Annotated in this window: 428 protein-coding genes, 2 tRNA genes, 1 other RNA gene, 1 pseudogene and 1 riboswitch (2 of these 433 only partly in view); of the genes and pseudogenes, 236 read left to right on the top strand and 196 right to left on the bottom strand. The window is 65.9% G+C overall.

Annotation, left to right across the window (positions count from 1 at the left end):
* The 5 genes from AC3A6I_RS03185 to AC3A6I_RS03165 form a co-directional block, all read right to left on the bottom strand.
* Positions 1-35, bottom strand: the 5' end (the start) of a protein-coding gene (locus AC3A6I_RS03185; RefSeq protein WP_487541736.1) for a VOC family protein. It extends 886 nt beyond the left edge of the window; the window shows 35 of its 921 coding nt (coding positions 1-35); it begins with the start codon at positions 33-35; the stop codon falls past the left edge of the window.
* A gap of 276 nt (positions 36-311) precedes the next feature.
* The gene (locus AC3A6I_RS03180; RefSeq protein WP_487541735.1) at positions 312-1,196 is read right to left on the bottom strand and encodes a hypothetical protein; all 885 of its coding nucleotides are present in this window, start codon (positions 1,194-1,196) and stop codon (positions 312-314) included.
* Positions 1,193-2,074 (bottom strand): ABC transporter ATP-binding protein, encoded by an 882-nt coding sequence (locus AC3A6I_RS03175; protein WP_487541734.1) that lies wholly within the window; start codon positions 2,072-2,074, stop codon positions 1,193-1,195. Before AC3A6I_RS03175 ends, AC3A6I_RS03180 begins: the two co-directional genes overlap by 4 nt.
* Positions 2,067-2,426 carry a GntR family transcriptional regulator gene (locus AC3A6I_RS03170; RefSeq protein ID WP_487541733.1) on the bottom strand — a complete coding sequence of 120 codons (360 nt, stop codon included), beginning with the start codon at positions 2,424-2,426 and terminating at the stop codon, positions 2,067-2,069. The genes AC3A6I_RS03175 and AC3A6I_RS03170 overlap by 8 nt, the downstream gene beginning before the upstream one ends.
* Positions 2,427-2,827: 401 nt before the next feature.
* Positions 2,828-3,430: a VPLPA-CTERM sorting domain-containing protein gene (locus tag AC3A6I_RS03165; RefSeq protein ID WP_487541732.1), complete on the bottom strand. Its 603-nt coding sequence runs from the start codon at positions 3,428-3,430 to the stop codon at positions 2,828-2,830.
* Positions 3,431-3,684: 254 nt separating this feature from the next.
* On the opposite strand from AC3A6I_RS03165, the gene AC3A6I_RS03160 reads away from it, so the two are divergent.
* A complete protein-coding gene (locus AC3A6I_RS03160; RefSeq protein WP_487541731.1) occupies positions 3,685-4,887 on the top strand; it encodes an MFS transporter in 1,203 nt (400 codons plus the stop codon).
* 101 nt (positions 4,888-4,988) lie between these two features.
* Here AC3A6I_RS03160 and AC3A6I_RS03155 read toward each other — a convergent pair whose 3' ends face one another.
* Positions 4,989-5,993: a lactonase family protein gene (locus AC3A6I_RS03155; protein WP_487541730.1), complete on the bottom strand. Its 1,005-nt coding sequence runs from the start codon at positions 5,991-5,993 to the stop codon at positions 4,989-4,991.
* A gap of 274 nt (positions 5,994-6,267) precedes the next feature.
* Here AC3A6I_RS03155 and AC3A6I_RS03150 point away from each other — a divergent pair, with 274 nt between their 5' ends.
* The 7 genes from AC3A6I_RS03150 to hrpB all read left to right on the top strand — a co-directional run bounded on the left by AC3A6I_RS03150 (position 6,268) and on the right by hrpB (position 18,566).
* On the top strand, positions 6,268-8,031 hold the full coding sequence (locus AC3A6I_RS03150) for an adenylate/guanylate cyclase domain-containing protein (RefSeq protein WP_487541729.1): 1,764 nt from the start codon (positions 6,268-6,270) through the stop codon (positions 8,029-8,031).
* Positions 8,032-8,126: 95 nt separating this feature from the next.
* The gene (gene ppk2, locus AC3A6I_RS03145) at positions 8,127-9,053 is read left to right on the top strand and encodes a polyphosphate kinase 2 (protein ID WP_487541728.1); all 927 of its coding nucleotides are present in this window, start codon (positions 8,127-8,129) and stop codon (positions 9,051-9,053) included.
* A gap of 229 nt (positions 9,054-9,282) precedes the next feature.
* Entirely contained in the window at positions 9,283-10,695 is a 1,413-nt protein-coding gene (sthA, locus tag AC3A6I_RS03140; protein WP_487541727.1) for a Si-specific NAD(P)(+) transhydrogenase, read from the top strand.
* Positions 10,696-11,104: 409 nt separating this feature from the next.
* On the top strand, positions 11,105-12,349 hold the full coding sequence (locus AC3A6I_RS03135; protein ID WP_487541726.1) for an aminopeptidase: 1,245 nt from the start codon (positions 11,105-11,107) through the stop codon (positions 12,347-12,349).
* A 142-nt stretch (positions 12,350-12,491) separates the two neighbouring features.
* On the top strand, positions 12,492-14,951 hold the full coding sequence (locus tag AC3A6I_RS03130) for a putative bifunctional diguanylate cyclase/phosphodiesterase (RefSeq protein WP_487541725.1): 2,460 nt from the start codon (positions 12,492-12,494) through the stop codon (positions 14,949-14,951).
* A gap of 62 nt (positions 14,952-15,013) precedes the next feature.
* Positions 15,014-15,901: a PAS domain-containing protein gene (locus tag AC3A6I_RS03125; RefSeq protein WP_487541724.1), complete on the top strand. Its 888-nt coding sequence runs from the start codon at positions 15,014-15,016 to the stop codon at positions 15,899-15,901.
* Positions 15,902-16,121: 220 nt separating this feature from the next.
* Entirely contained in the window at positions 16,122-18,566 is a 2,445-nt protein-coding gene (gene hrpB, locus AC3A6I_RS03120) for an ATP-dependent helicase HrpB (RefSeq protein ID WP_487541723.1), read from the top strand.
* Positions 18,567-18,717: 151 nt separating this feature from the next.
* On the opposite strand, the gene recQ is transcribed toward hrpB, so the two are convergent.
* From recQ to AC3A6I_RS03085, 7 genes are all read right to left on the bottom strand, one after another.
* Positions 18,718-20,544, bottom strand: coding sequence for a DNA helicase RecQ (gene recQ / locus AC3A6I_RS03115; protein WP_487541722.1), 1,827 nt, complete (start codon positions 20,542-20,544; stop codon positions 18,718-18,720).
* Positions 20,545-20,783: 239 nt separating this feature from the next.
* Complete coding sequence (locus AC3A6I_RS03110; RefSeq protein WP_487541721.1) at positions 20,784-21,671, bottom strand: alpha/beta fold hydrolase; 888 nt, start codon at positions 21,669-21,671, stop codon at positions 20,784-20,786.
* A 244-nt stretch (positions 21,672-21,915) separates the two neighbouring features.
* Positions 21,916-22,413: an SRPBCC domain-containing protein gene (locus AC3A6I_RS03105; protein ID WP_487541720.1), complete on the bottom strand. Its 498-nt coding sequence runs from the start codon at positions 22,411-22,413 to the stop codon at positions 21,916-21,918.
* A 4-nt stretch (positions 22,414-22,417) separates the two neighbouring features.
* A complete protein-coding gene (locus AC3A6I_RS03100) occupies positions 22,418-23,068 on the bottom strand; it encodes an SRPBCC family protein (RefSeq protein ID WP_487541719.1) in 651 nt (216 codons plus the stop codon).
* Positions 23,069-23,092: 24 nt separating this feature from the next.
* Positions 23,093-23,437, bottom strand: coding sequence for an ArsR/SmtB family transcription factor (locus tag AC3A6I_RS03095; RefSeq protein WP_487541718.1), 345 nt, complete (start codon positions 23,435-23,437; stop codon positions 23,093-23,095).
* Between the two features lie 108 nt (positions 23,438-23,545).
* Positions 23,546-24,145, bottom strand: coding sequence for a hypothetical protein (locus tag AC3A6I_RS03090; RefSeq protein WP_487541717.1), 600 nt, complete (start codon positions 24,143-24,145; stop codon positions 23,546-23,548).
* Positions 24,138-25,304, bottom strand: a complete 1,167-nt coding sequence (locus tag AC3A6I_RS03085) for a hypothetical protein (RefSeq protein WP_487541716.1) — start codon at positions 25,302-25,304, stop codon at positions 24,138-24,140. The genes AC3A6I_RS03090 and AC3A6I_RS03085 overlap by 8 nt, the downstream gene beginning before the upstream one ends.
* A gap of 208 nt (positions 25,305-25,512) precedes the next feature.
* Here AC3A6I_RS03085 and AC3A6I_RS03080 point away from each other — a divergent pair, with 208 nt between their 5' ends.
* The 10 genes from AC3A6I_RS03080 to dmeF all read left to right on the top strand — a co-directional run bounded on the left by AC3A6I_RS03080 (position 25,513) and on the right by dmeF (position 35,893).
* On the top strand, positions 25,513-27,060 hold the full coding sequence (locus AC3A6I_RS03080; RefSeq protein ID WP_487541715.1) for an OpgD/OpgG family glucan biosynthesis protein: 1,548 nt from the start codon (positions 25,513-25,515) through the stop codon (positions 27,058-27,060).
* Complete coding sequence (locus AC3A6I_RS03075; protein WP_487541714.1) at positions 27,057-27,197, top strand: hypothetical protein; 141 nt, start codon at positions 27,057-27,059, stop codon at positions 27,195-27,197. The genes AC3A6I_RS03080 and AC3A6I_RS03075 overlap by 4 nt, the downstream gene beginning before the upstream one ends.
* Positions 27,198-27,234: 37 nt before the next feature.
* The gene (gene mdoH / locus AC3A6I_RS03070) at positions 27,235-28,980 is read left to right on the top strand and encodes a glucans biosynthesis glucosyltransferase MdoH (protein ID WP_487541713.1); all 1,746 of its coding nucleotides are present in this window, start codon (positions 27,235-27,237) and stop codon (positions 28,978-28,980) included.
* Positions 28,967-30,181 (top strand): OpgC family protein, encoded by a 1,215-nt coding sequence (locus tag AC3A6I_RS03065; RefSeq protein WP_487541712.1) that lies wholly within the window; start codon positions 28,967-28,969, stop codon positions 30,179-30,181. Before mdoH ends, AC3A6I_RS03065 begins: the two co-directional genes overlap by 14 nt.
* 290 nt (positions 30,182-30,471) lie before the next feature.
* On the top strand, positions 30,472-31,365 hold the full coding sequence (locus AC3A6I_RS03060) for a S1C family serine protease (protein ID WP_487541711.1): 894 nt from the start codon (positions 30,472-30,474) through the stop codon (positions 31,363-31,365).
* A gap of 170 nt (positions 31,366-31,535) precedes the next feature.
* Positions 31,536-32,555, top strand: a complete 1,020-nt coding sequence (locus AC3A6I_RS03055) for an AAA family ATPase (protein WP_487541710.1) — start codon at positions 31,536-31,538, stop codon at positions 32,553-32,555.
* On the top strand, positions 32,530-33,456 hold the full coding sequence (locus AC3A6I_RS03050) for a DUF58 domain-containing protein (RefSeq protein WP_487541709.1): 927 nt from the start codon (positions 32,530-32,532) through the stop codon (positions 33,454-33,456). Before AC3A6I_RS03055 ends, AC3A6I_RS03050 begins: the two co-directional genes overlap by 26 nt.
* A 51-nt stretch (positions 33,457-33,507) precedes the next feature.
* Positions 33,508-34,602: a VWA domain-containing protein gene (locus AC3A6I_RS03045; RefSeq protein WP_487541708.1), complete on the top strand. Its 1,095-nt coding sequence runs from the start codon at positions 33,508-33,510 to the stop codon at positions 34,600-34,602.
* A 77-nt stretch (positions 34,603-34,679) separates the two neighbouring features.
* On the top strand, positions 34,680-34,952 hold the full coding sequence (locus AC3A6I_RS03040) for a metal/formaldehyde-sensitive transcriptional repressor (RefSeq protein ID WP_487541707.1): 273 nt from the start codon (positions 34,680-34,682) through the stop codon (positions 34,950-34,952).
* The gene (gene dmeF, locus AC3A6I_RS03035; protein ID WP_487541706.1) at positions 34,949-35,893 is read left to right on the top strand and encodes a CDF family Co(II)/Ni(II) efflux transporter DmeF; all 945 of its coding nucleotides are present in this window, start codon (positions 34,949-34,951) and stop codon (positions 35,891-35,893) included. The genes AC3A6I_RS03040 and dmeF overlap by 4 nt, the downstream gene beginning before the upstream one ends.
* Positions 35,894-35,977: 84 nt before the next feature.
* On the opposite strand, the gene AC3A6I_RS03030 is transcribed toward dmeF, so the two are convergent.
* The 3 genes from AC3A6I_RS03030 to AC3A6I_RS03020 form a co-directional block, all read right to left on the bottom strand.
* On the bottom strand, positions 35,978-37,027 hold the full coding sequence (locus AC3A6I_RS03030; protein ID WP_487541705.1) for an aldo/keto reductase: 1,050 nt from the start codon (positions 37,025-37,027) through the stop codon (positions 35,978-35,980).
* Between the two features lie 98 nt (positions 37,028-37,125).
* Entirely contained in the window at positions 37,126-37,854 is a 729-nt protein-coding gene (locus tag AC3A6I_RS03025) for a hypothetical protein (RefSeq protein WP_487544975.1), read from the bottom strand.
* A gap of 852 nt (positions 37,855-38,706) precedes the next feature.
* Positions 38,707-38,946, bottom strand: coding sequence for a hypothetical protein (locus AC3A6I_RS03020; RefSeq protein ID WP_487541704.1), 240 nt, complete (start codon positions 38,944-38,946; stop codon positions 38,707-38,709).
* Between the two features lie 152 nt (positions 38,947-39,098).
* Between AC3A6I_RS03020 and AC3A6I_RS03015 the strand changes: the two genes are divergently transcribed.
* The 6 genes from AC3A6I_RS03015 to AC3A6I_RS02990 all read left to right on the top strand — a co-directional run bounded on the left by AC3A6I_RS03015 (position 39,099) and on the right by AC3A6I_RS02990 (position 44,832).
* Entirely contained in the window at positions 39,099-39,635 is a 537-nt protein-coding gene (locus AC3A6I_RS03015) for a PepSY domain-containing protein (protein ID WP_487541703.1), read from the top strand.
* Positions 39,632-40,297 (top strand): response regulator transcription factor, encoded by a 666-nt coding sequence (locus AC3A6I_RS03010; protein ID WP_487541702.1) that lies wholly within the window; start codon positions 39,632-39,634, stop codon positions 40,295-40,297. The genes AC3A6I_RS03015 and AC3A6I_RS03010 overlap by 4 nt, the downstream gene beginning before the upstream one ends.
* Positions 40,294-41,655: an ATP-binding protein gene (locus tag AC3A6I_RS03005; protein WP_487541701.1), complete on the top strand. Its 1,362-nt coding sequence runs from the start codon at positions 40,294-40,296 to the stop codon at positions 41,653-41,655. The genes AC3A6I_RS03010 and AC3A6I_RS03005 overlap by 4 nt, the downstream gene beginning before the upstream one ends.
* Before the next feature lie 172 nt (positions 41,656-41,827).
* Positions 41,828-42,061 carry a hypothetical protein gene (locus AC3A6I_RS03000; RefSeq protein ID WP_487541700.1) on the top strand — a complete coding sequence of 78 codons (234 nt, stop codon included), beginning with the start codon at positions 41,828-41,830 and terminating at the stop codon, positions 42,059-42,061.
* A gap of 216 nt (positions 42,062-42,277) precedes the next feature.
* Positions 42,278-43,324 carry an MraY family glycosyltransferase gene (locus tag AC3A6I_RS02995; RefSeq protein ID WP_487541699.1) on the top strand — a complete coding sequence of 349 codons (1,047 nt, stop codon included), beginning with the start codon at positions 42,278-42,280 and terminating at the stop codon, positions 43,322-43,324.
* Between the two features lie 332 nt (positions 43,325-43,656).
* On the top strand, positions 43,657-44,832 hold the full coding sequence (locus tag AC3A6I_RS02990; protein ID WP_487541698.1) for a M14 family metallopeptidase: 1,176 nt from the start codon (positions 43,657-43,659) through the stop codon (positions 44,830-44,832).
* A gap of 48 nt (positions 44,833-44,880) precedes the next feature.
* Here the strand turns inward: AC3A6I_RS02990 and AC3A6I_RS02985 are convergent, their stop codons facing one another.
* The 5 genes from AC3A6I_RS02985 to AC3A6I_RS02965 form a co-directional block, all read right to left on the bottom strand.
* Entirely contained in the window at positions 44,881-46,431 is a 1,551-nt protein-coding gene (locus AC3A6I_RS02985; RefSeq protein WP_487541697.1) for an amidohydrolase, read from the bottom strand.
* Positions 46,432-46,646: 215 nt separating this feature from the next.
* Positions 46,647-47,336, bottom strand: a complete 690-nt coding sequence (locus AC3A6I_RS02980; RefSeq protein ID WP_487541696.1) for an META domain-containing protein — start codon at positions 47,334-47,336, stop codon at positions 46,647-46,649.
* Positions 47,337-47,356: 20 nt separating this feature from the next.
* The gene (locus AC3A6I_RS02975) at positions 47,357-47,929 is read right to left on the bottom strand and encodes an HdeD family acid-resistance protein (protein WP_487541695.1); all 573 of its coding nucleotides are present in this window, start codon (positions 47,927-47,929) and stop codon (positions 47,357-47,359) included.
* A gap of 50 nt (positions 47,930-47,979) precedes the next feature.
* Entirely contained in the window at positions 47,980-49,038 is a 1,059-nt protein-coding gene (locus tag AC3A6I_RS02970; protein ID WP_487541694.1) for a helix-turn-helix domain-containing protein, read from the bottom strand.
* A 158-nt stretch (positions 49,039-49,196) separates the two neighbouring features.
* Positions 49,197-49,679, bottom strand: a complete 483-nt coding sequence (locus AC3A6I_RS02965; RefSeq protein WP_487541693.1) for a hypothetical protein — start codon at positions 49,677-49,679, stop codon at positions 49,197-49,199.
* Positions 49,680-49,912: 233 nt separating this feature from the next.
* Between AC3A6I_RS02965 and AC3A6I_RS02960 the strand changes: the two genes are divergently transcribed.
* Positions 49,913-51,271 carry a sensor histidine kinase gene (locus AC3A6I_RS02960; protein ID WP_487541692.1) on the top strand — a complete coding sequence of 453 codons (1,359 nt, stop codon included), beginning with the start codon at positions 49,913-49,915 and terminating at the stop codon, positions 51,269-51,271.
* On the opposite strand, the gene AC3A6I_RS02955 is transcribed toward AC3A6I_RS02960, so the two are convergent.
* Together AC3A6I_RS02955 and AC3A6I_RS02950 are read right to left on the bottom strand one after the other, a co-directional pair.
* The gene (locus tag AC3A6I_RS02955; protein ID WP_487541691.1) at positions 51,232-51,951 is read right to left on the bottom strand and encodes a response regulator; all 720 of its coding nucleotides are present in this window, start codon (positions 51,949-51,951) and stop codon (positions 51,232-51,234) included. The genes AC3A6I_RS02960 and AC3A6I_RS02955 overlap by 40 nt on opposite strands.
* Positions 51,952-52,036: 85 nt before the next feature.
* Positions 52,037-52,600 carry a hypothetical protein gene (locus tag AC3A6I_RS02950; RefSeq protein ID WP_487541690.1) on the bottom strand — a complete coding sequence of 188 codons (564 nt, stop codon included), beginning with the start codon at positions 52,598-52,600 and terminating at the stop codon, positions 52,037-52,039.
* 502 nt (positions 52,601-53,102) lie between these two features.
* On the opposite strand from AC3A6I_RS02950, the gene AC3A6I_RS02945 reads away from it, so the two are divergent.
* From AC3A6I_RS02945 to AC3A6I_RS02925, 5 genes are read left to right on the top strand one after another with little or no spacing between them, the layout of a single operon-like run.
* Complete coding sequence (locus tag AC3A6I_RS02945; protein ID WP_487544974.1) at positions 53,103-54,092, top strand: UDP-glucuronic acid decarboxylase family protein; 990 nt, start codon at positions 53,103-53,105, stop codon at positions 54,090-54,092.
* Entirely contained in the window at positions 54,089-55,081 is a 993-nt protein-coding gene (gene galE, locus AC3A6I_RS02940) for a UDP-glucose 4-epimerase GalE (protein ID WP_487541689.1), read from the top strand. The genes AC3A6I_RS02945 and galE overlap by 4 nt, the downstream gene beginning before the upstream one ends.
* Positions 55,071-56,870, top strand: a complete 1,800-nt coding sequence (locus AC3A6I_RS02935; RefSeq protein WP_487541688.1) for a glycosyltransferase family 2 protein — start codon at positions 55,071-55,073, stop codon at positions 56,868-56,870. The genes galE and AC3A6I_RS02935 overlap by 11 nt, the downstream gene beginning before the upstream one ends.
* Positions 56,867-57,391: a DUF995 domain-containing protein gene (locus AC3A6I_RS02930; protein ID WP_487541687.1), complete on the top strand. Its 525-nt coding sequence runs from the start codon at positions 56,867-56,869 to the stop codon at positions 57,389-57,391. The genes AC3A6I_RS02935 and AC3A6I_RS02930 overlap by 4 nt, the downstream gene beginning before the upstream one ends.
* Before the next feature lie 11 nt (positions 57,392-57,402).
* On the top strand, positions 57,403-58,314 hold the full coding sequence (locus AC3A6I_RS02925) for a glycoside hydrolase family 26 protein (protein ID WP_487541686.1): 912 nt from the start codon (positions 57,403-57,405) through the stop codon (positions 58,312-58,314).
* Between the two features lie 9 nt (positions 58,315-58,323).
* Here the strand turns inward: AC3A6I_RS02925 and AC3A6I_RS02920 are convergent, their stop codons facing one another.
* Positions 58,324-58,533 (bottom strand): hypothetical protein, encoded by a 210-nt coding sequence (locus AC3A6I_RS02920; protein WP_487541685.1) that lies wholly within the window; start codon positions 58,531-58,533, stop codon positions 58,324-58,326.
* Positions 58,534-59,244: 711 nt separating this feature from the next.
* Here AC3A6I_RS02920 and AC3A6I_RS02915 point away from each other — a divergent pair.
* The 5 genes from AC3A6I_RS02915 (at position 59,245) to AC3A6I_RS02895 (ending at position 64,555) form a co-directional block, all read left to right on the top strand.
* Positions 59,245-60,981, top strand: coding sequence for an outer membrane protein assembly factor BamB family protein (locus tag AC3A6I_RS02915; protein WP_487541684.1), 1,737 nt, complete (start codon positions 59,245-59,247; stop codon positions 60,979-60,981).
* An 80-nt stretch (positions 60,982-61,061) separates the two neighbouring features.
* Positions 61,062-61,919 (top strand): substrate-binding periplasmic protein, encoded by an 858-nt coding sequence (locus AC3A6I_RS02910; protein ID WP_487541683.1) that lies wholly within the window; start codon positions 61,062-61,064, stop codon positions 61,917-61,919.
* A complete protein-coding gene (locus tag AC3A6I_RS02905) occupies positions 61,919-62,920 on the top strand; it encodes an ABC transporter ATP-binding protein (RefSeq protein ID WP_487541682.1) in 1,002 nt (333 codons plus the stop codon). The genes AC3A6I_RS02910 and AC3A6I_RS02905 overlap by 1 nt, the downstream gene beginning before the upstream one ends.
* Positions 62,921-62,934: 14 nt before the next feature.
* Positions 62,935-63,756 (top strand): ABC transporter permease, encoded by an 822-nt coding sequence (locus AC3A6I_RS02900; protein WP_487541681.1) that lies wholly within the window; start codon positions 62,935-62,937, stop codon positions 63,754-63,756.
* 7 nt (positions 63,757-63,763) lie between these two features.
* Positions 63,764-64,555 (top strand): substrate-binding periplasmic protein, encoded by a 792-nt coding sequence (locus AC3A6I_RS02895; protein WP_487541680.1) that lies wholly within the window; start codon positions 63,764-63,766, stop codon positions 64,553-64,555.
* Here AC3A6I_RS02895 and AC3A6I_RS02890 read toward each other — a convergent pair.
* The 9 genes from AC3A6I_RS02890 to pqqA all read right to left on the bottom strand — a co-directional run bounded on the left by AC3A6I_RS02890 (position 64,552) and on the right by pqqA (position 71,185).
* Positions 64,552-65,163, bottom strand: a complete 612-nt coding sequence (locus AC3A6I_RS02890; RefSeq protein ID WP_487541679.1) for a zinc metalloprotease — start codon at positions 65,161-65,163, stop codon at positions 64,552-64,554. The two genes, AC3A6I_RS02895 and AC3A6I_RS02890, sit on opposite strands and share 4 nt — an antisense overlap.
* A gap of 40 nt (positions 65,164-65,203) precedes the next feature.
* Positions 65,204-65,710, bottom strand: a complete 507-nt coding sequence (locus AC3A6I_RS02885) for a c-type cytochrome (protein WP_487541678.1) — start codon at positions 65,708-65,710, stop codon at positions 65,204-65,206.
* A gap of 164 nt (positions 65,711-65,874) precedes the next feature.
* A complete protein-coding gene (locus AC3A6I_RS02880) occupies positions 65,875-66,924 on the bottom strand; it encodes a LysR family transcriptional regulator (protein WP_487541677.1) in 1,050 nt (349 codons plus the stop codon).
* Positions 66,925-66,937: 13 nt separating this feature from the next.
* Positions 66,938-67,876: a prolyl aminopeptidase gene (gene pip, locus AC3A6I_RS02875; protein WP_487541676.1), complete on the bottom strand. Its 939-nt coding sequence runs from the start codon at positions 67,874-67,876 to the stop codon at positions 66,938-66,940.
* Positions 67,877-67,878: 2 nt separating this feature from the next.
* Positions 67,879-69,084, bottom strand: coding sequence for a pyrroloquinoline quinone biosynthesis protein PqqE (gene pqqE, locus AC3A6I_RS02870; protein ID WP_487541675.1), 1,206 nt, complete (start codon positions 69,082-69,084; stop codon positions 67,879-67,881).
* The gene (gene pqqD, locus AC3A6I_RS02865; protein WP_487541674.1) at positions 69,081-69,410 is read right to left on the bottom strand and encodes a pyrroloquinoline quinone biosynthesis peptide chaperone PqqD; all 330 of its coding nucleotides are present in this window, start codon (positions 69,408-69,410) and stop codon (positions 69,081-69,083) included. The genes pqqE and pqqD overlap by 4 nt, the downstream gene beginning before the upstream one ends.
* Entirely contained in the window at positions 69,407-70,171 is a 765-nt protein-coding gene (gene pqqC, locus AC3A6I_RS02860; RefSeq protein ID WP_487541673.1) for a pyrroloquinoline-quinone synthase PqqC, read from the bottom strand. Before pqqC ends, pqqD begins: the two co-directional genes overlap by 4 nt.
* Positions 70,168-71,070 carry a pyrroloquinoline quinone biosynthesis protein PqqB gene (pqqB, locus tag AC3A6I_RS02855; RefSeq protein WP_487541672.1) on the bottom strand — a complete coding sequence of 301 codons (903 nt, stop codon included), beginning with the start codon at positions 71,068-71,070 and terminating at the stop codon, positions 70,168-70,170. The genes pqqC and pqqB overlap by 4 nt, the downstream gene beginning before the upstream one ends.
* A gap of 31 nt (positions 71,071-71,101) precedes the next feature.
* A complete protein-coding gene (gene pqqA / locus AC3A6I_RS02850; protein WP_487544973.1) occupies positions 71,102-71,185 on the bottom strand; it encodes a pyrroloquinoline quinone precursor peptide PqqA in 84 nt (27 codons plus the stop codon).
* A 453-nt stretch (positions 71,186-71,638) separates the two neighbouring features.
* On the opposite strand from pqqA, the gene AC3A6I_RS02845 reads away from it, so the two are divergent.
* The 4 genes from AC3A6I_RS02845 (at position 71,639) to AC3A6I_RS02830 (ending at position 78,505) form a co-directional block, all read left to right on the top strand.
* Entirely contained in the window at positions 71,639-72,898 is a 1,260-nt protein-coding gene (locus tag AC3A6I_RS02845) for an MFS transporter (RefSeq protein ID WP_487541671.1), read from the top strand.
* A 26-nt stretch (positions 72,899-72,924) separates the two neighbouring features.
* On the top strand, positions 72,925-75,372 hold the full coding sequence (gene nirB, locus AC3A6I_RS02840) for a nitrite reductase large subunit NirB (RefSeq protein ID WP_487541670.1): 2,448 nt from the start codon (positions 72,925-72,927) through the stop codon (positions 75,370-75,372).
* 11 nt (positions 75,373-75,383) lie between these two features.
* Positions 75,384-75,716 (top strand): nitrite reductase small subunit NirD, encoded by a 333-nt coding sequence (nirD, locus tag AC3A6I_RS02835; RefSeq protein ID WP_487544972.1) that lies wholly within the window; start codon positions 75,384-75,386, stop codon positions 75,714-75,716.
* A 158-nt stretch (positions 75,717-75,874) separates the two neighbouring features.
* Positions 75,875-78,505 carry a nitrate reductase gene (locus AC3A6I_RS02830; protein WP_487541669.1) on the top strand — a complete coding sequence of 877 codons (2,631 nt, stop codon included), beginning with the start codon at positions 75,875-75,877 and terminating at the stop codon, positions 78,503-78,505.
* A gap of 4 nt (positions 78,506-78,509) precedes the next feature.
* Here the strand turns inward: AC3A6I_RS02830 and AC3A6I_RS02825 are convergent, their stop codons facing one another.
* From AC3A6I_RS02825 to AC3A6I_RS02795, 7 genes are all read right to left on the bottom strand, one after another.
* Positions 78,510-78,728 carry a hypothetical protein gene (locus tag AC3A6I_RS02825; protein ID WP_487541668.1) on the bottom strand — a complete coding sequence of 73 codons (219 nt, stop codon included), beginning with the start codon at positions 78,726-78,728 and terminating at the stop codon, positions 78,510-78,512.
* A gap of 377 nt (positions 78,729-79,105) precedes the next feature.
* Complete coding sequence (locus tag AC3A6I_RS02820) at positions 79,106-80,098, bottom strand: ABC transporter ATP-binding protein (protein WP_487541667.1); 993 nt, start codon at positions 80,096-80,098, stop codon at positions 79,106-79,108.
* A complete protein-coding gene (locus tag AC3A6I_RS02815) occupies positions 80,095-81,117 on the bottom strand; it encodes an ABC transporter ATP-binding protein (protein WP_487541666.1) in 1,023 nt (340 codons plus the stop codon). The genes AC3A6I_RS02820 and AC3A6I_RS02815 overlap by 4 nt, the downstream gene beginning before the upstream one ends.
* Before the next feature lie 7 nt (positions 81,118-81,124).
* On the bottom strand, positions 81,125-82,279 hold the full coding sequence (locus tag AC3A6I_RS02810; RefSeq protein ID WP_487541665.1) for an ABC transporter permease: 1,155 nt from the start codon (positions 82,277-82,279) through the stop codon (positions 81,125-81,127).
* On the bottom strand, positions 82,272-83,252 hold the full coding sequence (locus AC3A6I_RS02805) for an ABC transporter permease (RefSeq protein WP_487541664.1): 981 nt from the start codon (positions 83,250-83,252) through the stop codon (positions 82,272-82,274). Before AC3A6I_RS02805 ends, AC3A6I_RS02810 begins: the two co-directional genes overlap by 8 nt.
* 4 nt (positions 83,253-83,256) lie before the next feature.
* The gene (locus AC3A6I_RS02800) at positions 83,257-84,057 is read right to left on the bottom strand and encodes a sugar phosphate isomerase/epimerase family protein (RefSeq protein WP_487541663.1); all 801 of its coding nucleotides are present in this window, start codon (positions 84,055-84,057) and stop codon (positions 83,257-83,259) included.
* A gap of 74 nt (positions 84,058-84,131) precedes the next feature.
* On the bottom strand, positions 84,132-86,063 hold the full coding sequence (locus AC3A6I_RS02795; protein ID WP_487541662.1) for an ABC transporter substrate-binding protein: 1,932 nt from the start codon (positions 86,061-86,063) through the stop codon (positions 84,132-84,134).
* A 196-nt stretch (positions 86,064-86,259) separates the two neighbouring features.
* On the opposite strand from AC3A6I_RS02795, the gene phnF reads away from it, so the two are divergent.
* The 9 genes from phnF (at position 86,260) to AC3A6I_RS02750 (ending at position 99,388) form a co-directional block, all read left to right on the top strand.
* The gene (gene phnF, locus AC3A6I_RS02790; protein ID WP_487541661.1) at positions 86,260-87,000 is read left to right on the top strand and encodes a phosphonate metabolism transcriptional regulator PhnF; all 741 of its coding nucleotides are present in this window, start codon (positions 86,260-86,262) and stop codon (positions 86,998-87,000) included.
* A gap of 131 nt (positions 87,001-87,131) precedes the next feature.
* The gene (locus AC3A6I_RS02785) at positions 87,132-87,824 is read left to right on the top strand and encodes a LuxR C-terminal-related transcriptional regulator (RefSeq protein WP_487541660.1); all 693 of its coding nucleotides are present in this window, start codon (positions 87,132-87,134) and stop codon (positions 87,822-87,824) included.
* Between the two features lie 270 nt (positions 87,825-88,094).
* Positions 88,095-88,826 (top strand): response regulator transcription factor, encoded by a 732-nt coding sequence (locus AC3A6I_RS02780; protein WP_487541659.1) that lies wholly within the window; start codon positions 88,095-88,097, stop codon positions 88,824-88,826.
* A gap of 276 nt (positions 88,827-89,102) precedes the next feature.
* Positions 89,103-90,476, top strand: a complete 1,374-nt coding sequence (locus AC3A6I_RS02775) for a calcium-binding protein (RefSeq protein ID WP_487541658.1) — start codon at positions 89,103-89,105, stop codon at positions 90,474-90,476.
* Positions 90,477-90,637: 161 nt separating this feature from the next.
* Complete coding sequence (locus AC3A6I_RS02770) at positions 90,638-91,336, top strand: hypothetical protein (RefSeq protein ID WP_487541657.1); 699 nt, start codon at positions 90,638-90,640, stop codon at positions 91,334-91,336.
* A 235-nt stretch (positions 91,337-91,571) separates the two neighbouring features.
* A complete protein-coding gene (locus tag AC3A6I_RS02765; RefSeq protein WP_487541656.1) occupies positions 91,572-91,835 on the top strand; it encodes a hypothetical protein in 264 nt (87 codons plus the stop codon).
* 318 nt (positions 91,836-92,153) lie between these two features.
* Positions 92,154-96,170: a beta strand repeat-containing protein gene (locus AC3A6I_RS02760; protein WP_487541655.1), complete on the top strand. Its 4,017-nt coding sequence runs from the start codon at positions 92,154-92,156 to the stop codon at positions 96,168-96,170.
* A gap of 40 nt (positions 96,171-96,210) precedes the next feature.
* Complete coding sequence (locus tag AC3A6I_RS02755; RefSeq protein WP_487541654.1) at positions 96,211-97,986, top strand: type I secretion system permease/ATPase; 1,776 nt, start codon at positions 96,211-96,213, stop codon at positions 97,984-97,986.
* 34 nt (positions 97,987-98,020) lie between these two features.
* Positions 98,021-99,388: an HlyD family type I secretion periplasmic adaptor subunit gene (locus tag AC3A6I_RS02750; RefSeq protein WP_487541653.1), complete on the top strand. Its 1,368-nt coding sequence runs from the start codon at positions 98,021-98,023 to the stop codon at positions 99,386-99,388.
* A 182-nt stretch (positions 99,389-99,570) separates the two neighbouring features.
* Here the strand turns inward: AC3A6I_RS02750 and AC3A6I_RS02745 are convergent, their stop codons facing one another.
* On the bottom strand, positions 99,571-100,134 hold the full coding sequence (locus tag AC3A6I_RS02745; protein ID WP_487541652.1) for a hypothetical protein: 564 nt from the start codon (positions 100,132-100,134) through the stop codon (positions 99,571-99,573).
* A 292-nt stretch (positions 100,135-100,426) separates the two neighbouring features.
* Between AC3A6I_RS02745 and AC3A6I_RS02740 the strand changes: the two genes are divergently transcribed.
* Together AC3A6I_RS02740 and AC3A6I_RS02735 are read left to right on the top strand one after the other, a co-directional pair.
* On the top strand, positions 100,427-100,885 hold the full coding sequence (locus tag AC3A6I_RS02740) for a hypothetical protein (protein ID WP_487541651.1): 459 nt from the start codon (positions 100,427-100,429) through the stop codon (positions 100,883-100,885).
* 429 nt (positions 100,886-101,314) lie between these two features.
* Positions 101,315-102,094 (top strand): SDR family oxidoreductase, encoded by a 780-nt coding sequence (locus AC3A6I_RS02735; RefSeq protein ID WP_487541650.1) that lies wholly within the window; start codon positions 101,315-101,317, stop codon positions 102,092-102,094.
* Between the two features lie 49 nt (positions 102,095-102,143).
* Here AC3A6I_RS02735 and AC3A6I_RS02730 read toward each other — a convergent pair whose 3' ends face one another.
* Positions 102,144-103,172, bottom strand: a complete 1,029-nt coding sequence (locus AC3A6I_RS02730; RefSeq protein ID WP_487541649.1) for a LacI family DNA-binding transcriptional regulator — start codon at positions 103,170-103,172, stop codon at positions 102,144-102,146.
* A 398-nt stretch (positions 103,173-103,570) separates the two neighbouring features.
* On the opposite strand from AC3A6I_RS02730, the gene AC3A6I_RS02725 reads away from it, so the two are divergent.
* The 6 genes from AC3A6I_RS02725 (at position 103,571) to AC3A6I_RS02700 (ending at position 111,985) form a co-directional block, all read left to right on the top strand.
* Positions 103,571-104,725: an ABC transporter permease gene (locus AC3A6I_RS02725; protein WP_487541648.1), complete on the top strand. Its 1,155-nt coding sequence runs from the start codon at positions 103,571-103,573 to the stop codon at positions 104,723-104,725.
* A complete protein-coding gene (locus AC3A6I_RS02720; RefSeq protein ID WP_487541647.1) occupies positions 104,718-105,746 on the top strand; it encodes an ABC transporter ATP-binding protein in 1,029 nt (342 codons plus the stop codon). The genes AC3A6I_RS02725 and AC3A6I_RS02720 overlap by 8 nt, the downstream gene beginning before the upstream one ends.
* Positions 105,743-106,768: an ABC transporter ATP-binding protein gene (locus AC3A6I_RS02715; RefSeq protein WP_487541646.1), complete on the top strand. Its 1,026-nt coding sequence runs from the start codon at positions 105,743-105,745 to the stop codon at positions 106,766-106,768. Before AC3A6I_RS02720 ends, AC3A6I_RS02715 begins: the two co-directional genes overlap by 4 nt.
* Positions 106,758-108,875, top strand: a complete 2,118-nt coding sequence (locus AC3A6I_RS02710) for an alpha-amylase family protein (RefSeq protein ID WP_487541645.1) — start codon at positions 106,758-106,760, stop codon at positions 108,873-108,875. Before AC3A6I_RS02715 ends, AC3A6I_RS02710 begins: the two co-directional genes overlap by 11 nt.
* A gap of 108 nt (positions 108,876-108,983) precedes the next feature.
* Entirely contained in the window at positions 108,984-110,924 is a 1,941-nt protein-coding gene (locus tag AC3A6I_RS02705) for an ABC transporter substrate-binding protein (RefSeq protein ID WP_487541644.1), read from the top strand.
* 74 nt (positions 110,925-110,998) lie between these two features.
* The gene (locus tag AC3A6I_RS02700) at positions 110,999-111,985 is read left to right on the top strand and encodes an ABC transporter permease (RefSeq protein ID WP_487541643.1); all 987 of its coding nucleotides are present in this window, start codon (positions 110,999-111,001) and stop codon (positions 111,983-111,985) included.
* Positions 111,986-112,125: 140 nt separating this feature from the next.
* On the opposite strand, the gene AC3A6I_RS02695 is transcribed toward AC3A6I_RS02700, so the two are convergent.
* The 7 genes from AC3A6I_RS02695 to AC3A6I_RS02665 form a co-directional block, all read right to left on the bottom strand.
* Positions 112,126-113,154, bottom strand: coding sequence for an ABC transporter ATP-binding protein (locus AC3A6I_RS02695; protein WP_487544971.1), 1,029 nt, complete (start codon positions 113,152-113,154; stop codon positions 112,126-112,128).
* 5 nt (positions 113,155-113,159) lie between these two features.
* On the bottom strand, positions 113,160-114,185 hold the full coding sequence (locus AC3A6I_RS02690; RefSeq protein ID WP_487541642.1) for an ABC transporter ATP-binding protein: 1,026 nt from the start codon (positions 114,183-114,185) through the stop codon (positions 113,160-113,162).
* Entirely contained in the window at positions 114,175-115,326 is a 1,152-nt protein-coding gene (locus AC3A6I_RS02685; protein WP_487541641.1) for an ABC transporter permease, read from the bottom strand. Before AC3A6I_RS02685 ends, AC3A6I_RS02690 begins: the two co-directional genes overlap by 11 nt.
* Before the next feature lie 9 nt (positions 115,327-115,335).
* Positions 115,336-116,322, bottom strand: a complete 987-nt coding sequence (locus tag AC3A6I_RS02680; RefSeq protein WP_487541640.1) for an ABC transporter permease — start codon at positions 116,320-116,322, stop codon at positions 115,336-115,338.
* A gap of 63 nt (positions 116,323-116,385) precedes the next feature.
* Positions 116,386-118,266 (bottom strand): ABC transporter substrate-binding protein, encoded by a 1,881-nt coding sequence (locus tag AC3A6I_RS02675; RefSeq protein ID WP_487541639.1) that lies wholly within the window; start codon positions 118,264-118,266, stop codon positions 116,386-116,388.
* A gap of 104 nt (positions 118,267-118,370) precedes the next feature.
* Positions 118,371-118,790: a nuclear transport factor 2 family protein gene (locus AC3A6I_RS02670; protein WP_487541638.1), complete on the bottom strand. Its 420-nt coding sequence runs from the start codon at positions 118,788-118,790 to the stop codon at positions 118,371-118,373.
* A gap of 2 nt (positions 118,791-118,792) precedes the next feature.
* Complete coding sequence (locus tag AC3A6I_RS02665) at positions 118,793-119,740, bottom strand: D-2-hydroxyacid dehydrogenase (RefSeq protein WP_487541637.1); 948 nt, start codon at positions 119,738-119,740, stop codon at positions 118,793-118,795.
* A gap of 211 nt (positions 119,741-119,951) precedes the next feature.
* Here AC3A6I_RS02665 and AC3A6I_RS02660 point away from each other — a divergent pair, with 211 nt between their 5' ends.
* Together AC3A6I_RS02660 and AC3A6I_RS02655 are read left to right on the top strand one after the other, a co-directional pair.
* On the top strand, positions 119,952-120,974 hold the full coding sequence (locus tag AC3A6I_RS02660; RefSeq protein WP_487541636.1) for a LacI family DNA-binding transcriptional regulator: 1,023 nt from the start codon (positions 119,952-119,954) through the stop codon (positions 120,972-120,974).
* Between the two features lie 82 nt (positions 120,975-121,056).
* On the top strand, positions 121,057-121,980 hold the full coding sequence (locus AC3A6I_RS02655; protein WP_487541635.1) for a Gfo/Idh/MocA family protein: 924 nt from the start codon (positions 121,057-121,059) through the stop codon (positions 121,978-121,980).
* A gap of 67 nt (positions 121,981-122,047) precedes the next feature.
* On the opposite strand, the gene AC3A6I_RS02650 is transcribed toward AC3A6I_RS02655, so the two are convergent.
* Positions 122,048-122,227 (bottom strand): hypothetical protein, encoded by a 180-nt coding sequence (locus AC3A6I_RS02650; protein WP_487541634.1) that lies wholly within the window; start codon positions 122,225-122,227, stop codon positions 122,048-122,050.
* A gap of 144 nt (positions 122,228-122,371) precedes the next feature.
* On the opposite strand from AC3A6I_RS02650, the gene AC3A6I_RS02645 reads away from it, so the two are divergent.
* The 11 genes from AC3A6I_RS02645 (at position 122,372) to AC3A6I_RS02595 (ending at position 134,302) form a co-directional block, all read left to right on the top strand.
* Positions 122,372-124,084: an ABC transporter substrate-binding protein gene (locus AC3A6I_RS02645; RefSeq protein ID WP_487541633.1), complete on the top strand. Its 1,713-nt coding sequence runs from the start codon at positions 122,372-122,374 to the stop codon at positions 124,082-124,084.
* Positions 124,085-124,145: 61 nt separating this feature from the next.
* A complete protein-coding gene (locus AC3A6I_RS02640) occupies positions 124,146-125,144 on the top strand; it encodes an ABC transporter permease (RefSeq protein ID WP_487541632.1) in 999 nt (332 codons plus the stop codon).
* Entirely contained in the window at positions 125,141-126,025 is an 885-nt protein-coding gene (locus AC3A6I_RS02635; protein WP_487541631.1) for an ABC transporter permease, read from the top strand. The genes AC3A6I_RS02640 and AC3A6I_RS02635 overlap by 4 nt, the downstream gene beginning before the upstream one ends.
* The gene (locus tag AC3A6I_RS02630; RefSeq protein ID WP_487541630.1) at positions 126,022-126,996 is read left to right on the top strand and encodes an ABC transporter ATP-binding protein; all 975 of its coding nucleotides are present in this window, start codon (positions 126,022-126,024) and stop codon (positions 126,994-126,996) included. The genes AC3A6I_RS02635 and AC3A6I_RS02630 overlap by 4 nt, the downstream gene beginning before the upstream one ends.
* On the top strand, positions 126,989-127,834 hold the full coding sequence (locus AC3A6I_RS02625) for an ABC transporter ATP-binding protein (RefSeq protein WP_487541629.1): 846 nt from the start codon (positions 126,989-126,991) through the stop codon (positions 127,832-127,834). Before AC3A6I_RS02630 ends, AC3A6I_RS02625 begins: the two co-directional genes overlap by 8 nt.
* A 130-nt stretch (positions 127,835-127,964) precedes the next feature.
* Complete coding sequence (locus tag AC3A6I_RS02620) at positions 127,965-129,026, top strand: LacI family DNA-binding transcriptional regulator (protein WP_487541628.1); 1,062 nt, start codon at positions 127,965-127,967, stop codon at positions 129,024-129,026.
* Between the two features lie 39 nt (positions 129,027-129,065).
* On the top strand, positions 129,066-130,109 hold the full coding sequence (locus AC3A6I_RS02615; protein WP_487541627.1) for a Gfo/Idh/MocA family protein: 1,044 nt from the start codon (positions 129,066-129,068) through the stop codon (positions 130,107-130,109).
* A gap of 10 nt (positions 130,110-130,119) precedes the next feature.
* On the top strand, positions 130,120-130,770 hold the full coding sequence (locus AC3A6I_RS02610; protein WP_487541626.1) for a shikimate kinase: 651 nt from the start codon (positions 130,120-130,122) through the stop codon (positions 130,768-130,770).
* A 401-nt stretch (positions 130,771-131,171) separates the two neighbouring features.
* Complete coding sequence (locus AC3A6I_RS02605; RefSeq protein ID WP_487541625.1) at positions 131,172-132,251, top strand: tetratricopeptide repeat protein; 1,080 nt, start codon at positions 131,172-131,174, stop codon at positions 132,249-132,251.
* A 159-nt stretch (positions 132,252-132,410) separates the two neighbouring features.
* Positions 132,411-133,604, top strand: a complete 1,194-nt coding sequence (locus tag AC3A6I_RS02600) for a YcaO-like family protein (RefSeq protein WP_487541624.1) — start codon at positions 132,411-132,413, stop codon at positions 133,602-133,604.
* Positions 133,601-134,302 carry a TfuA-like protein gene (locus tag AC3A6I_RS02595; RefSeq protein WP_487541623.1) on the top strand — a complete coding sequence of 234 codons (702 nt, stop codon included), beginning with the start codon at positions 133,601-133,603 and terminating at the stop codon, positions 134,300-134,302. The genes AC3A6I_RS02600 and AC3A6I_RS02595 overlap by 4 nt, the downstream gene beginning before the upstream one ends.
* Before the next feature lie 239 nt (positions 134,303-134,541).
* Here AC3A6I_RS02595 and AC3A6I_RS02590 read toward each other — a convergent pair whose 3' ends face one another.
* The 7 genes from AC3A6I_RS02590 to AC3A6I_RS02560 form a co-directional block, all read right to left on the bottom strand.
* Positions 134,542-135,573 (bottom strand): LacI family DNA-binding transcriptional regulator, encoded by a 1,032-nt coding sequence (locus AC3A6I_RS02590; RefSeq protein WP_487541622.1) that lies wholly within the window; start codon positions 135,571-135,573, stop codon positions 134,542-134,544.
* Positions 135,574-135,676: 103 nt separating this feature from the next.
* Positions 135,677-137,689 (bottom strand): beta-galactosidase trimerization domain-containing protein, encoded by a 2,013-nt coding sequence (locus AC3A6I_RS02585; protein ID WP_487541621.1) that lies wholly within the window; start codon positions 137,687-137,689, stop codon positions 135,677-135,679.
* Positions 137,690-137,723: 34 nt separating this feature from the next.
* Complete coding sequence (locus tag AC3A6I_RS02580) at positions 137,724-138,716, bottom strand: aldo/keto reductase (protein ID WP_487541620.1); 993 nt, start codon at positions 138,714-138,716, stop codon at positions 137,724-137,726.
* Positions 138,717-138,730: 14 nt separating this feature from the next.
* Positions 138,731-139,735: a Gfo/Idh/MocA family protein gene (locus tag AC3A6I_RS02575; protein ID WP_487541618.1), complete on the bottom strand. Its 1,005-nt coding sequence runs from the start codon at positions 139,733-139,735 to the stop codon at positions 138,731-138,733.
* 11 nt (positions 139,736-139,746) lie between these two features.
* On the bottom strand, positions 139,747-140,562 hold the full coding sequence (locus tag AC3A6I_RS02570; RefSeq protein WP_487541616.1) for a carbohydrate ABC transporter permease: 816 nt from the start codon (positions 140,560-140,562) through the stop codon (positions 139,747-139,749).
* Positions 140,563-140,572: 10 nt separating this feature from the next.
* Positions 140,573-141,427, bottom strand: coding sequence for a carbohydrate ABC transporter permease (locus AC3A6I_RS02565; RefSeq protein WP_487541614.1), 855 nt, complete (start codon positions 141,425-141,427; stop codon positions 140,573-140,575).
* Positions 141,428-141,509: 82 nt separating this feature from the next.
* The gene (locus tag AC3A6I_RS02560; protein ID WP_487541612.1) at positions 141,510-142,787 is read right to left on the bottom strand and encodes an ABC transporter substrate-binding protein; all 1,278 of its coding nucleotides are present in this window, start codon (positions 142,785-142,787) and stop codon (positions 141,510-141,512) included.
* A gap of 229 nt (positions 142,788-143,016) precedes the next feature.
* On the opposite strand from AC3A6I_RS02560, the gene AC3A6I_RS02555 reads away from it, so the two are divergent.
* Positions 143,017-144,066 carry an NAD(P)-dependent alcohol dehydrogenase gene (locus AC3A6I_RS02555; protein WP_487541610.1) on the top strand — a complete coding sequence of 350 codons (1,050 nt, stop codon included), beginning with the start codon at positions 143,017-143,019 and terminating at the stop codon, positions 144,064-144,066.
* Positions 144,067-144,138: 72 nt separating this feature from the next.
* Here AC3A6I_RS02555 and AC3A6I_RS02550 read toward each other — a convergent pair whose 3' ends face one another.
* The 8 genes from AC3A6I_RS02550 to AC3A6I_RS02515 all read right to left on the bottom strand — a co-directional run bounded on the left by AC3A6I_RS02550 (position 144,139) and on the right by AC3A6I_RS02515 (position 151,761).
* On the bottom strand, positions 144,139-144,990 hold the full coding sequence (locus AC3A6I_RS02550) for a sugar phosphate isomerase/epimerase family protein (RefSeq protein WP_487541608.1): 852 nt from the start codon (positions 144,988-144,990) through the stop codon (positions 144,139-144,141).
* A complete protein-coding gene (locus AC3A6I_RS02545) occupies positions 144,987-145,790 on the bottom strand; it encodes a VOC family protein (RefSeq protein ID WP_487541606.1) in 804 nt (267 codons plus the stop codon). The genes AC3A6I_RS02550 and AC3A6I_RS02545 overlap by 4 nt, the downstream gene beginning before the upstream one ends.
* Positions 145,791-145,814: 24 nt before the next feature.
* Positions 145,815-146,996, bottom strand: a complete 1,182-nt coding sequence (locus AC3A6I_RS02540) for a Gfo/Idh/MocA family protein (protein ID WP_487541604.1) — start codon at positions 146,994-146,996, stop codon at positions 145,815-145,817.
* 13 nt (positions 146,997-147,009) lie between these two features.
* Positions 147,010-147,744: an SDR family oxidoreductase gene (locus AC3A6I_RS02535; protein ID WP_487541602.1), complete on the bottom strand. Its 735-nt coding sequence runs from the start codon at positions 147,742-147,744 to the stop codon at positions 147,010-147,012.
* Positions 147,741-148,637 carry a carbohydrate ABC transporter permease gene (locus AC3A6I_RS02530; RefSeq protein ID WP_487541600.1) on the bottom strand — a complete coding sequence of 299 codons (897 nt, stop codon included), beginning with the start codon at positions 148,635-148,637 and terminating at the stop codon, positions 147,741-147,743. The genes AC3A6I_RS02535 and AC3A6I_RS02530 overlap by 4 nt, the downstream gene beginning before the upstream one ends.
* Positions 148,634-149,590 carry a carbohydrate ABC transporter permease gene (locus tag AC3A6I_RS02525; protein WP_487541598.1) on the bottom strand — a complete coding sequence of 319 codons (957 nt, stop codon included), beginning with the start codon at positions 149,588-149,590 and terminating at the stop codon, positions 148,634-148,636. Before AC3A6I_RS02525 ends, AC3A6I_RS02530 begins: the two co-directional genes overlap by 4 nt.
* Positions 149,587-150,408 (bottom strand): sugar phosphate isomerase/epimerase family protein, encoded by an 822-nt coding sequence (locus AC3A6I_RS02520; RefSeq protein ID WP_487541596.1) that lies wholly within the window; start codon positions 150,406-150,408, stop codon positions 149,587-149,589. The genes AC3A6I_RS02525 and AC3A6I_RS02520 overlap by 4 nt, the downstream gene beginning before the upstream one ends.
* 111 nt (positions 150,409-150,519) lie before the next feature.
* A complete protein-coding gene (locus AC3A6I_RS02515) occupies positions 150,520-151,761 on the bottom strand; it encodes an ABC transporter substrate-binding protein (protein ID WP_487541594.1) in 1,242 nt (413 codons plus the stop codon).
* A gap of 251 nt (positions 151,762-152,012) precedes the next feature.
* Here AC3A6I_RS02515 and AC3A6I_RS02510 point away from each other — a divergent pair, with 251 nt between their 5' ends.
* The 3 genes from AC3A6I_RS02510 to AC3A6I_RS02500 are packed head-to-tail and all read left to right on the top strand — an operon-like array spanning position 152,013 to position 154,491.
* Entirely contained in the window at positions 152,013-153,038 is a 1,026-nt protein-coding gene (locus tag AC3A6I_RS02510) for a LacI family DNA-binding transcriptional regulator (protein ID WP_487541592.1), read from the top strand.
* Positions 153,038-154,030: a mannonate dehydratase gene (locus AC3A6I_RS02505; RefSeq protein ID WP_487541590.1), complete on the top strand. Its 993-nt coding sequence runs from the start codon at positions 153,038-153,040 to the stop codon at positions 154,028-154,030. Before AC3A6I_RS02510 ends, AC3A6I_RS02505 begins: the two co-directional genes overlap by 1 nt.
* Positions 154,027-154,491: a heme-degrading domain-containing protein gene (locus AC3A6I_RS02500; protein ID WP_487541588.1), complete on the top strand. Its 465-nt coding sequence runs from the start codon at positions 154,027-154,029 to the stop codon at positions 154,489-154,491. The genes AC3A6I_RS02505 and AC3A6I_RS02500 overlap by 4 nt, the downstream gene beginning before the upstream one ends.
* A gap of 66 nt (positions 154,492-154,557) precedes the next feature.
* On the opposite strand, the gene AC3A6I_RS02495 is transcribed toward AC3A6I_RS02500, so the two are convergent.
* Together AC3A6I_RS02495 and AC3A6I_RS02490 are read right to left on the bottom strand one after the other, a co-directional pair.
* Positions 154,558-154,875 carry a hypothetical protein gene (locus AC3A6I_RS02495; RefSeq protein WP_487541586.1) on the bottom strand — a complete coding sequence of 106 codons (318 nt, stop codon included), beginning with the start codon at positions 154,873-154,875 and terminating at the stop codon, positions 154,558-154,560.
* 104 nt (positions 154,876-154,979) lie between these two features.
* Complete coding sequence (locus AC3A6I_RS02490; protein WP_487541585.1) at positions 154,980-155,195, bottom strand: hypothetical protein; 216 nt, start codon at positions 155,193-155,195, stop codon at positions 154,980-154,982.
* A 222-nt stretch (positions 155,196-155,417) separates the two neighbouring features.
* On the opposite strand from AC3A6I_RS02490, the gene AC3A6I_RS02485 reads away from it, so the two are divergent.
* The 3 genes from AC3A6I_RS02485 to AC3A6I_RS02475 all read left to right on the top strand — a co-directional run bounded on the left by AC3A6I_RS02485 (position 155,418) and on the right by AC3A6I_RS02475 (position 156,820).
* Positions 155,418-155,801, top strand: a complete 384-nt coding sequence (locus AC3A6I_RS02485; RefSeq protein WP_487541583.1) for a DUF6693 family protein — start codon at positions 155,418-155,420, stop codon at positions 155,799-155,801.
* A 249-nt stretch (positions 155,802-156,050) separates the two neighbouring features.
* On the top strand, positions 156,051-156,473 hold the full coding sequence (locus AC3A6I_RS02480) for a type VI secretion system-associated protein TagO (RefSeq protein ID WP_487541581.1): 423 nt from the start codon (positions 156,051-156,053) through the stop codon (positions 156,471-156,473).
* Positions 156,458-156,820, top strand: coding sequence for a hypothetical protein (locus AC3A6I_RS02475; RefSeq protein ID WP_487545054.1), 363 nt, complete (start codon positions 156,458-156,460; stop codon positions 156,818-156,820). Before AC3A6I_RS02480 ends, AC3A6I_RS02475 begins: the two co-directional genes overlap by 16 nt.
* 283 nt (positions 156,821-157,103) lie before the next feature.
* Here the strand turns inward: AC3A6I_RS02475 and AC3A6I_RS02470 are convergent, their stop codons facing one another.
* The 4 genes from AC3A6I_RS02470 to AC3A6I_RS02455 form a co-directional block, all read right to left on the bottom strand.
* The gene (locus AC3A6I_RS02470) at positions 157,104-157,235 is read right to left on the bottom strand and encodes a hypothetical protein (protein ID WP_487541579.1); all 132 of its coding nucleotides are present in this window, start codon (positions 157,233-157,235) and stop codon (positions 157,104-157,106) included.
* Between the two features lie 186 nt (positions 157,236-157,421).
* A tRNA-Arg gene (locus tag AC3A6I_RS02465) sits at positions 157,422-157,498 on the bottom strand.
* A 102-nt stretch (positions 157,499-157,600) separates the two neighbouring features.
* Complete coding sequence (locus AC3A6I_RS02460) at positions 157,601-159,031, bottom strand: sensor histidine kinase (RefSeq protein ID WP_487541577.1); 1,431 nt, start codon at positions 159,029-159,031, stop codon at positions 157,601-157,603.
* 57 nt (positions 159,032-159,088) lie between these two features.
* Positions 159,089-160,519, bottom strand: coding sequence for a dihydrolipoyl dehydrogenase family protein (locus AC3A6I_RS02455; RefSeq protein ID WP_487541575.1), 1,431 nt, complete (start codon positions 160,517-160,519; stop codon positions 159,089-159,091).
* A gap of 278 nt (positions 160,520-160,797) precedes the next feature.
* On the opposite strand from AC3A6I_RS02455, the gene rpmH reads away from it, so the two are divergent.
* The 4 genes from rpmH (at position 160,798) to yihA (ending at position 164,065) form a co-directional block, all read left to right on the top strand.
* Positions 160,798-160,935, top strand: a complete 138-nt coding sequence (gene rpmH / locus AC3A6I_RS02450; protein WP_291396073.1) for a 50S ribosomal protein L34 — start codon at positions 160,798-160,800, stop codon at positions 160,933-160,935.
* A gap of 40 nt (positions 160,936-160,975) precedes the next feature.
* Positions 160,976-161,305, top strand: coding sequence for a ribonuclease P protein component (gene rnpA / locus AC3A6I_RS02445; RefSeq protein ID WP_487541573.1), 330 nt, complete (start codon positions 160,976-160,978; stop codon positions 161,303-161,305).
* Entirely contained in the window at positions 161,305-163,152 is a 1,848-nt protein-coding gene (gene yidC / locus AC3A6I_RS02440; protein ID WP_487541571.1) for a membrane protein insertase YidC, read from the top strand. Before rnpA ends, yidC begins: the two co-directional genes overlap by 1 nt.
* Positions 163,153-163,417: 265 nt before the next feature.
* Positions 163,418-164,065 carry a ribosome biogenesis GTP-binding protein YihA/YsxC gene (gene yihA / locus AC3A6I_RS02435; RefSeq protein ID WP_487541569.1) on the top strand — a complete coding sequence of 216 codons (648 nt, stop codon included), beginning with the start codon at positions 163,418-163,420 and terminating at the stop codon, positions 164,063-164,065.
* On the opposite strand, the gene AC3A6I_RS02430 is transcribed toward yihA, so the two are convergent.
* Positions 164,062-164,781: a type 1 glutamine amidotransferase gene (locus AC3A6I_RS02430; protein WP_487541567.1), complete on the bottom strand. Its 720-nt coding sequence runs from the start codon at positions 164,779-164,781 to the stop codon at positions 164,062-164,064. The genes yihA and AC3A6I_RS02430 overlap by 4 nt on opposite strands.
* A gap of 335 nt (positions 164,782-165,116) precedes the next feature.
* Here AC3A6I_RS02430 and ffs point away from each other — a divergent pair.
* The 5 genes from ffs (at position 165,117) to recR (ending at position 168,457) form a co-directional block, all read left to right on the top strand.
* An RNA gene (gene ffs / locus AC3A6I_RS02425) (signal recognition particle sRNA small type) lies at positions 165,117-165,214 on the top strand.
* 174 nt (positions 165,215-165,388) lie between these two features.
* Positions 165,389-167,200 (top strand): DNA polymerase III subunit gamma/tau, encoded by a 1,812-nt coding sequence (locus tag AC3A6I_RS02420; protein ID WP_487541565.1) that lies wholly within the window; start codon positions 165,389-165,391, stop codon positions 167,198-167,200.
* On the top strand, positions 167,197-167,517 hold the full coding sequence (locus AC3A6I_RS02415) for a YbaB/EbfC family nucleoid-associated protein (protein WP_487541564.1): 321 nt from the start codon (positions 167,197-167,199) through the stop codon (positions 167,515-167,517). Before AC3A6I_RS02420 ends, AC3A6I_RS02415 begins: the two co-directional genes overlap by 4 nt.
* Positions 167,518-167,862 carry a hypothetical protein gene (locus AC3A6I_RS02410; RefSeq protein ID WP_487541562.1) on the top strand — a complete coding sequence of 115 codons (345 nt, stop codon included), beginning with the start codon at positions 167,518-167,520 and terminating at the stop codon, positions 167,860-167,862.
* Position 167,863: 1 nt separating this feature from the next.
* Positions 167,864-168,457, top strand: a complete 594-nt coding sequence (recR, locus tag AC3A6I_RS02405; protein ID WP_487541560.1) for a recombination mediator RecR — start codon at positions 167,864-167,866, stop codon at positions 168,455-168,457.
* Here recR and AC3A6I_RS02400 read toward each other — a convergent pair.
* Together AC3A6I_RS02400 and AC3A6I_RS02395 are read right to left on the bottom strand one after the other, a co-directional pair.
* Positions 168,454-168,903 (bottom strand): hypothetical protein, encoded by a 450-nt coding sequence (locus tag AC3A6I_RS02400; protein WP_487541559.1) that lies wholly within the window; start codon positions 168,901-168,903, stop codon positions 168,454-168,456. The two genes, recR and AC3A6I_RS02400, sit on opposite strands and share 4 nt — an antisense overlap.
* Before the next feature lie 55 nt (positions 168,904-168,958).
* Positions 168,959-170,131 carry a DNA recombination protein RmuC gene (locus tag AC3A6I_RS02395; RefSeq protein ID WP_487541557.1) on the bottom strand — a complete coding sequence of 391 codons (1,173 nt, stop codon included), beginning with the start codon at positions 170,129-170,131 and terminating at the stop codon, positions 168,959-168,961.
* A 149-nt stretch (positions 170,132-170,280) separates the two neighbouring features.
* Between AC3A6I_RS02395 and def the strand changes: the two genes are divergently transcribed.
* From def to truA, 3 genes are all read left to right on the top strand, one after another.
* On the top strand, positions 170,281-170,802 hold the full coding sequence (gene def / locus AC3A6I_RS02390; RefSeq protein WP_487541555.1) for a peptide deformylase: 522 nt from the start codon (positions 170,281-170,283) through the stop codon (positions 170,800-170,802).
* Positions 170,803-170,950: 148 nt separating this feature from the next.
* Positions 170,951-171,871: a methionyl-tRNA formyltransferase gene (gene fmt / locus AC3A6I_RS02385; protein WP_487541553.1), complete on the top strand. Its 921-nt coding sequence runs from the start codon at positions 170,951-170,953 to the stop codon at positions 171,869-171,871.
* 142 nt (positions 171,872-172,013) lie between these two features.
* A complete protein-coding gene (truA, locus tag AC3A6I_RS02380; protein ID WP_487541551.1) occupies positions 172,014-172,763 on the top strand; it encodes a tRNA pseudouridine(38-40) synthase TruA in 750 nt (249 codons plus the stop codon).
* Here the strand turns inward: truA and AC3A6I_RS02375 are convergent.
* From AC3A6I_RS02375 to dapD, 4 genes are read right to left on the bottom strand one after another with little or no spacing between them, the layout of a single operon-like run.
* Positions 172,735-173,307: a hypothetical protein gene (locus AC3A6I_RS02375; RefSeq protein ID WP_487541549.1), complete on the bottom strand. Its 573-nt coding sequence runs from the start codon at positions 173,305-173,307 to the stop codon at positions 172,735-172,737. The two genes, truA and AC3A6I_RS02375, sit on opposite strands and share 29 nt — an antisense overlap.
* Before the next feature lie 7 nt (positions 173,308-173,314).
* Complete coding sequence (locus tag AC3A6I_RS02370; protein WP_487541547.1) at positions 173,315-173,854, bottom strand: hypothetical protein; 540 nt, start codon at positions 173,852-173,854, stop codon at positions 173,315-173,317.
* Positions 173,851-174,987 (bottom strand): succinyl-diaminopimelate desuccinylase, encoded by a 1,137-nt coding sequence (gene dapE / locus AC3A6I_RS02365; RefSeq protein WP_487541545.1) that lies wholly within the window; start codon positions 174,985-174,987, stop codon positions 173,851-173,853. The genes AC3A6I_RS02370 and dapE overlap by 4 nt, the downstream gene beginning before the upstream one ends.
* 1 nt (position 174,988) lies before the next feature.
* Positions 174,989-175,834 (bottom strand): 2,3,4,5-tetrahydropyridine-2,6-dicarboxylate N-succinyltransferase, encoded by an 846-nt coding sequence (gene dapD, locus AC3A6I_RS02360; protein WP_487541543.1) that lies wholly within the window; start codon positions 175,832-175,834, stop codon positions 174,989-174,991.
* A 117-nt stretch (positions 175,835-175,951) separates the two neighbouring features.
* On the opposite strand from dapD, the gene AC3A6I_RS02355 reads away from it, so the two are divergent.
* Positions 175,952-176,803 (top strand): LOG family protein, encoded by an 852-nt coding sequence (locus AC3A6I_RS02355; RefSeq protein WP_487541542.1) that lies wholly within the window; start codon positions 175,952-175,954, stop codon positions 176,801-176,803.
* A gap of 115 nt (positions 176,804-176,918) precedes the next feature.
* Here the strand turns inward: AC3A6I_RS02355 and AC3A6I_RS02350 are convergent, their stop codons facing one another.
* Complete coding sequence (locus AC3A6I_RS02350) at positions 176,919-177,641, bottom strand: pyrimidine 5'-nucleotidase (RefSeq protein WP_487541540.1); 723 nt, start codon at positions 177,639-177,641, stop codon at positions 176,919-176,921.
* Between the two features lie 124 nt (positions 177,642-177,765).
* Between AC3A6I_RS02350 and AC3A6I_RS02345 the strand changes: the two genes are divergently transcribed.
* The 3 genes from AC3A6I_RS02345 to AC3A6I_RS02335 all read left to right on the top strand — a co-directional run bounded on the left by AC3A6I_RS02345 (position 177,766) and on the right by AC3A6I_RS02335 (position 180,246).
* On the top strand, positions 177,766-178,377 hold the full coding sequence (locus tag AC3A6I_RS02345) for a TetR/AcrR family transcriptional regulator (protein ID WP_487541539.1): 612 nt from the start codon (positions 177,766-177,768) through the stop codon (positions 178,375-178,377).
* Between the two features lie 3 nt (positions 178,378-178,380).
* Entirely contained in the window at positions 178,381-179,880 is a 1,500-nt protein-coding gene (locus AC3A6I_RS02340) for an MFS transporter (protein ID WP_487541538.1), read from the top strand.
* Between the two features lie 180 nt (positions 179,881-180,060).
* A complete protein-coding gene (locus AC3A6I_RS02335) occupies positions 180,061-180,246 on the top strand; it encodes a hypothetical protein (protein ID WP_487541536.1) in 186 nt (61 codons plus the stop codon).
* A gap of 63 nt (positions 180,247-180,309) precedes the next feature.
* Here the strand turns inward: AC3A6I_RS02335 and argB are convergent, their stop codons facing one another.
* The gene (argB, locus tag AC3A6I_RS02330) at positions 180,310-181,200 is read right to left on the bottom strand and encodes an acetylglutamate kinase (RefSeq protein ID WP_487544970.1); all 891 of its coding nucleotides are present in this window, start codon (positions 181,198-181,200) and stop codon (positions 180,310-180,312) included.
* Positions 181,201-181,357: 157 nt separating this feature from the next.
* Between argB and AC3A6I_RS02325 the strand changes: the two genes are divergently transcribed.
* The 5 genes from AC3A6I_RS02325 to AC3A6I_RS02305 all read left to right on the top strand — a co-directional run bounded on the left by AC3A6I_RS02325 (position 181,358) and on the right by AC3A6I_RS02305 (position 184,409).
* A complete protein-coding gene (locus AC3A6I_RS02325) occupies positions 181,358-181,906 on the top strand; it encodes a sigma-70 family RNA polymerase sigma factor (RefSeq protein WP_487541534.1) in 549 nt (182 codons plus the stop codon).
* On the top strand, positions 181,903-182,613 hold the full coding sequence (locus tag AC3A6I_RS02320) for an anti-sigma factor (protein WP_487541532.1): 711 nt from the start codon (positions 181,903-181,905) through the stop codon (positions 182,611-182,613). The genes AC3A6I_RS02325 and AC3A6I_RS02320 overlap by 4 nt, the downstream gene beginning before the upstream one ends.
* Before the next feature lie 150 nt (positions 182,614-182,763).
* Positions 182,764-183,327, top strand: a complete 564-nt coding sequence (locus AC3A6I_RS02315) for a fasciclin domain-containing protein (RefSeq protein WP_487541531.1) — start codon at positions 182,764-182,766, stop codon at positions 183,325-183,327.
* A gap of 126 nt (positions 183,328-183,453) precedes the next feature.
* Positions 183,454-183,957 carry a peptide-methionine (R)-S-oxide reductase MsrB gene (gene msrB, locus AC3A6I_RS02310; RefSeq protein ID WP_487541529.1) on the top strand — a complete coding sequence of 168 codons (504 nt, stop codon included), beginning with the start codon at positions 183,454-183,456 and terminating at the stop codon, positions 183,955-183,957.
* A gap of 239 nt (positions 183,958-184,196) precedes the next feature.
* Positions 184,197-184,409, top strand: a complete 213-nt coding sequence (locus AC3A6I_RS02305; protein ID WP_487541527.1) for a hypothetical protein — start codon at positions 184,197-184,199, stop codon at positions 184,407-184,409.
* On the opposite strand, the gene AC3A6I_RS02300 is transcribed toward AC3A6I_RS02305, so the two are convergent.
* Positions 184,403-185,239 carry a prephenate dehydratase gene (locus AC3A6I_RS02300; protein WP_487541525.1) on the bottom strand — a complete coding sequence of 279 codons (837 nt, stop codon included), beginning with the start codon at positions 185,237-185,239 and terminating at the stop codon, positions 184,403-184,405. The genes AC3A6I_RS02305 and AC3A6I_RS02300 overlap by 7 nt on opposite strands.
* 247 nt (positions 185,240-185,486) lie before the next feature.
* On the opposite strand from AC3A6I_RS02300, the gene AC3A6I_RS02295 reads away from it, so the two are divergent.
* Together AC3A6I_RS02295 and AC3A6I_RS02290 are read left to right on the top strand one after the other, a co-directional pair.
* Positions 185,487-186,260 carry a c-type cytochrome gene (locus AC3A6I_RS02295; RefSeq protein ID WP_487541523.1) on the top strand — a complete coding sequence of 258 codons (774 nt, stop codon included), beginning with the start codon at positions 185,487-185,489 and terminating at the stop codon, positions 186,258-186,260.
* A gap of 67 nt (positions 186,261-186,327) precedes the next feature.
* Positions 186,328-187,275, top strand: coding sequence for a 2-hydroxyacid dehydrogenase (locus AC3A6I_RS02290; protein ID WP_487541521.1), 948 nt, complete (start codon positions 186,328-186,330; stop codon positions 187,273-187,275).
* A gap of 303 nt (positions 187,276-187,578) precedes the next feature.
* Here AC3A6I_RS02290 and AC3A6I_RS02285 read toward each other — a convergent pair whose 3' ends face one another.
* Together AC3A6I_RS02285 and AC3A6I_RS02280 are read right to left on the bottom strand one after the other, a co-directional pair.
* On the bottom strand, positions 187,579-188,496 hold the full coding sequence (locus AC3A6I_RS02285; RefSeq protein ID WP_487541520.1) for a bifunctional helix-turn-helix transcriptional regulator/GNAT family N-acetyltransferase: 918 nt from the start codon (positions 188,494-188,496) through the stop codon (positions 187,579-187,581).
* 35 nt (positions 188,497-188,531) lie between these two features.
* Positions 188,532-189,875 (bottom strand): leucyl aminopeptidase family protein, encoded by a 1,344-nt coding sequence (locus tag AC3A6I_RS02280; protein WP_487541518.1) that lies wholly within the window; start codon positions 189,873-189,875, stop codon positions 188,532-188,534.
* Between the two features lie 168 nt (positions 189,876-190,043).
* Here AC3A6I_RS02280 and AC3A6I_RS02275 point away from each other — a divergent pair, with 168 nt between their 5' ends.
* Positions 190,044-190,826 carry a tetratricopeptide repeat protein gene (locus tag AC3A6I_RS02275; protein WP_487541516.1) on the top strand — a complete coding sequence of 261 codons (783 nt, stop codon included), beginning with the start codon at positions 190,044-190,046 and terminating at the stop codon, positions 190,824-190,826.
* 123 nt (positions 190,827-190,949) lie between these two features.
* On the opposite strand, the gene AC3A6I_RS02270 is transcribed toward AC3A6I_RS02275, so the two are convergent.
* The 8 genes from AC3A6I_RS02270 to AC3A6I_RS02235 all read right to left on the bottom strand — a co-directional run bounded on the left by AC3A6I_RS02270 (position 190,950) and on the right by AC3A6I_RS02235 (position 199,114).
* Entirely contained in the window at positions 190,950-191,963 is a 1,014-nt protein-coding gene (locus AC3A6I_RS02270; protein ID WP_487541514.1) for a type II secretion system F family protein, read from the bottom strand.
* Between the two features lie 9 nt (positions 191,964-191,972).
* A complete protein-coding gene (locus tag AC3A6I_RS02265; RefSeq protein ID WP_487541512.1) occupies positions 191,973-192,947 on the bottom strand; it encodes a type II secretion system F family protein in 975 nt (324 codons plus the stop codon).
* Between the two features lie 2 nt (positions 192,948-192,949).
* Positions 192,950-194,425, bottom strand: coding sequence for a TadA family conjugal transfer-associated ATPase (locus tag AC3A6I_RS02260; protein WP_487541510.1), 1,476 nt, complete (start codon positions 194,423-194,425; stop codon positions 192,950-192,952).
* A gap of 12 nt (positions 194,426-194,437) precedes the next feature.
* Positions 194,438-195,718: a CpaE/TadZ family protein gene (locus tag AC3A6I_RS02255; RefSeq protein ID WP_487541508.1), complete on the bottom strand. Its 1,281-nt coding sequence runs from the start codon at positions 195,716-195,718 to the stop codon at positions 194,438-194,440.
* Between the two features lie 15 nt (positions 195,719-195,733).
* Positions 195,734-197,206 carry a type II and III secretion system protein family protein gene (locus AC3A6I_RS02250; RefSeq protein WP_487541506.1) on the bottom strand — a complete coding sequence of 491 codons (1,473 nt, stop codon included), beginning with the start codon at positions 197,204-197,206 and terminating at the stop codon, positions 195,734-195,736.
* Positions 197,203-198,123 (bottom strand): Flp pilus assembly protein CpaB, encoded by a 921-nt coding sequence (gene cpaB / locus AC3A6I_RS02245; protein ID WP_487541504.1) that lies wholly within the window; start codon positions 198,121-198,123, stop codon positions 197,203-197,205. Before cpaB ends, AC3A6I_RS02250 begins: the two co-directional genes overlap by 4 nt.
* A gap of 128 nt (positions 198,124-198,251) precedes the next feature.
* Positions 198,252-198,764 (bottom strand): A24 family peptidase, encoded by a 513-nt coding sequence (locus tag AC3A6I_RS02240; protein ID WP_487541502.1) that lies wholly within the window; start codon positions 198,762-198,764, stop codon positions 198,252-198,254.
* A 122-nt stretch (positions 198,765-198,886) separates the two neighbouring features.
* Entirely contained in the window at positions 198,887-199,114 is a 228-nt protein-coding gene (locus AC3A6I_RS02235; RefSeq protein WP_487541500.1) for a Flp family type IVb pilin, read from the bottom strand.
* Positions 199,115-199,465: 351 nt separating this feature from the next.
* Here AC3A6I_RS02235 and AC3A6I_RS02230 point away from each other — a divergent pair, with 351 nt between their 5' ends.
* The 4 genes from AC3A6I_RS02230 (at position 199,466) to AC3A6I_RS02215 (ending at position 201,868) form a co-directional block, all read left to right on the top strand.
* Positions 199,466-199,909, top strand: a complete 444-nt coding sequence (locus tag AC3A6I_RS02230; protein ID WP_487541499.1) for a pilus assembly protein N-terminal domain-containing protein — start codon at positions 199,466-199,468, stop codon at positions 199,907-199,909.
* Positions 199,910-200,087: 178 nt separating this feature from the next.
* Positions 200,088-200,615: a TadE/TadG family type IV pilus assembly protein gene (locus tag AC3A6I_RS02225; protein WP_487541497.1), complete on the top strand. Its 528-nt coding sequence runs from the start codon at positions 200,088-200,090 to the stop codon at positions 200,613-200,615.
* A complete protein-coding gene (locus AC3A6I_RS02220) occupies positions 200,615-201,187 on the top strand; it encodes a TadE/TadG family type IV pilus assembly protein (protein ID WP_487541496.1) in 573 nt (190 codons plus the stop codon). Before AC3A6I_RS02225 ends, AC3A6I_RS02220 begins: the two co-directional genes overlap by 1 nt.
* Positions 201,188-201,244: 57 nt before the next feature.
* Entirely contained in the window at positions 201,245-201,868 is a 624-nt protein-coding gene (locus AC3A6I_RS02215) for an HAD family hydrolase (RefSeq protein WP_487541494.1), read from the top strand.
* A 118-nt stretch (positions 201,869-201,986) separates the two neighbouring features.
* On the opposite strand, the gene upp is transcribed toward AC3A6I_RS02215, so the two are convergent.
* The 6 genes from upp to AC3A6I_RS02185 all read right to left on the bottom strand — a co-directional run bounded on the left by upp (position 201,987) and on the right by AC3A6I_RS02185 (position 208,091).
* A complete protein-coding gene (upp, locus tag AC3A6I_RS02210) occupies positions 201,987-202,616 on the bottom strand; it encodes a uracil phosphoribosyltransferase (RefSeq protein ID WP_487541493.1) in 630 nt (209 codons plus the stop codon).
* Between the two features lie 17 nt (positions 202,617-202,633).
* Positions 202,634-203,812 carry a phosphopentomutase gene (locus AC3A6I_RS02205; protein WP_487541491.1) on the bottom strand — a complete coding sequence of 393 codons (1,179 nt, stop codon included), beginning with the start codon at positions 203,810-203,812 and terminating at the stop codon, positions 202,634-202,636.
* A complete protein-coding gene (gene deoA, locus AC3A6I_RS02200; protein WP_487544969.1) occupies positions 203,812-205,119 on the bottom strand; it encodes a thymidine phosphorylase in 1,308 nt (435 codons plus the stop codon). Before deoA ends, AC3A6I_RS02205 begins: the two co-directional genes overlap by 1 nt.
* Before the next feature lie 48 nt (positions 205,120-205,167).
* Positions 205,168-205,737 carry a GNAT family N-acetyltransferase gene (locus tag AC3A6I_RS02195; protein WP_487541490.1) on the bottom strand — a complete coding sequence of 190 codons (570 nt, stop codon included), beginning with the start codon at positions 205,735-205,737 and terminating at the stop codon, positions 205,168-205,170.
* Between the two features lie 281 nt (positions 205,738-206,018).
* Entirely contained in the window at positions 206,019-207,119 is a 1,101-nt protein-coding gene (locus tag AC3A6I_RS02190) for a helix-turn-helix transcriptional regulator (protein ID WP_487541488.1), read from the bottom strand.
* A 75-nt stretch (positions 207,120-207,194) separates the two neighbouring features.
* Positions 207,195-208,091 carry an AraC family transcriptional regulator gene (locus AC3A6I_RS02185; protein ID WP_487541486.1) on the bottom strand — a complete coding sequence of 299 codons (897 nt, stop codon included), beginning with the start codon at positions 208,089-208,091 and terminating at the stop codon, positions 207,195-207,197.
* Positions 208,092-208,277: 186 nt separating this feature from the next.
* Here AC3A6I_RS02185 and AC3A6I_RS02180 point away from each other — a divergent pair, with 186 nt between their 5' ends.
* Positions 208,278-209,033: an SDR family oxidoreductase gene (locus AC3A6I_RS02180; protein WP_487541485.1), complete on the top strand. Its 756-nt coding sequence runs from the start codon at positions 208,278-208,280 to the stop codon at positions 209,031-209,033.
* A 176-nt stretch (positions 209,034-209,209) separates the two neighbouring features.
* On the opposite strand, the gene AC3A6I_RS02175 is transcribed toward AC3A6I_RS02180, so the two are convergent.
* A complete protein-coding gene (locus AC3A6I_RS02175; protein WP_487541483.1) occupies positions 209,210-210,676 on the bottom strand; it encodes a M81 family metallopeptidase in 1,467 nt (488 codons plus the stop codon).
* 199 nt (positions 210,677-210,875) lie between these two features.
* On the opposite strand from AC3A6I_RS02175, the gene AC3A6I_RS02170 reads away from it, so the two are divergent.
* The 3 genes from AC3A6I_RS02170 to AC3A6I_RS02160 are packed head-to-tail and all read left to right on the top strand — an operon-like array spanning position 210,876 to position 213,979.
* Positions 210,876-212,186 (top strand): aspartate aminotransferase family protein, encoded by a 1,311-nt coding sequence (locus AC3A6I_RS02170; protein WP_487541481.1) that lies wholly within the window; start codon positions 210,876-210,878, stop codon positions 212,184-212,186.
* 60 nt (positions 212,187-212,246) lie between these two features.
* Positions 212,247-213,149, top strand: a complete 903-nt coding sequence (locus tag AC3A6I_RS02165) for an alpha/beta hydrolase (protein WP_487541480.1) — start codon at positions 212,247-212,249, stop codon at positions 213,147-213,149.
* The gene (locus AC3A6I_RS02160; RefSeq protein WP_487541479.1) at positions 213,146-213,979 is read left to right on the top strand and encodes a 5'-3' exonuclease; all 834 of its coding nucleotides are present in this window, start codon (positions 213,146-213,148) and stop codon (positions 213,977-213,979) included. Before AC3A6I_RS02165 ends, AC3A6I_RS02160 begins: the two co-directional genes overlap by 4 nt.
* A gap of 124 nt (positions 213,980-214,103) precedes the next feature.
* Here AC3A6I_RS02160 and AC3A6I_RS02155 read toward each other — a convergent pair whose 3' ends face one another.
* From AC3A6I_RS02155 to AC3A6I_RS02115, 9 genes are all read right to left on the bottom strand, one after another.
* Positions 214,104-215,258: a DJ-1/PfpI family protein gene (locus AC3A6I_RS02155; RefSeq protein WP_487541477.1), complete on the bottom strand. Its 1,155-nt coding sequence runs from the start codon at positions 215,256-215,258 to the stop codon at positions 214,104-214,106.
* Positions 215,259-215,361: 103 nt separating this feature from the next.
* Complete coding sequence (locus tag AC3A6I_RS02150) at positions 215,362-217,743, bottom strand: aldehyde dehydrogenase family protein (protein ID WP_487541475.1); 2,382 nt, start codon at positions 217,741-217,743, stop codon at positions 215,362-215,364.
* A 165-nt stretch (positions 217,744-217,908) separates the two neighbouring features.
* Positions 217,909-218,928, bottom strand: coding sequence for a deoxyribose-phosphate aldolase (deoC, locus tag AC3A6I_RS02145; RefSeq protein ID WP_487541474.1), 1,020 nt, complete (start codon positions 218,926-218,928; stop codon positions 217,909-217,911).
* 60 nt (positions 218,929-218,988) lie between these two features.
* Positions 218,989-219,396, bottom strand: a complete 408-nt coding sequence (locus tag AC3A6I_RS02140) for a cytidine deaminase (RefSeq protein ID WP_487541472.1) — start codon at positions 219,394-219,396, stop codon at positions 218,989-218,991.
* 147 nt (positions 219,397-219,543) lie between these two features.
* Positions 219,544-220,509 carry an ABC transporter permease gene (locus tag AC3A6I_RS02135; protein WP_487541470.1) on the bottom strand — a complete coding sequence of 322 codons (966 nt, stop codon included), beginning with the start codon at positions 220,507-220,509 and terminating at the stop codon, positions 219,544-219,546.
* A 2-nt stretch (positions 220,510-220,511) separates the two neighbouring features.
* Positions 220,512-221,645, bottom strand: a complete 1,134-nt coding sequence (locus tag AC3A6I_RS02130) for an ABC transporter permease (protein WP_487541469.1) — start codon at positions 221,643-221,645, stop codon at positions 220,512-220,514.
* The gene (locus AC3A6I_RS02125; RefSeq protein ID WP_487541467.1) at positions 221,642-223,249 is read right to left on the bottom strand and encodes an ABC transporter ATP-binding protein; all 1,608 of its coding nucleotides are present in this window, start codon (positions 223,247-223,249) and stop codon (positions 221,642-221,644) included. Before AC3A6I_RS02125 ends, AC3A6I_RS02130 begins: the two co-directional genes overlap by 4 nt.
* Before the next feature lie 14 nt (positions 223,250-223,263).
* Positions 223,264-224,274: a BMP family lipoprotein gene (locus AC3A6I_RS02120; protein ID WP_487541465.1), complete on the bottom strand. Its 1,011-nt coding sequence runs from the start codon at positions 224,272-224,274 to the stop codon at positions 223,264-223,266.
* Between the two features lie 248 nt (positions 224,275-224,522).
* Positions 224,523-224,984 carry an SRPBCC family protein gene (locus AC3A6I_RS02115; protein ID WP_487541463.1) on the bottom strand — a complete coding sequence of 154 codons (462 nt, stop codon included), beginning with the start codon at positions 224,982-224,984 and terminating at the stop codon, positions 224,523-224,525.
* A 222-nt stretch (positions 224,985-225,206) separates the two neighbouring features.
* Between AC3A6I_RS02115 and AC3A6I_RS02110 the strand changes: the two genes are divergently transcribed.
* The 11 genes from AC3A6I_RS02110 to AC3A6I_RS02060 all read left to right on the top strand — a co-directional run bounded on the left by AC3A6I_RS02110 (position 225,207) and on the right by AC3A6I_RS02060 (position 233,662).
* Positions 225,207-226,391, top strand: a complete 1,185-nt coding sequence (locus tag AC3A6I_RS02110; protein ID WP_487541462.1) for a cell surface protein — start codon at positions 225,207-225,209, stop codon at positions 226,389-226,391.
* 32 nt (positions 226,392-226,423) lie between these two features.
* Positions 226,424-227,359 (top strand): DUF6384 family protein, encoded by a 936-nt coding sequence (locus AC3A6I_RS02105; RefSeq protein ID WP_487541460.1) that lies wholly within the window; start codon positions 226,424-226,426, stop codon positions 227,357-227,359.
* Between the two features lie 7 nt (positions 227,360-227,366).
* Positions 227,367-228,923, top strand: a complete 1,557-nt coding sequence (locus AC3A6I_RS02100) for a hypothetical protein (protein WP_487541458.1) — start codon at positions 227,367-227,369, stop codon at positions 228,921-228,923.
* Between the two features lie 69 nt (positions 228,924-228,992).
* The gene (locus AC3A6I_RS02095) at positions 228,993-229,493 is read left to right on the top strand and encodes a RidA family protein (RefSeq protein WP_487541456.1); all 501 of its coding nucleotides are present in this window, start codon (positions 228,993-228,995) and stop codon (positions 229,491-229,493) included.
* On the top strand, positions 229,468-230,406 hold the full coding sequence (locus AC3A6I_RS02090; protein WP_487541455.1) for an NADP-dependent oxidoreductase: 939 nt from the start codon (positions 229,468-229,470) through the stop codon (positions 230,404-230,406). The genes AC3A6I_RS02095 and AC3A6I_RS02090 overlap by 26 nt, the downstream gene beginning before the upstream one ends.
* A 334-nt stretch (positions 230,407-230,740) precedes the next feature.
* Complete coding sequence (locus AC3A6I_RS02085) at positions 230,741-230,842, top strand: putative RiPP precursor (RefSeq protein WP_487541453.1); 102 nt, start codon at positions 230,741-230,743, stop codon at positions 230,840-230,842.
* Between the two features lie 4 nt (positions 230,843-230,846).
* Entirely contained in the window at positions 230,847-230,954 is a 108-nt protein-coding gene (locus AC3A6I_RS02080) for a putative RiPP precursor (protein ID WP_487541452.1), read from the top strand.
* 67 nt (positions 230,955-231,021) lie between these two features.
* Complete coding sequence (locus tag AC3A6I_RS02075) at positions 231,022-231,291, top strand: PqqD family protein (protein ID WP_487541451.1); 270 nt, start codon at positions 231,022-231,024, stop codon at positions 231,289-231,291.
* On the top strand, positions 231,292-231,732 hold the full coding sequence (locus AC3A6I_RS02070) for a lasso peptide biosynthesis B2 protein (RefSeq protein WP_487541449.1): 441 nt from the start codon (positions 231,292-231,294) through the stop codon (positions 231,730-231,732).
* Positions 231,732-232,721: a hypothetical protein gene (locus AC3A6I_RS02065; RefSeq protein ID WP_487541447.1), complete on the top strand. Its 990-nt coding sequence runs from the start codon at positions 231,732-231,734 to the stop codon at positions 232,719-232,721. Before AC3A6I_RS02070 ends, AC3A6I_RS02065 begins: the two co-directional genes overlap by 1 nt.
* On the top strand, positions 232,718-233,662 hold the full coding sequence (locus AC3A6I_RS02060) for a nucleotidyltransferase family protein (protein WP_487541446.1): 945 nt from the start codon (positions 232,718-232,720) through the stop codon (positions 233,660-233,662). The genes AC3A6I_RS02065 and AC3A6I_RS02060 overlap by 4 nt, the downstream gene beginning before the upstream one ends.
* A gap of 6 nt (positions 233,663-233,668) precedes the next feature.
* Here AC3A6I_RS02060 and AC3A6I_RS02055 read toward each other — a convergent pair whose 3' ends face one another.
* Together AC3A6I_RS02055 and AC3A6I_RS02050 are read right to left on the bottom strand one after the other, a co-directional pair.
* Positions 233,669-234,220: an AAA family ATPase gene (locus AC3A6I_RS02055; protein ID WP_487541445.1), complete on the bottom strand. Its 552-nt coding sequence runs from the start codon at positions 234,218-234,220 to the stop codon at positions 233,669-233,671.
* 21 nt (positions 234,221-234,241) lie between these two features.
* On the bottom strand, positions 234,242-234,811 hold the full coding sequence (locus tag AC3A6I_RS02050; protein WP_487541444.1) for a hypothetical protein: 570 nt from the start codon (positions 234,809-234,811) through the stop codon (positions 234,242-234,244).
* Between the two features lie 104 nt (positions 234,812-234,915).
* Here AC3A6I_RS02050 and AC3A6I_RS02045 point away from each other — a divergent pair, with 104 nt between their 5' ends.
* Positions 234,916-235,530: a nucleotidyltransferase family protein gene (locus tag AC3A6I_RS02045; RefSeq protein WP_487541442.1), complete on the top strand. Its 615-nt coding sequence runs from the start codon at positions 234,916-234,918 to the stop codon at positions 235,528-235,530.
* On the opposite strand, the gene AC3A6I_RS02040 is transcribed toward AC3A6I_RS02045, so the two are convergent.
* The 5 genes from AC3A6I_RS02040 to AC3A6I_RS02020 all read right to left on the bottom strand — a co-directional run bounded on the left by AC3A6I_RS02040 (position 235,527) and on the right by AC3A6I_RS02020 (position 242,146).
* Positions 235,527-236,888, bottom strand: coding sequence for a metallophosphoesterase (locus AC3A6I_RS02040; protein ID WP_487541441.1), 1,362 nt, complete (start codon positions 236,886-236,888; stop codon positions 235,527-235,529). The two genes, AC3A6I_RS02045 and AC3A6I_RS02040, sit on opposite strands and share 4 nt — an antisense overlap.
* A 109-nt stretch (positions 236,889-236,997) precedes the next feature.
* Complete coding sequence (gene edd / locus AC3A6I_RS02035; RefSeq protein WP_487541439.1) at positions 236,998-238,812, bottom strand: phosphogluconate dehydratase; 1,815 nt, start codon at positions 238,810-238,812, stop codon at positions 236,998-237,000.
* Positions 238,813-239,007: 195 nt separating this feature from the next.
* Positions 239,008-239,706 (bottom strand): 6-phosphogluconolactonase, encoded by a 699-nt coding sequence (gene pgl, locus AC3A6I_RS02030; protein WP_487541438.1) that lies wholly within the window; start codon positions 239,704-239,706, stop codon positions 239,008-239,010.
* A complete protein-coding gene (zwf, locus tag AC3A6I_RS02025) occupies positions 239,703-241,184 on the bottom strand; it encodes a glucose-6-phosphate dehydrogenase (protein WP_487541436.1) in 1,482 nt (493 codons plus the stop codon). The genes pgl and zwf overlap by 4 nt, the downstream gene beginning before the upstream one ends.
* A gap of 35 nt (positions 241,185-241,219) precedes the next feature.
* Positions 241,220-242,146: a glucosamine kinase nucleotide-binding domain-containing protein gene (locus AC3A6I_RS02020; RefSeq protein ID WP_487541434.1), complete on the bottom strand. Its 927-nt coding sequence runs from the start codon at positions 242,144-242,146 to the stop codon at positions 241,220-241,222.
* A 230-nt stretch (positions 242,147-242,376) separates the two neighbouring features.
* Here AC3A6I_RS02020 and cobU point away from each other — a divergent pair, with 230 nt between their 5' ends.
* Positions 242,377-242,934 (top strand): bifunctional adenosylcobinamide kinase/adenosylcobinamide-phosphate guanylyltransferase, encoded by a 558-nt coding sequence (gene cobU / locus AC3A6I_RS02015; RefSeq protein ID WP_487541432.1) that lies wholly within the window; start codon positions 242,377-242,379, stop codon positions 242,932-242,934.
* Between the two features lie 132 nt (positions 242,935-243,066).
* Here cobU and cbiB read toward each other — a convergent pair whose 3' ends face one another.
* Positions 243,067-244,020: an adenosylcobinamide-phosphate synthase CbiB gene (cbiB, locus tag AC3A6I_RS02010; RefSeq protein WP_487541430.1), complete on the bottom strand. Its 954-nt coding sequence runs from the start codon at positions 244,018-244,020 to the stop codon at positions 243,067-243,069.
* A 124-nt stretch (positions 244,021-244,144) separates the two neighbouring features.
* Entirely contained in the window at positions 244,145-245,593 is a 1,449-nt protein-coding gene (locus AC3A6I_RS02005; protein ID WP_487541428.1) for a cobyric acid synthase, read from the bottom strand.
* A gap of 46 nt (positions 245,594-245,639) precedes the next feature.
* On the opposite strand from AC3A6I_RS02005, the gene cobF reads away from it, so the two are divergent.
* The gene (cobF, locus tag AC3A6I_RS02000) at positions 245,640-246,401 is read left to right on the top strand and encodes a precorrin-6A synthase (deacetylating) (RefSeq protein ID WP_487541426.1); all 762 of its coding nucleotides are present in this window, start codon (positions 245,640-245,642) and stop codon (positions 246,399-246,401) included.
* Here the strand turns inward: cobF and AC3A6I_RS01995 are convergent.
* Positions 246,398-248,158, bottom strand: a complete 1,761-nt coding sequence (locus tag AC3A6I_RS01995; RefSeq protein WP_487541424.1) for a cobyrinic acid a,c-diamide synthase CobB — start codon at positions 248,156-248,158, stop codon at positions 246,398-246,400. The genes cobF and AC3A6I_RS01995 overlap by 4 nt on opposite strands.
* 74 nt (positions 248,159-248,232) lie before the next feature.
* On the opposite strand from AC3A6I_RS01995, the gene AC3A6I_RS01990 reads away from it, so the two are divergent.
* Complete coding sequence (locus tag AC3A6I_RS01990) at positions 248,233-248,958, top strand: cobalt-precorrin-6A reductase (RefSeq protein WP_487541422.1); 726 nt, start codon at positions 248,233-248,235, stop codon at positions 248,956-248,958.
* A gap of 182 nt (positions 248,959-249,140) precedes the next feature.
* Here AC3A6I_RS01990 and cobM read toward each other — a convergent pair whose 3' ends face one another.
* The 7 genes from cobM to AC3A6I_RS01955 all read right to left on the bottom strand — a co-directional run bounded on the left by cobM (position 249,141) and on the right by AC3A6I_RS01955 (position 256,650).
* Positions 249,141-249,920, bottom strand: a complete 780-nt coding sequence (gene cobM, locus AC3A6I_RS01985) for a precorrin-4 C(11)-methyltransferase (RefSeq protein ID WP_487541420.1) — start codon at positions 249,918-249,920, stop codon at positions 249,141-249,143.
* Between the two features lie 135 nt (positions 249,921-250,055).
* Positions 250,056-251,831: a precorrin-3B C(17)-methyltransferase gene (gene cobJ, locus AC3A6I_RS01980; RefSeq protein ID WP_487541418.1), complete on the bottom strand. Its 1,776-nt coding sequence runs from the start codon at positions 251,829-251,831 to the stop codon at positions 250,056-250,058.
* Positions 251,828-252,538, bottom strand: coding sequence for a precorrin-2 C(20)-methyltransferase (gene cobI, locus AC3A6I_RS01975; RefSeq protein WP_487541417.1), 711 nt, complete (start codon positions 252,536-252,538; stop codon positions 251,828-251,830). Before cobI ends, cobJ begins: the two co-directional genes overlap by 4 nt.
* A complete protein-coding gene (gene cbiE, locus AC3A6I_RS01970) occupies positions 252,535-253,890 on the bottom strand; it encodes a precorrin-6y C5,15-methyltransferase (decarboxylating) subunit CbiE (RefSeq protein ID WP_487541415.1) in 1,356 nt (451 codons plus the stop codon). The genes cobI and cbiE overlap by 4 nt, the downstream gene beginning before the upstream one ends.
* Positions 253,887-254,507: a precorrin-8X methylmutase gene (locus AC3A6I_RS01965; RefSeq protein ID WP_487541413.1), complete on the bottom strand. Its 621-nt coding sequence runs from the start codon at positions 254,505-254,507 to the stop codon at positions 253,887-253,889. The genes cbiE and AC3A6I_RS01965 overlap by 4 nt, the downstream gene beginning before the upstream one ends.
* The gene (locus tag AC3A6I_RS01960; RefSeq protein ID WP_487541411.1) at positions 254,504-255,403 is read right to left on the bottom strand and encodes a hypothetical protein; all 900 of its coding nucleotides are present in this window, start codon (positions 255,401-255,403) and stop codon (positions 254,504-254,506) included. The genes AC3A6I_RS01965 and AC3A6I_RS01960 overlap by 4 nt, the downstream gene beginning before the upstream one ends.
* The gene (locus AC3A6I_RS01955) at positions 255,403-256,650 is read right to left on the bottom strand and encodes a sirohydrochlorin chelatase (protein WP_487541409.1); all 1,248 of its coding nucleotides are present in this window, start codon (positions 256,648-256,650) and stop codon (positions 255,403-255,405) included. The genes AC3A6I_RS01960 and AC3A6I_RS01955 overlap by 1 nt, the downstream gene beginning before the upstream one ends.
* 298 nt (positions 256,651-256,948) lie before the next feature.
* Here AC3A6I_RS01955 and AC3A6I_RS01950 point away from each other — a divergent pair, with 298 nt between their 5' ends.
* The 3 genes from AC3A6I_RS01950 to AC3A6I_RS01940 are packed head-to-tail and all read left to right on the top strand — an operon-like array spanning position 256,949 to position 258,690.
* Entirely contained in the window at positions 256,949-257,851 is a 903-nt protein-coding gene (locus AC3A6I_RS01950; protein WP_487541407.1) for a cation diffusion facilitator family transporter, read from the top strand.
* Between the two features lie 45 nt (positions 257,852-257,896).
* Entirely contained in the window at positions 257,897-258,358 is a 462-nt protein-coding gene (locus AC3A6I_RS01945) for a hypothetical protein (protein ID WP_487541405.1), read from the top strand.
* On the top strand, positions 258,358-258,690 hold the full coding sequence (locus AC3A6I_RS01940) for a cupin domain-containing protein (RefSeq protein ID WP_487541403.1): 333 nt from the start codon (positions 258,358-258,360) through the stop codon (positions 258,688-258,690). Before AC3A6I_RS01945 ends, AC3A6I_RS01940 begins: the two co-directional genes overlap by 1 nt.
* A 145-nt stretch (positions 258,691-258,835) precedes the next feature.
* Here AC3A6I_RS01940 and cobO read toward each other — a convergent pair whose 3' ends face one another.
* The 6 genes from cobO to AC3A6I_RS01910 form a co-directional block, all read right to left on the bottom strand.
* Complete coding sequence (cobO, locus tag AC3A6I_RS01935; RefSeq protein WP_487541401.1) at positions 258,836-259,477, bottom strand: cob(I)yrinic acid a,c-diamide adenosyltransferase; 642 nt, start codon at positions 259,475-259,477, stop codon at positions 258,836-258,838.
* Positions 259,474-263,928 (bottom strand): cobaltochelatase subunit CobN, encoded by a 4,455-nt coding sequence (locus tag AC3A6I_RS01930; RefSeq protein ID WP_487541399.1) that lies wholly within the window; start codon positions 263,926-263,928, stop codon positions 259,474-259,476. Before AC3A6I_RS01930 ends, cobO begins: the two co-directional genes overlap by 4 nt.
* 39 nt (positions 263,929-263,967) lie before the next feature.
* Positions 263,968-265,023, bottom strand: a complete 1,056-nt coding sequence (cobW, locus tag AC3A6I_RS01925) for a cobalamin biosynthesis protein CobW (RefSeq protein WP_487541398.1) — start codon at positions 265,021-265,023, stop codon at positions 263,968-263,970.
* Positions 265,020-265,778 (bottom strand): CbtA family protein, encoded by a 759-nt coding sequence (locus tag AC3A6I_RS01920; RefSeq protein WP_487541396.1) that lies wholly within the window; start codon positions 265,776-265,778, stop codon positions 265,020-265,022. The genes cobW and AC3A6I_RS01920 overlap by 4 nt, the downstream gene beginning before the upstream one ends.
* Before the next feature lie 30 nt (positions 265,779-265,808).
* Complete coding sequence (locus AC3A6I_RS01915; protein WP_487541394.1) at positions 265,809-265,988, bottom strand: CbtB domain-containing protein; 180 nt, start codon at positions 265,986-265,988, stop codon at positions 265,809-265,811.
* A 38-nt stretch (positions 265,989-266,026) separates the two neighbouring features.
* Positions 266,027-266,244, bottom strand: a riboswitch (cobalamin riboswitch).
* A 20-nt stretch (positions 266,245-266,264) separates the two neighbouring features.
* Positions 266,265-266,864 (bottom strand): hypothetical protein, encoded by a 600-nt coding sequence (locus AC3A6I_RS01910; protein ID WP_487541392.1) that lies wholly within the window; start codon positions 266,862-266,864, stop codon positions 266,265-266,267.
* Between the two features lie 117 nt (positions 266,865-266,981).
* Here AC3A6I_RS01910 and AC3A6I_RS01905 point away from each other — a divergent pair, with 117 nt between their 5' ends.
* On the top strand, positions 266,982-267,338 hold the full coding sequence (locus tag AC3A6I_RS01905; protein WP_487541391.1) for a DMT family protein: 357 nt from the start codon (positions 266,982-266,984) through the stop codon (positions 267,336-267,338).
* Positions 267,339-267,465: 127 nt separating this feature from the next.
* On the opposite strand, the gene AC3A6I_RS01900 is transcribed toward AC3A6I_RS01905, so the two are convergent.
* From AC3A6I_RS01900 to AC3A6I_RS01890, 3 genes are all read right to left on the bottom strand, one after another.
* Complete coding sequence (locus AC3A6I_RS01900; protein WP_487541389.1) at positions 267,466-268,356, bottom strand: NAD(P)/FAD-dependent oxidoreductase; 891 nt, start codon at positions 268,354-268,356, stop codon at positions 267,466-267,468.
* A gap of 73 nt (positions 268,357-268,429) precedes the next feature.
* A complete protein-coding gene (gene aztD / locus AC3A6I_RS01895; protein ID WP_487541387.1) occupies positions 268,430-269,626 on the bottom strand; it encodes a zinc metallochaperone AztD in 1,197 nt (398 codons plus the stop codon).
* 75 nt (positions 269,627-269,701) lie between these two features.
* Positions 269,702-270,670: a zinc ABC transporter substrate-binding protein gene (locus AC3A6I_RS01890; protein ID WP_487544968.1), complete on the bottom strand. Its 969-nt coding sequence runs from the start codon at positions 270,668-270,670 to the stop codon at positions 269,702-269,704.
* 122 nt (positions 270,671-270,792) lie between these two features.
* Between AC3A6I_RS01890 and AC3A6I_RS01885 the strand changes: the two genes are divergently transcribed.
* The 3 genes from AC3A6I_RS01885 to AC3A6I_RS01875 all read left to right on the top strand — a co-directional run bounded on the left by AC3A6I_RS01885 (position 270,793) and on the right by AC3A6I_RS01875 (position 273,042).
* Positions 270,793-271,626 carry an ATP-binding cassette domain-containing protein gene (locus AC3A6I_RS01885; RefSeq protein ID WP_487541385.1) on the top strand — a complete coding sequence of 278 codons (834 nt, stop codon included), beginning with the start codon at positions 270,793-270,795 and terminating at the stop codon, positions 271,624-271,626.
* 173 nt (positions 271,627-271,799) lie between these two features.
* The gene (locus AC3A6I_RS01880) at positions 271,800-272,621 is read left to right on the top strand and encodes a metal ABC transporter permease (protein WP_487541384.1); all 822 of its coding nucleotides are present in this window, start codon (positions 271,800-271,802) and stop codon (positions 272,619-272,621) included.
* A complete protein-coding gene (locus tag AC3A6I_RS01875) occupies positions 272,611-273,042 on the top strand; it encodes a Fur family transcriptional regulator (protein WP_487541382.1) in 432 nt (143 codons plus the stop codon). The genes AC3A6I_RS01880 and AC3A6I_RS01875 overlap by 11 nt, the downstream gene beginning before the upstream one ends.
* Before the next feature lie 191 nt (positions 273,043-273,233).
* Here AC3A6I_RS01875 and AC3A6I_RS01870 read toward each other — a convergent pair whose 3' ends face one another.
* The 6 genes from AC3A6I_RS01870 to AC3A6I_RS01845 all read right to left on the bottom strand — a co-directional run bounded on the left by AC3A6I_RS01870 (position 273,234) and on the right by AC3A6I_RS01845 (position 280,819).
* On the bottom strand, positions 273,234-275,444 hold the full coding sequence (locus tag AC3A6I_RS01870; RefSeq protein WP_487541380.1) for a bifunctional diguanylate cyclase/phosphodiesterase: 2,211 nt from the start codon (positions 275,442-275,444) through the stop codon (positions 273,234-273,236).
* A gap of 134 nt (positions 275,445-275,578) precedes the next feature.
* Positions 275,579-276,412, bottom strand: coding sequence for a dipeptide ABC transporter ATP-binding protein (locus AC3A6I_RS01865; protein WP_487541379.1), 834 nt, complete (start codon positions 276,410-276,412; stop codon positions 275,579-275,581).
* A complete protein-coding gene (locus AC3A6I_RS01860) occupies positions 276,412-277,248 on the bottom strand; it encodes an ABC transporter ATP-binding protein (RefSeq protein ID WP_487541378.1) in 837 nt (278 codons plus the stop codon). The genes AC3A6I_RS01865 and AC3A6I_RS01860 overlap by 1 nt, the downstream gene beginning before the upstream one ends.
* A gap of 5 nt (positions 277,249-277,253) precedes the next feature.
* A complete protein-coding gene (locus tag AC3A6I_RS01855) occupies positions 277,254-278,159 on the bottom strand; it encodes an ABC transporter permease subunit (protein WP_487541374.1) in 906 nt (301 codons plus the stop codon).
* The gene (locus AC3A6I_RS01850; RefSeq protein WP_487541372.1) at positions 278,159-279,166 is read right to left on the bottom strand and encodes an ABC transporter permease subunit; all 1,008 of its coding nucleotides are present in this window, start codon (positions 279,164-279,166) and stop codon (positions 278,159-278,161) included. Before AC3A6I_RS01850 ends, AC3A6I_RS01855 begins: the two co-directional genes overlap by 1 nt.
* 57 nt (positions 279,167-279,223) lie before the next feature.
* Positions 279,224-280,819 (bottom strand): ABC transporter substrate-binding protein, encoded by a 1,596-nt coding sequence (locus AC3A6I_RS01845; RefSeq protein WP_487541370.1) that lies wholly within the window; start codon positions 280,817-280,819, stop codon positions 279,224-279,226.
* A gap of 276 nt (positions 280,820-281,095) precedes the next feature.
* Between AC3A6I_RS01845 and AC3A6I_RS01840 the strand changes: the two genes are divergently transcribed.
* The 3 genes from AC3A6I_RS01840 (at position 281,096) to AC3A6I_RS01830 (ending at position 283,257) form a co-directional block, all read left to right on the top strand.
* Positions 281,096-281,485, top strand: a complete 390-nt coding sequence (locus tag AC3A6I_RS01840; RefSeq protein WP_487541369.1) for a VOC family protein — start codon at positions 281,096-281,098, stop codon at positions 281,483-281,485.
* 245 nt (positions 281,486-281,730) lie between these two features.
* Positions 281,731-282,657 carry an aldo/keto reductase gene (locus AC3A6I_RS01835; RefSeq protein WP_487541367.1) on the top strand — a complete coding sequence of 309 codons (927 nt, stop codon included), beginning with the start codon at positions 281,731-281,733 and terminating at the stop codon, positions 282,655-282,657.
* A gap of 129 nt (positions 282,658-282,786) precedes the next feature.
* Positions 282,787-283,257: a hypothetical protein gene (locus tag AC3A6I_RS01830; RefSeq protein ID WP_487541365.1), complete on the top strand. Its 471-nt coding sequence runs from the start codon at positions 282,787-282,789 to the stop codon at positions 283,255-283,257.
* Between the two features lie 3 nt (positions 283,258-283,260).
* Here the strand turns inward: AC3A6I_RS01830 and AC3A6I_RS01825 are convergent, their stop codons facing one another.
* The 4 genes from AC3A6I_RS01825 to AC3A6I_RS01810 form a co-directional block, all read right to left on the bottom strand.
* Positions 283,261-283,986 carry an SDR family NAD(P)-dependent oxidoreductase gene (locus AC3A6I_RS01825; RefSeq protein WP_487541364.1) on the bottom strand — a complete coding sequence of 242 codons (726 nt, stop codon included), beginning with the start codon at positions 283,984-283,986 and terminating at the stop codon, positions 283,261-283,263.
* Between the two features lie 155 nt (positions 283,987-284,141).
* A complete protein-coding gene (locus AC3A6I_RS01820) occupies positions 284,142-284,639 on the bottom strand; it encodes a 2,4'-dihydroxyacetophenone dioxygenase family protein (protein WP_487541362.1) in 498 nt (165 codons plus the stop codon).
* Between the two features lie 275 nt (positions 284,640-284,914).
* Entirely contained in the window at positions 284,915-285,205 is a 291-nt protein-coding gene (locus AC3A6I_RS01815) for a putative quinol monooxygenase (RefSeq protein ID WP_487541361.1), read from the bottom strand.
* Positions 285,206-285,228: 23 nt separating this feature from the next.
* Positions 285,229-286,167 (bottom strand): Gfo/Idh/MocA family protein, encoded by a 939-nt coding sequence (locus tag AC3A6I_RS01810; RefSeq protein WP_487541359.1) that lies wholly within the window; start codon positions 286,165-286,167, stop codon positions 285,229-285,231.
* Positions 286,168-286,289: 122 nt separating this feature from the next.
* On the opposite strand from AC3A6I_RS01810, the gene AC3A6I_RS01805 reads away from it, so the two are divergent.
* Positions 286,290-286,490: a hypothetical protein gene (locus tag AC3A6I_RS01805; protein ID WP_487541357.1), complete on the top strand. Its 201-nt coding sequence runs from the start codon at positions 286,290-286,292 to the stop codon at positions 286,488-286,490.
* A gap of 129 nt (positions 286,491-286,619) precedes the next feature.
* Here the strand turns inward: AC3A6I_RS01805 and AC3A6I_RS01800 are convergent, their stop codons facing one another.
* Both AC3A6I_RS01800 and AC3A6I_RS01795 read right to left on the bottom strand, forming a co-directional pair.
* Positions 286,620-286,970, bottom strand: coding sequence for a VOC family protein (locus AC3A6I_RS01800; protein WP_487541355.1), 351 nt, complete (start codon positions 286,968-286,970; stop codon positions 286,620-286,622).
* Positions 286,971-286,981: 11 nt separating this feature from the next.
* A complete protein-coding gene (locus tag AC3A6I_RS01795; RefSeq protein WP_487541353.1) occupies positions 286,982-288,238 on the bottom strand; it encodes a glycerate kinase type-2 family protein in 1,257 nt (418 codons plus the stop codon).
* A gap of 237 nt (positions 288,239-288,475) precedes the next feature.
* Between AC3A6I_RS01795 and AC3A6I_RS01790 the strand changes: the two genes are divergently transcribed.
* The 6 genes from AC3A6I_RS01790 to AC3A6I_RS01765 all read left to right on the top strand — a co-directional run bounded on the left by AC3A6I_RS01790 (position 288,476) and on the right by AC3A6I_RS01765 (position 291,870).
* Positions 288,476-288,982: a hypothetical protein gene (locus AC3A6I_RS01790; RefSeq protein WP_487541351.1), complete on the top strand. Its 507-nt coding sequence runs from the start codon at positions 288,476-288,478 to the stop codon at positions 288,980-288,982.
* A 91-nt stretch (positions 288,983-289,073) separates the two neighbouring features.
* Positions 289,074-289,799 carry a DUF1045 domain-containing protein gene (locus tag AC3A6I_RS01785; protein WP_487541349.1) on the top strand — a complete coding sequence of 242 codons (726 nt, stop codon included), beginning with the start codon at positions 289,074-289,076 and terminating at the stop codon, positions 289,797-289,799.
* Complete coding sequence (locus AC3A6I_RS01780; RefSeq protein ID WP_487541348.1) at positions 289,777-290,913, top strand: alpha-D-ribose 1-methylphosphonate 5-triphosphate diphosphatase; 1,137 nt, start codon at positions 289,777-289,779, stop codon at positions 290,911-290,913. Before AC3A6I_RS01785 ends, AC3A6I_RS01780 begins: the two co-directional genes overlap by 23 nt.
* The gene (phnN, locus tag AC3A6I_RS01775) at positions 290,913-291,467 is read left to right on the top strand and encodes a phosphonate metabolism protein/1,5-bisphosphokinase (PRPP-forming) PhnN (RefSeq protein ID WP_487541346.1); all 555 of its coding nucleotides are present in this window, start codon (positions 290,913-290,915) and stop codon (positions 291,465-291,467) included. Before AC3A6I_RS01780 ends, phnN begins: the two co-directional genes overlap by 1 nt.
* Before the next feature lie 57 nt (positions 291,468-291,524).
* Positions 291,525-291,674, top strand: a complete 150-nt coding sequence (locus AC3A6I_RS01770; RefSeq protein WP_487541345.1) for a hypothetical protein — start codon at positions 291,525-291,527, stop codon at positions 291,672-291,674.
* Positions 291,661-291,870 (top strand): hypothetical protein, encoded by a 210-nt coding sequence (locus AC3A6I_RS01765; protein WP_487541344.1) that lies wholly within the window; start codon positions 291,661-291,663, stop codon positions 291,868-291,870. The genes AC3A6I_RS01770 and AC3A6I_RS01765 overlap by 14 nt, the downstream gene beginning before the upstream one ends.
* Before the next feature lie 76 nt (positions 291,871-291,946).
* Here the strand turns inward: AC3A6I_RS01765 and AC3A6I_RS01760 are convergent, their stop codons facing one another.
* A complete protein-coding gene (locus tag AC3A6I_RS01760; RefSeq protein ID WP_487541343.1) occupies positions 291,947-292,282 on the bottom strand; it encodes a septal ring lytic transglycosylase RlpA family protein in 336 nt (111 codons plus the stop codon).
* Positions 292,283-292,643: 361 nt separating this feature from the next.
* Here AC3A6I_RS01760 and AC3A6I_RS01755 point away from each other — a divergent pair, with 361 nt between their 5' ends.
* The 4 genes from AC3A6I_RS01755 to AC3A6I_RS01740 all read left to right on the top strand — a co-directional run bounded on the left by AC3A6I_RS01755 (position 292,644) and on the right by AC3A6I_RS01740 (position 297,024).
* Positions 292,644-293,993 carry an NAD(P)-dependent oxidoreductase gene (locus tag AC3A6I_RS01755; RefSeq protein WP_487541342.1) on the top strand — a complete coding sequence of 450 codons (1,350 nt, stop codon included), beginning with the start codon at positions 292,644-292,646 and terminating at the stop codon, positions 293,991-293,993.
* Positions 293,994-294,162: 169 nt separating this feature from the next.
* Complete coding sequence (gene preA, locus AC3A6I_RS01750; protein ID WP_487541341.1) at positions 294,163-295,482, top strand: NAD-dependent dihydropyrimidine dehydrogenase subunit PreA; 1,320 nt, start codon at positions 294,163-294,165, stop codon at positions 295,480-295,482.
* 111 nt (positions 295,483-295,593) lie between these two features.
* Positions 295,594-296,571, top strand: a complete 978-nt coding sequence (locus tag AC3A6I_RS01745; RefSeq protein ID WP_487541339.1) for a diguanylate cyclase domain-containing protein — start codon at positions 295,594-295,596, stop codon at positions 296,569-296,571.
* Positions 296,572-296,646: 75 nt separating this feature from the next.
* Positions 296,647-297,024 (top strand): DoxX family membrane protein, encoded by a 378-nt coding sequence (locus tag AC3A6I_RS01740; RefSeq protein ID WP_487541337.1) that lies wholly within the window; start codon positions 296,647-296,649, stop codon positions 297,022-297,024.
* A 150-nt stretch (positions 297,025-297,174) separates the two neighbouring features.
* Here AC3A6I_RS01740 and AC3A6I_RS01735 read toward each other — a convergent pair whose 3' ends face one another.
* On the bottom strand, positions 297,175-297,852 hold the full coding sequence (locus AC3A6I_RS01735) for a TetR family transcriptional regulator C-terminal domain-containing protein (RefSeq protein ID WP_487544967.1): 678 nt from the start codon (positions 297,850-297,852) through the stop codon (positions 297,175-297,177).
* A gap of 136 nt (positions 297,853-297,988) precedes the next feature.
* Here AC3A6I_RS01735 and aptA point away from each other — a divergent pair, with 136 nt between their 5' ends.
* The 11 genes from aptA (at position 297,989) to AC3A6I_RS01680 (ending at position 309,433) form a co-directional block, all read left to right on the top strand.
* Positions 297,989-299,320 (top strand): omega-aminotransferase AptA, encoded by a 1,332-nt coding sequence (aptA, locus tag AC3A6I_RS01730; RefSeq protein WP_487541335.1) that lies wholly within the window; start codon positions 297,989-297,991, stop codon positions 299,318-299,320.
* Between the two features lie 69 nt (positions 299,321-299,389).
* The gene (locus tag AC3A6I_RS01725; RefSeq protein ID WP_487541334.1) at positions 299,390-300,886 is read left to right on the top strand and encodes a CoA-acylating methylmalonate-semialdehyde dehydrogenase; all 1,497 of its coding nucleotides are present in this window, start codon (positions 299,390-299,392) and stop codon (positions 300,884-300,886) included.
* A 131-nt stretch (positions 300,887-301,017) separates the two neighbouring features.
* Positions 301,018-301,455 (top strand): endonuclease domain-containing protein, encoded by a 438-nt coding sequence (locus AC3A6I_RS01720; RefSeq protein WP_487541332.1) that lies wholly within the window; start codon positions 301,018-301,020, stop codon positions 301,453-301,455.
* Positions 301,456-301,457: 2 nt separating this feature from the next.
* Positions 301,458-302,708, top strand: a complete 1,251-nt coding sequence (locus AC3A6I_RS01715) for a Zn-dependent hydrolase (protein WP_487541330.1) — start codon at positions 301,458-301,460, stop codon at positions 302,706-302,708.
* Between the two features lie 141 nt (positions 302,709-302,849).
* Entirely contained in the window at positions 302,850-303,287 is a 438-nt protein-coding gene (locus tag AC3A6I_RS01710) for an endonuclease domain-containing protein (RefSeq protein ID WP_487541329.1), read from the top strand.
* Positions 303,277-304,164 (top strand): hypothetical protein, encoded by an 888-nt coding sequence (locus AC3A6I_RS01705; RefSeq protein WP_487541327.1) that lies wholly within the window; start codon positions 303,277-303,279, stop codon positions 304,162-304,164. Before AC3A6I_RS01710 ends, AC3A6I_RS01705 begins: the two co-directional genes overlap by 11 nt.
* Before the next feature lie 27 nt (positions 304,165-304,191).
* Complete coding sequence (gene hydA / locus AC3A6I_RS01700) at positions 304,192-305,640, top strand: dihydropyrimidinase (RefSeq protein WP_487541325.1); 1,449 nt, start codon at positions 304,192-304,194, stop codon at positions 305,638-305,640.
* A gap of 3 nt (positions 305,641-305,643) precedes the next feature.
* Positions 305,644-306,432 (top strand): ABC transporter ATP-binding protein, encoded by a 789-nt coding sequence (locus AC3A6I_RS01695; protein ID WP_487541323.1) that lies wholly within the window; start codon positions 305,644-305,646, stop codon positions 306,430-306,432.
* A gap of 3 nt (positions 306,433-306,435) precedes the next feature.
* Positions 306,436-307,317 carry an ABC transporter permease gene (locus tag AC3A6I_RS01690; protein ID WP_487541321.1) on the top strand — a complete coding sequence of 294 codons (882 nt, stop codon included), beginning with the start codon at positions 306,436-306,438 and terminating at the stop codon, positions 307,315-307,317.
* Positions 307,314-308,405, top strand: coding sequence for an ABC transporter permease (locus AC3A6I_RS01685; RefSeq protein WP_487541319.1), 1,092 nt, complete (start codon positions 307,314-307,316; stop codon positions 308,403-308,405). The genes AC3A6I_RS01690 and AC3A6I_RS01685 overlap by 4 nt, the downstream gene beginning before the upstream one ends.
* Positions 308,406-308,458: 53 nt before the next feature.
* Complete coding sequence (locus tag AC3A6I_RS01680) at positions 308,459-309,433, top strand: ABC transporter substrate-binding protein (RefSeq protein ID WP_487541318.1); 975 nt, start codon at positions 308,459-308,461, stop codon at positions 309,431-309,433.
* Positions 309,434-309,649: 216 nt separating this feature from the next.
* On the opposite strand, the gene AC3A6I_RS01675 is transcribed toward AC3A6I_RS01680, so the two are convergent.
* The 4 genes from AC3A6I_RS01675 to melA (AC3A6I_RS01660) all read right to left on the bottom strand — a co-directional run bounded on the left by AC3A6I_RS01675 (position 309,650) and on the right by melA (AC3A6I_RS01660) (position 316,396).
* Positions 309,650-311,626, bottom strand: coding sequence for a PhoX family protein (locus AC3A6I_RS01675; RefSeq protein WP_487541317.1), 1,977 nt, complete (start codon positions 311,624-311,626; stop codon positions 309,650-309,652).
* A gap of 116 nt (positions 311,627-311,742) precedes the next feature.
* A complete protein-coding gene (locus tag AC3A6I_RS01670) occupies positions 311,743-313,554 on the bottom strand; it encodes a putative bifunctional diguanylate cyclase/phosphodiesterase (protein WP_487541315.1) in 1,812 nt (603 codons plus the stop codon).
* 103 nt (positions 313,555-313,657) lie between these two features.
* The gene (locus AC3A6I_RS01665; protein WP_487541313.1) at positions 313,658-314,710 is read right to left on the bottom strand and encodes a D-TA family PLP-dependent enzyme; all 1,053 of its coding nucleotides are present in this window, start codon (positions 314,708-314,710) and stop codon (positions 313,658-313,660) included.
* A gap of 231 nt (positions 314,711-314,941) precedes the next feature.
* Positions 314,942-316,396 (bottom strand): alpha-galactosidase, encoded by a 1,455-nt coding sequence (melA, locus tag AC3A6I_RS01660; RefSeq protein ID WP_487541311.1) that lies wholly within the window; start codon positions 316,394-316,396, stop codon positions 314,942-314,944.
* A gap of 90 nt (positions 316,397-316,486) precedes the next feature.
* Between melA (AC3A6I_RS01660) and AC3A6I_RS01655 the strand changes: the two genes are divergently transcribed.
* The 8 genes from AC3A6I_RS01655 to AC3A6I_RS01620 all read left to right on the top strand — a co-directional run bounded on the left by AC3A6I_RS01655 (position 316,487) and on the right by AC3A6I_RS01620 (position 322,110).
* Positions 316,487-317,344 carry a helix-turn-helix domain-containing protein gene (locus AC3A6I_RS01655; protein ID WP_487541309.1) on the top strand — a complete coding sequence of 286 codons (858 nt, stop codon included), beginning with the start codon at positions 316,487-316,489 and terminating at the stop codon, positions 317,342-317,344.
* A 74-nt stretch (positions 317,345-317,418) separates the two neighbouring features.
* On the top strand, positions 317,419-317,742 hold the full coding sequence (locus AC3A6I_RS01650; RefSeq protein ID WP_487544966.1) for an ArsR/SmtB family transcription factor: 324 nt from the start codon (positions 317,419-317,421) through the stop codon (positions 317,740-317,742).
* The gene (locus AC3A6I_RS01645) at positions 317,739-317,936 is read left to right on the top strand and encodes a hypothetical protein (RefSeq protein WP_487541307.1); all 198 of its coding nucleotides are present in this window, start codon (positions 317,739-317,741) and stop codon (positions 317,934-317,936) included. Before AC3A6I_RS01650 ends, AC3A6I_RS01645 begins: the two co-directional genes overlap by 4 nt.
* 10 nt (positions 317,937-317,946) lie before the next feature.
* Entirely contained in the window at positions 317,947-318,375 is a 429-nt protein-coding gene (locus AC3A6I_RS01640) for a DUF1801 domain-containing protein (RefSeq protein ID WP_487541305.1), read from the top strand.
* 11 nt (positions 318,376-318,386) lie between these two features.
* Positions 318,387-318,761 carry a DUF1801 domain-containing protein gene (locus tag AC3A6I_RS01635; RefSeq protein ID WP_487541303.1) on the top strand — a complete coding sequence of 125 codons (375 nt, stop codon included), beginning with the start codon at positions 318,387-318,389 and terminating at the stop codon, positions 318,759-318,761.
* Between the two features lie 4 nt (positions 318,762-318,765).
* Positions 318,766-319,197, top strand: coding sequence for an SRPBCC family protein (locus AC3A6I_RS01630; RefSeq protein WP_487541301.1), 432 nt, complete (start codon positions 318,766-318,768; stop codon positions 319,195-319,197).
* A 205-nt stretch (positions 319,198-319,402) separates the two neighbouring features.
* Entirely contained in the window at positions 319,403-320,371 is a 969-nt protein-coding gene (locus AC3A6I_RS01625; RefSeq protein WP_487541299.1) for a glycosyltransferase family 2 protein, read from the top strand.
* 122 nt (positions 320,372-320,493) lie between these two features.
* Positions 320,494-322,110, top strand: a complete 1,617-nt coding sequence (locus AC3A6I_RS01620; RefSeq protein WP_487541297.1) for a hypothetical protein — start codon at positions 320,494-320,496, stop codon at positions 322,108-322,110.
* On the opposite strand, the gene AC3A6I_RS01615 is transcribed toward AC3A6I_RS01620, so the two are convergent.
* The 5 genes from AC3A6I_RS01615 to AC3A6I_RS01595 form a co-directional block, all read right to left on the bottom strand.
* Entirely contained in the window at positions 322,097-323,002 is a 906-nt protein-coding gene (locus AC3A6I_RS01615) for a hypothetical protein (protein ID WP_487541295.1), read from the bottom strand. The genes AC3A6I_RS01620 and AC3A6I_RS01615 overlap by 14 nt on opposite strands.
* On the bottom strand, positions 322,999-323,670 hold the full coding sequence (locus tag AC3A6I_RS01610; protein ID WP_487541294.1) for a class I SAM-dependent methyltransferase: 672 nt from the start codon (positions 323,668-323,670) through the stop codon (positions 322,999-323,001). Before AC3A6I_RS01610 ends, AC3A6I_RS01615 begins: the two co-directional genes overlap by 4 nt.
* Before the next feature lie 59 nt (positions 323,671-323,729).
* The gene (locus AC3A6I_RS01605) at positions 323,730-324,815 is read right to left on the bottom strand and encodes a glycosyltransferase (RefSeq protein ID WP_487541292.1); all 1,086 of its coding nucleotides are present in this window, start codon (positions 324,813-324,815) and stop codon (positions 323,730-323,732) included.
* Positions 324,816-324,869: 54 nt separating this feature from the next.
* Positions 324,870-326,078 (bottom strand): glycosyltransferase, encoded by a 1,209-nt coding sequence (locus tag AC3A6I_RS01600; protein ID WP_487541290.1) that lies wholly within the window; start codon positions 326,076-326,078, stop codon positions 324,870-324,872.
* Between the two features lie 286 nt (positions 326,079-326,364).
* On the bottom strand, positions 326,365-327,411 hold the full coding sequence (locus AC3A6I_RS01595; protein ID WP_487541288.1) for a hypothetical protein: 1,047 nt from the start codon (positions 327,409-327,411) through the stop codon (positions 326,365-326,367).
* A gap of 152 nt (positions 327,412-327,563) precedes the next feature.
* Here AC3A6I_RS01595 and AC3A6I_RS01590 point away from each other — a divergent pair, with 152 nt between their 5' ends.
* The 7 genes from AC3A6I_RS01590 (at position 327,564) to ggt (ending at position 336,102) form a co-directional block, all read left to right on the top strand.
* A complete protein-coding gene (locus AC3A6I_RS01590) occupies positions 327,564-328,757 on the top strand; it encodes a glycosyltransferase family 4 protein (protein ID WP_487541286.1) in 1,194 nt (397 codons plus the stop codon).
* Positions 328,758-328,871: 114 nt separating this feature from the next.
* Positions 328,872-330,341 (top strand): M81 family metallopeptidase, encoded by a 1,470-nt coding sequence (locus AC3A6I_RS01585; protein WP_487541284.1) that lies wholly within the window; start codon positions 328,872-328,874, stop codon positions 330,339-330,341.
* 42 nt (positions 330,342-330,383) lie between these two features.
* Positions 330,384-331,049: a cysteine hydrolase family protein gene (locus tag AC3A6I_RS01580; RefSeq protein ID WP_487544965.1), complete on the top strand. Its 666-nt coding sequence runs from the start codon at positions 330,384-330,386 to the stop codon at positions 331,047-331,049.
* A 44-nt stretch (positions 331,050-331,093) separates the two neighbouring features.
* Positions 331,094-332,080: a UDP-N-acetylmuramate dehydrogenase gene (gene murB / locus AC3A6I_RS01575; protein ID WP_487541282.1), complete on the top strand. Its 987-nt coding sequence runs from the start codon at positions 331,094-331,096 to the stop codon at positions 332,078-332,080.
* A gap of 106 nt (positions 332,081-332,186) precedes the next feature.
* Positions 332,187-333,371, top strand: a complete 1,185-nt coding sequence (locus tag AC3A6I_RS01570) for an enolase C-terminal domain-like protein (protein WP_487541280.1) — start codon at positions 332,187-332,189, stop codon at positions 333,369-333,371.
* A 9-nt stretch (positions 333,372-333,380) separates the two neighbouring features.
* On the top strand, positions 333,381-334,400 hold the full coding sequence (locus tag AC3A6I_RS01565; RefSeq protein ID WP_487541279.1) for an aldo/keto reductase: 1,020 nt from the start codon (positions 333,381-333,383) through the stop codon (positions 334,398-334,400).
* 121 nt (positions 334,401-334,521) lie between these two features.
* Complete coding sequence (gene ggt, locus AC3A6I_RS01560) at positions 334,522-336,102, top strand: gamma-glutamyltransferase (protein WP_487541278.1); 1,581 nt, start codon at positions 334,522-334,524, stop codon at positions 336,100-336,102.
* Here ggt and AC3A6I_RS01555 read toward each other — a convergent pair.
* Positions 336,099-336,956, bottom strand: coding sequence for a helix-turn-helix domain-containing protein (locus AC3A6I_RS01555; RefSeq protein WP_487541277.1), 858 nt, complete (start codon positions 336,954-336,956; stop codon positions 336,099-336,101). The two genes, ggt and AC3A6I_RS01555, sit on opposite strands and share 4 nt — an antisense overlap.
* A 229-nt stretch (positions 336,957-337,185) precedes the next feature.
* Here AC3A6I_RS01555 and AC3A6I_RS01550 point away from each other — a divergent pair, with 229 nt between their 5' ends.
* From AC3A6I_RS01550 to AC3A6I_RS01530, 5 genes are all read left to right on the top strand, one after another.
* Positions 337,186-338,439: an ABC transporter substrate-binding protein gene (locus tag AC3A6I_RS01550; protein WP_487541275.1), complete on the top strand. Its 1,254-nt coding sequence runs from the start codon at positions 337,186-337,188 to the stop codon at positions 338,437-338,439.
* A 52-nt stretch (positions 338,440-338,491) separates the two neighbouring features.
* Positions 338,492-339,379, top strand: a complete 888-nt coding sequence (locus AC3A6I_RS01545) for a carbohydrate ABC transporter permease (RefSeq protein ID WP_487541274.1) — start codon at positions 338,492-338,494, stop codon at positions 339,377-339,379.
* Entirely contained in the window at positions 339,376-340,245 is an 870-nt protein-coding gene (locus tag AC3A6I_RS01540) for a carbohydrate ABC transporter permease (RefSeq protein ID WP_487541272.1), read from the top strand. The genes AC3A6I_RS01545 and AC3A6I_RS01540 overlap by 4 nt, the downstream gene beginning before the upstream one ends.
* Before the next feature lie 79 nt (positions 340,246-340,324).
* Positions 340,325-341,644: an alpha-galactosidase gene (gene melA / locus AC3A6I_RS01535; protein WP_487541270.1), complete on the top strand. Its 1,320-nt coding sequence runs from the start codon at positions 340,325-340,327 to the stop codon at positions 341,642-341,644.
* 66 nt (positions 341,645-341,710) lie between these two features.
* Positions 341,711-342,769 carry an ABC transporter ATP-binding protein gene (locus AC3A6I_RS01530; protein ID WP_487541268.1) on the top strand — a complete coding sequence of 353 codons (1,059 nt, stop codon included), beginning with the start codon at positions 341,711-341,713 and terminating at the stop codon, positions 342,767-342,769.
* A 184-nt stretch (positions 342,770-342,953) separates the two neighbouring features.
* Here AC3A6I_RS01530 and AC3A6I_RS01525 read toward each other — a convergent pair whose 3' ends face one another.
* Positions 342,954-343,565 (bottom strand): NADPH-dependent F420 reductase, encoded by a 612-nt coding sequence (locus AC3A6I_RS01525; RefSeq protein WP_487541267.1) that lies wholly within the window; start codon positions 343,563-343,565, stop codon positions 342,954-342,956.
* 254 nt (positions 343,566-343,819) lie between these two features.
* Here AC3A6I_RS01525 and AC3A6I_RS01520 point away from each other — a divergent pair, with 254 nt between their 5' ends.
* From AC3A6I_RS01520 to AC3A6I_RS01500, 5 genes are all read left to right on the top strand, one after another.
* A complete protein-coding gene (locus AC3A6I_RS01520; protein ID WP_487541266.1) occupies positions 343,820-344,890 on the top strand; it encodes an amidohydrolase family protein in 1,071 nt (356 codons plus the stop codon).
* On the top strand, positions 344,890-346,080 hold the full coding sequence (locus AC3A6I_RS01515) for an NAD(P)/FAD-dependent oxidoreductase (RefSeq protein ID WP_487541264.1): 1,191 nt from the start codon (positions 344,890-344,892) through the stop codon (positions 346,078-346,080). The genes AC3A6I_RS01520 and AC3A6I_RS01515 overlap by 1 nt, the downstream gene beginning before the upstream one ends.
* Positions 346,081-346,171: 91 nt before the next feature.
* The gene (locus tag AC3A6I_RS01510; RefSeq protein ID WP_487541262.1) at positions 346,172-347,443 is read left to right on the top strand and encodes an ABC transporter substrate-binding protein; all 1,272 of its coding nucleotides are present in this window, start codon (positions 346,172-346,174) and stop codon (positions 347,441-347,443) included.
* A gap of 7 nt (positions 347,444-347,450) precedes the next feature.
* Positions 347,451-348,413 (top strand): carbohydrate ABC transporter permease, encoded by a 963-nt coding sequence (locus AC3A6I_RS01505; protein WP_487541260.1) that lies wholly within the window; start codon positions 347,451-347,453, stop codon positions 348,411-348,413.
* Positions 348,406-349,236 carry a carbohydrate ABC transporter permease gene (locus AC3A6I_RS01500; RefSeq protein ID WP_487541259.1) on the top strand — a complete coding sequence of 277 codons (831 nt, stop codon included), beginning with the start codon at positions 348,406-348,408 and terminating at the stop codon, positions 349,234-349,236. Before AC3A6I_RS01505 ends, AC3A6I_RS01500 begins: the two co-directional genes overlap by 8 nt.
* A gap of 15 nt (positions 349,237-349,251) precedes the next feature.
* Here the strand turns inward: AC3A6I_RS01500 and AC3A6I_RS01495 are convergent, their stop codons facing one another.
* Positions 349,252-350,187, bottom strand: coding sequence for a sugar kinase (locus tag AC3A6I_RS01495; RefSeq protein ID WP_487541258.1), 936 nt, complete (start codon positions 350,185-350,187; stop codon positions 349,252-349,254).
* A gap of 174 nt (positions 350,188-350,361) precedes the next feature.
* Between AC3A6I_RS01495 and AC3A6I_RS01490 the strand changes: the two genes are divergently transcribed.
* The 4 genes from AC3A6I_RS01490 (at position 350,362) to AC3A6I_RS01475 (ending at position 354,476) form a co-directional block, all read left to right on the top strand.
* A complete protein-coding gene (locus AC3A6I_RS01490) occupies positions 350,362-351,159 on the top strand; it encodes a DeoR/GlpR family DNA-binding transcription regulator (protein ID WP_487541257.1) in 798 nt (265 codons plus the stop codon).
* Complete coding sequence (locus AC3A6I_RS01485) at positions 351,152-352,153, top strand: N-acetylglucosamine kinase (RefSeq protein ID WP_487541256.1); 1,002 nt, start codon at positions 351,152-351,154, stop codon at positions 352,151-352,153. The genes AC3A6I_RS01490 and AC3A6I_RS01485 overlap by 8 nt, the downstream gene beginning before the upstream one ends.
* A gap of 77 nt (positions 352,154-352,230) precedes the next feature.
* Positions 352,231-353,184 carry an SIS domain-containing protein gene (locus tag AC3A6I_RS01480; protein WP_487541255.1) on the top strand — a complete coding sequence of 318 codons (954 nt, stop codon included), beginning with the start codon at positions 352,231-352,233 and terminating at the stop codon, positions 353,182-353,184.
* Entirely contained in the window at positions 353,181-354,476 is a 1,296-nt protein-coding gene (locus AC3A6I_RS01475; RefSeq protein WP_487541254.1) for a D-tagatose-bisphosphate aldolase, class II, non-catalytic subunit, read from the top strand. The genes AC3A6I_RS01480 and AC3A6I_RS01475 overlap by 4 nt, the downstream gene beginning before the upstream one ends.
* Here the strand turns inward: AC3A6I_RS01475 and AC3A6I_RS01470 are convergent.
* Entirely contained in the window at positions 354,473-355,675 is a 1,203-nt protein-coding gene (locus AC3A6I_RS01470) for a LeuA family protein (protein WP_487541252.1), read from the bottom strand. The genes AC3A6I_RS01475 and AC3A6I_RS01470 overlap by 4 nt on opposite strands.
* A gap of 344 nt (positions 355,676-356,019) precedes the next feature.
* Here AC3A6I_RS01470 and AC3A6I_RS01465 point away from each other — a divergent pair, with 344 nt between their 5' ends.
* Entirely contained in the window at positions 356,020-356,958 is a 939-nt protein-coding gene (locus AC3A6I_RS01465; RefSeq protein WP_487541250.1) for a dihydrodipicolinate synthase family protein, read from the top strand.
* Between the two features lie 20 nt (positions 356,959-356,978).
* Here AC3A6I_RS01465 and AC3A6I_RS01460 read toward each other — a convergent pair whose 3' ends face one another.
* Both AC3A6I_RS01460 and AC3A6I_RS01455 read right to left on the bottom strand, forming a co-directional pair.
* The gene (locus tag AC3A6I_RS01460) at positions 356,979-357,713 is read right to left on the bottom strand and encodes a GntR family transcriptional regulator (RefSeq protein ID WP_487541249.1); all 735 of its coding nucleotides are present in this window, start codon (positions 357,711-357,713) and stop codon (positions 356,979-356,981) included.
* A 233-nt stretch (positions 357,714-357,946) separates the two neighbouring features.
* Positions 357,947-358,150 (bottom strand): hypothetical protein, encoded by a 204-nt coding sequence (locus AC3A6I_RS01455; protein WP_487541247.1) that lies wholly within the window; start codon positions 358,148-358,150, stop codon positions 357,947-357,949.
* A 15-nt stretch (positions 358,151-358,165) separates the two neighbouring features.
* Here AC3A6I_RS01455 and AC3A6I_RS01450 point away from each other — a divergent pair, with 15 nt between their 5' ends.
* From AC3A6I_RS01450 to AC3A6I_RS01360, 19 genes are read left to right on the top strand one after another with little or no spacing between them, the layout of a single operon-like run.
* Positions 358,166-360,271, top strand: coding sequence for an AAA family ATPase (locus tag AC3A6I_RS01450; protein ID WP_487541246.1), 2,106 nt, complete (start codon positions 358,166-358,168; stop codon positions 360,269-360,271).
* Positions 360,268-363,282, top strand: coding sequence for an eCIS core domain-containing protein (locus tag AC3A6I_RS01445; RefSeq protein WP_487541244.1), 3,015 nt, complete (start codon positions 360,268-360,270; stop codon positions 363,280-363,282). The genes AC3A6I_RS01450 and AC3A6I_RS01445 overlap by 4 nt, the downstream gene beginning before the upstream one ends.
* Positions 363,279-364,184, top strand: a complete 906-nt coding sequence (locus AC3A6I_RS01440; RefSeq protein WP_487541242.1) for a Pvc16 family protein — start codon at positions 363,279-363,281, stop codon at positions 364,182-364,184. Before AC3A6I_RS01445 ends, AC3A6I_RS01440 begins: the two co-directional genes overlap by 4 nt.
* 14 nt (positions 364,185-364,198) lie before the next feature.
* Positions 364,199-366,187 carry a phage tail sheath subtilisin-like domain-containing protein gene (locus AC3A6I_RS01435; protein ID WP_487541240.1) on the top strand — a complete coding sequence of 663 codons (1,989 nt, stop codon included), beginning with the start codon at positions 364,199-364,201 and terminating at the stop codon, positions 366,185-366,187.
* An 11-nt stretch (positions 366,188-366,198) separates the two neighbouring features.
* The gene (locus tag AC3A6I_RS01430; RefSeq protein ID WP_487541238.1) at positions 366,199-366,639 is read left to right on the top strand and encodes a phage tail protein; all 441 of its coding nucleotides are present in this window, start codon (positions 366,199-366,201) and stop codon (positions 366,637-366,639) included.
* A complete protein-coding gene (locus tag AC3A6I_RS01425; protein ID WP_487541236.1) occupies positions 366,636-367,043 on the top strand; it encodes a hypothetical protein in 408 nt (135 codons plus the stop codon). The genes AC3A6I_RS01430 and AC3A6I_RS01425 overlap by 4 nt, the downstream gene beginning before the upstream one ends.
* Before the next feature lie 53 nt (positions 367,044-367,096).
* Complete coding sequence (locus tag AC3A6I_RS01420) at positions 367,097-367,174, top strand: hypothetical protein (protein ID WP_487544964.1); 78 nt, start codon at positions 367,097-367,099, stop codon at positions 367,172-367,174.
* A gap of 4 nt (positions 367,175-367,178) precedes the next feature.
* Positions 367,179-367,868 carry a hypothetical protein gene (locus AC3A6I_RS01415; RefSeq protein WP_487541234.1) on the top strand — a complete coding sequence of 230 codons (690 nt, stop codon included), beginning with the start codon at positions 367,179-367,181 and terminating at the stop codon, positions 367,866-367,868.
* A complete protein-coding gene (locus tag AC3A6I_RS01410) occupies positions 367,868-368,554 on the top strand; it encodes a CIS tube protein (protein WP_487541232.1) in 687 nt (228 codons plus the stop codon). Before AC3A6I_RS01415 ends, AC3A6I_RS01410 begins: the two co-directional genes overlap by 1 nt.
* On the top strand, positions 368,554-369,750 hold the full coding sequence (locus tag AC3A6I_RS01405; protein ID WP_487541230.1) for a phage late control D family protein: 1,197 nt from the start codon (positions 368,554-368,556) through the stop codon (positions 369,748-369,750). The genes AC3A6I_RS01410 and AC3A6I_RS01405 overlap by 1 nt, the downstream gene beginning before the upstream one ends.
* A gap of 11 nt (positions 369,751-369,761) precedes the next feature.
* Positions 369,762-370,406, top strand: coding sequence for a phage baseplate assembly protein V (locus AC3A6I_RS01400; RefSeq protein ID WP_487541228.1), 645 nt, complete (start codon positions 369,762-369,764; stop codon positions 370,404-370,406).
* Between the two features lie 11 nt (positions 370,407-370,417).
* Entirely contained in the window at positions 370,418-370,693 is a 276-nt protein-coding gene (locus AC3A6I_RS01395; RefSeq protein WP_487541226.1) for a PAAR domain-containing protein, read from the top strand.
* Positions 370,694-370,702: 9 nt separating this feature from the next.
* On the top strand, positions 370,703-371,110 hold the full coding sequence (locus AC3A6I_RS01390; RefSeq protein WP_487541225.1) for a GPW/gp25 family protein: 408 nt from the start codon (positions 370,703-370,705) through the stop codon (positions 371,108-371,110).
* Positions 371,107-374,520 (top strand): putative baseplate assembly protein, encoded by a 3,414-nt coding sequence (locus AC3A6I_RS01385; protein WP_487541223.1) that lies wholly within the window; start codon positions 371,107-371,109, stop codon positions 374,518-374,520. Before AC3A6I_RS01390 ends, AC3A6I_RS01385 begins: the two co-directional genes overlap by 4 nt.
* Complete coding sequence (locus AC3A6I_RS01380) at positions 374,510-376,507, top strand: putative baseplate assembly protein (RefSeq protein WP_487541221.1); 1,998 nt, start codon at positions 374,510-374,512, stop codon at positions 376,505-376,507. The genes AC3A6I_RS01385 and AC3A6I_RS01380 overlap by 11 nt, the downstream gene beginning before the upstream one ends.
* Complete coding sequence (locus tag AC3A6I_RS01375; protein WP_487541219.1) at positions 376,494-377,849, top strand: hypothetical protein; 1,356 nt, start codon at positions 376,494-376,496, stop codon at positions 377,847-377,849. The genes AC3A6I_RS01380 and AC3A6I_RS01375 overlap by 14 nt, the downstream gene beginning before the upstream one ends.
* 4 nt (positions 377,850-377,853) lie before the next feature.
* Positions 377,854-379,956: a phage tail protein gene (locus tag AC3A6I_RS01370; protein WP_487541217.1), complete on the top strand. Its 2,103-nt coding sequence runs from the start codon at positions 377,854-377,856 to the stop codon at positions 379,954-379,956.
* Positions 379,953-382,283 carry a hypothetical protein gene (locus AC3A6I_RS01365; RefSeq protein ID WP_487541215.1) on the top strand — a complete coding sequence of 777 codons (2,331 nt, stop codon included), beginning with the start codon at positions 379,953-379,955 and terminating at the stop codon, positions 382,281-382,283. The genes AC3A6I_RS01370 and AC3A6I_RS01365 overlap by 4 nt, the downstream gene beginning before the upstream one ends.
* Positions 382,284-382,337: 54 nt before the next feature.
* On the top strand, positions 382,338-383,243 hold the full coding sequence (locus tag AC3A6I_RS01360) for a hypothetical protein (RefSeq protein ID WP_487541213.1): 906 nt from the start codon (positions 382,338-382,340) through the stop codon (positions 383,241-383,243).
* Between the two features lie 10 nt (positions 383,244-383,253).
* On the opposite strand, the gene tdh is transcribed toward AC3A6I_RS01360, so the two are convergent.
* A complete protein-coding gene (gene tdh, locus AC3A6I_RS01355; protein ID WP_487541211.1) occupies positions 383,254-384,276 on the bottom strand; it encodes an L-threonine 3-dehydrogenase in 1,023 nt (340 codons plus the stop codon).
* 58 nt (positions 384,277-384,334) lie between these two features.
* Complete coding sequence (locus tag AC3A6I_RS01350; RefSeq protein ID WP_487541209.1) at positions 384,335-385,525, bottom strand: glycine C-acetyltransferase; 1,191 nt, start codon at positions 385,523-385,525, stop codon at positions 384,335-384,337.
* Positions 385,526-385,646: 121 nt separating this feature from the next.
* On the opposite strand from AC3A6I_RS01350, the gene AC3A6I_RS01345 reads away from it, so the two are divergent.
* From AC3A6I_RS01345 to mnhG, 7 genes are all read left to right on the top strand, one after another.
* Positions 385,647-386,213, top strand: a complete 567-nt coding sequence (locus tag AC3A6I_RS01345) for a helix-turn-helix domain-containing protein (RefSeq protein ID WP_487541208.1) — start codon at positions 385,647-385,649, stop codon at positions 386,211-386,213.
* Between the two features lie 173 nt (positions 386,214-386,386).
* The gene (locus AC3A6I_RS01340; protein ID WP_487541207.1) at positions 386,387-389,293 is read left to right on the top strand and encodes a monovalent cation/H+ antiporter subunit A; all 2,907 of its coding nucleotides are present in this window, start codon (positions 386,387-386,389) and stop codon (positions 389,291-389,293) included.
* Positions 389,293-389,625, top strand: coding sequence for a Na+/H+ antiporter subunit C (locus AC3A6I_RS01335; RefSeq protein ID WP_487541206.1), 333 nt, complete (start codon positions 389,293-389,295; stop codon positions 389,623-389,625). The genes AC3A6I_RS01340 and AC3A6I_RS01335 overlap by 1 nt, the downstream gene beginning before the upstream one ends.
* The gene (locus AC3A6I_RS01330; protein ID WP_487541205.1) at positions 389,625-391,223 is read left to right on the top strand and encodes a monovalent cation/H+ antiporter subunit D; all 1,599 of its coding nucleotides are present in this window, start codon (positions 389,625-389,627) and stop codon (positions 391,221-391,223) included. Before AC3A6I_RS01335 ends, AC3A6I_RS01330 begins: the two co-directional genes overlap by 1 nt.
* A complete protein-coding gene (locus tag AC3A6I_RS01325; protein ID WP_487541204.1) occupies positions 391,220-391,696 on the top strand; it encodes a Na+/H+ antiporter subunit E in 477 nt (158 codons plus the stop codon). Before AC3A6I_RS01330 ends, AC3A6I_RS01325 begins: the two co-directional genes overlap by 4 nt.
* Complete coding sequence (locus AC3A6I_RS01320) at positions 391,696-391,974, top strand: K+/H+ antiporter subunit F (protein WP_487541203.1); 279 nt, start codon at positions 391,696-391,698, stop codon at positions 391,972-391,974. The genes AC3A6I_RS01325 and AC3A6I_RS01320 overlap by 1 nt, the downstream gene beginning before the upstream one ends.
* Positions 391,971-392,300: a monovalent cation/H(+) antiporter subunit G gene (gene mnhG, locus AC3A6I_RS01315; protein ID WP_487541202.1), complete on the top strand. Its 330-nt coding sequence runs from the start codon at positions 391,971-391,973 to the stop codon at positions 392,298-392,300. Before AC3A6I_RS01320 ends, mnhG begins: the two co-directional genes overlap by 4 nt.
* 42 nt (positions 392,301-392,342) lie before the next feature.
* Here mnhG and AC3A6I_RS01310 read toward each other — a convergent pair whose 3' ends face one another.
* The 4 genes from AC3A6I_RS01310 to AC3A6I_RS01295 form a co-directional block, all read right to left on the bottom strand.
* On the bottom strand, positions 392,343-393,254 hold the full coding sequence (locus AC3A6I_RS01310; protein ID WP_487541201.1) for a bifunctional GNAT family N-acetyltransferase/nucleoside diphosphate kinase regulator: 912 nt from the start codon (positions 393,252-393,254) through the stop codon (positions 392,343-392,345).
* A gap of 238 nt (positions 393,255-393,492) precedes the next feature.
* Positions 393,493-393,569, bottom strand: a tRNA-Arg gene (locus AC3A6I_RS01305).
* Between the two features lie 70 nt (positions 393,570-393,639).
* On the bottom strand, positions 393,640-394,080 hold the full coding sequence (locus tag AC3A6I_RS01300; protein WP_487541200.1) for a hypothetical protein: 441 nt from the start codon (positions 394,078-394,080) through the stop codon (positions 393,640-393,642).
* 157 nt (positions 394,081-394,237) lie between these two features.
* Positions 394,238-394,918, bottom strand: coding sequence for a pseudouridine synthase (locus tag AC3A6I_RS01295; RefSeq protein WP_487541199.1), 681 nt, complete (start codon positions 394,916-394,918; stop codon positions 394,238-394,240).
* 141 nt (positions 394,919-395,059) lie between these two features.
* Between AC3A6I_RS01295 and AC3A6I_RS01290 the strand changes: the two genes are divergently transcribed.
* Positions 395,060-396,163, top strand: coding sequence for a Gfo/Idh/MocA family protein (locus AC3A6I_RS01290; protein WP_487541198.1), 1,104 nt, complete (start codon positions 395,060-395,062; stop codon positions 396,161-396,163).
* 262 nt (positions 396,164-396,425) lie between these two features.
* On the opposite strand, the gene AC3A6I_RS01285 is transcribed toward AC3A6I_RS01290, so the two are convergent.
* The gene (locus tag AC3A6I_RS01285; RefSeq protein ID WP_487541197.1) at positions 396,426-397,292 is read right to left on the bottom strand and encodes a glycosyltransferase family 2 protein; all 867 of its coding nucleotides are present in this window, start codon (positions 397,290-397,292) and stop codon (positions 396,426-396,428) included.
* Between the two features lie 125 nt (positions 397,293-397,417).
* On the opposite strand from AC3A6I_RS01285, the gene AC3A6I_RS01280 reads away from it, so the two are divergent.
* Both AC3A6I_RS01280 and AC3A6I_RS01275 read left to right on the top strand, forming a co-directional pair.
* Positions 397,418-397,837: an Hsp20 family protein gene (locus AC3A6I_RS01280; protein WP_487541196.1), complete on the top strand. Its 420-nt coding sequence runs from the start codon at positions 397,418-397,420 to the stop codon at positions 397,835-397,837.
* 14 nt (positions 397,838-397,851) lie between these two features.
* Positions 397,852-398,124 (top strand): DUF1150 family protein, encoded by a 273-nt coding sequence (locus AC3A6I_RS01275; protein ID WP_487541195.1) that lies wholly within the window; start codon positions 397,852-397,854, stop codon positions 398,122-398,124.
* 50 nt (positions 398,125-398,174) lie between these two features.
* Here AC3A6I_RS01275 and AC3A6I_RS01270 read toward each other — a convergent pair whose 3' ends face one another.
* Positions 398,175-399,473 (bottom strand): ActS/PrrB/RegB family redox-sensitive histidine kinase, encoded by a 1,299-nt coding sequence (locus tag AC3A6I_RS01270; protein ID WP_487541194.1) that lies wholly within the window; start codon positions 399,471-399,473, stop codon positions 398,175-398,177.
* Between the two features lie 145 nt (positions 399,474-399,618).
* On the opposite strand from AC3A6I_RS01270, the gene AC3A6I_RS01265 reads away from it, so the two are divergent.
* A complete protein-coding gene (locus AC3A6I_RS01265; protein WP_487541193.1) occupies positions 399,619-400,062 on the top strand; it encodes a DUF2852 domain-containing protein in 444 nt (147 codons plus the stop codon).
* An 87-nt stretch (positions 400,063-400,149) separates the two neighbouring features.
* Positions 400,150-400,896 (top strand): M48 family metallopeptidase, encoded by a 747-nt coding sequence (locus tag AC3A6I_RS01260; protein ID WP_487541192.1) that lies wholly within the window; start codon positions 400,150-400,152, stop codon positions 400,894-400,896.
* Between the two features lie 176 nt (positions 400,897-401,072).
* Here AC3A6I_RS01260 and AC3A6I_RS01255 read toward each other — a convergent pair whose 3' ends face one another.
* The 3 genes from AC3A6I_RS01255 to AC3A6I_RS01245 form a co-directional block, all read right to left on the bottom strand.
* A complete protein-coding gene (locus AC3A6I_RS01255; RefSeq protein ID WP_487541191.1) occupies positions 401,073-401,450 on the bottom strand; it encodes a hypothetical protein in 378 nt (125 codons plus the stop codon).
* Between the two features lie 26 nt (positions 401,451-401,476).
* Positions 401,477-403,648 carry a transglycosylase domain-containing protein gene (locus tag AC3A6I_RS01250; RefSeq protein WP_487541190.1) on the bottom strand — a complete coding sequence of 724 codons (2,172 nt, stop codon included), beginning with the start codon at positions 403,646-403,648 and terminating at the stop codon, positions 401,477-401,479.
* Positions 403,649-403,912: 264 nt separating this feature from the next.
* Positions 403,913-404,812 carry an AraC family transcriptional regulator gene (locus AC3A6I_RS01245; protein WP_487541189.1) on the bottom strand — a complete coding sequence of 300 codons (900 nt, stop codon included), beginning with the start codon at positions 404,810-404,812 and terminating at the stop codon, positions 403,913-403,915.
* Positions 404,813-404,998: 186 nt separating this feature from the next.
* Between AC3A6I_RS01245 and AC3A6I_RS01240 the strand changes: the two genes are divergently transcribed.
* Entirely contained in the window at positions 404,999-405,127 is a 129-nt protein-coding gene (locus AC3A6I_RS01240; protein ID WP_487541188.1) for a hypothetical protein, read from the top strand.
* 160 nt (positions 405,128-405,287) lie between these two features.
* On the opposite strand, the gene gyrB is transcribed toward AC3A6I_RS01240, so the two are convergent.
* The 7 genes from gyrB to ubiE all read right to left on the bottom strand — a co-directional run bounded on the left by gyrB (position 405,288) and on the right by ubiE (position 412,779).
* The gene (gene gyrB / locus AC3A6I_RS01235) at positions 405,288-407,747 is read right to left on the bottom strand and encodes a DNA topoisomerase (ATP-hydrolyzing) subunit B (RefSeq protein WP_487541187.1); all 2,460 of its coding nucleotides are present in this window, start codon (positions 407,745-407,747) and stop codon (positions 405,288-405,290) included.
* A gap of 144 nt (positions 407,748-407,891) precedes the next feature.
* Complete coding sequence (moeB, locus tag AC3A6I_RS01230) at positions 407,892-408,608, bottom strand: molybdopterin-synthase adenylyltransferase MoeB (RefSeq protein WP_487541186.1); 717 nt, start codon at positions 408,606-408,608, stop codon at positions 407,892-407,894.
* Entirely contained in the window at positions 408,605-409,342 is a 738-nt protein-coding gene (locus AC3A6I_RS01225) for a DUF2259 domain-containing protein (RefSeq protein WP_487541185.1), read from the bottom strand. Before AC3A6I_RS01225 ends, moeB begins: the two co-directional genes overlap by 4 nt.
* On the bottom strand, positions 409,296-409,754 hold the full coding sequence (gene dut, locus AC3A6I_RS01220; protein ID WP_487541184.1) for a dUTP diphosphatase: 459 nt from the start codon (positions 409,752-409,754) through the stop codon (positions 409,296-409,298). Before dut ends, AC3A6I_RS01225 begins: the two co-directional genes overlap by 47 nt.
* A 2-nt stretch (positions 409,755-409,756) precedes the next feature.
* Positions 409,757-410,362 (bottom strand): hypothetical protein, encoded by a 606-nt coding sequence (locus AC3A6I_RS01215; RefSeq protein WP_487541183.1) that lies wholly within the window; start codon positions 410,360-410,362, stop codon positions 409,757-409,759.
* 124 nt (positions 410,363-410,486) lie between these two features.
* Positions 410,487-412,019, bottom strand: coding sequence for a 2-polyprenylphenol 6-hydroxylase (gene ubiB / locus AC3A6I_RS01210; protein ID WP_487541182.1), 1,533 nt, complete (start codon positions 412,017-412,019; stop codon positions 410,487-410,489).
* 4 nt (positions 412,020-412,023) lie between these two features.
* Positions 412,024-412,779, bottom strand: a complete 756-nt coding sequence (gene ubiE, locus AC3A6I_RS01205; RefSeq protein ID WP_487541181.1) for a bifunctional demethylmenaquinone methyltransferase/2-methoxy-6-polyprenyl-1,4-benzoquinol methylase UbiE — start codon at positions 412,777-412,779, stop codon at positions 412,024-412,026.
* A gap of 169 nt (positions 412,780-412,948) precedes the next feature.
* Here ubiE and mutM point away from each other — a divergent pair, with 169 nt between their 5' ends.
* The 8 genes from mutM to AC3A6I_RS01165 all read left to right on the top strand — a co-directional run bounded on the left by mutM (position 412,949) and on the right by AC3A6I_RS01165 (position 420,313).
* Positions 412,949-413,830 carry a bifunctional DNA-formamidopyrimidine glycosylase/DNA-(apurinic or apyrimidinic site) lyase gene (gene mutM, locus AC3A6I_RS01200; protein ID WP_487541180.1) on the top strand — a complete coding sequence of 294 codons (882 nt, stop codon included), beginning with the start codon at positions 412,949-412,951 and terminating at the stop codon, positions 413,828-413,830.
* 194 nt (positions 413,831-414,024) lie between these two features.
* Positions 414,025-414,291 (top strand): 30S ribosomal protein S20, encoded by a 267-nt coding sequence (rpsT, locus tag AC3A6I_RS01195; protein ID WP_487541179.1) that lies wholly within the window; start codon positions 414,025-414,027, stop codon positions 414,289-414,291.
* A gap of 846 nt (positions 414,292-415,137) precedes the next feature.
* Positions 415,138-416,595 carry a chromosomal replication initiator protein DnaA gene (dnaA, locus tag AC3A6I_RS01190; RefSeq protein WP_487541178.1) on the top strand — a complete coding sequence of 486 codons (1,458 nt, stop codon included), beginning with the start codon at positions 415,138-415,140 and terminating at the stop codon, positions 416,593-416,595.
* A 130-nt stretch (positions 416,596-416,725) separates the two neighbouring features.
* Positions 416,726-416,866: a hypothetical protein gene (locus AC3A6I_RS01185; protein ID WP_487541177.1), complete on the top strand. Its 141-nt coding sequence runs from the start codon at positions 416,726-416,728 to the stop codon at positions 416,864-416,866.
* A gap of 132 nt (positions 416,867-416,998) precedes the next feature.
* Positions 416,999-418,117: a DNA polymerase III subunit beta gene (gene dnaN, locus AC3A6I_RS01180; RefSeq protein ID WP_487541176.1), complete on the top strand. Its 1,119-nt coding sequence runs from the start codon at positions 416,999-417,001 to the stop codon at positions 418,115-418,117.
* A gap of 160 nt (positions 418,118-418,277) precedes the next feature.
* Positions 418,278-419,396 (top strand): DNA replication/repair protein RecF, encoded by a 1,119-nt coding sequence (gene recF / locus AC3A6I_RS01175; protein WP_487541175.1) that lies wholly within the window; start codon positions 418,278-418,280, stop codon positions 419,394-419,396.
* 199 nt (positions 419,397-419,595) lie between these two features.
* On the top strand, positions 419,596-419,919 hold the full coding sequence (locus AC3A6I_RS01170; protein WP_487541174.1) for a cupin domain-containing protein: 324 nt from the start codon (positions 419,596-419,598) through the stop codon (positions 419,917-419,919).
* Between the two features lie 190 nt (positions 419,920-420,109).
* Positions 420,110-420,313 carry a hypothetical protein gene (locus AC3A6I_RS01165; RefSeq protein WP_487541173.1) on the top strand — a complete coding sequence of 68 codons (204 nt, stop codon included), beginning with the start codon at positions 420,110-420,112 and terminating at the stop codon, positions 420,311-420,313.
* Positions 420,314-420,608: 295 nt separating this feature from the next.
* Here AC3A6I_RS01165 and AC3A6I_RS01160 read toward each other — a convergent pair whose 3' ends face one another.
* The 4 genes from AC3A6I_RS01160 to polA form a co-directional block, all read right to left on the bottom strand.
* Positions 420,609-420,815: a DUF2188 domain-containing protein gene (locus AC3A6I_RS01160; RefSeq protein WP_487541172.1), complete on the bottom strand. Its 207-nt coding sequence runs from the start codon at positions 420,813-420,815 to the stop codon at positions 420,609-420,611.
* Positions 420,816-420,996: 181 nt separating this feature from the next.
* Positions 420,997-421,251: a DUF2171 domain-containing protein gene (locus tag AC3A6I_RS01155; protein WP_487541171.1), complete on the bottom strand. Its 255-nt coding sequence runs from the start codon at positions 421,249-421,251 to the stop codon at positions 420,997-420,999.
* A 78-nt stretch (positions 421,252-421,329) separates the two neighbouring features.
* Complete coding sequence (locus tag AC3A6I_RS01150; protein WP_487541170.1) at positions 421,330-423,489, bottom strand: KAP family P-loop NTPase fold protein; 2,160 nt, start codon at positions 423,487-423,489, stop codon at positions 421,330-421,332.
* Complete coding sequence (gene polA, locus AC3A6I_RS01145) at positions 423,490-426,405, bottom strand: DNA polymerase I (RefSeq protein ID WP_487541169.1); 2,916 nt, start codon at positions 426,403-426,405, stop codon at positions 423,490-423,492.
* 167 nt (positions 426,406-426,572) lie between these two features.
* Between polA and AC3A6I_RS01140 the strand changes: the two genes are divergently transcribed.
* Complete coding sequence (locus AC3A6I_RS01140; RefSeq protein WP_487541168.1) at positions 426,573-429,998, top strand: class I SAM-dependent DNA methyltransferase; 3,426 nt, start codon at positions 426,573-426,575, stop codon at positions 429,996-429,998.
* Positions 429,999-430,086: 88 nt separating this feature from the next.
* Positions 430,087-430,623 (top strand): annotated as a pseudogene (locus tag AC3A6I_RS01135) (transglycosylase SLT domain-containing protein); the annotation flags it as partial.
* A 356-nt stretch (positions 430,624-430,979) separates the two neighbouring features.
* Here AC3A6I_RS01135 and AC3A6I_RS01130 read toward each other — a convergent pair.
* A complete protein-coding gene (locus AC3A6I_RS01130; protein WP_487541167.1) occupies positions 430,980-431,552 on the bottom strand; it encodes a response regulator transcription factor in 573 nt (190 codons plus the stop codon).
* A gap of 490 nt (positions 431,553-432,042) precedes the next feature.
* Here AC3A6I_RS01130 and aqpZ point away from each other — a divergent pair, with 490 nt between their 5' ends.
* Together aqpZ and AC3A6I_RS01120 are read left to right on the top strand one after the other, a co-directional pair.
* Complete coding sequence (gene aqpZ / locus AC3A6I_RS01125; RefSeq protein ID WP_487541166.1) at positions 432,043-432,759, top strand: aquaporin Z; 717 nt, start codon at positions 432,043-432,045, stop codon at positions 432,757-432,759.
* Positions 432,760-432,881: 122 nt separating this feature from the next.
* A complete protein-coding gene (locus AC3A6I_RS01120; protein ID WP_487541165.1) occupies positions 432,882-433,538 on the top strand; it encodes a phosphoribosyltransferase in 657 nt (218 codons plus the stop codon).
* Positions 433,539-433,642: 104 nt separating this feature from the next.
* On the opposite strand, the gene AC3A6I_RS01115 is transcribed toward AC3A6I_RS01120, so the two are convergent.
* The 7 genes from AC3A6I_RS01115 to AC3A6I_RS01085 form a co-directional block, all read right to left on the bottom strand.
* Positions 433,643-434,566: an SH3 domain-containing protein gene (locus tag AC3A6I_RS01115; protein ID WP_487541164.1), complete on the bottom strand. Its 924-nt coding sequence runs from the start codon at positions 434,564-434,566 to the stop codon at positions 433,643-433,645.
* 154 nt (positions 434,567-434,720) lie between these two features.
* Positions 434,721-435,695: an NAD(P)-dependent alcohol dehydrogenase gene (locus AC3A6I_RS01110; protein WP_487541163.1), complete on the bottom strand. Its 975-nt coding sequence runs from the start codon at positions 435,693-435,695 to the stop codon at positions 434,721-434,723.
* 63 nt (positions 435,696-435,758) lie between these two features.
* The gene (locus AC3A6I_RS01105; protein ID WP_487541162.1) at positions 435,759-436,655 is read right to left on the bottom strand and encodes a ribokinase; all 897 of its coding nucleotides are present in this window, start codon (positions 436,653-436,655) and stop codon (positions 435,759-435,761) included.
* Positions 436,652-437,170, bottom strand: coding sequence for a DUF1697 domain-containing protein (locus AC3A6I_RS01100; RefSeq protein ID WP_487541161.1), 519 nt, complete (start codon positions 437,168-437,170; stop codon positions 436,652-436,654). The genes AC3A6I_RS01105 and AC3A6I_RS01100 overlap by 4 nt, the downstream gene beginning before the upstream one ends.
* 7 nt (positions 437,171-437,177) lie before the next feature.
* Entirely contained in the window at positions 437,178-437,777 is a 600-nt protein-coding gene (locus tag AC3A6I_RS01095; RefSeq protein WP_487541160.1) for a YdeI/OmpD-associated family protein, read from the bottom strand.
* Entirely contained in the window at positions 437,765-438,595 is an 831-nt protein-coding gene (locus tag AC3A6I_RS01090; RefSeq protein ID WP_487541159.1) for an arylamine N-acetyltransferase family protein, read from the bottom strand. Before AC3A6I_RS01090 ends, AC3A6I_RS01095 begins: the two co-directional genes overlap by 13 nt.
* 73 nt (positions 438,596-438,668) lie before the next feature.
* Positions 438,669-439,481, bottom strand: coding sequence for an undecaprenyl-diphosphate phosphatase (locus AC3A6I_RS01085; protein WP_487541158.1), 813 nt, complete (start codon positions 439,479-439,481; stop codon positions 438,669-438,671).
* A gap of 102 nt (positions 439,482-439,583) precedes the next feature.
* On the opposite strand from AC3A6I_RS01085, the gene AC3A6I_RS01080 reads away from it, so the two are divergent.
* The 5 genes from AC3A6I_RS01080 (at position 439,584) to AC3A6I_RS01060 (ending at position 443,525) form a co-directional block, all read left to right on the top strand.
* On the top strand, positions 439,584-440,261 hold the full coding sequence (locus AC3A6I_RS01080) for a glutathione S-transferase family protein (protein WP_487541157.1): 678 nt from the start codon (positions 439,584-439,586) through the stop codon (positions 440,259-440,261).
* Between the two features lie 105 nt (positions 440,262-440,366).
* Positions 440,367-441,512: a tRNA epoxyqueuosine(34) reductase QueG gene (gene queG, locus AC3A6I_RS01075; protein ID WP_487541156.1), complete on the top strand. Its 1,146-nt coding sequence runs from the start codon at positions 440,367-440,369 to the stop codon at positions 441,510-441,512.
* A 14-nt stretch (positions 441,513-441,526) separates the two neighbouring features.
* Positions 441,527-442,399 carry an SDR family oxidoreductase gene (locus tag AC3A6I_RS01070; RefSeq protein WP_487541155.1) on the top strand — a complete coding sequence of 291 codons (873 nt, stop codon included), beginning with the start codon at positions 441,527-441,529 and terminating at the stop codon, positions 442,397-442,399.
* On the top strand, positions 442,396-443,034 hold the full coding sequence (locus AC3A6I_RS01065) for a GNAT family N-acetyltransferase (RefSeq protein ID WP_487541154.1): 639 nt from the start codon (positions 442,396-442,398) through the stop codon (positions 443,032-443,034). The genes AC3A6I_RS01070 and AC3A6I_RS01065 overlap by 4 nt, the downstream gene beginning before the upstream one ends.
* On the top strand, positions 443,031-443,525 hold the full coding sequence (locus tag AC3A6I_RS01060) for a DUF6886 family protein (protein WP_487541153.1): 495 nt from the start codon (positions 443,031-443,033) through the stop codon (positions 443,523-443,525). The genes AC3A6I_RS01065 and AC3A6I_RS01060 overlap by 4 nt, the downstream gene beginning before the upstream one ends.
* Before the next feature lie 170 nt (positions 443,526-443,695).
* Here AC3A6I_RS01060 and AC3A6I_RS01055 read toward each other — a convergent pair whose 3' ends face one another.
* Positions 443,696-444,493, bottom strand: a complete 798-nt coding sequence (locus AC3A6I_RS01055) for an alpha/beta hydrolase (RefSeq protein ID WP_487541152.1) — start codon at positions 444,491-444,493, stop codon at positions 443,696-443,698.
* A gap of 199 nt (positions 444,494-444,692) precedes the next feature.
* Here AC3A6I_RS01055 and infC point away from each other — a divergent pair, with 199 nt between their 5' ends.
* A complete protein-coding gene (gene infC, locus AC3A6I_RS01050; protein WP_487544963.1) occupies positions 444,693-445,229 on the top strand; it encodes a translation initiation factor IF-3 in 537 nt (178 codons plus the stop codon).
* Between the two features lie 243 nt (positions 445,230-445,472).
* Here infC and AC3A6I_RS01045 read toward each other — a convergent pair whose 3' ends face one another.
* The 3 genes from AC3A6I_RS01045 to AC3A6I_RS01035 all read right to left on the bottom strand — a co-directional run bounded on the left by AC3A6I_RS01045 (position 445,473) and on the right by AC3A6I_RS01035 (position 448,303).
* The gene (locus tag AC3A6I_RS01045) at positions 445,473-447,092 is read right to left on the bottom strand and encodes a GMC family oxidoreductase (RefSeq protein WP_487544962.1); all 1,620 of its coding nucleotides are present in this window, start codon (positions 447,090-447,092) and stop codon (positions 445,473-445,475) included.
* The gene (locus AC3A6I_RS01040; protein WP_487541151.1) at positions 447,074-447,430 is read right to left on the bottom strand and encodes a DUF423 domain-containing protein; all 357 of its coding nucleotides are present in this window, start codon (positions 447,428-447,430) and stop codon (positions 447,074-447,076) included. The genes AC3A6I_RS01045 and AC3A6I_RS01040 overlap by 19 nt, the downstream gene beginning before the upstream one ends.
* Positions 447,431-447,682: 252 nt before the next feature.
* Positions 447,683-448,303: an NADPH-dependent F420 reductase gene (locus AC3A6I_RS01035; RefSeq protein WP_487541150.1), complete on the bottom strand. Its 621-nt coding sequence runs from the start codon at positions 448,301-448,303 to the stop codon at positions 447,683-447,685.
* Positions 448,304-448,410: 107 nt separating this feature from the next.
* Between AC3A6I_RS01035 and AC3A6I_RS01030 the strand changes: the two genes are divergently transcribed.
* A protein-coding gene (locus tag AC3A6I_RS01030; RefSeq protein ID WP_487541149.1) for a LysR family transcriptional regulator crosses the window boundary here: on the top strand, positions 448,411-448,672 show its 5' portion. Its footprint extends 656 nt past the window's final position; the window shows 262 of its 918 coding nt (coding positions 1-262); it begins with the start codon at positions 448,411-448,413; its stop codon lies off the right edge, out of view.

The raw sequence follows: 448,672 nt of genomic DNA, 5'->3' as shown, positions 1-448,672 counted from the left end.
GAGCGGACAGCAGCCTGGGATTCGACGGTGATCATGTTGGGTCCTCGTGTTGACCCTAGATATAGAGCCAACGGGGGCGACGGATCATTGGGGCGGTGTGGTGGGCAGTCGATACTGATTTGCGGGAATGAGGGCGTGAGGGGGCTGATTATGCGCCCAGCGCGCGTGGCTCGCCCCACCCTAGCTTTCGCTACGGCTGCGTCTAGCTGCGCTACCCTCCCGGCGAGGGGAGGGTGAAGGGTGCCCAACGATAGAGACGGCCCCCTCCCGGCCTCCCCCACAAGGGGGGAGGTGAAGAGGAGGCTCCGCCTCTAGTTTGCGATGGCGCGGCGGCGGGCTTCGCTGGCGATGTAGACGAACAGGGCGGCGACGATCAGGCCGCCGACGAGTTGCGGCCAATCGACGGTGGCGGCGAAGCGCGACAGCATGAGGCTGGCATCGAACGGCTCGGGGCGGAGCAAGGCATCGCGGAAGATGCCTTCGTCGATCGAGAAGTCGCTGCGCTGGTGCAGATAGGTGAGGAAGTAGCCGGCCTCGGGCCCCATGTCGCGCAACAGCAGGTTTTCGGCGAGACCGATAAGCCCCGGGATGAGGAAGGCGAGCGGGATGGACCAGCGCCGGAACAGGGTCGACAGCAACCCGACCCAGGCGAAGAAGGGCGCGTACCAGAGCAGCGCCAGGACGAGGTAACCGAGATCGAAGGCGGCGACGTTGATGGCGGTAACGGCATAGATGACCGGGTCCGAGAGCTGGAAACCGGGTACGGTGAACACCATCAGCAGCGTGCCGATGTAAACGATCAACCCGCTCAGCATGGCCGCGACGAAGATGAGCGCCGGGAACAGGGTGATGCCGGCCGTCATCTTGGAGGCGAGGATTTTGAAGTCGGACTGAGGCATGGATTTCCAGAACAGCATGGAGTTGTTCCGGCTGTCGGCGCTGAAGGCATCGGCGAAATAGAAGAACAGCGTCGCCATGAGGTAGACCATCCACAGCGCCGACAGGGCCAGGAAGCCGAACTCGAAGCCCTTGCCGCCGGTGACGATGCCGACCTTCTGGAAGGTGGCGAACCGGCCGAAGGTGCCGCCGGCCAGCATGACGAGAGCGAGCAGGCCGAGAACCATGGCGGGCGCGTAGAAGAAGGCGCCGCGATGCTCGAGGAATTCGCGCCGGATGAGGGCGAGCAGAGACTTCATTTCCGATCCCGCTGCATGAGGGCGACGAAGAGGTCGCTCAGGGTGGGGGTGGAGACCTCGCCCAGCGGGGCGAGCAGGTCGCGATCGACGCCGTCGAAGACCATCGCGGTCATGCCGAAGCGCGTTTCGCTGTAGATGGGCCCGAGCGCCTCAGCAGCGGCGACCTGATCGGGCTTGACGATCAGCTGGGTGAACTTGCTCGACACCGTCTCCATCTGCATGTGCAGGATCAGTTCGCCATCGCGCATGAACATGATGTCGGAGAGCATGAACTCGATCTCATCCACCTGGTGGGTGGTGATGAGTAGGGTGCGCTCCTCGGTCATGTAGTCCTCGAGCAGGCGCCGGTAGAAGCGCTTGCGGTAGGTGATGTCGAGGCCGAGCGTGGGCTCGTCGAGGACGAGCAGCTTTGCATCGATCGCCATCACCACAGCGAGGTGGAGCTGGGCGATCATGCCCTTGCTCAGATTCTTGACCCGCGCCTCCATCTTCACGTCGGTGCCTTCGAGGAAGCCGCGGGCCTTCTCTTGGCTGAAGTTGGGATGGATGTTGGTGAGTAGCGCGAACAGCTCGCGGACGCGCAGGAAGCGCGGCAGGCTCGCCACATCGGAGATGAAGGCGACATTCTCCATCAGCCGGGCGCGCTTTTGGAACGGATCCTCGCCCAGCACCCGCACGGTGCCCTCGTAGGAAGTGAGCCCAAGCAGGGCGTTCAGCGTGGTGGTCTTGCCGGCGCCGTTATGGCCGACGAGGCCGTAGATGCGTCCGGGCGGGATGTCGAAATCGAGCCCGTGGAGGATCTCGGTGCGGCCGAACCGCTTGCGGAGGCCGCGCGCCGAGACGATCGGAGCAGTTGGGGTTTGAGCAAGATCATTCATCTTTACCGCCTTGCTGGAGCAAAACCTGGGGATCGAGGCCGAGGGCAGCGATGCGCGTCAGCACGCGCGGCCACTCCTCGGAAAGGAACTTTTCGCGCTCGTGGGCGAGCAGTTTTTCGCGGCCGCCATCGGCCACATACATGCCCATGCCACGGCGCGACTCGACGACGCCGATATCGACGAGCGACTGGTAGGCGCGGGTGACGGTGAGCGGATTGACCGACAGGTCGGCCGAAATCTGGCGCACGGACGGCAGTGCCTCGCCTTCAGCGGCGGCGTTCGAGAGGATCATGTCGGCAATCCTTTCGCTGATCTGCACGAAGATCGGCTGGTTGTCGTTGAACTGGCTCATGCGTGATGCCTTGGTAGTGTCGTAGTTATGTAGCACACTATATCGGCGGTGGCAATGGGATATTCAGGGGTTGGGCTGCCCTTCGGAGAAGCCATTCTGGGCGGAGTCATTCCCGCGAAAGCGGGAACCTCTGTTTTGGTCGCATGTAGTAAACGGAGGTCCCCGCTTTCGCGGGGATGACCCGGTGGATGGACGCGTCCGACGGGCCCCGCAGAGGGATCGCGGAGAGCCGCGTGGGTATGGCTCACCCCCAGAGCTGCGCCAGGGCGTTTCATTCGAGCAGTCCACAAGCGCCGGCGTCATTGTGGATGGGCGCCGCCTCCGCGCTCGATGCCAGCCCAAAGAAAGCGGGACCGAGGTTGCCCCCGGTCCCGCGAAATTCGCGTCTATGGCCGGCCGGCTTACGCGGCCTGCGCCTTGCGCTTGCGCCAGCTGACGAGGCCGAGGGCGCCCAAGGCCGAGCCGAGGAGCGCGATGCCGGCCGGGACTGGGACGGCAGCAACGCCGGTGATGCTCTTCAATGTAAACGCGTCGGGTACAAAGGCGTCGACGATGTTGTCCGTCGAAGCACGGATGGCAAGCGACGAGACCAGCACACCGGCGGGCCCGAAGGTCATCGGGTTGTAGGTGCCGATATCGAAGAATGCGCCGCCATCGAGCGAGAACTCGAAATCGTCGGCGCCGGAGAAGTTGCCGAGCTCGAACGCCATCAGGGTGAACGGCTGCAGGAAGTTGACGATCAGCGTTTCGAAGCTGAACGGGAAGCTGTCGATGCTGCCGGGATCGGTGTCCGGAATCGCCCCGAAACCGAAGCCGTCAACGCCAGCGCCGGCCGAGCCAAACGTGACGTCGCAGCCGGTGTTCAAGAAACCACCGATCGAGCAATCCGTGCTGAACAGCGATGCGTCCGGATTCGAGCCGGTGAACGAATAGACCGCGGCACTTGCCGAACCGATGCTCATCGTCAGCGCAAGCGCCGCGCCGATGACGCTGATAAACTTCATTTCTCCAAACCTTCTGATGAAAATATAGCAATCACCAGCCTCGTTAACCGACGCTTTACCGTATTGCAATGCGTAATACTGTCTATCCAAGATGTTGGTGAACCGTATGTCTGTTGAATGCAGCACAGCCTGGCTCCGCCCGACTTGGGAAAGGGCGAACGGGTTGAGGCCTTGGTGGTAACGACAAGCCCCCGCTGACATGTTAGTCGGGGGTTCGCCGGTGCCCTGCCGGCCCTATCCTCGGATTTCTCCCCATGGCCGTTGCAGCCACTCCCTCGGCGAGCGATCTCGCCGGCAAGACCACGCTCTCGATCATCGTCATGGTCAGCGTATGCCACCTGATCAACGACGTGCTGCAATCGCTGCTGTCGGCCATCTACCCGATCCTCAAGGTGAATTACGGCCTCGACTATGTACAGATCGGGCTGTTGACCTTCACCTTCCAGGTCACCGCATCGCTGCTGCAGCCGGCCATCGGCATGTATACGGACAAACGCCCCCTGCCCTACTCGCTGCCGGTGGGCATGGGGTTGAGCCTTGTCGGACTGCTCGTTCTCGGCTTTGCCAACAGCTACTGGCTGCTGCTGGTCGGTTCAGCCTTCGTCGGGCTGGGTTCGGCCATCTTCCACCCCGAATCGAGCCGGGTGGCACGGCTGGCTTCGGGTGGCCGGCACGGGCTGGCGCAATCGCTGTTCCAGGTGGGCGGCAATGCCGGCTCGGCGCTCGGGCCGTTGCTTGCCGCCTTCATCGTCTTGCCGCGTGGGCAGTGGAGCGTGAGCCTGTTCGCCATCGGCTCTCTGGTCGGGATCGTGATCCTGACGCGGGTGGGCATGTGGTATTCCGAGCACCGCCGGGCCAATGCCGGCAAGGCGCCGGTGAGCCGCGTGCTGCCCTTCGACCGGCGCACGACGCTGATCGCGCTCACGGTGCTCACCGTGCTGACGCTGACCAAGAACGCCTATACCGCGAGCCTTTCGAGCTATTACACGTTCTTCCTGATCGACAAGTTCGGGGTCGGCGTGCAGGACGCGCAGCTGCTGCTCTTCGTCTATCTGGGCGCCTCTGCATTCGGCGTGTTCATCGGCGGGCCGATCGGCGACCGCTTCGGCGCCAAGTTCGTGATCTGGTTCTCGATCCTGGGCGTGCTGCCGTTCACGCTGGCCCTGCCTTATGCCGACCTCACCTGGACGGTGGTGCTGACGGTGATCATCGGGATCATCTTCTCGTCGGCCTTCTCGGCCATCGTGGTGTTCGCGCAGGAGCTGATGCCGGGGCGGATCGGGTTGATCGCGGGAATATTCTTCGGGCTCGCGTTCGGAGCCGGCGGCATCGCCGCGGCGGCGCTGGGGGCGGTCGCGGACGTGACCAGCGTCGAATACGTGTTCTGGCTGTGCTCGTTCATGCCGCTGGCCGGACTGCTGACGGTGTTCCTGCCGGATATGGGGAAGGTGCGGTAAGAGCGGAAGTCGAAGGTCGGAAATCGGAAGTCGGAAATCGGAAGTCGGACGTTTCATCCGACATCCGACCTTCGACTTCCGACTTCCGACTTCCGTATTCATCAGATCGGCAGCAGGGCGACCGGGGCTTGCAGCTTGAACTCCTGGCCGTTGGGCTTCAGCGTGCCGTCGGCGGCGACGTCGAAGGTGGCGAGGTTCTCGCTCTTCTGGTTGGCGACCACGAGGTGGTTGCCGAGCAGGATGAAGAAACGCGGCCAGTCGCCGCCGCAGGAGACGATCTGCTTCAGGCTGATCGAGCCATCGGCCGCGATGGCGAAGGCGGCGATGGAATTGTGGCCGCGGTTGGAGACGTAGACGGTGTCGCCCTTGGCGTTCACTTCGATATGGGCGCCGTAGGAGGTGTCCTTGAACTCTGGCGGCAGGGCGGAGAGCGCGTTGATCTCGATCAGCGTGCCGTCGGCATTGCGCGAGAGCGCGGTGAGGACGTTGGCGTACTCGGTCCAGAGATAGGCGAACTTGCCGCCGGGGTGGAAGGCGAGGTGGCGCGGACCCGAGCCTTTGGGCATCGAGAAGGCGACTTGCGGGGCACCGAAGCTGCCATCGGCATAGGTAAAGCTGCGGACCTCGTCGTGGCCGAGGTCGACGACGTAGAGCCGGTCGCCCTCGGGGGACCATTGCGCCCAGTGGGCGTGGCCGGCGGCGTGGTCCTGCGTGCCGCGTAGCACGGCGCCGGCGCTGAGCGCGCCGTTGGCGGCGACGGCGTAGGTGGCCACCGAGTCGTCGCCATAGTTGGCGACTGCGAGGATTTTGCCATCGGGGCTCAGCCGCAGGTAGCACGGGTACTTGGCGCCGGTGGGCAGGTAGCCGAGCGGGGCCACGGTCGTGGGATCGGGCGACAGGATGAAGGCACCGACCTTTTCGGCCATCTCGTCGGTGATGAATACGGCGCGGCTATGCGCGTCGTAGGCGATCCACGAGGTATCGGGGGTGCCGGGGTATTCGCGCACCAGCTCGAAGGCGCCGGTGCCGGTATCGAAGCTCAGCAGCTTGAGGCCGGCGCCGCCGGGGCCGGTGTAGGAGCCGGAAAGCAGGGTGAGCTTGGACATGGATATGCCTCCTCGTAGATTTTCGCGGGCAAGTCTTAGGGGAGAGCGCTCGGCGGGGGAAGTGGGCACGGATCGGCCGTTCGGCTGAGAGATCGAACAACGCTTTCTACTTCCAAGTAACGGTGCGAAGCTTTACCCTTGGACTCGGGTGAGCGACCCGCCTAAGTGCAGGCTACGTTGTGGGAAAACGTGGCCTATACTGGTGCATCGGCGTGGTCGCGTTCCGAACGGCAACGCTTTCGCAGTTTTCCTGGAAGCGCTCTTGGACGCGGAAATGGATCAGGTTTTGTCGCGCCGCCTTGCGGCGGTGCTGTGCGCGGACATAGCTGGCTACAGCGCACTGGTAGGCGCCGACGAGTCGAGCGCGATCGCCGCGCTAAAGGGGCATCAGACCGCGGTGATCGCGGTGCTGACCCAGCATGGCGGCCGTGTGGTGGACCTGGCCGGCGACGGACTGGTGGCCGAGTTCCCGTCCACCGTGTCGGCGGTGGAGGCCGGGCTGGCCATGCAGACCGTGATGGCCGAGCGCAACGCGCCGGTGCCGGAAGGCAAGCGCATGCTGTTCCGCATCGGCATCAACCAGGGCGATGTGATCCACGACGACACCCATATCTATGGCGACGGCATAAACGTCGCGGCGCGGCTGCAGACGATCGCAGAGCCCGGCGGGGTCTATGTGTCGGGCAAGGTGCACGAGGAAGTGCGCGACCGCATGAAGGCCGCCTTCCGCGACCTCGGCGAGAAAAAGCTAAAGAATATCGCGCGGCCGGTGCGGGTGTTCGAGGTGCTGACCGGAGCGCCCAAGCGTACGCGGGCGCCGGACGGGGTGACGGTCGAGCCGCGAAAACCCTCGGTGGCGGTGCTGCCCTTCGACAATATGGGCGGCGACAGCGAGCAGGAATATTTTGCGGACGGCGTGGTGGAAGACATCATCACCGCGCTGTCGCGCTTCAAGGATTTTGCGGTCATCGCCCGCAATTCGAGCTTCGTCTACAAGGGCCGGGCGGTGGACGTGCGCGACGTGTCGCGCGAGCTCGGCATCCGCTATCTGCTCGAGGGCAGCGTGCGCAAGGCCGGCAGCCGGCTGCGCATCACGGCGCAGCTGATCGATGCGGCGACGGGCGCGCACCTCTGGGCCGACAAGTTCGACGGCACGCTCGAGGACGTGTTCGACTTCCAGGACCGGATCACCGCGACGGTGGCCTCGATCGTCGAGCCGGCGATCCGCTGGGCTGAGATCGAGCGCTCGCGGCGGGAGCGGCCCGACAGCGTCGAGGGCTACGACCTTTATCTGCGCGCGCTGCCGATGCACCTGTCGCAGACCGAGCGCGCCAATGCCGAGGCGATTGCGCTATTACTGCGCGCCATCGAGCTCGAGCCGAACAACCCGACCTATCTCGTCTATGCCGGCAATGCCATGCTGCACCGGGCCTCGCAGGGCTGGCCGGCGATCGGTTCCGACGACCAGCAGCACGGCATCGAGCTGGTGGAGGCGGCGCTGGCGCATGCGCGCGATGATGCGGTGGTGCTCAGCCTCGCCAGCATGATGCTGATCCACAACCTCAAGGACTATGACCGCGGGCTGGAGCTGACCCGGCGGGCCGTGGGGCTCAACCCCAACAACCTGACCGTGATCATGTTCGCCGGCATCGCGCAGCTGCACCTGGGCAATCTCGATGACGCGATCGCCTATTGCGAGCATGCGATCCGGCTGTCGCCCGCGGTGGATGGGGCGCACTGGCCGCTGACGGCGATCGCACATGTGCACGTGATCCGCGGCGAGTACGAGCAGGCCATCTCCTGGGCCAAGCGCTCGATCTCGTCCAATCCGAGCTTTGTGTGCACTTACTGGATGCTGGCTGCAGCCAATGCGCATCTGGACCGCATGGACGAAGCCCGGCGGCATGTCGCGGCATTGAAGCGGCTGGCACCGGAGACGACGGTGCAGCGGATCTGGGCCGGGCAGCCGCAGCAGGACCCGACCCGGCTCGCCGCCGTGCTCGACGGCCTGCGGCTGGCGGGCCTGCCCGAAGGCTGAGCCTGCCGACTCTTCGTCGGGGCGTCGCGGAACTGTCACAATAGCTTCACAGGCTGTGGGCTTGTGTTCGGCCCACTAACCACAGGGGCAGCCCGATGAACGAGTTCCAGGACAACAAGACGCCCGCCGACGTCGAGCGCATCAAGCAGGCCATCGCCGACGATTTTGACGAAGAACTGGAAATGCAGATGGAAGACGACCGGCTCGACGAGCTGGTCGCCGAGGGCATGTCCGGGCCGGCCGAGGATACGCTCGACCGCAAGATCTATTTCCGCGAGCTGTTCCGGTTGCAGCACGAGCTGGTGAAGCTGCAGGACTGGGTGCAGTACAAGAAGCTGAAGATGCTGGTCATCTTCGAGGGCCGCGACAGCGCCGGCAAGGGCGGCGCGATCAAGCGCGTGACGCAGCGGCTCAACCCGCGCACCTGCCGTGTGGTGGCGCTGCCGGCGCCGACCAACAAGGAACAGGGCCAGTGGTATTTCCAGCGCTACGTGCCGCATCTGCCGTCGGCCGGCGAAATGGTGCTGTTCGACCGCTCCTGGTACAACCGCGCCGGCGTCGAGCGGGTGATGGGGTTCTGCACCCAGAGTGAGCTGGAAGAGTTCTTCCGCTCGGTGCCCGAGTTCGAGCGCATGCTGGTCCGTTCCGGCATCATCCTCGTCAAATACTGGTTCTCGATCACCGATGAGGAACAGGAATTCCGCTTCAAGATGCGCATCCACGATCCGCTGAAGCAGTGGAAGCTCAGCCCCATGGACCTCGAGAGCCGGGTGCACTGGGAAGACTATACGCGCGCCAAGGAAGAGATGTTCGACCGCACGCACACGGACGAGGCGCCGTGGTGGGTGGTGCAGGCGGCGGACAAGAAGCGGGCCCGGCTCAACATGATCTCGCACCTGCTGAGCCAGGTGCCCTACGGCGAGGTGCCCAAGGATGAGATCACATTGCCGCCGCGCGTGCGCAGCCCGGACTATGTGCGGCATGCGGTGAAGCCCGAGCTGTACGTGCCGGAAGCGTACTGAGGCCAGACCCCTCACCCGTCCCGGCTTCGCCGGTCCACCCTCTCCCCGACGGGGAGAGGAATAGGGTGATCACCGAACTCTCCGTATTCTTCTCCCCGTCGGGGAGAAGGTGGCGCGTAGCATCGGATGAGGGGTGCGCCACGCACCAACGCGCATTCCCGCCATGCAGCGACGACCAGATGTGAGGATCGAGCCGGTCATGCAAGATTACGACTCGGGGGACAGGCTCATGGACAGTTACGATCTCATCGTCATCGGGTCGGGGCCGGCGGGGCGGCGGGCGGCGATCCAGGCGGCCAAGCTCGGCAAATCGGTGCTGGTGGTGGAAAACCGGCTGCGCGTCGGCGGAGTATCGGTGCATACCGGCACGATCCCGTCGAAGACACTGCGCGAGACGGTGCTGAACCTGTCGGGCTGGCGCGAGCGCGGGTTTTACGGCCTCGCCTATCGGGTGAAGAAGGATATCGAGGGTCGCGACCTCGGCGCGCGCCTACGCATGACGCTCGACTACGAAATCGACGTGCTGGAGCACCAGTTCGCGCGCAACGGCGTGCGCACCGTTGCCGGCAAGGCGCGCTTCACCGATCCGCACACGATCGTCGTGAAAAATGGCGATGACAGCGAGCACAGCTTCGGCTTCGACAACGCGGTGATCGCGGTCGGCACGGCGCCGTATCGGCCCAGGCACATCCCGTTCAACGAGACGAGCGTGTTCGACAGCGACAATGTCGCGTCCGACCCGCGCGTGCCCAGGAGCCTGACGGTGGTGGGTGCCGGGGTGATCGGGCTCGAGTATGCGACGATCTTTTCGGCCATGGACGTGCCGGTGACGCTGGTCGAACCGCGCGCGCAGTTCCTCGAATTCATCGATCGCGAGATCATCGAGGAATTCGTGCACGAGCTGCGCAAGCGTGGCATGCAGCTGCGGCTCGGCGTAAAGGTCGACGCGGTAGAGCTCGACAACCAGGGCTGGACGGTCTCGACGCTTTCCGACGGGCGGAAGATCCGCACCGAGATGCTGCTCTATGCGGCGGGCCGCGTCGGCGCGACGGCGGGGCTGGGGCTCGAGACCTGCGAGCTCGAGGCGGACGAGCGCGGGCGGCTGAAGGTCGATCCCCGCACCTTCCAGACGACGGCGCCCAATATCTATGCCGCCGGCGACGTGATCGGCTTTCCCTCGCTGGCCTCGACGGCGATGGAGCAGGGCCGGATCGCGGCCTGCCACGCCTTCGGCGCGCCGATCCCCCCTGCCCCGGAATATTTCCCCTACGGCATCTATGCGGTGCCCGAGATTTCCACCGTCGGGCTGACCGAGGCCGAGGTGAAGGCCAAGAACATCGCCTATGAATGCGGCATCGCCCGCTTCCGCGAGACTTCGCGCGGGCACATCATGGGCCTGCAGGGCGGCATGATGAAGCTGATCTTCTCGCTGAAGACGCGGCGGCTGCTGGGCGCGCATATCATCGGCGAAGGCGCGACCGAGCTCATCCATATCGGCCAGGCGGTGCTGAACCTCAAAGGCACGGTGGATTACTTCGTCGAGAACGCCTTCAACTATCCTACGCTGGCTGAAGCCTACAAGATCGCGGCGCTTGACGCGTTCAATCGCATGCCGCCAAGGGATGTGGTGCCGACGCAGTAGGCGTCGGCCAGCCGACTTTCCTCAGACGCGATGTCATCCCTGCGAAAGCGGGGATCCATGGCACGGCCCGCGCTGGCGGAGAGGTGGATCCCTGCTTTCGCAGGGATGACAGCCGGTGAGTGGGCGAATATCAGTCCTCCGCCGACCCGACGCAGCAATGTCGATCCGTCCTGCCGCCATTCGACCATCTTCCGTAACGACACGGGAGACGGCAAATGGACTGGATGCGGATGGGCGGCGAGACGCCCGAAGCTGACGCAATCGGCGGGCTCGCGGCGGATCGGGCCTGGCGGCTTGGCCCGGGCACGCGCCTGCCGCCGGCCGACGACGACCTCAGCCAACTGGTCAGCTTGAAGCGGGCGGAGGCGCGGCGTAAGGGTTCTGTCCCCGTTTTCGCGAAGGTTTTCCAATGGCTGAGGGCAAGAACCCCATCGATCCCGTCAAACTCGACCGCCTCGCGGAGGTCGCGATCAAGGTGGGGCTCAGGCTCGAGCCAGGCCAGGACCTGATCCTCACCGCGCCGATGTCGGCGCTGCCCCTGGTGCGCAAGATCGTCGAGCATGCCTACAAGGCCGGCGCCGGCGTCGTGCAGCCGATCTTTGCCGACGAGGAGATCACCCTCAACCGCTACCGCTACGCGCAGGATGCGAGCTTCGACAAGGCGCCGGGCTGGCTGTTCGAGGGCATGGCCAAGGCGTTCGAGGGTAATGCCGCCCGCCTCGCCATTTCGGGCGACAACCCGATGATGCTCGCGCAGCAGGATCCGGCCAAGGTGGCGCGCGCCAACCGCGCGACCTCGATGGCCTACCGCCCGGCGCTCGAGAAGATCACCGGCTTCGACATCAACTGGAACATCGTCTCCTACCCCAATCCGGCCTGGGCCAAGCTGGTGTTCCCCGACGACAGCGAAGAGATCGCGATGGGCAAGCTGGCCGAGGCGATCTTCGCCGCCAGCCGTGTCGACCGCGAGGACCCGATCTCCGAGTGGCACGCGCATAATGCCAAGCTCAAGGAGCGCTGGACCTGGCTCAACGGGCACCGCTTCGCGTCGCTGCACTATACCGGACCGGGCACCGACCTGACCATCGGGCTCGCCGACGAGCATCGCTGGAAGGGCGGCGCGTCGGAGGCCAAGAATGGCATTACCTGCAACCCGAACATCCCGACCGAGGAAGTGTTCACCACCCCCCACAGCCAGCGCGTTTCGGGCTATGTGCGCTCGACCAAGCCACTGAGCCATAACGGCACGCTGATCTCGGACATCCAGGTGAAGTTCGAGGGCGGCCGCATCGTCGAGGCGAAGGCTTCGCAGGGCGAAGCGGTGCTGCTCAAGGTCCTTGATACCGACGAAGGCTCGCGCCGGCTGGGCGAAGTGGCACTGGTGCCGCATAGCTCGCCGATCAGCAAGTCGGGCATCCTGTTCTACAACACGCTGTTCGACGAGAACGCTGCCAGCCACATCGCGCTCGGCCAATGCTACGCCGACTGCTTCATCAACGGCACCAAGCTTTCGCCAGATGAGATTGCAGCGCGTGGCGGCAACAAGAGCCTGATCCACACCGACTGGATGATCGGTTCGGATCAGATAGACATCGACGGCATCAAGCCCGACGGCAGCAAAGTACCGGTCATGCGTAAAGGCGAATGGGCGTGAAGTAAGGGGGCATGCGCAGCCCGCTTCTCAACATGAGTTAACCATCGGGGTAATTGCCCGATCGCCGCGCTCCACTAGAGCGCGGCGATTAATCTTTTGCAGCATTGGACGACCATAGCATCGGGAGAGGACCGAGGAGCTCATGGTCAACAGACAGGATCGGCGGGGCGGCGTTGCGGAGGCCGCGCTGGAAACGCTGCGCAAGATCAGCGCCGCGACCGGCATTTCGGTGTGGCGCTGGGATGCAGCGTCCGATCGTGTGCGGCACGAGGAGTTCGACGGCAGCGAGGCCGCGCTGGACATACCGCTCGGGCAGATGCTGAAGCTGATCGACCAACGCGACCGCCAGCGGGTACGGCGCCGGCTGCACAACGCGGTCGGCTCGACGAAGACCGGTCGGTTCCCGTTCAGGAGCAGGACGGCCGACGGCAGCGTGCGCCAGTTCCAGGCCACGCATTTCCCGGCCGGACCCGACACGGTGCAGATCATCGTGCAGGACGTGACGCGCGCGCACGAGGCGGAGAAGGCGCTGCGCGAGAGCGAGGACCACCATCGCCACGCCATCGCGCTCAACCCCGAAGTGCCGTGGCTGGCCGATGCCGAGGGCAATATCATCGAGTTCGGACCGCGCTGGCTGGACCTGGTCGATCTCGACACGCAGGGCACGCTGGGCCAGGGCTGGGCCAGCGCGCTGCACCCGGACGACATGACGTCGACGATCGTCAGGTGGCAGGCCTCGATCGCCTCGGGCGAGCCCGTCGACCTCGAATACCGCCTGCGGCTGAAGAGCGGACAGTATCGCTGGATGCGGGCACGGGCAGCGGCGCGGCGCGACGCCGGGGGCAGGATCTTGCGCTGGTACGGCACGCTCGAAAATATCCACGACCGCAAGATCGCCGAGGCGGCTTTGCGCGAAAGCGAGGCCTTTGCGCGCTCGATCCTCGAGGCGAGCGCCAACGCCATCGAGGTGCTGGATTTCGGCGGACACCTGATCTTCATGAACGGGCCGGGCATCCGCATCATGGAGGTGGACGACTTCGCCGCCATTCGCGGCCGGCCGTTCGAGCAGTTCTGGCCCGAGAGCGCGCAGGCGAGCATCCGCCATGCCATGGCCAAGGCCCGGCGCGGCGAGACGGCGCGGCATACGCTGTACGGCCCCACGGCCAAGGGCAAGCCGCGTTGGTGGGACATCACGGTGTCGCCGATCTTCGGTGAGAATGGCGAGGTGGCGCGGCTGCTGGCGCTATCCAGCGACGTCACCGACGCCAAGCATAACGAGGCCGAGATCGCCTATCTGGCGCATCACGACAGCCTGACCGGTCTGCCCAACCGCATGCGGTTCCACGAGCGGCTGGCCGAAACGCTGGAAAAGCTGGGCGACGACCAGCTCGCGGTGCTGTCGGTCGATCTCGACGACTTCAAGCTGATCAACGACACCATGGGGCACCAGGCGGGTGACGTGTTGCTGCGCGCGGTGGCGGCGCGGCTGAGGCAATGCGGCAAGCGCGCCGACATGGTGGTGCGGCTGGGCGGCGACGAGTTCGCGGTGCTGCTGCCGCTCGAGCAGGAGAATGATGCGGCCGAGATGGCGCAAGCCATCCTCGACGCGCTGGTCCGGCCGTTCCCGATCGAGGGGGGCCTGGTGGAGATCGGCGCGAGCATCGGCATCGCGGTGGCGCCACGCGACGGGCGGGACGCCGAAAGCCTGATGCATGCCGCCGACGTGGCGCTGTACCGGGTGAAAGGCCAGAAGGGTCGCGACTACCGCTATTTCGAGCCGGCGATGGACGAAGCACTGCGGCTCAGGCGCGAGATGAAGCGTGAGCTGGCGCAGGCGCTGAGCCGTGGAGAATTCCACGTCGTCTATCAGCCGCAGGTGGATATCGAGCAGAAGCACCTAGTGGGCTTCGAGGCGTTGCTGCGCTGGCGCTCGCCCAAGCATGGCGACGTCTCGCCGATGGTGTTCGTGCCGCTGGCCGAGGAAAGCGGGCTGATCGAGCAGATCGGCGCCTTCGTGCTACGCCAGGCTTGCGCCGACGCGACCAAATGGCCGAGCACAATATCGCTGGCGGTGAACCTCTCGGCAGTGCAGTTCCGCAATGGCGGAGCGCTGCGTGCCATGAAGCGCGCGCTGGAAGACTCGGGCCTGCCGCCCGAACGGCTCGAGGTGGAAATCACCGAGTCGGTGCTGCTCGACGAAGGGGTCGAGGCCATCGCCACGCTCGAGGAGTTCCACCGCATGCAGGTCCGGGTGGCGCTCGACGATTTCGGCACCGGCTATTCGTCGCTGAGCTACCTGCGGCGCTTTCCGTTCGACAAGATCAAGATCGACCGCTCCTTCATCACGGACCTGCCGCGCTCGGAGGAGTCGGCCGCAATCGTACGGGCCATCGTCGGGCTCGGGCGCTCGCTCAAAGCGCGGGTGATCGCCGAGGGGGTGGAGACCTGGGAGCAGCTGCTGATGCTGAGCACCGAGGGTTGCCATGAGGCGCAGGGATATCTGTTCAGTCCGCCCCTGCCGCAAGGCCGCGCGCGTGCCCTGGCGCGCACCGGCTTCGGCAACCAGGAACTGCCCGACGTGCGTGAGCGCAAGCGCAGCTAGAGCCACCAACTATTGCTTAACTCGCCGGCCCTAGGCTGCCGCGACAACCCGATCCCGCGACAATGTTCGACAAGCAACTGATCGCTGCGCCCCTCGCATCCCTGGCCCTCGACGAGCCGAGGCCGCCGGTGGCCGACCCGGAGCGGATGGCGCAACTGCTCGAGCAGCATGAGGGCCAGGCGCCGTGGAAGATCATCTTTCCCGGGACTGTGGTCCTGTCGGACAAGGCGGCTGAAACCTATGGGCTACAGCCCGAGGGCCCGGTGCCGCTGCAGGACATCGTGAAACTCTACCTCAGCGAGGACCGCGGCAAGCTGCTGACGCTGATCGCGCAGGCGCTGCAGGACCGGCGCGGCTTCCGCTGCCGGCTCAGGATCGAGCGCCCCGACGGGCAGTTGCGGATGATCGAGACGATCGCCGACCTGCGCATCCGCGACGGGCGGGTGACCGAGCTGTTCGGGGTCAGCAAGGACGTTACCGACGAGATGGAGCGCGAGCTCGTGGTGCAGGGCCGGCTGAAGCTGGTGCAGGACCTGATCGGCGAGATGCCGATCCCCATCGCCATGCTCGACGACAAGCTGAAGGTGCTCGACTGCTCGGTGCACTGGCTCAAGGCGCACCGGTTCGTGGAGCGGCGCGAGGTGGTAGGGCGAACATTGCCGCAGCTGTTTCCGGAGATGGGACCCGAGCAAGCCGGCGAATATGCGCTGGCGCTGACCGGCCAGGCGGTGAAGACGCGCCGGGTGTTCATCAGCCCGACCACCGGACAGCCGGTACAGTTCGCAACGATGATCACGCCGTGGTTCGTCGCCGACCGCAAGGTGGGCGGCATCACCATCACCGTGGGCTGGTCGGAGATCGCGACGGTCAAGGGCTCGGCAACCGCCGCACCGCAGCCGGTCGAGGACTTTGACGGCTCGCTGCTGGATATGCTGAAGACGGTGATCTGAGGGCGGATGGGTTAACTCTCGCATCGAGCGGGAAGGGTACCCCCACCCCTGTCCCCCTCCCCGCAAGGGGGAGGGAGACCCTTCCAACTGGTTCGGTGCATGTGGGACGAGGACTTGCGAGCGAAGGTCACCTCCCCCGTTGCGGGGGAGGGACAGGGTGGGGGGTATCTTCCCGCACCGGCCCTTGCGGCACCTCAGCTTTTGAACCATTGAACGCGGCATGACCCTGCCGCCGCTTCCCATCGACGATGCCCTGCCTGCGCTGCGTGCGGCGCTCGAGGCCGGCACGCAGGCGGTGCTCGTCGCGCCGCCGGGCGCGGGCAAGACGACACGGGTGCCGCTGGCGCTGCTCGATGCGGCGTGGCGCGGTGACGACAAGATCGTGATGCTGGAGCCGCGACGGCTCGCGGCACGGGCGGCGGCGCGGCGGATGGCGCAGACGCTGGGTGAGGACGTTGGCGCGACGGTCGGCTACCGGGTGCGGCTTGATGCGCGCGTGTCGGCCAAGACGCGGATCGAGGTGGTGACCGAAGGCGTGTTCACGCGGATGATCCTCGATGACCCCGAACTCACCGGCATCGCGGCGGTGATCTTCGACGAGTTCCACGAGCGCAGCTTCGATGCCGATCTCGGCCTGGCACTGGCGCTCGATGCCGGGGCGCTGCGCGACGACCTGCGTGTCCTCGTGATGTCGGCGACGATCGACGGGGCTCGGGTTTCGGCCTTGCTCGACGATGCGCCGGTGGTGACGTCGGAGGGGCGGGCCTTTCCGGTCGAAACGATCTGGCGCGATCGCGATCCGTTGGTGCGGATCGAGGATCAGGTGACGAGCGTGGTGCTGGAGGCGCTGCGGGAGCAACCTGGCTCGGCATTGGTGTTCCTGCCGGGACAGGCGGAGATTTCGCGGGTGGCGGAGCGGCTGGCCGGACGCGTGCCAGGCGATGTCGACGTCGCGCCGCTCTATGGGCAGCTGACGCCGGAGCAGCAGGATTTCGCCGTGCAGTCGGCGCCAAAGGGCCGGCGCAAGGTGGTGCTGGCGACCTCGATTGCGGAAACCTCGCTGACCATCGAGGGGGTGCGGATCGTCGTCGACTCGGGGCTCAGGCGCGCACCGGCCTACGAGCCGGCGACAGGGCTGACCGTGCTCGAAACGCGAAAGGTGTCGCGGGCGGCGGCGGACCAGCGGCGGGGGCGTGCGGGGCGCGTCGAGCCGGGCGTGTGCTACCGGCTGTGGGCCGAGGGGCAGCACGCGGCGCTGCAGGCCTTCGATGCACCGGAAATGCTGGAGGCGGACCTTGCCGGGCTGGCGCTCGATCTTGCCGGCTGGGGCGTCGCCGACCCGGCGCAGTTGCGCTTTCTCGATCCGCCGCCGGGACCGGCATGGAACGAGGCGGTGACGCTGCTCAAGGGGCTGGAGGCGCTGGACGGCGAGGGCCGGATCACCGCCGAGGGCAAGGCGCTGGGGCGCATGCCGCTGCATCCGCGGCTGGCGCACATGATCCATCGCGCCGCCGAGGAAGACGACGCGCTGACGGCGGCGGAACTGGCGGTGCTGCTGGGCGAACGCGGGCTCGGCGGCGACAGCACCGACCTCGTGCACCGGCTCGAGCGGTTTTCGCGCGAGCGCGGCAAGCGGGCGGACGAGGCGCACGGGCTGGCGCGGCGCTGGGCCCAGATGGCGGGCAATACTGGCACCGGCGGCGAGGCCGGGCGGCATCTGGCGCGGGCCTATCCCGACCGGGTAGCGCAACAGGCCGGGGCACGCGGGCGCTATCGGCTCGCCAATGGGCGGCAGGCGAGCCTCGAGGAGACCGATGCGCTGGCAACGGCGCCATATCTCGTGGTGACCGATGTCACCGGCGCGGCGGCGACGGGGCGGATCCGGGCGGCGGCGGCGATCGAGCGGGCGACGATCGAGGAGCTGTTCGCCGGCCAGATCGTCGACGAGACGGTGATGGCGTTCGACCGGGGCTCAAAGAGCGTGCGGGCACGGCGGGTGCGGCGGCTCGGTGCGCTGCGGCTCGACGAAGCGCCGGTGGCGATCGCCGATGTCGAGGCGGCGGCGCGCGCGCTGGCGGAGGGGATCGCGGGGCTCGGGATTTCACAGCTACCGTGGACCAAGGAACAGCGGGCGCTGGGGGAGCGGGCGAGCTATCTGCGCGGCGCGGTGGGTGAGGAGTGGCCGGACCTCTCGGATGCAGCGCTGGCGGCCGATGTCGGCTGGCTGGTGCCGGCGATCACGGGGAGGACGGCGCTCAGCGAGATTGGCGCCGACGATCTGGCGGGAGCGCTGGAGGGGCTGCTGCCGTGGGCCAAGCGGCAGGAGATGGAGCGGCTGCTGCCCTCGCATTTCGATGCGCCGTCCGGATCGCGGCTGCCGATCGACTATGCGGCGGAGAACGGGCCGGCGCTGGAAGTGCGGGTGCAGGAATTGTTCGGGATGGACAAGCATCCGTCGGTCGCGGGTGGCAAGGTGCCCCTGCTGCTGGTGCTGCTCTCGCCGGCGCATCGGCCGATCCAGACGACGCGAGATCTGCCGGGCTTCTGGCGCGGCAGCTGGAAGGACGTGGCGAAGGATCTGAAGGGGCGGTACCCGCGGCATTATTGGCCGGAGGATCCGGCGGTGGCGGTGGCGACGGCGCGGGCGAAGCCACGGGGGACTTGAGTCTATCGAGAGAGACGGCCCCCTCCCGGCCTCCCCCATAAAGGGGGAGGTGAAGAGTCGAGTTTGTGGCTCCGATCGAGCCTGACGCACCGGTAGAGCACCTCCCCCTCTATGGGGGAGGATGGGAGGGGGTCGTCTGCTTCGGCGAAACTTAGCCCCGTCCCGCTGCCTTCAGCACCGCCAGGAACTCCGCGCCATAGCGCTTCAACTTGCTCTCACCCACTCCCGAAATCGTGGCCAGTTCGGCCATGGTCTGCGGGCGGTCCATGGCCATTTCGCGCAGGGTGGTGTCGTGGAACACCACGTAGGGCGGCACGCCCTGGGCCTTGGCGATGGTGGCGCGTTCGGCGCGCAGGGCGTCGAACAGGGCCTGGGCGGGACCGGGGAGCGCCACGGCGTTCTGGAGCGAGCGGCGGGTTTCGGTGGCTTTTCGCGGGCGGTCGCGGCGCAGGGTGACCTTGCGCTCGCCCTTGAACACGGCGCGCGAGTCCTGGCCGAGATGCAGGGCGCCGAAGCTGTGATCGACGGTGATCAGGCCCATGGCAGTGAGCTGTCGGATCACTGATTGCCACGAGCGCTGGTCGAGATCCTTGCCCTGGCCGAAGACGGGCTGATCCTGGTGCGAAAACTGGATGACCTTGTCGGTGACCTTGCCCACCAGCACATCGACGATGTGGCCGGCGCCGAAGCGCTGGCCGGTGCGGTAGACAGCGGCCATGGCCTTGATGGCGGCATCGGTGCCATCCCAGGTCTCGACCGGCGAGAGGCAGGTGTCGCAGTTGCCGCAGCCGCCGGCATGGCCCTCGCCGAAATGGGCGAGGATGGCCTTGCGGCGGCAGTCCGGGGTTTCGCAGAGCGCTAGCAGCGCGGTGAGCTTGGAACGCTCGACGCGCTTCACCTCGTCGGGGGCATTGCCCTCGTCGATCATGCGGCGGCGCTGGGCGACATCGGACATGCCGTAGCACATCCAGGCCTCGGCCGGCAGGCCGTCGCGGCCGGCGCGGCCGGTTTCCTGGTAGTAGGCCTCGATCGAGGATGGCAGGTCCATGTGCGCGACGTAGCGGACATCGGGCTTGTCGATGCCCATGCCGAAGGCGACGGTGGCGACGAGGCAGAGCGACTCTTCCTTGAGGAAGGCGTCCTGGTTGGCGGCGCGGTCGCGGGCGTTCATGCCGGCGTGGTAGGGCAGCGCGCGAATGCCCTGCTTGTTGAGCCACTCGGCGGTGGTGTCGACCTTGGCGCGGCTCAGGCAATAGACGATGCCGGAATTGCCGTTGTGACGGGCGAGGAAGCTCTTCAGCTGCGCCCGCGCGTTGTCACGCTCGACGATCGAGTAGCTGATGTTGGGCCGATCGAAGCTGGTGGTGAAGACGCGGGCCTCGCCGAGGCCGAGGCGATCGATGATGTCTTCGCGGGTAGTCGGATCGGCGGTGGCGGTGAGCGCGATGCGCGGCACGCCGGGATAGTCGGCGGCGAGGTTGGTGAGCTCGCGATACTCGGGGCGGAAATCGTGGCCCCATTGCGAAACGCAATGCGCTTCGTCGATGGCGATGAGGGCGATCTTCACCCCCTGCATCATCGACTTGAAGCCGGGCAGAACGATGCGCTCAGGGGCGACATAGAGCAGGTCGAGCGTGCCGGACTTGAGGTCGCGGAAGGTTTTCGAGGACTCTTCCGAGCTGATCGAGGAGTTGAGCGTCGCGGCGTTGACGCCGGCCTGGCGCAGCGCTTCGACCTGGTCGCGCATCAGCGCGATGAGCGGGGAGACGACGATGCCGACGCCCGGCCGGGCCAGCGCTGGCACCTGGTAGCACATCGATTTGCCGGCGCCGGTGGGGAACAGCACCACCGCGTCGCCGCCGCCGGAAACATGGCGCACCACATCTTCCTGCTGGCCACGGAAACTCGCGTGGCCGAACACCGTGCGGAGAATGTCCGCGGGGTCCTGCGGAGCAGTGTCGAACAGCGACTCAAGCATGGGTGCATAGAGTCGGATGGTGGGGGATAGGGTCAAGGGTTTGTTGGTGCACGAAGCCGTCAGAGCGTGGGGCAGCACCCCCTCCGAGCTGCGCTAGTTCGCTGACGCTCACAAGCTGCGCTTGCCTCCCCCATCGAGGGGGAGGTGGTGCGTGGGGTACGGTCGTGCCTACCTCACTGGCCGGCACCTCCCCCTTGATGGGGGAGGCTGGGAGGGGTGGGGCGGCAAGCGCAGTTCCCTCATTCGTGGTCGATGAAGGCCAGCGCCGTTTCGGCCATCCTCGGCTCGGTCATCATGGTGTAGTGGGTGACGCCGGGGAGGATGGCGAGGCGGTTGGCGTTCATGCCGGAGCCGTCCCAGAGGGCATCCTGCAGGCCGCCGCCGAGCAGCTCGAAGAACTTGGCGACGTGGCTGGTGCGGACGGCGTCCCAGTCGCCGTAGATCAGCTGGACCGGCACGGTGAGCTTGGGCACGTCGGCCGAGAAATCATAGTCCTGGCCCATGTAGGTCATCTGGTCGAGCAGCTTGGGGAAATTGGTCTCGGGGTCGGGGTTGGCGGCGGCGAAGCTCTCGTAGAGGGGCGAGCCCTTCATGCTCTCGGCCTGGCTGGCATCCAGCGAGCGCATGCCCTGCTGGTTATAGTCGTGCCAGCCGGAATAGGCGAAGGGCGCCGAGGCGATGACCAGGCGGTCGACCAGCTCGGGATGGGCGAGCGCGAGGCGGAGGCCGATGGTGCCGCCCATCGAGTAGCCGACGACATCGACGGTGTCGTGGCCGAGCGCGCGGATCACCTCGGCGACGTCCGCCGCCATGTTGTCAAAACTCATCGGCCGGTCGAGCGGGCCGGTATGGCCGTGGCCCTGGGCTTCGACGGCGATCACCTCATGGTCTGCGGCGAGCAACGGGATGATGGGGCCGAAATTGTCGATGGTCATCAGGCCGCCATGCAACAGCACGAGCGGCGAGCCGCTGCCATAGGTCGCGTAATAGACCTCGCCGCCGGTGACGGGGACAAAACCGGACTTGGTGGGGGTGGACATGGTGGGGGTTCCTTCTTGAGCAATGGCCGGCAGGGCGGAAGCAAAGCCAGTGAGGATGGCGATGGCAAGGACAGTGCGTCTGAGCATTTTTCGGTTCCTTGGGTCGGGCAGGCGTTGGGCATGGCTTCGCCAGGGCCCGCGGTGGGGGGGCGAAATCGATGGTTCAGTGGTTGTGTCCCCTCACCCGTCTCGGCCTTCGGCCGATCCACCCTCTCCCCGACGGGGAGAGGAATAGGGGTTATCGCCGCACTCTCGGCATTCTTCTCCCCGTCGGGGAGAAGGTGGCGCGTAGCGCCGGATGAGGGGTCTTCGGGCTAGCCTTCGGCTCGCTTCATTCGATCCCTCCCGTAGCGAGGTGGGTAGCGAGCTTGTCGAAGCTCTCGAGCACGCCTTCGCGGAAGCCGCGGCGCATCACGGCGGCCTTGTTCTCGGCGGTATCGAAGAAGGCCTCGATGGTGAGCCGGGTGCGGTCGTCGCCGAGGTCGGTGAAAGTGATGATGCGCAGGAAGCTCGGCGGCGGGTTGTCGCCGAACACCTCGTCGTCGAGCTGGGCGTTGCGATAGACGATGCGCTCGGGCGGGGTGATCTCGATGAAGATGCTGTCGGCCGGATAGTCGCGGCCATCGGGACCACGCATGACCTGGTGCCACCTGCCACCTTCCCTGAAGTCGAGCTCGACCACCGGGTTGGTGAAGCCCTTGGGGCCCCACCATTGGGCCAGGTGATAGGGATCGGCGAACATCCTCCAGACCAGCTCGCGCGGTGCGGGCAGCACCCGCTCGAGCTCGAGGCGACGGTCGTCGGGGATGGCGGCGAGGTTGTCGAGCATCGGATCAGCCCTTGGTCAGTTCGCTCAGGATCTCGTCCATGACGGAGAAACCGTGGCGCATGCCGACTTCCATGCCGGAGGCGACCATGCCGTCGCGATCCTCGATGCTGTCGTAGTTCGAGACGGACTTGTAGTGGGTGACGCCGTTTTCTTCGCTGAAGGTATGGGTCTCGAGCAGGGTCTTGCCGAAGAACATGTTCTCCATGCCGAAGGTCCAGACGAACTTTTCGGGCGCGACGATTTCGCGGTACTCGCCGACGAAGATGTAGTCCTGGCCGTCCGGCTCGTGCGAGATGATGCGCCACTTGCCGCCGGGGCGGAAGTCGAAGGCGGTGATCTCGTTGCGCTGGCCGTCGGTGCCCCACCAGCGCACGACATGCTGCGGGTCGGTCATCACCTTCCACACCAGCGCACGCGGGGCGTCAAAGGTGCGGGTGGCGATGAAGACCGGCTCATTGGCCGGGGCTTCGGTCTTGAGGTTGTCGATAGGCATCTGCATCTCCTTGAATTTGATCAGGTAATCGGTGAGACGGTCGAGGCTTTCGTGCCAGAACCGCCAGTAGGCGACGAACCAGTGGGGAGCCGGAGAGTGGGGCAAAGCTCCGCCGCGACGCCGCCGGTAGAAGGCGAGCGCGATAACCTTTCGGTCCTGCATCGGTTTTCCGGCCCCGGTGGGGCCCTAGTTTCTAGGGCCGCCGGGGTCCCCTTTCTGGAGTTCGGCGAGGTAGTCGCCGAGGCGATCGAGGCTTTCGTCCCAGAAGCGGCGATAGGCCTCGACCCAGTCGGCAACCTCGGCCATCGGGGCCGCTTCGAGCTTGCAGGGACGCCACTGGGCCTCCTTGCCGCGTGAAATCAGGCCGGCCTTTTCCAGGACCTTGAGGTGCTTGGACACCGCGGCCATGGACATGTCGTAGGGCTCGGCCAGCTCGCCAACGGTCGCTTCGCCCTGGGCCAGCCGGGCAAGGATGCCACGGCGGGTGGGGTCGGCGAGAGCGGAGAGCGTCATGGACAGGCGATCAGTCATCTTCCGTCTCGGTTCAGGGTCGTGAGCATTCCTCAACCCGCAAGTTCTAAACTGATTGGTTGAATACATCCGCGGGAGACGGTTGTCAACCGATCGGTTAAAAACAAATCAGGCGGGGATGAGCGCGGCCGAAACCAGCTTGATCGAGCGGCGCCGATTGTCGGGATCGGTCTTGCCGACGCGCACGGCATCCGGGAAGGCGAACTCGAGCTCGAGATGGCCGGCAGCCGCGGAGGTGAGCGCGGCGGGAATGGGGAGCGAGAAATCCTGCGGGGGGGCGCCGGTGACGGTGAGCGTGCCGATCTCCTCGCCATTGGCGCGGACGACGACACGCTGGGTCGGCTGCCGGTCGGTGTTCACGGCGGTGAGCTTCAGGTTCAGCATCAGGGCGGTGGCCGGCTCGGGATAGACGAAGCGCAGGCGGGCGCTGGTGCCGACGGCGTGGTTGCCGTCGCCGGCAGGGCCCTCCCAGCCGCAGACGCGCAGGGGCTTGGCCACGGCCCTGCCCTTGTCGGTGAAATCGACAACGGTGCCCAGCGCATAAGTGCCGGCGACGGGCTGGTTGAGGCAGGTGGTGGTCTTGTCGATGTAGTAGGCTCGGTAGTCGGGCGGCACGTCGGGGTGGAGCATCAGCCAGAAGACCGCGAGCTCGAACAGCGCGACAGCGCCGGCAATGAGGTAGAGACCGAGGCGCAGGGTGCTAGACAAGGGCGAGGTACCCCGTGAGCCAGCCGGTGGTGGCAAAGTAACCGCCGGCGAGAAGGGCGAGCAGCGCGACCGCAAAGACGGCGCGCCTGATGGCGAGCAACTGGCAGAAGGCCAGCGCCACCGGGCCGAGCGCGGCGGTGAAGCGCAGCATCGAGGCCATGCCGGCAAAGAGCGGCGCGGTGAGGCACAGCAGCGCGTAGACGCCCATTGCGTGTTGCCGGCGAACGAGCAGGTAGATGGAGAGAGCGAAGCCGGTCAGCGTCGCCACACCCAGTATCTGCGACGCGGTCGGAATCCAGCCGCCATCCTTGGGCAGGTCGAGGAGCGCGTTGAGGACGAAGACCGGCGGCAAGCCGGTGGGGCGGGCCCACGCGCGCTGCACATGGCTGAAGGCGATGCCGTCGCCGATATGCAGATGCAGGTAGAGGATGTAGGCGAACAGCCCGAGCGGGGCGACGAGCACCGCGAGGATCAGGTCGGGACGGCGCAACGTCGCCGGCACGAAGTCGCGCCAGGTCCCGCCAGCCTCGCGATGGGCGCGCCAGATCTCGATGACGATCGCAAAGACGATGAAGCAGCCGACGATGCGGGTGGCCGAAAGCAAAGCCGCCAGCACGCCGGCGAGGAGAAAGCGGCGTGAGCGCAGCGCGACGAAGACCGCGATAGTGAGGAAGAGGAACAGCACCTCGGTATAGAAGGTGGTGAACCAGATCGAGAACGGGCCGGCCAGCACATAGGCCGAGAACAGCGTGTAGGCGCGCAGGTTCTTGTTGAGCAGCGGCCAGGCGAGACGCGCCGTGGCAAGGCTGAAGACCACCGACAGGACGGTCGCGGCGTGGATGGTCGCGAGGCCGGTGACGGCGCGAAGGCCGGCAACGAGCAGCGGATAGAGCGGGAAGAAGGCCCAGTTGCCGGCATTGATCATGCTCGGCACGGGGAACGGGTCATAGCCCTGCTCGGCCAGCTTGACGTACCACTGGCAGTCCCATTGGCACATATGCTCGGCGAACATGCCGAGCGAGGCATCCGGCACGACCGAGGCGTAGCCGAGATAGCGCAGCATCGCTCCCACCATCGCGAACGCGAGCGGGATGAAGATCAGGACGAGACCGAGGGGGAGAGTGCGGGCTGCGGGGCGCAGCGCTGCGGCTTCACTCATTGGGGCTTCTGCCAGGCCGGAAGTGGCCGAGAACTGCTAACGCAATGCGGCGAAATCATATCCATTCCGAAGGCGCATGGCAGCCATGCGACAACTTTCGCCGCTCAACGGCGTTGCGGAAATCGTGTTTGTCTGGCCAGACCCTCCAATAGCGTTGCGTATGACTCCGATTTCTCCTCATCGGCTCGATCGTCGAGCCTTCCTCAGGGTGGCTGCCGCCGGCGCGGCGCTGCTTTCCTCGACATCTCTCACTTCGATTGCATTCGCGCAGGACGCGGAGGCGACGGCGTTCGACTTCGACACGCTGACCGCCGGCATGCGCGCGGCGGCGGCCAAGCCGCACGTCGCCGGAACCATCGAGCTGCCGCCGCTCTACGCGGCGCTCAACTACGATACGTTCCGGAAGATCCAGTTCGACCCCACGCATGCGCGCTGGCTCGACAACAATTCGGGCTTCCAGGTGCATGCCTTCCCGATGGGCTGGCTGTTCAAGGAACCGGTGGGCATCCACGAGGTGTTCGAGGGCAAGGCGCTGCCCTTCAACTTCTCCAATGACGACTTCATGTTCTACGACGCGGACATGAAGGCGCAGGCGGCGACCGAAGCCTTTCCCGGCATTGCCGGGGTGCGACTGAACTTCCCACTCAACCAGTCTGACAAGATGGATGAGCTCGTCTCCTTCCTCGGCTCGAGCTATTTTCGCGCGCTGGGGCGCGGCAATATCTACGGGCTCAGCGCCCGCGGGCTCGCGGTCGACTCGTGGATGGCGGGGCCGGAGGAGTTTCCGCGCTTTTCCAATTTCTGGCTTGAGCGCCCCACCGAGGGCCAGCCGCTGGTGATGTATGCGAGCCTCGAGAGCCAGCGCGTCACCGGCGCCTATCGCTTCGAGATCACGCCGGCCAACCCGGACCGGCAGGAAACCACGATCGACATCACAGCACGGCTGTTCTTCCGCGAAGATATCGGCGAGATCGGCATCGCGCCGCTGACCTCGATGTTCCTGTTCGCCGAGACCAACCGTTCGGCCTTCGACGACTACCGGCCGCAGGTGCATGACAGCAACGGGCTGATCGTCGAGCGGGACGGTGGCGAAGTATTCTGGCGGCCGCTCAACAACACGCCGGCGCTGGGCAACTCCTACCTGTGGGAAAACAACCCGCGCGCCTTCGGGCTCTACCAGCGCGACCGCAATTTCGAGACCTACCAGGATGCCGGCGCGCATTACGAGCGGCGGCCGTCGGCGCGGATCGAACCGGTAGGCGACTGGGGCCAAGGCCATGTGCGCCTGATCGAGGCGCCGAGCCGGCTCGAGGCGGAAGACAATATCGTGGCCTTCTGGGTCCCGGCCGATCCGGTCAAGGCGGGCGAGGAGCGCGAGTTCCACTACCGCCTCATATGGGGCGATCTCAGCCCTAAAGATGACGCACCGCTCGCCCATGTTGTCGAGACACGAGCGGGCCAGGGCGGGGTATCGGGCGTCGAGAACGATGCCAAGCTCAGGAAGTTCGTGATCGACTTCGCCGGCGGCGAACTCACCGACATGCCCGAGGATGCTGCGCTGGACGTGGTGGCGACGGCATCGGCTGGCGAGATCGTATCGTCGGCATTCAGCAAGATCGCGGCGAATGGGGTGTGGCGTCTCGCCCTCGACGTGATGATCGAAGATGTCGCACCGGTGGAACTGAAGGCCAATGTCGTCAGTTCCGGGCGCGCAATCACCGAGACGTGGCTCTATCAGTGGCGAGGCCAGGCATGAAGCACGAAGGACTAACCGCGTCGACCAACGCGCTGCCCGACGCGCCTCTCGCGATGCCCAAGCAGGTCCTGGAGCGCCGCCGTGTTTCGCTGTTCTCGGCGCTGCGCGCGGTATTCTCAGCCGCGCTGCCGTGGTGACGGAGGCCTTCCCGCAATGCCGGCGAGCTGCCCGTAAATGGCGCAAGCGCATCGTATTCGCGTAACGGCGCTGGTCGCCTCTGTGGCACTGAGCCTCGGGGCCGGCTGGTTGTACGCGCGCTTCATCGGCAATGACGGTACCAGCCTGCTCGACCTGCTGCGCGCCGCGCTGTTCATCCTCACCGGCTTCTGGCTGGTGTGGGGCGGCGTTGCCGGCGTGATGGGGGCCCTCGCTCCGTCGCGGCGAAAGCCCTGGCTCGGCGGAGCGCCGCGCGGCAAGACCGCGGTGCTGATGCCGATCTACAACGAGGACGCGGCCGCGAGCTTCTCGCGTGTCGCCGCGATGAACCGCAGTCTCGTGGCCCTGAACGTCGCCGACAGGTTCGATTTCGTCATCCTCTCCGACACCAATCGCGAGGAAGTGGCGGCCGAGGAAGTGGTGTGGTTCGGCCAGCTACTCGCCGAGCCGCAAGCCGAGGGCCGGATGTTCTACCGCCGGCGCGACCGCAATATCGGCAAGAAGGCCGGCAATATCGAGGATTTCATCTCGCGCTCGGGCGCGGCCTACGACTATGCGCTGGTGCTCGACGCCGACAGCCTGATGGCGGGCGAAACCATCGTGCAGCTGGCGCGGCGCATGGACGAGGACGGGCGGCTCGGCCTGCTGCAGACCGTGCCGGAGGTGATCCACGCGCACTCCATGTTCGGCCGGCTGATGCAGTTTTCGGCCGCCTACCTCTCTCCCTATTTCGCCCGTGGGCAGGCGCAGATGCAGGGCGAGGAAGGCCCGTACTGGGGCCACAATGCCATCGTGCGCGTCTCGGCCTTCGCCGCGAGCTGCGGGCTGCCGATGCTGTCGGGCAAGCCGCCGGCCGGCGGGCATATCCTCAGCCACGACTATGTCGAGGCGGCGCTCTTGTCGCGCGCCGGCTGGAAGGTCGAGGTCGACCCCTATCTCACCGGCTCGTACGAAGAAGGGCCGGAGAACCTGATCGAATATGCCAAGCGCGACCGGCGCTGGTGCCAGGGCAATCTGCAGCACCGGCGCCTCCTGGGCGCGCCCGAGCTCAAGTGGTGGAACCGTTTCACCTTCGTGCAGGGCATCATGGCCTATGTCGCCTCGCCGCTGTGGCTGCTGCTGCTCGCTGCGAGCATCATCGCAGCGGTGTTTCCGTCCCGCTACTGGTGGCGCGACGACGAAACCGGCATCTGGGTGCTGGCGGCCGCGGTTGCCGTCGTGCTGCTGGTGCCGAAATTCCTGATCCTCCTGCGCTCGACCGTTGCCGGCCGCAACCGCGGCTTCGGCGGCACGGTCCGCGCCGGACTTTCGGTGCTGGTCGAAATCCTGATGTCGACGCTGCTGGCGCCGATCATGCTGTGCTTCCAGTCCAAGGCCGTGGCCGAGATCCTGCTCGGGCTCGATGGCGGCTGGCCGGCGACCAACCGCGACGAGAGCCGGGTAAGCTTTTCAACGGCGTTCGCCGCAAGCTGGTGGGTGACGGTGGCGGGAGCGCTGATCCTCGCGATCGGCACCGCGCTCGCCCCCGACCTGGTGCTGTGGCTGCTGCCGGTAACGTTGCCGGCGATCTTTGCGCCGGTACTCATATCGGTGACCTCGCACGGGCTGGTGGCGGGACATCGGCCGTTTCTGTTCGTCACGACCAGCGAGAGTGCGCCGGCGCCGGTCATCATCGAGCAGCAGCGCATCTACCTGAGCTGGACACAGCCGGGCCAGGACGCCTCGCAGCCCACCATCGGCGGGATGACGCATGGCTTTGCCTGAAGACGGCACGGTGCTGGCGCGCGCCAACCTGATGGACCGGGTGCGCGCCGCCTTCACGCCGCGCGTCGAAGCTGTGGCTGTACCGGGCGGGCGCGACGCGCGGCTCGACATGTTTCGCGGGCTGGCGCTGGTGATGATCTTCATCAACCACGTGCCGGGCAATTTCTACGAGAACCTGACCAGCCGCAACTTCGGCTTCTCGGACGCGGCCGAAGCCTTCGTGTTCATGTCGGGGCTGGCGGCCGGGCTGGCCTATTCGGGGCGCTTCGCCACCGGACCGCTCTGGCCGGCAATCGCCAGGGTGTGGGCGCGGGCGCGGCATCTCTATTTCGTGCACCTCGCCATCACCTTCATGGCCCTGGCGATCTTTGCCGCCGCGGCCGTGTGGTTCGGGCTCTACCAGGTGCTCGAGACCAATAATATCCCGCCGCTGTTCCAGCAGCCGCTCGAGGTGATGATCGGGCTGCCGCTGATGACCCATCAGCTGGGCTATCTCAATATCCTGCCGCTCTACATCACGCTGCTGCTCGCCACCCCCGGCATCATCATGCTGGGCCGACGCTGGCCGCTGCCGACGCTGCTCGGCTCGGTCGCGGTTTGGCTGCTTGCCGGGCAGTTCCGGCTGAACCTGCCCAACTATCCCGTAGCGGGCGGCTGGTTCTTCAACCCGCTGAGCTGGCAGCTGCTGTTCACGATCGGCCTGCTGTCGGGCATGGCGATGAAGCAGGGCAAGCACTTCGTGCCCAGGCTCGACTGGTTGTTCACGCTCAGCGCCGGCTTCCTGGTGCTGGTGCTGGTGTGGATGAAGGTGCCGGCGATCGGCGATGCGGGGCGGCAGGTGCTGGGCTTTTTCAGCCGGCTCGGCGTGCCCTTCTACATGACATGGTTCGACAAGACCTATCTCGCCCTGCCCCGGCTGCTGCATGCGCTGGCCCTGTTCTATGTGGTGGGCACGCTGCCGGTCATGCGGCAGCTCGCCGAATCACGCTGGGCCGCCCCGCTGCGCCTCATGGGGCGGCAGGGGCTCGCCGTGTTCGCGACCGGCACGGTGATCAGCCTGCTTCTGCAAGCGGTGAAGACCGGCGTCGCAGCCGATTTCTGGCTTGATACGCTGTTCATCGGCAGTGGGCTCGCGGGATTGGTGCTGCTGGCCTATGTGCTTACGCGCACTCAGCAAATGAGCAGGCCGGCAAAGGCCTGAGGTTGCCATCAGGCAACCAAAAACATCAGCGACAGTATCGCTCACTTTTGTGAGAGAATTGCTGCCATTCCAGCATTAGGACTTGGCAGCCATGCAACCGCTCTACTAGCCTCTACTTATCTGAGGGAGGGGTGCCTGTACTCGAGCGCCGGGAGCGTTTGATGGCTAGAAGGCGACCACTCTATAGCCGGTCCCAGCGACCGCGGGCAGCGGAAGGATCGGCGTGGGTTGCGCCGGACGGAGTGAGCCCGGTCTATGTCGATCTCCCCGATGAGGCGACGAGCCCCGGCTTGCGCCAACGCATCGGCGCCTGGTGGAGCCGGCTCTACAACAAGCATCAGGGTCCGGTTCTCGTCGCGGTCGGCGCGCTGGTGACGTTGCTGCTGATCGCGACCTACGACCTCATCACCCCCGACCCGCAGCGCATCAGCGACTGGCAGTTCATGACCGCGGTGAACCAGGTGGTCGACGAGCGGCCGCGCGGGCCGTCGGTCGAGTCGGTGGCCTTTGCCCGGATCATCGGCTCGGTGGTGCGGGTGGATGGCTATGAGCCGGAGGAAACGCCGGTACCGAGCGGGCCCAAGGAGCAGGAAACCCCGATGGCGGAACTGCCGGCCGAAGGCCAGGTAGAGGAAGACTTCCACGAGCAGTTCACCGCCGTGGGGACGGGTGTCGTGATCGATGATACCGGCACCATCCTCACCAACCTCCATGTCGCGGGCGCGGCAAACCGCCTACGCGTGACCTTCATGGATGGCACGGAGTCGCCGGCGATGATGGTAGGTGCGCAGCCCGACCAGGATCTCGCGATCATCCGGCCGACCACCATTCCCGACGACCTGCTACCGGCGACGCTCGCCTCGAGCGCCGGTCTCGCGCCGGGGGACGAGGTGGTGGCGGTGGGCTTCCCGTTCGGCATCGGCCCTTCCGCATCGGCCGGCGTGGTGTCGGGGCTGGGGCGCGTCCTCGCCGAGGACGGCAAGGCGAAGCTGCAGAATCTCATCCAGTTCGACGCGGCGGCCAATCCGGGCAATTCGGGCGGGCCGCTGGTCAATGCCGATGGCGAGGTGGTGGGCATCGTGACCGCCATCCTCAACCCATCCGGCCTCCGCACGTTTGCCGGTATCGGCTTTGCCGTACCGATCGAGACTGCCGCCGGCGCGGCGGGGGAGAACCCGCTGTGATGCTGCGTTTCCGGCCCCTCGCCTCATCCTCGATGTCATTCCTGCGAAAGCAGGAATCCATTTCGCCGCCCGCGCCAGCTGAACCTGTCATCCCTGCCTTCGCAGGGATGACAGCCGGTGGTGGACAGGCAATCGAGCCTCCCACCTAACCGCTAACCCCGACGGAGACCATGGACGACACATCAAAAGACTCCGGACCTGCGGTCGCTTCGCTGATGGAGCAGGTGCTGTACGAGGTGAAGAAGGTGGTGGTCGGCCAGGACCATTTCCTCGAGCGGGTGCTGGTGGCGCTACTCGCCAAGGGGCACCTGCTGGTCGAGGGCGTACCGGGGTTGGCCAAGACCCTGACCGTCAACACGCTGGCCCAGGTGATCCAGGGCAGTTTCAAGCGCGTGCAGTTCACACCCGACCTGGTGCCATCGGACCTCGTGGGCACGCGCATCTACAACCAGAAGACCGGGGAGTTCACCACTTCGCTCGGCCCGGTGTTCGCCAACCTGCTGCTCGCCGACGAAATCAACCGCGCACCGGCCAAGGTGCAATCGGCGCTGCTCGAGGTGATGCAGGAGCGGCAGGTCACGATCGCGGGCGAGACGCACAAGGTGCCGAACCCCTTCGTCGTCATGGCGACGCAGAACCCGATCGAGACCGAGGGCACCTACCCCCTGCCCGAGGCGCAGGTCGACCGCTTCATGATGAAGGTGCTGGTCGGCTACCCCACCGAGGAAGAGGAGTTCGTGATCGTCTCGCGGGTTACCGGCGCGATGCAGGCGGTGGCGCGTGTGGCGACGACCGAGCAACTGGTGGCCTTGCAGGCCAAGTGCCACAGCCTGTTCGTCGACCCCTCGCTGATCCAGTTCGCGGTGAAGGTGGTGGCAGCGACGCGCAAGCCTTCGCTGGCCGGGCTCGCCGACATGGAGCGCTTCATCACCTATGGCGGCAGCCCGCGCGCCACGATCAACATGATCCAGGCGGGGCGGGCGCTCGCCTTCCTGCGCGGCCGCGAATATGTGTTGCCCGAGGACGTGCTCGACGTGACCCCCGACGTGCTGCGGCACCGGATCGTGCTCAGCTACGAGGCGATTTCGGAATCGATCACGCCCGACGCGCTGATCGGCCAGTTGCTCAAGGCCATCCCTGCCCCCGACAAACCCCTGGAGAGCCATGTCCGCATCGCCGCGACAGGCTGAGAAACTGCTCGGCCGACTGGAATGGACGGTGATCCGCCGGCTCGACGGGCTGCTGCAGGGCGACTACCGCACGCTGTTCCGCGGCTTCGGGCTCGATTTCGCCGACCTGCGCGAATACCAGGCCTATGACGATGTGCGGCACATCGACTGGAACGTGACGGCGCGCACCGAGGTGCCGCATGTGCGGATCTACAACGAGGATCGCGACGTCACCGCCTGGTTCCTGCTCGATCTGTCGCCATCGGTGGATTTCGGCTCGACCGAGATGACGAAACGCCAGATCCTCACCGAGTTCACCGCGACGGTGGCGCGGCTGCTGACGCGGCAGGGCAACAAGGTCGGCGCCATCCTGTTCGACGGGATGAACGATTTCGTCATCCCTCCGCGCACGGGCCGGCGGCATGTGCTGCATGTGCTCGACAAGATCCTCGCCAACCCGCGGCGGCTGCGCTCGCCCGAGACCGACCTCAACGCCTTCCTTGGCCGCGCCATGAGCGTGATCCGGCGCCGCTCGATCTGCTTCGTGGTGTCCGATTTCGTCTCGAAACCTGGCTGGGAGCGCGGGCTGAGCCACCTCAGCCAGCGGCACGAGGGGATCGCGGTGCGGCTGCTCGACCCGATGGACATGGCGCTGCCGGACATGGGGATGCTGGTGTTTCAGGATGCCGAGTCCGGCGAGCAGCTGTTCGTCGATACGGTTGATCCGCGCTTCCGCAGGCGCTTCGTCGAGGCGGCGGCGCGCAACGAAGAGACGATGATGGATGCGTTCGCGGCGGCCGGGCTCGACGTGCTCGAGCTGGCGACGACGGACGACCTGGTGGATGCGGTGCTGCGCTTTGCCAACATGCGCAAGGTGCAGGCCCGGCTCAGTTCCGGCGGAGCCCTGCCGGCGACAGTGTGACTTTGGCCTCAGCGCCCAGGCGGGCGCAACGAGATGGACGGTGGTGACGGCATGACTTTCCTCTGGACGCACATGCTCTGGCTGCTGGTGCTGGTGCCGCTGCTGGTCGCGGCCTATGTGTGGCTGCTCCGCCGCAAGAAGAAATCCGCCATCCGCTACGCCAACCTGGCGCTGGTGAAGCAGGCCATGGGCAAGAGCCCGGGCTGGCGCCGGCACGTGCCCCCCGCCCTGCTGCTGCTCGCCATCACGGTGCTGATCCTCGCCGTGGCCCGCCCCGCGGCGGTCGTAGAACTGGCGTCGTCGCGCGCCACCGTGATCCTGTCGATGGACGTTTCCGGCTCGATGCGGGCCCGCGATGTCGAGCCCTCGCGCATCGTTGCGGCGCAAGAGGCGGCCAAGGAGTTCATCCGCAAGCAACCGGCCGACGTGCAGATCGGCATCGTCGCCTTTGCTTCGGCGGCGGTGCTGGTGCAGGCGCCGACCATCGATCGTGAGGCGCTGTACCAGGCGATCAACAGCTTCGATCTGCGGCGCGGCACCGCCGTGGGCTCGGGCGTGCTGGTGGCGCTCGCCACCATCTTCCCCGATGAGAATTTCGACATGGACGGTGACGACCCGCGCGATCGCCTCGGGCTGCCCAGCTTCGGCAACGGGCCGAACGGCTTCCTCGGCTCGCCGCCGCCGGCGCAGGAACTCGAAGGGTTGCTGGCGCAGAACCCGACGCAGCCGCATATCCCGGTGGAGCCGGGCTCGTATGAGAGCGCGGTGGTGATCCTCCTCACCGACGGCGCGACGACCACGGGACCCGATCCAGTCGCGGCAGGCCGGGTGGCCGGGGACTATGGCGTCAAGGTCTACACCGTGGGGTTCGGCTCGGCGAGCGGCGACGTCGTCGATTTCGGCGGCCGTTCGATGCGGGCCCAGCTCGACGCCGACACGCTGCAGGCGATCGCCGACGCCACCGAGGGCGAGTACTACGAGGCCACCAGCGCCGAGGGACTGGAAGAGGTGTACGAGTCGCTTTCCACCCGGCTGATCAGCGAGAAGAAGCTGACCGAGATCGCCTTCGTGTTTGCCGGGATCGGAGCCCTGCTCGCGGCAGCGGCGGCGGGGTTGTCGATGGCGTGGTTCGGGCGGATCGCCTGATTTCCCCGGGAGACGCGACCTGAACGAGCGTATGTTCAGGCTTGCTGCAGATAGGGTACCCCCCTATACTACCTGCCATGTCTCACACCATCGCCAACAAATCGAAGCTCACCGCGCGCGTGCGACGCATATCGGGCCAGGTCGAAGCCATCGAGCGGGCGCTCGAGGCGGAGCTGGGCTGTGCCGATGTGCTGCAGCTGGTCGCCTCGGTGCGCGGCGCCATCAACGGGCTGACTGCCGAACTGATGGAGGACCATGTCCGCCACCACATCGTCGAGGCCGTGACCGAGAAGGAGCGCCGGCAGGGCGCGGACGAGTTGATCGAAGTGATCCGGACCTATCTCAAATGAGCCATAGCCACGTTTTCCTCGGCGCCGATCACGACCGCAACGCCAAACGGGTGTGGCTGGTGATCGCGCTGACCACCGCCATGATGGTCGCGGAGATCACCGCCGGCACGATGTTCGGCTCGATGGCGCTGACCGCCGATGGCTGGCATATGTCGACCCATGCCGGCGCCATGCTGATCGCGGCGCTGGCCTATGGCTACGCACGCCGGCAGGCGAACAACCCGCGCTTCAGCTTCGGCACCGGCAAGGTGGGCGACCTCGCCGCCTTCGCCAGCGCCATCGCGTTGATGCTGGTGGCGCTGCTGATCGGCTGGGAGAGCGCCGTGCGGCTGCTGAACCCGGTGGCGATCGGGTTCGAGGCGGCGATCGCCGTGGCGGTGATCGGACTGGCGGTGAACCTTGCTTCGGCCTGGCTGCTGATGGGCGACGGCGGGCACGCGCACCATGGGCACGATCACGGACATCACCATCATCACGACCACGCGCATCCCCATACGCATGGGCATGAACATGTCCCGGCGCGCGACAACAACCTGCGCGCGGCGTATCTGCACGTGCTGGCCGACGCGCTGACCTCGGTACTGGCCATCGTCGCGCTGATCGCAGGCAGCGTGCTGGGCTGGACCTGGACCGACCCGGTGATCGGCATTGTCGGCGCGTTGGTGATCGCGCGCTGGTCGTTCGGGCTGATCCGCGACGCCGGGCGCGTGCTGCTCGACTACGTGCCCGAGGGCGAGGACCTGCCGGCGGAGATCCGCGAGGCGGTCGAGACCGGCGAGGACAGGATCACGGACCTCCATGTGTGGCAGGTCGGGCCGGGGCACCACGCGGCGATCGTCGCGGTGACCTCACCGGCGCCGAAATCGCCCGAGGACTATCGGGCGCGGCTCAGCCACATCCACGAGCTGTCGCATGTGACGGTGGAAGTGCAGGGAGCTTAGGGGACATCGCCGCCCCCTCCACCATCCTTCGGATGGTCCCCCTCCCCCGCCCCGCGGGGGAGGATTAACGGTGCCCGAAGCGACTTACTGCGGCAGCCGGGCTGCATGGTTGGGCTCGAACTCGCCCTTGCCGAAGGTCGAGGGGAAGTTCGTCGCCATCCACTCGTAGGGATAGCCGAGCTTGAGCGGCATGGCGTCGGTGAGCTGCTGGCGCGCGTCGGCGGGCAGGTCGAAATCGCCGGCTTCCATGTTCTCGGCCACCTGCTCGACGCGACGGGCGCCGATGATGGCGGCGGTGACGCGCTTGTCGCCGAACAGCCAGCTGAGCGCCACCTGGCTCGGGGTCTTGCCGAGGTCGTCGGCAATCGACACCACGAGGTCGATCAGCTTCAGTGAATCCTCGAACCAGTAGCGCGGCAGGGCGATGGCGGCCTGGATGCCGATGCGCGAATCCGCATCGGGCTTGTCCTTCTCGCGGTACTTGCCGGACAGCATGCCGGCGGCGAGCGGGCTCCAGCAGATCATGGCGACGCCCTGGTCCTCGCAGGCCGGCAGGATCTCGCGCTCGATGTCGCGGCGGATGAGGTTGTAGAGGTGCTGCGCCGAAACCAGCGGTTCATAGCCCTTGAGCGCGGCCATGCCGTTGGTCTTGGCGATCTGGAAGGCGTAGAAGTTCGAGCAACCCAGATAGCGGATCTTGCCGGCGCTGATCAGGTCGTCGGCAGCGCGCAGGCTCTCCTCGATCGGGGTGTACGGGTCGGGGCCGTGAAACTGGTACAGGTCGACATAGTCGGTGCCCAGGCGCTTGAGGCTCGACTCGCAGGCCTCGACGATGTTCTTGCGGGAAAGGCCACGGGCGGTTGGCGCCTTGTCCGAGGGGAACCAGCATTTGGTGGCGATCACCAGCTGGTCGCGGTCATAGTCCTTGAGGGCGACACCGAGCATTTTCTCGGATTCGCCGTTGGAATAGCTGTTGGCGGTGTCGATGAAATTGCCGCCGCCTTCGACGAACTTCTTGACGATGGCGCTCGAGGTTTCCTGGTCGCAGCCCCACTGGGAATTGCCGAAGGTCATGGTGCCCAGGCACAGGCGCGACACGAGCAGGCCGGACCGCCCAAGATAACGATACTTCATTATTTCCTCCGCTTGGCGCCGCGGGAGGGATGCGACGCGCGGCGGATCGAACAGGCAAACCTGCGTTAGGTAAAGGGGACTTTTGGATGGACTGGGGCTCAGGTGCCCCGGCCAGTGGGCGGGGGATCGCCGAGGCCGCCCATACCCATTCCCATGCCGCCCCCCATTCCACCGCCCATGCCACCTCCACCGGCGCCGCCTCCGCCGCCACCACCGCGACCGCCCTCGCCACCCCGGCCCCGGCCGCCCGAGCCGGATGGGCGGGTTGGCCCCTGGGCGGGGATGGTGAGATCGGCGGGCACGGCCTCGAGGTCGAGCGCCTTGCGGATGAAATTACGCAGCGAGACCACCAGTTCATGGGTCGACACCGGGTGGCCGGCGACGAGCTCGCGCGCCGCGCGTTCGGCGAGGCGTACCTGCTCCTCGGTGCCGAGCAGGATGATGTCGGACAGCGCCGCCTCCACTGCGTCGCGCACCTGGCGGCGGCGTTCGGCGGCCGGGCTGTCGGCTTCCATCCTGCCCCCTACCTTGTCCCCGCCCTCGTCCTCCGCCGCCCCTTCCGCAGGCGGCGCCGCAGGGAGGACGTGCAGGTCGCGCTTGTGGGTGGGATCGACGCTGAGATTGCCGGTGAAGGAACCGCCCAGCACCTTGTAGGCGGCAATCAGCGTCTTCAGCCGTTCATTGATCTGGCGGTTGAGACGCTGCTGGCGCTGCTGGATGGTCATCATGACGAGCAGGCGGATACCGATGCCGATGAGGGCAAAGAGCGCAATGCCGAGGACGGTGCCGAGCAGGGCCTGCCATGAACTGAAATCGAGGTTGCGCAGCGGGGCCTCCCATCGGACATGTCGATGCGTCGCGGCTGGATAGCATGCGCCGGTCCGGTGCGGCCACGAACATCGTCGGCGGGAGCTGGGCCTCGGTGCGGGCTGCAACCGACCGTTCCGGGGCGCCAGCTGCCTCGGACAGTTCACGTTCGAAGCGGTTCACAACACCGGCGTCATCTCCGCGAAGGCAGGGATCCCGCTTGCGCCCGCTCGGTGCCCGACCGGGTTCCCGCCTGCGCGGATGACATTGTGGGCGGGGCCGCCTCAGTCCGAACGTGAAGTGCTCTAGATCATGTACGCCATGGTCCATGCGGCGAGGCCGAGCATGTAGAGAAAGCCGAGAGCGAGGGAGCGGATCATTGCCGTAGCGCCTTGTTCTTGTCGTTGTACCGCGCGCTGTGACAACGCTGGCATCGGCGCAAGGTTCGCCTGTGCGGCCGCCGTTTTCCGGCAGTAACGAGCTTCAGCCTGCGCCTGTTATCCCGCTGACACACAACCACAAGTCGGCCAAAGCAGAGCTGTGCCAACCTCCATAGGTGACATGCTCCACCAGTAGCCGCGCCCATGGAGCATGCGTGTTCGGCCCCACAGGCCGGACGGATAGCCCGGGGAGGATTGCGGTCCGCACCAGCGATCCTCCCCGGCATCTCTTTCCCCGCCGATGCAGGACAAAGAAAAAAGGCCCGCCGAACCGGCGGGCCTAGTCGTGTGCATGGTTGTTTTCCGGCCGGGCAGCGACCGGTTTTGGGGGCGTCGCTCAAATCTTTTGGGGGCTGCGAGGTGAGCGACGACGTAAGCTATAAGCGAGCCGGGCTGTGGCGGGCCTTTTGGCGAATGTCAGCGGATTGACAGCTAGAGCCGGTCGAAGCGGACTACGACCTCGAAGCGCGAGCGGCGCACCACCGAGCAGGCGACCGAGCTGTGATTGTCGACATCGAGCACGAAGGCGGAGGGAAGGCCATCGGCCTTGGGCAGGCGGAGCGTCGCGCCGTTGCGGCTGGGATTGTGGATATCGCAGGTCGTGGGCGCGCCTGCCGTTGCGATCGAGCCGCGCAGGACCCGCAGCTTCGGTGAGTTCCAGAATTCGGGCATTCGTCATCCCCCTAATGGTAAGCAGGCCTTGTCTCGGCGATGAATCGGTGCACTCCCTTGGTCCGACGACTTTAGTTGTACCGATCCGGTCTATCGGGAAGCTGTGCGGCGACATCAACGGATTCACAGCTTGCCGGCATTACGCTAAGCGGATGATCAAACCATTCTTCCAGGTCCTGACCGTAGTCGCTGCCCTTGCCGGCGGCATGACGGTTGCCGTCGCGGCCGATGGCAACAACGGCAAGGGCAAGGGCTCCGAGAGCTCGGAAAGCGGCGGGAAGGCCGACAAGTCGGACAAGTCGGAAAGCAAAGCGGACAAGCCGGACAAGGCGGACAAGTCGACGGCCGGGGGCAAGCCCGCCGCGGCGGGCACGTCCGCCAAGCCCGATGCCGCGCGCGTGCCAGCCATACCCAAGGGCAAGGATGCCGTGGTGCCGGAGGACGTGCTGCCGCAGACCAGCGCCGACGCGCTGGCGGTGCTGCCCGAAGTGATGACCGAGGATGCATTGTCGCTGAGCGAGGTGCGCAGCGCGCTGGCGCTGGTGTCGAACGGGCGCATGCTCGACATCGCTCTTGCCGAGGTCGACGGCCGGATGGTCTATCAGGTGACTGTGCTCGAGCGGGGAAACGTGGCGCGGCAGATCGTCATTGATGCCAGGTCCGGGCTGGAAGTCGGAGACCCTCGTTGAGAGTTCTGATCGCTGAAGACGACGAGCGCATCTCCGAGCCACTCTCGGTGACCCTGCAGAGCGCGGGGTTCCTCGTGGATGTCGAGCCCGACGGCGAGGTGGCCTGGTATCGCGGCGATACCGAAACCTTCGATACCATTATCCTCGATCTCGGCCTGCCCACGCTCGACGGGCTCAGCATCCTCAAGCGCTGGCGCAATGCCGACCGGCGTGCGCCGGTGCTGGTACTGACGGCGCGAGGGCGGTGGGAGGAAAAGGTCGAGGCGATCGAATCCGGCGCTGACGACTACGTGGTCAAGCCGTTCCAGATGGAAGAAGTGGTGGCGCGCGTGCGGGCTATCGTGCGCCGCGCCAACGGACTTGCCTCCTCGCGCATTGCGTTCAAGGACTATGTGCTCGACAGCCGGCAGATGCTGGTGACCAAGAAGGGCGTACCGGTGGAACTGACGCCGCTGGAGTTGCGCCTGCTGATGCATCTGTTGCACCATCGCGGCCAGGTCGTGTCGCAGATCGAACTGACCGACCACCTTTACGACCAGGCCTCGGACAGGGATCCCAACTCGGTGGAGCAGCTCGTCGCCCGCATCCGGAAGCGCATCGGTGCCGATGTGATCGAAACCCGCCGCGGCTTTGGCTATGTCATTGCCGAGGATGCTCATTGAGCTCACTGAAGCTGAGCCTCGTGCTCGGCGCAGCGCTGTGGTCGATCCTGACGCTGAGCGCGGCCGGCGCCGCCATCACGTTCATCTTCTCGATCACCGTGCAGCGCGACCAGATGGAGGATCTCGGCGCGGCGCTTGACCGGCTGACGACCGAATTGCTGCAGGAGGAGCCCGTCATCGCGCGCGCCCTCAGCGATCCCCGTTACGAGGTGCCCGGCGGCGGCCTCTACTATCAGGTGCAGGAGCTCGAGAGCGGCGAATTGCTGCGCTCGCGCTCGCTGTGGGACAGCGAACTCGACCTGCCGACGCCGCCGGCCGGGGGCCAGGCGCTGGTGGAGCGCGCCGGCCCGGAAAGGCAGGTGCTGACCACGCTGGTGCGCGACGTCGAGATCGTGCCCGCGAGCGGCCAGCGACGGATGGTACGCATGGCGGTCGCCGAGAATGTCGACCTGCGCGGCGGCAGCATCCGCACCTTCGCCACCCAGATCGGTATTGCGCTGCTGATCGTCGCCATCGGCCTGTCGATCGCCGGCTGGTTCCTCGTCCACCTGGGGTTGCGGCCGCTCGACAAGCTGCGCCGCGGCCTCGAGCAGATCACCTCGGGCAAGCGCTCGCGGCTCGATGAAACCGTGCCGGTGGAGTTCGTCCCGCTGGTGCACGAGGTCAACTCGCTGCTCGACGTGCAGGAGCGCACGATCAAGTTGTCGCGCGAGCGGGCCGACGACCTGGCGCACGGGCTGAAGACGCCGCTGGCCGTGATGCGGGCCACGGCGGAGCGGCTGAAGGCGGCCGGCGATGTGTCCAACGCCGCGGGCCTCGAGCTGCTGAGCGCCGAGATGGCGGAACGCATCGACTACCAGTTGCGGCTGACCCAGCTGCGCATCCGCAGCGAAAGCCAGGGGCTGAGCTCGTCGGTGGACCAGGCGCTGCTCCGCAGCGTCGCGGTGATCCGCAAGACCGGGCGCGGCGCCGATCTGTTCTGGAACATGAGCGCGGACCGGGTGAACGCCGACATCGACAGCCATGACCTGATGGAGCTGGTGGGCGTGCTGCTGGAGAACGCCGCCAAGTGGGCGCGATCCGAAGTGGTGGTCGGCTGCACGCTGGCGGGGACGACTGCGCAGTTCATGGTGGCCGATGACGGCCCGGGATTGGGCGAGAACGAGATCGCGCTGCTGGGCGTGCGCGGACGGCGGCTGGACGAGACGCGCTCGGGCTCGGGCTTCGGCATCGCCATCGCCAAGGAGATCGTGCGGCTCAACCGCGGCACGATCCTGCTCGACCGCGCCCCCGCCGGCGGGCTGCGCGTGACGGTGGACCTGCCAGCCATCGCCCGGGCCGACAACTCGCCGGCATAGCCAGGCGCGGCAACTAAAGGCGTAGGCCAGGAACCTTCCCCCGGTGCACCAAGTTTCCTACCCGGAGCGGACGCTTTCCCGCCCGGAGCAGCATGACGTGCATATCACTCTCGACACTTCCCTCGATCCAGCGCCCGACCCCGATAGGTCGCCCGCTCGCGGGCGTTCTGCCATGACGCAGCGGACGTGCTGGTTCCTGGTGGTCAAGGTGAACGAGATGTGGTGGGTGGATTGCGAGGGCAAGGGCTACGGCCCGTTCGAAACCCGCAACGAAGCCGCCGAAGGCGCGCAACGGCTGGCCGCGATCTTCGGCGACGAGACGCGGCAGGCACAGGTCTGGGCGCCCGATGACGACGGGCACATGCGCATCGTCTGGCAGGGTCCCAACCCCGGCATGGCGAGATAGAACCGCCGCAGCGCGGCTCGATAATGCCGGCGAAGGACGAGCCGGCCGATGTCCGCACCCCCTCCTCCACCCACTGCGCCCCGGTCGCCGTGCGGCTGGCGACGATCAGCTAGAGCAACTGGCTGATCCACCGGGTTTCGTGCTGGCGGACTTCAAATTGCTCGGGTTCTCGGGCATGCCTGCGGATGACATCCATTGCCTCGAGAGCTCACCGTGTTGTCCTATCTATCGGAACTGCTCGCACCGTACTGGGGACCGGCGCGGCTGCTGTCGTCCTATGTGGTCCTGGCGACGGTCGGATCGTTCTGTTCGGCGGTAGCGACGGTGCTGCTGTTGCCGCGGCTGTGGCATCTGGTGACCACCGATAAGGGGCGGGCGCACGCGATCAATGCGGAACAGAGCGTCGGCAAGCCGGTAGGGGTGGGCATCTTCATCGTACTGATCACGGTGGTGGGGATCGCGCTGTTCTCTCCGGTCGATTCCCGGGTCTATTTCTGCTTCGGCGCGATGCTGGTGGCATCCGCGGTGGGATATCTCGACGATTTCAGGCGCGGCGGGTTGAGCGAGATCACGCTGGGCCTTGCCGACCTCGCGATCTCGGTGTTCGTCTGCGTGGTGATCCTCAACGGACATGACGCACAGCTGTGGCTGCCGTTCACGGCGACCGCCTTCGACCTGCCGTTCTGGCTGGCGTTGCTGGTCTACGTGCCGGTGGTGTGGATCTGCATCAACGCGACCAATTGCAGCGACGGCGTGGACGGCGTTTCGGGGACGCTGTCGGCGGTGACGATCTCAGTGCTCGGTTTCATCCTCTACATGGTCGTGGGAGACGTGAACAACGCCGAGTACCTGCTGGTGCCGTTCCGCGCCGACGCCGCCAACTGGGCCGTGGCGGCCGCCATCTTCTGTGGCGCGATCATCGGGTATCTGTGGCACAACGCGCCGCCCAGCGCGGCGCTGATGGGCGATGCGGGCTCGCGCCCGATCGGGCTGTTCATCGGCATGTGCATCGTGGTGTCGGGCAACCCGGCGATCATCTTCTTCGTCGCGCCGCTGCTTCTGTTCAATGGCGCCACGGGACTGGCGAAGGTCGCACTGATCCGGGTGTTCGGCTGGCGCGTCCTCGACAGCATCCGCTTCCCGTTTCACGATCATGTCCGCAAAAACCTGCAGTGGTCGAACGCGCAGGTGCTGTTGCGCTTCCTACTGATTCACCTTGCGAGCCTGTTCTTCCTCGTGACGCTGCTGATCAAGGTGCGGTAACACACGAGAGGGTCGCACGCGACAACATGCGACCCTCCACACGGCGCTTTGGTCGCCGCGCCTGGCGCCTGTGGCCCTGCGCCAAGAAGAACTCTGAGAACCTGCCACAGCCCGGTTTTCCGGTGATTGTCATGGCCGGTCAGCGAGCTGACAGTTCAGCCTTATCCGCCAAGGCGGCGTCGGCCCGGCAGAGTGGAGCAGGCCAGCACTTCGCCGCCGATTGGGACAGATGCCCATGCAGTGGGACGGAACCACCCTGTCGGGTCGATAGCTGCGGCTCATATGCTCAACCGGTCAGGGCCGGCGCGGCGGCCCCTATGGGATTCCGAACGATGACAAAGCAGAGTGACGGACTTGACCGGCGCGACTTCATGATCGCATCGGTGGGCGCAGTTGGAGCGGCCGCGGCCCTGATGGCGGGAAGTGCCCAGGCGCAAGACGCGGCGGCCACGCCGGTAGCGGGCGGCACAGTGCGAACCGGGGACAGTATAGACGGCAAGCCGGTGATCACGGCCCTCGACATTTCCGACCTCGAGCCGGGCAAGCACATGTTCTATTTCCAGGGCGTGCAGATGCCGACCGGGCAGAGCTGGTACGTGTCGGTGATGGTGGCCAAGGGCGCCAACCCGGGCAAGCGCGTCGGTCTGATCGCGGGCGTGCACGGCGACGAGATGAGCCCGATGCATACGCTGCAAAAGGTGATGAACGGGCTGGACCCGGCAGCGATGTCGGGCTCGGTGCTGGCGGTATTCGACCTGTCGCGACCGGCGATCGAGGCGATGGAACGCCGCTGGCACAACTCAGGCCGCGGCATGGACCTGATCGACATCAACCGGGTGTTTCCGGGCAACGAGAATGCACCGGACGCGCCGAGCCGGCACGCGGCGGCGGTGTTCAACCGGCTGTTGCGGCCCAATATCGACTTTGGCCTCGATTTCCACACCGCGGCGACATCGATGGACGCGACGGCCTTCCACCTGGCGCGCATGGACCTGCCGGAAGTTAAGGCCATGGCGGAGCTGTTCCCGATCGACCAGATTTTCGACAATTTCGGCGAAGTGGGCCTCCTCGCCAATGCGCTGATCGATGCAGGTATTCCGGCGCTCACCCCAGAGATCGGCAACCCGCGCGTGTTCGATCTGGAAATGATCGAGCTGTTCGTCGAGGGCACGCTGAACGTCTTGAAGCACCATGGCATCATTACCGGGGCGATGGGGCGGACGGGCGCGGATTCCAACATCTTCATAGCCGATGGCATGCTGCCGATCCTGACCACGCATGGCGGGTTCGTGGAGTTGCTGGTGAAGGTCAACGACGCGGTAACAGAAGGCCAGAAGGTCGCGATCCAGCGCAACACATTCGGCGAGATCGTCGCCGAGTACACCACGCCGCGGGCCGGCGAGGTGGGCGCACGGCGCACCGATGCGACGGCAGAACCGGGCACACCGATCGTGTTCATCGTGTTCGACAGCGCAACGCCGGTGGGCGGCGACGTGGTCGTCGAGTAGCCGCTCCTCCGACAAGACAGCGCCACGGCGAGGCCGGGGCGCTTTCGTTCAGGTCGTCGGCTCGCCTTCATAGGGGCCGTCGATGATTTCGCCGTGGCCATCGCGCAGCAGCAGGCGGGCCGGGATGCCGTCGGGCAGTATCTTGCCGGGCGGAAGCGGCGAGATGTAACGACGGCCGGCGAGGCGGCTGTCGAAATCGGCCCGGACTTCGGCGCGGAAGTCAGCGTCGGTCATCAGATCAAGGCCAACGCCGGCCATGACTACCGCCGTATCGAGGGAGGCCTTGTCGGCGATGGAGACGCCGCCGCAGGCGGTGACCGGCCAGGTGTGGAGGCCGACGCCGAGCGGCATGGTGGTGTAAACGAAGATGCCGACCGGGGTGTTGAAGCTGACATCGCCGACATCGGTGGCGCCGCCGGTGGTGGTTTCGGGGACAATGGGCAGCAGTCCATCGAACAGGCCGGCCTCCGGCAAGCCCATCTCGCGCTGGCAGGCACGGGCGAATTCCTGCTCCTCCTCGGTCCATTGCGGCTGCACGACACCCAGGTGCTGGTGCAGGCGGTTGACCAGCGGCTCGTTGGGCAGCAGGTCGTGGAGGCCGAAGAACAGGTCGAAATCTACCCCGGTCTGAGTGGAGGCTGCGGCACCTTCGGCGACCTCACGTACCCAGCCGGTGACATCGACCACCATCTGGCGATCGGCATCGCGGATCATGATGAAGACCTCGGCATTGTCGGGCACGACGTTCGGGGTCTCGCCGGCGGCGGTGTAGACATAGTGCAGGCGCGTCGTCGGCTGCAGATGCTCGCGCATGAACTGGATGCCGATGCCGAACAGTTCGGCGCCCTTGAGCGCGCTGCGACCTTCCCATGGATCGACGCCGGCATGGGCGGTGCGGCCGGAAAAGCGGATGCGGATCATGTTGACGGCGGCGGTGCGCACGAGGCCGACGCCGGTCATGGGCGCGGGATGCCAGGCTAGAGCGGCGTCGAGATCGTCGAACAGACCATCGCGGGCCATGTAGACCTTGGCGCCCTCGGTCTCCTCGGCGGCGCAGCCGAACACCTTGATGGTGCCAGGGATATTCCGCTCGATCATAATGGCCTTGAGCGCGAAAGCGGCACCAGTACAGCCGGCGCCGAGCATGGCGTGGCCGCAGCCATGGCCGACTTCGACGCCGTGCTCGGGGTGCGGCGCCTGCACCGGTTCGGCGGCGTTGCCGAGCCCGGGAAGCGCATCATATTCGGGCAGGAAGCCGATGGTGGGGCCGCCTTCGCCCTGCGACCATTCGGCGAGGAAGGCGGTGGGAATGCCCGACGTGCCCTCGGTGACGGTGAAACCGGCGGCCTTCAGTTCGCGGACATGTATCTGGGCGGAGAGTTCCTCGTGGAGGGAGAGTTCCGGCGTGCTCCAGACCTCGCGGTTGATGCGCAGGATGGCGTCTTCGACATCGGCCACGGCCTTGCGAGCGGCTTCGACCGAGGCAGTAACATCGGCGGACGGGGTGAGGTCCTGGGCGCGGACGGGGGCGCCGGCCAGCGACCAGGCTCCGACGGCAGAGGCGGTACCGAGCAATAGCTCACGACGATTGAGGTGCATTCGAACGCTCCGGCAATGATGGTCAGGCAAGCCCTTGACCGGGTGAATATGCCACCGGGACGGGTGTGAGCGTTGTGCGGGGTGTCCCAAGATTTGGGGGTGTGTCCCTATTTTTGGGGAGCGACAGGGGATTTGGTCGCCCCCTCCACCATGCTGCGCATGGTCACCCTCCCCCGCCCCGCGGGGGAGGATCAATCGGAGAGGCGGGTGGGCAACTACTTGCTCAGGGTGATCGCCGGTTGGCCATCCGCGCCGAGCAGGGTGAGCTGGTTGGTGGAGGTGATTCCGAAGCCGGTTATCGTTTCGAGGGCGGCAAGGAAGCTGCTTTCCTGCTGCATCAGGGGTCCGTCGCAGGCCATCATGGTCGCGCCGGCTTCGGAAAAGCTGAGGCCTTCGCCGGTGAGCGTGAAATTGCCGAAGTAGCGATTGCAGGACGCGTTGCCACCGATCTTGCCGTCGGGCGAGAACGTCATGGTGGGCTCGGAGGTGGCGATGACGGGGGTGGTGCCGATAGCGGTGATGCGCCAGTCGCCGTGGAGAAGCGTTGCCGACTCGCCGCCGCAGCCGGTGAACTGGCGCTCGCCAATGGCGACGATGGCGGTGCGGGGGAACGACATGCCGGACATGTCATCGACACAGAGCTGGTCGGCGAGGACGGCGACGAAAGGCTGGCCGTCGGCAGTGGTGACGTACAGATCGACCTTGTTGGCGGAGATGGGGGCCGGAGCCGGGCTGATCTTCAGCGGCTCGCCGTCGGGGGTGGAGAAGGTCATGGCTTCGGCGGCGATCTCGAGCGACCAGAATGGCTCGTTGCCGCGGGCGGTGACGCCGGATTGCGAAACCGCGGGGCCCGCCGTCAGCAGGAGCGCAATGGCGGCCAGGAGGCAGTGGTATGGGTGGATCATCGTTCTTGCTCTCCTAGCGATCAATGCGTTTGCCGGGCGCCGAGCGAGGTGCTGGACGACATCCAGGCGCGCACGATCTGGATGAGCCCGAAGACGGCGAGCAGCCCCCCGCCGATCTGCATCAGCAGGATGGCGCCGGTGAACGGCAGGGCGAGCAGCACGGCACCGATGGCGATGTAGATCAGTGCGCCCAGCACGGTGCTCCAGATGGGCGGGAAGGCTTCGCGGTAACGGAACAGGATGAAGAGCTCGGTAAGGCCGACGGCAATAGCGCCGATGGCTATGGCCACCGCGAGGAAGGTCGGGGTGAGCACGGAGACGAGCAGCGGGCTGAACATGAGGACGAGGCCGGCAACCACCGCAAGTACGCCGCGGGTGACGCTAAGCCAGAAAGGCCAACTCGACTCGATGCCATAGTTCTGGCTGGCGAGCGCCCCGAGCACGCCATCGACGACGAGAAATGCGCCGGCGACCACGACGACGACACGGAGCGCGGTCTCGGGCATCGCCATGGCGACGATGCCGGCGAGGAACAGCAGCACGCCGCGCAGCAGGTTGAGGGTTATGGCCAGTCTCTTGCTCGAGAGCGACATTGATCCTACTCGCTTTCATCGTTGTCGCCCCACCGGGGCAACGGGTGGGACTAGCGGCCGAGGCCGCGCAGCAGATCGGCGAAGGTCGGGTTGAGGATGCCGGAGCGCCCGATCGGCAGGCTGCCGGAAAGGTGGTGGGCGCGGGCCTCGCTGGGGGTATAGCCGAACTCGCGCCGGAAGGCCCGGCTGAACTCGCCCGGATCCATGAAGCCGCGCTCGGCGGCGATCTCGTGGATTGCGCGCGTGTCGGCACTGTTGGTGAGCGCGTGGTGCGCGTCGAGCAACCGCGCGGAGCGGATGTATTTCATCACGCCGCCAAGCGGCTCGAAGCTGCGATAGAGCGAGGAGCGCGAGACGCCGAGGGAGCGGCAGAGCTCATCGATACCGAGGCTCGGAGACAGCAGGTGCCGGCGTATCAGCTGACGGGCCCGTTCGACTTGGGTGGCATGGATCGCGGCAGAGGCGGCAATGACCGTGTCGGGATCGGGCACGGCACAGGCCGTGATGATGGCGCGGGTGGCCTCGAGCACGGGCGGCAGGTGCTCGAGGCGTAGCGTCGGCAACTGGCGCCGCAACGACATGAGGTAGTCGCTGAGCAACGCGCCGAGTTCGGGCCGCAGGTTGGCCTCGTGCAGCTGGTCCATGGCGGCAGCCGCATCGGGGAGGAAATCGCGCGGGATGAAGACGCCGATGACCTCGATACGGCGGTGCCGGCCGCGAAACGGGCGGTGCATGGCCCGTACGCGACACTGCCCGCGGGCGGTGCGGACGCCGTTATCGGCAATGGCGGAGCCAGCCTTGGGCGCGCTCAGCCACCATTGGTCGACCGGACCCACGCGCAGGTGCGAGCCGACGCGGTTGAAGCTCGAGGGCGGGATCGCCGCCTCGGCAAGCACGATCCGACCCATGTCCCAGCCGCTCAAGCGTGCCGCAAAGCCGCCCTTCCTGCCGGCGGGCGGATCATTGGCAGCCAGCGCACCGGTAATTTCGGTCCACGCATCGAACTGATCCTGCCGGCTCAGATGCGAGGTTCCGAAATGATGGGCCGGAACATAGTGGACATTGCTTTGGGCCGAACCAGACCCAGCCGGCTCATGGTCAAGCACCATAAATGCCTCCATCAGAAGGCTGCACCAAGTCAAATCGTCAAAGCACTACGTTGCAACTCGCCGCCGCGCGGGCGAATCCTGATATTTCGCAGGACTGTACGTGTTGGTGCGAATAGTTACCACTTCGGCAGCAACACGTACAGGCGCATTAACCTGAGCTAGCGACGATTGGCGGTGAAGGTGCGGCTGCTGACGCCCCGGACGGTGGGATGGTAAGTGCAGCGCAGGCCATTGAGCCGTGGCGTGTCGCCGATGATCAGGCGGCCCAGGGCGCGGCCGAGCAAGGAGCCGAAATGGCGGCAATCGATCGAGGCCTCCTCCCAGGCCCGGCCGCGGCCACAGGAGGCACGCTGGAGATCGATGAGGATGTCGCGGCCCGAAGTACGCCAGGTTAGCCGACCATCGCAGCGCAAGCCGCCGCCGCGCACCTCGTAGGTGCCGCGCCGCTCGAGGCAGAAGGTCAGCCGATACGGCCCGAACAGGTTCTCGTTGGCGCGGAAGCAGCCTTCCACGGGGACTCCGCCGCCGGGATGATCGGGCACCACTACCATGGGGGTGATGTCCTGGGCCAAGGCCGGCGCAACGGACGAAACGGCAAGGCCAAGGGCCAGCACCAACGATCGCAACTTGACGCTCTTCATCTTCAGCTCGCTCCTCTCGAGGGCGGTTACGTGATGCCCGCTCGCCACGAGCTTACAGAGGGCACGACCGCTTGCGGATGGGCCAGGCGTCTCCAGTCATGGGGATTTGTCCCAGAATTCCTGGTGGCACATTTGATTGTTGCTTCGCGCGCGCGGCAACTGCCCACATTGCCAAATACGATCCCGACGTTGCCATATGATCGGGTCGTGGGTGAGTTGGTGAACGAGTCGGCATGCGCCTATCGCAGCGGTTCTTCCTAGTTGCGTTCATCGTCGTACTGGGCGTGGTGATCGCCTTTGGCGGCTGGGCCGGAGCGTATGTCTCGGACGCCGTCGTCAAAGGCGTGGGCGCGACGGCGGCGGGCAGCATCGAAGCCCTGATCTCGCGCCGGCTCGATGGAGCGCTGACAGCCGGGTCGCTGAGCCCGGAGGATCTCGAGGCGATCGACACCGCATTCGACATGGGCAGCAATACGAATAGCACGCGATTGCTGATGCTGCGGCTGCGCCGGCTCGATGGCGAGCTAGTGCTGCAGACCGGCAACGATTTCGAAGACGCCCTGTCGATAGCCCACCACATGGCGGCGGCACAGGGCGAGCTCGACGTGCGGCTGATAAACGTCACCGTGCCGGCGCTGGGCGGGCTGCCGGCCTCGCACCTGCCGGTGCTCAAGATCTATACTCCACTGCGCGATGACGACGAGAGCGTGGTCGGCGTTGCCGAGCTCTACTTCGGTGCGCGGGCGGTGACGGAGTTACAGGCGGAGGCTCGCACTAATGCCTGGATCATCGCTGCGCTCGTCGGCTTCGCGGCGCTGGGCACGGTGGCGATGCTGGTGGATGTGACCAGCGACGTCATCGCCCATCAGCGCCAGCGCCTCGCGGCCAATCTCAGGCGAACGCACAGCCTGCTGCGGCAGAACATTGCCCTACATGAGGTATCGGACACGTTGCGCATGGAGTCGATCCTGGCCAACGAGCGCGTGCTGGCGGAGGTGGGGTCGGACATCCACGACGGGCCAGTGCAGTTGTTGACCTTGCTGATCCTGCGGTTGCCGGGCAAGGCGGGCGACCCAAATGCGGACCGGGGCCTGGCACAGCAGGCGCTCGAGGAGCTGCGCGCCATCTCGGCGGGCCTTGTATTGCCGCAGCTTGCCGGGATGGATCTCAAGCAATCGATCGAAGCAGCGATCGGCCGGCACCAGAACCTGACGGGTGTCGAGATCGAGACGCTGATTGACATCCCGTCCGGAACGACAGGCCCGTTGACGGCGCGCATCTGCGCCTATCGGGTGGTTCAGGAGGCGCTCACCAATGCCTACCGGCATAATGACGGAGGTGGGGCGCAGGTGACCGCCCGCGTCGCGGCAGGATGGCTGGACCTCGCCATCACCAACGCCATCGATCCTGGCCTCAACCCGCAGCCGTCGGTAGAGCGGCTGGGCTTGCGGGGCATGTTCTTCCGGGTCGAGTCGCAAGGAGGACGGCTGAGCGTCGCGATGGAGGACGGAGAAGCGCGGATCAAGGCCCAGATTCCGCTGGTCGAGCTACCTCACCTGTCGTCGCCGGAAGAGCCGAGGTCCGGCTCGTAAGGCGACCGCAGGCGGCGAGCGGCGAGGACGACCTCCAGCCGGCTTTTCACCTTCAACTTGTTCATCAGGTTGGTCATGTAATGCTTGACCGTCTTTTCTGTGAGGTTGAGCGCCCGGGCAATCTCCTTGTTGGACATTGCTTCGAACAGGCACTCGACCAGTTGCTGCTCGCGCGGGCTGAGCTTGGTGTTACTGCGCTCGCGCTCGCGCAGGGTGCGCTGGCGGAAGCCGGCGAGCAGCTTGGGCGAGAAGTCGGGCGAGATGTAGAGAGCCCCATGCTGGACCGTGGCGACGGCCTCGAACAGTTCGTCGGACGGGCGGCCCTTGAGCACGAAGCCATGGGCGCCGGCATCGAGTGCGCGGAGCGCCAGATCCACATCGCCGAAGGCGGTGAAGATGATGATGCGGGTAGCCGGGGACTTTTCGATGACGGCGGGAATGGCGGCAATGACGTCGCCCGGCATGCTCAGATCCATGGTCAGCACGTCGGGGCTCTGCGCAACAACGAGGTCTATGGCGCCGTCGGCGGAAGTCTGGGTGCCGACGATCTCGAAGGACGGATTGGCCTCGAAGAGGGCAGCCATGCCCATGAGCAGCATCGGATGGTCGTCGACGAAGCCGATACGAATGCGGGGCTTGGGAGAAGCATCGTCAAGATCGGCCAGAGTTCCCGTTGCCATGCCGCTCTCGTCTCCCCGTGGTTGCCCAGCACTCAGTCCGGCAAGTGGTCTCCACCAATCTGGGCATTTTTATTGCGGGTTCGACCTATTTGCCCACTATTCCCAGTGGATTAGGAACCGATCCGGTCTCGATGCCATCAACCGAGCCCGGCGCCTTCATGGCGGTTGCGGCGGCTTCGAGATCGGCGAGGAAAACGGCCTCGCCAGCAGCGACGGTGGTCTCCACACTGGTTCTGGGGTCGGAGACGATGGCCGAGCCAGCGGTGACCTCGACCTTGCCGGCTTCGGCCAGAATCGCAAGGCGCGCCGGGCCGGGCTCGACATTGATGGTGAGCGCCGGGGTGCGGATGAGCAGGCCGCGGCCGCGGGCGACGCGGGCATCGACGGTAAGCTTGCCGGCGAACTGGGTGAGCGCGGTATTGTTGCCCGTCGCCTCGTCGAGCCGGGCAGCACTGTCGGGAGCGAGAGTTACCACCTGGCCGGCGTGAGACAGGGTGATGGTCGCGCGCTTCAGCGTGCGGACCGGCATGCCCTGAGGCACGTCCTCCCCTTTGGGGAGATCGGCCCACTGGTCGCGCTCGAGGATCAGCACTGGACCGTTGCTATCGAGCACCGTCCAGCTTTCGGCCGCGGCAGCAGAGCCTGCCATCGCACACCCAGCAGTCACAAGTATTAATAAATACAGTTTTATGAAAAATTTATACTGCGTTACAATCCGACGCACAACGACCGACCCTGTCGGCCGCGAGACGATCGCACCGCCACGCAATAATTCCATTTCAATCAGACTGCAAAAATAGCATCCATGAATAGCGAATAGTACTTAACGACTGCCGCATCAACCGGAAGCGGCAATTTAGGTGAATTCCAGCTCTGTTACCGACCACAGGCCGACCTACCAATGGCGACCAAAGACCGTAATGAAGCGGCGCGGTGTTGGTTACATATGTCCTAACGCATCCAGCAGGATGGTGCTGAACCGGTTAACCCTTTCAGCGCAGTCGCCGGACGGTTCGAGGCCAAAATAGGGCCGACCGGGGACATGCAGGAGCGCAGTCATTTCCCAAGGGCGTGCGGCCGCCGAATCCACATCAGTCGATGATGCGACTGGTGGGGCTCTGGAGGTTTTTGTGGTCGCACGTCTAGCAACTCTGTCTTTCCGTCCTGTCGCCGTCGTCACCGGCGGTGCTGGATTTGTGGGTTCCCACCTGAGCGAGCAGCTGCTCGCTCAGGGCTACCAGGTCGTGTGCGTCGACAACTTCGAGACCGGCCGGATCGAGAACATCCAGCACCTGCTGACCAACAAGCATTTCGTGCTGTTCCGGCACGACATGGTCGAACCGCTGGACCTGCCCTACCCGCGCGTCGCCGAGGTCTACAACCTCGCCTCGCCCGCCTCGCCGCCGATGTACCAGCGCGACCCGATCCACACGCTGAAGACCAACGTGCTCGGCGCGCTCAACGCGCTCGAGTTCGCGCGGCGCAAGGGCGCCCGCATCTTCCAGGCCTCGACCTCGGAAGTGTATGGCGACCCCGAGGTGCATCCGCAGCCCGAGGGCTACTGGGGCAACGTCAACCCGTTCGGACCCCGCTCCTGCTACGACGAAGGCAAGCGTGCCGCAGAGACGGCGTTCTTCGAATATCGCCAGCAGTATGGCGTCGATATCCGGATCGCTCGCATCTTCAATACCTACGGCCCGCGCATGAGCCCCGAGGACGGGCGCGTGGTGTCCAACTTCGTGGTACAGGCGCTGCGCGGCGAGGACATCACCGTGTACGGCGACGGCAGCCAGACCCGGTCGTTCTGCTATGTCAGCGATCTGGTGGCAGGCATCATCAAGCTGATGCGGGCTGAGGTGGCACCGGCAACCCCGGTCAACCTTGGCAATCCAGGCGAGTTCACCATGCTCGAGCTGGCGCAGATGATCGTCGAGATGACCGGCACAAGCTCGAGCGTGATCCGGCGGCCGCTGCCGACCGATGATCCCAAGCAGCGCCGACCGGTGATCACCCGGGCCAAGGAGCTGCTCGACTGGGAGCCGACGATCAGCCTGCGCGAGGGGCTGAAGAGCACCATCGCCTATTTCGAGGCGGAGCTGGCCCGATCGGCGGCGCAGCCTCGGATGGACATCGCGCTATGAGTGCGACACCGCTTCTGGTTACCGGCGGAGCTGGGTTCATCGGCAGCCATACGTGCAAGCAACTGGCACGTGACGGCTTCCTGCCGATCGCCTTCGACAACCTGAGCACCGGGCATGCCGATGCGGTGAAGTGGGGGCCGCTGGTCGAGGGCGACATCCGCGACACCGAGGCTCTGGCCGCGGTGATGCGACTGCACCAGCCCCAGGCGGTGATCCATTTTGCTGCTTCCGCCTATGTCGGGGAGTCGGTGACGGAACCGGCCAAGTATTACAGCAACAATGTCGAGGGAACGCTGAGCCTGCTCGAGGCCTGCCGCATTGCCGGGGTGGGCTCGGTGATCTTTTCGAGCAGTTGCGCCACCTATGGCACGGCGCCCGAGGTGCCGATCGTCGAGAGTACGGCGCAATCTCCGATCAATCCCTATGGCTGGACCAAGCTGATCGGCGAGCAGATGCTGATGGACTATGCGACGGCCTATGGCATCCGCTTTTCAGCTTTGCGCTACTTCAACGCCTGCGGTGCAGATCCGGAAGGCGAGATCGGCGAGCGGCATGATCCCGAGACCCACCTGATCCCGCGTGCGCTGATGGCGGCGACCGGGCTGCTGCCGCGGCTCGAAGTGTTCGGCAACGATTACCCGACGGCGGACGGTACCTGCATCCGCGACTATGTGCATGTCTGCGACCTGGCGCGCGCCCACGTGCTGGCGGCGCGCCGGCTGCTGGCCGGTGGCGAGAACCTGAAGGTCAATCTCGGCAGTGGCCGGGGTTCGTCCATCAAGCAGGTGCTCGGCGCCATCGAGACGGTGGTCGGGCATGCGGTGCCGGTGGTTTATCGCGACCGCCGCGCCGGCGATCCCGCCGAACTCTATGCCGATGCGAGCCTTGCTCGCGAAAAGCTGGGCTTTGTCGCCGAACTCTCGGATCTCGAGACGATCGTGCGGACCGCCCTGCCGTGGTTTGCCCGCGAGGTACGCCATGCGGGGTGATGCCGCCACTCTGCCCATGGAGCCAATGCTAGGGCGCAAGGCGCAGCTTTTGCAAAGGGCCGGACTGATCCTGTGGGCCGCCTTCTTCGCCAACTTCTGGATCTGGTGGCTGCGGCCGGACCACTGGACCTCTCCAGTCTCCTTCCTGGCGGTCTCGGGTGTCCTGATCTGGGTTACCGTCACTCCCGCCTACTTCTTGCTGATTCTTAATCGAGCCCGGCGCCCCGCACCATCGGCCCCCGTTCCGCGGGACCTCAGAGTTGCCATGGTTGTCACCAAGGCCCCGAGCGAGCCGTTCGATGTGCTAGCGCAAACGCTGTCGGCCATGCTGAAACAGGATATTCCTCACGACACATGGCTCGCGGACGAGGCACCGACGCCCGAGACCGTCGCTTGGGCCGAAGCGCATGGCGTGCGAATCTCGACACGCTTCGGCGTCGAGGACTATCACCGCGCCACATGGCCGCGCCGTACGCGCTGCAAAGAGGGCAACCTTGCCTATTTCTACGACAATTACGGCTATGAGCTCTACGACGTAGTCGTGCAACTCGACGCCGACCACGTGCCCGAACCAGGGTATCTGGAGAGCATGTTGCAGCCGTTCGCCGATCCGCGGGTCGGCTACGTCTCTGCCCCCAGCATCTGTGACGGCAACGCGCGCGATAGCTGGTCGGCGCGCGGCCGACTTTACTCGGAGGGGAACCTGCACGGTCCATTGCAGGCCGGATACAACGAAGGCTGGGCCCCACTTTGCATGGGTTCACACTATGCGGTGCGCACCTCTGCGCTGCGCCAGATCGGCGGGCTGGGGCCCGAACTCGCCGAAGACCACTCAACAACGCTCATGCTCAATGCCGCAGGCTGGAAGGGCGTTCATGCGGTCGACGCCATCGCGCATGGCCTGGGGCCGGCGACATTCGCCGACCTTGCCGTTCAGGAATTCCAATGGTCGCGTAGCCTAGTGACGGTCTTCCTGACCTACACCCCGGGGCTGCTGCGTCGCCTCAACCCGAAGCTGCGGTTCCAGTTCATCTTCTCTCAGCTTTGGTATCCTTGCTTTGCGGCAGTGATGCTCGCGAGCTTCATCATGCCGTTATTGGCACTGGCGTTCAATTTCACCTTCGTCAACGTCCCGTATGTCGAGTTCCTGATCTACTTCGTTCCGGTAGGCACAACGCTGCTGGCGTTGGCCTACCTCCGTAGATCGCAGGGCGTTCTGCGTCCCGTCCGGGCGAAAATATTCAGCTGGGAGACGGCAACGTTCGCCATGGCGCGCTGGCCGTGGGCTTTCCTCGGCACTGCGGCGGCGGTCGCAGACTGGGCCTTCAAGCGGCACACAGAGTTTCGAGTAACGCCTAAGGGCAAGGGCGGCACGCTACCGGTTCGGGTCATTGCACCCTATGCAGCACTGTCGGTGATCTCGGGCCTAACAGCGTACTTCATCGACACGTCCAGCACCGCAGCTGGTTACTACGTCTTTGCGCAGATGAATGCCATCGTCTATGGCCTCGTTTTCGTGGTCATCCTCTTCGCTCATCTCCGGGAAAACCGCAAACAACGGTCCATAATGCAGTGGGTTGGAGCTGCGGCCCTCTCGATGGCCTTCACGACGGGACCTGTCCTCGCCGCCGGTCCCAACTGGATGCGCGGCCTCGAGGCGATCTCCTGGAACAACGACTTCGTGAGGTTCACGGAATCCACCTTCACCCTGTCCGGCGCCGGAGTGGATGCGTCCCGTACACGGAAGATCGCTCTGCATTTCAAAATATTGGCATGGAGTTCAAAATGAACAGGTTCGCTACGGCAGTTTCGGTGCTGATCGCACTCGGGGCAACCGTCCTGCCCCAGGTCGCGGCCGGGGCCGAGCAGCAGGACCCACCGGGAAACGCAACGCCGCTGAAGGCAGCCGAGCTATATGCGATATATGGCGGCAAGAGCTGGAATTGGGGCACCGACCGGGCCGCCCGCTTTTCCGTCGATGGCAGAGCTTTCACGGCCGTGCTCACGGAATCCTGGGGTATCCAGTACGCGGAAGGGAGATGGCGGATATCCGACAAGGGACAGCTCTGCATCCTGGCCGACTGGGTCAGCAGCTACGGACGCGTTCCCGCGACATCATGCTTCCAGCATGTCGAGAAGGACGGGGTGATCTACCAGCGCACCCTCCCCAACGGAAAGTGGGAAGTCTTCAAACATGCAAAGCGGCAAGCCGAGGATGGCATCAACGCGCTCGTCCCCCAGGATCTGGTTTCCGGGCGTCTGCCCGATGCCAAAGTTGCGGTCAAGGCTGCTGCCGGATCGATCAAATAACGGAGGAAAGCATGCGACACAGAACGTTGCTAACGACGCTCGCGGTGGCCCTGCTGCTCCCTGCCCTGGGGCAGGCACAGTCCATCACCCAGAAGGACGGGCGCCCGGTCAAAGGACCCGACTCGTGGCTTGTCGGCGCCTATGATCCACACGGCGACTTCACCGACGACAAGTCGCTCGACATCGAACACCTGTTCCTCCCGTGGGAAGACATCGACCTCTCCACGTTGCCGATTGCTTACGACTATGCCTCGGCACGAAACCGCGAGATCTGGATCACGGTGGAGCCATGGACCTGGGATCGCTCCCGCCGCATCGAACCGAACGACCTTCGCAACGGCATGCGGGAGGGCGTGTATGACGGCGTGATAGATGGACTATGCGGCGAGGTCGGCCGCCTGAAGCGCCCAACGGTCATGCGGTGGGCGCAGGAAATGGAAGAGACGACCGGACAATTCGTTTGGGCAGGCTGGGCTCCGTCCGACTACATCGCCGCGTATCGTCATTTCGTCGAGCGATGCCGGATCGCTGCGCCTAACGCCACGTTTATGTGGTCTCCCAAAGGAATCGAGGGACTGGAGGACTACTACCCTGGCGATGACGTGGTCGATTCGATCGGTCTGTCGATCTTTGGGCTCCAGCAGATGGATCATGATCGCTCGGGGCGCGATCACACCTTCGCGGAGTATCTGAAGCCCGCCTACGACCGGGTGCTCCCCTTCGGCAAGCCGATCTACGTCGCCGAACTGGGCTATGTAGGCGACGCCAACTACGTGGCAAAGTGGGCTCGGGACTCTACCGGCAAGGATGCCACTTTCCCCCAGCTCTTTGGCGTTGCTTACTTCAACGACAAGGAGGTGGCGCCATGGCCGGAACACTATGGATTGCCCGACTGGCGCGTCACCAACAATATCGTCGAGTAGCACCGTGAGTCAGGCGGCTTTGCGCAGATAGCAACGTGCCTTCTGCCCGAAGCCGCTTGGCGTGCACACCCAAGGCGACGAGCCGTAGAGCCGCACGGACCGCAGCCCCGTCGGCTTGACCTTCACGGTCACCTTGTACTCGGCCGCCAGCGACTGCGGGGCGAGCGGAAGCGCCGACGCCGACAAGAGCAGCGCCGCCAGGGCGAACGAAGTTGCCACCGGCCGAAGGCCAGTTCGCATGGAAAGATTCAAGGTAGACCTCCGAGTAAGATGCCCCTTCTGGGGTGATGGAATCGGAAGCTAGTCACGTGCCGCTAAGCGCCAGTTCGGGCGCTCGACTGCATTTTATGCAAATGCCTTCGTTGCTGGCAACGCAAGGTTAGCCAAAGTAACGCCGGGAAATAACGGCAAGATAACGCGCGCGGTCACTTGCCGACAGAATTTGACGATGCATGACCTCACGTTGCGGCGATGTAGATTGGCAATTCCCCAGACGCAGCTTGAGCTTGTGGTGAGCGGCACGGCCGGCACCGCCTGACCGCCAGCGCAGAGATGGCGTCCTCCGCGTGCGGCAACGGCTATGGCGATGGCGGAATGGGGCGTTCCGCCGCCCTGCACCTAAAGGATGAATCGTCATGCGACACTTTGCCGGAGGGGGCCAAGACCCGCGGATACCGGCAAAAGCAGTCGCGCAGTCTCCGCATACCGACAAATACGCTTCGACCAAAGTAGCGTCGCGCGAGCCCCGATAGAACTGCCCACGCCGTTGACGGCTCTCGCGACGCGGGCATACGCTAACGGTAAGCTTGCGAACGGTGAGCTAGCGAATGGTGAGCTAGCGAGCAATTTACAAGTCGGCTCAATTCGCTGACAGACGCAATCGAGCTCCAAGACTAGTCACAGAAAGAAATCGAGAGAGGGAGGCCACTCATGAAGGGTAGTCCCAAGTTTACGGCGGCCGTCGGGCTGGCTGTTTCATTGATATCGCTGATGGCCGTTCAGTCGGCCGTCGCTCAAGACAGCCCCATCGACAGCATTACGGCGGTTACCGACGAGATGCTGCAGAACCCGTCGGACGGCGACTGGCTGATGTGGCGCCGCACCTATGATGGCTGGGGCTACAGCCCGCTCGAGCAGATCAACAAGGACAATGTCGGCAAGCTGCAGCTGGCCTGGTCCTGGGGCATGAGCCCGGGCGGCCGCACGCAGGAAACCCCGCTGGTCCATGACGGCGTGCTGTTCCTGCAGAACTCCGACCACCGCATCCAGGCGCTGAACGCGGCCACCGGCGACCTCATCTGGGAATACCAGTATGAGCTGCCCGATGACGTGAACCCGGGCGGCGAGCGTTCCAAGGCCATCTACGGTAACAACCTGATCGTTGCGACCCGTGACGCGCACATCATCGCGCTCGATATCAAGACCGGCGAACTGGTGTGGGACCAGCAGGTCGCCGACTACAAGAAGGGCTTTGCCTATTCGTCCGGCCCGCTGGTTGCCAATGGCACCATCATCCAGGGCATGACGAACTGCTCGAACGCCCAGCCCGGCGGCTGCTTCTTCACCGGTCACGATCCTGAGACCGGCGAGGAGATCTGGCGCGTCAATACCATTGCGCGTGGCGATACGCCCGAAGGCAACAGCTGGAACGGCATTCCGCTCGAGAGCCGTCACGGCGCTTCGGCCTGGATCACCGGTTCGTATGACGTCGAACAGAACCTGATCTATGCCGGCGTCGGCCAGCCCTATCCGTGGAACGTCGAGATCGCCGGCCTGACGCCGAAGAGCTCGGACCCGAACGTCACCAACGAAGCGCTCTATACGAACTCCACGCTGGCGATCGACCCGAAGACGGGTGACCTCAAGTGGTACCACCAGTACCTGCCGACCGACTCGCTCGACCTCGACTATGTGTATGAGCGCCTGATCATCGGCGACGAAGTGGTGACGACCGGCAAGCTCGGCATCATGGAAGCGGTGAACCGCACCGACGGCAAGTGGCTGTGGGCCAAGGAAACCGTGCCGCAGAACGTGGTGCTGTCGATCGACCAGGAGACGGGCGCCAAGGAGATCAATCCGGAAGTCATTCCGGTGATCGGCGAGACCACCTTCAACTGCCCCGCCGACCCGGGCAGCAAGGCCTGGCAGGCAACGTCGTACAGCCCCAAGACCGGCGCAATCTACCTGCCGACCGTCGAGTTCTGCTCGAACACCACCGTCAATCCGCTCGATCCGGGCCAGATTTACACCGGTGGTGGCCTGCAGACCTACTCGCGCGTGCCGCGTCCGGATGGCGACGGCAATATCGGCCAGGTTCGCGCCGTGAAGCTCGATGACAAGTCGGAGATGTGGCAGTACCGCCAGTATGCTCCGGTCACCACCTCGACCCTGCCAACCGCTGGCGGCGTGGTGTTCGTGGGTACGCTCGACCGCAAGCTCATTGCGTTCGACGACGAGACCGGCGATGTGCTGTGGACGAGCCCGACGCTGAGCAACTCGCTCGAGTCGTTCCCGATCACCTACGAGGCTGACGGCAAGCAGTACGTGGCTGTGGTGGCGAACTTCGGCAACGGCCTTGGCCGCCTGCAGTCGCTGACCCCGGACATCAAGCTGCCGCCGAACAACCCGGTGACGCTCTACGTCTTTGCGCTGCCCGACGCCGAGTAATCGGCCGAGCGCATCCTGATACCGGCCCGGGCGGACCTGGAAGCTTCCAGTCCGCCCGGTCCTTTCTATGAGGTCCGATATTGCGCGTTGCCTTTGCTTTCCTGAGGCTGTTGAGCCTGCTTCCCGTGCTGGCGCTGGCGCCGCTCGCTGTGACGGGAAGTGCCGTTGGTCAGGAGGCCGAGTTCGACGACGTGCCGTTTGCGCCGGGGCAGTGGAATATCGGCCGGCGACTCGACGAGTCGCAGTTGCGCTACTGCATCGACAAGCGCGATCCCGATTGGGAAGTGGCTGGCGAGATTGCCGACACCATTGCCGCCGGGCTGCTGCTCGAGCCGGTGCGCTATGTGGTCGAAAGCGAGATCGCCGTCGAGGACATCACCAGGATCTACGGTCGCATGCTGGAGCATTGCGACGTCTACATGGGGTTCAAGCTGATCCCCGAGGGTTATGCGCCCTGGATCACGCTGACCCGTGCCTACTACGACACCGAGTATGTGTTCGTGGCCGTCGACCCGGCGCTGAAATCACTGGCCGACCTGCCGGCCGGGCGCCCGATCGGAGCGGCGGTGGGGACTACGGCCCATATCCGGCTGGTCTCGTACCAGACGGCGCTACCGGCCGACAAGCGCTGGCCGGTCTTCCCGATGGGCACCAACGACATGGCGCTCGACGCGCTGCATAGCGGCTCCATCGACGTTGCGCTCGTCTGGGCTCCAAACCTGTGGGCGAAGCAGAAGGCGGACCCGGCTTTTGCAGACCTGCACGTGGTCGACCCGAGCCCGCTGCCGCCAACGGGGCTCGGCGTAGGCGCGGTGGTACTGGCCGACCAGAAATTCCTGCGCAGCGCCATCGACGAGGCTATCGCTGCGCTCACTGCCGACGGTACGATCGGCCAGATCCTCGAAAGCCACGACTTTCCGGCCACCGTAGCCCCGTGATGCCTGATCCCAACCCGGTAGTCCCTGCTGACGCTATCCGCGTCGATGCCATTTCCAAGCGCTATGGCCGCACGCTCGCGCTCGACGAGGTGAGCTTTGCCGTGCGCGAGCAGGAGCTGTTCGCGCTGCTGGGGCCGAACGGTGCGGGCAAGACTACGCTGCTGCATATCCTGTGCACCATCCTCAAGCCCGATAGCGGCACGGCGCTGATCAACGGCATCGATGTGGCCAAGCAGCCGCTCGCGGCGCGGCAGAAGCTGGGCATCGTGTTCCAGGAGCCCAGCCTCGACGACCGGCTGACGGTGCGAGAGAATCTCGAGTTGCATGGGCTGGTGTTCGGCGTGCCGCGCAAACTCAGGCGGCAGCGCATCGAGGAGATGCTCGAGCTCGTCGAGCTCACCGACTGGGCAGGCAAGCCGGTGCGGGCGCTGTCGTCGGGCATGAAGCGGCGGCTGGAGATCGCCCGGGCGCTAATCCACGATTCGAGGATCATCCTGCTCGACGAGCCGACCGTAGGGTTGGACGCGCAGACGCGCGACCGAATCTGGAGCTATCTGCGCCGGCTCAGGAGCGAGCGCGACATCACGGTGCTGGTGACCACCCACTATATCGAGGAGGTTGAGGGCTGCGACCGGGTCTGCATCATCGATGGTGGCAAGGTATTGGCGCTCGACACGCCGGAGACGTTGAAGCGCGCGCATGGTCAGGCGCTGGTGCGGCTGACGCCGGCGACGGACGCTGACCGCGAGGCGATCGCGGCGCGTTATCCCGACCGGCTGACCGGCAAGCCGGGCGCCGAGCTGACGCTGGTCAGCGACGAGGCCTTCGTCGCGGCGCTGCTGGCCGAATTCGGCACGCGGATCACGGCGCTCAAGGTCGAGGTGCCCAGCCTCGAGACGGTGTTCCTGTCGCTGACCGGGCGCGAGCTGCGCGACAAGGCGGCGGGCGCACGCGAGCAGACGCTCGCCTTCGGCAGGCGCGGCGGGGAGCACACAAGATGAGCGGAGCGCAGGCAATGGGATGGCGTTCCGCGCTGATGGTGCAACTGGGCGGGCTGTACGGGTTGTGGCTACGCGAAGTGAAGCGGGCGTTTCGCGATCGCGGCCAGCTCATCGGCGGGGTGAGCCGGCCGATACTGTGGGTGCTGATCCTGGGCATCGGGCTCAACCCCTATTTCCGCGGCGAAGTGTATGGAGCGGTGACCTTTGTCGTGCCCTTCACCTACCTGCAGTTCATCTTCCCGGCTGTCATCGCGCTCAACATCATGTTCACCTCGGTGCAGTCCGCCGTGTCGGTGATCTGGGACCGCGAGTTCGGCTTTTTGCGCGAGGTGCTGGTGTCGCCGCTATCGCGCGGCACGGTGCTGCTGGCCAAGGTGCTGGGCGGCACGACGGTGGCGGTGCTGCACGGATGCCTGGTGCTGGTGCTGGCCCGCTTCGCCGACGTACCGCTGACACTGACGGATGTGCTCAAGGCGCTGGGGCTGATGACGCTGCTGGCCTTCGCGCTGACCTCGCTGGGCGTAGTGATCGCCAACCGTATCCGCAGCTTCCAGGGATTCGGGGTGTTCTCCAATGCGGTGATCCTGCCGCTCTATTTCACCTCGAGCTCGATCTTCCCGCTCGATCCGGCGCTGAGCCGGGCGCAGACGCGTGTCGTGTATCCGGACTGGCTGGTGACCATTATCGAGTGGAACCCGCTGACCTATGCGGTCGATGCGCTGCGCGGGGTGCTGATCAACTACAACCAGTTCGATCCCTGGCTGGGGATCACGGTGATCGTCACAGCCTGCGTGGTGCTGTTCAGCATCGCGCTCTACGACTTCCACAAGACGTGAGGCGACAGTGGCCGTCTCCGACGGGATGCGGGATCTCATAAGCTTCGGCCTGGTGCTGGCGCTGCTGGTCGGCGTGAGCCTCTTGCCGCCGGATACGTCGCTGCGCGAGGTGCAGCGCGCGGGGGCGCTGCGCGCCTGCGTGCCTCCGGCCTATCCGCCGCTGGTGACGGGCGATCCCGATATGCCGGGGATCGACATCGAGCTGTTGCAGGCTGTAGCCAAGCGAATGGGCGCCACGCTGGTGCTCAACGAGAACCGGGCGATGGGCCGCGACTTCAACCCGCGCAACTGGGGGCTCAACCGGGCGCAATGCCAGGTGATCGCCGGCGGCGTCGTCGATTCCGACCAGACGCGGTCCTTCCTCGAGACCGGGCCGCCCTATGCGCAGACCGGGTGGGCTATTGTGTCCCCTGCCCCCATCGGCAGCCTCGGGGGCAAGCGCTTCGGCGCGCTGGCCCTGATCTCAGGGCTCGACCGGGTCGGGCTTGCGGGTCTGCTGAGGGCAGAGGGGGCAACGGCGCGCGTGCTCACCACCCCGGAGGCGCTGGTGACGGCGATCGCCGATGGTTCGCTCGACGCCGGCGTCACCGAGGCGCTGCTGGCGAGCCGGCTCGCCAGCGAGAATGGCTGGACGGTGGCGTGGGCGCCACCGCAACTGGCGCGCCACAATATCGTGTTCGGACTGTGGAAGGGCGACATCACGCTCAAGCGCCTGATCGACCGAGCCTTCGCCGACATGGCGGCTGACGGCACGATTGGCGACATAATGGACCGATATGGAGTTACGCCGATCCGCTAGCGGGCGACGTCGACGCCGAGGACCAGGGGCGCAATGACGCCGTAGGCGGGGGCCAGGACGGTTCTGGTCACGCCCAGGATCGACAGCGCCAGCAGGATGCAGCCGATGACAATGCCGGCCTGGGGTGGCAGGCGGATACCGAGTGCGGCGAGGAAATGCGCACCGGCCAGCGGCGGCACCGGCAACAGGGTGAATAGCGCCATCCAGACGCAGAGCTGCGCCGTAGAGCGCACGAAGGCGGCCGCGGTGACCCCGCTCGTGTAGGGCAGCAAGGTCAGCAGAGGTATGACGAGATGCAGGATCAGCCAGGCGGTGGCGAGCAGTGCGATGCTGCCAGCCAGCACTGCGATGACGAGCCCCCAGCGACCAAAGCGCAACTCGCCGGGGTCGACATCGACCGCTTTGGTCCAGCCGAAGCCGGTGAGCATCAGCGTTCCGAGCCCCAGCAGATCGACATGTGCGGTGGGAACGGGCGTGAGTCGCCCGTCATAGCGCGGCCCCTTGTCGCCGAACAGCACGGCAGCAGCCGCGATGGCGCTACCCTGAATGGTGGCGATGATGAGCCCCGCGAGGAAGCGCATCACCACCAGTTGGAGGGTCAGGTCCACGCGGGCCTCGACGTTTCGGGGCGACCAGGCGCCCTCGCCGTCATTTCTCGATGACGTAGTTGTAGAGCGTCTCCGAATCCGAGGGTAGCTCGGCGCCTGCCTTGAAGCTGTTGCGCTTGAGGATGTAGGCCATGATGTCGGCATACTGGGCCGCCGAGAAGCGGCCGGGGGAGTCCGGCGGCATGGCGACACTCATGAAATCGAACAGCGCACCGGCGGGTGCGCCTTTGGCATATTTTTCCTCGAAGGCGACGCCGCGCAACGGCGGGCCACCGAGCAGACCACCGCGCAGGTCCTTACCGTGGCATTCCTCACAATTCTTCGTGTACAGCGACTCGCCGCGGTCAGCCTGCTCGCTGGTATAGGTCGCCTTCTGGGCCGGAGCGTCGGCCTGGGCGACGAGGATGCGGGTCTCTACCCTGTGTACGGGGGCCCGCGTGGTTTCCAGCGGACGGTTTTCGAGCCCGTGCGCCATACCCGACACCACGAAAAGTGCAGCGCTTACGGCCGCGGCGCCGCCGAGCAGCCGAATATCGCGTTTCTTCATTCAAATGACTCCCGAGAAGATAAGGGTGCGCCGAAAGGCAAACTCCGCCAGCTTTTGCACCGTCGCTTAGCCAAGCCGACCGTTAGGATCATTGCAATAGTCTCTTAGTCGCGCGTACGCGCGCGTGCCCATATTCGACAGCCTACCGGGTCGGGGCACACATCCTATAGCTCCTCAAGCACGTCCTCGACGAGAAACGGCGGCGTTTCCCGGATATCCGGAGCGGCATGCAGCGCGGCGCTCTGTTTCAGCAGATCGAACAACGCCGTATAGGGCTCCACGCGTCGGTATTGCGAGGGCACCAGCGCTACGATCGAGCGCGGCCGTACCTGCACCCGGTAGAGGTTCACCTCGCTGTTCGGACCGCTTTCGCCGCACGTAGCGAGGGCCGGGGCAAGGCATACCCCTGCCCCGGCACCGACGAGGCCGACGGCCGTCTCGAAACTACGGCAGCGGGCGACGACGCGGTGCTCCGGCAGCAACCGGTCGTACCATTGAGCGACGCGATCCGCGTGCCGGGAGCCGAACATGAACTGCACAGACTTGTTGAGCAGCGCGGACTGCTCGGGAGCAAGCTGGCGCTCGGGATCGGTGATCCCATCGAGCACGAGGGTCCTGGGTGTCACCAGCACGTAAGGATCGTCGAGCAGCGGGATATGCGTGAACCCGGCACCGGCGGCGGAGTTGGCCGCCATGAGACCAACATTGATGCGGCGAGCATAGAGCAGCTCGAGGATATCGGCCGGGGCACTTTCCTGGATATCGAAATCGAGATCGGGGAAGCGTTCCTGCATGGTGCGCACGGCAGTGGGCAGCAGTACGTGCAGAACGGAGTTGATGCCGGCGAGCCGCAGGGTCTGGCGCTGGCCGCCGCTGAACTGGGACAGGCCGTCCTCGAGCTCCTGGATGTCGCGCAGCACCTGCTCGACCTTGGGCAACAGGTATGTGCCTGCTTCGGTCAGCCGCATCTCGTTGGAGAGGCGCTGGAACAGGAGCGTTCCGACGATGGCTTCGAGCTTGCCGAGCTGCTGGGACAGCGAGGGCTGCGCCAAGCCCAGTTGCTTGGCCGCCTTGGTCAGCGTTTCGGAGCGCGCGACGGCCCAGAAGATGCGCAGCTGGTGCAGTGTCAGCTCGCGCGACTTCTGCTGCAGGCGGGCGAGCGAGGGCGTGTTGCGCTTGAGTCTCGCGGTCATTCCGGTGCGGATATCGTCCATTCGGGCTTTCTCCTCACGCGAAGTCGGCGATGGCGGTGCGGACGGCATCGGCGATGCCCGGGTCCATCAGCGAGTGGCCGGCGGCGGGTACTGTGACGATAGTCGCGTCCGGCCAGGCGGCGGCGAGGCGATGCGCATTCTGCGGAGGGCACAGCAGATCGTACTGGCCCTGCACGATGACGCCGCGAATGCCGGCGAGGCGGTGGGCACTGGCGACGAGCTGGTCGGGAGCGAGGAAGCAGGCGTTGGAAAAGTAGTGCGCTTCCATGAAGGCGGTAGGTGGCATGCGGGCAGTCTGATCGTGGATCGCGGCGAAGTCGAGCCGGGTATTGGTCGGGCGGATGCCGGAGAGGATGTCCTCGGTCATGGCATAGGCGCGCGCGGCGGGGCCGTGGATGGCAGGATCGGGATCGAGGATGCGGGGGTAATAGCTGAGCAGCGGAGCGGCGCGTTCGGGTGGGGTGAGGAGGCTGAGGAAATCGGTGTGCAGCGCGGGGTGGAATGTGCGGAGCGCCGTACCGAAGGCCCAGTCGAGCTCGGTGGGTGTGCCGAGGAAAGTGGCGCGAAGGACGAGGCCGGTGACGCGCTCGGGGTGCGCCTCGGCATAGGCGAGTGCTAGCGTGGCGCCCCAGGAGCCGCCGACGACCAGCCAGCTGTCGAGGCCGAGGCTGGTGCGGATGGCCTCCATGTCGGCGATGAGGTGCTGCGTGGTGTTGGCGTCACGCCGCCCGTGCGGGGTGCTGCGCCCTGCCCCGCGCTGGTCGAATAGCACGGCATAGTGCCGGTTTGGATCGAACAGGTTGCGGTGCGATGGCTGGCAACCGCTGCCGGGGCCGCCGTGCAGATAGACCACGGGCATGCCGTCGGGACGGCCGACGGTTTCGACGTGCAACTCGTGGCCATCGCCGACGGGCAGGCGGAAGGTGGAGAGGCTGATGGTCTCGCCGTCCATGGCTAGAATTTCTGGACCTCGGGCTCGAGCGTACCGCCGGCGAAATTGCGATAGAGGTAACGGTTGGTGCCGGTGGCGGCCTCCGTTTCGGCGGTCTTGAACAGCTCCTCGTGCAGCGGCGAGAGGTGACAGGCCGGGTCGGTGTTGCCGGCATCGCCGGTGAGCGCAAAGGCCTGGCAGCGGCAGCCACCGAAGTCCATTTCCTTGAAGGCGCAGCTCTGACACGGCTCGGGCATCCAGCCGGTGCCGCGGTATTTGTTGAAGGCGTCGGAGTTCTGCCAGATCCAGGCGATGGAGTGGTTGGAGCGGACGCTCTCGAAATCCAGCGTCGTGATCGACTCGGCCGCGTGGCAGGGCAGCACTTTGCCGGACGGGGTGATGTTGAAGAACTGCCGGCCCCAGCCGCCCATGCATTTCTTGGGGCGCAAGGCATAGTAGTCGGGCACGACGAAATCGATGTCGAGGATGCCGGCGAGGCGGGCCTGTGCGGACTCGACGACGGCGGTCATGTCCTCGATCTGGCCGAGCGAGGGCATCAGCGCGGCGCGGTTCTTGAGGGCCCAGCCATAGTACTGGACGTTGGCGACCTCGATGCGGTCGGCATCGAGCGCCACGGCCATGTCGATGATGCCGGGGAGCTGGTGCAGGTTCTGGCGGTGCATCACCGCGTTGACAGTGAGCGGGAGGCCGAACTCGCGGGCCCAGCCGGCGGCTTCGAGCTTCTTTGAATGCCCCTTGAAGCCAGCAATGCGGTTGGCGAGCTCGGGCTCGTTGCCCTGAAAGCTGATCTGGATGTGGCAAAGCCCGGCATCCGCCATCGCCTCGAGCTTATCGCGCGTCAGAAGCACGGCCGAGGTGATGAGGTTGGAGTAGAGCCCGAGGTCGGTGGCGTGCTGGATCAACTCGGTGAGGTCCTTGCGCACGGTCGGCTCGCCGCCGGAGAAATGCACCTGCAGCACGCCGATCTCGGCGAGCTCGGTCAGCACTTTCTTCCATTCGTCGGTACTGAGCTCGTTGCCGGCGCGCTCCATCTCGACCGGGTTGGAGCAATAGCCGCATTGCAGCGGACAGCGATGGGTGAGCTCGAGCAGCACGGCGAGCGGGATGCCGTAGGTCTCGGCGACCGACTTGGCCGGCCCTTCCATGATGGCGAGGCCATCCATCGCGTCGTGCAGCACGGGGCTGGCGTCGGTGAGCGTCGGGCTCATGGCTTTGCCTCCTTGGCCGCGACGACGAAGCCTGAATTGGCGAGGTCCTGCAGCATAGCGACGACGTCGCCGGCGATCTCCTCGCGCGGGGCGGCGTAGCGCTCGGCAAGGGTATCGATGAGTGTCGCGACAGCTGTCTTGCCATCGCAGAGCTGGAGGATTTCGACCGCGGTCTCGTCGGGCGCCATGACGCGCTCGGGCACCAGCAGCACCCAGCGCTCGCGGGTGTCGTCGAAGCGCAGGCGGACGCCGCGGGCGAGTGTCGGGATGCTCGCCTCCGCCACCTGCAGGCGGCGGCGCAAAGCGGGAGCGATGGTGTCGGTCATTGTGCGCTCGGAACGAAGGCGCCCGGCGGCACATGGCCCTCGACATAGGCGTGGTAAAGCGCGTCGAGCTGCACCCAGAGCACATTGGTCTTAAAGATCAGCGCGTTGCAGACGAGCTGTCGCTCGTACGGCGTCCGCGCGTGTTCCCGCACATATTTCAGCGCGAACTCGGCGTCGCGCGGGGCCTGATCGAGCCGGCGGGTGAAGTAGCTCATGATGTTGAGATCGACGAAATCGTAGTGCTTCAGCATGCCCGAGATGCGCTCTTCGTGGATGTTGGGCGCGAACAGTTCGGTGAGCGAAGAGGCGATGGCCTCGAGCGGCGACTTTTCGCGCACGAAGTGGACATAGGCTTCGACGGCGAAGCGGGTGGCGGGGAGGATGCCTTCGGTGCTTTCGACATATTTGGTGTCGAGACCCAGCCCCTCGGTGAGCTTGAGCCAGCGGTCGATGCCGCCCTCGTCGCCGATATCGCCGTCATGGTCGGTGATGCGGTGGCGCCATTCGATGCGGGTGTCGCGGTCGCGGAAGCGCGAGATGACCACCGCGTCCTTGATGGGGATGGTCGACTGGTAGAAGTAGCGGTTGAGCGCCCAGGCCTGGACCTGGCCCTTGTCGAGCTTGCCGCCATGCAGCAGCGCGTGGAACGGGTGCAGGCTGTGGTAGCGCGTGGCACCGATGAAGCGCAGCTGCTCCTCGAGCTGCTCGGGCGTATCGAGCGGGGCGTCGGTGGGCACCGAAAAGGCGGTCAGGGCAGTCATAGCGTGATCTCCATCCCATCGGCCGGTATGAGCCAGCCTGCGTTTTCCGCCGCCTGCCGCTCGGGCGAGCCGGGCCTGAGGACGGGGTTCGAATTGTTGATGTGCAGAAAGATTTTGCGCTCGATCCCGAGGCCAGCGAGCGCCGGGATGGTCGAGACCATGGCCATGTGGCCCATGCGCTCGCCGGTCTTCTGGCTGAGCCCGGCGCGGATCATCTCGTCATCGGTCCAGAGCGTGCCGTCGAAGAAGACGAGTTTGGCGCCGTCGAGATAGGCTTCGAGCTCCGGCGTGAGCGCGGCGCAGGCGGCGAGGAAGACGAACTTCTCGCCGCTGGCCTTGTCGCGGATGACGAGGCCGAGCGTGTCGCCATCTGCGTTGGGCTGGCTGTCTTCGATGAACAGCGCGGCCTTGCCGGGGGCAAGGAACGGCAGGATTTCGAGACCGGAGAGCGTGCCATCGGGCAGCGCGGGCTCGAAGGCGGTGTCCGCTTCGATGACGTGGCGCGGTACGAGGTTCGGCTTCAGCACGTTGAAGATCGAGTTGGCGGCGAGCAGGTCGAGAACGCGCCGATGGCCGTAGAGGTTGAAGGCGGTGCCCTCGCGCAGCGAGAGCAGGCCGGCGATCGCGTCGACCTCGCCGTTCGATAGGATCACACCGGCGATGGGGCTGTGACGCAGGGCGCGCGGGTGCAGCGCCGGGGTGTCGGCGAGCTGCTGGCGCAGGTCGGGCGAGGCGTTGATGAGGAACCAGTGCTGCCGGTCGGCGCTGACGGCGATCGAGGCCTGGCTCATCCGCATTTCGGGATGGCCGTTGCGGGCGGCGCGGCAATTGTCGCAGCCGCAATTCCACTGCGGGACGCCGCCACCTGCCGCGGTCCCCAGAACAACAATGCTGAGCATGTGACCGGTTCCCCGCGGCAGGATCAGGGCATTACTTGCGGGTGGCGCAAGCGTACATGTTGACTTCCATGCTCACCGGAACTTCGACGAGCTTGGGCTTCTTCCATGCCTTCATTTTGAATCTCCTCACGTTTTGCGACGGTCGTGCCGTCGGGGAGAAGCATGGGCGAGATTAGCTGGGAGCACACTCTATTGGGACGATAGACAGTTCCTATCGGGCCGCGTCTGGATCGCCCAAAGGCATCTGCTCAGATTTTGATCACACATCATCACTGGATGCTTTTTGAGCAAAATCCGAGGGCGATGGATTCGGATTAGGCAGCCCTGTTGTCCGATTAATTTCTAGCTACTTCCTTATCTGATTGATTTTGCAAGTCATTTCGCGCGGCGCGAGTTTGGCACGGCGCATGCATTGCTATTGGTGACGGGCGACAGCCCCACGACCTTTGCGTCCAGTGCCGGGCGCTCCCATACAGGCAAGGCCGCCAACAGATGCTCGCTCCCGGTTCGCCGGGGCGGACCTGTTGGCGGTCTTTTTGTTTTTCGGCTCTCACCAATGGAGCGGACCATGAGCCAGACCGACACGAAAGCCAGCTCGCAGAATCGCGCGCTGTGGCTGTCCACCATCGCCTTCACGGTGTGCTTTGCCGTGTGGACGATCTTTTCGATCATCGGCGTGGCGCTGAAGGACCAGCTCGGCCTCACCGAGACGCAGTTCGGCCTGCTCGTCGGCACGCCGGTGCTGACCGGATCGATCGTACGCATCGTGCTCGGCATCTGGACCGACCGCTATGGCGGACGGCTCGTCTACACGTTGACCATGCTGGCCGCGGCCGTGGCCACGGCGCTGCTGGTATTCGCCCAGACCTACGAGCAGTTCCTGCTCGCCGCACTCGGCGTCGGCATTTCGGGCGGCTCGTTCGCGGTAGGCGTGGCCTACGTGTCGCGGTTCTACCCGCAGAGCAAGCAGGGCACGGCGCTGGGCATCTTCGGGGCCGGCAATGTCGGAGCCGCAGTCACCAAGTTCGCGGCGCCCTTCGTGATGGTGGCGCTGGGCTGGCAGGCGGTCGCGCTGGCCTGGGCCGCGGTTCTGGCCGTGATGGCAGTGATCTTCTGGCTGTTCAGCGAAGACGATCCGGTGCTGATCAAGCGCCGGAGGGACGGCGCTGCGCCGAAGAGCTTCATGGCGGAATTCGCGCCGCTCAAGGACATCCGGGTCTGGCGCTTCGGGCTCTACTATTTCTTCTCGTTCGGCGCGTTCGTGGCGCTGACGCTGTGGCTGCCGCGCTACCTAATCGGGGTCTACGGCTTCGACATCAAGATGGCCGGCATCGTGGCCGCCGCCTACTCGATCCCGGCCAGCATCTTCCGCGCCTATGGCGGCACGCTCGCCGACAAGGTGGGCGCCCGCACGGTGATGTACTGGACGTTCGGGGTCTCGGCGATCGCAACGTTCCTGCTCGCCCTGCCGCCCAGCGACATGGTGGTGCACGGCATTGCCGGCACCTTCGCGGTCAACTTCGCGATCAGCCCGTGGGCCTTCATCGCGCTGGTGTTCGTGCTCGGCTTCTTCATGAGCCTGGGCAAGGCCGCGGTCTACAAGCACATACCCGCCTACTACCCCAACGATGTCGGCGCGGTGGGCGGGCTCGTGGGCATGATCGGCGGGCTGGGCGGGTTCGTGCTGCCGCTGCTGTTCGGCTGGCTCAACGACGTCACGGGGCTGTGGAGCAGCTGCTTCATGGCGCTGTTCGTCCTCGTCATGGCTTCGCTGGGCCTGATGCACGGCGCGATCCGGCGCATGAGCCGCGCGCCGCTGCCGGCCTGACCCAAGTTCGAGTGGAGAGATTTGCGATGAAACAGAAGCTTGTGGTCATCGGCGCCGGCATGGCGTCGGGCCGGATGCTCGAACATCTGTTCGAGGACAGCCCCGAGAGCTACGACGTCACCCTGTTCGGCGCCGAGCCGCGCGGCAACTACAACCGCATCATGCTGAGCCCCGTGCTGGCGGGCGAGAAACGGTACGACGACATCATCACCCATGATGCGGCCTGGTACGCGGCCAACGGCGTTGACTGCCGGTTCGGCGAGACGGTCACCGCCATCGATCGCAAGCGCAAGACGGTGGTGTCGAAGGGCGGCGAGACGGAATACGACAAACTGGTGATCGCCACCGGTTCGGCGCCGTTCATCATCCCGATTGCGGGCAAGGACCTGCCGGGGGTGATGGCGTTCCGCGACCTCGATGACGTCAACCGCATGGTGATGGCGGCCGAAAAGCCCAAGGCGAAGGCCGTCGTCATCGGCGGCGGCCTTCTCGGGCTCGAGGCTGCGGCGGCGCTGCGGCTGCGCGGCATGGAAGTGGTGGTGCTGCACCTGATGGGGCACCTGCTCGACCGCCAGCTCGATCCGGCGGCGGGCTACCTGCTGCAGCGCGAACTCGAGGGGCGGGGGATCAAGATCCACTGCAAGGCGCAGACCAAGGCGATCCTCGGCAACGAGCGGGTCGAGGCGGTGGCGCTCGAGGACGGGACGATCTATCCGGCCGATATCGTGGTGATGGCAGTGGGCATTCGTCCCGAAACGCGCATCGCGGTGGCGGCGGGCATCCACGTCGAGCGCGGCATCATCGTGACCGACCAGATGGTGACTGCGGATCCGGACATCCTCGCCATTGGCGAGTGCGTCGAGCACGAAAAGATCGTCTACGGCCTCGTCGCGCCGCTCTACGACATGGCCAAGGTGGCGGCGAAGACGCTGGTGAAGGCCGACGCGGCGTTCCGGCCGGTGCAGACGGCGACGCAGCTGAAGGTCACGGGCGTGTCGCTCTATTCGGCCGGCGACTTTGCCGAAGCGGAAGACCGCGAGGAGATCGTGCTGCGCGACGCGGCGTCGGGCGTCTACAAGCGGCTGGTGCTGAAGGGGGACAAGATCATCGGCGCGGTGCTCTACGGCGATACCGGCGACGGCCCGTGGTTCTTCGACATGGTGCGGAAGGGGACCGATACGCGCGACATGCGCGATACCCTGATCTTCGGCCAGAATTACCAGGGTGGTGCCCCGCTGGACCCTACGGCGGCCGTTGCAGCCTTGCCGGATGATGCGGAAATCTGCGGCTGCAACGGCGTGTGTAAATCGAAGATCACCGGCGCGATCACCGGCAAGGGCCTGACCTCGCTCGACGACGTGCGGGCGCATACCAAGGCCTCGGCGAGCTGCGGCTCGTGCACGGGGCTGGTCGAGAAGCTGCTGATGATGACGCTGGGGGACGGCTACAACCCCGCAGCCGTGCAGCCGATGTGCAAGTGCACCGATCTCGGCCATGACGAGGTGCGCCGGCTGATCATCGCCAAGGAGCTCAAGTCCATCCCGGCGGTGATGCAGGAGCTCGAGTGGAAGACCTCATGCGGCTGCGCCAAGTGCCGGCCGGCGCTCAACTATTATCTCGTTGCGACCTGGCCGGGCGAATACGAGGACGACCAGCAGAGCCGGTTCATCAACGAGCGCGTGCACGCCAACATCCAGAAGGACGGCACCTATTCGGTGGTGCCGCGCATGTGGGGCGGCATGACGAGCTCGGGCGAACTCAGGGCGATCGCCGACGTGGTCGACAAGTTCCGCATCCCCGCAGTGAAGGTCACCGGCGGGCAGCGCATCGACATGCTGGGAGTGAAGAAGGAAGACCTGCCGGCGGTGTGGGCCGATCTCAACGCGGCCGGCATGGTTTCGGGCGCAGCCTATGCCAAGGGCCTCAGGACGGTGAAGACGTGCGTCGGCTCGGACTGGTGCCGGTTCGGGACGCAGGATTCGACCGGGCTCGGCATCAAGCTGGAAAAGTTCATGTGGGGCGCGTGGACGCCGGCCAAGGTGAAGATGGCGGTGTCGGGCTGTCCGCGGAACTGCGCCGAAGCGACCTGCAAGGACGTGGGCGTGATCTGCGTGGACTCGGGCTACGACATCGTTTTTGCCGGTGCGGCAGGCCTCGACATCAAGGGCACGGAAGCGCTGTGCCACGCCGACAGTGAGGACGAGGCGATCGAGATCATCGCGGCGCTGACCCAGCTCTATCGCGAGCAGGGGCGCTATCTCGAGCGCATGTACAAGTGGCTGAAGCGGGTCGGCATGGAGTCGATCCAGGCCGCCATCGTCAAGGACCGCGAGAAGCGGCGGATGTACTACGACCGCTTCGTCTACTCGCAGAGCTTCGCGCAGGTCGATCCGTGGGAAGAGCGGGTCAACGGCAAGGATGCGCACGAATTCGCGGCCATGGCCGAGTTCGGCGTGCCGCAGGCGGCGGAGTAGTGGCGATGCTGATGAACGATTGGGTCGAGATTGGGCGCGTCGAGCAGATCCCGGTGCGCGGAGCGCGATGCGTGAACACGCCGGCCGGCAAGATCGCGGTGTTCCGCACGGCGGAGAACCAGGTGTACGCGATCGAGAACCGCTGCCCGCATAAGGGCGGGCCGCTGAGCGAGGGCATCGTCCATGGCGGGTCGGTGACCTGCCCGCTGCACAACTGGGTGTTCGATCTCAGCACCGGCGAGGCGCAAGGCGCCGACGAGGGCCAGGTGCGGACCTTCGCGGTCGAGGTCATGGAGGGACGCATCTTTATGGCCGCCGAGGTCATGCTGATGGCGGCGGAGTAGGCAGGCATCGTGGCTCACTACCCCTCATCCGGCGCTACGCGCCGCCTTCTCCCCGACGGGGAGAAGAGTATTGCGACGTCAGTGCAAGGCACCATTCCTCTCCCCATAGGGGAGAGGGTGGACCGGCGCAGCCGGGACGGGTGAGGGGTCGAGCCACGATGTCCCAGACCATTCGTACCACCTGCCCCTATTGCGGCGTCGGCTGCGGCGTGCTCGCCACCCCGCAACTCGATGGCACCGTGACCATTGCCGGCGATCCGGCGCATCCGGCCAATTTCGGGCGGCTGTGCTCCAAGGGGTCAGCGCTGGGGGAGACGCTGTCTCTGAACGGGCGGCTGCTGCATCCGCAGGTGAACGGTGTGCAGGCCGGCTGGGATGAGGCGCTTGATCTCGTTGCGGCGACGTTTCGCGACACGATTGCCGAGCATGGGCCGGAATCGGTGGCGATCTATGGCTCGGGACAGCTGCTGACCGAGGATTATTACGTCGCCAACAAGCTGATGAAGGGGTTCGTCGGCGCGGCCAATATCGACACCAACTCGCGGCTCTGCATGGCCTCGTCGGTGGCCGGACACAAGCGGGCCTTCGGTTCGGATACGGTGCCGGGCAATTACGAGGACCTCGAGCTCGCAGACCTCGTCATCCTTGTCGGCTCCAATCTCAGCTGGTGCCATCCGGTGCTGTATCAGCGGATCGTCGCCGCCAAGGCCGAGCGACCGAACATGCGGATCGTGCTGATCGACTCGCGTCGGACGACAACTGCCGACCAGGCGGACATGCATCTCGCGATCAAGGCGGATGGCGATACGGCGCTGTTCGTCGGGCTGCTGAAATCGCTGGCCGAGCGAAATGCCGTCGACTCCGAGTTCATCGCGGACAGCACCAATGGGTTCGGTGCGGCGCTCGAGCTGGCGCGGAGCTGGACGCTTGAGCGGGTGGTCGAAATGACGGGGCTAAGCCAGCGCGACATTGCGGTGTTTTACGACTGGTTCGCCGCGACGCCGCGCACCGTCACGTTATTCTCGCAGGGCGTGAACCAGTCGGCGACGGGGACAGACAAGGTCAATGCGATCATCAACTGCCACCTCGCGACCGGCCGCATCGGCTTGCCGGGGATGGGGCCGTTCTCTGTGACCGGGCAGCCCAACGCGATGGGCGGGCGCGAAGTCGGCGGGCTTGCCAACATGTTGGCAGCCCACATGGATTTCGATCCGGTCAGCGTCGATCGGGTGCGGCGGTTCTGGCGGGCCGAGAATATTGCCGAAAAGCCAGGGCTGAAGGCCGTCGACCTGTTTCGGGCGGTGGAGGCCGGGCAGATCAAGGCGCTGTGGATCATGGCGACCAACCCGGTGGACTCGATGCCGGAGGCGGACCGGGTGCGCGAGGCGATCCGAGCCTGTCCGTTCGTCGTTGTCTCCGACATGAACGCGGCGACCGATACCGCGGTCGAGGCACATGTGCGCCTGCCGGCGGCCGGCTGGGGCGAGAAGAACGGCACGGTGACCAATTCGGAGCGCCGGATTTCGCGGCAACGGCCATTCCTGCCGCTACCGGGCGAGGCACGGCCGGACTGGTGGGTTATCACACAGGTGGCGCGGCGGATGGGGTTTGCGGAGGCATTTCCGTACGAGAGCGCGGCGGAGATCTTCGCCGAGCATGTGGCGCTGTCAGCCTTCGAGAACCAAGGCAGTCGCGACTTTGATCTCTCGGGGCTGACGGGCGCGGACTATGACGAGCTCGAGCCGGTGCAGTGGCCGGTGCGTCCGGCGGGTACGCGGCGCATGTTCACGACCGGCGAGTTCTTCACGCCCGACGCGCGCGCCCGCTTCGTAGCGGTGACGCCGCCGCCACCGCTGGTGCCGCCGCCGGGCATGCTGGTGCTCAATACCGGCCGGGTGCGCGACCACTGGCATACGATGACGCGGACCGGCAAGGCGGCGCGGCTATCGGCGCATCTGGCCGAGCCGTTTGCCGAGCTGCATCCCGACGATGCGGCGGAAAAGAGCATCCGGCACGCGAGCCTTGTGCGCCTCGAGAACCGGCATGGCACGGCGCTGGTGCGGGCGCTGGTCACGGAGCGGCAGCAGCGGGGTGCGGTGTTCGTGCCCATGCACTGGACCGGGCAGTTCTCGGCGGCGGGGCGCGTTGATGCGCTGGTGACGGCACAGACCGATCCACAATCGGGACAGCCGGCGTTGAAGATGGCGGCGGTGGCGGTCGAGCCGGCGCTGGCCCGGCGCTATGGTTTTGCCGTCAGCGCCGAACGGCCGAAGCTGGATGGTGCGGACTATTGGGCGACGGCCGAGGCTCCCGGCGGCTGGCGAACCGAGCTCGCCTTCCTCACCGAGCCGGAGGACTGGGAGGCCTGGGCTAGGGGTGCGTTCGGGATCGATGCCGCGGTGCATTTCCTGTCGATCCGCGACCGGGCGACGGGGCGGCAGAGCCTTGCGCTATTCGATGGGGAGCGGCTGGTGGTCGCGCTGTTCCTGTCGCCCGATCCGGTGCTGGTATCGCGGCAATGGGCAGTGGGCCTGCTCAGCGAGAGCATAGGGCCGGCGCGGCGTGCCGACATCCTTGCCGGGCGGCCAGGCGGCGACCGACCAGATTCGGGCCCGATCGTCTGCGCCTGCTTCGGTGTCGGCGCCAACCAGATCGTACTAGCCGCGCAGGCTGGGTGCCACAGCGTCGAGACGATTGGCGCCGCGCTCAAGGCCGGCACCAATTGCGGTTCGTGCAGGGCCGAGATCCGTGGCCTGGTCGAGGCCCACCGGCTCGAGGCAGCAGAATAGCGCGTCAGGCCCGCCGATCGGGCCCGACGCTTGCCGATACTACGCGCCTGCGCGGCGTGAAGGGGATCACTTCGGCCGGACCCTTGCGATACTCCAGCGCCAATATGGTTTCGATGACGCTGTCGATGATCAGGCCAAGATTCTGGTCAAGCTCGTCGTGCTGGTCCAGTTGCTCCCGCGCCGCCTCGAGATCGAGGCGCATACGCTGATATTTGGGGTTCATCGACGCTGTTCCGTGTAGGTCCGCGCTCCGAGGTAAGCTCTCACCAGTGGCGGGGACGTTAATGGCGGCGGCGCAATTTTAACTTCCACAGCCCTGGGGTGATTACTGCAAGCGCCTGTAATGCAGGAGTATTCGCGCGGATTTGTCAGCAACAACCGGCGCCGGGAATCGTAATTCCAGCGGGATGCACTTAACCAAATACGCGGCTGCGTCGCTTGATGGGAGGCACAGTATTTCGAGATGGCTGTTATTCGGCTGACAGCGGGGCTGGCTGTGGAAAGATCGGGGTTCGCGCGCCGGTGGAATAGGCCAATTGGTACGGCTTAATCTGGGACGAAGTCCGGCGGTAGAGCGGAGTTCGTCCTGGATAGTATGGGTCAAGTCCCCTTGAGGGTGAGTGACTCGGCGTGGTGGCAGGCGACCTGGCGGTCGCCGATGGTGCGCAGCGGCGGACGTTCCAGCTTGCAGGCTGCCGTGGCGTAGCGGCAGCGCGGGTGGAAGTTGCAGCCGGGCGGCGGGTTGGTGAGGCTGGCGATTTCGCCGCCGAGCCGGGTGCGGGCAGCCCTGCGCAGGCGCGGATCGGGCAGCGGGATCGTGCCGATCAGGGCTTCGGTATAGGGGTGGAGCGGCTGGGCGAAGAGGTCTTCGGTCTTGGCCACTTCCACGAGCCGGCCGGCATACATCACGGCGATGCGGTCGGAGATGTGTTCGACCACGGCGAGATCGTGAGCGATGAACAGGTAGGTGAGGCCGCGCTGGGCCTGGAGGTCCTGCAGCAGGTTGATGATCTGGGCCTGCACCGAGACATCGAGCGCCGACACGGCTTCGTCGCAGACGACGAGGCGCGGATCGAGCGCCAGGGCGCGGGCGATGCCGATGCGCTGGCGCTCACCGCCCGAAAAGGCGTGCGGATAGCGCGACATGTACTCCGGGCGGAGACCAACCTGGGTCAACAGCTCGGCGACTCGCTGCGAGCGCTCGCGACCCGTAGCGACACCGTGGATCTCGAGGCTTTCGCCGATCAGGTCGATCACCGGCCGGCGCGGGTTGAGGCTCGAATTGGGATCCTGGAAGATCATCCGGATTTCGCGCCGATATGGCTTCAGCTCGGCCTCGCTGAGCCCCGCGAGGTCGGTGTCCTTGTAGGTGATGCGGCCGGCTGTGGCGCGATAGACGCCGAGAATGCAGCGGCCGAGCGTGGTCTTACCGGAGCCGGATTCGCCGACAAGGCTCAGCGTCTCGCCGGGCTGGATGGAGAGGCTGACGCCATCGACGGCGCGGGTGGCGGGCGGCTCCTTGCGGAACAGGCCCTTGCGATTGCGGAAGTGCATGTCGAGGTTTTCGACGCTCAGCAGCGACGCGGCGGTCATTGGGCGGCCTCGGGGATGCGCTCGAACTCGCCGACCCGAGCGCAGCGGACGACATGGCCGGGCGAGACCTGCGTCGCGGCCGGGAACTCGCGGTCGCAGAGGCCGGAGACGGCATGGTCGCACCGGGTCTGGAACGGGCAGCCGCTTGGGCGGTCGAGCGGATGCGGGACATTGCCGCGCACCGTGGGGAGGCGCGCGCCGCGCAGGCCGGGGCGCGGCACCGAGCGGAGCAGCGCCTGCGTGTAGGGGTGGCGCGGATCGTGGAACAGGGTGTCGACATCGGCATATTCGACGACACGGCCGAGATACATCACGGCGACGCTGTCGGCGATTTCGGCGACGACGCCGAGATTGTGGGTGATGAACAGGACCGTGAGCCCCATCTCGGCCTGCAGGTCGCGGATCAGGTCCAGCACCTGCGCCTGCGTCGTGACATCGAGCGCGGTGGTGGGCTCGTCGGCGATCAGCAGTTTTGGGCGGCAGATCAGCGCCATGGCGATGCAGACGCGCTGGCGCATGCCGCCCGAGAGCTCGAAGGGGAAGCGCTTCAGCGTCGCCTTTGGGTCGGGGAGGCCGACCTTGGCGAGCATCGCTACCGCTTCGACTTCCGCTGCCTTCTTGTCGAGCGCGCGGTGCAGCAGCAGCGCTTCGGTGACCTGGTCGCCGACGGTGTGGACGGGGCTCAGCGCCGTCATCGGCTCCTGGAACACCATGCCGAAATCGCCGCCCCGGATGTCGCGCATCTGGCCGCCGATGGGGTCGAGCTGGGTGAGATCGAGCTCGCGACCAGGCTCGGGCGCATAGGCGATCGAGCCTTCGACGATGCGGCCGGGCGACTGGATGATGCGCATGATCGAGCGGGCCATGATCGACTTGCCCGAGCCGCTCTCACCGACCACGCACAGCACCTTGCCGCGCGGCACGTCGAGGTCGATGCCGTCGACCGCCTTCACCACGCCCTCGTCGGTCTTGAAGTGGGTTTTCAGCCCGCGGATCTCGATGAGGTTTGCGCTCTGCATGGCCGCCTCAGTTCGCATAGGGGTCGGCCGCATCGCGGAGGCCGTCGCCGAAGAAGTTGAGGGCGAGCACGGTGATGATCACCGCGACGCCGGGGAGCAGCAGCCACGGGGCTTCGACGATGGTGCGGATGTTCTGAGCATCCTGCAGCAGCACGCCCCAGCTCACGACGGGGGGACGGAGGCCGATGCCGAGATAGCTCAAGGCCGTCTCGGCGAGGATCATGCCGGGAATGGCGAGGCTGAGCGCGGCGATGATGTGGCTCATGAAGCTCGGCACCATGTGGCGCAGGATGATGTGCAGCGGCGAGGCGCCATCGAGCCGGGCGGCGATGATGAAATCCTCGGATTTCAGCGCGAGGAAGCGACCGCGCACGACGCGGGCCAGCCCGGTCCAGCCGATCAGCGCGAGGATCAGGGTGATGAGGAAGTAGACCAGCTCCGGGGCGAGCGTCAGCGGGATGATGGCGGCGAGGCCGATCCAGAGCGGCACCGAGGGAATGGAATCGAGGATTTCGACCAGGCGCTGGATCAGGTTGTCGGTGACGCCGCCGACATAGCCCGAAATGCCGCCGATGACGACGCCGAGTGCGAAGCTGATGGCGACGCCGACAAGGCCGATCGAGAGGCTGATGCGGGCGCCGTAGATGATGCGGCTGAGCAGGTCGCGGCCGAGGCGGTCACCGCCCAGCAGCATCAGCGGCACCTTCGGGTCGCCGGTGCCGATGAAGTGGATGTCGGTGGGCCAGAGGCCCCAGAATTTGTAGGGCTCGCCGAGGACGAAGAGCTGCACCGGCACGATGGTGTCGCGGTCGGGCGCGAGGGTGCGGCGCATCTTCACCTTGTCGACGGTGGGGACGAGCGGATGGGTGTGGAGGCCCCATTGCCAGCCGTCCTCGGCGACGTGGACGATCTCGAGCGGCATGGGCGGGGCGAAACGGTAGGCCGCGGTGTAGTCCTCGAGCGTGGTTGGAGCGAGGAACTCGGCAAAGATGGCGATCAGGTAGATCAGCAGGGCAACGCCGCCGCCGATCAGGCCCAGCGTGTGGCGGCGGAAGCGGCGCCAGATCAGCGCCCACTGGCCGGCGGCGAGGTAGCGGTCGCGCTTTCGCGCCAGGCGGATGGCGCGGGCATCGGGGATCGCGTCGGTGCGGGTTTCAAGCATAGCGCACCCGCGGGTCGAGAAGGGCGAGCAGGATGTCCGAGATCAGCGTGCCGATGATGGTCAGCACCGAAAGCATCAGGATGATCGAGCCGGCCAGATACATGTCCTGCGCTATCAGCGCGTCGAGCAGCAGCGGGCCGGTGGTGGGGAGGCTGAGGACGATCGAGACGATGGTTTCACCCGAGACGAGGCCGGGCAGCACCCAGGCGAGCGAGGAAACGAAGGGGTTGAGCGCGAGGCGCAGCGGATATTTCAGCAGTAGCCGGGTTTCGCCTAGCCCCTTGGCGCGGGCAGTGACGACATAGGGCTTGCCGAGCTCGTCGAGGAGGTTGGCGCGCATGATGCGGATGAGGCTCGCCGTGCCGCCGAGGCCGACCACCAATGCCGGGATCCAGATGTGACGCAGCAGGTCGCCGAGCTTGGCGAAGCTCCACGTAGCGTTGACATATTCGGGGCTGAACAAGCCACCGACCGACAGCCCGAAGACCGAGAAAGCGAAGTACATGATGAGCAGCGCGAGGAGGAAATTCGGTACGGCGAGGCCGGCAAAGCCGATGAAGGAGGCGAGGTAGTCGCCGACGGTGTATTTCTTCGCCGCGGCATAGATACCGATGGGCAGCGCGATGACCCAGGTGAGGATCAGCGCCGAGAGCGAGACGAGGACGCTCATGCCGAGCCGGTCCCAGATCAGCTGGCTGACCGGCACGCTCCACTTGAACGAGTAGCCGAAATCGCCGGCGGTCACGATGCCCCAGACCCAGCGGCCGTACTGGATCCAGAGCGGCTGATCGAGGCCGTACTGCATGCGCAGGGCCTCGACGCCGAAATTGTCCATGCCGGAATCCTGCATCGTGGCCATCATGGTGTTGACGTAGTCGCCCGGCGGCAGCTGGATGACGAGGAACACCACGATGCTGATGACCAGCATCGTGGGGATGATCAGCAGCACGCGCCGGAAGACGTAACCCAGCATCGGCTTAGCGGGCGTAGCCGGCGGCGGTGAAATAGGCGAGGCCGCGGCGGGCACGCTCGGGCTGCAGCTCGAGGATGAGGCGCGGCATCTCGGTGAGCTCGTTCAGGCGCTGGAACATCGGGTACCAGGCGATCTCGCCGTCGCCGGGGCCCCAGTGGCGGTCCATCTCGCCGTCATTGTCGGCGATGTGGAGGTGGGCGAGGAGGTCGCCGGCCTGCCGCACCCACTCGTCGGGCACCGGGGCGCCGTGCTGGTGGTGCATCAGGTAGGCATGGCCGGTATCGAGGCACATGCGCACGTGCTTGCTCTCGAAGCGGCGCACCAGATCGATGAGGAGGTGCGGGAAGACTTCCGGCACGTTCTCGAGCACGAGGGTGACGTTCTTGTCCTCGGCATGGGCGACCAGCGGTTGCAGCGTGCCATAGGAGAAATCGGCCATGCGCGGCATGTGGGCCGGCAGGATCGTGGCGTTCGAGAAGCTGAACAGCCAGGGCTCGACCACCATGTGGGTGGCGCCGATATCGTGGGCGAAATCGATGGCCTGGTGGAAGCGGTTGCGGGTGAACTCGCGCTCGGCCGGATCGTCGGTGGCGGTGCGGATGCCGCCCGGCGCGTGGATCGAGATGCGGCCCTTAAAGCCGTCGAAGAGGCGCTTGGCGGTCTCGATGCGAGCCTCGCGGCCGTTGTCCAGAATGGAATGCGAGGCGGAAACCTCGAGGTCGCGGCCGGCTTCGTTCAGCCAGTGGACTTCGGTTTCGAGGACGTCCCAGGAGAAGGAGACGCCGAGGGTGGGCAGATCGGCCACTTTAGTATGCTCCGGCATGAAAATGGGGGTGCCGGGATGGTCACCCACCCCGGCTTGCGGTCGGTGAGGGGCGTCTACTTCTTGTAGAAGAGGATTTCCGGATCGATCGTGCCGGGCGCGAAGTACTGCGGGAAGATCGGGTCGACGACGTTCATCAGGTCCGAGTTGACGATGGTGTAGCTGTCGCCATCGCGCACGGTGCCCATGGTGAGGAACTGGTCGCGGGCATTCGCCATCAGCTCGAGGCCGTACTTGATCTGCTCTTCACGCACCGGGGTGGAGCGCATCTTGGCCATCAGCTCGAGGCCGGTCTTGACCTCCACCGGCGGTTCCTCGTTGGGCTGGATACCGAGGTACCAGTTGGACCATAGCACGCCGTTGTACTCGTCGTTGTTGGGCCAGGTGTAGATCGGGAAGGGGTTGAAGTTGAGGATGGCGGCGAGGTTGCCGGTGGTGGTGACGCCGAGGTGGCTGTCGAAGTCGTTGCCGGTGCGGCGCTGGGTGAGCAGCTTGCCGTCGAGGGTCGAGATGGTGGTCTCGACGCCGACATCGGCGAAGTAGCGCTGCATCAGCTCGAGCGTCGCGACACGGTCGGGCGCGTTGGCGTGGGTTTCGAGCACGAAGCTGAAGCGCTTGCCGTCCGGACCGAGGCGGAAGCCTTCGGCGTCCTTGTTGGGCAGGACCTTATCGAGATGCTCGTTGGCGAGCTCGGGGCTGTACTCGGTGTACTGCTCGGCGAATTCCTTGTCATAGATCGGCGAGACGGCGGTCGGCGCGAACTGGGCCGGCTGCTTGACGCCGAAATAGACCAGGTCGGAAATCTCGGTGCGGTTCATCGCGTGGCTGAGGCCGATGCGGAAGTCCTTGTTGCGGAAGACTTCGCGCTTGACCGGATCGGTGACCGTCTCGTTGAGGTCGAAGCTGGTGACCACCGAGGGAGCGGCGGTCGGGGCCAGGCGATAGTGGCCCTTCTCGGCATTCTCGAGCAGCACGGCCTGGTTATCGGGCGAGGTGACGGCGCTACCGAACTTGAAGTCGACTTCACCGGCCATGGTCTGGAGCAGCGCGACTTCGTTGTCCTCGACCGTGGTGTAGCGGACGGTATCGACATAGGGGAGCTGGTTCCCCTGCGTGTCGACCTTCCAGTAGTAGGGATTGCGGGTGGCCTCGACGATGGTCGAGGAGCCGAAGCCGGCCTGCAGCTTCCAGGCATGCATGGTCGGCACTTCCGGGTTGGTCCAGAAGTCCATCTTGGCGCGCATCATGGTCGGCCAGTCGGCAAAGCCGAGCTCGGCGGCGAGCGCGTCGACGTTCGGGTTGTACTTGGGGTGGAACTGCTTGAGGTAGTGGGCCGGCAGGCGGGTCGAGCCGTTGCCCTCGGCGCTGGCGAGGCCGACGATGAAGGTGCCCGAAGGCTGCGGGAAGGTGACCTTGAGGGTCACGTCATCGATCTTTTCGAGCTTGGGCGGCACGGTCTGGCCGTCGATGGCCATGCGGAAGTTCGGAGGCAGTCCGCCGAACCAGCCATTGAGGCCCTTGCCCGGATTGAATTCTTCGTTGAGGGCGATGTCCTCGAACCAGAACAGGATGTCGTCGACGGTGTAAGGCTCGCCGTCGGACCACTTCAGGCCCTTGCGCAGGTGCAGCACGTACTCGGTGGCGTCGGCATTGACGTCATAGCTCTCGGCGAGGCCGGGCATGGGCTGCTGGTCGTTGTTGAAGCGATAGAGCAGCTCGGAGCCGATGAAATAGAGCAGCGGCCAGTGGTCGCCGGACAGCCCGTTCATGCGGATGGTGCCGCCATAGGTGCCGATCTCGGCGGCGGACATGACCAGCGGACTCTCCGGCAGGCGGTCGGCGAGCGTCGGGATGGTGCCGGCGGCGACCATGTCGGCGAAGGCCGGGGCTTCGTGGTACTCGGTGGGCTGCGCCAGCGCTGTGCTGCCGAGCATGGCGAGAGCGAAGAGCGCGACCGCTCCCCGCCCGAGCTTGGTGTGATGGAACATCATCTGTCTCCAGGTGGAATGCTGGAGCGCCTGATAGAGGGCGAACCCGTAGAGGCGATGACGGACCAATCGGCGGAGAGGTTCGGAAGGGGCTCCCGAGGGCCCGCCGACATCAAAGCTACACGCCGCTCTGGCACGCTGTGCGCTTCGTCAACTTTCGTCTTTCGGGACAGTTCCGAGCGGGGCAGATGCGGTGATGAACCCGGCATTTGGCAACGACACTGGGGCTTCCAACCCGCGCTGGCGCGGGGTGTTCAGTGCCATTCTCAATGATATCGACCAGCACCGGCTGGTGGCCGGCCAGAAGCTGCCGCCCGAGCGGCAACTGGCCGAGTTGCACGGGGTGAGTCGCCACACCATACGGCTGGCGCTCTCGGCCCTCGAAGCGGAAGGGCTGGTGGAGATCGTGCATGGGCGCGGACTTTTCGTCGCAGAGCACGTGATCCCCTTCACCATCGGGCCGCGCACGCGCTTTTCGGACAATATGAGGCGGCTCAACCTGAAGGGACGGCGCGAGTATCTCGATGACCGGGTAGAGTTCGCGAGCCTCGATACCTGCCGTGCGCTCGGGCTCGAAGATGGCGCCGAGGTGGTGACGATCGAGACGCTGTCGCTGGTCGACGACCGGCCGATCGCGCTGGTGCGGGATTTCTACACCCTGCCCCGGTTCGAAGGAATCGGCGAGAAGGTGCGCGAGATGCGCTCGCACAGCGCGGCGCTGGCGGCCTATGGGGTGCGCGACTATCGCCGCAAGAGCTCGCGCATCGTCAGCCGGCAACCCTCGGCCTACGAGGCGAACCGGCTGGAGATGCGGCGCAACCAGACGCTGCTGGTGACGTACAAGCTGGAGGTGGACCCTGACGGGCGGCCGGTCACCTACGGCGAGTCCTGCTTCCGCGGCGACCGGGTCAATCTCGTGGTCGAGTCGACCGGCTGAGGCTCAGCGCAGGCCCGAAATTCCCTCGCTCCAACAGCAGTCCGACGAGCTCGTGCTCGACTCGACTGCTGACAGTCGTGATAAAAGTGGGTATGGGAAGATAATCGCGTACGTGGCTAGCGAGATGTACCATGTGGCCGTCCACAAGATGCGCCCTGGTTGCTGACAGCCAGGAACTGTTCAGCACCGCCGTGAAGGACTTGCTCGAGCGTAGACTTGGTTTCACGGAAGTCATCGTGGCTGCTGATTTTGAAACCGCGACGCGGCATTTATCCGGAAACTCGTCGATCTCCCTGGCTTTGCTGGACCTGTCGCTGCCCGACATGGACGGACTGGCGAGCCTGGCCAGCCTGCGCGTGGCCTATGCCGACCTGCGCCTCGCCGTCATCGCCGGCCCGAGCCGGCGCGAGGACATCCTGCGCGCCCTTGCGGTGGGGGTGCATGGCTTCGTGCCGCGCACGCTCAGCATCAACGAGATGGTGCAGGCACTGACCAGCATCGTGAATGGACAGATCTACGTGCCGCCGACGCTTTCGGATGTGCTCGACGACAGCTCGCCGAACATGCCGGCCAACCACCCGGCGACGCTCGAACGGAGCGAGGGTAGCCCCGATCGCCGCGCGCCGGCATTGACCTCGCGACAGCACGACGTGATGCACCTCATCTCCGAGGGCAAGACCAACAAGGAGATCGCCCGCAGCCTCGGGCTGGCCGAAGGCACCGTGAAAGCGCATGTGAACGCCCTGTTCCGAGTGCTCAGCGTGCACAACCGGGCCAGCGTGGCGGCCATGCTGGCGGCCAGGCCGGAGCCTGAGGATGAGTAGGCTGCTGTCTATATAGAAAGGCATAATCCTCCTATGTAGAAAGCAACTATGCCTATATTTGCGATCCGGACCTACGCCGAATGTACTATTCTCATTAGGGAGAGTTTCTTTTCGCCGCACGATCAGTTACGATCTACCAATGTTAGGCAGAGATACTTCCTTCCCCTTTATGCATTCGACTAAGCGCCACGTGTGCGCTGTGGCGTAATACCGAAGTTACAAGCGGTGGGGCCAAACCGTACGACCTCGGTCGTCGTCTTGGGGGTTACCATGGAGGCCACTCGTCTTCCTGTCGTTCTGATCGTCGATGCCATGGAACTGCGCCGTGCCGGACTAGTCGCCCTGGTTGAACCCTGGGCCAACGCACAAGGCATATCCACCGTCCCGATCCCGCCCACGGAACTTGGACTCGAATTCCTATCGAGCCTGGAGCCCAAGTTCGTCATCTTCAGTATCGGCGGCGCCTCGCTGCATGCCGCCGAGCCCATGCACTGGGCCTGCGACGTCCGCGACATGTTGCCGGGCATTCCGTGCGTGGTGCTGTCGGACCGTACCGAACCGGAAGAGGCGATCCTTGCGGCACGCCTCGGCCACCAGGCGTTCATGCCGACCAGCATCGAGCCGCAGATCGCCCTCCAGGCGTTTGCCTTCGTCATCGGCGGCGGCACGTATTTCCCGCGGGAAGCGTTGCTGCAATCGGTGTCGGCGGCTCGGGAAGGCGCGGGCTTCAGCACTGCCATCCACGGCGATGCAGACCGGCTGACCCGACGGCAGCACGAGGTGCTCGACCGGCTGCGGCTGGGCAAATCCAACAAGGTCATCGCGCGCGACCTCGACATGCAGGAGTCGACCGTCAAGGTTCACGTGCGCCAGATCATGCGGAAGCTGGGCGCATCCAACCGAACGCAGGCGGCGCTGCTGGCCGCGGCATCCACGCAGAGCGTCAACGGCTCCCACCTGGCCACCGCAGAGACTCCACCACCGCTGCAGCCGACCTGGTAGGTCCCAATGCGGTTGCAGATGGACGTGCCGCGCGACCCAGTCGCGCGGCATTTCCTTGGAAGGCCGCGCGACGGACTAATCCCCTCCACCCAAAGTGATAGGCCTTCGCCCCCTCCCCTCTCGGCCATAAGGCGAATGGCTTAACGCGCCCATCGACCCGAACGCTCGGTCCAGTATCTCATGCACCTATCGGTGGAGGTTCGGGCGATGGGTACCAAGCGGAACGGTGGAAGCGGGTGCGGCAATGACCGGGATGGGCGCGGAAGCCCGGTTCAGGTGTCGACGGTGCCGTTCCACGGCGGCATGGCAGTCACCGTCGCTGCCGGGGCCGACGCGGTCGGCGAGGACACGTTCTCGAGCGTCAACGCCAATGTCACGGTGGTCGACCGAGGGCTGCTGAGCTACGCGGCCGGCATGACCTCCGCCATCGCCGCCTCGCTATCGGGTAGCGGCGCCGCCTTTGCGACGAGCTATGCCCAGCTCGATATCGCGGGCGCCGATTTCATAGCCATCAACACGCATAGCAGCGAGGGTGGCAGTGCGGAGGGGGCGAGCACCGTCTCGATGGTCGACCTCGACTTCTTCGCACTGGACCTCAAGTGGCTGGATTTTTCGAGCGAGCGCGGTGGCGAGAGCAGCGGGCCCGCGCCAGAGCTGCAACTGTCCGGCAACCTGGCGGAATTTTCGGCCTCGATCGAAGCACGCGGCGACAACGGTTACGTCGACCTGCAGGCGGACACGCTGGCGCTCGAGAACCAGCTGTCGAGTACCGCGCTTCTTGCTACGGCGGCGGTCGACGGCGATATCAGCTACGAGCGCTATGCTGGCACCTCGAAGGACAACGTCATCACGACCGGCAACACGGATGCCCTGGTCGAGGCCGGCCGGGGCGACGACCGAGTGACCACCGGCAATGGCGAAGACTGGATCTTCGGCGGCCAGGGCCGCGACCAGATCAGGGCGGGCGCCGGCAACGACACGGTGTTCGGCGAGGACGCCGACGACCGGATCGAGGGCGGGAGCGGAGACGATTGGCTGTTCGGCGGGCGGGGCGACGACACGCTCAACGGCGGGGACGGCAACGACCTCGTGATGGGAGGCGACAGCCGCGACATGGTGGATGGTGGAGCAGGCGACGACCTGATCGATGCCGGCGAGGGCCGCGACACGGTGCGGGGCGGCAGCGGCAATGACATCTTCAGGCTCGGGGCCGAGCACGGCGACGACGACGATCGCTACTGGGGCGGGGCCGGCGGCGACCTCTACTGGATCACGGGCGACTTCGACTCCGACGTGATCATGGATTTCTCGCTGGCTGGCGGCGACCGGCTGGTGATGCCCGCGGGCGACTGGGACAGCGAGGCCGCGCTACGCCAGCTCAACGGCACCGTGGTGACGCTGCAGCGCGCCAGCGGCGATGCCGACGACCTGGTGCTGACCTTCGATTTCGGCCGCAGCCGGGCCGAGCTGACGCTGGACGAGTTCTTCGCCTTCAACCCCGGCTATGCCGCCCTGCCCCGGCGCGGCAGCTTCTCGGACACGGCCGCCCTGCCGCTGCTGCAGGATCTGTTCGGCGACGATGCCGGCCAGCTCACGGCGGACCATCAGTTGCTGTTCCAGATTGGGCTCTACCTGGGCGAGCTCGGCTGATATGGGCCAGCCCGACTTCGGGTCATCATCCGCATGGATTAGCTGCGCCGTGATGCCGATAGAGCCAATTAGGGCGTATCCATCATTGAACGTCTGAACGCGGTGCGGGCGCGCCTGTAGCATGATCCCCTGATCGGATGACGATGGGGAGGGCGCCCAAAATGCCAGTGACGCGGGACTCCAGCATCGATACGGGCTACGCCAGCATCAGCACCGCCTCCGACGGATCGACGGAGATCGTGATCTATGTCGACGTCGTGCAGGTCGAGGTCGGGTCAGCACCCGGCAGCGGCGAGGGCAGCGCCCTGGTCTTTTCCGGCGACGCGACGGCCGTGGGCGTGGACACCTATGCCCAGATGCTGGTCGAGGCGCTGGCGGCCGACCACGGCTCGTCCTCCACGCTGTCGCTTTCCGCCGACCTCGTCGCGGCCGCCGCTGCCGAGGACTTCGATCCCTTCGCCTCGACCACCATCTGGTACGTGGTGGTAGGACCGGTCGACAGCTACATCCAGATCGAGGAGCTGGAGACGTTCACAGCGAGCGGCCCAGGTGGCACGGTGACGATCCAGTCCGCCTCGGTCGACTTCGACGGCGTCGTGCTCGACGATCCAATGCAATGCCAGGAAGACGATCCCGAGCCGCCGCCCTGCGATGATGGTTGCGCGGCTCCCGAACCGGGCTGCAATTGCGGTGCCGACGACGGCGACGATGCATTCGCGTTCGACGGCAACGTGTCGGTCTTCGCCTTCCAGGCCGACGCCTTCGGCGATGACAGCTACGCCTCGGTGACATTCGATGCGCTCGCGCTCGAGGACTCGCTGTCCACCATCACCGGCGTCGTCGAAGTCGCCATCGCCTGAGTACCCGAACCTGCCGGACGACAGTGTCTCCGCAACATAGTTGCGCGTACAAAAGCAATGCGGGTCATGCAGTGAATACAATCCGCACTACGCCAAATAGACAAGGCACCAGATCACCTACGCCTTGGGGTTGTACGCCCTGATACACTCTGCCGCCCGGCCCGAAGACAGCCTAGCCTCAACCTGTCCGGGCGCGGTGTCCGGCCAAAGCTAACCGTCCCAACAGGAGATGATCATGAGCTGGGGTGAACACGAAACTGGTTCCTATGACTTCGACTCGAGCATCAACCTCGATTACTGCGCGGACTTCAATGTCTCGAGCTATCTCGATGTCGACCACGAGATCGACGTGTGCGTGGATATCGACGGCAACGAGGCGTATTTCGCCATCGACGTCCAGGCCTTCGGCGACGACAGCGCCGTCGAGCTGAACCTTGTCGTAGTGACCAACGACGATTGGGCCAGCATCACCGCGACGGGCTTCTCGGCCGTCGACTGACAGGTCCCACCGGCAGTGTGGCGGCCCCCGCGCAACACACTGTCCGCGGAGAGGGTCCCGGCTTGGCCGGGGCCCTTTTTTATTGCGCCGGTCGCCCTGCGACAGGGGAACAGGTGGACTGCTCTTCGGAGATCCCGCTTCCGTGGGGATGACCCGGTGGGTGGGCGCGCGTGAAGCGAACGCTCCTCGGCGACGGTCGAGGCGTACACCCAAAGATGGGTCCACCAACGCGCAGTGTCGGGTCCCGCGACAGCTGCCTTAGCATGAAGAAGAACCGCACCGGGCAGGGGTGGTGCGGGGCTCATGGAGGCTACGAAAATGGCGCGCACGGTTTCTTCCCGCAAGGTGACCATCTCTTCCAGCTCGACGCCGAAGCCGGCCGCGACGCAGGAGGAAAGTCGCAACGAGGCATCGTCGATGATGCTGAGCTCCTCGCCCATGGCGATGATGGCGGCCCTGCTCGCGGCGCCGATATATACCGAGCTCAACCTCTCCAACAGCTCGACCGTCGGCGACGTCTTCAACCAGAACGGCGATGGCCGCTTCCGCATCAATGGCTTCAACGGCAATGACAGCATCACGATCGGCGCTGCCACGACGGGCGGCGACTATCTCGATGGCGGCGCCGGCAACGACGTGCTCAACGCGGCGGGCAGCGACGACATCCTTGATGGCGGCGCGGGCACCGATACCCTCAATGCCGGAGCCGGCAACGACATCCTGCGCGGCGGCGCCGGTTCGGACACGCTCAATGGCGGCGACGGCATCGACACGGCCGACTACTCCACCTCCAGCGCGGCGGTGATGCTCACCCTGTCGGTGGATCCGAGCCGGAGTTCGCGTGGCAACGGCGGCGACGCCAATGGCGACACCCTGCTGAGCATCGAGAACGTCTGGGGTTCGAACCTCAACGACACCATCAGCGGCAACCGCCTCGACAACCTGCTGGTCGGCAATGGCGGCAACGACACATTGCGCGGCATGGACGGCAACGACACGCTGATCGGCGACGGCATCAGCGATATCGACATGGACGGCGTGCCGGACGACGAGGACGGCGATGGCCATCCGGACGGCGTCGACAGCACGCCCACGGGCGGCAACGACATGCTGGACGGCGGTTTCGGCAATGACCGGCTCTATGGCGGCGGCGGCAACGACACACTGCTCGGCGGCTTCGGCGACGACGTGATGCACGGCGGTTTCGGCGACGACCTGCTCTCGGCAGGCGACGGCGCGGACACCATGGATGGCGGCGAGGGCGACGACGAGCTCTCCGGCAGCCTGGGCGACGACGTCATGTTCGGCGGGGCCGGCGACGACTGGCTGAACGGCTCGATCGGGCTCGACGTCATGTCGGGCGGCACCGGCAATGACGAGCTGATCGCCGGCGATGGCGATGACGTCGTCAATGGCGACGAAGGCAACGACACCTTGTTCGGCAACGGCGGCGCCGACACCATGGATGGGGGCGACGGCAACGACGTCGTCGACGGTGGCGACGGCAACGACACCCTCAATGGCGGTGCGGGCGATGACAAACTGGCCGGCGGCAACGGCGCCGACATCATGGACGGTGGCGAGGGCTCCGACACGGCCGACTACTCGCAAGGCAACGCCATCGGCATCGATCTCGCCAACGGGATCGTCGCCGGCGGCGCGGCGGGCGACGTGCTCAGCAACATCGAGAATATCACCGGCTCCGGCTTCGACGACCAGATCATCGGCGACGGACACGACAATACGCTGGCCGGCCTCGGTGGCGCGGACCTGCTGATCGGCCAGTCGGGCTTCGATACGGCCGACTATTCGGCATCGGCTGCCGCGGTCACGGTTTCGCTCAATACCACCGTCGCCAACCCGCTGGCCGAGGGCACGGGCCTGGGGGGCGACGCCGAGGGCGATCGGCTGCAGCTGATCGAGCGCGTCATCGGCTCGGCCTTCGCCGATACGCTGATCGGCGGCGAACTCAACGACACCTTCATGGGCGGCGCCGGCGCCGACATCATCGTGGGGGGTCTCGGCATCGACACGGCCGAGTACTCGACCTCGAGCGCCGTCAATATCGCGCTTGCCGAGGATGGCAGCGCCACGCTCAGCGGCGGCGACGCCGAGGGCGACGTGCTCTCGGGCATCGAGAACCTGATCGGCTCGGGCGAGAACGACGTGCTGCTGGGAAACTCGCAGGTCAACCGGATCGACGGCAAGGGCGGCGACGACCGGCTCATCGGCCTGGGTGGCGCGGATGTGCTCATCGGCGGCGACGGCGTCGACACGGTCGATTATTCCGCCTCCGCCTCGTTCGTGCAGGTGGCTCTCTCCGACAGCACCACAGGCGGCTTCATCGCCGTAGGCGGCGACGCGCAGGGCGATCTCGTGGTCACCATGGAGAACATCGTCGGGTCGGCCTTCGGGGACCAGCTGATCGGCGCCAGCGCGGCCAACGTGCTCGACGGCGGGGCCGGCAACGACCAGCTGCGCGGCCTGGGCGGCGCCGACACGCTGATCGGCGGCCTCGGCACCGATACGGCCCATTATGGCGACTCCGCACAGGGCGTGAACGTCACCATCGACGGCAGCGGCAATGGCTCGGGCCTAGGTGGTGATGCACAGGGCGACGTGCTCGAGGGCATCGAGAACCTCACCGGTTCGGCCTTCGACGACACGCTCGCAGCCGGCGCCGGCGTCAACGTGCTGCAGGGCGGTGGCGGCAGCGATACGCTGATCGGCGGCGCCGGCGCCGACATCCTGGTGGGCGGCGACGGCATCGATACGGTGGACTATTCCACCTCGTCGGCGGCCGTAATCATCACGCTGACCGCCAACCCGGCGCAGGCGACGACCGGCACGGGCGGCGATGCACAGGGCGACCAGATCAACACAGTGGAGAATGTCACCGGCTCGGCCTTCAACGACCAGCTGATCGGCAGCACGGGCGACAATCGCATCGACGGCGGGGCGGGCAACGACCTCATGCGCGGCGATGCCGGCGCGGACGTGCTGATCGGTGGGACCGGCAACGACACGATCGACTATGCCAATGTGGCGGCCGGCGCCGGGGGCGTCACGATCGTTCTCGACGCGGTGGCAACGACAGTCGGCATCGGCAGCCACGCCGAAGGCGACCAGATCAGCGGCATCGAGAACATCAACGGCACGGTCAACGACGACATCCTGACCGGCAGCGCGCTGGGCAACCGCCTCGATGGCGGCAGCGGCAACGATCAGCTGTTCGGCATGGGCGGCGACGACACGCTGCTCGTCGGCAATGGCAACGACATCGCCGACGGCGGCGACGGCAACGACACGGTCGACTACAGCACCGCCACCACGGCCATCGCGCTGCAGCTCAATCCCACTGCGGGCGGCAACGCCGCCACCGGCGGCGGGGCACTCGGTGACCAGGTCCGCAACGTCGAGAACATCATCGGCACCGGCGGCAACGACCAGCTGATCGGCAATGGCGGGGACAATTTCTTCCGTGGCGGCGCTGGCGGCGACATCATCAATGGCCTGGGCGGCATCGACACGGCCGACTATGCCACCTCGACGGCGGGTGTCAGCATACAGTTGAACGATACGGCCGGCGGCCTCGCCACGGTGTCCGGCGGGCACGCCGTGGGCGACCAGATCAGCAATATCGAGAACCTGATCGGCTCGACCTTTGCCGACGTGCTGATCGGCAATTCGGGCGTCAACCGGCTCGAGGGCGGCAGCGGCGACGACCTGATCCGCGGCGGCGCCGGAGGCGACACGATCATCGGCGGCGCGGGTATCGACACCATCGACTACTCGACCTCGGGCGCCGCCGTTTCGCTGACGCTGACCGCGGTCCCGACGTCGGCGACGACGGGCACGGGCGGCGATGCGGCCGGCGATACGGTCAATACGATCGAGAACATCATCGGCTCGAACTTCTCCGATACGCTTACCGGAGGCACGGACGCCAACAAGCTGGTGAGCGGTGCGGCGGCGGCCGGCACCGAAATCCTCCGCGGTGCCGGCGGCGCCGACCTGCTGATCGCCAACGGCATTGGCACGCACAACTTCTTCGGCGACGGCGTGGGTGGGCAGACCGGCGGCATTGACACCTATCGCATGCTGGCGGGGACCACGGTGATCCAGGACTACCAGTCCGGCGAGGACCTGCAGTTCGCGAGCGCCGTCACCAACAGCTTCGGTTCGGCCGGCGGCCAGTTCGCGGCCCAGTTCGTGGGCGCGACGCAGACCACGATCGTGCTGCTCGGCACGAACCTGGCGGCAGCGCAGGCGAACTACGCCACGATGATCGCCAACGACGTGTTCGTGGATCCGCTCTTCGACACCATCGCCTGAAAATCAACTTTGCCGGGGGCGGCAGTCTAAGGGGACAGTCATGCCGGTCGTGGATAACAGGGGTATCAAGCGCCGCCGCTCGGGCGAGCTCGACAAGGCCTTCGCCGAGATCAGGGGCGGTATCTGGATACTCGCCATATTCAGCTTCGCCATCAACCTGCTGTTGCTGGCCTCGCCGCTCTACATGCTGCAGGTCTACGACCGGGTGCTGGTGAGCGGGCGGATCGAGACGCTGGTCATGCTGACGCTGCTGGTGGGCGGCGCCCTGCTCTGCCTGGGGCTGCTCGACACGATGCGCTCCAACTTGATGGTGCGAATGGGCGGATGGCTCAACGCCCGGCTCGGACCGATGCTGCTCTCGACCAGCATCCGCGCCCGGCTGATGGGCGACACATCCGGCGGGCAGTCGCTGCGCGACCTGTCGCAGGTGCAGAGCTTCGTCGCCTCGCAGGGACTGACCATGTTCCTCGACGCGCCGTGGGCGCCGCTGTTCCTGCTGCTGATCTGGATGCTGCACCCGCTGCTCGGCATGCTGGCCGTGGGGGCGACGGTGGTGCTGCTCGGCCTGAGCCTGCTCAACGAACTCCTGACCCGCAACCTGACGCTGTCGGCGGCATCGGCGGGCATCGCGACCCAGATGCATGCCGACACGGCGATCCGCAACGCCGAGGTGGTACGCGCCATGGGCATGCTGCCGGCGCTGACCGAGCGCTGGAACTCGGGCAACCAGGCGGCGCTCGATGCCACGCGGCAAGCGGCCGAGCGGGGTGCGCTGGTGGTCGGCATCTCGAAATTCCTGCGCTTCTTCGTGCAGTCGGCGATCCTAGGCACGGGTGCCTACCTGCTGCTTGCCGGCGAGGTTTCGGGCGGCGCGATGATCGCGTCCTCGATCCTGCTCGGCCGGGCGCTCGCGCCGGTGGAACAGGCGATGGGCAGCTGGCGCAATTTCGTCGCCGCCCGGGCGGCCTATGGCCGGCTCAAGTCACGGCTCGAGCAGATCCCGCAGGAGCCCGACCGCATCCGCCTGCCCGAGCCCTATGGCAATCTCAGCCTCGAGCGGGTGAGCTTTGCTCCGCCCGGCAGCCGGGGGCCGATCCTCGACAATGTGTCGATGCGGGTCATTCCCGGCGAGGCCGTGGCGGTGATCGGCCCATCGGCCGGCGGCAAGAGCACGCTGTGCCGGGTGCTGACGGGCGTGACCATCCCGACGTCGGGCGAGGTGCGGCTCGACGGCTCGGAGCTGTTCCACTGGGACCCGGTGCAGATCGGCGCGCAGATCGGCTACCTGCCGCAGGATGTCGAACTCTTTCCCGGCACGGTGCGCGAAAACATCGCCCGCATGGGCGAGGTCGACGATACCAAGGTGATCCGCGCCGCCCTGCTGTCGCATGCGCACGAGTTCATCCAGGCGCTGCCGCAGGGCTATGACACGCCGATCGGCGATGGCGGCTCGCGACTGTCGGGCGGACAGCGCCAGCTCATTGGGCTGGCTCGCGCCGTCTACGGCGATCCGCGGGTGATCGTGCTCGACGAACCCAATGCCAGCCTCGACCAGGCCGGCGAGGCCACGCTCGGGGCGGCGATCAACAAGCTCAAGGCGGCCGGCACGGCGCTCGTCATCGTAGGGCACCGTCCGTCCACGCTCGCCTGCGCCGATCGCGTGGTGTTCCTACGCAGCGGCCGCATCGAGCTGCAGGGCAGCCGCGACGAAGTGCTGCAACGGCTGCGCCAGGCGGCCGGCGATCCGGCGGCACGGCCGCCCATCAACAACCCGGCGCCGCAACGCGTCGTCACCGAGCCTGTGCTGGCCGAGTGACCTACCCATCGCATTTGCTCGGGGGAGTGAACCCATGAACATGAACATCACCCGGCTGGCGCCGGCGACACCGTACAACCTTCCCGACATCCTGCGCGAGCCGCCGGAGCCGCCCAGCCTCAAGCGGGCGATCCGCGGGCCGGCACGGCTGGGCTGGGCCATCATCGCCGCCTTTGCCGTCGGTTTCGGCACCTGGGCCGGCACGGTGCCTCTCGCCGCCGGCGCCGTCGCCCCGGGCATCATCAGCCCGGATGGCAGCCGGCGCGTGGTGCAACATCTCGAGGGCGGGGTCATCTCGGAGATCCGGGTGCGCGATGGCGACTATGTCAGCAAGGGGCAGGCCGTGATGCTGCTCGAGCAGGTGCAGGCCGCCTCGGTGCGGGACGCACTGCTCGACGAGTATCGCACCTATCTCGCGGCGCGCGCGCGGCTGACGGCGGAACTGTTCGGGCAGAAGGAAATCACCTTCCCGCCGGAACTCACCGGCGCCGACGGCGATCGCGTGCGCACGATCATGGAGAGCCAGCTGGCCATCTTCAAAAGCCGGCAGGAGCTGCAACAGGCGCAGCGCCAGGTGCTGGAGGAGCGGCTGGCGCAGAGCGACGAGCAGATCCGCGCGCTCAGGGCGCAGATCGCGGGGGTCACCAAGCAGATCGAGCTGCTGGCAGATGAAATCTCGGGCAAGCAGGAACTGCTCGAGGACGCGCTGACCACCAAGTCGCAACTGCTGGCGTTGCAGCGCCAGCAGGCCGAACTCGAGGGCCGACGCGGCGAGTACGAGGCGACCATCGCCGAGACCGGGCAGAAGCGCGGCGAGATCGAGTCGCAGCTGCTCTCGATCACGGCGGAAAGCACCGACTATGTCACGGGCGAGCTCGACAAGACACGCGCCGGGCTCGCCAGCGTTACCGAACGGCTGAACGCCAGCCAGGACATACTCGACCGTACCGTGGTGACCGCGCCGGTCAGCGGCTATGTCGTCAACCTGCGCTTCAAGTCGCCGGGCGGCGTGGTGGTGCGCGGCGAGCCGATCATGGAGATCGTACCGGCGGACGAACAACTGCTGATCGACGCCCGCGTCGCGGTGGTGGATATCGACGTCGTGCATGTCGGCCAGCAGGCCGCCATCCACCTCACCTCGCTCGCGGCCTACCGCCTGCCGCGCATCGAGGGCATCGTGCGGACCATCTCGGCCGACCGGATCGTCGACGAGCGCAGCGGCCAGGCCTACTATCTGGCGCGAGTGGAAGTGCCGACCGCCGAGGCAGCCAAGATCGGCGATGCCGAGCTGGTGCCCGGCATGCCGGCCGAAGTGCTGATCGTCACCGGCGAGCGCACCATGATCCAGTATCTGCTGGAGCCGTTCGAGGCCGCTTTCCGGCGCAGCTTCCGCGAAACCTGAGCGGGCGCTAAAGCACTTCACGATCAGACTGGGCGGCGCGCCACTCACAATGTCATTCCCGCGAAGGCGGGAATCCAGTCGGGCACCGAGCCTGGGGCTACTGGATCCCCGCCTTCGCGGGGATGACGCCGGAGTCTGTGGGGAACGACGGCGTTTGTGGGCCGCTTCGAACGTGAACTGCGTCACGACGTGGTGGCCCGCCGCTGCTGCGGGTCGCCCCGGCGCAGGCGGTAGACCACGCCGAACACGCCGCGGGCGTGGCTACCGCCATCGTCGGTGCCGCCGCGACTGCCCGAGCGCGGAACCTGCAAGGCGCTCGGTGGGAAGAAATGTCCGCCATGCAGGATGAAGGATAGCGCCCGCAGCGCTACCTCCGGCTCGATCGAAGCCGGGATATAGCCCCTGGCGCCGGCCTGGAAGGCAGTCGCCGCATCGCGGGCGCTACCGGCTTCGGCGAGGATGACGGCAGGGATCTCGTTGTGCTGCTCGGCAATGGCGAGCAACTGCTGAAAGGCGGGGGAGCGTTCCAGCGGCAGGCTGCCGATGGAGAAGACCACCATGAGGCATTGCGGATTGAGTTCACTGTTGTCCTCAGCCTCGGGCATGCCGGCGGCCATCAACCCGACTCGTTCGAGCACGGCCCAATGCGAGAGAAATGCGGTCAGTTCGGCACGGCGCATCGGCAGCTCGTCGTAAACGAGGACGAGACGCCCCGTCGACCCAGGATTACCCTCCGCAGTGTACATTCCGCTCACCCTTTGCGAGTGAACCGGACCACCTGGCCAAACCCTGCCGCACAGGTTGCCATGTTCACGGCCTTGCGAGGAGATAACTCCAAGCGCCGCGGTTTGTTGAGAGTCTCAACGGGCGGGCGTCCGCTGGCGCATCCGGCGTCGATCCGGCAGCGCCATCGGTGGAGAAACGCCGCGCCTACGCCCTTGGGTGCACACGACGCGATCAAGGGTGGATGCGCCGATCGGGCGCTACCGGCGGAGAGACCGCATTGCTACACCCGGACGGGGGCAGCGAGGGAATGACATGCAAGAGCTGCTTGAGCTGTTTCCGACCGGACTGGCCCTGTTCGACCAGTTTCTCGCCTTCGGATCCGATTACCTGTCCGGCAATGCCGGTCCGATCGGCCTGCTCGGTTATCTCCCGCCGCTGCTGCTGGTGCTGCTGGCGCGGCGGACACTGCATGCGCTGCTGGTGCTCGTCCTGACGGTCGTAACGCTGGCGATGTTTCGGCTCGACGCACCGGCGTTGGGCTTCACCCTTTACGCTACATGCTATGTCGCCGCGATCCACGCCTTCATCGCGCGCGAGCAGCGCCGCCGGGCCGACCTGGCCGCCGCCCAGCTGGCGCTGATGCGTATCGAGATGACGACCTTCCTCGATGCCCTCGACCGCCGCACCCGGGACGCGGACCGCCAGAAGCCGATCACTGCTCCCGCACCGGCTCCTGCTCCGGCCTCCGCGAAGGAGCGCGAGCCGGCCTAGGGTCCGTACTCAACAGCGCAGCGCACACGTCGAGGTTGCCCGCCTCCTCGCCCCGTAGGGGAGAGGATCGCGAAGCTAGGGCGGCAGCGACTTAGCGCAACTGAGGTGCGGGGGCCTTGGCCAGCCACCGGCTGGTGCGGAGCAATCGAAAGGCCCCCTCACCTCGCCCATTTCGGGTTCTCGCGGCCGCGATTGGGGGGCGAGGCGAGCCCCGAGGTCGTCGGCCGCGGCCTTGGCGCGCAGCAATGCCCAACATGTTCAGGACGCGGGGTGGGAAGGAGCGAGGACAAGCTATGCTCTGCGATCAGACCGAATAAAGGTAAGATGCGAAAGTAGCTCAAAGTCCTTTTCGTTTGCCTAGACGGCAAGCGACTAAGGCGGGTATCGACCCAGGGCACGTGGGTATACGGGCATCAGGAAGCAAGCAGCATGCGCGGACAATTCGCCGGCAAGACCATCGCCATTACGGGAGCAGCGGGCGGCATCGGCCGGTGGCTATGCCGCTTCTTCGGCGAGGAGGGCGCGACCATCGCCGCCATCGACCGGGTCGAGACGGTCAATGACCTCGTGGATGCGCTGGGCAAGGACGGCATCACGGTGAAGCCGGCGGTGGTCGAGATCACCGATGCGCAGGCGGTGGCGACCGCCTTTGCCGGTTTCGGCGACGTGCATGTGCTGATCAACAATGCCGGGATCTCGCGCTACAAGACGCTGCGCGAGACCAGGCCGGCGGACTGGCAGGCCGATGTCGACGCCAACCTCAACGGCGCCTACACGTGTGCCTACGCGGTGCTGCCGCAGATGGTCGAGCGGCGGAGCGGCAACATCGTCAATGTCGGCTCGGTCAATGGGCTGAGCGCGTTGGGGGACCCGGCCTACAGCGCCGCCAAGGCCGGCATGATCGCCATGACCAAGGCGATCGCGCTTGAGTATGGGCGCTACGGCATCCGCTCCAACATCGTGCTGCCCGGCACCGTGCGCACGCCGATCTGGGACGAGCGCAAGGCCAAGGACCCCAACGTGCTGAAGACGCTCGAGCGCTGGTATCCGCTCGGCCGCATCGTCGAGCCGGACGAGGTGGCGCGCGTCATCGCCTTCCTGGCCTCCGACCTCGCCAGCGCCGTCACCGGAGCCGCCATTCCGGTCGACAACGGACTCATCGCCGGCAACATCGTCATGGCCCGCGAGCTGACGCTCGAGGAGTTCTGAGCCGCGGCCGACTGGCCGTGGTGGCTTATCGCGCGGCGGACGACGGATGCTAGCGCGTGTGCAGCTTGCTGCGCCAGCTGCGCGTGGCGGCCGGGCCGGAGGAATCGCGCACGATCAGGTGGGGGACCAGACTGATGCGTTGCGGCGGCAGGTCCTGCATGGCCATGCCGACGCCGGCGCGAGCCAGCACCGTCCGCACGGCGGCGATGCCCATCTGGAAATGCGGCATGTGCACGGTAGTGAGCTTCGGCGAGACCTGGGTGGCGATGGGGTAGTCCGCGTGGCCGATCACCGAGGCGTCCTCGGGGACGCGCAGGCCCATGCGCATCAGCTCGGACACCACGGTGACAGCGACGCCGTCGCTGCCGCAGAAGAAGGCGGTAGGCTCGTAGCCGCCCTCTACCATCTCCATCAGCGCCTCGTGGAAGCCGGCCGGCGCGCGATCGTCGTCGAACGAGATTTCGCGCAGCTCGGCGTCGGGGATCTCCCCGATCGCCTCGGCAAAGCCGCGCAGGCGGGCATAGCGGCCGGGATAGCCGAGCTGGCCGTGCACGTAGACCATGCGCCGGTGCTTCAGCTCGGCGAGGAAGCGCGCCACGTAGACGCCGGCCTCGACGTCGGTGGCAGTGATCTGGTCGATGGTGCTGAGCGGCGGCACCACATGGGCGACGATCACCGACGGCACCTTGGCTGCGCGGGCCGCCTCGTACATTTCCGGCTCGTGCGGCCCGATGAGCACGAAGCCGGCGGTGGTTTTCTGCAGCCGTTCCACCATGCCGTGATCATTGGTCCAGCGGACGGCCATCGGGTAGCCGGCGCGGGTCGCCTCGACCTCCACTCCATGCTGCACGTCAACCCAGAGCTCGCGGTTGGCGACGCTGCGATCGTGGAACAACACCTCGATGGAGCGCGCCTCGTTGCCGCGCCGCAGCGCCACGTAGCCGAATTTCTGCGCCGCGGCGATCACCGCGCGCCGCGTCTCCTCGCTGACCCCGGGCTTGCCGGTGAGGGCGCGCGACACGGCGAATTTCGAGACGCCGAGCTGGTCGGCGATGAATTGCAGGGTGACGCGGCTCATGGGGAAGTCGACCTCAACGCCAACTCCGGCGCCTTGTTATGCTTGTTTGATCCATCTTGTTAGGTTCTGTTTCGTTGCGTTGTCAATCATCAGCATGCCGATGTTTGGCGAGCGATCCTGCAGCGACTGACAATAATCCACAGCAGGTACGCCTTGGCTGGGTCTGACGACTCGCCCGGAATCCGGGGACACGCTGCGATCGTCGTTGCCCAGCTGTCAGGCTACCGTCGACCATTCGACGGTCCGCTACCAACTAGGCTCTTGACCCGAGGAAAACATCGTGATGGCCTTAGGCTAACAAACGACGTGTGCGCATAACAAACACGCGCGCAAAGGGAGGAGAGGCGAGTGAGCGATCGCGGCGGCGATCCCTGTCGGCTTGTGCGGGAGTTCCGGCGATGACCTCGCTGGGCGAGCTGCCAGTTACGACACCCCGGACCGGCCTGCCCGAGACGGAGGCGGCCGCAGTCGGGCTCCTCACCCAGCGCCAGCTGGTCTGGCTCAAGTTCAAGGAACACAAGCTCGCGCTGTGGAGCGCGGTGCTCATCATCCTCATCTACATGGTCGGCGCCTTCTGCGAGTTCGTCGCCCCGCGCAGCCCGGATTTCTACGATCCGGCCTTCACCATGCTGGCGCCGCAGCCGGTGCATTTCTTCTACACCGACCAGGCCGGCAACACGCAGTTCGGCCCGCACGTCACCGGCTTTTCCTCGCAACGCGACCCGCAGACGCTGCGCAAGATCTTTGCGGCAGACCCCAGCGTGCGCATTCCCGTCGGGCTGTTCGTCAGGGGCGAACCCTACCACCTGTTCGGGCTGATCCCGGCCGATATCCACCTGATCGGCCCGCTCGATCCGACGCAGCCCTTCTACCTGCTCGGCTCGGACCGGCTCGGCCGCGACGTGCTGAGCCGGCTGGTCTACGGCACGCGCATCTCCACCTCGATCGGCCTCGTCGGCGTCGCCATCAGCCTCGTGCTCGGGGTGATCCTGGGCGGCATCTCCGGCTATTTCGGCGGCGTCACGGACAACCTGATCCAGCGCGTCATCGAGTTCCTCATGTCGGTGCCGACCATCCCGCTATGGATGGGGCTCGCCGCCGCCATCCCGGTCACGTGGTCGCCGGTGCTGGTTTATCTCATCATCACCATGATCATCTCGCTGATCGGTTGGACCTCGCTCGCCCGTGAGGTGCGCGGCCGGTTCATGAGCTGGCGCAACGAGCCGTTTGTCACTGCGGCGCGGCTCGATGGCACGCCGCAGTTCACCATCATCATGCGGCACCTGGTGCCGGGCTTCGTCAGCCACATCATCGCCTCGGTGACGCTCGCCATTCCGGCGATGATCATCGCGGAAACGTCGCTGAGCTTCCTAGGCATCGGCCTCCGTCCGCCGGTAGTGAGCTGGGGCGTGCTGCTGCAGGAAGCGCAGAACATCCGCTCGCTCGCCGAGGCGCCCTGGCTGCTCGCACCGGGTGTGATGGTGATCGTCACCGTGCTGGCGCTCAACTTCGTGGGCGATGGCCTGCGCGATGCGGCGGATCCCTATGTCTGAGCCGCTCCTCTCCATCCGCGGGCTGAAGACTCACTTCCCCACCCGCGAGGGGCTGGTGAAGGCTGTCGACGGCGTCGATCTCGAAATCCGGCCCGGTGAGACGCTGTGCGTCGTCGGCGAATCCGGTTCGGGCAAATCGGTGATGGCGCGCTCGGTGCTGCAGATCGTCACTCCGCCCGGACGGGTGGTGGGCGGCGAGATGAACTTCACCCGGCCTGGCCAGCAGCCGGTCGATATCGCGGCGCTCGACCCCTCCGGCAAGCCGATCCGCGCCATTCGCGGCCGCGATATCGCGATGATCTTCCAGGAGCCGATGAACTCGCTGTCGCCGGTGCACACAGTGGGCAACCAGCTGACCGAAAAAATCCGGCTCCACCATAAAGTCGGCCACCGCGAGGCGGTGCAGCGTGCCGTCGAAGCGCTGGATCGGGTCGGCATTCCCAACCCCAAGGCGCGGCTTGCGACCTATCCGTTCGAGCTGTCGGGCGGCATGCGGCAGCGCGTGATGATCGCCATGGCGCTCGCCTGCCGTCCGGCGCTGCTGATCGCCGACGAGCCGACCACTGCGCTCGATGTCACGACGCAGGCCAACATCCTCGAGCTGATTGCCGAGTTGCAAGCCAGCGAGGGCATGGCGGTGATGTTCATCACCCACGACCTTGGCGTCGTCGCCGAAATCGCCGACCAGGTGGCGGTGATGTATCTCGGGCGCGTGGTCGAACGCGGCAGCGTCGACGAGATCTTCTACCACCCGCAGCACCCTTATACGCTGGCGCTGCTCGGCTCGATCCCCAAGCTCGGTGCCCGACGCGCCCGGGGCGAGCGGCTCACCGCCATCGAAGGCATGGTGCCGCACCAGCTCAACCGGCCCAAGGGCTGCCCGTTCAACACGCGTTGCCCAGAGGCAGTTGACGGCATCTGCAATGTCGCCGAGGCGCAGCTGATCGAGTTGCGCCCCGGCCATTTCGGCGCCTGCCATATGCGCTCGGCGACCGCGATCCACAGCGAGGTGCCGGCATGACCGACACCGCACCCATGCTGGAAGCGCGCGACCTCCGCGTGCATTTCCCGATCCGCAAGGGTTTTCTCAAGCGCGTCGTCGGGCACGTGAAGGCAGTTGACGGGGTGAGCCTCACCATCAAGGCCGGCGAGACGCTGAGCCTCGTGGGCGAGAGCGGCTGCGGCAAGACCACGCTTGGCCAGACGCTGGTGCGCGTGCTCGAGCCGACAACGGGCGAGATCGTCTACCACAACAAGGATGGCGAGGTGGACCTCGCCCGGCTCGGTGAGACGGCGCTCCGCCCCTACCGGGCCGAGATCCGCATGATCTTCCAGGACCCGTTCGCCTCGCTCAATCCGCGCCGCCGGGTGATCGACATCATCGGCGAGCCGCTGCGCAATTTCGGCGTCACCGACGAGCGGGAAGTCGAGTCCCGCGTCGGCGCACTGCTCGCCAAGGTCGGGCTGCGGCCATCCTATATGGCGCGTTTCCCCTATGCCTTTTCGGGTGGCGAGCGGCAGCGCATCGGCATCGCACGGGCACTCGCAGTACGGCCGCGACTGGTGGTCGCCGACGAGTGCGTGTCGGCGCTCGACGTCTCGATCCAGGCGCAGACGCTCAACCTGCTGCAGGACCTGCAGGAGGAGTTTGCGCTTACCTACCTGTTCATCTCGCACGACCTGAAGGTGGTCGAGTATATCTCCGACCGCGTGGCCGTGATGTATGCCGGCCGCATCGTCGAGCTCGCGACCACCGAGAGCCTGTTCGGCCGCCCGCGCCACCCCTACACCGCCGCGCTGCTCGCTGCCGTGCCGCGGCCGGACCCCAGGACGGCTCGCGCCGGCAAGCGCATGCGCCTCAAGGGCGAGGTCGCCGATCCAGCCAACCGCCCGAGCGGCTGCGCCTTCCATCCGCGCTGTCCGTTCGCCGCCGATCGTTGCCGCACCGAGGACCCGCAACCGCGTCAGGTCGCGGGGCACGAGGTCGCCTGCCATTTCGCCGAAAGCCTGGAACTCAAGGGAGTAAGAGCCGATGCCGCCTAAGACCGCCACCGCAACCAAGAAGTCCGCTGCCAAGGGGACGGCAGCCCCGCTGTGGTGGCAGCGGCCATACCGGATGGTGCAGACCAACCTGCGCCAGCCCGACGCGCTCTACGACCAGAAGGCGCTTGCCCGCGAGACCAAGGAATTCGGCGCCGACGTGCTGCTCTACAATATCGGCGGCATCTACGCCTTCTACCCCACCAAGCTCGAGCTGCATGCGATCAACCCCTACATGAAGGGCGACGCGCTGGGCGACGCGGTCGAGGCCGCGCATTCGGAGGGCCTGGCGCTCGTCGGCCGCTACGACATGAGCAAGGCCACGCGCATCGCCTACGAGGCGCATCCTGAATGGTTTGTGCACAATGCCAAAGGTGAGGCGCTCGAATATAACGGCACATACCAGGCCTGCGTGAACGGCGGCTGGTACCAGGACTACGCGCTCGAGATCATCTCGGAATCGCTGGGCAAGTACCCGGTGGACGGCGTGTTCTTCAACATGTTCGGCTACACCAACTTCACCTATTCGGGGCACTATTTCGGCATCTGCGTGTGCAACAACTGCCGCACCCGCTTCCGCGCCATGTATGGCCGCGAGCTGCCGGCCAAGGAGGATTTCTCCGACCCGGCTTATGCCGACTATCTCGAGTTCAAGGACAAGACCGCGCTGGAATTGCGCAGCAAGGTCTACAAGCACATCCATCGGGTCGCGCCCAAGGTGGCGATGACCGGCCATCGCGGCGACAGCGACCTGATCCGCCTCGAGACGCAGCGCGCTGTCGACCGGCCGCAGCCCGAGTGGCCGTACCAGGCCGGCGAGCAGGCGCGCTGGGGCCGAGCCTATGGGCAGGGCAAGACCGTATCGTCCACCTCGGCCAACTTCATCGACTATGCGTGGCGCTTCGTCTCGGAGACCGGCGCGTATCAGCTCGCCCGCGGCGCGCAGCAGATCGCCAATGGCGCGACGCTCGATTTCTACCTGCTCGGCGTGATGGATCAGGACGACAAGACGGCCTACCCAGACACCTCGAAGCTGTTCAAGTGGCACGCCGCTAACGAGGCGCACTACACCGGGCTGAGCTCGGGCGCCAAGATCGCGCTCTACCACTCGCACGCCAACCTCCCCGGTCACGGCGCGCAGCCCTATTCCAAGCGCACCGCCAGCGGCGAATATGCCGAAACCGCCTTCCGCGGCGCCTATCGCGCGCTGGCCGAGGCGCGGCTGCCCTTCGACCTCGTCTCCGACGAGATCGTTGCCGGCCCGAACGGCGCCAAGGTGCTCTCGGCCTATGACGCGATCGTCATGGCCAACGTCAACTGCCTCTCCGATGCCGAAGCCAAGGCACTCGACGCCTGGGTGAGGGGCGGCGGCGTGCTGCTCGTCACCGGCGAGACCAGCTTCTACGACGAGAAGGGCGTCGCCCGCGACAAGCCGGCGCTCGCCAGCCTGCCGGTCGACGGCAAGCCGATGGCACGGCAGAACATGAAGGGCTCCTACTTCCGCATCGGCGCCGGCGAGTTGCCAATCCCAGCGGATGTGAAGCTGCTGATGCTCGACAAGACCTATTACGTCGCCGAGCCGAGCAAGGGCGCCGAGACGGTGCTGACCCTGCTGCCGCCGCAGCGTTTCGGCCCGCCCGAGCTCTGCTTCCCCGATTTCGAAAGCAAGCTGCCCGGCGCCATCATCGGCAAGTACGGTAAGGGCAAGGCCATCTACGTGCCGTGGCATGCCGATGTGCTCTACTATCGCGACAGCCTGCCCCACACCCGCACCTTCCTCACCGACCTCGTGCAGCGCAACATCGCGGCGGCACCGGCAAAGCTCGAGGGCCGCGGCGCGTTCGAGCTCACGGTGCAGCGGCAGGAGGCGACCGGCCGGGTGCTCGTGCATGTCGTCAACTATGGCGGCCAGCGCAACAACCTCTACGAGGACGCGCCGGCCGTGCATGGGCTGCGGCTCGGCGTCCGCGGCGTGAAGGGTGACGGCACGGCACTGGTTGCCGGCGTCGAAGTGAAGCCCGAGAGCGGCAAGCCCGATGCGGCCGGCTACCTCTGGTACGCGCTGCCGCCGGTCGAGGCCTTCGAGGCCATCCAGTTCAAAGCCGACTGATCCTTCAGCCCCGGTTCCGGCCGGGGCGGCGCCAATCCGGGCAACCGGTAGAGGCGGGGATTCAACCCCGCCACGGGACGTCACAGCAACGCTCCAAGGAGGAGAGAGATGAAACTGCACGCACATGTGCCAAGAGCCTGGCGAGTGGGAATCGCTGCGCTCGCCGTGGCCCTGCTGGGGTCCGGCGGTGCCTTCGCAGAGGACTATAAGGAAGCCCCAATGCTGGCCGACCAGGTCGCCGCCGGCAGCCTGCCGCCGGTCGCCGAGCGCCTGCCCGCCAACCCGATGGTGGTCACGCCGTTCGAAAGCGTCGGCCGATATGGCGGCACCTGGCGATTGGTGATGAATTCGCCCAGCGACATCGGCACCCTCGCCCGCACCATCGGCTACGAGAATTTCGTGCGCTCGGTCACCTGGCAGCCTGACACGGAACAGGCCGACATCGTGCCGGAAGTGATCATGAACGTCGCCGAGAGCGTCGACATCAACGAGGACGGCTCGGAATACACCTTCCACCTGCGCGAAGGCCACAAGTGGAGCGACGGCGAGCCCTATACCGCCGACGACGTGATGTTCTGGTACACCGACGTCTATTCCAACACCGAACTCTTCCCGTCCAAGCCGACCTGGTCGGTGCGCGGCGGCACGCCGCTGGTGGTCGAGAAGATCGACGAGACGACGGTGAAATTCGTGTTCGGCGGGCCCAATGGCCTGTTGCTGCAATATATGGCGACGCCGTCGAACGACGCCGAGCAGAACCAGCCCTTCGCCTATCCACGCCACTATCTCGAGCAGTTCCACCCCACCTACAACGAAGCGGCCGCCGGCGCCGAGTGGGTGCAGAACTTCCACGCCAAGGCCGACATGTGGCGTAACCCCGAGCTGCCGCGCCTGCATCCCTGGATCATCACCCAGGGTATCGGTCAGGGCAGCGGCGCGCAGGTGATCGCCGAGCGCAATCCCTACTACTTCAAGGTCGATACCGAGGGTAACCAGCTTCCCTATTTCGATCGCGTAACGGTCGACATCGTCGCCGATGCCCAGGTCACCCTGCTCAAGGCGGCCAATGGCGATTTCGACATGCTCGATTCCTATGTCGGCTTCGTCGCTACGCCGGAAAACCGCGGCACCTTCTTCGACAACCAGGAGAAGGGTGGCTACGAGTTCTACGACGTGCTGCCCAACCGGGCCAACCTGATGATCATCTCGCTCAACATGACTCACAAGGACCCCGTGTTCCGCGAGCTGTTCGGCAACAAGACCTTCCGCCAGGCACTCTCGACCGCCATCAACCGCGAGGAGGTGATCGAGCTGGTCTGGCTGGGCCAGGGCCTGCCCTATCAGACGGTAGAACGGCCTGAATCCCCGCTGTTCGACGAGGAAATGGCGACCCAGTTCACCCAGTTCGACATTGCCAAGGCCAATGAGATGCTGGACGGCATGGGGCTGACCGAGAAGGACGGCAATGGCATCCGCCTGCTGTCGGACGGCCGGCCGCTGCAGTTCACCATCGATATCTCGGTGATCCGCCAGCCGTGGATCGACAGTGCCGAACTGATCAAGGGCTACTGGAGGCAGATCGGCGTGGACCTGCTGATCAACACCTCGGACACCACCGCGCTCAACCAGCGCGTCGAGTCCAATAACCACGATGCGGCCGTGTGGTCCGCCTCGGGCGGTCCGGATTCGCTGTTCGATCCGAAGTACTACTTCCCCTCGTCGTGGGCTGCGTTCTACGCCACCACCTGGGGCCAATGGTTCACCAAGGACACGCTGCCGGAGGAGCCGCCGGAAGCGGCCAAAAAGCAGATGGACCTCTACCAGCAGGTGTTCGCCGAGATCGATATTCCGAAGCGCCTGGCGCTGATGCAGGAGCTGCTCGCGATCTCCAAGGAGGAGTTCTACACCATCGGCGTCATGCAACCGACCTCCGACTATGGCGTGGTCAACAAGCTGATGACGAACTTCCCGGCCGTACTGCTCGCCAGCAGCGAATATGCCCATCCGGGCGCGGCCAATCCCGAGCAGTTCTACTACGCCGCGGAGTAGACTCCCGACTCCGCGCCGAGCTCCTTCCGGGGTTTCCCTGTCCCCGGGAGGAGCACTCCAACAGGATCTGAACCATGCTGGCCTTCATCGCGCGCCGTATCGTCTACATGGTCGTGACGCTGATCGCGATCTCGGTGATGACCTTCATCATCATCCAGCTGCCGCCGGGCGACTTCGTCACGGCCATGGTGGCGCAGCTCAACCTGCAGGGCACCACGGTCGACGCCGCCGACATGGCGGCGATGCGCGCCCGCTACGGGCTCGATGATCCGTTCATCGTCCAGTACTGGAAGTGGATCACCAACATCGTCCTTTACGGCGACTTCGGCTTCTCGCTCGAGTGGCGGCGGCCGGTCGCCGAACTGCTGTGGAATCGGCTCGGCCTCACCTTCGTGCTGGCGCTGGTGAGCCTGCTGTTCATCTGGGCCGTGTCGCTGCCGATCGGCATCTACACCGCCATCCGCAAGAACACCGCCGGCGACTACTTTGCCACCTTCCTCGGTGTGATCGGCCTCGCCATCCCGAATTTCCTGTTCGCGCTCGTCCTCATGTACATCTCGTTCCGCTATTTCGGCACGGGCACGGGCGGGCTGTTCTCACCCGAATACGAGAGTGCGCCGTGGAGCTGGGGTAAGCTGCTCGACCTGGGCCAGCACCTGATCATCCCCACCGTGGTGCTCGGCACCAACGGCATTGCGGCGCTGATGCGCATCCTGCGCGCAAACCTGCTCGACGAGCTTTCGAAGCCCTATGTCACCACCGCTCGCGCCTATGGGCTGGCCGAAGGCAAGCTGCTGCTGAAGTATCCGGTGCGGATCGCGCTCAACCCATTCATCTCGACGGTGGGCTGGATCCTGCCGACACTCGTCTCCGGCGCCACGATCACCGCAGTGGTGATGAACCTGCCCATGACCGGCCCGCTGCTGCTGCAGGCGCTGATCAGCCAGGACATGTATCTCGCCGGCAGCTTCATCATGATGCTCTCGGCCCTCACTGTGATCGGCACGCTGCTCAGCGATCTGCTGCTGGCCTGGCTCGACCCGCGGATACGGTACAGCTGAGGCATGCGCCCGGGACGCGCATCCTTCCACGGTGTCATTCCCGCGAAAGCGGGAATCCCTGTTTGCGGAGCGTGCAGCTAAACGGAGATCCCCGCTTTCGCGGGGATGACCCGGTGGGGCGGCACCCAATAGAGAAAGCTTCAGGCCCCGGTGCCCACCAAACTCAACGTCTCCGCATAATGACACGCGGCCGACTGCCCATTGCCCAGCGTGCGCAGCGGCGGCGTCTCCTTGCGGCAGAGATCGGTAGCGTAGCGGCAGCGCGGGTGGAAGGCGCAGCCGGATGGCAGGTTGCTGACATCGGCAACTTCGCCCGTCAGCCGGATGCGCTGCCCCTGCCGCCGCAGCCGCGGATCCGGCCGCGGCACGGCCGACAGCAGCGCCTCGGTATAGGGGTGCTTGGGCGCCGCGTAGAGCGTGCGAGTCGGCGCAACCTCGACGAGCTTGCCCGCATACATCACGGCGACGCGGTCGCAGATATGCTGGATCACCGCCAGATCGTGGCCGACGAACAGATAGGTGAGATCGAGCTCGCGCTTCAGGTTGCGCAGCAGCCTGAGAATCTGCGCCTGCACCGAGACATCGAGCGCCGACACCGCCTCGTCGCACACGACGAAGGCCGGGTTGAGCGACAGCGCCCGGGCGATACCGATACGCTGGCGCTCGCCGCCCGAGAACGCATGCGGATAGCGCCGCACATATTCGGGCCTCAGCCCGACCTTCTGCAGGAGCTCACCGACACGGTCGTCGATCTCCGAGCGCGACATGCCGGCATATTCCATGCCCTGGCCAATGATCTCGCCCACCGGCAGGCGCGGGTTCAACGAGGCATTGGGGTCTTGGAACACCATGCGCATCTCGCGCCGAAGGGCCTTGAGTTGTAGGCGCCCTGCCCCGGTAACGTCGAGCTCCTCGCCATTGGGGCGGCGGAAGGTGATCGAGCCGGCCGTCGCCTCGACGATGCGCAGCAGCGAGCGGCCGGTGGTGGTCTTGCCGCAGCCGCTTTCACCCACGAGGCCGAGCGTTTCACCGCGCATCACCTCGAAGCTGACGCCGTCGACCGCCTTCACCTGGCCGACAGTGCGGCGCAGCACGCCGCGCGTGATCGGGAAATGGACCTTGAGGTCCTGCACCTTGAGGATCGGCTCGACGAGCGTCGGCATGGCCATGGCGTTCACGACACTGCCTCCGGCTTCACGACATTCTCGTGCAGCAGGCAGCGCACCTCCTGCCCGCCCGGAAACACCGTGCGGCTGGGGTCGATGCGGTCGCACAGGCCGGGCATGAACTCGCGACAACGCGGGTGGAAGCTGCAGCCCTCCGGCCGGTTCAGTGGGTTGGGCACCATGCCCTCGATGGTGTCGAGCTCTTCGCCCACTGCTATGCCGAGCCGCGGGATGGAGCGCAGCAGCCCGCGCGTGTAGGGGTGCCGCGTCTCATGGAAAATGTCGTCGACCGGCGCCCGCTCGACCACGCGGCCCAGATACATCACCGCCACACTGTCGGCGATCTCGGCGACGACGCCGAGATCGTGGGTGATGAACATCACCGCCATGCCGAACTCGGCCTGCAGGTCCTTGATCAGGTCGAGGATCACCGCCTGCGTGGTCACGTCCAGCGCCGTGGTCGGCTCGTCGGCGATCAAGAGGCGCGGCCGGCACGACAGGGCCAGCGCGATCATCGCGCGCTGCCGCATGCCGCCCGAGAGCTGGAACGGGTAGGCGTTGATCCGCTCCTCCGGCCGCGGCATGCCGACCCGCTTCAGGATCTCGATGGTGCGGTTGCGCGCCTCGGCCTTCGATACCTTCATGTGCAGCCGGATGGCGTCGCCGATCTGTGCGCCGATGGTCTGCACCGGTCCGAGCGCCGTCATCGGCTCCTGGAATATCATCGCGATCTCGCGTCCGCGGATCGAGCGGATCTCGTCGCCCGTAGGGTCGAGTTGGGCGAGGTCCACGACCTTGCCGTCGGCCTTCCTGAACTTCATCTCGCCGCCGACCACCTTGCCGGGCGGGGAGACGATGCGCAGGATCGAGCGCGCCATCATCGACTTGCCGCAGCCGGACTCGCCGACCACGCACACGGTCTCGCCGTCGCGGATGACGAGGTCGGCGCCGTCGACGGCGCGCACGGCGCTTGGACCCTGCGCGAAGTGGGTCTTCAGACCGTTGATCTCGAGCAGCGGGGTGTCAGTTGCCATAGGGATCCGCCGCATCGATGAGGCCGTCGCCGAGGAAGTTCATGGACAGCACCGCCGTGACGATTGCAAAGCCGGGCAGGAACAGCCACGGCGCCGAGGCGACCGAACGGATGTTCTGCGCCTCCTGCAGCAGCACGCCCCAGCTCACTACCGGCGGCTTGAGCCCGATGCCGATAAAGCTCAGCGCCGTCTCGGCGAGGATCATTGCCGGGATGGCGAGGGTCACCGAGGCGATGATGTGGCTGAGGAAGGACGGCACGAGGTGCTTGCGGATAATCGCCATCTCGCCCAGCCCGTCGAGCCGCGCCGCGACGACGAAATCCTCGTGCTTCAAGGCCATGAACTTGCCGCGCACCTCACGCGCCAGCCCGGTCCAGCCGATCAGCGACAGGATGATGGTGATGGCGAAATAGACCTGCAGCGGCGACCAACTCTGCGGAATGGCAGCCGCGAGGCCCATCCATAGCGGGATGGTCGGCACCGACTGCAGGAACTCGATCAGCCGCTGGATCAGGTTGTCAACCGTGCCGCCGATGAAGCCGGAAAGGCCGCCCAGGATGATGCCCAGCACCAGCGAGAAGCTGACGCCGATCAGCCCGATCGACATCGAGATACGGGTGCCGTGGATGGTGCGGCTCAACACGTCGCGGCCCAGCCGGTCAGCGCCGAACAGGTACATAGGATCGCGCGGGTTGGTCGGCGCGATCAGGTGGATATCGGCGGGAACGAGCCCGAACAGCAGGTAGGGTTCGCCGCGCTGGAAGAAGCCGACCGGTATGACCTTTTCCGGATCGGGCACGAAGGTGCGCTTGAACGATACCGGATCGACATCGCTCTTGTAGCCCATCACATGCGGCTCGAAGCGGATGCCGCTCTCGTCGGAGACGAATAGGTTCAGCGGCTGCGGCGGCGCGTAAATGTAGCGCGAGGAATAGAAGTCGGTGGAGAAGGGCGCGAGGAACTCGGCGAAAATGGCGACGAGGTAGATCACCAGCACCACGGCGCCGGCGAAAAGCGCCACCTTGTTGCGGCGGAAGCGCCACCAGATCAGCTGCCACTGGCCGGCGACCTGTTGCCTGGCTTCCTTCTCGGTCCGCGGAATGGCGGGGGCGGATGCGGCGCCTGCGGTCTGGTCGGTCATCGTGCCACCTCAGCTGTAGCGAATGCGCGGGTCGAGCCACGCAAGCAGGATGTCGGAGATCAGCGTGCCGATCACGGTCAGCACGCTGAGCAGCAGGATGAAGCTGCCGGCGAGGTACATGTCCTGGGTCAGGAGCGAGCGCAGCAGCATTGGTCCCGACGTCGGCAGGTTGAGGACGATGGCGGTGATCGTCGCACCCGAGACCAGTCCCGGCAGCACCCAGCCGACGGTCGAGACGAACGGGTTCAGCGCCACCCGCACCGGATACTTCATCAGCAGCACGTGCTCGGGATGGCCCATGGCGCGCTGCGTCACGACATAAGGCTTGTTGAGCTCGTCGAGCAGGTTTGCCCGCATGATGCGGATGAGGCTCGCGGTTCCGGCCATGCCGAGCACGATCACCGGGATCCACAAGTGGCTGATCAGGTCGCCGACCTTGGCCAAGCTCCAGTCGGCATTCTCGAATTCGGGCGAGAACAGCCCGCCCACAGTCTGCCCCAGGTAGCGGAAGGAGAGATACATGAAGACGAGCGCGATGAGGAAGTTCGGGATCGCAAGCCCGATGAAGCCGATGAAGGTCGCAAGATGCGCGCCTATCGAGTTCTTGCGGATCGCCGAGTAGATGCCGATCGGGAAGGCGATGGCCCAGATGAACAGCAGCGTCGAGATCGAGAGCACGAGCGTCAGCCCCATGCGCTCGTAGATCAGCGTCTGCACTGGCCGACTCCACTCGAAGCTCTGGCCGAAATCGCCGCGGAAGATGATGTTGGAAATCCACTTCCAGTACTGGATGTGGAACGGCTCGCCCAGTCCGTAGCGCTCGCGCATACCTTCGACGAAAGCCTGGTTCACCTGCACGCCCTCGGCCGACATGCCTGCCACCATCGAGCTCAGGTAGTCGCCCGGCGGCAGCTGGATGATGACGAAGGTCAGGATGGAGATGAAGAACAGCGTCACCACCATGTAGCCAAGGCGTCTCAGCAGATATGCGAGCATGCGCGGCGTCTCCCTCGGACGGCACGGCCCCGCGGCACGAAGGCCGCGGGGGCATGGGTCAGGCTATTGCTTGACGTACCAGGTGGAGAGGTTGAGCGGCGCCGGCGTCGGATAGATCGCCGAGTCGATCATCGTCGCCGGGACGTTCCCCATCCGGTCGGTGGCGACCGCGTAGGTGCCGGTCAGCAGCGAGATACCGAAGCTGCGGAACTCGTCCCTGGCGATGTCGATCACCTGCTTGAACAGCTCCGCCTGTGCGGCGGGATCAGCCGTTGCCAGCGCCTCGTCATAGAGCCCGAGCTGGCGCTTGGTCTCCTCCGGCGGCTCGATGCCGCGCTCGTCGCCATTATACCAGTAGGACCACGGCACGGCGTAGAGCGCGTTGTCGTTGATCGGCACGTAGAGCCGCGGGTTGAGCAGCTCGTTGAGGCCGCCGGCGCCGACGTTGGACATCGCTTCGTGCAGGTTCGCCACCTGCCGCTCACGATAGAGCGCAGAGTCGATGACGTTGACCTGAAGATCGACGCCGACATCCTTCCAGTAGCCCTGCATCAGCTCGAGGCTGTCGACCTGCTGGGTGGTGTCGGTGCGCACGTCGACGCGGATCACCAACGGGTTGCCATCGCTCATCAACCGGATGCCGTTGCCGTCCTTGTTGGTGAGCCCGAGCTCGTCCAGCATCTTGTTGGCGAGGTCCGGATCATACTCGGTGTACTGGCGTGCGAATGCCTCGTCGTAGAACTGCGACTCCGGCCGCGGCGCCACCTGGAACGGCTCGCCCTGCCCGACATAGATGATGTCGATCAGCTCGGGCCGGTTGATGGCGTGGCTAAGCGCGATGCGGAAATTCTTGTCGTTGAACAGCGCGTTCTTGACCGGGTCCTGTACCGTGAGGTTCAGGTGCACGGCATGGGCGGCCGAGACGTCGGCGCTGAGATCGACGAAGTGGTATTTGCCGGCCGCCTGGTTCTCGAACAGGATCGGCTTGTCGGTGATGCCGAAATTCTGTGGGCGGTAGACGAAGTCGACCTGCCCGTTCATCACCATCAGCTTCAGGACCTCGGGGTCGCCGATGATGGGCAGCACGACCTGGTCGAGATAGGGCAGCTGGTTCTCCGCCGTATCGACCTTCCAGTAGTAGGGGTTGCGGGTGGCCACCACCTGCGAGCTCGAGCCATCATAGGGCTGGGTCACCGTCCAGGCGTTGAGCGTGGGCAGTTCCGGGTTGAGCCACTGGGCAAAGTTGCTGCCGGTCGGGCCGCCGACCTTCTGGGTGAAAAGGTCGACCCACGAGGTCACCCCCGCCGCCTTGATCTCGGCGTCGATGCCCTCGGCGTTGTACTTGGGGTGGAATTTTTCGGCGTAGTGCTTGGGCGCGATGGTGGGCAGGTTGTTGCCCGAGGCCATCTGCTGCAGGAACAGGCCGTACGGCTTGGCGAAGGTGAACCGGATCGTGAAGTCGTCGATCTTTTCGAGCTTGGCCGCCTCGCCGCCATTCATCATGTGGCCGCCCGGACCGCCGGGGAACAGCTCCTCGTTGAGCGCCATGTCCTCGAACCAGAACACCACGTCGTCCGCGGTCACCGGCGCGCCGTCGCTCCACTTCATGCCCTGGCGGAGCTTGAAAGTGAACTGAGTGGAATCCTCGCTCGCCTCCCAGGATTCCGCGATGTTGGGCACCACGGTGCCGCCCTCGGGCGCAAAGCGCACCAGCGGCTCGTAGCCGATGATGCGGTTGAGCCAGCCATAGCCGCGGTCGGTGCCGCCGAGCAGGTCGGTACGCATCTCGCCGCCATAGCTGCCCACCTCGTTGAGCGGGGTCAGCACCAGCGGTGCGCTGGGCAACCGGTCATTGACCGCCGGCAGTTCGCCGGCGCTGACGCGGGCATCCAGCGTGGGTGCCTGGTTGAAGGCCAGCGCCTGCGAAATGGCCAGAAAACTCACGAACAGGCCCATAGCGGCGGGCCTGAAGGCACTCCTCGAAATCCTCACGTTCCGTCCCTCCTCCTGATCCCCTCGCCGCTGGCGCTTGTTGCGCTCTTTGCGGCTCAGGGCTTGAAAATCATCGTCGGTCTGAGATGGCTGATGCGCCAGCCGTCCGCCTCACGGCGGAAGCGGAAGCTCAGGTCGCCGACATTGGTGATCGGCGGCATGGCCACGCTGCCATCCTCGCGCTTCACCCCGCGCAGCGGCACGAAGCATGCGGTCGCCTCGGCCTCGTCGGCGGATACCAGTTGCACCAGCACGTTGGTGACGAGGTGCCGCGAGATGTCGGTCGCCGGCCGCTGGTTAAGCGAGGCGAGAATGCCGGATCGCCCCTCCACCGGCTTGCCGCCACGCACCCAGGTCGCGTCCTCGGTGAACAGCGCCGCGGTCTCGGCGTAGCGGCCCTGGTCCATCAGGCTGTAGGACGCAATGGCGAGCCGCTCGCACGCGTGCTCGGCCTGCTGATCGATGACGTAGACCATTGTCAGTAACCCAGGTGCTTGTCGACGATGTTGATGAGCGGCTCGCCGGCCACGTAGCGCTTGAGATTGTCGGCGAAGATGCGGTAGCCGCGCGCCTTGGTCTCGAGCGTGGTCGCGCCGTTATGCGGGGTGATGACAGTATTTGGCGCGGTCCAGAACGGACTGTCGGCCGGCAGCGGCTCGACGCCGTGCGCATCGAGGCCCGCACCGGCAATCCAGCCCTCGGTGATGGCCTTGTAGAGCGCCCCGTCATTGGCGACGCCGCCGCGCGAGAAGCACACGTAGAAGGCGGTCTTCTTCATCGCCTTGAACTCGGCCTCGCCCAGCATGTCGGTGGTCTCGGGCGTCTTGGGCGCGGTGACCACGACGAAGTCCGAGCGGCCGAGGAATTCGTGCAGCCGGTCGGGCGTGAACATCTCGTCGAAATTCGGCGTCGGCTGATTGTTCCGGCGCAACCCGAGCACCGTCATGTGGAAGGCCTTGGCCTTGAGCGCCAGGTCGACGCCCGAGTAGCCCGCGCCGATAATGCCGACGGTCTTGCCGTTGAGTTCGCCGTGGAAGAACGCGTCCCACTTCCTGTTCCGGTGGCCCTCGATCCAGCGATAGGCGTTCCGGTTGAGCATCATCATAAGCATCATGGCGTGCTCGGCGAGCGGGATCGCGCCATTGCCCTTGGAGCAGGTCAGCACCACCGGGTGATCGACGAACTCGGGATAGAGCTGCGTGTTCGGCCCTGCCGCCCAACTATGCACCCACTTGATCGAGGACGCGCGCTTCAGCGCATCGCGCGACAGCTGGCCGGCGACGATATCGGCATCGGCAACCGCCGCCTCCATCGCATCCTGCTTGTCGAAGAAAGTGACGTCCGCATTGGGCGCAATGGCCTTGATCTCGGCCAGCCGCGCAGCGTCGATCTCGCCGGTCAGCAAGATACGCAAGGGATCCGACATTGCTCCCCGTCTCCTCCAGTAAGTCGCTGCTCTCCGGCAGCCCCAGTGACGACACCCTAAGGGACAGGCTCGGGGAGGCGCAATGCATAAACGCAATGTCTTTGCGTTTATTTGGCGCAACAAACTTGCGATTTTGCGGTGATATTGCGGCGTGAGGCTTGTCTGTAGGCAGCGAAAGGCCTAATGGCCGCACAGAACAGCCGGAGCGACCATGGCCCGCAAGATCACCCTCGATGACCTCTCCCGTGAGCTGAAGCTCTCGAAATTCTCGATCTCGCGAGCACTGTCGGGCCGACCCGGCGTGAGCGAAGCGACGAGGCAGGTGGTGCTGAACGCTGCCCGCGAGCTCGGCTACAACCATGCCGCAACCGTGGGACCGGCGACCGACGGTGGCATCGTGCACCTCGTCATTCCGCGCGCCGACGCGATGAACTCGAGCTTCTGGGTGGAGGTGATCAGCGGCGCCGAGGCGGAAGCCCGCGCCACCGGCTTCAAGCTGACGGTCGACGTGCTGAGCGACCGCGGGCCGGAAATCCTCGACGACAAGGTCAGCGGACTGATCCTCGCCGGGCGGCGCTCGCGCGGCGTGATCGAACCCTTCCTCGCCCTGCCGCTGCCCAAGGTGCTGATCGGCCACCCGCGACCGATGGAACTGATCGACAGCGTGCAGTCCGCCAATTTCGATGCCGGCTATGTGGTCGGCGATGAGTTAGGCAAGCTCGGCCACCGGCGCATCGGCTTTTTCACCGATGCGCCGGAGGATGAGGGGCGCAACCTGCGGCAGGCAGGCCTCGTCGAGGCGATGCGCGTGCATGGCGGCACGGTGCTGCCGCCGTTCACCTTCGACCCCACGAGCGATGCCAAGGCCACCGTGCTGGAAGCATTGGCCGGCAATCACCCACCCACCGCCTTTGCCGGCGCCACCGATTTCGTCGCCATCACGCTCGCCTGGGGCCTGCTCGAGCTAGGCCTCAAGGTGCCGCAGCATGTCTCGGTCATCGGCTCGAACGATTCGCACACCGCCTCCCAACTCGGCCTCAAGATGACCACCGTGCGCCAGCCGATGAACGAGATCGGCGCCACCGCGGTCGAGATGCTGCGCTGGCGCATGCAGCGCGCCGCTCCCGACGCCCGGCCGCGCCGTACCCTGCTGACCCCCGAATTCGTCGAACGCGCCACCCATGGCCGCTGCAACGAGGCCGCCCTGCTCAAGGCGCTGGCGACGCTGGGCTGAGCCTCCGCCCATGGCATAGCTTGACCCGTGCGGCGCTTCCGTGATCCTCGCGGCGCATTCTTTGGCAGGGGCAATTTTGGGCATGTCGAATACTCCGCGGTTTGGCTTCATCGGTACCGGCATCTGGGTGCGGGAGGTGCAGGCGCCTGCCGCCGCGGCGAGCGGGGCGGTGCAGCTCACCTCGATCTTCGGCCGCAACCAGGCCGCTGCCGCCGAGATCGCGGCTGAGCACGGCGTGACCGCCGCGCTCGACCTCGACAGTTTCCTGCGTGGTGTCGATATCGTCGGCATCGCGTTGCCGCCGAGCGCGCAGCCGGAGTTCGCGTTGGCGGCGATCGCCGCCGGCAAGCATGTGCTGCTCGAAAAGCCGGTGGCGATCGAAGTCGAGGCGGCCAACCGCATCGCCGACGGGCTCGACGAGAAGGGGCTGAAGTCGCTGGTCTTCTTCACCTCGCTCATCAACCCGCGCAACGTCACCTGGCTGAACGACGTGCACGCGGTCGGCGGCTGGACCGGCGGCCGGGTGGATGCCTTTTCGGGCGTGCTGGTCGATCCGGCCAATCCGTTCCACTCGACCGCGGCCTGGCGCTCCGGCACTGGCGCACTATGGGACACCGTGCCCCATGCCGTCGCCATGCTGAGCCGGATCTTCGGGCCGGTGACCGAAGTTTATGCTGCCGCCGGTTTGGGCGACCTCAAGGCCGCCACACTCACGCATCGCGACGGCGCGCTCACCACCATCAACCTCGCCATGGACATGCCGGCATCGGTGCCGGGCGAGACGGTGATCTACGGGGCCGCCGGCAAGCGCGCCCTGCCGGCGCCGGTACTCGACTGGAAGTCCAACGCCCAGCAGGTCTACGGGGAAGCGCTCAGATCGCTGGTCGCCTCGATCAATGGCGAGGCCACGTCACACCCCGATGCCCGCTTCGGCGCGTATGTGACCGCGGTGATCGCGGCCATCGAGCGCTCGATCGCCTCGCGCCAGCCGATCGCCGTCAGCTAGGGCATTTCACGATCGGGCTGAGGCGGCGCCCACCCACAATGTCATTCCCGCGAAGGCGGGAACCCAGTCAGGGCACCGCGCATGTGGCCGCGGGATCCCCGCCTTCGCGGGGATGACCCCGGAGTTTGCGGACCGCTTCGAACATGAAGCGATCCAGGCCGCCGCTGCTGTTCAGGCCGGTATCGACGAAGGTGGAAGCCGCATTGGCTTTCACCGCGTTGACACACGCGTCATTGCCTGCTTTCAATATTGTGCTGCAACAAATGCAATTATTGCATTTTCGAGGGACGCGATTGCAGCGATCCAGTTTTCAGCGTTTGCACGGGAGATTTCCATGGTCGGTCTAGGGGCGCGTCTGCGCCGTCTTCGCTTTGCTCGAATGCTATCGGGGGTGGCTGCTGGTCTCGCGCTGACCCTCGCGCCGCTTGCTGCGCACGCCCAGGACGTGCCGCGCAACGAGACGCTGATCCTCGACTCGACGCTCGAGCGCATCGCCACGCCGGAGAACTACAACCCGTTCCTGCCGACGACGACTTTGCAGGGTGGCCTGCACCAGGTGGCATTCGAGTCGCTGTTCTACCTCAACCTCGAGACCGGCGAGCTGATGCCCTGGCAGGCCGAGAGCTACGAGTTCAACGATACGTTCGATGAAGTCACCATCAAGCTGCGCGAGGGCGTGAAGTGGTCGGACGGCGTGCCGTTCACCGCCGACGACGTCGTGTTCACCATGAACATGCTGAAGGAGAACTCGGCGAACTTGGGCAACTGGGGCGGCAACGCCAAGACCTGGGTGAAGGACATCGTCGCCGTCGATCCGCTGACGGTGAAGATCACGCTCACCGCCACCAACCCGAGCTATGTGGTCAACATGTTCGGCGCCCGCGTCTACTGGACCAACCAGATCGTGCCCAAGCACATCTGGGAGGGCAAGGACCCGGCCACCTTCACCAACTACGACCCCGCGCAGGGCTGGCCGGTCTCAACCTCGCCCTACCAGCTGGTGTCGGCCAACAACCAGGAAACGGTGTGGACCCGCCGCGACAACTGGTGGGGCGCCGAAACCGGGTTCCAGAAGCTGCCCGCGCCCAAGCGCGTGATCTTCACTTCGGCCGGCAATGAAGAGCGCCGCACCGCGATGCTGATCAACAATGAACTCGATACGGCCTACGCCATCGGCAAGTCGAGCTTCGAGACCGTGCACCAGCGCAATCCGCAGGTCGTCACCTGGTTCAAGGAGATGCCCTACGCCTATACCGATGCCGGCCCGCGCATCATCGGCTTCAACAACGCCATTCCGCCGTTCGACAACGCGCTCGTGCGCCGCGCCGTCAGCCAGGCCGTAAGCCGTGACGCCATCGTCGATATCGCCTGGGAAGGTATGTCGCGGCCGATCAAGTTCCCGGCCCCGACGCTCGCCGCACTGACGCCGTTCTTCGAGGGGACCGACGACCTGTTCGCTCAGTATCCGAACACCGAGTTCGACACCAAGGCCACCGAAGCGCTGATGACCGAGGCCGGCTACACCAAGGGCGCCGACGGCTTCTGGGCCGATGCCGCGGGCACCAAGCTCGTCGTCGATCTCGTCGCCCGCCAGACCGAGGCGGATTCCGCCAAGGCCGCGCCGGTGGTCGCCGAACTGCTGAAGCGCGCCGGGTTCGACGCCGCCTTCCGCCTCGTCGACTCGGCCGGCTTTGCCGACCAGGTGTTCCAGGGCAAGGCCAATATCTGGCTGGCCCAGATCAATGGTGGCGTGAACAACCCCTACCCGTCGTTCGACATGTTCCACAGCCGCCACGCGCTGCCGATCGGCAGCTCGGCCACCGGCTCCTACTCGCGCTATGCCAACCCCGAGTATGACGCGATCGTCGACGAGATGGGCAAGCTCGCAACCGACAATCCGAAGTTCAAGGACCTGGTGCGCCAGGCCCTCGAGATCTGGCTGCGCGACCTGCCGGTCGCCCCGACCACCGACGCGGCGTTGCTCGCCTCGTACAACCACACCTACTGGAAGAACTGGCCGACCTCGGACAACCCGTACTTCCAGCCCTGTTTCTGGTGGGCCAGTGCGCTGGTCTCGATCGTCGCGATCGAACCGGCCAGCTAAGGCAACCCGGTGGCCGGGTCACTGTGACCCGGCCACGCTTTATCTCCAAGACAGTGCGGCCATGACCTGGGCTTATTTCCTCAAGCGCGTTGCGTTGTTCTTCGTCGTCGTGCTCACCGCGATGACGGCGAATTTCATCATCGCGCATTCCGTCCCCGGCGATCCGATCGGCGCGGTCATCTCGCAGATGACGACGCGCGGCGGCGCCGTCGAGAACTCGGCCGAGATCATCGCCTCGTATCGCGAGCGCTTCGGCCTCGATCAGCCGCTATGGGTGCAGTATCTCGTTTATGTCGGCAACACGCTGCGCTTCGACCTCGGGACCTCGATCATCTACTTCCCGCAGAGCGTCACGGGCTCGATCGTCGCCGCCCTGCCCTGGACCATCGGCCTCTTGGTCGTTGCGACCGTGATCGCTTTTTCGGCCGGCAGCATCATCGGCGCGCTCCTCGCCTGGTCGTCGGCGCCGCGGCTGGCGCGCGTCTTCGCGCCGCTGCTGATGATCTTCTCATCTATCCCCTATTACCTGCTGGCCCTGATCCTGCTCTACCTGTTCGCCGTCTGGCCGAACTGGTTTCCGCTCGGCGGCGGCATGAGTTCCGGCACCGGCGGCACCCCCTTCAGCTTCGAGAAGCTGGTTGACCTCGCTTACCACGCCGTACTGCCGGCGCTGTCGATCGTGCTCGCGGGCCTCGGCTTCTGGGCGCTGGGCATGCGCGGCGCCATGATCAACGTGCTGGGCGAGGACTACCTGACCCTCGCCGAAGGCGAAGGGCTCACCAAGCGCCGCATCTTCTTTGCCTATGGCATGCGCAATGCGCTGTTGCCGCAGATCACCCACCTGGCGCTGTCGCTGGGCACCATCGCCTCCGGCTCGGTGCTGGTCGAGGTGGCGTTCAACTATCCCGGCATCGGCTTCCTGCTTTACGACGCGCTGCGGGCCTCGGACTATTTCATGATCCAGGGCATCTGCTTCTGCCTCGTGCTGACCGTCGCCGTCGCGGTGCTCATCCTCGACCTGATCTATCCCCTGATCGACCCCCGGATCGCGCGCAAATGACCATGGCCAGCAGCGTTTCGCGGCCTCGCAACCGCACCCTCGGCACCCTGGCAACGCTCGGCGGCAACGCCAAGCTGATGACCGGGCTGGCGCTCGTCCTCTCGCTGGTCGCCATCGCCGTCATCGGCCCGTTGCTGGTCGATACGGAGATGGCCCGCCCGATCTCGGCTCCCACCAACCGGCCGCCGTCGCCGGACTACCTGCTCGGCACCGACGGCGGGGGCCGCGACCTGCTCGCGGTGATCATCGCCTCGACCCCGCAGACGCTGCGTCTCGGCCTCGTTGCCGGTCTGATCGGCACCGCGGTCGGCACGCTGCTCGGGCTCATTGCCGGGTTCTTCGGCGGCTGGCTCGATCGCGTCATCTCGACCGCCACGGACGTGGTGCTGACCATCCCGCCACTCGCGATCCTCCTCATCGTCGCGGCCTCGGTGCGCACGGTCAGCGTCGAGATGATGGCCTTCATCATCGCGGCGCTCGCCTGGATGAACCCGGCGCGCTCGATCCGCGCCCAGGTGCTGTCGCTGCGCGAGCGCGCCTATGTCGAGATCGCCCGCATCTCGGGCATGGGCGAGCTGCGCATCGCGCTGTTCGAGGTGCTGCCCAACCTGTTGCCGCTGATCATGTCGGCCTTCGTTGCTGCCGTGTCGGGCGCCGTTCTTGCCGCGCTTGGGCTCGAGGCCCTCGGGTTCGGCCCGCAGGACACGCCGACGCTCGGCATGACCGTCTACTGGTCGCTGCTCTACGGCGCGTTCGGGCGGAACATGTGGTGGTGGTGGGCGCCGCCCATCGTCATCCTCGCGATCCTGTTCATCGGGCTGTTCCTGATCAGCGTCGGCCTCGACGAGACGCTCAATCCGCGGCTCAGGAGGCAGTCATGACCACCCCGCTCCTCCAGGTCCGCGACCTCACCGTCACCTATCAGCTGAACGGCCAGCGCGGCCGCGCCGCCGATGGCGTGAGCTTCGACCTCAATGCCGGCGAGCGGCTCGGCATTGTCGGCGAGTCCGGTTCGGGCAAGTCGACGCTGGCGCTGGCGCTGATGCGGCTGCACAAGCCGCCGACCCGGATTGAAACCGGCACCGCTATCCTCGACGGCACGGACCTGCTCAAGCTCGAAGGCGAGGCGCTGCGCCGCTTCCGCTGGAGCCAGATCTCGATGATCCCGCAGGGCGCGATGAACTCGCTCAACCCGGTGATGCGTATCGGCGTCATCATGGCCGACGCCATCCGCGCGCACGAGAAATGGACCAGCGAGCGCATCCGCGCGCGGGTCGCCGAAACGCTCGAGAGCGTCGGGCTCAATCGCAACGTCGCCGACCTCTATCCACACGAGCTGTCGGGCGGCATGAAGCAGCGCGTCTGCATCGCGCTCGCCATCGTCCTGAAACCGAAGCTGATCGTCGCCGACGAGCCCACCAGCGCGCTCGACGTGGTGGTGCAGCGCAAGGTGATCGAGACGCTGAAGGAGGTGCAGAAGCAGATCGGCGCTGCCCTGATCATGATCGGCCACGACATGGGCCTGATGGCGCAATCGGTCGACCGTCTCGCCGTGATGTATGCCGGCAAGCTGGTGGAGAATGCGCCGATCCGGCGTTTCTTCCGCAGCCCGCTGCATCCTTACAGCCAGCTTCTCATCTCGTCCCTGCCCAGTCCGGACGAGGTGCGCGAGATGAAAGGAATACCCGGCGCGCAGCCATCGCTGTTCAACCTCCCAACCGGGTGCGCCTTTCATCCTCGCTGCCCGGCAGCGCAGCCGCAATGCAGCGTCGAGGTGCCGGCGAGCCGACGCATCACGCCGGAGCGCGACGTGGCCTGCCATCTCGTGACCGAGGAGCTGGCCAATGCCTGACGCCCCGCTTCTCCATCTCGACCAGGTGAGCGTCGCCTATCCGAGCCGCAAGTGGAAGGGCGAGCCCTTCCTCGCGCTCGATGGCTTCAACCTGCGTATCGAGGCCGACCGGCCCAAGATCGTCTCCATTGTCGGCGAGAGCGGCAGCGGCAAGACCACGCTCGCACGCGTGGTGCTCGGCATGCTGACGCCGACCGGCGGCCAGATGAGCTATGCCGGCAAGTCGATCACCAGCATGAGCCGGCCCGAGCGTGCCGCGTTCCGCCGGGAAGTGCAGGCGATCTTCCAGGACCCGTTCTCGATCTTCAATCCGTTCTACCCGGTCGACCACCTGCTCGAGATGCCGCTGCGCATCTTCCGCATCGCGAAGAACCGCGAGGAGGAACAGCAGATGATCACGGCGGCGCTGGAGCGCGTGGGCTTGCGGCCCGAGCAGGTGCTCGGTCGCCACCCGCACCAGCTTTCGGGCGGACAGCGCCAGCGCATCGTCGTCGCCCGCTCGCTGATGCTGCGGCCCCGCCTGATCGTCGCCGACGAGCCGGTGTCGATGATCGACGCCTCGCTGCGCGCCAACGTCCTCGCTCAGATCCAGGCGCTGCGCGACGACCTCGGCATCTCGATCATCTACATCACCCACGATATCGCCACCGCCCGCCAGGTGAGCGACGAGGTGTTCGTGCTGAACCGCGGCAAGACCGTCGAACACGGCACGGCTGAGGAGGTCATCTCCAACCCGCAGCATCCTTACACGCGGCTCCTCGTCGGCTCGGTGCCGCGGCCCGATCCCGATCATCCATGGTCGGATCTCGGCGAGCTGATGTCGGAGCAGCAATCGTGAACAGAACTGCCCTGACGATAGTTGGGAATGCACAGTCGAGCCATGGCATCGGCCATGGACGACTGCGCCAGCCGACGACTAAACCTGCGACGACTGCTGGCTGAAAGATCAGGGCGAGGGCAACGCAGCGATGGCAAAGAAGGTGACGATCCAGGATTTGGCCAAGCGGCTGAACCTTTCCACCGCCACGGTGAGCCGGGCGCTGCGCGACCATCCCTCGATCAACGAGGGCACCCGCCGCTCGGCGCACGAGATGGCGGCCGAGATGGGCTACACCACCCACCTCACCTCCCGCTCGCTGAAAAAACCGGGCGCCCTGCTGAAGCGCCCGATCGCCTGGATTACGCCGCTGGTTAACTTCCAGTTCGAGGACCCGATCATTCTCGAGACGCTGGGCGGCGTCGCCAGCCGCTGTGCCGAGATCGGCCGGCATTTCCTCCACATCCCCGCCGATGTCGGTCGCGAGCTCGATACCTATCGCGAGCTGATCGCCGACGGCGTGGTCGAAGGCTTCATCGTGGCCAACCGCGTCACCGAGGGCGACCGTCGGGTCGATCTGCTGCTCGAAGAGAAAGTGCCTTTCGTCGCCTATTATGGCGCTACGCCGCTGGTCGGCGACTACCCCTCGGTCGACGTCGCCTTCGCCGAGGCCTATGCGCTCGGGACGCGGCACCTGCTCGACCTCGGCCATACCCGTGTCGCGCTGCTCAACTCGCTGCCCAATTTCCAGGCCAGCGCCGAACGCGAGCGCGGCTATCGCGCCGCGATGGCCGAGCGCGACGTGTGGATCAGCGGCAACTGGGTCGTCGGCGGTCCAAAGACCGAGGAATTCGGCTACAGCGCCATGCGACAGATGCTCGACAGCGTTGCCGCCCCTACCGGCGTCATCTGCTCGTCCACCATGGCCGCCAAGGGTGCGCTTGCTGCCATCAATGCGCGGGGCCTGGTGGTCGGGCAGGACATCTCGCTGGTGAACTTCGACGACAATGTCGCCGGCAGCTTCTATTCGGTGCCGCTCACGGCCCTCTTTTCCCCCGCCCGGCCGCTCGGCCGCAAGGTGGTCGACTTCCTCGACCGCACCATTGCCGGCGAAGCCCCGCACGACCTGCACCACCTGACCCATCCCGAGCTGATCATTCGCAGCTCGACCGGTCCGGCGCCCGCCGAACTTGCGGCCGCCAGCACCAGCTAGCAGCGGCTGCGCATATTTTCATTGGAGCCTCACCTACCTATGCCGACAGACAACAAGCCGTTCCGCCTCGCCATTGCCGGCATCACGCACGCCCATATCAACATCCTGCCGCGCTCGACCTTCAAGGGCATGCAACTGGTGGGCATCCAGGAGAACAAGGCGGATTTCCTCAAAGCCTATGGCGTCGTGCACGGCCATGACCCCGCCCTGCTGTTCACCGACCTCGAGACCATGCTCGATCAGGTCAGGCCCGAGGCCGTCGCCGCCTTCGGCTCGATCCGCGAGCATATGGCGGTGGTCGAGGCCTGCGCCCCGCGCGGCATCCACGTCATGGTCGAAAAGCCGATGGCGGTCGATGTCTGGGAAGCCGAGCGCATGGAGGAGCTGAGCGCCAAGCACGGCATCCACATCCTCACCAACTACGAGACCACCTGGTACGCCACCAACCACGAAGCCATCGCCCGCACCGCCGACAAGGGGCAGTACGGCAAGATCCGCAAGGTAGTGATCCATGACGGCCATCCAGGCCCGATCGAGATCGGCTGCGGCCCCCACTTCCTCGAGTGGCTCGCCGACCCCGAGCTCGCCGGCGGCGGTGCGCTGCCCGATTTCGGCTGCTATGGCGCGAACCTGATGACCCGCATGATGCAGGATTCAAAGCCGCTGCGCGTCTATGCCACGACACACCAGTTCAAGCCGCACCTCTATCCCAAGGTCGATGACGATGCGACCATCCTCGTCTCCTATCCGGATGCCGAATGCGTCATCCAGGCGTCGTGGAACTGGCCGGTCAGCCGCAAGGACATGGAGATCTATGCCGAGCGCGCGCAGGTGATCGCCATCAACAACCGCCACATGCGCACGCGCGCCGGCGACAAGGTCGACGAGTTCACCGAGACCCTTGCCCCGCTGCAGGCGCCGTTCGACGACCCGTTCGCGCATTTCGCCGCCGTGGTGCGCGGCGATATCGAGCTGCACGAATATGATCTCGCCGGGCTGAAGAACAACGTGATGGTGGTTCGTATCCTGGCCGCCGCCCGCGAGTCCGCCAAGACCGGCCGCCCGGTCGACCTCGCTGCCTGAGACCACCCCGATGACACCCCCGCCGCTGACCAGTGAACTGACGACGCTCGGCCACGTCTACTGGCTCGGCGGCGGGAGCGGCGGGGGCAAGTCGACCATCGCCCGCCGGATCGCCGACGAATTCGGCATGGCGTTCTACGACACGGATACGACGATGGCGACGCATGCCGACGAGGCGAGCGCCGCTGACGCGCCGCTGATCGACCAGTTCAAGCGCATGTCGATGGACGAGCGTTGGCTGCTGCGCAGCCCGCAGGAGATGCTGGAGACTTTCCACTGGTTCAACGGCGAAGCCTTCGACCTCATCCTGCGTGACCTGCGCGCCTACCCGCCCGGCACGCGCGTGATAGTGGAAGGGCTGCGCCTCCTCCCGCATCTCGTCGCGCCCTATCTCGTCCGCCGTTCGCAAGCCCTGTGGCTGCTGCCCACGCCCGATTTCCGCGCCGCCGCCTTCGAGGCCCGCGGCACCATGTGGGACATTGCCAATCGCACCAGCCGTCCACCGGAGGCGCTGCAGAACCTGCTCGAGCGGGACCACCTGTTTACGCAGCGCCTCGAAGCTGAAGTGCGGCAGCTCGACCTGCCGCTGCTCATCGTCGACGGCCAGCGCTCGCTCGACGAGACCACCCGGCTCGTGACCGAGATGATGCAGCTACGGTGAATCAGTTCCCACGCCCGCGGCCGGGTAGCAGCCGTGACTTACGCATTAGCCAGTAGTGGCCAGCGGATACATCACGCAATCGTGCGAAGGTAGTAAACTCGGGCCGCGCACAGCGCCGTGCCCACGGCGATTGCATCGCTCACAAATATCGTAGCGGCCCCCACTTCCGCAGCCGCGAAATAGGAGCTACCAATTCCATCGGGGCGCAACTAGTCAACAGAACTGGACTTCCCTTGGAAACATCGAAGCCTGGTCTGAACACTGGTCGTACCTCCATGGGTGAGTCCGGAGCGCCAACAAGACCCGTCGGCATTCCACGGGTGCTTATCCTTCCACCGCGCGGCCTGTCTCCACATGTAGATGCGCAAGATCACGACATTGCGCGTTCGCTCGTTACAGACGTGACCATCAGCCTGTGCAGGAGCCGGCTGTACGAGGTTATTGCACCGCATTCGGCGCTCAAGCTGACCACGGGCTCGATGTGGGACGAGGTGGTTCCCGCCGACTACCTAGTGGTGACCGAGGTCGTCCTCTCCGAGCGTGAGCTGCCGTTTGCGCTGATGACGATCGACGTCTTCTCGACGGCGCTCGACCGCCGCATCTATCGCAGCGAAGTCGAGCTGCGCTCGGGCAACCTGCAGAGCATCCACGAGAGCTTCTGCGCCGTGCTGGTGGGCAAGATCTGCGGCGAGATCGGCTCGTCCGAACTGCGGCGATATCGCCGCACCGGCGCTGCATCGGCCTATGTGCACTATCTCATCGCCATGCAGCGCGGCGAGCGCAACGACCTTCAATCGCTGCTGCGGGCCCAGAAGTCGCTCGAACGCTCGATCCAGCTATCGCCCGATTTCGTGCCCGCGCTGGCGCAGCTGGCACGTACCAAGACACTGGAATGGCTGGAGCGCGGCAGCGAGGACCGTACGCTGCTGCGCGAAGCCCAGCACCTGGCGCGGCGCGCGCAGGGCTATGCGCCCAACGACAGCGCCAGCCTGAGAGAGCTCGGCCACTCGGCGCTTTACCTGCACGACATCGGGGTGGCGCTGGACCATTTCGAGGCAGCGCACGAATTCGCGCCCAACCATGCCGACCTGCTGGTCGACCAGGCGGACGCTCTCACCCACCTGTCACGGCACGACGAGGCCGAGGCCAAGATTTCGCGGGCGTTGTCGCTCAATCCACTGGCGCCGGACGACTATTACTGGATCGCCGGGGCGGTGAGCTTCTTCCGTGGCGAATACAAGCTGGCGCTGGCGCGGCTCACGGCGATGCAGTCCCCCGGCCTTGCCCTGCGCCTGATGGCGGCCTGCGCAGCAATGCTGAACGACAAGCAGGCGGCAGCGGCGTATCGCGAGCAGGCACTGGCGCGCGATCCGTCATTCACGGTGGGCAAGTGGACGAGTCTCTACCCGTCGCCGAGTAGGAACGATACTGCGCATTACTTAGATGCACTGATTTTGGCTGGTTTTCGTCGCGGGACTTAAACTACTTATTAATGCGATGTGGGTCCTCCTACTTGCCGACCGCAGGAGGGTCCACAAATGAACACCACTACCGCATCGCCCAAGGTTGTCGTCGTTACCGCGCAGGCTCTGCCTGCCCTGCCCCGGATTCCCAGCCGCAAGTTCTTCCGGCAGTAGTCCGTGAACGGCGCCATTTCGACGCCGCAGAACTGGTTTGAATATGGCGAACGCAGCAGCCCGGCGGCATTGACCGTCGAGCGGCTGCGTCCGCATCTCGTTTCGCTCGGCATCACTCGCCTGGCGCGGCAGACCGGGCTCGACCGCATCGGCATTCCCTGCTTCTCGGCGATCCGACCGGCCGGGCTGACCCTCAGCGTCAGCCAGGGCAAAGGTCGCGACGACGCCGGCGCGATGGCCTCGGCGCTGATGGAAGCGGCCGAATTCGCTGTCGCCGAACAACCGGAGGCGGCGTCGCATGTTGCAACTGCAAGCGAACTCCAGCGCGCCGGCGAGACGATCTGCGACACGACCCGTATCCTTCCTTCCGACCAGCCGCTGCCCGTGGACGCGCCGATCCGGTGGCTCCGAGGCACGAGCTGGCCTAGCGGGCAGCCGGTCTGGATCCCCCGCGATGCGCTGACCATCGGCGAGCCGGCCGCCGACCTGCCCCAGGTCAGCCGCAGCACCAATGGCCTCGCGTCGGGCAATACCAGCGAGGAAGCGCTGTTCCACGCGATCTGCGAACTACTCGAGCGCGACGCCACCTCGCTGTGGTCGCTGCTGTCGGATCCGGCGCGGGTCGCCACGGAGTTTTCCATCGAGCAGGTGGACGATGCCTGGATCGCGACATTCGGCCGGCAGATCGCCGACGCCGGCCTCGAACTGCGCCTGTTCGACCAGACCACCGATCTCGGCGTTCCCTGCGTCATGGCGGTGATCAGTGAGCCGGCGGCCGGCAACGCGCGCATGTTCGATATCGCTGCCGGCTATGGCTGCCACCCCAACGGCGCGCGCGCCATCGGCCGCGCCATCACCGAGGCGGCGCAGACACGGATCACCAATATTGCCGGCGGTCGCGACGACTTCCTGCCGGCCGAGTATGACGAGGGTGTCGACGAGTCGGTCGCCTTTCTCGAGCAGCGCGGCACCGAGGGCCGAGCCCCGTCATGGCTGCCCCCTGATACACCGCTGCCCGAGATGCTCGCCCGGCTTGCCGAGCGTGTCGGTCCCACTGCGCAGATCGCATGGGCGGAGCTGGGTGGCGCGCCCTATGGCATCTCGGTGGTACGGGCGCTGTCGGCCGTGCTCGAGGACCGCGAGACCAACATCCACTGGTCGCCGGGCGAGCGAGCCATGAAAGTGCTGGCGCAATGAGAGTGCTCTTCGTCGGCCCCTCGCTCCACGGCGAGACACCGGATTTCACCGGGCTCACCATCCGTTCGCCGGCCCGGCAGGGCGACATCGCCCAGGCCGTGCTCGACGGCGCGCTGGCGATCGGCCTGGTCGACGGCTATTTCGATGCGATGGCCGCGCCCTGGCACAAGGAAATCCTGTTTGCGCTGGCGCGCGGGGTGACCATGCTGGGCTCGTCCTCGATGGGCGCGCTGCGCGCCGCCGAATGCGCCACCTTCGGCATGCACCCCATAGGCGAGATTGCCCGGGCCTACGCCAGCGGCGCCCTCGACGACGATGCCGCCGTCGCGGTGACCCATGGGCCGGAGGAGCTCGGCTATCCTCCGCTGAGCGAGCCGCTGGTCAACGTGAAGCCGACGCTCGAGCGCCTGCGCGGCCTTGGGCTGATTTCCGAGCCGGAGCACCTGCGCCTGTGGGAAAGAGCCGGCCGGCTGCATTTCAAGGATCGCTCGGTGGAAGCCCTTGTCGCCCAGGAACGCGAGGACGTCCTTGCCGCCTATCGCAGGCACAAGGTGAACCGGAAGGCGGAGGACGCGCTGCTGCTCGTCGCCGAGCTGAAACGCTGCCCGGTCGCTACCACGCAGCGTAGCCCCGAGCCGGAGCCGGCCTCGTTCTTCTCAACCCACATCCTCCCCGGAATGCTCGACAGCGCCAGCTGAGCGGCGTCGCGGGTCGCAACGCCAAGCGACTCCTGCCAAGATCCCCTGGTTGCGTTCGCCTGCCGACGCGGAGGCGACTACAAATACGCGACGATCTCCACCGGCTGGACGGCCCGCCAAACGACCTGAAGAAGTGGGGCGCGCTCATCGAGGCCTGGACCGTGCATCTGGTGGAGCGCTGTGGCCGCGACGCCGTCGAAAGCTGATCGAGCGACGCAAGCGTAAAGCTGGCAGTCGATTCAGCTGCCCTGCGCGGGGTCATCGGTTTCGAGTACGCGGCAGGAGTCGCGCACGATCAGCCGTGGCTCGCACACGAGGTGGACCGGCTCGGCCGGGGCGACACCGTTGAGGCGGGCCAGCAGCAGATCCACGGCCTGTTCGCCGATCTCGACCGTGGGCTGGATGGCCACCGTCAGCCGCGGCGAGAAGGCGGTGGCCGTCGGTAGGTCGTCGATGCCCGCGACCGAGATATCCTGGGGACAGCGGAAGCCCTGCTCGGCCAGGGCCATCATGGCGCCGATCGTCATCTGGTTGTTGATGCAGATGATTGCCGTCGGCCGCAGGCCGCTGGCCAGCATGGCCACGGTGGCCTGATGGGCCGGCTCGATATCGAACAGGCCCTGCAGCACCAGGCGCTCGTCGAAGGCGATGCCGTTCTCCTCCAGCACGTCGCGATAGCCCTGCAGGCGATCGACCGCCGTCGAATAGTCGAGCTGGCCGATGAGGATCGCGATGCGGCGGTGACCGGACCGCACCAAGTATTCGGTGACGATGCGCCCCGCCGCGCGGTTGTTGAGTAGTACCGAGTCGAATGGCAGTCCCGGCGGGCGGCGGTCGATGAGCACGGTGGGGACCTTCACCGAGTCCCGGATGTGCCGCATGTAGTCCTCGGACGTGCCGACGAGGTCGAGGATCAATCCGTCGACGCGCTGGCGCCGGAACAGCTCGAGGTTGCGCGCTTCCTTGTCCACATCGCCCAGCGTGCTGCCGAAGGACAGCGTGTAGCCAGACCGTTCGCTGGCGCGCTCGATGGCGCTCGCCAGCGCCGCGAAGTGCGGATTGATGATGTCGGGGACCAGCAAGCCCATGGACTTGCTGCGCCCCATTTTGAGGCTGCGCGCACCGGCGTGGGGGGTGTAGCCCAGCTCTGCGATCGCGGCGAGCACCCGCTCGCGCAGTTCGGGGCTTGTCACCGCCTTCTGGTTGACGACCGCCGATACCGAGCCGATCGAGACGCCGGCCCGCCGAGCTACATCCTTGATAGTTGCCATGTCATCTCATCGACCGCGGGCAGAAGCACCGGAGCAAGCGTCCCTTCTCGACGCTGCCCCTGCGTTTCGCAACTGCCCGCGGGTGTTCGTGTCATCATTCCTGTTAGGCGTCGGTCAAAACCACCATCTGGTGGCCCGCGACCCGGTCGACGACGAACGACACCTTGCCATCGGCCGCCTCGAAAGCGACCTCCCTGCCCTGCGGCTCAAGCGTCACCTTACCGACCTTGCCGGGAACGCGGACGCTCACGGCGATATCGGGCACCGTCACAATGTCCTCGACCACCTCGATGGGCTTGCCCGCATAGGTGCCGCGCGAGATCGGGCTCGCGCAGAGCAGATGCAGCACCGAGCGGCTCTGAGCCGGCTGACGGTTGAGCGTCGCCCGCCCGTGCGAAGGCAGGCCCACCTCGACAGTCTTGTCGCTACCGAGGATGCGATCGATGACCTTGGCCACATATTGCCGCGCCGTCACCGCTCCCTTCTCCCAGTAGATCGAGAAGACCTGATGGGCGAGATAGGTGACATTGCCCTTGGTGACACCAGCGTCGAAGCCCGACGCCTCCACCTTGGGCGGCGTATGCTGGTGGCTGGAGAAGTGCTTGGGCGCCCGGTTGAAATAAGGATCGATGACGCTGCCGAGCGAAGTGCCCGTGGTCGCCTTCAGCCGGCGCGAAGCGCCATACATCACCACCGGGCTGTCGACGAAGTCGGGCCGGAGTTCAGGCTTGGCCAGCACATAATCCGGATTGTAGGCGCTGCGCTCGCCAACTTCGCCACCGATGTCGATGACCATGCGGTCGCTGTCGGCGGCAAGGCCGGAATCGCCGGTCAGCAGCAGCTTGCCGCCGCCTGCGACATAGGCGTTGAGCTTGTCCGCCAGCTCGGCATCGGGGCGAATGATGTCGGGGAGCACGAGCAGCTTGTAGTTGCCGAAGTCGGCGTGCCGATCGACCACGTCGAACAGCAGGTGGCTCTCGAGCAGCAGGCGCACGGCACCGAGATCGGCGTGCACGTCGCGCGCCGCGTCCCCGGTCTCGCCCCGATGGGCGACGCTCGCGGCCGAGAACAGGCCGATATCGACGACCTGCGTCGCGTCGAGCGTCCAGGGCTCCTTGGCCTCTGCCTCGGCATAGACCTCGGCGATGGCGGCGTAGGTCGAGGGGTCGATCTCCCCCGACGGGTGCAGCTGGTCGCCGATGCTGGTGCCGGCTCCGAAGGCGTTCATCAGCGCGTTCTCGTATTTGAGCGCGGCGGGGTGCTTGTAGCCGCCGAACTCGCCCCACATGGTGTGGAACTTGCCGGTCATGCCCAGATACTGCTTGCCGAGCGTGCGGGCATAGGCCGCCGACAGCGGGAAGTGGTCGTAGCCCCAGCCGCCGGTCGGCAGCGACTCGATCTCGAGATGGCTGAAATGCTTGAGCACTTCGCGATCGCCCTGCGGCAGGTGGCCGGAATTGTGGAACACCGGCATGTCCGGATTGACGATCCGGGCGGCCGCGTTGGTTTCGCGCATGTAGCGATCCCGTACCTGGTAGGCGTGGGCCCTGCGGTCGGCCGAATTCTCCCAGTCGAGTCCGGCCTCGGTCATCGAGGCAATGCAATGCGTGCAGGTGCACTCGCTGCCGTGGATGATGTCGAGCCAATAGCCGTCGGCATCCGGGAAGGCCTCGGCCAGCTCGCGAATCTGGGCCGTCATGTGGTCCAGATAGGGGGTGTTGAAGCACATGAACTTCCAGCCCACGTCGTTGCTGCGGCCATCGCCGCCGCAATGGAACGTGCCGTCCGGCGACACCTCGCGCCATTCCGGATGCAGCCGGGCCGAACGCTCCTCCCAGCCGCAGGTATAGTAGATCACCGCGGCGATATCGGCTGCCTTCACGGCGTCATACTGGGCCCGCAGCAGGTCGAAGCTTAGGTTCGGATGCCGGGCCCCGATCTTGGTGTCGTAGTAGGACCAGCCGTGGTGGCACTTGGCGAAGAGGTTCACCGAGTTCACGTGGGCGCGCTTGAGCGTATCGACGAAACGGTCGGCGTCGAAGCGCGCGCCCACGTCGGGGATGTGCTCGGAGGTGTGGAAGTCGATGTGAACCTGGCGGCGGGGAAGAGAAAACATGGATGGGGTACTCGAGCGCGAGAGTGAGTGACGATCAGACGGGGAGCGGTGCATCGGCGCGCAGCAGGCCGGCCGACCTGAGCTCGGCCCACATGGCGGCCGGGATGGCTGTGGTGAACTGGTCGACATTGATGTCGAGCTCGCCGGCGGTCCTGGGGCCGAACACCACCGACGCCACCGCCGGATGCGCGACCGGGAAGCGCAGAGCCGCCGTGGGCAGGGGCACGCCGTGGCGCTCGCAGATTTCCTGGATGGCGCGCACGCGGGCGAGGATGTCTTCCGGCGCCGGCGCGTAATTGTACCACACGCCCGGATGCGGTCCCTTGGCGAGGATGCCCGAGTTGAACGGGCCGCCGACGAACACCGAGGCGCCCTTGCGTTGCACCATGGGCAGGAAGCTGTCCAGCGAGGTCTGCTCGAGCAGGGTGTAGCGGCCGGCGAGCAGGAAGGCGTCGAAGTCGGCTACGCCCATTGCCTCCTCGAGCACCTGCCATTCGTTGACGCCGATGCCGATGGCAGTGACCGCGCCCGAGGACTTCAGTTCGTCGAGCGCGCGATAGCCGGACTCCATCGCCGTCTTGAACAGCTCGGGGTGCCGCTCACCATGGGTGACCGAACCGATGTCGTGCAGCAGCAGCGCATCGATGCTGGTCACGCCCAGCCGGCGCAGGCTCGTCTCGAACGAGCGCATCACCCCGTCATAGGAGTAATCGAAGGGCGGCTGCCAGGCATTGGGCTGCTCCTCGTCGGCCGCAGTCACGATACGACCGACCTTGCTCACCAGACGATAATCGGAGCGCGGCACGCCCTTGAGGGCCTGGCCGAGGCGGCGCTCGGCGCGGCCATTGCCGTAATAGGGCGCGGTATCGAACAGGCGGACCCCACGGACGAGCGCCTGCTTGATGGCGGCATCGCCCAGGTGCTCGTCCTCGTTGGCGAGCAGGCCGAGCGCGACGGTGCCGAAGCCGAGCTCGGTAACCTCGAGCGCGGTGCGACCGACGCGGCGTGTTGGAAGGCTGTTGGTCATGACTGGGTTCTTCCTCAGATGTTCTGCCACGTGCCGGACGAGCCGGCGGCGCGGATCGCGTCGAGCACGCGCATGTTGTTGATGGAGCTCTGGAACGGTACGGCCGGCGCACGGCGTCCGGCGACCACCTCGGCAAAGGCGGTCATCTGCTCGGCGTACTGGTCCACCGGCGGAACGGTGACGATCTCCTCGACCAACGGTGCGGTATCGCCTGCGGCGGCGTTGACGATGTAGCGCGTCGGCTCGGCCGGCGACGGAGTCCACGGCGTGTCGATGTCGATGTGACCGTGCGTGCCGTAGACGATCATGCGCTGGGCGTAGCCCATCTGGTTGGAGCACACGAAACTGCCCTGCGCGTTCGGAAAATCGAGCAGGAAGCTGCAATAGCGGTCGGTGCCGAAGTCGGGGTCGTATTCGACCAGCGCCGAGGTGCGCGTCGGCTCGGTCTCGAGCAGGAAGCGCGCCGACGACACCAGATACATGCCCAGGTCGAGCAGCGCCCCGCCCCCCAGGCCGGGCTGGTTGCGGATATTGCCTGGGTCGCGGGTAAAAAAGCTGAAGCGCCCCTGCACCGCGGTGAGCCGCCCGATCCGGCCCGAGCGGATGACGTCGCGGACCTGATGCCAGCGTGGATGGCTCCAGGTCATCAGCGCTTCCTGCACATGCACGCCGCGCGCTGCCGCCTTGTCGGCGATGCCGTCGGTTTCGCGCGCGGTGACGGTGATCGGCTTTTCGCACAGCACGTGCTTGCCCGCCGCAATCGACTTTTCGATCCACTCGGCATGGAGGCTGTTGGGCAGCCCGATATAGATCGCGTCGACCCCTGGATCCGCGAGCAGCGCCTCATAGGTCGGATGTACGCGGGTGATGCCGAAGCGCCGGGCCGTATCGGCGGCCGCGTCGGCATTGCGCGCGGCGATCGCCACCGCCTTGCCCGAAGTGGTCTTGGCGAGCGCGGGAAGGATGGCGTCGATCGCGTGGCGGGCATTGGAAAGAATGCCCCAGCGAAGGGTGGTCATGGTCGGTTCTCTTATTTCCCGTAGCCGCCAAGGCTGCGGATGAACTGCTTCTGAAAGACGATGAACAGGATGAGGATGGGCAGCGAGGTGATGGTGATGGATGCCAGGATCGCGGTCCAATCGGTCACGTAGCGGCCCTTGAAGGCGACAAGCCCAAGCGGGATGGTCTTGAGGGAGTCGTCGCTGACGGTGATGAGCGCGAGCAGGAACTCGTTCCACACCGCCACGCCCTGGAAGATCGCCACGCTGACGATGGCCGGCAGCGACAGCGGCACGACGATGCGCCACAGGACGCCGAGCTCGCTACAGCCATCGATGCGCGCCGCTTCCACCAGCTCGGTCGGGAAGTCGACGAGGAAGGCGTAGAGGATCATCACCGAGAAGGGCAGCCCGAAGGTCACGTAGGGCAGGATCAGGCCGAAATAGGTGTTGGTCAGCTTGAAGAAGACCAGCGTATCGTAGAGCGGCACGAGAATGCCGTGCATCGGGATGGCGTAGCTGGCGATGATCACGCCGTAGATGAGGTTGCGGCCGAGGAAGGTCATGCGCGCCAGCGCATAGGCAGCGAGGCCGCCCACGACCAGCGTCACCACCACCGCCGCCACGGTCACGATGGCCGAGTTGGTCATGTAGTGGAACAGGCCGCCATCGAGCGCCCGCTGATAGCCGCCCCAGTCGAGCGTCGAGGGCAGGTTGAAGGGCTTGCCGAACAGCTCGTTGCGCGGCTTCACCGACGCCATCACCATCCAGAACAGCGGCACGAGCAGCAGCAACGAATAGGCGCTGAGCGCGATATAGGCAGGGTATTTCCTGAGTGCTTTGCGCATGGTGATCCTCTCAGGCCCGGCGGCTATAGCGCAGTTGCAGGAAGCCGAGGCCGACCGTGGCGATCAGCAGCAGCACCGAGATGGCGTTGGCGTAGCCCATGTGGCCGAGGAAGAAGGCTTCCTTGTAGATCATGGTAGCCGGCACCTGGGTCGCGTCCCCCGGACCGCCGCCGGTGAGCACGTAGACGAAATCGAAGACGCGCAGCGCGCCGATCATGCTCAGCAGCGCCACCACGATGATGGTGTTGCGCAGCAGCGGAACCGTGATGAACAGGAACGACTGCACCGGCCCGGCGCCATCGAGCGTCGCCGCTTCATAGATGCTGGCATCGATGCGCTGCGCGCCGGCCAGCAGCAGGATCGTGCAGAAGCCGATATACTGCCAGAACGCGATGAACATGATCACGTAGATGGTCAGGTGCGGGTCGCCGAGCCATCCGGCGATCGGCGGGGTCAGGCCGATGGCCTTGGTGACGAAGCTCGCAAAACCCGCGAACGGGTCGAGGATCAGCTGCCAGAGCAGGCCGACCGCCACGATGGACAGCACCATGGGCGCAAAGATGATGGTGCGGAACACCGTCGAGGCCGTGCGCCCCACGCCGCGATCGAGGAGCGCGGCAAGCACCAGACCGACAGGAATCTGCACAATCACCGAAAAGACGAGGAACAGCAGCGCGTTGGTCGCTGCGATATGGAACACCGGATCCTGCAGCAGCTGGATGAAGTTGCCGAAGCCGACGAAGGTCTTTTCGGGGCTGACGAAATCGTAGCTGAAGAATGAGTTCACCACGGTGCTGACCAGCGGGTAGCCGAGCAGCAGCAACAGGAAGATCAGCGCCGGAGCGACGAAGAAATATGGCAGCACGAATGTCCTCGCGAGATTTGGCGAGCGGGGGAATCCCTGCCGGACCACAAGGGCCCGGCAGGGACCAGGGAGGACCTGTCGGTTAGCGGGCCTTCTGGACCTCGACCGCCTTGGCATGCACTTCCTGCATGATCTGGGCGGAGGTCTTGGTGCCGTTCACCAGCTCCTGATACCCGCGCAGATAGACGTCGCTGATTTCGCGATCGAGAATGGTATCGAGATGCGTGGCGATCACGGTGGCCTCGGCGGTGTCTTCAACGGCGAACTTGAAGGATTCGCTGACGTCGGGAAGGAACTCGAGCGAGCCCGGGATAGCCGGCAGCGAACCAGCGACCTTGACGAACTCGGCCTGCTCCTCAGGCGTCACCATGAAGTGCAGGAACTTGTTGGCGAGCTCATAGGTGCCCTTGTCGCGGCTGGCGGTCGAGATCTGCACGCCGTCTTCGATCACCAGATGGCCGTTGGCGGCGCCCTTCTGTCCGGCAATGTCGGGGATGCGGAAGCCGAGATAGCCGCCGGCCAGCCCTTCGGTGTCGAAGTTGATCAGGCACCAGGTGCCGCACAGCGTCATAGCGGCCTGGCCGGTGGCGAACACGGTACGGGTGGCTTCCGGGCTCAGCCCGTTGATGCCGTCGTTGAAGCAGCCTTCGGTCTGCATCTGCTTGAACTTGTCGAGCGCCTCGACATAGCCGGCATCGGTGAACAGCGTATCGGCGGCCGAGGTCAGCGACGCGTCCGCCACACGCACGTCATCGGGGACCAGCTTCTGGTTCAGGATGGCGATATAGGCGTCGATCGTCCACGGCTCGCTGGCGCCCAACGCGATCGGGATCATCGTCGGGTTAATGGTCTTGATCGCCTTGCACAGCCCGAGGAACTCGTCGAACGTGGTCGGGACGGCAAGGCTGTTATCGGCAAAGAACGCCTTGTTGTACCACATGTACTTGCCGTGGCGGTCGAACGGCACGCCATAGAGCTTGCCGTCGAAGGTGAACTCCGTCAGCGCCCCTGCCGGCACTTCCGAGCTGAAATCGTCGATTTCGGTGGCAAGGCCAGCACGCACCAGGCGGGCCGCACGCTCGAACGTCCAGTTGCGGAAGACGTCGGGCGGATTAGCGGAACGTAGGCCGACATCGACGGCGGTCTTGTACTGCTCGTTCGGGTAAGTGACGAGCTTGGTCGTAACGCCCGGATTAGCCGATTCAAATCGTTTCAGCGATTGTTCGAAATAATTGCCTTCCGGACCCGACAAGGCCCAGACTTCGAGCTGCTGCGCCAGCACCTGCGTCGTCGACGCGGCAAGCGCCATCGCCACGACTGCCCCCGAAAGAGCGCCGTATATATTTGATATTCTGAACATTTTCCCTCCTGATAGGCCGAGCGTTGTCGGCTGCCACCCGGGTATCGTCCGGCCCTTGCCAAACGCCGAGAGACTAATCATAACGTTTCAATCATAGAAACGGCGAAACGTGGCTGTCAATGCTGCGCCGCGCAAAAAGCGGATCAGCCAAAAGAAGGAGACCGCCGGGCCAGCGACGGCCCGAACAGCGGCTCATGACGATGATGAACTAAGGCAAGGAACAGCCAAGATGACCCTGCAGCGCGCCCTCGTCCTCGAGAAACAGCACCAGCTTACGCTTCGCGACATCGACCTACCTGCCGATCCCGGTCCGGGCGAGGTGAAGATCAAGCTGCACACAGTCGGCGTCTGCGGTTCGGACGTGCATTACTACACCCATGGCCGTATCGGCCCGTTCGTGGTCAACGCGCCGATGGTGCTGGGCCACGAGGCGGCCGGCACGGTGGTTGCGCTCGGCGCCGGGGTGACCAGCCTCAAGGTCGGCGACCGCGTCTGCATGGAGCCGGGCGTGCCCGATCCGAACAGCAGGGCGGCGCGGCTCGGCATGTACAATATCGATCCCGCCGTCACCTTCTGGGCCACGCCGCCGATCCATGGCGTGCTGACCCCGTTCGTGGTCCACCCGGCCAACTACACCTTCAAGCTGCCCGACAATGTGAGCTTTGCCGAAGGCGCTATGGTCGAGCCCTTCGCCGTCGGCATGCAGGCGGCGACCAAGGCCAGGATCACGCCCGGCGACACCGCCATCGTCATGGGCGCCGGCCCGATCGGCACCATGGTGGCGCTGGCGGCGCTCGCTGGCGGCTGCGCGCGCGTCATCATCACCGATCTGGCCCAGCCCAAGCTCGATATCGCGGCAAAATACCAGGGCATCATTCCGGTCAACATCCGCGACAAGACGCTGCTCGACGAGGTCAACGCGCTCACCGACAACTGGGGCGCCGACGTCGTGTTCGAGTGCTCCGGCAGCCCACGGGCCTGGCAGGGCATCGTCGACGTGGTCCGCCCCGGAGGCACCATCGTTGTGGTGGGCCTGCCGGTCGAGCCGGTCAATTTCGACATCGCCTCGCTGTCGGTGAAGGAAGTGACGATCGCCTCGGTGTTCCGCTACGCCCACCAGTATGACCGGGCCATCGCGCTGATGGCCTCGGGCCGCGTCGATCTGAAGCCGCTGATCTCGGAAACGTTCAAGTTCGAGGACTCGATCAAGGCATTCGATCGCGCCGTGGAAGCGCGGCCGACGGACGTGAAGCTGCAGATTTTGATGGAAGGCGCGTAGACCCCTCATCCGGCGCTGCGCGCTCCGCCTCTCCCCAGAGGGAGAGGTGAAGAGGAGGCCCCGCGCCTTTCGTCAGCCCGCTGACGCTTTCAGGTAGGCGAGGTCGTCGGCCAGTCGTTCGAACAGGGGGAGTTCAGTCGTGAACTCCTCGAGCGTCACCCAGCCATCGTAGCCGACGGCTTTCAGCGCCCTGAAATAAGCCTTCACGTCGCCCATGCCCTGGCGCAGCGTGGCCCAGGCCCACTTCCACTGCGCCGAGCCATCATCATCCTCGCCGACCTTCTGCCAGATCGCATTCTTGATATGCACATGGGCGAGGTAGGGGCCCAGAATCTCAAGCCCCAGCTTGAGGCTGAGGAGACCCTCGCGACCCTCGATGGTGGTGTTGCCCAGGTCGTGCATCACGGCGATAGCTTCGGGATCGAGCCCATCGACGAGGCGGCGGGCCGAGGACGAGGTCGACACGATATTGCCGTGGTGAATCTGGATGACCACCTGCGCGCCGAGCGGGCGGGCAATTTCCTGCAGCACCTCGAGATCGGCGCGGGCCTTGCTGAACTGCGCGTCATAGGGCGTATCGTCGGCCGCCTTGGGGGCGGTGAAACGGACACGCCTGGCGCCGGTCTGCGCTGCCACCTTCAGCACGCGCTCGGCATTGGCATGGTCAGCCAAAGGCACGTAGGCGGCGAGGCCGGAGAGGCTCAGGCCGGCCGCTTTCGGCAGCTCGGCCATCTCTGCGGCGTTGTCCTCGAGGCCGGTCAGCCGGTAGTTGGCGCGGTTGCCGGCCCAGAAGCCGGGCGTGTCGCTTTCCGCCTGGTCGGCGACGCGCCATTCGAGGCCGTCCCAACCCTGTGCGGCGGCATGCTTGGCAACCTCGGCCGGAGTCCATTCCGGGCAGTTGCCGGTAAAGAGCGAGAACTTCACTTCAGGTCACGCAGGTCGGCGCGGTCGACGAGCTCGATCTTGACCCCGTCGGGATCGCGGATCATGCCGATGCGGCCGATGCCGGTGCCGGCGGTCTTGGGGAAGCCAGCCTCGGTCGGCACACCCTTCTCGTTGAAGAAGGCCAGCGCCTCGTCGACATTGTCGACGCGCATCGCGTAGTGGCCGTAAAGCGCGGCGGCCGGATCGGGCGACGGCCGGTGCAGCAGCTCGAGCACATCGTAGTCCCAGTTGAGATAGACCATCGACAACGGGTTGGTGGCGTGCGGCACCGTCATTTCCTTGAGCACCTTCATGCCCATGGCGTCGCGATAAAGCTTCAGCGCGCCGTCGAGATCGTTGGCGAGCAGCGAGAAGTGATCGAAGGAGCGCAGCACCGGGTGCTGGGGCGGGTTCTCGCGCATCGGCACGTCGCGCTGGATGAGCTCGATGCGCACACCGTTCGGATCGCCGAAGAAGGCCAGCCGGCCCACGCCGCTGCCGGCGGTCTTGGGAGCCACGAACCCCTTGTAGCCGAGGCCGGTGAGACGGGCGTAGTCGGCGTCGAGATCGTCGCTCATGAAGGCGATGTGAGTGATGCCGAACACCGTATCGGGAGCGGGATCAGTGGGGGCGAGCAGCTCGATGAGGCCGCCGGTGAGCAGGATATATACGACATCGGTCTTCGAAGGCGGGATGTAGCCGTGGTAGACGACACGCCCGCCCATGACGCCCTGGTAGAAGTCGAGCGACTTCTTGAGGTCCTTGACGACGATGCCAAAGTGGTTGAGTTCGTAGATCACGGCAGAGCCTCCCGGCGTTCTTCGTTAGTTGAGTTCGAGGGTGATGCGGCGGCCTTCCTCGGCCGACTGGTATGCGGCGTAGATGACCTCGACGACGTCGGAGGCGAGGCGCAGGCCGGAGACTGGCTCGCGGCCATTGGCGATGGCTTCCATGAAATCCTGCATCTCCTGCGGATAGCCGCGCACCCAATCCTCGTCAGGCGCGGCGGTGATCCAGCCGGTGCGGGTCTCGATCTTTTCGTGCAGGTATTCCGTGCCGAAGGCGGCGTTGTCGGGCGAGTAGACCAGCAGCCCGTCATTGGGCGTCATGTTGCCGCGATAGACCGAGTTGGTGGTGTAGACCTCGAACGTGTTGCGCACGCCGCCGAGCATGGCGAATGACGCGGTGATGACCGCCTGCGAGCCGTCCGAAAAGGCCATCACCAGGTTGGCCCAGGTCTCGACATCCTTCCAGTCGGAGACGATCCAGTCATGGCCGCTGCGGCGGACCACGTCGGTGTCATAGAGGGCGCGGGTTTCGCAGGTGACCGAGGTGACGCGGACCGGATCGATGCCGGCGAGAGTCGACTCGTAGTCCTTGAGATGGATCGCGGCGCCGATCGGGTGCGAGCCGAGCATCATCAGCGCACCGCCGCCGGCCGTCTCGCGGCGGCGCGAGCGGAGGGCGTGGGAGCCCGAGTGGCTCTCTTCCGCGCGGATATCGATGATGGCGCCCTTGGAGGTTTCAAGCAGGCGCTTGGTCTTGATGGTGGCCGGAGCGTAGACCCAGTTCTCGGCATACAGGAACAGCACGCCGGCCTTCTGCACGGCGTCACGTATCTCTGCGATGGAGGTGAGGGCACGTTCGCGTTCGTCGTGGGCGCGCTCGACGCCGGTGAGGCCATTGGACGGGCCGAAAGCGCCGGTCATCGGCTTTTCGCAGATGACGTGCTTGCCGGCATTGGCAGCGGCAACGGCGATCTCGGCATGGAGACCGTTGGGCACGCAGATGCAGACCACGTCGATCGACGGCGAGGCGATCAGTTCCTGCCAGGTGCCGAAGATCTCGGCGACGCCGTGCGCCTTGGCAAACTCCTGGGCGCGCTCGGGCCGGGTCGCGGTGACGCCGCCGAAGCGGACGGTGACGCCGAAGACTTTCTTCAGGCCCTCGACGTGGAGATGGGCGGAGAAACCTGCCCCGATGAAACCGACGGAAACTGTACGCATGGTCTGGCCTAACTCAGATGCCCGTCCAGGGGGTGACGGTGATATCGGGGATGTGCATGTGCCGCGGCCGCTCGAGCAGGAACATGAAGATGTCGGCGATGTCGGCGGGGCGCAGCATCAGGGCCCGGCGCTCGGCCGAGGGCGGCTCGAGCTTGTGCGACCAGATGTTGGTGTCGATGGGCCCGGGGCTGACGGAGGTGAGGCGGATATTGGAGTTGCGATACTCCTCGATCAGCGCCTCGCTCAGCGCCCGGACGCCGAACTTGGAGGCCGCATAGAGGCTGACGCCGGGGCTGGCGCGGTAGGCGCCGGTCGACTGCACATTGAGGATGTAGCCGTCGGGTGAGTCCTCGAGATGGCGCAGGCTCTCGCGGCACATGAGGTAGGTGCCGGTGAGGTTGGTGTCGATGATCTTGTGCCACTCGGCCGAGTTGGACTCGGCGAGGCGGGTCCTGGCGTTCATGCTGACGCCGGCGCTGTTGACCACGACATCGAGGCGGCCGAAACGCTCGACGGCGGCATCCACCAGCGCCTTGACCTCGGGCTCGTGGCGCACGTCGCAGGTGACGCCTTTGACCCGGTGGCGGACCTCCGGATCGAGGCTGGCGATGGCCTGCTCCAGCCGCGCCGGGTCGCGGGCGGCGGCGACGACGTTGAGGCCGCGCGCAGCCAGCGCCGCGGTGGTGGCGAGGCCGACACCGAGGCTGGCGCCGGTGACGATGGCGACTTGTCCGCTACGATCGTTCATCCCTTGACCGCTCCGTCGCTGAGGCCACGCACCAGCAGCTTCTGGGCGAAGGTGAAGACGATGACGGCCGGGAGGCTCATGACCACGGAGGCGGCCATCAGTTCGCCCCAGCGGATGCCGTTCTCGTCGATGAAGAAGGCGAGAGCGATGGAGAGGGGGCGGCGTTCGAGGCCGTTGGTGAAGACCAGCGCAAAGAGGAACTCGTTCCAGGCAAGAATGAAGGAGTACATGGCGACCGCGACCAGCGCCGGGCGCGACATGGGGATGATGACGTGCCAGAGCAGCTGCGGCAGGTTGCAGCCATCGATGACGGCCGCCTCTTCGATCTCGACCGGGATCTTGTCGAAGAAGCCCTTGAGCAGCCAGATCGCTACGGGGAAGGTCACCATCAGATAGACGAGGATGAGCCCCTGATAGGTGTTCATCATCTGCAGGTTGCGCAGCGTGACGAAGAACGGGACAATGACGACGACGCGCGGGAAGAGCTTGGTGAACAGCACCGCCCACAGCATCATGTTGCGGCCCGGGAAGCTGTAGCGGGCAAAGCCGTAGCCGCCGAGCACGCCGACGATGAGCGCGACGATCGTCGTGCCCGAGGCGATGATCAGCGTGTTGAAGAAGGCGCGGATGAGGTTCTGATTCTGAACCACCATCGCGAAGTTCTCGAGCGTGAAGGTCTTCGGGATCCAGGTGGGAGGAAAGGCATAGACCTCGGACGGGATCTTCAGCGCCGTGCTGATGCCCCACAGCAGCGGCAGGGTGCTGAACAGCACGAAGAACATGCCCAGCCCGTAGACGAGCACATACTTGCCGACCGTGCGCAGCATGCGCTGCGTGTTGTCGTGGCTGCGCGACTTCTGCGCGGCGGGGACGGCGGTGGCGGCGATACTCATGAGACCTCTCCCTGCCGACGCTGCACCCGGCTGTTGACGCCGCCATAGATGATGAAGACGACGATCACCGCGGCGAACATCAGCACGCTCATGGCCGCCGCGCCGCCCAGGTTGAAGTCGGTGAAGCCGGTCTTGTAGATGTCGATACCCCAGATGCGCGTGGCGTTGGCGGGGCCGCCGCCGGTCATGATCATCAGCGTGTCGAACGAGTTGATGCCCGAAACGATCTCGAGGATCAGCGCCACGGCGAGCACGCCGGTGAGCGAGGGCAGCGTGATGTAGCGGAAGATCTGCCACCAGTTGGCGCCGTCGACGCGAGCCGCCTCGTTGATCTCCTCGGGCAGGCCCTGCAGGCGCGCCAGGATCAGCAGCATGACGAAAGCGAAGCCGCCCCAGGAATAGGCGACGATGACGGTGAACATGGCCGTGTCGGGACTGCCCAGCCAGTTGAGCGCCCAGCCATCGAGGCCCCAGGCGCGGAGCGTCTGGTTGAGCACGCCGGCATCGGTCTGGACGATCCAGCGCCAGAGATTGGCGCCTACCACGGAGGGGATGGCCCAGGGCAGGATGACGAGGACGCGCATCCACACCGTGCCGCGCACCTTGGCGTTGAACACCAGCGCAGCGGCTAAGCCGAGCGCCATCTTGAGCGCCACGCCGCCGACGATCCACACGATGGTGCGCTGCACCAGCGGACCGGTCTCGGGATCGCTGAAGATGCGGATGAAATTGTCGAAGCCGACGAAGGTGGTGCGCAGAGCCGGCAGCTGCACCTTGGAGAAGCTGAAATAGATCGTCTGCACGATCGGATAAATCATCATCAGCGCGATCAGGATCAGCGCTGGCGCGATCAGCAGATAGGCGCGCCGCCGCCGCTGCGCCTTGAGGCCTGAGCCACGCTTCGGCGCGACCCGCCCCTGCCCTACGGCACCGATGTCCGCCTCCGCCGTCACGCCCGGCCCTTCCGGTCGGCGATGAAGCTGGCAAAGTGCGGGATGGCGATCTCGGGGCCGGGGATCTCCGGATGCCAGCCCTTCTCCCATTCGAAATTGACATAACCGTCGTAGTTCTCGCGCTCCAGCAGATCGAGGAAACCGGCGACGGGGACATTGCCCTCGCCGGTCAGCGCGAAGTCGAACTTTTCAGGCGTGGCGGTGTAGGCGTCCTTGACGTGGACGAGGCGGATGCGCTTGCCGAGCTTGTTCCAGGTCTCCTCGCCGCTATCGCCGTGGCGATGCGAATGCAGCGTGTCCCACAACACCTCGAGCCGGTCGCTGGCGCCGCGCCGATACAGGTCAACGATGCTGTCCGCCTTGCAGAAGGAATCGTGCGTTTCGATCAGCGAGGTCACGCCGCCCGCATAGGTCAGTTCGGCGACCTCGGAGAGCCCCTGCGCCACCGCATCCAGCGTCCGCTCGCGATCCTGCTCGGCCGGAATGGGACCGCCGAAGACGCGGAGATAGCCGGCGCCGAGGGCCTGGGCGATGGCGAGATTGGCGCGGGCCGCGTCAATCTGCTGCTCGCGCACGGCCGGATCCAGCGACACCATCCGGACGCTTGTATTGATGCCGACCACCTTGATCCCGGCATCATCGAAGCGACGGCGGGTCTCGGCGATTTCGGTGGTGAATTCGGGGAGCGAGAGGAGATCGACGGTGCCGCGCAGGAACCGGATCTCGATGCCCTTGAAGCCGTTGGCCGTGGCCAATTCGATGACCTGCGGGATGTCGCAATCAGGGCAGCCGATGGTGCTGAAGCCGTAGGTGATCATTCAAAGTGCTCGCCACATTGCCGGCCATGACGCCAGGGCGCCCGGACCTATGGAAAAGTGTCCCGGCGCAGCGGGAATTCGGGAGAGTGCTGCGCCGGGCTCGGGAGGAGGTTAGGGATTTTCCGCGATGATCTGGGCGATCCTGGCGGCGGCGGCGTCGGCAGCCTGCTGCGGCGTCGACTGGCCTACGAGGATCTTCTGCAGCTCGACGATGGTCGCTTCCTGCATCTGGAACCAGCCGGCGACCGACGGCACGGACCGCGCACCCACCTCGGCCTCGCTGAAGATGGCCTTGGCCGGATCGTTCCACGGTGGCAGGGCCTGGGCCTTGAGGTTGGACGGCGTGCGATTCATCACCTGGGCCATGATCTCGGGCTGCGAGAGCCAGAGCAGGAACTGCTTGGCACCTTCCGGGTTGGCCGCCCCCTCGGGCACGCCCATGGTCCAGCCGCCGCCACGGCTGACGCCATCGGGCATCAGCACCATGCCCCACTGCAGGTCGGGATTCTTGGCGAAAGCGTCGAAGGCGTTCGAACCCTGCGCGATGAGGGCAATCTTGTTGGCCTCAAAAAGCGGCTGGATATCGCGCGTAGTGGTGAAGTTCGGCGTACCTTCCGGGGCCACCTTGTACTTGAGATAAAGGTCGGACCAGTAGGTGATGGCCTTGACGCCCTCGGCATTGTTGATGGCCGGAGCCGTGCCGTCGGCAGTCAGGAAGTCGCCGCCCATGGCCCAGAGGATCGGGGCGAACATGGTGGAGACATTGGACGGGTCGCTGATGTCGGCCGGAATGCCGATGCCGTACTGCTCGCCCGGAATGTTGAGCTTCTGGACCATGGCGAGCAGGTCGTCATAGTTCCAGTCATTGGTCGGGTAAGGTACGCCGGCTTTATCGAAGGCGGTCTTGTTATAGTAGTAGATGCCCGGGCCGGAGCGGTTGGGAATGGCGTATTGCACGCCCTTGAACTGGCTCGCAGTCCATACCGCCGGCGCGATATCTGCGACCGGGAGTTGCGGCACGAGCTCATCGAGCGGCTGCAGCAGCCCCTGCGCGGCGACAGTCGAGACCCAGGTGGTGTCGATGTCGACGATATCGGGAGGCGACCCGCCGAGCGCAGCGGCGGTGAACTTGTCCAGGTAGCCGTTTACCGGCAGGGCCTGGATGTTCAGCGACACATCGGGATGATCCTTGGCCCAGAGCTCCTGGGCGACGGGAATCTGCGGCTCCCACCAGCTCCCGACCCAGATCGTGATCGAGTTGGACTGCGCCGAAGCGCTGCCGGTCGCAGCAGCCATCAGAGCTGCGGCGGCAACTCCCAGGAACACGCGACGCGTTGTGTGTAGATTCTTCATTCTCTCCTCCAGCTGTCTGAACACCAGACGGTCCGCTTGCCGCGAACTTCCATCATTTGCCAATAGTTGTGCAACCGTTTGCCAAAGCGTGTCAACGCTGTTTTTGCAGCACCCGTCAACGAACCCAGCTGCTTGTGGAAAGCCAGGAGAGCAAATGCGGTGAGAACTGTTGGCAATCGCTTGCCAACCAACGGAGGTGTGGGTAATCGTGGCCAGAACAGAGGCCGAGACGATCGGCCGCGGGGAATTGAATGAAGAGACGCTCGGACACTACCCGGGACACCGTGACGATCCTCGATGTGGCGCGCGTCGCGGGCGTGGCGACATCGACCGTGTCGCGGGCGCTGACGCAACCCGGGCGGGTGAGCGAAAGCATGCGCAAGCATGTGATGAATGTCGCCCTGGAACTGGGCTATCGCCCCAACCCGCAGGCGCGAGGGCTATCGTCGGGCAAGACGCACAGCCTGGCGCTGCTGATCCCCGGCGCCACCAATCCCTATTTCTTCGACCTGATTCGCGGCACGCAGATCGAGGCCAAGGTGCGCGGCTACCGGCATATGCTGGTGGACACCGAGGGGCTTGCCGAGCTGGAGGACCAGTATCTGCAGGAACTCGCCGGCACGGTTGATGGCGTGGTCGTTGCCGGCTCCCGCCTGACCGACGAACGGGTGTTCGAGATTGCGGCCGACCTGCCGATGGTGATCGTCAACCGCGAGATCGAGGGCGTGCCCAGCGTGGTGGTAGATACGTCCGGTGCAGCGACACTAGCGCTCAACTACCTCGCCTCGCTGGGGCACTCGCGCGTCGCGTTTCTCGGCGGCCCGGTCAGCTCCTGGTCGAGCAAGAAACGCTGGGAGGCGCTGCAGATCGCGGCGGCGCGGCTGGACATCGAGTGTCTCAACCTGGGGCATTTCGGCGAGACGCAGTCGGGGGCCGCGGCCGCCGATGCGGCGCTGCACCACAAGGTGACGGCGGGCATTTTCTTCAACGACATGCTGGCGATTGCCGGGCTCAAGCGCTTCGCCGAACTGGGTGTTTCGGTGCCGGGCGACTTCAGCGTGGTGGGCTGCGACGACATTTTTGGCGCCGACTTCTGCTACCCGCCGCTGACGACGCTCACGGCACGCATCGACCAGGTCGCACGGACCGCGACCAATATGCTGCTGACCCGGCTGCTCGGCATGCCGACGATGCGCGAGCACGAGCGTGTGCCGGCGTCACTGACAGTCCGTCAATCCACCGGCCCTGCGCCGGCAAAGGTCTGGGATCCTTCCTGATGTATCTGGGTACGCAGAATGTCGTCGATGACGACGAATTCCGGGTGCTAGCGCAACTGGGTGTCAACAATGTCTGTGCCGATCCGCGCGGCAATCCGCATGACTGGACGCTGGACGGGCTTCTGCGGCACCGTGAGAGGGTGGAGAGTTTCGGCCTCACCCTCGACATGGTGCAGCTGCCACTGAGCGCGCGGCCGATCGAGGAGCAGTACAGCCCCGACATCCTCGCGAAGGGGCCGGATCGCGACAGGCAGATCGAGTCCATTTGCCGGCTGATCGAGAACCTGGCCAAGGCCGGCATTCCGTCGGCCAAATACAACATGAACATCATCGGCATCCCGCGCACCGAGCGGGAAGCCGGACGCGGCGGCTCATCCAACTCCAGCTTCCGCTGGGACAAGATCGACCAGAATCGCGCACCGAGCATGGTGGGCGTGCTGGACGAGGACGAGAACTGGGAGCGGATCGACTATTTCCTCGAGCGCGTGGTCCCGGTGGCCGAGGCCAACCGCATCCGCCTCGCCTGCCACCCGCATGACCCCTACACGCCACCGGGCTTTCGCGGCGTCACCCGCGTGCTGGGCACCGTCGAGGGCCTCAAGAAATTCGTCCTGATGCGGGAGAGCCCCTACCACGGGCTCAATTTCTGCCAGGGCACCGTCGGCGAGATGCTGGACGACCCGCGGCGCGAGATCGCCGACGTGATCCGCTGGTTCGGCAGCCGCGGCAAGATATTCAATGTCCACTTCCGCAACATCCGCGGCGCGCGCCTGTCGTTCATGGAGACGTTTCCCGACGAGGGCGACATGGACATGTGGGAATCGCTCTCGGCCTATGCCGAGGTGGGCTACCCCTACATGGTGATGCCCGACCATGTGCCGCTGATTGCCGGTCAGAACCCGGATGGCGTCGCCTTCGCCTTCTGCTACGGCTACATCCGCGCCCTCCTGCAGGTGATCGAAACCAGTCAGCGCAAGGGAGACGCAGCGTGAGCATCGACGAGCAGATCAAGGAACTCGAAACCGAACTCGCGGAGCTGCAGCTGCCCCAGTTCGATGCCGCCACCGCCTGGCGTATCGGCCTTTCGCTGCATGATCGCGCCGTAGCCGAAGGCAAGCGGATTGCCATCGAGGTGTCGCGGCCCGGCCAGCAGCTGTTCTATTGCGCCCTGCCCGGCATCGCGCCCGACAGCACGGCGTGGATCCGCCGCAAGCGCAACGTCGTGGAGCGCTTCCACAAGAGCTCGCTGCTGATGAAGCTTCTCGCCGACCAGCAGAACCGTTCGCTGCACGAGCGCTACTCGCTGTCGCCCGACGACTACTGCTCCAGCGGCGGCGGCGTTCCCATCGTGGTGACCGGATGCGGCTGCATAGGCGCTGTCACCGTCAGCGGCATGACCCAGTTCGATGACCATGCCTGGGGCGTTGCCGCCATCCGCCAGCTCCTGAGCTGACGACGCGTCGCGGGCATTTCGGCCCATTGACGGCGGCTCGATCATTGCCAGGCTGAACTTAGGCTTTCAGTTCGCCGTGTTGACCGACTGCTCGGTGAACCCGCCGGCAACGCATTGCTCCAGCGTGATCGTGGAAAGGTCGACCGTGCCGGCACCGCCTGCCGCGGCTTCGGCCTTCTGCTCGGCAGTGCTGTCCATGCTGGTCTCCGGCTGCTGCGAGCCGGTAGTGCCCTGCTGGTGCTGCAGCTCGGTGCAACGCTCCTCGACGGCCCCCAGCTGCCCTTCCGGGACTGCCGCGCCACCGATGGTCTTGTCCTGGGCAACCGCTGCCAGCGGGTTCGCGGTCAGCATCAGGGCGAGAACGAAGCCAAGAGTCTTGTACATGATTGATCTCCTCTGTGCGGAGACCAACTTGCACTGCCATCAGCAGTTCCCCACGCCGAGATGTTGGGGGCCCAATCACGTTCCACACCGCGGAGGCCCTTTGTCTAATTGAGCGGCAGGCTCAGTTTGACCTTCGCACTTGTCGTGTTGAAGTCCGATCCGACGCCCTCATAGGCGGCCGAGAGGCCAAGGGCGGCGCCGCCGGGGAGGGAGAGGTCAATCGTCCCTTCGATGCGTCCACGCCAATTGTCGAAGCCTGACGCGGTCGAGCGATTGAAGATGTCGACCAGACCCTCGAACCGCAGGCCGGTATCGATCACCCACATCGCTTTCGGTGGTGTAGCGATAGGAGATGGCCGGTCCAACGGCGATCTTGCCCAGACCAGCCGCAATCGAGGGAACGCGGATGCCGAGACTGTCGGTGTAGGTCTTGGTCGTTTCCTCGAAATAGCTCGCCCTGGCGGCGAGCTTGCTCGCGTCGGTGAAGGCTTGCCGCAATCCACCGTTGGATTATCCTCCCAAGGTCTTTGGGGGACTTCATCATGACTACTATTGTCGAGGCGAGTGCTTTGCAGGTGAGCTCGGGCTATTCGCCCGGAGCTATTCGGCTTCGCTGCAGGATCGGCTTCTGGGAGATGGTCGGGCACATTGTGCTCTGGATTTTCCTGAGCATCATCACTCTGGGTATCGGAGCATTTTTCTTCGTTTACTCGGTCCAGAAGATGGTCATCAACCACACCGAGCTGATTAACCGCCGCGACGAGGCGATCGCGGAGCTCAGGTGTGACTTCAACGTCGTCAGCTCCATCGGCCACGTGATCCTGTGGATTCTACTCGTGATCGTGACGCTCGGCCTGGCGCTACCGTTCTACATCTACCGCGCAAACCGCGTCGTGATGGATGAGACGGAAGTGGTGATGTACTGAGGTTGTGAGATAGCCGAATGAAGCACATTCTGATCGTAAGCTTAGCCGGCCTCGCTCTGACGGTTGGGGCGAGTGCACAAGAGGACGTTGGTGCTCCAGCACGCGGGGCGACCTGTTCGCTGGTTGAAGACTCTCTCGCTCGCCTGACGTGCTTTGATGGGGGCGTTTCCTCGAGGCTCGGCCAGTCCACAGCCGGAGTCGGTGCCGCCAAGCTCCGCCGCCGCGCCGTCCAGCGGATACGGCAGTTGGGTGGTCGACGAGAGCAAGTCACCAATCGACGACAGTCCTAAGGTCGTTGCCTACCTGGCCATGGAAGAGGAAGGATTCACCGTCACGCCCTCCGGCATCATCGCGCGATGCATTGAGAACACGACGTCGGTGATCATCACCACCTCGAACTTTGGCTTCGGGGAGGACACCGGCAGCGTGACTTACCGATTCGACGGCAGCCCAGCGGCGACCGAGCGCTGGGGGATGTCAACCGACGGACGAAGTGTTGGTCTCTGGAATGGAGGGGCCGCCATACCATTCCTCCGTCAGCTCGTCGGGGTGAAGACGTTGGCGGCTCGTGTGGTTATTGGCTCTCGCCAGCAGGATCTGGTGCTGAATGTCACGGGCATCGCGGCAGTGGTCGAAAAGATTGGCACGGCCTGTCAGTGGCCCGCGCCGTGAGACGGGCTCTGTATCTGGGATTGGCTGTGGTTCTAGTGGTGCTGGGCGCCAATGCGGCCCTGGCCACCGTGCCGGCAATGCTGGGAAGGAGCGAGGACAGCCGCAACGCATTGGTGAACATGCACGCCTACTACCGCTTCGGGGTCGACCCAACGACGCTAGTTGTTGACGTCTGGGACATCAGTGCCGAAGCCAGCATGGCCGACGTCGACCGCTCGCTTCTTGATGTGGCGAAGGCTCTCCACCGATCGCCGGCGTTTTCACGCGTCGAGCTAGCGTACCGCGGGGCATCGCGATTTGTGATGGACGGTGACTATTTTCGCAAGCTCGGTGAGGAGCGCGATTGACAGAACCCCGCCTACACGATGCGGACAATGGCCGAGAACATGGATCCACTCGATGGCCGCGCTGACTTCGGAGTTTGGACCGGCGGTCTCCTTGGAGTACTGGCAGAGCAGCTGAACGACCACAACGAGCTGCATCGGCGCTGGTACCTAGATGCTTGGGCACGTTAGCGATAAATACGCCTGCTGCGATGGTCGTGCCTACTTCAACTGACGAGACGCCTTGAACGTCTCGCTGCTCCGCTCGCCGCCCAGGTGCATTTCGTTTGGGGCGGCTCGCTGTCCACTACCGCATCGAGAGGTCGTCGCGGATCGCGGCCGAAGCGGCCTGGCGCAGCCACTCGCGCGGCTCGATGTTTCGAGCGACCGCAAGTTTCTCCAGTCGAGCGAGTTCGTAGGTCGACACGTTCACAGGCACGTCTGTGCCGTCGCGCCGGCGGTCGACGATGCCATGACGGCGCCATTGGCCGCGGATGGTCTCAACTGACGTCCCGTCGGCAAGCTGCTCTGCGAGCGATCGAGCTAAACGACCGAGAGCGGTCAGGTACCGTTGGCCCGTCTCCGAGAGGTCTATTTTGATGGGCAGGACATAAACGGTTGGAAATGGCGCGCCCGAAGAGATTCGAACTCCTGACCCCCAGATTCGTAGTCTGGTGCTCTATCCAACTGAGCTACGGGCGCCTGTCGGCCGGAGCGTTTCCGGCGGAACGGCGTGACCCATACAGATAGTCCCGCCCCATTGCAAGCCGGGTAACGGGAGGTTTTCGACAGTCCCGTGACAGTTCAGTCGATGCGGATGGAATGGGGCAGCGTCACGTCGAAGCGGGTGCCGATGGGTTGATCGACAAAGCTCAGCCGCCCGCCATGCGCCTCGGTCAGTTCGCGGGCAATTGCGAGGCCGAGACCGGTGCCGCCGATGCGGGCGGACCCCTCGAAGGCGATGAACAGGTTTTCGCGGGCTCGCGGCGGCAGGCCTGGGCCGTTGTCGGTGACGCTGAGGGTCAGCCAGTCGGGCGTTTCCTCGAGCACGATCGTAACGGCGGGTTGCTCCACCTTGCCGTTGGCGCCCTCGAGCGCCTCGCGCGCGTTCTTCAGCAGGTTGGCGAAGATGCGGGCGAACTGGTCGGGGTCGGCGAGGATGCTCACCGCGTCGGGCACGCCATTGCTCCAGGCGATGGCCGGGTGGCCCACCAACCCGGCGTCGAAGGCGGCTTCGTCGAGCAACAGGTGCAGGTCGACCGGCACCGGTTTGGGCGGGCTGACGCTCTGGCGTCCATAGTCGAGCACCGACTGGGCAAAGCCGATGGCGCGGTCGATCGACTGCACCAGGCGCGGGGCCAGCCGCTGCACCTTGGGATCGTCGAGATTGGCCACCTGGTCGGAAAGCAGCTGCGCCGAGGTCAGGGTGTTGCGCAGGTCGTGGTTGATCTTGGCCACGGCAAGGCCGAGGTCGGCGAGATGCCGGCGCTGGCGCAGCATCGAGTAGATATCGGTCTCCATCGCCGCGAGCTCGCGCTCCATGACCCCGAGCTCGTCGCTGCGGGAACTGGGATTGACGATCAGCGCCGGGTTCTCAGGCGCGGCGGAGAAGGCCACCATGTTGTTGGTGAGCCGCCGGATCGGGAAGATCAGGATGCGTGATACCAGGAGGTAGAGCACCGCCGAGGTGATGATGGCGAGGATGAGCGAGAGGAAGAACAGGTTGCGCGAATAGAGCCATAGTTCGGCCCGGAGCGGCCTTTCCGGCATCAGCACCTCGATGATGCGGTCGGGCTGACCGTTCTCCTCGCCGACGATGCGCAGCGTGCGGCCACTGGGGGCGAGCAGCGTGTCGAGCGTGCCGAGCGTGAGCGTCACGGGGTCGCGCTGACGCATATCGATGGTCACCACCTCGTCGGGCGGCTCGAAACTGTCGCGTTCGATCAGTTGGCTCTGCTCGTCGCGGCGATAGACCAGCGCGTAGGCGCCGGCCGAGGACAGCAGCCGGTCGGTCAGCATGCGGGGCAGGTTCATGGCATCGGGCGCGGCATCGAGCACGCGGGCGGCGACGGTGCCGATGCGCATCCGGTCCTCGAGCCAGCTCTGGCGGAAGTTGGCCGCCGAGGGCAGGTAGATGATGACCTCGACCGCAAGGATCACCACCACGAGGGTGGCGATGATCTTGACGGACAGTCCGGAAAGCGGACCCGGCATCGCGCGCGTTGGAGTGGCCATTGGTTGCGATAAATACTTGGGAAGCCGGTCTTATTCCAGCAACATCGCGCCGCAGGTTCAGCCGAGCAGGCGGTTGAGCGCCATCCAGGGCCGCGCCAGCGGATGCTGGATGTCGTTGCGGCGCAATTCCTCGCCCAGCTGCACGACGATCTCGGCGTGGCTGGGATAGGGCACTGCGAAATCGGCAAGGCGGCGCGCCTCGATGCCGCCGGCCATGGCCAGCGAGAGCAGCGAGACGATAGCGGCGGCATCCGGCCCGACCACGCCGGCGCCGAGGATACGGCCGGTCGGGTGGGTGATGAGCTTGACGAGGCCATGGCCCTGCCGCCCGGCGCGGGCCGCGTCGTTGTCGGCAAAGCTGCAGCGGGTAACGCGGAAGCTGATGCCGAAGCGGCGGCGGGCCTCGGCCTCGTTTAGGCCGATCTCGGCGATCCCGGGATCGGTGGAAATCAACCGTGGCAGCGTTGCGGGCCTGCCGGCCGCGAGCCCGAGCAGCGCGCTGCGCACGACGCGATGCGCCTGATGGCGGGCCGATTGCACCGACTGGCCGCCGGCGACGTCGCCCACCGCGTAGACGCGGCCATTGGTGGTACGCAGGGCCGAGGTCAGCTGCAGATGTGCCGGAAAGTCGCGACGGCGCCTGATGCCGCCGGCATCGAGCTCGAGGCCTTCCAGATTGGGCACGCGATCGGTCGCGACGAGAATGTGCGAGGCGTCGAGCAGCGCATCGCCGTCGGGGCCCTGTATGGCAACACCGATACCCATCGAGCGGGCCTGGATGGCGCTGACCGCGGCCCCAGGCAGCAGCCGCACGCCATCGTCGGCGAGGCGCTGTAATGCAACCGCCGCCAGTTCGGGGTCGACGCCGGTCAGCGGCAGGCCATGCTCGATGACCGTGACCTCGGCGCCCAGCCGGCGGTGCGCCTGGGCCAGTTCGAGCGCCGCGGCCCCTGCTCCGATAATGACGAGGTGGGTCAGCTTGCGCGTGTTGTCGAGGACGGTTTCTGTGGTGAAAAAGGGGACCGCGTCGAGACCCGCAATCGCCGGCACGGTGGGACGGGCGCCGGTGGCGATGACGAAGCGGTGGGCCCGGATCTCGGTCTCGCCGACCTGCACGGCCTTCTTCGAGATGAAGCGGGCGGTGCCGGCGACGAGTTCGACGCCCTGCGCCCCCAGGTGGGCGGCTGAACTCTGCGGCGCGAGCGCGGCGATCACCTGCTCGATATGCTCGTGCACGCGGCGAGTGCTGATGCGCGGCTCGTCGGCGAGGATACCGAAGGCGGCGCCATCGCGAACGGCCTGGGCCTGCGCCGCGGCCGCAACGAGCCCCTTCAGGGGCACCGCACCGACATGGAGCGCATTGCCACCGGGGCGCGCCTTCTCGACCAGCACGACCGATGCCCCATAGGCGCGCGCTGCCTCGGCAACGGCGAGCCCGCCCGATCCGGCCCCGATGACGCAGAGGTCGGGAGTAAGGATATCGGCCAATCTGCCCTCTTTGTCGGTTGGGGCCGCACGACCCCCGGTCTCACTAACATCGCAGCCGTGACGGACAACAGTGTCGCAGCCCGGAATGCCGTGGAAAATCTGCGACATTCCGCGCAACTCGAACAGTGTTCCATTGCGGCCGGCTCGCGTTGACTTATGGGGCCCGTTTCCCTATACAGCCCCCCAATCTGCCGCAGGCGTCTCCGTGGGGACCCGGCCGGCATGCACCTTGCTGCAGTCAAGAACTAGGGAACCGCGCGCCGGCGTGGTCAGATGGTATGTCGAAACGCACTTTCCAGCCGAGCACGCTCGTCCGCACCCGCCGCCACGGCTTCCGCGCCCGCATGGCGACCAAGAACGGTCGCGCCGTGCTGGCCCGCCGTCGCGCCGTCGGCCGCAAGAAGCTGTCGGCCTAAGGCATTGGCCGTGCTCACGGCCATACCTGGGGAGGGCGCTGTGCGGCGCCTCAAGAACCGATCCGAATTTCTGAGAGCCGCCCGGGGCCAGCGCGTCGGGCGCTCTGCGTTTTCGCTGCAAGCCATTGCCAGTGCGAGCGAGGAGCCGGGGATCGGCTTCACCGTCACCAAGCTGATGGGCAACTCGCCGGAACGCAACCGCATCCGCCGCCGCCTTCGTGCTGTCGCGAAAGCTTGCGAGAAGGACTTCCAGTCCCGACATGACTATGTGCTCGTGGGCCGTCGCGACGCGCTGAGCCTGCCTTTCGGCCGCATGGTCGACGACCTGACCACGTCCCTTTCCAAGATTCATTTGAAGAAGAAGAGCTGATGCAGTCCGAAAACAACCGCAACATGATCATTGCGATCGTGCTCAGCATCGTGGTGCTGTTCGGATGGCAGTTCTTCGTTGCGGGGCCGCAGCTCGAGCGCCAGCAGGCACAGGCGCAACTCCAGGCCCAACAGCAGGCGAACGATACCAGCCTCGCGACCCCGGCAGGCCAGACGACGACGCCGAGCGTTGCCGCCGGCACGGCCAGCGGCAGCTTTGCCGATCGCGCCACCGCCGTCGCGGCCAGCCCGCGCGTCAAGATCGACACCGTGGCGCTGTCGGGCTCGATCAACCTCACCGGCGGCCGCATCGACGACCTGCAGCTCAAGCGCTACACCGAGACGGTCGATCCCAACTCCCCGATCATCACGCTGCTCGTCCCCTCGGGCGCGCCGGGCGGCTATTATGTCGAGCAGGGCTGGATCCATCCGGATGGCTCGAACACAGGCCTGCCCACGGCCACGACGCAGTGGTCGGTCGAGGGCGCCAACCAGACGCTCGGCGTCGACGCACCGGTCACCCTGGTTTGGGACAATGGCGCGGGCCTCACTTTCCGCCGCCTGATCACGGTCGACGACAACTACCTCTTTACCGTCACGCAGTCGGTGCAGAACCAGTCCGGGGCGGCGGTATCGCTCAATTCGTTCTCGCGCGTCGTGCGCCAGGGCATCCCGCATGTGCAGAACTTCTTCGTCCAGCACGAGGGCCCGCTCGGCGTGCTTGGCCCGAACAATCTGGTGTCGAAGAAATATTCCGACGTCATCAACGACAAGCAGATCGACTGGCAGAGCCCGACGGGCGGCTGGGTCGGCATCACCGACAAATACTGGGCGACGGCGATCCACTCGGTGCCCGGCTCGCCGGTCAGCGCGCGCTTTTCGCACACCAAGGACGGCACCGTCGACGTCTTCCAGACCAGCTTCGTCGACTCGATGCCGGTGGTCGCGGCGGCCGGTGCCACGGCGGAATCGAAGTCGTTCCTGTTCGCCGGCGCCAAGCAGACGCGCATCATCGACAATTACGACAAGCAGTATGGCTTTGATCGCCTCGAGCTCCTGATCGACTGGGGCTGGCTGCACTTCATCACCCGGCCGCTGTTCGAACTGCTGCAGTTCCTCTACGGGATCCTGGGCAATTTCGGCCTCGCCATCCTGTCGGTGACGGTGCTGATCAAGCTGATCTTCTTCCCGCTCGCCAACCGCTCCTACGCCTCGATGGCGGCGATGCGGCGCGTGCAGCCGGAAATGAAGTCGATCCAGGAGCGCTTCAAGGAAGATCGCGTGGCCCAGCAGCAGGCCATGATGGAGCTCTACAAGAAAGAGAAGATCAATCCGCTGTCGGGCTGCTGGCCGATGCTGATCCAGATCCCGGTGTTCTTCGCGCTCTACAGCGTCATCTTCATCTCGCTCGAGATGCGGCACGCGCCGTTCTTTGGCTGGATCGTCGACCTCGCGGCGCCCGATCCGACCAACGTGTTCACCCTGTTCGGCCTGATCCCGTGGAACCCCACGGCCGTACCGGTGCTCGGCGGCCTGCTCCATCTGGGCATCTGGCCGCTGATCATGGGCGTCACCATGTGGGTGCAGATGAAGCTCAACCCGCCGCCGCCGGATCCGACGCAGGCGATGATCTTCAACTGGATGCCGATCATCTTCACCTTCATGCTCGGCTCGTTCCCCGCCGGCCTCGTGATCTACTGGGCCTGGAACAACACCCTGTCGGTCGCCCAGCAATGGTTCATCATGAAGCGCCACGGCGCCGACGTGGACCTACTCGGCAACATCGCAGCCAGCTTCAAGCGCAAGCCGAAGGTGGAAGAGAAGCCGGCAGGCGGCAAGGCGAGCTGAGTTTTCAGCTGCTGAGATTCGGGGCCGCGCATCGAGAGGTGCGCGGCCCTTTCTATTTGATCGCGTTTTCGGCGCGTCGCTGCGACAGACGGCCCCCTCCCATCCTCCCCCACAAGGGGGGAGGTGCCCTGCCGGTGTAGGAGGCTCGATCAAGCCACAAGCTCGACTCTTCACCTCCCCCTTCATGGGGGAGGCCGGGAGGGGGCCGTCTCTATCGGCCATCCCCCCTCTTCCCATCCCCACCGCCCTCGCCTAATACCCAAGCATGACCGACGCCCAAAAGTTCAGCGACGACCAGATCGAAGCCGGCCGGCTGCTGTTTGCGCGGCCCTTCACCTTCATCAAGGGTGCGGTGCGCATCGACGACTTGCCCCCGGCCGACCGGCTCGAGATCGCCTTTGCCGGTCGCTCGAACGTCGGCAAGTCCTCGCTCATCAACGCGCTGACCGGCACCACCGGGCTTGCCCGCACCTCGAACACGCCCGGGCGGACGCAGGAGCTCAACATCTTCGAGAGCCAGCATGCCGACCTGCGCGTCGTCGACATGCCGGGCTACGGCTTCGCCAAGGCGCCCGAGCAGAAGGTGAAGCAGTGGACCAGGCTGATCCACCAGTACCTCACCGGCCGCCCCAACCTGCGCCGCGTCTATGTGCTGATCGATGGCCGGCACGGCCCCAACGCCAACGACAAGTCGGTGATGAACGAGCTCGACAAGTCGGCGGTGAGCTACCAGATCGTGATCACCAAGGCCGACAAGCCGAGCCGGACCGAGCTCGACGATGCGATCAAGAAGACCCGCGACACCATCGCCAAACGACCGGCCGCGCACCCGGAGCTGATCATCACCTCATCGGAGACCAAGCACGGTCTCGAGCAGCTCCGCGCCGAGATCCGCCAGCTCATGGAGCATTAGGCAGTCGCGCCTGCACGGCTCAGGAACGCCCCAAGCCAGCCGGCGACATCGCGGCTGTGCGAGGGGGTCGCTACCGAAGCCAGCGCCGTGTTCACCACAGCGTCCGGCGCCTTGCCGCGACGCAGTTCGACCAGCGCCAGAGCGTAGTCGTCGATGAACTCGGGATGCGGCTGGAGACTGAGGGCCCTGCCGTTCCGGTAGGTGAGCCCGGCATTCGGGGTGAACTCTGACGCGAGGAACACCTCGGCCTCGGCCGGCGGCACGATCACCTGATCCTGGTGCGAGCAGGCAATGGACAGGGCCGGCAGGTCGGTGGCGAGGAAGCTTGGGCGCGCCTTCACCGCGTAGGTGTGCCGGCCGAGGCCCCAGCCCTTCTCGGACTTGCGTACGTCGCCGCCAAGCGCATCGGCCATGATCTGGTGGCCGAAGCAGATACCGAGCATCGGTGTGTTGGCCGTGTAGGCAGCGCGGATGAAACCGCGCAGCGGATCGAGCCAGGCATAGTCGTCGTAGACGCCGGCCGGCGAGCCGGTGATCAGCACCGCGTCGAGCCTCGCCGGATCGGGCAGCGCCTCGCCGTCGTTGACGCCGACCGTCTCGTAGTCGAAGCGGTAGCCGGCTTCCTCGAACATGCGCACGAACATTTGCGGATAGGCGCCGAACTGCGGCCGCAGATGCTCGTGAACGTCGCCGGTCTTCAGGATAGTGAGTTTCATGGAGTTAGAGGTGGATCGGTTCGGGCTTGGGTGCAAGTGGGGGGCTTGCCTCGATGCCCATCTCTCCCCTTGCGGGAGAGAAAGCGATTTCTTGGGCTTAGCCCTTCGCTAAGTCCTAGAAATCGCAAGAGAGGGGGTGCGGTTGCGCACCGTGCCCTGCAAGCCCCCTCTCTGCTGCGACTAACTCGCTGGCGCTCGTAAGTCTCGCGTCTCCCCCGCCGAAGGGGAGAGGGGGCCGGTGGGTAAGATGGTCGCGACCTCACCTCTGCCTCTGCGTCAGCCCTGCCCACACCCCTCCCCTTGCCATCGCCGCAAACCCGCGCCATATAGGCCTTCGGGAGGTTGGTGCGGACGTGTTCCTCGCCAACCGGGTCAGGACCGGAAGGTAGCAGCCCCAACGAGACCTTCACGGGTCGTTGCCAGCCTCCTACTTCCATCTTTCTTCCCCACGCTCTGGCTACGCCAACCGCTTAGGGGCCCCGCGCCTCACGCTCTGGCTGCGCCAACCGCTTTGGGGACCCCGCCCTTCCACACAAATGTGGTTCGGGTCGCATCGCGGCGGCGATGAGCTTTTGCGATCCGCGTCCGCGCTCGCTATATCCTCACCATGGCTGACGGAATGTTCCCCCACGACATGCTGCCCGAGACCGCGCCCAAAGCCGGCTCGCCTTATCTCGTGCTGGCGCGCAAGTACCGGCCGAAGAGCTTTGCCAGCCTGATCGGGCAGGACGCGATGGTGCAGACGCTGCGCAACGCGTTCAAATCCGGCCGCATCCATCACGCCTTCATCCTTACCGGCGTGCGCGGCGTGGGCAAGACCACCACCGCCCGCATCCTCGCACGCGCCTTCAACTACGAGGACGAGAACGGCCGCCGGCCCAACCTCGATCTCGACAAGGAAGGCATTCACGACCGCGCCATCATCGAGGGCCGGCATGTCGACGTGATCGAGATGGACGCCGCCTCGAACACCGGCATCAGCGACATCCGCGAAATCATCGACTCGGTGAAGTACGGGCCGGTCTCGGCGCCCTACAAGGTCTACATCATCGACGAGGTGCATATGCTCTCGACAGCGGCCTTCAACGGGCTGCTGAAGACGCTCGAAGAGCCGCCCTCGTATGTGAAGTTCATCTTCGCCACCACCGAGATCCGCAAGGTCCCGGTGACGATCCTCAGCCGCTGCATGCGCTTCGACCTGCGCCGCGTGCCGCCGGATATCATGACTGCCCACCTCGTCGACCTGCTCGGCAAGGAAGGCATCGCCTACGAGCCGGAGGCGCTCGCGATGATCGTGCGCGCCGGCGAAGGCAGCGTGCGTGACAACCAGTCTTTGCTCGACCAGGCCATTTCGCATGGCGACGGCAAGGTCACCGCCGCGACGGTGAAGGCCATGCTCGGGCTCGGCGACCGCGCCCGCACCATCGACCTGTTTGAGACGCTGATGGGCGGCCAGGTCGGCGAGGCGCTCACCGTCATGCGCGAGCTCTACGATGCCGGCGCCGACCCGCAGACCATTATCGCCGACCTCTGCGACTTCACCCATCTGGTCACCCGCATCAAGGTCGTGCCGGCCGCCGCCGACGACGTGTCGCTGACGCCCGACGAGCGCACGCGCGGCGCGGCGCTGGCGCAGCGGCTCGGCATGCGGGCGCTCAGCCGCAGCTGGCAGATCCTGTTCAAAGGGTTCGACGAGGTGCAGCAGGCCGGCAATGGCCTGCAGGCAGCCGAAATGGTGCTGATCCGCCTCGCTTATGCCGCCGACATGCCGACGCCGGACGAGCTGATCGCCAAGCTGAGCAACACGCCGCTCCCGCCGCCGACGCAGACGACGCCGGTCGCGCGCGGCCCGGTGGGTGGTAGCGCGCCCTCAAGCGGCCCCTCCGGCGGGGCGTCCGCCGCACGCCAGTTCGTGCCGCAGGTGGCGCCGCAGTTCGAGGCCACCCCTGCCCCGGCTCCGGTCGTCTCCACGCCGGCCCCGCAGGCCTTCGCCAATCCCCGCACCTATGCTGAGCTCGTGGCGCTGGCCGGCGAGAAGCGCGACCTGATCGTCAAGCACGCGCTCGAAAGCTCGCTGCGCCCGGTCTCGATCAGCGAAGGCCGGCTGGAGGTGGCGCTCATCGAGAATGCCGATCCGGGTATCATCCAGACGCTGTCAGCCAAGCTGAAGCTGTGGACCAACCGGCAGTGGCTCATCACGCTCAAGAACGATGCGACGCATGTGCCGACCATGCGCCAGCAGCGCGAGGAGCAGCAGGAGGCAGTGCGCCAGGAAGCGCATCAGGATCCGCTGGTGCAGGCCATACTCGAGACCTTCCCCGGCTCCACCGTGCGCGTCACGGTGAAGCAGGAGCTTCCCCCGATCGAGGCCTATGCCGACATCATGGGCCGTGACAGCGACGAGGACGACGACGAATGAAAGACATCATGAACATGATGAAGGCCGCCCAGGAAATGCAGGGGCGGATGCAGGAGATGCAGGCCAAGATCGCCGACATGGTGGTCGAGGGCCGGGCCGGCGGCGGGCTCGTCACCGTCACCCTCAATGGCAAGGGCGAGATGCGCGGCATCAAGATCGACCCCTCGCTGATCACCGACGACATCTCGGTGGTCGAGGACCTGATCATTGCCGCGCATAACGATGCCAAGGGCAAGGCCGAGCATGAGATGAACGCCAAGATGCAGGAACTGACGGCCGGCCTGCCGCTGCCTCCGGGCATGAAGTTCCCGTTCTAGATGCAGACCATCGGTGCCCGCCTGCTCGAGGTGCTGGCCTCCGCGTTGCTGGCGGGCGCGATCTTCGTTGCCTATAACGGCATAGCCAACAGCGCGTGGGAATACGGCATGCTGATCATCGTGCCGCTCAGCTTCATGTGGAGCATGGTGCTGGGCGCGATGGCCGCCTCCAATATCGCGATGGGGCTGTTCCTGTTGCTCGCCGCGCTGGTGATCCTCGCCGTCTACCTGATCGCGCGCTATGCCCAGCCACGCTGGCTGCGGGTCGCGCTCGAGACGGCGACCTTCCTTGTGATGGTGTCGGCGCAGGTGGTGCTGTTCGCAATGCTGCAGGTCGGGGCGTGAGATGAGCCAGTCCGGCCCCGAGATCGAACAGCTGATCCAGCTCCTCGCCCGCATGCCGGGCCTCGGCCCGCGCTCGGCCCGCCGCGCCGTGCTGCACCTGATCAAGAAGAAGGAGCAGTTGATGATCCCGCTGTCGGCCGCGCTCGATCGCGCCGTCGAGGCGGTGACCGTGTGCGAGACCTGCGGCAATATCGATACGCGCTCGCCCTGCCACATCTGTGCCGATCCGCGTCGTGACGCCGGCCTGCTGATCGTGGTCGAGGATGTCTCCGACCTCTGGGCGCTCGAGCGCGCCGGCGTCGGGCAGGTCAAGTATCACGTGCTGGGCGGCGTGCTGTCGCCGCTCGACGGCGTCGGCCCGGACGACCTCTCGATCGACGCCCTGCTTCGCCGCGCCCCGGAATTCTCCGAGATCGTGCTGGCGGTGAACGCCACCGTCGAGGGCCAAACCACGGCGCACTACATCACCGACCGCCTCGCCCCGAGCGGGGTGAAGATCACCCGCCTCGCGCATGGCGTGCCAGTGGGTGGCGAGCTTGACTATCTCGACGAGGGCACGCTCAGTCAGGCGCTTAAGGCGCGGACGGCGCTCTAGCTCTCGTCGTCCAGCCCGTCGATCCACTGGCTCTTGTCGATCTCGCTGTCGTCGGCTACGTCGGCGCTCTCGTCCTCGTCCTCCTCTTCGAGCTCCTCGAGTTCGTCGGAATCGGGCGACAGCGTCTCGCGATGCGCGCCCGGATCGTGGTCGATCGAGGTCGGGTCCATACCCTCGCCGCCCAGCCCCTCGAGGCTGGCGATCGCCGCATCGATCTGGCGGATCAGCTCGAGCGGGTCGTTGTCGCCGAAATCAGGCGCCTCGAGCTCATCGAGCTCGGCCCACATGGCGCGCAGCCGCTCGATCCGCTCCTCTACCGGCCACTGCTCGGAATAAAGCAATTCCTCGATCTCGCTGGGGCTGACCGGCGACGTATAGCCCGGCGTGTCGCCGTCATTGCCGGCCGGCAAGTCCTGTCCAACCAGGTCGCGCAGGTCTGAGCTCATCGCATCCTCCTCTGTTCCTTGCGGGGAAACGCAGAGAAGGGCCGAAACGATCCGGCTATTCGCCGGCCAGCCGCTGTTGCGGCGGCGCCTCGTCAAAATCCATCGCCTCGATGCGCTCGCCGCGGCGCAGCACCTTGGTGGAGGAGGTGAGGATGTCACCGATATCGTTGCCGGCCTGGGTGAAGTGCGTCTGCAGCTTGCGCACGCGCTCGTCGAGCCGACCGACATCACCGAGCAGCGCCCGCACCTCGGTCTGGATGCGATAGGCCTCCTCGCGCATCTTCACGTCGCGCAGCAGCGCCTGCACCACCTGGATGGACAGCATCAGGATGGACGGCGAAACGATCACCACGCGCGCCTTCAGCGCCCGCTGCACGACATCCTCGAAATGCTCGTGAAGGTCGGCAAAGATCGATTCCGAGGGCACGAACAGGAAAGCGGTGTCCGCGGTCTCGCCCGCGATCAGGTATTTTTCCGAGATCGCCTTGATGTGGACGCCCATGTCGTTGCGGAAGCCCGCCGCGGCAAAGCGCGGATCCTCGTTCGCCGCCTCGGCGAAACGCTGCCAGCTTTCGAGCGGGAACTTCGCGTCGATCACAAGCGAGGGCGCGTTGTTGGGCATATGCACGAGCGCGTCGGGCCGGCTGCCATTGGAGAGCGTCGCCTGGAAGGCATAGGCGTTCTGCGCCAGCCCATCACCGAGGATCGCCTCCATGCGCCCCTGCCCGAAGGCGCCGCGGGTCTGCTTGTTGGCGAGGATGGACTGCAGCGACACGACGTTCTGGCTCAGCTGCGCAATATTGGACTGCGCTCGGTCGATCACCGCCAGCCGCTCCTGGAGCTTGGCGAGGCTCTCATTGGTCTTGGTATTGCTCTCCTGCATGGCCGCGCCGATGCGCTGGCCCTGGCTGTCGAGCCGCTCGTTGACCAGCCGCGCGAGATCCGAGGTCCGCGAGCCGAAAATCTCCGACATGGTCTGCATACGGCCGGTCATCTCGGACTGGATGCGGATCATGTCGGCCAGATGCCGCTCGTTCTCGGCCGATTTCTGCCGCAGGATCTCGGCCTCCTCGGCCCGCTGCCGCGCCTCTTCGGTGCGCGCTCGCGACTGACGGACGAGCACCACCAGCATGGCGATCAGCAGCGCGGCGAACAACCCGGCGCCCGCCAGAGCGGCGATCTCGAGGGTGATCGGGGTATCGGCAATGACGAAGAGCACGCGGTCCATTTCAGCAGCTTACACGATTCGGATAAGATGTTCCCTCATTGTTCACGGTTGCCCGAATTGAGTTGACGAGCGGTGAACGGGGTGGGCGTTGACCGGGCGCAGGGAAATACCATATTCAGCGACATCTCCCCGAAAGGACCGCAATCTCCATGGCAAAGCTGCCTATCCTCATTCTCCCTGACGAGCGCCTGCGCGCCATTGCGGAGCCGATCGAGAAGATCGACGACGGGGTGAAGCAACTCGCCAAGGACATGCTCGACACCATGTACGACGCGCCCGGCATCGGCCTCGCCGCGCCGCAAGTGGGCGAGCTCAAGCGCATCGTCGTCATGGACCTCGCCAAGGACGGCGAGGAGCCGGACCCGATCGTGATGGTGAACCCGGAAATCCTCAAATATTCCGACGAGACGGTCGTCACCGAGGAGGGATGTCTCTCCATCCCCGAGCTCTACTACGATGTCGAGCGCCCGGCCGAAATCACCGTCCGCTACACCGATCTCGACGGCAAGGTGGTCGAGCGCGACGCCAAGGAGCGCCTCGCCATCTGCATCCAGCACGAGATCGACCATCTCGATGGCGTGCTCTACATCGATTACCTGAGCCGGCTGAAGCGCGACCGCGTGCTGAAGAAGTTCCAGAAGGCGGAGCGGCTGAACCGCAAGGCGGGCTGACGGCCTGCCACTGTCGCGCCGCCGTCGCCTCCCTCCCCCTTGAGGGGAGGGATTGAGGGAGAGGGTAGTGCGGTGATCACCGATGGACCCCACCCCCAACCCCTCCCCTCAAGGGGGAGGGGAGCCAACCGACGGTGGCGAGTACGCAATGAAAATCGTCTTCATGGGCACGCCGGAATTCGCCGTGCCCACCCTCACCGAAATCGTCTCGACCGGCCACGAGGTCGTCGCCGTCTACACACGCGCGCCAAAGCCAGCCGGACGCGGGCAGGCCGAGCGCAGGTCGCCGGTGCATGAGGCGGCCGAGAAATTCGGTATTCCGGTGTTCACGCCGCGCTCGCTGAAGGGTGTGCCCGAGCAGGAGGTGTTCGCCTCGCTCGGTGCCGAGGTCGGGGTGGTCGTCGCCTATGGCCTGATCCTGCCCAAGCCGATCCTCGAGGCGCCGGAGCTCGGCTGCCTGAACCTCCACGGTTCGCTGCTGCCGCGCTGGCGTGGCGCGGCGCCGATCCAGCGGGCGGTGATGGCGGGCGATGCACGTACCGGCGTGATGGTCATGCAGATGGACGAAGGGCTCGATACCGGCCCGGTCGGGCTGATCGAGGAGATGCCGATCGGTCCCGACATGACCTCGGGCGAGCTGCACGACAAGATGATGCTGGTGGGCGCCGACCTGATGGGCCGGGCGCTGGCGGCGCTCGAGCGCGGGAGCCTGCATTTCACTCCGCAGCCTGAAGATGGCGTCACCTACGCCAGCAAGATCGACAAGGCCGAGGCGCGGATCGATTGGACGAAGCCCGCGAGCGAGGTGCACAACCTGATCCGCGGGCTGTCGCCGTTCCCCGGCGCCTGGTTCGAGCTCGAGTTGAACGGCCAGCCGGTGCGGGTGAAGGCGCTGCGCTCGACGCTGGTTGCAGGGTCCGGTGCGCCGGGAACCATGCTGCCCGAGCTGACCATCGCCTGCGGCGAAGGCGCGGTGCGCCTCGTCACGGTGCAGCGCGAAGGCAAGGCGGCGATGGATGCCGCGACGTTCCTGCGCGGCGCGGGGGCGTTGCCGGAGCAGGTCATTTGATGGGCACTGCAGCCGCCTCATACTCGGTGTCATCCCCGCGAAAGCGGGGATCTCTGTTTTCCTGGCACGCGCCGCAAACAGAGGTTCCCGCTTTCGCGGGAATGACTCCGTGGTTGGGGCAATATCCCGGGCCCCTCCCCTGATGCCCCGCTACCGCCTCACCATCGAATATGACGGCCGCCCGTTCTGCGGCTGGCAGCGCCAAGCGCGCGATCCTTCCGTGCAGCAGGTGCTCGAGGACGCCATAGCGCGCTTTTCCGGCGAAAGCCCGGTGACGCAGGCGGCCGGCCGCACCGATGCAGGCGTCCACGCTCTCGGCCAGGTCGTGCATTTCGATCTCGAGCGCGAATGGGATCCGTTCAAGGTCCGCGAGGCGCTGAACTTCCACACCAAGCCGCACCCGGTGTCGATCCTGACTGCCGATCGCGTCGACGAAAGTTTCGAGGCCCGCTTCTCGGCCATTGCCCGGCACTACGAGTATCGCATCCTCAACCGCCGCGCCCGGCCGGCGCTCGACGACGGCAAGGTGTGGCACGTGCCGGTGCCGCTTGATGCCGACGCAATGCACGCGGCGGCGCAGCTCATCCTCGGCCGGCACGATTTTTCCACCTTCCGCGCCGCCGAGTGCCAGGCCAATTCGCCTATCCGCACGCTCGACATCTTCAATGTGCGCCGCGAGGCCGAGACCATTGTCGTTGTGGCCAAGGCGCGCAGCTTCCTCCATTCGCAGGTGCGCTCGATGGTGGGGTCGCTGAAGCTGGTCGGCGACGGAAAGTGGCGGCCGGCCGATTTCCGTGCTGCGCTCGACGCCGCCGATCGCTCGCGCTGCGGGCCGCTGGCGCCGCCAGACGGGCTCTACCTGACTAGGGTCGATTACCCGCCGCAGCCGTGATCTCGGCCAGTTGCTCGGGCGAGGGCGGAAACAACACCGTCAGTAGGATCACCGCGGCGAAGACGCCGACCACCTGAGCCACGATCAGCAGGGCGATCTGCAGCGGCTTAAGCGTCATGATCAGCCGCGCGATGTTGATCGAGACAACGATGGCGGCGACCGCGGCGACGACGACGAGGAAGCTGAGCCCCAGCAGCATGGCCGCCAGCAGGCCGAGCGACAGCACGGCGTTCGACCAGTTCAGCGTGACCATGAACGGCAGGAAGGCATCGCCGCGGCCGATCTGGCGCAGGTAGAGCGCCGAGGCGCCGAGCACGGCGGCATAGACGAGCGCATTCTGCACCAGTGCCGCGAACAGCCCGCCCGAGATGAGCGCCGAAGTGGCCAGCAGCTCGACGGTCGTGACCAGCAGCACGGCGATGAAGCTCGAAACGAGCCCGACCTGGTTGAACAGGAAATAGCCCGACGCCGTGCGATCGCCCGTCAGCAGGGCGAGAACACCGCGTGCCGCCGCACGTGCCTCGTTGAGAAAAGTCTTGTCCAATTGAGCCTTAGCCAGTTGCCAGCCCACCGCTCGTGAGCATGTAGAGGCCTAGCGGGATGGCGGCAAGAACAACAATGCAAAGAATAGCGAATGCGGCGGAAATGCCCAGCCCCAGGCCGCCCGGCTGGCGCGCAGCGCGGTAGAACAGGAAGGCGCGCACCCCGAGCAACGCCACCGTGACGTTGGAGCCGGCCAGATAGGCGAGCGGCAGCGCGAGCGCAAGCACGAAGCCCATGGCATAGCTTGCCGGGACGACGATGCCGAGAAAGCTGCCGCCCATGGCGCGCACGGTCAGCCAGGCGACCAGCCAGATCGCAGCGAGGCGGACGACGTTCACGCCAATGCTCAACGCCACCGCGTTCCAGCCGGGAAAGCCCGACAGGCTCACCTCGATCACCAGCACCGCCACCACCACGGCGAGGTAGAAGCCGGCCGCGTTGACGAGGCCGGCACGGGTGAGCGCGAACTTCTCCGCTGCATCGGGCCGCGCGGTCAGCAGGTCGAGCCAGCCGAGCACCGCGCGCCAGAGCTCGGCAAACGCGTTCACCTCAGGTAGTCTGCGATGAACTGCGCGTAGAGCGACACCAGCTCCTCGAGGTCGGACAGCCGGATATGCTCGTCGACCTTGTGCATGGTCGGCCCGACGAGGCCGAACTCCACCACTGGGCAATACTCGGCGATGAAACGGGCATCGGAGGTGCCGCCGCCGGTCGAAAGCTCAGGCGGAATGCCGGTGCGCCGCGCGATTGTCTCGATCAGCGTGTCGACGCCGCCGTCGAGCGAGGAGAGGAACGAGCGCGACGACCTGCCCAGCGCGGTGAACTCGACATGGGTGCCGCGCAGATCCTGGTTGGCGATCACGTCGTTGATCGCCGTGGCCAGGCTCTCGGGCGTCCAGCGATCATTGTGGCGTACGTTGAAGCGCAGCAGCGCCGAAGCCGGAATCACGTTGCCGGTGGTATTGCCGACATCGACCGAGGTGAATTCGAGGTTGGACGGCTGGAAATGCTCCGTACCATCGTCGAGCTTGCCGCTGAGGGCCAGCACCAGCGTCGCGGCTACCGGCAGCGGGTTGTTGGCGCGATCGGGATAGGCGACGTGGCCCTGCGTGCCGTTGACCCGGATCTGCCCGCTGAACGAGCCGCGCCGGCCGACCTTGATCGAATCCCCCACCCGCGCCGTGGCGCTCGGCTCGCCGACGATGGCGAAATCGAAACGGTGGCCCTTGTCCACGGCCCAACGCATCAGCTTGTCGATGCCGTTGACGCTGTCGGCTTCCTCATCATTGGTGATGGCGAGCGAGATGGTGCCCGCGCCCTCGCCGGCCCGCGCCACGGCGGCAATGAAGGCGGCAATGCCCGACTTCATGTCGGCGGCGCCACGGCCGTAGATCAGCCCATCCTCGATATCGGCGGCAAAGGGCGGATGCTGCCAGGCGGCAAGGTCGCCTGGTGTCACCACGTCGGTATGGCCGCAGAACAGCAGGTGTTTTCCGCCCTGTCCGCGCGTCGCGAACAGGTTGTCGACGGGGTACGACCCATCGCCCTCGAAGCGCACGCGCTCGCAGGTGAAGCCGAGTGGCGTCAGCACCGCCTCGAGCACGTCGAAGACGCCGTGCAGTTCCGGGGTGACGGAAGGCTCGCGGATCAGGTCGGCGAGAAGCTTTGTGGCGTCGATCAATTCAGTCCCGCAGCAGTTCGTTGATGCCGGTCTTGCTCCGCGTCTGCGCGTCGACGGTCTTGACGATCACCGCACAATAGAGGTTCGGCCCGGGCTGGCCGTTGGGCAGCGGCTTGCCGGGCAGGCTGCCGGACACCACCACCGAATAGGGCGGCACCTTGCCGATGTGGATTTCGCCGGTGGCACGATCGACGATCTTGGTCGAGGCGCCGATGAACACGCCCATCGAGATCACCGAGCCCTCGCCGACGACGACGCCCTCGACCATTTCCGAGCGGGCGCCGATAAAGCAGTTGTCCTCGATGATGACCGGGCCGGCCTGCAGCGGCTCGAGGACGCCGCCAATGCCGACGCCGCCGGAGAGGTGCACGTTCTTGCCGATCTGCGCGCAGCTGCCCACGGTCGCCCAGGTGTCGACCATGGTGCCCTCGTCGACATAGGCCCCGACATTGACGAAGCTGGGCATCAGGATGACGTTGCGGCCGACAAAGGCCGACTTGCGCGCCACAGCGCCCGGCACGGCGCGGAAGCCGGCATCGCGGAAGGTGTTCTCGCTCCAGCCCTCGAACTTGGTCGGCACCTTGTCCCACCACGAGGCGCCGCCGGCGGAGCCGGCGATCATGCGGTTGTCGTTGAGGCGGAAGCTCAGCAGCACTGCCTTCTTCAGCCACTGGTTCACCACCCAGTCGCCCTGGCCGCGGCGCTCGGCGACGCGGGCCTTGCCGCTATCGAGCAGTTCCAGCGCAGTCTCCACCGCCTCGCGGACGGAGCCGGTGGTCGCGGTGTTGATCTCGGCGCGAGCCTCCCAGGCGGCATCGATGGTCTGGGCGAGATCGGCTTGGGACATGGGGCAACTTTCAGTGCGGAAGGGGGAGCGGCCGGACATTATCCGGCCCCGCCTGCCTGTCAACGATCCTTAACCCTGCCCGTGACAAGCTTACGTTCGACTTTCGGAGACGCCAGAATGGCCAGACGCGCCCACACCCCGCTGCGCACCTCGGTCGAGGACCTCGATGCAGCCAAGCGGGCGCCGTCCTCGCCGCAGACCGAATCGGCCGCCTTCCGGCTTGCCTATTCCGACGAAGAGTTCATGACGAGCGAGGATACGCGCGGCGTGCGTTTCCAGCTCGAATATCTCAAGCCGGAATTCCGCATGCGCGAGTACGGCATCCGCTCGACGGTGGTGCTGTTCGGCGGCGCGCGCATCCCCGAGCCCGGCAAGCCGGCCTGGGCGGCGCGCAACGAAACGCAGAAGAGGAACCTCGAGGCCGCCTCGCGCTACTACGAGGAAGCCCGCCGCTTCGCACAGTATGCCTCGCTGACCTCGCGGGCGCTGAACTTTGCCGACTATGTCGTGGTCACGGGCGGCGGGCCGGGCGTGATGGAAGCGGGCAATCGCGGCGCGGCGGATGTCGACGCGCCCTCGATCGGGCTCAACATCGTGCTGCCGCACGAGCAGATGCCGAACGGCTACGTGACGCCGGACCTCTGCTTCAACTTCCACTACTTCGCGACGCGGAAGATCCACTTCCTGCTGCGCGCCCGCGCCGTGGCCATCTTCCCCGGCGGCTTCGGCACGCTCGACGAGTTTTTCGAGACGCTGACCCTGATCCAGACCGGCCGCATGGACCGCGTGCCGTTATTGCTGTTCGGCAAGGAGTTCTGGGCCAAGGTGATCAACTTCGAGGCCCTCGCCGAAGCCGGCACCATCGCTCCCGACGATCCCCAGCTCTTCACGCTGGTCGACAGCGCCGAGGAAGGCTGGAACGTGATCCGCGAGCACTACAACCTGCCTGAGGTGAAGCTGGCGGGGTGAGGCGAGTCCGGCGCGTGCCCCCCTCTCTGCTGCGACTAACTCGCTGCGCTCGCAAGTCTCGCGTCTCCCCCGCCAAGGGGGAGAGGGCGCGTCGCTACAAGGTTGGCGCCTGTTTCTACGGCAGCTTCCGCAAGAACCCCGCCAGATCCGCCGTCACATGGTGCACATGTTCCCCGACCGTGCGCTCCAGTTCCCACGCCTCTACCTGCTCGTGGGCGAAGTCCTCGCCGGCCACCACCTGCACGGTCACCATGCCGGTGTCGTGCGGCACCTTCAGGTTCTTTTCGAGGTCGTCGAACATCGCCGCCCGTTTGGCATCGATGCCGTGTAGCGTGAAGAACGCCTCATAGGCTTCGGGCAGCGGCTTGGGCCGGTAGCGCATGGCGCGGATGTCGAAAATATCCTCGAACAGATCATCCGCTTGCCCCAGCCGGCCGAGCACCGAGCGGGCATGGCCGACATCGCCGTTGGTCAGGATGAACTTCCGCCCCGGCAGGGCGCGGATGGCGCCGATCAGGTCGGGATGTTGCTGTACCGGGCTGTAGTCGATGGCATGCACGGTGGAGAGGAAGTGGTCGGGATCGACCTCGTGGCGCTGCATCAACCCGTTCAGGGTGGTGCCGTAGTCGCGGTAGTAGCTCTTCTGCAGCGCCCGCGCCTCGTCGTAGGGCAGCTGGGTGACGCTGACCATATAGTCCGAGATCAGCAGGTCGATCTGCGCGAACAGGTTGCACTCGCGCGGATAGAGCGTGTTGTCGAGGTCGAAGACCCAGTCGGTGACGTGGGACAGCGAGCGGGCGGCGAGTGGGGTGGCGATCTCGTTCATGGCGGCGAGCATACAGCAAGCCCGTCGACTTCGCACCCTTGCGCCAGGCACATGGCAGCCAGTCCCTCACCATTCAATCAATCACTTGATTGAGACAGTGGAGAGGCGTATTGGCCACGCCCGACAAGGAGGCCCGATGGGCGAAGCTGTGTTGCAGAAGCGCGAAAGCAGCGAGGATCGCCGGGCGGCGATCGCGCGGGCGGCGCGGGCGCTGATCGTCGAGAAAGGCGTCGAGGGCCTGAGGACGCGCGACATTGCCGAGCGCGTCGGCATCAACATCGCGACGCTGCACTACCACGTGCCGACCAAGGAAGCGCTGATCGGGCTCGTCGCCGAGACGATGAAGACCGAATTCCGGGCCCAGTCGCTGGCGCGGCCGCGGGCCCACCTGCCGGCGACCGAGCAGCTCGAGCACGAATTCTACGATTTCCGCGAGATGTATGCCGAGCAGCCGGAGATCATCGCCGTGATGGGCGAGCTGATCGAGCGCGGGCGCCGCGACCCCGAGGTCAAGGCGGCGATCGAGCCATTGCAGCGCCACTGGCAGAAGATGGTGGCCGATATCTTCGCCGCTGGCCGCGAGCAGGGCAGCTTCCGGCCCGACATCGACCCCGAGCCGGCCTCGGTGATGTTCATCGGCGCGCTCATTGCATTTTGTCGCTCCGGCGACCCCTCACCCGACAATTACGAAAGACTATGCGCCGAGCTGCGGCGCGCGGTCCGTAACCCAGCTTCGACGAAGGACTGAACCATGAGCCATCCCTTCCATGTCCCCCAATCCAAGGCGGATGCTGATCCGCGCCGCTGGGTCGCACTGTTCGTGCTGCTGCTCGCCAGCTTCATGAACCTGATGGACGTGACCATCGTGAACGTGGCGCTGCCGAGCCTGCAGGAGAACCTGGGCGCCACGCCCAGCGAGATCGAGTGGGTGATCGCCGCCTATGTGCTCAGCTTCGCGCTCGGCCTGCTGCCGTTCGGCCGGCTCGGCGACATCGTCGGGCGGACGCGCATGTTCCTCATCGGCGTTGCCGCCTTCACGCTGGCTTCGGCCTTCTGCGGGCTGGCGCCGTCGATCGAGTGGCTGATCTTCGCGCGGGTACTGCAGGGGCTTGCCGGCGCGGCGATGACGCCGCAGGTGCTGGCCATCGCGCAGGTGACCTTCCCACCCGAGGAAAAGGGACAGGCCTTCTCGCTGTTCGGGCTCAGCGCCGGCCTTGCGGCCGTGTCCGGCCCGATCCTGGGCGGCATCCTGATCGCGCTCGATATCGGTGGGCTCGACTGGCGGCCGATCTTCCTCGTCAACATCCCGTTCGGCATCCTCGCCGTGGTCGCGGGGTGGTTCCTGATCCCGCGCACCCCGGGTCACCCCGGCCTCAAGAACGACTATGTCGGCATCCTTCTGTTCGGTGCCGCCATCGTTGCGATCGTCTTTCCGCTGATCGAGGGCCACACTGTCGGCTGGCCGGCCTGGACCTGGGGGCTGATGGCGCTGTCTGCGGTTCTCGCCGTTGCCTTCATCTGGTGGCAGCGCCAGCGCGCCGCCGAGAACCAGCCGCAGCTGCTCAACTTCAGCCTGATCAGCAATCCGAACTACCTGCTCGGCCTCGTCATCACCACCATCTTCGCCTCGGGCATTCCGGCGATGTTCATGGTGCTGTCGCTGATGCTGCAGTCTGGCTACGGTTTCACCCCGCTCGAATCCGGCCTCACCAACACGCCCTTCTCCGTCGGCGTGCTCACGGTGTCGCTGTTCATCGGCCGGCTGGGGCAGAAATACCTGCGCACCCGGCTCGGGCTGGGCGCGGCCATCCTCGTGGTCGGCATCACCTGGCTCGACCTGACCATTCGGGGGCTGGGCGAGACGACCAACCACTGGGTGTTCCTGCCGCCGCTCTACCTCGCTGGGCTGGGGCTCGGGCTCGGCTTTTCGGGCCTGTTCCAGTCGGTGCTGGCGGGCGTGCCGCCGCGCGATGCCGGGGCCGGCTCGGGCGCGCTGCAGGCCTTCCAGCAGATCGGCGGCGCGGTGGGCGTGGCGCTGGTGGGCGAGATCTTCTTTTCCGGCCTTGCCGCGCAGTTCGCGACGGGAGCGCCGCCGCACACGGCCTTTGCCGAGGCTGCTGCACCGGCGATCATCTACCAGATCGTCGCGTTCGCGCTGGTGGTGGTGCTTGTGCCATTCCTCAAGATCAAGCGTCCCGAGGACGCCGGCGGGCAGCATGCGCCGGCCGCCCCGGTGGTCGCCGAAGCCTGAGCCGGAAGGGGCGCTGCGGCGCCCCTTCCCTTACTGCCGGCGGGGCGCGCGTTGCCGGTTTACCACTGGCTAACCAATGGTTTCGAAAACAGTTCAAATGCCACAGATGGGCCCGGCTCCGCCCACAATCCGGCCCCGCCCCGATGCGAGTTGGCTCGTGCCAGACCATCGGAGCGCGCCATGAACAGCAGCCTCACCACTTTCGCCGCGACTGCCCTCGTCCTGTTCCTGCTGGGGCAGTCCATCGCCCAGGCCGTCAAGGCCGACGAGACCGCGGCAGTGCCAAACGTCACCACCCATGTAACGGCGCAGCGTGGCGCGGATACACTCGCCTCGGGCGTAAAGACGCCGTGGCTGAAGCAGTAGCGACGCGGGCGGATTGCGCCCGCATCCCGCCGCAACCACGGTCAACAACGCCGGCCCCGCCGTCTACCGAACGATCAGCGTACCCGCGCCATGCTCGGTGAACAGCTCGACCAGCACCACGTGCGGGGTCTTGCCGTTGAGGATCACCACGCCCTCGACGCCCGTCTCCAGCGCCTCGAGGCAGGTCTCGACCTTGGGGATCATGCCGCCCGAAATCGTGCCGTCGGCGATCAGCGCCTTGGCATCGCGCACCGTCAGTTCGGGGATGAGCTTCTTGTTCGCGTCGAGCACACCGTCGACGTCGGTCAGGAACAGCAGGCGCTTGGCGCCGAGCGAGCCGGCAATGGCGCCGGCAAAGGTATCAGCATTGATGTTGTAGGTGGCGCCGTCGCGGCCGGGAGCCACCGGCGCGATCACCGGGATCATCTCGGAACGCGCCAGCGTATCGAGCAACGTGCGGTCGACTTCCACCGGCTCGCCGACAAAGCCGAGATCAAGCACGCGCTCGATATTGGAGCCGGGATCCTTGACGGTCTTCACGGCCTTTTTGGCAAAGACCATGTTGCCGTCCTTGCCGCAGAGGCCGATGGCCCACTCGCCCTCGGCATTGATCAGCGCCACGATTTCCTTGTTGATCGAGCCGGCCAGGACCATCTCGACCACTTCCATGGTCCGCTGGTCGGTGACGCGCAACCCGCCCTCGAACTTGGACTCGATGCCGAGATTCTTCAGCATCGAGGCGATCTGCGGGCCGCCGCCATGCACGACGATCGGATTGACGCGCGACTGCTTCAGGAGCGCGATGTCGCGGGCGAAGGCGCGACCAAGCTCGGCATCGCCCATGGCGTGCCCGCCATATTTCACGACGACGGTCTTGCCCTCATAGCGCTGCATGTAGGGCAGCGCCTGCGAGAGGACGGCTGCGTCTCGTGAAAACGTCTCGATGTCCGGCATGGCGCGCAAAGTATCCATTGTCCTCGTCCCTATAGCGCATTCACCAGGAGTCGAAAGCGCTTTCCAAGTCCCCACCCCGGCTTCAACCGAACAATCGCGAAGATTTCGTGACTGCGGCGGGATAGGCAGGTGCAAAGCCTTTGGTTATGGTCCGGCCATGACGAGCCCCGCGAGCGCCGAGATCGCCGACCTCATCGCCCGCACCGCGCTGCGGGACCGCGCCGCGTTTCGCGAGCTCTACACGCGGACGAGCGCGAAACTTTTCGGGGTGGCGCTCCGTATTCTCAAGGACAGGGCGGAAGCCGAGGAGGCGCTGCAGGACGTCTACGTGAAGATCTGGCAGCGTGCCGACCGCTACGTGCAGGGCGCCTACAGTCCGATCAGCTGGCTGGTGGCAGTGGCGCGCAACCATTCGCTCGACGTGCTCAGGGCCCGCAAGCCGGCCGGCGACGATATCGATGAACAGCTCGACCTGGCCGATGGAGGGCCGGATCCCGAGCAGGCCTCGATCCAGAGCTCGGAGCGCGCGCAGATCGAGGGATGCCTCGAAACGCTCGAGCCCGACAAAGCCGATTGCGTACGGGGCGCCTATCTCGACGGCTACAGCTACGAAGACCTGGCGACGCGCCACAGCGTGCCGCTCAACACCATGCGAACCTGGCTCCGACGGAGCCTGATCAAACTGCGGGACTGCCTTTCGGCATGAGCACGGACGGACACAGCGGCGCGAGCGAGGACGACCGGATCCTGGTCGCCGAGTATGCGCTCGGCCTGCTGGAAGGCAGCGAGCGCGGCGCCTTCGCGCGCCGTGTCGCCGCCGAGCCGGCGCTGGCCGCGGAGCTCGCCCTGTGGCGCACACGGCTCTCGAGCCTCGATACCCAGTTCGCCGAAGCCACCGCGCCCGCCGGCGCCCTCGCGCGCATCGAGACCCGGCTGTTCGGCGCCCCGACCCGCAGGAGCCTGTGGGATTCGCTGGCGCTGTGGCGCGGGCTGACCGCGGCGGCGGCCGCCGTCGCCGTGCTGGCGGTGGGCTTCAACCTGATGCAGCCACGCGTCGATGCCGATGTGCTGGCCACGCAGCTGGTCGCCGCCATCCAGGCCCAGGAGGGTTCGGGCGTCGAGTTCGTCGCCTTCTACGATGCGGCACAGGGCCAGGTGCGCATCCGCTCGCTCAGCGGCGAGGCCGTGCCCGATCGCGATTACGAACTCTGGTACATCAAGGGGGATGCCCCCGCCGTATCGATGGGCGTGCTGCCCGTCAACGAGCGCCGAGAGATCCCGCTCGATGCGGCCGCCAGGGCCAATATCGAAGCCGGCACCGTGTTCGCCATCACGCTCGAGCAGAAGGGCGGCTCGCCCACCGGCGTCGCCCAGGGCCCGATCGTCGCCGTCGGCACGGCGACCGAGATCTAGGCCACGCGCCTACGAGAGCGGCCGCGAAAAAGTTTCGCAAATAATCCGTGCCGCGACCAGAATTGATCCGAAACTGAGCCGAAACACCTTCCGTAACTCCGGGTGCCTTTCCGCAACACAATGCGGATGCATCCAGAGGAAGGAACAAACATGAAGCTCTCCACCCTGCGCGTACTTGCCATTTCGGCCATGCTTTCGGTCACCGCCATTTCCGGCGCCGCCCATGCCGAGAACCCGATGGTCGGCGGCATGCCGATGTACGAGAACAAGGACATCATCGACAACGCGGTGACCTCGCCCGACCACACCACGCTGGTTGCTGCGGTGCAGGCCGCCGGCCTCGTCGAGACGCTGAAGGGCGAAGGCCCATTCACCGTGCTCGCCCCGGTCAATGCGGCCTTCGACGCCCTGCCGGCCGGCACCGTCGACAGCCTGCTCAAGCCCGAGAACAAGGAGCAGCTCACCAAGATCCTGACCTGCCACGTGATCCCGGCCAAGGCACTCGCCGCCGACATCACCAAGATGGTCATGGACGATGGCGGCGAGCACAAGGTCGAGACGGTGGGCGGTTGCGTGCTGACGCTGAAGGCCGCGGACGGCAAGGTCACCATCACCGATGAAACCGGCGGCGTCGCCAACGTGACGATCGCCGACGTCATCCAGTCGAACGGCGTGATTCACGTCATCGACAAGGTGCTGCTGCCCAAGATGTAACCTTTGCCGCCACGACGGCGAATGAAGCATTGATCGTGTCCCGTCCGCCCCGGGCGGGACACGGCCATTTGTGGTGTGCGGCGGCCGATGCCCCGCTAGGATGGTTGCCAGCAAGGAGTGCTCGAAATGCGCAAGGATCGGCGGAATTTCCTGTTCGGTGGCGCGGCGGTCGCTGCGATCGGCGCCGCAGCGTTCATCATGCGGCCGATGGGCCGGAGCGTCGCGGCCGAAGGCACATTCGAGATCACCATGACCGAGGACGAATGGCGGGCCAAGCTGCCGGCCGACGTGTTCGAGGTGCTGCGGCACGAAAACACCGAGTTTCCCGGTACCTCGCCGCTGCTGGAGGAGCACCGTCCCGGCACCTTCTCCTGCGCCGGCTGCGACCTGGCGCTGTTCGATGCCGCCACCAAATATGAGAGCCACACCGGCTGGCCAAGCTTTTACCAGCCGCTCGACAACGCGGTGGGCGAGAGCACCGACACCCTGCTCGGCTATCCGCGCACCGAGGTCCACTGCCGCCGCTGCGGCGGCCACCTGGGCCACGTCTTCCCCGACGGCCCCCCGCCCACCGGCCTGCGCTACTGCATGAACGGGCTGGCGCTGAAGTTCACGCCGACGGCGGCTTAGTGCCGGGCGGCTCGCCCCCTCCACCAGCTACGCTGGTCCCCCTCCCCCGCTACGCAGGGGAGGATCACGGCGAGATCGTGCCACAGCAGGTCCTCCACCGTGAAACGGGGGAGGGGGACCGCCGAAGGCGGTGGAGGGGGCGGCCACATGCACGCCCGCCGAACCTGAACACCCCCATCAGACCTTGTTAACAAACTCGGGCGCATTCTCATCAACATCGAGCCCAAAGGAGGCTTGTCATGTTGAAGTCCGTCCGCGTTCCCCACCACCTGATCGCCATGGCCGAAATGCAGCGCGCCGCGACCCGCGAGGTCGGCGCCCCGCTCTACCTGCCGGCGTTCCAGCACGAAATTCTCGAAGCCGAAGCGCGGCGCGAGGACGACGAAAGCGATCTCGACTGGGGCGTCACGGCCGACCTGCCGACCGCCGAGGACGACGACGACTTCTACTGAGCCTCGCTCGAGGAAGCCGCCGGGTAGACGCCCAAAATCCGGAAATGGTCGGTGAAGAATTGCAGCTCCTCGAAGGCGAGCTGCACCGACCGGTCGACCGGGTGGCCCTCGATATCGGCGTAGAACTGGGTGGCGGTGAACGAGCCGTCGAGCATGTAGCTCTCGAGCTTGGTCATGTTCACCCCATTGGTGGCAAACCCGCCCATCGCCTTGTAGAGCGCCGCGGGCACGTTGCGCACGCGGAAGACGAACGTGGTCTTCACCTTGCCGTTGCCGGGCTTGGCCTCTTCGGGTTGCTTTGAAATCACGAGGAAACGCGTGGTGTTGTGCGCGGCGTCCTCGATATTGGGGGCGATGACCTCGAGCCCGTAGACCTCGGCGGCAAAGCGCGAGGCGATGGCGCCCACCGACTTGTCGCCGTTCTGCGCGATCTCGCGGGCCGAGCCGGCCGTGTCGACGGCGTTGATGGTCTTGAGCTTGTGCTTGGTGATGAACTTGCGGCACTGGCCCAGCGCCACCGAGAGCGACTGCACCGACTTGATCTCTTCGAGCTTGGTGCCCGGCAGGCCGAGCAGGTTCATCTCGATGCGCAGGAAGTGCTCGCCGGTGATGTGGAGCCCGCTTTCCGGCAGCAAATGGTAGATGTCGGTGATGCGGCCATAGAGCGAGTTTTCCACCGGCACGACGCCGTAGTCGGCAGCGCCGTTCTTCACGGCGGCTATGGTGTCCTCGAAGGTGGTGCAGGGCAGCGCCTCGTCACCGGGAAAGAGCGCGTGGGCCGCAGCATGGCTGAAGGCACCCGGTTCCCCCTGGAACGCGATCTTTTTCATTCTCTTGCAACCTTAGGACAGGACAAAGCGCGGCCTTAATGCGACCGGCGCAAGCTCAAGTCAATGTTGAGCAATCTGCTCCTGTTTCCATCGTGTCGCAGGCGGCGGATCGCGGTTGCACCCCAAGGTATGAGCGAATATCTTCCCGGCGCGTCGGGTCGGGCCTTGCAGGGCCGGACGAGGGTCGCTATGGCCTCGTCATTCCCGCCGCCTCGAGAACCGGGCTCAAAAGGCTAAGATACCCGCGATGGATTCTTTCGAACTCAACAAGATCATTGGCGCCGTTCTCGGCACCCTGCTGTTCGTCATGGGCGTAGGGTTCCTGGCGGAAGCCATCTACCACCCCATCCAGGACCGTGGCCCGGGCTACACCCTGCCAGAGCCGGAAGTGGCCGAGGCTGGCGGCGAAGCCGCCCCCGAGGAGCCCACCGTGCCGCTCGCCGTACTCCTTGCCAGCGCCGATGCGGCCGCTGGCCAGGCTGCGGTGCGCAAGTGCTCGAGCTGCCACAATTTCGGTGCGGGCGAGCCCAACAAGACCGGCCCGCTGCTGTATGACGTCGTCGGCCGGCCGGAAGGCAGCCACGAGGGCTTTGCCTATTCCGACGCGATGCTCGAGCACCACGCCAACGGCGACACCTGGACGTTCGAGAATCTCGATCACTTCCTGATGTCGCCCAAGGACTACGCTCCTGGCACCAAGATGGCTTTCGCGGGCGTCAAGGATCCGGTGGAGCGCGCCAACATCCTCGCCTACCTGCAGACGCTGTCGGCCAACCCGGTCGCCTTCCCGGCACCCGAGGCCGAGGCTGCCGCGCCGGCAGAGGCTACCGCGCCGACCGATGGTGCTACCCCGGCGACGCCGACCGACGCAGACGCCGTCGCGACGCCGACCGAATCGCAGAGCGAAACGCCAGTGCAGGGCACCCCGACCACCAGCGCTCCGGGCAGTGGCGAAACGCCGGCGACCGACGCGCCGACCGCGCCGGGCACCCAGCAGCCTGCCGCTCCGGCAACGCCGTAATCGGACACCGATTTTTCTTCATGAGCCGCGCCCCTGGTGCGGCTCATTTCTTTGGGGGGATCTCCGTATGACCTTGCTGCTGCACCTGGCCGATTTCAACGAGCGCCGCTGGGCCGATGGCTTCGCCGCCGCCCTGCCCGGCCGCAAGGTGGTGACGCGCGCCGACAGCTACGATCCAGCCGAGATCGAATACATCTTCATCTGGAAGCCCAAGCCGGACGCCTTCGACGGGCTGGTCAACCTCAAGGCGGTGCTCTCGCTGGGCGCCGGCGTCGATGCACTGCTGCGCCATCCCAACCTGCCGCGCAACGTGCCGGTCGTCCGCTTCATGGACGAGGACCTGACGCAGCGCATGAGTGACTATGTGCTCGCCGAAGTCACCCGTCACCACCGGCTCGACACGCGCTTCAAGCGCGATCAGGCGGCCCGCAAGTGGGTACAGCTCTACCCGGCCCCGGCTTGGGACGCCAATGTCGGCGTGATGGGTCTCGGCCAGCTCGGCATGGATGCGATCCGGCACCTCAAGGTGTTCGGCTACAAGCTGCGCGGCTGGAGCCGCACCCCCAAGGCGGTCGAGGGCGTCGAGGTGTTCACCGGAGCCGCCGAGTTCGACGCGTTCCTCAACGGTACCGACATTCTCGTGAACCTGCTGCCGCTGACGCCCGAAACGCACGGCATCCTCAACTACGACACGTTCTCCAAGCTTCGTGGCGGCGGGTTGGATGGCGAAGGCCCGGTGGTGATCAACGCTGCCCGCGGCGGCCACCAGAAGGAAGCCGACATCGTCCGCGCGCTGGGCGACGGCACGCTCAAGGCTGCCAGCCTCGACGTGTTCGAAGTCGAGCCCCTGCCCCGGGACTCCCCGCTCTGGACCCTCGACAATGTCTACATCACCCCCCACATCGCCGCCGCCTCGAGCGAGCGCACCGGCGTCGCGTACTTCTCGCGGGTGATCAAGGACCACGAGCAGGGCCTACCGCTGCCCAACGTTGTGGATCTGAACCGGGGCTATTGAACGCTTCCGGGTCGATTCGTTCAGTTTGGGGGCTCGCGTTCCGGTCGGACATCGCCACAATCTCGTTGGTCATTTCCAGGGCGTATTTTGCCATGGACGGGGGTGGCGGGGACAAGTCCGAGACGGGCGGCGGGACGCCCGGTTTCGCAGTCTTTCGGGGTGACGAACGGCAAGGAAGAGGCAGCGTGGCTGCCGTTTCAGCGTGGCCCTGATGAACCGGTCATTGACGTCGGATGAACGGAATTGGGCCGCCATCCGGAAAAGGGCCGCCCAGTTGCCACATGGATGAACGGGAGCCGCAGGCTACAGCTCCAGCTCCCAGTATTCGCCGATAAGGTCCTTGCCAAAACTGTGGTGCGGTTTGCTTTCCACCAGAGTGAAGCGGGTGGCGGCATAGACTTTGCGCGCCGCAACCAGGTCGGACTGCGTCCACAGCCGGATCTTGCGATAGCCCTTGTCGCGGGCGAAGGCGACGACCTGGTCGACCAGCAGCTTGCCGACGCCCAGCCCGCGCGCCTCGCGCTCGACATAGAGCAGCCGCAGCTGCGCGACGCCGTTGCCGGCATCTACGACGAATACCGAGCCGATGACCCGGCCCGAGCGCTCGGCGATCCAGCAGCCTTCGGTGGCGGGATCGAAATCCTGCAGGAACTTGCCGGCGATCTCGGCGGCCAGCCCTTCGTAGCTGCCGTTCCAGCCGAACTCCTCGGCATAGACCACCGCCTGCCGCGCCACGACATGGGCGATGTCGCCGATGCGGTGCGGACGGAGCACGATGGCGCCGCCCTCGTCCTCGCGTTCGAGGATGCGCAGGATCGTCTGCATCGCCGAGACCAGTTCGCCACGTTCGGTCTCGGTGAGCGGCGCGATGAGGTTGGCGATCGACTCGTCGGCGGCAAGGTTCTGCCGGGCGAAAACCTGATCGCCGTCGCGCGTCAGCGCCAGCTCACTGCGGCGGCGGTCGGCCGTGCCGGGGGTCACGGCAACGAGGCCCAGCGACACCAGTTTCTGCACCATGCGGCTCATGTAGGCCGGATCGACGCCCATGGCACGCGCGAGGTCGACCGCGCTCGCGTGACCCGCCGCCGACAGCTCATAGAACAGCCGGCTCTCGGCCGGGCTGAACTCGGTCTTGGAATAGTGCTCGTTGAACAGCCGCAGCCAGCGCGCGAAGGCGCGATTGAAGCGGCGAATCTCGGCAATGCGGGCGGTGTCATCCATGATGGATGACAGTAGCGGCTATATCATTGACTTTGTCAACAATATCGCTGCTTCAGGTATCCGTACACGGCGCGGATGCCCTGGTCCGTCCCGCCCCAGGTCCGGCCCGGCCGCGCTTCCGGCGCCCAGGCGTAAATATCGAGGTGCGCCCAGGACTTAGCCTGCCTGACGAAGCGACGAAGGAACAGCGCCGCCGTGATCGAACCGGCAAAGCCGCCGGCCCCGGCATTGTTCACATCGGCGATCTTGCTCGAGATCATCGACTCGTACGGGGTCCACAGCGGCAGCTGCCAGAGCGGATCGTCGAGCGCAGTCCCGGCATCCATCAGCGCGCGCGCCAGCACATCGTCCGTGGCATAGAGCGGCGGCAGCTCGGGTCCGAGCGCCGTCCGCGCTGCGCCGGTCAGCGTCGCCATGTCGACGATCAATTCCGGGCTCTCCTCGTCGGCCAGCGCCAGCGCATCACCGAGGATCAGCCGGCCTTCGGCATCGGTATTGCCGATCTCGACCGTGGTGCCGTTGCGGGCGCGCAGGATGTCGCCGGGGCGGAAGGACGGGCCGGCAATGGCATTCTCGACGATCGGGATTAGGACGCGCAGCCGCATCCGGAGCTTGGCTTCGATGATCGCGTGGGCCAGCCCGAGGATGTTGGCGGCGCCGCCCATGTCCTTCTTCATCAGCGCCATGCCCGAGGCCGGCTTGATGTCGAGCCCGCCGGTATCGAAGGTAACCCCCTTGCCCACCAGCGTAATTTTCGGATCCTTGGCCTTGCCCCAGCTGAACTCGACCAGCCGCGGCGCCTCGGAGGCGGCCCGGCCGACCGCATGGATCATAGGGAAATTCTGCTTCAGCAGCTCGTCCCCGGCGACGACGCTCACCTCCAGCTTGTGCCGCTTGGCGAAGGCGCGGATCTGCTTCTCCAACGCATCGGGCCCCAGATCGTTGGCCGGCGTGTTCACCAGATCGCGCGCCAGGTAGGCGGCTTCGGCGAGGCGCGTCACCTCGGCCATGTCGGCCCCCTCGACGTCGTCGAGCAGCGCCGGATCGCGCGGCTTCCTGTAGCTGTCGAAGCGGTAGGCGCCGAGCCGGAAGCCGAGGGCCGCCAGAGTCGGATCGCCGAACTCGCCCTCGAGACGGTAGCGGCCGGGCTCGAGCACCGCGGCGGCGTTGCCCAGGATCAGGCCGGGACGACCGGCCGGGGCGCCGAGGCCGAAGAGGTAACCGGCGACCGCGCCATCCTCGCCTGGCAGCGCCAGCAGCTTGCCGCGCTGACCCGAAAAGCCCTGCGATTTCGCCCATCTGGCCTGCGTTGGCGTCAGCGCTGCGGGCAGGCTCCCCTCCTCCACGGCGATGAGGGGGAGCGACTTGGTCTTGGCCATGCTTGGAAATCCGGTCGGCGAGTGAGGTGGATTTGTGTACGCCCGACAGTGGCGCGTGACAACGGCCGGGGCTCGTGCGCAACGCGGCTTAACCGGCCGTTAGGGTTAATCAATTATTGCTGGCTATGGGCTCACTCTCGCAAAACGCATCGCCCGGAGAAGTGTCTCGTGTCGTTCCGCCTCGTCTCGCCATCGCTGGAGCCTCTCGCTCGCCTGCTGCTGTGCGGCGTTGCCGCGCTGGCGCTATCGGCCTGCGCCACGAGCCCGATGACCACGGGCAGCATCGGCACCGAGGCCAGCCTGCCGGCAAGCAAGCAGGGCGAGGCGCTGGCGCGCCTGGCCGCCCTCTACAAGAAGAAGCCGGCGGACAAGGCGACGATCATCTACTACTCGGCCGCGCTGCGGGCGAATGGGCAACCGGAGCAGGCGGCGGCGGTGCTCGAGGGCGGCATCAGCAAGCACCCCAACGACGTCGACGTTCTCGTCAACTATGCCAAGGCACTGTCGGCGGCGGGCCGCTTCGACCAGGCGCTGAATATCGTCGAGCGCGCCATCGATCCGACTGCTCCCAACTGGAACGCGCTGCTGGTCAAGGGCGCCATCCTCGACCAGCAGGGGCGCAACGCCGAGGCGCGCCGGGTCTACGGCACGGCGCTCAAGATCGCGCCGAACCAGCCTTCGCTCCACGCCAATCTCGGCCTCTCCTACATGATGACCAACGACCTCGACAAAGCTGAGGCCGAGTTGCGAACGGCCGTCAAGCTGCCGGGCGCCACGGGCCAGATCCGCCAGAACCTCGCGCTGGTGCTCGGGCTTCAAGGCCGGTTCGAGGAGAGCCGCGCGCTGTTCGCGGCCGAGCTGCCGGCCGACCAGGTCGAGGCCAACATGGCCTATATCCGCTCGGTGCTGACCCAGCAGAACCGCTGGGATCGGGTGAAGGCGGCAGGATAGGAAGTGGGAATAGAAGGTAGAAGGTAGAAGGTAGAAGGTAGAAGAACAAAGGCGCCGACGAGGCGCCTTTCTAATTTCTAATTTCTAATTTCTAATTTCTAATTCCTACCTTCTACTTCCCACTCAGCCGCCGCCGTTGAAATACGACATCGAGAACACCCGGATGATCGCGGGCGAGATGATGACGATGAACAGCACCGGCAGGAAGAACACGATCAGCGGCACGGTCAGCTTGGGCGGCAGCGCGGCGGCCTTCTTCTCGGCCTCCATCATGCGCTGCTCACGGCCTTCCTCCGCCATCACGCGCAACGCGGTGCCAACAGAGGTGCCGTGGCGTTCGGCCTGGATCAGGGCCTGCATCACCGCCTTGACGTTGTCGAGGCCGGTGCGTCGACCCAAATTGTCGTAGGCCTTGGTGCGATCCTCGAGGAAGCTCAGCTCGGCCGTCGTCAGCGTCAGCTCTTCTGCGAGCTCCACCGACTGGTTGCCGATCTCCTTGGCGACGCGCTTGATCGCGTGTTCCACCGACATGCCGGATTCGACGCAGAGCAGCACCAGGTCGAGCGCATCGGGCCAGGAGCGGCGGATGGATTGCTGGCGCTTCACCGTCTGATTCTTGAGCAGGATGGCCGGCAGGAACGAGCCGATGAGGCCCGCGAACAGCGCGTAGAGCGCATTGAGCCAAAGCGGCTTGTCCGAGAAGGGACCGATCGCGAGGTAGGCGAAGACGAGGAAGCCGAGGATGATCGGCGTCACGAAACGCAGGAACAGCCAGGTGGTCACGGCCGAGGGGCTGCGATAGCCGGCGCGCGACAGCTTTTCGACGGTGTTCTCGTCCATGAACGCCTTTTCGAGCGAGAAGCGCTCGACGACGTTCTTCATGTACTCCCTGCCGGTGGCCTGGCGGATGGTGCGCGTCGGCTGATCGGCGCCAGCATTGGCCGAGCCGCGCAGGCGCGCCATCTCCTGGGCGCGCATCTTCTCGCGCTCGAGGGCGACGCGCTTGATGCGCTGGCGGACCTTGGAGCCGCCGGAAAAAAAGGTGGCGCCCAGCGAGAACACCACCGCGGCCGCAGCAATGGCGGCGAGCGCGGCGGTGAGGAACTGGGTATTGGTGAGGGTGGCGACGATGTCCAAGGCTGGCTCCTAGACCTCGAACTGGATCATGCGGTTCATGATGAAGCCGCCCAGGAACATCAGCAACGCGGCGACGCCGAGCATCACATTGCCGATCGGCGTCTCGATCATGGGCAGCAGGTAGCCCGGCGTCGTCAGCGACACGAGGATGGCGACGATGATGGGCAGCGAGCCGATGATGCCGGCCGAGGCCTTGGCTTCGGACGACATGGCCTTCACCTTGGCCTTCATCTTCTTGCGGTTGCGCAACACGCGGCTGAGGTTGGTGAGCGCTTCGGAGAGGTTGCCACCAGCCTGCGCCTGCACGGTGATGACCACGATGAAGAAATTCACCTCGGACACCGGCACGCGGTCGTAGAGTGTGGTGATCGCTTCCTGGATGGTCATGCCGACAGCCTGCTGGTCGATGACGCGCTGGAAGTCGGACTTGATCGGCTCCTTGGCCTCCTTGGCGACGAGGCGCATCGAATCGTTGAGCGGCATGCCGGCCTTGACGCCGCGCACGATGGCTTCCACCGCATTGGGCAGCTCGTCGAGGAACTGGTTGCGATAGCGCTTGCGCCGATGGCCCAGATACATCTGGGGCAGCAGGTAGCCGCCCGCGACGCCGAAGACGAGGCAGTAGAGCAGACCGAGCTGCAGCACGAAGCAGAAGGCGAAGACGATGAGGCCGACGATCACCGAGTTGCGGATGAACGCCACCGGTTTGATCTTCATGCCGGCCTGGTAGATCTTGTCGCGAAGGTTCGCCTTCTTCTTTTTCTCGAGCGCCTCGCTCTGCGCCTTGAGCGTCTGCTGCAGCTCCTTGCGGCGGCTCTCGCGCGCCCGCGACGCGTCGGTATTGGCGCGGGTGGCGCGCGTCTCGGTCTGCAGCGCCTTCATGCGCTTGTCGGCACGCCCACCGCCCATGAGCGCAGGAACGAAGGCGAGGCCGGCGGCGCCGACGGCGAGGGCTGCAAGCACGGCGAGGATGATCGGGGTCATGGCTATACCTGCCTGCCGATCATCTCGTTGTGCTCGATGTTGGACTTCTCGAGCGCATCGACGAGGTTGGCTTCCTCGTTGAAGTAACGGGCGCGCTCGGTGAACTGCGGCTTGGTGATACCGGTCGAGCGGTGGCGGCCGATCAGGCTGCCGTTCCCGTCTTCGCCGAGGATGTCGTAGAGGAAGATATCCTGGGTGACGATGACGTCGCCTTCCATGCCCAGCACCTCGGAGATGTGGGTAATGCGGCGCGAACCGTCGCGCAGGCGGGCGGCCTGGACGACCACGTCGATCGAGGAGACGATCATCTCGCGGATGGTGCGGCTGGGCAGCGAGTAGCCGCCCATGGTGATCATTGATTCAAGACGCGACAGCGCCTCGCGCGGCGAGTTGGCATGGAGCGTGCCCATCGAGCCGTCGTGGCCGGTGTTCATGGCCTGCAGCAGGTCGAACGCCTCGGGTCCGCGCACTTCGCCCACGATGATGCGTTCGGGACGCATGCGCAGGCAGTTCTTGACGAGGTCACGCATGGTGATCTCGCCCTCGCCCTCGAGGTTGGGCGGCCGGGTTTCGAGACGCACCACGTGCGGCTGCTGCAGCTGCAGTTCGGCCGAGTCCTCGCAGGTGATGACTCGCTCATCCTTTTCGATGAACCCGGTCAAGCAATTGAGCAGGGTCGTCTTGCCCGAGCCGGTACCGCCGGAGATCAGGATGTTGGCGCGCACGCGGCCGAGGATGCGCAGCACCTCGGCGCCCTCGGGCGAGATGGAGTTGTACTTGACAAGCTGGCTGAGGGTCAGCTTGTCCTTTTTGAACTTGCGGATGGTGAGCGCGGCGCCGTCGATGGAAAGCGGCGGGGCGATCACGTTGACGCGCGAGCCGTCCGGCAGGCGGGCGTCGCAGATGGGCGAGCTTTCGTCGACACGGCGGCCGACCTGGCTGACGATGCGCTGGCACACGTTCATCAGGTGGGCGTCGTCGCGGAAACGGACATTGGTGAGCTTCACCTTGCCGCCGACCTCGATGTAGCAGCGCTGGCTGCCATTGACCATGATGTCGGCGATGTCGTCGCGGGCGAGCAGCGGCTCGAGCGGGCCGTAGCCGAGCACATCGTTGCAGATGTCCTCGAGCAGGTCTTCCTGCTCGGAGATGGACATGATGATCGACTTGAGTGCGATGATCTCGGCGACGATGTCGCGGATTTCCTCGCGCGCCGTCTCCTGCTCCATGGTGGCGAGCTGAGACAGGTCGATCGAGTCGATCAGCGCGTTGAAGATCGCCGACTTGGTCTGGAAATATTCCTTGTCGCGCGTGGCGGCCTCGGGGCTGCGCACGTCGATGATCTCGTCGGGGCGCTTGGCGGTGTCGAGCGCACGCGCGGGTTCGAGGCGGGAGGCCGGGACGACCGGTGCGACCGGACGGGGCGGGGTCGCGGCCCCCGGTGTGTTACCGCCGAAACTGGTACGCTTACCGAACATTCAGCCAGCCTTTCAGGCGCGCTTCTTCTTCATCATGAACGAGGGCAGCTTCAGGCCGGATGCCCTGGCAGCCGAACGCTCGGGCGCGCTGCGGCCGGTGACATGCAGCCCGATGGCACGGAAACCCTCGTTCGCCTTGTTGTTGGCGGCAACCTCGGCGATCATCTGGCCGTTGTTGGCGGCGGTACCGAAGGTCTGGGCGTCGAAGCCGATCTGGCCGAGCAGCCGGCATTCCACCGAGGCGGCGAACTCGTTGGCCGCGATCTCGGGGCGGCGCGGCACGCCGAGCTTGTTGATGACCAGCAGCGGCTCGCTCTCGGTGGGGCGCAACGCCTTGATGGTGTCGGAGAGGTTCTTGGCGTTCCTCAGGTTGGCCAGGTCCGGCTCGGCGACGATGATAACCTCGTCGATCATCGACAGGGTGTAGCGCACCCAGGCGTTCCAGACATGCGGAATGTCGAGGATGACGACGGGCGTCGACTTCTGGCTGAGCTCGATGATGTGCTCGAACTCGCGCTCCTCGAAATCGAAGGTGCGGTCGAGCATGGCCGGCGCGGTCAGCAGATTCACGTGGTTTGCCGCCTTGCTCATCAGGCGGTCCAGCATGGTCTGGTCGAGCTTGGCGTTCGGGGCGATGGCGTCGGCGATGCCGTGCGGCGGATCCTGGTTGAAGTCCAGGCCGGCGGTGCCGAAGGGGAAGTCGAGGTCGAGGATCAGCGTATCCTGGCGCAGGTTCTGGCTGATGGCCCAGGCGACATTGTGCGCCACGGTGGAGGCGCCGGCGCCACCCTTGGCGGCAATGAAGCCGATGGTACGGCCGATGGGCGCGGCGCCCTCGGCAGCGAAGAGATCGGTGATGGCCGAGACGATAGCCTGCGCGCCAGCCGGCAGTACGATGTACTCGGAAACGCCGGAGCGGATCAGCTCGCGATAGAGCAGCACGTCGTTGGCGTGGCCCAGCACGATGATACGGGTGGTGGCGTCGCAGACTTCGGCCAGCCGCTCCAGCGCCGGCAGGATCTCATCGGGAGACTGCGAGGTCTCGACCATGATGAGGTTGGGCGTCGGGTTGGTCTTGTAGGTCTCGATGGCGCCTTCGATGCCGCCATTATGGGTGGTGAGCGCCACCTTGGACATGCGCCGGTCATGCACGGTCGACTCGACCAGCTCGGCGGTCTGGCTGTGCTCGCAGAAGGCCTGGACGGTGATGCGCGGGATCAGGCGCGCGCCGGAGGCCACATCCAGGGCCGGCTCCTCGGCAGCCTTGGCGGTGTCGCGGGAGAGGAAACTCATGACCAACTCACTCCATCAATCCAGCAGGAAACCGACCGAGCCGTCGTAGCTCCCGCGGGTTCCAGCCGGGCCGACCCCGTAGATCGACTCTATGTGTCCCAGGAAGATAGCCTCTGCATCGTTAGCAAATGCCGTACGATCGGTTGGCAATTCGGGCTGACCGGTGGCCGGCTTGGCCAGATACGGGGTGACGAGGAAGACCAGCTCGGTCTTGAGCGTGGTGAAGTCGCGCGAGCGGAACAGCGCCCCCAGGATCGGAATGTCGCCGATGCCGGGCATGCGGCTGATTTCCTGGCTGGTGCGCTCGTCGAGCAGGCCGGCGATCGACAGGGTCTGGCCGACGCCGAGCTCGACATTGGTCGAGACGTCGCGTGTATTGAGCGCGCCCTCGGAACCGGTCGGCTCGGAGACATTGCTCGCCACCTGCAGGGCGACGACGCCACCCGACTTGATGGTCGGGGTGAAGGCGAGGTCGATACCGTAGGGCTTGAAGGAAGTGACCGGATTGCCGTCGGAATCGAAGGTGCGGTAGGGCAGTTCGCCGCCGGCATGGAAGGTGGCTTCCTGCCCCGACATCGCAACCAGGACCGGCTCGGCCAGCAGGCGCACGGCGCCCTTGGTTTCGAGGGCACGCACTGCCACATCGATGTTGGCGCTACCGAACGGCATTTCGATCGGCAGCCCGGCCTGCACGCCATTGGGCAATTCGGTCATCGGGTTGTTGAACTGGCCGCTCACCCCGCCGATCGAGAAGGTGCTGGTGAGGTTGATGCCGAGCTGCTTGGCGACCTCGCGCTTCACTTCCGCCACGGTCACCTTCAGCATGACCTGCTGGCTGCCCGAGATGCTCATCACGCTGGTGACGTTTTCCGGCGAGCCGGCGAACTGCTGGGCGATGGTCAACGCTTTGTCGGCGTCGTCGGCGCTGGTCGCGCGGCCCGACAGCACGATCCGGTTGACCGTCTTGCCATCGGCATCGGACATGGTGACGGCCTCGACCTCGATCGGCGAGTTCGGGATCACCTTGGCGAAGGTGTCGCGCAGGACCGACGCGACGCTGACGCCGGTCGTGCTGGCGCTGCCCTTGGTGCCGACGTCGAGCACGACGATGGTGCGCCCGGCGGCATCGAGGAAGAAGATGTTGGTTTCGCCCGAGCCGGTGGCCTGGATGATGGCGCGGCGCTTGGAGCGAAGGATGGCGTTCGCGACACCGGGTTGCGAAACGATGACCTCGTGCACGTCGGCAGGCAGGTCGACAAGCATCGACTTGTTGACGTCGAGCGTCACGTTCTGGGTGCGCCCGTAGCTGCCGCTGACCTTGAGGTGGTTCGTGTCGGCGGCGTGGGCCGGCTGCAACGCCAGCGGCGTCAGTCCGAGAACCAGTGCAAGGGCGGTGGCCACTGCCGTCAAGCGCAGGGTCTCACCGAGAAGGCTCCGCCCGGTGGGGGCGTTCGGGGCCGGAAACATCACGTTGTCCTCACGCTTCATTCTGTGGGCTCTTCTGAGCCGGCATCGGCCCCATCGACGATCTCTTCGGGCGGCAGATCTTCGACCGGCTGATCGTCGAAGGAGGCATCAGTCACCGCGACATCCGGCGTGCTGTTGCCGGACGGCATCACGCTGGCAGAGCTGCCGAAGCGGATCATCTTGATGGCGCGGCTGGTCTCGTTGCGGGACACTTCGGGGCTGGTCTGAGCGAAGTCGGCGATGGACCGCAGGGCCAGTGAAAGCGTGCCGAGTCGCGTGGCGTTGATGATGAGCTCACCCTGGGCGGGGGTCAGTTCGAGCGTGGCTACCGTAGAGCCCGAGAAGGTCTTCACCTCGGGCGCATCCTTGTTGCCGTTGTCGTCATCCTTGCTGCCGGTGTTGACCTGGCCCAACCGGGTGCCAAGGGCCAGTATTTTGACGTTGGCGAGGATAGTCTGGCTGATCCCATCGCGGGTCAGCACAACGTCGACGCGGTCGTTGGGGACGACAAAACCGCCAGCGGCAGAGTCGGACTTGACCGGCACGGAGACGCCGCGCATGCCCTTGGTCAGCACTGCCGAGAGATATCCCTGGTTGGAACGGACAAGTTTCAGCCCGGTGATCGGCTCGCCGGCGAAGATTTCGAAGCGAGCCACCGCGTCGTTCATCTCGGTCAGCGCGTCGGGCGCCGCCGCTTGCGTGATGTATTCGGGGCGGACGGCGAGCTCGGGCCAATCCTGCCACTGCATCAGATTGCGGTTGAGGCGCTGGGCGACGCCGATCGAGTCCTTGGCGACGAGAACCTTGACCTTTTGTTCCTCGACGACCTCGGTGCGGGTCTGAACCTGAGGCGGTGTCGATCCGCGCGTGGCGAGAAAGGCGGCAAGACCGCCAGCCACCAGCGCCACGACCAAGAGGATTATGCGCGAGGCATTCATCGCCCGAACTCCACAACGAGGCTCTTCTGAGCCTCTGCTACAGCGTGGGCCGACTATCCGGACAAAGGGTCAAAGTTTGGTTAATCGATGCTTGTCGAATACGGTTAAGAACTCGTATCCGAAAGTCTTCAGCTGATGAGAAGCTGAAAAACCGTGCTCATCGGATAGACGATGAGGGCACCTGCGGCGAGCGCGATGCCGTACGGCACGCCGGTCTTGGCATCGTGCAGGCGGCCGATCCAGGGTACCGTCTTCAGGGTGGCGGAGAGCGGCCGCCGGCGAACGACGACCAGCACGATGGTAAGCACGCCGCCCAGCAGCGAAGCGAAGAGCAGGAAAGGCAGAACCTGGCCAAGACCGAACCAGAGGGCGATGCCTGCGATCAACTTCGCATCGCCACCGCCTATCCAGTTCAGCGCGAACAGGCCGAAGCACACCGCCAGCGCGAGGACGGCAGCGGCGACGTGCCAGCCGATGGCCTCAAACGGCAGGCCGGCGACCAGCGCGACGACGAAGAAGCTCACGACCAGGCCAAGCACCAGCTTGTTGGTAATCTTCAGGCTCATCAGGTCCGAGCCTGCGGCGGCGAGCATGAAAGCCGGGAAGACGAACAATACGGGAATCGTCACGAAGCTGGGCATGATGAATCTGCGCGAGGGATGGATCGGCCCCAGTCTCGGCTGGCGATGGTTAAGAAAGCAGAAAGGGGCCACTGCCGGCCCCTTTCGCTTACCTACGGTCCTCGGTTGAGGACGCCATATTCTTAGTCGCCGGCCGGAGCGGTCACGGGGTCGTTCACGGTCGGATCGAGCTGATTGGTGGTGATCGTGCCACCGAGCTGGTTCGAGATACCAGCGAACAGGCCACTGAGGTTGCCGCCAAGCGCGGTGGCAGCGAGGATGATACCGACGGCGATGAGCGCGGCAATCAGGCCGTACTCGATCGCGGTGGCGCCGGATTCGTCGTTCACGAAACGAGCGAAAGTCTTCATTTGTATTTGGCTCCTTGCACACGTCATTCTATTTGGTCGCATCGGCTGGATGCGTCTGCACCGTTCGATACGTCACACATCGAACATGACCGAACGCTATTCGGGCTGTCTTGACATTGAGTTAATTGCAGAGCCCGGAAACCCCCGGAATGCAAGGCTTTTTGGCATGATGAACGCCGCGTTACAGTGCTCGTTACAAGTCGCTCCAGGTCCGCAAGTATTCGTTCATCCGCGACGCCCGCATAATACTGCAACCAAGGCGAACACCCCTGGCGAAGCGGGCATTTGCGAATTGTTCACCATTCCGCGCAACACTCTGTTTGTCTTCGCGCCGCCTATTCAGGGTCTTCCATGCCGCTCTCTTCGAGACTAGTCGCCGCAATCGTTGCGACGGTGCTGGCCACCGGCCCCGTGCTGGCGCAGGCCGAGCCGGTGACCGTGAAGCCCAATATGGCCCGCATCCTGAGGATCAGCGCACCGGCTTCCACGGTGATCGTCGGCAACCCGGGCATCGCGGATGTGACCATCCAGGATCCGCAGACGCTGGTGCTGACCGGCAAGAGCTTCGGGCAAACCAACCTGATCGTGCTGGACGGCCGCGGCGAGCCGATTGCCGACACCATGATCGAAGTGGTGCAGGACACAGCGGACCTCGTTACCGTGTATGTGGGCGGCACGCGCACCAGCATGGCCTGCGAGCCCGTGTGCCAGCCCATCATCATGCTCGGCGACGATGCCGGATATACCGGCCAGACCATCAGTGCGGCCAAGGCCGTCGAGAGCGCGGCGCAGTAACCGCGGCTTAACCATCGGCCCGCGTCACATGCAAATGCGGTCGTCGTACTAACCAATCGATAGGTGGAAGACGGTAGGTTCGCGCCGAAACTGGTGCGAATTACGGACTTTCATGCAGAAGCGCCCGAGTCTGTTGGGACGGCTCGCGTCGCCGGCAATGCGCCGGTGGCGGCTGTTCATGCGCGACGAGACCGGCGTGACGGCGGTCGAGTTCGCCATCCTGGCCCTGCCCTTCTTCTCCATCATCGTCGCGATCATGGAGACTTCGGTCATCCTGCTGGCCGGGGCGATCCTCGACAGCGCCGTGCAGGATACGTCGCGCGTCATCCGCACCGGCCGCGCCCTCACCTATGATGCCGAGGCGTTCCGGGAGCAGCTCTGCGGCCGGCTTTATGGGATGTTCGACTGCACCTCCGGCCCGAACGAGCGGCTACGGATCAACGTCGAGGTCATCAACGACTTTGCTTCGTCGTCACCGATGCCCTCACCGGTGCAGACCGGCGCGGCCTGCATCAACAGCCAGTGTGGGTGGTTGATGTCGGACGACTTCAACGGCGGCACGCCGGGAGAGAACGACGTCGTCATGGTGCGCGCCTACTATAAATGGCCGACCCTCATCAACTTCCCCGGCTTCAACTTCAGGAACCTGCCCGATGGCTCTCGGCTGCTCGGCGCGGTTCGCATCTTCATGAACGAGCCGTTCTGATGCGAAGCTGGCTGCTGCACAGGATCGGCCGGCTGTCGCGAGACACCCGCGGTGTCGCGGCGGTGGAGTTCGCGCTGATCCTGCCGCTATTGCTGCTGCTCTATATCGGGTCGGTCGAAGCCACGCTGCTCTATACTACCGACCGCGGCGTAGCGACGATTGCCAGCACCGTGGCCGATCTGGTTGCGCGCTCCAAGACCACCGTGAACAAGAGCAATCTCGACGATTACTTCCTCGCCGCGACGAACGTGCTGAAGCCCGGCGCGACCGAGGATCTCACGCAGGTCGTGTCGCTGATCAGCATCGACGCGGATGGCGTCGCCACCGTGGTTTGGAGCGCAGCCAGCTCCGACGGCGCCGAGCGCGAGCCCGACGACGAGTTCCCGCTCGCTGCCGACAGCGAGATCAGCCAGATGGCGCGCAACGCCAGCGGCTTCCTGGTGGTGGGCGAAGCGAGCTATCCCTATGTCCCGATGACTGGCCTCGGCATCCCCGCTACGGTGAACCTGCGGCATGTCGAATACTTCCTGCCGCGGCGCGAACGCGAGATCATATATGATCCAAACGCGTGAGCTTGCCCCCGGCCACGGGGCGTGCCATTAGCCGGCATCCCCAAATCGAGGCCGGCCATGCAAGACACCCTGATCCCTGTGTTCGATCTCGGCGGGGTGTTCGTCGACTGGAACCCGATGTACCTGTTCCGCAAGCTCTTTGAGACCGAGGAGGAGGCGCAGTGGTTCTGGGACAATATCTGCACCAAGGACTGGAACCTCGAGTTCGACGCCGGCGACATTTTCGCCGAGGGCGTGGCCAAGCTGATCACGCGCTATCCGCGCTACTGGCGCGAGATCCAGGCCTTCGACCTGCGCTGGAAAGAGACGCTGGGCGAGTTCATTCCGGGCACGATCGCCATCCATGAGGAACTGATCGCGGCCGAGGTCCCGACCTTCGCGATCACCAATTTCTCGTGGGAGAAGTGGGTGAGCTGCCTCGGCGAATGGCCGTTCCTCGAAAAGTTCGACGGCGTGGTGGTGTCGGGGCTCGAAGGGTTGGTGAAGCCCGATCCGCGCCTCTACCGCGTGTTCTGCGAGCGCTACGGGCTGGCGCCGGAAGCCTGCGTGTTCATCGACGACAGCGAGCCGAACGTGGTTTCGGCGCGCAAGTTCGGCATGCAGGCGATCCACTTCACCGGCGACAGCAAGGCGCTGCGCAAGGAGCTGATCGAGCTGGGGCTGCCGCTGAAGAAGAAGTGAGAGAGAAGGTAGAAGGTAGAAATTAGAAGGTAGGGAGCCGGTGCTCCGGCCTCACCCAACTTCTACCTTCCAACTTCTAATTTCTACCTTCTACTTCCTGCCTTCTACCTTCTACCTTCTACTTCGTGCCGTACATGCGGTCGCCGGCGTCGCCGAGGCCGGGGACGATATAGCCCTTCTCGTTGAGATGGCTGTCGATGGCGGCAGTGAAGATCGGCACGTCCGGGTGAGAGGTGGTGAACTTCTCGATGCCTTCGGGGGCGGCGAGCAGGCAGAGGAAGCGGATATTGTTGGCGCCGCGCTCCTTGAGCTTGTCGATGGCGGCGATCGAAGAATTACCGGTCGCCAGCATCGGGTCGACGACGATGATCAGCCGGTTATCCAGCTCGGACGGGGCCTTGTAGTAATACTCGACCGGCTGCAGCGTCTCGTGGTCGCGGTAGATGCCGATATGAGCGACGCGGGCGGCTGGGACGAGGTCGAGCATGCCGTCGAGCAGGCCATTGCCGGCGCGAAGGATGGACGCAAACACCAGCTTCTTGCCCTTGATCGAGGGCGACTCCATCGTGGTCAGCGGCGTTTCGATCGGGATCATCTCGAGCTCGAGGTCGCGGGTGACCTCGTAGCACATGAGGTGGGCGATCTCGCGCAGGAGGCGCCGGAAGCCGGCGATCGAGGTGTCCTTGTCGCGCATGATGGTGAGCTTGTGCTGCACCATCGGGTGGTCGATCACCGTTACACCGCGCATGGGAGACCTCGGAGGAGCTAGAGGAAGGATTTGCCGTGCTTGCCGGGGGCCAGGCCGAGCCAACGAGCGACGCTTTCACCTATATCCGCGAAGGTTGGGCGGATGCCAATGGTTCCGGGACCCAGCGTTGGGGAAAAGCACAGGATCGGCACCTGTTCGCGGGTGTGGTCGTTGCCGCGCCAGGTCGGATCGTTGCCGTGGTCGGCAGTGAAGACGACGAGGTCGTCGGGCCGCATCTTGCTGATCAGCTCGGGGATGCGGGCGTCGAAGGCTTCGAGCGCCTGGGCGTAGCCGGGGACGTCGCGGCGATGGCCGTATTCCTGGTCGAAATCGACGAAGTTGACCATGATGAAGGCCCCGTCGGCGGCCATTTCCATGGCTTCGAGGGTGCGGTCGAACAGGGCCATGTTGCCCGTCGCCTTCATCTTATGGGTGACGCCGTGGCCCGCGTAGATGTCCGAGATCTTGCCGATGGCGTAGACCTGCCGGCCGGCATCCTTGGCGCGATCGAGCAAAGTCGGCTCGGGCGGGGCGATGGCGAAGTCGCGGCGGTTGCCGGTGCGCTTGAAATCATTGGCGTTTTCGCCAACGAAGGGGCGGGCGATGACGCGGCCAATCATCAGAGGTGCGGTCAGCTCGAAGGCGGTTTCGCAGAGCTTGTAGAGGCGATCGAGGCCGAAATGCGTTTCGTGCGCGGCCATCTGGAAAACGCTGTCGATCGAGGTGTAGCAGATCGGCTTGCCGGTGCGGATCGACTCCTCGCCGAGCTCGGCGATGATGGTCGTGCCGGAGGCGTGCTTGTCGCCGAGGATGCCGGGAATGCCTGATTTTTCAATCAGTTGCGCGATGAGTTCGGGCGGGAAGGTCGGCTCGGTCTTGGGGAAGTAGCCCCAGTCGAAGGGAACGGGGACGCCGGCAATTTCCCAGTGGCCGGAGGGGGTGTCCTTGCCTTTGCTGACCTCGCGGCCGACGCCGAAGCGGCCGCCGCGGGGGACTTCGGAGAAGCCGCGTGGGACGGTGCCGGTGGAGAGATGGGCGGCGGCGCCGAGGCCGAGCGCGTCCAGATTCGGCAATGAAAGCTGATAGTTAGCGGCGATGTGCCCGAAGGTGTCGGAGCCGGCATCGCCATAGTCGGCGGCATCGGGCGCGCCGCCAATGCCGAAACTGTCGAGGATACAGAGTATTGCGCGGGGCATCAGGGGGCTCCGATCCGGTCGGCGATGAGGGGGTGGGTCGGCGCGAGCGCGTCGGAGATGGTGTAGGCGGTGAGCAGGCGTTGGGTCGCATCTGCTGCCATATCTTCAGTGGCTGCATGAACGCGGCACAACACAGTATGAACGTCGGTTTTTGCCCCAAGCCCAAGCAGTTGGTCGAAACCAACGCGGTGGTCGATATTGTCCGTGGGGAGGCGGCGGCCGCCGCCGAGGGCGACGACGCCCATGCCGACGCCACGCGTGTCGATGACGGTGACATAGCCGGCGGCCGGGGCAAGAATATCACGTACGATCGGCGCCGGGGACAGGTGGGCGTCCATGCGCTCGACGAAATCGGCCGGACCACCAAGGCCAGTGACCATCCTGGCGAAATGCTCGGTGGCCTTGCCGCTATCGAGGGCGCGCTCGACGGCCGCGCCGGCATCGCCGTCGTAGCCGGTGAGCTCGAGCGCAGCGGCGCAGAGCGCGAGGGTGACTTCGCGCAGGCGCGAATCCTGGTGCGCGCCGGTGAGGAAATCGACGGCGTTGCGGATCTCGAGTGCGTTGCCGGCGGCAGTGGCCAGCGGCTCGTTCATGTCGGTGATCAGGGCCGCGGTCTTCAAACCGGCGCCGTTGGCGACGGAGACGAGGCTTTCGGCCAGGGCGCGCGACTTCTCCAGTGTCGGCATGAACGCGCCGGAGCCGGTCTTGACGTCGAGGATGAGCGCATCGAGGCCGGCGGCGAGTTTCTTCGACAGGATCGACGCGGTGATCAGCGGGATGGATTCGACCGTGCCGGTGACGTCGCGGATGGCGTAGAGCATCTTGTCGGCGGGCGCGAGATCGGCGGTCTGGCCGATGATGGCGCAGCCGGCATCCTGCACCACCTTGCGGAACAGGGCGTTGTCGGGCTGGGTGGTGTAGCCGGGGATCGAGTCGAACTTGTCGAGCGTGCCGCCGGTATGGCCGAGGCCGCGGCCCGAGATCATCGGCACGTAGGCGCCGCAGGCAGCAAGGATCGGCGCGAGCATGAGCGAGACGTTGTCGCCGACGCCACCGGTCGAGTGCTTGTCGACCACCGCACCATCGAGATCGGACCAATCGAGCACGCTGCCGCTATCGCGCATCGCCTCGGTGAGGGCGACGCGCTCGGGCGTCGACATATCGCGGAAAAACACCGCCATGGCGAAGGCAGCAGCCTGGGCGGGGCTGACCGAACCATCGGTGAGCCCGCCGATGAAGGCCTTGATTTCGCCGGGCGTGAGGGCATCGCCGTCACGCTTGCGGATGATGGTTTCCTGAGGCAGCAGGGTCATGGCGTTGTTGTGCGCTGGCGGCGTGGCGAAGGCAAGGTGCCGTCACCAGACGTCGCCGTCGCGCCAATCGCAGGTCAGGTCGCCGTCGAGGTCGAGCGCGACGACGGGCAGAACGAGGATGCCCTCGTCCTCGTCGGCGGTGCGCTCGATGCCGGTTGGCGTGAAGGCGAAGGTGCGGCCGCGCCAGGCCTGCCAGCCGAGGGCGTCGTAAAGCGCCCTGCCCTCGTCGGAGGCGCTGAGGGCGCCCATGGCATAGGCGCGGGTGACGACATCGCCCAGGCTGGCCATGATGGCCCGGCCGATGCCCTGGCGGCGGCGATCGGCGTGCACGGCGACAGCCTCGATATAGCCGCAGCTCAGCGCGCGGGCCTCAGCGCTCGTGCTCATGTCGCGCGCGGCGTGGAGCATGCGGCGCTGCACGACCGAGCCGTGGCCGACGAGTTCGTCGCCATCCCAGACCAGCGCGTGCATGCCGCCAAGCGCGTGCTCCCAATCGGCTTCGGCGAAATCCCCCTCATAGGCGACATCGAGCATGTCGCGGATGGCCTGCAGGGTCGCCGGGGCGAGCTGTGAGGTGTGGAGCAGCGAAACGGGGCCGGTCGAGGCAGGCATGGCGGGTTATCCTCGCAATCTCGCAGATAAGGGAGCCAACGGCCCCGGGCGGGTGTGGAGGATGTCGTACGCCGATGCCCGGAAGGCAAGGATGGCTCCTCCGGGGGAAATGTGCCACCACCCCCCGGAAGAGCCAGGCACCCCAATGCCTTGCGTCCGACGACGCGCGAGCTCGTGCCACAGGCTGGGTCTGCGATGCGGACCCGACTGACCCAGCACGCAAATTTTGCACAGCCAGTGCCAGCACCGCATCATCCACATGGATGATGCGAAGGTCCGGTTCAGTCCCGGGACGGGTTGGGCGCAAGGCCCTGCAGCAGGGCGGCGAGCTCGACCTGGCGGTTGAGGCCGGTCTTGTCGAACACGGCGCGCAGCTGGGTGCGCACCGTGGCGAGGCTGACGCCATTGGCGCGCGACACATCCTCGGCGGTCATCCCCTGCCCGATGGCGCGGGCCACGCGGGCTTCGGCCGCCGTAAGATCAAACAGGCCCTGGATGATGCCGGGCTGCGGTACGTCGCGTGGGCCGACCGGGGTGACGAGCAGGATGGTGGAGGCGGTGCCGAAGATGTCGCGAGCCTGCCGACGGATCGGATAGAAATGCATGACCGCCGCGGGATGGCCGAGCATGGCCGGTACCGGCATGGACTGGATGGCACTGGTTGCCGGTCCGGCGGCAAGCGCGCCGAGAACCGTTTCGAGCCGTGCGTCGGCCTGCGCATTGGCGAGCGCGATGCGGGCCGAGCGGAACTGCACCATGGCCGGAGCGAGAGCTTCGAGCAGGCCGTTGGCGGCCAGGGTGCGGCCTTGCGCATCGAGTATGGCGGCGGGAATACCGACCACTTCGAGCGCCATGGCGGCGGCCGACATGCGCTCGAAGGACAGCCGGCGCGACAGCAGCGCGGCACGCGCCAGATGCGGGCGCAGCGCATCGAGCTGGCGGACGATATCGTCGCCGGGCGGGCCATCCTCGAGCCGCCGCTCGCCGTGGACGATGAGGATTTCGCCGGTGGGCGGCGCGATGTTGGTGGCGATGCCCCAGCCGAAGCCGGCGGGCACGAGCAGATTCCGGCGGATGGGATCGGCCTCCCACTCTTCCAGCGTGAAGACATCGAGATCGCGCAGGAAGCCGGCATGATCGGCCCGCATCAGGCGGACGGTACGCTCGTCATGGCCGATATAGCCGCCGGCCATGTAGGCCTTGCCGGTCTCGAGGAAGCTCGCCGAGCCGGCCCAGCGCACATCGGCGCCGCGGATGCCGAGCAGGACGGAGGCCGCGAGGCCGGTGACACGGTTCAGGCGATCGAGCACGTCGGGCCACAGCTCCGGGATCGCCGCCGCCTCGTAGAGACGATCGAGAAACTCGCTTTCCTCATCCGCCATGGGCCCTCCCCCTGAGCCAGTGCCGAAGCAGGTGCATGCTACACGGCAACGGTGGCGGTGGCAGCCCGCTCGCGCTCAATTCCGCAGGGTGAAATCTCCGCCGCGCAGCCGCAGGGCATCCTGGCTGGGTGGGGCGCCGAACTGGCGGCGATACTCGCGGCTGAACTGCGACGGGCTGTCATAGCCGACCCGGTAGCCGACGCCCGCGACATCGTTCGGCGCAGCGGCGAGCAGCAGGCGCGCTTCCTGCAGCCGCATCTGCTTCTGGAACTGGATCGGGCTCATCGCGGTCGCGGCCTGGAAATTGCGATAGAAGGCCGAGGCGCTCATGCCGCAGACGTCGGCGACATCCTCGACGCGGATGGCCCTGTCGTAGTTCTGGCGAATCCAGCGCACGGCCTGCCCGATACGGCTGAGGTTGGAATCGGCAAGGCCGAGCTGGCGAACGGCGGCGCCCTGCTCGCCGACGATCAGCCACCACAGGATCTCGCGCCTGAGCAGCGGGGCGAGCACGGCAAGGTCGCGCGGGCTGTCGAACAGGCGGAGGAGGCGCAGGACGGCGTCGAGCAGTTGCGCTGGCGCGGCGCTGACCGTCATGCCGGATGGCGGCGTGCCGCGGCTATCTGGGATGCTGGCTGAGCCGGCTTGCAGCAGCAGCTCGGCGATCATGGCAGGATCGAGCAGCATGCCGAAGCCGAGCGCCGGCTCGCCGGGGCTGGCGCCGAGGAACTGGCCGGTAACAGGCAGATCGAGCGAGGACACGAGATACTGGCCGGGGCCGTATTCGTAGACGCGATCGCCCAGCGCGAGGCGCTTCCTGCCCTGCACCACGAGCGCGAGGACGCTGCCGGACATCGAGGCTTCGAGCTCGGACACCTCGTTGCGGGCGATCATGACGCCTTCGACCGGCGTCGACATATCCGGGCGAGCGTGACGGGCGATCAGGTCGCGCAGTTCTTCGATGACCGGCATGAGAGGCCTCGCGGGATCGGTAAGTCTGAATAACAACGGTCGCTGCGTGTCGGCAAACAATTCTCCCGTGAATGGTAGGATCGTGCAAGACGTCGCGAGTCCGCGCCTAACGCTGCGGATGCTGAAAATGGTCATATCCGGGCAGCGGTGAGCCAACGGGGCCACCCTCACGGACAGGAGACCACCATGACCAAGACGGTACTGATCACCGGCGCTTCCTCGGGCTACGGACTCGAGACGGCGCATTACTTCCACCAGCAGGGTTTTCGCGTGCTGGCAACGATGCGCAAGCCGCGGCCGGAGCTGCTGCCCGCTTCCGATCGCGTGGCAGTGCTGCCGCTCGATGTAACCGATGCCGCGAGCATCGCGGCCTGCGTGGCAGCGGCGGGCCCGATCGACGTGCTGGTCAACAATGCCGGCATCGGCGTGGTCGGAGCATTCGAAGCGACGCCATTGGCGCATATCCGCAAGGTGTTCGAGACCAACACGTTCGGGGTGCTGGCCATGACGCAGGCGGTGCTGCCGGGAATGCGCGAACGCCGCGGCGGGGTGGTGGTGAATGTCACCTCCAGCGTGGCGCTGGCGCCGTCGCCATATGCGGCGGCCTATACAGCGAGCAAGACCGCCATCGAGGGGTTTTCGGGCGCGCTAGCGGTGGAGATGCAGCCGTTCGGCGTGCGCGTGAAGCTGGTCGAGCCAGGCTATGGACCGACGACCCGCTTTACCCACAATACCGACGTGCGCGTCGAAGACCTGATCCCCGCCGCCTATGCCGAGGCCGCCGGGCCGATCTTTGCGGCTTTCGCCAAGCCGGCGCTGACGACCAGGGAAATCGAGGTCGCCGAGGCGGTGTGGCGCGCCGCGCAGGACGAGACGGCGCAACTGCGCTTCCCGGCGGGCCCGGACGCGATGGCGTTGTGGGAGCAGTTCTGGGTGCGGTAGCCCTTGGCTTGGACTTCCCTTCGGCGATGCCGTTTCGCGCGGAGTCATTCCCGCGAACGCGGGAACCTCTGTTCGGCGGGTGCCGTCAAACGGAGATCCCCGCTTCCGCGGGGATGACCCGGTGGATAATTACGTCCGAAGGTAAACACCGCCCCATCCAGGGGGAGGTTGGTGCCCTACTCCAGGTTCAATGGATCGGCATCCATCGGCCACATCGGCCTTGGGATGCGCTTGAAGGGGATGTTCCCCCAGTCCGGCGGGCAGGCGCCGGGGGTGGCGACGAAGAGCTGGTCGCGGACGAGCGGGGCGAAGACGTCCTTGTGCTTGTAGAGGTTCTTCAGCGCGATGACCTGCTTGCCTTCGAGCGCGATGCCGTGGCGGGTGAACATCGTGGGCGAGAAGACGCCGACGCGACGGGTGTTGAGCAGGATTTCGATGCCGGCGACGCGCACCACGGCGACATCGCCCATCGGTACGCGCTCGTTGCTGAGCTGATCCTGCCAGGAGCCGCGGGCGAGGTGCAGGACTTCGGCTTCGGCATCGAGGCAGGGGCCGGAGTATGGCTCGTACTTGCCGCCGAGGCGGAGCGTCAGCTTCGTGCCGACGCCGACCGAAAAGCAGATGCCGACAGCGAGCGGGTCCCAGAGCGGGCCGTAGACGGCGTTGGTGATGCCGGCCTCGATCAGCGCGTGCAGCATGTAGGTGGTGTCGCCGGGGGCGCCGCCGCCGGTCTGGTCGGAGGTGTCGGCGAGAAGCAGCGGTTTTGCGCCGGGCTTCCTGGCTTCGGCGATGGCATCGGCGAGCGGGACGAAGGGCAGCGTTGCTTCGGCGCGGATATCGTAGAAGCGGCGGCCATATTTTTCGGCGGCGGCGCGGGCGATCTCGGGGTCACGGTCGGCGACGGCGAGCATCTTCGCGCCGGCATTGGGGACATCGGCCCACGGAAAGCCGTGGTTGAGCGAGAGCGAGAGGATGCCATCCCTGCCCTCGGCGGCGAAGAGCTCGTCGATATAGGCTGGCATCGGGCCTTCGCGGGTGGTGGGAAAGAGGCCCATGGACTTGCAGTCGAACAGGGCCATCACCGGCTCGATCTCGCCGGCGAGCGTGCGCTGCATCAGCGTGAACAGGTCGTCGGCGCGCTCGGCGTAGTCGATATGCGGATAGGCCTTGTAGAAGACGATGAGGTCGGCGGCGTTGACCAGCGTGTCGTCGATGTGGGCGTGCAGGTCGAGTTCGAGGCCGATGCGGACGCCATCGCCAACCTGGGCGCGCATGCGGGTGACGAAATCGGCTTCGCAGTCGTCGTAGCCGTCGGCGACCATGGCGCCGTGGAGGAACATCAGCACGGCATCGACGGGGCCGGCGGCGGCGAGATCGGCAAGGATGCGGTCGCGCATCAGTTCGTAGGCCGAGCGGACAGTGGGGCCGGCGGGCTCGGCGAAGGCGTAGAGGCTCTGGACCACCTCCCAGCCCAGTTCCTCGGACCGGGCGAGCCAACGCTTGGCCGGCATGGCCCAGGGGCTCGGCGGCGCTCCGGCAATGTCGCCCTCGAACCAGACGCCGCGACGGAAATCGTCGATGCCGGTCGGAAACGAGGCTAATGTGTTGGTCTCGGTGCCGAGCGTGGCCAGGAATACGCGCATGAGGTCTCCCTTCCTCTGGTGCGACATTCATCGAACAGAGTTTGGGGCCGCCCCCTCCACCGCCTACGGCGGTCCCCCTCCCCCGTTTCACGGTGGAGGATCGGGCCGGTGCATGCCACCACGCCATACGACCTTCGTAGCCGGTTGCCTTGTGGGACCGGGGCTGGTCTGTTGGCCAAAACACGGTTGGGAGGCCGGGATGGGGGAGCTTTCGTTCGAGACGTCGGCGACAGCGATTGCCGAGGCGCGGCAGTGGATCGCGGGTGGGGTGAACAGCCATTTCCGCACCGGCATGCAGCCGGGGCCGCTGGTGTTCACGCATGGCGATGGACCGTACCTGTTCGATGCCGATGGCAACCGGCTGATCGACTATTATGGCGGCATGGGCGCGATGGTGCTGGGACACAACCCGGTGAGCGTGCGCGACGCGGTGAAGGCCCAGGTCGACCGGGGCATCCTGTTCGCGGGGCAATCGCCGATCGAGGTGGAGGCGGCGCGGCTGCTGTGCGAGCGCATTCCGTGCGCCGAGCGGGTGCGGTTCGGCTCGTCGGGCTCGGAAGTCGCGCAGGCGGCGATGCGGCTGATGCGGGCGGCGACGGGCCGGCGGACGATCATCAAGTTCGAGGGGCACTACCACGGCTGGTTCGACAACATCCTGTGGTCGACGGCGCCGGCGCTGAATGCGGCCGGGCCTGAGGATGCGCCGGTGCCGGTGGCCGGAAGCGTGGGGCAGCATCCGGCGGAGGCCGAGGGCATCGAGGTGATGGGCTGGAACGATCTCGGCCGGCTCGAGGCGCGGCTCAGCCGTGGTGATGTCGCGGGCGTGCTGATGGAGCCGGCGATGTGCAACCAGGGCGCGATGCGGCCGGCCGACGGCTATCTCGAAGGCGCGCTGGCGGCGTGCCGGGCGAACGGCACGATCCTCTGCTTCGACGAGGTGATCACCGGCTTCCGGCTCGCGGCGGGCGGGGCGCAGGAGCTGCTCGGGGTGACGCCGGACATTTCGATTTTCGCCAAGGCGATTGCCAACGGCTTCCCGGTAGCGGCGGTGGTGGGTCGGGCCGATCTGATCGATCAGTTTGCCACCGGCGGGGTGCTGCACGGCGGCACCTTCAACGCGCAACCGGTGGCGCTGGCGGCGATGCTGGCGACGCAGCAGGGGCTGACCGCCGAGCATTTCGCGTCGACCGGCGCGCGTGGGCAGCGGCTGCAGGATGGGGTGCGCGCGGCGCTGGCCGAGGCCGGGATCACGGCGCAGGTGATGGGCTTTCCGCTGATGTTCCATGTGTCGCTGGGGCTGAAGCAGCCGCCGCGGAATTACCGGGAGATCGCGCTGGCCGACAAGGCCGGATACTCGGCGCTGGCACTGGCGCTGCTGAAGCGCGGTGTGCGGGTGCTGGAGCGCGGCGCGTGGTTCGTCAGCGCGGCGCATGACGACGCGGTTATCGACGAGACCATCGCGGTGGTGCGTGAAGCCGCCCGGGACGTGGCGCCAAGCCTGAACCAGTGAGGGTTGCGCGGCGCCGAGTCGGCGTGGCCTAGTGACGGCATAGATTTGAGGAGAGACGGCATGGCATCGGCAGACGGCAGCAGCGTGGGCGGCGGACGGCCGGCGGACCCGACCGAGACCTATCGCATCTGGCCCGGCGACGGCGTGCCACCCGGGTCGGAAGGCTGGGACTGGCAGGAGCGCACGGCGAAAGTGCCGTGGAGCACGACGCTGCCGCGCTACACCCGGAACGTCGTGATTCCCACGGTGACCGTCCATCGGCCGACCAACCCGAACGGCACGACGCTCGTGGTGGCGCCGGGCGGCGCCTTCCACTTCCAGATGATCGACCACGAAGGACATGACGTGGCGCGCTGGCTGAACGGGTTCGGCGTCACCGTGCTGGTACTGAAATACCGGCTGGCGCGCACACCCGACGCCGACGAGGAGGTCGAGGCGTTCCGCAATGAGCTGCAGAAGAAGCTAGGCTCGCCGGCGCAGGACGAGACCTCGCCGCCCCGGCGCGAGTTCCTGCGCGACATTCGCGTCATGGGCGAAGAGGACGGCCGGCAGGCGGTGCGCTTTGCGCGCGAGCATGCCGCCGAGTGGGGGCTCGACCCTGCCCGCATCGGCATCGCCGGCTTCTCGGCCGGCGGCGGCGTGGCCATGGGCGCAGCGATGGAGCATGACGCGGCGAGCCGGCCGGATTTCGCAGTGGGCGTCTACCCGGCGTGGCGGCCGGAATTGAGCGTGCCGGCCAATGCACCGCCGCTGTTCCTCGTGATCTCGGACGACGACAAGTCGGTGGCGCCGATTTCGTCGAGCCGGCTCTACGAAGCCTGGCACGCCTCGGGCGCGCCGGCCGAGCTGCATGTGTTCGGCAATGGCGCGCATGGCTGGGGCATGCTGGCGCCGGGCTTTCTGTCCGACATCTGGACGGTGCTGCTGGAGCGCTGGCTGCGCGTGCGCGGGCTGATCGCGTGAGCGCGCCGCTGCTGGTCATCGACGGCGACAGCTTTGCGCACCGCGCCTATCACGCCGTGCCGAAATCGGTGCGGCGGGCCGGCAACAAGGGCGGCGGGGCGATCGTCGGTTTCGCCAACACGCTGATCCGGTTGTGGGAGGCGGAAAAACCGCGCGCCGTGGTCGTGGGCTGGGACACGCTGGAAACGCCGAACTGGCGGGCGCTGGAACTCGACGGTTACCAGGGCGGGCGCGAGTTCGACGACGAGATCGTCGAGCAGCTGAGCGTGTTGCCCGAGTTCGTCTCGGCCTGCGGCTTCATGAACGGCAAGGCGGCCCGCTTCGAGGCGGACGACTTTCTCTCGACCGCCGCCGCAGCGGAGGAGAAGCGCGGCGGCACGGTGCTGGTGGCGAGCGGGGACCGCGATGCGTTCCAGCTGGTGTCGGACAAGACCACGGTGCTCCACCCGATCAAGGGCGGCGAGATCGCGCGCGTCGATATCGCGGGCGTGCGCGAACGTTATGGCGTGGAGCCCAGGCAGGTGCCGGATTTCATCGCGCTGCGCGGCGATCCGTCGGACAAGATCCCCGGGGCGCGTGGCATCGGGGCGGTGACGGCGGCCAGCCTGCTGAAGCGCTATCCTGACCTCGAGGCGATGCTGGCGGACGGCAAGTTCGAGACGCAAGTGGACGACCTGAAGCTCTACAAGCGGATCGCGACGATGGTGACGGACGCGCCGCTCGGGGCGGTGCCCGACATAACGCCGACCTGGGGCAAAGCCTCGGAACTGGCGGCGGCGTGGGAGATGAAGGCGCTGAGCGAGCGGCTGGCGGGATTGGCCAAGGGCTAGAGGTGCCTATCGGCCGCGCCGCAACTCCCGCGAAAGCGGGAACCTCTGTTCACGGTGCGGGCGGCAAACGGAAATCCCCGCGTTCGCGGGGATGACCCGGTGGGTGGGCGGCTGACGTGCTGTGCTACAGCGCATTCGCCGACCACGGGTATTCCATCACCAGCGCGACGATACCGGCTGTGGGGCGATCGTAGCGGGCCTCGATTTCGGGCAACGTCGATTCCAGCAGCTGCGCCGGCGCTTCGGTGGGCGGGGCGGGCAGGACGAGATCGAGCTTCGCCGTTTCCGCCGCCTGGTCCGGGTAGATGGTGAGGCCGTTTTCGGTGGTGACGTGCTGGCCGCCGGCCGAGATGCTGGTGAGGGTGACGAGGTTGGTGCGCGACCAGGCATCGACCAGGAGGCCGAGCGCGACTTCATCGACGCCATTTTCCAGCGGCACGCCCACCGTGTCGCGACGCCAGAAGCTGAGCGTGTTGCGGATGAAGGTCTTCTTGTGCTCGGTCGTGAGCTCGAACGCTGCGGAATCGTGCCGGGCGTCCCAATGCTCGACGCCGAGGTCGGCGGCGGTGCGCTGTGCGGCCGCGGGGCCGCCGATGGCTTCGACCAGCGCCAGCATGATCGGGATATTGGCCGTGATGCCGGTGGAGGTGGCGACGCCGTTGTCCACGGTGTAGCGGCGATCGGGCACGAAGGTCATGGTGGGATGTTGCTGGCGCAGCTCGTTGACGATGGACCAGTGCGAGGTGGCGCGGCGGCCATCGAGCAGGCCGGCGGTGGCCAGCATGCGCGAGCCGATACAGATGCCGACAATGGTGGCGCCCTTTTCGCGCTGGGCCTTGAGCCAAGTGGCCATGAACGCGTCGGTGCCCGGCTCCATCGCCGGCACCACGACATAATCGGCGCCATCGGGATAGCGCGCGTCGAAATCGGCGATAGTCGACTGCGGATCGACGCTGAGGCCGGGGTAGAGTTTTACGCGCTCGGGCTTTTCGGCCACCACCGTGACATCGGCGACGCCGGAGCGGCTGAGCACGCCATAGGCGGAGAGGAAGTCGGACACTTCCGTGCCGGCGTTGAGCGTCGCGATGGCGATGACCGGGCGCTCGCGCTTGGGTGGGCGCAGGCCGTCGATCAGCGCGGCCTGCTCGTCGGCCGCGACCGGGCCGGGCAATGGGCGGGCCGCGGCGGGAGCGCCGGGCGCGAGCAGGATGGGGGCCGCGACGGCGGCGACGAGGAGAAGGGCGGCGATGCCGCCGAGGACGAAGGTGCGAACACGCATGAGGTCTCTCCTTCAGTAGGGCAATGCACGAGGGCGCTGCCGGTTCTGTCGGATGACCTTGTCGACCTTCCCATCATAGGAAGGTCAAGCGGCTTTTGCGCGACTACGCCCCGTACGGAATCCAGACGTTCTTCACCTGGGTGGCGCGGCGGAGGAAGTAGTCGCCTTCGAATTTCTGCTTGTCGGCGAGGTCGTAGTAGAGGCCGCGGCTGGTCCAGGTCTGCTTGACGTTGCCGGCACTGGCGGCCTCAACCATCTTCGACGTCTCGGCATCGCCGGCGAACCAGATGGCGTCGATGCCGTCGTGCTCGGCCAGGGTTTTGGCCAGCGCCTTGCTCTCGCCGGTGACGATGTTGAGGACGCCCGAGGGCACGTCGGAAGTCTCGAGCACCTGGTAGAAATCGGTCATCGACAACGGCGACTTCTCGCTCGGGACCAGCACCACGGTATTGCCCATGGCGAGGGCCGGGGCGATGAGTGCGATGGAGCCGAGCAGCGGGCGGGATGGCGGGGCGAGGATGGCCATGGCGCCGAGCGCTTCGACCATGGCGGTGGCTACCATGCGCTGCGGCGGGTTGTGCACGGCGCCATCATATTTGTCGGCCCAGCCGGCGAAGGCGAAGAGGCGCTCGACGCTGGCGGCGACTTCGGACGCCCCATCCTCGCCGGTCTGCGCCTTGATGCGGGCGGCAAACTCGTCGGCGCGGTATTCGAGGTTTTCGGCGAGGAAATAGAGGATCTGCGCGCGGTTGTGGGCCGAGGTGGTGGCCCAGCCGAGCGCAGAACGGGCGGCTTCGACGGCGTTGCGGATATCCTTGCGGTTGCCGTCGCCGACTTCGCCGACGAGGCCCGCAGAGCCGTGGACCGGGCGCGAATACCCGCTGTCGGGGCGGGCCTGCTTGCCGCCGATATACATCTTGGCAGTCTGGTCGACACCCGGCGGGGTGCTGTCTTCAAGCGGGTTGCGCGGCTTGCTGGAAGCTGTCGCAGCGGCGGTGGGCTTGAAGGGCTTCAGTTCCTTCTCCCAGCGCGGCTTGAGGTACGACGTCATGCCTTCCTTGCCGCCCTCGCGACCGAAGCCCGACTCCTTGTAGCCGCCGAAGCCGACGGCGGCGTCGAAGTTGTTGGTGGAGTTGATCCAGACGACGCCGGACTTGATCTTCGGGGCGATGTCGAGCGCCAGGTTGACGTTCTCGGTCCAGATGGTGGCGGCGAGGCCGTAGCGGGTGTTGTTGGCGAGGGCGACGGCTTCCTCGGGCGTGCGGAAGCTCATTTCGACCAGCACCGGCCCGAAGATTTCTTCGGATGCGACGGTGTTGGCGGGGGAGACGCCGGTGATCAGTGCGGGGCGGAGGAAGCAGCCCTGCCCCGGCAGATCGATGTCGGGCTCGTAGAGCTGGCCGCCCTCGGCGACGCCTTTCTTCACCAGGTCGGTGACGCGCTCGACCTGCACCTGCGCCACCAGCGCGCCGATATCGACGGCCTTGTCGAGCGGGTCGCCGACGCGGAGGGTGGTCATGCGCTTCTTCAGCTTTTCGAGGAAGCGAGCTTCTATGGACTCCTGGACAAGAAGCCGCGAGCCGGCGCAGCAGACCTGGCCCTGGTTGAACCAGATGGCATCGACGAGGCCTTCGATGGCCGAATCCATGTCGGCATCGTCGAAGACGATGTAGGGCGACTTGCCGCCGAGTTCGAGGCTGAGGCCCTTGCCGGTGCCGGCCGTGGCCTTGCGGATGATCTTGCCGACCTCGGTCGAGCCGGTGAAGGCGATCTTGTCGATATCGGGGTGGCTGGTGATGGCGGCGCCGGTGTCACCCTCGCCGGTGACGATGTTGACGACGCCCCTGGGCAGCTTCGCCTTCTCGCAGATTTCGGCGAAGAGCAGCGCGGTGAGCGAGGTGAATTCGGCCGGCTTCAGCACCACGGTGTTGCCGGCTGCGAGCGCCGGCGCGATCTTCCAGGCCAGCATCAGCAGCGGGAAATTCCACGGGATGATCTGGCCGCACACGCCATAGGGCACGTGGTCGGGGAACTCGCGCTCGAGGTGCTGGGCCCAGCCGGCGTGGTGGTAGAAATGGCGGGCCACCAGCGGGATATCGACGTCGCGGCTCTCGCGGATCGGCTTGCCGTTATCCATGGTCTCGAGCACGGCAAACAGGCGGCTGTGCTTCTGGATCAGGCGGGCGATAGCGTAGAGATACTTGCCGCGCTCGTAGCCGGAGAGCGCCGACCATTTCGGGAAGGCGGAGCGGGCGGCCTTCACCGCGGCGTTCACGTCCTCGGCGGTGCCATCGGTGATCTGCGCCAGCGGCTTGCCGGTGGCGGGGTTGTCGCTGGCGAAGGTCTTGCCGGGCTTGGTCCAGGCGCCGTTGATGAAGTGGCCGAAGCGGTTCTCGTGGGCGGCGAGCCAGGCGAGCGCGACGTCGGGGCTCTCGGGGGCCGGGCCGTAGTCGAGGGAGGTGAAGATTTCAGCGATTTTGTTCATTGGTTCCTCCTTCGATCGGGGCTCAGCCCCTCACCCGTCTCGGCCTTCGGCCGATCCACCCTCTCCCCGACGGGGAGAGGAATAGTGGTGGCCAGCGCACTCTCGGTATTCTTCTCCCCGTCGGGGAGAAGGTGGCGCGCAGCGCCGGATGAGGGGTGGAAGCCCCTAAACCATCGGCTGCCGATAATCCGCCGCGTAGTGCCCGGTCAGCGTATGCTCCAGTTGCCGCTCGATATCCGTGAGCAGCGAGCTCGCCCCAAACCGGAACAGATGCGGCTGCAGCCAGTGGGTGCCGAGCTCTTCCTTCATCAGCGCCATGTAGTCGAGCGCCAGCTTGGCCGAGCCGATGCCGCCGGCGGGCTTGTAGCCAATCTCGATGCCGGTTTCCTCGTGGAACCAGCGGATCATGCGGACCATGGCCAGCGAAGTCTGGAGGTTGGCATTGACCTTTTCCTTGCCGGTCGAGGTCTTGATGAAGTCGGCGCCGGCCAGCATGCAGACCAGCGAGGCTTTTGCCACATTGGTCTGCGTGGCGAGTTCGCCGGTGCCCAAGATGGTCTTGATGTGGGCGTCGCCGCAGGCCTTCCGCATGGCCTTCACTTCGTCGTAGAGCGCCTGCCAGTCGCCGCGCAGCACCATGCCACGCTCGATGACGATGTCGATCTCGTTGGCGCCGTCGGCGACCGAGGCTTCGATCTCGGCGAGGCGGGTCGAGAGCGGGGCGAGGCCGTGTGGAAAGGCGGTGCTGACCGCGGCGACGTTGATGCCGGTGCCGGCCAGCGCCTTCACGGCGGTGCCGACGAAGCTGTGGTAGACGCAGACGGCGGCGGGCTTGATGTCGAGGCCGGAGGCGCCGAGGCCATCGAGGATATCCTGCCGGACCGGGTGGCGGGCCTTGGCGCACAGGCGTTCGACGCGGCCGGCGGTGTCGTCGGAATTGAGCGTCGTCAGGTCCATCAGCGTGATGGCCTTCAGCAGCCAGGCAGCCTGCCAGTCCTTCTTGACCGTGCGGCGGGCAGGCAGTGTCGACGCACGGCGCTCCAGCGCCGAGCGGTTCATGCGGACGCGTTCCACCCAATCGAGATCGAGCGGATAGCCGGGGTTGCGGCGGTGCGTGGCAGCTGGCTCCACGGGCTTTGACCTCGTGGGCTTTGCGGCAGCGGGATCAACGACGCGAAGTTCCATGCATGGCCTCCTTGCCGCGGCGGTTCTACGACCGCTTTGCGGCAGTTCTTCTGCTTGCCATTATCGGCCCAAAAACTCGGGCCCGAAAGAGTGCGGCAAGAGCTGCGCGATGGTCTGCTCGAGCGGGACGCCGTCGATGCCGTGCGAGACGACAACCACGTCCTGATCGGCGAATTCGCGGATGCGCTGGCGGCAGCCGCCGCACGGGGTTACGGGCGTGGCGCCGGGGCCGGTGGTGTAGACGCGCTTGATGCGGCGCGCGCCGCCGGCGAGCATCGCCGCGATGGCCGAGGGCTCGGCGCAGTTGCCGACCGGATAGGCGGCGTTCTCGACGTTGCAGCCGACATAGATCTTGCCGTCGTCGGCGAGGATGGCGGTGCCGACCTGGAAATTGCTGTAGGGCGCGTAGGCCCTGGCGCGCACGGCCTCGGCGGCGGCGAAAAGCTCGGCGTCACGGGGATGGGGCATGGCGGTGTTCCATTGGAGGCAGAAGCTCCCCTCCCCCTTGCGGGGAGGGGTGGGGGGTGGGGGTCCATCGGTGCGCCACCGGACCACCCCCTCCCTCGTTCCCTCCCCGCAAGGGGGAGGGAGGCGTTAGCCACGATATCAAGCGCATCAGCGTTCCTTGGTGTAGGCGACGCCGCCGGCCTTGGGTCCGACGGCCTTGCCGATGAAGCCGGCGAGCATCACCACGGTCAGCACGTAGGGCAATGCCTGGATGGCCTGGATCGGCACCTGCACGCCGAACAGTTCGACGCCCTGCAGGCGAATCTGCAGCGCATCGAGGAAGCCGAACAGCAGGCAGGTGAACATGGCCGGCACCGGCTTCCACTTGGCAAAGATCAGCGCCGCGAGGGCGATGAAGCCCTTGCCGGCGGTCATGTTGTTGCCGAAGCCCGAGCCCTGCGCGATCGAGAAGAACGCTCCGGCGAAGCCGCACAGCAGGCCGGTCACCAGCACAGCCTGATAGCGCAGGCGGATGACCGAGATGCCGGCCGTATCGACCGCCTTGGGATTTTCGCCGACGGCACGCAGGCGCAGGCCGAAGCGGGTGCGATAGAGCACCCACCAGGTGATCGGCACGGCGAGGAAGGCGACATAGACGATCAGGTTGTGGCCGGAGATGAGCTCGGAATAGAGCTGCCCGATCACCGGTACGCCGGCCAGTTCATTGGCCAGCGGCAGGGTGATGTTGCCGAAGCGACCATCGGCGGTCAGCGGCGGCGTGCGGCCGCCCTGCGAGAACCACTGGATGCCGAGGAAGGTGGTGAGCCCGGCCGCCAGCATGTTGATGGCGACGCCGGCGATGAGCTGGTTGCCCTTGAGCGTGATGGCTGCAACGCCCTGCAACGCAGAGGTGCCGATTGAAACGACTATACCGGCCAGCAGTCCCATCCAGACATTGCCGGTGACGGCGGCGGCAGCGGCGGCAGCAAAGGCGGCGGCCAGCATCTTGCCCTCGAGCCCGATGTCGAACACGCCGGCGCGCTCGGAGTAAAGGCCGGCGAGGCAGGCGAGCAGCAGCGGGGTGGACAGGCGGATGGTGGCGTCGAGCGTCGACAGGATAAGCGTGAGGTCCATGCTCAGCTCCCCGCGGCGGTGTTGCGCGCCACGGCCTCGGCCTTCTGGGCCGGCGTGAACAGGGCGAATGCGCGCTGCAGGCCCGGGCGGAACAGCCCTTCCATGGCGCCGGTGAACAGGATCACCAGAGCCTGGATCACCACGACCATTTCCTTGCTCAGACCGGGAATCACGTATTGCAGCTCATTGCCGCCCTGGTAGAGCGCGCCGAACAGCAGCGCGGCGAACAGGATGCCGATCGGGTGGTTGCGCCCCATCAGCGCCACGGCGATGCCCACGAAACCCGCATCCGCGACATAGTCCAGCACGAGGCGATACTGCACCCCGAACACCTGGTTGACGGCGACGAGGCCGGCCAGCGCACCCGAAAGCGTCATCACGATCATGATGACGCGTGAGTTGGAGATGCCGGCATAGGTGGTGGCGGTCGAATTGAAGCCGAGCGCCCGCATGGCGTAGCCGAAACGCGTGTGCCAGACGAGGATGTAGACTCCGACGAGGCAGAACAGCGCCAGGACGAAGGTGAAATTCACGTCGGTGTTGCGGAACCAGGGCAGGAAGGTGCCGAGCTTGGGCATGCGGCCCTCGGCAGCGATCATCGCCGATTCCGGCGCGGTGACGCCAATGGGCCGCAGCACGTTGACCACCATGTAGACCATGATCGCCGAGGCGATGAAGTTGAACATGATGGTGGTGATGACGACGTGGCTGCCGCGCTTGGCCTGCAACCAGCCCGGGATGAAGGCCCAGAAGCCGCCTACGGCCGCGCCGGCGACAATCACCGCGGGAAAGGCCAGCCACCAGGGCAGGCCCTGCAGCGGCAGGGCGACAAGGATGACGCCGAGCCCGGCGATATAGGCCTGGCCGTTGCCGCCGATATTGAACAGGCCGGCATGAGCGGCCACGGCCACGGCAAGGCCGGTGAATATGAAGTTGGTGGAATAGTAGAGCGTGTAGCCCAGATTATAGCCGTTGCCGAAGGCGCCGGTGACGATGGCGTTCAACGCCGCCAGCGGATCCTGGCCGATGGCCAGCACGACGAGGCCGGAGACGACCAGCGCGAGCGCCAGATTGACCAACGGCAGCAACAGCACGTCGGCCCAGCGCGGCAGCGGCCGCAAGGTCACCGTACTCATGGCGCCGATCCCTCCCGCGTGTCATGCGCGCCGGCCATCATCAGGCCGAGTTCGCTTTCTGATGCGGTGGCCGGATCAGCTTCGCCGACGATGTGGCCGTCGAACATCACAAGAATGCGGTCGCTCAGGGAGCGGATCTCGTCGAGCTCCACCGAGACCAGCAGGATCGCCTTGCCCGCGTCGCGCATCTTGATGATCTGGTTGTGGATGAACTCGATGGCGCCGATATCGACGCCGCGCGTCGGCTGGCCGACGATCAGCACATCCGGATTGGATTCCATCTCGCGCGCCAGCACGATCTTCTGCTGGTTGCCGCCCGAGAACAGCGAGGTCTTCAGCCGCTCGTTGGCCGGGCGCACGTCGAATTTCCTGATGCGCTCGACGGCCTGGGCCCTGGCGGCCTTGATATCGAGGATGACGCCCTGGCCGTAGGACCTGTCGTCCTGGTAGCCGAGCATGTTGTTTTCCCATTCCTCGAAAGCGGTGATGAGCCCCATGCGCTGGCGATCCTCGGGCACGTGGGCGAGGCCGGCCTTGCGAGCGCGATGGGCGCCGTCGTCGCCCTCGAGCGAGAGCGGCGTGCCCTTGAGGCGCACCGTGCCTGAGGACTGATCGCGCATGCCGGAAACGGACTCGAGCAGCTCGGTCTGGCCGTTACCGGCGACGCCCGCGATGCCGACGATCTCACCGGCGCGGACGGCAAAGCTCACATCCTTGACGCGGGTGACGCCGAGATCGTCCTTCACCACGAGGTTCTCGACCGAGAGATAGGTCTCACCCGGATTGGCGGGCCCCTTTTCGACGCGCAGCAGTACGCGGCGGCCGACCATCAGCTCGGCGAGCTGCTCGGGGTTGGTGTCGGAAGTCTTGAGCGTCTCGACCATCTGGCCCTGCCGCATGACCGAGACATAGTCGGTGATGGCCATGATCTCGCGCAGCTTGTGCGTGATGAGGATGATGGTCTTGCCCTGGTCGCGCAGCTCGCGCAGCACGCGGAACAGGTCATCGGCCTCGGCCGGCGTCAGCACACCGGTCGGCTCGTCGAGGATGAGCACGTCGGCGCCGCGATAGAGGGCCTTGAGGATCTCGACGCGCTGCTGGGTGCCGACGGAGACATCCTCGATGATGGCATCGGGGTTCACGTCGAGGCGGTAGTCGCGCGCCAGCCGCTGCAACTCGCTTCGCGCCCGCGCCAGGCTTGGGCCGAGCAGCGCCGAGTCCTCGGCGCCGAGCACGATGTTCTCGAGGATGGAGAAATTGTCGACCAGCATGAAATGCTGGTGGACCATGCCGATGCCGAGGGCGAGGGCATGGCGGGAATCGGTGATGTTCTGTGGCGTGCCGTTGACGCGGATTTCGCCGCTGTCGGCGGTGTAAAAGCCATAGAGGATCGACATCAGGGTCGACTTGCCGGCGCCGTTCTCGCCGACGATGCCGTGCACCGAGCCGCGCCGCACGGCGAGATCGATGTCGCGGTTGGCGTGCACCGGGCCGAAGCGCTTGTTGATCTTGATCAGCTCGATCGCAAGATCGGATGCGGCGGACGAAGACGCAGCGGCCCCGTGGGGCCGCTGCGCCGAAGTATCACCCGATGGGGTGTCCATTGCCACCGTCCGGCTCAGATGCCCGGGCAGGCATTGTCGGTGGTGTAGTCGTGTACGGCGATCTCACCCGACATGATCTTCGCCTTGTAGTCCTCGACGGCGGTCTTGATGTCGTCGGTGATCAGCGAGGCGTTGTTCTCGTCGAGCGCATAGCCGACCGCATCCTCGCCGAGGCCGAGGATGGTGAGGCCCGGCTTGAAGGTCGCGTCGTCACCCGCTTCCTTGAGAGCCGTGGTGACGGCGATATCGACACGCTTGATCATCGAGGTCAGAACGGAACCGGGGTGCAGGTAGTTCTGGTTGGCATCGACGCCGATCGAGAACTTGCCACCATCGGCGGCGGCCTGCAGCACGCCGAGACCCGAGGCGCCGGCAGCGGCGAAGGACACATCGGCGCCGGCATCGAACTGCGCCTTGGCGAGCTCGCCGGCGGTGACCGGATCGTTCCAGGCAGTCGGGGTGGTGCCGGTATAGTTCTCGATCACCTTGGCATCGGGCTTGGCCGCCTTCACGCCCTGCGCATAGCCGCAGAAGAACTTGTGGATCAGCGGCACGTCCATGCCGCCGACGAAGCCGACGGTGCCCGTTTCAGACTTCAGCGCGGCGATGGCGCCGACGAGGAACGAACCGGTGTGCTCGTCGAACAGAATCGACTGCACGTTCGGGGCGTCGACCACCGCGTCGATGATGACGAAGTTGGTGTCCGGGAATTCTGCCGCGACAACGCCAAGGGCGGTCGCCTGCGAGAAGCCGGCCATCACGATCGGGTTGTTGCCCTGCGAAGCGAAGCGGCGGAGCACCTGCTCGCGCTGGGCATCGTTCTGCAGCTCGAAGTCGACGTAATTGCCGCCGCTTTCCTTCTTCCAGGTCTCGGCGCCAGTATAGGCGGCCTCGTTGAAGGACTTATCGAACTTGCCACCCAGATCGTAGATGACGGCGGGATCGGCGAACGCAGCACCGGCGACGAGCACGGACGCGGCAACGCCGGCGGCGAGGGCACCGAGGTGCTTGCTGAAGAAGGTCATTGGAAGGTCTCCCTGTCTCGCGTCGGCAACGGCTCATGCCGCCCTGACAACCGGCGCGTTGGCGGGAATAGAATAGCGCAAACCGGCGCTCTGCAAGGGGGGACTACGCAAAATTTTGACCAAGTGGGCAAAATTGGTGCGGATTACTGTCACGTGGGGCGAATGGGGAAGTAACGCGGCATTGGCCGCCCCCTCCACCAGCTACGCTGGTCCTACTCCCCCGCCCCGCGGGGGAGGATATCGGTGGCTCACTCCGACAGCGGCTTGACCTCGACGCCCATGGCGTCGCCGAAGCGGTGGAAGAAGCCGTCGATGAGCTTTTGCGCGGAGTTGCCGATCAGCGCCTTGCCCAGCTTCATGATGCCGCCGTCGGCGCCGCCCGAGGCGGTGAACACAAGGTGGGTGTCGTGGCCGGCATCGGTCAGCGTGATATCGGCGGCGGCTTCGGCCTTGCCGAGCAGGCCGCCGCGGCCGCGGCCGGCCAGGGTGTAGCTTTCGGCTGGCACGACGTTGCGCAGCTCGAGGTCGCCGGTGAAGGTGGGCGACATCAGCCCCAGGCCGACCTCGATCTCCAGTTCCAGCGTCGTCCCGCTGGTCCACTCGATGCGCTTGCAGCCCGGAATCACCGCCTGCAGCACCGCCGTATCGTTGAGCGCCTTCCATACGGTCGCGCGGGGCGCCGAGACGAGGTAGCTGCCGCCGAACTGCATGAAGGGCCCTTCCTTTCCGACAGGGAGTGAAAGCTAGTGACTTGCGCCGGGAGGCACAATCGCGCAACGCCCGACAGAATGGCAGCGGCGGCCCTTTTTCGTGAGGCTTTTTCGCACCATATGCCGCAAAATAGACGACATCGGTTCACGCAATGTTGGCAAGTGTCACCGCAACCGGGAATCATGTCGTCCCAAGGTGACCAACACAGGGAAGAGCGTTCAATGGCCACTGAAGTTCTGGAAAAGCCGCTGCAGTATCTCGACAAGGCGATGAGCTCGATCAAGGAGCTCGGCATCTGGCCGGAGCAGCCGGCGGAACAGCCCATCACCGGGCTGCTCAACGAGATCACCGACCTCGACGAGAACAAGGTCATCCTGATCGGCCGGACGCTGACCCAGGCGAGCGCGTTCAACGAAGTGGTGCGCAGCCAGGTCGCCCAGATGAACGTGGGCGAGCGCTACGAAGAGATCACCAACGGCTTCAACTCGATCCGCGACGATGCCAAGAACATGGTCGACCAGCTCGACGACGGCAAGCTCGACCTGATGGAGCGCGTCTCGAACGTCTGGATGAAGGTGTCGCGCGGCGATATCGCGTCGCGCTTCGACAAGATCCGCAACGTCTATCTCGACGTGAGCAAGGAAACCAAGAACCAGGTCGATCGCGAGCACACCATCCTCGAGGCCTATCGCGACTTCCGCGGCGCGCTGAAGCAGGCCGAGGTGATGGCGCTCGAACTGCTCGATACCGCGACCGGCAAGCTCGACGAGAAGAAGGCGACGCTCAAGGCCGCCTCCGACTCCGTGGCGGCGTTCACCACCGGCACGCCGGCCGATCGCGCCAAGCTCGAGATGGATCGCGACGAGAAGCTGCGCGCGCTGCAGAACGAAGAGCGCCGCTACCAGATCACCAAGGATCTTTCGGACAACCTCACCATCTCCTACTCCACCTCGGAAGTGGTGATGGCGCGCCTGATGCAGACCACGCAGGCCAAGGAGCGCGTGTACCAGCAGGCGATTTCGTTCTTCTCGACCAACGAGACGGTGTTCACCGCGCTGTCGGCCTCGTTCACCGGCCTGTTCGGGCTGCATGAATCGACCGAGACGCTGAACGCCATGAAGGAAGGCATGTCCAAGAGCCTCGAGACGCTGAGCGAGATCGGCGACCAGGTGGGCGAAGCGGCGGTGCGCGCCGGCTATGGTCCGACCATCCGCGCCGACGCGGTCAAGAAGCTGGTCGACTCGGTGGTGAACTTCCAGGAGAAATCGCGCGTCATCATCAACGAGATGCGCGACGCGGCGACCAAGAACTCGGCCGAGATCCGCGACGCGGTGGAGGACGGCAAGCGCCGCCTGGCACAGCTCGCCAGCGAAGGTAACGCGCTGCTGCTCGAGACGAAGTCGTAAGCGGGAGTGCGGGACGCGAGGCGGGCTCCCAGATGAGCACGACGACAGCTGAAAAGGCGCCGCTCGACGAGGTGATGCTGGCAATGGACGTGGTCGACACGCTCCGCCACCGGCAGGATCTTGTCGAGCGCGAACTGGCCGGCGAGGACCGCGAGAAGCAGCTGATCGACAAGCTGCGCGAAATCTACCACCAGCAGGGCATCGAGGTGACCGATGCGGTGCTGATGGAGGGCGTGAAGGCCCTGCAGGAAAGCCGGTTCAGCTACAGCCCGCCCAAGCCGAGCTTCGGCGTGAGCCTCGCAAAGCTCTATGTGAGCCGCAAGAAGTGGGGGCCGGCGGCCCTCGCCATCGCGCTGGTGCTGGTGGTCGGGCTGGGCGGCTATTTCCTTGCCTACCGCCCGTTCCAGGCGGCACAGGCCGAGGCGGCCCGCGTGGAGCTCGCGGAAAAGCTCCCGGCGCAGATGGATGCGCTGTACCAGTCGATCTTCGAGGAAACCAAGGTCACGCAGGCGGCGACCGACGCCGAGACGATCCGGACGCGCGGGCATACCGCGGCGGCGGAAGGCGACCGGGCCGGGGCCGAGAAGGCGGTGGCCGACCTGACCGCGCTGCGCGACCAGTTGCGGCAGGAATACCAGCTCAGGATCGTCAACCGCGAGGGGCAGAAGACCGGATTCTGGACCTTTCCGGAGATCAACACGGCGGCGACCAACTATTATGTCGTGGTGGAGGCGCTGGACGACAGCGGCAAGGCGCTGACGCTGCCGATCACCAACGAGGAAAACGGGCAGACCGAGAATGTCGCGATCTGGGGCGTACGCGTGCCCGAGGCGACGTACCGTGCCGTGGAGGCCGACAAGCGCGATGACGGCATCCTGCAGCGCAACATCCTGGGCCTCAAGGAATACGGCTTCCTCGACGTCGACTACGTCATGCCGGTCCTGAACGGCGCGGTGACACGGTGGTGATGACGCAATGAGCCTGTCCGGACCCGAGGCCCTGCGTTCGCTCGACGACGCGCTGCGCGACATCCGCCGCGAGGAGGACGAGATCGCCAAGCGCCTGGCGCGTTCGGCCGAGCTCGTCACCAAGTTCAAGCAGACCGAAAGCGAGCTGCTGAAGCAGCTGGCGCAGGTGCGGCTCGACCCCGCCACGCAGGCAGCGCTGACCGGCCATCTCAGCCAGGCCGAAGTGAAAGCGCGCGACATGCTGAGCAGGCATGGCAGCGAGCTCGAGGCGACCGAGGGCGAGCTGAAGGCGCTCGACACGCAGATCGCGAGCCTCGCCAAGGAGCGCACCGAGGTCGCCGCGCAGGCGACGGCGGCGCGCAACGAACTGAAGGCGCTGGCCGACCGGATCGCGGCGGACGCGACGCAGAACCCCGAATATGTCGAGAAGCGCCGGGCGGCCGAGAACCTCGCGCAGGTGGCGGCGGAAAGCCTGCGCAAGACCGAGCAGGCCGAGGCCGACCGCGAGGAGAAGGGCAAGCCCTACCGCGACGATCCGCTGTTCATGTACCTGTGGGAGCGCGGCTTCGGCACCCGGAACTACCGGCACAACAACCTGATCCAGTATCTCGACAGCCTCGTCGCCGGCCTCGTCGGCTTCCCCGAGGCGCGGGTCAATTTCGCGACGCTGAACGAGATCCCGATGCGCCTGCGCGAGCATGCCGAGCGGCAGCAGCAGATCGCGGCGGCGGCCGACGACGAGGTCGAAAAGCTCGAGAAGGCGGCGGTGGACGCAGCCGGCGGCAAGCCGACGCGCGAGGCGATGGAGCGCGCCGACGCGCGCATCCAGGCGATCGACGCCGAGATGGTGGCGGCCGAGGACAAGCGCGACGAGCGCGCCCGGGCGCAGCGCGAGCTGGCGCAAGGAAGCGATCCGGCTTTCACCTCGGCGGTCGGCTCGCTGGCCGAGGCCCTCGGGCGCGAGGACATCAAGACGCTCTTGGCGCAGGCGCGCGCCACCGAGACCGGACAGGACGACACCATCGTCAAGCAGATCGACGAGTCGCGGCAACGGGCCGCCGAGGAAGACAGCGAGAGCCGCGACCAGCGCAGCCGGCTGAAGACGCTGGCGGCGCGGCGGCGCGAGCTCGAGGACATCCAGTACGAGTTCAAGAAGCAGGGTTTCGACAGCCCGCGCTCGACCTTCGGCGAGGACAAGCTGGTGGGCGACATGCTCACCGATTTCCTGCGCGGCACGATCACGGCCGCCGACTACTGGGGACAATGGCGGCGCAGCCAGAACTGGCAGGGCGGCGGCTATTCGGCGCCACGCCAGCAGCAGGCGCCCAACCCCTGGGGCGGCAGTTCGGGCGGCGGCTTTACCTGGCCGGATTCGAGCTTCGGCGGCGGCCGGCGCACCGGCAGTTCGGGCGGGTTCGGCGGCGGCTGGGGCCGACTGCCGGGCGGCGGTGGCGGCGGCTTCGGTGGTGGCGGCTCGAGTGGCGGCGGCGGGTTTTCGCGGCCGCGCACGGGCTCGAGCGGCAACCGCACCAGCGGCGGGTTCAAGACCGGCGGCGGGTTTTAGGCCCACTGCATTCAGCCGCGCTTCAGGACCGGTCCGCTATTGCGCGTCCCTGATCAAGGGAGGTCAAGGATGTCACGCACCATCGTCTCTTCGGGACTGCCAAAGGCGTCACCCTATTTCAGCCATGCGGTGAAGAGCGCCGGGCTGGTGTTCGTGTCGGGTACGGCGCCCTACTCGCCCGAGACCGGCAAGCTCGTGGGCGAGACGATCCAGGAGCAGACGGCGCAGGCGCTGCGCAACATCGCCGCCATCCTCGCGGCGGCAGGCACCAGCCTCGACAAAGCGGTGAGCGCGACGGTGATCCTCGCCGACGAAGACGACTTCGCCGCCATGAACGAGGAGTGGTTGCGCTGGTTTCCCGTCGACCCGCCCGCAGGGCGCGAAACTGCCGGTCCGTGTGCCCGGGCTCAGGATTTCGATCGCGCTGATCGCCGCAGTGTGACGAGGCCCTGTGCCTCATCACGTTGCTGCCGCCGAAGAATCGGAGCACCCCTGAGCGCCGGTCTCGAACGGGACCATCACAGAGGCGACGAGGAGATATCCCATGCGGGCGATCGTGGTGACGGATGAGGCCGCGGGCACGGCCGGGATGACGCTGGTAGAACGTCCGGAGCCGCAGGCAGCGATCAACGACGTACTGGTCGAGGTGCACGCTTCGGGTTTCGTGCCCACCGAGCTGGCATGGCCCTCGACCTGGACCGATCGCGTCAATCGCGACCGGACCCCATCGATCCCGGGGCACGAACTGGCCGGGGTGGTCACAAGCCTCGGTTACGGCACGACGGGGCTATCGGTGGGACAGCGGGTCTTCGGCCTCACGGACTGGCATCGCGACGGCACCCTGGCGGAGTATGCGGCGGTCGAGGCGCGCAACCTCGCGCCGCTGCCGGGAGACGTCGACTTCACGGTGGGCGCCAGCCTGCCGATCTCCGGCCTGACCGCGTGGCAGGGATTGTTTGATCACGGCCGCCTGCGAGCGGGGCAGAGCGTGCTCGTACATGGGGCCGCGGGGGCGGTCGGTTCCATGGTGACGCAACTCGCCCACGAGTTCGGGGCCTATGTCATCGGCACCGGACGCGCGGCCGACCGGCAGAAGACACTCGACTTCGAGGCGCAGGAGTTCGTCGATCTCGAGCACGACGTCCTCGAAGACGTCGGCAGCGTCGATCTGGTGTTCGACCTCATCGGCGGCGACATCGGCAAGCGATCGGCGGGCCTCCTCCGCGCCGGCGGAACGCTGGTGTCAGTCGTCGGACCAGTTGAGACCAGGCCGGCGAATTGCACGGCGGTCGACTTCGTCGTCGAGTCCGACCGGGCCCAGCTGGGCGAGATCGTTCAGCGCGTGCGGGACGGACGGCTACGCCCGAATATCGGGGCCGTCGCGTCCCTCGACGACGCTGTCGCCGCCTTCAACCCGACCGAGCGACGCACCGGGAAGACAATCATCGGCGTTCGTCCGACCGGTGGTAAAGCCGGGCGATAGACAGCGCCCTGGGTGACGGTCCGATATCAGAGGCATTCCTTGCGGCGGCTGATGCCTTCCAGGTCGCTCGGGCGGCGGCGCGCCGACTGCCAACGGAGATGTCGCCAGGCTGCCGTTTCTCGGCGAATGCCACAATTTGCCCCGTTCACATCCACGAAAACTGCATAGTACCGGCTGGCCTTGTCGCCGGATGTCCTGTTAGTATCAAAGGCATAGGGGAGATCAGCAAGACAGTAGACAGCCCCAACCGGCGTCGGGAAGCAGCGGAGGAGTTGTCCTCACGGCCTCGATGGCGACCGGTCATGTCGACTGGCTCGAATAATGGAGACCTATTTTGAGCAAGAAGCCTTATGCCAAACCCGTTCTGACCAAGCGTGAAAAGCTGTCGGCCGTGACTGCTGCATCCGACAGCAGCAAAGAAGCCCCTGAGACCTGACACAATGACGACCAATGAGCGCAGGCCTTACGCCAAGCCGACACTGGTGAAGCGCGAGAAGCTGTCGGCCGTCACGGCCGCGGATGCGTCCAGCGGCGCCCAGGTCGGCTGATCCCAGGAATCAGTTCTTGCACAATTCGAGCGGCCGGCCGGCCGCTCGATCTCTTTCGAGACCTACGATGGCAGATATCTACAGGCTGGCAGACGGCGCGACTTTCGAAACGGTCGACGACGGGGCCGTCATTCTCGTGTTCGGCAACGGCCAGCTTTATTCCTGCAACGACACTTCGGCAGCGTTCCTGAGCTTTCTCGATGGTCGGCGCAGCCTGGCCGAGGTGGCCGCATTGATGGCCGCCGAGTTCGACGCGCCCATCGAGGCGATCACGGGCGATCTCGGGGCTCTCGCCGACGAGATGGTGGCCGAGGGCATCATCGTGAGCGTGACGTGAATGCCGGCCCACCCGGCTGACACCGGCTGGACGCGGAGGTGGTTCCGCGCCCGCCTGTGGTGCGAGGCCCGCCTCGTCCCGCTACGGATAGCCGGCAAGACCCTCGACCAGATGCTTGCGATGTTCGAGCCGCGCGACAGCAGCGCGCTACCGCGCTTTCCGCTCGACTATGTCGGACGGTCCGTACATTGGGCCGTTCGGGCGCCGCTGCTGATGCGCAACCGTCGCTGCCTGCGCTCGGGCCTGCTCGGCTACGAGGTATTGCGCCAGGCCGGCTACGCACCGCAGCTGCATTTTTCGGTCGATCGCGGAGCCGCGAACTCCGTTCGGGTGGAAGCGCATTGCTGGGTATCGATCGACGGCCGCCCGGTGGTGAACGCGCCCAACGCCGGGCACGTCCTGCTGTTCAGCTACCCGCAACAGCAGCGGCCGGCCGGCTGATGGAGCGGTATCTCGACCTTCAGGGCGCGTCGCTCGGCATTTCGGCATCCGAGCCGGCGTTGCTCGACATGTACGCACGCCTGCTCGACGGCGTCAGCTTCACGACTCCGCCAGCGCCGGTCTGCTTCCAGCTGCAACTGGTGGTGGGCGAGCCGGACGCCATGCCGACGGGGGCCGCGCTTCTCTACGATGGCCCGGTGCTCGACGAGGGCCGTTGCGTCGTCGCCGATATCGACGGCGAACTCATGCAGCTGTTTCCGGGCAAGGCTTCGCTGCGGCTGTCCGCGCAGGACCGGCGCGCAACGCTGATCGTTGTGGCCGACGAGCGCCGCCGCGTGGCGATGAACCTCGGCATGATCGTGCTCGAAGCGGCGCTGCGGGCCTCGGGCCAGGTGCCCATGCACGCGGCGGGCCTGACCATCGGCGACCGGATCGTCATGGTGATCGGCCAGAGCGGCGCGGGCAAGACAACGACTGCGCTCGCGCTATGCGGCGCCGGCTTCAGCCTGTGCTCCGACGATCTCATGATCTGCCGCGCCGCTGGAGACGGCGTGACCGCCTGGGGGCTGCCGCGCAACCTGAAGGTGCACCGCCACTCGGCCGCCATGCTGCCGTGGACGGCGCCGCTGCTCGTCGGCGAGTGGAGCGATGAAGACGAAAAGTCGTTGCCCCTCGCTGCGCTGCGTGCCGCAGCGCGCGTGGAAGACAGCCGGCCCCGGCCGGTTGCCGCCATCGGCCTGCTCGAACGCACCGGCAGCAACCACAGCGCAATCGGCCGCATCGGACAGGCGGAGATGCTTGCGGCTCTCGCTGCCGATCACGTGCGCACCAGCCTGAGGGGCGTTATGCCCGGCCAGGCCAGCCGCCTCGGGGCGCTGGCAGCGATCCTGCGCCGCGTGCCGGTACACCGCATCATGGCCGGCGCCGATCCCACCGACCTGGGTCCGCTGCTGGCCCGCGCGTCAGCGCTGGCCGAGTTGCAGCAATGACGACGGCGTTGGAGATGAAGCTCTGCCGCCTGGCGGATCCCGAGCGCGCCGCCGTTCCGGTCGAGGCGCAGGAGGTGGACCAGATCCTCGAGCTGGCCGGGGCGCATGGCGTCATGGCAGTGGTGCTGCGCAAGCTGGGCGAGCGTGTCCCCGAGCCCCAGCGCTCGGCGCTGCGCGCCGAGGTGAATGAGCGGATCGGCCCCATGCTGCACCTGCGCACCATCTGGGCGCAGGTGAACGGGCTCGTCGCCGGCGGGCTGGCGGCGATGGTGGTCAAAGGTCCCGATCTCGCCGATGCGGTCTATCCCGCGCGCGCGGACCGGCCCTTCACCGATCTCGATATCGTCGCCGAGCCAGCGGCATATCCGGCACTGGCCGAACTGCTCGCCGCGCTCGGCTATCGTCTCCACATCAAGCGTGCCTTCGATCACACCGTTTCCAACCAGGAGCAGAAGTGGGTGCATCCCGACATCCCTTCGGTGCTGGTCGAGGTGCACGGCAATCTCGTGCATTACGCCGCGCTACGCCGGCGGGTCAGCTTCGGGTATGCGGAGCTGCAGCGCTGCGCGGTGGTGTCGCCCCAATTGATGCGCTTCTTCACCGTGGTCGTCCACGCCACGCTCGGCCACAAGCTGCACCAGCTCAAGATGCTGGTCGACGTGCTGCAGACGTTCCGCCGTCTCGGTGCAACGGACATCGCCGCGCTGCCGGCCATGTCGCGCGAGCTGCGGCTGACACTGGAGGCCGGCCTCTGCCTCGATCTCGTGGCACAGCTCTTCGACGTGCCGGCGGCTGCCGAGCTCGCCCGGCGCGTCGACCCGGCGCAACGCCCTTACCGCGGGCTCATCACGCCGCACACAGCCCTGGCCTTCCCGCACTCGCGCCTCGCCGTGGCGCGGCACCATCTGTTCCGGGCGTTCCAGTATCTCGTGCCGCGCTGAGCGGCGTCACAGGTCGACGACGGCCCGCTTCAGGGCTTCCGCGACGACGAGATCAGCGGTCTCGGCCGGCGTCAGGGCGCCGGAATCCAACCACCAGCCAACGTCGCCAATCTCGCGCCGCATGTTCGCGGCCGTGTGGGAAAAGTCGTAGCTGACCCGCTGGCGTTCCGGACGCGTCGCGTTGCGGTGCCGCGCGACGTCGAGGGGCGGGGCGAGGACAACCAGCATGAGCGGGCGCACCGACAGGCGTCCGGCGAGGAACTCCAGTTCCTCGCGCGTCTCCACCACGGTGTCGAGAACAGGCGTGAAGCCGGCCTCGGCAAAGTTGTTTGCGACCGAGCAGGCGTTGATCATGCGCAGCCGCAACTCGCGCTTGCCGTCAGCCCCGGGATTCCAGTTGCCGCCCGCGTCGAGCAGCTTCGCCTTCCCGTTGACCATCAGCTGCTGCATGACGTCTCCGTCGATGCGCGCCGAACGCTCCAGCCGCTCGGCAACTAGCCGCGATACGGTGGTCTTGCCCGCCCCGGGCGTACCGGTGACGATGAGGCATCCGTCCATGGAATGCGTGCCTTCCAACTGTTAACCCGAATGCCCGGCACAGGCCGGCACATCCTTGCCTGCACTCGCGGTGCTCAGCGGGATGTTGCTGAGGAAGGGCGCCAATCCCGTTGCGCCCGGCAGCGCGATCAGCGCGGAGACCATGGTCCGAGCGGGATCGAGCGCCCCGGTGCGGCAGAGGCCGGGGTCGAGCGAGATGGAGAGGTTGCCGGCGCCGGGCGGCAGGGTTCTCGCCCAGGCCTGGGCCTCGCGGATGGCCCGCTGGTCGGCATCGGAGAAGCCGAAGAGGTAATAGTTGCGGTTGTCGGCCGGCGGCGGCAGCGTGCCGGCGAGCTCGCCGGCATCGGCGGGAACGAGGGTCGCCTTGATGTGGCGCTCGCCGCTCGGACTCCTGGCATCGAAGGTGAGGGTCGAGCCGTCCGGAAGCGGCTCGAGGCTCTGCGGCAGGTCGAGGGCGATGAGCAGGCTCGCGACATCATCGTTGAGATAGTCGAGCCCGCGCAGCTTGCTGGCCGTGCCCATGGGAATGGACGAGCAGGCGGCAAGGGTCAGAGCCGAGGCGAGCGCGCCGAGCCGCAAACCGATCCGCATGGCAAACCTCCCGAGTCGCATCCCCTACGGTCAAGCGGTAGCGCGAGTTGGCTTCGGGCGCAAAGCCGCTTTCGGACGAGGCGGAATCGGCGCAGCGTCATGCCATGAGCGTGCATCTGAAATATGCGGGCCGGCCGGTGGCCGAGCAGGCGGCGGCGATCGAGCGGTTCATCCGCGACGAGCCGGTGCTGATGGAGGTGCTGGAGGGGCTGCGCGCCGACGGGCTGCCGGACCAGCTGCTGGTGGCCGGCGCGATCTACAACCTCGTGTGGAACCGGCTGACGGGACGCCCGGCGCTTTCGGGCATCAACGATATCGACGTGTTCTACTTCGATCCCGACACCAGCTGGGAGGCCGAGGATGCGGTGATCCGGCGACTGACGGAGCGGTTCGCGCATCTGCCGCTGCCGGTGCAGGCGCGCAACCAGGCGCGGGTACACCTGTGGTTCGGGCAGAAGTTCGGGGTTACCGACTTCGCGCCACTGACCTCGGCCGGCGAGATGCTGGGGCGTTACGCGTCCAAGACGCATGCGGTCGGGGCACGGCTCGAGGCCGACGGGCAAATGACGGTGCTGGCGCCATTCGGGCTCGACGACATTTTTGCCTTCCGGATCGTGCCCAACCCGGTGCTGCCCAACCGGGCGGCACACGAGGCCAAGGCCGCGCGGGCGAAATCGGTGTGGCCGGAGATTACGGTGGTGCCCTGGCCGGGTGCCTAGTTCAGCGCTTTCAGGACCGTGCCCTTCACCGGCACGGTCGGGGTCACTTCGGTGAAGGCGAGGTCCTCGCGGCCGAAATAGGACTTCTGGTTTGTCGCCGACCAGTCGTTGGTGACGAGCTTGTAGATCGGCTTGTCGGCCAGTTCCAGCGGCGAGGCATAGAGGAAATCGCCGGTGCGGGCGGCAAGCGGGATGTCGCCATCCTGGTTGGTGATGGCGAGGATCTGGTCGAGGGTGGCGCGATCCACCTCGGTGGTGACGAGCTTGCCATCGAAGCGGACGACGGAATCGAACACGAACCTGGTCACCTCGCCCGAGGGCAGGCCAGTGCCGAAGGTGGTGTGGCCGATGAAGCCGACATCGGCGCCGGTGGCGGTCGCAAGCGCGGCGGCGGCGAAGCGGGCGCTCTCGCCCAGGCGCTGCGCCCTGGAGCTGATGCCGACGACGGCAAGCTCCTCGGCGGTGAGATGCTCGGCGAAGGTCGAAGCGACCAGCGCGGCCAGCTCCTCGTCGGCCGCGCCATCGAGCGCGACGTTGACCTGCCGGAGGGACAGGGCGCGATCGGCGGCGATGTCGACCACGGTGAACAGGCTGCTCCACGAGCCGGTGTGGAGGTAGCGGGTCGCGCCCTCGGCATGCTCGAGGATCAGGTGGTCGTGGCCGCCGATCAACAGGCTGCCATCGGCGAGCAACGGCAGTATGCCACGATCGGCGACGACGCCGGCATGGCTGAGGACGACGTGGAGGCTCCCTGCGGGCAGGCTGGCCTCGAGGTTGGCGCTAGCCCATTCGACCGGATCGGGGATGTTCAGCAGATCGCGCGAGGGCTTGGGATAGGTGTTGATGGCGGGCGTGGCGAGGCCGACCAGCGCCACCGGGACGCTGCCCAGATCGAGCTGGAAGCCGGGCTGGGTGTAGAGCGCGCCGGTGCGGGTGTCGGTGATGTTGCTCACCACGGTGACGCCGGCCTTGCGCGCGCGGACAATGACCTCGGCGAGATCGGTGATCAGGTCGGGTTCGTGGTTGCCGATGTTGACGATGGTCGGCGCCAGCCGGCTCAGCTTCTCGAGCAGCCGCCAGTCGACCGCACCGGCCGAGCGGGTGGCGACGACATTGCCGAGCTCGAATACGTCGCCATTGATGAGGATCGCGGCCGGTGCCGGATTGGCGGCAATCTCGGCGGCGACGGCAGCGAGCAGCTGGGCGCTGCGCTCATAGGCCGAGTGAAGATCGGAAAGGACGATCAGCCGCGCGGCAGGGGCGGACTGGGCGAAGGCCGGCGCGCCGAGCAGCGGCAGCACGGCAGTGGAGGCGAGCAGCTGCAGGAGGTGGCGGCGGGAAAGGGAAGTGAGCGACATGGCGAGCCCCGATGCGGTTGGATGCATCTGGGGTAGCGCGCGGTTGAGACGAGATGGTGACAACGAGTGGTTCCCCATCCTCTCCCGCGCTGTGGGCGAGGATCGCGCCTCAGCCGAACACGCTCGCACCGCGATCCGCCGTGCCCACCAGCGCGCGGAAGCCGGCGAACAGTTCGCGGCCCATGCCGTAGTGCTCGCGCCGCAGGTCCTCGGTGGCCGGGGTGCGGGAGAAGAACTCGCGTTCGTCGCCGAGGAAGGTGAGTGTGCCCTCGTTGGCATCGAGGCGGATCAGGTCACCGTCGCGGATCTTGGCAATCGCGCCGCCATCCGAAGCTTCCGGGGTCATGTGGATGGCGGCCGGGATCTTGCCCGAGGCGCCGGACATGCGGCCGTCGGTGACCAGCGCCACCTTGTGGCCGCGATCCTGCAAAATGCCGAGCTGCGGGGTGAGCTTGTGCAGCTCCGGCATGCCGACCGATTTCGGGCCCTGGAAGCGCACCACGGCGATGACGTCGCCGTTGAGCTCACCGTTCTTGAACGCGGCCTGCAGCCCATCCTGGGTGTGGAAGACGCGGGCGCGGGCTTCGATGACGCGGTTCTCCGGCTTCACCGCCGAAACCTTGATCACCGACTTGCCGAGATTGCCCGACAGCACCTTCAGCCCGCCATTCTGGCTGAACGCATCCTTGACCGGAGCGAGCACTTTCGGCGCGCCCGACACCGCCGGCGCGGGCTCGAAGCTGAGCTTGTCCTCGAGGAGCTTCGCCTCGACCGTGTAGCCCGAGAGCCCCTGCCCCCAGACCGTCTTGACCTCTTCGTGCAGGTAGCCGGCTTCGAGCAGTTCGCGGATCAGGAAGCCCATGCCGCCTGCAGCGTGGAAGTGGTTCACGTCGGCGATGCCGTTGGGATAGACGCGGGCGAGCAGCGGCACGGCGGCCGAGAGCTCGGACATGTCCTCCCAGGTGATCTGCAGGCCCGCCGCCGCGGCGATGGCGACGAGGTGCATGGTGTGGTTGGTCGAGCCGCCCGTGGCGAGGAGGCCCACCATGCCGTTGACGATGGCGCGCTCGTCGACGATGTGGCCGATGGGGGTATAGTCGTTGCCCTCGGCGCTGAGCGACAACGCGCGCTTGGTCGCCTCGCGGGTCAGCGCCTCGCGCAGCGGCGTGTTGGGGTTGACGAAGCTCGCGCCCGGCAGATGCAGGCCCATGATCTCCATGAGCATCTGGTTGGAGTTCGCCGTGCCGTAGAAGGTGCAGGTGCCGGCCGAGTGGTAGGACTTGGCCTCGCTTTCGAGCAGTTCGGCGCGGCCGACCTTGCCTTCGGCATAGAGCTGGCGGACCTTGGCCTTCTCATCGTTGGAAATGCCGGTGGGCATCGGGCCGGCGGGCACGAACACGGCGGGCAGGTGCCCGAAGGCGAGCGCGCCGATCATCAGGCCGGGGACGATCTTGTCGCAGATGCCTAGATAGACGGCGGCATCGAACATGTTGTGGCTGAGCGCGATGGCCGTCGACATGGCGATGACGTCGCGGCTGAACAGCGACAGGTCCATGCCCGGCTGGCCCTGGGTCACGCCATCGCACATGGCGGGCACGCCGCCCGCAACCTGGGCGGTGGCGCCGATCTGGCGGGCGGCATCCTTGATGATGTCGGGATAGACGCCATAGGGCTGATGGGCGCTCAGCATGTCGTTGTAGGAGGTGACGATGCCGAGGTTGAGCGTCCTGGTGCCGGCGAGCCTGGCCTTGTCGGCCGGCGAGCAGGCGGCGAAGCCGTGGGCGAGGTTGCCGCAGGCGAGGCCGGCGCGATGCACGCCCTGGACGCGGGCGCCCTCGAGGCGATCGAGATAATCGCGTCGCGTACCGGCGCTCCGCGCCGCAATACGGTCGGTGACGTCCTGAACGGCCTTAACGACAGACATTTTTGGCTCCTATGGGGCGGAAACCCAGCGGTCGCTTCAGCTAGAGCGCGGTTTTGATCATCCCACCGGCTGTCATCCCTGCGAAAGCAGGGATCCAACTCACGGCTGGCGCTGGCGGAGGCTTGGATCCCTGCTTTCGCAGGGATGACACTCAGTGGCCAACGATCGATCGGCTTCAACACTCAAGAAAACGGCTCACGGGCTCCAGAAAATCGTCAACGGGGTCTGGGTCTGCCGCAGCACGGCGCGGATGGGCATGTCCTCGATGGGACCGTCCTCACCGGCCTTGTCCAGCGTCGCCAGCTTCTCCTCCCCCTCGATATGCAAATAGAGCCCGGCCGTATCGAGCAGACGCGGCAGGGTCAGCGTCACGCGGGGCTCCCCTGCCCCCGGCGCGCGGATGGCGATGGCGGGTCCCTCGCCCGTCAGCGCCGCTGCGAGATTGTCGCCGCCTGGAAAGAACGAGGCGGTGTGGCCGTCATTACCCATGCCGAGGATGACCGCGTCGAACGGGGTGGGCAGGGCCCGGATGGCCATGTTGGTGTGGGCGATGGCGGCGTCGGTCGGCTCATCGCCGCCCGACCAGAGCGGCACGAAATGCGCGGTGGCGGCAGGGCCCTGCAGCAGCTTCTCGTTGACCAGCCCGGCATTGGAGCGCGGCGAGACTTCCGACACCCAGCGCTCATCGACGAGCGTGACGGTCACCTTGTCCCACTCGATGTCCTTGCGGCGTCCGAGCACGGCAAAGAACCGGCCGGGCGTCGAACCGCCCGAGACCGCCAGAACGGCGCGGCCACGATTGGCGATGCCGTCATTGAGGTGTTCGGCAACCGTCTCGGCCAGCGCGACCGCGAGGTCTTCCTTGGTGCCGAAGCTGCGCCTTGTCCCGCTCAATGGCCATCCTCATGCCAGGTGCGGCCGTCGCGCTCGATCAGCGCGATGGCGCCGGTGGGGCCCCAGGTGCCGGCCGTGTAGGGCTGCGGGGCATCGGAGGCAGCGTCCCAGCCATTGCGGATGGGATCGACCCACGACCAGGCGGCCTCGAGCTCGTCGCGGCGCATGAACAGGGTCTGCTGGCCGCGGATGACGTCGAGCAGCAGGCGCTCATAAGCCTCCGGCGTGCGCTCGTGGAAGGCTTCGGCGAAGCTCAGGTTCAGCGGCACCTCGCGCAGGCGCATGCCGCCCGGGCCCGGGTCCTTGATCATCAGGAACAGCTTCACGCCCTCGTCGGGCTGGATGCGGATGACCAGCCGGTTCGGCTTGGGGGCGCCCTCGGCGTGATCGAACATCGAGTGCGGGATGTTGCGGAACTGGATGACGATCTCGGAGGCGCGATTGGGCAGGCGCTTGCCGGTGCGGATGTAGAAGGGCACACCCGACCAGCGCCAGTTCTCGATCTCGGCCTTGATGGCGACGAAGGTCTCGGTACGCGAGCCCTTCTTTTCTTCCGGCAGCTCGTCCTGGTAGCTGGCGACGGTGCCGCCTTCGACCGACCCGCCGCGATACTGGCCGCGCACGGTCGAGCGCGCGACATCGGGCCCGACGATCGGCTTCAGCGACCGGAGCACCTTCAGCTTTTCGTCGCGCAGCGCATTGGCGTCGTCGGAGGCCGGCGGCTCCATGGCGACGAGGCAGAGCAGCTGGATGATGTGGTTCTGCACCATGTCGCGCAGCGCGCCGGACTCGTCATAGTACCCGCGCGTGCCGGCGCCGACCGACTCCGACACCGTGATCTGCACGTGGTCGATGTGGCTGGCGTTCCAGATCGGCTCGAACAGGATGTTGGCAAAGCGCAGGGCGAGCAGGTTCTGCACCGTCTCTTTGCCGAGATAATGGTCGATGCGATAGACCTGATCTTCCTTGAAGATGCGGCTCACTTCGTCGTTGATGGCCATGGACGAGGCGAGGTCGTGGCCGAGCGGCTTTTCGATGACCACGCGGGCGTCGCGCCGGTAATAGCCCTTCTTGGCGATGTACTCGCAGGTCGGTCCGAACAGGTCGGGGGCGATGGCGAGATAGAAGGCGCGCACCACCTTGGGATCGTCGCGCAGGTTCTTGCTGAGATCGCCCCAGTTGGCCTCGTCGGTCACGTCGTTGGCGACATACGAGAAGGCGCCGACGAAACGATCGATGGTCTTTTTGTCCTGGTAGGACTTTTCGACGAAGGCCTCGATCGACTCGCGGGCGAGCTTCTGGAAATCGGCGTCCGACAGCTTCGAGCGCGACACGCCGATGATGCGGCTGTGTTCGTCGAACTGGCCGTCCTTGAAGCGGTGGTAGAGAGCGGGGATGAGCTTGCGCTTGGTGAGGTCGCCCGTCGCGCCGAACACCACGTAGTCGAACGGCTGGACCGGGATGATACGGCTGGACACTCTTCCAAGACTCCTGTCGTGATAAGTCATTGTACTCAGGTAAAATTCTGCTTGGCGAGGATAACGGCGCCGTGGAGCGGCTCATCGACCGGACGGACGATGAAATCGCCGTAGCGTTCCATCATGAGGGGATAGAGGCGAGTACCGAAGCCGCCGACGGCGGCCATGCGGGTGACGCCGCGCGCCTTGAACCATCGGACATAGCTGTCGATGTAGCCCAGCTGGATGTCCATGAGCTTCTTGGCGACCAGATCGCCCTGCTCGTAGTGGTCGAAGAACAGCGGGATCAGGGCGCCGAACTCGGCCGGGGCGCGACCCAGCAGCGTCGAGGGTGCGCCGTTGCCGGCGGGCATGGGGCCGCGCGGGTCCTTGGGGAAGGACCAGTCCATCACCGCATCGACGGTGCCGCCGAGCTTGGCGATCACCGCATGGGTGAGCGGGGAGCCCTCAACGAGGCCATCCGCCGCTTCAACCGCATAGCGCACGAGTTCGCGACCGAGGATCGCGCCACTCATCTGGTCGCCGATCTGGAAACCCCAGCCACCGCACTGGTGGCGCTGGCCATCGACCATGGCGAGGGCGGCCGAACCGGTGCCGACGATGATCACCGCGCCATCTTCACCGCCATGGGCGCCGGCACGGGCGATGTCGATATCGTCGTAGACCTTGACGCCGGCGAAGGGCCAGGAGCGCTTCTCGAAGGCCTCGCGGGCCGAAGGCAGCCGGCCGCCGGCCATGCCGAAACAGGCAAAGGTGCTGGCGGTTTCCGCATAGTCGATGCCGGCTTTCGCGAACGCTTCCTTGGTGCCCTCCATGATCGAGCGATAGGCCGGCTCGCCGGCTTCGATCTGCAGGTTGGAACGACCACCGGCCGCATCGGCCAGGGTGTTCAGGTTCTCGTCGGCGAGGCGGATGCGGCAGTTGGTTCCGCCACCATCCACCCCGAGATAGTACCTAGGCACGGAACGCGGTCTCCCCCGGGAATTGGCATGAAACACCCGGGTGGCCCCCCGAGTCCGGCGCGGACCATAATGCCAAAGGGTTTCGTACGAAAGTACAATAAGCGCCCAGTTGCGCCGGGAAAGCCTGCCTGTTGCATGGCAAGCATGCGCCAGATTGCCGGCGTAAAACGGATCGAATGCACCGGCCGGGCATTTTGCGGTAGAACACCGCGTCGCGGGAGGGTTTTGCAATGGGTCACATACTGGTGCTGGGCGGCGCCCGCTCGGGCAAGACGAGCCTCGCCGAGCGGATCGCCATGCGGGTGGGTGACAAGCCCGCCTACCTCGCCACGGCCGAGGCGCTGGACGACGAGATGCGCGAGCGGGTGCGCACCCACCAGCAGCAGCGCGCCAAGACTTTTGCGACACTCGAGGAGCCGTTGAATTTGAGCGCGGCCATCATCCGGGCCGCCAAGGCGCATGACGCGATCCTCGTCGACTGCCTGACACTGTGGATCACCAACATGATCGTCGCCAACCAGAACGTGGCCGGCGCCGTCGACGAGCTGATCGAGACGCTGAATGCGACGACGACTTCGCGGGTGATCCTCGTCACCAACGAGGTGGGGCTGGGCATCGTGCCGGACAACGCCATGGCCCGCATGTTCCGCGACCTCGCCGGCTCGGCCCACCAGCGCATCGCCGAAATCTGCGAGGACGTGTATTTCGTGGTCGCCGGGCTGCCGATGGTGCTGAAGGGCGCGGCGCCCGAACCGGAGGTGGTGAGCCGGCGGGTGCACGAGGCTTAGACCCCTCACCCGTCTCGGCCTTCGGCCGATCCACCCTCTCCCCGACGGGGAGAGGAATGGTGCCCTGCACCGAGGCCTCGGAATTCTTCTCCCCGTCGGGGAGAAGGTGGCGCGTAGCGCCGGATGAGGGGTTTAGACCACCATCCACACAGCGACCGCGATGACCGCAGTGGCTGCGAGCACGAGGTTCAGCACGGCCCGATAGAGCCTCAGCGCCCGGTCGATGTCGTCCGGACCCAAGTCGGTGCGGCCGGCGCCGAAGCTCGGCAGATCGACCAACTCGCCATCATAGGACCGTGGCCCACCCAGCGCGAAGCCCAATGCGCCGGCGAAAGCGGCTTCGGGCCAGCCGGCATTCGGGCTCTCATGCTTCTTCGCGTCGCGCCACGCCGTCACCAGAGCGGCGCTGTGATCGCCGCCCGGAAAATAGCGAGCGGCTCCGGCGATGAACAATGCCGAGAGGCGCGCCGGGACGAGGTTGACGAGATCGTCGAAGCGGGCAGCGGCCCAGCCATAGTCGAGATGCCGCTCGGTCTTGTGGCCGATCATGGAGTCGGCGGTGTTGGCCGCCTTGTAGAGCGCGATGCCGGGGAGCCCGAGCAGCACCAGCCAGAATAGCGGGGCAATCACGGCGTCGGAGGTCGACTCGGCGAGGCTCTCGATCGCGGCGCGCGAGACACCCGCCTCATCCAGCGCTTCGGGATCACGGCCGACGATGTGGCTGACGGCAGCGCGGCCCTCGACCAACGAACGACGCAGCGCGGCGGAGACCTGCGCCACAGCATCGCCGAGGGATTTTTGCGCAAGCAGGCTCGACGCCAGCAGGGTTTCGATAAGCCAGCCGAACGGGAGTTGGCGGCACAGCCACGTGATCGCTCCGGCGACGAGGCCCACGACGGCGAGCAGCAGGAGTTGCGCGACAACACCCTTCGCGCGGCGGTTGTCTCCGCGGTTCAGCTCCGTATCGAGACGGCCGATCAGCGCCCCCATCCACATCACCGGATGGCCGACGCGGCGCACCAGCGCGTCGGGGTAGCCGACGAGGCGCTCGACGATCAGGGCGAGGGGCGGAACGAGGGCGTGCATCAGGAGCTCCCCTCCCCCTTGCGGGGAGGGGTGGGGGGTGGGGGTCCATCGGTGGTCCCAGCCCTACCCCCTCCCTCGATCCCTCCCCGCAAGGGGGAGGGAGGTGCAGAGCTCCGAGCGCAGGTCATCGCGCCAGCCCCAGCAACACATCCAGATCGAGATGCCGTTCGAGGTGCGCCGCCAGCGCATCGAGCGTGGCCTCGATCTCGTGCTCGTAGGCGAGGGTCGAGCCCTCGGCTGCCTTGCCGAGGAAGTTGCGGCGGAACGCGTCGGCGGCAAACAGCCCGTGCAGATAGGTGCCCATCACCGTGCCATCGGGGCTCACCGCGCCATCGGCTTCGTTGCCGACGCGGGCGAACGGATGATCGAGGCCCCGCCCCGTCGTCACCCCCATATGCATGTGGTAGCCGGTGAGCGGGTCGCCGGTGAGTGCGCTCGTGGCCTGCTCGACCCGCAGTTCCTTCACCGGGCTGAGGACCGTCGCCACATCCAGCAGCCCGAGACCCGCGGAAGTTCCAGCAGGGCCCTCGACGCCATCGCGGTCGAACACGGTGGTGCCGAGCATCTGGTAGCCGCCGCAGATGCCGAGCACTTTCGTGCCGGTGCGGTGCTGGGCGAGAATATCGATATCCCAGCCCTGCTCGCGTAGCGCCCGCAGGTCGGCGCGGGTGGATTTGCTGCCCGGCAGGATGATGAGGTCGGCCGGCGGCAGCGGACGGCCGGGCTCGGCGAGGGTCACCGTGACGCCGGATGCGAGCCGCAGCGGATCGAGATCGTCGAAATTGGCAATGCGCGGCAGGCGCGGCACGACGATGCGATACTCGCCCTGCGTGCGGGCCGGCGCCTCGAGTGCGAGCACATCCTCGGCGGGCAGCTTGCCGGCATCGGCGAACCACGGGATCGGACCGAGGCATGGCACATTTGTGCGTTCGGCAATGAATTGCTTGCCGTTGTCAAATAATTCCGGATCGCCCTGGAACTTGTTCACCAGCGTCGCAACGATAAGCGCCGCATCGGCAGGATCAATCGCCGCGAATGTTCCCACCAGCGCCGCGATCACCCCTCCGCGCTGAATGTCGCCCACCAGCACCACCGGCGCGTCAGCGGCACGGGCAAAGCCGAAATTTGCAATATCACCGGGACGCAGGTTCACCTCCGACGCGCTCCCCGCCCCCTCGACCAGCACCAGATCGGCATCGGCGGCCAGCTCGCTGTGCGCCAACAGGACTGCTGGCAGAAGTTCATGTCTTTTCGCCCAGTAGTCCCGGGCTTTGTACGAACCAACCCGTGCACCCCGCAGGACCAATTGCGAGCCCATCTCGCCTTCCGGTTTCAGCAGCACCGGGTTCATCGCCGTCACCGGCTCGCGCCGCGCCGCCCGCGCCTGCAGCGCCTGCGCCCGCCCAATCTCGCCGCCATCGGCCGTGACAGCGGCGTTGTTCGACATGTTCTGCGGCTTGAACGGCGCCACCCGCAGCCCGCGATTGGCATAGGCACGGGCCAGCCCCGCCACCAGCAGCGACTTGCCGACATCGGAGCCGGTGCCCATGAACATGATCGATTTGGCGGTCATTCTTGGCGTTGTAGCGAGCAGCGCGCCGATCCGATAGGGATGGGATATGCGAACCATCCTCGTGATCGGCATCGGGGCCGGCAACCCGGACTACCTGACGGTGCAGGCGATAAAGGCCATGAACCGGGCCCAGGTGTTCTTCATGCCCGACAAGGGCGAGGAAAAGGCCGGCCTCAACGCCATCCGGCTGGCCATGCTCGAGCAGTTCGTCGAGCAGCCGAGCTACCAGCTGGTGGAGTTCGCCATCCCCTCGCGACGCAAGGCTGAGACTCCCGAGTATCGCGAAAGCATCGACGAATGGCGGGGCAAGGTCGAAGCGGCCTACGAACGGATGTTTGCGACGCTGCCGGAGGACGGTGTTGGGGCGTTCCTCGTCTGGGGCGATCCGGCGCTCTACGACGGCACGTTGCGCATCCTCAAGGATATGCAGGCCGCCGGCTGGGCGCTCGCCATCGAGGTGATCCCCGGGATCTCGGCGCCGCAGGCCCTGGCGGCGCAGCATCAGGTGACGCTGAACCGGGTCGGCGAAGCAGTGACGATCACCACCGGGCGACGCGTCGGCGAAGGGGAGGCGGACGCGCTGTCGAGCGCCGTGGTGATGCTGGACAATCACCAGGTGTTCCGGCGCTTCGCTGGCGATGAAGCGGAGATTTTCTGGGGCGCTTATCTCGGGACGGCGGACGAAATTCTGGTCGCGGGGCCGGTGGCCGAGGTGATGGACGAGATCGATCGCGTGCGCACCGAAGCGCAGGCCCGTAACGGCTGGATCATGGACACCTACATGATCCGCAAGCCGCAGGCAGACTAGGCGACGTCGATCACGTGGGCGTAGGAGCCCATCACGCGGCCCTGCACGATGCCCATAGCCGGCAGTTCCTCGCCCAGCGCGTCTGTGGCGGTGAAGAGCGGTGTGCCGTGCGTGCGGCGGGCACTGGAATAGTGGAACTCGTGGCCGGTGAGCTGGGCGGGGAACGGTAGCGGGCTCGCGTGCATCAGCCGCCGGTAGCCGAGGATACGCTTGGGCCGATCGATCCGCGTCTCGTGCCGCAGCAGGCCCGACATCGGATGGGACGTGCCGGATTTGTCGGTGAGCGTCGTGCCCAGCACCATGAAGCCACCGCACTCGCCATAGACCAGCGCGCCTCGGGTCGCGGCCGCGTGGAGGCCGGCAAGGAAGGTGCTCGCAGCGCTGAGTCGGGCGGCGTGGAGCTCGGGATAGCCGCCGGGGAGGAACACCGCATCCGCGCTGGGATCGGGGGCCTCGTCGGCGAGCGGGGAGAAGAAGCTGAGTTCGGCGCCGGCGGTGCGCCAGTCGTTCAGCCAATGCGGGTAGAGGAAGGCGAAGGCGTCGTCCCGGGCGATGGCGATGCGTTGGCCGAGGGGTGGAAGGTGGAGGGGTGAGCCGACCGCGCTGGCCGAAAGAGCGGCGGCGACTACGGCCCAAACCCCATCTGTATTGGTGATGATATCGCTATTGGTGAAACGAAGAACTTGGTAGCCCATCTGTCGCAGCGCCAATGAACGATGAGCATCTCGCTCCTCAGCGCCGGGGGCGAAGTGCGTCTCTCCATCCAGTTCGACAATTAGCCTGGAGCCGTGACAGGCAAAATCAGCGATGTAGGGGCCGATCGGGACCTGGCGCCGGAATTTGTGGCCTTCGAACGCGTGGAGCAATTGCCACATGTGGCGTTCTGGGGGGGTGGCATCGTTCCGGAGGGACCGAGCTCCCTCGATATTTCGGTTCCGCAGGTGCCTCGCATTGCTGAACACGGCAGCGATGGGCTCCCCTCCCCCTTGAGGGGAGGGGTGGGGGGTGGGGGTCGCGGGGGGGACCTCGGTGCGGACTGCGCCACCCCCTCCCCCGGCCCCTCCCCTCAAGGGGGAGGGGGGCGATAGAGCCGACAGCGCTAGCAGGTGATTGAGGTCGACAAAGTCCTCCACAGCCTCTGCAGCAGCGGACACGACTTCATCGAAACGCGCGACTTCATCAGGCAGCACCAGGCCGAGATGGCGGTCCGGCAGCGCCAGGTTTTCGCGTCTCGGCAGGACGCCGAGCAACGGGATCGACAGTGCTGCCAAAGCGCTGCGCAGCATGGCTTCGTGACGGGCGGAGGCGGCGCGGTTGACGATCAGCCCGGCGACGGTGATGTCCGAACGCCAGGTCGCAAAGCCGTGGGCGAGGGCGGCGATGGACTGGCTCTGGCGCTCGGCGTCGAGGACGAGGATCACCGGCAGGCCGAGGGTGGCGGCGAGGCCGGCGGTGGAGCCGCGCCCATCCGCGGCGCCGTCGAACAGGCCCATCACGCCTTCGACGAGCAGCAAATCAGCAGCCGTGGCATGCGCTGTCGCGAGCGCGCGCAGGCGGTTCGGTCCCATGGCCCAGGGATCGAGATTGATGGCATCGCGGCCGGCAGCGCGAGCAAGGATAGTGGTGTCGATATAGTCGGGGCCGGTCTTGGCCGGGGCAACGCCGATACCGCGCCGACGTAGCGCCGCGAGGAGACCTAGGGTCACCGTGGTCTTGCCCGAACCGGAACGTGGCGCGGCGATGACTAGCCCGTTCATCGTGGGTTCCAATGAAAGTACTGCATTATCCGCGCGCTAGCACCTATAGTCACGCGGTTGGGGAATGCGTTTCGATGAAGATTCTTATCCTCGGTGGCACTGAGGAAGCGCGGCTGCTTGCCGCCCAGCTCGTCAGGCTCGGCCATGACGTGACCACGTCGCTGGCCGGGCGCACAAGCGAGCCGCTGCGGCCGGCCGGCAACCTGCACACCGGCGGGTTCGGCGGCGGCGAGGGGCTGGCGCAATACCTGCGGGCCGAGGGTTTCGACCGGTTGGTCGACGCGACCCACCCCTATGCCGCGACGATCAAGGTCAACGCCGTGCGTGCCGCCGAGCTGACCGGACAGCGGCTGGTGCGGCTGGTGCGGCCGCCCTGGAGCGAGCCGCAATATGCATTCTGGAAGCACATGGCCTCGGCCGAGGAGGCGGCGACGGCCCTGCCCCGCGGCGCGCGGGCTTTCCTGACGGTAGGGAGCGGCAGCAACGCGCTGTTCTTCCAGCGCACCGATTGCAGCTTCGTGGTGCGCTCGATCGAGCCGCCCGCCGAGGAGCTGCCGATCAACGCTACGGCGGTGATCGCGCGGCCACCCTTCTTTTTCAACGGCGAGCTCGAGCTGCTGCAGGAGCAGGGGATCACACATCTCGTCTGCAAGAACTCCGGCGGCGCGCAGACCGAGGCAAAGTTGCAGGCAGCGCTGCGGCTGCGGCTGCCGGTGTTCATGATCGCCCGGCCGGCGCTGCCGCCGGCGCACGAGGTGCCTACCGTGGGTCAGGCGATTGCGGCCCTGCGGCTGGGTTAGTTCAAACGAGACGCCGGTGCGCCGGGCTCCCCCCCACCCTGTCCCTCCCCCGCATGGGGGGAGGTGACCTGCGCTCCCAGACCTTCGTCCCACTGGCACCGATCTGGCTATTGGCATCACCTCCCCCCTTGCGGGGGAGGGACAGGGTGGGGGGTATTCTTGCCCCGCCTGCCGTGCGGCGCTCATCCCGCCCTGCTCTTCTTTTTCCCGGCGTTGCGCAGCACGTGGGAAAAGCTCTGGTCGTAGAGCTTTGACTCGCGGAAGCGGGTTTCGCCGAGGACGTGGCCGACGAGGATCAGGGCGGTGCGGGTGATCTTTTCCTCGCGCACGCGCGCCTTCATCTCGCTCAGCGTCGTGTAGATCACTTCCTCGTCCGGCCAGGTGGCGCGGTAGATGATCACCACCGGGCAATCGGCGCCGTAGTGCGGGGTGAGCGCGGTTTCGACATAGCCGAGGTTGCGGATCGACAGGTGGATGCAGAGCGTCGCCTTGGATTGCCCGAGGATCTCGAGGCTTTCGGATTCCGGCATGGCCGAGGCCTTGCCGGAGGTGCGGGTGAGGATGATGGTCTGCGAAATCTCGGGCAGGGTCAGCTCGGCGGCGAGGCGCGCTGCGGCGCCGGCAAAGGCGGGGACGCCCGGGACGACTTCGTAGGGAATGCCGAGCGCATCTAGGCGGCGCATCTGTTCGGCGACTGCGCCGTAAATCGACGGGTCACCGGAGTGGACCCGCGCAATATCCTTGCCTTCGGCATGGGCTTTGTTGATTTCGTCCATGATCTCGTCGAGATGCATGGGCGCGGTGTCGCGCACCAGCGCGCCGGCGGGAGCGGCGGCGACGATCTCGGCAGGGACGAGCGAGCCGGCATAGAGGCAGACTTCGCAGCGCTCGATGAGGCGCTGGCCACGGACGGTGATGAGGTCGGGCGCGCCAGGGCCGGCGCCGATGAAATAGACGGTCATTGGCACAGGCTCGCGGTTCGTCGCCTCCCTCCCCCTTGCGGGGAGGGATTGAGGGTGGGGGTAGTTGCAGCGATCGCCGATAGACCCCCACCCCCTGCCCCTCCCCGCAAGGGGGAGGGGAGCTGCTCCGAGAAGCTAGCTTGCATTGCCGGCCGCCTTTTTCGCGTAGCCACGCGGCGTGTAGGCCTTGAGGCCATCGCCACGGGCGAGCGCCTTGGAGGTGCTGGAGCCAATGAGGACGATGGTCAGCATGTCGATCTCGGTTGGCTCGAACTCGGCGAGCTCAACCACGCGCACGCGCTGGTTGGGACGGCCGAGATTGGAGCCGATCACCACCGGCGTATCGGCCCGGCGGTGCTCGAGGAAGATGCGCTTGGTCTCGACGATCAGGTCGGTGCGGCGCTGCGAGCGCGGGTTGTAGAGCGCGGTGACGAAATCGGCGCGGGCGGCGCCGTCAAGGCGCTTCAGGATATCCTCGCGTGGGGTGAGGAGGTCGCTCAGCGAGACGCAGCAGAAATCGTGGCCAATCAGCGCGCCGGCTGCGGCCGAGGCCGCCTGAAACGCGGAGACGCCGGGATGGGTGGCGACATTGACGCGACGGGCGACATCGGAGACGGCGCGCTCGCCGGTGGCGTCGAGCAGCTCGTAGGCCAGCGCGGCCATGGCGTAGATCTGGGCGTCGCCGGAACAGACCAGCGCCACCACCCGGCCCTCGGCGGCGAGTTCGAGCGCATGGCGGACGCGCGGCTCTTCCTCGCCGAGGCCATAGCGATGCTCGGCCTGGCCGCGACGGAGATCGGAAACGAGATCGAGATAGAGGCCGTAGCCGACCCAGTCGGTGCTTTCCTCCAGCGCCGCGACAGCGGAGGCGGTGCGCGAGATGGCTTCGCCCGGGCCGATGCCGACGAGATGCAGCACACCGGGCCGGCGGCCGAATTGCTGGGTATCGATCGGCTTCGGCGCCTTGCCGATGGCGCAGGTGGCGCGTTCGGATTTCAGCTTCTCGACCACCAGCACGCCGGCCTTGAGCGCCGAAGCCTCGGCGACGCTCGGGGTGCCGACCGTGTCCTCGACATAGTCGGAGGGCTGCTTCAGGCGATAGCGCTCCTGCGCCAGTTCGCCGGCCGAGAACAGGCGGAGCGGCACGTTGAAGTGGCGCGCCGCGGCGAGCAGCGCCGGCTCGTCGGCCTTGATGTCGATGGAAGCGATGGCGGCGAGGCTCTCGGCCGCGAGATCATGCTTCGACAGCGCAAAGCCGATCAGCGCGATCACCTCCTCGGCGTCGGCGCCGCGCTCGCAGCCCACGCCGGCTACCAGGGTCTTGGGGTGATAGACGATGCCGCGCTCGACCCTGGTGCGGTGCTCGGTGACAAGCACCTTCACTGCGCCGGAGGAGGAGACCGGATAGCCGGCTTCGGCGAGGAACGGCGCTTCGCCCTCGATCTGCAGCTTGGCGCCGGCGAGCACGGCCATCATGGCGGGCTTGGCCTCGCGCGGTGTGCCGAGCACCCAGCCGTCCGGCGGCTCGTCGAGGCTGTGGGCGAAGCGGCTGTCCGATGCGGTGGTGATGGCGGCGTGGCCGCCGAGTTTTTCGGCCAGCTCGCGCGCCATGCGGTTGGCGCCGCGATGGCCGCCGAGCAGCGGCACGACCGAGCTGCCATCCTGTGAGACGGCGATGACGGGCGGTTCCCTAAGCTTGTCCTCGAGGCTCGGCGCGAGCAGGCGGATCAGGATGCCGGCGGCGCAGATGCCGATGATCGGGCGGCCCTCGACGAACAGGCGCGGCAGCAGTTTCAGCGCATCGGCGCCGCCCTGCCCACAACTGTACATTTCTCCACCGACGGCCTCGGCGACGCGCTTGGCGGTGTCGAGGCCGGTATCGGCGAACAGGATGACGGCAGGCGTGGTCATGAGCGGCCCCAGGCTTCGCCGCCGCGATAGCAGAGAATGGTCGAGAAATAGGGCCGCTCGTCGTGGCCGAAATCGGCGAGACGGGTGATGCGCTGGCGGGCGCTGGTGGCATGCTCGACGACCACAGCGCCCTCGGCGTGGCCGGTTTCGGCGAGCAGGGTGCGGACGCGATCGAAATGGCGGCCGACCTTGATGATGGCGGCTGCGGGCGTCGCTTCGAGTTCGGCTCGGAGCGTGGCGTCGTCGAGCGGGGCCGGCAGTACTTTCAGCATCTCGTTGCGGGCGGCGAGCGGACGGCCGATCGCGGCAGCGGCGGCGGTCAGCGAGGTAACGCCGGGGATGGTCGCGACCGGGGCGCGGGCGCCAACACGGGTGACGAGGTACATGGCCGAGCCGTAGAACAGCGGATCGCCCTCGCACAGCCAGGCGACGTCGCGGCCGGCTTCGAGATGGGCGAGGATGGCTTCGGCCGCCTGGTCGTAAGCGGCCTGGGCCGGGCCGCGCTCCACCGTCATCGGGATGGCGATGGGCAGACGCTCGGCGGCCGGGTTCAGGTGCGGCGTGGCGATTTCGAGCGCCAGCGCGGAATCCTCGCCGGTGGTCGGATAGGCGACGACCGGCACGGCGGCGAGCAGCTTTGCGGCCTTCAGCGTCAAGAGGTCCGGATCGCCGGGACCGACGCCGACGAGGTGCAATGTTCCACTCATGGCGTGGTCGCAAAACCGTGGATGGCCTTGGTGACCACCCACTGGGTCACCGCCATGCGCGGCTTGAAGGCGCGGTGGCCGCCGATGCGGTCGAGCGCGGAGATTTCGATGCGGGTGAGTTCGCCGCCCAGCTGCAGGTGACGCGAATAGAGCGCGTGCTCGGCATCAAGCGTCACGGCGTTGGCGACGAGCCGGCCGCCGGGCTTCAGCGCACTCCAGCAGGCATCGAACAACTCGTCATTGCCAACATCGCCGCCGAGGAACACGGCATCGGGCGGTGTGCGCTTGCCGAAGCCGGCAGGCGCGTCGCCGGCGGCGATCTCCAGGTTGGGCACGCCGAGCGCCGCGGCGTTGACAGCGATCATTTGCAGCCGCTCACCCTCACGCTCGAAGGCGACGGCCTTGGTGTCGCGGGCGGCGCGCATCCATTCGATGGCGACAGAGCCCGAGCCGGCGCCGACATCCCAGAGCAGCGCGCCGGGGAAAGGGGCGAGCTTGGCGAGGGTCGCGGCGCGCACCTCGCGCTTGGTCAACTGGCCATCGTTGAGAAACGCCTCGTCGGGCAGGCCGGGCACCTGCGGCAGCAGCGGCGAGGTGAAATCGGGCACGCAATCGATGGCGAGGACGTAAAAATCCTCGATATTGCGGGTGTCGAAGTTCTCGGCCTCGGCCGTGGTCAGCCGCTCCTCGGGACCGCCGAGATTTTCGAGTGCGGTGACGATGGAGCGGCCATAGCCGCGATTGACCAGCAGCTCGAGCGCCAGATCGATGGTCGAATGGTCGGAGGTCAGGGCCAGCACCTTGTTGCCGGGGAGCAAATGGGGGTGGAGCATTTCCACCGGACGGGCGTGCAGCGAGATGGTGCTCGCCGATTGCAACGGCCAATGCAGCCGCGCCGCGGCGAGCTGGAAGGCCGAGGGGTGAGCGTGGATGACAAACTCGGAGGGCAGCAGGTGCCGCGTCAGCGTGGCGCCCATGCCGAACCACATCGGATCGCCGGAGGCGAGAATGACGGTGGGCCGGTCGCGTAGCGCCAGCACCTGCTCGACCATGCGATCGAGCGGCGGCTCCCACTCGATCATGCGGCGGCCGTCGGCATAGGTGGCGGCGGGCGACAGATCGGGCTCCTCACCGGCGAGCGCGCGGGCGATGGCGTCGAAGCCGCGCTGGGCGACGAGATCGCCATCGAACAAATCGGCAGCGGCGTTCGGCCGGGTCACCGGCTCGATATCGGCGAGGAAGCGGGCGGGGCCAAGGATGGCATCGGCATAGCTCAGCAGCAGCTTGTAGGTGCTGGGCAGCTCGCGGGGCCCGCGTTCGCCCACTCCGATGATGTGCAGCCAGGCGGTCATTGCGGTTTGGCCATTGCGTTGAAGGCGGCGCTGGCGATGGCGGAGCCACCCCGGCGGCCGCGTACGGTGATGAACGGGATAGAAGCGGGGTGCGCGGCGAGCAAGGCCTTGCTCTCCGATGCCCCCACGAAGCCGACCGGCGCGGCGATGATGGCGGCCGGGTGTGGCGCGCCGGCATCGATCAGCTCGAGCAGATGGAACAGCGCGGTGGGCGCGTTGCCGATGAGCACGATGGCGCCGGCAAGGCGCGGACGCCAGAGCTCGACCGCGGCGGCGGAGCGGGTGGTGCCGAGTGTTTTGGCCAGTTCAGGCGCGGCAGGATCGTTGAGCGTCAGGACGAGCTCGGTGTGCGCAGGCAAACTGCGGCGGATCACGCCGGAGCGCACCATCTCGCAATCGCAGAGCACGGGCGCACCGGTGGCGAGCGCGACCTGCGTGGCCTCGGCCACCGCGGGATCGCCGAGGATATCGTCCGCCAGATCGACCATGCCGCAGGCGTGGATCATGCGGATCGCGGCGGCGTGCAGCGCGGACGGGAGATGCGCGAGATCAGCCTCGGCCCGGATGGTGGCGAAGGAGGCCTCATAGATGGCGTCGGGATCGCGCAGGTAGGTCATGCCGCGCTCCGCAGGTTGGCGAGCAGCGCCTGCTGGCCGGCGCCGGCGATCCAGCCTTCCTCGGCGAGCGCGAGGAGGCGCTGTTCGGCCGTCAGGCTGGATGGCGCGGAAAGAAACGGCGCGAGCAGATCGTCGCGGTCGAGCTGGAAGAAGCGGGTGCTGGCGACTTCGACCTGAGCCCGGTCGCGCGGCAGGCCGTCAGCCTCGGTGACCGGGAACATCGAGGGGTAGATTTCGACGACGGTGATGAGCTTGCTCATCTCGGTCGCAAAGCCGGTTTCGAACGGCCAGATGGCGATATGGTCGCCAAGCTCCGTATGATGGCGTAGCGCCTCGAGCCGGGCGATGCCGAGCATCGACTGGCTGCCGACCGAACCGACGCCGGTCAGCTTCCAGATGGGCTGAACGCGCGGCACGAAGCCTTCGGCAATGCGGCGCTCGGGGATGTTGGCATAGGCCGCGACCGGGCGGCGGGGCCCAAGCGCGTCGTAGCTGTGCTGGTGCGGATGGCCCCAGAAATGCGGGCCATCGGCGAACCGGCGGTTGATCGATTCGGCGACCTGGAAGCGGTTGGAGCGGTTGTCCGGATCGTCGGTCAGCTCGGCGTGCAGGTAGCGCCAGACCGCGCGCCAGTCGGCCGCGCCCGCGATGGCTTTCGCGGCACCGCGCGGATAGCCGAAGACGAAATCGAAGCCGAGCATGACGCGCTCGCCGCGCTCGAGCGCTGCGAGCAGCCGGCGGACGATCTCGTCCATCGCGACATGGCGCGTCGGCGGGTTCTCGCTCGGCACGCGACCGGTGGGGCCGAGATCGCCGATCCAGATCGAATCCTTGCCGCGCTTGGGGCTGTTCGCCGCCGACCAATCCACCGCGATGTAGCGATCGAACAGCGGCATCAGCGCTCCTGGTCCTCGCGGGCGAGGCGACCGGGGACCTTGGGCAGGGTCACCGGGCCGAGCGGGTGATCGGCATGCGGATAGGGGTGGTGATGGTGGTCGCCGTGATCGTGGTGATGGCCGTGATCGTGCGGGTGACCATGATCGTGGCTCATGCCGAGGCGGATCAGCGGCACGGCCGGATCGGCCAGCAGCGCGTGCGTGGCCGGAGCGTGCGGGTGCACATGCGGATGGGCGTGGTCATGACCATGATCGTGCGTATGCAGCGGCGTCCAGGGCAGGCCGTGCTTCCTGCAGAACGCCTCGTCGCGGCAGGAGCTGTCGCAATCGCCGCCGCAGGGGCAGTTCTCCATCCCGCCACCGATGCCCTCGACATGGTGGTGGTGGCTTTCCTGCTTCAGGCCGACCTCGGCCTCGAAGCCCAGCACCTGCTCGCGATATTTGCACATGGCGCAGTTCATCAGGTTCTGGCCGACCAGCATTTCCTGGATGCGATCGACGAAGGTGTCGATCACCAGCGGGTGGTCGTTGAGATAGGGCGCCTTGAGGAACTCGATTTCCGGATACTGCGCGGCGGCGTCGTCGACGGCGTCATAGATGCGCTTCACCAGCACGCCGGTGAACAGGAAATACGGGAACACGATGATGCGACGGTAGCCCAGCCGCGTCGCATGCTGCAGCGCCGGCGCGACGAGCGGGAAGGTGACGCCGGAATAGGCCACCTCGCCCCAGCCAAAGCCCATGCCCTCCCAGAGGAGGCGCATCACCTTGGCCACGTTGGAATTGGCATCGGGGTCGGAAGCGCCGCGGCCGACGACGACGAGCAGGGTTTCGTGGCGCGGCACATCGCTGGGGGCGGCGGCAATCGCTTCCTGGATGCGGTCGCCGGCGGCGCGAAGCATCTTCAAGTCCACGCCGAGCTCGCGGCCATAGCTGAGCTCGACGCCGGTTTTAGCGGCATAGGTGTTGAGCACAGAGGGGATGTCGTTCTTGGCGTGGCCCGCGGCGAACAGCATGCCGGGCACAGCGAGGATACGCTCGACACCGGACTCCCGCAGGCGATCGAGGCCCTGGTGGATCACCGGGTTGGCGAACTCGAGATAGCCGTATTCGACGGGGACGCCGGGCAACCGGGCGTGAAGGGCATCGGCGAGGTGCGCAAACTCGTCGACGGCGCGGGTGTTGCGGCTGCCATGGCCGCACAGCATCACGCCGGTGCCGGCCGGCAGGACCAGGGATTTATCCATTTTCTCGCCTCGTTGTCTGGGCAGGCACTCGTCCGAAAACCGTCGCCACTTTTCGGGTGCCTGCCTTTCGTGAGGCAGAGTTCTTGTCGACCAATCGCAGCCCCGGAATTGGTCCCCGATTTGGGTCGACCGCACCGGGCATGAGTTTCAGCCCGTCAAGGAACGCTGCACTATCAAGGGGTTGTATTGGCCGGTTTAGAATGGGTCAAACGATTCCCGGCCAGATGCGAACGCTTCTCAAAATCAGGAGCAAATTCAGGCACTTGCCAGCGCACGCGGGGCGGTCTAGGAGCCGCCAATGAGCGCACCCACCACCAGCATCACCGTCCGCGTCGCCTATGGCAGCCTTGCCGTGGGCGTGGTCGTGCTGGCGCTCAAGGGCTTTGCCGCCTACGCCACCGGCTCGATCGCTCTCTATGCCGATGCACTCGAAAGCATCGTCAACGTGGTGACGGCCGTCGTGGCGCTGGTCGCGGTGCGGCTGGCGGCCCGGCCCGCCGATGCCACCCTGCCCTATGGCTATCACAAGGCCGAGTATTTCTCGGCGGTGATCATCGGCATCTTCATCGCGGTGACGGCGCTGCTGATCTTTCGCGAGGCCTATTTCGGCTTCATCGCGCCGCGCGGGTTCACGCTCGATCCGGTGGGTATTGCGGTGAGCGTCTTGGCGACGGCGATCAACGCCGCCTGGGCGTGGCGGCTGGTGCAGATCGGGCGGCGCGAGCAATCGCCGGCGCTGCAGGCCGACGGCCGGCACCTCGCGACCGACGTGGTTTCGACGCTGGGGGTGCTGATCGGCGTGCTGCTGGCCGCCGCGACCGGCTGGAAGCAGCTCGACGCGGTGCTCGCCGCGCTCGTCGGCCTCACCATCCTGTGGTCGGGCTGGGAGCTGGTGAAGGAGAGCGTGATCGGGCTGATGGACGTGGCGGTGGAACCCAAACAGCTCAACCGCATCCGCGACATCATCTCGACCAGCGCCGAGGGCGCCATCGAGGCGCACGACATCCGCACGCGGCAGGCGGGGCAGATGACCTTCATCGATTTCCACCTCGTGGTGCCCGGCGCGATGAGCGTCGCCGATGCGCATGCCATCTGCGACGCGATCGAGGCCAGGCTGCGCGAGGAAGTCGAGCGGGCCCAGATCACCATCCATGTCGAGCCCGAGAACAAGGCCAAGCACTCCGGCATCGTGGTGCTGTAGGCCCGCGAGTTGCGCATCACGGCAAATGCGGCGATGGTTTCAACCATGCGCCTCGTTCTCGTCATGCTCGCCCTGCTGTTCGCCGCACCGGCCTTTGCCGACGACTGGAAGCGCTATGACAACGGCCGCTTCGGCTATGGCATCGACGTGCCGCCGACGTTCACCTGGGGGCGCGAAAGCGACAATGGCGACGGCCGCAGCTTCCGCGATGGCGCAAGGCGGCTGAGCGTGTGGGGCGGCAATATCGTCGAGGGCGACTTCGAGGGCGCTGCCCGCGCGGCGATCGGCTACGCCACCGGCGAGGGCTGGGGGATCACCTACGAGTCCGTGGCGCCGGACTGGCTGAGCTATTCGGCGACGCAGGGCATGCGGGTGCGCTACGAGCGCATGGTGGCGCTGTGCGACGGGCAGTATGCCGCGTTCCGGCTGGAATACCCGGCGTTCGACATCGGGCGGATGAACCCGGTTGTGGAACGGCTGGTGGAGACGCTGACGGGAGGCTGCTGATGGCACAGGTATTCGAGCGGAGCGACTGGGCCGAGCACCCCACCCGCCGGATGGGCGAGTGGGAAGGCGGCGAGGCCGCTAATGTCACCGTGATCCTGCACGAAAGCATCGAGCCGGGGCGCGGGCCACGGCTGCACACGCACCCCTACCCCGAGACCTTCATCATCGAGGAAGGCAGCGCGCTGTTCACGGTAGGCGACGAGGAAATCGAAGGCCGGGCCGGGCAGATCATCATCGTGCCGGCCCACACGCCGCATAAGTTCGTGACGCTGGGGCCGCTCAAGAGCATCCACCACGCCAACCCGCGGTTTGAGACGCACTGGCTGGAGTGAGCGGGCACCCCTCATCCGGCGCTACGCACCACCTTCTCCCCGACGGGGAGAAGAATACCGAGAGGCCGGTGATCACCTCTTATTCCTCTCCCCGTCGGGGAGAGGGTGGATCGGCCGAAGGCCGAGACGGGTGAGGGGCTTCGCCTTAGAACTCGATCCCCGCCTGCGCCTTCACCCCGCTGCGGAACGGGTGCTTGATCTCCGTCATTTCCGTCACGAGGTCGGCGATCTCGATCAGCTCGTCCTTGGCGTTGCGGCCGGTGACGATGACGTGGGTGTCGCGCGGCTTGTTCCGCAGCACGTCCAGGACCTCGTCGAGCGGCAGGTAATCGTAGCGCAGCACGATGTTGAGCTCGTCGAGCAGGATCAGCTTATAGGCGGGATCCGCGATCAGGGCCTTGGCCATCTCCCACGCGCCGCGGGCGGCGGCGAGGTCGCGCTGGCGGTCGGCGACATCCCAGGTGAAGCCCTCACCCATGGCCTTGATGGTCACCTGCTCGGGGAATTTGTCGAGCACGTCACGTTCGCCGGTGGACCAGGCGCCCTTGACGAACTGCACCACGCCGACCTTGAAGCCGTGCCCGATGGCGCGGAACACCATGCCGAAGGCGGCCGTTGATTTGCCCTTGCCCTTGCCGGTGTGAACGATGAGCAGGCCGCGCTCCTCGGTCTTGGTGGCGAGGATCTTGTTCCGCGCCTCCTTCTTCTTCTTCATCTTTTCGGCGTGGTAGGCGTCGCGCTCCGCCTCGGTCATGAGGTCGGTCTTTTTGGGGGCCTTGTCGGTCATCGGTGGTCTCCGGGCTCTCGGTCGCTTCCCTCCCCCTTGCGGGGAGGGATTGAGGGTGGGGGTGGTGCGGTGGTCTCCGATCGACCCCCGCCCCCAGCCCCTCCCCGCAAGGGGGAGGGGAGCAAATCGGGGCTATCCAACCATTGGAACGCCGAATTCGACCTCGGTGCCCAGAAGCCGCGGCGGCGGGCTTCGTTGAATTTGGCGATCAGCTCATCGTAGCCGAAGCGGTTATTGGCGCGGATGAATTCGCGCGTCACATCGTCCTCGACGAAGGCTTCGAAGGCGAGATCGAAATGGTGCGTCTTCACCGCGCCTGTGGTGGCGGCGAAGGCGAACATGTAGTCGAGGGTGGCGATGATCTCGAAGGCGCCCTTGTAGCCGTGCCGCTTCACGCCATCGATCCACTTGGGGTTCACGACGCGCGAGCGGACGACGCGGGAGATCTCCTCCTCCAGCGTGCGGGCGAGCGGGCGCTCGGGGCGCGAATGGTCGTTGTGATAGGCGGCGGGCTTGCGGCCGGTCAGCGTCTCGGCCGTGACGGCGAGGCCGCCCTCGAACTGGTAGTAGTCGTCGCTGTCCAGCAGGTCGTGCTCCCGGTTGTCCTGATTGTGGACAATGGCATCGATATTGGTGAGCCTGGCAACGAACCGGTCGCGCTCGGGCGTACCTGACGCATGCGCGCCATAAGCGTATTGGCCCCAATTGAGGAATGCGTCGGCGAGATCGGCCTTGGTCTCCCACGAGCCCGAATCCATCAGGCCCTGCAGCCCCGCGCCGTAGGCTCCGGGCTTCGATCCGAAGATGCGGTGGCCTGCCCTGAGGGCGGCCTCGCGCTCGGACGCACCGGATTTCATCAGCTCGAGCGCGTCGGTGCGCATGCGGGTGGCGATTGGATTGTCGCCCTCGGGCTCATCGAGCGCCCCGATGGCGCGGATGGCCTTGTCGAACAGGGCGATCTGCGCGGGGAAGGCATCGCGGAAGAAGCCGGAAATGCGCAGCGTGACATCGGCGCGCGGACGGCCGAGTCTTGCGAGCGGGATGATCTCGTAGCCGGAGACACGGAGGGAGCCGGGGTCCCATGTGGGTTTGGCCCCGATAAAGGCGAGGGCCTGCGCGATATCATCGCCGCCGGTGCGCATGTTGGCCGTGCCCCAGACGGAAAGCGCGAGCGAGCGCAGCGGGACGCCGTGATCCTGGAAATGGCGGAGCAGCAGGTTCTCGGCCGATTTCCGGCCCAGCTCCCAGGCGGTGGGGGTGGGCACGGCACGGTTGTCGACGGAGTAGAAGTTGCGGCCGGTGGGTAGCACGTCGAGGCGGCCGCGCGACGGCGCGCCGGAGGGACCGGGGGCGATGAACTTGCCATCGAGGCCGGCGAGCAGCGCGGCGGTCTCGGAGGGGCCCGAGGCGCGGAGACGGGGGCGGATGATGGTCTCGATGGTGGCGAGCACGGCGGCGGTGGCGGGCCAGTCGGGGTTGGGGGCGCGGCCATCTACTAGTTCGGCGGCGAGCTGTTCGAGGTACTCGACGACGTCACCGACGGTGCGCATCGCACCACCCCCACCCCCGGCCCCTCCCCGCAAGGGGGAGGGGGGCGACTCCGCAAGTTCTGCGAGGACTGCCGTCAGGCCTTGCCAAACGCCGTCCAGGTTGGTCGCAACGTCTCGATTTGTGAAACGGATGACCCGATAGCCACGCGATCTCAGGAAGTCGGTGCGCGCAGCGTCGCTCTGCTGTGCCGAATCGGTGAAGTGCGTTTCGCCATCGAGTTCGACAACCAGCTTCGGATGGTGTGACGCAAAGTCGGCGACAAATCTCCCGATCGGCACCTGCCGGCGGAAGTGGACCCCGCCCTCCTTGAACGTCCGCAGCATCGACCACATCACCCGCTCGGGCGCGGTCGCTGCATTTCGCAATCGCCGCGCGTTCGCGATACTTCGGGGAGCATGGTCGGCGAGGCCAGCGTGCCCCCCTCCCTCTTGCGGGGAGGGGTTGGGGGTGGGGGTCGCGCGGTCGGGCACGAAAGGCCCGGTCCACTCCACGCCCAAGTCCGCCGTTAGCGGATCGAACCCCAGTCTCAGGTCATCGGCCAGCGCACGGATCAGCGACGCCTCCCCTGCCCCCTCTCCGCGTGGCACGCGCGCGAGCGCCACGACCAGGTCGCGCTCCAGCCGGCCGGTCGGGGATTGGCCGAAGATGTGGAGGCCATCGCGGATCTGCGCTTCCTTGAGGTCGCACAGGAAGGTGTCGATCCGGCGCAGCGACTCCGTCTCGTCCGGCACCAGCCCGATGTCGCGGTCCAGCCGCGCGTCGCGGGTGAAATCGAGGATGCGCTTCCTGAGCCCGGCGAGGCGGCGGCGGTCCATGCCGGAAGCGGCATAGTATTCGTCGAGCAGCGCCTCGAGGTCCTTCAGCGGGCCGTAGGTCTCGGCGCGGGTCAGCGGCGGCACGAGGTGGTCGATGATCACCGCGCCGGTGCGACGCTTGGCCTGCGTACCCTCGCCGGGATCGTTGACGATAAAGGGATAGAGCTGCGGCAGCTCGGCCCACAGCGCAGCGGGATAACTGGTTATGTCGAGCGCGGTGGCCTTGCCGGGCAGCCATTCGAGATTGCCGTGCTTGCCGTTGTGGATGACGGCATGCGCGCCGAATTCGTGCCGCAGCCAGAGATAGGCCGCGAGATAGCCGTGCGGTGGCACGAGGTCCGGATCGTGATAGCTGGCGGTCTCATCGAGATGATAGCCGCGGGCGGGCTGCAGCAGGATGGTGACGTTGCCGAGGTCGAGGGCGGGGAGATGGAAATTCTCACCCCGTGCGAAGGGATCGGCGGAGGGTTCACCCCAACGCGCTGTGACCTCGGCCTGTATTTTCGCGGGCAGCGCTGCAAACAGCGCGCGGTAGCGATTCATGGGTAACGTGATGCCGGTGCCGCGCTCGGGATGGGCGTTGGTGGGGCCGGATTGGAGGGCTTCAATCAGGGCGTTGCCTGTAGTGAGCACACCGAACTGCTCCCCTCCCCCTTGCGGGGAGGGGCTGGGGGTGGGGGTCGGTCGGTGATCCTCAGTACCACCCCCACCCTCAATCCCTCCCCGCAAGGGGGAGGGAGGCGAAGGAGCTGAGAGACCATAGCCGGCGGCCTGCAGTGATTTCAGAATCTCCACCGTCGATTGGGGCGCGTCGTACCCCACACCGTTGGCCAGCCGCCCGTCGCGGATCGGGTAGTTGGCCAGCACGATCGCCACCTTGCGCCCCGCCACCGGCGTGCCCCGCAGCACGATCCAGTTCTTCGCCAACGTCACCGCCCGGCTGATACCTTCCGCATCCGGCGCGTAGGCCGAGAGCGGACACTGCGTGCGCTCGTGCCATACCGCTTCCTGCTTGTGGCCGACGAGGATCATGCCGTGGCGGCCGTCGAGCTCGGGCAGCACCACCTGCATGGCGAGGTCCTTGGCCGACAGCCCCTGTGGATCGGCCGCCCACTGCGCTTCCGGCCGGCCGGCCTGGATCAGCTGGATGACCGGGGCGTCGATGCCAGCGAAGGGGTTCTGCCTGTCGTCGAGGCCATCGAGCCCCAAGGCGAAGCCTGTGAGGTTGAGGACGACCTGCGGCGGATACGCCGCGAATACCGCCTGCACGAAGCGGATGCAGGCCCCCTCTTTCAGCGTCGAGACGACGATGGGGACGGGGTTCAGCTGTTGCGCCTCAAGCTCGGCGATGATCGCCTCGAGCGTCGCGGTGCCCGCGCCCTCGAGCGCGGCACGGTAGAACAGCAGCGGCACGTTTGGGTGAGGCGAGGGCGGGAGGTCCTCGATCATGCCCTGCGCTGGATGCCAGAGACCGAAGCGCGCGAAGGGGCGCGGGGCGAGCTCCCCTCCCCCTTGCGGGGAGGGGTGGGGGGTGGGGGTGGCGCTGTGAGCCTCGCCGCCACCCCCACCCTCGGTCTTTCCCCGCAAGGGGGAGGGAGGCGATGACGCCGCCAGCAGGCGAAACACCGCCAACAATCCATCGGCATTGTCCGGCCCGCCGGCCGTGAACAGCGCGTGCAGCCGCGACCAGTCCCCGGGAGCAACGGTCGAGCGCTGCTGCAGGATCGGGTCGGGTGTGGCGTCGCCCGGCAGCAGCGCCAGCTTGAACCGCCCCTGCAGGGCAAGCCCGGTCAGCTCGTCGACGCCATACTGCCAATAGGCCGGGCCGCCGAGCAGGCGCACGACAACCAGCTTGGCATGCTGCACCGTCTGCTCGATCCACATATCGACCGACAGGTTGTGGCCGAGGCGGAGGATGTTGGCGAGGCGGAGATCGGCCGCCCCTGCCCGGTCGGCCGCCGCCGCCAGCATCATCAGCTCGCTGTCGGCGGCGGAGGCGAAGACGATGTCGGCCGGGGTCTGGCCGAGATCGATGGCCTCGCCATCCTGCTGCAATGCCCCGGCCTGCGCCGCGAGAAGATGCATCAGGAATGCCTTCCACCGGGTGTGTCGGGCTGCATGGTGTTAAGCCACGACCGCCGCCGCCTGCTGCAGGCTCGCGGTGATCGCCGCGCGATCGAGCGGACTCTCGCCGATCACCACCAGCGCGGTCTGGCGCGCCTCGCCCGGCTTCCACGGCCGGTCGAAATAGGCGTTCACGCGCGGGCCGACCGCCTGGATGGCGAGCCGGGCCGAAGCGCCGGGTAGCGCTGCAAAGCCCTTGAGGCGCAGCACATCGTGGGTGCGGATTGTCTCCTCGATGATGCCAAGGAGCCGGTCCTTGCTGGTGACGCCGTCGAGGGTGACCGAGAACGAGTCGAAATCGTCGTGCTCATGCCCCTCGCCACCATGCTCGAGCTCATGGTGGCTCTCGCGCCCAGCCAGGTTGTCCTCGGTCGACAAGCCCATGCCGAGCAGCGCCGCGACATCGACATGGCCGTTATGGGCGCGGACGATGCCGGTGCCCGGGCGCATCTCGGCCTTGAGGTGCGCCTCGACCGTGTCGAGGTCGCGCGCGTCGACGAGGTCGGACTTGTTGAGGATCACCATGTCGGCGGCGATCAGCTGATCCTCGAACAGCTCGCCGAGCGGCGTCTCGTGATCGAGCATGTCGTCGGCCGAACGCAGCGCATCGACGGCCGCCTCGTCATTGGCGAAGCGCCCGGCGGCGAGCGCCGCGGCATCGGCCACGGTGACGACGCCGTCGATGGTCACTTCCGACTTGATCTCGGGCCAGTTGAAGGCCCGGATCAGCGGCTGCGGCAGCGCCAGGCCGGAGGTCTCGATGACGATGTGGTCGGGCCGATCCGGCCGGGCCAGCAGCTGCTGCATGGTGGGGATGAACTCGTCGGCGACGGTGCAGCAGATGCAGCCATTGCTCAATTCGATCATGTCCTCCTCGCGGCAGGTCTCGTCGCCGCAGCCGGCGAGGATTTCCTTGTCGACGCCGAGTTCGCCGAACTCGTTGATGATCAGCGCGATGCGCTTGCCCCTGGCATGGGCGAGCACGTGGCGGACCAGCGTGGTCTTGCCGGCGCCGAGGAAGCCGGTGACGACGGTGACGGGGATCTTCTCGGTCATGCGTGGGCTCCCTTGAGGGCGAGGCCTTCGCTCCTGGCGAAGCGCTCGTTGAGCCAGCCGAACAGCGGGCCGGCGATCAGCCAGAACAGCGCGCCGACGCCCAGGGCATTGGCGGCAAAGCTGGTGGCGAGGTGGGCGGGAACGACGCTCGGCTCATGCGGAGCGGCGGGCGCCCCGATGAGATGCGGCGCAATCAGCAGCACCGCCGCAATGGCGAGGCCGAGCGGGTTGCGCAGCTTGGCGACAGTGATCAGCGCCGCGCCGGTGGCAATGGCCGTGCCGATCCACCAGGCCTGGCGGACGACGAGATCGGCGGCCGGCATGCCGGGCAGTTCCGGCGGCAGGCCGAGGGCCGGGGCGAGTTGCAGGGCGAGGAAGCCGCCAATGCCCCAGACGACGCCGTTCCGTGCATTGATCTCGAGGCCGGCGAGCACGCTCACAGCGGCCAGCACAAAGACGAAGCCGATGCCGCCCAACACGTTGGCGAGCACCGTGTAGGCGGTGCGCTCGAAGCCGTCTTGGGGGGCCCAGGCATCCTCGTCATGTTCATGTGCCCCGGCGGGCGCGGCCGCTTCGTGGCTATGCTCGGGAGTGCCGGCCGGATGCTCATGCGCTTCGGCCGGGTCGACGTTCTCGTAGGTTTCGGCTTCGAGGATCAGGGGCGTGACGCGCCATTGCTGGGCGGCACTCATGGCCAAGCCGGCTGCCAGTCCAGTGAGGACGGCAGCGAAGAAGATTCGCTGGAAGAGTTTCATCGATGTCTCGCGGATTCGCTGGTTGGCGGCTCAGTGGCAGGGGAAGCCGAGCGCATGGCGCGTGTCGTGCGCGCCATTGTGGATGGCCATGTCGCTGGCAAAGCCGACGCCGCCGACGAGGACGAGGCCGATGAACAGTGCCAGCACGCCTGCGATGAGACGGTGCGAGATCGAGAGAGAAGCAGTCGACGTTTGAGTCGCGGTGGTCATGTGCGGACACCCTCCGTGTGCACGTTGATTTGGGCTCTGCGCCCGGTTGCACGTCGGCAGGTCTCCTGGCTCACGGGTCATCGTAATCTCCGGCCTTCCCGCCGTCCCAAGGACGACAGTGGCTAGTCGGAGGCACTCGCCGCTTACAGTTGCGGGGGCAGCCACGGATTTGGTCCCTGATGGGTACGCCGCACCGTGTTCCCTTTTGATCCGCGCGCCCAAGCGGGGTTGCGGAACCAACGTGGCTGTATCGTTACGCCGAGCGGTGGGGTGCGGTCAATCTTCCGCGGCGTTCGGATCCGGGTAGCCGATGGTTAGGCTCTGGATACGGGCATCCACCTGTTCGAGCAGCGGCTCAGTCGACTGGATCAGCGTATCGCCCGAGATCGGACCCACGTCGAGATCGGCCGGATAGTCGCCGACGGCGAAGCGGAACGACACGGTGCAGCCGCCCGGCAGGTTCTCGAACTTGCCGCCAGTGGTCACGGCGGTACCGCCATAATCCCAGAAGAAGCCGTAAAGCTCGAACGGGCCGCCATTCAGCGCTTCGACCTCCTTCACCGTCATGCCGACGGCGAGTCCGCCCGGCGTGGTGACGCCGGCCGGTACGGTGACATAGGAGAGCTGCTCGCGCGCCTCCTCGTTCCACCAGCCGAACTCCTGGCGTTTCGCCTCGTCGCCGGAAAAGATCGTGGTGGCGAGCAGCGTCGTGCCCTCGGGACCGGGAACGTCGCCGGTGATCACGTTATCCTTGCCGAAGGTCTCGATGAGCCGTGCCTCCGAGCTGTCGGCGGCGTAGGGCCCCTCGCACTTTATCTCCTCGGCGAAGACGGGAGTCGCGACGAACAGGATGGGAAGCAGCAGCAGGGTGCGCATGGGATCAGGACCTCCGACTCGCCCGGGGGACGGACAGGCCACAACTCTGTGCAGGGCTTGCGGCGAGATCAGGGCGCGAGGATGAATGGGCATCCGCTCCCGATTCGCCGGTGCTCCATGCCCTTCACCTTCCAGACCGTGATGCCGATCGTGCTGCTGATCGGCTCCAACGTCTTCATGACCATCGCCTGGTACGGACACCTCAAATTCCCCAGCGCCGCCCTGTGGGTGGTAGTCATGGCGAGCTGGGGCATCGCGCTGGTCGAATACTGGCTGGCGGTGCCCGCCAACCGCATCGGCTATGGCACCTATACGGCGGCCGAGCTCAAGACCATCCAGGAGGTGATCAGCCTCACGGTGTTCGTCGCCTTCGCGGTGTTCGTGCTCGGCGAAAAGCTGACCTGGAACCATGCCGTCGGCTTCGGCCTCATTTGCCTCGGCGCCTTCTTCATCTTCCGCGGCCCGCTCAAGTAGTGGCCTCGCTCCCCTCCCCTTGCGGGGAGGGGTGGGGGGTGGGGGTCCATCGAGGATCACTGCACCACCCCTACCCTCGTTCCCTCCCCGCAAGGGGGAGGGAGGCCCGAAAGGCCGGTGACAGAAGCTAAGTGAGCAGCGAGCGGTGGGCGAAGGTGCCCGCCGCGACGCCGCCAGCGACCGCATAGCTGATCGAGGGCATCGGGAACGCCACATCGCCGGCGGCATAGACGCCCGGCACGGTGGTCATCTGCGTCTGGTCGACGGCGTAGAATGGGCCGAGATGGCCGTCCTTGGTCTCGCAGCCGAGCTCGACCCCGATATTGGTCGATAGCCGCGCCGGCGGATGGGCGAACATGGCATCGAGCGGCACCTTGCCATTGGCGGTGACGATGGCCCGCAGCTGGCCGCTGTCGTGCTCGAGGCTCAGCACCGTGTCGTCGATGATCGGCACGTTCATGTCGGCCAGCGCCTTGCGAGCGATGTCGTCCACCGGATTGCCGTTGGTGAACAGGGTGAAGGTGCTGGTCCACTCCTTGTAGAAGCGGGCGAGGTCGAGCACGTCGCCGTGGCGCAGCAGCAGGCCGAGCTTGTGATCCGCGAACTCGTAGCCGTGGCAATAGGGGCAGGTGAAGACGGTGTTGCCCCAGCAGGCATCGGCACCCTTGGGCAGGACGCTGAGATCGTCGCTCATGCCGTGCGCGAGGATGATGCGGCGGGTCGGCAGCCTGTCGCCGCCCTCCAGCTCGACGACGAAGCTATCGCCGTCCTGGCTGGCGCCGGTGGCCCGGGCGTTGCGGATCTCAACGGTCTTGTAGATGGCGAGCTGGCGGCGGGCTTCGGCGACGAGTTCGAGCGGCGGGCTGCCGTCGCGGGTGAAGAAGCCGTGTGAATGCGCGGCGAAGCGGTTACGCGGCGCGCCGGTGTCGAGCACCAGTACCTTGCGCCGGGCGCGACCGAGCTGGGTGGCGGCGGCAAGGCCGGCAAAGGCGCCGCCGATGATGATGACGTCATGCATGATGGATCCTCAGGATCGGAATGAGCCGGAGCCGCGGATGTTCCCCGCGGCCCGACAGCAGGTTGGATGCGTATCAGTGCGACTGGCCGGAACCACCGACGGCAACGATATTGTACGGCTTGCCGGCGACGGGAATCTCACGCTCGAGAGCGAAGGTGGCGGCATCGACGATATGCAGCTTGCCGGCCAGGGGATCGGTGACGGCGATCTCGCCGCCGGCCACGGCGATGCGCGGTCGCGGCAGGCTCCACTCGCCGTCCATCGAATAGGGCCCGGTGACGGTCAGGCTCTTGTCGATCGCGCCTGCCACGATATCGAGCCGATGCAGCTTGCCGTCCTCGGTGAAGATGTAGGCGTATTTCACGGCGACCGGATCGATGGCGAAATGCACACGGCGGGTCGGCAGGTCGACAAGCCGGAAGGTCGAATCGGCGGACGGGTCGATGATGGCGACGCGATCGGCGCCGTAGTTGCCGAGCCAGTACTGCATGGCAACGCCGCCGAGCAAGGTGGTCGACTTGCCCTCCGGCAGGTCGTCCGAATAGGGCAGATGCGTGATCCGCGGCCCCTCGGCGCTCTCCTGCACCAGGAGCAGGCCGGTGGCGCAGGCGATGGCCAGCGTATCACCCGAGCTGGCCTCGCCGTGAAGATCGGGGCAGGCATACAGATCGCCGACGGGCTTGCCGTCTGCATCCAGCACATCGATGCCGATTGGCAGCGCGTCCGGATCGTTGGCGTCGGGGCGCGTCAGCAGGGTGTATTCGCCGACCTGCGCCGCCACGCCGTGATGCGGCGCGGAGGAAGCGCGGTCGCGCGCCTCGGGCGTGCCGGCGAGCCAGGATGTCTCCCCGACGATCCGGGCGACGCCTGAACCATCGAGGAAGATGGCGATCTGGCCATCATGCTCGACGAAATGCACCGGCCGCTCGCCTTCAACGACCGGCTCGAGCAACTGCGGCGCGCCGACCTCGATGTCGCCATGGTCGCCGTGGTCGGAAATGGTGATGCCCGACACGATGGCCGAGACGCGGTTGGCGGCGCCCTGCACGGCATAAACGGCCGCGCGGCTGGAGGTTGTGTAGAGGCTCGCCGGGCCCGCGAGATCGAACCTGCCGGCGACCTCGCCTGTCTCGAGATCGATGGCTGTCACCACCGGATCGGCATGGTCGGCGACGAACAGGCGGAAGTGCGTGTGCTCATCGGCTGAGGCCGGCAATGAGAGGGGCGCCGCAAGGGCGAGCATGGAGAAGGCTACGGTCAGGCCGCGCATGAGAGCTCCTGTTATGATATTTAGTTACGAGCAGGCGTTGCAAAAAATCCGGAGCCATAGCCCCGGATTGCCCGGTTACTGCAGGCAGGCCACCAGGCTGTCGGCGAGATTGCCGATGAGCTGGCGATAGAGGCCCCGACCGGCCTCGAGGCTGGCGCCTTCGGGGTCGAGCACGGCGGATTTGGCGCCGGTACCTTCGATCAGCACATCGACGACGCGCGTGTCGAAGTTGGGCTCGGCGAACACGCAGGCGGCGTCGAGGGTTTTCAGCTTGTCGCGGATGGCGTTGATGCGGTCGGCACCAGGGCTGAGCTCGGGGCTGATGGTGATTGAGCCCGCGACGTTGAGGTCGAAGCGGTGCTCAAAGTACTGGTAGGCGTCGTGGAACACGACGAACGGCCGATCCTGCACCGGCGCGAGCTTGGCTTCGGTTTCGGCGATCAACGCATCGAGGTCGGCGGCAGCCGAAGCAGCGTTCGCCTCGTAGGTGGCGGCATGCTCTGGATCGGCAGTGGCGAGGCTTTCGGCGATCACCGCCACCATGGCCTTGGCGTTGGCTGGATCGAGGAAGAAGTGCATGTCGCGCTCGCCCTCGCGCTCATGCACATGCTCCTCGGCATGATCGTGATCCTCGCCCTCGTGGGCATGATCGGGATCGTGCCCCTCGTCGCCGTGATCGTGCGGCTCGAAGGTGCCACTCTCGCGCGGCGGCAGCAGCTCGATGCCGGGGACGTCGCTCAACTCAACCACCGTGGCATTGGGCGCCAGCGTGCCGATCGAATCCTCGAGGAACAGCTCGAGCCCATGGCCGGTCCAGAACACCAGGTCGGCCTGCTGCAGCGCGGCGGCATCCGACGGTTTGAGGCTGTAGGTGTGGGGCGAGGCCGCGCCATCGACGATCAAGTCCGGCGTGCCGAGATCGCCCATCACCTGGGCCACCAGCGCGTGGATTGGCTTTACGCTGGCGACGACGCGCGGCACTTCGGCCAGCGCGGCAGTGGTCAGCACCAGGGACGCGGCAAGCGCGGCGAGCATGGATTTCAGCATGGATCAGGCCCTCGTTGAAAACGGCGGCGAATGAACGAAATGTTATGACATAACGCTATCGCCGCGTTACGCTATAACGTAATGATGTAACGTCAGCAAGAGACGGACTGCGTGAATTTATGGATGCGCTCAAGAAGCACGAGCTGGGGCACGAAGTGCTGGTCGATGTGGCCGGCGCCGGCGTGCAGCGCGACGGCCGCTGGCTGGTCGAAGGGGTGGACCTCTCGATCAGGCGCGGCGAGATCGTGACGATGATCGGGCCGAACGGCTCGGGAAAATCGACCACGGCGAAGCTCGTCACCGGGGTGCTGAAGCCGAGCGTCGGCAGCGTTTCGCGCAAGGCGGGGCTGCGCGTCGGCTACGTGCCGCAAAAGCTCTCCATCGACTGGACCATGCCGCTGACGGTACGCCGGCTGATGACGCTGACCGGCACCTATGGCCGCGACGAGATCACCCGGGCGCTCGAGGCGACGGGGGTCGCGCATCTCGCCGAAGCAGAGGTGCAGAATCTCTCTGGCGGCGAGTTCCAGCGCGCGCTGCTGGCGCGGGCGATGATCCGGAAGCCCGACCTGCTGGTGCTCGACGAGCCGGTGCAGGGCGTCGACTTCTCCGGCGAGGTGGCGCTCTACGACCTGATCGGGCACATCCGCGACGAAACCGGCTGCGGCATTCTCCTGATCAGCCACGACCTGCACGTGGTGATGGCGGCGACCGACACGGTGATCTGCCTCAACGGCCACGTGTGCTGCCGCGGCACGCCGGAATCGGTGGCCAACAGCCCGGAATATCTCAGCCTGTTCGGCGCCCGGGCCGCCAATGCGCTGGCCTTCTACCAGCACCATCACGACCACACGCATCTGCCGGATGGCCGGGTGCTGGAGGCGGGTGGCCGCGTGGTCGAGGCGCATGAGCACGATCATGGGCATTCGCATGAGGGGCATCGGCATGGGTGATCGTTCGATGTTCGGCGCGTGGGGCGCCCCCCTCCCATCCTCCCCCACAAGGGGGGAGGTGCAGGGCGGAGCGTGTGTCACGATCGTGCCCCACTCACTGGCAGGCACCTCCCCCCTTGTGGGGGAGGCCGGGAGGGGGGTGGCAACCCACACCGACCCGAGTGGGGCCGCCCATGCTTGACGACTTCTTCACCCGCGCCCTCATCGCCGGCATCGGGCTGGCGCTCGTCACCGGGCCGCTGGGCTGCTTCATCGTCTGGCGGCGCATGTCCTATTTCGGCGACACCATGGCGCATTCGGCGCTGCTCGGCGTGGCGCTCAGCCTGATGTTCTCGGTGAATGTCACGCTCGGCGTATTCGTCGTCGCGGCGGCGGTGGCCGGAATCCTGCTGCTGTTGCAGCGCCGGGCGACGCTCTCGACCGATGCGCTGCTCGGCATCCTCAGCCATTCGGCACTGGCGATCGGCCTCGTCGTCGCCTTCCTGAGCGGCATTCGCGTCGACCTGATGGGGTTCCTGTTCGGTGACATCCTCGCCGTGTCGGTCACCGACATCTTCATCATCTACCTCGGTGGCGCGGTGATCTTCGGCCTGGTCATCGCGCTGTGGCGTCCACTGCTCGCCGGCACGGTGAATGCCGAACTTGCCGAGGCCGAGGGCATGCGGCCGGAGCTCACCCGCATCGTGCTGATGCTGCTGCTCGCCTGCGTCATCGCCATCGCGATGAAGATCGTGGGCGTGCTGCTTATCACCGCGATGCTGATCATTCCGCCGGCGACGGCACGGCGGCTCAGCACCTCGCCCGAGCAAATGGCGGTGATCGCCGGCGTCGCCGGGGTGATCGCGGTGGTGGCCGGGCTGTTCGCCTCGCTGCGCTTCGATACCCCGAGCGGACCTTCCATCGTGGTTGCCGCGTTGCTGCTGTTCATTGTTGCCGCCGTGCTGCCCGTGCAGTTGTGGCGGCAGAGACGAAAGGCCCCCGATCATGGCGCATAGTCACGACGACCATCACCACGAGCGCCCGCGCGACCTGACGCGCAACCAGGACCTGGTGCTGAAGACGCTGAACCATGCCGAAGGCCCGCTCTCGGCCTATGACATTCTCGACAAGCTGCGCGACGACGGCCTGCGCGCGCCGCTGCAGGTCTATCGCGCACTCGACAAGCTGATCGAGCACGGCCTCGCGCACCGGCTGGAATCGCTCAACGCCTTCGTGTGCTGCGCCGACGCCGGATGCCACCAAGGCGCCAGCACCGCCGCTTTCGCCATCTGCTCGGACTGCGGCCGGGTCGACGAGTTCGCCGAGCCGGCGGTGGTCGAGCGGCTGGGCGGCTGGGCCCGCGACAACGGCTTTGCGCTCGAGCGCACCACGATCGAACTGCGCGGCCGCTGCGCCGAGTGCCGGGCGGCGGGTTGAGTTGAGACGGAGTGAAGCCCCATACTCGGTGTCATCCCGGCGCAGGCCGGGATCCATCCTGAGATATCTCCTCTATCACTGAGAGGGGAGAGACCTCAGGATGGGCCCCGGCCTCCGCCGGGGTGACCCGGTGGTTTTCATCAACCTTTGAGCGACGCTCGCCCTTCCGCAAACTTCCCTGCTGGGGCGGATCAAGAAGCCTGGCGCAGCGGCTCGGCTTCCCCCAGCAGCCGCTTCAGTTGGTCGATCGGCAGCGGTCGCGCAAACAGGTAGCCTTGGAACTCCTTGCAACCCAGCCGCGACAGCAGAGCCGCTTCCTCGCGGCGCTCTATGCCTTCGGCGGTGACGGCCAGCCCCATCGCGTAGGCGTAGACCATGGTGGATTCGACCAGCGCGGCCTGCACCGGATCAGCGTCGATATGGTCGATGAGCGAACGGTCGAGCTTCACCCGGTCGAACTTGAACTGGCGCAGATAGCCGATGGACGAATAGCCGGTGCCGAAATCATCGAGCGCGATGAGGATGCCAGCCTGGCGCAACTGCTCGATCAGCCGGATGGCCCGATCCGGGTGGGAGACGAGGAACGACTCGGTCACCTCGAGCTGCAGGCGGGCGGCGTCGACGCCCCACTCCTCGAGCGCGGTGAACACGGTCTGCGGCAGCGCCGGGTTCTTGAGCTGGGCGGTCGAGACGTTGACCGAAATCTTGATGTTGCCGAGCGGCCCGATCTCCTCGACGGCGCGGCGCAACGCGAACATGCCGAGATCGTCGATGAGGCCGGAAGCTTCGGCGGCGGGGATGAACTCGCCCGGCCCCATCGGACCGGCAGCGCGGCGGGTCCAGCGCATCAGGGCCTCGACCCCGATGATCGCCTCGGCGCGGAAATCGATAATGGGCTGATAGACGAGGTCGAACTCGCCGGCATCGAGGCCGCGGCGAATATCGGCCTGCATCTCGATGCGGCGCCGGCGCTCGTCCTCGAAGCGCGGATCGTAGTCCACCGCCTGGCTGCCACCGGTCTCGCGGGCGCGGGCCACGGCCGTCTCAGCGCGGCGGAGGATGCTGGCCACGTTGTCACGCGTAATCTCGGCCTCGACGATGCCGATGGAGAGCGCGACCTTGAGCTTGAGTTCGCCCACCGGCACGGGGTGGGAGAGGCCAACAAGGACGCGGTCGGCAAAGCCGTGCGCGGCGGCCGCGGCCCCCTCGCGCAGCCAGGCGAGGGTATATTCGGCCGGGCCGGTGCGTGACACGACGACATCGTCGCCGGCGACAGCTCGAAAGCGGGTAGCAAGCGCCACGAGCAGTTGGTTGGTGACCTCGCGGCCATAGAGGCCGACGACCGCGGCCGAGTCTTCGACGAAGAGCTGACAGAAGGCGGCGGGCAGTTCGCCACGCTTGCGCGGCACCTGGGCGGCGAGATGCTCCTCGAAGCCGAAACGGTTGAGCTCACCCGAGATCGTGTCGTAGCGGGCGTTAAGCCAGTCGCGCTGATCGGCCGCGGCGCGCAGCTTGATGGCGTGGCGGAAGGCCGCGAGCACGATGAAGACCAAGGCGCCGATGACCAGCATCACCACCGAGGCGACGGCGGCAGCGTGCGCGAAGGCGGGATCGCCGGGACGGCGCGGCTGCCAGCTGATGGTGGCGATGTGGGTGCCGGCGGCGTCGACGAGCTTCATGGTGTCGTGGCCCGGAATGGCGACATCGACGAGTTCCGGCTTGGGCAGCTGGAAGCGGCTGGCGACGGCGGCGAGCACGTTGTCATCGAGTTTGCGTGCCAGCCACAGGATGCGGCGCTGCTCGCGCGGGATGCTCGCCTGCCCCGAGTTGCCATGCACGATGGCGGCCGCGATCGCTACCGGTCCCTGCGGGCTGCCCGCCAGATTGGCGACCGTGGCATCGTCGCCGAGGAAGGAGATGCCGGACTCGAGTTCCTTGAGCAGCTCCGGGGTGCCCGTGACGATATCGGCGAGGTTACCGGAGACCGGGCCGCGGCTCGATTCGCCAAAGCTGATCTCGCCGTCGACATCGGTGAGGATCGCGGTGTCGTAGGTCTCGGAAATGCGGGCGGTGGAGCCCCAGGTGGAATCGAGCCAGGCCGGATTGGGCTCGATATAGGTGTTGATGTAGGCCTCGGTCCAGGTCGCCTCGTCGGCGGCGCTCTCGCCCAGGCTCACCACCTGCGACTCGATGGCGGCGGCGATGGCCTTGCGCCCACGATCGGAGTCGATGGCGTTCATCTCCGAGCTCATCACATGCATGGCGAGGAAGACGAGCGCGCAGACGCCGACATAAACCGCGACGGTGGGCAGGGCGACCGAGAAGGTGAAGCCCGCGAGCGAGGCACGCGGCTTGGCCGGCCGGACGCGCCGGGCACGAAGCGCCGCGGCCGTGGCCCTCAACTGTGCAGCGGCTCTGGGCAAGTCGATTGTTACCGGCGTGGAAACTGCCGGAAAACTACGGGCTTCGCGCTTAACAGCGGTTTAAGCTAAGCCACCGGCACACGGCCGAAGGCTGCAATTTTTTCCGCGATACGTCAGGCGGCCGTAGCGGCCTTCCTGGCGAGACGGGCCTTGATGCTCTCGATATCGGCGCGCGGCGTCGCGGCGAACAGGGTGCGGGTGTAGGGGTGCTCGGGGTTGGCGAACACCTTGTCGCGGCTGCCCTGCTCCACCGCCTCGCCCAGGTACATCACCATCACCTCGTCGGCGATGTACTTCACCACGCTGAGGTCGTGGCTGATGAACACGTAGGTGAGCCCGAACTCATCCTGCAGGTCGGACAGCAGGTTCAGGATCTGCGCCTGCACCGACAGGTCGAGCGCCGAGACCGGCTCGTCGAGCACGAGCAGCGAGGGTTGCAGGATGATGGCGCGGGCGATGGCAATGCGCTGGCGCTGCCCGCCCGAGAACATGTGCGGATAGCGGTTGAAGTGCTCGGGCTGCAGGCCGACTTTCTGCAGCATGTCCATGGCCTTGGCGCGGCGCTCGGCCGGCGACATGGCGGTATTGAGCAGCAGCGGCTCCATCAGCACGTCGCCGATCTTCTGGCGCGGGTTCAGCGAACCATAGGGGTTCTGGAACACCATCTGCACCTTGCGGCGCATGTCCTTGGTGACCCCGGTTTTGCCGATATCGATGGTCTCGCCATCGATCTTCAGCTCGCCATCGGTCTGCCGATCGATGAGGGTCAGGATGCGCGCGAGCGTCGACTTGCCCGAGCCGCTTTCGCCGACGATGGCGAGCGTCTTGCCGCGCTCGAGCGAAAAGCTGATGCCGCGCACGGCGTGCACGGTGCGGGCGGCGCCGAACAGCGAGCCACCGACATGGTAGTCGCGTACGATATTCCTGGCTTCGAGGACGGGCGCCATCAGATGGCCTCCTCGACGCTGAAGCCGGTGACGGTGGGCAGGCGGTCGCCGGTGGCGTTCTCCGGCAGGGCGGCGAGCAGCGCGCGGGTATAGGCGCTCTTGGGCGCGGTGAAGAGCTCGAGCACGCCCGCCTCCTCCATCTTCTTGCCCTTGTACTGCACGACGACGCGGTCAGCGGTTTCGGCGACGACGCCGATATTGTGGGTGATCATGATCAGCGCCATGCCGTGCTCGGCCTGGAGTTGCATCAGGAGGTCGAGGATCTGCTTCTGGATGGTGACGTCGAGCGCGGTCGTCGGCTCGTCGGCGATCAGCAGCTTGGGGTTGCAGGCGATCGCCATGGCGATCATGACGCGCTGGTTCTGGCCGCCCGACATCTGGTGCGGATAGGAATTGAGCCGCTCCTTGGGGTTCGGGATACCGACCTGCTCGAGCAACTGGATGGCGCGGGCGCGGCGTGCCGTCTTGTCCATGCCGAGATGGAAGCGCAGCACTTCCTCGATCTGGAAGCCGATGGTGAAGCACGGGTTGAGGCTGGTCATCGGCTCCTGGAAGATCATGGCGATCTCCTTGCCAATGATCTTGCGGCGCTCGGCCGGCGACAGCTTGAGCAGGTCACGGCCGTCGAAGGTCATGCTGTCGGCAGCGACCTTGGCCGTAGGCGGCAACAGCCCCATCACGGCCAGCATCGACACCGACTTGCCGGAGCCGCTTTCGCCCACGATGGCCAGCACTTCGCGCGGGTCGACCCGGATATCGATGCCTTTGACGGCATTGAACAGGCCGATCGAGGTATCGAACGAGACGGTGAGATTTTTGACTTCGAGCAGGGACATCTCGCTCAGCTCCGCTTGAGCTTGGGGTCGAGCGCGTCGCGCAGGCCGTCACCGATGAGGTTGATGGCGAGCACGGTGATCAGGATGGCGAGGCCGGGCATGGTGACGATCCACCAGGCCGAAGTGATGAACTCGCGGGCTCGCGCCAGCATGGTGCCCCATTCGGGCGTCGGCGGCTGTGCGCCCATGCCGAGAAAGCCGAGTGCGGCGGCCTCGAGAATGGCGTTGGAGAAGCTCAGCGTCGCCTGGACGATCAGCGGGCCGAGGCAGTTGGGCAGGATGGTGATGAACATCAGCCGCAGGTTGCCGGCGCCTGCGACCTTGGCGGAGGTCACGTATTCGCGGCTCTTTTCGGCCAGCACCGCGGCGCGCGTCAGGCGCGCGAAGTGCGGCTGCAGCACCAGCGCGATAGCGATCATGGCGTTGAACAGGCCTGGCCCGAGAATGGCGACCAGTACCAGCGCCAGCAGCAGCGACGGGAACGCGAGGATGATGTCCATCACCCGCATGATCAGCGCATCGACCCAGCCGCGGAAATAGCCGGCGAGCAGGCCGAGTGTCACGCCGACGACCATCGCACCGATCACGACGACGAAGCCGATCATCAGCGAGTAGCGGGAGCCGTGGATCAGGCGCGAAAGAATATCGCGGCCGACCTCGTCGGTGCCGAGCACGAATTGCGGCTGCGTGCCGCCGGCCCAGGGCGGCGGCATGCGGATGAACTCGCGAAACTGCTGGTCGGGCGGGAAAGGCGCGATCAGCGGCGCGACAATGGCGACGATGATGAGCGCAAGGAACACGCCGAGGCCGATCACAGCCCCCTTGTTCATCGCGAAATAGTACCAGAACTCGCGCAGGCCGGCGAAGCGGGAGGTGGCGGGGTCCTTGGCGGTCGAAGCTTCAGCGCTCATCAGTGCACCCGGATGCGCGGGTTGATGACCGCATAGAGAATGTCGACGAGCAGGTTCACCGCCATGACGATCAGCGCGATCAGCAGCAGGCCTGACTGGACCGAGACATAGTCGCGCTTGGAAATGGAATCGATCATCCACTTGCCGATGCCTGGCCAGGAAAAGATCGTCTCCGTGAGGATGGCGCCGGCCATCAACAGGCCGATCTGGAGGCCGATGGTGGTAACCACAGGGATCAGCGCGTTGCGGAAGGCATGGACGCCGACGACACGGCCCGGCTCGAGGCCCTTGGCCCGCGCGGTGCGGACATAGTCCTCGCCCAGCACTTCGAGCATGGCCGAACGGGTCTGGCGCGCAATCACGGCGAGCGGGATCGTGCCGAGCACGATCGAGGGCAGGATCAGGTGACGGATGGCCGAGATGAAGGCATCGGGCTTGCCGGCGATCAGGCTGTCGATGAGCATGAAACCCGTCACGCGCGGAAAGAAATATTGCAGCGCGATGCGGCCGGAAACCGGGGTCCAGCCGAGATAGCCGGAAAAGAAGATGATGAGCAGCAGGCCCCACCAGAAGATCGGCATCGAGTAGCCGGTGAGCGCCACGCCCATGGTGACCTGGTCGAACCACGAGCCGCGCTTGATGGCGGCGAAGATGCCGGCCGGAATGCCGAGCGCCACGGCGATCAGCATGGCGAACAGCGAGAGCTCGACCGTCGCCGGGAACAGCGTCAGGAACTCCTGGATGACCGGGCGCTTGGTGGCGAGCGAGATGCCGAAATCGCCCTGCAGCACGCCTCCGACATAATTGAAGTATTGCTGCCAGATGGGCAGGTTGTAGCCGAACTGCTCGCGCAGGATCTCGTAGCGTTCGGGCGTGACGCCGTGCTGGCCGGCCATCGCGAGGATGGGGTCGCCGGGAAGCAGGCGGATGAAGGCGAAAGCCGCGATCGTGATGCCGATGACGGTCGGCACGATCAGGACGAGTTTATTGAGGATGAAGCGGAACATCTGGGTATGCCGAAGGGCGGCCCCATTTACGGGTGCCGCCCTTCGACGTCTAGCGGGTTATTCGGTCACGTCGACGTTATCGAAGCGATGGATGCCAAGGGGATCCATGGTGAAGCCCTGAACGCGCTTGTTCATGGGCATGAACACCTTGGAGTGCGCCAGGGTCATCGCCGGCTCCTCGGCCTTGAAGATTTCCTGGGCCTTGGTGTAGAGCGCGGTGCGCTCGGCCTGGTCGGAAACCTTCTTGGCGTCCTGGATGGCCTTCTCGAAGTCGTCGTTGCACCAGCTCGAGTAGTTGGACACGCCAATGGCCGAGCACGAGAACAAGGTAGCGAAGAAGTTGTCCGGATCGCCGTTGTCGCCGGTCCAGCCGATCTGGAAGGCGCCCGGACGGTCCGGAGCCTTGCCGCGCTCGCGATACTCGGTCCACTCGTAGGTCACGATGTTGGCGGTGACGCCGACGGCGGCCCAGTCGGCCTGGATGAGCTCGGCAACGCGCTGCGCGTTCGGGTTGTACGGGCGCGAGACGGGCATGGCCCACAGGTCGAGCGTCAGGTCGGTGACGCCGGCGTCAGCCAGCATCTGCTTGGCCTTTTCCGGATCGTAGGTGTCGGCCGGGATGGCGTCGTCATACGACCACATGGTCGGCGGGATCAGGTTCTTGGCGTCCTGTCCGGCACCCTCATAGACGGCCTGGATGATGGCCGGCTTGTTGATGGCCATGGTGAGCGCCTTGCGGACATTCGCGTTGTCCATCGGCGCGATCGTCGTGTTGTAGGACATGTAGCCGATGTTAAGGCCTTCCTGCTCCATGACGGTCAGGTTCGGGTCAGCCTGCAGGTCGGCGAGATCGGCCGGGGCCGGGTACGACATGATATCGCATTCGCCGGCCTTGAGCTTCTGCGCGCGCACCGCCGGATCGGTGGTGATGGCGAAGATCAGGTCGTCGATCGCAACCTTGCCGCCCCAGTAGTCGGCGAAGGCCTGATAGCGGATGACGGCGTCGGTCTGGTAGTCGACGAAGGTGAACGGGCCGGTGCCGACGGGCTTGTTGGCGAAGTCGGCGAGGTTGCCCGAAGCCAGCACCTGGTCGGCATATTCCTTCGATACGATCGAGGCGAAGTCCATGCCGAGGTTGGCGATCATCGGAGCGTTGGGCTCGGTGAGCGTCATCTTGACGGTCAGGTCGTCGACCTTCTCGATCGACGCGAGGAACTTGGGCATGTCCATGCCCTGGAAGTAATCCCAGCTCAGGCCCTCGAGGTAGGTGTACCAGGGATTATCCTGCTTCCACTGGCGCTCGAACGAGAAGATCACGTCGTCAGCGTTGAAGTCGCGGGTGGGGGTGAAGTACGGGGTGGTCTGGAACTTGACGCCCGGGCGCAGCTTGAAAGTGTAGGTGAGGCCGTCCTCGGACACTTCCCAGCTCTCGGCGAGGCCGGGGACCACGCTGGTGCTGCCGTGCTCGAACTCGACCAGGCGGTTGTAGACGGTGCGCGACGAGGCGTCGAAGTCATTGCCGCCGGTCGTCGGACCGGGGTCGAAATGCGCAGGCGAAGCCTCGGAGCAGTAAACCAGCTGCTTGGCCATTGCACTGCCGCCCATGACCGCCACGAGTGCGGTCGCAGCGAGCAGGGTGCTCATCAATTTCATGATGTTGTCTCCCGAAATAACATTGCGCTCCGGCATTCATCGGCGGGGTCCCTCCCGCCGGCCGGAGCTTGGGCGCCAACAAAGCGCGTTTTCTCGGGGTGCGCAATGGGGAGTTGACCAATTGGTCAACTCTGCTTCCCTAGGGGAATGGATTTCTATGACATCGTGGTGACACGAAAAATCTGCAATGCGGGCCAGAATCCGGCCAGATAGGCACGCATCGCCAACGGCAACTGCCCGCGCCAATCGTTCAAAGCCTAACGAAGAATCCTCTGGATGAAGCCCTCGATCGCCACCGTTGCCCTGGTCGTCGCCGACTATGACGAAGCTATCGCCTTCTATCGCGAGAAGTTGGGATTCGCGCTCGTGGCCGATACCCCGCTCGGCGACGGCAAGCGCTGGGTGTTGGTGGCGCCGGCCGGAGACGGTGCACGGCTGCTGCTGGCGAAAGCCGATGGCCCGGCACAGCAGGCGCGGATCGGCGACCAGACCGGCGGCCGGGTCGGCTTCTTCCTCGAAACCGACGACTTCGCCCGCGACCATGCGGCGTTCACCGCGCGCGGCGTGAACTTCCTCGAGCCGCCGAGGCACGAAGCCTATGGCTCGGTAGCGGTGTTCGTGGACCTGTATGGGAACAAGTGGGACCTGATCGAGCCGAAGGGGTAGTCCGCCCCACCGGCGCCGGCTCGCTTTCCCCACCGGGTCATCCCCCTCCCACGGGTCATCCCCGCGAAAGCGGGGATCTCCGTTTGGCCGCGAACACCGAAAACAAAGGTTCCCGCTTTCGCGGGAATGACTCCCTGCCTATCGCGCCCTCCAAATATCTGCCCCTTCCATCGCTTGTCGCCGATGGATGGGACGGCTAGGCTCGCACGCCTTCCCGCCCGACCACCTATCCATCGGAGACTTCCATGAGCAAGCGCCGCCTCGGCCGCACCGAACTTTTCATCGACCCCCTGGTTTTCGGCTGCAACGTGCTGGGCTGGACGTTGGAGGAACAGGCCGCCTACCCCGTGCTCGACGCCTTCATTGATGGCGGGTTCGCTGCGCTCGATACCGCCGACAGCTACGGCAAGGGCAAATCCGAGACCATCATCGGCAACTGGATGAAAGCGCGCGGCAATCGCGACAAGGTGCTGGTGTTCACCAAGGTCGGCTCCGACATGGGCCAGGGTCACCGCGACCTCAGCGCCAAGTGGATCGAAGAGGAAGTCGATGCGTCGCTGAAACGGCTGCAGACTGACTATATCGACCTTTACCAGACGCACTGGCCCGATCCCGACACCCCGCAGGAAGAAACACTGGCAGCGCTCGACAAGATCGTGAAGGCCGGCAAGGTCCGCTATATCGGCTCGTCCAACCAGGACACCGCGCTCTTGACCGAGGCGCTAGCGATCTCGAAGGCCAACGGCTTTGCCCGCTACGAGACGATCCAGAACGAGTTCAACCTCTACGACCGCGCCAAGTTCGAAGAAGTGCAGCCGACCTGTGTGGCCGAGGAGGTTTCGGGCATCGGCTATTTCAGCCTCGCCCGCGGCTTCCTTGCCGGCAAGTACCGCACCGCCGCCGACGCCAGTATCAGTCCGCGTGGACAGGCCGTGGTGGAGAAATACCTGAACCCCAAGGGTTTCCGCATCCTCGAAGCACTCGACGTGGTGAGCAAGCGCACCGGTGCGCTCCCCGCCGAGGTGACGCTGGCCTGGATCGCGGCCCAGCCCGGCGTCGGCGCGCCGATCGCCTCGGCGACTTCGGTCGAGCAGGTGCAGAGCCTGATGCGCGGCGCGCAACTGACGCTGAGTGCCGAGGACATCAAGCTGCTGACCGACGCGGGCGCCTGAGGCTTGGGCACCGCGGCTTGCTACCCACCGATGTCACCCCGGCGAAAGCCGGGGTTCATGTCGCCAACCGCGCGGGCTGTGAAATGGATTCCGGCTTTCGCCGGAATGACACCGTGGGTGGGGTTGGCATTGGCGTTCGGAGTATCGGCTGCCGTCGCACAGGAGCCGGGCTGGCACTATTCCCCGCTCCCCGGCGAAGGCGACCGGGCGACCCTCGGCTGCAATCGCGAAGCGACGCCACAGGATTTCGCCTGCCTCGCGGTGCGCTGCGAGGATGACTATTCGGTTGGCCTCCACATCCACACCAGCCGGCCCGGCGGCGACGTCGGGCGCTGGCAGCTGACCATCGACCGCGAGTTCGGGCTCGAGGTGGAGGCGGAAGCTTCGAGCACCCCCTACGGCGGCCGGGTGGCCGGCGACGTGGCGGAACTGATCGACAGCCTGAGGAATGGCGGGCTGGTCTATCTCGACAGCGCCGACAGCGAGGTGTCGGCCCAGATTTCGCTGAGCAATTCGCTCACAGCAATCAACCAGGCGCTGTTCTTCTGCGCCCCGCGCGTCGTGCCGGAGAGCCCCGGTGAGGCATCGACGGCCAACTAGCCGTCAGTTGACCATGTAGCCGCCGTCGATCGGCAGAATGGCGCCGGTGATGAAGCCGGCGAGCGGCGAGCAAAGGAACAGCGCGGCCGGTGCGAGGTCGGCCGGGGTGCCCCAACGGCCCATCGGGGTGCGCGCCATCAGCTCGGCATTGCGTGTCTCGTTGGCGCGCGGCACCGCCGTCATCGCAGTCTCGATCCAGCCCGGCGCCAGCGCGTTGACGCGGATGCCTTCCTTGGCAAGCGCAGTGGCCAGCGACTTGGTCAGCCCGGCGACGGCATGCTTGCTCGCCGCGTAAGCGGGTGCGTGCGGGGCACCGAAGAAGGAGAACATCGAGCCGATATTGACGATGGCGCCACCGCCGAGCTTGTCGCGAAAAGCATAGGCGGTTCGCATCGAGCCGTTGAGGTTGATGTCGATGACGGTCTCGAACCCTTCGACCGTGTGCTCGGCGGCGCGCAGGTTCACGCCGGCGCAGTTCACCAACGCCGCGACCGGACCGAAGGCGGCGGCGTACTCCTGTACCTGCTCGGTGTTGCGAACATCGACCTGGGTGTAGCGAAAACGCGGCTCGGCGGTGACGGCGGCTTCCACCTCAGCCTGCGTCGCGCCGGTGGCGTGGACAATCGCGCCGGCATCGGCGAAGGCGCGGCCGATCCCCTGCCCGATGCCAGAAGTGCCGCCGGCAATGACGACGGTCTTGCCGGTGAAGAATTCGGATGCCCAGGTCATATTCGCTCTCGCTCGAGAAAGGCCCCCTCACCCGCCGCTTTGCGGCGACCTCTCCCCCAAGGGAGAGGTGGTGGGGCGGCACCATCTTGCCACTGGTTCACCTCTCCCCTTGGGGGAGAGGTCGGTCCGAAGGACCGGGTGAGGGGGCCTTCAGTTCAACGCACGAACTGCTCCACATAATCCGCGCCGAGCCCCACTTTCTCGTAGTGCTTCCTGCACATGTCGATCTTGGTGAACACGTCCTCGAAGCCGATCTGCTTGTTGTCCTTGTCGAGATAGACCATGCAGCCGGAGATGTTGAAGAAGGTGATCATCTCGGGCGTGTCTTCCGGCACGGTGAGGGTGTGGATCTCCCCAGGCGGCTCGAACACGTAGGAGCCGGTCTCGGCCACCCAGTCATGCTCGAGATAGTGCCAGCGGCCCTTGATGACATAGCCGTGGACCGGCTGCGGATGCAGGTGCCGCGACAGAATGCCGGCGCGGCGGACGCGCAGCAGGTTGCACCACTGTCCCTGCAGCGTGTTGAGGAAAAGCGGGCGAAACCACACGCCTTCCGCCTGCGGCACCCAGACGCGCTCGTCGTCGGGCAGCGCGGTGATGGCGATTTCCTTGGGCGCCAGCGGGTGGGCGGAGCCGTTGAAGGTCTCGTACATGGGGGTCCTCCTCGAACTAGTATGGTAGTTTTAGCGGCGGGAGCGCGAGTGGGCTAGTGGACTTTTGGCGTGAGAGACTTTCACTCACATCGGTGCGTGGGCCCCACCCCACCCTGCTCCGCTAGGCAGCAAGCTGCCAAGCTCCACGAGCCCTCCCCATCAAGGGGAGGGAAATCAGTGCGCTTTGCTGGTAGTCGGGATTTCCCTCCCCCTTGTGGGGAGGGGGGACCCGCGAAGCGGGTGGGTGGGGGTGGCCCACCCACCAGACCCGGCGACTAAATCCCGTACCCACCAACCGGCTCGGTTTCGGTGTGTTCGCCGAACCCAGCGATCAACGGCATCGCCTTTTTGATCGTCTCGGCGACGGCGGGAATGCCGAGCGAGGCCTTGTGGCTTTCCGCCGAATCCCAGACCTCGGTGACCCAGAGCTTGTCGGCGTCCCTGGGGTCGCGGGCGACGATGTAGCTGAGGCAGCCCGGCATGTCGCCGACGCTGGCCGTCATCAGCGCGATGAGTTCGTCGCGCTTGCCCGGATGGGCGGTGAAGCTGCCGATCAATCCGTACATCGCCGTCTCCGGGCCAGCGGCCGTTACCAGTGAAACTCTTCGACATTCTCGCGCGCGCCAAGCAGGAAGGCGTCGCCGATCAGGCGCAGCGGCGAGCCGTCCATCTCCGACTTGCCCTTCTTCAGCAGCTTGGCGAAGCGCTCGTAGATCGCCTCGTACTCCTCGGACGGGTTGGCGACGGTTTCCTTGCCGCCGACCTTGAGTACGGTGCCACCCTTTTCGAGCTTCAACTCAGTGCCCTTCCGCGTGGCGATCGCGATGGTCCAGATCTCACCCGATTCCTCGAGCCAGTTGAAGCCGGCCGACAGCTTCGGCGCATGCTTCTGGGCCGACTTGAATACGATCTCGACATCGACCGGCGTCTGCCGGTTGGCCGGGAATTTCAGCGTGGCTTTGTCGACAAAAACGGGAAACGGCATGATGCGGGTGAAGATCGACATGGCGTTGATGCCCGGATCGCACACCCCGAACCCGCCCGGCTCCCACACCCATTCCTGTCCTGGGTGCCACTTGCGCACGCTCTCGCGCCAGTCGATGCGCACAGTCTCGACGCCCTCGTCCTTGAGGATCAGGCGGGCGGCCTCGACGGCGGCGTTGTAGCGGGAGTGCCAGGTCTGGAACAGTACGCGGCCCTTCTTTTCACCGTAGGTGACGAGGTCCTCGAACTCGGTGATGGTCGGGGTCGGCGGCTTTTCGAGCAGCACATCCTTGCCGGCGTCGATCGCCTCGCGGACATAGGCGTGGCGCACATTGGGCGGGGTGCAGATGGCAACCAGCTTCACTTCGGGCATGGCCTTGTAGAGCTCGGCCGGGGTCTTGAACACCGGTACGCCGCCATGGCCGAGGCTGCGCGTCGAGACGCAGGCGGCGAGCTCGAAATCCGGGCTCTTGTCGATCACCGGCAGGTGCTGGTCCTGTGCGATCTTGCCGATACCGATGACGGCGATCTTCTTTTTGGCCATTGCGGCGCCTCCCTGAAACCGGGCGGCACTTAAGGGGAAATGGCACCGGAAGGGAAGTTCCCCGGGAACGGAAATTCGTCCGGGTGACTAAGGTGGTATAGAGTAGACCCGAGGAGGCCCAGATGTCGCGAGCATTCGTTTCCGAAGGCGGCAGCGTGCCGCAGGTCTATGCCAGCGCGGAAAGCGCCGAGAGCGCCGCCAATATCCAGCGCGCCATGGACGGGCACCAGTACGACTACGAGGTCCGGCCGCGCGAGCGTGGCGGCTACATGGTGGCGCGGCTCAGGAAGGACGGCGAGTTCGACAGCTGGGTCGAGGAATAGGCCTCTGATCGATCCCAACCACGGAGTCATTCCCGCGAAAGCGGGAATCTCTGTTTACGGAGCGTGCAGCCAAACGGAGGTCCCCGCTTTCGCGGGGATGACCTGGTGCGTCGTTGAAAGTTCGGCGATCTATTCGGCCGGTGGCTGCCACAGCTCGATCTGGTTGCCCTCGGGATCGTGGATGCGAGCAAAGCGCCCGGTCTCGGGCGTGTCCCACTCGTTCGGCCGGGTCTCGATGGCAATACCGGCTTCCTTGAGCTGCGCCATCAGCGCATCGAGGTCATCGACGCGGAAATTGATCATCCACTGCTTGTCAGCCGGGAAATACGTCGTCTCCTGTTTGAAGGGCGCAAAGATCGTCAGCCCGCCTTCCTGCGTCCAGAAATCGGTGACACCCAAATGCGTGGAGTACCACTCGGCCAGCGCCTTGATGTCGCGGGAGCGGAAGAAGAAACCGCCGATGCCGAGTGCCCTGGCCATGCTGTGTTTTCCTACCTCACGATGATGGCGCGGAAGTCGTTGACGTTGGTGCCGGTGGGATTGGTGATGAACAGCCCGTCGACGGCGCGGAAGGCGTTGTAGGCGTCGTTGTCGGCCAAAGCGCGGCGGGGGTCGACGCCGGCGGCGCGCATGCGGGCGGCGGTCGTGCCGTCGCAGACCGCGCCGGCATTGTCGCCCGCTCCATCGATGCCGTCGGTATCCGCGGCAAGCGCCGTGATGCCCTCGATACCGTCGATGGCGAGCGCGAAGGCCAGCAGGAACTCGGCATTGCGGCCACCGCGGCCGGTGCCGCGAATGGTGACGGTGGTCTCACCGCCCGACAGCAGCACCGTCGGCCTGGCGAAAGGCCGGTTGCGCGTCTTCACCTCACGCGCCAGCGCGGCGAGCACGCCGGCCACGTCGCGTGCCTCACCCTCGATGGCATCCGAGAGAATGTGCGGCGTCAGGCCCGCTGCGGCCGCCTCCTTCGCCGCCGCATCGAGCGAGATGGCGGCCGAGGCAATAATGCGAACGCTGTTGGCCGCAAAGCGCGGATCGGCCGGCTGGGGCGAGAGGTTCTCCTCCGACGCCAACAGCGCTTCGGCAGCGGCGGGGAGCTTTAGCCGATACAGCGAGGCGAGGTGGCGGGCTTCGGCACGGCTCGATTTGAGCGGCACGGTGGGGCCGGAGGCGACCAGCGCCGGCTCGTCGCCCGGGATGTCGGAAACGATCAGTGTCGCGACCCGCGCCGGAGCGGCGAGCGCGGCAAGACGGCCGCCCTTGATGGCGCTGAGTTCGTTGCGGATGACGTTCATTACCGAGATCGGTGCACCGGAGGCCAGCAGCACTTCGTTGACCGCCTGCTCGTCCTCGAAGCTGAGGCCGGTCGCGGGCTGCGGCAACAGCGCCGAGCCGCCGCCGGAGATCAACGCCACGACGAGGTCGTCGTGGCTGAGGCCGGCGACGGTTTCCATGATGCGGCGGGCGGCGAGGAAGCCGGCCACATCGGGCACCGGGTGCGCCGCCTCGACGATCTCGATGCGCTCACACGGCACGGCGTAGCCGTAGCGGGTAACGACGAGGCCGCGGTCGATCCGGTGCGGCCACGTCTGTTCGAACGCCCGCGCCATCTGGGCCGAGGCCTTGCCGGCGCCGATGACGATGGTCCGCCCCTTGGGTGGCTCGGGCAGGTTGGCCGCGATCGCGTGCTGCGGCTGGGCGGCATCCACGGCGAGGTGGAAAAGCCGTTCGAGGTGTTCGCGATCCATGGCGTGCGGAGTTCCCTGATTGGCGCCCATTGTTGGAGACGCCAGCCGCCGGCGCAAGCTGGACGGAAGGCTGTGCCCTATCGGCAACGTTGTCAGGGCGAAAGCCTGAACAACAGCTAAACAGGCCCCTCACATCGAGTTCAACCGATTTGAAGTAGTTGCGGGCAAACATAAGCACCAGATAATCAGAGAACGGTCGTGGACGCGGCCGTTGGCTCCGCATGCCAGGAAACACGAATGAAAAGTCTTCGTCCCCTCGCGGGCGCGTTGCTCGCGACACTTGTTCTTTTGACGTCGGTCAATGCCGCCGAAGTCGGCATCATCGATACCCCCGGCAGCAGCGGCAGCACCGAGCTGGCGCCGCCCAAGGGTAAGCCCGACGAGCCCGACCGGACCGTGCCGGCCGATCCCAAGCCGCCGCGCGAGAGCTCGAAGCCGCGCCGCGACAAGGAGTCCGATTCGAGCTCTCCCTCCTCCGAGCCGCCGCTGCAGACCCGGCACTTCGGCTCGATGGTGGAGCTCAGCTGCGCCGTCGCCGACCGGCCGGACGCCATCGTTGTCGTCAACCATTCCAGCGAGCCGCTGCCGCCGGGCACGCGCATCAAGTGGCAGCTCAAGGCCGAGGGTGTGCAGGGCTTCTTCCGCCTGCTCGGCACGCTTGAGGGCGGGGCAACCCTGGTGGCCGACAACGTGCTGCGCCAGCAGGTGAACAGCGGCGCCAACTGCATTGCCCGGGTGATCTGACCCGACCTGTGGAGCGCTTGCGGGGCTGACAAAAAACTGACATCGAACGCGACTAACCACCGCCGCGTCCGCTGTCATAATTCCCCGTGAAATGTCCGAACGCTTTGCCATCTACTACGCGCCCGAGGCGCAGCATCCCCTGTGGCGCAAGGCTGCGGAGTGGCTGGGTCGCGACCCGCTGACCGGCGAGACGTTCGACGGCGCCCTGGCGGGCGTCACGCGCGCCGACCTTGTGGCGCGCAGCATTTCGGCCAACCGCTACGCTTTCCACGCCACGATCAAGGCGCCGATGGCGCTGGCCGAAGGTACCTCGCGCGCCGAGCTTGAGGACGCGCTGGCCAGCTATGCCGAATCGGCCGAGCCGGTCGCGATCGGGCCGCTGAGCCTTCAGGTGATCGGCGGCGGGTTTCTCGCGCTGATCCCGGCCGTGCAGTCGCAAGACCTCACCGAGTTCGCCGCCGACGTGGTCGAGAGCTTCGAGCCGTTCCGCGCACCGCTTTCTGTGGACGAGCGGGCGCGCCGATTGAAGGGTGGTGGGTTGAGCGAGCGCCAGATCGCGCTCATCGACCAGTATGGCTACCCCTATGTGTTCGAGCAGTTCCAGATGCACATGACGCTCACCGACCGGCTGCCGGCGGAAGAGCGCGAGACTTATCGCAACATCGCCGCCGAGTTCTTCGGGCCGCTGGCTACTGCCGAGATGGTGCTCGACCGGCTGGTGCTGTTCCATGAGCCGGAAGCGGGCGCACCGTTCGTGCGGCTCGACGACTACATTCTCACCGGGGAGGCCGCCAATGAGCGAATTCGCGCTCGCTAACGCGAGGATCGTGCTGGCCGACGAGGTGATCACCGGCTCGGTGCTGGTGCGCGACGGGGTGATCGCCGCGATCGATGCCGGCACGGTGCAGCACGGCGAGGATGTCGAGGGCGACTATGTCATCCCCGGTCTCGTCGAGCTCCATACCGACCATTTCGAGAACCACTACCGGCCGCGCCCAAGCGTGACCTGGAACGCCATCGCGGCCCTGCAGAGCCATGACGCGCAGATCGCCGGCGCCGGCATCACCACCGTGTTCGACGCGGTGCGCATCGGCTCGGATCCCGAGACCGGCGATATCACCGCCGACGTGAAGGCCATGGTCGAGGCGGTGGCCGAAGCCGACGCGACCGACCGGCTGCGCGCCGACCATCACCTGCATCTGCGCTGCGAGTTGGCGACACCGGACGTGGCAGCGCAGTTCGAGGCGCATTGCGCCAACCCGATCGTCGGGCTCGCTTCGCTGATGGACCACACGCCGGGCGCGCGGCAGTACACCACGCTCGAGCACTACACGGCCTACTACCAGAAGAAGCTTCGCCTCTCCGACGCCGAGATGGCCAGATACATCTCCGACCGGCAGGCAGAGCGCGAGAAGTATGCCGACAATAACCGCGCCGCAATCCTGAAGCGCGGACGCGAGATCGGGCTCGCCTTCGCCAGCCACGACGACGCGACGGTCGAGCATGTCGACGAGGCAGTGCGCGACGGCATGACCATTGCCGAGTTCCCCACCACCATGGCGGCGGCGCAGGCCTGCCATTCCGCCGGCCTCGCGGTGCTGATGGGTGCGCCCAACGTGGTGCGCGGCAAGTCGCATAACGGCAATATCTCGGCCGCCGAGCTGGCGCAGGCCGGCGTGCTCGACGTGCTGAGCTCGGACTATGTGCCGTTCGCCTTGATCTACGCGGCGTTTCTGCTGCCGGAGGTGGCCGACAACATCACCCTGCCCGAGGCCATTGCCAAGGTGACCTCGCGCCCGGCCGAGGCAGCGCGCCTCAACGATCGCGGCACGATCGCCATCGGCAAACGCGCCGATATCGTGCGCGTCCGCCGCACCGATCCGGTGCCGGTGGTGCGCGGCGTGTGGCGCGAAGGCAAGCGGGTAAGCTGATGGCTCCGGGGGCACTCATACTCGTCGTGGGCCCCTCGGGCGCCGGCAAGGATACGCTGATTGGCGCGGCCAAAACCGCACTGGCGACAGATGGCCGCTTCAACTTCCCGCGCCGCGTGGTGACCCGCACGGCCATGGTCGAGCTCGAGGATCATGACAGCATCGAGCCGGCCGAGTTCAGCCGCCAGAAGCTGCGCGGCGCCTATGCGCTCGATTGGGAAGCCCACGGGCTGAGCTATGGCATTCCCGCCGCGATCGACGCCGCCATGGTCGCCGGCCGGACGGTGGTGGTGAACACCTCGCGCAAGGTGATCGAGCGCGCGGTGGAAAAATATCCCAACACGCACGTGATGCTGGTGACAGCGCGCCCTGACGTCCGCGCACAGCGCCTCTCGTCCCGCGGCCGCGAGAGCGCCGACGACGTGGTGGCACGGCTGGCGCGCGAAGGCGCGGCGGTGCCGGAGGGGATCGCACCGGTGGTGATCGACAATTCCGGAGCACTGGTCGAAGGCGTCGACCGCTTCGTCGGAGCCTTGCGTCAGATCGCCGGTTGAACCTCTGGGCGAGGTTGTGCGTTGCGGGTGACAGCGTCACTTACAACGGGGCAACCGATGAGCCGAAGTTCACTCTATTTCGTCATTGCGGCACTGGTCGCGATCGTCGTCGCGCTTGGCGCCTACATGGCCTACCAGCAGTCGCAGCAGCCGGCGCTCGAAATCCGGGTCGATGAACAGGGGATCAGCGTCGATGGCAATGGATGAAGAACTGCGCACCAGCCAAATCGAGGACGCCCTGCGCCACGCCCTTGACCGGCAAGGCGTAGAGAAGGTCGCCGATCTCGATCTCACCAAGCTCGCCGTCGATATCGAGGCGGTGATCGGTGCCGCGTCCAACCCGCTGGACCCCGAGGGCGACGGGCTCAGGACCAACGAGATCAACGCGGCCAACGACGTCTAGCGGGTCACGTCAAATGAAAGGAGCCGCCCGCTTGCGGCCGGGCGGCTCCTGATTTTTCTCGCCGAGCCGTGGTCGCTCAGAGCGTAGCGATGCACACCTTGCCGGTGCCGGCAGCCTTGGTGCCCAACTTGGCGGCGGCTGCCTTGCTCAGATCGATGATGCGGCCCTTGTGGAACGGACCGCGGTCGTTGATCGTTACCTTTATCGATTTCCCGGTGCGCTGATCCGTGACCTTTACGACAGTGCCGAAGGGAAGGGTCTTGTGGGCGGCGGTCATCGCATTCTCGTTGAACCGCTGCCCCGAGGCTGTTTTCTTGCCGTTGAATCCTGGACCGTACCAGGACGCTCCGCCGCATTGGGCCATGGAGCCGGTGACCGACAACATCAACGCCGTCACCGCAGTGGCAACCACAACGATTTTCCTATTCAACCGTAGACTACTCACGCTTGTTACAGATGGGCGCGAAAAGGCTTTGGACCTGTGGCGAGAATATGAACGCCAGATGAACAAGCCTCTCGCAACTGGAACTGTTGCGCATATGCCTCACCTGTATTGTCGCGCTGGCATGCGATTTCCTTTTGAAATATCCAGCATTTAGCCGGCGCACGAATATGCCCGGCGCTCCTTGGCGCGAGGCTGCAATTTCTTCCGCTACGACGAAAGAGTGGCCACCGCGAGTCCCTTCGTTCGAGCATTTTTGACCAATTGATAAAAGTTTTGAGCTGCGTTAGCGTCCCACTCTGGAATGGCTCTAAAGGAGAGGGAGCGGCCGATGAGCGAGGGGATGCTCAAGCAAGGCATCGCACCGGGGCGACTTGACCCGGACCAGTACGCGCGCAACTTTTCCGACCTGCACCCGCCACTCGACCGGCATGAGGCCTTCGTCGAGGCCGACCGCTGTTATTTCTGCTTCGATGCGCCGTGCATGAATGCCTGCCCGACCTCGATCGACATTCCGATGTTCATCCGCGAGATCGCGACGGACAATCCGCTGGGCGCGGCCGAGACCATCTTCGAGCAGAACATCCTGGGCGGCATGTGCGCCCGCGTCTGCCCCACCGAGCAGCTATGCGAAGAAGCCTGCGTGCGCGAGGAGGCCGAGGGCAAGCCGGTCAAGATCGGCCAGCTGCAGCGCTACGCCACCGATATCGCCATGGCCGAGAATGCGCAGTTCTTCGAGCGCGCACCCTCGACGGGCAAGACCGTCGCGGTCGTCGGTGCCGGCCCGGCCGGGCTCGCCGCCGCCCATCGGTTGTCGCTGCACGGGCACGACGTCGTCGTCTACGACGCCAAGCCCAAGGCCGGTGGGCTCAACGAATACGGCATCGCCAGCTACAAGACCCCGGACGGCTTCGCCCAGGCGGAAGTCGAGTATGTCACCGCCATCGGCGGCATCGATATCCTGCTCGGCCAGCGGCTTGGCACCGACCTGACACTGGAGCGGCTGCTCGAAACCCATGACGCGGTGTTTCTCGGCATCGGGTTGGGCGGCGTCAACGCGCTGCGCGCCGAGGGCGAGCACACGGCCGGCGACGGGCTGGCGGACGCGGTGGATTTCATTGCCGAACTGCGACAGGCCAACGATCTCTCTGCCCTGCCGGTAGGCCGGCGCGTAGTGGTGATCGGCGGCGGTATGACCGCCATCGACGCCGCCGTGCAGTCGAAGCTGCTGGGCGCCGAGGAAGTGACGATCTGCTACCGGCGCGGGCAGGAGCACATGAATGCCAGCGCCTTCGAGCAGGATCTTGCGGCCTCCAAGGGCGTAAGCATCCGGCACTGGCTGCAGCCCAAGCGTGTGATCAGCGAGAATGGCCGCGTGACCGGCATCGAACTCGAATACACCGCACTGAAGGACGGCCGCCTGCAGGGCCTGGGTCACACGCTGACCCTCCCCGCCGACCAGGTGTTCAAGGCCATCGGCCAGCAGCTCGAGGATGAAACCGCCGGCGGCCTCGCGCTCGCCAACGGCCGCATCGAGGTCAATGCCGAGGGCCGCACCTCGAACGACCGCGTCTGGGCCGGCGGCGACTGCATCGACAAGGGCGACGACCTGACCGTGACTGCGGTGGCGCAGGGCCGCGACGCGGCCGAGAGCATTCACCGCTACCTGAGCGGGAAGTAGCAGATGCTTGGCAAGGCCCCCTCACCCGCCGCTTCGCGGCGACCTCTCCCCCAGAGGGAGAGGTGGGAGGCAGCGGCGGCGCCACAGCATCACCTCTCCCTCCGGGGGAGAGGTCGGCCCGCAGGGCCGGGTGAGGGGGCCTTCGGGCCGGAATGGAAGGAGGATCACCATGGCTGACATCCGCAACACCTTCGTCGGGATCAAATCGCCGAACCCGTTCTGGCTGGCGTCAGCGCCGCCGACCGACAAGGCCTATAATGTCGAGCGCGCCTTCAAGGCGGGCTGGGGCGGCGTGGTGTGGAAGACGCTGGGCGAGGAAGGCCCGCCCGTCGTCAACGTCAACGGGCCGCGCTACGGCGCGATCTGGGGCGCCGACCGGCGCCTGCTCGGGCTCAACAATATCGAACTGATCACCGACCGGGCGCTGCAGTTGAACCTGCAGGAGATCAAGCAGGTCAAGAAGAACTGGCCCGATCGCGCCGTGGTCGTATCGATCATGGTACCGTGCGAGGAGGAGAGCTGGAAGGCCATCCTGCCGCTGGTCGAGGAGACCGAGGCCGACGGCATCGAGCTCAATTTCGGCTGCCCGCACGGCATGAGCGAGCGCGGCATGGGCTCGGCCGTGGGCCAGGTGCCCGAATATGTCGAAATGGTCGTGCGCTGGTGCAAGCAGTATTCGCGCATGCCGGTGATCACCAAGCTGACGCCGAACATCTCCGACATCCGCCGCCCGGCGCGTGCCGCGAAGAACGGAGGCACCGATGCGGTGAGCCTGATCAACACGATCAACTCGATCACCTCGGTCAACCTCGACACCTTCTCGCCAGAACCCTCGATCGACGGCAAGGGCAGCCATGGCGGCTATTGCGGCCCGGCGGTGAAGCCGATCGCGCTGTCCATGGTCAGCGAAATCGCCCGCGATCCCGAGACCTACGGGCTGCCGATCTCGGGCATCGGTGGCGTCACCACCTGGCGCGACGCGGCCGAGTTCCTGGCGCTTGGCGCCGGCAATGTGCAGGTGTGCACGGCGGTGATGACCTATGGCTTCAAGATCGTCGAGGAGATGATCTCGGGCCTCTCCAACTGGATGGACGAGAAGGGGCACGCCAGCCTCGACGATTTCGCCGGCCGCGCTGTGCGCAATGTCACCGACTGGCAGTATCTCAACCTCAACTACGTCGCCAAGGCCAAGATCGACCAGGACAAGTGCATCAAGTGCGGGCGCTGCCATATTGCCTGCGAGGACACCTCGCACCAGGCGATCACCAAGTCCAAGGACGGCAAGCGCTGGTTCGAGGTGATGGAAGACGAGTGCGTGGGCTGTAACCTGTGCGTCAATGTCTGCCCGGTCGAGGACTGCATCTCGATGATCGCGCTCGAGCCCGGCATGCTGGACGAGCGGACCAATAAGAAGGTCGCGCCGGACTACGCCAACTGGACCACGCACCCGAACAACCCGATGGCCAAGGCGCTCGAGCCGGCGGAATAAGTCCCGCACGCACCACGCGTTAGCGCGTCGTCAACTATCTGGCCTTAGCCGGGAGGGGCGCTAAGGATTGGCAAACACGTAGCTCGCTAATCTCGCGCCAGGAGCCCAGGAATGAGCGACGCGCGTTTCCGCCTGCACAGGCCAACCGAACATGACGACGGCCCCCTGCCCGATCCTCGCGGGATGCTGCTGGGCGGCATCGTTGCCATGGTCCTGCTGGCGGTGAGCGTCGTCGTCGCCAGCACCTACGCGGTCAACCGGCTGGACCAGGTTTCGGTGGCCGACGAAATCGAGCGTGCGCGTGCGGCACTGACCGTGGTCGGCGCAGATGCGGGCGCCGAACAGCGGCTGCAGCGCGATTTCGTGCTCGACAGGGCCCGCTTCACCACCCCCGATACGTTGGACAGCGCCGAAGTCTCCGTGCCCGCTGCCGACGGGCTTGTTCTCGCCTGGGTGCCGCGGCGGCTCGGCACCGATATGTTCGTCCACCTCGCTCCGCTCCGCGTGGCCGCCTCGCTGGTCTTCCTCGTCGGCATCGGCCTCGTGCTGCGCCGGCTCTACCGGATGACGCGCGAGCTCGAGCGGCGGCGCGGGCGGGCGCAGGAGCTGGCCCATCGCGATCCGCTGACCGGATTGGGCAACCGGCTCGCCTTCGAGCGGTGGGTCGCCGATGCGACGGCACGCGGCATCAGCCATGTCGGCCTGCTCTATCTCGATCTCGATGACTTCAAGGCGGTCAACGACCGTTACGGCCACGGCGCCGGCGACGAGTTGCTGAAGGCCGTGGCGCGGCGCATCTCCAGCCTCAGCGGCCCCGACGACCTCGTCGTGCGCATGGGAGGCGACGAGTTCGCCTTCGTGCGTCCCGGTCCGATCGATCGCAGCATGCTGTCCGAGCTGGCGGCCGATGTCGGCACGCGGCTGAGCGAACCGGTCCGGATCGGCGCGCTCGAGATGATGCCCGGTTCGAGCCTGGGCGCGGCGCTCGGCCGGCCCGACGACCCGCAACTGCTCGCCAGGGCCGACGAGGCGCTTTACCGCGCCAAGACATTGCCCGGGCACACCTTCGTGTTCGCCGACGCCGCTTGATCACTCCGCCAAAGTCGGGATTTCCGACTCAGGTCGCGAGCACATAGGGTGCGCGCTGCCTGAGGGGGGAAATTCATGCCAACCGACCTGCCGTCGACACTCTATGCCATCGCGCGCCTGCTGCTGGGCGGCGCCTTCGTGGTCTTTGCCATCCGCAACCTGATCGTGAACGTGCCGCGGCTCAGCGGTATCATCGAGAACAAGGTGCCGATGCCGCGCAATGTCGTGCTGTTCGGCATCGCGCTGCAATTCGTGGGCGGGCTGCTGGCGGCGATCGGACCGTGGCAGGCGCTCGGCGGCGTGCTGATGATCGTGTTCCTGGTGCTGGCGACGCTGCTCTTTCACCCGATGTGGAAATTCTCAGGCGCCGACCGTGCGCCGCACACCATCGCCACGATCATGAACACTTCGCTGTGCGGCGCCTTCCTGCTGCTGATCGCAGGCGGGGTCTGACGCCGTTCCGCGTTCCATGCCGATGGAATGGCCGTTCCGTTTGGATGGGCGCACCATCTCCGGACGAAGGGCTTCGCCTGGCAGATTTTCATGACCTAGGGCCGGTATAAGGTAGGAACTAGGCCAGACTATCGTGCGTCGTCGCACCGCTCAGGCCTTGTCCTTGGGCAGCAGCCCGAACAGGAACAGGTTCTCGAGATAGCGCGCCGCATCCTCGAAGCGTCCGTCGCCGCCGCGATCCTTGCCGAGCACGGCACGGACCTGCACGTCGAAATCGGCGTAGTGCTGAGTGGTGGCCCAGATCGAGAAGATTAGGTGATATGGGTCGGTGCGGCGGATCTTGCCGGCCTGCATCCAGCCCTCGAGGATCGCCGCCTTCTCGTCGACCAGCGCCCTGAGGTCGGTCTCGAGCACATCGAGCACGCGCGGGGCGCCCTGCAGCATTTCATTGGCGAACAGCCGGCTCTGGCGCGGGTAGTCGCGGCTCATCTCGAGCTTGCGGCGCAGGTACGAGCGCAGCTCCGGCACCGGATCGCCATCCGAATCGATCTCGCGCAGCGGCGCTAGCCAGATGTCGAGCATCGAGGTCATCAGGCGCTTATAGATCTCCTCCTTGCGGGGGAAATAGTAGAGCAGGTTCGGCTTGCTCATCCCCGCCGCCTCGGCGATCTGGTCGATGGTGGCGCCCCGGAAACCCTCGCGCGAGAAGACGTCGAGCGCCGCTTCGAGGATCACTTCCTGCTTCTCGCGCTGGATGCGCGTCTGCGCCCGCGGGCGCTTGGCGGCGGGCGGTTTCGACGTGCCGGGGCGACCCTCGGTCTCCAGCATTTTCACCTTGATCGGCGGCATGGGAGTGATAACGTTTTTTCCAACTGGTCAAATTTCTGGATAACACATCCAAAGGTCAAGCGACAATCAAACTTGACCGAAAAGCTCAACAAATGACCTGATGGGGAGTGCCAAGGTGTCCGACCGTCGCAACGTCACGCCGAACGATCTCAGCGCGTTCTGGATGCCTTTCACGGCCAACCGGCAGTTCAAGAAGGCGCCGCGCATGTTCGTCGGCGCCAAGGACATGCACTATACGACTTCCGACGGGCGTCAGGTGCTCGATGGCACGGCGGGCCTGTGGTGCGTGAACGCTGGCCATTGCCGCCCCAAGATCGTCGAGGCGATCGCGACGCAGGCGGCCGAGATGGACTACGCGCCCGCCTTCCAGATGGGCCACCCCAAGGCGTTCGAGCTCGCCAACGCGCTGGTCTCGATCGCGCCCGAAGGCATGAACCACGTGCTCTACACCAATTCCGGTTCGGAATCGGTGGAGACGGCGTTGAAGGTGGCGCTGGCCTATCACCGGACCAAGGGCGACGGTTCGCGCTTCCGGCTGATCGGGCGCGAACGCGGCTATCACGGCGTCAATTTCGGCGGTATCTCGGTGGGCGGCATCGTCACCAACCGCAAGATGTTCGGCACGCTCCTCACCGGCGTCGACCACATGCCGCACACCCACACACCGGGCAAGAACCAGTTCACCCGCGGCGAGCGCGAAGGCGGCGGCGAGGATCTCGCTAGCGAGCTCGAGCGCATCGTGACGCTGCACGACCCCTCCACCATCGCGGCGGTAATCGTCGAGCCGGTGGCCGGTTCGACCGGCGTGCTGATCCCGCCCAAGGGCTATCTCAAGAAGCTGCGCGAGATCACCAAGAAGCACGGCATCCTGCTCATCTTCGACGAGGTCATCACCGGCTTCGGCCGCGTCGGCACCCCGTTCGCGGCCGACTATTTCGGCGTCACGCCGGACATGATCGTGTGCGCCAAGGGCCTCACCAACGGCACCATCCCGATGGGCGCGGTGCTGGTCACTTCCGAGATCCACGACGCGTTCATGCAGGGGCCCGAGCACGTCATCGAGTTCATGCACGGTTACACCTATTCGGGTAACCCGGTCGCCTCGGCTGCCGGTCTCGCCACGCTCGAGACCTACAAGGACGAGGGCCTCCTCACCCGCGGGGCCGAACTCGCCTCGTACTGGGAAGATGCGCTGCACTCGCTCAAGGGCCTGCCGCACGTCATCGACATCCGCAATCTCGGCCTGATCGGCGCAGTCGAGCTCGAGCCGATCGCCGGCCAGCCCACCAAGCGCGCCTTCGCCGCCTTCGTGAAGGCCTTCGAGACCGGCATCCTGATCCGCACCACCGGCGACATCATCGCCATGAGCCCGCCGCTGATCATCACCAAGGCGCAGATCGACGAGCTGATCGGCACCCTTGGCGGCATCCTGAAGACGCTTGAGTAGCATGGAACGATTGTTCTATATCGCGAATGATAGAATGAACGTTCCATATTGTAAGGGCGGAGACCAGTGATGCAGACGATCCAGAATGCCATCGGCGGCAAGCTCATCACCTCGACGAGCACGCGCACCCAGCCGGTTTACAACCCGGCGACCGGCGAGGCGATCGCAACGCTGCCGCTGTCGAGCGTCGACGAAATCAACAGCGCGGTGGCGGCTGCGAAGGCGGCACTGCCAGCGTGGGCCAATAATACGCCCATGAAGCGCGCACGGGTATTATTCAAGTTCAAGGAACTGCTCGAAAAGAACGCCGACGAACTGGCGCGGCTGATCAGCCTCGAGCACGGCAAGGTGCATGACGATGCGCTGGGCGAGCTGGCCCGCGGCATTGACTGCGTCGACTTCGCCTGCGGCATCCCGCATCTGCTGAAGGGCGAGTTCAGCCGCAATGTCGGCCCCTCGATCGACAGCTATTCCGACCGGCAGCCGCTCGGCGTCGTCGCCGGCATCACCCCGTTCAACTTCCCGGCCATGGTACCGATGTGGATGTATCCGCTGGCCATCGCGTGCGGAAACACCTTCATCCTCAAGCCGTCCGAGCGCGACCCGTCGGCGCCGATGTTCGCCTGGCAGCTGTTCATGGATGCCGGGCTGCCCGAGGGCGTGCTGAACGTCGTCCACGGCGACAAGCAAGCGGTCGACACGCTGCTCGACCATCCGGACGTCAAAGCGGTGAGCTTCGTGGGCTCGACCCCGATCGCCGAGTATGTGTACCGGCGCGGCACCCAAGCGGGTAAGCGGGTGCAGGCACTGGGCGGCGCCAAGAACCACATGGTGGTGATGCCCGACGCCGACATGGACCAGGCGGCCGACGCGCTGATGGGCGCGGGGTACGGCTCGGCCGGAGAGCGCTGCATGGCGATTTCGGTCGCCGTGCCGGTCGGCGACAAGACCGCCGACGCGCTGATCGCCAAGCTGAAGCCGCGCGTCGAAGCGCTGAAGATCGGCCCGGCGAGCGACAAGGACGCCCAGATGGGCCCGATCGTCTCCAAAGCGCAGCGCGACAAGATCGTCGGCTACATCGATGCCGGCGTCGAAGCCGGCGCCGAGCTCGTGGTCGATGGCCGCGGCTTCTCGCTGCAGGGCTACGAGAATGGTTTCTTCGTCGGCGGCACGCTGTTCGACCACGTGAAGCCGGACATGAAGATTTACCGCGAGGAGATCTTCGGGCCGGTGCTCTCCGTCGTGCGCGCCCAGACCTACAAGGACGCGGTCGACCTGATCCACGGCCACGAATACGCCAATGGTACGGCGATCTTCACCCGCGACGGCGATGCGGCGCGCGAGTTCGCCGACAAGATCGAAGTGGGCATGGTGGGCATCAACGTGCCGATCCCGGTGCCGGTGGCCTATCACTCGTTCGGCGGCTGGAAGCGCTCGCTGTTCGGCGATCACTCGATCTACGGGCCGGAAGGCGTGCACTTCTACACCCGGCTCAAAACCGTCACCACCCGCTGGCCCGCTGGCATCAAGGGCGGCGCGGAATTCACCTTCCCGAGCATGAAATAAGACCTATGCGGACAAGCGGCGGTATTGCTGGACTGCCCCTCACCCCAGCCCTCTCCCCAGAGGGGAGAGGGGGCGATGGGGCACCGGCAGTGCCAAGTGCGTCCCCTCTCCCCTCCGGGGAGAGGGTCAGGGTGAGGGGCAGTCATGGCGATCTGCGTATTCGCAATCGCGCGCGATCTCTGCGTTCCGAGCCGACCGATGCGGAGAAGCGACTGTGGTCGCGTCTCCGGGATCGGCGGTTTGAAGGCTTCAAGTTCGTCCGCCAGTTCGCCATCGGTCCCTATTTTGCGGATTTCGTCTGCCGTGAGGCGATGCTCGTCGTCGAGCTCGATGGTGGGCAGCACGCCGATTCCGTGCGGGACCAGAAGCGCACGCGATACCTGAACGAGCAGGGATTTTCGGTGCTCCGATTCTGGAACAACGACGTGCTCGGCAATACCGATGGCGTTCTGGATGCATTGCTGCTGACCTTGCTTGGCACCCCCTCACCCGACTGGCGCTTCGCGCCAGCCACCCTCTCCCCAGAGGGGCGAGGGGACCTGACCGCAACTTCCGTGAAAGACCTCTGACCATGCCCGCTCCCGGCGAAAACCTTCGGATCAACCCCGACCGCCTGTGGAGCAGCATTCATGAACTGGCGGAGATCGGCCCCGGCATCGCCGGCGGCTCGAACCGCCAGACCCTGACCGATGCCGACGCCGAGGGCCGGCGCCTGTTCCAGAAATGGAGCGAGGCAGCGGGCATGAGCATGGGCGTCGACAAGATGGGCACCATGTTCATGACCCGCCCGGGCACCGATCCGGACGCCCTGCCCGTCTATATCGGCAGCCACCTGGACACGCAGCCGACCGGCGGGCGCTATGATGGCGTGCTGGGCGTGCTGGCCGGGCTCGAGGTGGTGCGTTCGATGAACGACCTCGGCATCCGGACAAAACACCCGATCGTCGTCACCAACTGGACCAACGAGGAAGGTGCGCGCTTCGCGCCCGCGATGATGGCCTCGGGCGTGTTCGCCGGCCAGTTCAGCCTCGACTACGCCTATGGCCGCAAGGACCTCGAGGGCCTGTCGTTCGGCGACGAGCTGAAGCGCATCGGCTGGGTCGGCGACGAAGAAGTCGGCGGGCGCAAGATGCACGCCTATTTCGAGTATCACATCGAGCAGGGTCCGATCCTCGAGGCCGAGGACAAGCAGATCGGCGTCGTAACGCACTGCCAGGGCCTCTGGTGGCTGGAGTTCACGCTCATCGGCCGCGAGGCGCATACCGGCTCGACGCCGATGACCATGCGCGTCAATGCCGGGCTGGCGATGGCCCGCATCATGGAGATGGTGCAGTCCGTGGCGATGGGCGAGCAGCCGGGCGCCGTGGGTGGCGTGGGGCAGGTCAAATTCTCCCCCAACTCGCGCAACGTGCTGCCCGGCACGGTGGTGTTCACGGTCGATATCCGCACGCCCGAGCAGGCCAAGCTCGATCGCATGCGGGCAACGATCGAGGCCGAGGCGGCCAAGATCTGCGAGGCGCTTGGCGTCGGTTGCGCGGTCGAGGCGGTCGGGCATTTCGATCCGGTGACGTTCGATCCTGTGCTGGTCGACCGCGTCCGCAAGGCCGCCGAGGATCTCGGCTACAGCCACATGAACGTCATCTCCGGCGCCGGGCACGATGCCTGCTGGGCCGCCAAGGTCGCGCCGGCAACGATGATCATGTGCCCCTGCGTGGGCGGGCTCAGCCACAACGAGGCGGAGAACATATCGAAGGAATGGGCAGCGGCCGGCGCGGACGTGCTGCTGCACGCGGTGCTGGAGACAGCGGAGATCGTGGGGTGAGGATTATGTCTCCCACAAGGCCCCCTCACCCTGTCCCTCTCCCCCAAGGGAGACGGGACGCTGTGGCGCGGCCTCGTCACCCCTTCACCTCTCCCTTGGGGGAGAGGTCGCCGCGCAGCGGCGGGTGAGGGGGGGCCTTCCTTGAGCACGTCCAAGACCAGATTTGCGACTGAGGCAGCTAAGCGGTTGAGGGCCAACTCAACCGATGCCGAAGCGAAACTCTGGTCCCGGCTTCGCAATCGACAGCTGCTCGGGTGCAAATTCGTCCGCCAGCAGGCGGCAGGACCCTACATCGCCGACTTTGCCTGCCGCGAGAGGGACCTGATCATCGAAATCGATGGTGGCCAACACGCGACCACGGCCGGTAGTTTTGCCGACGCGGAACGAACCGATATCCTCACCCGGCACGGCTATCGCGTCGTTCGCTTCTGGAACAGCGATGTCCTAACCGACATCGATGGCGTCCTTCAGGTCATTGCCGACAGGCTGCAGAAGGCCCCCTCACCCGGCCTTCGCTTCGCGAAGTCCGACCTCTCCCCCAAGGGAGAGGTGAAGGAAGGGCCGGCGCATGGACGTTGACGGGCTGCTCCAAAGCGTCGTTCGGTTCTCGAACTTCATGACGGCGAGACTGATCGTCTCGGGCCTCGTGTTCTACGTCCTCTCCGGCTTCACCGATATCGGCAGCACCACCGAGGGGTTCCTGCCCAATCTCGACCTGATGAACAACGTCATCCAGAACTACCAGAACATCTTCGATATCCTGGGCGTGTCGGATTTCGCCCTGCTGCTGATCTTCTTTCTGTTCATCACGGCCATCCACCTCACCTATATCGCGTTCGAGCGGGTGGGCGACTACATCCCGCCGGCCATCGTGCCACTGCCGAGCTGGACGGCGATCGAGGATCTGACCAGCGCCAGCTTCGAGATCCTGCGCGATGCGCGCGGCACCCGGCACACCGAGGAAGAAAACCAGCGGCTGTTCGAGTTCCGGCGCAAGCTCGAGGCGATCGATGCGGCCAACGAGCTCGAATACAAGGAAAAGCTGGCCGGGCCCTACAACGTGTTCCGCGTCTCCAAGACGCTGATCCTGTTCATGGCGCTCGCCTGGATCTGGGCCATGGTGTCGGGGCGCTACACCGGGGATCCGATCTTCATCCTCGTGGCGCTGTCGCTCGCGGCCTGCGCGGCACTCTACACCACCATCGCGATCTATCGCGGCCACCACGAGCGCATCCTCGAGCTGCGCGGCGAGGTGACCCATCAGTTGCTCGGCTTTGCTGCCGTGTGGCTGCCCGAGACGCACCAGCAGCGCATGCTGGATGCCAGCGCGCAGGTCAGCGAACTGCGGCCGGCGCATTTCAAGATACTGATGCCGGTCTATGGGACAGCCGACGCCTTCATCGCCGACTATCGCAAGTGGCGCGACAAGCGCCGCGCCAAGAAACGCACCGCCTGAGGCGTGACCGGAACACAGGGGAACGACATGACCATCATCAAGAACGGCACGATCGTCACGGCCGACCTGACCTACAAAGCGGATATCCGCGTCGAAGGCGGCAAGATCACCGAGATCGGGCCGAACCTCACTGGCGGCGAAAGCCTCGATGCCACCGGCTGCTACGTGATGCCGGGCGGGATCGACCCGCATACGCATCTCGAAATGCCGTTCATGGGCACCTATTCGACCGACGATTTCGAGTCCGGCACGCGAGCGGCGCTGTCGGGTGGCACTACCATGGTGGTCGATTTCTGCCTGCCCGGCCCGAACCAGTCGCTGCTCGAAGCGCTCCAGATGTGGGATAACAAGACCGGCAAGGCGAGCTGCGACTACTCGTTCCACATGGCGATCACCTGGTGGGGCGAGCAGGTGTTCAACGAGATGCAGGATGTCGTCGACCGCGGCATCACCTCGTTCAAGCACTTCATGGCCTACAAGGGCGCGCTGATGGTGAACGACGACGAGATGTTCGCCTCGTTCCAGCGCTGCGCCGAACTGGGCGCCCTGCCCCTCGTCCATGCCGAGAACGGCGACGTGGTGCTGGCGATGACCGAAAAACTCCTCGCCGCCGGCAACAACGGACCCGAGGGGCACGCCTACTCGCGGCCGCCCGAGGTGGAGGGCGAGGCGACCAACCGGGCGATCATGATCGCCGACATGGCCGGGGTGCCGCTCTATGTCGTCCACACCTCGTGCGAGCAGGCGCATGAGGCGATCCGCCGAGCCCGGCAGAAGGGCATGCGCGTGTTCGGCGAGCCGCTGATCCAGCACCTCGTGCTCGACGAGACCGAGTATTTCAACAAGGACTGGGACTATGCGGCGCGTCGGGTGATGAGCCCGCCCTTCCGCAACAAGCAGCACCAGGACTCGCTGTGGGCCGGGCTGCAGGCCGGCTCGCTGCAGGTGGTGGCGACCGACCACTGCGCCTTCACCACGGCGCAGAAGCGCAACGGGATCGGCAACTTCGCCAAGATCCCGAACGGCACCGGCGGGCTCGAGGACCGCATGCCGCTGCTCTGGACCTTCGGCGTGGGCACGGGGCGGCTGACGCCGAACGAGTTCGTGGCGGTGACCTCGACCAACATCGCCAAGATCCTCAACATGTACCCCAAAAAGGGCGCGATCCTCGTCGGCGCCGACGCCGATCTCGTCGTGTGGGACCCCAAGCGCAAGAAGACGATCTCGGCGGCCAAGCAGCAGTCGGCGATCGACTACAACGTGTTCGAAGGTTTTGAGGTCACCGGCCTGCCGCGCTTCACGCTGACGCGCGGGCAGGTGGCTATCGTCGAGGACGAGATCAAGACGCAGCAAGGGCACGGCCAGTTCGTGGCCCGCGAGGCGACGAACCCTGTGAACCGCGCGCTGAGCCAGTGGAAAGAGATCACCGCGCCGCGCAAGATCGAACGCAGCGGCATTCCGGCGAGCGGGGTCTAAGGGTTGGCAGACGGGGGCAGGCAAAGCGTGGTCGAGGCCAAGGGTCTCGGCCTCATCTACAGGACGGCTGATGGCGACGTGACGGCGCTGTCGGACGTCAATCTCAGCATCGGCAAGGGCGAGTTCGTCTCGTTCATCGGCCCATCGGGCTGCGGCAAGACGACTTTCCTGCGCGTCATGGCCGATCTCGAGCAGCCGACTTCGGGGACGATCACCATCAACGGCACCTCGCCCAGCGACGCGCGGGTGAACCGCGCCTATGGCTATGTGTTCCAGGCGCCGGCACTGTTTCCATGGCGCACGATCGAGAAGAACATCGCGCTGCCGCTCGAGATCATGGGCTATGGCGACAGCGCCGAGCGCGTGAAGCGTGTGCTGGAACTGGTCAACCTCACCGGCTTCGAAAAGAAGCATCCCTGGCAGCTATCGGGCGGCATGCAGCAGCGCGCTTCCATTGCTCGCGCGCTCAGCTTCGATGCCGACCTGCTGCTGATGGACGAGCCGTTCGGCGCACTCGACGAGATCGTTCGCGACCATCTCAACTCCGAGCTCTTGAAGCTCTGGGCCCGTACGCAGAAGACCATCGCCTTCGTCACCCACTCGATCCCCGAGGCGGTGTACCTCTCGACCAAGATCGTGGTGATGAGCCCGCGCCCGGGTCGGGTGACCGACATCATCGAATCCGACCTGCCGGCCGAGCGCCCGCTCGACATCCGCGAGACGCCGGAATTCCTGCGCCTCGCAGCCCGCGTCCGCGACGGCCTCCGGGCCGGGCACAGCTATGAGGAGTAGCGCGTGCGCGGGCTGACAGAGGGCAAGGTCGCTCCCATCCTCATCGTGCTGCTGGTCATCGTGCTGTTCTGGTACGTCATGGCGGTGGTGATGAATGCGCCGTGGCAGAATACGATGAACGGGCGCGCCAACCTCACCGATGTGCCGCTGATCGAGTTCGCGCAGCAGACCTGGGCGCAGGACAAGCCGATCCTGCCGGCGCCGCACCAGGTGTTCTCCGAGATCTGGAACGCCACCATCGGCACCGATATCGCTTCGCGGCGTTCGCTGGCCTACCACGCCGGGATCACGCTCGGCGCGACGCTGCTCGGCTTCGCGCTCGGCACGCTGCTCGGCATCGGGCTCGCGGTGGTGATCGTCCACAATGATGCGTCGGACCGCTCGCTGATGCCGTGGATCATTGCCAGCCAGACCGTGCCGATCCTCGCGATTGCGCCGATGGTGGTGGTCGGGCTGGGCGCGGTCGGCGTCACCGGCATGGTGCCCAAGGCGCTGATCTCGATGTACCTGAGCTTTTTCCCGGTCGTCGTCGGTATGGTGAAGGGGCTGCGCACGCCCGAGCAGATCCAGCTCGATCTGATGCGCACCTACAATGCCGGCGCGTGGGACGTGTTCGCCAAGCTCCGCTGGCCGGCCTCGATCCCGTTCCTGTTCGCCTCGATGAAGGTGGGCATCGCCATTTCGCTGATCGGTGCGGTGGTGGGCGAGCTCTCCAACAATGCCGGTGGCGGGCTGGGCGTGCGGCTGCTCACCGGGTCCTATAACGGGCAGACGATCCAGATCTGGGCGGCCCTGTTCCTCGCCGCGGCGCTGGCGGCGGTGCTGGTGATCGCAGTGGGCGCGAGCGAGAAGGTGGTGAACCGGGCCATGGGGGCGCGGGCGTGAGCCGGCTGCAGACCATCCTCGCCGTGGCAGCCTCCGGTTTTGCCGGACTGGCGCTGGTGCTTGGCCTCATCGGTGGTGCGCCGGTGCTGGTGCTGCTGGCCGGCGCGGCTGGCGTGCTGACGCTGGCACGCGTCCGCCTGCCGGTCTCGCTATGGGTCGATGCGGCCGTGATGGGTCTCGGTGCGTGGGCGCTGCTCGACGCGCTGGCCCTCTACGATGTCGAGCCGGTGTGGTTCTGGCTGGCGCTCGTCGCGTGCTGGCTGTTCGCCTGGCTGTTCGTCGAGCGGCTGTCGCAGGCGATCCGGTCGGGCGCCCTGCCCGGCAGCGTGTTCGGCGTGCTGATCCCGGTGCTGTTCGGGCTGGCGCTGCTGTTCGCCTGGGAGATCGTGACGCGTGGCGCCAACGTGCCGCAGGTGCTGCTGCCGGCCCCGAGCCAGATCTGGGCTCGGCTGATCTCGTCGATCCCGATGCTGGCCGCCGATTTCGTGCAGACCTTCAAGGCGGTGCTGGCGGGCTTTGCCATCGGCTGCGGCGCCGGCTTCGTCGTCGCCATCCTCGTCGATCGCTCGCCGTTCCTCAAAAGCGGGCTGCTGCCGATCGGCAATTTCGTCTCGGCGCTGCCGATCATCGGCATCGCGCCGATCATGGTGATGTGGTTCGGCTTCGACTGGCCGTCCAAAGCGGCGGTCGTCGTCGCGATGACCTTCTTTCCCATGCTGGTGAACACGGTCGCCGGGCTCAACGCATCGTCGATGATCGAGCGCGACCTGATGCGCACCTATGCCGCCAATTACTGGGAGACGCTGTTCAAGCTGCGGCTGCCGGCGGCCGCGCCCTTCATCTTCAACGCGCTCAAGATCAACTCGACTCTGGCGCTGATCGGCGCAATCGTAGCCGAATTCTTCGGGACGCCCATCGTGGGAATGGGCTTCCGGATATCGACCGAGGTCGGAAAACTCAACATCGACCTGGTCTGGGCAGAGATCGCCGTGGCGGCGATTGCGGGCTCTGCTTTCTACGGGGTCATCGCGCTCATCGAGCGCGCGGTGACCTTCTGGCATCCGTCCATTCGAGGTGGACGGACATAACGTCCGCCTGGCCGTGGTGGTCGGGCGTAACAGGGGTAAGGGACGAAACGCAAATGAAGAAGCTTCTACTGGCACTGGCCGCAGGCGCCATGGCGCTGACTGCGACCGCCGCATTGGCGCAGGACAAGCTGACGCTGCAACTGAAGTGGGTGACCCAGGCGCAGTTCGCCGGCTACATCGTGGCCAAGGCGAAGGGGTTCTACACCGAGGAGAACCTCGATGTGACCATCCTGCCGGGCGGCCCGAACGTGGCGCCGGAGCAGGTGATCGCCGGCGGCGGCGCCGACATCATCGTCGACTGGATGGGTGGCGCGGCGGCCGCACGCGACAAGGGCGTGCCGCTCGTCAACATCGCCCAGCCGTTCAAGCGCTCGGGCCTGATGATGATCTGCCCCAAGGAGAACAAGATCAACACCGTCGCCGACTTCAAGGGCAAGACGCTGGGCGTCTGGTTCTTCGGCAACGAGTATCCGTTCTTCGCCTGGATGAACAAGGAAGGCCTGTCGACCGCCGAGGGCGGCGACGTGAAGGTGCTGCAGCAGTCCTTCGACATCCAGCCGATGATCCAGAAGCAGGCCGACTGCATCTCGGTCATGACCTATAACGAGTACGGTCAGGCGCTCGATGCCGGCTACGGCCCGGACAACCTGACCATCTTCAACTATACCGAGATGGGCAACGACCTGCTCGAGGATGGCCTCTACGTGATGGAGCCGACCCTTGCCGATGCCGCCAAGGTCGACGCCTACACCCGCTTCGTGAAGGCCTCGATGAAGGGCTGGCAATACGCGCTCGACAACCCGGACGAGGCAGCGCAGATCGTGGTCGACTCGGACGACACCGGCGCTGCCGAACTGGCGCACCAGAAATACATGGTAGGTGAAGTCAGCAAGCTGGTGGATGCCAGCGATCCGGCGCTCGACCAGGCCGCCTATGATCGCACGATCAAGGCGCTGATCGACCAGAAGATCATCTCCAAGGCCCCGGAAGGCGCGTTCACGACGGTCGTGACCGACGCGCTGAAGTAGGCGGGTTCGAACGCGAACGAGGAAGGCGGGGAGCGATCCCCGTCTTCTGCATTTCTTCTCTGGCAGACGCCCCCCTCCCAGCCTCCCCCATAAAGGGGGAGGTGAAGAGTAGAGGCTTTGGCTTCGACTGTGCCCCGCTCACCGGCAAGGCACCCCCCCCTTTATGGGGGAGGATGGGAGGGGGCCGGCTCTGTCAGTCGGCCCCTCTGAAAGCCCTTACGAACCCACTACGCCGCCATCGTCCTTGGTAATCACCACCAGCGAGGGGCGCGGGCCCATGCCGTCCTTGAAGTCCGGCCAGTTGGTGCCGGCGTCGGCCAGGCTCTCGGCATCTTCGCCGTCGGTGAGGCGGAGCTCGCCGGGGTGCTGGATCGAGAGGAACACGGTCCTGCCATCGGGGGTGAAGGCCGGCGAGCAGACTTCCGAGCCAACCGGCGGCGAGTAGAACAGTTTCGGCAGCGCCTTGCCGGCGCCTTCGGTGTCGGCGACGTAGAGCGCGTCGTTGAAGCCGGCATCCGGCGGGCCGTCGGTGGTGATCCACAGGCGCCCTTCGGGATCGACCGAGAGGTTGTCCGGGTCGGTGAACCAGCCATTGTCCGAAGTCTCGGGGTGGCACATGGCGTCGGCGGCCGGGTCCTTCGGGTCACCGCAGAGGATGAAGGCGTCCCAGGTGTAGTCGGTCGCGGCGTGGTCTGGCGCGTCGGGAGCGCCCGGCGGGCTGAGCTCGAGAATGTGCCCATCGGGATTGGGCGAACGCGGGTTGGCAGCGTTTACCTGCTCGGCCTCGTCGCCCTCGCCGGCCGGGAGACGATCCTCGTTCTCGGTCATGGCGATGTAGATGCGGCCGGTCTTGGGGTGGGGTGTAAAGCCTTCCGGACCGTCCATCGGGGTGGCGCCGAGCAGGTCGGCGGCCATGCGGGTGCGCAGCACGACGTCGGCCTGGGTATGGAAGCCATTCTCCGGCGTCAGCGGGCCTTCGCCCTGGATCAGCGGCAGCCAGGTCATCTTGCCTTCCGCGTCGAAGCGGGCGGTGTAGAGCGTGCCCTCGTCGAGCAGATCCTTGTTCGCGGCGCGGTCGGTCGGGTTCCACGGCTTGGCGGTGACGAACTTGTAGAGGTACTCGAAGTCGTCATCGTCGCCCATGTAGAGCACGACGCGGCCATCGGGAGCGACGGCGACCTGGGCACCTTCATGGGTGAAGCGGCCGAGCGCGGTGCGCTTGACCGGCTTGGCGGTCGGATCGAACGGGTCGATCTCCACGACCCAGTCGAACTTCAGCCACTCGTTGGGCTCTTTCTCGAAGTTCAGGCGATCTTCGAGACGGCCGAGGCCGTAGCCGTCATTCTCGTCCTCGTCCCAGCCCTGGCGTTCGACCAGGTCCTGGTCGGCCAGCGTGGTGTAGTCGCCGGCGAACACGTCCATGCCGCCTTCTTCACCCGACAGGATCGTGCCCCACGGGGTCATGCCGCCCGAGCAGTTCGAGATCGAGCCGAACACCACGGTGCCGGTCGGGTCGATCGAGGTCTTGAGCCGATCGTCGCCGGCGGCCGGGCCGGAAAGGCGCATCTCGGTGCCGAGGTGCACGCGGCGGTTGAACGCGCCATCGGTGACAACCTGCCACTCGGCGCCGTTCTTTTTCACTTCAACCACGGAGATGCCGGTCGAGGCAGCAACAGCCTTGAGCTGGTCGTCGCTCAGCTTTTCCTTGTAGTCCTCGTAGGTCACGCCCGGGAACATCAGGTAGGGCGCGGCATATTCGTGGTTCACGACGAGGAGGCCGTGATCGTTCGACTGCGACCCCTGCGGCAGCGGCAGGAAGGCGGTGAAGTCGTTGTTATAGCCGAACTGCCTGGCGGCAGCGTCGCCATTGAGCGTCGCGAGATCGAACTCGGGCGCATCGGCGAACAGCTTGTCGCCCCACTTGAGCAGGATCTGGCGCGAGTAGCCCTCGGGCCAGTGGTCGGTGGTGTCGGTGACGCGGGTCAGCTCGGGGAAGGTGAGGCTCGACGGCGAGTTCGACTGCGCGGCGGCGCGGCCGGCAAAGCCGGCGCCCGCGCCGGCAATCGCCGTGGTGGCCAGCAGGCCCTTGAGGATGGTGCGGCGTGAATAGCCTTCAACCATCAGTTCAGAGTATTTCGTGCCGAAGGATTGGCGGCGCGTCGGACGCGCGCGAGTCTTCAAACGATCAGTCATCGTGGACGCTCCCAGTATTACGGGGCGTTGCCTGCGCCTGACTGACGACGCTGACGTGACAATTGCGTGTCACACATATGAACGAGAAATATAAGCTTCAAGCCAGAAATACTGGCTCAGCCGGCGAGCTGGTCGAGCGGGACGTCCGGCATTTCGTCATAGGCGAGGTTGAGCAGACGGCGCACCTGGTCACGCGGGATGGGGCGCGAAACCAGGAACCCCTGCGCTTCGGCATAGCCGGCGGCGTGCACGTGGCGCAGTTGCTCGGCGGTCTCGATGCCCTCAGCCGTGGTCGCCATGTTGAGGCGGCGGCCGATATCGGCGACGGCGGCGACGATGGTGCTGGCGCCATCGGTGTTGGAGAGCGCGCGCACGAAGGTGCCGTCGATCTTGATCTTGTCGAAGGGGAAAGCGAGCAGGTAGCCGAGCGCCGAAAAGCCGGTGCCGAAATCGTCCAGCGCGATACGCACGCCAAGCGCGCGCAGCTGGCGCAAGGTTTCCAGGCTCTCGGCGGAGTTCTCGAGGAACACCGACTCGGTGATCTCGATCTCGACCCGGTTATGGGCGAGGCCCGAGGCGGCCAGCGCCTGGGTTAGCGTGGTGAGGAGGCTCCCGCGCACCAGCTGCACCGAGGAGACGTTGACCGCCACGCGCAGATCGCCGGGCCAGCGCGCCGCCTCGGCGATGGCTTCGCGCAGGACCCAATCGCCGATGGGGACGATCAGCCCGGTATCCTCGGCGATGGGGATGAACTCGGCCGGCGAGATCATGCCGCGCTCGGGATGCTGCCAGCGCAGCAGCGCCTCGAAGCCGGCAAAGGACTCGGTGGCAAGGTTCAGGATGGGCTGGAAATGCAACTCGAGTTCGTCACGCTCGACGGCGCCACGCAGATCGACCTCCAGCCCGCGGCGCTGGGCTTCGGCGCGCCCCATATCCGCATCGTAGAGTCGCAGGCCGCCCCGGCGATCGCGCTTTGCGGCGTAGAGGGCGAGATCGGCGCTGTGCAGCAGTGCATCGACATCCTCGCCGTCTCGACCGGCAAGCGCAATGCCGATGCCCACCGCAATGGTGACGATCTGCCCGTCGAGATCGTACGGCTTCGAGGTTGCGGTCGAGATGCGCCGGGCCAGCGCCTCGGCGGTCTCGGCGATGCCCTGGCGGTGCAGCACCACGAACTCGTCGCCGCCCATGCGGGCCGCAGTGTCGTCGGGGCCGAGACAGTCGGTAAGGCGGGTGGCGAACTGGCGCAGCAACGCGTCGCCGGCAGCGTGACCGAGCATGTCGTTGATCGGCTTGAAGCCATCGAGATCGAGGCAGAGCACGGCAAAGCCGCCACTCGCCACCATGTTCTCGAAGGCATAGCCGATGCGGCGGTAGAACATGGTGCGATTGGGCAGGCCGGTCAGCGCATCGTGATAGGCGAGATGCGCGAGCTCGGCCTGCATATTGTGGAGCTCGGTGACATCCTTGTGGGTCGAGATCCAGCCGCCATCCGCCATTGGCTGGTGAGTCATCGAGATGACCTGCCCCGAGTTCAACCGGTGGATGCCGCCCAGGGTCCGGCCCTCGCCTACCGCACTCAGCCGGTCGGCCAGATAGGCGTCGTTGTCGTCCCCGACATGGGTGTTGCTGGCGATGCGTGCTTCCAGCACTTGGCGAAAGCTGGTGCCGGGCCGGCCGAGTTCGGACGGCAGCCGGTAGACATCCAGGAATTGCTGGTTGCAGGCGACCAGCCGGCCCTGCCGGTCGTAGAGCGATAGCCCGTGGGCGAGATTGTCGAGGATGGCGCGAGTGCGCAGCTCGTTGGCGTCGAGCTTGCCGCGCAGGCTCTCTAGCAGCTTCTGCAGCTCGTCGGAATCGGCAGCAGCGCCGACAGGAATCCCGTTCTCGACGTTGGCTGGGCTCGATCTGCGTGTCGATCTGGCCACCGCAAACCGGCCTTATCCTCGTGGAGATCGGGCCAAGCTAAAGCTCTGGCGTAAAGAGACGGTTAGTCCGCCACAATTGCGCGAACTAACATCGTAGTCGTCGTCAGTCGACGCGGCCGCGTGCAGCCACCGGAACCGTCTCCATGACTTGATCGCCCGAAATCAAGGTGACGGTGTCGAAGAGGTTTGAAACAACGCAGGCATGATTGGGAATGATGCGCAGACGCTCGCCGACGCGCGGCCAGTCCGACGCCACCGGCATCTCGATGACGCCGTGCTCCTCGGAGAGCGCCTTGACCGTCAGCTCGGTGCCCATGACGAGACCGAAGCCTTCCATGCCGAGCAGGTCCGAGGTCAGCGACTTCGAGCCGGCATCGATAACGACGCGGGTCGGGGTGGGCCGGCTGACGACGGTGGCGAGCACGGTGAGCGCGCAATCGTCGAGGCTGGCGGCCTTCTCGCGGACCTGGAAGCGGTCGTAATAAATGTACGTGCCGGGGCGGCGCTCGGTCACCGGGCCGCCGCCGGGCGCCCACATGTCGGGGCTATTGCCGGACGTGACTTTTGGCACCTCGATCCCCGCTTGCTTGAACACGGCAAGCGCATCGTTGATCCAGGCATTGGATTTTTCTACGCCGTGCAGCGGCGGATAGGTCATCAGACCGCCAAAGCGCAGGCCCGGCGACTGCTGAATGTGGCGGGCGAGCGCCAGCGCCTGGGCCGGCGTCTGCACGCCGCAGCGGCCGCCGCCGCTATCGCACTCGATCAGCACGGTCAGCGGCTTGCCTTCGGCGAAGGTCGCGGCATAGCCGGCAACCGTGTCCGGGCTGTCCGCGGTGACGGCGAGCGTCACGCGGTCGTTGACGGCCTTGAGGCGGGCCAGCTTGCGCGCCCCGAGGATGTTGTAGGGCAGGAAGATATCGGTGAGCCCTGCATCGGCCATGACTTCGGCTTCGCCCAGCTTCTGCACGGTGATGCCAACGGCGCCGACTTCGACCTGGCGCTTGGCGAAGCGCGGCAGCTTGTGCGTCTTGGTATGCGGACGCAGCGCATAGCCTTCCTTGTTGGCATGCGCCTGGGCGCGCTGCAGGTTGGCTTCCACCCGATCGATGTCGATGAGGACGGCTGGCGTGTCGATGTCGGCAAAGCTGGTCATGGCGGAATCCCGAAAGGCTGACGCCAATTGGCGCCAGCCTTGATGGGATTGCAAGGGGCGCCGGGCAAGGGCGCTATGCCAGCGGAAGAGATCGGGGACGGATACGGAGACGCCGTTCGCCTCCCTCCCCCTTGCGGGGGACGGAACGAGGGTGGGGGTGGTGCAGTGATCACCGATGGACCCCCGCCCCCAGCCCCTCCCCGCAAGGGGGAGCGGAGCAACCTCTACGGCTCAGTGGTGGGCGCCCTTCATCTCGCGCAGTTCCTCGACCGAGCGGACGGTCTTGCGGGCGGCGCCGGCCCAGTCGCGGGTCTTCACGGTGCCCCTTTCGAGCCGCGCCTTGGCGGCAGGAACGGCGTCGGCATATTGCGGCAGCCACTGGGCCTGGGCGACGACCATCTCGTCGACCATCTGCCAGACCTCGTCGGGCGTGCAGATGGCGCCGACCAGCGGATCGTGCAGCACGGCGAGCTTCAGCAGATCGATGTCGCCCTTGATGGCCGCCTCGACGCTCATGCGCTGCACCGAGATCGACACCGAGCAGGTGGCGGCGCAGGCGAGCGGCAGCTCGATGCCTTCGACCATGTTGATGCCGAAGCGATCGACGAAGCCGGGGCTTTCGATGATCGCGTCGGCCGGCAGGTTCTTGATCACGCCGTTATTGCGCATGTTGAAGTGGCCCCGATAGACGCGGCCGGTCTCGAGCGCCTCGATAATGTGGCTGGCATGCTCGGATGTGCGCTTGTGCTCGCTGAGCGGCTTGGTGGCATCGGCCTTGAACTTGGGGAAATCGGTCTCGAACCAGTTCCGGCGTTCGGTCGAATAGCGCAGGTAGCCGCCGGTCTCGCCGTGGATCCAGTCGCTCATGTCGATCCAGCGGCCGATCTCCTCGGGGCGCTTGCGGTACCAGGGCAGGTACTCGGACAGGTGGCCGTTGCTCTCGGTGGAGTAGACGCCGAAGCGCTTCAGCACGTCGATGCGGACCTTCTCCTGCTGGCTGTAGACCGGGTGCCTCTCGAAGCCGGCGATCAGCTCGTCCTTCTCGATCTTGCGGCCATTGACGCGCAGGTCGATGTACCAGGTCTGGTGGTTGATGCCGGAGCAGACATAGTCGAGCTCGTCGTCGCGAACGCCGAGCACCTGGGCGATCTGGTGGGCGCCGTGCTGCACGCCGTGGCAGAGGCCGACAATGTTCACACCGCCATAGAGATCGGCGGCCCAGGTGTTCATCGCCATCGGGTTGGCATAGTTGAGGAACAGCGCGCCGGGCTCGGCGACCTCGCGGACATCCTTGCAGAAATCGAGGATGACCGGGATGTTGCGCTGGCCATAGAGGATGCCGCCGGCGCAGATGGTGTCGCCCACGCACTGATCGACGCCGTATTTCAGCGGGATGTTCACGTCGGTGGCGAAGGCCTCGAGCCCGCCCACGCGGACGCAGCTCATGATGTAGCGTGCGCCGGTGAGCGCCTCGCGACGGTTGGTGGTCGCGGTGACCTTGGCTGGCAGCTTGTTGACCTCGATAATCGACGAGATGATCTGCGTAATCATGTCGAGGTTGTGCGGGTTGATGTCGGTGAGCGCGAACTCGACGGCGGCGAATTCGGGGACCTTCAGCAGGTCGGACACAAGGGTCTTTGTGAACCCTACCGAGCCCGCGCCGATGATCGCGACTTTGAAAGACATAGACCCTTCCTCCACTGGAATACCGTGGACTTTCCTAGCCGCCCGGCCGGATTAGAGGTAGAGCAAAGTCATGTGGTCCAGGGTAATTTCATGCTGTCCGAGCTGATCGCGCACGGGCACAAAGTGCAAGCGCTGGCGCCCCAGCGCGGCCCGCTCGGCTTCCACGTGATGGCGACCGGCGCGGGATACGAGAAGCGCGTCAACGAGGTCTACAACTGGGAAGGCCTGAAGCGCGGCGACGCGCCGTTCGTCATCCTGCAGCACACGATCGCGGGGCGCGGCGAGCTCGATTTCGCCGGCGCCCGGCACGTGCTGCTACCGGGCCAGACCATGGTGCTGAGCTTCCCCCATGCCAACCGCTACTGGCTCGATCGCGGCCGGACATGGGAGTATTTCTGGATCGGCGTGAACGGGCGCGAGGCGCTGCGGCTGATGCGCTCGGTGATCGACCTGAAGGGGCCGGTGGTGACCCCGACACCCGCCGCCGTCGACCGGATGGCCGGCGCGTGCCTGAAGCTCCTCTCCGCGCCGGCCCTGAGTGGCGAAGTCTCGGCCGCAGCCTATGATGCCCTGATGGCGCTGCATGACGGACTGTTCGGCGATGCGCCGCTGCCCACCCGCGTCTCCACCCCGATCGCACGGGCGATGGAGTATGTGGGCACACACCTGAACGGACCGCTCGGGATCGAACGGCTGGCCTCGGTGGCCGGCCTGAGCCCCGCGCATTTCACCCGGAAATTCAGCGCCGAAGCCGGGACCAGTCCATTTGAGTACGCGCTCGCGGCCCGCATCGAACTGGCCAAGCGCCTGCTGATCGCTACCGACCAGCCGGTGAGCGCGATCGCCGAAGCGACCGGATTTGCCAATGGCAACTACTTCGCCAAGGCCTTTCGGCGGCAAACCGGAAGCTCCCCGAGTCAGTTCCGCACGGACGCGGCCGGCGGGTAATCCCCGCCCCGGTTGACAACCCATAACTGCACGATTATGAATTGCGACCAATAGCTGACGGGTTATTGATCATGTTGCCTGACGCCCACGATGTGCTGTTCCGGTCCCTGGCCGACCCGACCCGGCGAGCCATCTTCGAACGGCTGTGCCGCGAGGGCGAGCAGACGGTGCGGGCGCTGACGGACAAGGCCGGCATCTCGCAGCCGGCGGTGTCCAAGCACCTCGCGGTGCTGAAGCAGGCCGGGCTAGTGAAGGACCGGCACGAAGGGCGGCAGACCCACTACAGCGCGCGGCCGGCGGCCCTGTCGCCGCTGCTCGACTGGACGAGCGAAATGACCGGCTTTTGGGAAGACCGGTTCGACGACCTGGAAGACCTTTTGAAGAGGATGGATCAATGAGCAAGTTCATACGGCAGGCGCATCGCTGGATCGCCATCGCCTTCGTTCTGGTGGTGATCGCCAATTTCGCGGCGCTGGGCGTCGGCTACCAGGCCGAATGGCTATACTACCTGCCGCTGCCGCCCCTCTTTCTGCTGATGTTCTCTGGGCTCTACCTGTTCGCCATGCCCTACATGGCGCGGCGTCGGAGCTGAGGAGGACCTGATGTCGATCACCAGGCTGGAAAATGGCGTCGTGCTGCTTTCGGGCGGCAACCCACAGATCCCCAAGGGCTATGGCGACGGGCCCGTGCAGGCCTATCTCGACGCCATCCCGGTCAAGTGGAAGCAAGACGTGTCGCGGCGCATCGACAAGCTGATCGAAAGGGCCGTGCCGGGCGTGCAGAAGGCCGTGAAATGGAACACGCCGATGTACGGCATGGAGCCGGACCACTACTTCCTCGGCTTCCACATGTTCGACAGATACGTGAAGGTGTCGTTCAACCTCGGCGCCAAGCTCACGCCCATGCCGCCGGGAACATCGAAGCAGGCGAATGTGCGTTACCTCGATATCCGCGAGGACGACACGTTCGACGAGGCGCAGTTCAGCGACTGGGTGAAGCAGGCGAGCCAGTTGCCCGGCGAGAAATTGTGAGGAGTAAGGCCATGAGCACGGAAGCCAGCGCCGCGGCGCAGATCGACAAACGCATCGCCGAACTCGCCGATTGGCGTGGCGAAACGCTGAAGCAGATCCGCGCGCTGATCAAGGCAGCCGACCCGGGCGTGATCGAGGAGTGGAAATGGGACAACCCGGTGTGGTCCCATGACGGGATCATCTGCACCGGCGAAAGCTATAAGGCGGCGGTGAAGACCACCTTCGCCAAGGGCGCATCGCTTGATGACCCGTCCGGGTTGTTCAACTCGAGCCTGGGGGGCGGCACCCGGCGGGCGATCGACTTCCGTAAAGATGAGCCGATCGACGCCGAAGCGTTCAAGACGCTGATCCGCGCCGCAGTGGCTCTCAACACGGCGAAGAAATAGACGCGTGACCGATCGGACCACCGAGTTGCGCACGGCCACGGTCGAGCGCGAAATCCCCTACCCGGCCGAAAAGATCTGGCGTGCGCTGACGCAGCCGCATCTGATCGCCGAATGGCTGCTGCGCAACGATTTCGCGCCGGTCGTCGGCCACCGCTTTACCTTCAACACCGCCTGGGGCGGCGTGATGAAGTGCGAGGTGCTGGAACTCGAGCCCAACCGCTCGCTCAGCTACACCTGGGACTTCGACAATGACGACGCAGCCTATGCGCTCAAGAGCGTCGTCACCTTCACGCTGACGCCGACTGCCAGGGGCACGCAGTTGCGAGTCGAGCAGACCGGCTTCCGGCCCGACCAAAAGCAGGCCTATGGCGGCGCCCGCGCCGGGTGGAAGGAGTTCCTCGGGAAGCTTGAGGGCGTGGTGGCGCGAGGGGATTAGGAAGAGGAACACGCGTCCAGCCGGTCGGGACCGTCAGGGCCGGAATTTGCGAAGGCCGTGTACAAGTTCCACCGCCGCGAGAAATGCCTTGCCACCCGGCGACCGGTTGCTGCTATCCTGACTTGGCTCCCCTGAGTGCATGCATTCCCGGCGCACCTGATGGCGGAACCCACCCATTCATGATGTTCGAGCAGTTCCGTCGCCGATGAAGCTTATCATTCAAATTCCCTGCTTCAACGAGGCCGCGACGCTGCCGGTCGCGTTGGCCGCACTCCCGCGCGCGGTCCCAGGGTTCGACACGGTCGAGTGGCTCGTCATCGACGATGGAAGCAGGGATGGGACAAGCGAAGTCGCAAAGGCTCACGGTGTCGATCACGTGATCCGACACCATCGGAACCGAGGGCTGGCGCAGGCCTTCATGACCGGGCTCGACGCGTGCCTCCGGCGCGGAGCCGATGTCATCGTCAACACCGATGCCGACAACCAATACAACGCCGCCGACATACCGGCGCTGGTCGCTCCGATCTTCGCGAGCAGTGTCGACATGGTAGTCGGCGCGCGGCCGATCACCGAGATCGAGCATTTCTCGCCAGTCAAGAAAATGCTGCAAAAGCTGGGCAGCTGGGTCGTACGGGTGGCGAGCCGTACCGACGTGCCCGACGCGCCGAGCGGCTTTCGCGCGCTGACGCGCGCCTGCGCTCAGCAGATGCTGGTGTTCAACACCTACACTTATACCCTCGAGACCATCATCCAAGCGGGGCAGAAGAACCTCGCCGTCGCCTCGGTACCCGTGCGGGTGAATGGCGACCTCAGACCGTCGCGACTGGTGCGGAGCATTCCCTCCTACCTGTGGCGCTCGATTGGCACGATCATCCGCATCTTCGTCATCTACCGCCCGTTCCGCTTCTTCGGCACTATGGGCATAGTCCTGTTCGGAGCGGGGTTCCTGATCGGGCTGAGGTTCCTGATCCTTTGGCTCATGGGCCAGGGCGAAGGCAACGTCCAGTCGCTGATCCTCGCCGGCCTGTTATTGGGCATGGGCTTCCAGACCGTCCTCATCGCTTTCCTCGCCGACCTCCTCGCCGCCAACCGAAAGTTGCTCGAGGAGATTCGGCTCGAACAAAAATGGAACGTATCTGCGGGGTCGGGACCACGGGGGCGAGACGGCGCATGAAGATCGCGGCGGCTGAGCAGGCCCGGATGTCTTTTTGAGCCGTATACTTCAACGAGATCGACGCGCAGCTTACCAGTACATCGCCTTGAGCGGGCGCGAGATTTGCTTGCACAGGAAACGAATTGCCTTCCTATCGATCAACACTGGCACCGATCATTGTCTTTGCAGTTGTGGTCGGCCTTGTCAGTTTCAGAACCTCGCCGATCGTTTCACCCGACGAAATCGGTCCTATCGCCATTGCGCAGTTTCTGGCCGGTAAGCCTTTCGTCCAAATGGGGGCGGCACCATTTTATTCCTCATTGGCAGGCGTTCTCTACGCACCGATCATTGGCCTGGTTGAAGATCCTTGGTTGGCATATCGAGGTATGATGCTGCTCAACGCCGGTATATTGGCACTGTGCGTTCCGCTGCTCATATCTATTGCCAGAGAGGTTACGGGCAGAGATCACTGGATATTCCCAGTAGCGGCCGCGATTGTAGTCCTTTGGCCGTCACACACCGTCCCGGCCGGATACACTTGGCCGGAAGCGCTGTTCAGAACGTTGTTCTTGCTTGGCATCCTGGCAGGTCTTCGTACGGCGGCGACCGGTCGGCTGGGTTGGGCCATGGCCCTTGCGATATCGGCCGTGCTTCTCTACGAGACGCACCCACGTGCGCTCTTGATCATTCCATTGACATTTGTCTTTCTGGGTACGCTCTGTTTCGCCAAATTACTTTCGAAGAAGGACGCGGCGATATCGACAACCCTGCTCGTGAGCCTTCTCGTTGGCGCTGGCGCATTAGACAATGTTCTCATTGATACAGTATGGGAAGGCGGGGCGGCTACGGGACGAGGATACCTCTTCACCGCCGTGCAAGCCGCACTGACCCAGCCCATGCGTGGGCTACTCGCCCTGGACGTATTGATAGGGCAGACGTGGTATCAGATCTCGTCATCACTTGGCCTGGTAGTCATTGGCATCTGGTTTTTGCTGAAGACCGGATATCTCACGCGAGACAAGCGACAGCGCCTAGGGATCGCCTTTGCTCTGTTGTCAGTCGGCGGCGTGTTCGCCGCGTCCGTCGGCCAGATGATTGGAGCTAACCGTCTGGATCACGTTCTATATGGACGCTATGCGGATGGCGCGACCATGCTGCTTTTTTGGTTTGGCATGGTCGCCATTATCGTCGGCTTGACCAAGACTGAAAGGGTTTGGATCGCGAGTGCCGTCGCAGTCATGGCGTTGCTAACGGGTTTTGCGTTCCTCCAGTCAGGGCTTCTGGCGGAATTGCAGGCGGCCCATCCAAACAACGTTGCCGGGTTGGCGGCATTCTTCTGGCATCCGAATACAGTGTGGCAGGTTGTGGGACCGAGCGTCGTAATTGCTCTCGCGGCGGCGGCTATCCTCGTGATCGTGAGGGCTCCCTTGGCCCTGGTGACGATGCTGTTTGTGGCAATGACCGCGGAACACATTCTCCTGACACCGAAGCTCATTGCTCAATCGGCCACTGTGGAAAATTTGCTTCGAGCGGACGCCTCCAAGATTGCTACCGGAAAAGCGACATTCTGGACGCCAGCGGATCGAAACGTCCTTTGGCTGTATCAGCTACAATTCGTCGCTGGACGCCCGTTTGAAACGTTAACGCCAGGTAGTCCAATTCCTCCGGATGGTGTGCTGGTTACCAACGCGCCATACGTTGCGCCGTCCGTGTGCGAAATGCTCGTGCGCCGAGAGTTGCGGCTAGTCAGCCCCTGCTAGCCAGTTGTCTGACCAGGCCAGCCCCCACCAGGAAGCCAAGTATATCCACCAGTACGGCACTCAGCCTAAGCGCTAGCGATATCGCGGCAGCTTGGTCAGGTGCGAAGACGGGGGCAAGCAGCAGCATCGAAACCGCTTCACGAACGCCGATGCCGGCCGGTGAACCAGGTGTAAGGTAGCCGGCCAGGAACGATGCCGATGCGATACCGATGCAAAGTGGCAGTCCAATTGTTTGCTCTGGAAACAGAATGCTTGCCGCGACCCACATAGCCGCGCCGTTCAGCCCAAAGTTGATAACGTTGATGATCGCAACAGCCGGAAATCGCGACCACGACGCCGGCATGTCTGCTGCAGTTTTCATGGCAATCGAACGGATGCGCGGGCTTGTCCAGAATGCCAGCAGCGCTGCAACTGCCAGACATGTCACGACGAGCGGCAGCCAGATCGGCATATGGCGCAACGCAGGGAGAAGCCATTGCGACATGAAGATAAGCGACATCGTACCGCCGACTAAGAGCAGCACGAGCATCTCGAGCACTATCGCCTTGGTGGACGCCCCCACCGGCACGTCATGCGATTTGAGCATCGCTGCCCGGCCGATGAAGTGGCCGACATTTCCGGGCAGGTATTTGGCGATCTGCGTCGTCAAGAATATCGAGACGACCAAGCGAAAGGCACGGCCAGGCGCGAATACCGAGAGCAGCAAATACCAACCGATCGAACCCAAAAATAGGGAGGTCGCGATGGCTGTCGCTGCCGCCGCAAGGGCAGCGAGGAACCGAGGCTCGACGGCCAGATCATAGACGTTCGAGCCCGGACGTAGCAGCACGTAAAAGACGTAGAGGATACCGGCGATCGATAGAATCGCGCCCAGGTACTTGACGAACCTCACGCCGGTTTTCGCCCGGTGAATACGAGGGTCGGCACGATAGCTCGAGCGGCGCTGAGCACGCTGATCGGAACGATAGAGCCGATCTTGACTATCGCAGATTGTTCCGTGCGACGAACCAGGCGGATCGCGTCCATCGTTCGATCCATAGCTGAGAACCCAGCCTCCTCGAGCATTTTTGCGGTCTGGGAACGAGACAGCGGACGGCAATCGTACCACGTCGCCCCGCGCGCCAGTTTGACGTAGCTATCGGCCATTGATTGCGGCAGCCAACTGAGCAACGGAAGCCTGAAATGAGCTTCGAACAGCCGCCATTTGTTGGGAACCGCGAAGTAGAGCGTGCCACCCGGCTTGAGGCACCTGTAGATTTCGGACAGGTGGTGCCTTTGTTCGGTCAAGGCACCGACGTGTTCAATCACATGATTGGTAATAATGAAATCGAAATTGTCATCCGGAAACGGCAGATGTGTATCGCCTACTCGCTTAAAAAGATAGGTGCCAAACACTTGGCGTTCGTCATTGACGTCGACTGCAAATGTACCGTCTGCGCCAAATCCTAGCCGTGAAAAATAGTCCGCGATAAACCCGGATCCCGTTCCAACTTCGAGCATTCGCATGTTCCGAGCGGGGTTCTCCATCCCGGCAAGAACGGCGATCTTACGAGCTTTCACTGATCGGCTCTCAGAATCGAGGATGGCATGAGAGCGGGGAGAATCGCGCATGAGTCGTGCTAGACCTTCGTTATTTGGGCGGCAAGGCCTGCCCAGGTCAGTTGCCGGTTGACATTCTCTATCGCGGCAGGATCGAACCAATCGGAAATTGTCATCGCCGTTTCTAGCGCGGATGCAAGCGCACCCACCTCGCCTGGCACCACCAGGCGTCCGGAGCCGGGACGAACAAAGTCCGAAAGACCTCCTACGTCACTGGCAATCACCGGCTTGCCATAACGGAACGCAAGCGAAGCAACTGCGCTTCCGGATGCCGAACGGTACGGAAGTACAACTGCGTCTGACCGTGCGAAGTAATTTGCCGCCTGCTGGTCCGACAGATAGGTGTTCAACACCTCTACTTGGCCCGAGATACCACCTTCGTCGATGAGCTGGTGATAAATCTCGGCACCGTTCCAAGCCTCGCCGGCTATGGTCAGGTGGAAGTCTCTACCCTTTAGCGAGGCCAGCGCACGAAGGAGAATGTCGAGTCCCTTGTACGGCCTGATCAAGCCAAAGAACAAGAACTCGGTGCCCGCGCGACGCGGTAGCGTCGTGTCGGGGTCAGGGAAGACGCCATACGCGGGGATCGGATGCATTCGAACATCTGCGGCGGGTAACTTATCCTGCAGCAACTTGCGATGCGCACTGGAATGCACAATGAACTCGCGATACCGGCGAAATACGGCGTCCCGAACCCGTCCTTTCCATCCTGACGTCTCATGATCATCGACATTGTGGCAAATCATCACAATACGCGCGCCGAGCTGGTTGGCTAGTCGCCGAGCCCAGATGGAGATAGGCGCCCAATAGACATGCCACCACTGAACGACAATCATGTCTGGACGAAACTGCTCGATGCGCCGCCCAACAGAAGGCCACGAAAGCGGATTTGCCGCGTCGATCAGATACTCGACTTGGGGAATATGTCGATATGGTCCCGGCTCCTTGTCACTGCCACCAGGATACATGAACGAGGGGTATTGCCGAGTGTAGGATACCGTCAAGACCTCATCAGTCTTAGAGAGCGCTTCATGTAGCTGCTCGGTATACTGAGCAATTCCGCCTCGGTATGGCCGAACGGGGCCGATCAGGACAATTCTAGCCATTAGAACCTTCGGGAAGAGCCTTCAGTCGGGCACCTCGAGCGAGAGCCTGCAGCCTCACGTCCCCGTCCGACGCGTTGCGACCGTGCTCACCGACGCCACCGGGCGGGTTGCGGGGCGCGTGGGCTCGTATCGCCGGCCCGTACTTGCATGTCGCTCTGTAGCGAGCTGGCGGTAAAGTTCGGCGTAGGCCTCGCCCATCGCCTCGGCGGTGAAGAGCTGGTCGTAGCGGCGGCGGGCGGCGGTGCCCATGTGGGCGGCGCGCGCCGGATCGCGCCACAGGGCCTGCATCGCGTCGGCAAGGGCGCCCGCGTCGGCGGGGGGAACGACATAGCCGGTGACGCCGTGCTGGTTGACGAAGCTCGTGCCGGTGCCGAGCTCGCAGCAGATCATGGGCAGGCCGGACGCCGCCGCCTCCACCAGCGCCACGCCGAAGGCCTCGGAACGCAGATGCGAGGGGAAAACGAAGCCGGTCGCAAGGCGGAGGACGATGGCCTTGTCACGATCGCTGATCTGGCCGAGCAGCTTGACGTTGCCAAGGCCGCGCGCCGCCACCTCGGCGGCGAGACCCGCCTGCTCCTCGCCGGTACCGACAATGACCACCGGCAATTGGGTGCGCGCCGCCGCGTCGAGCAGATAGCGCAGGCCCTTGTAGTAGCGCAGCGCGCCGACGAAGACGAAATAGCGCTCGCCCAGCCGGCGGCGCCAGGCGGCGACCGCCTCGGCCGGCATGATCGTGCGGGCGATGTCGCGGGCGCCGAGCGGAATTACCGAGAGCTTGGTGCTGTAGTCCTTCAGGACCGGGCTGGTCGCCACGTAGTTCGGCGACGTCGCGACCACCGCGTCGACATCGTCGAGGAAGCGGCGCATCAGCGGCTGATACATGGCCCGGAGCAGGCGCTGGCGCACGATATCGGAGTGATAGGTGACCAGCGTGGGTTTTTTCACCCGGGCCATGAAGTGCACGGCATCGGCGACGGGCCATGGGAAATGGTAGTGGATGACATCGGCGCGCTCGGCCATCTCGCGGAAGATCCGCGGCGCCGACCACGAGAAGCCGGTGGACGCGAGCTCGAAATCGAGCCTCGCCTTGCGGGCAAGGTGACCATCAATGACGACAGTGTTGCGCTCCGGCTCACGGCTCAGCGACAACACCTCGGTCTGGATGCCGAGCGAGGCCGTCACCTTGGCCAGATCGCCTATGACCGTCTGCGTGCCACCGAAACTGTCCGGCGCATAGCTCTTGAAGAAATGTAGGACGCGCATCTACCCCGCCGGCTCTGCTGACCGGAAGTTTTGAACATTGCCTGCAGCCCGCGCCCTGGCCATCGGCTCGATTTTCTCCCGACGTGCACTTCCAAGTGGAAATGCACGATCCCCGCTAAGTAGAACTCGTGACACAATTCGGCCCGCAGTTCCATAGAGCAGCGAAGGCCAGATCACCTGTGGCGTTGCTTCGCTCTGCAAAGGATGCAGCAAGGCCACAGCCGGAGCACGTAGGCGGCGTCATTTCGAAAGACTTGGGTTTGGAAGGTTAGCGCGGGCCAGCCGCTCATTCGAGCCGATGATGGGCGTTGCCGGCTCCAAGTACCGCGCCCCAGACGACGCCGAGGCTGTGGCAGAAGCCGATCCAGCGTATGCGCGCGGCCGTGCCGACGGGCAGTTCGGCGCGGCGCGGGTGCCGACGCAGCAGGGCGGCAATATGAGCCATACGGTCGCCGTTCACTGAGCGAATCAATTCGCTCACCGCGCGGCGCGGGGCCAAGTGATGGCGGCGCAGGGCGCTGCCGGTGACGATACCGTTATCGATAGAGCGCAAGGTCGCCCCCCACCAGGTAACGGGCTGGTCGTGATCGACGAGCAACGTGTTGAACACCGGCCCCGTCCGCCCAAGGAACTCGGTTTCGAAGCGGTGGACGGGCAGGGCGCGCCCGCCCACCAGGTCGCGGCGGAACATGAGGCTGGTGACGGTGCCCGTCAGCATCCGCGACGCGCTCGGTGCCCAGTGATAGGCGAAGTTGAACAGGAAGCTGGCCCAGGACCACGGGGAGGTCGAGCGATCGTTGCTGACGACGCCGGTAAATACCAGTTGGTCGTCAGGCGCGTTGCGGATGGCGGCGAGGGCAGCGTCGACCCAGCCGGAGCAGACCGTCGCATGGTCCTCGATGAGCGCGATCCAGCCGGCCTCGTGCGCCAGGGTTGGAATCCGGGCGCGGATCTCGAAGACACTGGCGCCGGGGAGGACGATCAGTTCGGTGTGCTCGGCATCGAGGCGCACGCCCTCATCCTCGCCGCAGATCACGGTCAGCAGCGTGCGCGGCCTCAGTTGTGGCAGGAGTGCGTCGATGCCCGGCCGGCATTTGGAGAGGCCCTCGGAACTGACCAGCATGATCTGCAGTTCCAGATCCCGGCAGGCAACCGGCCATAGGCGTACCGCTTCAACCACCTCGGCGTCGCTCGCGACCGCCTCGCGGTAGCGGTTGCGGAACTCGGGCAGGTCGGTGAGCCGAATCGGATCGAGAGAGGTGAGCTGCTCGGCCGCAGTGGGAGCGCGGCCCATAAGCCGCGCAAACAGCGCGGCTCCGTCTGGATCAGTCATGCTTGCCCCCTGCGGCTCCGGACATTGTGTTGGCCGGTGCAATGGCCAAATGCTAGCATGCCGGTGCACTGGGGCGCATGGACGAGTTGATGGTTGGCAGACTGCGCACGCTATGGCGGCGGCTTCCGGTTCCACATGCGATCAGGGCGCGCATGCATGGCGTTTACGGCAGCCTTCTCGACAAGCTGACCCAGTTCCTGCGCACCGCGCCGGCGGCGCCCGGCAGGATCGAGCGGGGCCCGGTGATCGTTTCCGGCTTTTTCTCCGACGTCACCGGCATCGGCCGGGCCGGACGGCTGACGGTGGACAAGCTCGGCGAATGGGATGTGCCGCTGATCACGCACGACATCCGTCTCGACCCCGGAGCACGAGCGCTGCGCGAAGTGGAGCCCGGCGGAGTGTGGGTGTGCCACTGCAACCCACCGCAGGTGCTGGAAATGCTGGCTCACGGAGCCGACCAGGTGTGGGCGGGGCGCTATCGCATCGGATACTGGGCCTATGAGCTCGAAATCCTGCCCAGCGACTGGCAGCCGACCATCGCCTATTTTCACGAGATCTGGGCGCCGAGTGCCTTCGTGGCGGACGCCATACGCCGCTCGCCATACGCCAGGGGAGTGACCATACGCGTAGTGCCACATCCCCTGCCCCACCTGAGCGGAATCTCGTCCGACCGGACGATGACAGGCTTTGCCGATCGCTTCGTCTTTCTTACCATGTTCGATATGCGCTCGAGCTTTGGCCGCAAGAACCCGATGGGCACGCTGCAGGCGTTCCAGGGGGCGTTCGCCCGTGACGATGCCAGGGTAGCTCTGGTGATCAAGGTGGTGGCGGCCGATGCGGAGCCGGCAGCACTCAGGGCTATCCGACAGCGGGCGAGCGGCTGGCCGAATGTACGGATCATGACCGAACATGTCGGGGATGCCGAGGCGGTGCAGTTGATCGCCTCAGCCGATTGCCTCGTGACGCTGCATCGTTCAGAGGGGTTCGGGCTCACCATTGCCGAGGCCATGGAGGTGGGAACACCCGTGATCGCGACCGACTGGTCGGGCAATGTCGATTTCGCGCGCGGCGGCGTGATCGGGGTGCCCTATACGCTGGTGCCTACAGAGGATACTTCGGGACGCTATGCGCAGAAGGGTGCGCGCTGGGCCGAGCCTGACCTCGAGGCGGCGGCCGAAGCGATGCGGCGCATTCGCGGCGATGCCAAGCTGCAGGCGGAGCTGGCCGCCTCGGCGCGCCGGCTGGTGCGGGAACGCCTGGACGTACCGCTGCCGAGCACGCCGTATGAGCGTTATATCGCGCGTCCGGCCGTGGCGGTGGGAAGTGAGCGGGTCAGCGCACGGTAACCGGTCGCGGCCGGGGCGACATATTTCGCTTGAACAGGCGCTCGCAGCGAACTTATCAGTCTGATCGCAATCCGGTTCTGCTCGCCCAAACCTATCCCTGGAACGGCCTCGCCCATGCGCGTCTTTACTGCGTCGCTCGCTACCGAAACCAATACGTTCTCGCCGGTGCCGACCGATATGGCCTCGTTCAAGAACACCTTCTACGCCGGGCCGGGCGACCATCCGGAAACGCCGACGCTCTGCTCGTCGCCGGTCGTCGTGCTGCGCCAGCGCGGCAAGGCGGAAGGTTTCACGGTGATCGAGGGGACCTCGGCCTGGGCGGAGCCGGGCGGGCTGATCCGCAAGGACGTGTACGAGACGCTGCGCGACGAGATCCTGGGGCAGTTGGAGGCGGCGCTACCGGTCGATGGCGTGGTGTTGGGCCTGCATGGTGCGATGGTCGCCAATGGCTATGACGACCCGGAGGGGGATCTGCTGGCTCGCGTGCGAGAGATGGTTGGACCGGACGTGGTGATCGCCGCCGAGCTCGATCCGCACAGCCACCTGACGCCGAAGCGCGTCGAGGCCTCGAATATCCTCGCGAGCTTCCTCGAGTTCCCGCACACCGATTTCTACGAGCGCGGCGAGCACGTCGTGGATCTCGCGTTACGCGCCGTGCGCGGCGAAATCAGGCCGGTGATCTCGACCTTCGATTGCGAAATGATCGGGGTCTATCCGACCAGCCAGGAGCCGATGCGTTCGTTCGTCGACAGGATGATGGCGCTGCAGGGCAAGGATGACATCCTCTCGGTGTCGTTCATCCACGGCTTCATGGCCGGCGACGTGCCAGAAATGGGCTCACGCGTGATGGTGGTGACCGACAACGCGCCCGAAAAAGGCGCAGCGCTGGCTGAGAAGCTAGGACGCGAGCTGCAGGCAATGCGCGGCAGGACGGCGATGCCCATGGCGAGCATCGAGGAGACGCTCAGGCATGTTGCGGCGGCTGGGCCGGGAGACCGGCCGTTCGTCGTTGCCGATGTTTGGGACAATCCGGGCGGTGGGGTCGCCGGCGACAATACCGTGGCGCTGCGGGCAATCATCGCGGCGGGCGTCGACAAGGTCGGGGTCGCGACCATCTGGGACCCGCAGGCGGCGGCGTTCTGCCTCGCGGCGGGCGAAGGTGCGGTGATGGACCTGCGCTTCGGCGGCAAGGCGGGCAACACTTCCGGCAAACCGATCGACGCGCGCGTGGAAGTGCTCAGGACGACCGAAGCCGGCTGGCAGTCGTTCGGAAAAAGCCAGGTGCCGCTGGGCGTGGCGGCAGTGGTTCGCATCGTCGGCACGGAGATCGATGTAATCCTCAACACCAACCGCACGCAGACGTTCGAGCCCGACATCTTCACCAATCTCGGCGTCGATTTTTCGAGCAAGACCCTGCTGCTGGTCAAGTCGACCAACCACTTCTTCGCCGGGTTCAAGCCGATCGCGCGCGAGGTGCTGTATGCCCGCGTCGCAGGACCTTACCCCGACGATCCGCGGGTCACCAAGTACCGCAAGATGACGCGGCCGATCTGGCCTCGCGTCGATGTGTTCGCCAACCGTTGAGAGACGTCGCGGAACCGTAGCGTGGCGGCGCCATTGATGGGGATGCTGCAATCCTCCACCACATCGGGCAATACGCCCGGCCCGGTCGATAAGAACGGCCTCGCTTTCGGCCCGCTCGGCGAGAGCTGGGTACATTTGTGCATCGACATGCAGCGTATGTTCGCCGAACCAACAGATTGGCAGACACCATGGCTGCCGATCGTGCTGCCCAAGGTGATCCAGCTGGTCGAGCTGGCGCCGGAGCGGACGCTGTTCACCAGGTTCGTGCCGCCGATGAGCGCGGCCGAAGCGCCGGGAGCGTGGCAGCGGTACTACGAGCGTTGGCCGAACATGACGCTCGAGCGGCTCGACCTGGACCTGCTCGAACTGGTGCCCGAACTGACACGGCACGTACCGCCGGCGCGGCTGTTCGACAAGCCGGTCTATAGCCCCTGGGTCGATGGACGGCTGCACCGGCTGCTACGCGCGTTAGGCGTCGATACGGTGGTGATCTCCGGCGCGGAGACGGAAGTCTGCGTGCTGGCCGCGGTCATCGGGGCGATGGACCTTGGCTATCGCGTGATCATCGCCACAGACGCGGTGTGCTCATCGGCGGACCAGACGCATGACGCCGCGCTCGAGGTCTATCACAACCGCTTCGGCATGCAGGTCGAGGTGGTCACAGTCGCGCAGTTGATCGACGCCAAGCTCGACGGGATGCTCGGCTGACGCAGGTGTTGCGCGCCGCGTGATACGCCTGCTACTCCGGCGGCATGAAGCTCACCTCCGATTTCGACCTGACCGCGCGCAATACGCTGGGCTTGCCCTCACAGGCGCAACTGGGCGGGCTCGTCGGTTCTGCCGAACAACTCGAGGATCTCGCGGCGCAGGCCCGGCTCGCCGGCCTGCCGCTGCGCATCATCGGCGGCGGCAGCAACCTGGTGCTGCGCGACCGGCTCGATGCCGTGGTCGGAGTGATGACGAGCAAGGGCCGCGAGGTAGTCGAGCGCAACAGTGAACACGTACTGGTACGAGCGGCGGCGGGCGAGGACTGGGCCGAGTTCGTCGCCTGGACCCTGGCGGAGGGGCTGTGGGGGCTCGAAAACCTCGCCAGCATTCCGGGCACGGTCGGCGCGGCGCCCGTGCAGAATATCGGGGCCTACGGGATCGAGCTGGCCGATCGGTTTCACTCGCTCACGGCGTTCGACACGGCGAGCCGGATGCGCCGCACGTTCACGCGGGACGAGTTGAAGTTCGCCTACCGCAACAGCCTGCTGAAGCAGACCGGCAATCGCTACATCGTGCTGGATGTTACATTCGCGCTACCCGCCGAATGGCGGCCGGTGCTCAGCTACGCCGGGCTCGACACGCTGCCAGCCGATGTCGATGCGCCAACCATACATGCGCGCGTCGCTGCGATCCGGGCAGAGAAACTTCCGGACTGGCGCAGGATCGGCAATGCCGGCTCGTTCTTCCACAACCCGGTGGTGCCGGTGGAGGTGGCACAGCGCATCGCGGGCGGGCCGCGCTACCCGCAGCCGGGTGGTGCGATCAAGCTGTCGGCCGCCTGGCTGATCGATGCCTGTGGGCTCAAGGGCGTTCGCGAGGGCGGCGCGGGCATCTACGACAAGCATGCGCTGATCATCGTCAACCACGGCGGGGCGACCTATCGCGACGTGTCGACGCTGGCTGACAGGGTGAAGCGGACCGTGCTCGACAGATTCGGCGTCGGGTTGATGCAGGAACCGATCGAGTTCTAGCCGGCCGAACCGAGATGCCAGGTGTTCCACGTATTTCACTCTAAAGTTGCATCGCCTCAACGCGGCACGCGTAGCTAAGTGCTGGCGCAGCGGAGGAGTGGGCAGCTTGAAGATCAAATCCATCGAAGCCTTTGCCATCGCCAATCCGGTCGCGGGCGGCACCTACGAGGCGGCCCAGCAGCAGGACACGGTACGCCGCCCTCCCTGGACCAAAGATGCCGAGGTGGCCAACCCGATGTCGCGCTACCCGCGCTACAAGGCATTGCGGGCGAGCTGGCTTTCCAACTTTCCCACCGTCGGCGTGCTGGTGACGGCCGATGACGGCTCGTGGGGTTTCGGCACGACCGGTTTCGGCCAGCCGACGATCAGCCTGATCAACGACCATATCGGACCGCTGCTGGTGGGCGAGGGCGCGCTGGGCACCGAAAAGCTCTACGACATGATGATGCGCATCGCCTCGCCCTACTCGGCGTCGGGTCTTGCCTCCTATGCGATCAGCGGTGTCGACCTCGCTCTGTGGGACCTGAAGGGTCGCGTGTTGAAGCTGCCGGTCTACGAGCTGGCGGGCGGCGCGGCGCGCGACAGGCAGTTCTGCTACGCCACGGGCAACGATACCGATTGGCACATGGAACTGGGCTTCAAGGCGACCAAGCTCGCCTGCCCTTATGGCACGGCCGACGGGCTCGAGGCGCTGGACAAGAACGAGGCCTTTGTCGGCAGGGCGCGCGAACTGATCGGGCCGCATGTCGAGCTGATGCTCGATTGCTGGATGGCGTTCGATGTAGAATTCGCGGTGCGGCTGGCGCATCGGCTGAAGCCCTTCAACCTCAAGTGGATCGAGGACTGCCTGATCCCTGAGGACCACACATCGCACAAGGCGCTGCGCGAGCGGCTGCCGTGGATGACGCTGGCCACCGGCGAGCATTGGTATACGCCCTACACCTTCTTCGAGGCGGCCAAGGATCGCGTGGCCGACATCTTCCAGCCCGATATCCACTGGGTCGGCGGCTTCACGGCGGTGCAGAAGATCGCTGCCATCGCCGATGCGGCGGGGCTCGAGGTGATCTGCCATGCGGGCATGAATACACCCTATGGTCAGCACTTCACCTTCTCGTCGACCAATACGCGCTGGGGCGAGTATTTCGTCGGCGCGGCCCCCGGCCAGCCGCTCGAACAGGCCAGCGGCTATCCGGGCATGGCGGTGCCCAAGGACGGTTATGTCGTGGTCAGCGACGAGCCCGGCTTCGGCCACGGCCTCGACCTCAAGGCCATCGAAAAAATGGCACTCTAGGACAAAATCATGCAGATCGATCTTGCGCATACCCGTCAGGTTGGCGGCACCAGCTTTTCCGTTCCGGCCTTCGGCTTCGGGGCCGCGCATCTGGGCGGCATGTACCACCGTGTGTCAGGCGAGGTGGCCCATGACACGCTGACGGCAGCCTGGGACCAGGGCGTGCGCTTCTTCGACACGGCGCCCTACTACGGGCGCGGGCTGAGCGAGCACCGGGTCGGCAGCTTTCTGATCGACAAGCCGCGCGAGGAATTCATCCTCACGACCAAGGTCGGACGCTATTTCCGACGGCCGGGCAACCCGCGCAGCTTCGACCGCACTCCCTGGGGCGGCGGGCTGAATATGGAGATCGTCTGGGACTATTCCTATGACGGCATCATGCGTTCCTATGAGCAGAGCCTGCTGCGGCTCGGGCTCGATACGGTCGACGCGCTGTTGATCCACGACCCTGAGCAGTCGCTCAACGAAGGGGGGCCCAGCATCGACGATCTCGCCCGTTCCGGCATCAAGGCGCTCGAGGAACTGAAGCGTTCTGGGCACATAAAAGCGGTCGGCATGGGGCTCAACGCGACTGCCTCGCTCGACACCTTCGCGCGGCGGGTGCCGCTCGATTTCTGCATCGTCGCGATGCCTTACACGCTGCTCGACCAGTCGGGCCTGCATTCCGGCCTGCGCTACTGCACCGAGAACAACATCTCGGTGATCATCGGGGCACCCTATGCTTCGGGGATTCTGGTCACCGGGCCAGGGCCGACGGCGCGCTATCGCTACCAGATCGCGCCCGAGGACATCCAGGAAAAGACCCGACGAATCTCGGAAGTGTGCAAGCGGCACAGCACCTCGCTGCCGGCGGCGGCGCTGCAGTTTCCGCTGGCGCATCCAGCCGTCGTGGCCGTGATCCCGGGCGGGGCCCGACCCGAGGAAGTCGTGTCCAATATCGGCTATCTCAACGAGGCGATCCCGGCCGCCCTGTGGGCGGAACTACGTAGCGAGGGGCTGATCGACGCCGGGGCTCCGACGCCGAAGTAGGCGACCGACACGACTTTAGCCGAACTTGAAATCATGCCGACCGCTGTCGCAGGGTGCGCGTCTTGTCGATGCGACACACGACCTATGGCGGCCGAGGGGCCGCGCAACCCACGGAACCAGCATGAGAGACTTCCACTTCCCCGGGCGCTCCGTTTCGATCGGGACGCGCTACGCAGCCGCGACCTCGCACCAGCAGGCAACACTGGTGGCGATGGAGGTGCTGCGCAGCGGTGGCAATGCGGTGGACGCAGCGGTGGCGGCATCGGCGCTGCTGGGAGTGGTGGAGCCGCACAGCGTCGGCATCGGCGGCGACACCTTCGTGCTCTACTGGTCGGCGCGGGACAGGAAGCTGCACGGGCTCAACGGCTCCGGCTGGGCGCCGGAAGGCCTGTCGCTCGACTGGCTGAAAGCGCAGGGGATCGACAGCATCAGCGGCGACAGCGCGCATTCGGTCACCGTTCCGGGCGCGGTGCGCTCGTGGGAAATGCTGCTCGGCGCCTTCGGCTCGCGCAAGCTGGGCGAATTGCTGCAGCCCGCCATCGTTGCGGCGCGAGATGGCTGGCCGGTGGCCGAGCGCATCGCCTCGGATTGGCCTGGGCATGTGACGCGGCTCGGGGCAGTCGCAGCTTCGCGCGATCAGTTCCTGCTCGATGGCAAGGCGCCCAGAACCGGCGACGTGCTGCGACACCCGCTACTGGCCAAAACCCTCGAGGCGATTGCCGAAGGCGGCGCGGATGCGTTCTATACCGGGCCGATCGCGGCCGGTATGGTCGCGAGCCTCAACGAAGCGGGCGGGCGGCATACGCTGGCTGATTTCGCCGAGTGGCGGCCCAAGATGGTCGAGCCGGTGCGGATCAACTATCGCGGTCACGACGTCTACCAGATCCCGCCCAATGGGCAGGGGCTGGTGGCGGCCATGATGCTCAACATCCTCAAGGGTTTCGAGCACCAGAACCTCGATCCGCGCGGGGCGGACCGCTTCCACCTGCAGATCGAGGCCTATCGCCTGGCGGCGGCCGCGCGGGATGCGTATATCGCCGACCCCGAGCGCGCGCATGTGCCGACCGAGGAGATGATCTCGGAGCGCTACGCCGAGCGCATGCGCGAGCGCATCGACCTCAGGAAGGCGATGGCCGACGCCGTGGTCGAGCCGATCGGCCCGAACGACACGATCTACCTGACCACCGCCGATGCCGAGGGCAATTTCTGCTCGTTCATCAGCTCGATCTCCGGCGCCTTCGGCTCGGCCATCACCTGCTCGCGCACGGGCGTGCTGTTCCAGAATCGAGGCTCGGGCTTCTCGACCAAGGCGGGTCATCCCAATGTGGTGGAACCGCGCAAGCGTTCGCTGCACACCATCATCCCCGGCTTCGTCACCAGGGGCGCTGCGCCCTTCCTTTCCTATGGTGTGATGCAGGGTTTCTACCAACCCGTCGGCCAGGTGCAGGTGCTGCAGAACATCGTCGATTTCGGCATGGACGTGCAGGAAGCCATCGACGCGCCGCGTGGGCTTCGGACCGGCAAGGCCTTCGAAGCGGAACGCTCGATCCCGGCCGCGACGGTCGAAGAGCTGGTGCGGCGCGGGCATCCGGTCGTGGAGGCGGGCATTTCCTATGGCGGGGCACAGGCGATCATGCCGGTGAACGGCGTGCTGTTCGCAGGCTCGGATCCTCGCAAGGACGGGCTCGCGCTCGCCGTCTAGCGGCGCGCCGCGTTGCCCGACGCATAACCGCGAAACTCGAGACGATATGCCCGCGGCGTCTTCTTGAGGCGCTGCTGGAAGGCGTCATAGAGGCGGCCGACCGAGCTGTAGCCGCAATCGAAGGCGATCTGCGCAATCTCGACGTCGGTGTCGACGAGCAGGCGCATGGCGTGGCGCAGGCGCTGGCGGCGAATATATTCGCCGATGGTCATGCCGAGCACGCGGGCGAAGGCGGCGTGTGCGTTGGTGGGGTGGAGGCCGGAAGCCGCGACCACGTCGGCGACGGTCAGCCGGCCACTCAGCCGCTCGTGGATGAACCGGGTCATCACCTCGGTGTGGCGGACGGCGCGATGGCCGGCGCCTCGCGTAGCCGGCGGCTCGCTTTCCGCAAAAGTAGCCGACCAGGAGAGCCGCTTCAGCCTGAGGCCGACCTCCTCCTCGAGCAGCCGGCGGCGCGGCTCGTCGGCGTCGAACCACTCACGCGTCCAGCGCGCGAAAGTGTAGCGGTCGCCCTCGTCGTCGCCCCGGCCGAAGAACACGCCACCATGCAGCAGCGAGCGGCGAAACTGCGGCGCCATGTTGAGGGCGAGGAACATCGAGAGCGGGACATAGGCACAGCTCAGCCGCTGCTCGGGCTCGACCGAGATCACCTGGTGCGGCGAGGCGGCCCAGAAGACGCAGAGATCGCCGGCGTTCAGGGTCAGCAGCCGGCCGTTGATCAGGTAGCGCAGTGTGCCGGACCACAGGTAGTTGACCTCGATGTGATCGTGCCAGTGCGAGACCGGCATGGCATCGGCCATGTGGGTTTCGATGCAGAACTCGTGGCTGAGGAGGTCGACATCCATTTCGGGCATGGCCAGCCCCGTACTCGAAGAACCTGACATCGGCTGCATCGCCCGTCGCTCGCGCCTCCAGCAAGACGAAACCGTCACATCGCTACTTTTCCGGAAAAACCCGGCTTTGAACAGGGAAGAATTCTGTCCGGATAAGGTGGACGCTACTTCTGACGGATGGTGCGCGAGGAGTGGGAGACTGCGCCAGCCGGGGGCGCATTCGCCCAACCAGCGATCGAGAGGGACGCCGATGAGAACGCTTTTGACGACCACCGCACTGGCCGGGCTGGCGCTGCTTGCCACCCCCGCCGCCGCGCAGACCGAACTGACCTACATGATGTGGGGCGATCCGCCGGAACTCGCCGTCTGGCAGAAGATCGTGGACGAGTTCGAAGCCGCACACCCCGATATCAAGGTGAGCGTGGAAGTCTCGGACTGGGAGAGCTACTGGGATCGCCTGCGCATCACCACGGCCGGCGGCAATGCGCCCGACATCTTCGCCATGGACGCGCCGATCTACCCCGACTGGCAGTCCCGTGGCGTGCTGAAGGACCTGACGCCGTACCTGACCGCCGAGCCGACCGCGCTCGAAGGCGTCTATCCAGGCCCGCTCGCGGCGTACCAGCTGGCTGAGGGCACGTTCGGCCTGCCGCGCGATTTCCAGACCATCGTCCTCTACTACAACAAGGACATGTTCGACGCCGCCGGCATCTCGTATCCGGACGAGAACTGGACGCTCGAGGACCTGCGCACCGCCGCCAAGGCGCTGACCATCGACAAGGACGGCGACGGCAACACCGACCAGTGGGGCATTTCGACCGAACTGCTCGACATGGAGCCGACCTGGGCCGGCGTGGTCTATGGCTATGGTGGCGCGCCGATCAGCGAGGACCACACCAAGACGCTGCTGGCCGAAGGCCCCGCCGTCGATGCGTGGAAGTATCTTGCCGGCCTCTACCTCGAGGACGGCTCGGTGATGACCGCCGAGGATCTCGAGAGCTATGGCGATGACGGCTTTTTCGCCAATGTGGCCGCGATGACCTTCTCGGGCCACTGGGTGATCCCGCAGTACCAGGAAAACGCGTTCAACTGGGATGTCGCGCCGTTCCCGGCTGGCCCCGCTGGCCGCGCCACGCTGGTCAACAGCGCCGGCATCGTGATCTCCGAAACCACCGAGCATCCAGACGAAGCCTGGGAATTCGTGAAGTTCGTGATCAGCGAGGCCGGTCAGAGCAAGCTCACCGAGCTCGGCTTTGCCATCCCGGTGCTCGAGAAGGTCGCGACCAGCCCGGTCTATCTCGAGCAGGCGGCCAAGGGGAACCATAAGGTCTTCATCGACGCCCTCGAGTACGCGCGCACCAAGCCGAGCTTCAAGGGCTATGAAGAGTGGTCCGGCATTGTCGGCGAAGAGTTGAACCTCGTCTGGACCGGCGAAAAGAGCATCGATGACGCTCTGGCCGAGATCCCGCCTGCGGCCGACGCCGTGCTCGAAGCCAACCAGTAAGCTACCTCCGGCGGGCGCCCCGGCGCCCGCCACTCCATACGGGACAGAAGCGATGGCGCATGAGGGCATAAGTGCAAGGGGAGGCGAGCGGCTGTGGGTCGCGCTTCTGCTCGCGCCAACCCTGCTCGGCCTCGCCGTGGGCGCGCTCGGTTCGATCGCTGCGACCATCGGCATCAGCTTTTTCGCCTGGGACCTGCTGTCGGCGCCCGAATGGGTCGGCCTCGACAACTACCTGGCGCTGCCCGGCAACCGCAATTTCCTCAAGGCCTTGACGAACACCACCGTGTTCTCGGCCATCTATGTGCCGACAACGGTCGCCCTCTCGCTGGGCGTCGCCGTGCTGCTCAACCGGCACGTGCGCGGCAAGAGCTTTTTCCGCCTCATCTTCTTCCTCCCGGTCGTCACCTCGCCGACCGCCGTCGGTCTTGTCTGGACCTGGATCTACTCCAAGGACCGGGGCGTCCTTAACGCTGTCATCTCCTTCTTCGGCGGCGAGCCGCAGCACTGGCTGGGTTCGAGCCTCGCGCTCTACTCGGTGGTGGTGGTCAATGTCTGGGGCGCCATTGGCCAGGGCATGATCATCTTCCTTGCCGGGCTGCAGGCTATTCCGCGCGACCTCTACGAAGCCGCCTCGATCGAGGGCGCGAAGCCCCTGCGGCAGTTCCTCGAAATCACCGTGCCGCTGCTGCTGCCGTCGATCTTCTTTCAGACGGTGCTAAGCACGATCTACGCGTTCCAGGCCTTCGACTACGTCTACATCCTGACCCAGACCGGCAACAACAACTCCACCGTGCCGACCATGGTGTTCAACATCTACCGCGAAGGCTTCAGCTTCTTCCGCATGGGCAACGCCACGGCGCAGGCCGTTGTGCTCACCGCCATCGTGATGGTGCTGACCCTCGTCTACTCGCAGCTGCAGAAGCGCTGGGGGCAGCATTGAGCGCCGATACCACCATGCCCGCGATCCCGCTGACGCGAGAAGCCGTGCGGCGGCATCTGCCGGCCAATATCGCCACCTACGCGCTGCTGATCGTGGGCGGCTTCCTGATGCTGGCGCCGTTCCTGTGGATGCTGTCGACGGCGCTGAAGCCACCGGCCGACCAGTTCAACCGGGACTTCATTCCGCAGAACCCGACCCTCGAGAATTTCGCCAATGCCTGGGAGCTGATGCAGTTCCCGCATTTGCTGTGGAACTCCTTCCGCATCGCACTGCTCTCGACCGTCGGCCAGCTCATCACCTGCTCGATGGGGGCGTTCGTCTTCGCGGTGGTGAAGTTCAAGGGCCGGGACTTTCTGTTCCTGCTGCTGCTCGCCACACTGATGGTGCCGTACCAGATGACGGTGATCCCGCAATTCGTGATCTTCCGCACGCTCGGGCTCTACGGCACCGATGTACCGCTCTGGTTGCCGAACTTCCTCGGCGGTGCGTTCGGCGTATTCCTGCTGCGCCAGTATTTCCTCACCATCCCGATGGACCTGCTCGAAGCGGCCCGCCTCGATGGCGCGAGCCTCTTCCGGGTCTACTGGGACATCTACCTGCCGCTCGCCAAACCCGCGCTCGCGGCGCTCGCCCTGTTCTCGTTCATGAGCTCGTGGAACGACCTGTTCTCGGCCATGATCTACCTGCCCGCCAATCTCGAAACCACGACCCTGCCGGTAGGGCTGTCGCTGTTCCAGCGGCTCTACACCGCGCAATGGGCGATCATGATGGCGGCCGTCGTCATCTCGATCTCGCCCATCGTCGTCGCCTTCTTCTTTGCCCAGAAGCAATTCATCCAGGGGATCGCCACGGCCGGCCTGAAGTAGCCCCTCTCACTCCACCTGTCGGCCCCCCGGGCCGGCTCCACAGCAAGCAACACCACACGGCGTGGTGAAGGATAGACTCATGCCCAAAATCACACTCATCGGTGCCGGCAGCACCGTGTTCGCGCAATCGATCATCGGCGACGTGCTGTCCAATCCTGCGTTGCAGGACATGACGATCGCGCTCCACGACATCGATGCCGAACGGCTCAAGACCTCGGAGGTCGTGACCCGCCGGATCGGCGAGACGCTGGGCCTCACCAAGCTCCGCGTCGAAGCCTCGCAGGACCGCCGCGCCATGCTGAAGGACGCCGATTTCGTGATCCTGATGATGCAGGTGGGCGGCTACAAGCCGGCGACCGTTACCGATTTCGAGGTACCGGACAGTTTTGGCGTCAACCAGACCATCGGCGACACGCTCGGCATTGGCGGCATCTTCCGTGGCCTCCGCACCATCCCGGTGCTGTTCGACATCTGCCGCGACATGGAGGAACTCTGCCCCGACGCACTACTGCTGCAGTACGTCAACCCGATGGCCATCAACTGCTGGGCCATCAAGGAGAAGTTCCCGCACATCAGGACGGTCGGCCTCTGCCATTCGGTGCAGGAAACCTCGCACCAGCTCGCCGAAATCCTCGGCGAGAAGCCGGAAGACCTCAATTATCTCTGCGCCGGCATCAACCACGTCGCCTTCTACCTGAAGTTCGAGAAGGTGCTGGCTGATGGCAGCCGGGAGGACCTCTATCCGCGCCTCAAGGCCATTGCCGAGAACGGCCCGGTGCCGGACGACGATCGGGTTCGCTTCGAGATGCTGCGTCGCGTCGGCCACTTCGTGACTGAATCCAGCGTGCACTTCTCGGAGTACAATTCCTGGTTCATCAAGCGCGGCCGCCAGGACCTGCTCGACAAGTACAACCTGCGCCTCGGCGAGTACCTCTACCGCTGCGAGCGCCAGATCGACCGCTGGCACCAGCTCCGCCACGACCTCGAAGGCGCCGCACCGATCGAAGTCGAGCAGTCGAACGAATATGCCGCCGGCATCATCCGCTCGGTGGTGACGGGCGAGAAGGGCCTGATCTACGGCAACGTGCCCAACAACAAGGGCCTGATCGCCAACCTGCCCTCCGACGCGGTGGTGGAAGTGCCCTGCCTCGTCGATCGCAACGGCATTCAGCCGACCGCGGTGGGCTCGATCCCGTCGCACCTCGCCTCGATCATGCAGCTGTCGATCAACGTGCAGCGGCAGACGGTGGAAGCGGCAGTGACCGGCAAGCGCGAGCATATCTATCATGCCGCCATGTTCGACCCGCACACCGCTGCCGAACTGTCGCTCGACGAGATCTGGGCGCTCTGCGATCGTCTTATCGAGGCCCACGGCAACCTGCTGCCGGCCTATCATTGACCAAGGCCCCGCCGTCCGGTTCGCTAGGCCGGGCGGCGGGGACTGTCGCACCCAGGAGGGACCAGCATGGCCGCGCTGTCGCTGCGTAACGTCAAGAAATCGTTCGGTTCGGTCGATGTGATCAAGGGCGTCGACCTCGAGATCAAGAAGGGCGAGTTCGTGGTGTTTGTCGGCCCCTCGGGCTGCGGCAAGTCCACGCTGCTGCGCATGATCGCCGGCCTCGATGCTGCCACCAGCGGCGATATTGCCATCGACGGGGCGGTGGTCAACAATGTCGAGCCATCGCGGCGCGGCATCGCCATGGTGTTCCAGTCCTACGCGCTCTATCCGCACAAGACGGTGTTCGACAACATGGCCTTCGGCCTCCAGGTCGAGCGCCGGCCCAAGGCCGAAATCGCCGAGCGGGTCGGGGCGGCGGCAAAGATTCTCCACATCGACGAGCTGCTGAAGCGCAAGCCGGGGCAGCTATCGGGCGGTCAGCGCCAGCGCGTCGCCATCGGCCGCGCCATCGTGCGGCAGCCGAAAGTGTTCCTGTTCGACGAGCCGCTTTCCAACCTCGATGCGGCCCTGCGCGTCGACATGCGGATGGAGCTCGCCAAGCTCCACCGCGCGCTCGGTGCGACCATGATTTACGTCACCCACGACCAGACCGAGGCGATGACGCTCGCCGACCGGATCGTGGTGATGAACGAGGGCGTGGTGCAGCAGGTAGGCTCGCCGCTCGATCTCTACGAGCGGCCGGCCAACAAGTTCGTCGCCGGCTTCATCGGCTCGCCGCGCATGAATTTCGTCGACGCCAAGGTCGGCAGCCGCGAGGGCGATCTCGTCACCCTCGCCCATGCCGGTAACCGCAATGCCACCCTCCCTGCCGGCGGCGACTGGCAGCCGGGCGAAGCCGCGACGCTGGGCGTACGGCCGCACGATCTCTACATCGCAGACGAAAAGGACGCCCAGTTCAGCGGCACGGCTGGCCTCGTGGAGCGCGTCGGCACCGAAACGATCATCACCATCGAATGCTCGGGCGGCACCGAAATCTGCGCTGCGCTGCCGGGCCGGACTGCGGTCACGCCCGGCGAGCGCGTGCATCTGGGGTTCGACGCGGAGCGCGCGAGTTTGTTTCGCTAGGTCGGTGCCAGCGGTCGCCCCCTCCACCGCCTACGGCGGTCCCCCTTCCCCGCTGCGCAGGGGAGGATTTTCCGCACCGTCAGTGCCCTGATATGGAGAAGGCATGGTCTCTCCGCGATCCTCCCCCGTTTACGGGGGAGGGGGACAGCCGGAGGCGGTGGAGGGGGCGGCCAAGTGCGCTGTGCTACGCCCTCACCACCTGCAGCTGGAAGTTCGGGTGGCCGAACAGGGCCTCGAGGCTCATCCACAGCGGGACAAGCTGTTCCATGGCGCGGACATGGGTCAGGTCGCCGAGATCGACGATGTCGCGCCAGCCGAAGCTCTTCAGTAGCTCCGTCACCTGCGCCTTGGCGTCGGCATCGTTGCTGGCGATGAAGACGCTGTGGCCACCGGCCAGGTGGGCCGGATCGACCATCAGGTGGGCGCTGATATTGTTGAGTGTCTTCACCAGCCGCACGGTCGGAAAAGTCTGCTGGATCAGGTTGCCGAGCGGCGTAACGATCGGCTGGTCGACGGCGCTGTTGTAGTTCCCGATATCGATCAGGATCTTGCCGCCGATGTCGCAGCCCTTGAGCAGCGGCACGGTCTCCTCGCCCGGCAGCGCGTTGACGATCCACTCGCCATGCGCGGCCGCCTCGGCGTGCGTACCGACGCTGGCGCCGGTCGACTTGGCCACGGCCTCAGCCTTGCCGCCATTGGGCTCGCGCGAGCCGAGCATGACGGAATGGCCGAGTGCCACCAGCTTGCCGGCAATGGCCGAGCCGACCATCCCGGTACCCATGACTCCAAACTTCAACGCCACCTCCTTCGCGACAGGCCGACTGCCGTCGGCATCTACAACCTATGTCGAACCCGACATGCGCGTATATGGCTCAAATTCGCTCATATCCATGATTGACATTGATCTAATCCACTTACAATCTGGGTCATATCGGTTTGATTGACAGGCAGATGACACTTCCCGAGAGGGCGCTCACCGCGGCTGAAGGCCGTGGCGGAGCACGGGAAAACTCTGCCCCGACGTAAGGCAAGACGCCGGCAGGAGGGCGAATGACGGACGAGAAGGTATCGCAGGATCTACTGCTGAGTGAGTTCCTTCCCGAGCAGATGGTGAAGCTTCCCGAGCACCATCCGAAGCGCTTCCCCATCCCGGCCTACGATGCCCATAACCATCTCGGCCGCTGGTTCACCAAGGATTGGGTGATCCCCGATGTACCGGCCTTCGTCGCCATGCTCGACGAGGTCAATATCCGTGGCGTGGTCAATCTCGATGGCCCGTGGGGCGACGAGCTCGAAGTCACGCTTGATCGCTATGACCGCGCCTATCCGGGCCGCTTTGCCACCTTCGTCCGCCCCAACTGGGCCGAGACGGCGACGGCCGGCTGGGGCGAGCGCATTGCGCTCTCGGTCCGCAACGCCGCCAAGGCGGGCGCCAGCGGGCTGAAGCTCTGGAAGGACATTGGCCTCCGTAACAAGGACGAGAAGGGCGAGCTGTTCTTCCTCGACGATCCGCGCCTTGCGCCGGTATGGGCCGAGGTCGCCGATGCCGGCATTCCGATCCTCGTCCACATCGCCGACCCGGTTGCCTTCTTCCGGCCGCTCGATGCCACCAACGAGCGCTTCGAGGAGCTGGTGCGGCATCCGGACTGGCACTTCTACGGCCCGGAATTCCCCAGCCTCGAGCGGCTGCTGGAGTCGCTGGAAAAGACCGTCGCCGCCAATCCGCGCATCCAGTTCATCGGCGCCCATGTCGGCTGCCTCGCCGAGGATCTCGCCTGGGTCGACCGGATGATCTCGACCTATCCGAATTTCAACGTCGACATCTCGGCCCGTGTCGCCGAGCTCGGCCGCCAGCCGCGCGCGACGCGAAAGCTGTTCCTGAAGCACCCGGACAAGGTGTTGTTCGGCACCGACATCTTCCCGCCCAAGGCGGCCGACTACCACCGTTACCTGCGCTTCCTCGCCACCGACGACGAGTGCTTCCCCTATTCCGACCATAACCCGCCCCCGACCGGCCGCTGGACCATCTCGGCGATCGACCTGCCCGAAGACGTGCTCACCAAGGTGATCGCGACCAACGCGCAGCGGATCATTCCGGCCTTCAGCCGAGGGCCGAAGTAATGGCCGCAGCTATCCGGGACGACACCACATACGATGTTGCTGTCCTGGGTGGCGGCATCGTGGGGGTCAGCGCCGCATTGCGTTGCGTGCAGGCGGGCGCCAGGGTTGCGCTGATCGACGCCGGCCTCGAAGGCAAGGCGAGCGCCGCCGGCGCGGGCATCGTTTCGCCCGTCGGCCTCGGCGGCAACGAGGCCAGCCCCGAGTGGTCACGGCTTGTCGCCTCGGCCATCTCTCACTATGCGCGCATCCTAGGCCTCTTGGGTGACGCCGGCATGACAGATGTCGGCTTCGGCAAGGTCGGCGAGATCGTCCTCGCCACCCGCGAGCAGGATGTGCCGCGGCTCGGCGAGCTGTTCGACCGCCTCGAGGCCTTCGCCGCGGCAGGGATCGAGCTCGGCGAAGTCAGGCGCGTCGATGGCGAGGTGCTCGGCAAGGCCTGGCCCGAGTTCCGGCGCGACCTCCAGGGCATCCATATCGAGAACATCGCTCGCATGGACGGGCGGCGCATGTGCGCAGCGATCGGCAAGCTGGCCGAAATGAAGGGCGTGAGCGTTGTCGCCGGCAGGGGCGATATCCGGCTCAACGACAATCGCTCAATTTCGCTCAATGTCGACGGCACACCGCTCGAGGCCGGCAAGGTCATCCTCGCCACCGGCTCCTGGTCGCAGCCGCTGCTCGAGCAGCTTGGCGTTGCCATGTCGGTGCAGCCAGTGCGCGGGCAGATCGTCCACCTGCAGCTTGCCGACAAGGCCACCGATCGGCGGCCGGTGATCAACACGTTCGAAGGCCACTATTTCCTCGGCTTTCCCGATGGCCGCGTGGTCGTGGGCGGCACCCATGAGCCCGAGGCTGGGTTCGAGGTGCGCGTCACGGCGGGCGGCGTTCATTCGGTGCTCGACAAGACCCTCCGCATCGCGCCCGGCCTCGGCGCGGGCACGCTGCTCGAAACGCGCGTCGGCCTCAGGCCGCGCAGCCGCGACGGCTATCCGATCGTGGGCCGACCGCGCAGCACATCCAACGCAGTCGTGGCTACCGGGCTTGGGGCCTGGGGGCTCACGCTGGGGCCGATGATCGGCGAGATCGCCGCCGAGCAGGCGCTCGAGCTCACGCCGACTTACGAGGCCGGATTCCTCGGACCCGACCGCGCCGACATCACCGAACCCGCTGTGCTGTCGCCAAACATCAAGTGAGATTGGCCGCCGCGAGGTGCGGCGGCCAGCGTCCAATAGTTCGTATCGTGAGGGAACGACTATGCCGACGACCAACAGGAGAGGGACTAACATGCACATGAAGTTCACGCGCCGCAGCGTGATCCGGCAGCTCGGCCTCGCCGCGCTGGCCAGCACCGCACTGGGCGGCGCCGCGATGGCGCAGGAGACGGTAACGCTGTCCTACGCGCTCTGGGACGCCGCACAGGTGCCGGCGATGGAGCAGATCATCGCCGAGTTCAAGCAGGAGCATCCGAATATCGACGTCAAGATCCAGGTGACGCCGTGGAGCGACTACTGGACCAAGCTCCAGACCGCCGCGACCGGCGGCAGCGCGGCCGACGTGATGTGGATGACGCTGGCCTACTTCAAGCTCTATGCCAGCAACGGCATCCTGCTGCCGCTCGACGAAAAGATCGGCGCCGATGGCGTCAACATGTCCGACTACGTGCCGGCCATCGCCGAAGCCTACAAATATGACGGCGTGCAGTATGGCATCCCCAAGGACGTGAACGCGTTCGGCCTGTTCTACAATAAGGACCTGTTCACCGCCGCCGGCGTGCCGTTCCCCGATGCGACCTGGACCTGGCAGAGCGTCATCGACGCCGCGCAGAAGCTCACCGACCCGGCTACTGGCGTTTACGGCGTTGCGGCGCAGGAAGGCGACGAACTCGCCTGGTACCTTACCGTGCCGCAGACCGGCGGCGGCTATGTGATCAGCGAGGACGGCAAGACGTCGGGCTACGACAAGCCCGAGACTATTGCCGGCATCCAGTTCTGGGTCGACCTCGTCAACAAATACAAGGTCTCGCCGACCCTGCAGCAGCTCACCGATACCGAGGCGCTGTCGCTCTACACCTCGGGCAAGATCGCCATGTATTACGGCGGCTCCTGGGACCCGGTGGCGATCGCCGGCGTGCCGGCGGCCAAGGCGTTCACCGACGTTGCTCCGCTGCCCAAGGGTCCGGATGGCACCGGCACCTATTACAGCAACGGCCTCGCCTACTCGATCTTCGCCAACACGCCGCACCCGGAAGAAGCCTGGGAGTTCGTCAAGTTCCTCGGCTCCAAGCGCGCCAACGAGATCCAGTCGACCACCGGCACCGTGATCCCGGCCTTCAACGGCCAGGCCGGCGGTTATGTCGAGGCGCTGTCGTGGATGAACGCGCAGGCGCTGATCGACCAGCTTCCCAACGCCAAGCCCTTCCCGGTTTCGGAGAACACCCCGGTGTGGCGCCGCAACGCCACTGCCGAGTTCGCCAAGGCCTGGACCGGCGAGGAAACGGTGGAAGCCGTCGCTGCGCGTGTCGCCGCGCAGATGAACGAAGCTCTGGCTGCCGAGTAAGCCGCCAATGACCTACGTCTCCCGACCTGAAACCTTCAACTCGTCGGCGAGACCGGTCGCCGCAAACAAGGCCCGCCGCGCTCGCTTGAGCCGGGCGCAGCGGGCCGAGTGGGCCTGGGCCATCATCTTCATATTGCCCACCACGATCGGCCTGGGCGTGTTCTCGCTCTGGCCGATCTTCGAGACCTTCTACTACTCGTTCACCACCTGGGGCGCGTTTGGCGGCCACAAATGGAGCGGGCTGAAGAACTACCAGAACGTCCTCAAGGACGCCGAGCTGTTCCAGTCCTCGATCAACACGCTGGTGTTCACCGCCATGTCGCTGCTCAGCGTGCCGCTGGCGGTGATCATCGCGGCGCTCTTGAACAGGCCGGGCATGAAGGCGCTCGGCTTTTACCGCACGCTCTACTTCCTGCCGGTGGTGACGCTGCCTTCCGCCGTCGCGCTGATGTGGAAGCTGCTTTATTCAGGCGACTACGGCATCGTGAACTGGCTGCTCAGCTTTGTCGGCATTGACGGGCCGTACTGGCTGTCCGATCCCAACACTGCGATCTACGCCATCGGGCTCGTCTCGATCTGGAGCTCGGTCGGCTACAACATGGTGATCCTGCTCGCCGGCATGCAGACCATTCCGCGCGAGTACTACGAAGCGGCCGAGATCGATGGCGCCGGCGGCATCCGCCAGTTCTTTTCGATCACCATCCCGCTGCTCACCCCCTCGATCTTCTTTGTGTGCGTGATCACAGTGATCAACGCACTACAGGCCTTCGATCTCGTGTTCCTGATGATTGCCGCAGAGAACCCGGCGCTGCCGAGAACGCAGACCGTCGTTTACCTGTTCTTCGAGAAGGGCTTCATCGAGCACAATGGCGGCTATGCCGCGGCCATCGCCTTCCTCCTGATGATCGTGATCCTGGTGCTCACGGCCATCCAGTTCCGTCTGCAGAAGCGCTGGGTGCACTATGGCTAAGAAACTCAAGGGTCACAGCAACGTCCTGCCCCACATCTGGCTGTCGATCGGCGCCTTCATCATGGTCGGCCCGTTCGTGTGGGAAGTGCTGACGGCGTTCAAGACCTTCGCCGAATCCATCCAGGTGCCGCCGGTGTTCATTCCGGCGCAGTTCAACTTCGATAACTTCGCCGCGGTGTTCAAATCGCTGCCGTTCGACATCCTGTTTCTCAACACGGTGCTGATGACGGCGGCGCGGACGGCAGGCCAGGTGATCTTCTGTTCGCTCGCCGGCTATGCCTTCGCGCGGCTGAACTTTCCGGGCCGGAACTACATCTTCATGCTGTTCCTCGCCGTGATGATGGTGCCGGGGCAGATGTTCCTCATCCCGCAGTATCAGCTGATGCAGAGCTGGGGGCTGCTCAACACCATACCGGCGCTGTTCCTGCCGGGCATGTTCAGCGCCTTCGGCACGTTCCTGATGCGGCAATTCTTCATGCAACTGCCGATGGAGATCGAGGAAGCGGCACGGCTCGACGGCGCCAACACGTGGCAGATCTACTGGAAGATCATGCTGCCGCTGGCGGCGCCCGGCATGCTGGCGCTGGGCCTGCTCGTCGCCATCTGGTCGTGGAACGACCTGCTGTGGCCGCTGGTGGTCAATACCGATCCCGAGAAGATGCCGCTCTCGGCCGGCCTTGCGAACCTGCGTGGCGAGCACCTGACCAACTATCCCATCCTGATGGCCGGCTCGCTGATGGCCAGCCTGCCGCTGATCATCGGCTTCATCATCTTCCAGAAGCAGCTGATCCAGGGCATCGCCACCACGGGCAGCAAGGGCTGAAGGCGTGGCGGGCCCTCAGCGGCCCGCCGAACGCCCAAGGAAATGAACAAGCTCGGCATGAGACGACACGCCCTCCATCGGCCCCTTGCGGGTCACCGCAAGCGCGCCGGCGGCACAGGCGAGGCGCAGGTTCTCCGCCGGTGCGAGACCACGCAGCCATCCCGCCACGAAGGTGCCGCCGAAGATGTCGCCGGCGCCGGTGGGGTCGAGCTCTTCCACCGCGAAGGCGGGCTGAGTGATGTCGGTGTCGCGATCGACATAGCGGGCGCCCTCGGCCCCGTGCTTGAGCACCACCGCGCGGATACCGCGGTCGAGCAGGTCGCGGATCGGGTCGGGCTGGTCGGAGAACAGCTGCAACTCGTCGCCGCTGGGCAGGAACAGGTCGGTGGCGGCAATGATGCGCTGCATCGCATCGCGAAATCCCGGCGCGGCCAGCATCTCCTTGCGGATATTGGGATCGAACGAGACCGTGCCGCCCTGCCGCTTGATCACTTCTATCGCCCCGAGCGCGGCCGCAGCTACCGGCTCGGCGCCGAGCGACGAGCCGACGACGTGGAGGTGCCCGGCCTTGGCCAGCACCCCAGTCGCGGCCGCATCGATGCGGATATGGCGATTGGCGCTGTCGCGCAGGTTGAAGACGAAGTCGCGCGCGCCGCTCTGCCGATAGCGTACGAAGGCGCTCCCCGTAGCCGCGCCAGGATGCACGGCGATAGCGCTGACGTCGACACCGTCCCGGCGCAGACGCTCGATATTGAGCCAGCCGAAATCATCGTCGCCCACCGCGCCGACCATGGCGCAGGGCACGCCCTGGCGCGCCACCTGATCGATGAAGATTGCCGGAGCCCCGGACGGGAACGGACCGACGAGCTCGATCGGCTCGCGAAAGCCCTCGCCGGGCCGCACGGCCATGATCTCCACAAGTATCTCGCCGACGGTCACAACCGACTGCACCGAGCTCTCTCCTCCGATTGCGTTCAGCGGCGCATGCTGCCGCGAGATTCGTGCGCTGTTATATGGCGTGTTTTTCGGCATTCACGTCACAATCAATCACCATCATGATTGACTTTTGATCGTTCACGGTAGAAATCTGCGCGCAAGGGCGCGTTTTGCGTTAGTGGGGAGGCCATGTCGCAAGGCGAAGGGGTAAAGGTGGAGCGGCTCGACGCCATCCGTGGCTATCTCTATGCCCACGGTTATACCACCGTTCAGGCGCTGGCCGATGCGGTGGGTGCATCGCTCGCAACCATCCGGCGCGATCTGCAGATCCTCGAGCGCGAGGGCGCGATCGACCGCGTGCATGGCGGCGCGCGCATCGCCGAAGGCTCGTCCGTCGAAGTCGCCTTCCAGGAGCGGGCCAAGCGCAACCTCGTCGCCAAGCGCGCCATCGCGCGGGCGGCCTACCAGGTGCTGGTGCCGCACGCGACGATCTTTCTCGATGCCGGCACCACCGTGCTGCAGCTCGCCCGCCTCATCCGGCTCAATCCACTGCCGCTGCGCATCTTCACCAACGGGCTGACGGTGGCGCAGGAATTCCTCAACGTGCCGCATCTGAGCGTCTCGGTGATCGGCGGCCAGTTGCGCAGCGAGAACGTCTCGCTGGTCGGCCCCGAGGCCGAGCAGATGCTCGATACACTGTGGTTTGATCAGCTGTTCCTCGGCATGAGCGCCGTTTCCGAAGATGGCGCGCTCTATAGCGTCGACAGCGCCGAGGCGAGCCTCAACCGCCGCATGCTGGCGCGCTCGGCGGTGGCGTACCTGCTCACCGATTCCAGCAAGTTCGGCACTACGGCGACCTATCGCGTCGCCCCGCTCGCCGCCTCGCGCGTCATCACCGACTGGCGGCTGAGCTCGGACTGGCGCGCCCGGCTCGCCGATATGGGCGTCGATGCCACGATCGCGGAAGACGAGCCCGCCGATGAATGACGGAGTGATCGTCGGCATTGATGGCGGCGGCAGCAAGACGCTGGTGGCCACGGCCGATCGCAGCGGCATGGTGCAGGCCCTGGCGCGCGGCATGGCGACAAGCCCGCTCGAGGCGGCCGGCTGGGCCACGGCGCTCGCGGCGCAGGTCGAGGGTGTGGCCCGCGATCCGGCGCTGAGCGCGGTGGCTGCGGCATTGCCGGCGTATGGCGAGGTCGAGCATGTCTCGGCCGAGCAGCGCGAAGTGATTGCCAGGCTGTTCGGCCGCGTGCCGCAGCGCGTGCTCAACGATGTCGATGCGGCCCACCTCGGCGCCTTTGCCGGCGGGGCCGGCATTCTTATTCTGGCTGGAACCGGTTCCATGGCCTGGGCCCGCGATGCCGCGGGCACGTCGCACCGCACCGGCGGCTGGGGCGAAGTCATCGGCGACGAAGGCAGCGGCTACTGGATCGGCCGGCGCGTGCTGCGCGCGGTGAGCCATAGCCTTGATGGGCGGGCCGGCGAGACCGGCCTCGTCGAGGCGGTGTTCGGTTTCCTCAAGCTCGACGCCACGCAGGCGGTAAGCGAGCTCGAGAGTTGGGCTTCCAGCCTCGACAACCAGCGCTCCGGCATCGCCTCGCTCGCGCCACTCGCCACCCGGCTCGCGGAAGCCGGCGATGCAGCGGCGGTCGAGATCATCGAGGCGGCGGCCGACGAGCTGGCGCTCCATATCCACACGCTCGAGCGGCAGCTGAGCGCGCCCGACCTCGCCTGGAGCTATGCTGGCGGCATGTTCTCGAGCCCGGCGCTGCTATCGGCGCTGACGCGACGCATCGGCCGCGATCCGCAGGCGCCGCGCCTGCCACCGGTCGGCGGCGCGCTGCTGGCCGCCGCACAGCATCTGGGCTGGCAGACGGACGAAGCCTGGGTCGCGCGGCTTGCCGCCTCGCTCAGTTCCGTGCCGACCCGCACCAACGAAGCTATTTCATCGCAAACGACCGGGCGGCCTTCGCCGTGATCGTTCGCACCCACTAACGCCGTCGCCGGCCTGCTTGCAGGCTCGGCCCAGCAATTACCCGCAAGAAGGGAAAGCCCATGGGCCCTACAGAGCAGACCATTTTCGAGCAGTTCCCGTACTGGCAGAAGGCCTCCGGGCCGCTGGCTCCGCTGGGAGAGGCGGAAGTGCTGGTGTTTGTCGGCTGCGGCACATCCTACAACCTCGCCATGTCGCTCGCCGCGCTCGGCAACGCCTCCGGGCGCCGGTCGATCGCCGTGCCGGGCGGCGAGTGGGCGGCCCGCCCGCAGCACTACCTCGCCAACCCGGGCAAGGCGCATGTCGTCGCCCTGTCGCGTAGCGGCGAGACCACCGAAACGGTGGCGGCGGCCAATGCCAGCCGGGCGGCAGGCATGTTCGTCACCGGCATCACGGTCGAGCCGCAGAGCTCGCTCGCGGCCAATAGCGACCGGCTGGTGACGGCCGAGACCGATCCGCGCGAAGGCATCGTGATGACCACCTCGGCCAGCCTGATGCTGTTGCTCGGCGCGCGCCTGCTCGGCCACCACATTTCGGCCGAGACCATCGCGCTCGCCGATGCGTTGCTGCACGATGTCGATGCCAAGGTGCCGAGCCGGCTCGGCAACCGCTCGCACTTCGTCTATCTCGGTGGTGGCGCGCAGTATGGCGTCGCGGTCGAGGGCGCGCTGAAGCTCATGGAAATGAGCCAGGTGTTCACCCAGTCCTTCCATCCGCTCGAATATCGCCACGGCCCGATCAGCCTCGTCGACGAGCGCACGGTCGCAGTGCTGCTCTACAGCGCCGACCAGCGCGCCGCTGAAGCGAAGCTCGCGGGCGAATTGATCGACAAGGGCGCGCTCGTCGTCGGTATCGGCGGCGAGGGCAATATCAGCTTTGCCGTGCCGGCCGAACCGGCGCTGGCCGGTCTCGTCTACCTGCCGGCGCTGCAGCTGCTCGGCGAGCGCGTCGCCCAGTCGCGCAAGCTCGATACTGCCGCGCCGCGGCACCTGACCAAGGTGGTGACCCTCACATGAGTGGTGCCGCCGCGGCGCGCGATCGCGTCCTTTCGCTGCTGCTCGGAGATACCCGCGACGCCGCGCAGACCGGGATCACCTCGGTCTGCTCGGCCCATTCGCTGGTGCTGGAAGCAGCCTGTCGCGAGGCCAGGCGCGCCGGCACGGCGGTGCTGATCGAGGCCACCTGCAACCAGGTGAACCAGGACGGTGGCTATACCGGCATGACGCCGGCCGATTTCCGCGATTTCGCCGCGCGCATCGCCGCGGCGGCCGGGCTGAAGCCGGCGCAGCTGGTGCTTGGCGGCGACCATCTCGGGCCCAACCCGTGGAAGTCGCTCCCGGCCGAGGAAGCGATGGCCAAGGCCGAGGCCATGGTCGCGGCCTATGTCGGAGCCGGCTTCCGCAAGATCCACCTCGATTGCTCGATGGGTTGCAAGGGCGAGCCCGAAGCGCTCGCCGACGCGATCGTCGCCGAGCGCGCGGCGCGCCTGGCGCGGGTCGCGGAGGCATCCGCCAGGGCCGCCGGCCTGCCGCTGCCGATCTACGTGATCGGCACCGAAGTGCCACCACCGGGTGGCGCGACGCATGAGATTTCAACCATCGAACCGACCTCTCCCGCTGCGGTGAAGCAGACATGGGAAGTGCACCGTGCTGCGTTCGCCGAGGCCGGCGTAGAAGCATCACTCACGCGCGTCATCGCGCTCGTGGTGCAGCCGGGCGTCGAGTTCGGCAACGCCAATGTGGTGATCTACGATCCGGCTCCGGCCCGCGCCCTTATCGGCGCGCTCGACGATCTTCCCGGCCTCGTGTTCGAAGCACATTCGACCGACTATCAGCCGACCGAGGCGCTGAGTGCACTGGTCGACGATGGCTTTGCCATTCTCAAGGTTGGCCCCGGCCTCACCTTCGCGCTGCGCGAAGCACTCTACGGTCTCGATGCGATTGCCGAGGAACTGCTTGGGCCCAATGAGGACTCCGTGCAGGCGACGATGGAGCGGCTGATGCTGCTCGATCGCAAGAACTGGCAGTCGCACTATCCCGGCACGGCCGAGCAGCAATACCTGCAGCGGCATTTCAGCTATTCCGACCGCATCCGCTACTACTGGACCCATCCGGAAGCAGTGACTGCCGTCGACCGGCTGCTGCTAAGGCTGCGCGAGGTGACGATCCCCGAGACGCTGGTGAGCCAGTACCTGACGCGGAGCTATCCCGCCGTGGTCACGGGCGCGCTGAAGGCAGCGCCGCGCGAGCTCTGCCTTGCGGCTATCGAAATCGCGCTGGCGCCATACCGGGTCGCGACGACGGCCTAAACGTCCTCGACGCCTTCGCTCTCCGCGATGGCCAGGAACTCGTCGTCATGCAGCGGTCGCCCCTTGGCGGCGCCCATGCGCTGCGAGCGGATGAGGATGCGTTCAGCCTTGTCCGGGCTCGTCTTCAGCCCGTACTCGATGAGTTTCTGGACCACCGCTGCCCTGTCGCTCCACTTGCCGATGACCAGCTCGGGCTTCCGGCCGACCAGTTCGGGGGCATAGGCAAAGGCATGGCGTCGCTCGCCGGCCTTGGTGAAGGCGCCGATCGGGCCCCATTGCTCATAGCGGTGCGCGCCCTCTCCCACGATCGGCTTGAAGTAGCCGTTGGAGAGGCCGGTCATCTGTTCGACCGTGCGGCAGAGCTCGTCGAACAGATCGAGGCGCAGCCCGGTGCGCACCCCATAGATGGCTTCGAGCGCCATCACCACCGCCTCCATGGCGGCATTGCCGGCGCGATAGCCGATGCCGTTGAGCGAGACCTGCAGCACGTCGGCGCCGCCCTCGTAGCCGCCGAGCACATTGGCGACGGCGAGACCGAAATCGTTGTGGCAGTGCACCTCGATCTTGAGGCCCGTGTGGGTCTTCAGATGCCGCACCAGATGGGTCATCGCGGCCGGGCGGATCACGCCCATGCTGTCGACGACGGTGGCGTAGGTGGCGCCCTCGGCCTCCGCCGCCTTCGCCGCCTCGGTGACATGCTCGAGATCGGCCCGGGTGGCTTCGGGCATGAACAGGTTGATCGTCGCGCCGGCGGCCTTGGCGGCCCGCACCTGCGACAGCATCTCGTCAAAGAGCTGCGCCCGCGGCTTGCCGAGCACGTGGTCCTGATAGGCACCGCCGATGCGATACCAGACCATGACGTGCCTGACCCCCAGATCGAGGGCGCGCTCGACCCGGCCGGGCTGCCAGGTGACCCACAGGTCCATCCCGAGCTGACGCTCGAGGATGCCACGGATCACCTCGGGCCAGCCGGGCACGGTGAGAAAGACTTCAGTGCGCTTGATGCCGAGCCGCGCCAGGCCCTCGGCCAGCCGCAGCTTGTCGGCGGTGGTGAAGGCGAGGTCGGCCGCTTCCTCGCCGTCGCGCAGCGTCAGGTCGTGGATCTCGACCGGCCGCGGCGCCACCGCGATGGCCGGGTCGAAATTGTGCCGGCTGGTGACCCAGTGGCGCGAGGCAAACGGACCTTCGGTATCAGACATCGGATCCTCCCCAGGCCCTGCCTTCCAACTCCGAAGCGTCATAACACGTTTTGCCGCCGACCGAATTCCTCCTTACGGGCGATGTCCAGACGGGCAGTGCTCAGGGCGTCGCCGGACTGCCCAAAGTCCCGGGCGTCGCCTGTCGGGTCGGCCACACCGTCGCCGAATAGGACCGGCGCGAGACCGATGTGCACGTCGGGTGGGCGCCACTGGCGAAGGTTTGGAAGACCTCGGCAACGAAATCTTGTCGACAAATTGTACGCTAGAGCTGTAGGAAGATCGAAACCCAAGCGCCCTCGGCTTTTGGGTCACCTCAACCGTCTCTGGCTATCTGGACCTATTGCATGAAAAAGAGCCCATTCACCGGGTGCATTCCGGCGCTCATGACACCGTGCCGTCCCGACCGGACGCCGGATTTCGATGCGCTGGTGCGCAAGGGCAAGGAACTGATCGCGCTGGGGATGTCTGGCGTGGTCTATTGCGGCTCGATGGGCGACTGGCCGCTGCTGACCGACGCGCAGCGCATGGAAGGCGTCGAGCGCCTCATCGCGGCCGGCATTCCGGTGATCGTGGGCACAGGCGCGGTGAATACGCAGACCGCTGCGACGCATGCCGCGCACGCCCAGAAGGTCGGTGCGGCCGGCCTGATGCTGATTCCGCGCGTCCTCTCGCGCGGCTCGTCGGCAGTGGCGCAGAAAGCCCATTTCAAGGCGTTGCTGGCGGCCGCCCCCGAGCTGCCGGCAGTGATCTACAACAGCCCCTATTACGGCTTTGCAACGCGCGCCGACCTGTTCTTCGCGCTACGCGCCGACCATCCGAATCTCGTCGGCTTCAAGGAATTCGGCGGCGAGGCCGATCTCTCCTATGCCGCCGAGCACATAACTTCGGCCGATCCTGACCTGACGCTGATGGTCGGCGTCGATACCGCCGTCTACCACGGTTTCGTGCAGTGCGGCGCTGCCGGCGCCATCACTGGCATCGGCAACTGCCTGCCGCGCGAAGTGCTGCAACTGGTCGACCTCTGCACCAAGGCGCAGGCCGGCGATGCCGTCGCCCGCCGCCGCGCCAAAGAGCTCGAGGAAGCGCTGATCACGCTCTCGACCTGGGATGCCGGGCCGGACCTGGTGCTGTTCTTCAAGTACCTGCTCGTCCTCAATGGCGAGAAAGAGTACGAGCTGCACTTCAACGAGACCGATGCGCTCAGCCCGTCGCAGCAGGCCTTCGCCGAGCAGGCGCTTCGACGCTTCCGCAGCTGGTACTCGAGCTGGCAGGCCGCCGCCTGATCGGGAAAAAGGCACTCGCTCTACTTGCCCTTTCCGGTGAGATCGATGCCGCTCGCCGTATCCCGCGCCATATAGGCCTGGATCTGCCGCACGATCTGACCCGCATGGGCCGTCGCCAGGCGATCGGCCTCGTCCGCATCGCCGGCTTCGACGGCCGCGACCATGTCGCCGTGCTCATCGACATACTGGCGCGGCAGCACGTCGTCGAACGAGTGGTAGTAGAGCCGCAGCACGCGTCGCCCCTCATCGAGCAGCCGCGAGAACAGCTGGGTGAAATAGATATTGCCGCCAGCCTCGGCGACCGCGACGTGGAAATCACGGTTGGTGGCGATCATCGCAAGCGCGTCCTTGCGCTCGACCGCATCGGCATAGGCCGCTTCCAGAGTATGGATACGCACCAGATGTTCGGGGCGCCGATGGACCGCCGCCGAGCGAGTGGTCACCCGGTACATCAGCGTCAGCGCCTCGAAATAGACCGGCAGGTTGATGAAATCGATCGGCGCGACGATGGTGTTGCGGTTGGGCAGCGTGGTCAGCAGCCCCTCGGCCGCCAGCCGCACCATGGCCTCGCGAATGGGGGTGCGCGAGAGGTTGAACTCCTCGGACAGCTTCATCTCGTCGAGCGGGCTGCCGGGCGGCAGGCTGAGTTCGAGGATGGACTGGCGCAGCTTGTCGTAGACCTTCTGCACGCCGTTGCCGCGTCGGCGCGGCCCGGACGTCGGCCCGTCCCCTTCCACACCCTGCTTTCTGGCCACGCGGGCTCCCCCATTATTTGCTACCCAGCCTTGCGGCGCCATGCCTGATGCAGGCAACGAGACGCTCGGTCAGCAAAGCGCACCTATAGCTTCCACAAATACAGTTTGTCGACTGGCGCCTTTGAAGCCGTTCACGAAAGACCGGCGCGGCCAGATTATCTGGCGCCGTTCATCGCGAGGGCAAATTCCGGCCCCGTTCGTCTGGTTCATCACTGTAGCGGTTGCCCGGCCAATCAGCAGCTGCTCTCCGGCTTTTCCACTGTCGGCATTTCTTCATCAAAATTGATTTGACGCATCGCAAGCACCTGAAGTTCAGCGAAAACATAACTCCTTGATTGCATTGCAACTGGCAGATTTCCACACAACGACAACGCCGATTGTCGGCATATTTTTCCTGTAGTAGCGTCACTTTGCGCGATGAATGCGAGGAATGCCACTCTCCCCGCATCCATATGACTTACCTGCAAGATGAACTGTTGGCTCGGAAACTTATCGTTTCGGAGAATGCGGCCTTGTATTCTATCAGCTATGCGTCTGATGCAAGCGAGCACATGCCTGCGGTCTCGTCCGACCTGCACTTGTTCTATGCAACGCTGGACGACGAGATAGCCCGCGCCGGGCTGACCGGCGCTACTGATGGCACACAGCCCACTGCGCTGGACGTCGGCAAGCTGGCTGCAGCAGCCCTGCAGAGTGGACCGTTCATCGGCCTCGCTGCTCTCTATGACCTCACCGACCTCGCCCTGGTCATCGTTGCGCTCGCGCTCGCGCCTGACGTGGACCGCCGCTATGGCGAACTGTTCGCCAGCCTGAACGGCCGTCTGGACGGTTGCGTACCGACGCGCGGCCTGTTGCTCGACCTGTGCTGTCGGACGACGGACGAGCGTGCGGTCGCGGGGCGACTGCTTTCGCCCGGCGGCCAGCTGCTGCAGGAGCGTATCCTGCACGTCACCGGGGAGAGCGTGCACGAAGCGTATCGTGGCATCGCTGCGGACGGCCAGATCAGGCAGCTGCTGCTGGGGGAGCCGGGCATAGATCCACGGCTGCAGAGTTGTTGCACGCTCATCACGCCAACGCTCACACCAGACAGGCTGCCATTGCCGGAGGCGGCGCTCGCCGCGCTGATGCGCGCGGTGGGGCAGTATGTCGAGGACGGTGTGGCGCAGCTTCGCCTGTTCCTTGTCGGTGAAGCCGGCAGCGGTGCCGAAATGACGGCGGAAGCACTGGCGACACTGTTGAAGCGGCCGCTGCTGCGTGTCGACCTCTCGAGCCTCCTCGGCAGCAGCAATGCGGACGAGCTTGGTGGCCTGCTGCTGCGCGAGTGCGTGCTGCTCGGCGCGGTCGTAGAGCTCGAACGTGTTGATGCGGCGATGACTGCCGGAGCCGGAGCCGTCGGCGCATTGCTTGCCCAATTCGGACCACTGGTGATCGCCACCGGCGCTCATGGCGGCGCTTCACGCGTTGCCGCAGGCTGTGGTTATACCGTCATCACGGTCGAAGCACCCGATGCCGACGAGCGCGGGGTATTGTGGACACGTGCGCTCGCCGCGGAGAAAATCTCCCTTGATGCGGACGCCGTTGCGCTGCTGGCAACGCGCTACCGCCTGCTGCCTGCCGAAATCGCGCGAGCGGTGACCCAAGGTGCTGCAGAGCTCCGGGCCGATGCAGGGCTGACCGCGCTCTCCACCCTGTCGGCCGCCGCTCGCGAGCAGACGGGACATGAGCTTGCCGAGCTCGCAACGCGCATCGCCCCGCGCTTTGGCTGGGCCGATATCGTGCTCACCGAACCGGTAGAGGCCCAGCTGCGCGAATTGTGTGACCGCGCCGTTCACGCTCCCACGGTGCTCGAGGAGTGGGGCTTTGCCGGCAAGCTTGCGCTCGGGCGAGGCATCACGGCGCTGTTCGCCGGCCCATCCGGCACCGGCAAGACCATGGCGGCAGAAGTCGTCGCCAACGCGCTGGGGCTGGACCTGTTCAGGGTCAACCTTGCCACCGTGGTCAGCAAATATATCGGCGAGACCGAGCAGAACCTCGACCGCATCTTCCGCGCGGCGGTGCGGGTCAACGGCATCCTGCAGTTCGATGAGGCCGATGCGCTGTTCGGCAAGCGCTCGGAGGTTCGCGACGCGCGCGACCGCTATGCCAATCTCGAAATCTCCTACCTGCTGCAGAAGATGGAGGAGTTCGACGGCATCGCCATCCTCACCACGAACCTGCACAGCAATCTCGACGACGCCTTCATGCGCCGGCTGTCGTTCATCACCTACTTCCCGTTCCCCGAAATGGCGGAGCGGGAGCGGCTGTGGCGCGTGGTGTGGCCGGCTGGCCTGCCAATCGCGCCGATCGACTTCGCTCCCCTCGCCGCGGCGTTCAAGCTGAGCGGCGGCAACATCAAGCAGGCGGCGCTGAGCGCGGCTTTCTATGCTGCTTCCGAGGGCACAGCGGTGTCGCATGCGCACGTCATGCGTGGCATCGAACGCGAATTCCAGAAGCTGGGCCGGCCCTTGCAGAAGAGCGAGATCGTCTCGTTCGCCGAGGGCTGGAGGGCCGCGTCATGACCGGCTCGACCCACACTCGGATCGCCCGGCTGCAACAAGGCCGCAAGCGCGACGGAAGCCACGCCGACGACCACGAGCGCGGCCGGACCGAGGCGCGCAGCTGGACTCCTGCCGGTGGCGGCCGACCGCTCGATCCGCTGCTCCGCCGCGACATGGAGCGGAGCTTCCGGCACGATTTCTCGGGCGTCCGCGTGCACGACGATCCTGATGCCGCCGCTTCGGCGAAGGCGTTGGCGGCAAAGGCCTTCACGGTTGGCAAGGACATCTATTTCGCCCAGGGCAGGCATGCCCCGGACACACCAACCGGAAAGAGGCTGCTGGCGCACGAGTTGGCCCATGTGGTGCAACAGGGGCGAGGCGGAGCAGCGCCGACGCTCGACCCTGGAAGTTCGCTGGAAATTTCGGCGCGGTCGGCAGCCGATGCCGCGGTGAGCGGCAGCGAGCCCGTGGCCGTAGCAGGCGCCTCGGGCGTCGGCGTCGCCCGCGAGGAGGACGACGACGAGAAGGAAAAAGACGTCGCCGACATGAACACGCTCGTGCAGTTGCACAAGCAGCGAAAGGCGGCCGGCGTCCCGCCAAGCCAAGCGGACGACACCCACTACATCGACAACTGGGAGAGCAAAGGCAAGGGCACGCTGGCGGAAGTCACCGTACCCCATGCGCTCTATTCCGGGTGGGACTGGAACCATGTCGGTGGCGGTTTCGAGACGGGCTCGTCGCGGACAAGCCTGGCACGGCAGACGCCTTATTCGAAGGACCCCTCGGCAGGCATCGACTTCATCGTCGAGAACGTCGAAACCGGCCGCCTGGTCATTGGCGAGCAGAAGGCCGTCGCGAAGGCCACATTCGATAACGCGACGGCCACGACGGTCAATCTCGAGACCAATCTCGAACATGCGATCGGCACTCTCGAGAAAAAACTTGCCTCCGGCGACGTGACCCACCCCGAGGGCGTCAAGAGCCTCGAGGGCACCATTGCCCGGCTGAAGGCCACGCAACAGGCGGTGAAGAACCAGACCGACCTGCCCGAGGGCGTCGTCTTCGAGCTCACCAATCTCAGCGGCAAAGGCGAGAAGATCGGAAAGAACCACATCGATAATCTGGCCAGGAGATACGAGAAGAACCCGGCGTTCCTGGAACACCTACTGTCGCGTACGTTCGTTCGCGACCCTGATCTCGCAAAAAAGAGCGGACGGGATCCAGCCGGCAAGAAAGGCACCGACGCCGACCCGGACATCATACCTGCTACCGACATCCTCACCCCCGATGCCCAGGACACACTGGAACGCATCCGCCAAGGCAAGACGGAGAAGCAGTGGAAGAACGAAAAGAAGGTCCAGAAGGCCGAAAAACTGGCCGCGGAGAAGGCCGAGAAGCTTCGCATCAAGGAGGAAAAGAAGGCTGCCACCAAGGCACGGAACGAAGAGAAGAAGCGGGTCAGAAAGCAGGAATCGGAGGAACGGAAACGTCAGAGGAAGCTCGCTTCCGAGGAGCGGAGAAGGCAGGCGGCGGCCGAAAAGAAGCAGAATAAGGCCAAGGCGGGTAAGCGCACTCCGGCGAAGGCACCCGAAGGCGATGCGAAGAGCAAACCCGTTCCCCGGGGCAAGAAGGCACCTGCAAGGGCTCCCGCAACCGCGGCAGGGACATCACCACCCGTAGAGGCCACGCCCCCCGCAGAAGTGGCACCGAAGCCCGCGCCCGAGTCTCCTGCGCCGGAAAAGGCAGCAAAGACTCCAGCCGCGAAATCGCAACCTACGGCAAAAAAAGCAGCTAAGGCGAAGCCCCGGCCGAAGAAGCTGGCCGATGGCGGCGCAGGAGACGGCCCGACGCCGACGCAGACAGAGCCTGCCAAGACTCCCACCGGCGACACACCGGCAGTTGAGACCGCCCCAAAGGCACCGGCACCCGCCGATGGCGAAGCACCGGGCGAGGGCAAGCGGCCGGCACCGGGCGACAACGAAGGGGGTGGCAAGAAGCCAAGCCCCAGGAAGCCGACGCCAGGCGAGAAAGCCGACGCAGCCGGGGGCAAGGTGGCACACGCCGCTAACCAGGCGGCGGCGCTGATCCGCGCCCACGACGCCTACGACGAACACCGGAAGGACGGACCGGCTGCAGCCGCGCTTGCTGGCGCCGTCGCCTATTTCGAGAACAGCAACATCGTCGGGGGCGCGATCGCCAACGCGCGCGCCAAGCGGGAGGACGGGCAGGATCCCGTCGAGGCCTGGATCTCGACGATCGGCGAGACCGGGGCGGGATTCGTCGTTCCCGGCGGCGGCGTCGACCAGGCCATCAATGGCATCGACAACCTCGTCGGTGCTGCCGAGGATCATGCGCTCCGGGACGATCCGGAAAGGCACGAGAAATCCAGAAAAGCTTCCGCCAAGACGGTGACCGATTTCGTGGCCGGCATGACGCCGTCCAAGATGTTCTCGCAGACGATCGGCGCCGGTGCGCGCTCCTACTACGATATCGGCAAGTTCATCGGCGGCGACACCTCAGGCGTCGACAAGTTCGGCGACGACGCCGTGCGCGGCAAGCTCGGCATGGTGCTCCAACCTTTGGGCATGGCCGCAGATTTCGTCGGTAATCTCGGGAGCGGCGAGGGCGCCGGTCGTGCCCTCGACAAGACCCTCGAGAAGGGCAAGGGCTCGACGACCGAGAAGATCGGCTCGGCCGGCGGCGACGCGTTCTACAAACTCGGCCAGTCCAACGAAGCAAAGTCCGGCAAGTATGGCTTCATGGCGCAAGGCTGGGCTCAGGTCTCATCCGTCGGCACGGACCTGATCCTGGGCAAGGACGTGAAGCAGGCGCTCAACAACGCTGTCCTTCCCGAGTCCAACAATTTCGGCGGCCCTGCCGCCGGCGTGCTGGCCACGATCGAGGTGGCTCAGGACGCCAAGGCTGCCATCGAGAACAAGGCCTCCGAGATCAAGGCGGAGGCGACGCAGAGCTACGAGAACGCCAAGACCAGCATCAATCGCGCATTCAGCTGGCGCAGGTGGCGACCATGATCGACCACCTCGACCGCATGCTGCGCCAACTGCTGCTCGACAATGTCGATGCCTCGCTGACGATCGGGTTCCAGCCGCCCGACGAGACGTGGCGCACACAGGCGATGCAGCCGGATCGCAACGCGCTCAACATCTACCTCGTGCAACTCGTCGAGAACCGGCGGCTGCGCCGCAACGACCGGTCGCAGAGCCTGTTCGAGGGCGACGTCATCGAGCAGCCGGCGCCGAGGCGGGTGGATTGCCATTATCTCATCAGCGCCTGGAGCCCGGCGCGGGTCAGCCAGACGATCGAGCCGACGCTCGACGAGCACGCGCTGCTGCACCGGGTGGCGAGCGTATTCGCCAACCGCGAGCCGCTGGTAGCGCACGAGATTTTCGCGACGACCCCTTTGCCGCCGCTCTTTCCGCCCTCGCTCGTCGACCTGCCGCTGCCGGTCAGCCTGATGGCGCCCGAGGGCTATGCCAAGCTGCCCGAGTTCTGGGGCACAATGGGCGAGAAGCAGGCGCTGAAGCCTGTGCTGCACGTCGTCGTGACCTTGCCGCTCGAGCTCGACGCCTATCGTTCGGGGCCGATCGTGACCACCCGGTCGCTGACCTTCCGCTTTGTCGGCGAGCCGTCGCCGGGCGAGCCGCTGTTCGAGATCGGCGGCTTCGTCTTCGACAGCACCACTCCGCTTCCCGACGGCACCCTGCCGCTCGTCGCCGACGTGTGGGTCGAATTGCTCGACGACAACGACGTGCGGCTGCAACTCACCCAGAGCGATACGGCCGGGCGCTTCACCTTCTCCAACATCAGGGGCGGCGCCTACCAGCTGCGCGCCGCCGCACTCGGACTCGACGTTCTCACCCGCGACGTGAGCGTGCCCTCGCCGAGCGGCGAATACACGCTCACCTTCGCCTGACAGGAGGCAGACCTATGGCCGTGCAAGTGTCCTATCCCGGCGTCTACATCGAGGAATTCGCGCCCGGTGCGCCGATCGAGGGCGTGGGGACGAGTACCGCGGCGCTGATCGGCCCGACCGAGCGCGGCGATATCGAGCTGCCGACCAAGATCACCAGCTGGGACCGCTTCCGGGCCGAATTCGGGGCTGAGCCGGTGCCCGGCTTCCACCTCTGGTACGCGGCGCGCGGCTTCTTCGAGAATGGCGGCACCGTGGCGTACATCGTCCGTGTCTCCAACGGCACCTACTCTCATATCGTGCTGAACAGCCGGCCGCGTGAGGAGGGTGGCGAGGGCTTGCCGCTGCTGACCGTGCGGGCGCGCCAGCCCGGCGATGTCGCGATCAAGTTGAAGGTCGACGACCAACACCGACTTGCCGGGGACGCGACCAAGCTTTACCGGTCCACCGGCAATCTCGACGGCGCCGCAACCGACCGGACCATCAAGCTCAAGAACGGAGCGGCGAAGACATTCAGGCCGGGCGACACGATCATCGTTGGAGATGGCGGTAGCCCGGTGCTGGTCACGCGCGTGAGCGGCGACACGCTGACCGTCGCAGCGCGAGTGACCGCCTCAGACGATGCTGATGTGCGTCTCGCCGACATCACGCCCGGCATGCGGACGGTTCGGCTGGTGCTGACAGGTGCGTTGCCGGAAGGCGCGCTGGTGGAAGGCACGATGCTGACCCTGACCCAGGGAGACGTCACCGACACCCAGATCGTCGACAGCGTGCAGACCGAATTCATCCCGGCTGCACTCGCCGCGGAAGGCGAGGAGCAGGAGCCGCCGACCATCACCTATCGTGTCACTTTCCGCAGCCCGCTGCGGCGCGGCTTCGACATGACTGCCGATGTAGCCGTGCAATCGGAGGAATTCAGTCTCTCCATCACCGAGCCTACCGGCAATCCTCCCCTGCAATGGCTCAGCATGGTTCCGTCGCACCCCAATTACGTGCTGCGCAAAATCAATGACGATCCCAGTGCGATCATCACGGTCATTCCTGCCAATCCGCCGCCGGCGGTCGCGCCTCCGCTCAACCTGCCGCAGGCATTGGCCGAGACAGCCCTCACGGCCGGCAATGCCGAGAATCTCTCAACCCTCAACGACGGGGACTATGTCCGCGCCCTCGATACGCTACGCAGTGTCGATGACGTCAACCTGATCGCGATCCCCGACAACAGCTCGGCGACGGTGCAGGGGGCGATGATCGACCAATGCACCCAGTTGATGGACCGCTTCGCCGTGCTCGACGGGCCAGCCGGCGCCGAGCTGTTCGGCACGGGCAACAGCATCGAGCAGCACCGCAGGCAGGTCGACTCGGCGCGCGGCTATGCCGGGCTGTACTACCCATGGCTGCGCGTGGCGCCGGCCTTCCGCGGCGATCCGCTCGAGGTCCCGCCGTCAGGCCATATCTGCGGCATCATCTCGCGCAGCGACCAGCAGCGCGGCGTGCACAAGGCGCCAGCCAACGAGGCGGTGAGCGGCGCCTTCGGCGTCGCCATGCCGATCAGCGAAGTCGAGCACGGCGAACTCAACCTGCAGGGCATCAACGTCATCCGCGTCTTCAAGGATGGCGGGCGGCCCATGCTCTATGGAGCGCGCACTACCGCCACCGACAAGAACTGGCAGCAGGTCAATATCCGGCGGCTCTTCATGTTCCTCGAGGAGTCGATCCAGGAAGGCATCCGCTGGGCGGTGTTCGAGCCCAACAACCTGCAGCTGTGGCAAAAGCTCCGGCGCTCGATCGGCGATTTCCTCAACCGGGCCTGGCGCGACGGCGCGCTGTTCGGAGCCAAGGCCGAGGACGCCTACTACGTTCGCATCGACGAGGTGCTGAACCCCTTCTCGGAGCAGCAGCTGGGCCGGCTCAACATCGAGATCGGCGTCTGGCCGGTCTATGCGACCGAATTCATCATCGTCCGCATCGGCATCTGGTCGGGCGGCTCGGACGTCTCGGAAAGCTGAGGAGATCCGGCATGGCAACCGCCGAACGCATCGACCCCTTTGTCAATTTCAACTTCCTCGTCGAGATCGACGGCATCATCCGCGCCGCCTTTCACGAAGTGTCCGGCCTCGAGTCCAGCATCGACGTCGTCGAGCACCGCGAGGGCGGCTGGAACACCACGCCGCACAAGTATCCGGGCCAGGCTAAATTCGCCAACATCGTGCTGCGCTGGGGCATGGCGTCGGACCGCGACCTCTATGACTGGCACATGCAGTGGCTGGAGGGCGATCCCGCCGCGACCCGTCGCTCCGGCTCGATCCTGCTGCTGGATCGGCGCGGTGAGGAGAAGCTGCGCTGGAACTTCAAGGAGGCCTGGCCGACCAAATGGAGCGGCCCGTCGCTGAGCGCCGAGGCCTCAGACATCGCCATCGAGTCCGTGGAGTTCGTCCACGAAGGCCTGAAGCGGGCATGACCATGTTCCGCACCGAGTTCGATTTCACCCTGCCCGTCGGTTTCGTCGACAACGATGGCGTCGTCCATCGCGACGGCGTGATCCGGCTCGCCACCGGCGCCGACGAAATCCATCCGATCCGCGACCCGCGGGTCGTCAGCAACTCGTCCTACCTCGTCTGCGTCGTGCTCTCGCGCGTGGTGACGCAACTGGGTTCGCTCACCAGCGACGACGTCACCCCCAAGGTCATCGAGTCGATGTTCATGGAGGACCTGCTGTTCCTGCAGGGTCTCTACAACGACCTCAACCATCGCGGCGGGCGGCGCAGCATCGCCGCCGAGTGCCCGCATTGCCAGCACCAGTTCGAGGTCATGGAGGGACCTCCCCCATCGGGGGGATCGAGGGCTACCCCCTCCCTCGCCTGAAGGAGGAGGTAGCCTTCATTGCCTACCATTTCCACTGGCCGCACGGGGACATCATGGAAATGGAACATGTCGATCGCCGGGCCTGGGTCGACGAGATTTCGTCGATCAACCGGCGGCGCAACGAGGAGTAAGCGGATGACCGACTCGCCGATAGGAAAGGGCTTCATGGCGCCGTTCAGCGCCGGCCCGCTCCTGTCCCCGATCGATAGCGGGTTCGGAGGCCCTGCCGCTTTCGCGGCGGCGGTCGGCGGTCGGTTCATGTCGGCCAATGCGCGGGTGCGACCGGTCGAGCAGACGCTCGCAGCGGATGGATCGGTGGTCTCGGTCACGCCGCAGGTGAACCTCAGCGTCGAGGTCGATGCCTCGCGGCCCGCGCCCGTTTCGCCGGCGCGCATGGAAGTGCATCGCGAGGCTGGTCGGCGCGAGACCGTGCGTTCGGTCGAGCGACACACCGAGACGACCCGCGTGGTCGAGACCCCGCTCGCCATGCATGAGCGGCTGGTGCAGCGTTTCGAGCGGGTCGAGCGCGACGTGCGCATGATGCCGGCGCTCGACCAGTCCGCACGACCGTCCGTCGAGGCACCATCACGCGCGACCGAAGCGATGCCGCGGCCGGCGACCGAGCCGATGGTGTATCACCGCCCTCCGCCGCCAGCGCCAGCCCCGGTGCAACCGGTGGAGATCCGGCGCGATCTGCCCCGGTTCGAGGCGCGGCCCGCCGACAAGGCGATCTCGCCGCGCGAGGTGAGCCGGGTCGCCGACGAGGTGATCGCCGTCCTCAACCGCCAGTCGGTTGCGTGGCGTGAGCGGTTCGGGAGGGGCTGATGGCACTCGAGAAAGCGACAATCACCAACACCGTCACCCGCGAAGCCGTGCAGGTGCTGTTCAACCCGGCGGACTACGAACTCAACCGCGAGATCAACTACGCGCAGGTGACGATCCCCGGGCTGTCGAGCCCGCTGCTGCAGTTCGTGGCGGGGAGCCTGCAGACGCTGGAGATGGAGCTCTTCCTCGACAGCTACGAGGCACACAGCTCGGGCTCCCGCATCCTGACGCGGGCGCAGGAGGATGTGCGGCGGCTGACCAACCAGGTCACCAACCTGATGAATATCGAGCCATCGACGCACGCCCCGCCGGTGCTGATCTTCACCTGGGCGTCGCTCGCCTTCCGCTGCGTACTGTCGCGCGTCCACCAGCGCTTCGTGATGTTCCTCGATGATGGCACTCCCGTGCGGGCGCTGCTGTCGGTGGTGTTCAGCGAGTTCTCCGACCTCGATCTCGAGGCCAAGGAGGTCAAGCGCGAGACGTCGGACTTCACTAAGCGCCGGCTGGTGCATCAGGGCGATACGCTCGCCGGCATCACGGCCGAGGAGTATGGCGATCCGCGCCTGTGGCGCGTCGTGGCGCTCAAGAACCGCATCGACAATCCACGCCGGCTGACCCCCGGCACCGAGCTCGTGCTGCCGCACCTGCCCTATCGCGATCCGGATACCGGGGAGGTCTATTCCTGATGAACGGACCGGTCTTTGCCCCTGAATGCAGGATCGAGATCGACGGCGAGCGCATCCCGGCCGCGCTGCGCGCCTCGATGTCGGCAGTGACGCTCGACCAGGGTTTTGATGGGGCCGACCGGGTCGAGATGAGCATCGCCAACTCGAACCTGCGCTGGCTCGACAACCCGATGCTCCGCATGGACAAGGACTTCGTGCTGTCGCTCGGCTACTCGCCGCAGCCGCTGACGCAGATGTTCGTGGGCAATATCGTGGCGGTGTCGGCGACCTTCCCGCAAAGCGGCGGGCCGGCGATGACGGTAACCGCGCAGGATCGGCGCCAGAAGCTCAAGGCCGGCAAGAAAGTGCGATGGTTCGCCATCCCCGTCCCCAGCGTCGGCAACTTCCCCCTGCCCGACCTCGCGACCGCCAGCCTCGTGACGCTCGAGAATCTGATGCTGCCCATCATCGATCCCGTCGGGGCGGCGATCGCGGTGCTGATCGGCGGCATTGAGATGGTCTCCTCGATCGCCGATCCGGGCAGCGCGCAGAAGTTCATCCGCAAGGAAGCCAACGAGAGCGACTACGATTTCCTCGCCAAGATCGCGCGCGAGAATGGCTGGGACATGTATGTCGAGCATTCCGGTTCCCTCGGCGGCCACATGCTGCGCTTCCAGTCTTCGCTCGACCATCTCGAGCCGGATGTGACGCTGAAATACGGGCGCGACCTCGTCGATTTCGCGCCCCGCATCACCTCGGTCGGCCAGATCGTCTCGGTGACGGGCTATGTCTGGGTGCCGCAGATCCGCACCGTGTTCAACATCACCGTCGGCTTCGACTGGGACCGGATGGCGCTGACGCTGCTGGTCTATCCGGGCGTGGTGCCGCTCGGCAAATCGGCCGGCGAGAACTTCATCAAGGACCCACTGACTCCGGCTTCGGCGGCGCGACGGCTGATCAGCGAGATCATCCCCAAGCTCAACCGCCGCCTGACGGCGAGCGGCACGGCCGTCGGCAACCCGCGCATCAAGCCGGGCGGCGTCATCCGCGTCGAGGGCGTAGGGGAGCAATTCGGCGGGCTCTACCGCGTGACCTCCGTGCAGCATGCTTTCGGCAACGCCGGCTACCAGTCGCGCTTCGAGCTGCGCAAGGAAATCTGGTTCGGGTCCATCCCGCTGGCGGACCAGGGGGCCATCCCCGTCCGCGTGGCGATCTGAGGAGTAGACGCATGAGCGTGCTGTTCGATTTCGGCCTCGATGCCAGCGAAGCACCGGACCAGCGCATCCAGGGTGTCGCGCTGGCGACCGTGATCAACAACCTCGATCTGCTCGGCGAGGGCCGGGTTCAGGTCGCGCTGCCATGGCTGCCCGGGGTCGAGCCCTGGGCGCGCGTCTCGACACTGGCCGCCGGCATGATGCGCGGCACTTACTTCATCCCGCAGATCGGCGACGAGGTGCTGGTCGCCTTCAATCAGGGCGACATCCACGAGCCGTTCATCCTCGGTTGCCTGTGGAGCACGCTCGGCCGGCCACCGGCCGTGCTGCCGACCGATCCGGTGACCAAATCGGCGATCCAGACGCGGACCGGGCAGAAGATCGAGTTCGACGACAAGCTCGGCACGGTCACCGTCAGCAACACGACCAGGATGAGCGTGGAGCTCGGCCCGGTGAATGCGACGATCAGCGCCGGCCTCACCTCGATCACGCTCGATCCGCTCGGCAACGTGACCATCACGGCGCTCAAGAGCCTGACGCTGCAAAGCAACACCATCAACATCAACGGCGGCAAGGTCAGCATCAACTCGACCGGCGCCACCACCATGACCAGCGGCGGTACGTGCTCGATCAAGGGCACCACCGTGATGATCAACTAGGGAGCCCGGCCATGCCCTTCGCCGCCCGCATGCTCGACCCAACCGGCCATCCCGGCATCGTCAATTCGGGTGCGCCGAACGTCCTCATCGGCGGCATGCCGGCCGCTCGGGTTGGCGACGTGCACACATGCCTGATGCCGCCGCTCGCCGGGCCGCACCCGCCGAACGCAATCGTCTCCGGCAGCGCAACGGTGCTGATCGGTGGCATGCCCGCGGCCCGGCAAGGCGACATGACCGGCTGCGGCGCGCCGATCCTTGCCGGCCTGCCCACCGTGATCATCGGATAGGAGCGCGCCATGCCGGACGTCGACGCGAAGGCATTTCTCGGACGCGGCTGGGCCTTTCCGATCGCGCTCGATGCAAGCGGCGAGATCGCCACGGCCGCCTACGAGGAGGATATCCAGCAGGCGATCCGCATCATCCTCAGCACCGAGAAGCGCGAGCGAATGATGCGGCCCGACTTCGGGGCCGGCCTCGGCGCCTTCGTGTTCGAGCCGATGAATACGACCACCATGGCGCTGATCCGCCACCAGGTGGAGCAGGCGCTGATCGAGTGGGAACCGCGCATCGACACGATCACCATCGAGACCGTGCCGACGCACGCCGCCGGGCGGCTCGATATTGCGATCGGCTACCGGGTGCGCTCGACCAACTCGTTCTACAACTACGTCTACCCGTTCTACGTACGGGAGGCGCAGGAATGAGCGAGGCGCCGCCTATCCTCGATGGCCGCGATCGCGAGACGATCCTCGCCGAGATGCGGCGCCGGCTGCCGGGCTACGTGCCGGAGCTGAAGCCGGTGCCGGGTGGGGCGGCGCATGCCTGGCTCGATATCGTGGCGCGCCAGGCCGACATCCTGCGCCAAGGGGTCAACGGCCTGCCCGAGCGCAACCGCCTGTCCTTCCTCGAGCTGTTCGGCAACGGACAACTCCCCTCGCAATCGGCCCGGGCGCCGCTGACTTTCTCACTGCTCGAGACCGCGCAGCAGGATGTCACCCTGCCGGCGCGCAGCCAGGTGGCGGCCAAGGTGCCACCGCCTCCCCCCTCGGTGCTGACCAAGAGCGCTGCCGAGGCGCCGCCCGCCCCGGTTTTCTTCACCGACACGACGGTCACCCTGACGCGCGGCAAGCTCGCCGCCATCTACACGGTCGATCCGGCATCGGACGCCTTTGCGGATCACACGGACAGCGCCACGACGGGCTTCCGGCTGTTCGAACCTGCCGCCCCGATGCCGCACCGGCTCTATATCGGCCACGACGTCTTCCTGAAGCTGGCCGGGCCGTCCGAGATCACGCTGCAATTCGATTTCGGCGGTACCGTCTCGAGCGCCTACCGGCCGATCCTGCTCGACTGGTCCTATCTCAGCCAGAACGGCTGGTTGCCGCTCAAGATCGCGCTCGACTCGACCCGCCGCTTCACCGAGAGCGGCCTCGTGCGCCTGATCAAGGATTTCGGGCCCGATGCCCAAGAGGAGACGATCGGCGGGCGCGAGAGCTACTGGATCCGCGCCGAGGTCTCGACCCGCCGGCCGACGTCACCCATTGTCGGGGCCGCCAGCGCCACGGCGGTGACCCTCGCCGATGTTCGCGACTTCCTCACCGGCGACGTCGTTACCGTCGACGGCTCCTCGCGCAGCCGGATCGCTTCGATGGCCGGCGCAAACGTGACGCTGTCGCCGCCGCTCGGCGGGCTCACCCCGCCCGATACGCTGCGGCTGATCGGCTCGGGTAGCGGGCCGCAGGCAAGAATCGTCGGCGCTGCGGCCGATCGGGTGCTGACCGTCGATGACGCGACCGGCTTCACAGCCGGCCAGGATGTCACGATCGACGGCGTTTCGAGCGCACGCATCGAGGTCGTCACCGGCAACACCATCGGCCTGATGACGGCGCTGGGCGGGCGAGCGCCGCAGGACGTGCTGCGGCTGGCGGACAGCCTGCCGCCACTGCGCCCCGAAGGTACCGACGCCGAAGGGGCATTGCCCAAGCTCGACCAGATCCGGCTGAAGGTCGGGTTCTCCAAGGCCGGGCTGAAGCCCGACATGTTGCTGAACGACATCGGCACGCTCGATGGCGAGAACGTGTTCCAGCCATTCGGCCCGCAGCCGGTCCTGTTCTCGACCATGTACATTGCCGGCGACGACGTGTTCTCGCGCGCCAACGCCAAGGTGCAGCTCAACGTCACCGTACCGCCCAATGTCGCGGCGATCTCGCCGCCGCCCGGCCTCGACTACGAGTATTATGACGGCGACCGCTGGTTGCCGTTCAGGAGCACCGACGAGTTCTTCGACGAGACAGACGCCCTGACCAGGAGCGGGGTGGTGGGCTTCGTCCCGCCGGCCGGCTGGAAGAAGGCGACGGTCAACGGAGAGGAAAAGTTCTGGCTGCGCGTACGGATCGTCGAGGGCAATTACGGGCACCCGATGAAGCTCTCGGTGGAGCCCGACGGCGACACCTACAAGGTGACTGCGGTCGAGGCGACGCTGGCACCGCCCGCCATTCAGAGCATCCGCCTGAGCTACACCTATTTCACCCAGCCCGTGCTGCCGGGCCACGTGCTCGCCGAGAATGATCTCAGCTTCATCGACCATAGCGAGAACGCGCGCTGGCCCAACGATTTCTTCGAGCCGTTCCGGCCGGTGGATGACCGGCTGCCGGCGCTACACCTCGGCTTCACCCACAAGCTGCCGAGCGGGCTGGTCAGCCTGTTCCTCGCCAGCGCCGACCTCGGCGGCGAGACGCCCGAGCCCTCGCCGTTCCGCTGGGAATATTTCGGCGAGCATGGCTGGACCGAGCTGGCCGTCGTCGACGAGACCGATGGCTTCAGGGTCAACGGCACCATCCAGTTCGTCGGACCCGCCGACGCACTCCCGCGCGCCGGGCTGCATGGTGAGCTCTACTGGCTGCGCGCCCGGCTCAAGGCGGAGCAGGCGTTGCCGGCGCGAAGCGTCGCAGGCCTCTGGGCGAACACGCTCTGGGGCATCCAGGGCGAGAGCGTGCAGAACGACACGCTCGGCATCAGCACGGGCGAAGCCGACCAGATCTTCGCGCTGCCCGTGCTGCGCGTGCCGGTGCTGCCGGGCGAGCAGATCGAAATACGCGAGTGGACAGGGCGCGGCAATGCGTGGACCGAGGCGCTCGACGGGGTCGACCCGGCCCTGCTGCGCTTCGACACCGACCCCGCCACCAACGAGGTTACCGGCGTCTGGGTATTGTGGCAGGAGCGACCGCACCTGTGGGATTCGCACCCGGACGACCGGCATTACCTCATCGAACGCACGCATGGCACCGTGCGCTTCGGCGGTCCACCCAACGGCCGGATTCCACCGGCGGGCGCGCGCATCCGGGCGACCTACACGGTGGGCGGATCGGTAGCCGGCGACGTTGCGGCTGATACCATCACGGAACTCCGGACCGGCGTGGGCTACGTGCAGTCGGTGACCAACCCGATCGCGGCACGCGGCGGCACCAGCGTCGAACTGCTGCAGGTCGCCGGTCGGCGGGCGCCGCAACGTTTCCGGCATCGCGATCGCGCCATGGCGCCCGAGGATTATGAGTGGTTGGCACGTGAAGCGACGCCGGAGGTGGCGAGGGCTCGCTGCCTTGCCACCACGGGGGAAAGCGGCCGCATCCAGCGCGGCGAGGTGACGCTGGTCATCGTGCCCTGGAGCCTCGAAGCCCAGCCGCAGCCGGATGCCGAGCTGATCTCGCGGGTGCGCCAGCATCTCGACCAGCGCCTGCCGGCCGGCATCGCGGACGGCCTGCGCATTGTCGGCAGCCGTTACGCGTCGCTGTCGATCCAGGCCGAGATCACGCCGCTGGCACGCGATGGGGCCGCCGCGGTGGAGGCGCGCGTGCGTGAAATGCTCGACGCCTGGCTGCATCCGCTGACCGGTGGCCCCGAAGGCCTCGGCTGGGACTATGGCGCGACCATCTACCTGTCGACGGTGACAAGGATGATCGAGGCAGCGCTCGGCGTCGACTATGCCGGCTGGATCCGGCTCGAGATCGACGGAGCGCTGGCCGGCGACGCGATCCACATTCCGGGGGACATGCTGGTCTCGAGCGGCGAGCATCAGCTGCGCCTGAAGGTGGGAGGGCTCGGCGATGCCGCTTGATCGCCCCAGCCTCGACACGCGCAGCTTCGACCAGCTCGTCACCGAGAGCCGGCGCACCGTTCCGCTCCTCGCACCGAAATGGACGGACCACAACGCGTCGGACCCGGGCATTACGCTGACCGAGCTGGTTGCGGGGCTGGTGGAGCAGGATCTCTACCGCCTCGATCGCGTGCCCGACCGGCAGATGCGCGCCTATCTGCGGCTAGTCGGCATCGAACAGCGGCCGGCGGGCGTCGCGACCGGAATCGTGGCACTGGCCTCGGCGGTGCCACAGCCTCATTTGCCGCGCGGACTGCAGATCGCCGCCGGGACAGTGCTGGTCGAGACGTCGCGGCCAGTTGCGATCACGGCGGCGGCGATCGCGTCCATCGTCGGGGGTGGAGAGGATCTCACCGCGGCCCTGCAGGCGGCCGATCGCGACAGCTTCCCGCTCGGCCGCGAGCCGAAGGCCGGCGACGCGCTGACCATCGCCTTCGATGCTCCGCTCGGCGAGCCGGATATCCCGATCTCCATCGCCATCTGGCGGCGCGATCCGGAGGCCGACGCGACGACCTGGGCAGCCGTGATCGCCGAGTGGCAGGGTGCACGGCGAGATGCGCGCCTGCTCGGCCGGCGGGGCTGCGCCGAGCGACCGCTGCGAGCGCACGACGATGTCGAAGTCGCCTGGGAGTACCTCGATGTAGGCGGCGACTGGCAGCCGCTGCCGAACGCCAGGGACACGACACGAGGCTTCTCGCTTTCAGGCTGGCTGCGCTTTGCCGTGCCGACCGATCACGCCCCCGATGCCGATGGGCTGTACCCGATCCGCGCCCGATTGGTGTCCGGCACATATAGCTGCGCGCCAACCATCCGCGGCCTGCGGCTCAACGCGGTGGCCGTGCGCCACGCGGCGCGCATCCAGCAGCCGGAACAGATGGGCCGCAGCCACGGCCGGGCCGGCGAACGCTTCGTCACGGCGCAAACGCCGGTGGTGGCGGGCAGCACACGCATCGCCTGGCACGATGGCGCCACGGCGCACACGGACTGGCGGGAGGCCCCGACCTGGGACCTCGTCGGCTCGAACGATCGGCGTTTCGTGCTGGAGCGGGAGGCGCTGACCTTCGGCAACGGCCGGCAGGGGCGCGTACCGGGCGCGGGCTGGATGCTCACCGCCGAGTATGATGTCGGCGGTGGCCTCGCGGGCAACCTGGCGGCCGGCGCGTTGCAGAGCATGCCGCCGACCGAGCGAAACACGCTGCTCGCGCCCACATTGTCCGTCGACGGGCTGGCGATCGAGCAACCCTTCGCGCTGTTCGGTGGCCGGGAGGCCGAGACGCTGACCGAGGCCAAGGCGCGCGCCATCGACCGCGTGCAGCGCACCGCCCGCGCCGTCACCGTGGCCGACTACGAGGAACTGGCGTTGCGGGTACCCGGTATCGAGGTGGCGCGTGCCCGCGCCCTGTCGCGACACCATCCCTTGCTGCCGGCGGTGACAGCCAGCGGCTGCATCACCGTGATCGTGGTGCCACGCTGCCAAGGCAGGCGGCCGACGCCACAGCCGGGCTTTCTTGCTGCGGTCGCAGCCTGGCTCGACCGGCGCCGGCTGGTCACGGCGGACGTGCGGGTCGTTGCTCCCTGCTACACCGAGGTCGCCGTCTCGGCGAGACTGCATCTTTCCCGGCGCGCCGATGCCCCACTCGCTGAAGCGCGTGCCCAGGCAGCACTCGCGAGCTTCCTCGATCCGCTGCATGGCGGCCCGGACGGGCAAGGCTGGCCGATCGGCCGGCCGGTCTATCGCAGCGAGATCATGGCCCTGCTCGCGAGCCTGCCGATGGTCGAGGCGGTGACCGATCTCGGGCTCAGCGGCGAGGGGGACGAGATGCCCGGCTGCGACAACTTCGAGCTTTGCGCCGACTGCCTGCCGGTTTCAGGCAACCACCAGATCACCATCGACGCCATCCCCGCGCTGCGGGCGGCCACGAGGAGCGACCGTTATGACCGCTGTTAGCCCACTCGCAGACGCCGCCACCGAGCGACTCAACTATCGCAATGGCCAGCGCATCGAGGCGGTCGACCTCCGGGTCGAGCAGGCCTACCACATCGGCGTGCGGCGCTGGCTAAACCGCTCGCTCTATACGGCTGGCATCGCCAAGGGGCTGGAGGTCAAGCCACACGCCAACCCGCACATGGTCACCGTCATGCCGGGCCTGGCCTTCGACCAGTGGGGCCGCGAGATCATCCTCACCACGGCAACCGAAGTGCTCGCCAAGGGCGCGCCCAGGACGGCCAAGGGCGTGGTGTTCGGCAACTATCTGGTGATCGAGTATGCCGAGGAACGCGGCGCGCCGGGCGCCGTAGAGTGCAGCGACGGAGTCACCGCCCCGACCCGTATCCGTGCCGTACCCAAGATTACCATGCAGGATGCCTGGCCGGGGCCGGAATCGGGAAAGATCCCGCTGGCCCAGATCGAACTCGACGGTGCCTGTGCGGTCACCGACGTGCATATCGGCATCCGGCGCTACGCCACCTCGAGCAAGCCGCAGAAAGTGCGGGCGCTCAGTCTGGAGGGCGAGAAGGATATCAATCCGCAGAACTCCAAGCGGTTCAGCTTCCACATCTCGGGCAGCAATCCGGAAAGCGCGACGCTGTACCTGCAGGCCGACCGGTTCTCGACGCTGTTCTACTCCGAGATCGCCGAGCATACGCACGGCATAAATCTCATCACTGGCAATGCCGGCGCCGCTGGCGGCCATCGGCACGACATCCACATCGGGGAGATTCGGACGAGCGGCGGCGGCGAACACCGCCACGAGATCCGCGCCAATACCGAGGACCATGGTGGCGCCCTCGAGTTGCAGGGCGCCGACGATACCAATGTCGCGCTCACCGGTCCGGGTGGCGTGCTGGGCGGCAATGCCAACATGGAGGTGCTGGTTTCGGGTTGGCATGACCACACGCTGGCCGTCCCTCCACTGCAGACCGAGCCGGCGGGCGACGCGGGCAATCACGCACATGGCGTCAACGGCACTACGGGCGCGCATGGGCAGGGCGGCAGCACCACCGCCCGCCCCGGCGGGTCGCAATACCGCTACTTCAGCGACCTGAAGATCAGGTTCGACGACGAGGACATCACCGACAGGGTGCTGGCCCAGATCAAGGCCCGACGGCCGGCCGGGGAAGACTGGAACCGGTTCGGCAGTGGTCTGCAGGGCCATCCGCTCGTCATCGGCGGCACCGGCGAGATCGACCTGATGCAACTCGGGCTCGACCTCAGCCCACGCGCGCACACGCTCGAGTTCGTGCCCGGCAGCGGCGGCGGCCAGATCCGCTACAACCTTTACATCGAGTGAGACGGTGAACCGCTACCCGACGCGATATGCCCTGCTGCGCGACCGGCGCGACTGGCCGGACTGCACGCTCGATGGCCTCGAGGTGGATGCCGACGGCCGGCTGTCCCGGCGACGCGTGCCGGGTCTTGTCGGGGCGGCAGTCGACCTGCCGGGGCCGTATCAGGTGGCGCCGTCGGGCGTTGCTGTCGCCGGCCAGTTCCACGCGGTGGCCGACACAGGGCATGACGTCGTGCGGCTGTTCGATAACAGCTGCGCGGCGGAATACGTGCTGGGGAGCGGCGGCCCAGGCGGGCTCGCCAAGCTGGCCGCGCCGGCTGGCCTTGCGATTCACGGCGACCAGCTTTGGGTCGCCGACAAAGGTCATGACCGGCTGGTCTGCTTCAGCATCGCGACGCGCGAGGTGATCGCTACGATCGACGACATCGCGGCGCCGACCAGCCTTGCCGTCGATACCGGCGGACGGCTGCATGTCATCGAATCCGGCTCCGGGGCCGTGCGAAGCTTCGATCCGTGGCTCGCCGCCGACGAAGGTTTTGACACGGCCGTGCTTGCAGAAGCTGCCGCACCGGGCCGGATACCGGGCCCGTTCGAGCCGCTTTTCCTCGCGCTTGGGTCCAACGGAATCCTCCATGTCTCAGAACGCTCCAGCGGGAAGATCCTGCGCTTCGATGCCGATGGCGGCTGGCTCGAGCCGTTCGCCTTGCCGGATGGCCCGGCCGGGGCGCTGGCTCTTGCCGATGTGCTCTACGCCGCTGATACCGCCACCGGGCGGCTGACGATGCTCGACCCAGGGACCGGAGCCCTGATCGGCACCGTGCCGGGACTGCATGTGCCGATCTCTGGCCTCGCCGCAGGTGAAGCCGGTGTGCTGGTCAAGACCGGCCCGGACGCTGCGATCGTGACACTCACCCCGCAAGCGGCGCGCCTACCGGTCGGCACCGTCACCTGCGGTCCCATCGACGCCGGTGAGGAGCAGGAGTGGTGGCGCGCCGTCATCGATGCCGACACAGCCGATGGCGCGGTGACGCTGGAGGTGTGGCAGAGCGACGATGCCGGACTCGCGACCGGCGCGTGGATACCGGCCCCGGCCGACAGCACGTTGCTCGCCGGGCTGGCCGACCCGAACCTCACCTCGCGCCGCTGGATCAAGGTGCGGGCGACGCTGCACGGCGATGCCGGTGCCGACGGGCCGACGCTCGACCAGGTGCAGCTCGAAACCCCCGGCGAGCACTATCTCGACTACCTGCCCATGACCTATGGAAAGTCCGATACTGCGAGCGGACTTCTGGCCAGATTACTCGCGCATACGCAGGACCAACTCGCCGGTCTCGAGGCGCAGATCGACAGCATCGCCTCGCTGTTCGCAGCCGATTTCGCTCCGACCGGAACGCTCGACTGGCTGGCCGCGTGGATGGCATTCGAGCTGCCGCAATCGCTGAACGCCGCGGAGCGCAGGCGATTGCTGCCGAAGATCGTGGCCCTGCAGGATCGGCGAGGCACACCGGCCTCGCTGGTATCCCTGATCGAGCTCCATACCGGCGTGCGGCCGAGCCTGCACGAAGCGTTCCGCGACCGGCGCATCTGGATGCTGGATGCCGAAGAGGGGTCGCGACTGGGCTTCGATACCGGCCTGCCGCCGGTCGAGCCCGACGGCATCATCGTCGCCGACCCGCCGCAAGCCATCGAAGCGGGAGCGGGGGATCGTGCCATCGGCTCCTACATCCCCGGCGAGAGCGTGCCGCAGTCTGCCGTCATGTGGGGCCGTGGCCTGTTCGACGACACGGCGCACCTGTTCTGCGTGACCTTGCCCGGCAGCCTCAGATGCGAGCCCGAGATCGCCGAGGCGATCATGACGCAGCTCGATCGCGAGAAGCCGGCGCACACCGAATATGTGCTGAGCGCGGCCCCCAATGGCCTGCGGGTGGGTATGGGGCATCGCGTCGGCATCGAGACCATCGTCGCGCCACCGCCGGAGCCGGCCAGCCTCGGCGACAGTCTGCTCGACAGCGGCTTCATCCTGGGCGGTTCGGCCGAGCGCGAGCACCGCTTCCGCCCAGCCGCTTCCCCTCACAGTTCCAAGGCCACCAAACACGGAGCCTCGTCATGAGCTACCAAACCAGCCCCGAAATGCTGCTCCGCACGCTCACCGAGCCACGACGGAACAACTATTTCTACGGCAAGATGCTCGACGTGCCCCAGCTTCGGCTGGAGCAGGACTACGGCAAGAAGAAGCAGTGGCTGATGAACCGGCTGTCTCTCGGCACCGGAGTGCTGTGCGGCCTGGGAGTGGCGCTGGAGCACGGCAAGCTGCGGGTCGACCAGGGTGTCGCGATCGACCCGCTTGGCCGCGAGATCATCGTGCCCGGCAGCTTCACCATCGACCCGTTCGCGCCCAAGGCGCCGTGCGAGCGTGGCTGGAAGGGCCCCGCGCACGATCCCGCCGCCCTGCCCAAGGGGCCGGCAACACTATGGGTCTGCTACAATGAGTGCCTGACTGACCAAGTCCCGTCGGCGATCTCCGATTGCCACGGGCAGCAGCGGTGCGACGCTGGCACGATCGTCGAGAGCTTCAAGTTCCGCATCACCGAGGGTGCGGTTGCCGGGCCAGCCTTCGACAACGCGTTCTGCGCCCCGATCCACGAGATATTCAAGAAGCCGCCCCAGGGCGGTGAAGGCGACAATGGCGGCCAGACGCCCGTCGATCCGCATGCCGCGCTCTGCGCGCTGCTCGGCAATGACTGCGGCGTGGTGGATGGCCCGATCTGTGTGCCCATCGCCACCTTCAACTATTCGGGCGAGGCGGAAATCGGCGACCTCAAGGTCTGCGAGGCACGCAACCGGGTCTATTCCAACCAGGTCCTGCTCGAGCTGATCCTGTGCCTGATGGCCCGCGTCGAAGAATGCTGCGGCAAGGGGCCGGCCGTGGACGAGATGCTGAAGGTCACCGGCATCAGCTTCAACAATGGCGGCGTGGCGCTGACGATGAGCACCGCCGACCTCCACAATGACCTCATCGGCATGGTGCTGCCGGCCGACTTCAAGCCTGTCGGCATGACGGTGTCCTTCAACAAGCCCATCCTGCGCGAGAGCGTGACGATGGGGACGGACCCGCAGGACATAGTCAAAGCCAGCTTCATCGTCGAGAAGATCAAGCTCAATCCCGTCGGCTACGACATCACCGACGTCATTACCGGCTCGCTCGGTTTCGAGAACGGCGACAAGGACATCACGCTGAAGTTCGACCATGGCGCCCTGAAGCCCGGCCTCTATTTCGGCCAGCTCAACGGCAGCCCGGATCCGGATCACGAACGGCCGGCCATCACCGATGCGACCCATGCGCTCGAACTCGATGCCGAGTCCGCCGCCTTTCCCTCCGGCGACGGCACCGAGGGCGGCTCGTTCGACTTCTTCTTCACCGTCGAGGGTGAGCCGCAGACCGAGACGCTGCGGGTAATGGGGCTCGAGTTCCAGCCCGCCGGGCAGTTCTCGCCACAACGCCTTACCGATGCCGATCTGGCCAACGGGCGCACGGGCATGGTGCTACCGGCGAACTTCTATCCGGTGGGGCTGAAGATCACCTTCAACAAGCCGCTCGATCTCCACAGCATCACGCTCAACCACGATCCGTCCGATCGCGAGCGGCACAGTTTCCAGTTCGACCGCGTGAAGCTCCATCCGGCCCCCGATGAAGGCTTCGACTATGAACAGGTCATTTCCGGCTACCTCGACCATTCCGATGGCGACACCGTTGTCACGCTCAAGCTCGAGCGTGGCGCGATGCAACCAGGAAACTTTCTCGGCCGCCTCTACGGCGATGCCGACCCGATTCTCGAACGCCCGGCGATCGTCGATGCCGCCGAGCACCGCGGGCTCGATGGCGAGCCCGATAAGCTGCCGTCCGGACGCGGCGACGACGGCGGCCTCTTCTCGTTCTGGGTCACACTGGAAGCAGAGGCGGTCGAGACCCTGCGGGTGACAGAGGTCGAGACGCTGCGTGTCGACGATCCGTCGCAGCCGCATCTCGAAAAGCCGTCCGACGGTTTGGTCTGGCAGCCGTTCTGGGAGCCCCGCGGCGTGCGTGTGCGCTTCAACATGCCGGTTGATGTCGAGGGCCTCGTCGTCGCGCTCGAGGACCAGGAGATCGAGCAGTCGAACATCGTCGTGGCCAAGTCCCGCGACGGCATCAGCCTCGACGGGGTCGTCCCATGCAAGGTCACGCCCGAGGATGAGAAGACCATCCTGATCGAGACCCACCAGGGCGTGTTTCGCACCGGCCGCTATGTCGTCCTGCTGCGGGCCGACCTCGGCGAGCGCTACCGGCCGATCATGGCGCGGGACACCGGCTCTCCGCTCGATGGCGAGCCTGACGCGCTGCCCTCGGGCAACGGCGCCGAAGGCGGCACGTTCCGCTTCCCCATCGTCGTGAGGAGGTGACGCGATGAATCCCACGAGCCTCCGTGCGGCCAATCCCGGAACAGGAGAACGACCATGAGCGACTGCAATTGCACGAGCTGCGCCGGGACACTGGAGCGCGTGCGCTACTTCCCGCGCCAGCTGATCAAGGCCGAGGACATGCGGGCCGAGCAGGACTATTTCGTCGACAAGATGCGGCGGCACAACCGGCACCTGCACGGCTGGGGCGTCGTCTGCGGGCTCGACGTGACCCCGCCGGGCAAGTCCGATCCGATCACGCAGGTGACCATCTGCCCCGGCTATCTGGTGACTCCGCAGGGCGACGACGTGCACCTTCACGATGCCGTCACCTTCGACGTCGCGCTCGGCGCGCAGGTACCCGAGCCGACCTGCGAGCCCTGGCCCTGTCCGCCGCGCGGCCAGATGCCGGGCGAGCGCGGCTTGAGCGTCATCTTCCTCGCCGTCCGCTATGCCGAATGCCTGTCACGGCCGGTACATGTGCATCCGGCCGGTTGCGGCTGTGGCTGCGGCAGCAATGGATGCGAGCATTCCCGCATCCGCGAGAGCTTCGAGGTCAAGGCACTCTGGGAGCTGCCGCAGTCGCACATCGATGCCTACGAGCACGACCAGCACTGGCGCGAACTGGTGCACGAGTGGCGCTCCGGCGACACCGGTGGCGGCCTGCTGATCGGCGCGGCGGCGGGCGGAGTGGTCGAGGCCGCTGAGGCCCCGCCGGCTGCAGCGGTGGCTTACGCCGCCGCCACGATGTTCCCCGCCAGCGAGGCGGCCGCGGCGCGGTTGCCGAAGCGTCGCGCTATTCCGGTGCCGCCGTGCCCGCCCTGCCCCGATGATCCATGGGTGGTGATCGCGGCCGTGCGGCTACCCGAGGACGGCAAACCAATCACGCAGGCGGACATCTCGTACATCCCGCGCCGCGTGCTGTGGAGCGTCAGCACGCTCACCGCGCTGCTGCCGATCTAGTGTCGGCGGCTCACCACTCGAGGACGATCTTGCCTTTCTCGCCCTCGGCGGCCAGCTTGAAGGCCTCGGCATAGTCGTCGGCCTTCATGCGACGGGTGATGACCTTGCGCACGTCGAGGCCGGACTCGAGCATGGCCAGCATCTTGTGCCAGGTCTCGAACATCTCGCGGCCGTAGATCCCGCGCAGCGTGATCATGCGGAACACGATCTTGCCGAGGTCGAAGATGAAGGGCCGCGCCGGCACGCCGAGCAGCGCGATCCGGCCGCCCATCACCATGTGGTCGATCATCTGGTCGAGCGCCGCCGGGGCGCCCGACATTTCGAGCCCGACGTCGAAGCCTTCCTTCATGCCGAGCTTGCCCATCACTTCGCGCAGGTCCTGCTCGGCGATGTTGACCGGCACGACATCGGCCACCTCGGCCGCGAGTTTCAATCGCTCGGGATTCATGTCGGTGATGACCACATGGCGCGCGCCGACATGGCGAGCGACGGCCGCGCCCATGATGCCGATCGGGCCGGCGCCGGTCACCAGCACATCCTCGCCGACGATGTCGAAGGCAAGGGCGGTGTGCACGGCATTGCCGAGCGGATCGAGGATGGCGCCCATCTCGTCATCGATCGCATCGGGCAGCGGGATGATGTTGAAGGCCGGGATCTTCACATACTCGGCAAAAGCGCCGGGCAGGTTGACGCCGATGCCTTTCGTATCAGGGTCGAGATGGAACTTTCCAGCACGGCTGGCGCGGCTCTTCATGCCGACGACATGGCCCTCGCCCGAGACGCGCTGGCCGATCTGCAGGTTACGAACTTCGTCACCGAGTGCGACGATCTCGCCGGAATATTCGTGGCCGGTAATCATCGGCACGGGCACGGTCTTGGCCGCCCACTCATCCCACTTGTAGATGTGGATATCGGTGCCGCAGATGCCGGTCTTGTGCACCTTCACCAGCACGTCTTCGGGCCCGATCTCGGGCACCGGACGGTCCTCCATCCAGATGCCGGGTTCGGCCTTGGCTTTGACGAGCGCTCTCATAGTCAGCGTCCTTTAGTTGTCGCGTTCGCGAACCGGAAAAGTCTGCAACTTTTCCCGCTCACGCTCCGATGATCCCCAATTCACGCCCGGCGTCCTCGAAGGCGCCGATGGCGAAGTCGATGTCGGCATCGTCGAGCGCCGCCGACATCTGGGTGCGGATGCGGGCCTTGCCCTGCGGCACGACAGGAAAGAAGAAGCCAGCGACATAGACACCGCGCTTGTCGAGCGCCTTGGCGAAGTCCTGTGCGCGTGTCGCCTCGCCCAGCATCACCGGGATGATCGGGGTTTCGCCGGGCAGCAGCTCGAAGCCGGCCCTGGTCAGGCCATCGCGGAAGCGCCGCGTGTGCCGCATCAGCTTGTCGCGCCGGTCCTCAGCGGCTTCGGCGATCTCGATCGCCTTGAGCGAACCGGCGGTGACCGAAGGGGCGAGCGCGTTGGAGAACAGGTAGGGCCGGGCGCGCTGGCGCAGGAGGTCGATGACCGGCTGGGGGCCAGTGATGAAGCCGCCCATGGCGCCGCCGAGGGTCTTGCCGAAGGTGCCGGTGACGATGTCGACTTCGGCGCCGGTGAGGGCGCCGGTGCCCTTGCCCTTGGGCCCGAGATGGCCGGTAGCGTGGCAATCATCGACGGCGATGATGGCGTCGTACTTGTCGGCCAGCGCCCGGATCTCGGGGAGTTTGGCGACGTAGCCGTCCATCGAGAACACGCCGTCGGTAACGATCAGCTTGAAGCGAACACCGTCGCTAACCGCTTGTTTCAGCTGGGTTTCCAGCTCATCCATGTTACTGGTGGCGTAGCGGTAGCGCTTGGCCTTGCTGAGCCGAACCCCATCGATGATCGAGGCGTGGTTCAGCGCGTCGGAGATGATGGCGTCCTCGGGGCCGAGCAGCGTCTCGAACAGGCCGCCATTGGCGTCGAAGCAGGCGGCGAAGAGGATGGAATCGTCCTTGCCGAGGTAGCGCGCCACGGCGCGCTCGAGCTCGCGGTGGAGGTCGAGGGTGCCACAAATGAATCGCACGGAGGCCATGCCGAAGCCGTATTGCTGAACGGCTTCCAACGATGCCTGAACGATTTCTGGATGGTCGGCGAGGCCGAGATAGTTGTTGGCGCAGAGGTTGACCATCTGCCGGCCGCCGACGGTGACGCGACCGCCCTGCGGCCCGGTGATCTCGCGCTCGCGCTTGTACAGGCCCGCGGCTTCAATCTCGGTCAGGGTGGTACGGATGTGATCCAGAAAGGCAGTCTGCATGGCAATTCCTCCGACATGGAGGAAATTCCGTTATAACGGACTTGTTGTCAAGTGATGACGGAATTGCCTCTGCGCCGACGTCACGCTAGGAACGAGGCGTGGCGGCAGCATGGAGACCGCATTGGCGGACGCACCAGATATCGGCCCGATCATCCAGCGCGAGCGCAAGGCGCGGCATCTGACACTCGAGCGGCTGGCGGCACTGTCGGGCGTGTCGCGCTCGATGCTGAGCCAGATCGAACGCGGCGAATCGAACCCGACCTTCGCAGTGCTGTGGGGCCTGACGCAGGCGCTGAAGATCGACCTCAGCGACCTGATCAACGGGGGCGTCGCGCATCGGCAGGCCAACCCGGTGGACGTCGTGACAGTGGCGCATACGCCCGAGATCAAGAGCCCGGACGGCCAGTGGCGGCTGCGCATCCTCAGCCCGCCGGCGATGGCGGGGCGGATGGAGTGGTACGAGGTGGAGATTGCGCCGGGCGGCAGGCTGACCAGCGCTCCCCATGCCGCCGGCACCTATGAGCACCTGACGGCGCAGACTGCCGGTCTCTCCGTCAGGACCACACTCGGTCACCAAACCCTGCAAAGTGGCGAAACCGCCCGCTACCGCGCCGACGTGGAGCACGAGATCGCCAACCACGACCAGACGGCAGCGAAAGCGCTGATGGTGGTGGTGTACGAGGGTTGAGGCCCGCGGAGCCGGCGCGGAGCAGCGCACCGTTGAGCTCGTGCGAAACAGTGCGCCGATAGCTTCGAGCAATGTCCACAATCCAGACACACGGGCAGATTGCCGCGCACCGGAACTTGCCCTACCCCGTTGTTGCCTCGGGATGTTATCGCTAGGCGGGACAACGGGATGGATTGATGCCAGACGGCTTATTGCTGACCACCTTGAGCGTACTGCCCCTGCTGGGGATGCTTGCCGCGCCCTTCATTCCGCGGCAGCAGGCCCGGAACGGAGCGGCAGTGCTGGCAGGGCTGGTTGCGCTGGTCGGCCTGGCGATCGTGCTGGTGATGTATCCCGGCATCGCCGCCGGCGGGGCGGTGAGGTATGAGATCGCCTGGCTGCCCGACCTAGGCCTCGACATCGTGCTGCGCCTCAACGGGCTGTCATGGATGTTCGCAGTCATGATCACGGGCATCGGCTTCCTCGTCGTGCTCTATGCCCGCTACTACATGCAGCCGGACGAACCGGTGGCCCGGTTCTTCGCGCTGTTCCTGGGATTCATGGGCTCGATGCTGGGCATCGTCATGTCCGGCAACCTCATACAGATGGTGCTGTTCTGGGAGCTCACCAGCATCTTCTCCTTCCTGCTGATCGGCTATTGGCACGGTTCGGCAAGCGCGCGCGATGGTGCGCGCATGGCCCTGGTGATCACCGGGACCGGGGGGCTGGCTCTGTTCCTTGGCGTTCTCGTGATCGGACATATCGTCGGCAGCTACGACATCGACACCGTGCTGGCTTCGGGCGAGACGATCCGCGAACACCCGCTCTATCTCACGGCCCTGCTCCTGGTGCTGATCGGCGCCTTCACCAAGAGCGCACAGTTTCCGTTCCAGTTCTGGCTCCCGCGCGCGATGGCCGCCCCGACACCGGTGTCGGCCTATCTCCATTCGGCGACTATGGTGAAGGCCGGGGTCTACGTGCTGCTGCTGCTCTCGCCGGTCATGTCGGGCACCGCCCCGTGGGTCTGGATCGTGACCTATACGGGCCTCGCCACGTTGCTGATCGGCGCCTATTCGGCCGTGTTCCAGAGCGATCTCAAGGGGCTCCTCGCCTACTCGACGATCAGCCACCTGGGGCTGATCGTGACCCTGATCGGCATGAGCTCGCCGCTTGCTCTGGTCGCGGCGATCTTCCATGTCGCCAACCATGCGACGTTCAAGGCGTCGCTGTTCATGGCCGCCGGGATCATCGACCACGAAACCGGCACGCGCGAGTTCCGCAAGCTCAGCGGCCTGTTCCGCTACATGCCGTTCACGGGAACTCTGGCGATGGTGGCCGCGGCGGCGATGGCCGGCGTGCCGCTGCTTAACGGCTTCCTGTCCAAGGAAATGTTCTTCGCCGAAACGGCCATCAAGAACGCGAACCCGTTCGTGGATGTGTCGCTGCCGCTGGGCGCGGTGATCGCCAGCCTGCTCGCGGTGACCTACTCGGTGCGCTTCATCCACGACGTGTTCTTCGGCCCGCCGACGGAGCTCGAGCGCGTGCCGCACGAGCCACCCGCACTCATGCGCCGGCCCATCGAGATTCTGGTGCTCGTCTGTCTTGTGGTCGGCATCTTTCCGGGGCTGACCGTCGGCCCCTACCTCGAAACCGCGGTGCGATCGGTGCTCGGCGAGAGCACGCCCTACTACAGCCTCGCAGTATGGCACGGCTTCAACATTCCGCTGGCCATGAGCTTGCTGGCGCTGGTCGGCGGCATCGTGCTCTATGTTCTCATTCACCGTCGGCTGGCGCGCGCCGATGGACCGCCGATCATCCGGCACCTGGTGGGGCCGCGCATCTTCGAGCGCATCATGCTGCTGCTCTCGGTCAAGTGGGCGCCGGCCCTCGAGCGTCTGCTCGGCACGCGCCGCCTGCAGCCGCAGCTGGCGCTGCTGGTGGGAGCTGCCCTCATCGCCGGCGCGATCCCGCTGCTCGCACATCCGGTTGCTTCCGGCTCATCGCTCGGCCCCGCCGATCCCGTCCTCGTGCTGGTCTGGCTGATCGGGAACATTTGCGCCGTCGGCGCCGCGTTCCAGGCGAAGTATCACCGCCTCATGGCTCTCATCCTGATGGGAGGGGCCGGCCTTGCGACCAGCATCACCTTCGTCTGGTTCTCTGCCCCCGACCTCGCATTGACCCAGGTTCTGGTCGAGGTGGTGACGACCATCCTCATCCTGCTCGGCCTGCGCTGGCTGCCGAAGCGGCTCGAGGAGGCGCGGATCGACGTTGTGGCCACCCGCGGCGCCCGCTTCCGGCGGGCCCGCGACCTCGCCATGGCCTGCCTCGCGGGTCTGGGCATGGCCTTCCTGTCCTACACCATCCTGACCCGCGACGCCCCCGACAGCGTCGCCAGGTACTTCCTCGAGAACGCCTATGAGCTCGGCGGCGGCCGCAACGTGGTCAACGTAATCCTCGTGGATTTCCGCGGCTTCGACACGCTGGGGGAAATTACGGTGCTCGGCATCGTGGCCCTGACGACCTTCGCACTGCTTCGCCGCTTCCGTCCTGCCGCCGACAGCATCGAGCGCCCGGAGCAACAGAGGCTACAGAGCGAATACGAGGCTGCCGCGCCCGCCGATGTGGTTGGCAGCATCGCCTCGGACTTCCTGCGCGTGCCCGCGGTGGCGATGCGCTGGCTGTTCCCGGTGATCGTCGTCCTCTCGATCTACCTGTTCCTGCGCGGGCACGATGCACCGGGGGGCGGGTTCATCGCCGGCATCACGCTGTCGACCGGTTTCCTGCTCCAGTATCTGGCGGGCGGCACAAGGTGGGTGGAGGACCGGCTGCGCATCAGGCCGACCCTGTGGATCGGCGCCGGACTGCTGATCGCGCTTCTCACCGGCGCCGGCGCATGGCTGTTCGGCCGGCCCTTCCTCACCTCCAGCTTTCAGTATCTCGAACTACCGTTGCTCGGCCGTGTTCCCATGGCCAGCGCGCTGGCTTTCGACCTCGGCGTCTTCGTGCTCGTGGTCGGCGCCACGGTGCTGATCCTCGTGGCGCTGGCTCACCAATCCATCCGCAACGCCAAGCCGGTGGTAAAACCCGTGGGAGAGCGCTGATGGAAGCCATCATTGCCATCAGCATCGGCGTGTTGGCCGCATCGGGGGTGTGGCTCATCCTGCGACCACGCACGTTCCAGGTCATCATCGGGCTGTCGCTGCTGTCCTATGCGGTCAACCTGTTCATCTTCGCGATGGGGCGGTTGCGCAGCAACGCCGCGCCGGTGCTCGATGGCGCCCGCGACGTCGCCACCTACGCCGATCCGCTACCGCAATCGCTGGTCCTGACGGCGATCGTGATCGGCTTTGCCATGACCGCCCTGTTCCTCGTCGTTCTCCTCGCAGCGCGCGGGCTGACCGGCACCGATCATGTCGACGGACAGGAGCGGTAATGGACCATCTCGTCATTCTTCCGATCCTCCTGCCGCTCTTTGCGGGCGCTGCATTGGTGCTGATCGAGGACCGGCATCACACGGCGAAGCTTGCGATCAACATCGTCGCGACGCTGGCGCTGGTCGCCGTGACCCTGCTGCTGCTGGCCGAAGTGCAAAGCGGTGCTGCACGGATCACCACCTACCAGCTCGGCAACTGGCCAATGCCCTACGGCATCGTGCTGGTGCTCGATCCACTCTCGGCGCTGATGGTCGCGCTCACCTCGGTGCTGGCGCTGGGCGCCGTCATCTTCTCGGCGGCACGCTGGCACCAGGCGGGACAGCATTTCAACAGCCTGTTCCAGCTGTTGCTCATGGGGCTGAACGGCGCCTTCCTGACTGGTGACCTGTTCAACCTGTTCGTGTTCTTCGAAGTGCTGCTCGCTGCTTCCTACGGGCTGGCGCTGCACGGCTCGGGCAAGTCGCGCGTCAAGGCGAGCCTGCATTACGTGGCGGTCAACCTCGCGAGCTCGTCGCTGTTCCTGATCGGGGCCGCGGCTATCTATGGAGTGGCCGGAACGCTCAACATGGCGGACCTTGCCGTGCGCGCGCCGCTGCTGTCGCCGGACGACCAGACGCTGCTGCACGCCGGCACCGCCATTCTCGGCGTCGCGTTCCTGGTGAAGGCGGGGATCTGGCCGCTCGGCATGTGGCTGCCGACCACCTATGCCGCGGCCGCGCCACCTGTCGCCGCGATGTTCGCCGTTCTCAGCAAGCTGGGCGTCTATGTCATCCTGCGGCTCACCTCGCTGCTGTTCGGCGAAGGGTCGGGCGCAGCGGGGCAACTGGCTGCGGCGGTGCTGCAATATGGCGGGATCGCGACGATGCTTTTCGGCGCCATCGGCGTCCTCGCCTCGCAGGGCGTCGTGCGGATCGCATGCTTCAGCGTGATGGTTTCGTCGGGCACGCTGCTGGCGATAGTGGGTTACGAGGATGCGGGAATCACGGCGGGGGCGCTCTACTACCTCGTCAGCTCGACGCTGGGGCTCGCCTGCCTCTTCCTGCTCGTCGAGCTGGTGGAGCGCGGCCGCACCCCGGGTGACGACGTGCTCGCCGTCACGCTCGAAGCCTATGGCGACGATGAGGAGGCCGAACAAGCGCCGGAAGCCAACGCCGCGACGCCCGGAACCTTCGCTGCGCTTGGAATCGCCTTCCTCTGCTGCGCCATCCTGGTGGCGGGCATGCCGCCGCTCTCCGGCTTCATCGGGAAGGTCCTGATGATCGACGCGATGCTCGACCTCGGCGGCGCCCAGGGGGGGCCAGTGCCGGCGGGCGTCTGGATCACCATTGCCGTCCTGATCGTTTCGGGCCTCGCCGCGACCGTTGCCCTCATGCGCATCGGGATCAACACCTTCTGGGTCTCGCTGGAGCGCGTGATCCCGGCCGTCCACGGCGTCGAGATTGCGCCGATCATGCTGTTTCTCGCCCTCGCCCTCGTCATGACGGTGTACGCGCAACCGGTCATGAGCTTCATGGGCACGGCGGCGGACACGCTCTACGCTCAAGGCGGATATGTCGAAGCGGTGCTCGCCGATCAGGCCGCGGGAGGGGGCCGATGACCCGCGGCCGTCCTCTGGTCTGGTTTGGCCTGCTGGCCATGTGGCTGCTGCTCAACGGCAGCCTCGCAATCGGACAAATCCTCCTCGGGATGATCGTTGCGACATGCGCGTGCTGGATGGCCTCGGCGGTCTGGCCGCCCAAGTCGCGGGTCAGCAACGTGACGACCATCGCTGCCCTGATCGGGGCAGTGGCACGGGATGTGGTGACGTCAAACATCGCGGTGCTGAGGCTCATTCTCGGGGGCGGCACGCCGCGCTCGGCCTTCGTGAACATTCCGCTCGAGCTCACCGACGAGAACGGCCTCGCGATCCTTGCGGCCATCGTCACGGCGACGCCCGGCAGTGCCTGGGTGCAGCACGACTCGGCGCGCCGCATCGTCACCATCCATGTCCTCGACACCGACGATCCGGACGCATGGGCGGCAGAGTTCAAGCAGACTTATGAGCGACGACTGGTGGAGATCCTGCACTGATGGCTTCCATGATCGACTGGATTTACTTTGCGGCACAATTCCTTCTCGGGCTCGCCATGCTGGCCGGCGGCTGGCGCGTAGTGCGGGGCCCGCGGGCTCAGGACCGGGTGCTCTCGCTTGACAGTGTCTATCTCACTGCCACGCTGCTGCTCGTCACCTTCGGCATCCGCTCCGGAACGACCCTCTATTTCGAGGTTGCGCTGGTTCTGGGCGCGCTCAGCTTCGTGTCGACGGTGGCGCTCGCCAAGTTCCTCATGCGCGGTGAGGTGATCGAATGAACCCGATGCCGGAATGGCTGCAACTGACGATCGCCCTCATCGTGCTCGCCGGCGCGTTCGTCACCTTCGTGGGCACCGTCGGCCTCGTGCGCTGGGGCAGCTTCTACCAGCGCATCCACGCGCCGACCCTGGGCAGCAGCCTCGGCGCGGCGCTGATCCTGCTCGGCTCGTCGCTCCACGCGAGCCTCGGCTCGGGCCGGCCGGTGCTGCATGAAGTGCTGATCATGATCTTCATCCTGATCTCGACGCCGGTGACGCTGATGCTGCTGGCGCGGGCGGCGCTCTACCGCGACCGGTCCGAAGACAATCCGAACGTTCCCCGGTAGGCCGGAAGGGGCCCGCGGCACAGGGCAGGGTTTTTCGAGGTGCTAGAGGTGAAAATCCCCGGCGGATTCCGGTTGGTAGAGCAACCTGTCGATCAGGATGCGTCGGGTGCGGTTTGAAACGACCCAGTCGATGGCGTCGCCTTTCCGATAGCCCAGGATCGCGGCGCCCACGTCGGACAGCACCGACAGCTTTCCGGAGCGTTCGTCGGCATCCTGCGGATATACGAGGGACACTTCCGTTTCTTCGTCGTCCAGATGCAGCACGACCCTGGAGTTCATCGTCACGACATCCTGTGCGATGCGCTCGGGAGCAACGACGATGGCGCGTTCGATCTCGTATTCAAGTTCGACGCGCGCGGGCCCTGGTTCGAACACGATCAATTCCTGAAGCCGGGACTGGTCCATTTCGGTGATGTAGATGTCCGTAGCCGCTGTCATGGCGCCTTCACGCAGAAGCCGGCGATACCGGCCAGCGGTCATGGATAGCGACCTGAGCGTCGAGGTCTCGCTCCCGGCAACGAAACCGCAGCGCTCGAAGGCGTTCAGCGAGCGCGTGTTGTCAGGGTGGATTTTCGCGATCACGGTCTGTGCCCGCATTTCGAGGAACGCGAGCTTCAAACCTTCGCGGATGGCGCTCGAGCCGATCCTGCGACCCCAGTTGTCATGGTCCCCGATGACCAGGACAATCTCACAGTCAGGGCCGGTCTTGACCAGACGAACGAAGCCGACCGGCGTGTCATCTCGATCGTGGGCCATGAAGAAGCGGCCGCCCTGATTGAACAGATGCGTCAGGATCGGCATCTGAGCCCGGTCTATGGCCTGGGCGATGAACCGAGACACACTGCGTGAATCGCTGAGGTAGCGGGTGACGCGTTCATCCTCGAGCCACTCCATCAGGAGCAATGCGTGTGTCCGCGTGATTTCCGGACGCAAAGAAACAAACGGCCTCTTCATCTTCGCCACCTTGGTCGCAAGAATGAAAGCCTGTCGCGGCCACGGCCGTGCTGGTTCTTTCGGGTCAGTCTGAAGTTCGAGAAGGATGCCTTAGCAAGGATCGAACCGCAAAGGCCAGACCTCCGCCTGCGACGAGATCGCCCGCATGACGAAAGGGGGGAAGCCGTGAAGCTGTACCAAAGCTGTACCGCGGAAAGCGATCGGGCCCCTGCGGCTCGCGCAGAGGCCCGGAAAATCCTGGCGCACCCGACAGAATTCGAATCTGTGACCTCTGCCTTCGGAGGGCAGCGCTCTATCCAGCTGAGCTACGGGTGCAGCGGGATAAGGCAATAGGCGATTGGCGGGGCGAGCGCAAGCCGGGCCGCTCGACCCGTTTCAGCACCCGTCAGGCGGCGCGGTGCCAGAGGCGGTCGAGCTCGCCGAGCAGGCGGAAGGTGCTCGTGTCGGCGGCAGCAATTTCATCGTCGGCGTCGGGATCGATATCGGCCTCGGTGTCTTCGACTTCGCCCTCGGTGGCGGAATGGAGGGTGGCAAAGATGTTGGCGATACCTTCCTCGAGCTCACTGTCGAGGAGCGGGGCTTCGTCGGCGCGGTAGGCCTCGACCTCGGGAGGCGCATCGGCTTCCGGCTGGGCCGGTGGCAGCGCTACGAGCTCCTCTTCGGCGACCAGCACGGCGGTCGCCACCACCGCTTCGGGCTGGGCGGCGGCGGCGCTGCCGTCAGTCGCATCGGTCGCCACGGCAGCAGCGGCTTCATGCTCAACGATGGAGGTGAGGGCTTCGATGTGGGCCGGGACGGCATCCTGCCTGTCCGTGGTCTCGGTCATGCGTGTTCTCCGGGATCCGATGGTCGGACGGCGCGGCAGAACTCCCGCGCCCGACTCGGACGCTAGAAAGGCCAGATGGCCCGTTTCAGACGGGAATTGGACCGCTCCATGACCATTTCATGACGGCAAATCCCAGGCACTGCAGGCCTTGCAGCCCTCAGAATGGAGCCGCCACGCGAAAATCGACCCAATGGCCCCGCGGGTGGTTGAAGGCAAGCTCCTCGGCATGAAGCTGCAACCGGTCAGCCGCCGCGAGTGCTTCCCCTGTCGCATAGAAGGGGTCGCCGAGGATGGGGTAGCCCAGTTCCAGCATGTGGACGCGCAACTGGTGGGTGCGGCCGGTGAGCGGATTGAGGCGCACGCGGGTGATGCCGCCCTCGCGGGTTTCGACCCGCCATTCGGTGATGCTCATGCGGCCGCGCTCCCAGTCGACCCGCTGGCGCGGCTTGTTCTCCCAGTCGGTAGCGAGCGGCAGCTCGATGCGGCCGGAATCGCCGGTAACATCGCCCCAGACGCGCGCCACGTAGGATTTCCTGGCCCGCCGCTGCTCGAATTCCTGGCCGACATGGCCGAGCGCCTTCTTGTTGAGGCACATGACGAGAATACCCGAGGTGTCCTTGTCGAGGCGGTGCGCCATGGCGGCGGTCGGCCAGCGCTGCTTCACCCGGGCCTCGAGGCAATCGGCCAGCGCCGGATCCTTGCCGGCCACCGAAAGGAGGCCCGAGGGCTTGTCGAGCACGACGATGTCGTCGTCGGCATGCACCACGGTCAGCCACGGATCGGTGGGCGGCCGGTAGTCGAAACTCTCGGGGACGGGGTTGAGCATGGCCGCGCTCATATCAGCCGGACGCCCTGAGAGAAACCCTGCGTTACGTACCTCAGTCTACTGGAAATCGTCGCCGTTTGGCGCGATGGTGCACGCCTCTCACGGCGCGCCCGGCAAGCGGCGACGCTCAAGCACACAGGGATGGAGACTGAAATGGGCGTTTCGCGCCGCGTTGGCATCGGCATTATCGGCTGCGGCAATATCTCGAGCCAGTATCTCAAGGCGATGCAGGATTTTGCCGTGCTGGAGATCATCGCCATCGCCGACATGCGGCCCGAGGTGGCCGAGAAGAAGGCCGCCGAGTTCGGCCTCACCGCGGTGAGCGTCGATGCGCTGCTGGCCGACCCGCGCGTCGAGATCATCCTCAACCTCACCATTCCGCGCGCGCATGTCGAGGTCGGCCTGCGCGCGATCGCGGCCGGCAAGCACGTCTATGGCGAAAAGCCCCTCGGCATCACCTATGCCGAGGGCAAGACGCTGATCGACGCCGCCAAGGCAAAGGGCGTGCGGGTCGGCTCGGCGCCGGACACGTTCCTCGGCGGCGGGCACCAGCAGGCGCGCGCGCTGGTCGATTCCGGCGCGGTCGGCGACATCGTGGGCGGCACCGCCTTCATGGGCGGGCCGGGCCATGAGCGCTGGCACCCCGATCCGGCCTTTTACTACGATATCGGCGGCGGCCCGATGCTGGATATGGGGCCATACTACATCACCGATCTCGTGAACCTCCTCGGCCCGGTGGAGAGCGTGCAGGCGATGGCGGCGACGCCGCAGACCGAGCGGCCGATCTACTCCGAGCCCAAGAAGGGCCAGACCATGCCGGTGAAGGTGTTCACGCATGTGGCGGGCCTGTTGAAGTTCAAGTCCGGCGCCATCATCCAGATAACGATGAGCTTTGACGTGCCGGGCCACCAGCACCTGCCGTTCGAACTCTATGGCCGCAATCTCAGCCTGATCGTGCCCGATCCCAACCGGTTCGGCGGCGAGGTGAAGACCCGCCCGGCGACCGACAAGGAATGGACCGAGGTCACGGTCGATCTGCCCTATGCCGACGGCAATTATCGCTCGCTCGGCGTTGCCGACATGGCGCACGCCATCATCGAGGGCCGGCCGCATCGCGCCTCGGGCGATCTGGCGCTGCACGTGCTCGAGGTGATGGAAGCCTTCGAGACAGCGGCCAAGTCGGGCCAGCCGGTGAAGATCACGAGGCCGGTGGAGCGGCCGGCGCCGCTGAGCGAGTCGGTGATCGCCAAGGCCTGAGGATGGGGAAACGGAGATCCCCGCTTTCGCGGGGATGACCCTGTGGGTGGGGAGCGTTGAGGCTACCAAATACTCGGTGTCACCCCGGCGCAGGCCGGGGTCCATCCTGAGGTCTCTGCACCTGCAATACCAGCTGAAGCATCTCAGGATGGATGCCGGCCTGCGCCGGCATGACATCGCAGGTGTGGTCGCCCCCTCCACCAGCTTCGCCCCCCTCCCCCGCTGCACAGGGGAGGATTGGAGAGGCCGGTGACCGGCGTCGTCACGCCCGCTTGAGCCCCACTTCGTATTTCCGCAGCATCGGCTCGAGGTGATCCTCGAAAAGCAGGCCCGGCTGCTCCTCGAGAGCCAGCGGGTAGGCGGCTTCGGCGGCGAGGGACAGGCCGAGGAAGGCGATCAGGCCGTCCGCCGCCTCGTTGGAGGCGAAGCGATATTTGCCCTGCTCCAACCGTTCGAGCAGGGTTTTCTTCGAGGCGATCATCTTCTCGGTGACGCCCAGCCCGTTGCTCATCGATTTGTCGAGCTTGACGTAGTCGTGCTGCGGCTGGCCGAGGTGGAAGGTGGTGCCGGCGGTGCGCCAGAGCTGCATCAGGAGCTCGAGGTCGGTCATGTTGGTCAGGTTGAGATCGTAGCGCGCATCGCAGCGGCGACGGTCCCACACGATCATCGAATCCATCGACAGCGAGACGAACTTGTAGCGGCCGGGCGTGAGGATGCGGTCGGGACCGTTGCCGACGAAGCGCAGGTGCTCGTAGCGGGCGTTCATCACGTCGAGCGCCGAGGACACGATCGGGTGATCATCGAGCGCCTTCAGCGCCAGCGCCAGCTTGTCGGGCTTCATGCGGTCATCGGCATCGAGGATGGCCACGTAGGGCGCGGTAATTCGGTCGAGCGCCAGGTTGCGGGCACGCGAGGCGCCGGCGCCGACACGGCCGGAGCTGAGGAACCGGAAGCGGCCGTCGGCCAGCCCCGCCCGGCCCAGCAACTCCTCGTAGTCGTCGCCATCGTCGGCGATGACCCAGATCTCCCAGTCCTCGACAGTCTGGGCAAGGACGCTGCGCACCGCCTCCCCGATCAGATCCGTCGCCTTGTAGGCGGGGATAACCACCGCCACCGTGCCCGCCGCCAAACCGGCCTCCTGCCCCCGAAGCGGCCTTGATCGCCGGCCGCGCCAGACCCATATCACGGGCATGGAACGGTGCCACTGAAACTCGGGCCGTTCCGCTAACCGTTGCTTGGAACAAGGACGATAGGATGTCGCGAGTCTCGGTGTTTTCGGCACCGTTTCTTTTAGGCTTCGATGCCTTCGAGGAACGAGTCGACCGGCTCAGCAAGGCAGCTGACGGCTACCCGCCCTACAATATCGAGCGTTCGCTCGATCAGGCGGGAGACGAGAGCTTCCTCATCTCCATCGCGGTGGCCGGCTTTGCGCCGACCGACCTCGAGGTGAGCGTGGAAGACAATCAGCTGCTCGTGCGGGGCCGGCAGAAGGACGAGACCGAACGCGACTACCTGCACCGCGGCATTGCTGCTCGCCAGTTCCAGCGCAACTTCCTGCTCGCTGACGGCATGGTGGTGAAAGACGCGATGTTGAGGAACGGACTGCTGTTCATTTCGGTTGTTCGTCCAAAGGTCGAAAAGACTGCACGCCGGATCGAGATCCGTTCTGCCTAGGAAGGGGAACAAGAATGCAAGAGAACAGAGAACATAACGCCGACAATCCCTTGCGGAACCTGACCGCGGACCAGTTCATGGCGCTCGGCGGCAACGCGGTGGTCTACGTCAAGCATGTCAGGGGCACGGATATGGGCCCCATCCTGCCCGGCGCCGAATTCGACGAGGATTCCGAGTTCCACATCGTGGTGTCGGCCGATGGCCAGCCGCTGATGGTGGGTGACAGCGAGGACGCGGTGGCCGACTGGCTCGCCGACAAGTCGTTCGGCATCGTCACGCTGCACTAGGTTACACTCGCAAATCTCACGGTCGTCATCCGCGGGGCCTGACCCGCGGATCAGGCCGCCTCAAGAGCCTGACGCGGCCACACCAGCCTGACGCGCGCGTGACCGTCCGAGGCTTCGTTCTCGAAGCTGATGCGGGCGCCGGTACGCTCCAGCAACGTCTTGGAAATGAAGATGCCGAGCCCCAGCCCGCCGGGCTCGGAGCTGTCGGAATCGCGCGGGCGCGTCGTCAGATAGGGCTCGCCGAGCCGGGCGATCAGCTCGGTCGGAAAGCCCGGTCCATCGTCGGTGATGGTGACGATGAGCGAGGCCTTGTCCCAGCTCACCTCGATCAATACGGCACGGCGCGCGAACTGGGCGGCGTTGTCGATCAGGTTGCCCAGCCCATAAAGCAGGGCCGCGCTGCGCCGCACCACCGGATCGGGATCGGCCACCTTGCCGGTGCGGATGGAAATCACCTTGCCGCCACCCTCCAGCGGCTTCACCACCTCCGCCAGCAGATCGCTGAGCGTAACCGCGGCGAACGGATCGCCCGGGGTTTCGCGCAGGCTCCTCAGCTTGCCGAGGATTTCGCGGCAGCGCTTGGCCTGCGACATGATCAGTTCGGCATCGTCGCGCACGTCGCCGGCCGGCAGCTCATCGCGCATTTCCCGCGCCACCAGCGCAATGGTCGAGAGCGGCGTGCCGAGTTCGTGCGCGGCGGCAGCCGCGAGACCATCGAGCGCGCTCAGCTGCTCATGGCGGGAGAGCGCCAGTTCGGTGGCGGCCAGCGCATCGGCGAGCTGGCGCGCTTCGTGCGCCACCCGGTTGGTGTAGGCGGCAATGAAGATGGTACCGCACAGAATCGAAACCCAGATGCCGATGACATAGATGCGGTCGAAGACGATGCGGCTATCGGGATCCCAGGGCAGGTCGTAGTGATAGATGGCGAGCAGCGAGGCGAGGCTGATGGCGAGGCCGGCGAGGATGGTCGTGGCGCGCTGCGGCAGCGTCGTCGCCGACACCGAAACCGGGGCGATGAGCAGCAGCGAGAACGGGTTCTGCAGCCCGCCGGTCAGCGCCAGCAACGCCGAGAGCTGGCACAGGTCCCAGCCTAGGTGCACGGTCGCAGCGGTGGGCGTCGGGCGATAGCCCTCGCCGAGCTGGAAGACGAGATAGAGATTGAGCAGCACGCTCAGCGCGACCAGCATCAGGCATTCGGTGAGCGGCAGCGGGTAGCCGAGACCGAAATAGACGAACAGGACGCCGATGGTCTGGCCGACCACCGCGAGCCAGCGCAGGCCCACCAGCGTGCCGAGCCGCAGGGGCCGCCAGGTGCCGGCGACGAGGGCTGAAGCCTCAGCAATTGCCATCGAGAAGTCCTTTCCGGGATGAAATTTTCCCGTTCCATGGGAAGCCTAGCATGGATTTCAAGGGCAAGAATCCGTGACGGCGACGGTTGACCCCGACCCTCGTGGGACCACATCGGGAGGGTTCGTGACTGGGGAGACTATGGAAATGAACACTGCAATCATCAAACCACAATGGGGGCCGCTCACCATCGCCCTGATGGTGCTCGGCTTCGTCGTCTGGTGGCCGATCGGCCTTGCCATGCTCGCCTACATCCTGTGGGGCGAGATGTTCGGTGGCTCGGCCGAGAAGGCCCAGGGCTTCGTCAATCGCTCGCGTGAATGGACGAAGAACTGCGGTCCGCGCGGCCATGCCTTCCGCCACGGTTTTGGCGGCTCCAGCGGCAATGCCGCTTTCGACGACTACCGTGCCGAGCAGATGCGGCGGCTCGAAGAGGAGCGCAAGCGCCTCGACGAGGAAGTCAACGCGTTCCACGAATACATGCAGAACCTCCGCATGGCCAAGGACCGCGAGGAGTTCGACCGCTTCATGCGCGAGAAGAACGGCAACCGCCCGAACTATGGTGGCGACACTAACGGCACCAACGTCTGACGTTCCTCCCAATGACGTCTCCTGACGACTGGCGCTCCCTTGGGAGCGCCTTTTTCTTTTGTCGCGCGAATCTGAGATGATCGGTCCATGAATTTCCTGCTGCCCCGCAAGCGCGAACCGATCCCTGCCTCGACGGCGCTATTGGTCGATGACGAGCAGGTGGAGGTTACGGTCAAGGTCAGCCAGCGGGCGCGCAGCTACCGGCTGAGCGTGCCGCACACGGGTGGTCCGGTGCTGACGTTGCCGGCCAATGGCCGGTGGAGCGAGGCGCTGGGCTTTCTCGAGCGCCATCGCGGCTGGCTCGCGGCCCGGCTGAAGCGCACTGCCCCCAAGACGCTGTTCGCCGATGGCGAACTGGTGCCACTGCGCGGCGTGCCCCACCGTATCCACGCCACCGGGCGACTGCGCGGCCGGGTCGAGGTGGCCGAGATCGACGGCGAACCCTGCGTGCTGGTACCGGGCGAAGCGGCACACATTCCGCGCCGGCTGACCGAGTGGTTGAAGGCAGAGGCGCAGCGCGACCTCACCGAGCGCTCCGACGTCTACGCCGAGGCACTGGGGGTGAAGGTGGTCTCAGTGGCCATGCGCAGCCAGGCGACGCGCTGGGGCTCGTGCTCGTCGACCGGCCGGCTCAACTACAACTGGCGGCTGATCCTCGCCCCCCCCTTCGTGCTCGACTATGTCGCAGCCCACGAAGTGGCGCATCTGGTCCACATGAACCATTCGCCCAGCTTCTGGAAAGCGGTGGAGCGTGCCCTGCCCGACATGAACCGCGGCAAGGCCTGGCTCAAGGCGCATGGCAAGGTGCTGATGGGGTATGGGCTGGGGAGCTGATCGTCCCATAGGGCCGGTGTGCTTGGCCGCCCCCTCCACCAGCTTCGCTGGTCCCCCTCCCCCGCTGCGCAGGGGAGGATGAGGGAGGCACTATCGCGCCACGGCCGATCCTCCCCCGTTTACGGGGGAGGGGGACCGCCGGAGGCGGTGGAGGGGGCGGCCACAAGCACCGTCGCCTACTGCCCCCGAACGATGCCCTCGGTCCAGCGCGCGACGATGGCGCACAGGGCGTCCTTACAATACTCGAGCGCCGAGCGATCGGCAGCCGCCTGGTCGTCGCCCGACGCGACGCCCCAGCTCGTACCGCCAATGGCGAGCGAGTAATGTCCGGTGGGCTCGCTCTGCAGCCCTACCGCGCAGGTCTGCGGATCGGGGGCGCTTTGCCGGCAATATTGCATGGCGCAGTCGGTCGCGGCGCCGATCGACTGCTCGTTGCTGCAATAGCCGAAGGCGCGGCTCTCGGAGATGGCGAGTGCGGTGTAGGCGTTGGCCGCCATTACGCTGCCCAGCGACAGCGCCAGCGTTGCGAACGCAACCAGCCCTGCATACCGCATACCGAGCCTCCGTCGTCGCGACGGCGTCAGTCGCCGCCGAAAATGTCGCCCAGCAGATCGACCAGCGTGCGCTTGGGCCGCTCCTGCACGGGCTGCTCCATGGGCGCGAGCGCCGCCTGATCGATGCCCGGCTGGCTCGAGACCGCGCCCGGCAGCTCGGCCACCGCCATGCCCTCGTGGGCCTTGGCCATGAACTGGCTCCAGATATCTACGGGCACGTTGCCGCCCGAAAGGTTGGTCGCCACGTCGTTATCGTTGCCGAGCCAGACGCCGGTGACCATGCGGGCGGTGTAGCCGACGAACAGCGCGTCACGGGCCTTCTGCGACGTGCCGGTCTTGCCGGCCATCGGCCAGCCGTTGAGCTGGGCGCGCTTGCCGGTGCCGATTTCGACGGCGGCATGCAGCATGTCGTTCATCTCGGCGACGATGTTGGGCTCGATCACGCGGCCCGGACCGGCCGGCGTTGCGTCGTACAGCACCTTGCCATCGGGCGTTTCGATGCGGGTGATGACATTGGCGATGACGCCGATGCCGCCATTGGCGAAGGGCGCGTAGGCCGCGGTCAGCTCAAGCAGCGAGACTTCCTGCGTGCCGAGCGCGATCGAAGGCACAGCCTGAAGGGGCGAGGAAATACCCATGCGCATCGCCGCTTCCACCACCTTGTCGGGACCGACATCGTTGGCGAGCAGCGCCGAGATGGTGTTGCGGGAGAGCGCCAGCGCGGTGCGCAGGGTCATCTCGCCACCATACTTGCCGTCGGCGTTCTGCGGCTGCCAGCCATTGATGTCGATCGGACCGTCATTGGCGATGGTGTCGGGCGTATAGCCCTTCTCCATGCCGGCCAGATAGACGAAGGGCTTGAACGAGGAGCCGGGCTGGCGCCGCGCGGTCACGGCACGGTTGAACTGGCTCTGCTGGTAGTCGACACCGCCGACCAGCGCCCGCACCGAACCGTCGACATCCATGGCGACCAGCGCGCCCTGGCTGAAGCCACGCTCCTTGCCGGTATTGGCGACTGCCTCGCGCACCACGAACTCGGCTTCCTTCTGCAGGTCCCAGTTGATGGTGGTGTGGACGATCACATCCTGGTTCACTTCACCGAGATAGGCGGTCATCAGGCTCTCGACCCAGTCGGCGACATAGGACTCGCCGCCCACCACCTTGGTGCGCACGGTCTGGTCGGCGCTGATCGTCGCGGCCTTGGCCTCGGCGTCGCTGATATAGCCTTCCTTGGCCATGGCGCTCAGCACGAGCTGCTGACGCGCCTGGATCAGTTCCGGTTTCCCGCGCGGATTGAGCCGCGACGGGGCCTGCAGCGAGCCCGCGAGAATGGCCGCCTCGCTCAGCGACAGGTTGCGGGCCGACTTGCCGAAATAGAACTGTGCCGCCGCCTCGACGCCGTAGCGCTCGTGGCCGAAATACATGCGGTTGAGGTAGAGGTCGAGGATATCGTCCTTGGAGTAATTCTGCTCCAGCCATACGGCGAGCAGCGCTTCCTGGACCTTGCGGCCGAGCGTCTGGTCGGGCGTGAGGAACAGATTCTTGGCGACCTGCTGGGTGATGGTCGAGGCGCCGCGGGTGACTTCACCCGCCTGCACGCTCTCGAGCGCCACAGACGCCAGGCCGACCACGTCGATGCCGAAATGGGTGTAGAAGCGCCGGTCCTCGATCGCGACGAAGGCGGCCGGCACATAGTAGGGCAACTCGCGCAGCGACACCGCCTCGCCGCCGGATTTACCGCGGTTGGAGATCAGTTGGCCGTTGGCGGCGACAATGCGGATATTGGCGGCGCGGTCGGGCACCTTCCAGGTGTCGGCCGATGGCAGCTGGATATAGTAGTAGACCACCACGGCACCGACGGCCATCGCGCCCAGGATGCCGAGGGTGAAGATCCACGAGAACAGCTTGAAGATGAAGCCGAAGGCCGAAGCGGGCTTGCGTTCGCGACGGCCGGACCGAGTCTTCCTCGCCTTGCCGCGCGGCGGCTTGCTGGAGTTACCGCGACCGCGGGTCGACCGCTCGTCCTCGACGAAGACGGCGCTGTCGTCGAAACCCGGCTCGACGCGCGAGCCGCGCGCAACCTTCTTGGCCGGCGCCTGACGTGCGTTGCGGCTGCCCTTCCTGGGCGTGGCGCCAACGCGATCGTCCGGCGAAACGTGAAAATCCATGAACAGGGCCCCGGCGTTCTTCTTGCGCATGGCGATGTCCGGACGCGGTCCCTTGTTCATGGGACCGGCATGCGGAAGCCATCGGGCATCCGACCGTCACGCCCGGCGTCGTCGCCTGGATCAGCCCAGACGCTCAACCAGCGCGGTCCCCTCGCCTATCGAAGGTAAATGTGGCCGGTTTATGTGGGCTTAAGGGGCCGAGTCCAGCGCTGTTGCGCGCTGGTCACGGGTTTCGGAGCGCCGCCAGGAAAAGTTGCCGACTTTTCCGGTTCGGGGGCGCGACCAAGCGGAATGCTAGCCCGCCGCCAGCAGATCGCCAGCCTTCAGCCGGGCCACGTCGCGCAGCGGCGGGGCGCCGAAGGTGCGTGCATACTCGCGGCTGAACTGGCTGGGGCTGTCATAGCCCACCCGATGCCCGGCGGTCGCCGCATCGACCGCCTCGGACAGCATCAGCCGGCGCGCCTCCTGCAGCCGCAGCTGCTTCTGGTATTGCAGCGGGCTCATGGCCGTGACGGCCTTGAAATGCACATGCAGCGCCGAAGGACTCATGCGCGCTTCAGCCGCCACCGACTCGATGGCGAAGGTCTCGCGGTAGTTGGACTTGATCCAGCCGATGGCGCGGTTGACCTGCTGCAGCCGGCTCTCGGCGATGGCGATCTGCTGCAGCTTGGTGCCCTGGTCGGAGCGCAGCACGCGATAGAGCAGCTCGCGCTTGATCATCGGAGCGAGCACGAAAATGTCATCGGGCGTCTCGAGCAGCCGGACAAGACGGATGGCAGCGTCGAGCAGTTGGTCGGTGACCGGGCTCGTAGCGATGGAGGGCTCGGCCTCGATGGCGGCCGCGCGAACGCCGCCGGCTTCGATCAGCAGCGCGGTGATCTCGGCGGGGTCGAGATCGAGCTTCAGCGAGAGGTAGGGCTCCTGCTCGGAAGCCTCGACGACTTGGCCGACAACGGGCGTGTCGACCGTCGCGACCAGGAACTTCGCCTCATCATAGGTGACTACGCGATCGCCCGAGATCACCCGCTTCTTGCCCTGCGCGATGATGCAGAGCGCCGGCTGCTGCAGGCCGTGCATGGGTTCGGACGGCCGGGTCAGCCGGGCCAAAGTAAGGCCCTCTATCGCGGTTGCATGAACACCGTCCTTGGACGCCAAACGTGCAATTGCCTGCTTGAGTTCTTCCAACCGATCCATGGCTGAAATCCTTCGTTTCTGTTCGCTGCATAGATAGCAGCTCATGTGCGTGAGTCACGTGGTCTCACGCAGCTTTGTAGGATCGTGCAATAATCGCGGAGGATCGGTCTACCGCCTTGGCGCTTGCGTCAGCCATATAGGCGTCACCGACGGAATGATGCCGCCGGGAGATAGCGAGGACATAAAATGACGATCAATCTTTCACTCATTGCCCGGCAGTTGCAGCCCACCGCGGTCCTCGCCAACGTCAGCAAGCTGTTGAAGCGGATGGACCAGCAGCGGCCGCGCCGCCAGCGGCGCAGCATGAATGGCTAAGCACAGCGGAGTCGCCACCCTCCTCGCCGGCGCAGTCCTCGTGACCGCACTGGCACTGGTGGCCGGCATAACGATGGGCCTGTGAGCCCGACGAGAACGAAAAAGGCCCGCGCGATGCGGGCCTTTTTCATTGGTGCGTGAGCCGCAAACTCCGCTCGATCTACACGTCCAGGTTCGCAACGCTCAGCGCGTTGTCCTGGATGAAGATGCGCCGGGGTTCGACGATGTCGCCCATCAGTTCGGAGAACAGCATGCCCACTTCACTGTCGTCCTCGCGCTGCTCGACCTTGAGCAGGGTGCGGGCATTGGGGTCGAGCGTCGTCTCCCACAACTGCTCAGGGTTCATTTCGCCCAGGCCCTTATAGCGCTGCAGCGAGATGCCCTTGCGCCCGGTGGCGGAGATGGTCGCGAACAGCGAGAACGGGCCGTAGATGTCGGTGGTGACGTCCTTGCGCACGAACTTGGCGACGCCACCATAGAGGTCGCCAAGCTTGTCGACGGTCGCACGGATCCGGCGCACATCGGTCGAGGCGAGCAGTTGCGCATCGATGGCGTGGCTCTCGGTCACGCCGCGGATGGTGCGCGAGAAGATCAGCCCGCCCTGCCCGTCGCTGCGGCCCTCCCAGCCACGCTCGACCTCATCGGCCAGCCGGTCGAGCCGGCGGACGACGCGTTCGATCACGGTCGCGGTGCGCGCCGGATCGAGCAGCGCGTCGGGGTCGAGCCCGCCGACAATGGCGGCCTGCTCGATGAGCGAGCGGTTGTACTTGGTGTTCAGACCCTCGATCGCATGCACGATCTCGCGCGCCTGCCGGACGATGGACAGCAGGTCCTCGCCGGCATGGGCGACGCCATCGCGGGTGGTCAGCACCGCGTCCTCGGTGCCGGCGCCGATCAGGTAATCCTCGAGGCTGCGCTCGTTCTTCAGATACTGTTCGGACGAGCCGCGCTTGATCTTATAGAGCGGCGGCTGGGCGATATAGATGTGCCCGCGCTCGATCAGCTCCCGCATCTGTCGGTAGAAGAAGGTGAGCAGCAGCGTGCGGATATGGGCGCCGTCGACGTCGGCGTCCGTCATGATGATGATCTTGTGGTAGCGCAGCTTGTCGATGTTGAACTCTTCGCGACCGATCGAGGTGCCCAGGGCCATCACCAGGTTGCCGATGGTCTCCGAGCTCAGCATGCGATCGAAGCGCGCACGCTCGACGTTCAGGATCTTGCCGCGCAGCGGCAGCACTGCCTGGTTGCGCCGGTCGCGCCCCTGAGTCGCCGAGCCACCTGCCGAGTCGCCCTCGACGATGAAGATTTCCGAAAGCGCCGGGTCCTTCTCGGAGCAATCCTTGAGCTTGCCGGCGAGGAAGTTGATGTCGAGCGCCGACTTGCGCCGGGTGAGCTCGCGCGCCTTGCGGGCGGCTTCACGCGCGGCCGCGGCTTCGGCCACCTTGCCGACGACGGACTTCGCCTCGGCCGGATGCTCCTCGAGCCACTGCTGCAGCTTGTCGTTGACGCCGTTCTCGACCACCGGACGGACTTCGGACGAGACCAGCTTGTCCTTGGTCTGCGACGAGAATTTCGGGTCGGGCACCTTCACCGACAGCACGCAGGTCAGGCCCTCGCGGATGTCGTCACCCGTGACCTCGACCTTCTCGCGCTTCAGGATGCCGCTCTCGTCGGCATATTTGGTGACCTGACGCGTCAGCGCGGCGCGCAGGCCCGCAAGGTGCGTGCCGCCATCGCGCTGCGGGATGTTGTTGGTGAAGCACAGCACGTTCTCGTGGTAGCTGTCGTTCCACCACATCGCGACCTCGACGGTGATGCCGTCACGCTCGGATTGCAGCAGGATCGGCGCAGCGATGAGCGGCGACTTGGCCTGGTCGAGATAGCGCACGAAAGCCTCGAGGCCGCCCTCATAGTGCAACTCCACTTCCACCGGCTCGGGATGGCGCAGATCGCGCAGGATGATGCGCACGCCCGAGTTGAGGAAGGCGAGTTCGCGCAGGCGATGCTCGAGCGTCTTGAAGTCGAACTCGACCATGGTGAAGGTCGCCGGCGACGGCAGGAAAGTCACCTCGGTGCCCGAGCGGCCCTCGTAGGTGCCAGGCCGCATCACGGGCACGTAGGTGCCCACCTGCTTGAGCGGCGCATCGGCATCGCCGTGCGTGAAGCTCATCTCATGGATTTCGCCGTCGCGGCGGATGTTGAGCTTCAGCGACACCGACAGCGCGTTGACCACCGAGACGCCCACGCCATGCAGGCCGCCCGACACCTTGTAGCTGTTCTGGTCGAACTTACCGCCGGCATGCAACTGGGTCATGATGACCTCGGCCGCCGACACGCCCTCCTCGGCATGGATGCCGGTGGGGATACCGCGGCCGTTATCGTTCACCGAGCAGGAGCCGTCGGCGTTCAACTGCACGGTGACGAGATCGGCGTGACCGGCCAGGGCCTCGTCGATGGCGTTGTCGACCACCTCATAGACCATGTGGTGCAGGCCCGAGCCGTCATCGGTGTCGCCGATATACATGCCTGGGCGTTTGCGCACCGCGTCCAGGCCCTTGAGGACCTTGATGGAATCGGCGCCGTAGTCGTTGGGTTCGATGGGGGTGTCGGAGGTGCTCAAGGAATTCCCGAATCAGGTCTGCAGGTCCGCTCGACCGGGTCTAGCGGATGACGGCGGGTTACCCAAGGGAAATGGCTATTTTGTGCCCGTTTTGCAAGGCTTTGAGGCCAATGAAAACGTCGCTGCTCGCACTTCGCGGTCTGTCTAGTATTGCAGTTCGGTGAACCGCGCCGAGCGCCCGTCATAGAGCAGTAGCCGGCCGACCAGCGGCTCGCCGATGCCGGTGATCAGCTTGATCGCTTCCATGGCCATCAGCGTGCCGATGACGCCGGTGACGGCGCCGAGCACGCCCACGACCTCGCATGCCGGCAGGTCGGCCTCGTCCGGGGTGTCGGGGTAGAGATCGCGGAACGTCCGGCCGCCGGGCATGAATACCGTCACCTGGCCATCGAACATCGAGACGGCGCCCGACACGAGCGGGATCTTCGCGGCCTGCGCGGCGTCCGCGACGATGGCGCGGGTGCCGAAATTGTCGGTGCCGTCGAGCACATAGTCGTAGCCGGCGAGCAGGCGGGCGACGTTGCCGGCCTCGACCCGCTCGATATGCGGCACGAACTCGACATGGGCGTTCAATGCGGCGACGAAGGCGGCGGCGCTCTCGGCCTTGCTGAGGCCGACGCCGGCGCTCTGGTGGATCATCTGGCGCTGCAGGTTGGAGATCGACACCGTATCGTGGTCGACGACGCCAAGGGTACCGATACCGGCCGCGGCGAGATAGGCGATGGCCGGGCTGCCGAGCCCGCCCGCGCCGACCACCAGCACACGAGCGCCCTTCAGCTTCTGCTGGCCGTCGCCACCGACGCCGCGCAGCACGATGTGGCGGGCGTAGCGCTTGATCTCTTCGGGGCTGAGGGCACTCATGGATAGCCTGTGATGGGAACGGCGAGGAAGCGGCGGTCCGGTCCCTCGAAGCCATGCGTGAACACCGACAGCACGGCGACCGGCTGCAGGTTGCGTCCCGCCCACTCGAAGGGCGCGAAGACGCCATGGATGCGATAGCCGACGGCGCAACCGCGCGATGCGGGGACGCTTTCGTCGATATGAAGGACGGCATTGCCGGACGGGGCTTCGAGGCTCAGTTCATAGCCGAGCGGCGCCTCGAAGCCGTAGTCGGCGACGCAGGGACCGGCATAGGCCGGGCTGTTCGTCGACAGCCTCAGCGTAGCGACGTCGTGCGGCGGGTCCATGCCGTAGCCCGGCATGCCGAACTCCAACATGCTGCCGTCGCTGCCCGGCGCACCATCGCCGATAAGCGCGACGATGGTCGCGGGCGTATCGATCGCGAGCTTGTCGAGCTGAGGCCCGGCCTGTGCGAGGGCGTCCGAGCGGGCCTGAGCCAAGGTGGCGCCATCGGCGTCCAGCTGGATGCGGCTGGGCGTGCCGACCCAGGCATCCGCGTCCATGTCCAGGATGGTGAGGTTGGCGTAGGGGAAGCCCGAACCATCCTGGATGCCGAATTCCTCGAACGCGAAATAGCGCCCATCCGCGGAGAAACCGAGCGGATTAAAGCTCGCCGCGTCACCGGCGAGTGCAGGTCCAGCAAGCAGGCTAGCGGCCAGTAGAGCCGAAGCCGCCCGCACCGCGAGCCGTCGCATCGAGTGTCTCCACGAGTTCGAAGGTAACGGAGGAAACCGGCGCGACCACCATCTGCGCGATGCGGTCGCCGCGCCGGATCTCGAACGGGGCGTCGCCGTAGTTGATCAGGATCACCTTGATCTCGCCGCGGTAGTCGGCATCGACGGTGCCGGGCGAGTTGAGCACGGTGACGCCGTGCTTGGCGGCGAGGCCCGAGCGCGGTCGGATCTGCGCCTCGTAGCCCCTCGGCAGGGCGACCATCATGCCGGTGGGCACAAGCGCTCGCTGCGCCGGGGCGATGGTCATCACCTCGGCAGCATCAAGCGCGGCGAGGAGGTCGACTCCGGCCGCGCCCGCAGTTTGCTGGCGCGGGGGCTCGAGCCCCCGCCCATGATCGAGCCACACGAAGGAAACAGCGACCCGATCAGTCATGGTCAGCGCGTATCGACGACGGCGAAGAGCTCGTCGGGCAGGTTGGCGGTGCCGTCGAACAGCGAGGTGAAAGGGATGACCTTTTCGGCAGCGCCGTCGGCGGCCGTGTCCATGTTGGTCTCGACGATCCTCTTGCCCTTGATGCGGATAGTGGCGTTGTGGCCTTCGAAATAGGCCTTCATCATCTGCGCGGTCTGCTCGTCCTGACCTTCGGTGACCGAGTCCGACATGTCGCTGGTCTTGAAGGCGACGCGGACGACGCCCGGGCTCACGACGGTGAAGGTGGTGTCCTCGTTCGGGCCATCGGCGGTGGTGATGGCGGTGAGGTCGCCTTCCTTGACCGAGGTGCAGGTGGCGCTGCCGTCGGCATTCTCGGTCAGCACGTCGCCCTCTTCCTTGCAGAATGCGTCGCTGGAATCATCCTCGGTGCTGGCTTCCTGCGCCTGCTTGATCATCGGGTAGAAGTCGGCGCCCACGGTCATGATGGTGGTGGCCTTGCCCGTAGTCTCGGAAGTGACGTCGATCTCGGCGGTCACGTCCATGCAGCCGGCGAGGCTGGCGCCAAGGAGCAGCACGCCGGCGAGCCGGGCGATGGTGTTGAAGGTCATAAAAGTCTCCCAATTCGGCCGCTGCCATCCGACCCGGACATTAGGGTCGCGTCCCAAGGGCCGCAAGCTCGTGCCGCCTCGGTATGGGCCTGATGATGAACGGCGAATGAACCGGAAATAACCATCAAAAGCCGAGCAATCGCCAGAGTGCGAGCAGCAGCACGGCGAGCCCGACCCAGAAGCCGGTGAGGATCATGAAGCGGTTGAAGCGCCGATGCGGCGAGTGCTTGTCGCTCTCGTAGTCGTCGAGCGCCGCCTCGGCCTTGTCGACGATGGCGGGCAGCCGGCCGAGCGTCGTGACCACGGTGTCGAAATGGTCCTTCAGGTCCTCGAGCCGGCCGAGCGGGCCGGCCTCGCGGCGCACCCAGTCGCCGACGATGGGCTCGGAGATGGTCCAGATGTCGAGCTCGGGATCGAGCGCGCGGGCGACGCCTTCGACCAGCACCATCGACTTCTGCAGCAGGATCAGCTCGGGCCGGGTCTGCATGTCGAACAGCTCCGTGGTCGAGAACAGCTGGCCGAGCACCTTGGCCATGGAAATTTCGGAGACGCGCCGGCCGTGCTGCGGCTCGCCGATGGCGCGCAGCGCGAGCGCGAACTCATCAACCGACTGGTTCTTGGGCACGTAGCCGATATCGAAATGGCGCTGCGCGATCAGGCGGTAGTTGCGGGTGATGAAGCCGTAGAGGATCTCGGCGAGGAACCGGCGCTCGCGCCGGTTGATGCGGCCCATGATGCCAAAGTCGACCGCGACGATGTCATTAGTCTTCGGATCGGCGAACAGATTGCCCGGGTGCAGGTCGGCGTGGAAGAAGCCGTCGCGCACGGTATGGCGCAGGAAGGACTGCAGCAGGTTCCTGGCGAGGAGCTTCCGGTCGGCGCCGGCGGCATCGAGCGCCGCGGTGTCGCGGATCGGGATGCCTTCCACCCAGGTGGTGGTGAGCACCGTGTCCGAAGTGTAGTCCCACAGCACGCGCGGGATGACGAAGCCGGTATCGTCCTTGAGATTGTCGGAGAATTCCGAAATCGAGGCCGCTTCCATGCGCAGGTCGAGCTCGATGCGGGACGAGCGATCGAGCGTCGCCACCACATCGTAGGGCCGCAAGCGCCTGAGCTTGGGTACGAAGGTCTCGGCGAGCTTGGCGCCGGCATACTGGCTGTCGATATCGGCGGCGAAGCGGCGGCGGATGCCGGGGCGCAGGATCTTCACCGCCACCTTGGTGCCATCGGCGAGGCGCGCGTGGTGCACCTGCGCGATCGAAGCGGCGGCAACCGGCGGCGAAATCTCGGTGAGCTCGGCGGCGCGCTCGCCGAGTGCATCCTTGAGCAGGCCCGGGACCAGCGCGGGATCGAACGGCTCCATGGCGTCCTGCAGCACCGAGAGGTCGGCGGCGACGTCGGGGCCGACGATATCGGGACGGGTGGCGAGGGTCTGGCCGAGCTTCACATAGGTCGGGCCGAGCCGGTTCAGCGCGCGGGTCAGGCGCTCGACGCGGCCGGTGCGCTTCACCTCGCCGCGCTCGAACAGGCGGCCGACGCGGACGCCGGCCTGCATCACCGGCGGCAGTGCGTCATTGTCGGCGATCGACAGGGCGCCTTCACGCGCCAGCACGTAGCCGGCCCGGATCAGGCGGAAATAAGCACCGAGCCCCCCCATCGGGTCAGAGCCTCCAGGCGGCGTGGAGGGCGGCGATGTTGCCGGTGAAGGCGGTGTGGGTCACACGCTTGAACCCGGCATCGGCGATCATGCGGCTGAACTTTTCCGGGTTGGGAAACTTGCGGATCGATTCCACCAGATACTGGTAGGGCTGCGCATCGCCGGTGACGGCGCGGCCGATGGGCGGGATGAAATTGTCGGAGAACAGCTTGTAGACCTCGGACAGCACCGGGGCGTCGACCTGGCTGAACTCGAGCACCAGCAGCCGGCCTCCGCGCTTCAGCACGCGATGGGCTTCGGTCAGCGCCAGTTCGATGCGCGGCACATTCCTTATGCCGAAGGCGATGGTGTAGGCATCGAAGCTCTCGTCCTCGAACGGCAGCGCCTCGGCATTGGCTTCGACGAATTTGGCCTGGGCCGGGAAGCGCCACTTCTTCGCCCGTTCGGCGCCGACGCGCAGCATGTCGGCATTGATGTCGGACACGGTGACTTCGGCATAGCCGACCGAGGCGTTGACGATGCGCTCGGCGATATCTCCAGTGCCGCCGGCCATGTCGAGCACGCGATAGGGCAGCGTGCCACCCTTGGGCGGGGCCAGCCGGGCGACCATGGCGTCCTTCCACAGCCGATGGACGCCGCCGCTCATCAGGTCGTTCATCAGGTCGTAGCGGTCGGCGACGCGGTGGAACACGTCGTTGACCATGCCCTGCTTGTCCTTGAGCGGAACGGTCTGCTCGCCAAAGTGCGTGGTTTCGCTCATCAGAGCTCTCCGGAAATCGCCGGGGTTATAGCGAAAGCCCAGGGGCATGACCATGACGCAAACCAGCGCATGGTTGAAGGTGTGGTTCGGGCCGCAAAACCTGACAGGCGGTGCCGCTTGCGTCGGCTAGTGTCAGCCGCCACATACTGGCGCCTCGAAAGGATCTCCCATGCCCGAACTGCCCGAAGTGGAAACCGTGCGCCACGGGCTCGACCCTTACGTGGCGGGCGCACGCATCGACAAAGTGACGCTGAAGCGCAAGGACCTGCGCTTTCCCTTTCCCGAAGGCTTCAAGGCCGCCCTCGAAGGCCAGACCATCACCAGCACGGCGCGGCGGGCAAAGTACCTGCTGTTTCGCCTGAGCTCGGGCAAGACCTGGCTCAGCCATCTGGGCATGACCGGGACCTACCGGTTCGAGGATTTCAAGTACAAGGATCCCTCGCGGTACTACGAGCCGAGCGAGGACAAGAAGCACGACCACCTGGTGCTGGAGCTGACCCATCCCGAGCACGGCGCGATGAAGCTCATCTATAATGACGCACGGCGCTTCGGCTTCGTCGACCTGTTCGAGGACGAGGAGCAGAGCCCATGGCTCGCCGGGCTCGGGCCCGAGCCGCTCAGCAATGCGTTCAATGCCGGCGAGATGGCCGAGCGCTTCAAAGGCAAGAAGGCGCCGATGAAGGCGGCCCTGCTCGACCAGCGCGTGGTGGCGGGGCTGGGCAATATCTATGTCAGCGAGGCCCTGCACCGCGCCCATATCCGTCCCGACATCGCCGCCGGCACGCTGGTGCTGAAGTCGGGCAAGCCGAGCAAGCGCCTCGACGACCTCGCGGACGCCGTGCGCACCGTCCTGATCGAGGCAATCGATGCCGGCGGGTCGACCTTGCGCGATTTCCGCGCCGCCGATGGCGGCTCGGGCTATTTCCAGCACCGGTTTGCTGTATATGACCGCGAAGGCGAGCCCTGCCCCACTCCAGGCTGCCGCGGCACGATCAAGCGCATCGTGCAGTCGGGGCGCTCGACCTTCTACTGCCCGGTGTGCCAGCACTGAGCGGGCTAGGCGTGTGACCTACCCATGTGCACCGGCGTGTCGTAGCCGCACCACCCCGAATCCAGTTGACGCGCCGGGCTCGCGTGACTATACAGCGCCCAACTTGGCGGCCCGGTGCCGCCGATTTCATTTCATCGCCCCTGGGTTTTGCGGCTTTTAGCTGCGCCAGCGGGTTGAAGCGCCAAGAGGATTTCATGGCCAATACGACGTCGGCGAAGAAGGCCACCCGCAAGATCGAAGCCCGCACCGCGGTCAACAAGTCGCGCCGCTCGCGCATGCGCACCTTCGTCCGCAAGGTCGAGGAAGCCATCACCGCCGGTGACCACAAGATCGCCGTCGAGGCACTCAAGGCGGCCGAGCCGGAGATCGTGCGCGCTGCTCAGAAGGGCATCGTCCATGCCAATGTTGCGGCCCGCAAGGTGAGCCGCCTGAACAGCCGCGTGAAGGCCCTGCAGGCCTGATCCAACTCGCCTGAACTGACCCAATCTGGCACAGGGCCCCCGCTCGGGGGCCTTGTTCGTTTCGGCTGCCGGTTTTAAGCTGGTCTCAGATTGGTCTTGTCGAGTGTGGCGACTTTGCGACAGTTACATGGCAGAGTTATCCCCTCCCCAAACCCCAGCATTTCCGGGGCTTTGCGGGGCACTGTCATCGAAATTTCATGCGGGCGTTTGAAATGAATTGTCACAATCCGACAGTCGTTACCCCGATCGGCGAAAGCTGGAATCCTTCCATGAAGGGGCGATTCCGTAAGGAGTCACAGGGTCTTGCCGGGCGCCTCCGTCTTAACGCCTCGGAAAGGTTTTTGCCTGAGGTGCGAGTCAACCCCCCTTCGGCAAAAAACCCCCGTTGATTGGAAAAAATCGCGCCTCTAAGATGCCCTCGCTGGATCAGACAGACGGCGCCAGAACCGGTAGCGGACCAGTAGCAGTGCACACGAATGGTGACTTGAGAGATGATGGCTGAAGGGCGGATAAAGTTTCGGCCAGGTGATCTTAGGGCAGTACGCGTGTTCAGTATTGGTAAGTATTAGGGTGTTCCCGTGCTGTAGCGCGGGATGATTTCAGTAGCCGGGGACGATCAGTCAGCCGGATCACGAGAAATAGTTACGTAGACTGAACCGCGGCAAAGTTCGCGGACGGTAGAACTTTGCCCGGTTCCGGGCAGCAGGTTGGCGGCGCCAGGGCCGAAAACGGACTGGCAGTAGAACAATTGGGGTTGCAAACACGATGGCGATGAACGCGGCGGCGAGTCGTGCAGACTGGGGTTTGAACAACACAAAGGAGCAAAGCGCGCAGGGGGGATTGACGATGAGCGGCAATGACGGCCAGCCGATGGGTGTCAACGAGCTGTTCCCGCGCGTTCGCGCCCGCCTCAAGGCCGCTGTCGGCGAAGACGTGTTCAATTCCTGGTTTGCCCGCCTCGAGCTCGAAGAGATCGTCGACGATCTCGCGCATCTGAGCGTGCCGACGCGATTCCTGTGCTCCTGGGTGCAGTCGAACTATGCCGAGAAAATCCTCGACGCGTTCAAGGCAGAGGTGAGCGGGCTGACCCGCCTCCACTTCACCGTGCGCGTCAATGGCCAGGCCCGCCCGCGCCTCGGCCCCAGCGAGCCGGCGCCCGAGCCGATCGCCAGCGAGCCGACGGCAGCGCCCGCCACGCCGCGCAGTATTCTCCGTGAGCCGCAGACGCTGGTGCCGGCAACACGCAGTGCGGACGCACTGTCAGGCTCGGCGCTCGATCCCAAGATGACCTTCGACAGCTTCGTCGTCGGTTCGGCCAACGAGATGGCCCTGCAGGTGGCGCGCCAGGTGGCGCACGCCGCGCTCAACAACACGGTCAGCTTCAACCCGATCTATATCCACTCGAGCGTGGGGCTGGGCAAATCGCACCTGCTCAACGCCATTGCCTGGGCGGCCGGCGCCGCCGAGCCGGGGCGGAACATCGTCTACCTGACCGCCGACCATTTCATGTACCACTTCATCACCGCCGTGCAGCGCCAGTCGGCGCTCGGCTTCAAGGAGTGGCTGCGGCGGGTCGACCTGCTGCTGATCGACGACATGCAGTTCCTGCAGGGCAAGTCGGCCACCGAATTCGGCCACACGCTCGGCACCCTCCTCACCGGCGCCAAGCAGGTAGTGGTGGCCGGCGACAGCGCCCCGCGCGACCTCGAAATGCTGGATGAGCGCGTCCGTTCGCGTCTCTCCGGCGGCCTCGTGGTGCCGATCAGCACGTTCGATCTCGACCTGCGCCGCGCCATCGTGACGCGCCGCGCCGAACAAGCTGCACTGCGCTTTGCCGATGCGCACTTCCCTGCCCCGGTGATCGACTATGTCGCTCGCGTGGTGGTGAGCCACGGCCGCGACCTCGACGGCGCGGTGAACCGGCTGCTCGCCGCCAACCAGCTGACCAAGGAGCCGATCACCGTCGCGCTCGCCGAGCGCACGCTGGCCGACCTCGTGCGGCAGCGCGATACGCGCCGGGTGCGGATCGAGGACATTCTTCGGATCGTGTCGCGTCACTACAAGGTGCCGCGCAACGACCTGCTCTCGTCGCGCCGCTCGCGCGATGTGGTGCGGCCGCGCCAGATCGCGATGTATCTCGCCAAGTCGCTGACCTCGCGCTCGCTGCCCGAGATCGGCCGGCGGTTCGGCGGTCGCGACCACACCACGGTGCTGCACTCGGTGCGCAAGGTGGAGCAGATGATCAAGGACGATGGTGAGTTGGCCCAGGAGATCGAGCTGCTGAAGCGCATGCTCGAAGAATAAGGCGGATGCCGGTCCGGGCGGCGACGGCCGCCCGGACCGTGTTCCCGGCCCAGTAGGGCCCGTGTAGTGAGTAGTTGCGTTGCTTTCTTCCGGACGTACGCCGCACCTGTTGCTGCGGCTGAGCAAGAGATTGAGGCGGCCCAGGGCCGTGATACGCGAGGCCGAGCCCGACCGGGCCTGGCACGAGATGCTGGCCCGGCTCGATGCCGAGGAAGCCGAGCGCCGGCTCGATGCCATGGCGGCGGCGCTAGATGAGCGCGCCCGGCGTTAAGCCAAACGCGATTATCCCAAGTAATTCCGGCCCTGCGGCGGCACGCGCCCTTGCCTTTTGCGTGGACGCTTGCAAATGTCGCAGCCCGGTTTCGCCGGGGTTTTGGCCGTTTGCCGCAGGGATTTTGGGTCTATGAAAGTCACGCTGGAACGCAACCATCTGCTCAGGTCGCTGAGCCACGTTCATCGCGTGGTGGAGCGCCGCAACACCTACCCCATCCTCGCCAACGTGCTGCTGAAGGCCGCCGACGGGGCGCTGGCCCTGCGCGCTACCGACCTCGATATCGAGGTGACGGAGAGCGTGCCCGCCATGGTCGGCCAGGCCGGCTCGACCACCGTACCGGCGCACACGCTCTACGAGATCGTGCGCAAACTCGCCGACGGCGCCGAAGTGAAGCTCGAAAATGACGGCTCCGAGCAGCTCTCTGTCACCTCCGGCCGCTCGCGCTTCCACCTCGCGTGCCTGTCGCCCGACAGCTTCCCGGATCTGAAATCCGGCACCTTCACGCACAGCTTCTCGATGCCGGCCGCGACCCTGCGCGAGCTGATCGAGCGCACCCAGTTCGCCATCTCCAACGAGGAGACGCGCTACTATCTCAACGGCATCTACATGCACGTGCTCGACGTGAACGGGGTGACCACCCTGCGCGCCGTCGCCACCGACGGGCACCGCATGGCGCGGGCCGAGACCGAGGCGCCGGATGGGGCCAAGGGCATGCCGGGCATCATCGTGCCGAAAAAGACCGTGTCGGAAGTGCAGAAGCTGCTCGATGGCGCCGAGGGCGACGTGGCGGTGGAAATCTCCGACACCAAGATCCGCTTCTCGCTGGGCGGCGTGGTGCTGCTGTCCAAGCTCATCGAGGGCACCTTCCCCGACTACGATCGGGTGACGCCCAAGAACAACGACAAGCAGATGAATGTCGACAAGGCGTCCTTCGCCACCGCCGTCGACCGCGTCTCGACCATCGCGTCGGATCGCGGCGGCAAGGCGGTGAAGCTCGCCATGCGCGAAGGCCAGCTCGAGCTCTCGGTCACCAACCCGGATCACGGCACGGCCAGCGAGGAGCTGGCGGTGGAGTTCGAGCCCGAGAATTTCGAGATCGGCTTCAACGCCCGGTACCTGCTCGACATCATCGCCCAGATTCGCTCGGACAACGCCGTGTTCCTGTTCAACGACGCGGGCTCGCCCACGCTGGTGAAAGAGGACGGCGAGGCCAAGGCGCTCTACGTGCTGATGCCGATGCGGGTGTAGCTCCCGCGCCGACCGCCAAGGCCCCCTCACCCGGCCCGTTGGGCCGACCTCTCCCCCAAGGGAGAGGTGGCGATGGGGCAAGATCGTGCCACCGATTACCTCTCCCTTGGGGGAGAGGTCGCCGCGTTAGCGGCGGGTGAGGGGGCCTTCCTCAACCGCGATGCATCCCTCCCGCTCCATCTCCCGGCTCCGCCTGAGCCAGTTCCGGAACTATGTCGCGGCCGCCCTCGATCTCGACGGGCGGCACGTGGTGCTGGTGGGGCCGAACGGGGCCGGCAAGACCAACCTGCTTGAGGCCATCTCGCTGCTCTCGCCCGGCCGCGGACTGCGCGGCGCGCCGTTCGAGGACGTGGCGGCGCAGGGCTCGGACGGCATGTGGGCGGTGGCCGCGACCGTCGAGACCCCCGAGGGGCCGGCCGATATCGGCACCGGCGCCAGCCCCGATGGCGGGCGGCGGGTGCGGATCAACGGGGCGAACGCCCGCACCATCGAGGAAATGAGCGCCTACCTGCGCGTGCTCTGGCTCACCCCGGCGATGGATGGCCTGTTCACCGGCCCGGCCGGTGACCGCCGCCGCTTCCTCGACCGGCTGGTGACGACGCTGATCCCGGGCCACGCCGCTGCCGTCAGTGATTTCGACAAGGCCATGCGCCAGCGCAACCGCCTGCTCGAGGAGAATGCCGACCCGCTGTGGATCGACGCGGTGGAAGCGCAGATGGCCGCCGCCGGCGCGGCGCTGCATTTCTCCCGCACCGACAGCCTCGCGGACCTGCAGGCGCTCAGCACCGCCGGCGTCGATGCAGCCAGTTTCCCCGCCGCCCTCCTCGCGCTGACCCCGCTGTTCGCCGACCGGCACGAGGCGCAGAGCGCCTCCGGCCTCGAAGCCGAACTGCGGGACACCTGGGCCGCCTCGCGCGGGCAGGATCGGGCCGCCGGCCGCACGCTCGTCGGTCCGCACCGGGTCGATCTCGAGGTGCGGCACGCGCAAAAGGACATGCCGGCGGCGCTCGGCTCCACCGGCGAGCAGAAGGCGCTGCTGATCGGGCTGATCCTCGCCCATGCGCGGCTGACCAAGCGCGCCACCGGCATCGCCCCGTTCCTGCTGCTCGACGAGATCGCCGCCCATCTCGACCCCGGCCGCCGCGCCGCGCTGTTTGCCGCGCTCGATACGCTGGGCACGCAGTGCTTCATGACCGGCACCGACCCGATGCTGTTCGAAGCGCTGGGCGAGGACGCGCAGCGGATCGGCGTGCGCGACGGGCGGCTGGGGCCGGCCTGAGGGGCGGGGGCTCCCCTCCCCCTTGCGGGGAGGGGGTGGGGGTGGGGGTCCATCGGCGATCGCCGCACTACCCCTCCCTCGATCCCTCCCCGCAAGGGGGAGGGAGGCGATGAAGTCCCCTCGCGGTGGCTGTCGATTCGCTTAGCCGCTTGCCTCGGCTGCCCCGGATTGCCACAGTCGAGGCAATGGGAGGATTTCGATGACGACGATCGAACGCTGGGACGAGCTGCCGGAGCGGACGGTGTTCCCCGGTTTTCACGGCCGCTTCATCCATTCGGGGCAGATGACCTTCGCGCGCTGGCGCATCGATGCCGGCGCCACCCTACCCGAGCACAGCCACCTGCACGAGCAGGTGGTGCACGTCTATTCGGGCGAGCTCGAGCTCACCGTCGACGGCGTCACCCACCGGCTCACCGCCGGCACGGTGCTGACCATCCCGCCGCACGCGAGGCACTCGGGCCGGGCGATCACCGATTGCGACGTGATGGATGCGTTCAGCCCGGTGCGGGAGGATTACCGGTAGCGCGTCCTGATCCTCCCCCGTTCACGGGGGAGGGGGACCGCCGAAGGCGGTGGAGGGGGCGACCACACGCATCGAGTCAGACTCGCCCCCTCCACCAGCTTCGCTGGTCCCCCTCCCCCGCTGCGCAGGGGAGGATCAGGCGGAACCCCGCCGAGCCGCGCTGGTTGACTCTCCACCAAGGAGATCCGCCATGGCTACCGACATCCCCCCGTTCAATCCCGATCCAATCCCCGGCTCGCGGCCCGAGCCCGAGGTGCCGCCGTTCGGGCCGGGAACGATCCCCGATCTTCCCGATGACGACGTGCCGATCGATCCGGACGATCCGGGCGAGGAACCCGACCTTCCGCCCGGACGCGAGCCGTTCCCCGAAGGCGACCCGGTCCCGCCGGTGTGAGGGGGATCGGTGCGTTGCTGAAGCAGAGAACCCCCTCCCGGCCTCCCCCATAAAGGGGGAGGTGCACGGCCGGTGTGTTGGGCACGATTGAAGCTACAACCTCGACTCTTCACCTCCCCCCTTGTGGGGGAGGCCGGGAGGGGGCCGTCTCTATCCGTCAAGCATCAACCCAATCCACCCACAATGTCATTCCGGCGCAGTCGCCGCCCCCCGCTATGGTCCGGCCAATCTCAGGATGGGCCCCGGCCCGCGCCGGCGTGACCCAGTGGATGCGTGAACATCGTACCCGCCGCCCCTACTCCCCGTGCCGCCACACCGTCTCTTCCTGCATGTCGTGATCCTGGACGATCACCTCGATATCGCGCTCGCCGGTGTCGCGCGCCGCCTCGATGGCGGCGGCGATGGCGTCGTCGCGGCTGGCGAAGGGCGCGGTGATCGAGCCGCGATAGGTGTATTGCCAGGCGGAATGGCGGTGGAAGACGATGAAATGGCGCTCGGTCATGGCGCTCTCCTTTTGCCGCGCATAACGCGGCGCAGGGGAGCGCCGTTGCAGGGCCTCAGTGACGGCTATGCCGCCGCCATCACCGGGTCATTCCCGCGCACGCGGGAATCCCTGTTTGTGGAGGGCGCAGCAAACGAAGATCCCCGCTTTCGCGGGGATGACCCGGTGGATCGGGTAAGCGTCAGTGACGGGTCTTGCCGTCTTCTTCCTGTTCGAACAGTTCGGCATTGGCCGCATCGGCCGACAGGCGCACCCTGTCGCCCTCGATGCCGGCGACGAGATCGCCCGGCACATAATGGTGGTGGCCCTCATGGCTCCCCACCTCGTCGCGCGTCAGCTTGATGCGCGTCCCCTCGACCCGATCCACCGTGCCGACCCGCACGCCATCGGCGCCGATGACTTCCATATGCTCACGAATATCAGAGAGGATCGACATGGCACTGCTCCGTTGTTGGGGGATTGGAGCAGGAGGAACGTGCGGGAGTGGGGAGGGGTTGCTGCAGCGAACTCTGCCCTAGAACCGCACAGCAGACTTCATGTAGCCGAGCAGCTGGGTTGCGCGCTGAGCGTTCGGCGACTTCTTTCCCGCAAGCTGCTCCAACCGCGTTACCACGGCATCGAAATCAACGATCCTGTCCAGACTCGATCTGGAGATAACCTTCCGCTCTCCGTCCTCCGAGGACGTGGCTATTCCTGTGAAGTGAGCGAGAAAGGTAAGCAGGCCCCTATCTAACTTTGTAAAGTTAGCAACTGCTGAACGAACGAACTCTTGATCACCAGCCTGATACCAGCCCCACAGCGCGCTTATTGATTCCGGCAAAGCCAGCACCCCTTTGACTCCGAGATCGCGATATCGAGCGATCATCAGTGGAGTGATGGCATCGAGTTCCAACTCAGTGATGATTGAGCCGCCGCGGGGAGCCTCTCCAGCCCGACCATAAGCAAACCACTCGCCGCGGAACAATTCCGACAACCATCCCGTCGATCGCCCCTTCTCGAAGAGCGCTAGGACGATGGGGCGTGGGATAGCGTCATCGCGGTCAGGAAGAAGCTTCTGCCAGAGGCTGTCGGCCGAGTGCCAGAGGGCGAACGAGCCGAATGGACTTGGCGGTACGGTAGTCGCCGCGACGTCCAAGACATCGGCGATGCCAAGCAGCAGGTTGCTATGAACGCTCTCACCAAGCTCTGCGAGGGTGTCAGAGTCTAGCCTACCGAGAACAACCTCGGCCTTTGTTACGCCACTTGTCTGGGGGAGTTTGAGCCAGCCCTCCAAAAGCTGGCTGATCGCTTTCGAAGACTTCTGCGCTGCAGCCTCAAAGGCCTCTAGGTCTGCGGAGTTCACTGCGTTGCGCGGCGGCGATAACGCAAAGTAAAGCCGCTGATGATCTGGACTCGAAAGACGACGACCTCGAATATTGGCGGCTCTTTTCCTCGTACCCTCTTGCGTGAAAATCCTCCCTTGATCGCCGTGGCCGATACCAGGGAGACGGGCGTCCAATTCCCACTCGACCTTCTTGAATGAATTCCCGTCGCGAGCGAGTATTTTCTGCAGCGTGGCGAATTCTGCCTTCGATGATTCTTCTGATACTTGGACCCTACCCGGCCACATCGCGCTATACGCTGCACAGTAGGCTTCTATCCAGCGATACAGCCGTAAGTTTCCAACCTTGACCAGTTCGAGCCAGACCAAGTCTCCAAGGTCAACCTCCCCTTTCAGAGCAGGTACCTTCAGGCGTAACGCGTCTAGTGTGCGAACTACCGCCCTCGGTGTGGTCAGGCGTCTCCCGCCCTCAACATCAACCGCACTATCGATGCTTTTTCGGGACTGACGATCGAGAGAACCTGTCAGTTGAGCTAGCTCGTCCGAGAACCACCTCCTTAAGTCGAACGCTTCCGGCGTGGGAACCGGAACTACTACCTGGACGATTTTCTCGACAAAGGCTTGGCCGTCCTTCACGCCAAGCGCGGTCTGCACATTGCGAGACAAGACGTCCGAGTCGTAGCAAAGCACGTAAGTAACGTTGGGAAAATCCGCTACAGCCCGTACCAGACGAAGGAGCTCAACTGCCTCGAGCGGCTCCAGGCGGTCAACATCGTCGATGGTGACAACGACTCGAGTCCCCAGCTCTCCCAGAGCTCTTGCCAACGACTTCTTGCTCTCTGCCAACGAGGCTGAACCATCCGCAGCAGCGACCGCTTCAATGCCCTGCCGCACGGCGTCAACGGTCGGTCCAGCGAAGGGAAGCGACCCTGCTAAGAAACTGGCTAGAGGCCCAAGCTTTGAAACCTTTTTGGCAAACTCTCGCAGGTCTCCCGCGGCGCGCTTAGCCTTGCTTAGCATCGCGGGAGATGGATTGCCCTCCGCCGACTGCGTTGCTTCGACAGCCAAGGCAAGTTCATCGAATAGAGCGGTGAGGAGGGCGTCCCGATCATGAACAAGCCAAGGCTTGTAGTCGACAATTCTGGTCTCGGGACTAGCGGCCCCAATCTCGGTCGTAACCAGTGATAGCAGGCTAGACTTTCCAGACCCCCATCTCCCTTCGATGCCGATCACAATGCCATCTGCGATGCCCTCGCTTGCGAGGGCCTTCGCAAGCCTTGCCGCAATCGGACGAAATCCTAGCCGGTCGGGATCTGATTCTCCGAGTGGTCGATCACCGCGAAGTGTCACCACCTAATGCGCCCCGTCCCAATCCCTCGCCGCATGCGCATCTACCTTGATGGGCACCGTCAGCCGTACCGCCGGCTCGCTGGCCGTCTCCATGGTGCGCACGATCACCGGCATCACCTCAGCCTCCTTGCCCTCGTCCACCTCGAAGATCAGTTCGTCGTGGACCTGTAGCAGCATCAGGGCATCCGAGCCGGCGGCCTTGAGGGCCGGTTCCATGCGGATCATGGCGCGGCGGATGATGTCGGCCGCAGAACCCTGGATGGGGGCGTTGATCGAGGCGCGTTCGACGAAGCTGCGCTCGGCCGGGTGGGTGCTGTTGGCGTTGGGGAAGTTGACCTTGCGGCCAAAAATGGTTTCGACAAAGCCATCCTGCTTCACCTTGCGGCGCTGCTCGGCCATGTAGTCCTGGATGCCGGGGAAGCGGGCGAAGTAGGTCTTGATGTACTCGCCCGCCTCGGAGCGCTCGATGCCGAGCTGGTTGGCGAGACCAAAGGCCGAGATGCCGTAGATGATGCCGAAATTGATGGCCTTGGCGCGCCGGCGCACTTCCGAGGGCATGCCCTCGATGGGGGTGTTGAACATTTCGGACGCCGTCATGGCGTGAATGTCGAGCCCCTCCTCGAACGCATCCTTCAGCGCCTGGATATCGGCGATGTGGGCGAGGATGCGCAGCTCGATCTGCGAATAATCGGCACTGATCAGGGTTTTTCCGGCCGGGGCGACGAAGGCGGTGCGGATCTTGCGGCCATCCTCGGTGCGCACCGGGATGTTCTGCAGGTTCGGATCGTTCGAGCTCAGCCGCCCGGTCAGCACCGAGTGCTGCGAGTAGGTGGTGTGCACGCGCCCGGTGCGCGGGTTGATATAGGCGGGCAGCGCATCGGTATAGGTGCCGATCAGCTTGGTCAGCTGGCGCCAATCGACAATGGTGCGGGCGATGCCGACGCCTTGCGCGGCAAGATCCTCGAGCACGTCGGCGCCGGTGGACCAGGCGCCGGTCTTGGTCTTGGTGCCGCCGGGCAGGCCCATGCGATCGAACAGGATTTCGCCCAGTTGCTTGGGGGACCCGAGGTTGAAGCTCGAGCCGGCCAGCTCATAGGCCTCGGCCTCGAGCGCGGCGGCGCGCTGGGCGAAATCGCCCGACAGCCGCGAGAGGATGCCGCGATCCACCGTGATGCCGCGGCCTTCCATGCGCGCCAGCACCGGGGCCAGCGGGCGCTCGATGGTTTCGTAGAGCGTCGTCATGTTCTCGGCCGGCAGGCGCGGCTTCAGCACGCACCACAGCCGCATGGTGAGATCGGCATCCTCCGCCGCGTATTTCGCCGCATCCTCGATCGATACCTCGGCAAAGGTACGCTGCGTCTTGCCCGAGCCGAGCAGCTCCTTGATGGCAATGCCCTTGTGGCCGAGCCAGTGATCGGACAGCTCACCCATGGTGTTGAACTGCGGACCATCGAGCGAATAGCTCATCAGCAGGTTATCGTCGAAGGACTGGACCTCGATGCCGTAGCGGCTGAGCACGCCCAGATCGTACTTCACGTTGTGGAAGATTTTCAGGATCGATCGATCGGCGAACACCGGCTTGATCAGCTCGAGCGCCTGCCGCAGATCCATCTGGCCTTCGGCATTGCCGCCGCCGAGCAGATCGTTGGCGCCCACCGTATGGCCGAGCGGCAGGTAGGCGCCGTTGCCGGGGGCCGTCGAGAAGCTGATGCCGACGAGATCGGCCATCTGGTTGTCGAGCCCGGTGGTCTCGGTGTCGGTGGCGACGATGCCGGCTTCGTAGATGGCATCGATCCAGCGCTGCAAGTGCGCGGCGTCGCGGATGATCTCGTATTTGGAATGATCGAGCGGGATCGCCTTGATCTTTTCGTGCTCGAGCTTGGCGTGCACCACCGGCGCGCTGTCGGCGCGGCCCTCGGCCTCCTGCCGCGCAGCGCGGGCATTGGCGCGGGCATTGTTATCGAAGCCGACCGGCTCGGGGGTCTTGGCCGCCAGCTCCGGATCGGCCGGCCAGGCCTCGGGATCGACATCGAGCAGCGTGCCGAGGCGTTTTGAAATGGCGAAGAATTCCATCGCCTTCAGGAACGGAAAGAGCTTCCCCGGCTCGACCGGCTCGCGGATCAGGTCCTCGAGCGGCAGCTCCACCGGCGCATCGTGCTTCAGCGTCACCAGCTGCTTGGAAATCCGGGCGAGGTCGGCATTGTCCTCGAGCGCCTGCCGGCGCTTCGGCTGCTTGATCGAGGCGGTGTTGGCGAGCAGGTTCTCGATGGTGCCATAGGTGTTGATCAGCTCGGCGGCCGTCTTCACGCCGATGCCGGGCACGCCGGGCACATTGTCCACCGCGTCGCCGCACAAGGCCTGAACTTCTATGACTTTGTCCGGACCAACGCCAAACTTTTCGAAGACTTCATCCGAACCAATCCACCGCAACGGGGGTTGTCCAGGCCGCGGAATGGTGTCGAGCAGGCGCACCGAACCATCCGGCTGCACCAGCTGCATCAGGTCCTTGTCGGAGCTGACGATCGTCACCTTGCCCCCGGCATCGCGGGCGAGCGTGGTGTAGGTCGCAATGATATCGTCGGCCTCGAACCCCTCCATCTCGATCGACGGCAGCCCGTAAGCCTTTGTCGCCGCACGCGTTAATGGAAACTGCGGCACCAGCTCCTCAGGCGCCGGCGGCCGGTGCGTCTTGTACTCGGAATAAATCTCGTCGCGAAAGGTCTTGCTCGAATAGTCGAACACGACCGCCATGTGGGTCGGCGCATCATCGCCCGCCAGGTCCTCACCCAGCTTCCAGATCATGTTGCAGAACCCGATCACCGACCCAACCGGCAACCGGTCAGTCTTGCGGGTCAGCTGCGGCAGGGCATGAAAGGCGCGGAAGATGAAGCCGGAGCCATCGACGAGGACAAGATGCATGAAACGATTCCGAATGGTCGGGGCGCGACCTTAGCGGAACTGGTGCGGGGGATGAAGGCTGACAAACGTGACACTGAGGCGGAGCGAATCATTAGATTTCGCTGTCAAGACAATATTATAGGTATTCAACAATTATTCTCGCCCGATCCCAGAAGGGAGAGGGCAAGTTGTATAGTGTCGATGCGTTCATCGACCGCTGGTCCGGCCATGAAGGCGGGCAGGAACGGTCGAACTATTCCTTATTTCTCACCGAGCTTTGCGACATCCTTGATGTCCCGCACCCCGATCCAGCAGGTTCGCGGCACGAGCTCAACGACTATGTTTTCGAGCGCAGGATCGAGCGACGTCTCGACAATGGAAGCGTCGAGACAAAGCGAATAGACCTGTATCGGCGCGATGCCTTCATTCTTGAGGCCAAGCAAAGCCGCCTGCGCGGCGGCCGCAAGGCACTCCATACGGGAATTGCGCCGCAGGGAGACTTGTTCGCCGCACCCGTTGACGAGGCGATAGCTGGTATCGACCAGCTGATGAACAACGCCCGGCGGCAAGCAGAAGCCTACGCCGCGCTGCTGCCGGCAGACCATGCCGCACCGCCCTTTCTGCTGGTGTGCGACGTGGGCCGCAGCATCGAGCTGTTCGCCGACTTTTCCAGCTATGGGCGCCACTACCACCAGTTCCCGGACGCGCGGAGCTTTCGCGTCTCGCTGCCGCAGCTTGCCGACAGCGAGATGCGGGGCTTGCTGCGCAAGGTCTGGCTGGAGCCGCATAGCCTCGACCCCACGAGGAAATCGGCCAAGGTGACGCGAACGATCGCCGGGCAACTGGCGAAGGTCTCGACCGCGCTGGAGCGTCGCGGCCACGAACCGCGCACTGTTGCGATCTTCCTGATGCGCTGCCTGTTCACGATGTTCGTCGAGGATGCCGAGCTGATCCGCAAAGGCAGCTTCCAGGCGATCCTTGAGCGCTGTGCGGCGGAACCGCATCGGCTTGTCTACGAACTCGCCGATCTATGGCGCCGGATGGATGTCGGCGACTATTCGCCGGCCATCGGCGAGAAGCTGCTGCGCTTCAACGGCAAGCTGTTCAAGCAGGCTTCGGCGATCCCGCTCACGCCCGATGAGATCGAGATGCTGCGGGACGCCGCCGGCGCCGACTGGCGTGACCTCGAGCCGGCGATCTTCGGGACCCTGTTCGAGCAGGCGCTCGATGCAGCCGAACGCAAGCAGCTGGGCGCACACTACACGCCGCGTCCTTACGTCGACCGCGTCATCGACAGCACGATCATGGAGCCACTGACGCAGGACTGGGTCAACGCACAGAACGCTGCCGAGCGGGAGCTGCGTGCCGGATCCAAGGCCGGGGCGCTTGCGGAACTGACTGCGTTCCTCAAGCGCCTGTCGATGGTGCGCGTCCTCGACCCCGCCTGCGGGACCGGTAACTTCCTCTATGTCGCGCTACGCCGGATGAAGCAGCTCGAAGGTGAAGTGCTGCGGCAGATCGAGGATCTGGGTGGGGGACGCGCGCTGGAGGATGTCAGCGACACCTCGGTAAAGCCCGAGCAGTTTTTCGGACTCGAACTCAACACGCGAGCCGTCGAGATTTCCGAGCTCGTGCTGTGGATCGGGTACCTGCAATGGCACCTCAAGACGCGCTCCACGCCGCCGCGGGAGCCGGTGCTCGGCAGCAATGATCATGTGCGCCAGGGCAATGCGGTGCTGACCTGGGACGGTGCCCCCGAGCGAGCGCTGAAACGGGTCATGGGCGTGCCGGCCCAGACAGCGCAGGGGCGGGAGGTCTATGTCTACCCCAATCCGTCGCGGCCGGACTGGCCGGCTGCCGACTTCATCGTCGGCAATCCGCCGTTCATCGGTGGCAAGGATCTCCGCAGCCGGCTGGACGAGGGCGAGGTCGAGGCGCTGTGGGCGGTACATCCGCACATCAATCCGTCGGCCGACTTCGTCATGTACTGGTGGGATCGGGCGGCCGAATTGCTGGTTAAACCGGGTTCGCGCCTGCGGCGCTTCGGTTTCGTGACGACCAACTCGATCACACAGGTCTTTCAGCGGCGCGTGGTCGAGAATCGGCTCAGGGGTGACAAGCCGATCTCGCTAGTGCTTGCCATCCCGGATCATCCCTGGACCAAGGCCAGCGCCGACTCGGCGGCGGTGCGGATCGCGATCACGGTCGCCGAAGCGGGAGAGCGGGACGGTATCTTGCGGAAGGTAACCGGCACGGCCGACCTGGATACCGACGAGCCGAAGGTGGAGCTTTCGCGGCAGCGGGGCCGGATCAATGCGGACCTGACGATCGGGGCGGATGTGGGCAGTACGACAGCACTCGTAGCGAACGATGGCATCTGCTCTCCTGGGATGAAGCTGCATGGTAGTGGCTTCGTCGTGAAAGAGGCTCAGCTTGCGGGGCTGGGCGTCAGCTTTCGCCCAGGGCTCGAGCACCACATCAGGGACTACCGCAATGGCCGCGATCTAGCCTCGCGATCACGGGCCGTCAAAGTGATAGATCTCTTTGGGCTCGGAGAAAGGGAGGTGAGGGACCGATATCCTGAGGTCTATCAACACCTTCTGGAGACAGTGAGGCCAGTCAGGCAAACAGCCTTCAACAGATCCGCGACGAAGGATGCTGCTTCGTACCTGGCTACATGGTGGCTGTTCGGCAAACCCCGGCAGGAACTAAGACCCGCGCTGCAGGGCCTGGCACGCTATATCGTGACAGTTGAAACGACGAAGCACCGCGTTTTCCAATTTCTGTCGGGCGACATCTTGCCGGACAACATGCTTGTGGCCATTGCCACTGATGACGCCTTTCACCTGGGCGTGCTGTCATCCCGAAGCCATGTCGCCTGGGCATTGAGCTCTGGCGGCCATCTTGGAGTCGGCAACGATCCCCGCTATTCCAAATCCCGCTGCTTCGACCCGTTCCCATTTCCGATTGTCACCACCCGACAGCGTGCCGCGATCGCCGACCTGGCCGAAGAACTGGATGCGCTGCGCAAGCGGGTGCTCGCCGAGCATGAAGATCTGACGCTGACGGGCCTCTACAACACACTCGAGGATGTCCGCGCGGGGCGAGAGCTTTCGCGCAAGGCGCAGGACGTCAAGGCGCGCGGGCATGTGCTGATCATCAAGGAATTGCATGAGCGCATCGATGCGGAGGTTGCGCGCGCCTATGGCTGGCCTGAGCAGATGGACGACCAGACGTTGCTGCAGGCGCTCGTCGATCTGAACAAGGAGCGGTCCGAGCTCGAGCGGCGGGGTACATTCTACTGGCTGCGCGAGAGCTATCAGGTCGAAAGACTGGGACCATTGGCCCACCGTGCCGATCGCGTGAAGGCCATCGCGTCTGAGCCGTCACGCAGAACGCTGGCGAGAATGCCGGACGACATGGCCGGTCAGACAGCTACCATCCTGCGCCTGTTTCCGACCGGGGCGGCTCCGATATCGGCAGGCGAGATTGCGGCCGGACTAGAACATGGCAGCCGTTTGCGGCCCGTTGTCGATGAGGTTCTCGGCATACTGGCGCGACAGGGCGAAGTGGATCGGCTCGCCGATGGCCGCTATGTGCGAGCAGCTCGCTAACCGAGGAGTCGCACCGGGTTCCCCGCCGCAAAAGCTTCTGTTATGAGGGATCATGGGCCTGACCACCTTCCAGCTGCGGATCCTGCGTGCCGGCGTTGCCGTGCCGGTGCTTGCCGCATTGGTTGCCGGCTGCTCGATGGCGGGCATTCCGGCGTTCAAGCCGACCGGCGTGCAGGTGGCTGCGGCCAGTCCGGCGCCGGTGCCGGCGACGCGCCCCGATGCCGATGCCGCCCCGTTCGAACCCTTCGGCTTCGTCGAGGCGCCGGCCCGTTCGTCCGGCAGCGTCGATGGACTGATCGGCAAATATGCCGCAGCTTACGGCGTGCCGGAATCGCTGGTGCGGCGGGTGGTGGCGCGCGAGAGCGGCTTCAACCCGGGCGCGCGCAACGGGCCCTATTACGGCCTGATGCAGATCCGCCATGATACCGCCCGCAGCATGGGCTACCGGGGCGAAGCGTCGGGCCTGCTCGATGCCGAGACCAACCTCAAATATGCGGTGAAATATCTGCGCGGCGCCTACCTGGTGGCGCAGGCCAATCCCGACCGGGCCGTACGCTTCTATGCCAGCGGCTACTATTACGACGCCAAGCGCATGGGCCTGCTCGAGGAAGTCGGGCTGCGCTAGAGTCCGTACTCAATGGCGCAGCACCTCGGTTACGCTGAGGCGGCGCTCCCACCCAAAGTGTCATTCCCGCGAAGGCGGGTACCCAGTCGGGGTACCGAGCGTGCGGCCGCTGGATTCCCGCCTTCGCGGGAATGACGCGGGAGTTTGGGGACCGCTTCGAACGTGAAATGCTCCAAGGCGCGCTGCGGCCAAGCGTATGGGGCAACGGCGCTTGCCAACCCTGCCGCAAACGACGCCACCGGCATCATCGCCCGCCGGCGCCGGAGCCGGGCGCGCGGATGATGAAGCCGGTGGGCCGTGCGCCGGAGGGGGGCGCCAGAGTCCCCGGTTAAGGTGCCGGGGACAAGTCGAAGAAATCAGCTTTCGATGGCGAGACGGACCAGTTCGGCCGTGTTGCGGGCGCCGATCTTTTCCATGATGTGCCGGCGATGCACCTCCACGGTGCGATAGGAGAGGCCGAGATCGACGGCGATCTCCTTGTTGGTGCGTCCGTCGACGACGAATTGCAGGATCTGCCGCTCGCGATAGGTGAGGGTGCCGAAGCCGCGCACCGTGACGCCCCCTGCGCCATCCTTGGTGTGCTCGACATGGATGTCGCCGCGGAACATCTCCTGGGCCGCCACAGCCAGTTCCACCGGGGCATAAGGCGGGGAGAATACCGAGCTGGCGCCGCGCCGCATGACCGCGCAGACGAGTTCGGCGCGCGTACCCTCGGGCGCGAGCAGGAAGGTATGGATGCCCAGATGCTGGCCGCGAATGGCATCGAGCGCCTCGAGCGCAGCCGTCAGGTCCATGTCCGCTTCGCAAAGCGGCAGGATGACCAGATCGGGCCGGCGCAACGCGATCAGCCGCGTCATTGCCATGCTGTCGGGCACCATGGAGACCTGAAAGCCCTGGGCGATGAACTCATCGCACAAGCCCTTGGCCACCTTGGCATCCGCATGGGTAAGATAAATCAGACGGTCCCTATTGAGGTAGGGCCGGTAAGGGATGGATTCCGCAACTCTATCCACTTTTTGCCACCTGTTTCTGCGTTTCGCGCCGGCTTACACCAGCCCGACGACCGAGAGGCCCTACGGACCCCCATAACCACGAATCGCATCCACATAAGTAGAAGACCACGGCTGACAGACGGCTGACAATGGTCGGTAACCGATGTTTTACATTCCGGCTAATGCAAAATACGCAGCCGCCAAGCTGACGGCTCCTGTCATTGTATGACAATTATCTGTACCCGAATGGTACACTTATGCTGAAGTGTCAGACAAATTGTCCTACTTTGACGGCAAGCACAGGCCACTGGTTATCAATTGGTATTGCGCCAGAGCGGTGCATAACATCACGCACCCGATTCACCGATTCGTGCTGCCGCCTTAACCTGACGCAGTGAGTGGAACGCGTCAGGAGCGCATATCCAAGATGTTTAGGCGATTGTCGGCCGAAGCTTTCGGCACATTCTGGCTTGTATTCGGCGGGTGCGGCGCGGCCGTGCTTGCAGCGGGATTCCCCGAGGTGGGGATCGGGTTCGTCGGCGTATCGCTGGCCTTCGGCCTGACGGTGCTGACAATGGCCTATGCGGTGGGCGGGATTTCGGGCGGGCATTTCAATCCGGCCGTATCGCTCGGTCTCGCCATTGCGGGGCGCTTTGCCTATCGCGATCTCGTCCCGTACTGGGTGGCGCAACTGGTAGGCGGCGTCGCCGGTGCGGCGGTGCTGTGGATCATCGCCTCCGGCGCCGCCGGCTTCATGCCGGGCGGCTTCGCCTCCAATGGTTACGACGCGTTGTCGCCGGGCGGCTACAGCATGCTGGCGGCGCTGGTGGCTGAGATCGTGCTGACAGCGTTCTTCCTGATCGTGATCCTGGGCTCGACCAGCAAGGCGGCGCCCGCCGGCTTTGCCCCAATCGCGATCGGGCTATCACTGACCCTGATCCACCTGATCTCGATCCCGGTGACCAACACTTCGGTCAACCCGGCCCGCTCGATCGCGGCGGCGATCTTCGCCCAGAACGGGGCGCTGGCACAGGTGTGGCTGTTCATCGTGGCGCCGCTGATCGGTGCCGCGATCGGCGCGGCGATCTGGAAATACGTGCTGTCGCCCGGCGAGAGCCCCGCCAATATCGGCCAGGTCGAGTAGCGACCGCGGCAAACGACAGGAAGGGGCCGGTTCGCCGGCCCTTTTCTTTTGCCCGCTCGCTGCAGCCGAAGTGGCCGCCGGCGCGTTTACGGCGATGGACCGCAGCAGGGGAGCGCGTCGCCATGTCCACACGCTACGGCATCGAACCGAGCTTCGCCGACCGGCACGAGGCGGGACGGATGCTGGCCGGCGAGCTGCGGCAACTGCATCTCGACCACCCACTGATCCTGGCGCTGCCGCGTGGCGGCGTGCCGGTGGCCCGCGAGGTTGCCACGGCGCTGGGCGCCGAACTCGACCTGCTGCTGGTGCGCAAGATCGGCGCGCCGGGGCACGAGGAATATGCCATCGGCGCGGTGGCCGAGAGCCAGGGCAAGCCGCAGATGGTGGCGAGCCCCGAGGTGATGGCGCAGATGGACGCTCCGGCCGGCTATATCGAGGCCGAGCAAGAGCGGCAGTTGGCGGAGATCGCGCGGCGTCGCCTCGACTGGCGCGGCGGGCGACCGCCGATGCCGGTCAAGGGCCGGACCTGCGTGGTGGTGGATGACGGGGTGGCAACCGGCAACACGGCGCGGGCGGCGGTGCGCAGCCTGAAGCTCGATGGCGCGGCAAGCATCGTGCTGGCGGTGCCGGTGGCGCCGGCCGACATGGTCGAGAGCCTGGCGCAGGAGGTCGACCGCTTCGTGTGCCTCAGGACGCCCGAGCCGTTCATCGCGGTCGGGCTGCACTACCGGCAGTTCGGGCAGCTGGGCGACGAGGAGGTGCTGCGCCTGCTGGGCTGAGCCCGCGCATTTCACGATGGGACCACCCGGGCGTGCGGCCGCTGGATCCCCGCCTTCGCGGGGATGACGCCGGAGTTTGTGGACCGCTTCGAACGTGAAACGATCTAGCGCAGATAGCTCTGGTAGAGCCAGCCGGTGCGGTTCTGGTCGTCGGTGACCTTGAGCCAGCCGCGCTGGTTCTCCAGGACCTTGACCTGTTCGCCGGCGCGCAGGGCGAAGAGCCGGCCATGCGACTTGCCCGGCCCGGAACGGACGCTGACGCCGGAGCCGCCTACGGTGCGCAGATCGCCGCTATCGGCGGGCTCGGCCGCCTCGGCGACCCTGGTCGGTTCGGGTTCGGCCGCCGGTTCGGGCTCCGCCGCCGGTTCGGGCTCCGCCTTGGGCTGGGCAGCTTCGGCAACGGCATCGAGCTTGGCCCTGGCTTCGGCGGAAACGGCGGGCGCGGTGCGCGGGGTGGTGGCATAGGCGCTGACCTCGAGCGGCTCAGGCCGGTCGAGCGGTACGACGGGGGCCGTGGCCACCGTGATGGCCGCTTCGGCCGCGGTAGCACGCGAAGGCGTCCCAACGACGGCCACGGCAACCGGGCCGTCGCCATCGCCTTCCTCGACGATGGGGGCGGGCGCCTCGGCCACGGCCACGGCGGTCTCGGCGGCACGAGCACTCGCCAGCCAGCCTTCGTCGTTGGCCTTCACCGCATCGAAGCTGCCGCCGATGACTGCGGCGATCTGCTCGGCCTGCTGCTGCTCGGGCGATGCTACGGGCTCGGGCGCGGTGGCGACGGCAACCACCGGATCGGGCGTCAGGCGCTCCTCGACCACGGCGGATTCGGCCGCTTCAGCCGGCTCGACCACGGCGAGCGTTTCGGTCGCCTTGCCGGCAAAGCACTTGTCGAGGCCGCCGCACTGGACGCCGATCAGCACGCTGACGACACCGACCAGGCCGGCAACGGCGATCACGCAGATACCGATAGCGCCCAGATAAGGGCCGGGTCGGCCAATCTTCGGGAGCCCGGCCTTGCTCGCCCCCATTCGAAATACCCCGCTCATAGCTCGCAAACTGTCCGACAAGCGTGGGGAAAGTCTGACTCGAAATGGACGCAAATGGGGCAATCCCGTGGCAAGCGACAGTTCTCAAGGTGTTCGCGCGGCCAAGGCGGAAAAGTTTGCAGCCTTTTGTGGCAACTCACGAATTGACGCGCAGCACGACGGCGCCCCGCTTGCGTCCGGTATCGACATAGGCGTGGGCAGCAACGATCTCGTCGAGGGTGAAGCTGCGGTCGATCACCGGACGCATCTCGCCCTTGGCGGCAAGATCGAAGGCGAAGGCGACGTGCTCGGGCGTGGCGCGCGGGTCGATCTGCAGCACGCGCTTGCCGGAGCGGCGGGTATTGCCGCGTGCGCCGAGCATGCCCTTGAGGTCGGTAATCACCAGCAGCAGCGCGCCGCCCGGCTTCAACACGCGATCGACGCGCTCGAACGGGGCATTGCCGACGCATTCGAAGATGACGTCGTAGCTCTGGTCGCCGGCGGCGAAGTCCTCGCTCGTATAGTCGATGACATGATCGGCGCCGAGCGAACGGACCAGCTCGATGTTTGGTGTGCTGGTCACCGCCGTGACTACGGCGCCACAGGATTTCGCAGCCTGCACCGCGACGGTGCCGACCGCGCCGGACGCGCCGTTCACCAGCACGCGGTCACCCGGCCTGATCGGGCAACGGAAGATGCATTCGGCGACGGTATGGCCGCCGAAGACCAGCGCCACCGCCTCGTCATGGCTCATCGCTTCGGGCTTTTTCACCATCGGCGACACTTCGGGCAACAGCACGTACTCGGCGTGGCCACCAAAGGCAGCCCCCGTCAGGCCCGCCACCTCGTCGCCCGGCCGGAAGCGGGTGACGCCCTCGCCCACCGCCTCCACCGTGCCCGAGAAATCCATGCCGAGGATTTGCCGGCGCGGCCCGAAGATGCCGACCACGGCCCAGGCGATCAGTCCCAGCCCTTTGGGCAGGTCGCGGGCGCGCATGCGGTGATCGGCAACCGAAACCGTGGAGGTGGCGACGCGAACGAGCACATCGCCGGGCCTCGGCACGGGCTTGGGCACGTCCTCAACGGAAACAACTTCCGGCCCGCCGAACCTGCGATAGACCGCCGCCCGCATCGCGATGCCCTCCGATTCCTCCCGCAGAGATTGGAGGACGTGGACGACAATGCAATGGCGCGGTCAGCCAGCCATGGCCTTATCCACCTCTCCGACATTCGGCACGGCCGGCTGCGCGCCGGGCTTGAGCACGGCGAGGCTGGCAGCGGTAGCGGCACGGCGCATGGCTGTTTCGAGGTCGAGGCCGGCATCGAGGCCGGCCGCGAGGTAGCCACAGAACGTATCGCCGGCGCCAACGGTGTCGACCGGATCAACCTGCAGCGCCGGGACGCGGAAACTGCCGGTCGGGGTGGCGGCGCGGGCGCCTTCGCCGCCGAGGGTGACGATGATGGTCTGGTTCTGCGCGCGGGCCCAATCGGCCATCGCGGCATCGAGGCGGTCAAGGCCGGCGCCGGTCAGCAACTCGAACTCGGTCTCGTTGGCGATGACGATCGAGGCCTTCTCGGCCACCTCCCGGGTGGTCGGCAGGAACGGCGCGGTGTTGAGGATGGAGATGACGCCCTGCTCTCGCGCCAGTTCGAGGGCACGGACCGTCGCCGCCTGCGGGATTTCCTGCTGCAGCATCAGCACCGAACCGATACCAAGGCCGGCGAGCGCCGCATCGGCGTCGGCGGGGCTCATGGTGCCGTTGGCGCCGGGAAGGATGGCGATGACGTTCTCGCCCGCTTCGTCGACGAAGATCATGGCGATGCCGGTCGGTCCCTCGGCGGCGCGGACATGGGCAAGATCGACGCCATCAGCGCGCAGCAGCTTCAGCGCTTCCTCGGCGAAAGCGTCAGTGCCGGCGGCGGCGAACAGCCGGACTTCGGCGCCGGCGCGGCGGGCGGCAAGCGCCTGGTTGGCGCCCTTGCCGCCGGCGGCCATCGAGAAGGCACCGCCCGGCACGGTTTCGCCGGGCTTGGGGATGCGGCTGACGGTGCCGATCAAATCGAGATTGGTGGAGCCGAAAACCGTAATCATCCGAGCACCTTGGGTATGGTGTTCCAGTTGCGCATGGTGGCGATGGCGCCCTTTTCCAACTGGCGGTCGAACTTGTCCAGCCCCGGACCGTGACGGCCGTCGGGCTGGCGGTGACCGACGAGGAAGATGTCGCGTTCGCCGACGCCGGCGATGTCGTAATCACCCGGCAGGCCATTGTAGTTCGCGCCCTTGGGCAGGGGCTTGTCGAACATCAGGACATAGCGGTGGTAATTGTCGGCCGCGGGCCAGGCGGCGAAGGGGTCGGAGCTCAGCATGTGCTCGATCTCGGGACCCGAGCGCATCACCGCTTCCGAGAACCAGCCCCAGCGCTTTTCGATCGCCGCTTCCAGTTCGGCCTTGGGATCGGTCTCGCATTCGAAGCGTACGTTGCCGCTGGCGAGGATGGTCTTGACCTTCGTGTAACCCAGCTCCTCGCAGAGCGCCTTGAGCTCGGCCATCTTCATCTGGCGCTTGCCGACATTGACGGCGCGAAGAAAGGCCACCCAGACGGTCATCGGCGGATCACTTCGCCTTCTGGGGGTAGATGGTCTCGCCGTTCTTCAGCATCTCGACGAAGGCCCTGATCTTCTTCTCGCGGCCGGCCGGGGTCTTGAGATTGTGGATGCGGAAGGCAAGCGCGAAGCGGTTCTGCTCGGTCAGCTTGCCGAGCATCTCCTTTGCCGCCGGCTCGGCATCGATTGCTGCCTGCAGGTCGTGGGGGATCTTCAGGTCCTTGCCGCTGCCATAGGCGCGGTCCCAGCGGCCGTCGGCCTTGGCGGCCTCGACATGCTTCAGCCCATGCTCGGTCATCAGCCCGGCGTCCTTCAGCCGGGCGACGTTGTCGACATTGATCTTGCTCCATACGCTCTTCTTGCCGCGCGGCGTGTAGCGCTGCAGGAAGCTCTTGTCGTCGAGGCCCTTGCGGATGGCGTCGATCCAGCCCCAGCACAGCACCGCATCGATCGCCTGCTTGGCGTTGATCGAGGGCAGGCCGGAGCCAACCTTGTGCATCTTGATCCAGACCTCGTCGGCCTGGTCGTGGTGCTGAGCCAGCCAATCGTAGAAGGCCTGGAAGTCCTCGAACTCGCGGACCTTGTTCGGATCGACCTTTACGGGCGCCATTCGCCGATTTCCGAGGCCAGCGCCTTCTCGAGCGCCGGCTCCAGGCGTTCGTCGTTGGGCAGCTCGATGCCGAAGGTGCCGGTGAGCACGTCACGCAGCTCGGCGGTCGAGGCGAGCTCGCGCACCTCGGGTTCGCCTTCGAGCGGACGGATGGTCAGGCGTTTGTTGAGCAGCGCGATACGCCGGGTCTTGTCGGCGCGGGCTGCAACGAGCCGATCGCGGAACTGCGGGCTCGAGGAGACAAGCTCGTTGATCTGGTCGATCCCCGCGGCATCGATCTCGTCCAGCGTCATGCGGAAGCAGGCGCGCCAGTCCTCGCCGATCTGCACCTCAAGTCGCCAGACGCCATCGGTGTCGGTGAGACGGTAGGTCTCGTGCGGGGTCGGCTGCTCGACATCGGCGCGCAGGCGCAGCGGCGCGGTGGGCGATTGCCGGCCGAAGCCGGCATCGACGAGGTAGCGGCTACCGGCGATCTCGACTGTCAGCACCACATGGGTGGGTGGCTGCTCGACCGGCTCCTCGAGGCCCCAGAGCACCACTGCGGGGTGGATCTTCACCGCGTAGTCGAGCTCTTCGAGCATAGCTTTGACGAGCAGGTTGTGCTCGAGGCAATAGCCGCCGCGCTTGTCGAACAGCAGCTTCTGCTGGAGGTTGGCGAGCTCGAGCCGGACGGGCACGCCCATCAGCGGATCGAGGTTCTCGAACGGAATGGCAGCCGAGTGCGCCTGCACCAGCTGGCTCAGCGTTTCCAGGGATGGCGCGATCGAGCCGGCAAAGCCGATGCGTTCGAACCAGGCATCGATATTGGCCTTCGCCACGGACATCCCCACCGCCGATTCCGGGAGCGCGATAATGGTGTGGCGAAACGGATTTGTCACCCCGCCCGGATGGTCAGCCGAACAGTAGGATGCCCCACAGGCCGACAGCGCCGACGAAAATGCGCCAGTAAGCGAAGATCGCGAAGCCGTGCCGCGAGATGTAGTCGAGCAGGTAGCGCACCACGAAGAAGGCGACGACGAAGGCGGCGGCAAAGCCGATGATCACCGCGGCGCCGAGCTCGGCGGTGATGAACTCGCGGCTCTTCCACAGATCGTAGAGGAAGGCGCCGCCCATGATCGGCATGGCGATGAAGAAGGTGAACTCCGCCGCCGAGCGCTTGTCGGTGCCGAGGAGGAGCGAGCCGACAATGGTGGCGCCAGAACGCGACACGCCGGGGATCAGCGCCAGCATCTGGAACAGGCCGATATAGAGGCAGAGCAGCGGCGGGAAGTTGTAGATATCGGTGTATTTCGGCGTGAGCTTGAGCTGATCGACATAGAGCAGCACGATGCCGCCCAGGATCAGCGTGACGCAGAAGACGACGGGCGTCTCGTAGATCACCGTCTTGATGAAATCGTGCAGCAGCACGCCGGCGATGGCGGCCGGGAACGAGGCCAGCACGACGCCGAGAATGAAGCGCAAAGCCCCTGGCTTACGGGCAATCGCATCCTTGGCGATGGCCACCAGCCGGCTGAAATACACCACCAGGATGGCGAGGATCGCGCCGAACTGGATCAGCACCTCGAACACCCGGCCAGGGCTGTTGAAGCCCAGGAAGTGACCGACGAGGAGGATGTGGGCGGTGGAGGAGACCGGTAGGAATTCGGTAAGGCCTTCGATGATCCCGAGGATCAGGGGCACAAAAATTCCTTGATCGCCGTTCATGTGATCCCCTACCTAACTTATTCAGCCAACAAACTTGCCCATCGGGGCGCCGGGCCGCTTCTAGCCCGATTTGCGTGAACCCGCCAAGGATCGCTCAAAAGCATGCCAAGGTTGCTGCAGCACCGGCTCGACCCCGCCTCCCGTCTCGCCCGCCTGATGTTCGCCGAATATGGCGTGGCCATCGACCTCGAAGACATCAAGCCGTGGACGCGCGATCCCGGCCTGCTCGAGCTCAATCCGGCGGGCACGGTGCCGATCCTGCTCGATACCGGCGAGCCGCCGATCGTGGGCACGCTGGCAGTGATCCACGCCATCGAGGAGCGCTACGCACCCAGTTCGGTTGCGGGGCTGATCCCGGCGCAGCCGGCGCTGCGGCACGAGATGTGGCGGCTGCTCGACTGGGTGCTGGTCAAGCTCAACGACGAGGTGACGCGCTACATCCTCGAGGAAAAGATCGTGAAGCGCGACCAGCGCGGCATGACCCCCGAGCCCGGCGTGCTGCGCGTCGCCAAAGCCAACCTCGTCGAGCACCTGCACTATTTCAACTGGCTGTTCGCGACGCGCCAGTGGATCGCCGGCGAGAGCATGACGCTCGCCGATTTCGCCCTCGCCTCGCACCTGTCGAGCCTCGATTACATGGGCGACGTGCTGTGGGATTCTTCGGTCGAAACGCGCGACTGGTATGCCCGTATCAAGTCGCGCCCGGCCTTCCGTACGCTGCTCAACGACCGCGTGGCGGGCCTGCCGGCGGCATCCGGGTATGCCGACCTCGATTTTTAGCCTGTTCCACGTGCTATCGTTCAGCCACGGTGTCATTCCCGCGAAAGCGGGGATCCCTGTTCCGGCGCCGCAAACGGAGATCCCCGCTTTCGCGGGGATGACCCTGTGACTGGATCGACCGACAAGCTCATCGCCGACCTCAAGGAGCGCGCCAAGGCCCTCGGCTTTGACGCCTTCGGCATTGCGCGCGCCGATGCGCGGCCGGATCTGCCGGAAAAGCTCGCGGTGGCGCTCGAACGCGAGTGGCATGGCGAGATGGAGTGGATGGCCGACACGGCCGAGCGCCGCGCGGCGCCCGAAGCGCTGTGGGGCGAGGCGCGCTCGGTGATCATGCTGGGCATGAACTACGGGCCGGATACCGACCCGATGACGGCCCTCACGCGACCCGGGATCGGCAACATCTCGGTCTATGCCCGCAATCGCGACTATCACGACATCATCAAGGGCAAGCTGAAGGAACTGGCCGGGCTGCTCAGCCGGCGGACCGGGGCGGACGTAAAGGTGTTCGTCGACACCGCGCCGCTGATGGAAAAGCCGCTGGCCGAGGCGGCGGGGATCGGGTGGCAGGGCAAGCACACTGTGCTCGTGTCGCGCGAGTTCGGCTCATGGCTGTTCCTCGGCGCGATCATGACCTCGGCCGAATTGCCAGCGGACGCGCCGCATGCCGAAAGCTGCGGCAATTGCCGGCGCTGCCTCGATATCTGCCCGACCAATGCGTTCCCGGCCCCGTTCCAGCTCGATGCCCGCAAATGCCTGAGCTATCTCAATATCGAGCATCCCGGCCCGATCCCGCACGAGTATCGCGTCGCCATGGGCAATCGGGTCTATGGCTGCGACGATTGCCTTGCCGTCTGCCCATGGAACAAGTTCGCCTCGGAAACGCATGAGGCCAAGCTCCGCGCCCGCGACGAGCTGAAGGCGCCCTCCCTCGCCGACCTGCTGGCGCTCGACGATGCTGCTTTCCGTGCGCTGTTCGCCGGCTCGCCGGTGAAGCGCATCGGGCATGCGCGGTTCCTGCGTAACGTGCTGATCGCGGCCGGCAACTCGGGCGACGAGCTCTTGCTGCCGCTGGTCGAGGCTCGGCTTAGCGACCCGTCGCCACTGGTCCGGGGCGCGGCTGTGTGGGCGGTGCGGCGGCTTGTGACCGAACAGCGCGCCGATGCGTTAAAACTTGCCTTTTTGCCCGATGAAGGCGACATGAGCGTCCAGGCAGAGTGGAGCGCGGCCGTCCAGCCGGTGCGTGCAAACTAGAGACCACCGACCAGATGGGCGTCTTCTTTTTCGGAATGGGTTACTCGTCGCGCGCCACGGCGCGGGCACTGCACGAGCTGGGTGACCCGACCATCCCCATTTCCGGCACCACGCGTAGCGCCGAGGGCGCCGAGGCGTTTGCCGACAGCAATTACCGCATCCACGTGTTCGATGGCGAAGTGCCGGGCGCAACGCTGGCGACCGACCTCAGCGAGGCGACGCACGTGATCCTGTCGATCCCGCCCGACGAGCGTGGCGACCCGGCGCTGCTGCACCACCGCGCCGACCTCGACGCGGCCAAAACCCTCGAATGGATAGGCTATTTCTCCACCGTCGGCGTCTATGGCGATTTCGGCGGCGAGTGGATCGACGAGGACGCGCCGACCCGCCCGGTGAATATCCGCTCGCGCCAGCGCGTCGAGGCCGAACAGGCCTGGCGCGACTACGCGGCGTCGCGCGGCGTACCGCTGTTCATCGAGCGGCTGGCCGGCATTTACGGGCCGGGCCGCTCGGCTTTCGACAAGCTGCGCGAGGGTACGGCGCGGCGCATCGTCAAGCCGGGCCAGGTGTTCAACCGCATCCATGTCGAGGATATCGGCCGGGTCACGGCGCTGGCGGCGCTCGCCAGGCTCGAGGGCACATTCAACCTCGCCGACCGCGAACCGGCACCGCCGCAGGACCTCGTGACCTACGCCGCCGGAGTGATGGGCGTGCCGCCGCCGCCGGAAACGCCGTTCGCCACCGCCGAGATGACGCCGATGGCGCGCAGCTTCTATTCCGACAACAAGCGGGTGTCGTCGCGGCGCGTGCTCGCCGCGCTCGGCACCGACCTGCTCTACCCGACCTATCGGGAAGGGCTCGACGCGATCTGGAAGGCGCACGCATGAGCCAGCCACAACCGGCCAAACGCCCTGAGCGCACCGTGCTCGAGGGGCGCTATGTGCGGATCGAACCGATCGGGCCGCAGCACGCGGCAGACCTCTTTGCCGCCGCCGAACCGGAGCGTTTCCGCTACCTGCAGCAGGCGCCAACCGACGCCGCGGAGGTCGCCCGCTGGGTCGACGAGGTCGCGGCCTCATCGGACCGGCTCTACCACGCTGTCATCGACCGCGAGACGGGGTGTGCCGAGGGCCGCTTTGCGCTGATGGGGCTGGTGCCCGAGAATGGCGTCATCGAGTTCGGCGCCGTCTACTGGGGGCCGAAGATTGCCCGGACGCGCAGCGCCACAGAGGCGTTCTACCTGACCGCGCGCCACATCTTCGAGACGCTGGGCAACCGTCGGTTCGAATGGAAATGCAACAACCTCAATGAACCCTCCAAGCGGGCCGCCATCCGCTTCGGCTTCACCTACGAAGGGCTGTTCCGCCAGCATATGATCTTCAAGGGCGAGAACCGCGACACGGCATGGTTTTCGATGCTCGACAGCGAATGGCCGGCGATCCGGGCCGAGTACGAGCGCTGGCTGGCGCCGGAGAATTTTGCGCCCGACGGCATGCAGAAGTCGCCGCTGAGGATCGGGTGAAGCTCTTCCACATCAGCGAGGAGCCGGGCATCGCACGGTTCGAGCCGCGGGTCATCGCCGACGGCGCGCCGAAGGTGTGGGCGATCGAACAGCGCACGCTGTGCAACTACCTCTTGCCACGGGATTGCCCGCGCGTCTGCTTCCGCCCGGCGGCCGATGGCGGTGGCGACATCTCGCTGCTAGAGGGCGCTCCAGTGGTGGTCGCGATCGAAGCGGGCTGGCGCGAACGGGTCGAGAGCATCGCGCTCTATCGCTACGACATGCCGGACGAGAGCTTCGCGCTCGAGGACCGGATTGCCGGCTACTGGACCAGCGGCAGCGCGGTCGTGCCGCGGGCGGTCGAGACGCTGACCGACCTGCCGACGCGGATCGCGGAGGGCGGCGCGAGGCTCGTCGTGCTGCCGTCGCTGTGGGTGCTGCACGACCGGGTGAAGGCATCCGGCCTCGACTTCTCGATGATCCGGATGCGCAACGCGGTGGGGCGGGGCTAGCTCCGGTGCGTGTGGCCGCCCCCTCCACCAGCTTCGCTGGTCCCCCTCCCCCGTAAACGGTGGAGGATTGCTGTGGCGCGATCTCGCCTCCCTTATCCTCCCCTGCGCAGCGGGGGAGGGGGACCGGCGAAGCCGGTGGAGGGGGCGGTCACAAGCCCTGAGTTATGCCGTTAGAGCTCCAACTTCAGCTGTTCGGGCAGCACCACCGCCTCGCGCCGCACCGCCGCCTTAAGCAATTCCAGGTCTTCCGGCCGGCTCAGGCGATGGTCGCCATCGGGGATCAGCGTGAAGGTCACTGGGTCGGTCAGCAGGTGCTGAACCAGCTTCAGCGCGTGGTCGCGCGGCACGTCCGGGTCCTTGCCGCCCTGCAGGATCGTCACCGGACAGCCGACATCGATACCGCGGCCGAACAGCAAATGGCGATTGCCGTCCTCGAGCAGCTTCAGCGTGTAGGGATAGGGCTCGGCCGAGTATTGCGAGGGGCGGAGCACGATGCCGGTCTCGCGCAGCGTCTTCTGCTCCTTCTTGCTCAGCTTCTTGGGCAAGAGCTCCGTGGTCATGTCGACGGCCGGCGCGATCAGCACCAGCGCCTTGACCCGCCCGGGCTCGCGCAGCGCCATGGCGCGGGCGAGCAGCACGGCGATCCAGCCGCCCATCGAGGAGCCGACGACGATCTGCGGCCCCGTGGTCAGTGCGAAGACGGCGAGTGCCTCCTCGAGCCAGCGCGAGATCGTGCCATCGAGGAAATCGCCTCCGGACTGGCCGTGGCCGGAGTAATCGAAGCGGGTGACGGCGAGGCCGAGCTCGGCGCCCAGTTCGTCGAGCACGCTGGCCTTGGAGCCGAGCATGTCGGAACGGTAGCCGCTCAGCCAGAAGATGCCCGGCGCCTTGCCGGAGCGGGCCAACATGGCGATCGAACGCGACTCAACGCCTTCGCCGACCTCGACAAACGTGGTTTCGGGCACCATATCCGTGTTCCTTGCCGTAACTGCCGGTCGCTTTTGCCCTGCGTGTGGTGCGGGATCAACCATTGGGGCAACAGTTCGTCACCAATCCGCCCAACAGGCGTGATTCTTGGGGCCGGTGCTGTTGACTTATGGTCGAGCCGGCACGATTTTAGCGCCGATTTCCCGACCGTTCCCGGTAACAACTGAAGGATCGCCTGCCATTCGTCGTCCCATGAGACCCGTAGCGCCCCAGAAGGATGGGCCGCAATCCAACGAAGACATCTCCTCCCCCGACGTCCAGCTGATCGATGCCGAGGGCACCAATCGCGGTGTCGTGCGCACGCGCGAAGCGATTGCCGAGGCGCAGGAGCAGGGACTCGATCTCGTCATCATTTCCCCGAACTCGACGCCGCCGGTCGCCAAGATGCTCGACCTGGGCCGCTTCAAGTATGCCGCGCAGAAAAAAGCTGCTGAGGCGCGCAAGAAGCAGAAGGTCATCGAGGTCAAGGAAATCCAGCTGCGTCCGAATATCGACACGCACGATTACGAGACCAAGATGAAGGCCGCCAACCGGTTCCTCGACGAGGGTGACCGCGTGAAGGTGACGATGCGCTTCCGCGGCCGCGAGATGGCGCACCAGGAACTGGGCGCGCAGCTGCTGCAGAAGGTCCAGGCCGATCTCGGCGACAAGGTGAAGGTCGAATCGGCCCCGCGCTCGGAAGGCCGCCAGATGGTGATGGTGCTGGCGCCCAAGTGAGGCGTGGCACGATTGTAAGATGAGGGGCGCCGCGAGGCGCCCTTTGTTTTTTTGGGGTTGGGCGGAGGCCGGCGCACTTGGCCACCCCCACCCACCATGCTCCGCATGGTCCCCCCTCCCCACAAGGGGGAGGGAAATCGGCGGGCAACCTCAAACTCAGCGTTAGCAGTCGTCACTCCCTCCCCCTTGTGGGGAGGGAGGACCGGCGAAGCCGGTGGGTGGGGGTGGCCACGCGCACCAGCCTCAATGGCCGGCCAGCACCAGCTCCGCCGCCTTCTCGGCGATCATGATCACCGGCGAGTTCGTGTTACCCGAGGTAATCGCCGGCATGATTGAGGCATCCACGACCCGCAGCCCAGACAACCCACGCACCCGCAGCTGCGGATCGACCACCGCCATGTCGTCGACGCCCATCCGGCAGGTCCCGACCGGGTGAAAAATCGTCGTCGCGATGTCGCCGGCACGACGGGCCAGATCCTCGTCCGACACGAATTGCGGCCCCGGCAGGAATTCCTCGGGCTCGAACCGGGCCACCGCCCGCGTCTGCATCAGTTTTCGCGCGTGCTGGATTGAGGCGGCGGCAATGAGCTTGTCAGCCTCCGCGCTCAGATAGTGCGGCCGGATCTTCGGTGCGGCGCTCGCATCCGGGCTTTCCATGTGAATGGTGCCGCGGCTTTGCGGCCGGAGGTTGCACACCGACACCGTCACGGCCTCGAAGCGATGCAGCGGTTCGCCCAGCCGGTCGGTGGAGAGCGGCTGCACGTGATATTCGAGGTCGGGCGTCGCCACCTGCGGTCCGGAGCGGGCGAAGATGCCGAGCTGGCTTGGCGCCATCGATAGCGGACCGGTGCGGCGTAGCGCGTATTCCACCCCCATGCCGGCGCGGCGGGCGAGGTTGTGGTAGCGGCCGTTCAGCGTCTCGGCGTTCCTGACCTTGAACACGGTGCGGATCTGCAGGTGGTCCTGCAGGTTCTCGCCGACCCCATCGAGCCGATGCCGCACGGCAATGCCGAGCCCGCCCAGCACGTCCGGCCGGCCGATACCCGACAGCTCCAGCAGTTTTGGGGAGTGCACCGCGCCCGCCGACAGTAGCACCTCGCGGCCGGCAAAGGCGTCGACCACCCTGCCTTGATATTTCAGCCGTACACCTGTCACGCACGTGCCTTCGAACAGCAGCGTCTGGGCCTCGGCATTGGTGAGGACGCGCAGGTTGGGGCGGTGCAGCACTGGACGGAGGAAGGCCTTCGAGGTGTTCCAGCGCACGCCGGCCTTCTGGTTCACCTCGAAATAGCCGGAGCCAAAATTGTCGCCGGTGTTGAAATCACCGACGCGCGGGATGCCGAGCTCTTCCGCCGCAGCCTGGAAGGCATCGAGAATGGGCCAACTGAGGCGCTGCTTTTCCACCCGCCACTCGCCGTCGCCGCCATGGCTGTCGGAGGTGCCGCCGTGGTGGCGCTCGGACTTGAGGAACGCGGGCAGCACGTCGTCCCAGCCCCAGCCGGGATTGCCCATCTGGCGCCAGCCATCATAGTCCGCGGCCTGGCCGCGCATGTAGATCATGCCGTTGATCGAGGAGCAGCCGCCCAGCACTTTTCCGCGCGGATAGGGCAGCGAGCGACCGTTCAGCCCAGCCTCGGGCTCTGTCCGCAGCAGCCAGTCGGTGCGCGGGTTGCCCATGGTGAACAGATAGCCGATCGGGATATCGACCCAATGATAGCGATCGCTGCCACCCGCCTCGAGCAGCAAGACGCGGTTGCGCGGATCGGCGCTCAGCCGATTGGCCAGCACGCAGCCGGCGGAGCCGGCCCCGACAATGATGTAGTCGTAGGTGCCGAGGTTTTGGCTCACAGCCGGCGGCCCCAGAGGCCGGTGGCGATCACCAGAACCCAGCCGAGGATTAGCGCGCCCCCGCCGATCGGCGCCGCCATCGGAAACAGCGCATTGCCGGTGAACGCGCGCATGGCGAGATCGCCCGCGAAGATCGCAAGTCCGAGCGCCAGCACGATGCCGGCCGCAAAGGCCATGCGGCTCGCGGCGAAAAGGCTCAGCCCGATCAGCACCGGCGCATGCAGCAGCAGGAAGTTCGCCGCGATGCCGAGATTGTCGTCGCCCATGTGGCTGGCGCGGGCCGCTGCGGCCACACCAAGCGCACCGGCAATACCGGCAAGGACGAGGAGCAGGCGGGCGGAGAGCGTAGGCATGAGCGATGCATGCCCGATCGGGGGCGGAAAGGCTAGTCAGACGAGCGGCTGACGCTGGTGTGGGGAGATACCCCCACCCCTGTCCCCTCCCCGCAAGGGGGAGGGAGACGCTTTCACCGACGCCAATGTTTTGGTCACCTCCCCCCTCGCGGAGGAGGGACAGGGTGGGGGGGGCCCGAGCCCGGATGCCTCCCTAAACGGAAATCCCCGCTTTCGCGGGGATGACCTTGTGGTTGATGGCTAAGCCGATGCTTACGCCGCCAGCTTCAGCCAGGCCGGCGCGATCGCCGTGCCCTGCCCCAGCCCGTAGCCGAAGCGGATGTTGAGCATGCCGACCGGCTCGACGAGGCGAGCGCCATCGAGGCCGCCGACCTTTTCGACGGCGAAGCCGGCGGCGGTCACCAGCGCGGCGACGGCATCGACCGCGGCCGCATCATTGCCGGCGAGGAACACCGGGACATTGGCCGTCGAAGCAGCCGGCGTGTCGAACAGGCTCGCAAAGATCGTGTTGAAACCCTTCACCACCTTGGCGCCGGGTGCGGCGGCCTGCAGTTCCTCGGCGGCCGAGGTCGTGTGACCGATCGAGAGGCCCGAGAAGTCGGCCTTGATCGGGTTGGTGATGTCGACAACGGTCTTGCCGGCAAGCGGCAGCGACTTGGCGAGTTCGAGCGCCACGGCATAGGGCACGGCCAGGATCACGGTGTCGGCGGCAGCGGCGGCGGTCTTGTAGTCGGTGACCTTGGCGCCGACCGAGGCGGCGAAATCCGCCGCGGCAGCGGTGTTTGAAGCGCCGAGCACGAGATCGGCCTTGCCGGCGAGGCGCTTGGCGAGGCCCTTGCCCATGTTGCCGAGGCCGAGGATTGCGATGGTCATTTGAGGTCTCCCTCTCAAAAGCGGGTTGCGATGACCTCTATCTACGGGTCGCCAGTCAGGTTTAGAATTACTGCCGATCGCGCTTCAAAGTTGCATTGGGATATCGAATGGCCGAGCTCATCAATCTCGAGACGTTTGCCGTCGCAGTGAAATCGGGGAGTTTCGCCGCCGCCGCCCGGCAGCTCGGCATCTCCCCGGCCATGGTCGGGCGCCGCATCCAGGCGCTGGAGGAGCATCACGGGGCGCGGCTGATCGAACGCACCACCCGCGCCCAGCGCCTCACCGAACTGGGCGAGAGCTTTTACGCGCAGGCACAGGCTGTGCTCGAAGCGGTCAGCGAGCTCGAGGACCTGACCCGCACCGAGCCGG

The organism is Devosia sp. Soil_C_22, from assembly GCF_057657195.1.
The sequence above is the reverse complement of the archived record's forward strand: the minus strand, read 5'-3'. Positions and strand labels throughout refer to the sequence as shown.

What these genes read in the sequence shown, in the direction of transcription:
- AC3A6I_RS03180 (WP_487541735.1), bottom strand. Translation starts at nt 1,196, where the DNA reads ATGAAGTCTCTGCTCGCCCTCATCCGGCGCGAATTCCTCGAGCATCGC.
- AC3A6I_RS03175 (WP_487541734.1), bottom strand. Translation starts at nt 2,074, where the DNA reads ATGAATGATCTTGCTCAAACCCCAACTGCTCCGATCGTCTCGGCGCGC.
- AC3A6I_RS03170 (WP_487541733.1), bottom strand. Translation starts at nt 2,426, where the DNA reads ATGAGCCAGTTCAACGACAACCAGCCGATCTTCGTGCAGATCAGCGAA.
- AC3A6I_RS03165 (WP_487541732.1), bottom strand. Translation starts at nt 3,430, where the DNA reads ATGAAGTTTATCAGCGTCATCGGCGCGGCGCTTGCGCTGACGATGAGC.
- AC3A6I_RS03160 (WP_487541731.1), top strand. Translation starts at nt 3,685, where the DNA reads ATGGCCGTTGCAGCCACTCCCTCGGCGAGCGATCTCGCCGGCAAGACC.
- AC3A6I_RS03155 (WP_487541730.1), bottom strand. Translation starts at nt 5,993, where the DNA reads ATGTCCAAGCTCACCCTGCTTTCCGGCTCCTACACCGGCCCCGGCGGC.
- AC3A6I_RS03150 (WP_487541729.1), top strand. Translation starts at nt 6,268, where the DNA reads ATGGATCAGGTTTTGTCGCGCCGCCTTGCGGCGGTGCTGTGCGCGGAC.
- ppk2 (WP_487541728.1), top strand. Translation starts at nt 8,127, where the DNA reads ATGAACGAGTTCCAGGACAACAAGACGCCCGCCGACGTCGAGCGCATC.
- sthA (WP_487541727.1), top strand. Translation starts at nt 9,283, where the DNA reads ATGGACAGTTACGATCTCATCGTCATCGGGTCGGGGCCGGCGGGGCGG.
- AC3A6I_RS03135 (WP_487541726.1), top strand. Translation starts at nt 11,105, where the DNA reads ATGGCTGAGGGCAAGAACCCCATCGATCCCGTCAAACTCGACCGCCTC.
- AC3A6I_RS03130 (WP_487541725.1), top strand. Translation starts at nt 12,492, where the DNA reads ATGGTCAACAGACAGGATCGGCGGGGCGGCGTTGCGGAGGCCGCGCTG.
- AC3A6I_RS03125 (WP_487541724.1), top strand. Translation starts at nt 15,014, where the DNA reads ATGTTCGACAAGCAACTGATCGCTGCGCCCCTCGCATCCCTGGCCCTC.
- hrpB (WP_487541723.1), top strand. Translation starts at nt 16,122, where the DNA reads ATGACCCTGCCGCCGCTTCCCATCGACGATGCCCTGCCTGCGCTGCGT.
- recQ (WP_487541722.1), bottom strand. Translation starts at nt 20,544, where the DNA reads ATGCTTGAGTCGCTGTTCGACACTGCTCCGCAGGACCCCGCGGACATT.
- AC3A6I_RS03110 (WP_487541721.1), bottom strand. Translation starts at nt 21,671, where the DNA reads ATGCTCAGACGCACTGTCCTTGCCATCGCCATCCTCACTGGCTTTGCT.
- AC3A6I_RS03105 (WP_487541720.1), bottom strand. Translation starts at nt 22,413, where the DNA reads ATGCTCGACAACCTCGCCGCCATCCCCGACGACCGTCGCCTCGAGCTC.
- AC3A6I_RS03100 (WP_487541719.1), bottom strand. Translation starts at nt 23,068, where the DNA reads ATGCAGGACCGAAAGGTTATCGCGCTCGCCTTCTACCGGCGGCGTCGC.
- AC3A6I_RS03095 (WP_487541718.1), bottom strand. Translation starts at nt 23,437, where the DNA reads ATGACTGATCGCCTGTCCATGACGCTCTCCGCTCTCGCCGACCCCACC.
- AC3A6I_RS03085 (WP_487541716.1), bottom strand. Translation starts at nt 25,304, where the DNA reads ATGAGTGAAGCCGCAGCGCTGCGCCCCGCAGCCCGCACTCTCCCCCTC.
- AC3A6I_RS03075 (WP_487541714.1), top strand. Translation starts at nt 27,057, where the DNA reads ATGAAGCACGAAGGACTAACCGCGTCGACCAACGCGCTGCCCGACGCG.
- mdoH (WP_487541713.1), top strand. Translation starts at nt 27,235, where the DNA reads ATGGCGCAAGCGCATCGTATTCGCGTAACGGCGCTGGTCGCCTCTGTG.
- AC3A6I_RS03065 (WP_487541712.1), top strand. Translation starts at nt 28,967, where the DNA reads ATGGCTTTGCCTGAAGACGGCACGGTGCTGGCGCGCGCCAACCTGATG.
- AC3A6I_RS03055 (WP_487541710.1), top strand. Translation starts at nt 31,536, where the DNA reads ATGGACGACACATCAAAAGACTCCGGACCTGCGGTCGCTTCGCTGATG.
- AC3A6I_RS03050 (WP_487541709.1), top strand. Translation starts at nt 32,530, where the DNA reads ATGTCCGCATCGCCGCGACAGGCTGAGAAACTGCTCGGCCGACTGGAA.
- AC3A6I_RS03045 (WP_487541708.1), top strand. Translation starts at nt 33,508, where the DNA reads ATGACTTTCCTCTGGACGCACATGCTCTGGCTGCTGGTGCTGGTGCCG.
- AC3A6I_RS03040 (WP_487541707.1), top strand. Translation starts at nt 34,680, where the DNA reads ATGTCTCACACCATCGCCAACAAATCGAAGCTCACCGCGCGCGTGCGA.
- dmeF (WP_487541706.1), top strand. Translation starts at nt 34,949, where the DNA reads ATGAGCCATAGCCACGTTTTCCTCGGCGCCGATCACGACCGCAACGCC.
- AC3A6I_RS03030 (WP_487541705.1), bottom strand. Translation starts at nt 37,027, where the DNA reads ATGAAGTATCGTTATCTTGGGCGGTCCGGCCTGCTCGTGTCGCGCCTG.
- AC3A6I_RS03020 (WP_487541704.1), bottom strand. Translation starts at nt 38,946, where the DNA reads ATGCCCGAATTCTGGAACTCACCGAAGCTGCGGGTCCTGCGCGGCTCG.
- AC3A6I_RS03015 (WP_487541703.1), top strand. Translation starts at nt 39,099, where the DNA reads ATGATCAAACCATTCTTCCAGGTCCTGACCGTAGTCGCTGCCCTTGCC.
- AC3A6I_RS03000 (WP_487541700.1), top strand. Translation starts at nt 41,828, where the DNA reads ATGACGCAGCGGACGTGCTGGTTCCTGGTGGTCAAGGTGAACGAGATG.
- AC3A6I_RS02990 (WP_487541698.1), top strand. Translation starts at nt 43,657, where the DNA reads ATGACAAAGCAGAGTGACGGACTTGACCGGCGCGACTTCATGATCGCA.
- AC3A6I_RS02985 (WP_487541697.1), bottom strand. Translation starts at nt 46,431, where the DNA reads ATGCACCTCAATCGTCGTGAGCTATTGCTCGGTACCGCCTCTGCCGTC.
- AC3A6I_RS02980 (WP_487541696.1), bottom strand. Translation starts at nt 47,336, where the DNA reads ATGATCCACCCATACCACTGCCTCCTGGCCGCCATTGCGCTCCTGCTG.
- AC3A6I_RS02975 (WP_487541695.1), bottom strand. Translation starts at nt 47,929, where the DNA reads ATGTCGCTCTCGAGCAAGAGACTGGCCATAACCCTCAACCTGCTGCGC.
- AC3A6I_RS02970 (WP_487541694.1), bottom strand. Translation starts at nt 49,038, where the DNA reads ATGGTGCTTGACCATGAGCCGGCTGGGTCTGGTTCGGCCCAAAGCAAT.
- AC3A6I_RS02965 (WP_487541693.1), bottom strand. Translation starts at nt 49,679, where the DNA reads ATGAAGAGCGTCAAGTTGCGATCGTTGGTGCTGGCCCTTGGCCTTGCC.
- AC3A6I_RS02960 (WP_487541692.1), top strand. Translation starts at nt 49,913, where the DNA reads ATGCGCCTATCGCAGCGGTTCTTCCTAGTTGCGTTCATCGTCGTACTG.
- AC3A6I_RS02955 (WP_487541691.1), bottom strand. Translation starts at nt 51,951, where the DNA reads ATGGCAACGGGAACTCTGGCCGATCTTGACGATGCTTCTCCCAAGCCC.
- AC3A6I_RS02950 (WP_487541690.1), bottom strand. Translation starts at nt 52,600, where the DNA reads ATGGCAGGCTCTGCTGCCGCGGCCGAAAGCTGGACGGTGCTCGATAGC.
- galE (WP_487541689.1), top strand. Translation starts at nt 54,089, where the DNA reads ATGAGTGCGACACCGCTTCTGGTTACCGGCGGAGCTGGGTTCATCGGC.
- AC3A6I_RS02935 (WP_487541688.1), top strand. Translation starts at nt 55,071, where the DNA reads ATGCGGGGTGATGCCGCCACTCTGCCCATGGAGCCAATGCTAGGGCGC.
- AC3A6I_RS02930 (WP_487541687.1), top strand. Translation starts at nt 56,867, where the DNA reads ATGAACAGGTTCGCTACGGCAGTTTCGGTGCTGATCGCACTCGGGGCA.
- AC3A6I_RS02925 (WP_487541686.1), top strand. Translation starts at nt 57,403, where the DNA reads ATGCGACACAGAACGTTGCTAACGACGCTCGCGGTGGCCCTGCTGCTC.
- AC3A6I_RS02915 (WP_487541684.1), top strand. Translation starts at nt 59,245, where the DNA reads ATGAAGGGTAGTCCCAAGTTTACGGCGGCCGTCGGGCTGGCTGTTTCA.
- AC3A6I_RS02905 (WP_487541682.1), top strand. Translation starts at nt 61,919, where the DNA reads ATGCCTGATCCCAACCCGGTAGTCCCTGCTGACGCTATCCGCGTCGAT.
- AC3A6I_RS02900 (WP_487541681.1), top strand. Translation starts at nt 62,935, where the DNA reads ATGGGATGGCGTTCCGCGCTGATGGTGCAACTGGGCGGGCTGTACGGG.
- AC3A6I_RS02885 (WP_487541678.1), bottom strand. Translation starts at nt 65,710, where the DNA reads ATGAAGAAACGCGATATTCGGCTGCTCGGCGGCGCCGCGGCCGTAAGC.
- AC3A6I_RS02880 (WP_487541677.1), bottom strand. Translation starts at nt 66,924, where the DNA reads ATGGACGATATCCGCACCGGAATGACCGCGAGACTCAAGCGCAACACG.
- pip (WP_487541676.1), bottom strand. Translation starts at nt 67,876, where the DNA reads ATGGACGGCGAGACCATCAGCCTCTCCACCTTCCGCCTGCCCGTCGGC.
- pqqE (WP_487541675.1), bottom strand. Translation starts at nt 69,084, where the DNA reads ATGAGCCCGACGCTCACCGACGCCAGCCCCGTGCTGCACGACGCGATG.
- pqqD (WP_487541674.1), bottom strand. Translation starts at nt 69,410, where the DNA reads ATGACCGACACCATCGCTCCCGCTTTGCGCCGCCGCCTGCAGGTGGCG.
- pqqC (WP_487541673.1), bottom strand. Translation starts at nt 70,171, where the DNA reads ATGACTGCCCTGACCGCCTTTTCGGTGCCCACCGACGCCCCGCTCGAT.
- pqqB (WP_487541672.1), bottom strand. Translation starts at nt 71,070, where the DNA reads ATGCTCAGCATTGTTGTTCTGGGGACCGCGGCAGGTGGCGGCGTCCCG.
- pqqA (WP_487544973.1), bottom strand. Translation starts at nt 71,185, where the DNA reads ATGAAGGCATGGAAGAAGCCCAAGCTCGTCGAAGTTCCGGTGAGCATG.
- AC3A6I_RS02845 (WP_487541671.1), top strand. Translation starts at nt 71,639, where the DNA reads ATGAGCCAGACCGACACGAAAGCCAGCTCGCAGAATCGCGCGCTGTGG.
- nirB (WP_487541670.1), top strand. Translation starts at nt 72,925, where the DNA reads ATGAAACAGAAGCTTGTGGTCATCGGCGCCGGCATGGCGTCGGGCCGG.
- nirD (WP_487544972.1), top strand. Translation starts at nt 75,384, where the DNA reads ATGAACGATTGGGTCGAGATTGGGCGCGTCGAGCAGATCCCGGTGCGC.
- AC3A6I_RS02830 (WP_487541669.1), top strand. Translation starts at nt 75,875, where the DNA reads ATGTCCCAGACCATTCGTACCACCTGCCCCTATTGCGGCGTCGGCTGC.
- AC3A6I_RS02825 (WP_487541668.1), bottom strand. Translation starts at nt 78,728, where the DNA reads ATGAACCCCAAATATCAGCGTATGCGCCTCGATCTCGAGGCGGCGCGG.
- AC3A6I_RS02820 (WP_487541667.1), bottom strand. Translation starts at nt 80,098, where the DNA reads ATGACCGCCGCGTCGCTGCTGAGCGTCGAAAACCTCGACATGCACTTC.
- AC3A6I_RS02815 (WP_487541666.1), bottom strand. Translation starts at nt 81,117, where the DNA reads ATGCAGAGCGCAAACCTCATCGAGATCCGCGGGCTGAAAACCCACTTC.
- AC3A6I_RS02810 (WP_487541665.1), bottom strand. Translation starts at nt 82,279, where the DNA reads ATGCTTGAAACCCGCACCGACGCGATCCCCGATGCCCGCGCCATCCGC.
- AC3A6I_RS02805 (WP_487541664.1), bottom strand. Translation starts at nt 83,252, where the DNA reads ATGCTGGGTTACGTCTTCCGGCGCGTGCTGCTGATCATCCCCACGATG.
- AC3A6I_RS02795 (WP_487541662.1), bottom strand. Translation starts at nt 86,063, where the DNA reads ATGTTCCATCACACCAAGCTCGGGCGGGGAGCGGTCGCGCTCTTCGCT.
- phnF (WP_487541661.1), top strand. Translation starts at nt 86,260, where the DNA reads ATGAACCCGGCATTTGGCAACGACACTGGGGCTTCCAACCCGCGCTGG.
- AC3A6I_RS02785 (WP_487541660.1), top strand. Translation starts at nt 87,132, where the DNA reads ATGTGGCCGTCCACAAGATGCGCCCTGGTTGCTGACAGCCAGGAACTG.
- AC3A6I_RS02780 (WP_487541659.1), top strand. Translation starts at nt 88,095, where the DNA reads ATGGAGGCCACTCGTCTTCCTGTCGTTCTGATCGTCGATGCCATGGAA.
- AC3A6I_RS02770 (WP_487541657.1), top strand. Translation starts at nt 90,638, where the DNA reads ATGCCAGTGACGCGGGACTCCAGCATCGATACGGGCTACGCCAGCATC.
- AC3A6I_RS02765 (WP_487541656.1), top strand. Translation starts at nt 91,572, where the DNA reads ATGAGCTGGGGTGAACACGAAACTGGTTCCTATGACTTCGACTCGAGC.
- AC3A6I_RS02760 (WP_487541655.1), top strand. Translation starts at nt 92,154, where the DNA reads ATGGCGCGCACGGTTTCTTCCCGCAAGGTGACCATCTCTTCCAGCTCG.
- AC3A6I_RS02755 (WP_487541654.1), top strand. Translation starts at nt 96,211, where the DNA reads ATGCCGGTCGTGGATAACAGGGGTATCAAGCGCCGCCGCTCGGGCGAG.
- AC3A6I_RS02750 (WP_487541653.1), top strand. Translation starts at nt 98,021, where the DNA reads ATGAACATGAACATCACCCGGCTGGCGCCGGCGACACCGTACAACCTT.
- AC3A6I_RS02745 (WP_487541652.1), bottom strand. Translation starts at nt 100,134, where the DNA reads ATGTACACTGCGGAGGGTAATCCTGGGTCGACGGGGCGTCTCGTCCTC.
- AC3A6I_RS02740 (WP_487541651.1), top strand. Translation starts at nt 100,427, where the DNA reads ATGCAAGAGCTGCTTGAGCTGTTTCCGACCGGACTGGCCCTGTTCGAC.
- AC3A6I_RS02735 (WP_487541650.1), top strand. Translation starts at nt 101,315, where the DNA reads ATGCGCGGACAATTCGCCGGCAAGACCATCGCCATTACGGGAGCAGCG.
- AC3A6I_RS02730 (WP_487541649.1), bottom strand. Translation starts at nt 103,172, where the DNA reads ATGAGCCGCGTCACCCTGCAATTCATCGCCGACCAGCTCGGCGTCTCG.
- AC3A6I_RS02725 (WP_487541648.1), top strand. Translation starts at nt 103,571, where the DNA reads ATGACCTCGCTGGGCGAGCTGCCAGTTACGACACCCCGGACCGGCCTG.
- AC3A6I_RS02720 (WP_487541647.1), top strand. Translation starts at nt 104,718, where the DNA reads ATGTCTGAGCCGCTCCTCTCCATCCGCGGGCTGAAGACTCACTTCCCC.
- AC3A6I_RS02715 (WP_487541646.1), top strand. Translation starts at nt 105,743, where the DNA reads ATGACCGACACCGCACCCATGCTGGAAGCGCGCGACCTCCGCGTGCAT.
- AC3A6I_RS02710 (WP_487541645.1), top strand. Translation starts at nt 106,758, where the DNA reads ATGCCGCCTAAGACCGCCACCGCAACCAAGAAGTCCGCTGCCAAGGGG.
- AC3A6I_RS02705 (WP_487541644.1), top strand. Translation starts at nt 108,984, where the DNA reads ATGAAACTGCACGCACATGTGCCAAGAGCCTGGCGAGTGGGAATCGCT.
- AC3A6I_RS02700 (WP_487541643.1), top strand. Translation starts at nt 110,999, where the DNA reads ATGCTGGCCTTCATCGCGCGCCGTATCGTCTACATGGTCGTGACGCTG.
- AC3A6I_RS02695 (WP_487544971.1), bottom strand. Translation starts at nt 113,154, where the DNA reads ATGGCCATGCCGACGCTCGTCGAGCCGATCCTCAAGGTGCAGGACCTC.
- AC3A6I_RS02690 (WP_487541642.1), bottom strand. Translation starts at nt 114,185, where the DNA reads ATGGCAACTGACACCCCGCTGCTCGAGATCAACGGTCTGAAGACCCAC.
- AC3A6I_RS02685 (WP_487541641.1), bottom strand. Translation starts at nt 115,326, where the DNA reads ATGACCGACCAGACCGCAGGCGCCGCATCCGCCCCCGCCATTCCGCGG.
- AC3A6I_RS02680 (WP_487541640.1), bottom strand. Translation starts at nt 116,322, where the DNA reads ATGCTCGCATATCTGCTGAGACGCCTTGGCTACATGGTGGTGACGCTG.
- AC3A6I_RS02670 (WP_487541638.1), bottom strand. Translation starts at nt 118,790, where the DNA reads ATGGTCTACGTCATCGATCAGCAGGCCGAGCACGCGTGCGAGCGGCTC.
- AC3A6I_RS02665 (WP_487541637.1), bottom strand. Translation starts at nt 119,740, where the DNA reads ATGTCGGATCCCTTGCGTATCTTGCTGACCGGCGAGATCGACGCTGCG.
- AC3A6I_RS02660 (WP_487541636.1), top strand. Translation starts at nt 119,952, where the DNA reads ATGGCCCGCAAGATCACCCTCGATGACCTCTCCCGTGAGCTGAAGCTC.
- AC3A6I_RS02655 (WP_487541635.1), top strand. Translation starts at nt 121,057, where the DNA reads ATGTCGAATACTCCGCGGTTTGGCTTCATCGGTACCGGCATCTGGGTG.
- AC3A6I_RS02640 (WP_487541632.1), top strand. Translation starts at nt 124,146, where the DNA reads ATGACCTGGGCTTATTTCCTCAAGCGCGTTGCGTTGTTCTTCGTCGTC.
- AC3A6I_RS02635 (WP_487541631.1), top strand. Translation starts at nt 125,141, where the DNA reads ATGACCATGGCCAGCAGCGTTTCGCGGCCTCGCAACCGCACCCTCGGC.
- AC3A6I_RS02630 (WP_487541630.1), top strand. Translation starts at nt 126,022, where the DNA reads ATGACCACCCCGCTCCTCCAGGTCCGCGACCTCACCGTCACCTATCAG.
- AC3A6I_RS02625 (WP_487541629.1), top strand. Translation starts at nt 126,989, where the DNA reads ATGCCTGACGCCCCGCTTCTCCATCTCGACCAGGTGAGCGTCGCCTAT.
- AC3A6I_RS02620 (WP_487541628.1), top strand. Translation starts at nt 127,965, where the DNA reads ATGGCAAAGAAGGTGACGATCCAGGATTTGGCCAAGCGGCTGAACCTT.
- AC3A6I_RS02615 (WP_487541627.1), top strand. Translation starts at nt 129,066, where the DNA reads ATGCCGACAGACAACAAGCCGTTCCGCCTCGCCATTGCCGGCATCACG.
- AC3A6I_RS02610 (WP_487541626.1), top strand. Translation starts at nt 130,120, where the DNA reads ATGACACCCCCGCCGCTGACCAGTGAACTGACGACGCTCGGCCACGTC.
- AC3A6I_RS02595 (WP_487541623.1), top strand. Translation starts at nt 133,601, where the DNA reads ATGAGAGTGCTCTTCGTCGGCCCCTCGCTCCACGGCGAGACACCGGAT.
- AC3A6I_RS02590 (WP_487541622.1), bottom strand. Translation starts at nt 135,573, where the DNA reads ATGGCAACTATCAAGGATGTAGCTCGGCGGGCCGGCGTCTCGATCGGC.
- AC3A6I_RS02585 (WP_487541621.1), bottom strand. Translation starts at nt 137,689, where the DNA reads ATGTTTTCTCTTCCCCGCCGCCAGGTTCACATCGACTTCCACACCTCC.
- AC3A6I_RS02580 (WP_487541620.1), bottom strand. Translation starts at nt 138,716, where the DNA reads ATGACCAACAGCCTTCCAACACGCCGCGTCGGTCGCACCGCGCTCGAG.
- AC3A6I_RS02575 (WP_487541618.1), bottom strand. Translation starts at nt 139,735, where the DNA reads ATGACCACCCTTCGCTGGGGCATTCTTTCCAATGCCCGCCACGCGATC.
- AC3A6I_RS02570 (WP_487541616.1), bottom strand. Translation starts at nt 140,562, where the DNA reads ATGCGCAAAGCACTCAGGAAATACCCTGCCTATATCGCGCTCAGCGCC.
- AC3A6I_RS02560 (WP_487541612.1), bottom strand. Translation starts at nt 142,787, where the DNA reads ATGTTCAGAATATCAAATATATACGGCGCTCTTTCGGGGGCAGTCGTG.
- AC3A6I_RS02555 (WP_487541610.1), top strand. Translation starts at nt 143,017, where the DNA reads ATGACCCTGCAGCGCGCCCTCGTCCTCGAGAAACAGCACCAGCTTACG.
- AC3A6I_RS02540 (WP_487541604.1), bottom strand. Translation starts at nt 146,996, where the DNA reads ATGCGTACAGTTTCCGTCGGTTTCATCGGGGCAGGTTTCTCCGCCCAT.
- AC3A6I_RS02535 (WP_487541602.1), bottom strand. Translation starts at nt 147,744, where the DNA reads ATGAACGATCGTAGCGGACAAGTCGCCATCGTCACCGGCGCCAGCCTC.
- AC3A6I_RS02530 (WP_487541600.1), bottom strand. Translation starts at nt 148,637, where the DNA reads ATGAGTATCGCCGCCACCGCCGTCCCCGCCGCGCAGAAGTCGCGCAGC.
- AC3A6I_RS02520 (WP_487541596.1), bottom strand. Translation starts at nt 150,408, where the DNA reads ATGATCACCTACGGCTTCAGCACCATCGGCTGCCCTGATTGCGACATC.
- AC3A6I_RS02515 (WP_487541594.1), bottom strand. Translation starts at nt 151,761, where the DNA reads ATGAAGAATCTACACACAACGCGTCGCGTGTTCCTGGGAGTTGCCGCC.
- AC3A6I_RS02510 (WP_487541592.1), top strand. Translation starts at nt 152,013, where the DNA reads ATGAAGAGACGCTCGGACACTACCCGGGACACCGTGACGATCCTCGAT.
- AC3A6I_RS02505 (WP_487541590.1), top strand. Translation starts at nt 153,038, where the DNA reads ATGTATCTGGGTACGCAGAATGTCGTCGATGACGACGAATTCCGGGTG.
- AC3A6I_RS02495 (WP_487541586.1), bottom strand. Translation starts at nt 154,875, where the DNA reads ATGTACAAGACTCTTGGCTTCGTTCTCGCCCTGATGCTGACCGCGAAC.
- AC3A6I_RS02485 (WP_487541583.1), top strand. Translation starts at nt 155,418, where the DNA reads ATGACTACTATTGTCGAGGCGAGTGCTTTGCAGGTGAGCTCGGGCTAT.
- AC3A6I_RS02460 (WP_487541577.1), bottom strand. Translation starts at nt 159,031, where the DNA reads ATGGCCACTCCAACGCGCGCGATGCCGGGTCCGCTTTCCGGACTGTCC.
- rpmH (WP_291396073.1), top strand. Translation starts at nt 160,798, where the DNA reads ATGTCGAAACGCACTTTCCAGCCGAGCACGCTCGTCCGCACCCGCCGC.
- yidC (WP_487541571.1), top strand. Translation starts at nt 161,305, where the DNA reads ATGCAGTCCGAAAACAACCGCAACATGATCATTGCGATCGTGCTCAGC.
- yihA (WP_487541569.1), top strand. Translation starts at nt 163,418, where the DNA reads ATGACCGACGCCCAAAAGTTCAGCGACGACCAGATCGAAGCCGGCCGG.
- AC3A6I_RS02430 (WP_487541567.1), bottom strand. Translation starts at nt 164,781, where the DNA reads ATGAAACTCACTATCCTGAAGACCGGCGACGTTCACGAGCATCTGCGG.
- AC3A6I_RS02420 (WP_487541565.1), top strand. Translation starts at nt 165,389, where the DNA reads ATGGCTGACGGAATGTTCCCCCACGACATGCTGCCCGAGACCGCGCCC.
- AC3A6I_RS02415 (WP_487541564.1), top strand. Translation starts at nt 167,197, where the DNA reads ATGAAAGACATCATGAACATGATGAAGGCCGCCCAGGAAATGCAGGGG.
- AC3A6I_RS02410 (WP_487541562.1), top strand. Translation starts at nt 167,518, where the DNA reads ATGCAGACCATCGGTGCCCGCCTGCTCGAGGTGCTGGCCTCCGCGTTG.
- recR (WP_487541560.1), top strand. Translation starts at nt 167,864, where the DNA reads ATGAGCCAGTCCGGCCCCGAGATCGAACAGCTGATCCAGCTCCTCGCC.
- AC3A6I_RS02400 (WP_487541559.1), bottom strand. Translation starts at nt 168,903, where the DNA reads ATGAGCTCAGACCTGCGCGACCTGGTTGGACAGGACTTGCCGGCCGGC.
- AC3A6I_RS02395 (WP_487541557.1), bottom strand. Translation starts at nt 170,131, where the DNA reads ATGGACCGCGTGCTCTTCGTCATTGCCGATACCCCGATCACCCTCGAG.
- def (WP_487541555.1), top strand. Translation starts at nt 170,281, where the DNA reads ATGGCAAAGCTGCCTATCCTCATTCTCCCTGACGAGCGCCTGCGCGCC.
- fmt (WP_487541553.1), top strand. Translation starts at nt 170,951, where the DNA reads ATGAAAATCGTCTTCATGGGCACGCCGGAATTCGCCGTGCCCACCCTC.
- truA (WP_487541551.1), top strand. Translation starts at nt 172,014, where the DNA reads ATGCCCCGCTACCGCCTCACCATCGAATATGACGGCCGCCCGTTCTGC.
- dapD (WP_487541543.1), bottom strand. Translation starts at nt 175,834, where the DNA reads ATGTCCCAAGCCGATCTCGCCCAGACCATCGATGCCGCCTGGGAGGCT.
- AC3A6I_RS02355 (WP_487541542.1), top strand. Translation starts at nt 175,952, where the DNA reads ATGGCCAGACGCGCCCACACCCCGCTGCGCACCTCGGTCGAGGACCTC.
- AC3A6I_RS02350 (WP_487541540.1), bottom strand. Translation starts at nt 177,641, where the DNA reads ATGCTCGCCGCCATGAACGAGATCGCCACCCCACTCGCCGCCCGCTCG.
- AC3A6I_RS02345 (WP_487541539.1), top strand. Translation starts at nt 177,766, where the DNA reads ATGGGCGAAGCTGTGTTGCAGAAGCGCGAAAGCAGCGAGGATCGCCGG.
- AC3A6I_RS02340 (WP_487541538.1), top strand. Translation starts at nt 178,381, where the DNA reads ATGAGCCATCCCTTCCATGTCCCCCAATCCAAGGCGGATGCTGATCCG.
- AC3A6I_RS02335 (WP_487541536.1), top strand. Translation starts at nt 180,061, where the DNA reads ATGAACAGCAGCCTCACCACTTTCGCCGCGACTGCCCTCGTCCTGTTC.
- argB (WP_487544970.1), bottom strand. Translation starts at nt 181,200, where the DNA reads ATGCCGGACATCGAGACGTTTTCACGAGACGCAGCCGTCCTCTCGCAG.
- AC3A6I_RS02325 (WP_487541534.1), top strand. Translation starts at nt 181,358, where the DNA reads ATGACGAGCCCCGCGAGCGCCGAGATCGCCGACCTCATCGCCCGCACC.
- AC3A6I_RS02320 (WP_487541532.1), top strand. Translation starts at nt 181,903, where the DNA reads ATGAGCACGGACGGACACAGCGGCGCGAGCGAGGACGACCGGATCCTG.
- AC3A6I_RS02315 (WP_487541531.1), top strand. Translation starts at nt 182,764, where the DNA reads ATGAAGCTCTCCACCCTGCGCGTACTTGCCATTTCGGCCATGCTTTCG.
- msrB (WP_487541529.1), top strand. Translation starts at nt 183,454, where the DNA reads ATGCGCAAGGATCGGCGGAATTTCCTGTTCGGTGGCGCGGCGGTCGCT.
- AC3A6I_RS02305 (WP_487541527.1), top strand. Translation starts at nt 184,197, where the DNA reads ATGTTGAAGTCCGTCCGCGTTCCCCACCACCTGATCGCCATGGCCGAA.
- AC3A6I_RS02300 (WP_487541525.1), bottom strand. Translation starts at nt 185,239, where the DNA reads ATGAAAAAGATCGCGTTCCAGGGGGAACCGGGTGCCTTCAGCCATGCT.
- AC3A6I_RS02295 (WP_487541523.1), top strand. Translation starts at nt 185,487, where the DNA reads ATGGATTCTTTCGAACTCAACAAGATCATTGGCGCCGTTCTCGGCACC.
- AC3A6I_RS02290 (WP_487541521.1), top strand. Translation starts at nt 186,328, where the DNA reads ATGACCTTGCTGCTGCACCTGGCCGATTTCAACGAGCGCCGCTGGGCC.
- AC3A6I_RS02285 (WP_487541520.1), bottom strand. Translation starts at nt 188,496, where the DNA reads ATGGATGACACCGCCCGCATTGCCGAGATTCGCCGCTTCAATCGCGCC.
- AC3A6I_RS02280 (WP_487541518.1), bottom strand. Translation starts at nt 189,875, where the DNA reads ATGGCCAAGACCAAGTCGCTCCCCCTCATCGCCGTGGAGGAGGGGAGC.
- AC3A6I_RS02265 (WP_487541512.1), bottom strand. Translation starts at nt 192,947, where the DNA reads ATGACCCCGATCATCCTCGCCGTGCTTGCAGCCCTCGCCGTCGGCGCC.
- AC3A6I_RS02260 (WP_487541510.1), bottom strand. Translation starts at nt 194,425, where the DNA reads ATGTTCGGTAAGCGTACCAGTTTCGGCGGTAACACACCGGGGGCCGCG.
- AC3A6I_RS02255 (WP_487541508.1), bottom strand. Translation starts at nt 195,718, where the DNA reads ATGAGTTTCCTCTCCCGCGACACCGCCAAGGCTGCCGAGGAGCCGGCC.
- AC3A6I_RS02250 (WP_487541506.1), bottom strand. Translation starts at nt 197,206, where the DNA reads ATGAAGCGTGAGGACAACGTGATGTTTCCGGCCCCGAACGCCCCCACC.
- cpaB (WP_487541504.1), bottom strand. Translation starts at nt 198,123, where the DNA reads ATGAATGCCTCGCGCATAATCCTCTTGGTCGTGGCGCTGGTGGCTGGC.
- AC3A6I_RS02240 (WP_487541502.1), bottom strand. Translation starts at nt 198,764, where the DNA reads ATGCCCAGCTTCGTGACGATTCCCGTATTGTTCGTCTTCCCGGCTTTC.
- AC3A6I_RS02235 (WP_487541500.1), bottom strand. Translation starts at nt 199,114, where the DNA reads ATGAAGACTTTCGCTCGTTTCGTGAACGACGAATCCGGCGCCACCGCG.
- AC3A6I_RS02230 (WP_487541499.1), top strand. Translation starts at nt 199,466, where the DNA reads ATGCCGCTCTCTTCGAGACTAGTCGCCGCAATCGTTGCGACGGTGCTG.
- AC3A6I_RS02225 (WP_487541497.1), top strand. Translation starts at nt 200,088, where the DNA reads ATGCGCGACGAGACCGGCGTGACGGCGGTCGAGTTCGCCATCCTGGCC.
- AC3A6I_RS02220 (WP_487541496.1), top strand. Translation starts at nt 200,615, where the DNA reads ATGCGAAGCTGGCTGCTGCACAGGATCGGCCGGCTGTCGCGAGACACC.
- AC3A6I_RS02215 (WP_487541494.1), top strand. Translation starts at nt 201,245, where the DNA reads ATGCAAGACACCCTGATCCCTGTGTTCGATCTCGGCGGGGTGTTCGTC.
- upp (WP_487541493.1), bottom strand. Translation starts at nt 202,616, where the DNA reads ATGCGCGGTGTAACGGTGATCGACCACCCGATGGTGCAGCACAAGCTC.
- AC3A6I_RS02205 (WP_487541491.1), bottom strand. Translation starts at nt 203,812, where the DNA reads ATGCCCCGCGCAATACTCTGTATCCTCGACAGTTTCGGCATTGGCGGC.
- AC3A6I_RS02195 (WP_487541490.1), bottom strand. Translation starts at nt 205,737, where the DNA reads ATGCCTGCCTCGACCGGCCCCGTTTCGCTGCTCCACACCTCACAGCTC.
- AC3A6I_RS02190 (WP_487541488.1), bottom strand. Translation starts at nt 207,119, where the DNA reads ATGGCGGATGAGGAAAGCGAGTTTCTCGATCGTCTCTACGAGGCGGCG.
- AC3A6I_RS02185 (WP_487541486.1), bottom strand. Translation starts at nt 208,091, where the DNA reads ATGCCGGTCATCGAAGAACTGCGCGACCTGATCGCCCGTCACGCTCGC.
- AC3A6I_RS02180 (WP_487541485.1), top strand. Translation starts at nt 208,278, where the DNA reads ATGACCAAGACGGTACTGATCACCGGCGCTTCCTCGGGCTACGGACTC.
- AC3A6I_RS02175 (WP_487541483.1), bottom strand. Translation starts at nt 210,676, where the DNA reads ATGCGCGTATTCCTGGCCACGCTCGGCACCGAGACCAACACATTAGCC.
- AC3A6I_RS02170 (WP_487541481.1), top strand. Translation starts at nt 210,876, where the DNA reads ATGGGGGAGCTTTCGTTCGAGACGTCGGCGACAGCGATTGCCGAGGCG.
- AC3A6I_RS02165 (WP_487541480.1), top strand. Translation starts at nt 212,247, where the DNA reads ATGGCATCGGCAGACGGCAGCAGCGTGGGCGGCGGACGGCCGGCGGAC.
- AC3A6I_RS02155 (WP_487541477.1), bottom strand. Translation starts at nt 215,258, where the DNA reads ATGCGTGTTCGCACCTTCGTCCTCGGCGGCATCGCCGCCCTTCTCCTC.
- AC3A6I_RS02150 (WP_487541475.1), bottom strand. Translation starts at nt 217,743, where the DNA reads ATGAACAAAATCGCTGAAATCTTCACCTCCCTCGACTACGGCCCGGCC.
- deoC (WP_487541474.1), bottom strand. Translation starts at nt 218,928, where the DNA reads ATGGAACTTCGCGTCGTTGATCCCGCTGCCGCAAAGCCCACGAGGTCA.
- AC3A6I_RS02140 (WP_487541472.1), bottom strand. Translation starts at nt 219,396, where the DNA reads ATGCCCCATCCCCGTGACGCCGAGCTTTTCGCCGCCGCCGAGGCCGTG.
- AC3A6I_RS02135 (WP_487541470.1), bottom strand. Translation starts at nt 220,509, where the DNA reads ATGGACCTCACGCTTATCCTGTCGACGCTCGACGCCACCATCCGCCTG.
- AC3A6I_RS02130 (WP_487541469.1), bottom strand. Translation starts at nt 221,645, where the DNA reads ATGAGTACGGTGACCTTGCGGCCGCTGCCGCGCTGGGCCGACGTGCTG.
- AC3A6I_RS02125 (WP_487541467.1), bottom strand. Translation starts at nt 223,249, where the DNA reads ATGGACACCCCATCGGGTGATACTTCGGCGCAGCGGCCCCACGGGGCC.
- AC3A6I_RS02120 (WP_487541465.1), bottom strand. Translation starts at nt 224,274, where the DNA reads ATGACCTTCTTCAGCAAGCACCTCGGTGCCCTCGCCGCCGGCGTTGCC.
- AC3A6I_RS02115 (WP_487541463.1), bottom strand. Translation starts at nt 224,984, where the DNA reads ATGCAGTTCGGCGGCAGCTACCTCGTCTCGGCGCCCCGCGCGACCGTA.
- AC3A6I_RS02110 (WP_487541462.1), top strand. Translation starts at nt 225,207, where the DNA reads ATGGCCACTGAAGTTCTGGAAAAGCCGCTGCAGTATCTCGACAAGGCG.
- AC3A6I_RS02105 (WP_487541460.1), top strand. Translation starts at nt 226,424, where the DNA reads ATGAGCACGACGACAGCTGAAAAGGCGCCGCTCGACGAGGTGATGCTG.
- AC3A6I_RS02100 (WP_487541458.1), top strand. Translation starts at nt 227,367, where the DNA reads ATGAGCCTGTCCGGACCCGAGGCCCTGCGTTCGCTCGACGACGCGCTG.
- AC3A6I_RS02095 (WP_487541456.1), top strand. Translation starts at nt 228,993, where the DNA reads ATGTCACGCACCATCGTCTCTTCGGGACTGCCAAAGGCGTCACCCTAT.
- AC3A6I_RS02090 (WP_487541455.1), top strand. Translation starts at nt 229,468, where the DNA reads ATGCGGGCGATCGTGGTGACGGATGAGGCCGCGGGCACGGCCGGGATG.
- AC3A6I_RS02080 (WP_487541452.1), top strand. Translation starts at nt 230,847, where the DNA reads ATGACGACCAATGAGCGCAGGCCTTACGCCAAGCCGACACTGGTGAAG.
- AC3A6I_RS02075 (WP_487541451.1), top strand. Translation starts at nt 231,022, where the DNA reads ATGGCAGATATCTACAGGCTGGCAGACGGCGCGACTTTCGAAACGGTC.
- AC3A6I_RS02070 (WP_487541449.1), top strand. Translation starts at nt 231,292, where the DNA reads ATGCCGGCCCACCCGGCTGACACCGGCTGGACGCGGAGGTGGTTCCGC.
- AC3A6I_RS02065 (WP_487541447.1), top strand. Translation starts at nt 231,732, where the DNA reads ATGGAGCGGTATCTCGACCTTCAGGGCGCGTCGCTCGGCATTTCGGCA.
- AC3A6I_RS02060 (WP_487541446.1), top strand. Translation starts at nt 232,718, where the DNA reads ATGACGACGGCGTTGGAGATGAAGCTCTGCCGCCTGGCGGATCCCGAG.
- AC3A6I_RS02055 (WP_487541445.1), bottom strand. Translation starts at nt 234,220, where the DNA reads ATGGACGGATGCCTCATCGTCACCGGTACGCCCGGGGCGGGCAAGACC.
- AC3A6I_RS02050 (WP_487541444.1), bottom strand. Translation starts at nt 234,811, where the DNA reads ATGCGGATCGGTTTGCGGCTCGGCGCGCTCGCCTCGGCTCTGACCCTT.
- AC3A6I_RS02045 (WP_487541442.1), top strand. Translation starts at nt 234,916, where the DNA reads ATGAGCGTGCATCTGAAATATGCGGGCCGGCCGGTGGCCGAGCAGGCG.
- AC3A6I_RS02040 (WP_487541441.1), bottom strand. Translation starts at nt 236,888, where the DNA reads ATGTCGCTCACTTCCCTTTCCCGCCGCCACCTCCTGCAGCTGCTCGCC.
- edd (WP_487541439.1), bottom strand. Translation starts at nt 238,812, where the DNA reads ATGTCTGTCGTTAAGGCCGTTCAGGACGTCACCGACCGTATTGCGGCG.
- cobU (WP_487541432.1), top strand. Translation starts at nt 242,377, where the DNA reads ATGGGTCACATACTGGTGCTGGGCGGCGCCCGCTCGGGCAAGACGAGC.
- cbiB (WP_487541430.1), bottom strand. Translation starts at nt 244,020, where the DNA reads ATGCACGCCCTCGTTCCGCCCCTCGCCCTGATCGTCGAGCGCCTCGTC.
- AC3A6I_RS02005 (WP_487541428.1), bottom strand. Translation starts at nt 245,593, where the DNA reads ATGACCGCCAAATCGATCATGTTCATGGGCACCGGCTCCGATGTCGGC.
- cobF (WP_487541426.1), top strand. Translation starts at nt 245,640, where the DNA reads ATGCGAACCATCCTCGTGATCGGCATCGGGGCCGGCAACCCGGACTAC.
- AC3A6I_RS01995 (WP_487541424.1), bottom strand. Translation starts at nt 248,158, where the DNA reads ATGAACGGGCTAGTCATCGCCGCGCCACGTTCCGGTTCGGGCAAGACC.
- AC3A6I_RS01990 (WP_487541422.1), top strand. Translation starts at nt 248,233, where the DNA reads ATGAAGATTCTTATCCTCGGTGGCACTGAGGAAGCGCGGCTGCTTGCC.
- cobM (WP_487541420.1), bottom strand. Translation starts at nt 249,920, where the DNA reads ATGACCGTCTATTTCATCGGCGCCGGCCCTGGCGCGCCCGACCTCATC.
- cobJ (WP_487541418.1), bottom strand. Translation starts at nt 251,831, where the DNA reads ATGACCACGCCTGCCGTCATCCTGTTCGCCGATACCGGCCTCGACACC.
- cobI (WP_487541417.1), bottom strand. Translation starts at nt 252,538, where the DNA reads ATGAGTGGAACATTGCACCTCGTCGGCGTCGGTCCCGGCGATCCGGAC.
- cbiE (WP_487541415.1), bottom strand. Translation starts at nt 253,890, where the DNA reads ATGACCGCCTGGCTGCACATCATCGGAGTGGGCGAACGCGGGCCCCGC.
- AC3A6I_RS01965 (WP_487541413.1), bottom strand. Translation starts at nt 254,507, where the DNA reads ATGACCTACCTGCGCGATCCCGACGCCATCTATGAGGCCTCCTTCGCC.
- AC3A6I_RS01960 (WP_487541411.1), bottom strand. Translation starts at nt 255,403, where the DNA reads ATGCCGCTGTTCGATCGCTACATCGCGGTGGATTGGTCGGCGGCGAAC.
- AC3A6I_RS01955 (WP_487541409.1), bottom strand. Translation starts at nt 256,650, where the DNA reads ATGGATAAATCCCTGGTCCTGCCGGCCGGCACCGGCGTGATGCTGTGC.
- AC3A6I_RS01950 (WP_487541407.1), top strand. Translation starts at nt 256,949, where the DNA reads ATGAGCGCACCCACCACCAGCATCACCGTCCGCGTCGCCTATGGCAGC.
- AC3A6I_RS01945 (WP_487541405.1), top strand. Translation starts at nt 257,897, where the DNA reads ATGCGCCTCGTTCTCGTCATGCTCGCCCTGCTGTTCGCCGCACCGGCC.
- AC3A6I_RS01940 (WP_487541403.1), top strand. Translation starts at nt 258,358, where the DNA reads ATGGCACAGGTATTCGAGCGGAGCGACTGGGCCGAGCACCCCACCCGC.
- cobO (WP_487541401.1), bottom strand. Translation starts at nt 259,477, where the DNA reads ATGACCGACAAGGCCCCCAAAAAGACCGACCTCATGACCGAGGCGGAG.
- AC3A6I_RS01930 (WP_487541399.1), bottom strand. Translation starts at nt 263,928, where the DNA reads ATGCATCTTCTCGCGGCGCAGGCCGGGGCATTGCAGCAGGATGGCGAG.
- cobW (WP_487541398.1), bottom strand. Translation starts at nt 265,023, where the DNA reads ATGACCGAGAAGATCCCCGTCACCGTCGTCACCGGCTTCCTCGGCGCC.
- AC3A6I_RS01920 (WP_487541396.1), bottom strand. Translation starts at nt 265,778, where the DNA reads ATGAAACTCTTCCAGCGAATCTTCTTCGCTGCCGTCCTCACTGGACTG.
- AC3A6I_RS01915 (WP_487541394.1), bottom strand. Translation starts at nt 265,988, where the DNA reads ATGACCACCGCGACTCAAACGTCGACTGCTTCTCTCTCGATCTCGCAC.
- AC3A6I_RS01910 (WP_487541392.1), bottom strand. Translation starts at nt 266,864, where the DNA reads ATGCGCACCCTGCTGCTGCTTCCCATCCTGTTCGTCGCGACTCCCGTC.
- AC3A6I_RS01905 (WP_487541391.1), top strand. Translation starts at nt 266,982, where the DNA reads ATGCCCTTCACCTTCCAGACCGTGATGCCGATCGTGCTGCTGATCGGC.
- AC3A6I_RS01900 (WP_487541389.1), bottom strand. Translation starts at nt 268,356, where the DNA reads ATGCATGACGTCATCATCATCGGCGGCGCCTTTGCCGGCCTTGCCGCC.
- aztD (WP_487541387.1), bottom strand. Translation starts at nt 269,626, where the DNA reads ATGCGCGGCCTGACCGTAGCCTTCTCCATGCTCGCCCTTGCGGCGCCC.
- AC3A6I_RS01885 (WP_487541385.1), top strand. Translation starts at nt 270,793, where the DNA reads ATGGATGCGCTCAAGAAGCACGAGCTGGGGCACGAAGTGCTGGTCGAT.
- AC3A6I_RS01880 (WP_487541384.1), top strand. Translation starts at nt 271,800, where the DNA reads ATGCTTGACGACTTCTTCACCCGCGCCCTCATCGCCGGCATCGGGCTG.
- AC3A6I_RS01875 (WP_487541382.1), top strand. Translation starts at nt 272,611, where the DNA reads ATGGCGCATAGTCACGACGACCATCACCACGAGCGCCCGCGCGACCTG.
- AC3A6I_RS01865 (WP_487541379.1), bottom strand. Translation starts at nt 276,412, where the DNA reads ATGGCGCCCGTCCTCGAAGCCAGGAATATCGTACGCGACTACCATGTC.
- AC3A6I_RS01860 (WP_487541378.1), bottom strand. Translation starts at nt 277,248, where the DNA reads ATGTCCCTGCTCGAAGTCAAAAATCTCACCGTCTCGTTCGATACCTCG.
- AC3A6I_RS01855 (WP_487541374.1), bottom strand. Translation starts at nt 278,159, where the DNA reads ATGAGCGCTGAAGCTTCGACCGCCAAGGACCCCGCCACCTCCCGCTTC.
- AC3A6I_RS01850 (WP_487541372.1), bottom strand. Translation starts at nt 279,166, where the DNA reads ATGTTCCGCTTCATCCTCAATAAACTCGTCCTGATCGTGCCGACCGTC.
- AC3A6I_RS01845 (WP_487541370.1), bottom strand. Translation starts at nt 280,819, where the DNA reads ATGAAATTGATGAGCACCCTGCTCGCTGCGACCGCACTCGTGGCGGTC.
- AC3A6I_RS01840 (WP_487541369.1), top strand. Translation starts at nt 281,096, where the DNA reads ATGAAGCCCTCGATCGCCACCGTTGCCCTGGTCGTCGCCGACTATGAC.
- AC3A6I_RS01835 (WP_487541367.1), top strand. Translation starts at nt 281,731, where the DNA reads ATGAGCAAGCGCCGCCTCGGCCGCACCGAACTTTTCATCGACCCCCTG.
- AC3A6I_RS01825 (WP_487541364.1), bottom strand. Translation starts at nt 283,986, where the DNA reads ATGACCTGGGCATCCGAATTCTTCACCGGCAAGACCGTCGTCATTGCC.
- AC3A6I_RS01820 (WP_487541362.1), bottom strand. Translation starts at nt 284,639, where the DNA reads ATGTACGAGACCTTCAACGGCTCCGCCCACCCGCTGGCGCCCAAGGAA.
- AC3A6I_RS01815 (WP_487541361.1), bottom strand. Translation starts at nt 285,205, where the DNA reads ATGTACGGATTGATCGGCAGCTTCACCGCCCATCCGGGCAAGCGCGAC.
- AC3A6I_RS01810 (WP_487541359.1), bottom strand. Translation starts at nt 286,167, where the DNA reads ATGGCCAAAAAGAAGATCGCCGTCATCGGTATCGGCAAGATCGCACAG.
- AC3A6I_RS01805 (WP_487541357.1), top strand. Translation starts at nt 286,290, where the DNA reads ATGTCGCGAGCATTCGTTTCCGAAGGCGGCAGCGTGCCGCAGGTCTAT.
- AC3A6I_RS01800 (WP_487541355.1), bottom strand. Translation starts at nt 286,970, where the DNA reads ATGGCCAGGGCACTCGGCATCGGCGGTTTCTTCTTCCGCTCCCGCGAC.
- AC3A6I_RS01795 (WP_487541353.1), bottom strand. Translation starts at nt 288,238, where the DNA reads ATGGATCGCGAACACCTCGAACGGCTTTTCCACCTCGCCGTGGATGCC.
- AC3A6I_RS01790 (WP_487541351.1), top strand. Translation starts at nt 288,476, where the DNA reads ATGAAAAGTCTTCGTCCCCTCGCGGGCGCGTTGCTCGCGACACTTGTT.
- AC3A6I_RS01785 (WP_487541349.1), top strand. Translation starts at nt 289,074, where the DNA reads ATGTCCGAACGCTTTGCCATCTACTACGCGCCCGAGGCGCAGCATCCC.
- AC3A6I_RS01780 (WP_487541348.1), top strand. Translation starts at nt 289,777, where the DNA reads ATGAGCGAATTCGCGCTCGCTAACGCGAGGATCGTGCTGGCCGACGAG.
- phnN (WP_487541346.1), top strand. Translation starts at nt 290,913, where the DNA reads ATGGCTCCGGGGGCACTCATACTCGTCGTGGGCCCCTCGGGCGCCGGC.
- AC3A6I_RS01770 (WP_487541345.1), top strand. Translation starts at nt 291,525, where the DNA reads ATGAGCCGAAGTTCACTCTATTTCGTCATTGCGGCACTGGTCGCGATC.
- AC3A6I_RS01765 (WP_487541344.1), top strand. Translation starts at nt 291,661, where the DNA reads ATGGCAATGGATGAAGAACTGCGCACCAGCCAAATCGAGGACGCCCTG.
- AC3A6I_RS01755 (WP_487541342.1), top strand. Translation starts at nt 292,644, where the DNA reads ATGAGCGAGGGGATGCTCAAGCAAGGCATCGCACCGGGGCGACTTGAC.
- preA (WP_487541341.1), top strand. Translation starts at nt 294,163, where the DNA reads ATGGCTGACATCCGCAACACCTTCGTCGGGATCAAATCGCCGAACCCG.
- AC3A6I_RS01745 (WP_487541339.1), top strand. Translation starts at nt 295,594, where the DNA reads ATGAGCGACGCGCGTTTCCGCCTGCACAGGCCAACCGAACATGACGAC.
- AC3A6I_RS01740 (WP_487541337.1), top strand. Translation starts at nt 296,647, where the DNA reads ATGCCAACCGACCTGCCGTCGACACTCTATGCCATCGCGCGCCTGCTG.
- AC3A6I_RS01735 (WP_487544967.1), bottom strand. Translation starts at nt 297,852, where the DNA reads ATGCTGGAGACCGAGGGTCGCCCCGGCACGTCGAAACCGCCCGCCGCC.
- AC3A6I_RS01725 (WP_487541334.1), top strand. Translation starts at nt 299,390, where the DNA reads ATGCAGACGATCCAGAATGCCATCGGCGGCAAGCTCATCACCTCGACG.
- AC3A6I_RS01715 (WP_487541330.1), top strand. Translation starts at nt 301,458, where the DNA reads ATGCCCGCTCCCGGCGAAAACCTTCGGATCAACCCCGACCGCCTGTGG.
- AC3A6I_RS01705 (WP_487541327.1), top strand. Translation starts at nt 303,277, where the DNA reads ATGGACGTTGACGGGCTGCTCCAAAGCGTCGTTCGGTTCTCGAACTTC.
- hydA (WP_487541325.1), top strand. Translation starts at nt 304,192, where the DNA reads ATGACCATCATCAAGAACGGCACGATCGTCACGGCCGACCTGACCTAC.
- AC3A6I_RS01680 (WP_487541318.1), top strand. Translation starts at nt 308,459, where the DNA reads ATGAAGAAGCTTCTACTGGCACTGGCCGCAGGCGCCATGGCGCTGACT.
- AC3A6I_RS01675 (WP_487541317.1), bottom strand. Translation starts at nt 311,626, where the DNA reads ATGACTGATCGTTTGAAGACTCGCGCGCGTCCGACGCGCCGCCAATCC.
- AC3A6I_RS01665 (WP_487541313.1), bottom strand. Translation starts at nt 314,710, where the DNA reads ATGACCAGCTTTGCCGACATCGACACGCCAGCCGTCCTCATCGACATC.
- melA (WP_487541311.1), bottom strand. Translation starts at nt 316,396, where the DNA reads ATGTCTTTCAAAGTCGCGATCATCGGCGCGGGCTCGGTAGGGTTCACA.
- AC3A6I_RS01655 (WP_487541309.1), top strand. Translation starts at nt 316,487, where the DNA reads ATGCTGTCCGAGCTGATCGCGCACGGGCACAAAGTGCAAGCGCTGGCG.
- AC3A6I_RS01645 (WP_487541307.1), top strand. Translation starts at nt 317,739, where the DNA reads ATGAGCAAGTTCATACGGCAGGCGCATCGCTGGATCGCCATCGCCTTC.
- AC3A6I_RS01640 (WP_487541305.1), top strand. Translation starts at nt 317,947, where the DNA reads ATGTCGATCACCAGGCTGGAAAATGGCGTCGTGCTGCTTTCGGGCGGC.
- AC3A6I_RS01635 (WP_487541303.1), top strand. Translation starts at nt 318,387, where the DNA reads ATGAGCACGGAAGCCAGCGCCGCGGCGCAGATCGACAAACGCATCGCC.
- AC3A6I_RS01625 (WP_487541299.1), top strand. Translation starts at nt 319,403, where the DNA reads ATGAAGCTTATCATTCAAATTCCCTGCTTCAACGAGGCCGCGACGCTG.
- AC3A6I_RS01605 (WP_487541292.1), bottom strand. Translation starts at nt 324,815, where the DNA reads ATGGCTAGAATTGTCCTGATCGGCCCCGTTCGGCCATACCGAGGCGGA.
- AC3A6I_RS01600 (WP_487541290.1), bottom strand. Translation starts at nt 326,078, where the DNA reads ATGCGCGTCCTACATTTCTTCAAGAGCTATGCGCCGGACAGTTTCGGT.
- AC3A6I_RS01595 (WP_487541288.1), bottom strand. Translation starts at nt 327,411, where the DNA reads ATGACTGATCCAGACGGAGCCGCGCTGTTTGCGCGGCTTATGGGCCGC.
- AC3A6I_RS01590 (WP_487541286.1), top strand. Translation starts at nt 327,564, where the DNA reads ATGCATGGCGTTTACGGCAGCCTTCTCGACAAGCTGACCCAGTTCCTG.
- AC3A6I_RS01585 (WP_487541284.1), top strand. Translation starts at nt 328,872, where the DNA reads ATGCGCGTCTTTACTGCGTCGCTCGCTACCGAAACCAATACGTTCTCG.
- AC3A6I_RS01580 (WP_487544965.1), top strand. Translation starts at nt 330,384, where the DNA reads ATGCTGCAATCCTCCACCACATCGGGCAATACGCCCGGCCCGGTCGAT.
- murB (WP_487541282.1), top strand. Translation starts at nt 331,094, where the DNA reads ATGAAGCTCACCTCCGATTTCGACCTGACCGCGCGCAATACGCTGGGC.
- AC3A6I_RS01565 (WP_487541279.1), top strand. Translation starts at nt 333,381, where the DNA reads ATGCAGATCGATCTTGCGCATACCCGTCAGGTTGGCGGCACCAGCTTT.
- ggt (WP_487541278.1), top strand. Translation starts at nt 334,522, where the DNA reads ATGAGAGACTTCCACTTCCCCGGGCGCTCCGTTTCGATCGGGACGCGC.
- AC3A6I_RS01555 (WP_487541277.1), bottom strand. Translation starts at nt 336,956, where the DNA reads ATGCCCGAAATGGATGTCGACCTCCTCAGCCACGAGTTCTGCATCGAA.
- AC3A6I_RS01550 (WP_487541275.1), top strand. Translation starts at nt 337,186, where the DNA reads ATGAGAACGCTTTTGACGACCACCGCACTGGCCGGGCTGGCGCTGCTT.
- AC3A6I_RS01545 (WP_487541274.1), top strand. Translation starts at nt 338,492, where the DNA reads ATGGCGCATGAGGGCATAAGTGCAAGGGGAGGCGAGCGGCTGTGGGTC.
- melA (WP_487541270.1), top strand. Translation starts at nt 340,325, where the DNA reads ATGCCCAAAATCACACTCATCGGTGCCGGCAGCACCGTGTTCGCGCAA.
- AC3A6I_RS01530 (WP_487541268.1), top strand. Translation starts at nt 341,711, where the DNA reads ATGGCCGCGCTGTCGCTGCGTAACGTCAAGAAATCGTTCGGTTCGGTC.
- AC3A6I_RS01520 (WP_487541266.1), top strand. Translation starts at nt 343,820, where the DNA reads ATGACGGACGAGAAGGTATCGCAGGATCTACTGCTGAGTGAGTTCCTT.
- AC3A6I_RS01515 (WP_487541264.1), top strand. Translation starts at nt 344,890, where the DNA reads ATGGCCGCAGCTATCCGGGACGACACCACATACGATGTTGCTGTCCTG.
- AC3A6I_RS01510 (WP_487541262.1), top strand. Translation starts at nt 346,172, where the DNA reads ATGCACATGAAGTTCACGCGCCGCAGCGTGATCCGGCAGCTCGGCCTC.
- AC3A6I_RS01505 (WP_487541260.1), top strand. Translation starts at nt 347,451, where the DNA reads ATGACCTACGTCTCCCGACCTGAAACCTTCAACTCGTCGGCGAGACCG.
- AC3A6I_RS01500 (WP_487541259.1), top strand. Translation starts at nt 348,406, where the DNA reads ATGGCTAAGAAACTCAAGGGTCACAGCAACGTCCTGCCCCACATCTGG.
- AC3A6I_RS01490 (WP_487541257.1), top strand. Translation starts at nt 350,362, where the DNA reads ATGTCGCAAGGCGAAGGGGTAAAGGTGGAGCGGCTCGACGCCATCCGT.
- AC3A6I_RS01485 (WP_487541256.1), top strand. Translation starts at nt 351,152, where the DNA reads ATGAATGACGGAGTGATCGTCGGCATTGATGGCGGCGGCAGCAAGACG.
- AC3A6I_RS01480 (WP_487541255.1), top strand. Translation starts at nt 352,231, where the DNA reads ATGGGCCCTACAGAGCAGACCATTTTCGAGCAGTTCCCGTACTGGCAG.
- AC3A6I_RS01475 (WP_487541254.1), top strand. Translation starts at nt 353,181, where the DNA reads ATGAGTGGTGCCGCCGCGGCGCGCGATCGCGTCCTTTCGCTGCTGCTC.
- AC3A6I_RS01470 (WP_487541252.1), bottom strand. Translation starts at nt 355,675, where the DNA reads ATGTCTGATACCGAAGGTCCGTTTGCCTCGCGCCACTGGGTCACCAGC.
- AC3A6I_RS01465 (WP_487541250.1), top strand. Translation starts at nt 356,020, where the DNA reads ATGAAAAAGAGCCCATTCACCGGGTGCATTCCGGCGCTCATGACACCG.
- AC3A6I_RS01450 (WP_487541246.1), top strand. Translation starts at nt 358,166, where the DNA reads ATGACTTACCTGCAAGATGAACTGTTGGCTCGGAAACTTATCGTTTCG.
- AC3A6I_RS01445 (WP_487541244.1), top strand. Translation starts at nt 360,268, where the DNA reads ATGACCGGCTCGACCCACACTCGGATCGCCCGGCTGCAACAAGGCCGC.
- AC3A6I_RS01440 (WP_487541242.1), top strand. Translation starts at nt 363,279, where the DNA reads ATGATCGACCACCTCGACCGCATGCTGCGCCAACTGCTGCTCGACAAT.
- AC3A6I_RS01435 (WP_487541240.1), top strand. Translation starts at nt 364,199, where the DNA reads ATGGCCGTGCAAGTGTCCTATCCCGGCGTCTACATCGAGGAATTCGCG.
- AC3A6I_RS01430 (WP_487541238.1), top strand. Translation starts at nt 366,199, where the DNA reads ATGGCAACCGCCGAACGCATCGACCCCTTTGTCAATTTCAACTTCCTC.
- AC3A6I_RS01425 (WP_487541236.1), top strand. Translation starts at nt 366,636, where the DNA reads ATGACCATGTTCCGCACCGAGTTCGATTTCACCCTGCCCGTCGGTTTC.
- AC3A6I_RS01420 (WP_487544964.1), top strand. Translation starts at nt 367,097, where the DNA reads ATGGAAATGGAACATGTCGATCGCCGGGCCTGGGTCGACGAGATTTCG.
- AC3A6I_RS01415 (WP_487541234.1), top strand. Translation starts at nt 367,179, where the DNA reads ATGACCGACTCGCCGATAGGAAAGGGCTTCATGGCGCCGTTCAGCGCC.
- AC3A6I_RS01410 (WP_487541232.1), top strand. Translation starts at nt 367,868, where the DNA reads ATGGCACTCGAGAAAGCGACAATCACCAACACCGTCACCCGCGAAGCC.
- AC3A6I_RS01405 (WP_487541230.1), top strand. Translation starts at nt 368,554, where the DNA reads ATGAACGGACCGGTCTTTGCCCCTGAATGCAGGATCGAGATCGACGGC.
- AC3A6I_RS01400 (WP_487541228.1), top strand. Translation starts at nt 369,762, where the DNA reads ATGAGCGTGCTGTTCGATTTCGGCCTCGATGCCAGCGAAGCACCGGAC.
- AC3A6I_RS01395 (WP_487541226.1), top strand. Translation starts at nt 370,418, where the DNA reads ATGCCCTTCGCCGCCCGCATGCTCGACCCAACCGGCCATCCCGGCATC.
- AC3A6I_RS01390 (WP_487541225.1), top strand. Translation starts at nt 370,703, where the DNA reads ATGCCGGACGTCGACGCGAAGGCATTTCTCGGACGCGGCTGGGCCTTT.
- AC3A6I_RS01385 (WP_487541223.1), top strand. Translation starts at nt 371,107, where the DNA reads ATGAGCGAGGCGCCGCCTATCCTCGATGGCCGCGATCGCGAGACGATC.
- AC3A6I_RS01380 (WP_487541221.1), top strand. Translation starts at nt 374,510, where the DNA reads ATGCCGCTTGATCGCCCCAGCCTCGACACGCGCAGCTTCGACCAGCTC.
- AC3A6I_RS01375 (WP_487541219.1), top strand. Translation starts at nt 376,494, where the DNA reads ATGACCGCTGTTAGCCCACTCGCAGACGCCGCCACCGAGCGACTCAAC.
- AC3A6I_RS01365 (WP_487541215.1), top strand. Translation starts at nt 379,953, where the DNA reads ATGAGCTACCAAACCAGCCCCGAAATGCTGCTCCGCACGCTCACCGAG.
- AC3A6I_RS01360 (WP_487541213.1), top strand. Translation starts at nt 382,338, where the DNA reads ATGAGCGACTGCAATTGCACGAGCTGCGCCGGGACACTGGAGCGCGTG.
- tdh (WP_487541211.1), bottom strand. Translation starts at nt 384,276, where the DNA reads ATGAGAGCGCTCGTCAAAGCCAAGGCCGAACCCGGCATCTGGATGGAG.
- AC3A6I_RS01350 (WP_487541209.1), bottom strand. Translation starts at nt 385,525, where the DNA reads ATGCAGACTGCCTTTCTGGATCACATCCGTACCACCCTGACCGAGATT.
- AC3A6I_RS01335 (WP_487541206.1), top strand. Translation starts at nt 389,293, where the DNA reads ATGGAAGCCATCATTGCCATCAGCATCGGCGTGTTGGCCGCATCGGGG.
- AC3A6I_RS01330 (WP_487541205.1), top strand. Translation starts at nt 389,625, where the DNA reads ATGGACCATCTCGTCATTCTTCCGATCCTCCTGCCGCTCTTTGCGGGC.
- AC3A6I_RS01325 (WP_487541204.1), top strand. Translation starts at nt 391,220, where the DNA reads ATGACCCGCGGCCGTCCTCTGGTCTGGTTTGGCCTGCTGGCCATGTGG.
- AC3A6I_RS01320 (WP_487541203.1), top strand. Translation starts at nt 391,696, where the DNA reads ATGGCTTCCATGATCGACTGGATTTACTTTGCGGCACAATTCCTTCTC.
- mnhG (WP_487541202.1), top strand. Translation starts at nt 391,971, where the DNA reads ATGAACCCGATGCCGGAATGGCTGCAACTGACGATCGCCCTCATCGTG.
- AC3A6I_RS01310 (WP_487541201.1), bottom strand. Translation starts at nt 393,254, where the DNA reads ATGAAGAGGCCGTTTGTTTCTTTGCGTCCGGAAATCACGCGGACACAC.
- AC3A6I_RS01300 (WP_487541200.1), bottom strand. Translation starts at nt 394,080, where the DNA reads ATGACCGAGACCACGGACAGGCAGGATGCCGTCCCGGCCCACATCGAA.
- AC3A6I_RS01295 (WP_487541199.1), bottom strand. Translation starts at nt 394,918, where the DNA reads ATGAGCGCGGCCATGCTCAACCCCGTCCCCGAGAGTTTCGACTACCGG.
- AC3A6I_RS01290 (WP_487541198.1), top strand. Translation starts at nt 395,060, where the DNA reads ATGGGCGTTTCGCGCCGCGTTGGCATCGGCATTATCGGCTGCGGCAAT.
- AC3A6I_RS01280 (WP_487541196.1), top strand. Translation starts at nt 397,418, where the DNA reads ATGTCGCGAGTCTCGGTGTTTTCGGCACCGTTTCTTTTAGGCTTCGAT.
- AC3A6I_RS01275 (WP_487541195.1), top strand. Translation starts at nt 397,852, where the DNA reads ATGCAAGAGAACAGAGAACATAACGCCGACAATCCCTTGCGGAACCTG.
- AC3A6I_RS01270 (WP_487541194.1), bottom strand. Translation starts at nt 399,473, where the DNA reads ATGGCAATTGCTGAGGCTTCAGCCCTCGTCGCCGGCACCTGGCGGCCC.
- AC3A6I_RS01265 (WP_487541193.1), top strand. Translation starts at nt 399,619, where the DNA reads ATGAACACTGCAATCATCAAACCACAATGGGGGCCGCTCACCATCGCC.
- AC3A6I_RS01260 (WP_487541192.1), top strand. Translation starts at nt 400,150, where the DNA reads ATGAATTTCCTGCTGCCCCGCAAGCGCGAACCGATCCCTGCCTCGACG.
- AC3A6I_RS01255 (WP_487541191.1), bottom strand. Translation starts at nt 401,450, where the DNA reads ATGCGGTATGCAGGGCTGGTTGCGTTCGCAACGCTGGCGCTGTCGCTG.
- AC3A6I_RS01250 (WP_487541190.1), bottom strand. Translation starts at nt 403,648, where the DNA reads ATGCGCAAGAAGAACGCCGGGGCCCTGTTCATGGATTTTCACGTTTCG.
- AC3A6I_RS01245 (WP_487541189.1), bottom strand. Translation starts at nt 404,812, where the DNA reads ATGGATCGGTTGGAAGAACTCAAGCAGGCAATTGCACGTTTGGCGTCC.
- AC3A6I_RS01240 (WP_487541188.1), top strand. Translation starts at nt 404,999, where the DNA reads ATGACGATCAATCTTTCACTCATTGCCCGGCAGTTGCAGCCCACCGCG.
- moeB (WP_487541186.1), bottom strand. Translation starts at nt 408,608, where the DNA reads ATGAGTGCCCTCAGCCCCGAAGAGATCAAGCGCTACGCCCGCCACATC.
- AC3A6I_RS01225 (WP_487541185.1), bottom strand. Translation starts at nt 409,342, where the DNA reads ATGCGACGGCTCGCGGTGCGGGCGGCTTCGGCTCTACTGGCCGCTAGC.
- dut (WP_487541184.1), bottom strand. Translation starts at nt 409,754, where the DNA reads ATGACTGATCGGGTCGCTGTTTCCTTCGTGTGGCTCGATCATGGGCGG.
- AC3A6I_RS01215 (WP_487541183.1), bottom strand. Translation starts at nt 410,362, where the DNA reads ATGACCTTCAACACCATCGCCCGGCTCGCCGGCGTGCTGCTCCTTGGC.
- ubiB (WP_487541182.1), bottom strand. Translation starts at nt 412,019, where the DNA reads ATGGGGGGGCTCGGTGCTTATTTCCGCCTGATCCGGGCCGGCTACGTG.
- ubiE (WP_487541181.1), bottom strand. Translation starts at nt 412,779, where the DNA reads ATGAGCGAAACCACGCACTTTGGCGAGCAGACCGTTCCGCTCAAGGAC.
- mutM (WP_487541180.1), top strand. Translation starts at nt 412,949, where the DNA reads ATGCCCGAACTGCCCGAAGTGGAAACCGTGCGCCACGGGCTCGACCCT.
- rpsT (WP_487541179.1), top strand. Translation starts at nt 414,025, where the DNA reads ATGGCCAATACGACGTCGGCGAAGAAGGCCACCCGCAAGATCGAAGCC.
- dnaA (WP_487541178.1), top strand. Translation starts at nt 415,138, where the DNA reads ATGAGCGGCAATGACGGCCAGCCGATGGGTGTCAACGAGCTGTTCCCG.
- dnaN (WP_487541176.1), top strand. Translation starts at nt 416,999, where the DNA reads ATGAAAGTCACGCTGGAACGCAACCATCTGCTCAGGTCGCTGAGCCAC.
- recF (WP_487541175.1), top strand. Translation starts at nt 418,278, where the DNA reads ATGCATCCCTCCCGCTCCATCTCCCGGCTCCGCCTGAGCCAGTTCCGG.
- AC3A6I_RS01170 (WP_487541174.1), top strand. Translation starts at nt 419,596, where the DNA reads ATGACGACGATCGAACGCTGGGACGAGCTGCCGGAGCGGACGGTGTTC.
- AC3A6I_RS01165 (WP_487541173.1), top strand. Translation starts at nt 420,110, where the DNA reads ATGGCTACCGACATCCCCCCGTTCAATCCCGATCCAATCCCCGGCTCG.
- AC3A6I_RS01160 (WP_487541172.1), bottom strand. Translation starts at nt 420,815, where the DNA reads ATGACCGAGCGCCATTTCATCGTCTTCCACCGCCATTCCGCCTGGCAA.
- AC3A6I_RS01155 (WP_487541171.1), bottom strand. Translation starts at nt 421,251, where the DNA reads ATGTCGATCCTCTCTGATATTCGTGAGCATATGGAAGTCATCGGCGCC.
- polA (WP_487541169.1), bottom strand. Translation starts at nt 426,405, where the DNA reads ATGCATCTTGTCCTCGTCGATGGCTCCGGCTTCATCTTCCGCGCCTTT.
- aqpZ (WP_487541166.1), top strand. Translation starts at nt 432,043, where the DNA reads ATGTTTAGGCGATTGTCGGCCGAAGCTTTCGGCACATTCTGGCTTGTA.
- AC3A6I_RS01120 (WP_487541165.1), top strand. Translation starts at nt 432,882, where the DNA reads ATGTCCACACGCTACGGCATCGAACCGAGCTTCGCCGACCGGCACGAG.
- AC3A6I_RS01115 (WP_487541164.1), bottom strand. Translation starts at nt 434,566, where the DNA reads ATGGGGGCGAGCAAGGCCGGGCTCCCGAAGATTGGCCGACCCGGCCCT.
- AC3A6I_RS01110 (WP_487541163.1), bottom strand. Translation starts at nt 435,695, where the DNA reads ATGCGGGCGGCGGTCTATCGCAGGTTCGGCGGGCCGGAAGTTGTTTCC.
- AC3A6I_RS01105 (WP_487541162.1), bottom strand. Translation starts at nt 436,655, where the DNA reads ATGATTACGGTTTTCGGCTCCACCAATCTCGATTTGATCGGCACCGTC.
- AC3A6I_RS01100 (WP_487541161.1), bottom strand. Translation starts at nt 437,170, where the DNA reads ATGACCGTCTGGGTGGCCTTTCTTCGCGCCGTCAATGTCGGCAAGCGC.
- AC3A6I_RS01095 (WP_487541160.1), bottom strand. Translation starts at nt 437,777, where the DNA reads ATGGCGCCCGTAAAGGTCGATCCGAACAAGGTCCGCGAGTTCGAGGAC.
- AC3A6I_RS01085 (WP_487541158.1), bottom strand. Translation starts at nt 439,481, where the DNA reads ATGAACGGCGATCAAGGAATTTTTGTGCCCCTGATCCTCGGGATCATC.
- AC3A6I_RS01080 (WP_487541157.1), top strand. Translation starts at nt 439,584, where the DNA reads ATGCCAAGGTTGCTGCAGCACCGGCTCGACCCCGCCTCCCGTCTCGCC.
- AC3A6I_RS01070 (WP_487541155.1), top strand. Translation starts at nt 441,527, where the DNA reads ATGGGCGTCTTCTTTTTCGGAATGGGTTACTCGTCGCGCGCCACGGCG.
- AC3A6I_RS01065 (WP_487541154.1), top strand. Translation starts at nt 442,396, where the DNA reads ATGAGCCAGCCACAACCGGCCAAACGCCCTGAGCGCACCGTGCTCGAG.
- AC3A6I_RS01055 (WP_487541152.1), bottom strand. Translation starts at nt 444,493, where the DNA reads ATGGTGCCCGAAACCACGTTTGTCGAGGTCGGCGAAGGCGTTGAGTCG.
- AC3A6I_RS01040 (WP_487541151.1), bottom strand. Translation starts at nt 447,430, where the DNA reads ATGCCTACGCTCTCCGCCCGCCTGCTCCTCGTCCTTGCCGGTATTGCC.
- AC3A6I_RS01035 (WP_487541150.1), bottom strand. Translation starts at nt 448,303, where the DNA reads ATGACCATCGCAATCCTCGGCCTCGGCAACATGGGCAAGGGCCTCGCC.